Here is a 461,373-nt window from a genome sequence, read left to right as displayed (position 1 = left end):
CCAGCACAATTGATTTCTATGAATTTACCTTTTCTTAACATACTTTGCTCATGGATGAACTTTGCTAAAAGGCTTTTTCCTGTACCCGTTTCACCTGTAATAACGATTGAAGATGTACTGTTAGCAATTCTAGAAAGAAGTTCTTTTAGTTTTTTTAGTTGAGTATTGTTCCCAATAATATAATTAATATTTTCCTTCGAATCTCTCCCTATATATTTAAATTCTCCGGAACCAACCAATATCGTTAAAATGATATCGCTTAATTGTGTTAACCAGTACTTAAATTGATCTTGTTGTGCTATTAACTTTTCTTGTCCCTCTGAAGTAAAACTGACAAAGGAAAGAAAGCCATAATGGTTATCATTTTTTGTGATTTTAATTAGAATTTCTGCTTTTGAAGGGCAGTTCGATTGGAAATGGCAACCTTTACACATTTTCATATGTCCGGGGTCTTTTACAAAACTAACAGCTTCTTTGTTTTGTTTTTGGAAAAATGGTATATAGACGCGATCTTTTTTTTGTACTTTATATTCTTCAGTGGATGCTATTAATACACCTTCATAATTAAAGAAAGCAATTTCGACTTGTAAAAGTTCTGCAAATGTTCGAATAGTCTTTGTAATTGAGGAAATAGATGACATTCATACAACCTCCCACTTTTAGAGTGTGATTTTTTCTGAAAAGTAAGTTTAGACACAGAAATCGAAATATCAATCAACCATTCTACTATTTAATTTGGATTTTTAATTATATGTACTTTTCCATAATGGAATAATTAAGATGTCATAATTGTAGATGAATAGAGTTAAAATTGTCAATTTTCAGTCAATAATGACAAAATGACAATTTTCTTTTGATCAAAAGCTAGGAATTATAACGAATGAAAGTTGGCACGCTATTTGCTTTATTACTAGTAAAACAGCTCAAGGGGGTTTTTACATGGAAATGGATTATTTTAAGCTTACTAACAAAGTAGCAGTTGTAACAGGAGCAGCCTCTGGAATTGGATATGCTACAGCAGAGCTATTGGCTGAAGTAGGTTTGCGTGTCATTTTACTAGATATCGATGAAGTAAAAGGTATGCAAGCCGCTAGAACAATTCTGGAGAGTGGTTATCAAGCGCAATTTATAAAATGTGATGTGACAAGTGCAGCAAATTGCCAAGCAGTAAGTGAGGAGATTAAACAATCATATGGCAATATAGATGTACTTTTCAATAATGCAGGTATTATTAAACGAAAAACTGTTGTGGATTTAGAAGAACATGAATGGGATGCAGTTATAGATGTCTCATTAAAAGGTGTTTATCTTCTATCTAAATACATCATTCCTATTATGGCTGAAGGTACAGGCGGAAGTATTATCAATACCGGATCTGGTTGGGGACTAAAAGGTGGTGACAAAGCTGCGTCGTATTGTGCGGCAAAGGCTGGTGTTGTCAATTTGACAAAAGCAATGGCAATTGACCATGGACCACAGAATATCCGGGTCAATTGTATCTGTCCAGGGGATACAGATACACCGTTATTGAGAAGTGAGGCACAACAATTAAATCTCGAAGAAGGCTCTTTCTTAAAAGATTCCGCAGTGAACCGTCCATTGGCACGCTTAGGAACACCGCAAGATATTGCTAAGGGAGTTCTATTCTTAGCAAGCGATTTATCTAGTTGGGTAACAGGAACGGAATTAATCGTTGACGGTGGCGGCTTGGCATAACGATAACCAAAATATTAGGAGGTAATACTATGACAAAAAAGGTGCACCCATACATCCCAAATATGGTCCCTAAAGTTAAGGAAGAAATGCTGAAGGTAATTGGGGTAGAGAACAGTATGGAATTATATTCATGTATCCCTGAAGAACTTCAGCTGAAGGAAGAGATGAATATACCAAAAGCATTAACAGAATACGAATTACGAAGACATATTGAGGGTCTTTTGAAGAAAAATATTAGCACAAACGACTATATTAACTTTTTAGGTGCCGGATGTTGGCAACATTTTGTTCCAGCGGTTTGCGATGAAATTAACCAAAGGTCGGAATTTCTAACAGCTTATGCTGGAGAGCCGTATGAAGATCATGGTAGATTTCAGTCATTATTTGAATATCAAAGTCTATTAGCGGAGCTTGTAGATATGGATGTTGTGAATGTGCCTACATTCGATTGGGGGCAGGCTGCAGCAACTTCAATTAGAATGGCCGCTCGCATTAATGAAAGAAAAAAAGTTTTGATAGCAGCTACAGTTGCTCCAGAAAGAACAAAGATTATTGCTAACTATGGTTCACCAGAGCTCGAATTTACTAATATTGCTTTCGATCTTGATACAGGTTTAATGGACTTAGATGACTTGAAAAGTAAAATTTCAGATGAAGTAGCAGCGATTTACTTTGAAAATCCATCTTATTTAGGATTTATAGAATCTCAAGGAAATGAAATTTCTGCAATTGCTAAAGAACATGATGTACTACTTGTAGTTGGGGTGGATCCTATCTCATTAGGTGTTTTGGCACCACCAAGTCATTATGGTGCTGATATTGTTTGTGGAGATCTACAACCACTTGGTATGCATATGAATTACAGCGGTGGCCAAGCTGGTTTTATCGCTACTCGTGATGAAGAAACATTCATTAATGAGTTCCCATCACGATTATTTGGTATCGTGCCAACAATAAAAGAAGGGGAATATGGATTTGGTGACGTGGCGTATGAAAGGACTTCTTTCGCTCAAAGAGAAAAAGGGAAAGAATCAGTTGGTACTCAAACAGCATTATGGGGTATTACAGCTGGCGTGTACTTATCTTTACTAGGGCCTGAGGGGATGTATGAATTAGGGCAAACCATTATGCAAAATAGTCAATACACCGTAAAGAAATTGAATAAAATTGCGGGTATACAAGGTTCAAGAATTGTTTCACCATTCTTTAAAGAATTTATTGTGGACTTTAACGAAACGGGAATCTCGGTTCAAACAATTAATGAACTGTTATTAGAAAAGAAAATTTTTGGTGGTAAGGATCTTTCTAAGGAGTTCCCAGAGTATGGACAATGTGCTCTATTTTGTGTGACAGAGGTTCATACGAAAGAAGATATGGATTGTTTGATAGAGGCTCTTGAAGAGATTGTAACAAAATAAACGTCTACAAAAGGAGTTTTGAGAATGAAACCAATAAAAAGAACTGAAGCTACTCGCGATTTTCATCAAGCAAAATGGAATGAACCTATTATTTTTGAACTTCATCAAGAGGGAGAAAAAGGTGTTGAAGTCCCACTAGCAAATGAAGAAGTGGTATCAACAATTGGTGACGGTGTGTCTACTATTCCTGCATCTATGTATAGAAAAAATAGACCGAATCTTCCGGAAATTGGTCAAGCTCGTGTGCTTCGCCATTACTTACGACTGTCTCAAGAAACACTGGGATCAGATTTTAATGTAGAAATCGGTCAAGGTACTTGTACGATGAAATATATCCCGAAAATAAATGAATTATTAATTAGAAATCCCAAGATGATGGATCTTCATCCACTTCAAGAAGAAAGCACTGTACAAGGGATGTTAGAAATTATTCATAATTTAGATTTGTGTATGCGTGAAATTTCGGGGATGGGCGCTTTTTCATTCCAGCCAGGTGGCGGAACACAGGCATTATTTGCGATGGCTTCAATTGTTAGAAAATATCATGAGACACGTGGTGAAGGAGATCAGCGTGATGAAATCATCACAACTATTTTCTCGCATCCATCACAAGCAGCAACAGCTGTTGTGAAAGGGTATAAAGTGATTACATTACATCCAGATGAAAATGGCTTCCCGGACATTGAGAAATTAAAAGAAGTTGTTTCTGAAAGAACGGCTGGGTTTGTAGTAGCAAATCCTGAAGATACAGGAATCTTTAATTCTAAAATTAAAGAATTTACAAAGATTGTACATGAAGCGGGTGGTATTTGTTATTACGATCAAGCAAATGCAAATGGATTATTAGGTATTACAAGAGCAAAAGAAGCGGGCTTTGATATGTGTTTCTTTAACCTTCATAAAACGTTCGCTGCACCTCATATGTGTGGAGGGCCAGCAACAGGAGCTTTAGGAGTTGCTGAAGCATTAAAAGAATATTTACCAGGTCCCATTGTAGAATATGATGGTGAAAACTATTCATTAAATGATAATCTACAACACTCAATTGGCAAAGTACGTGCATTTCATGGCGTAGCCCAAACAATTTTAAGATCTTATGCATGGATACGCGCATTAGGTCCAGATGGATTACGAGAAGTAGCCCAAACGGCAGTATTAAATAATAATTACTTATACCATAAAGTACAAAAAATTCGTGGTGCAAGTGCTCCATACGTTAAAGGCCAGCGACTAGAACAAGTGCGATATAGTTGGGATCAGATGGCTAATGAAACAGGTATTACTACAGAAGATGTACAAAGAAGGATGACTGATTTCGGTCTCCATTACTGGACTAGTCACCACCCGTATATCGTTCCACAACCATTTACACTTGAACCAACTGAATCCTATTCAAAAACGGATTTAGATGAATACATTAATGCGCTTCAGCAAATTTCAAATGAGGCATATAACAATCCTGAAATTGTAAAAAATGCCCCATCCAATAGTACAATTCATCAACTAGTTGAAGAAGATTATTTAGATAATCCTGAGAAATGGTGTATTACGTGGAGGATGTATCAAAAGAAAGTATTAAAACCAGAACTTATTAAGTAGAGGGAGCGGCAATCAATTGATAAGAATTGATTGCCTTTGTTTCCTGAAAAAATCGGAAATTGAAAATTCTTAAGTTTTTTAAGTAGAGTCAAACTGATTTATATTCAATGAAAATAAGGAGTGGATGAATAATGAAGAAGAATAAAAATGCTTTATTATCTCTTTTTGTTGGATTAATAGTTATTTTAGTTTTAAGTGCTTGTAGCAGTAATTCTTCAAGCAATTCTAAAGGAAACGAAAAGACTGATAATGAAGTGAAGATGGATCTTGTAAATAAGGGGAAATTGACTTTCGCAATGAGTGGTCTTTTAAAACCGCTAAACTATAAAGAGAACGAAAAATTAGTAGGGTTTGATGTTGAAATTGGCACTGAGATTGCAAAACGAATTGGATTAGAGGCTAATCCAGTAACAAATCCATGGGAAACGATTATACAAGGGTTAAAAGGGAAAAAATATGATGCGATTATTGGCAGTATGACCGCTACAGAAGACCGCTCTAAACAAGTAGACTTTTCAGATCCTTACTACACTTCGGGAGCACAAGTATTTGTAGCTGAGGGGAATAATGAGTTAAAGGCGAAAGCGGATTTAAAGGATAAAACGATTGGTGTTATGCAAGCGAGTACTTATACAGACGATGCAAAAAAATATACGACTAAAATTAAGAGCTTTCCAAGTGATATATATGCATTGCAAGATTTACCGCCAGGTCGTGTAGATGCAGTAATTACAGACCGTATTGTTGGCGTTTCTGCAATTAAAGAATCAGGATTGAAAATTAAACCAATCGATGATGTAATCAAAACTGAAGAAATTGCAGTTGCAATAAATAAAGGAAATCCAGAGTTATTAAAAGCAATTAATGAAGCGATAGCATCTATGGTTGAAGATGGAACATATGAAAAAATCAGCACAAAGTGGTTTGGAGTAAATCTTCTTGATAAAAAATAGAGTTTAATTTCAATAGTACAAAATGAGAAAGGAGGAGATTGTTATTGAACTTCATAACCAATATTACTTCAATATTTCAAACTCATGGAATTGAATTTTTAAAAGCGACAGTAATTACAGTAGAACTTACCTTTGTATCATTAATAATTGCTACTATTATTGGTTTAGTATTCGCATTCTTTAAAGTCTCAAATATTAAAATACTAGGAAAAATTGCAGATATATATATATTCTTAATTCGAGGAATGCCGTTAATTGTTCAATTAATGTTTTTATACTATGGTATTTCAAGTGTTTTTGTATTATCAGATTTTACTGCAGGAGCTTTAGCATTAGGAATACACTCAGGAGCTTATATAGCTGAAATTTTCCGTGGTTCTATTCAATCTATTGACCGTGGACAGGTGGAGGCAGCTCGCTCATTAGGTATGCCATATATGCTAGGAATGCGACGTATCATACTTCCTCAAGCTTTTAAAAGAGCTATACCAGCATTAGGAAATCAATTTATCATTGGATTGAAGGATTCATCGTTGGTGGCTTATATTGCAGTTTCTGAACTATTTAATCATGCCCTATCTGCCCAAGCGGCTAACTATATGCCTTTTGAAACGTATTTTGTAGTTGGTATTTATTATTTAATCTTAGTTCTAATCTTCACACTTCTTTTCAATAAGCTGGAGAAAAAATTAGATGTTGGAGGGAGAGAGAAGAAAAATGATAAAACTGAAAAATTTGCGTAAATCATTCGGTGATTTAGAAGTGTTAAAAGATATTTCTTTAGAAATACAGAAGTCAGAAGTTGTCGTATTAATTGGTGCGAGTGGTTCAGGGAAAAGTACTTTGCTGAGATGTCTGAATTTTCTTGAAATTAATAATGGCGGTCAAATAGAGATTAACGGAAAATTAATCGATGCTGGAAAAGAGAACCTAAATAAAGTTCGAGAAAATATGGGAATGGTATTTCAACATTTTAATTTGTTCCCACATTTATCGATTTTACAAAATGTTATAGAAGCACCTGTTCATGTGAAAAAACAGAGTAAGGAAGAAGCTACAAGAAAGGCGAAGGAACTTTTACAAAAAGTAGGTTTAGCAGATAAAGCAAACTTTTATCCAGATCAACTGTCTGGTGGTCAAAAACAGAGAGTCGCGATAGCAAGAGCCCTTGCTATGGAGCCTGAAGTTATGTTATTTGATGAACCTACATCTGCTCTAGACCCAGAGCTTGTAGGAGAAGTTTTAGAAACGATGAAAAATCTAGCAAAAGAAGGAATGACGATGGTCATCGTAACCCATGAAATGGGCTTTGCTAGGGAAGTAGCTGATCGTGTCATTATGTTGGCTGATGGCAAAATTATTGAAGAAGGACCACCATCTGAATTTTTCAAAAATCCAAAAGAAGAAAAAACAATCCGTTTTTTACAGCAAGTTTTATAAAGGTAATTAATATGAGGCCGTAATTTATTTTAGAGGAGTGCATTTAAATGTTGACTTGTTATGATGATGTTTTGAAAGTAACGGATGAATTAGTAGGGGTGGAAAGTATCGTAAATACTACTGGAGAGATTGAAGTTGCTAAGAGGTTATTTGATTTAATCTTCTCACAAAATTATTTCAAAAGTAACCCATCCCATGTATTCATGTCACGTACAGAAGATGATAAAGTCGAACGCTACAATGTTTTTGCCTTTGTCAAAGGTACAAAGGCAAAGTCGAATAAGACTGTTATTTTAATGGGTCATACCGATACTGTAGGAATTGATGATTTTAGTCATTTGAAAGATAAAGCATGTTCACCAAGTGAATTAAAGAAAGCGCTTGCAAATGAGAAACTTCCGGATTTAGTGAAAGAACATTTACAATCAGATGAATGGCATTTTGGACGTGGTGTTTTGGATATGAAGAGTGGAGTTGCAAGTCATTTCTACTTATTAAAGTATTATTCAGAACATCCTGAAGAGCTTATTGGTAATCTAGTATTCTTTGCAGAATGTGACGAAGAAGATAGTTCACATGGTGTTTTATCTGGTCTGAAGGATTTAAAACGATTAAGGGAAGAACATCTTTTTGATTATCAAGCATTAATCAATTCAGATTTCGTTGCCCCTCGCTACGAAGGTGACCCTAATCGATATATCTATAAAGGAACAGTCGGTAAACTATTACCTTCTTTCTTTATCACAGGTGCTGAAACACATGCAGGATCTAGTTTTGAAGGATTAGATCCAAATTATATTGCAGCGGAGTTAACGAGACAGATTAGTTATAATCCAGATTTATGCGATCAATCCCTCGGTGAAACGCCTATGCCGCCAGTTTCGTTGAAACAAACTGATTTTAAGCCAACTTATACGATTCAAACAGCTTTATCAGCATACGTTTACTATAATTTTTTTATCCAATCATGGTCTCCTAAAGAGGTACTTTGTTTGTTGAAAGAACAAGCGGAAATCGCCTTTGAAAACGGGATTAATACAATGAAAGAAAGACATCGAAAATATTGTGAAATAAGTGGGCAACCATATTCAGAATTACCTTGGAAGACTAGAGTAATTGTTTATGAAGATATGCAAAAAACGCTGGTGGAGCTTCATGGAGATAGATACTTAAACCATATGAAGCAATTTAAAGAAAATCTACTATTAGATGAAACGCTTGATGTTCGGATGTTTTCTGCACGAGTTGTCGAAGAAGAATGGAATTGGATGAAGGATAAAAGTCCAGCAATCATTCTATTTTACTCTTCACTCTATTCACCTCGTGTCGATTTGAGTGGGAAAAATGAAAAAGAGCAAAATTTGATAAAGGCATTGGACTATGCAATTGAAATTGTACAACCTCATTATTCAAAACCTATAGTAACACGCAACTATTTCCCCTATGTATGTGATATGAGCTGTGTTGCATTAAGTGATGGGGAAGATGATATAAAAGCAGTTATTGAAAATAATCCAAGTTGGGGCACAAAGCATTATGTAAACTATGATGCAATCCGTGAAATAAATGTTCCAACTATTAACATTGGTCCATATGGATACGATGCACATAATCGATATGAGCGTACAGAACTAGCTTACACGATGGAAGTAGTTCCTAATTTAACAAATCAAGTAATAAGAAAGTTATTAGGAATGGAAGTTGTTGAAGTAGAAAAGTAGAAAGTGGATATAGATAACTAATTTTATTGAAAAATTTTTGCAGAGGGTGTGAAGTTTCATGGGATTCGGAAGATATTCAGATAGTCTCCAAAATAAACGTGTTGTAGTGACAGGGGGAGCTAGTGGTATTGGTCTAGCCACATCGCTTCGATTTGCTGCAGAAGGATCAATTGTAGCCATATTTGATAATAATGAAGAACAATTAAAAAAGACTTTAGAAGAACATTCTGCTATCAAATACGGGATTTTAGTCGATGTTAGTAATCCTGATGAAGTGAAAGAAGCCTTTAAAGAAGTTGATGAGGCAATGGATGGAATCGATATATTAATATCAAATGCAGGTATTAGTATAAGAAATAAATTTATAGACATCACTCCAGAACAATGGAAAAAAGTAATTGGAATTAATTTAGATGGTATTTTTTACACAGCACAAGAAGCAGCTAAACGAATGTTGATACAAGGTAGTGGGGTTATTTTAATGACAGCCTCTACAAATGGAATAACAGGTCATCCATATTACGCCGATTATAATGCGTCAAAAGCTGGTGTAAACCTTTTAGCAAAAACAATGGCTTTAGAACTTGCACCAACGATTCGTGTAAATACAGTTTGTCCGGGTTATGTGTTAACAGCTATGCAAATTGCCGAGTATTCGCCTGAAATGTTAGCGCAGGTTAATGAAAATATACCACTTAAAAGACATGCTACTCCTGAAGAAATTGCAGGGGTTTATGCGTTCCTAGCTTCTGATGAGGGGGTATATATTACAGGTCAAAATATACCCGTAGACGGAGGAGAATTAGCTTAACAACATAATTCTATACTTGCTTTATTTCGCTTAATTCAAATACTCTATCAAATTTATTTAATAGAATCTAGATTATTAAATAGATTGAATAACAGACTATTAATAAGGCGTTTTGAAAGTAATTGTAAAAGGGGTGTTGATTATGGAAATGCAAACAGAGAAAAAGGGCAGGTTCAGAGTTCCTCATGTGTATGTCATTTTATTTTCTGTCATTATAATTGGAGCTATTTGTACTTACATTATCCCAGCTGGAGAATTTGATCGCATCGAACAAGATGGTAGAACGATTGTGGTACCAGGAAGTTATCACGAAATCCCAGAAAATCGAACGACAATTTTAAATGTATTTGAGTCAATTCATAAAGGGATGATTGCCACTGCACCGCTGATTTTTTATATTTTTATAGTAGGTGGAGCATTTGGAATATTGCGAGCTACTGGGGCTATAGAAGGTGCAGTCCATAGTATGGCGAAAAAAATTGCTGGGAGAGAGCAACTCTTAATCCCAGTATTAATGACTTTCTTTGCATTATCAGGTGCTATGCTAGGATTAGCAGAGGAGACTATCCCTTATATCACCATTCTAATCCCATTAGCAGTTCTAATTGGATTTGACTCGATGGTAGGGACAGCAATCGTACTACTTGGAACATCTGCTGGATTTACTGCTGCATTTATGAATCCGTTTACAGTCGGTATAGCTCAAGGAATCGCAGAATTACCCATTTTCTCTGGTATGTATTTAAGAATCATCTTTTTTGTCATTTTCTTAACGGTTAGTATTTGGTATGTCATGCGATACGCAAATAAAATAAAAAAGAACCCAAAGGCAAGTGTTATGTTCGGTGAAAAAAATGCACTCATAGATAGTTCGGATTCAAACCAAACATTTCCTTTTACTACACGGCACAAACTCGCTTTCTTTGTGTTATTAGGGACGTTAGTAGGGCTAGCTGTTGGTGTCATTAAATTTGAGTGGGGATTAACTCAAATGACAGGACTGTTTTTGATAATGGGTATACTTATTGGTCTTGTCTCAAAAATGAATTTTAGTAGTATGGCTGAAGCATTTATTAAAGGCTGTGAGGTTTTAATAATGGGTGCTTTAGTTGTGGGTATTGCGAATGCAATTCTAATTATTTTAAGAGAAGGTCTTATAATGGATACGATTTTATATGGGCTTGCTTCTGCTGTAGACTCCCTACCACCTCAACTAGCTGCACTTGGTATGTATATAGTGCAATGTTTAGTGAATTATATTGTCCCATCAGGTAGTGGCCAAGCCGCATTAACAATGCCAATAATGGTTCCGTTATCTGACTTGTTAGGGGTTACCCGTCAAACAGCAGTATTAGCTTTCCAATTTGGTGATGGTATTTCAAATATTTTCACACCTACTTCTGGCTATTTTATGGCTGGTTTAGCATTAGGAGGTATCTCGTGGATCAAATGGGTGAAGTGGATTTGGCCATTGATCGTTATTCATTATGTTCTAGGTGCTATTTTTGTAACCATTGCCCAATTAATCAATTATCAATAACTGAAGAAAGCAGTAGGAGGTGGTTCATATATGACTTTAACTAATTTACATCAAACTATGGTTGATTACCGTAGACATTTTCATCAATATCCAGAAGTATCTTATGATGAGGTCAATACTAGACTTTATATAATAAAAGAATTAGAGAAATTAGAATTGAAACCTTACACATTTTCTGGGAAAGATGTTGCTGTTGAAATAGCCGGACTACAACCAGGGAAAACTGTTATCATAAGAGCCGATATGGATGCTCTACCCGTATTAGAAGAAACTGGCTTACCCTTCTCTTCGAAAATAGAAGGAGTAATGCATGCTTGTGGGCATGATGGACATATGGCAATTTTATTAGGATTGATCCATTATTTTAAAGAAAATCCTGATAAAATCGTAGGGAAAATACGTTTTCTATTTCAACACGCCGAAGAAGATGTTCCAGCAGGTGCTATTGAAGTCGTAAAAAGTGGTGGTTTAAAAAATGCAGACGCAATTTTTGGTTTTCATTTATGGGAACCGTTAGAGTTAGGTAAAATAGGCGTCCGTAGTGGCCCTACAATGGCGGGGTGTGATAAATTCACTCTCACTATCTTTGGTAGTGGAGGACATGGTTCAATGCCAAATGAAACCGTGGACCCAACCATTATCGCTGCTCAATTTATTACTCAGTTACAGACTATTGTTAGTAGGTCATTACATCCTCTTGAACAGGCAGTTATAAGTATTGGAGAATTAAAATCTGGAACAAACTATAATGTTATTCCAGATACAGCCTATATAGCGGGAACTGTGCGGCAATTCGGAAAAGAAATTGCTGAGAAGATCCATAATCGGATGGATAAAATAATTAGTGGATTATGTGAATCATTCGGTGCAAAATATCAATTGGAGTATTTACATGGGGACCCTACATTGGTGAATGATGACCAGCTTTATAAAATGGTGAAGAAAAATGCTATTCAATTATTCGGTAAAAAAAGAGTAGAGGAGATTACTCCGATACTTGGAAGCGAGGATTTTTCTAATTATACAGAAGTCATTCCGGGTATGTATACTTATATTGGTATTGGGCGACCAGGGGAAACCTATGGACACCATCATCCAAAATTTGATATCGACGAATCAATGCTAGTTCCAGCAGCTACATTGATTTCACAATCTGTTATCCATTTTTTAGCGGGTGAAGAAAAATTAATTAATCTATATCAAGCTAATAATATTTAGAAAAATATTACAAAAAATGATAATATTTTAATAAAGAGGTATTAGTTATGAAAAAAATCGTTTCTAGCACAATCTTGAAAAACTATAAGATGCTAAATGATTCAAAGTTGATTATCTAGAAGTAGCTGCTGAATTAAGTGTTAAATTTTATAATGATTTTTAATAGTATACGTAATTATTTTTATCAGGGGGAGGCAAATGAAAAATAGACTAAAGGCAATGCTATTTATGCTGACGTTTTTACTTATAGCCTGCAACACTGACATAAATCCAAAAGAACATGCAAGTGAAATATATACAATTGCTTTAAATGCCATTATGGAAACAGACAAATCATTGAATGATGATATGAAATTTATAGCTATTGATATGAGTAATTTTGATGCATTAAATGAAAAACAGAAAAAATCAATTCTAGATTATTTCGAAGATAAATATAAAGTTAAAGTAATGGACGCAACTTTCGATGATTTAAAAGAAAAAGGATATTATAATGAGGATACCTTAGACGGAGTACTTCTAACAGTTCAAAAAGTTAATTTTAACGTAAAAAACAATATCTTTTTTAATGGTTCGAAATACAGATCAGCAAAAGGGGCTATTGGAGTAGAAAGTACAGTTCACTACAAAGGTGGAACTTGGCGAATAAAGAAAATAAGAGAATCTTGGGTGAGCTAAAAGTATTTTTCTTAAAGCGTGCTATTTAAACTAAATTTGACAGCTAAACCTCAAAAAACGCAGGGTGTAAAAACCTTGCGTTTTAATTATAGAGAGCTTTTTATCTAACTAGAACCTGTTGAAGAAATATCATTCTTCTACCAGTATAACAAATTCACTGAATAATTTATCTTCATTAACAGGACTAAACTCATTGTTTACAATATGTCCCTTCATCAGGTTTTCTGAAATTGTTAAGTGAACTAAGAACTGTGATAGTCATTTGTACATACTTTGTGCTGAAATAGGTATAAATATAAATTTCCCCTATGAATAGTGAACCAAAACGGAAATAGGTAATATATTATAATAAAGTTTCCTTAAGGAAATAAATTTTCTGTAAGGAATAAAAAGGGGAACTGATATGTCATGAAATGGATGGAAATATATATGCCAAAAACTTATGGGTTAATATCGATATGTGGCAAGCTTCTACCTCATAAGAACAGGAAACAACAACGGTAATGAACTATCGATTCAAAAAGTTTAGTAATAATCTAATAAAATTTTTTATATATAAAACCCCACTCTCACCTATTTCGATTGGTAGAAGTGGGGTTTTTAAGTTAATCAACTTTTTTCAATAACAAATTTTGTTTAATGACTTGTAAACAAGTACATACTTTTTCTAATACTAATGTCCATTTGAAAGGGGAATTCAAATTGAGCTTTTCAAAGAATAATAATTCAAATTCTCCTGAATCCAAAAAGAATAAATCTAAGGATCCGCTTCTTAAAAGCCTTTCTGAGAATGTGAAAATCATCAAAAAAGCAATGGGAAACAGTAACGATATTATTATCCGAGAAGTAGATATTTTAAAAACAGATAAACAACGGATTGCAATTATTTATGCTGATGGTCTTGCTGATAAAACTGCAATTACAGATTTTATCATGGAATCGCTTATGCTAGATATAGAGTCGACACCAGAAACACGCGAAGAAGATATCATTCAATATCTGAAAAATTTTTGCTTAACAGTTGGTGATGTGGAAGATGTTACTGATCTACAGAGTGTATATCGTGCTGTTTTAAATGGTGAAACAGTCATTCTATTAGAAGGTCAAACAAAAGGTATTGCTACAAGTACAAAAAGTTCAAAGGATCGAGCGATATCACAACCAAGTACGGAATCAGTCATTCGAGGACCTCAGGAGTCATTTACTGAAACACTCCGTACGAATACAGCACTTATTCGTCGTAAGATAAAAGATCCTAATCTTTGGATAAAATCAAGAGTTATTGGAGAAATAACACAAACAGATGTTGCGATTATGTACATCAATGGAATAGCAAACGATAAAATCGTAAAAGAAGTTCTTGAAAGATTAGACCAAATTGAGATAGACGGCATATTGGATAGCGGCTATATTGAAGAGTTAATTCAAGATTCTAAATTCACCCCGTTCCCAACCGTTTATAATTCAGAGCGACCAGATGTTATTGCTGCAGCACTGTTAGAGGGAAAAGTTGCAATCATAGTGGATGGTTCGCCATTTGTTTTGATTGTTCCAGCATTGTTTCCAACTTTTTTACATGCGGCAGAAGATTACTATCAACGGTCAATTATTAGCACTTTAATTCGTATTTTAAGATTTGGAGGAATATTTGTTTCGTTAATGATTCCTTCTTTGTACATTTCAATCACCACTTTCCATCAAGAAATGATACCAACTCCCATGTTGATTAGTATTGCACTTCAACGAGAAGGAGTTCCATTTCCAGCATTTATCGAAGCAATCCTTATGGAAATAGCATTTGAAATATTAAGAGAAGCCGGCCTACGAATGCCAAGAGTCATCGGTCCAGCAGTATCCATAGTAGGGACATTAATCATTGGGCAAGCTGCAGTAGAGGCTGGGATTGTTTCAGCAGTAATGGTTATTATTGTGTCAATAACAGCCATTTGTAGTTTTTTATCACCAGCGTATGCAATGTCAAATTCAATTCGTATGCTAAGATTCCCTTTAATGATTTTAGCTGCGATGTTTGGTTTGTACGGAGTAATGATGGGTGCCTTTGCAATTATTCTTCATGTTTGTAGTTTAAGGTCTTTTGGTATACCGTATACAGCACCATTTGCACCATTAATACCATCTGACCAAAAAGATGCAATTGTACTATTTTCACGTGATTCACTTTTAACAAGACCACGTTTAGTTAATCAAAAGAATATCAAGAGAGAACAGAAGCTAGTACGAAAAAAGGGTAGGAGTGATCTAGGTGAAAGTTAGAAAAAAAATAACGTTTATCCTATTTCTACTTTCAATTACGCTTTTATTAACAGGATGTTGGAGTAAACGTGAATTAAATGAACTAGCAATTGGAGTGGCGCTGGGTATAGATAGAGTAGACGATCAATATGAAGTTACTGTTCAACTTGTCGATCCTTCTGAACTTTCAATTAAACAATCAAGTAGTAGAACAGCAGTAGTAACATATACAACACAGGGTAAAACAATTTTTGAAGCAATAAGAAAAATGACGTTAATATCTTCAAGGGCAATCTATTTATCTCATCTTCAAATGATGGTAATCGGTGAGGGGATGGCAACTGATGGGATTAAACCGACGCTTGACCTCCTAGCGAGGGATCATGAAGTACGGAATAATTTTTATATTGTTGTTTCAAGTAAATCTACTGCAAGAGAAGTCTTGAATATTTTAACGCCTTTAGAAAAGATTCCAGCCAATAAATTGTTTTCTTCATTAGAGGTTTCTCAGAAAAAAATTGGTATAACATCAAAGATGCGTTTAGATCAATTAATCAACCATCTAAGTAGCGAAATTAAAAGTGCTGCATTATCAACCGTAGAAATAATCGGGGACCAACAAATCGGGAATGAGCAAACTAATATGGAAATTGTTAATACTCCTGCATTATTGAAGTACAGTGGTTTATCAATTTTTAAAGAGGATAAGTTAGTTGGTATTTTAAATGAAGAAGAAAGTAAAAGTTATAATTACTTAAGAGATGAAATAGAAAGTACGATAGAAAGTGTCTCATGTCCAAAAAATGACGGGAATGTTGCAACAGAAGTTATTAATTCTAAAACAGAAATAAAAGTAAAATTAATAAACGATATTCCTGAATTTGATGTCAATATTAATGTTGAACAAAATATTGGAGAAGTGGAATGTCAAATCGACTTAACAGATTCCAATACATTAAAGCAAATTAATGAAAAAGAAAGCAAACAGATTGAAAAGAGAATAAAAAGCTTAATTGAGAAATTACAAAACAAATATCAAGTTGATGTAGTAGGCTTTGGGGAAACGATGTATCGTTCTCACCCAAAAGAATGGGAAAAGATAAAAGGTCAATGGGAAGAAGAGTTTTTTCCTAAAGCAAAAATAAATGTGAAAGTGAAAATTAAGACAAAAGGATTTGGGACTTTGAGAAATTCACCGCTATATGAAACAAAGGAGTAATGGAGAATGTTTAAAACAATTGGGATTTTAATCCTCTTTACTGCCATCTTGTTATTTCAATTACCAAAACTAAAGCAGAATGGTGAAAAAAAAGAAATTTGGACCTTTTCAATATTACTAATCATCAGTACTACTTTATGTATAGCTGTAGCTTTAAAAGTAAAAGTACCAAATCCTTTTGATTTAATCATTGTAATCTTTAAACCAATGGGAGAATTTATTACGATGGCACTTAAATAAAGCGGCATAATTTAACAGTAAAAGAGGAAATAAGCTATGGGAAAAGAGATTATTAGTGTAAGACAATTCACGATAATTGTAATGCTTTATTCTGTAGGAGCAGCTATTTTAATTGTACCTGCAAGCTTAACACAAGTTGTGAAGCAAGATGCATGGGTTGCAGCTGTATTAGGAGTATTGGTCGGTTTATTACTAGTGAAATTTTATATCACTGTTGGAAATATTTCTCCTAAATTATCTTTAGTTCAATTGATTGAAAAAGTTCTTGGAAAATATGTTGGTAAGATTATTGTAATTTTGTTTCTAATATTTACGTATCTCTCTGGGACTGGACTTCTATATTTTTTAGGCGATTTCATGCGTACTGAAGTTATGCCTGAAACACCTATCGTAGCATTTGGTGGGTTATTCATGATTGTGATTATGTTTGGTACTTATTTAGGAATAGAAACATTTGCACGATCTTCGGAAATACTCTTTCCAATATTTTTTTTACTGTTTATATTCTTAGTGGTTTTTATTTCTCCACAAGTAGATATAAAACATTTAGAGCCGGTTTTAAATTCGAATCCTAAACCATTAATCAACGGTATTTTGATTTTTATTAGTGAATTTGCATTTCCATTGGTCGTATTGTTAATGATATTCCCTGTTGCTATTAATGTTCCTAAATCTGGAACAAAAGGGTTTTATATAGGTGCTATAGCTGGGGGGGGTATTTTAATAATCTTGATTACTTTATGTGTCTTAGTTCTTGGTCCTACTGATACGGCTCACCGAGTTTTCCCTAGCTATGCAATGGCACAAAGGATTTCTATAGGGAATTTTATTCAACGTATTGAAATCACTATGGCTCTCTTATGGATTATTACACTGTATGTTAGAATCTATTTTTATTTTCATGTGACAGTTGTAGGAACGGCACAGTTACTCAAGTTAAAGAATTATAGATCTCTAATATTACCTTTAGGATTAAGTATGGTTGCTCTTTCTCAAACGATTCATACTGATGTAGTCCATCAACTAAAGTTTAATAAGGAAATCTGGATACCATATTCAGCTACATTTGCTTTATTACTACCTTTAGTGTTATTAATTGTTGCTAAAATTAGAAAAATAAAAAGTGAGTAAAAACCTTATCCACTTAAAGTGTTTTTTTGTAAATATTTTGTGAAAATATACTAGTTGCTCATTCAAATTCGATGAATAAGAATCAGTCCTAATTAGATATAATCACTGAATATAAGCTACTTTCCAAGGATACCCTTAATAAATTTTATATAAAATGAATGAAAATTTACAAAACAATTAAATAACATTAACTTTTAGAGGATATAATTATTAAAGCAAGACATCTTCCATGCATAGATTTTATTAAATGAAATAAAATAAGCACTAAGGAGGAGTAAACTTGGCTACTTTAATCGACATATTGATTACAAGTTTGATCAGTCTCTGCTTTTTAGCCTTAGGGTTATTTATCTATAAAAAAGAAGATGTTGAATTAGTTGCAGGATATAATGGTCAAAAATTCAAAGGCAATAAATCAAAATTCGCAAAAAACAACGGCTTATTCTGTATAGCCTTTGCATGTTTACTTTTTATTACCCCTTTTTTAAAATATTTTGGGCATATATTTTTAAACTTAATTTCATTCATCATGCTGTTGTTGTTAATCATTTTGGTTCTTTATACAAGAAAGCAACATCAATAAGTTGGATATAATCCGCTTGTTCCTAGGAATGAGCGGATTTTAATTTGTGAAAAGCCTACTACTACAAGTGTAATCGATTCATAATTAGATGGTTTAAATTCGCATTATTACGGGAAATGTTACAGGGAAAGTATGGCGATATGTAAATCAATAGATCTGAAGGGATATTGGATTAACAAAAAGCGCTTCTACATTAAGTAGGAACGCTTTTTGTTAGAGATTATTATTAATTTTTAGAGACACCTTTATTTGCAGCAATCATTAAAAACATTGGTCGACGGTTTTCATCGTGCATTTCAGGTATATTCTTTAACATTTCTTCAGAAGGTGTAGATTCTTTGACTGCACTAATACTAAAACCTGCGTTAATCAAATCATTGATATAAGTAGAAATCGTACGGTGATATTTTTGAACGCTTTCATTTAAAAAGGACGTTTCACGTAATCCTTCAAAATGATAATTGTCTACTGGCCAGTGTAAACGATTGCCTTTTTCATCGTTATACCAATCTTGTTCACTTCTAGAAGTAAAGATTGGATGTTCAACAGAGAAGACAAATGACCCACCATCATCTAAGTAATCATAGACTTTCTTGCAAATTGTATCGAACGACTGAATATAGTGTAAAGCGAGAGAGCTTATGACTACATCAAATTGTGCATCTGAAATTTGAATATCTTCAATCGATTCTTGAATATAGGTTATGCCAGAGTCATCTGTTTTTTCACGCGCTTTTTCCAACATTTTTTTCGATAAATCAACGCCAATTACAGAACTGGCTTGTTGCTCACGAGCAAATCGACAATGCCAGCCAAAACCGCATCCAAGATCAAGTACGCGCTTATTTTTTAGTTTTGGTAGTAGTGTTTTTAATATATGCCATTCACCTGCAGCTTCAAGACCTTCGACTGAGCGAGGCATTTGTTCATAAGCAGAAAAGAAATTTGTTTCATCATATTTATTTTGTTTGGTCATGTTATATCTAAACTCCTATCTATATAAATAGAATATGGATTATTGTGTTGTAAATCAAATTATTTGAAGATTTTCGCTATACTATTTTCTACCTGAACAATATACACCAGCAATTACGCATAATCCTCCGATTACTTGTGATAAAGTAAGGGATTCACCAATAAAGAGTACTGCGAAAATCGAAGCAAACACAGGTATGAAATTTAAATATAATCCGGCTTTATTGGCTCCAATACGCACTACACCAGTATTCCAGGAAATAAATGCAATAATCGATGCAAATATACCTGTATAAATAATAGCGAAAAATGCTGTTCCAGACCAATGGATCACAGTCGTTGTTTGAACAGATTCATATAGGAAAAAGGGTAGTAACATAATGATACCTACGAATATTGAAACAAGAAATGTTGAATTTCCAGGTAATTGCTTTGCATATTGTTTTACTAATAAAGAATAGATACTCCATAAAACTACAGCAGCAATAACGATTATATCCCCTTTATTAAAGGAAAAATGGCGTAAAGTTTCTACTGAACCGTTTGAAATGATACATAAAACACCGATAAAAGAAATGGCTGTACCAATCAATTGATTTTTCGTTAAACGTTCCTTTAAAAATATAAAAGATAATATGTAAATGACAACGAGTGTTAACATATTCATCAATGATGCATTAATCGAAGTTGTGTAGTGTAGAGCTATGTATACGAGTGTGTTGAAACTAGCGACCCCAGTAAAACCAAGAATAAAAACAATTCGCCAATGCTTCAGTATCTCTTTGAAATCTCGTTTTAAAGCAACATAGGCTATCGGTAAAAAGACGATAAAAGCCGTACACCAACGTAGAAATGCAAGTGTGAATGGTGGTAAATCATTGGCAACTGCACTTCCAATGACAAAATTGCCGCCCCAAAGAATAGTTGCTAAAAGTAGCGATACAAACGCTGGGATTCTATTCATATAAAGGACCTCACTTTTAAAATATATAGCATCCATTTTTTCGACATACTAATTTAATCTCCAATAATATTTGAATATATCAGAAAATCAAGGCTTAAATACCTAAGAAATAAAGTACAACCGGTATTGATACGATACTAATAATTGTAGTTACAAATGTAGTAAAGGATACTAAATCAGGTTCTGTATCAAACTGTAGTGCTATCATCGTTGTATTTGCAGCAGCGGGCATAGCAGATTGGATGATCAAAACGGTTTTAATTAGAGAACTGAGGGGCATAAAAGTTAAGATAACTGCTGCTAGAATCGGTGATAAAACTATACGGATAATAGATACAACTGAAACTAAGCGATAATCTACCTTTTTAGCAGAAATAGCAGCTAACTGCATCCCTAAAACGAGCATAACTGTTGGAATAGAAGCTTCAGCTACTAAACTAACACCATCCATTACTGTTTTAGGAATAGGAATATGGTAAAATTCTAAAGTAATACCCGCTAGTGCTGCGTAGATTAAAGGCATGCGCAAAACTTTTTGAATGGATTGTTGTATTGTTGCTTTTTGTGATCCGCCAATTGAAGCAAAGAAAATGCCTAAACTATTCATTAGAAGTGAATGAAGTACCATTATAATTACGGCTATATCAAAACCTGCAGCACCTAAAGCAAATAACACAACGGGTGCTCCGTAATTGCCACTATTCATGAACACGGCTCCGAGGATCATTGCAGAAAATTCTGATCGAGAAGCCTTAAATATAGCGGACATAGCCCAAGTAATGAGAAACAGTACAACCGTTAACAAAATTGCGAAAATCGCTATGTATAAATAGTCTTTAGTTAAAGGTGTCGTATAAAATGTCCGAAAAGCGAGGAATGGTGACATTAAGTATAGGGCTGCTGTAGAAATTGATTTTATATCAAAGCCTATACATTTTTGTCCGATAAAACCTATTGAAAACACTATTAGAACCGGTAAAATAATAAGAAATAATGACAAATAATCATCTCCGTTAGATTTATTAGATATTTCTTATTATTCCACTTTAAAAAATATAGACAATACTATTTTAAAAAAAGTTTATTTTTCAAAGAAAAACACGTAGTAACTAACCTACGTGTTAACTATTGTTACTTCCAATTTGTATTGATAAATTCATCGCGACCGGATTTTGCACGGTCTTCTTTATAGTGTTTGGCACTTTTTTTGTAATAATCCTGATGGTAATCTTCAGCAGGATAGAATATACTTGCTTCTCGAATCTCAGTAACGATTGGCTTTTTAAAACGACCACTTTCAACTAACGCTTGTTTGGAAGCTTCGGCTAATTGTTGTTGCAATGAATCATGATAGAAAATGGCAGCTTTATAAGATTCACCACGGTCCTGGAATTGACCTCCGTCATCTGTAGGGTCGACTTGTGGCCAATAGATTTCGAGTAATTTTTCGTATGAAAAGAGCGCTGGATCAAATTCAATCTGAACGACTTCTAAGTGACCTGATTGACCTGCTTTTACGTCTTCATATGTTGGATTTTCTATATGTCCACCCATGTATCCTGAAGTTACTTTATGTATTCCGTCATATTCGACAAATGGCTTGACCATGCACCAAAAACATCCACCAGCAAATGTAGCCTTATTTGTAATTTGTTCCATGTTGTAACCTCCATTAGTATAAAGACGTCATTAATACGTGCCATCTTGTACATCTTATAGTTTACAACATTGACTACTAGAAAAACATACCCACTTGAAAGGAGCATACATCATGCAAGAAAATCAACAAACGCGAGTGCGCAAAAAAAGACGCAAACTTCGAAAAGGACGTGTGTTCTTTACTTTTCTACTACTTCTATTAGTAGGGGTAGGAGTATATGCATACACTGAATATAAAGCAGGATTAGAACTTGCGAAAGGGCAAGAACATATAAAAGAAGACTTTATTGGTGATGAGGCTTCATCAAAAAATATAGATAATATTTTACTTTTAGGTGTCGATTCTCGCGGAGAGGCAAAATCGCGAACAGACTCTATGATTCTTGTTTCATGGAACAAAGACACAAATGACATTAAAATGGTATCATTCATGCGAGATATTTATGCAGAAATCCCTGGCTATCAATCATATAAGTTGAATACAGCTTATTATTTAGATGGTGTTCAATTATTGAAAGATACAATTAGTAATATGTTCGATGTTGAAATTAATCACTATGCATTAATTGACTTTAAAAGCTTTGAATCAATGGTAGATATTCTTGCACCAAATGGGGTAGAAGTAAATGTCGACAAAGATATGTCGAAAAACATCGGAGTTAAATTGAAAAAAGGAACACATCAGTTGAATGGTAAAGAATTATTAGGCTTTGCTCGGTTCCGTTCGGATGAAAAGGGTGACTTTGGGCGTGTAGATCGTCAACAAAAGGCTCTAGAGGCATTGAAAAAAGAAGTTGTATCACCTGGAAATTATAAAAACTTCCCTAAATTATTAGGTGCGCTTCAAGGTTATGTTCAAACTGATATGACAACTAAAGATGAATTATCATTTATGACATCAATCATAAAAGGTGGGGACCTTAATATCGAAAAACTAACTATTCCGGTTGAACATGGCTATTCATTTGCCAATTATCCTCATGCAGGATCTGTTATTGAAATTGATCGTGCATTAAATAATAAAGCTTTAGAGGAATTTCTTGATTTTGAACAGTAATATAGGGGTATAATATTATTAGCGCAAAACGAATGCATCCTGTAAACTAATCATATAGCACTTTTTGTCAAAAGGGGGGATTGGATGGAACCAGAAAAACCATCATTTTTTTCAACGAGATTTATTCGTTTCTTAGGAGGTAGAAATTTACTTTTTGGATTATTAACCTTATTAATTTTAGGTTGTATTATTTTCATCTATGATAAAGTATCATTTATTTTCTATCCCATTATTGTTTTTTTACAAACAGTAGTACTCCCGGTTATTTTAGCCGCAATTGCTTATTATTTATTAAGACCTATTCTGCGTATACTTGAGAATTGGAAAATTCCGAGAGTATGGGGGATTTTGATTATTTACCTTGGGCTAGCCGGAATAATTACTTTGTTAGTTATTCTAGTATTCCCATTCCTAAAAGGGCAGTTTACGAATTTAATCAATGAATTCCCACAATACTTTATGGAAATGCTTCATAAAACGCAATCTTTCGTACAAGGATCGACTTTCAATTCCTTCTTGTCTAAATACAATTTTGATTTAGATCAAGTAATGTCAGATATAACGAAAGATTTAAGTGATACAGTTAAAGATACAGCGGGTAAACTAGGAAGCGGTATTGCGACAGGTATTACAGGCTTTATTTCCACTCTAACGGGAATTCTTTTAGCAATCGTAACTGTCCCATTCATCTTATTCTACTTATTAAAAGATGGAGAAAAACTTCCAAAATTTATTTTGAAAATGCTTCCTCCTCGTATGAGAGATGACGCGGCTCACCTTTTCCATAAAGCTGATCGCCAAATTAGCTCATATATTCAAGGGCAAATTATTGTTGCATTTTGTATCGGTGTCATGATCACAATTGGTTTCTTAATTATCGATATGGATTATGCTATCGTGCTAGGTTTTTTAGCGATGGTTACAAGTGTTGTGCCTTATTTAGGACCTATTATTGCCATAACACCTGCTGCGATTATCGCTATCGTAACGTCGCCAATTATGTTGGTCAAACTGGCAGTGGTATGGACTATCGTGCAATTAGTGGAAGGGAAATTTATTTCACCACAAGTTATGGGGAAATCGTTACATGTCCACCCTATTACCATCATATTTGTATTACTAACTGCAGGTTCGTTATTCGGTGTACCAGGTGTTGTTCTAGGTATACCAGGTTACGCAGTTCTCAAAGTGTTAGTAACACACTTATTCTATTTATATAAGAAACGCTATAATCGCCAAGAACCAGATCCTACTATGGAATATGAAGTGGAGAACTGGAAAGACGAATAATCGGTAGCATTTGCTACCGATTTTTTTTGTTAAGGAAAGGAAAAATGTATGATTAGTTGAACAGTTTTTTGTCAATTCAATAAATCTAAATACGGTTATATGCAATTTTATAAAGAAAAACAGCTATTCTTTCAATTTAAACTGAAGGATTTGCTGTTTTTTTATGCATGATAATACAATTTGTTATGAAAAATCCCTTTTGAAGAAATATTTTTACAATATCAAATGTTTTTGTATCAATGATGGAAGCGTGTACATTTTCAATAGAATGAAATATAAATAAAAATACAATTGACTTTATATTTATACATACTTATAATAGTTTGTAACAGACACGTGAGGTGATTCAGTTGAAGGTCGGAATTATTGGTGCAACAGGATATGGCGGGTTAGAACTAATAAGATTATTACATAATCATAATGAAGTCGAAAAAATTAAATTATTCACTTCTTCTGATGAAGGAGCCATTTTTTCACAAAAATTTGGTCATTTAAAAAAACTATATGATCAACCATTAGAGAAAATTGATGAAGATACATTAGCTGAATTAGATGTTGTATTTACAAGTACTCCTTCTGGGGTTTCAAGCAAGCTTCTACCACCTCTATTAAATAGCTCAACGAAATTCATAGATTTATCAGGTGATTTCCGACTAAAAAATTTAGAAGATTATGAAAAATGGTACAAAAAAGAGTCAGCTCCTAGTGATGCAGTAGAACAAAGCGTATATGGTTTGAGTGAATGGAACAAAGAAGCCATTCAAGATGCAAAACTTATTGCCAATCCAGGTTGTTATCCAACGGCAGTTTTACTTTCTCTATTACCTTTGTTAAAAGAAGATTTAATTTATGCAAATGGTTTAGTCATTGATGCCAAAAGTGGAATCTCAGGGGCGGGTAATAAGCCTAGTATGATGACTCACTTCAGTGAAACAAATGAAAATACAGCCATCTATAAAATACATGAACACCAACATATTCCTGAAATTGAACAAGCTATGAAAATGTTCGCAAATAGTGATACACCAATTACATTTACAACAACATTAGTACCGATGACGCGAGGGATTCTGGCAACAAGCTATGCGCAGATTACTCCATGCACAACAGAAGAACAACTATATTACTGTTTAGTTAAACAATATCAAAGTAATCCTTTTGTTCGAATAATAAAAGAGACAGCAAAATTTGGAACGAACCAAGTTTATGGTTCTAATTTCTGTGATATCCATGTGAAAGTAGATTCTAGGACTGGTAGAGCTACGATTATTGCGGTTATTGATAATTTAGTTAAAGGAGCAGCCGGTCAAGCCATTCAAAATATGAACATACAATTTGGTTTTGATGAAACAACCGGCCTTATGCAAGTGCCATTATACATTTAAAAAGGGAGTGTTTATATGACAACAACATTTGAGAGTTTAAAAAGAATTTCGAGTAAAAATATCGTTTCACCTAAAGGGTTTACTGCAACAGGTATACATTGCGGCGTAAAACATAAGAAAAAAGATTTAGCGATTTTAGTAAGTAAAGTACCTGCAAATGTAGCTGGTGTTTTTACAACAAACGTTATTAAAGCAGCCCCTCTTGTACTGACAAAGCAGGTTGTGAAAGAATACGGAAAAATGCAAGCACTTATTGTCAACTCTGGTAATGCAAATGCGTGTACAGGAACTCAAGGCTATAAAGATGCTGAAACAATGCAACAATTAACAGCGGAAAAATTAGGGATTGCGAAAGAACTTGTTGGGGTTTCATCGACAGGCGTAATCGGAGAAATCATGAACATGGAGCCGATTGCAAAAGGAATTGCTGAAATTACACCAAATGCAACGTTAGAAGGAGCAATTGATTTCGCACAAGCAATACTAACTACTGATACGGTCACTAAAAATACAGCATATAGCGTAGTTATAGACGATAAAGAAGTTGTCATCGCGGGTGTGGCAAAAGGATCAGGTATGATTGAACCTAATATGGCTACAATGCTTGCCTATGTTACAACTGATGCAGATATCGATCAACAAGCACTGCAACAACTATTAAAAGAAGTAACTGATGTGACTTTTAATGCGATAACGGTAGATGGCGATACATCTACAAATGATACCGTTTTAGTTTTAGCTAACGGATTAGCAGGCAATGCCACATTAACGCCAGCACATCCAGAATGGGAGACTTTTAAAGCCGCTTTCCATGCTGTATCTCAAGACCTCTCAAAAATGATCGCAAAAGACGGTGAAGGTGCAACTAAATTAATCGAAGTTAAAGTTGAAGGTGCTGTAACTGATGAAGAGGCACGTAAAATTGCGAAAACAGTTGTAGGTTCACCTTTAGTGAAAACAGCGATTTTTGGTTGTGATGCAAACTGGGGACGAATTATTTGTGCTGTAGGATACAGTGGTGGAACAGTTGACCCGACCGATGTGAAAATTCAAATTGGTTCAACTACAGTTGTTGAAAAAGGTGAACCAGTACCATTTTCTGAAGAAGAACTTATTGTCTATTTGAAACAAAATGAAGTGAAAATCGCAGTATCCTTAAATCAAGGTGTAGGCTATGGTACTGCTTGGGGATGTGATTTAACATATGACTACGTACAAATCAATGCAACATACAGATCATAAAACGATTGTTATTAAACTAGGTGGTAGTATGTTAAAAGGTTTAAATGCTGAATTTTTAGAAAACTTTAAAAAGATGCAACAAGCTGGCATAGATATTATTATCGTTCATGGCGGTGGACCTGCTATTAATCAAGCATTAAAAAGCGCTAATGTTGAAACTACTACTAAAAATGGTATTCGAGTGACATCAAGTAAAGCTGTTGAAATTGTACAATCAACATTAATTGGTAAAGTAAATCCAGCATTAACGCATCAATTGAATGTTGCAGGTATTAAAGCGTTAGGGCTAAGTGGTTATGATGGAAGTTTATTTAACTGTTCGTTCTTAGACGAAAAAGAATATGGTTACGTAGGAAATATCGAAGCAGTAAATACGGAACTTCTAAAAACTTTACTTGCTGAAAAAATCATTCCAGTAGTTTCTTGTTTTGGAGCGACATCTGATGGGATACCTCTGAATATTAATGGTGATACAGTTGCTAGTAAAGTGGCTTTATCAATGAATGCTGATAGCCTTTTACTCGTGACGGATACACCAGGGATGAAAATTGAGGAAGAAGTTCAAATCAGTGTAAATCCAGAACAGATCAAAGAATGGATTAATTCTGGCGATATATATGGAGGCATGATTCCAAAAGTTCAAGCTGCCGTTGATTGTTTAAATGAAGGTATACCAACTGTTCAAATCGTTGGTTCAAAATTAGTCGGTACAACGATCCAAAGAAAGGAAGTTTTCGCATGAGTGCATTATTTGGGAACTATAGCAGACGTCCAGTTCATTTAGTAAAAGGGCTAGGAACGAAAGTATATGATGAAGCAGGAAAAGAGTATTTGGATTTTACTAGTGGCATTGCAGTACTAAGTCTAGGTCATGCAAATCCTATTTTAGTAGAGGCCATTAAACTGCAAAGTGAAAAATTATGGCATATTTCTAATTTATTTGAAAGTCCAGAACAAGAGCAATTAGCAGCCACTCTTCTGAAAGATACTCATCTGGCACATGGATTTTTTTGTAATAGTGGGGCTGAAGCAAATGAAGCAGCAATCAAACTTGCTCGTAAGCATACGGGTAAACATACAATCATCACTTTTGAAAATTCATTTCATGGAAGAACATTCGGTGCAATGTCAGCTACAGGTCAAGCAAAAGTGCAACAAGGCTTTGGTCCTTTAGTAAATAAATTCATCCATGTTCCATTTAACGATGTGAAAGCTCTAGAAGCAGAAGTAAATGATGAAGTAGCAGCTATTATGCTAGAAGTCGTGCAAGGCGAAGGTGGCGTCAATTCTGTTTCCGAAGAATTTGGTGAAGCCATTACTAAAATCTGTAAAGAACAAGGAATCTTACTCATTATTGATGAAGTACAAACAGGTATCTCTCGCACAGGTACACGTTATGCTTATGAACAAACTGCATTGAAACCAGATATTTTAACCCTAGCTAAAGGACTCGGTGGTGGCTTCCCAATCGGTGCAATGCTTGGAACATCTGAAATGTATGACACATTCAGCCCGGGGACACACGGTACAACATTTGGGGGGAACCCACTAGCAGTAGCCGTTGCGCAAACAGTTCTTAATCATGTGTTTGAAGAGTCGTTTTTAGGGGAAGTACTTAAAAAATCAGAGTATTTCACAAAGCAATTAGAAAAAACTCTACCAGCTGAGAAGTTTACAGTAAAAGGAATGGGCTTACTGCTAGGTGTAGACTGCGGCAAAGCTGTAGCACCTTTTATTACAAAAGCTGAAGATGCAGGCTTACTATTAGTTGGTGCAGGTGAAGAAGTCATTCGTTTACTGCCACCTCTTACAGTAACACATGAAGAAATCGATGCAGCCATCGCAATCTTAGCAGATATTATTAACGATTAATAAGTTTGAATTAATGCGTTCAGAGAATCGCAATTCATTACTCTATACCTCTTTCAAAAGTGTTTTATATAAGCGAATGGGTTCACGGACCTTTTCGCTTATTGTTGAACACGAAACTTCCAGTTATGTAATTCGTCAAAAGTAAAAAAGGGGGAATTAACATGTCTAACTTTATACATTTCAAAGGTATACTCACTGAACTCCAGGAAACATCATCTCATTTCGCCTTAACTTGTCATAAACAAGATGACAACTCTACATTTATACTTAATCTAACGAAAGAAACACTTATTTTTAATAGCACTTCATATGAGCCCCTTCTAGTAAGTGAACTAAAGCGAGGCTTTTTTATTCATGCCTATGTCCATGAGCTTCAACCTGCAATGATGATCTTTCCACCGCAATTCTCTCCAACACTCGTGCTTGTGAATGAGAAAGATTTATTCTATGGCAACAAAGTTGGTACATACAATGCCGGAACATCTTTAGTAGAAGCAGATTTACGGCTAAATATTAGTCAAAATACGAAAATAATAGATGCAGTAGGGGAAAGTATTGCGACCGAAAAGCTTGATGGACATGACATAGCTGTATTCTTCAAAATGAGTACACGTAGCATTCCACCACAAACAACACCGCAAAAGATTATATTGTTGGATGATTAAGTGCCTGTATAAAAAAGAATTCATTTTATCAGAATGGATTCTTTTTTACTTTATGAATTGATTTACTTTTGAATTAAACTACAATATTTTCATATATAAGAAACAATAATATAGAGTAATATTGTTTGGCTATTCTGTATATAAGGTGGTATGAATAAAAGTGTGGTGGTTTAGGGGGGGAAGCCTATATTCATTAAGCGACAAGTACCAAGTGAAATCTTTGCACATAAGCGACTCATTAAACGACTCTCCCCATATCATCAAAAAATCGAAGACATCATTCGCCAACTTGAAAATGTAACAGCTGGTTTTAATGGTGAATGTCGCGTAGATCAAATGGTACTAGAAGTACCGTTTAACAAATCTTTTTTTACTTCCCAAACTTCGAGTGTCAACTCTCTCCAACTCGTATTGCCCAAATAGATTCCGACTTACTCACACAAAGCTATATTCTATTAATTGAAATTAAAAATATGAGAGGAACTTTACATTTCCAAGAACAGCCCTATCAACTCATTCAAGAACTTGAAGGGCACTCCATTGCATATCATTGTCCGCAAATCAATTAATTCGTGCATCAGATACATTTGAGCGCTGGTTAAAAAACATGAAGTTTCTGCAATTACCTATTTATAAAACAATCATTATGCCTAATAGCCGTACAGTAATTAAAACTGCACCTACAACTGTACCGTACATCATGTCGAAAGAAATCGCACTATTTATCCAAAAACTAAATGAGCTCCCTGTAGTAATAAACAAAGCTCAAATAGGAGCAGTAATTCATTCAATTAAAGTGAATAATAGATCTTTTAAACATAGACCTTTATGCGGAAAATACAATATACCAATTGAACAAAAAAAAACGGAGTCATCTGAATAGGTTAAAAGAGAGCTCGAGTAGCACAAAAGAAAGGCCAAAAAGAGCGAGTGAGTTAAAAGAAGAGCTGAATAGGTTAAAAGAGAGCCATAATAGCACAAAAGGAAGCCCAAAAAGAGCGAGTAGGTTGAAAGAAAAGCTGAGTGTTTTATATCACAAGAAAAATTCCCATCACCTTCACCACAAAAAAACCGCAAAAGGTATTACCCTATTGCGGTCAAAAGCTATTATGCGTGCACTACTGATAATGTAGCAAGTCGTTCAACAGCCTCAGCTATTAATTCTTCATTTTGAACAAGTGCTAAGCGTACATAACCAGCTCCAGCATCACCGAAGATGATACCTGGTACCATGACTACGCCTGTTTCTTTAATTGCATGATATACAAAGTCGATATCGTTCATTTCTTGATTTGGGTATTTAGCCCAGACGAACATACCACCCTTTGAAGGTGTTACGTTCCAGCCAATTTTAGTTAAACCATCCATTAAAATATGGTGGCGTTTTGAGAATGTAGCACGAAGACGATCTGTTATTTCTTCAGCATTGTCTAATGCAACAATACCAGCTTCTTGGATTGGCTCAAAAGTTCCGTAATCCAAATTAGATTTTAGTTCTTGGATAATTGAGATCATCTCAGCATTTCCTGCTATGTAGGCAATACGTGCACCAGCTAAACTAAAGCTTTTAGAAAGAGAGTTGATTTCCATGCCGACTTCTTTAGCTCCTGGTGTAGCAAGGAAGCTTGATGGACGGTCGCCTTCAAAATAGAATTCTGAATAGGCAGCATCATGTAAAATAATGACATTATATTTACGGCCAAATGCAACTGCTTTAGCGAAAAATGCTTCGTTAGGCATTGCAGGAACTGGATTTCCTGGTAAGTTAAGAATCATCAGTTTTGCCTTTTCAGCAACCTCTACAGGAATTGCATCGAAATCTGGTAAGTAATTATTTTCTTCTAATAAAGGCATATAGTAAGGAATAGCTTCTGCAAGATGAATACCGGCATCAAAGGCTACGTAGGCTGGGTTCGTCGTTAGTACATAGTCACCTTTATTACAGAAGGCCATCGGTAAATGGACAAGTCCTTCTTGTGAACCCATTGTTTGAATAATTTCCGTATTAGGATCTAAATCTACATTAGTACGACGTTTGTAATAACGGGCTACCGCTTCGTAGAATCGTTTCGTACCACTTAGTGTATAACCATATGAGCTGGCTAATGCACTACGCTCAGACAATACTTTACGTACTTTTTCGTCTGGTGGAAGATCCGGGCTTCCTAAGCTTAAATCGATTAATTTAACGCCTTCAGCTGCTTTCGCATTGGCCGCCGCTTTCAAATCACCGAATATTGCTTTTGGAAACATAGCCATTTTTTTTGATTTTTCGATTTTCACATGCAAGCACTCCTTAGTTGCAAAAGTAATTTTAAGAAATATTTTAACATACTAAAGCTATTATGTAACAGATAAACTTTAGTAATTTCATATTATTTGATAAATATTCTCTGAATGTTCAATGTTTATAAATGTTTTAAGATTAAAAAAAGAGATTTTAGTTCATCTTCACTAGTGAAATATATTAATACAAGTGATATTTATATTGGCTTGCCTCTAAAAATGATCTATATATTACTACTATATGGTAGCTTTAATTATGTAAATATACAAAATGTAACAATCGAATTGTTGTTTGGGGTTATAGTAAATAAATCATCTATCATTTTTAGAGTGAAGATTCCGAGTTCTAATAAATAGATTTTGTAACAGTTTATGATACAGATTCGGACTAGAATAGTCATAAAGTAGGTACATCATCAATTGAATCTGTCTCAACAGTATCAAAAAAATTGGCAAACTTTAGTGAGGATTTAGTTAACTCTGTAAAAAGTTCAAAATAAAAATTTTATGGTAAATCAAATGTCTTATAGTAGGCATTTGATTTTTTTGTGGAAAATTGTATGTATTTTCAAAATAAACTATTATAAAGTTGGTTTTTACTATGGAAGTGTTGCAAACCTTATTAAATTTTCAAAAAAACTATAACATGATGCTTTTTCTTAGTGTTTTACCTTCATTGATATAGAAATGTTTAAAAAATAAATATACTTAACTTAGATTTCATCATAAAAGAAGAAATATGTTCATATATTTCTTAAAGAAAAGACCGTGAAAAATAAGGTTTAGAATGAACTTGACGCAAATTTTTATCTTCTATGAAATATTTTATTTTCGATAAAAATGGAATGTGTATTCTAAATCAAATAATAGAATCAATACATTTGTTATAAGTGTAGTTCGAAATTGATGGTGAAAAAGGAGGTTTGATATGCATATAAATGTAATATATAGACCTAGGTTTTATGCTAAATATGGAAAGAGACTATTAGATGTAGTTGTTTCTAGTATTCTTTTGCCTATTATTGTACTTATGATGCTAATAATAGCTATTGCATTACTAATTGTATCTGGAAGACCTATTTTCTTTACACAAGAGAGAACGGGATTAAATTACTCAAACTTTCAAATTTGGAAGTTCAGGACGATGCGTAATGATCTTAGTCAGAGGTGTAAAGTGACTGACTGGGAAGGTGGGGTCCCCGAACAGTTTGTTTTTAAGAACTCACAGGATACGAGGATGACAGGTATAGGGAAGTTACTAAGAAAAATGAGCTTAGATGAACTACCACAAATTATTAATGTTTTAAAAGGTGAAATGAGTCTAGTAGGACCAAGACCTGAAGTACCTGAAATTACAGCTTATTATAATGTAGAACAGTCTAAAAGATTGTATATGAAACCAGGAATTACAGGATTGGCGCAAATAAATGGACGTTCTAATATTCCTCATGGAAGAAAAATAAATTATGACATTGATTACGTAGAGAATTGCTCTTTACTACTCGATATCAAAATATTAATTCGCACTATTCGTGTGGTTTTTAGTCGAGAAGGAGCTTATTGATATGTAATTCAAGTTATATTTCATCTATATAAATGGCCATGTATTGCGAGCAAGTCGAAAAATAATGAAGTTTGATCATCCAGTAAACTGACATGTGAAGCCAAAAATGATGGAGTAAAAAGAAATAATAGCTTATTTCACTTATACATAATAGATTCTTAGAAGGTTTTTAGTATTTGTAACTGTATTACAGGCAGTAATGTTTGACTGTTAACAGCGGCTATTAATTCCATATTAAAAACCAGATAATTGCAGCAAAGTATTTGTGTAATCATAAGCATTCGTTAATGGTGGTTTCAAGGTAAATAAATTGGCCATATGGAGAACAGTTTCATTAATCAGCGTATATTGGCTAACACAAAGATCAAAGAAAGGTGAGTTAATGAAAATTGTTCAAATAATCACGAAATTAGATACAACTGGCGGAGCTCAAACACATGTACTTGCTCTCACAAAACAACTTGCTTTAGATGGACATGAAGTAACAATACTCACTTCAAAAGGAGAACTCATTTTTAAGCCGTTAAATGAAAAGAATATAAGCATTATTCAACTTCAAAATTTAAAATGGGCTATTCACCTTGTAGCTGATATTCGTGCATTTTTTGAAATACGTTCCATATTACGTCGTATTAATCCAGATGTAGTAGCTCTTCATTCATCAAAAGCGGGTGTAGTTGGTAGGTTAGCAGCTTTTTCTTTAAATATACCAACTGTCTTTACTGCACATGGTTGGGCATTTACTGAAGGAGTAAAACCAATAAAACGTTGGATTTATCAACAAATCGAGAGGGCATTTGCGAGAAAAACGACTAGAATTATTACTGTTTCAAATTATGATTACGCACTTGCTATCAAAAAAAAAGTTGGCAAAAAAGAAAAAATGACGACGATTCATAATGGTATTCAGAATAGTAATAAACATAGCTTTCCTCAAAATAAAATATCAAAAATCGTTATGGTAGCAAGATTTGAGCAACCTAAGCGTCAAGATCTTTTGATTGAAGTTCTTTCCTCAATGAAAGAAAATGAGTGGCAGCTAGTTTTCATAGGTGATGGAAAAGAGATGGAAGCTGCAAAAACGTTAACGCTACAAAATGGTATCGACCACCGCGTTACATTTCTAGGTTCTCGTGATGATATAGAAACACAACTACAACAGGCTGACATCTTTGTCCTTTTGTCTAATTTTGAAGGACTACCTATTTCTATCTTGGAGGCAATGAGAGCTCAGTTACCAGTTATCGCTTCGAATGTAGGGGGTGTACAAGAACTCATTATCGATAATGAAACAGGGTATATAGTAAATCATGATATACAAGTTATTAGAGACAAGTTGATTCAATTACTAGAGAATAGCGACTTAAGGCTGCAACTTGGTCATGCAGGTTGCCGTTATTTTGAAGATAGATTCTCATTTCATTCTATGTATGACAAAACAGTGAGTCAGTATTTACAGGCTCAAAATGAAAAGAAACAGATAATAGATGTAACAATACTTGATCATCACTAAGTTTTTATTAGCAATTCTCTAGATTTTTAAATTTAGACAAGTTACAAACGGATTTGTATTAAAGGAGGCGATTATCCTAAAGACATCTCGTTCTAGGAGGAAGAATGTAATAAGTAATTCAAAGAAGTTAAGAAATGGAGAGAAGTATTGAACATTCTAGTAACTGGTGGAGCAGGATATATTGGCTCACATATATGTATCGAGTTAATCCAAGCTGGTCATGAAATCATTATTGTAGATAATTTTATTAATAGTAATAAAGAAGTAATCAATCGTATGCAAGCAATCACAAAGAAAAAAATAACATGTCTCTCCGTAGATATTAGTCATAAAGAAGATTTAGAAAAGGTATTTCAAAACTATTCAATCGATAGCGTCATTCATTTAGCAGGTTCCAAATCTGTTTCAGAATCCCTCCACAATCCAATTAAATACTACTTGCAGAATTTGGTAAGCACAATCCAGTTAGTCGAACTAATGAATAAGTATAAAGTACGTCAACTCGTTTTCAGTTCATCAGCAACTGTCTATGGCACCCCAGAACAATGTCCTATCCCTGAAACTGCAACCTTAAATACAACGAATCCCTATGGAACAACAAAGCTAGCTGTTGAAAAATTCTTATATGAATTTGCACAATCCAATCATTCTTTTTCCATTGTTTCATTACGATATTTTAATCCAATTGGAGCACATGAAAGTGGCATGATAGGAGAAGATCCTTTTTCCGTTCCGAATAATTTGATGCCTTATATTACGCAAGTGGCAACGGGTAAATTACCTTTTTTAAATATATATGGAAATGACTATCCAACGCTTGATGGAACCGGTATTCGTGATTATATTCACGTAGTAGACTTGGCAAAAGGTCATGTAAAAGCGTTAGAAAGTTTAAAAGGAAAGTATGGATGGAGAGTATTTAATCTAGGTACTGGTGAAGGATATAGCGTCCTACAAGTTGTAAAAACATTTGAATATGTCTCAGGTATTCCAATTAAATACCTAATAAGTGATCGACGTGAAGGTGATGTTACCATTAGCTATGCAGATGCGACAAAAGCAAAACAACAACTGAATTGGGTAGCAGAAAAAACTTTGGAAGATATGTGTCGAGATGCTTGGAGATGGCAAAGGAATAATCCAAATGGTTATAAGGTAAGGAATGTAGCAGAAAATCAGTTGTTATATATAACTGATTTGTAATTGTTGCATAAAAATGGAATATGATTTATACTGTATTAAACATACTGAATTACCCTGTTTTAAAATACTTTTCTAAAGCCCTATAGGAAAACTATGAGGGCTTATTTCCTATGGTTAAATTGACAGAAATGTTTGCTTATCTGACAATTTAATGATAGGATTAAATCAATTACATATTCTTATCAAGAGAAGCAGAGGGATAAGGCCCTGTGAAGCTTCAGCAACCTCTGATTTAATCAGAAAGGTGCTAAGTCCTACAAGACAAAAGTCTTGGAAGATAAGAAACGAGCGTGTTAAGTTAGCCCTCATTCTTATCCTTAGAATGAGGGCTTTTTATATGCGTGTACATAATAGACAAAAAGGAGAGAAATAGCTATGCCAATTAATATTCCGAAAAACCTTCCGGCAACGGAATTACTAAAAGAGGAAAAAATCTTCGTAATGGAAGAGGACCGTTCAAAAAGCCAAAATATTCGTCCTTTAAATATATTAATTTTGAATTTAATGCCAGAAAAAGAGAAAACTGAGCTTCAATTATTACGTCTACTTGGTAATACACCTCTACAAGTAAACGTAACGTTTTTAAATACTGCAACGTATGTTTCAAAAAATGTTAGTAAAACACATTTAGAATCATTTTATACGACGTTTGAACATGTTAAGCACCGACGCTTTGACGGCATGATTATAACGGGTGCACCGATTGAATTAATGGAGTTTGAAGATGTTGATTTTTGGAAAGAAATCGTCAGTATTATGGATTGGACTAAAACAAATGTCACTTCTGTGTTACATATCTGTTGGGGTGCACAAGCAGCACTTTATCATCATTATGGTATTGGGAAATTCCCACTTGCGAAGAAATGCTCAGGAATTTATGATCATACAATCACAGATCCAACTGTAAAGCTTGTTCGAGGTTTTAATGATATATTCACTGCACCACACTCACGGAATACATCTGTATCTATTGAAGAAGTTGAAGCTCATCCAAAGCTCAAACTACTTTCAGCCTCTGATGATGCTGGAGTATTTATTGTCATGTCAGAAGATGAAAAGCACATCATGATAACTGGGCATTTAGAATACGATGCTCATACTTTGGCAGACGAATATTCACGTGACGTTGCAAAAGGGTTGAATATAGAAGTTCCTCAAAATTATTTTCCAAATGATGATCCAGCAAAACAGCCATATAATACTTGGCGTTCACATACGCATTTATTGTTCTCTAACTGGCTGAACTACTATGTGTACCAAGAAACACCATTTGAGTGGGAATAATATAAATAAATGCTCTATTCTATTAGTAAAATAGCATAGGGCATTTTCTTTTTTTGTAGATACTCTTTATAAGTAAAGACCATTTTCTATTAAAATCTAAAGGTGAGCACCAACAAAGCATACTTTATGCTATTATAAATATAGTTTATCTCGAAGGGAAGACAATTAATGAACTCACCTTTTACATTTATTCATACAGAACCAAAAAATATGGATCCATCTAAAAAATACCCAGCCATTTTCTTATTACATGGAATGGGGAGTAATGAGCAAGATTTACCTGGATTAGTAGCTGAATTTAAAGATAGTTGTCATATTTTTAGTTTGCGTGGTCCTATTACACATAAACCTGGTTATGCCTTCTTTACAATTCAAGATATAGGGGAACCAGATCGTCCAGTTTTTGATAAAGTAGTTCATTTTATCCGAGAATTTATAGATGAAGCTTCTTTCGTTTATAATATTGATGTAGAGAAAGTTGTATTAATGGGCTTCAGCCAAGGAGCTATTTTAGCACAGTCACTAGCATTTGTTTTAGGCGATAAGTTGACAGCAGTTGTCGCTTTAAGTGGTTATATTCCTGATTTTGTGAAAAACGAATATCATAAACAATCAGTGGAACATATGCCAATTTTCATCTCTCATGGTGAATATGATTATGTTCTACCGCATCAATGGGGTCTTGAAAGTAAGGACTTCTTTGAGTCATTAGGTGCAGCTGTCACGTTTAAGAGCTATCCAGACGGACATGGTGTTACACCAGCTAATCACTTAGACTTAGTCACTTTCTTAAAAGAACAAATTTCTTAACTATATTTTAAATGCTACGAGAAAAATTATGTACTGACATAGAAAAATGAGACAAATAAAAACACCTTTCGTTGAAAAATTGGGTATCCTACTTCTAAAAATCAACGTGGAGGTGTTTTTTCTATGGGGACAAGAACCAGTTATCTAGAATAAATGAAAATGAAGGCAATTAAGATGAAATTAGCTGAGATTCCTGTAAAGCATGTATTTGAAGAAACAGCCAGCTGCCATTACAATCTCATCAACTGACTGTTTGCTTTTGATAAAAAGATGAAAAGTTTATAATCCTGCCTTTAATTCAGAGTCCAATAGAAGATCTAGGTCCTTGAACCGTCAAATTGAAAAGTATTAATGATATTTCATAGGGTGTTTGTTTCATATCACTATCTAACCATTGTTGAATAACTCCTAAATGAGCAGAAGTTGGACCAAGAATGACATTCATGAAGTCGGAATTTTCTTTTATATATTCAGATAATTCTATTAAAAAAGGTGCTGGCTGATTTTTAGTATAAAAAAAAGCGGATACTAAATAGAAAAAACCACTTTAGAACAAGCAAAAAATTAAATAGAAGAAAAATAAACAAAGCCATGGTAAAAAGTCGCTCGTGGCTTTGTTTATTTCTATATTAATTGTAAATAGTAATAACTTTAATATTATCGTATGAATAAATATTGATTAAATATAAACCTCGGTAGTCTATATAGATAAGATCAAAATCCAGCGTCTAAGAGAAAATAAAAACCAAACTAGAAAAATACTAGTATGGTTTAAGAATAATAATTGTTACTTTACTGTTTTGTCTGCCTTAAATTGTTGAAATAATTGCTCCCTATTTCGAGGGAAGGGGACATCAATTGCTAACATGCCGTTTTGCAGTAATTGCTCTGCCGTTTCAAATACCCATGGCTTCTCAAGATGAGCTTTTGAAAGTAAGTTAGGTTGTTTAAAAACGGAGACAGGATCACCATGATATAGAATTTGTCCATCACTCATGACAATGATCTCATCAGCCCATTCATATGCAAAATGCACATCATGTGTCGATAAAATAATAGTTTTATGCGGTTTATGAATCGTATTTAAAAGTGACATGATTTGTTTAGAATAATATGCATCGAGACCTGCAGATGGTTCATCTAATATTAAGACATCGGGATTCATTGCTAAAACTCCAGCAATAGCAACACGTTTTTTCTGTCCTAAACTTAAAAAATGAATTGGTTTTTGTTGTAGGGCGATAACTTCAGTTTTTTGCATCGCCCAGTCAACTTGTTCAACTACTTTTTCTTTAGACCAGCCAAGATTAATTGGACCAAACGAGATATCCTGTTTTACAGTGCCAGAAAATAATTGAGAATCTGGATCTTGAAATACGATGCCTACTTGCTCTCGTAACTGTAATAAAGATTTGCGCCCATACTCCATCCGTTCTCCTTTAAAATATATCTCACCTGAAGTGGGTTGCAATATCCCATTTAAATGCTGAAATAATGTAGATTTACCAGCTCCGTTATTACCGAGTAGTGCAATTTTCTTACCTTTTTTTATAGAAAGAGAAAGCTCGTTTAATGCAATCGTCCCATCTTGATAGCTATGTGTAAGATGTTGTATGTCAAAAAAAAGCTCATCCATTTAGACTTCCTCCAAACTGAATATAAACAGAGACAATGCTAAAAGAAATGAGTCCAATTAATACCCAGTTTCTTTTAGAAAATGAATACTCACCCTCTAATAATTTTATATCTTCCGTATAGCACCGAGAATTCATTGCAATTATTAATTCTTTAGAACGTTGAAATACATGGACAAATAAAGTGGAAACAAGTAAACCTAATGAGTGGATACTTTGTTTCACAGTAAAATAACCAAGACGAGAATTTTGTGCTTGATGAATTTTAAGTGATGTTTCTAAAAAAACGAAAATGAAGCGATATGTTATTTCAGTTAATTCGATTAATAATGCTGGTACTTTCAGCTTACGTAATACATGTAAAATATCATGGATGGGTGTAGTCAATGTTAAGAAATATAAGCAACTAATACTACTTAGCACTGTAAAAAATAATTGGATTGCTGTCTCTACACTATTTTCTGTAATAAAAATATGAAATCCTAAAAATTCAGTTGTCCAAAGTGAAGAGGGGCTTAAGCTATGATTGCTTGAAACTGAAATTAATATTGTAAGCATACTCGATAATAGGAAAAAACTAGGCACTAATAATAACTTGAAATAATATTTAAAAGGAATTTTCGCACCTAAAATTGTAAAAGCACTCATCACAGTGAATGTGATGAGTGATACAAGTGTATCTTTCACAGTTAACGAAAATAACATCAGAAAAAAGGTGAATACCATTTTTTCTATTGGATGAATATGCTGCCAACGATTCATATAAGCATATTTATCAATAAGAAGCATCTTATATTTGACCCTCTTTGTTATTCACATTATCTTTGCGTTTGTATTTACCTCTTGTTAGACCAACAAAGTAACCGATAAAACCAGCACCAATGGCTGCTTGAAGGCAGAATAATAGACTTTCGATTTCACCACTTGGTGGCTCCCAAATACTTGAGAACCAAGGCTCATACGAAGCATTAATTTCGCCAATGGCAGCTTCAGCTTCACCATCAGCTCCTCCAAATTCAGCCCCTTTTTGAATGAAAAGAGGGAAAATAGCAAGAATGACAACGATTGAGATTAGTATTAAATTCTTTTTCATCGTTGTTCAGCTCCTTTTGTGAAGACGCGAAGTGCTTTTAGCTCAGCTACGTTGTATTTTTTTAAGAAATTCATAATGACCACAGTTAAAATACCTTCAGAAATAGCTAAAGGAATTTGCGTTAAAGCAAAAATACTACTAAATTTAGTGAAAGAGGCAGAGATTCCACCGATTTCAGAAGGGAATGCAAGTGCTAATTGAATAGAAGTGACAAGGTAAGTACCAAGATCACCTAAAGTTGCAGCCAAAAATACAGCAAATGCAAAGGATAAACCTGCTTTAGAAGCCCCTTTGTAAACAGCGTAAGCAATTAGTGGACCAACGACTGCCATTGAAAATGCGTTAGCACCAAGTGTTGTTAAGCCACCATGAGCTAAAAGCAATGATTGGAATAAAAGAACAATAAAACCTACAATACTCATTGCAAATGGCCCAAATAATACAGTTCCTAAACCTACACCAGTAGGGTGAGAACAACTACCAGTTACAGATGGGATTTTAAGTGCGGATAAAACAAAAGCAAAAGCACCAGATAAGCCAAGCATCATTTTAGTATCTGGATTTTCCTTAATTGTTTTACGTATTGAACGGAATCCAATTATCAAAAATGGAATTGTTACTGCCCACCAGAAGATAGCCCATTCTACAGGTAAGAATCCCTCCATAATGTGCATGGCAAATGCTTGATTTGGAACAATCATGACAAATGCTAAAAAATAAATCATTTTCCAGTTAAATATTGATTTTAACTTATTCATATTATTCTCCCTTTTATTTATGTATTTTTACTAGATATACAGTTATATACAAATAACACCTCCTATGAAATACCTCTCTGGATAGGGCGTACAGCCAGTTTGCAAATAAAAAAGCACTTCTTTCATAGAAAGAAGTGCGTGAAGGAAAAGTCATCAAAAAATAAGACTTACTCACTTTCACACCCATCCTCGTAGGTTGAAACAGTTCCTCACTTTATGGCAGGTCTCCTGGCTTAGAATCCTCATTTTGCTACAGCCTTCCCGTCTATTGACAGTGACATAATGTAGCAAAACTCCTCAACACAGTGGCGGGACCGCGTCGGATTAACACCGACTTCCCTTTTAAGTTAAACGCTAATTTAACACCATAAAGTTTATTGAATTGTTTGATTTCAGAATATAGTGTATCATGAGAATTTTCTTTCTACTAGATTTTTTTATGGAATTTTCAAAAATATTGAAATTGAGTAGTAAGGTAGATATAACTGTTTTTAATAACTTTATATAGGTGTAAATGTAGAATTTAAATTATGTCAAGATAATATTCATAAAAAAATCTATTTGAATCTAGTAAAATTTAGTATATGATAGTTACAGATTTAGAATTTACTGAATAATACAATTGAATATCAAATTTAAAAGTGCCGACATGTTTGGTTTATTGAACATGTAGGATAATAGGGAAATCGGTTAGAATCCGATGCAGCCCCCGCTACTGTAACGCTGATGAAATGATAACACTCACTGGTAAAATACTGGGAAGAGATCAAAGTAAAGTGACGCGTAAGCCAGGAAACCTGCTTTTATAATTATGAACGATACTTTTCGGAGGGAAAGGTGAAGGCTACAGTGGACGATGCTTATTTATTTTGATGTGTTGTCTGAATAATCTAGTTTTTAAACCTTAATTCTTTGAATTAAGGTTTTTTTATTTACCAAAATAAATAACTAGTTGCCAATTTACCCTATTTCCATAGATTTTTCATAAAAAATGATGAACACAGTATGGGAGGATCACGATGACAACTTGGAATTTAGAAAGAATGAAAAGCCATTTGCTCATTTGTAATGGTAGTAGCTGTTTGAAAAAGGGCGGCGAAGAAGTAACGCTGGCAGTAAGGGATGAGATTGCTAGGCTTGGGGTTGACGAACAAATACATACAACTCGAACTCGCTGTAATGGACGTTGCAAAGATGCCTGTGTCGTTATTGCGTATCCACAAGGTACTTGGTATCAAGCAGAATCTCCTGAAATTGGCCGTCAAATTGTTCGCGAATGTATGGATCAGCAAGTTGCACCTCATGTCGTCTACCAAACATTAAATGGCAACATGACGAAAAACCCTACATCAGGAGCGATTAAAGGTATTTCGAAAAACAAATAGTTAGATGTAACGAAAAGGAGATGTTTGAATGTCGCAACTTGGCAAACTTTATGTAGTTGGTTTTGGTCCAGGAGATTTTAAACATATTACAACTAGGGCAGTTGAAGCACTGCAAGAAAGTGATTTTATTATCGGTTATAAAACGTACGTTGAACTCATTCAAGATCTAATTGATAGTAATACATCTGTCATCAGTACCGGTATGACTGAAGAAGTTTCTCGGGCTCAAGAAGCCGTAAGACAAGCTGAAAATGGTAAAAAAGTAGCGGTCATTTCAAGTGGTGACTCAGGTGTGTACGGTATGGCCGGACTAGTTTATGAAGTGTTAATAGAAAAGGGATGGACAGAAGCAACCGGTGTTGAAATTGAAGTTATTCCTGGCATTTCCGCTATTAACTCTTGTGCTTCTTTACTTGGCGCACCGGTCATGCATGATTCATGTACGATCAGCTTAAGTGACCACCTAACTCCATGGGATTTAATAGCAAAACGTGTGGAAGCTGCGGCAATGGCGGATTTTGTAATAGCTCTTTACAACCCACGGAGTGGTCGTCGTACACGACAAATTGTCGAAACGCAACGTATTTTATTACAGTATCGTTCACCTGAAACACCAGTAGGTTTAGTGAAAAGCGCTTATCGTGATCGACAAAATATCATCATCACTAATTTAAAAGATATGTTAAATCATGATATTGGTATGTTAACGACAGTTGTCATCGGTAATTCATCGACATTTTTGTATGATAATAAAATGATTACGCCTCGTGGTTACCAAAGAAAATACACATTGAATGCTGAAAAACAACCACTAAAACCACATCAACGTTTGAAAGAAGAGGCAGAACCGTGGGCAATGGACCAAGAAACCGGCATTCAGCGTAGTCAAATTATTGATAGTGCACCTGCTTTAGTAAGAGCTAAGCAACCGTCAGTTGTAAAAACAGAACCAAAACCTAAAATTGGCTCATTTGAAATGGCATTAGATGCATTAACTCGTGTAACGGGTCAGCAAGTGGAAACTCAAACTACTTTTGTACAGCAAGAAATGGAATCTATTTTCGAATTAGCCGTAAGCCCTGGGGTTGCAAATAAAAGGTTTACACCAAAACAAATGATGACATTAGCTGATGTAGTTGGAGATAAAGGCACTATGGAATATACACCAAACCATAATATTCTTTTGAAAATCCCAACAACAAAGCCAGATTTTATTACAGCTAGACTGCAAGATGCAAACTTTATTCTGTCACCAGTTGGTGATGTTGTCACAATAAAAGCATGTGATTTCTGTGATGGTGAGAAAACGGGCGGAATTCCTTATGCTGAGGAACTTCAAGAAAAACTTGGAGGTCTGAACATGCCTAAAGAATTTAATATCGGTTTTAATGGCTGTGGTATGGCATGTTATAAAGCTGTAATGGAAGACGTCGGAATCGTCTATCGAAAAGGTAAATTTGATCTTTTTGTAGGTGCGAAGCCAGTTGGTAGAACGGCTCACCCAGGACAACCAGTTGCAGAGGGCATTGAGCCAGAAAAGATTGTAGAAGTTGTCAGTAATATCGTTGAAGAATATCGTCAAAATGCACATCCGAACGAGCGCTTGTTCAAATACTTCAAACGTGTGAAGCGAATTCAAGGATTTAACTATCAAGATATGTCACCGAAAATTGAAATTGAACCTGCTCCTTGCGGGGATTAAAACTTAGGGGGAACTATATTTATGAAAGCTATATTATTCGTCGGGCATGGTAGTCGTTTAGCAAAGGGTAATGCAGAGGTTAATAAATTTGTAGAGCAATTAAAGCCAACATTAGATGGTCAATTACTAGTGGAATCTTGTTTTTTAGAATTTGCATCACCAAACATTGCACAAGGGATTGATAACTGTGTCGTTAAAGGTGCTACAGAAATCCATGTTATTCCGATTATTTTATTGCAAGCAGGACATTCGAAAATTCATATTCCAGCAGCGATTGATGAAGGTAAAGAAAAATATCCTACTGTACAAATTACATATGGTCGTCCACTAGGTGTACATGAATCCATTTTCTCAATTTTAAAAGAACGTTTAACAGATGCCGGTTTCAATCATGAAGCGGAAAATAAAGATACAGCTATTTTATTAATCGCACGTGGTGGTAGTGACCCAGATGCTAATAGCGACTTTTATAAAATTGCCCGTATGCTTTGGGAACAGTTAAATGTTCGTACAGTAGAATGTGCATTTATGGGTGTAACTTACCCAACAGTTGAGGAAGGTATTGAAAGATGTCAGCAGTTAGGAGCTAAAAAAGTAATTATGCTGCCTTACTTCCTATTCACAGGTATTCTGATGGAACGTATGGAACAAATGGTCTTAAGTTACCAAACTAAGTACCCTGAATTAGAAGTAAAATTAGCGTCTTACTTTGGTTACCACGCTGAACTAAAAACAGTATTAGCAGATCGAGTTGAAGAATCACTTCAAGGTAATGTGAAAATGAACTGTGATACTTGCCAATACCGTATCAATGCAATGGAATTTGTAGAGCATCATCACCATCATGACCATGATCATGACCACGACCACGGCCATCATCACCACGATCATGACCATCACCACCATGAACACGATCACGAACATGCTGGTACTGCAAAATGATTTTGTTTTTAGCAGGTACGAGCGATGCCAGAGCATTGGCGATAGAGTTACAACAAACTGGATACCCAGTTTTTGCAACTGTTGTCACTGAATCAGCTGCAAAAAGTTTAGTTGAAGCAAATATAGAAACGCATATTGGTCGTCTAACAGCTGAAGAAATGGCTCGATTTATTCAATCAAAAAACTTACAAGCTGTAGTAGATGCATCTCATCCATTTGCAGAAGAGGCATCAAAAAATGCACTAGAAGGTGCAAGATTAGCAAGTGTTCCATATATCCGCTATGAACGTGAAAGTCAGCAATTCGAAAATGACAAATTAATCTTAGTAAAAAACTACGAGGAAGCGGCAAATCTGGCGGCTAAAAAACGCGGTGTCATCATGCTGACAACTGGCAGTAAAACACTTGGTACATTTACTGAGAAGTTATTAGGATTAGAGGATACAAGAGTCATTGCCCGTATGCTACCACGTTTAGACAATATGGAAAAATGCGCAGAGCTTGGTGTAGAACAAAAGAATATCGTTGCTATTCAAGGTCCATTTTCTAAAGAGCTTAATATAGCTCTTTATAAGCAATACGATGTCACTTTAATGATTACCAAAGAAAGTGGCAAAGTAGGTTCAGTTGATGAGAAATTAACAGCAGCTCTGGAATGTGGCATTGAAACAATTATGATTGCTAGACCGAAAGTAGCTTATGAGAATGTTCATTCTACTTTTATAGATGTTATTCAAGCATTACAAACTCAACTTTCCAAAATTTAGGAGGAATTCCAAATGGATTTTAGAACAGATTTTAAACCTTTAACAGTCGATCCAGATAAAATTTACGAACATAGTTTTGCAACTATTTTAGAGGAATATGGTCCACATGATTTTACGGAAGATGAATGGAAAATCATTCGTCGTATTATTCATGCTTCAGCGGATTTCGATTTAGGTCGCTCAGTAATTATTCATCCAGATGCGATTGAAGCGGGTATTAGAGCTATTCGTTCTGGTAAAGCAGTTATCGCTGATGTGCAAATGATTGAAAGTGGTACCGGACATAAGCGATTCCAAAAACACGGTGGAGATGTATATTGCTATATTTCTGATGAAGATGTTTCGAAAGCTGCTAAAGAGGCAGGTGCTACACGTGCTATTATGTCAATGCAAAAAGCTGCTCATTTACATGAAGGTGGTATTTATGCAATTGGAAATGCACCAACTGCATTATTAGAATTGATTCGCTTAATTAAAGAAGGTGTAGTAAAACCGGATTTAATAATCGGAATGCCTGTTGGATTTGTATCTGCTGCAGAATCGAAAGAAGAATTAGCTAAAATCACAGAAGTACCGTTTATTACAAACCTTGGACGTAAAGGTGGTAGTACCGTAACTGTTGCGGCACTTAATGCCATTTCACTATTAGCTGATCAGGCTTAACGATGCAAAAGAAAGAGAAAAAAGATCCATCGCAAATGCGTCATGGCTATACAACAGGCGCTTGTGCAACAGCAGTAACGAAAGCAGCTTTAACGGCTCTTATTACTGGTGAAGCACAAGAAACAGCAACGATCCATTTGCCGGTGGGCCGAGATGCGACATTTACTATTGAAAAAAATACATTTGAAGGAAATTCAGTAAGTTGTGAAACGATAAAGGATGCCGGAGATGATCCAGATGCAACACATAAAGCATTGATTATTTCTACTGTCAGCTGGGGCGATCAACCTGGAATAATTTTAGATGGAGGAGTCGGCGTGGGACGAGTGACCAAGCCGGGTCTTCCTGTTCCTGTTGGAGAAGCAGCTATTAATCCAGTCCCAAGGAAAATGTTGAACACTACCGTCCAAGAAACGCTAGATGAATTTCAAATTGACCGTGGAGTAAAGGTTGTCATTTCTGTTCCAGATGGAGAAGAAATTGCAAAAAAAACGTTAAATGGTCGACTCGGAATTATCGGTGGTATTTCTATATTAGGTACTAGAGGAACCGTTGTACCGTTTTCTAGTTCTGCTTATATGGCAAGTATTGTCCAGGCGATTAGTGTAGCAGTTGCTATGGGCTGCGAACATGTCGTGTTGACAACAGGTGGGCGAAGTGAAAAATATGGCATGCAACAATATGAAGGACTTTCTGAGGAAGCTTTCATTGAGATGGGTGATTTTGTCGGTTTTGCACTTAAGCATTGTAAACGTTTAGGTATTAAAAGAGTGTCGTTAGTAGGCATGATGGGGAAATTTTCGAAAGTTGCTCAAGGTGTCATGATGGTGCACTCGAAAAGTGCTGCCATCAATTTTGAATTTATGGCAAAACTTGCGAAAGACGTAGGAGCACCAGACGAACTAGTGCAAGAAGTGGTGGGAGCAAATACGGCTTCTCAAGTTGGTGAGATGATGATGGAAGAAGGTTTTGACCAGTTTTTTAATCATTTATGTGAAGCTTGTTGTACAGCTTCTCTCAATCATGTGCGTGGAGGCCTTATCATGGACACAGCAATTTATTCCATGAAAGGACAATTATTAGGGAGGTCTGATGGCATTGACTCAATCGATTAAATTGATCGGAATTGGTGATAACGGACAAGAAAGTTTATTACCTCAATACGTATCGTGGATTGAAGATAGTGAAGTATTGGTAGGCGGAGAAAGACTACTTGAATTCTTTCCTCACTATTCTGGTGAAAAAATTGTCGTAAAAGGCGGATTGAAACCTTTAGTAGAACAGTTGAAAAATGAAAAGCGTAAAACAGTTGTTTTAGCATCAGGGGACCCATTATTTTATGGTCTAGGAGGTTATTTAACTAGCAAAATAGATATCGAAGTTTACCCATACTTTAGTTCCATTCAATTAGCTTTTTCAAAAATGGGTGAGAGTTGGCAAGATGCTTATTTAATAAGTGTTCATGGACGCAGTATGAAGGGCTTGGCACAAAAAATCGATGGCAAATCGAAAATCGCATTGTTAACGGATTCTGATAATAGCCCGAGTAAAATCGCAGAATATTTATTATCCTTTGGCATGACAGAATACCGAGCTTATGTTGCAGAAAATATTCAAGGTGAAGACGAAAAATACGGCTGGTATGAATTAGAGGACATGAAAAATCTCGAGTTCTCTTCATTAAATGTTGTCATTCTAAAAAAAGTTGGACAAAGCCCAAAATGGACATTAGGCATTGATGACGAAGAATTTTCACAACGTAAACCCGATAAAGGGCTGATTACGAAAAAAGAGATTCGAGTTTTAAGTTTATATGCTATGCAATTAACGAGTAGTAGTATCGTTTGGGATATTGGTACATGTACGGGCTCCATGGCTATTGAATCTGCGAAGCTGGCACCAGAAGGACAAGTATTTGCGATTGAAAAAAATGAAGGTGATCTTGAAAATTGTCTACAAAATCAACGTAAATTCCGTACCGATTTAACAGCGGTTCACGGAAAAGCGCCTGAGGGACTTGAAACATTCCCGAATCCAGACGCCATTTTCATCGGTGGTACAGGTGGTAACATGAAGGATCTATTGAGAGTATGTTGTGAGCGTTTAACTGAAGGTGGAAGAATTGTTTTAAATGCTGCGACCATCGAAAATTTATACCGAGCGAATGAAGCATTCGATGAGTTTGGTTTTGAAACATCAATTATGCATGCACAAATTTCAAGAAGTAAACCAATTTTAGGTATGAAACGATTTGTACCTTTGAATCCAATCTATATTATTACGGCAAAACGAAAGGAAGACATCCATGAGTAATTTCGGTACTTTATATGGTCTAGGAGTAGGTCCTGGAGATCCTGAACTTATAACAGTTAAGGCATTCCGTGTGATTCAGGAATCACCAGTTATCGCTTATCCGCGAAAACGTAAAGGAAGTAAAAGCTATGCACAACGCATTGTTGATGTATATATCCGTCCAGGCGAAAAAGATATGCTTGGACTTGTTTTCCCAATGACAAAGGACCAAGAGATTCTTGATCGAGAGTGGAATAAAGCAGTGGAACTAGTATATGAAAAATTACAAGAAGGCAAAGATGTTGCATTTGTAACTGAAGGCGATCCTCTACTCTATAGTACATTCATCCATATGATGAAGTTGATGCAAGAATTGCACCCAGAAATAGAGATTAAAACAGTTCCTGGTATTTCATCTTTCAACGGTTCAGCTTCACGTTTAGGTATTGCACTTGCAGATGGAGATGACCATGTTGCGATTATTCCAGCTACTGATGATTATGATGCCATGAAAAAAGCACTTGAAGATCATGATGCTGTCGTATTCATTAAAGTAGCCAAAGTAATGGATTTAATGATTCGCGTGTTAAAGGATTTAAATCTATTTGATAAGGCTTCTGTCGTGACAAAGGTTACCTCTGATGAGGAAGTCATTTGGTCAATGGATGAATTAGAAGATGCAGAGCTAGAATACTTAACATTAATGGTGGTGCGCAAATAATGAAAAAAATATACATAGTTGGGGCAGGCCCTGGAGATCCAGATTTAATCACAGTAAAAGGCTTAAATATTTTACAAACTGCAGATGTAGTGATGTATACAGATTCACTAGTAAATGATGAGCTTATTGCAAAAGCAAAACCAGAAGCTGAAGTAATTAAAACAGCAGGTATGCATTTAGAAGAAATGGTCGCCGTCATAGTTGACCGAGTGAATGCTGGTAAAACACTAGCACGCATCCATACAGGTGATCCTGCAATGTACGGTGCGACAATGGAACAACTGGCATTACTGAAAAAGGAAGATATTCATGCAGAAGTTATTCCAGGAGTCAGTTCGGTTTTCGCTTCAGCTGCTGCTATAGGTGCTGAGTTAACAATTCCAGATTTAACACAAACACTCATTTTAACTCGTGCAGAGGGCCGTACTCCAGTACCTGAATTTGAAAAACTTCGTGATTTAGCAAGCCACCATTGTACGATTGCATTATTTTTGAGTGCTACTTTAACAAAGAAAATTGTCAAAGAACTCCAAGCAGCTGGTTGGAGCGATGATACGCCAATTGCCGTAATACAAAGAGCTTCTTGGCCAGATCAAAAAATCGTCCGTACAACGCTTATTAATCTAGATGAAGATATGCGAAAAAATGGTATTCGTAAGCATGCTATGATTTTAGCAGGTTGGGCGCTTGATCCTAATATTCATGATAAAGATGAGTACCGCTCAAAATTATACGATGCAACATTTACTCACGGATTCCGAAAAGGTGTGAACCTCAATGATTGAATTACAAGAAGGAATTGAACCGATTGTAGTTCAACATAATCAATATGCCATTGTTGCTATAACGAAGCACGGTGTACAAACAGCACGTAATCTACATCAATCATTTGTACACTCAGACGTATACTATATGAGTAAATTTGAACAAGGTGATGAACAACAAAAGCATATTCAACTATTTACAGGAAGTGTACGCATGTTGTTACCAACACTGTTCAAACAATATAAAGGTATCATCATGATAATTTCACTTGGTGCTGTAGTACGTATGATTGCACCTATTTTAGTAGATAAAAAGACAGATCCTGCAGTTGTCGTCATTGATGACCGTGCGGAAAATGTCATCAGTGTTCTATCAGGTCATTTAGGTGGAGCAAATGAATTAACACACGAAGTAGCTTCTGCTTTAAATGCTCGTGCAGTTATTACAACTGCATCAGATGTTCAAAAAACAATTCCAGTAGACCTTTTCGGTGCTCGCTTTGGCTGGGTTTGGGATTCTGCAGATAAATTAACGCCTGTAAGTGCATCTGTAGTAAATGAGGAACCTGTTGCGATTGTACAAGAGTCTGGTGAGAAAAACTGGTGGCATCTACAAACACCTATGCCAGAAAACATCAAACAATATCCGAGCATTACAAAGGCTCTAGATGCAAAGCCAAAAGGGGCATTAATCATTACGCACCGATTGCTAACAAAAGCTGAAGAAGCCATATTAGAAAATGGCGTTGTTTATCGTCCGCAGAATGTCGTAATCGGAATGGGCTGTAATCGCGGAACATCTTCAGAAGAGATTGAACAAGTTATTTTGGAAACTTTGCAAGAACTTCAAATTTCGATTAAAAGTGTCAAAGCACTATGTACAATCGATTTAAAAAAAGATGAGCAAGGTTTCCTTCAAACTGTTGCAAAATATGGATGGGATTTTAAGTACTACACTCCAACTGAATTGAATATTGCCACAATCGAAGCACCATCAGATACTGTGTTCAAATATACAGGTGCTTATGGTGTAAGTGAACCAGCAGTTCGCTTATATACTGGTTCAGATGATTTAGCTTTAGTTAAGAAAAAATCAGGTAACACAACTATTTCAGTTGCCGTCATTTCACATGATGAATAGTATCAATTGCTAATTAAAACCGGTTGTTTATGCCGGTTTTAATTGCAATCTCGGGGGGATAAGTGATGAGTTCAAGAAGACTAGTAATTGCAGGAACAGGAAGTGGCGTTGGAAAAACGACTTTTACAATTGGGATAATGGCTGCTTTGCAAAAGAAAGGTTATCAAGTGCAAGGATTCAAATGTGGTCCAGATTATATAGATCCCTCATATCACACAGCGGTAACCGGCCGTACTTCTCGTAATCTAGATAGCTGGATGTTTGATCATGAAACTGTTAAGGAAATGCTAGTCCGTGCGAGTTCAGGAGCAGATATTTCCATTATTGAAGGCGTAATGGGGTTTTATGATGGTAAAAGCCCACTAAATGATGCAGGTTCCACAGCTGAAATAAGTGTCATAACGGATAGTCCCGTATTACTCATCGTTAATTGTGCCAGTATGGCCCGTAGTGTAGCAGCCATCGTTAAAGGATTCCAAATACTTTCGGATACGCCAAATATTATAGGGGTCATTGCCAATCAAGTTGGTAGTGTAAATCACTATAAAATAGTTAAGGCCGCCATTGAACAAGAGTGTGGTATTCCTGTACTAGGATATTTAAAACGTGAAAATGGTATTGATATTCCAAGTCGACAATTAGGTTTGATACCTGCTATTGAACGTGGTGAATTGAATCCATTCTTTGACCAACTTGCATTCCTCATTTCAGAAACCGTCGATATAGATCGCATTTATGAATTGGCAAAAACCTCTGAAATTGCGCATTTCTCTAGTGGATTATTTGACCAACGACATGATAGAGGCGTAACAATTGCTGTGGCAAAGGATGCTGCTTTTAATTTTTATTATGAAGAAAATCTAGAGTTATTAAGAGCATACGGTGCATCACTTGTTTTCTTCTCACCACTAAATGGTGAAGTAGTACCAGAAAATGTGGATGGACTATACATAGGAGGGGGATTCCCAGAAGAATTTGCGGCTGAGCTTTCAAAACAAGAAGCTGTCAAACATTCAATACGACAGGCAGTGAAAAGTGGTATGCCTACCTTAGCAGAATGTGGTGGATTTATGTATTTAACAGATTCTATTACAGATACAAAAGGCAATACATATCCAATGACTGGTATCATTCCTGGCGCTGTACAAATGCAAGAAAAGCTTGCTGCACTAGGGTATCGTGATATTACCGGCTCTCCAAGTAACTTCATAATTGGTGAAAATCAAATGGCTAAAGGGCATGAGTTTCATTACTCCACTTTTACAGCTTTAGAGGAAATTCAATCAGCTTATGAAACAACAGGGCGTTTTGGTAAAAAGGCAGAAGGTTATTTAAACGGGAATTTAGTTGCTGGATATACGCATTTCCATTTCGCATCAAACCCTGAATTAGTAGAGCAGTGGGTGAATGCATGTGTGAGACATCAACAACAATGACATATTATCCAATCATGCTTCAGTTGAAGGGTAAATATTGTGTCGTCATTGGTGGAGGCAAAGTGGCAAATCGGAAAGTAACATCACTATTAAATGCCGGAGCCATTGTTACTGTCATTAGCCCAGTTCTACATGAAAAACTGCAAGAAAAATGGCGAAATGATCTCATTACATGGTTTCAAAAGTCATTTGAAGCTTCTGATTTAGAAGATGCTTTTTGCATTATTGCTGCAACGAATCATCCAGCTGTTAATGCAAAAGTAAAAGAATGTACTATGTCACATCAACTTTTGAATATAGTCGATGACGCAGTTAGTAGTACTTTTATTGTACCTGCTACATTGAGACGAGGGGATTTAACAATTGCAGTTTCAACGGCTGGTGCCAATCCTGGCTTAGCAAAGAAAGTAAAAGATGATTTATCTCTTCAATTTGATGACTACTACGAAGAGTATGTCGCATTTTTGCAAAGTGCACGTACGGAAGTATTAACGAATGTGATAGATGAAATAAGAAAGAAGCAAATATTAGAAGCTCTTTTACTGCCGGAATTTTTAACCTTAACGAAAGAAGGTAAAATAGCCGAACGTGATAAGCTATTTCAACATTATTTACAAAGGGGGATTGCGCCATGGCAGTAGGAAAAGTGTATTTAGTAGGTGCAGGTCCAGGTGATCCAAGACTAATAACAGTCTATGGATTGGAATGTATTCAAAAGGCTGATGTTATTGCATACGATAGACTAGTTAATCCGAAATTACTTGAACATGCTAAAAAGGATGCAGAACTGATTTTCTGTGGAAAGTCACCAGGGAAGCATCACCTAATTCAAGACCAAATTCATGATTTATTAGTTTCAAAAGCATTAGAGGGAAAAACGGTTACAAGATTAAAAGGCGGAGACCCTTGTGTTTTTGGTCGAGGAGCAGAAGAAGCGGAAGTACTAGCCGAACAAGGTATTGAATACGAGATTATACCTGGTATTACTGCAGGAATAGCTGCACCTGCTTATGCAGGAATTCCGGTTACTCATCGTGAATATGCTTCTAGCTTTGCAATTGTCACTGGACATGGTAGAGAAGATAAAGGACAAGACCATTTGAACTGGGATGCTTTGGCAAAAGGAATCGATACGATTGCCTTTTATATGAGCGTCGGTAATTTAGCTTATATAAGCTCTCAATTGATTGCCCATGGAAAAGATGTAAAAACACCTGTGGCAGTTATAGAATGGGGAACAACATATCAACAAAGAACATTAACTGGGATATTAGAAAATATTCATGATTTAGTCGTAAGCGAAGGATACCATAACCCATCGATGGTATTAGTTGGTGAGGTTGTGCAAATGCGAGATAAAATTAAATGGTATGAAAAACAACTTTCTGCTGTCGTGCTATAAGATATAGTGAACTGTTATAGAGAGTAATGAAAAGGAGATAAATAAATGTCTATTTTAGAAATTTTAAAAGAGCGACGTGCTATCCGTAACTATGAGGACAAGCCTGTTGAAAAAGAGAAAATTGAACAATTACTAGAGGCTGCAACTTTCGCCCCAAATGATCGCTTACGCGAACCTTGGAATTTTTATGTAATCCAAGGTGAAGCAATGACTCGTTATGAGGAAATGGCGGAAGCTTATTTACAAGAACGTTTCCCTACAAAACCTCATTTAGTTGAGAGCTCTTTAAAAGTCGTTACAACAACACCTGTTGCCATTGTTGTAACAGCGGATCAAATACCAGATAAACCTGATGATTCAGAGGATAATATATTTGCCGTGTGCTGTGCTATTCATTCGATGTGGTTAGCTGCCAAAGAATTAGGGTTAGGATTTGTATGGCGTACACGAGGTGTGGGTTTAGTACATGATGATCGTATGATAAATTTTATCGGTTCTCCTGAAAATGAAAAAGTGATTGGTACAGTTTTTATTGGTTATCCAGAAGAAGGTCGTGAAGTCTCACCTACAAAACGTACTTCTTACGAAGAAAAAACTAAGTGGTTATAAAGAAAATTAGGGGGTATTTAAATGGCACGTCAAGGACTATTTTTGATGTATACTGGGGATGGCAAAGGTAAAACAACTGCATCACTAGGAGTAACGCTACGAGCAGTAGGTCGTGGTCTAAATGTCAGGTATATGCAATTTATAAAATCTCCAGAACGTACTTACGGAGAGGCATTGGCCCTTCGAAAATTGGGTGTTGAAATGGAACAAATGGGTATTGGTTTTACTTGGACTAAAACACCAGAAGAACATAGACATGCATTACAATTAGCTTGGACAAAAGCAAAGGAAGCCCTTGAAGATCCAACTATTGATTTACTCGTATTAGATGAGCTTAATAATGCATTGTCAATTACGAAATTCCTTATTGATGATGTGTTACCACTTCAAGAAGTAATTGAAGCGATTCAAAATCGACCAAAAACAATGCACCTGGTTGTTACTGGACGAAGTGCAAAACAGGAACTAGTCCAATTTGCAGATTTAGTTTCTACAATTGATGCGACTAAACATTATTACGATGAAGGTATTCCAGCAGTTAAAGGATTAGAATTCTAAGGAAAGAGGGAATGAATTTGACCACAAAGGCGTTAATGATACAAGGAACAGCATCTGACGTTGGAAAGAGTATGATTTGTACTGCTTTTTGTCGTATTTTTTCAGATGAAGGATTCAAAGTTGTTCCGTTTAAATCACAGAATATGGCGCTGAATTCTTTCGTTACAATTGATGGAGGAGAAATTGGTCGAGCACAAGGCGTGCAGGCTGAGGCAGCAAGAGTTATTGCAACGACAGATATGAATCCAATCTTATTAAAACCAAAGCAAGATATGGTATCTGAAGTTATTGTGCATGGTAAGCACTTCCTAGACATGACAGCTACTTCATATCGCAACGACTTTGTTCAAGAAGCAATGCCAATAGTTGAAAAGTCAGTACGCAAGCTTCAAGACGAATATGAAATAATCGTTTTAGAGGGAGCGGGTAGCCCAGCTGAGATTAATCTAAAAGATCGAGATATTGCTAATATGCGGATGGCACATCTAGCAGACGCAGCTGTTATTCTTGTTGCTGATATTGATCGTGGTGGTGTATTTGCATCTATAATTGGCACACTCACATTATTAGATGAAGCTGAGCGCAAACGTGTAAAAGGTATTATTATTAATAAATTTAGAGGTATGCGTGAGTTATTAGATGATGGTATTGAGTGGTTAGAAAAAGCAACTGGTATTCCAGTGTTAGCAGTGGTACCTTACATAGAAATTAATATTGAAGCAGAGGATTCATTGGCTTTATCATCACTTCGATTTAAAAAACCAAAACAACAAGAGTTTGCTATCGATGTAGCGATGATTCGTTTACCAAGAATTTCGAATTTCACTGATGTAGACCCATTTTTTGATGAACCAGAAGTAGGCGTTCGATTAGTACGGTCATTAAGTGAACTTGGTACACCGGATTTACTGATATTACCGGGCACGAAAAACACTGTAGATGATTTACAATGGCTTCGAGATGAAGGTTTTGTGGAAGCGATTCAAAAGCTTCGTGCAAAAGGGACACGTATTTTCGGTATTTGTGGAGGATTCCAAATGCTAGGGGATCAATTGTTAGATCCTGAAGCAGTAGAAGGTGATGGACGTAATTCTGAAGGATTAGGGTTATTACCAGTCACCACGGTTTTCAATACTTCAAAGAAAACGAAACAAATGACTGGAAATTTATTGTCTAAAGGACAAGAGCTAACTGGCTTTGAAATACATCTAGGTCAAACTGAAATACACGATTCCAATACAATGGCCTTTTTAAAACTACATGATAGCCGTTTAGATGGGGCAGTATCATCGGATGGGCGTGTTATCGGCACATATTTCCATGGAATTTTTAATAACCGAGAATATACTCGTGAAATAGTAAATGCCTTAAGAATTGAAAAGGGTTTACCTGCTATTTCAGAAGAGGTTAAAACCGATGCACAACGCCGTGAAGATGCTTATCAGTTACTTGCGGAGCATGTAAAAAAGCATACCGATATGGAAAAAGTATATGAAATCATGAAACTTACATCACCCTCAACTATATAAATATTAAATTCCGAGCAGTCTCAAATAGGTAATAGGAGACTGCTCGGAATTTTTTTGACTTTATAAAAAAACTGATGATATGTAGGGAATCAAAGGAGTTTTGGAGTCATTGTCGAATCAATTACTATAAAGGAAACTATGAAATCACAATACAATTAGCAACTGGTTACGGTAGTTTTGTAAAGAAATTTCAAATGAATCCATTAGGGGGTTGATCAAATGCGTTTAAAAGGAGAAGTAGGCATTATAACAGGTGGTGCGAATGGAATTGGTTATGCAACAGTAACACGATTTCTTGAAGAAGGTGCATCGGTGGTGATAGCGGACTATGCTAAATGGGCTGGTGAAGAAGCTGTAAAAACACTTAATGCAGAACGAGTACTATTTATAGAAGTGGATGTGGGAAAGTGTTAAGGCAATGGTTCAAAAAACGATAGATCGATTTGGGCGTATAGATATCTTAATAAATAATGCAGGTATTACGAGAGATGCGATGCTGACAAAAATGACTGAAACAGATTTCCAAGAAGTATTAAATGTAAATTTAAATGGTGTCTTTCATTGTACGCAGGAAGTAGCATTGCATATGGTAGCGAATCAGTATGGAAAAATTATTAATACGACTTCCGTTAGCGGTGTGTATGGCAATGTTGGACAAACAAATTATGCAGCTGCTAAAGCAGGTATTATTGGCATGACTAAATCTTGGGCAAAGGAACTTGGTCGCAAAGGCATAAACGTCAATGCTGTCGCTCCTGGTTTTACATTAACGGAAATGGTGAAAAAAATGCAGGAAGAAATCATTGAAAAGATGACAGCAACCATACCGTTGCAAAGGATAGGGAAGCCTGAAGATATTGCAAATGCATATCCATTTCTAGCATCAGAGGAAGCATCTTATGTTCATGGTCATGTACTTCATGTAGATGGAGCGATCATGATGTAAGGGGTATATACGTTTAGAGTAAAACAAATTATGAATGAATTAAGAAATAAACACGTAAATTGGCTTGCTTACAACTGATTCTTCAAAATGTAAGCTATCCTTTTTTGTCTATAAATATTTGCCTTAATATGAAAATATGTAAATATAGTTTAGAACTTTATACAAGCTTTAATAATAGATACCAAGTTTCAAAGGATTTGTACCTTAAAATCAGTGAATATAGGCTTAAAATACAAAATAGATATTTAATAATGACCAAGGGCATAAAATCGCTCTTGGTCTTATTTTTGTCTATATAAATACTTATAACATTTTTCTTTTATTATATTCAGACATTTTCGGAAATAAATACACACCTTGCTAGTCTAATAAGAAAAAACAAGAGAAAGTCACTAAGGAATATTGACTAATGACAAACGATATACTATTATGTTTGTTATTAGGTAAACGTAATTGTATATCGTTTGTTTATTTGTAAATAGAGTTAACTATTGTTTGGATAAGTAGATTGATTGACGAAACATAATAAAGAGGGGGTCTTGAATATAGAATGACTAAACAAGAACAAGCAATATTAATAATTGGTTGGAATTTAAGTAAATGAATCTTAGTTATGAGGATTTTGAGTTACAGTACTTTAAGATTTTTAAAAAACGAAGAAGAGTATTTTGATGGAACAAATAAGTACTTTAAAAGTGAGTTTTATCATTATTGTTCTTTTTAATAAAGGAGTTAGTATTATATGAATGAACTTTTTGAAAATAAAACAATATCAATATCTAAGCCTATGATAGCTTTTCTTACTCCTGTGATTTTGGCTAGTATTATTCAATCATTAGGCCAAGTTTTCGGGATTATTATCGTTGGGCAAACACTAGGAGTGGATTCTTTAGCAGCACTTTCTGCATTCTTTCCACTCTTCTTTTTCCTTATCACCTTTGCGGTTGGGATAGGCTCAGGAAGTTCGATTTTAATTGGGCAATCTTATGGTGGGGGAAATATGACGAAATTGAAGGAAATCGTTGGAGTCACATTAGCTTTTACGATTGTGATTTCAGTTGTTGGTGCTATTTTTGGAAGTGTCTTTACGGGTGAAATTCTTAAATGGATGGGAACACCCAAGAATATTATTGGTGAAAGTGTAGAATATGCTCAAATTCTATTTATTACATTACCTATTACTTTCATAAATATGGTGTATACAACATTTATGAGAGGTGTAGGTGATTCCAAAACACCATTTTATTTTTTAATCATAAGTGTAATTTTAAATCTTCTTTTACTACCTATACTTATTTTTGGCTGGTTTGGGTTACCTGAATACGGATTAAATGGTGCGGCTTATGCTGCTGTATTATCAAGTCTAATCTCATTAGTGCTTCTGATAGGCTACCTGCATAAGAGTAATCACATTCTTAAATTAGACCGAATGATTCTTCGTCATTTTCATTTGAAAGGCGCAGTTTTGAAAGCATTGTTAAAATTAGCGCTACCTTCAAGTATAAGTATGGTAGCGATGGCGATGTCAGAAATTGCAGTTATAACCTTTGTGAATAGTTATGGTTCAAATGCAACAGCAGCATATGGTGTTGCCAATCAAATTGCGAGCTATGTACAAATACCTGCAATTAGCATTTCAATTGCGATATCTGTATTTGTAGCACAGTCTGTTGGATCAGGGGATATTTCTAAAATAAAGAAAATAGAAAAAATAGGAATTAAACTGAATTATCTTCTTGGTGGATTGCTCATATTAATTGTCTATTTGCTATCAAATCCAATTTTAAAAATATTTTTAGATAATGGTGAAGCAATTGATATCGCACATAACCTAATTCTTATTTCATTTTGGAGCTATGTTATATTGGGGCATACACAGTCTATCTCAGCAACAATGAGAGCAACCGGTACTGTTTTATGGCCGACTATTTTTACAATCTCTAGTATTTGGATTATTGAAGTACCAGTAGCTTATTTCCTTTCACATAACACAACACTAGGGTTAAATGGTATATGGATAGGTTATCCTATGGCCTTTATCGTCAATTTCATAGTTCAATCTATGTATCAACAATTATTCTGGAAAAAGAAAACATTAAATACCATGTTTCAATAAATTGGGAAAATAACAAATTGACTAAAGGACCAGGAGCATAAAATCGCTCTTGGTCCTTTAAGTATCTATATAAATAATATAAGAATCTTTAACTTGATAATCATATACGACAATTAATTAATAAAATATAAACCTCGCTAGTCTATATAAAAAATCAAAAACAAGCCACTAAGATAAATAAAAAAAGTAAAGAATCTATATGAATTTTTGCTGATAAAAATGCATCCACATCGGTTCAATTTAGCATTAAAAATAACAATTAAACACAACTTATATCAAAACATCACTTTCCATTTCGCTTATAATAAATGCAGAAGTGGAGGATGAACAATATGATTCAGGAGATGATTGACTGGATTGAGGAACATTTATTTGATGATTTTTCATTAAAGAACTTAGGTAATGATATGGGTTATTCACCCTATTACTGTTCTTTTTCATTTCATCGAATGGCAGGTATTAGTATTAAAAGATATAGGGCACTTAGAAAGATATACCTAGCTGCCATTGAACTTGAAAAAACAGAACAAAAAACAATTGATATTGCATTCAAATATGGTTTTTCATCTCAGGAGGCTTTTTCAAGAGCATTTAAAACTACTTTTGGTATCAGTCCAAATGCTTTTAGAAAAAATCCTTCACCACTACAGTCTTATGTGAAACTTAATATGAATGGCACAAAGGGAGGTTTAATGATGGATATTTCACAGAAGTTAAAGATTGAAAATTTACAAAATAAAATGAATGAGCAATTCGACAAAGATATTTTGAATATCTTAAATGGGCAGGTGATGTATGAGGAATTTTCTAAACATCAGTTAATGGGGAAAAGTGATTATGTTCCTTTTAATGAAGCTATGTGTTCAAATGATACATGTTATACAATATTCAGTGATGAATTTAAAAAGTTAAGAGCTTTAGGACATGAAGTGTCTTTACAAGATTATGAGAATATTACCACTAACTCTTTAAAACCTCTTTTTGTAAATCAATACAAATGCATCGTTTTATGGTTTGGTGAGGACATGTTCTGTCAGATGAACTTACTAACAATACTGGCATATTTAGACCAGGTGAACTATAGAGGAAAGGTATTCTTCCATATGGTTAATGAATTGACCTATGATGTAGAAGAGATTGAAGTAATGCCAGAAGGTTACAAAGAAATATATCAACAAGTATTGATCCAACATCAACTACCAAAAGTTCAAGTATTGCCTGTCACTTATCAAGGTATTAAACTTTATTTGGATTATTTAAAAGAAGATAATGAAATCACAGCTTACATAAAAAAACACCTAGAAATATCTCAGGGTGAATTACTGAAAAACTTGTTCCATCTGTTTCCTAATTATGGTTTAGGGGATGTGCAATATTTAAAAATAATAAAAAGAATAAAAGAAGAATAAAGTTGATATAATCCTTAAATAGGCTTGGTATGTAATGAAATAGAGCCAAGCCTATAATAACTTAGCTGTTTGATACTATTTTCATTAACAAACTTGTAATTTGTTATTATCTAAATCTTAAAAACTCAAAAAAGTTCTTTACTCCTTCAGTTTTGAGCTCCCTACATCTACACCATATTCCATTAACTTCTTATGCGTTGCTTTAATATCTTTTGTGAAAAATATTGGATAAGTTTGATTTTTAAGAGAAGTATTTCCTGCCTCAATCGTTAATGGTACGCCACTATTTCCAACATTTAATACTCGAGCATTCAGCTTAATAAACTTCTTTAAACCCTAATAATTTTTGATACCAAGTGCTAGATTTTTCAATATCACTTATTGGAAAACTTATAGTGCCAATTCTTTCAAACATATAACTTATCACTCCTTTTTTAACGCTATAAAATCTATTCTACATTTTATTTGTTAATCCTTTTTTTATAATGGAAGTGAAATAATTTACGTTGATATTTTAATAAAAGTAAAAAATGAAAATCACAATTATTTCAGTGGATGCATTCTTTTAAATTTCATTTGACATTTCAGATTTCAAAGCTTAATATAAATCTTAACAATTTTGTTCGGGATAGGTAGCAGGTTTCGGGAGCGAGACCACCTTTAGAACAGTTGAGATTAGCATAGCAGAGAAATTGAAGAGTAAGAGTAGTAGTATAGGTGTGGTAGTGTAGAGAGTCAGTGGCAGGTGAAAACTGATCTATCTCCTATATGAATGGACTTATGAGAGCTATTAAGAACCGAAGTGATCCTACTTCTAATTACTAATAGACGTCTAACCTACGTTATGGGTAGTATCTTTTTGATACGCTAAGTGGGAGCATATTAAATGCTTCAACTTGAGGTGGCAACGCGGTGAATATCGTCCTCTTGAAAGGAATTTTCCTTTCGAGAGGACTTTTTTTATGCAATTTTCATAAAGAGTTGAGAAGAGGAGAGGTTAAGTTATGAGCAGAGAGAAATTAAGTTATAGAACGACAGTGAAGAAATTAGCAGGCGATACATTAACACCAATATTAATATTTAATAGGTTAAAAGGACAACGGAAATTTTTGTTGGAAAGCTCAGCAAAATCCGAAGAATCAGGACGATATTCGTTTATTGGGGAGAACCCTTTAAAATCTTATAGTGGTAGTGGGCAAAAGTTAATTGAACAACAATTCACAACAGGTAAAAGCTACGAGTATACGGGTGATTTATTGACTCAATTAAAACGATTAATGCCTAGAATTACAGAAAAATCTGCCTTTCCTTTTACTGGTGGGGCTGTTGGTTATATTGGGTACGGTGCAGCAAAGATGGATTCTATATTAGATGACAAGTTGGATCTACCAGATGTGAATTTTCAAATCTATGAAACAATTATCATTTTTGATCATTTTGAAGATATCGTTACCATTCTGCATACTGCTGTGAATCCAGAACAAGAGATACCAGATTTAGAAGTTATTGCACAGGAAATTTCGACCGGCAATGAAATAATCGATGAAGACTACCATTTAAGTAAATTTAAAAGCAATGTGACTAGAGAAAAATTTGAAAAGCAAGTTAATCAAGCGTTACAACATATAGAAAACGGTGAGGTCGAGCAAGTGGTACTTTCACGTCAGCTAGCCGCCGATTTGACTGGAAATCCATTTTTAATTTATCGAAAATTGCGTAAACAGAACCCCTCACCTTATATGTACTATGTGGAATTTGATCAACATATTTTAATCGGTGCCTCACCGGAATGTGTAGTCAGTGTTACCAATCACATAGTGAAGGTAAATCCAATTGCGGGAACTGTTAGTCGCGGTCAAACAATAGATGAAGATGAACATCAAGCAAGAAAGTTATTAAATGATCCGAAAGAAATTGCAGAGCATAATGTTTTGCTTGACGAGGCTAGACAGGAATTAACCCATATATGTGCACCTGCTACAGTACGTGTGAAAAACTACATGGAGATTATTCGATTTGAACACGTCATGCACCTCATGTCAAATGTCGAAGGCAAATTATCACCAGTATTTCATGCTCTAGATGCCCTTTCAGCAACATTCCCAACAGGAACGGTGACGGGAAAACCAAAGCACTTGGCAATGGCTATTATTGATGAAATTGAAACAACTCATAGAAGCACATATGGTGGAGCCATTGGTTATATCGGTTTTAACGGAAATATAGATTTTGCTATTACGATTCGATCTATGCTTGTGAAAAACAATAAAGCGTATATTCAAGCAGGAGCAGGAATTGTTAAAGATTCAATTCCTTCTAATGAGTTTGACGAGACGGAAGCAAAGGCAAAGTCATTAATCTCTTTCAAAGGTGAATGAACTTACATGAGGAGTGTGCATGATGAAACAATTTATAAAAGTGGTAGAGAACAATCAACATTTATTATTTGATGAAATGCTTCAAGCATCAAAACTGATGTTTCAAGATGAGACAGCTTTGCATGATATTAAGACATTTTTAATCGCTTTAGCGAAAAAAGGGGAGACTGCTCATGAGGTTGCAGCACTTGCGACCGTTATGAAATCTTTTGCGTTAGAGGTACCTGCTCCGACTGCAAGATATATGGATAATTGTGGTACGGGTGGAGATGGTGTGAATAGTTTCAATATAAGCACAACTGCAGCATTTGTGATGGCTGGTGCAGGAGCGATAATTGCAAAACATGGTAATCGAAAAATCTCCAGTGCTGCAGGAAGCTCTGACGTACTTGAAGCACTAGGTATTCATACTGATCTAACGATTGATGAAACAGTCGAACTTTTAAATACACATGGAATAGCCTTTCTATATGCACCAAATGTCCATCCGAAACTAAAAAGAATTGGTCAAGTGAGACGCCAAATCGGTAAACCAACGATTTTCAACTTAGTAGGGCCATTAACAAATCCAGTCACTTTAGATACGCAGTTTACAGGAATTAATAGACCTGAATTCACAATGGAATATGCTGCTGTTATGAAGATGCTCGGTCGAGATCGCGGAATTGTCGTATGTGGAGCTGGAGGTATGGATGAAGCATCGCTCGCTGGTCAAAATGATTTTGTTTTAGTAGATCATGAAGATTTAATACCATTTTCATTAACACCTGAAGATGTTGGTTTAAAATCTGCACCCTTTGAAGCAATTCGTGGAGGAAATGCAACTGAAAATGCCATCATTATGCGCAAATTACTAGGTGGTAAAAGAGATGCATATTTTGATACGGTTGTTTTCAATGCAGCTATTGGTTTATTTGCATACGGAATAGTAGATCACATTAAGGTCGGAGTCGATCTAGCAATTGATACTATTTTATCAGGTAAAGCTTTAGAAAAGTTAGATGCTGTAGTGGCATATAGTGAAGCTCGTAAAAAACAGGAGGCTATAAAATGACGATTTTGGATCGGATTTTAAAAGAAAAAGAAAATGAAGTCCTAAAATTACTACAAAACCCTCCAGAAAAAATTAAAGGGTCAACTAAAAGACCATCTCTATTCGACGCACTTTATCAAAAAAAACGACTACAAATCATTGCTGAGATGAAACGTGCCTCTCCTTCTAAAGGGTTAATAAATGAAGGTGCCAATCCAGTGGAGCAAGCTAGGATTTATGAGCAAGCTGGAGCAGCTTGTATATCAGTATTAACTGACACTCCTTTTTTCAAAGGCTCATTCGAAGATTTGAAAGAAGTATCTAACGCCGTTGGAATACCGCTTTTATGTAAAGATTTTATCATTCATGAAGTTCAAATTGATCAGGCAAAAGCTTCAGGTGCTTCTGTCATCTTATTAATCGTGGCGGCATTACAACTAGAGAGATTACAAACTCTCTATGAATATGCAATAAAATCTAAATTAGAAATTCTGGTTGAAGTACATAATACAGATGAACTTCAACAAGCTCTTAAGTTGGATGCTAGATTGATAGGTGTTAATAATCGTGATTTAAAAACATTTGATGTAGATTTAGCGCGTACTGCTGAGATTGCAGACATTTTCCCTTTCCATGAAAAACGAGTATTAATCAGTGAAAGCGGTATGCAATCATCACAGGATGCAGAAATTATAGCAAAACATGGTGCGAGTGCCATTTTAGTCGGAGAAACATTAATGCGAAGTGGCGAGGTTGCACAAACTATAGAAACTTTCAAAGTGGAGAAAGGTGTGGAAATACAGTGACAAAAGTAAAAATTTGTGGTTTACAAGAACCCGAGCATGTTAAAACGGCAGTTTCAGCAGGAGCCGATGCCATTGGCTTTGTATTTGCAGCGAGTAAACGCCAAATTTCAATTGACAAAGCTAAAGAGCTTGCCAAGTTCGTGCCTGAAGGTGTACTTAAAATAGGCGTTTTTGTTGATCCAACAATTGAAGAGTTAGAGCAAATTGTAGATACGGTACCACTTGACTATGTGCAGTTTCATGGACATGAAACACCTGAATATATTGAGACATGTCAGTTTCCTTCTATTAAAGCATTAGCAGTTAAAAAGGTTGAAGATATAGAGAATGGCTCAAAGTATAAGACCGATTATTTATTATTCGATGCCCCGGGAACTGATTTCCAAGGGGGAAGTGGTATATCATTCGATTGGCAACTACTACAAGGACATAGCATTTCAGAAAATCGACTCATATTAGCAGGTGGTCTAACGCCTACAAATGTAGGAGATGCAATTAATCGTGTTCAACCATATATGGTAGATGTCTCTAGCGGTGTAGAAGTAGATGGACGTAAAAGTAATGAGTTAATAAAAGCATTTATTCAAGCAGCAAAAGGTGAGGAGAGATCTTAATGGTAAAAACAATCGAGCAGAAGCAAGCAGGACGTTATGGTAAATTTGGTGGTCAATACGTACCCGAAACATTGATGACTGCATTAATAGAATTAGAAGATGCCTATAAGGAAGCTCAACAAGATCCAGCTTTTTATGAAGAATTAAATTACTATTTAAAAGATTATGTAGGGCGTGAAAATCCACTATATTACGCTGAGCGCTTAACTAAGAAACTTGGCGGTGCGAAAATCTATTTAAAACGTGAAGACCTTAACCATACAGGTGCTCATAAAATTAATAATGCATTAGGTCAAGCGCTACTTGCTATGCGTATGGGGAAAAAGAAAATTGTTGCTGAAACAGGTGCCGGTCAACACGGTGTAGCTACTGCCACTGTTTGTGCCCTGTTTGACTTAGAGTGTATTATTTTCATGGGAAAAGAAGATGTCAGACGACAAGCGTTAAACGTATTCCGTATGGAATTACTTGGTGCAAAAGTAGTTTCTGTCGACCAAGGAGCTGGTACGTTAAAAGATGCTGTGAATGAAGCTCTTCGTTACTGGGTCGCAAATGTAGAAGATACCCATTATATTTTAGGTTCGGCTCTCGGACCACATCCATTCCCGCAAATTGTACGTGATTTTCAACGTATTATTGGACTTGAAACACGAAAACAAATTGTTGAAAGAGAAGGTAGATTACCTGATGCTATCGTAGCATGTATTGGTGGAGGTAGTAATGCAATCGGTATGTTCCATCCATTTGTCAATGATGAAGACGTTAAACTTTATGGCGTAGAGGCGGCAGGAAGTGGACTCGAAACAGGTTTACATGCAGCGGCTATTGCAGATCAAAAAGAAGGCGTATTGCACGGATCGTATATGTATGTTCTGCAAGATGATAATGGTTTTATTCAAGAAGCACATTCTATATCTGCAGGCTTAGACTATCCAGCTGTTGGACCGGAACATTGCCATTTACATGATATCGGCAGAGTGAAGTACGAGGCTGTAACAGATCAAGAAGCACTAGAAGGTTTGCAATTATTATCCCGAACTGAAGGAATAATACCAGCACTTGAAAGTTCACATGCTATTTTCTATGCAGCCAAACTAGCTAAAAAAATGAAAAAAGACGAGATTTTAGTAATCTGCTTATCAGGTCGTGGAGATAAAGACGTACAAACTGTTCGAGATGCATTAGGAGGAATTAATAATGGCAATTAAAACATTACAAAAAGTGATGGAAGCAAAAATAGCACAAGGTGAAAAAGCGTTTGTTGCTTACATTATGGCAGGGGACGGGGGACTAGATTCCCTTCGCGAACAGATATTGTTTTTACAAGATAGTGGTGTAACTGCAATAGAGCTGGGTATTCCATTTACAGATCCTGTTGCAGATGGACCAGTTATCCAAGAGGCAGGCCTTCGTGCATTAGAAGCCGGTGCTAATCTACGTAATATATTAAAAACTATTACAAAATTTAAAGATGAAATTCATACTCCACTCGTAGTAATGTCATATTTGAACCCAATCATTGCATATGGTATTCAAGATTTCACCAAAGCATGTGAACAAAGTGGAGTAAGTGGTCTAATCATTCCTGATTTACCGTTAGAAGAATCTACTATCATCACAAGTGAATTACAAGATACAGATATTGCACTTATTCAACTCGTATCATTAACAAGTCCGCAAAAACGTATTATAAAAATCGCTAAAGCTGCAGAAGGATTTATTTATGCTGTTACTGTTAATGGTACAACTGGTGTGAGACAAGAATTTACAGAGCAACTTGAACAGTATTTAGCTAATTTGAAAAAAGTAAGTCAAGTACCGGTACTTGCAGGGTTTGGTATTTCAAATTCACAGCAAGTGAAGGAAATCGGTGCTATGGCAGATGGTGTCATTGTAGGTAGTGCCATTGTTCAAGCTTTTCATGATGGTAATAATAAACAAATAACAGAGTTGTTAAATAAACAGTCTGTGTAAAATGCAAAACCCCTTACATGTTAGAAATATGTAAGGGGTTTATTGTTGTAGAAGAATTATAAACTTATTACAGAACAATAGTAGATTAAAGAAGTCCATAAATTGAAATATAATACGTATGTTTATTCCGCCATTTTCAACACTTTTCTATTATTGAGAGGTTGAACAGGTCTGTTGTTATTTGAGATTATAGCTTTAAATGCATCAATTTGTTCTTTCGACATTTCAATGGGTTGCTGCATAATTGACCATTTAACACCTTCAGAACAGGGTGGCGTAGTTAAAGAACCACTGTATCGATATACTTTCTTGTCAGTAGGTAATAATTTAGCAAGGTTTATAGTATTGGTTAAAGGAATGTCTGCTTCTGTAATATTAGATGGTAGTTTTGACCAAATATCGGTTAGTAATTTATTTTCATCACCAGCATTGATGAGTATTCCTATAACCGCCTTTTCTCCTTTGCTATTTTCATGAACAAGATGTGCCTCCATAGCAAAATGTTGGCCATTAATTTGGTGCTCGCTCGGTGTATGGAAATGCATTCTTAAAAATGTGTATTTATCACCATCTATTTCTATTGAGTTTTTTCCGGAATCATCAGTAGCTTGTATAGTGTGTCCGTTATTCATAAGCTTAAAAAGTGTAGGCTGATAGTTTATTTTTATATCTCCTAAATTTTTGTCCAACATTACATCTTCAAGGTCAATGTTAATTGGAGATTGTGCTGTACCTTTACTGCACATTGAAAACGAAGGATCTAAACTTGCCCATTTATTTGGAGCGGTATCTCCTTCATAAGACCACTCTATTGGTGTAGCCGTTGTTGCAACTTTTTCTTCTTCTAGCTTTTTTTCTGGTGCATAGGTTAGAGAACCATAAACGGCTACCGAGATACAGGCAGATGCAACAAATATTCCGATAAATTTCTTGATTTCCATCAAACTTCACTCCTTTTTGCAGAAGCTAATGTCTATTACAAAGTTGCTTCTTACAAATAAGGTAACCATAAATTGCAGTTATTAATTGAATGATTGTTAAAAAAGTGAAAATAATTTTTAAACGTCATTCAAATAAGCCAAATATGTTATCGACTGTTCAGATTTTTATTTTGATATCGTCTTAGTACAAACGTCAAAAACGGTGGAATTAGTAAATAGATATAAAGCATTCGAAAAACTTGATATATAGTGATTGTAGAGACATCCGCGCCAACTTCGTGCGCGATTATACCCATTTGATCCATACCACCTGGTGCAAGACTTAAAAATCCAGTCATAATGGATGTATTCTCTATACTAACCATTACAAAAACGCTTAATAAAAAAGTAACAGCAATTAGTAATAAACTGCTTGTAAATGCTAATGTAAACATCCGCTTCTTATGCTGTAAATTTTCTAGCTTTAACAATAAACCAATATGTGTTCCTACAAGTAATTGACAAATACTAAGTACACCATTAGGCATAGGAGAAGCTTGTAAGAATGTAACATTGCAAAGAAGTGTAACTATAATTGGACCAAGTATATAAGGAGCAGGGATATGTAGCTTTTTCGATGCTAGCATTCCTAAAAAGCAAAGTATGGCAAATAGAGATAAATTACCGTAGTTAATATCACTAACTGTTTCTGCAATAAAATGATTAGAGGATTCGGATTGTATCCAGGGCAAATGAAGAACAATTGGCACTAAAAAAACAACCATAATTACACGGATGGTATGAAAGAAAGTAACGGTCGTCATATCTATACCATCCATCTCTTCTGCATAAATAAGAATTTGAGAAAGGCCACCTGGCACACTACTTGTTAAAGCAGTAGGATAATCCATATGACCAACTTTAGCGACGATAAATGCAAAAATAATACTTATAATAAAAGTAACAGTCGTAATTCCAAACATCACAGGTACATGTCGTGCCATATCAACTAAAATATCTGTTGTAAAAGTACTTCCAAGTGAATAACCAATTACTAGTAAACCAGAATTTCGAAAAGTCTTAGGCCATTTAAGTTGCAAGTGAAATACCTTAGTAGCAATTAATACTGAAGTCATTGGACCAAGTAAATAAGGAACTGGGGCATGAATAAGTTGAAAGAGTAGTACGCCAAAAATGGCGATAACTGCAGTCAGTATAACTTGTTTTGTTGTATTGTTCATGATCATAATCCTTTATCGATTAATATGTACTCTATTTATTATGACAGATACTACTGATAATAATAAATCTTTCTATTGTGAACTATGGTAGTAACTCAGTTTATACTATCAGTACCAGATGAAAAAGATAATAAAGGAGTGAAAGTGGCAATATCATATTATTCACAATAAAATATAATATCTTGAAGAGTCAATGATCTTAGTAGATAAATAAAATACGAAATAGTCGTCAATGATACATAAGATTGAAGATATATTAAGATTATGTATATAGCAAACAATAAAAAAACTGCCCCTAGCAAGCTAGTAAGCAGTTTTTAGTAAGTTGAAAGTAGAAAGATAGATTATTTTATGCCAGTATTTGCTTTAACTGTAACTTCAGCATATTTACGAGCATCAGATTTAGCACCAACTAATGAACCAATCCAGCCTGCAAGGAAACCAGCAGGAACAGAAATAATTGCCGGGTTAGTTAATGGGAATAGAGCAGTACCAGTGAAGATTGCAGTACCTTCTGGATTCCAAAGGTTAGGGCTTAATACTACAAGTACTAGAGCAGTTACAAGACCAGTGATCATAGCTGCCATTGCACCAGTTGTATTGAACTTTTTGTAGTAGATTGTGTAAATGATAACAGGTAAGTTTGCACTTGCAGCGATACAGAATGCTAAAGATACTAAGAACGCTACGTTCATTGTTTGAGCACCTAAAGCTAAAATGATAGAGAATACAGATACTCCGATAGAAGCAAGACGAGCAGCCTTCATTTGCTCTTTTTCTGTAACTTTACCTTTTTTGATAATTTGTCCATAAATATCATGGGCGAATGCAGATGCGCCAGATAATACAAGTCCTGCTACAACAGCTAAGATTGTTGCGAATGCAACCGCACAGATGAATGACATTAACATGTCTCCACCAAGTGCTTGAGCTAGAAGTGGTGCAGCCATGTTACCAGCGGCATTTGCACCGATAATTTTTTCAGAACCAACGAATGCAGCAGCACCGAAGCCTAAGAATATAGTTAAGATGTAGAAAATACCAACGATCCAAGTTGCATATACAACTGAACTACGAGCAGTTTTTGCATCTTTAACAGTGAAGAAACGCATTAAGATATGTGGTAAACCAGCAGTACCAAGAACTAGGGCAATCATCATAGACATAGTATCTACGCCATTTGTATATTTTGCACCTGCAACTAAGTAACCCTCACCATGTGGAGTTGCTGTTTTCATTGTATTGAACATTTCAAGAACATTAAAGTTAAATTTCCAAAGTACCATTACCGAAATAATAACTGTACCAATCATTAATAGAACGGCTTTAATGATTTGAACCCAACTTGTTGCAGCCATCCCGCCCCAAAGAACGTAGATTGTCATCATAACACCAACAAGAAGTACAGCAACCCAATAATCAATACCTAATAATAATTGAATAAGTCCGCCTGCACCAACTAGCTGTGCAATCATGTAGAATAATACAATTACAATTGTACTTACTGCAGCAGTTCCACGAACTTTCTTTTGGTCGAAGCGAGCAGTAATCATATCTGCTAAAGTGTAGCGACCAAGGTTTCGTAATGGCTCAGCTACGATATATAACACAACTAAGTAAGCTACTAAGTAACCAATACTATAGAAGAAACCGTCAAATCCAAATAAAGCAATTGCACCAGCGATCCCTAAGAATGATGCAGCTGATAAATAGTCACCAGCAATCGCAATACCATTTTGCCAGCCAGTTAATCCGCCACCCGCTGTATAAAATTCACTAGCTGAGTTTGTTTGCTTCGATGCAAGGTATGTAACGAATAGAGTTAAACCTACGATTGCTACGAAGAAAGAAATACCGATTACACTCATACCCATTAGTACTCACCATCCTTTACTTTCTCAATAATCGATTCTGCTTCTTTGTCAAATTTGTTTGCTTTACTCACATAAGTCATACATAAAATCCATGTCATGATAAATTGAGCAAAAGCAAAAATCCAAACCAGTGTAATGTCACCTATTACTTTGACATTTAATACTGTTGTGAATGATGTTAAGACTGGTAAAGTAAAGTAGAAGAGTATAAAAAAGATTGAGACCGGTACGATAAATGAATTCTTCTTTTTTACCAATTTCTTAAAATCTTGACTCTCAGCAATTGCTACATAAGCATCAGCTGTAATCTCTTTATCGCGTTTCTTTGAAGTTTTTTCAGAAGAATCTGAATTTTTAACGCCTTGGAGAACGCTTTCAAGTTTTTGATCCATAAAATTTCCCCCTTTATAAAAGTAAGAGTTAGCAGCGATTACCAAAAACCCTTGAGATAATCATATTCAAATTTGTCTAAAATAGCAATCTTTTTCTATGAAAAAATAAAAAACTTTCTATATTATGTTGTTTTTTTTCTGTATAAATCAAAAATATCCTAATTTCAACATCTGATTAAGATGAGGAAATTAGGATATTTGTAAAAATAACGCGTGTTTATTATCAAAAACCATGTATAAATAACAAATTCTTTAATATGCTAGTTCTATTGTAGTGTTATATTAGAAAATATGTGTTTAAGCGACTAAATAAATAGATTTAATTATGAAATAATGGTTTTTTCGACTGTATTTCCCAATTCTTTTTCCGGTAAAACATTACGGAAAAGTTTTTTAACTATTAATAGAGCAATTATTGTTAGCCCTTCAGCTAAAGGAAAAGCTAACCAAATAAATTGGGATCCAAAATAGTTAGGTAATATCCAAAGTAATGGTAAAAATAATACAAGACTTCTTGCCATTATGATAAACATAGATAATCGAATTCGCTTAATAGATTGATAATATTCGGCCATTATTAAGTTGAAACTTAAAAATAAATACCCTATGAAGAAATAAGAAATACCTTCTTTTGTAAAAGCAATAACCTCTGGGTCCTTCACTCCGAATAACGCAATCATTGGATCTGCGAATAACAAGCCAATTAGTAAGACGGCTGCACCGAAGCCAATACCTGTTATTAAACCAAGTTTTAAAAAGGATTGTAAGCGACCATAAAGTTTAGCACCAAAATGGAAACTCACAATAGGTTGTAGGGCAGCACCAATGCCTAAGAAAACCATTAGGAAAACTACATGTAAGTAATTCACTACGGCGTAAGAAGTTACACCGATTTCACCAACAAAATGACTAAATGTAATATTATAAGCCACGACAATAATAGCGGCAGAACCTTCAACTACAAAACTCGGTGAACCGATTTTTAGTATTTCTTCCATCGATTTATAATCAACGGAGAATTTAACAAATCGTAGGACACTTTCTTTACGCACAAAATGATACAGTAAGACGATGACACCAACTACTGTAGAAAGTACTGTTGCATATGCTGCTCCAGCTACACCCATATCCATCATGAAAATGAAAATGTAGTTGAAAACGATATTTAATACTGAAGTAGTAATTAATCCAAACATAGCTAGTTTTGGGTTACCATCATTACGGATGAAAATACTTAGAATATTCTCTAATACATAGACAATACCAAATAGTAAAATAACATGTAAATAATCTTCGACATAAGGAAGAATTTCATCACTGGCTCCAAATAAATAAGCAATTTCTTGTTGCTTCCATAAGCTGAAAACAACTAAAATCCCGACAATTGATATAGCTAACACAAATGACTGGGTAAAAATCGAACGAGCTTTAGCGATATTTGCTTGACCAATTGAAATGGAATACAACGTAGCTCCTCCCATGCCGATCCACAAAGAAATCGACAAGAGAATAGAGAAAATAGGTACAGCAATGTTTATTCCCGCAAGAGCTTCTGGACCAATTCCATTACTAACAAATATGCCATCCACTAATATATTGATAGACATTAAAAGCATCCCTAAAAGAGAGGGGAATAAATAAGATGCAAAAACTTTAGGAACCGAATTATTTTGTAACTTAAACGTTGAATCTGACATTAATAATACTCCTTAAAAAGGAGAAGCACACATTTCCGTTTATAATGTGGGGTTAAACTATACAGCTTTAACCATAACCTTCTCGTTGTGAACATCTAGTTCACCGTTAAATTCAAAACCAAATTTCTTATATAAATGAATAGCACCTGGATTATCTTCATATACACTTAAATATATTTTTTGACAATTAAATTCATTTGTTAATTTCTTGATTAATGCTTGAAGCATAATTTTTCCTAACCCTTTCCCTTGGAAATTAGCATCTATAAGGAAACGATCTAACCAAACTTGATCTCCATCCTCATTTGGGAAATATCCATACATTGCAAAGCCAACTAACTTGCTATCTGCGTATAATCCAACAGGGTGGTAATGTAAATCTTCTTTAGCTTCTTGCAAACATTCTTGAGGTGTTTCAATAAATCCTTTTTGCTCTTTTGCCACACTTAATTTCAATATGGCCCTTTCATTTTCTTGCGTTACGTCATGAATCTCTATACTCATGACTATCAGTTCCCTTCAATAGAAAAAAATTCTTTTTACTTACCATTTCACATGGTATATTTGAATGATAAGGTATACGGTAACCGTATAGTCAAGGGAGAAGACTTAAATGAGCGAAAATTTACGTAAATACTTCACAACTGGTGAATTTGCAAAAATCTGTCATGTAAAAAAACAAACACTTTTTCATTATGATGAAATTGGTTTATTGACACCTGAAATCAAAACAGCAAAAGGATATCGATATTATTCTTATCAACAATATGAAGTTTTTGCAGTCATAGAGCTTTTAAAAGAGCTGAAAATGCCGTTAAAAGAAATAAGAGCTTTTTTACAAAATAAAACGCCAATTGAATCAATCGAATTATTAGAACAACAAACACAATTGATCGAGAAAAAAATCGAAAATCTTACTCATCTACGAGAAATACTAGATACTAAAATAGCCATAACAAAAAACGCATTACAAACAGACTTTGAAAGTATTTCATTAGTATATTCTGAAGAAGAGTTGCTATTAAGAAGTGACAGCACACTTGACACTACAGACAAGGAGTTTCTAAAATCGGTTTCCAACTTTATCAATTATAGTGACAACTATGAGTTATATAGTGGCCATCCTATAGGTGCAATCCTTCACAAAGATAAAATATTGGAAAGGGATTTTGAAAATTATTCATTTTTATACACCAAAATGAAGAAAGGTTGGCAGGGAGAGAATATTTGGTCGAAACAATCTGGCTTTTATATCGTCGGATATCATATAGGCGATGAAGTCAATATTTTTGAAACTTATGATAGGTTGATTGCGTATAGTATAGAGCATCAGTTACAATTAAAAGGCTATTCATATGAAGAATATATTTTAGATGCAGTATCAGTTAATGGTATTGATAATTACGTTACTAAAATAATGATAGAGGTTGAAAAAAGTTGATATCCATTGGCGCTATGGGGGACACATCAGATGACTGTACAAATTCAACGACCAACGGATATACCATTACTAGCAGTATTTTTAGAAATGATGAACAATCAGAAAGAACATCATATAGGGTTTTGTAGTTTAGAGCGTCATACTATCCATTCCAAGCTTACTTATTATTTCTCTGATTTGCCATTAAAAGAATCATTCGTAGTCGCTTATGATCATGGGGAAATTATTGGAGCACTGGGTTTTGATGTTTATATGACTTTAAACAAAGCAAAAGTTTGTGGACCTTTTGTCAAATATCCAAACAAATATCCTTTGTTAGCTGAAGATATGTGGCTGGCTCTAAATGGAGACATGCCGACTGACCTGCGAATATTTGAATTTCTCGTAAATGAAAGTAACTATAGCATGCGTCAGTTACTATTAAAGCTACAGGCAAATGAAATAAAACGAATGTTTTTAACAAAGGCATTTAGAAATACTATTGAAAAGCATGCTAATGAAGAAACATCTGAAATACAATCCAATGTACATCCTTTTCATTTATCGTTTTGTAAGTTCTTGAAAATCGAAGATGATGAATGGCTTAAGTTCACATCTACTTTAAATGAGGAACAGAAACTATTTTTCTACATAGATGAAGTAAAAAACATTTCAGGGTATGCATATGTAAGAGTTGAACCCATGCACTATTTAGGAGAAATTCATCATTATACATTTCAAAGCAGCTTACAGAAAGAAAAGCGTACTCAGTTATTAAGGAAATCATTGATGCATATCTTTTCCTATCATCCTTTTACACAAACTGAGTTATTTCTAGACGTAGATGAACAGTTGGATGTTTTTACAGAAGCAGGTTTTAAAGTAACTGATGAAATGATCTATTATCAATTTATTAAAACGACTTAATAAGTCAGTTTAAGGTGGGCGGTTGTGTTGTCAAAGAAAATATTCGTATTAACAGGAGCACTATTAATTTTTGTATTAGTAGGGTATTATTTTTTAATTGTGCATTCCGATATTACAAGGCATGCAGAGCGAATGATAGAAGCGAAAATTCCAAAAGGAGCTGTACTTGTATCTAATAGTGACAGGCACAAGCAGTTCAAAACAAACGGAGAATTTTATGCTGAATACCTTATGAAACCAAAGCAAGTTAAAAGATTTAAAGAATCAATTGAAGAACATGACAAATGGCAACCATTACCTGCTAGTGAAGAGTTTCAACAATTAGTAGCTAAGCAAATTCAACACGCTCTACCAACTGATGAACAGACCGGGAAATACTACTTTAAAAACAATGAGAATGACGATTCCGTTCAAGACATTATGGAAAGTGAGACGTACGACTTTACAGTAGCTGTTTTAAATGAACAGGCGGGTAAACTATATATATTAAAAAAAGTACGGTGAATCGGATAGGTATTGAGTGGAATATCACTTCACCTATATCCATTTGCCAACTTCGTTTTCAATATTAGAAGTAGTGAAGAACTACTCTTTTCAAAAATAAACTAAGACTGCTTAAATACTATAGCAGTCTTTTTTTGTTTCCAAAAGTAGAAAAGTTCTATACTATAAACGGTAAGGTAAGTATTTTAAATAGGAAGTGATGGATTTGATTCATATAAAGAAAAAGTCTCGTTCAATATATCCAATCATTGTGCCTACAAGTTATGGTAATGTAGGTACGATTAATAGCTATATTTTAAATGACGGAGATTCATTATCTTTAATAGATGCGGGGATTAATACAAACAAATACAAAGATGCATTGACGATGACATTGTCTGAAAATGGATATCAAATAAATGATTTATCTCGTATTCTTTTGACTCATCATCATGAAGATCATGTGGGCCTAGTCAATTGGATTTTACAGAGAAATGATATCCCTGTTTATGCACATCATGAAGCCATTCCTCGTCTAATGGTGGAACAAGAATTTCTTGTGATGAGAAAGAAATTTTTTACTGAACTATACATATCGATGGGGTGCATAGAAGAAGCGCAGCCTCGCCTTGAAAAATTACAACAGACAATTGAACATAAAAATGAACTCGCTCTTCAAACAGTCATTCGTCCAATAGGAGAAGGGGATCGTATCTTAGGCATGAAAGTATTAGAAACCCCAGGGCATTCTGCTGACTCTATTAGTTTTTATGATGAGGAAAGGCAATGGTTATTTGCAGGGGATGTAGTTTTAAAAACGACTTCATCAAATGCAATTGTAGATCCAGATATAAAAGGTAAGCGTCTACATCCTGTGAGACAACATGAGAAATCATTAAAAAGGCTAGAGCAATTAGAAATAGAATACCTTTTTGCTGGGCATCAAGAAATTATTGAAGACCATCAAAATGTCATCTTGCAAAAGCTAGATAAGATGCAACGTAAAGCGAATCGTTTATATTCAGTTATTAAAGAAGGGATACACCATCCGAAAGAAATAGCACAAGATTTATATCGTCATAAGTACAATACAGAGTTTTCTCTTGTTATGTCAGAAGTCATTGGCTACTTAGACTATTTAGAAGAAGGTGGCCTCTTAAAGAAATCATTGCAAAATGACGTTTGGCACTATAAAGCACTGTAATAACAAAACCCACACCATTCAGGGTGTGGGTTTTGTTTGGTGTTAGTCCTTCATTTTGAATGTTCGTCTACATGCTTTAAAACACCTTTTTATTTGCCAAACGTTTTGTCCTCCATTCATAACTACTGTTTGAAAATTCCTCCTGCATTTTCACAAACCCAATTGCAATATATTCTAACTTTTCTGTATCATTTGACTTTTCATATAAATGAATCATTTCGGATAATAAGAAGATAGATAATTTTTTATATTTATAATGTTCTAATAATTATTTAGATAAAATTAGTCCCTCTATCGCTTCTTCGTCTTTCTCAAGTTTATTGTTTGATTTTTACATAATAATATTTAATTGTATTTTTTGCCTAATAGAGTATTATTGGTATTTTAATCATTAGTTAAAATTTCTAAATCAATAGAAGCTTCTTATACCTCATTATTCAATAATAGTATTTCTATTAAATTTAAATAAATTGTAAATTTAGGGATAAAAATAAATTTTTATAGTTTTTATACAAATAAAAGTACTTTTTTACCGAAAATGTAGGATACATACTATTAACCTTCTTAAATCCAGATAAAACATATATTTCATTAATAGTTGCGATGATCTTCTACCTCGGTTGCAAGTGAGATTGTTATCAGTAATGTGTGCTCAGCTGCATTATAATCGCCTTCACCTTAATCGAATCGTACGTTTCTTGTAATTTGTCAATGTTACTTTCAAGCGTTCCGCCACTAGCTTCCTTCCAATTTATAAAAAATTTCGTCCTTTTAAGACACTTTTAGTAATCACTTTCGCATTACAATTATTAACTACTATAACGCGTTTTTCCAAATTCTATTTTGATTTATTGCTAAAATAGGGGAGAAAACTCGAAAAATAAAAGCGATTCGAGACCTGTAATGATGCGTGTATTGCATTCTCGAATCGTCTGAGAGTGAATTTGAAGCAACCTAATTTTTGGGAGGAAACAGAACGTTTTGGAAGGAGGGTTTTGATAAAAATAGTTTTTCAAAAAAAGGTTCCCAAATATGCATTTGGGAACCTTTTTTATGCTAAAATAAGAGTATAAGAGGTGACCAATTTTGCAAAATACATACCCAAAAGTAATGAGAGACTTCCTAGTTTATTTAACAGCAATTAAAGGAAAGTCAAAAAGAACACGTGAAGAATATGAATATGATTTATTATTATTTTTTAGATTCTTAAAAGCTGTACAACAAGATATAGAACTAAAGTTAGTGGATCAAATAGATATATCAGACATAACTATCGATTTTATCCGAGAAATATCATTAGAAGACATGTACTTGTTTTTAGAGTATTGTGAGGAGCAAAGACGAAATAGTGCCCATGCGAGAGCAAGAAAAGGTGCTACATTAAAATCCTTTTTCAATTATTTGAAATCAAAACGACACTTAATAGAAGATAACCCTGCAAGTGAGTTAGAATCTCCTAAAATAGGGAAGCGACAACCTATTTATATGACGATGGAAGAGGCAAGAATTTTCATAGATGGAATAAAGGAATCTACGCATTACTATCGTAATTATTGCATGATTACCTTCTTTTTAAACTTAGGAATACGTGTAACAGAGCTATGTAAGCTGAATTTAACCTCCATACAAGGTGACTATTTAACTGTTACAGGTAAAGGTGATAAGGAAAGAACCGTTTTCTTAAATGAAGCTTGTCAGAATGCTCTATCACGTTATTTAAAAAAAGAACGCTATGCTATTAAAGACTCAGATACGAACGAGTCCCTATTTCTATCACAGAAAGGAACACGCCTAACAAGGCAACGTGTTGCTAAAATAGTAAAAGAGATTAACGAGCAGTCAGGATTAAATAAAACAAAGCTAACACCACATAAATTACGTCATACTTCTGCGACAATGATGTATAAAAGTGGGGCAGATATTCGTAGTTTACAGCAGATTTTAGGGCACTCTAGCGTTTCTACAACGCAGATTTATACGCATGTAGAGGATAAAGAAATTCAACAAGTAATTGAAAACAATCCATTTAATCAATTAATTTAATAAGAACAATGTATTTCACTTAAAAATCCGCACTCATATTGAGTTAGCGGATTTATTTTATTTAATTCTATTTACACAGTACTCTATTAGTACTATAATTCCTTATTATTACATTATTATGAGGAGGTTTCATATGTTTACAGTAAAGATTGATGAGAAATTGCAACTGAAGTTATTACAAGAGCATGATGCACAAGAGCTATTTACAGTTATGATGGGTTCAAAAGAGAGTTTAAGAGAGTGGTTGCCCTTTATAGATTCAAATAAATCTGTTGAAGATGCATTGCAATTTATCCGGTCAACTATAAAGCAATTTTGTGCTAATGATGGCTTCCAAACAGCTATCGTATATGAAGGTAACATAGTTGGAGTTATTGGTTTTCACCATATTAATTGGCAAAACAAGTCTACAAGTATCGGATATTGGTTATCGAAGGACTATGAAGGGTTAGGTATTATGACCAAATCAGTACATAAGCTTATGGATCATGCCTTTCATGATTTGAAGCTAAAACGTATAGAAATTCGCGCTGCTATTGAAAATAAGAGAAGTAGAGCGATTCCAGAAAGGTTAGGAATGACATTAGAAGGTATTAGTCGTCAATCAGAGTGGTTATACGATCATTTTGTAGACCATGCCGTTTATAGCATTCTTCTTGAAGAATGGGAAATTAAGTAGTTGAGACCATCTTGAATGGTCTTTTTTTTAGTAGTTTACATAATATTATTATGTAAACTACTAAAAAATACAGGTAAAAAATTAATAGTTATTATTGCCTAATATTTAGAATTTTATATATTTTAAGCTTGATTAGAAAAGTTATTTGTAAAATCTCTTTAAGATAATTCGAGAAAAATTAGCTTATGAAATTTCTATTTCATTTTTTAGATTCAGACAATTGAACTAGCTAAAATTATTGATAATCCCATTTGATTTTTGATGTTTTTCAATTATTTTACAGTCAGGAACCTATAAAATGTAGAAAAAGTATATCTCAATTACTATAAATACTATATTAATAGTGTAATAATTTGATAATAGGAGATTTTTATTCAAACTTTAATTTTTTCATGCTTTTTTCAGTTTAGGACTTTTTACCTTTTGTTTTTATTTGAATAATAGCCTTATATTGGTTGTGATAAAATAGTAACAAGAGAGAAATTGCTCGAATAATGCCGAACTGATTAGGAGTGAGGTCAAATGGACCAAAGTTATAGTCAAGCGACAGGTCTTAGCCAGCTTAATGATGCGTATACAGTACAACAATTAATAGATATTCAGCATGCATTAGACCAATCTATTATTGTTGCTATAACAAATAATCAAGGTATCATTACATTTGTAAATAATCATTTTTGTACCATTTCTAAATACAGTAAAGATGAGTTAATTGGGCAAGATCACCGTTTGTTGAACTCTGGTCATCATCCTAAAGCTTTTTTTAAAGAATTATGGCGTACAATTGGGAGCGGGAAAATATGGCGTGGTGATATTTGTAATCGTGCAAAGGATGGTAGTTTATACTGGGTGCAAACAACAATCATACCTTTTTTGAATGATAAGGGTAAACTTTACCAATATGTATCGATTCGGACAGATATAACAGAACAAAAAAATATAAAAAAGCTAAAACTCTTTGCTTACCATGACGAATTGACAGGCTTATATAACCGTCGAATGATGAATATATGTTTAGCAGATCTATTCAAAAATGCACATAAAGGAGGTTTTTCATTGTCACTCTTAATGATGGATATTGACCGTTTTAAGAGTATTAATGATGGATTAGGTCATTTAACAGGGGATCTATTTCTAATTGAAGTAGCGACACGCCTGAAAAGATTAGGTATCGATGAAAAATCACTGTTTCGCTATAGTGGTGATAAATTCGCCATTATTATGAAGAATAATGAACAAGCTATTTGGAAAGCACATCAAATAATGGCTAATTTTGAAGAAAGTTTTTTGATTGAACAATTTGAATTTTATTCTTCCATCAGTATTGGCATAAGCTCAAGCCTAGCCGATGCAAGTACACCAGAGGACTTAATAAAATGTGCGAATGTCGCCTTGCTTGAGGCTAAAAAGAATAAAGTCAGCAATTACATACAATATGAAAATACGATGAATAGTACTCATAATCAATTCCTGCTGCTAGAAACAAAACTCCGTCATGCTATAAAGCAAGATGAAATTCAACTGTATTATCAACCGAAAATCGATTTAAAAACAAATCAATTAATCGGAATGGAAGGTTTAATTCGTTGGTATGATAAAGATTACGGCTTTATCTCTCCATCTAAATTTATCCCTTTTGCAGAAGAGTGCGGATTGATTAGTTCTATTGGTGAATGGACATTAAAAAGAGCTTGTAAACAAATGAAGAAGTGGCTTGATGAATATGGGTTTGATATTCGTATTTCAGTTAATATTTCGCCTATTCATTTGAAGGAAAGAAATTTTGTACACAATTTACGTGCAGTATTAAGAGATACAGGTTTACCAGCTAAAAATTTAGAGTTGGAAATTACCGAAATGAGCTTAATGCATCAAACAGAAGAATTAATTGAAACGTTTAATCAAATAAAAGAACTGGGTGTAATCATCGCGATTGATGATTTTGGAACAGGTTATTCCTCACTCAGCTATTTAAAGCAGTTTCCAATTGATGTTTTGAAGATTGATCAATCTTTCATCCGTGGATTAAAAACAGGACTTAGTAATGTCGCAATGGTGACTGCTATTATCAAATTAGCGCATGCATTAAATATGAAGGTGGTTGCTGAAGGAGTAGAGACGGAAGATGAATTGTATATCGTCCGTGAAAACCTATGTGACTTTGCACAAGGATATTACTTTAGTAAGCCATTACCGACTGATGAATTTTCCGCAAAATTGCATGAATTATATGTTTTGAGAATGTAATGAAGTGCTTTTTATAATAAGAAAACCATATAAAAAGGTCGCCACTATACGCTGTGGTGACCTTTTTGTTTGTTTTTTTGAATGGATTTTATAATCTGATCCCAATACGTTGTTGTTAGGTTTATAGTTCATAGGATTAAGTTAAGCCAGCAAGAACGAAAGTTGCACTGAGAGGGGTTCCAGTGACCTCTACAACACCCGATAGATCGACTTTGTTAGCGGCTATAATCATCATAAGTAACACCTCTAAGAGCATCTAAAGCTTCTTAAAATAGAAAGCTATCGAAAGGCACTAAGAATCAAACCTTATTCCATTAATGGCCTAGTTAATGGAATAGCAGGGAACTTGACACGTCACCTTTTGGTGTCCTATAATCGATAAGATACTAAAAGGTGTCCTATTAGGTAATTAAAGTTTAATCGTTGACATTACAGGAAATAATAATGAAAAGGTGGGGGTGATTTTGAACGAAAAGGGTCAAGTGAGGGATGTTTATGACGCTGTTGCCGATCCAACAAGAAGAAAATTACTTCGAATGTTAACAGATGTTGAAGAATTACCCCTACATGAGATAACGGTTCATTTTCAAATGGGGCGTACAGCAGTTTCTAAGCATTTGGCTATCCTTAAAGATGCGGATCTTGTAATTGCCCGAAAAGTTGGTAGAGAGACAAGGTATCGGTTGAATGCAACTCCGTTGAAAGAAATAAAAGATTGGGTATCTTTTTACGAAGGATTCTGGAAAGAGAGAATTATCAAATTAAATCTTATTTTGGAGGAACAAAAAATGAAACCAGATGTATCATTAGATTTTCAATTTACAAATTCAATCGAGCAGGTGTGGAACGCTTTAACAGATTCGGATACACTAGCGAAATGGATATGGAAAAATGACTTTAAACCAATCGTAGGACATAAATTTCAATTTAGAGCTGAGCCAAATGAGTGGTGGGATGGAGTTGTAGATTGTGAGGTACTCGAAGTGGACGAGCCTCATACATTATCTTACACATGGTTAAGTGCCGGAGAAAGCACTACTATTACATGGACTTTGAAAAAAGGTTCAGATGGAACTATCCATCTACATCTAGATCAAACTGGATTTAGTGAAGAAACAAAAGCACGCCAAGGAGCTATCGAAGGAGCTAAATATGCTTGGACCAATATGGGTGCCCAGCTTGGAAAAGTACTAGCAGAACAGTAAAAATGATATCTTCTTTCTCATTGATGCCTGATGTTCAGGACCAACTTTTTGAGTAGGTACTTGAATATATCAATCAAATAGAAACGATGAGGATTAATATTAACCGTTTATACTAATAAACCATTCTTTAACAGGGCGCAATTCCGTAGCAAGAATTGTGCTCTTTCTTATGATATGAGGTAATTCTGAAGCAAGAAGGAAGCCCTTTTTATTTCGCACTTAATGGAAAAAAATATAAAATAAGCGAGCAATTATCTGATATATAAGTGCAGACTAATTGCTGGAATTGTGCCATTAAATTGTTTCTTCAAAACGGTTTTAGAAATCTTCCTCTCAAGTTAGTATAAGATTGTCGATGAAAAAAACAACAAATTCAATTGAAGTTTTACAATTATGGCAATATTAAATTTACAGAATCGAGAGGGCATCATTATGAAAATCAATCAATTAATTGCAAATAATATTAACAATTTAGATGCCGTACTACCAGTAGATAAATCGTTAGGAATTGCTGGTTTGTCTGGATCTGGTAAAACGACTTTCTGTCAAACAATTGGTGAAGAATCCAAGAAGCGTCTCGTTTCTTTATTGCCAAAAGCTGAATATCAGTATTTATTTCCAACAATTATGGATACAAATTTTAGTGCCATCAAGATGGAAGAAATGCCTTTAGTCCTTTTCCTTGGAAAATCATCAATCTCTTCTAATCCGCGTTCTACAATTGGTACACATACAGGCGTATTTAAAGACATTCGTGTTACTCTTGCTGAAAAATTCAACCTGTCTCCAGAAGTTTTTTCATTTAATAATGAGTTAGGGTGGTGTCCAAGTTGTAAAGGTCGTGGAACAACTAAAAATGTCGAATGTCCTAAGTGTCAGGGGAAGCGCTATAATCAAGAAGTTGAGCAATATATGATGGAATTATTTGATAAACCACATAATATTGCCGATATTAACGACTTAAGCATTGAATCTATTATTTCACTTGCAGAAGTTTTAAATATTAGTGAAGGTAAACAACATATTCTCAAAAATATGATCAATATGAATATTGGTTACTTAACATTAAATCGCATTATGGGTACATTGTCAGGCGGAGAATTAACACGCCTGTACTTGGCAGAATTTATGGCATCAAGTGAAAATACCGTTATTATTATTGATGAAATATCTGTGGGTCTAGATCACCAAACGCTATTGAAAATTTTAGAACAGATTAAACAATTGGGCTATAAGAATCAAATTTGGCTCATTGATCATTCTGACACGGTGCTTGACGCAACGGATGAGCAATTGTTTTTTGGTCCAGGTAGTGGTAAATACGGCGGGAAAATTGTTGAAGAATCACCACGTCCAAAACCAATCATTTGGGAACAAAATGAAGCATTGCCAACAGGTTACTATCAATTCAAAGAGCTTTACTGTCGTAATATTCAAATGGCAGAAATTCAGATTCCTCAAAATAGACTTGTAACGTTTACGGGTGAATCAGGATGTGGTAAATCGACACTTGTTAATGAATGTATGGCCAAAGACTTTCTGAAGCGATATCCAAAAGATAAAATTGTCATGGTCGGGCAAGAACGAAACCAATCGATTACGAGTAGGTCAACAGTTGCGACGTTTCTTGATATAAAAAGGAAACTCACAAAATATAGTGAAGATATTAATGATATTTTTCAGCGCTCGATTGAAGATATTATTGATGAACTCCCAGAAGGAGATATCGCTCATAAACGCTTGAGTTTATTGATCAAACTTGGACTTGGTTATTTGACGTTGGAAAGAAAAACACAGTCCTTATCGACTGGTGAATTTCAATGTGTCCATTTAGTTTCGGAGCTGTTTGCCAACTCTAGAAACCCACATACGCTTTTTATTTTTGACGAGCCTTCAAAAGGTTTATCACAAAATATTTTAAATCAATTCATCGATAGTCTGAGAAGCATTTTGCAAGATGAAACTGTCTCAATAATAATGATTGAACATAATGCGTATATGCTAGAAAACTCTGATTTTATCGTTGATTTTGGTAAAAGACAGCTTGCACCTGTAGAGCATCTAGATGTTGTCAGACATGAAGACTATTATCGTCAAAAAAACAGTGAAGACAGAGTTGTTCCATTACGAATCTCTTCAACACTCAATCAACAAAATGGGGTTAACTACTTAAAAGAAAATCATATTGCCTATTTTAAAAATGCAGAAAACGTCTATAAGGGTGGCATCCTAAAAAGCTTATCATCAATTGCACGTTTGATTTATGGTGAATACGAATCGGAAACAATTGCACCCGTCATCGCTATTGATTTAGAGCGGCATTTGTATAGTCAATATAGTTTTCTTTATGAAATGGGAGGCTTGATCAACCATATTGTGGCAGCTCATCCGACCAATAAAAATACGAATAGCTTTGATTTCTATAATCAAGAAAACCATTGTCCATCCTGCTCTGGGCGCCAAGTAAGTGAAAAATTTGATATAGATATTGTTATTCAGGACAAAACCGTGCCATTCTGGGATGGCCTATTCCATCCAGAAGTGATGAAGGTTTTAAAATTCTATCAATATCCAAAATTGCAATTCCTCTTTGATGAGATTAAGAATGAGCTCGGTCAGGATTTAAGTAAAAGTTTTAATGACATGACGGAAGCAGAAAAACACACCTTTTTATATGGGTATTGGGAAAGGTCATTCTATGATAAAGCAGGCAAAGCTTCGAGGATTTGGGAAGGCTTTAATTTAATCATTGGCCGCTATATATTTGTATCTAAATCGATTATTAAAGAGCAAATAAAAGCATCTAAAGAGTTGATTACCTGTCCAATCTGTGAAGGAACCGTGCTAAACCATCATAAAAAGCTAAAATTTGACGACACGGATATTCGAAAGATTATTCAGCAGCCTATTGATCAAGTGTTGAAAACAGTTGGTAAGTTACAGATACTAGAAAAACTAAAAGCTATCGTCGGTGGTGATATGACTTTGACTGAAGATGTCTCCTTATTACCTAGGGGAACACAGGTTGCTTTGAAAATGTTTGAACTGGAGCAGGGAAGCTTTGCCCATTATGAAATGGTTTTACAAAATGTACTACCTTTTTGGGGCAGTATTAGCGGCAATATCGAATCCATCAGCATGAATAATCGGATCACCATCTGTGATTTTGAAAATATTACCGAAACGAGAGAAACGATCATTGATAAGTATTTCACCAATGGTAAATATAAAAAGCTTACCTATGTCTATGAAGCGTTTGGTTACAAAAAAATTGTCACTCAAATTAATAAGATTAAAAAAAGTCATCAATGTCCTTTCTGTAAAGGGAAGAAAGTAATTTCTGAAGATGGACTACATGATGGTGTGTATAAATTATCAGTACCATGTGTTAGTTGTTATGAAAGTGGCATCAATGATGAAGGGCGTAAGGAAATCGTAGATGGCATAGACGTGCAAACATGGTTAACTGGCAAAGTAAGTGATGTTGTTGCTGAAAGTCCAAATCTTGAGGCTGTAGCTCATATTCCAATTTTCAATCGTATTCGTGAGTTGAATAAGCGAGAGATGATGGGGATATATCAATTCCTTGAGCAAAATAATTAAATTAAATATAAAAAATGTGATATTTAAGTAAAGATTAGCTGTCACGCAATGAAGAAAACTCATTTGCAATAAAAAATTGCAAATGAGTTTTTATGCTATTCAGAAGAGGGATTGTTGGATTAAAATTGTCAACCTGGTTAGACAAAAGATTGGAGATTGGTTATGGACCCATGCATACTTGATTACAAACAACCATGAAGATTTGCAAGAGGAATTCATTAACTCCGATGTAAAGATAGTTCGTTCATTAAGTAATATAGAATACAACAATAAAGAATATGTGAATGAAGATATAGATGCTAGATGGATAGTATTTGGTATCAAACGAGGCTAGAATCGTATCTGATGCCTTTAATTTAGAAGAAAAAGTTATCATAATTGATTATAAGAGTCATATATTATAAAGAATTTTCTAAAATTTTCATTGACAATAGATTTCTAAAGTTGTAAATTAAGAATCAACAAAATAACTTTTTTCTTATCCAGAGAGGTGGAGGGACTGGCCCTATGAAATCTCAGCAACGGACGATGTACCGTGCTAATTCCAGAAGCGTATGCTTGAAGATAAGAAGAGCGCATGGACGTATCGCCAACCTCTTCTTATCAAGGAGAGGTTTTTTTGTTTTAAAAAAATGATGAGGTGATGGATATGTCAACAGAATTAATCAATGCACTACAAACGTTAAAGGAAAAGAAATGGATTGATTTAACACATACTTTTGGAGCAGAAACACCACGTTTCAACGCATTTAAAGGGTTAGAAAAAACAACTCTATTTTCACATGATGATGGCTTTTTTGCTCAGAATTTTGCATTTGCTGGACAGTATGGAACACATTTAGATGCACCTATTCACTTTGTTCGTGATGCTCGTTATTTAGAAGAATTAGATTTAAAAGAGCTTGCATTGCCACTTGTTGTAATAGATCATTCTAAAGATGCAGCAGAAAATCATGATTTCACCATTGCAGTTGAAGATATTTTGAAATTTGAGGCCGAACACGGAGAAATTGAGGCAGGTACATTTGTTGCTCTTCGTACGGATTGGAGCAAACGTTGGCCTGATGTTGAAGCATTTAATAACTTTGATGCAGATGGAAATCCACATGCACCAGGATGGTCAGTAGATGCACTTAAGTTCTTGTTTGAAGAGCGTCATATCAAAGCAGTAGGGCATGAAACTTTTGATACGGATTCTAGCATTTTATACCGTCAAAACAATGCATTACTAGGTGAACTATATGTATTGGAACAAGATACATATCAAGTAGAGTTGCTTACTAATCTAGACCAGCTACCTGCAAAAGGGGCTGTCATCTTTAACATCGTTCCTAAACCTGAGAAGGCTTCTGGCTTCCCAGTTCGATCATTTGCTATTCTGCCTTAAATATTCATCTAAAAAATACTAGCAAATGAATAATTGAAACTGAAGGTGAACTCTTTGGATATTAAAATTGATGATTTATCAAGAGATGAAGTTAAAGCGTTGTTGGAGGAGCATCTTCAAGGTATGGCACTAAATTCTCCACCAGAAAGTATACATGCGTTAACTATCGAGGAATTGAAAAAAACAGAAATTACTTTCTGGAGTGCATGGGAAGGCGGTGCATTAATTGGTTGCGGAGCACTAAAAGAACTGGATGCACACCATGGTGAAATAAAATCCATGCGTACTTCTTCATTATACTTACGGAGAGGCGTTGCAGGGCGTATGCTTGAGCATATTATTGAAGAGGCTAGGCACCGCAATTATAAGCGTTTAAGTTTAGAAACAGGTTCAATGGAGGCTTTTGAACCCGCAAAGAAGCTGTATTTGAAAAATGGGTTTCAATATTGTAGGCCATTTTCTAATTACATTGAGGATCCGAATAGTGTATTTATGACATTAGAGTTATAAGTATATTGATTAATCATTCTATTAACAAAAAGATTAAATAAAAAACAATAAGAGCATGTTTTGAATAATCTTCATTCAAAACATGCTTTTTCTTTTTGTTCTTCTATATTTTAGTTGGACAATACAAGGCACTCTTTTTAATATTAAGAAAGCTTTGCAGAACAGCGAATAGCAGCAGCAATGGTTTTTATTTTTTGCTCATTTGCTATTAATGCTTGTTGAGCTTCTTCTAATGTTACTAGTTCGAAATGAATTTTAGCACCTGTTTGTAACTGTGCAAGGCTAGCTAAATCAGCAGTAATGACTTGAACCATTTTCGGGTAACCACCAGTTGTTTGGCGATCAGCCATTAAAATAATCGGTTTACCACTAGGTGGGATTTGAACGGTACCAAACGTAACAGCCTCTGATAATAATTCGAATTTCTCTGTCAAAGATAATGCTGGTCCCTCAAAGCGGTACCCCATACGATCAGCCTCTGTAGAAAGCGTGTAGGAGTTGTTTGTTAAGCACTGCTGACTTTCGGTGGTAAAACTATCCCACTCAGTACTAGGCATCACTCGTATTGTTTGTTGTTGATTTAATGAGATTAATTCGTTGTAATTTACAGACCACGAAGCAGGACCTACTAGTTGTATTGCATATTGATGTATTTCTTTATTTTTTTTAGTATAAGGTCCGATTATTACTTCATCCTGCTTTTGTAATGCTCTGCCTTCAAATCCGCCCATGCCCGCCTTTAAATATGTACTTTTACTATTCATTACAGTAGGAACTTGAATACCGCCAGCAAAGCTTACATAAGCACGACAACCTTTGTGGGCTCTTTTAAACTTTAATACGTCTCCTTTTTTCACAATAAATGGACGCCAAAGTGGTGTTGGTTCGTTATTAATCGTTGCAGTTAAATCTCCACCTGTAAGTGCAATTAGGTGGTCATCATTAAATTGTAATACAGTCCCAAATAATGAAACCTCAATTACGGCTTCACTTTCTAGGTTACCTACAAGAATATTCGCAATTCTTAATGAATAAGCATCCATAGCTCCACTAACGATGACTCCATATTTTTGTGACCCGAATCTCCCTAAATCTTGGATGGTAGTTAATAAACCAGGTTTAACGATTGTAACTGTCATGATCTTGTCTCCTTCAATTGTTTGTATTCTTTTTCTGATATTGGTTTAAAGCGAATACAATCACCTGCTTGTAAAAGAGAAGGAGGTGTTTCATTTGGTAAAAATAAATCGAGTGGTGTACGACCGATAATTTGCCAGCCACCAGGTGTTTCAAATGGATAAATTCCCGTTTGTTTACCTGCAATCCCAACCGAAAGTGCGGGAATGGCAAGTCTAGGTGTTTCTTTTCGAGGTGTTGCTATAGCTTCATTCATGCCTCCCATAAAAGCAAAGCCAGGTGCAAAACCAAGCATATAAACAAGACACTCATTCGCACTATGTAATTGAATGACTTCATCAGTCGTTAAGCCATTGATTTTGGCTACATATTCTAAATCTGGGCCGTATTCACCACCATAGACAACGGGAATGTCAACTACTCTTTGCGTGTGTTGTTTAACTGTTGTCATTTGAGTGATCAGTTGTTGCACATACTGACATACAAAGCTATATGATGTTACATTTCCATTAACCTTAAAAAGAGTGTAAGGATTGTAGTAGATTGTAATATTTGTATATGCTGGAACAGCTTCAATAAAACCTTCAAATGGCTGTTCCTCAAGCAATGATGCTAAATTTTGTAAGATAGTACAGTTCGATGGATCAATCGTATTTCCGATTTGAACCATCACTGCTGAATCTCCTAAAGGTTTAAATTTCACATGTTTAAATTCTTCTCCCATAGTGTACAACCCCTCATTTTGCGTTTTAAACATTATAATCATATAGATACATAAAGGTAAATGACAAGTAAGATATTTACATTTGATAATTCACTATAGTGAGAAAGTTCAAAAATAAATGTTTTCAGAATAATGATTTAGTGATAATATAAATTTTGTGTTAGAAAAACTGACATTAAATTGATTTTGAATTAGTAAGGGGCTGAGAAAATGTTTCGTGTAGACTTGAATTGCGATTTAGGAGAAAGTTATGGTCAATACAAACTAGGGGAACAAGAAGAGATTTTAAATTATATTACTTCAGCTAATGTAGCATGTGGTTTCCATGCCGGAGACCCAACAGTGATGAGGGAAACTGTTAAAATGGCTATTGCAAAAGGGGTAAAAATTGGTGCTCATCCTGGATTACCAGATTTAAATGGCTTTGGACGTCGCCCAATGCAAATTACTCCTCAAGAAGGCTATGACATGGTCGTATATCAAATTGGTGCACTACAAGGGTTTTTATCTACTTGTGGAGAGAAAATGCAGCACGTAAAACCTCACGGAGCTTTATATAATATGGCTGCGAAAGACCAGGCATTATCTGAGGCTATAGCACAAGCTGTCTATGATGTCTCACCTGAACTTGTGTTATTTGGATTAGCTGGAAGTGAGTTAACGAAGGCAGGAGAAAAACTTGGTCTCCAAACAGCTCATGAAGTATTTTCTGACCGTACATATCAAGCGGATGGATCACTTACTTCACGTACACAATCAGATGCTTTAGTAACAGACGAAGAACAATCTGTAAATCAAGTCGTAACGATGGTCAAAGAAGGCTATATTGAGTCTCAACAACAAACGAAAGTATTATTGCGAGCGGACACTGTTTGTATCCATGGGGATGGAGTACATGCTCTTGCATTTGCAAAATATATTCGAAACACATTGGAGAAAAACAACATCAACGTTCAAGCATTTCACGTATAAAAAGGGGTTTTCATATGACAAAGGTTAACTTAGATCAAGGGCAAGGGAGAAAGAAAGTAGGACGCAGCGTCTTATTAGGAGCTGCTTTCCTTATGGCAACATCAGCGATTGGACCAGGGTTTTTAACACAAACGACGGTCTTTACACAACAATTAGGTGCTAGTTTTGCCTTTGTTATTTTAGTTTCACTTATTTTAGATGTCTTCGCTCAAATGAATGTTTGGCGTATCATCGCAGTATCAGGTATGCGTGGTCAAGAGATTGCCAACAAAGTACTTCCTGGTTTAGGTATGGTATTAGCCATCATGATTGTTATTGGTGGTCTAGCATTTAATATTGGTAACGTTGCAGGAGCTGGTCTAGGATTAAATGCTATGCTCGGCTTAGATCCGATTACGGGTGCAGTAATAAGTGCAATTTTTGCAATTTTCATTTTCCTTGTAAAAGAGGCAGGTAAAGCGATGGATAAGGTTGCACAAGCAGCTGGCTTTATCATGATTTTACTAATGATGTACGTTGCTTTTACAACATCGCCTCCAGTTGGTGATGCATTAGCTAATACATTTACACCTGAAAAACTGGATATTTTATCAATCGTAACTTTAGTTGGAGGAACAGTTGGCGGTTACATTGTATTCGCCGGTGGCCACCGCTTACTTGATGCAGGTGTTAAAGGTATAGAATCTTTACCAGATGTAACAAAGAGTTCTGTAACGGGTATTGCTGCTACAGGTATTATGCGTGTAGCTCTGTTTTTAGCAGTATTAGGTGTTGTACACCAAGGTTTAGCAATTGACCCTGCTAACCCACCGGCTTCTGTCTTTAAATTAGCTGCAGGTGAAATCGGTTATCGTATGTTTGGTGTTATTATGTGGGCTGCAGCTATTACTTCTGTAGTAGGTGCTGCATATACATCAGTATCATTTATTCGTTCATTCCATCCATTAATTGAAAAATATCATAACTGGGTAATTATCGCCTTTATCGTTGTATCAACTATCACATTTGCATTCGTTGGTAAACCTGTGAAAATTCTAGTTTTAGTAGGAGCAATCAATGCAATAATCTTACCGCTTGCACTTGGTACGTTATTGATCGCAGCATATAAAAAAGATGTTGTTGGTAATTATAAGCATCCGATGTGGTTAACCATCCCTGGTATTTTTGTTGTAGTTGTTATGGCTGTACTTAGCGTTCGTACACTTATTATCGAATTACCAAAACTATTTAGCTAGTGAAAAAGAAAGGGGAATTGTGATGACACAATACGATACGATGACTCCAGATGCTATTCGAGCATTAATTCGAAATGGTGAATTGACTGGACCAACAGCAGGTATGGCTAAAGGCTATACGCAAGCAAACTTAGTGATTTTAAAGAAAGAGTATGCTTATGATTTCTTATTATTCTGTCAACGCAATCCAAAATCTTGTCCACTAGTAGATGTATCCGATATTGGGTCGTATACACCTAACTCTATTGCATCTGATGCAGATATTCGCAAAGATATTCCGAGATATCGAATATATCGTGATGGTGTTTTTACTGAAGAAGTAACCGATGTTACAGATTATTGGGAAGATGATATGGTATGTTTCCTACTAGGATGTAGCTTCACTTTTGAAACACCACTTCTTGCAAGTGGTATTCCAGTAAGACATATAGAAGAAGGCTGTAATGTACCTATGTATAAAACGAATATCCCATGTGAAAAAGCAGGTATTTTCGAAGGCCCAATGGTTGTTAGTATGCGTCCTATGAAACATGCCGATGTAATCCGAGCTGTACAAATTACTTCTCGCTTTCCAGATGTTCATGGCGCACCGATTCATATCGGAGATCCAAGCCGAATTGGGATTACAGATGTAAATACTCCTGATTTTGGAGATGCTGTAACGATCAAAGAAGATGAGGTTCCGGTATTTTGGGCTTGTGGTGTTACGCCTCAAGCTGTAGCGATGGAAAGTAAACCAGCTATAATGATTACGCACGGACCAGGCTGCATGTTCATTAGTGATTTAAAAGATGATAATTTAAGCGTACTTTAAGTTTTATAGCGCCCTCAAGTTAGAAACATAACTTAAGGGCGCTTTTTTATATATCTTTAGCTTATTTTATGCCACTAAATCCACAATCTATGTCCAATATTTCAAGTATAAAGTGGTGAACCACTTTATACTTGAAATTAGCTTGCTCAGCGCCAAATGGGATGCCACCTCTAACTTGTTCTAGATAACGTTGAATTACATCTTGTAGTTGCCAGTTTGTTGTTTTTAAAGGTATTCCTTCTTTTACCTCTCAACCTAAATGAGTAAATAGGGTTCCTCTTAGCTACTTCGGAAATAAACCATCATAGCATTAATTACCATTTATTATAATTTAATGTTTTTATACAAAAATAATACTTATTTCTTTAGTTTACATAATAATATTATGTAAACTAAACTCTATACTTTCAATTTTTTAAATGAGAACGTATTATTATAAAAGCAACTTATTTTTAATATGTTGTGATTCTTCACAAAGGAGATTGTTATATGAATGATAAGCGATTTAAGATTGCGCATCGTGAAGCCATCATTGGGGTGATTCTTGTAATCATCAATTTTAGTATTTGGTTTGGCTTTGCTTATGGGATGGGATCAGGAGATCCGTCTTCTTATACATATGTACTTGGTTTTCCAGCGTGGTTTTTCTATAGCTGTATTGCAGGTACTATTTTCATGGTCATCCTTATAATTTTCGTCATTAAATTCCTCTTCAAAGATGTGCCATTTGACGATGAGGAGGGTGAACACAAATGATACATTGGCAAGTGATTATTCCATTAGTTGTTTTTCTAGTAGTTATTTTTGGAATTGGGATATGGGCGAATCGCCAAGTCATGCAATCAAATTCGTTCTTGCAAGAATATTTCCTTGGCGGACGTGAAATGGGTGGCTTCTTACTTGCGATGACAATGATGGCCACTTACGGAAGTGCTGGTAGTTTTATTGGTGGACCAGGTGTTGCCTATAATACAGGCCTCGGTTGGGTACTTTTGGCCATGGCACAGTTACCAGCAGGTTACTTCGTTCTAATGATTCTCGGTAAAAAATTTGCAATTATTGCACGTAAATATCAAGCAATAACACTAATTGATTTTTTACGAGAACGATATCAAAGCAAAATAGTTGTCATTGTATCTGCAATCAGTATTATTTTATTTTTATTTGCTTCTATGGCAGCTCAGTGGATTGGTGGAGCGCGATTAATTGAGTCATTAACAGGCTTAAACTATTCTACTGCATTGTTTATCTTTGCAGGTGCTGTATTAATTTATGTGATTATTGGCGGTTTCCGTGCAGTAGCATTAACAGATGCAGTACAAGGTTCTGTAATGGTCATTGGGACAGTTATTTTACTTGTCGCTACGGTTATTGCTGGTGGTGGAATATCGAATATCATGAGTGATTTAGTAGCTGAAAATCCAAACCTTGTATCTCCTTATGGGGCAGATCGTAGTTTAACGCCATTATATGTTTCGACATTTTGGATTTTAATTGGGATAGGTGTTATTGGCTTACCTCAAATTGCCGTTCGTGCCATGTCATATAAAAACTCAAAAGGCATGCATACAGCCATTATCATTGGCACAATTGCACTTGCTACAGTTATGTTTGGCATGCATTTAATCGGTGTACTAGCACGTCCAGTATTACCAGGCGTAGAAATAGGCGATAAAGTGATGCCTTTACTAACGCTAAAAGTATTACCCCCTTATTTAGCAGGAATTGTTCTAGCTGCTCCAATGGCGGCCATTATGTCTACCGTCAATGCTTTACTTATTTTAGTAAGTTCAACTGTGGTAAAGGATATTTACTTAAACTATATAAAACCAACTGCATCAGATGCACAGATTAAAAAAGCAAGTTTCTATGTGACTACAGTTATTGGGATAGCAGTGGTACTAGTAGCTCTACGTCCACCAGATTTACTTATTTGGCTGAACTTATTTGCTTTCGGTGGATTGGAATCTGTATTCTTATGGCCGGTTGTATTTGGTCTCTACTGGAAAACAGGAAACAAATACGGTGCAATTGCATCGATGATTATCGGGATTTCATCTTATATCTACATTGATCAAATAATGCCAAGTGTATTAGGTATGCATACGGTTACGTTGCCGATTATCTTATCTTTAGTAGCATTTGTTGTAGTAAGTCTTGTTACGAAGGACAAAGTTAAGACTGGGACATCGATTATTTAATATAAAACACCAAACTTTCAATTAAAAAGTTTGGTGTTTTTATGTTGAAAAAACGGTAAATATTTTTTGATGAATCAATTGACAGATAACTCTGACTGTTATATAGTAATAAAAAATAATTAATTTGTTATATAACAGGAGGGTATCCACATGGAAATGTATAGAGAAGGTTATGAAACGTATTGTCTAGCTTGTGAAAATTATGGTATGGAGTCGATGAATTTTTATCTTTACGTGAGAAACTTAACAGTAGAGCAGTTAAACGCATTCAATCAACATACGAAGGGAAGCGATGATTACGAAGTCTGATGCCATAGTAATTTTATAAAAACCCTACCCTTTGCTAAAAACAGGTAGGGTTTTATTATGTTTTTATTGTTTTAATACGAAAAAGTCTGAATTTTAATACAATAAAAAATATTAATTTACATTCTAAAACTTTTATGAAATACTTTAGATTAATAGACAATTAAATAGTTCTTATAAGAGTGCTTATGTTGATCATAAGCTAAAAGGGAAATCGGTGTAAATCCGATGCAGCCCCGCTACTGTAAGTGAGGATGAAATTGTTGCAAACCACTGGTGCATGTATAATGCGCTGGGAAGGAACAAGAGTAAATAGATACACAAGCCAGGAGACCTGCTTTTATAATGTAGTTTCAATCTTCGAGGGGGAGATTTGGAGCATCGAAGGCCTTTTTGTATATAACTGTACATTTTTCTGGCATTTCGCCGTCCAAAATCTCTTTGCATTGTGTAAAGGGATATTTTTTTGCCCTTTTACATTTTTTTGTATCCTTTTGAAGTGAAAACTACTAATAATTCACAAAAAGATATGGGGGATTTCAACATGTACAAAAGTAAATGGGTAAGAAAATGGGCAGCACCAATCGGTATGGCAAGTTTATTAGCGTTTTCACAACTACCAGGACAATTGTCGACAGTAACCGCTGCAGAAAATACGTCAGCGACAGTTCAAGTACCAGCGAAAGATGTCAGTTATAAAAACGTTCTAAATTCAACAGCGGCATTTTTACTACAACAAGTGCCGAATCCATCATTTGGTGATGAAGACTACGTAACTGATTTCGCTCGTGCTAGCGTACCAGTTCCATCTAAATACTATGAAACTTATTACAATAATCTAGTCAAAGAGGTTAAAAGTAAAGATGGCAAAATCTCTGAAGACGTTGGTAAATATTCAAAAGTCATTATTGCACTAACAGCAATCAACAAAGATCCACGTAATATTGGGGGATATGATTTAGTTAAGTCTATGTATGATACATATTTAGCTACAGAAAAAGCAGAAAAATTAACTAATGGGAATAAATTTCATTTCTTAAATGCTATTGATACGAAAAATTATGATTTATCAACGGAATCGAAATATGCAGAGATTACAAGAACTAAATTAGTAAATGATTTAGTAAAAGATCAATTTGAAGATGGATCATTTGCGTGGGCTCTAGATTATGGATCTGATAAAGATTCAACATCAATGACGGCTACGGCTTTAGCACCTTATACAAAGGATGACAAGGTAAAAGCAGCAGTTGAAAAAGCAAATGATTATTTAGGTAAAGAACTAGGTGAACAAGGTGGTTTCTACTCAGAGTGGGCAAAAGGTGACAGCCCTGAAACGGTATCTCAATTCATCATCAATTTAACGTCTAATCAAACAAATCCAAAGACGGATCCACGTTTCGTCAAAGGTAATGGTAACTGGGCTGTTTCTAACCTAGTAAGTTTTGTAGATAGTGCTACAGGTGGATTAAAAAGCGGTTTATCACTTAAAATTCCAAACTTAATGTCTTCAGATCAAGGATTACGTGCACTTGCTGCATATGACCGCTTTGTAAAAGGCAAAAACCGTATTTATGATATGTCTGATGCTGCAGAGTCACTTAAATTTGACATTACAGCACCTGAAGTAGCAACAGCTAATAAAGTTAGTGATCAAACAACAATTGTTAAAGGCAAAGCTGAAGCAGGAGCGAAAGTTACGATTTATAACGGCTCTAAGCTACTAGCATCAACTACTGCATCTACAAAAGGCACATACTCTTTAACAATCAAAAAGCAAAAAGCTAATTCAACATTGAAAATTTATGTTACAGATGCATCTAAAAATAAGAGCAAAGCATTCACATTAAAAGTAGCTGATAAAACGGCTCCTAAAGCACCATCAGTTAAAAAAGTAACAAAGTCGACTAATAAAGTGACTGGTACAGCTGAAAAAGATGCAAAAGTGTATGTACTAAAAGGTAAAACGTCTATCGGTAAAGGTACTGTAAATAGTAAGGGGCAATTTACTGTTAAAATTAAAAATCAAAGAGCTAATACTAAATTAACAGTCTATGCCAAAGACAAGGCTGGTAACAAAAGTAACGCGACAAAAGTAACGGTTAAAACGAAATAACTTGAAAGATCTAGGAAGGGTGTTGGAGTTTATCTCCAGCACCCTATTCCCATCTATAAGAAGAGGTGCGATATATGAAAAAATTAATACCGTTATGGCTAATGATGATTCTCTCATTGATCATTATCACTGGCTGTAAGATTCAATCAGTTGAAGAATATAATAATCAAACTGAGCAAGAACAAAGTGTTGATGGAGCAAGTGAGACTAAGGTAATCGTTAAAGGAGATAAAGGTGAAGTATCCACAAAGGAAGAAATAGAAAAGGATTCAACAATAGATGCTAAAAAGCCAAATAACGAAGAAGAGAAAAAGACCGAAACAAAGCAAAAGGAACAAAAAAATGAAGCAAAGGTAACGCCAAAAAAAGAACAACCAACTAGCACATCTAAAACTGAATCAACACCAACTTCGAAAACACCTAGTAAAGATACTTCGACTAGTTCAAATAAAGAGAAGCCAGATAAAAGTCCAGCACCATCTAAGGATAAATCACCGTCAAAAGATCAAAAGCCAGACAAAGATAAAAAACCCGAAAATAATAACGTCGCTCAAAAGCCAAGTAAGCCTAATAAAGAAGATGAAAAGAAAAAAGAATATGTGACCATCTCCATTAGTGCTGCAACATTGCTGACACATTGGGATATGTTAAAACCTGCATTACAAAGTGAAAAATACGTCCCAAAAAACGGCGTTATTTTAAAGTCAACTAAATATGAAATCTTAAACGAAGATGAAACGGTTTGGTCTATTTTAAGACGTGCGACAAATGAACATGGTATTCATCTTGAGTATGAAGGAGCGGGTGAAAATCAATATGGGTCGGTCTATATTGAAGGCATGAATCATTTATATGAATTTGATGCAGGTGATCTAAGTGGCTGGATGTATTCTGTAAACGGTCAGTTCCCTAGTTATGGGGTTAGCGCAGTTACTGTGAAAAATGGAGACAATATTCAATTCCAATACACTGTTGATCTAGGTCGCGACATAGGTAAATAATGATTAAAGAGGAGTACTATGCATCATGAAAGCATTTGAAACGTATCACCCCATTGTCCTTTTCGCATATTTTGCATCTGTCATCGGACTTTCCATGTTCTATATGCATCCAGTTTATTTACTCATTACATGTATTGGAGCAATTACATTAAGTCTATTACTGAATAGAAAATCATTTGTTAGCGGCTTAAAATTTTTCGTGCCGATGTTTTTTATCGCTGCAATTATTAATCCACTTATTAGTCATGATGGGGAAATCATTCTATTTTACATAGATTATAATGCTATAACATTAGAGGCTATTGTTTATGGATTTGCGATGTCGATTATGATCTGTTCAGTCATTTTTTGGTTTGGTTGTTATAACGTTGTAATGACATCCGATAAATTTCTTTATTTATTCGGTAAGGTATCTCCCGCACTAGCGCTGGTCATTTCATTAACATTACGTCTTGTCCCGCGTTTTAAACATCAAATTACTATTATTTCACATGCACAAAAAACAATAGGCATGGATATTTCAGCCGGCAACCCATGGCAAAGAGTAAAAAGCGGGATTCGCATTATCTCCATTCTTATAACTTGGGCGCTTGAAAATGCAATTGAGACGGCTGATTCGATGAAAGCACGTGGTTATGGCTTGAAAAACCGTTCCACATTTTCATTATTCGTTTTTGAAAAAAGAGATGGGCTTTTGCTTGGGATCATATTAACACTTCTTTTAACGAATATTATTGGCAGTTACTTTGGTATGACGACGTATTATTTTTATCCAACGTTTACTGAATTAGCTTTTACTCCAATTAGCATAGGACTTTATATTTCTTATGCTAGTTTACTAGTAATACCTATTGTGATTGAAATTCGGGAGGCAATTAAATGGCGCTCATTGAAATACAACATGTAAATTTCCAATATCCAGACAAACACGAGCGAGTATTAGATGATATCAATTTAATAATTGAAGAAGGTGAATTTGCTGTTCTTTGTGGTACATCTGGCTGCGGTAAAAGTACGTTATTAAAACATTTAAAAAGAGAGATAGCTCCTCATGGAGATAAATCAGGGACTATACTTTATGCGGGTATTGCATTGGCCGATTTACCTGATCGCGTGGCAGCTTCTGAAATAGGTTTTGTTATGCAAAATCCAGAAAATCAAATTGTCACTGATAAAGTGTGGCATGAGTTGTCTTTCGGTCTAGAAAATTTAGGATTAGACACGATGACAATTCGACGTAGAGTGGCTGAAATGGCGAATTTCTTCGGTATTCAGCAGTGGTTTAGAAAAAGTACGATGGAATTATCAGGCGGCCAAAAGCAACTGCTAAATCTTGCAGCGATTATGGCAATGCAACCCAAATTATTGATTTTAGATGAACCGACATCTCAGCTTGATCCAATTGCGGCTACGGAATTCATCGGTACTTTGCAAAAGTTAAATAAAGAACTTGGATTAACAATTATTCTTGTAGAACATCGCTTAGAAGAGGTTTTCCCAATAGCAGATCGCGTTGTGGTCATGGAAAAAGGGCGCATTATTTGTAATGATTCCCCGCAGGATGTTGCACAGCAATTAAAAGCATTCGATGCCTCTCATCCAATGATGCTAGGCTTACCAACACCAGTGCGTATTAATAATGCATTGCAAATCAATGACATTGTTCCACTAACCATAAGAGATGGTCGAAATTGGCTAACAAAGCACTTTACTAATGAATTACGAGCTTTAGAAAGTAAATTGAGTTCAGAGATTCCACCTGATGACATTGTCTTGGAAGTTAAAGAAGCATGGTTCCGTTATGAAAAGAATGCTCAAGATGTATTAAGAGGTTTCTCCATGCAAGTACGTGCTGGGGAGATTGTTAGTATTTTAGGGGGGAACGGTACAGGGAAAACAACTGCACTAGGTGTAATGTCAGGTTTATATAAACCGTATCGAGGAAAAGTCTTCATCAATGGTAAATCCATTAAAAAGTTTTCAAATGGCGAATTGTATCGAAATAATTTAGCTGTTTTACCACAGGACCCATTAACACTACTCGTTGAAAAGAAAGTACAACTTGAATTCGATAGTATAATAGACGTCTTAGGCATCTCAAAAGAGGCAGCCAATGTACAGTTGAATGAAATTATCACAACACTTAATATCGGACATTTATTAGATAGTCATCCATATGATTTGAGCGGGGGAGAACAACAAAAAGTTGCTTTAGCAAAAGTCTTGTTACTAAACCCTAAAATAATCCTTCTAGACGAACCTACAAAGGGCATTGATGCATATTCTAAGGAAATATTCGCCGAAGTACTACAAGCGCTTAAAAAGCGTCGTGTGGCCGTTGTAATGGTTACACATGATATTGAGTTTTCAGCGCAATATTCTGACCGTTGTGCAATGTTCTTTGATGGCAATATTGTTTCTGAGGATGAACCAAAACTGTTTTACAGTGGAAATAATTTTTATACAACTGCAGCGCATCGAATGTCGCGTCATTTATATGATTTTGCAGTGACAAGTGAGGACGTGATTTCGTTATGCAAGCACAATCAACAGCTCGAGCAGACAACTACTCCCGTAAACGTCTAATTTTCTCCAGTATCATCATTTTTGTAGTTATTCCAATCGTCATGCTTATTGGAGTGACTACCTTAAATGATCGTAAATACAATCTTATATCTATGATTATCGTATTATTAGCATGTGTGCCATTCTTTGTTTCATTTGAAAGAAGAAAACCACAAGCACGAGAAATTTTAACGATAGCTGTTATGTCGGCTATTTCCGTTGCAGGTCGTGCAGCATTCATTTGGATTCCAGCTTTCAAGCCAGTGACGGCCATTACAGCCATTACCGGATTTGCTTTCGGAGCGGAAGCAGGTTTTCTTACAGGAGCGACATCTGCCATAGCATCGAACATCTTTTTCGGACAAGGTCCTTGGACGCCATTTCAAATGTTTACATGGGGAATCCTTGGTTTTATCGCTGGTCTATTAGGACAAAAAGGTTGGATGAAAAGTAAAATAGCACTTATTATTTATGGGGTTTTTGCTGGAATAATGTATTCCTTCTGTATGGACATTTGGACGGTCATTTCTTATGATGGATTGTTTTCTTGGAAAAGGTATTTAATTGCAATGTCAACAGCTATTCCGTTTACGATTGTCTATGTAGTATCAAATGTCGTTTTTTTACTCGTTTTAGCCAAACCGATTGGTGAAAAATTAGAACGAATAAAAGTGAAATACGGGATGTTGAACAACTAGAAAAGAACAAGAACTGTTTCGAAAGTCGTAAATCTAGACTTTTAAAACAGTTCTTTTTTTGATACAGCTTGCTTTCAATTTCAATCAGCATTCTTCGTTTTCTATGTCTGTTTCGATATCAATGACAGACTTAATGAACAATCGAACATCCGGACTCGAAGATCTTTTTTGCTTATAAAAAGGATAAGATAAACATTGCCGGAATTATGTTGAAATTGCAATTCTTCCAGTAAGGAGGGTTACACGTATTCTTTACTTATGAAACACGTAATCTTCATAGAGCTAAAAATATATTAAATTTGTGAAAGTCTATTAAGTAGAATAAAATATACATAATATTAGACTTTATGCTAAAAAATGAAGAAAGGGGGTCTCATAACAGTGAAGAAGAAATTATGGAAAAATATTAGTATTTCATGTCTTGCTTTAACAGCTTTATGGACCTTATCCGATAACCATCAATCCGCTTACGCTGAAGAAGATACAATCAATGCGTTGATCTCATATAAGAATGAAGAAGGTAAGCAGAAGGTGTTAGGTGACGTGGAAGATGTCAATGAAGTACTGCATAACGTGGAAATGGTTGAGGCAACTTTAACTGAACAGCAATTATCTGAACTAAAAAAAGATCCGAACATTGAATTTGTTGATACAAAAGAAGCACCTATGACTTTAGCTGATTTGGATACACCGGTTCAACCTTTGTTAGTACCTACTTGGAATCTAAGTTTAATTAATACACCTGTAGCATGGGATAGCGGTATTTTTGGCAATAAAGTAAAAGTAGCAATTATTGATACAGGGATTAACCTCATTGATGATTTGCCAAATGTTGCGAGAAGAGTATCCTTTGTAAGGGATATGCCAGAAACAACCATTAAAGAATCAGACAATGTGGATCGTGGAGGTATAAGAAATAATGGTCACGGTACATCAGTAGCTGCAGTCATTGGAGCGAGAGTTGGTGGCTATTTAAAAGACCAAAAAACAAGTGATGTTATTGGGGTTGCACCAAATGTTCAATTGTATTCCTTGAAATATGCGGATGGCACAACGAGTGGGACTACAACAGAAATCGTCAAATCAATTGACTGGGCAATTGCAAACAAAATGGACATTATTAATATTTCATCTGGATTATATATTGATGTACCTGCACTACGAAATGCTATTCAAAAAGCTTATAACGCCGGTATTTTAATTGTTGCATCAGCTGGAAATGATGGCAATGACAGAAATGTTACGTATCCTGCAAGATATAGTCAAGTTATTGCCGTTTCATCTGTTAGTGCTAAACAAAAGATTAGTTCGTTCTCAAATACAGGGTCATCAATGAATCTTACTGCTCCAGGTGAAGCTGTACCAACGATAAATAAGGATGGCAAATTGATTTATGCTAGCGGTACTTCCTATGCAGCTCCTCATGTTACAGGGATTCTCGCACTATTAAAACAACAATATCCATTTTTATCAGCGAAAGAATTACGTGCAAAATTAGATGAACAGGCAATTGACCTTGGTATAACAGGTATTGACAATTTATATGGGCATGGTCTAGTTCAATACCCACAAGCCGAAGACTCAGTCATTGAAGATTTGGTTGATCCTCAAATTGAAAAAGTAACCGATCATACAGCGACTGTTAGTTTTTCATTACCAAATGATACGAACGTTAAAAAAGTAGCCATTTTTTTAGATGATAAACTAGTAACAACCACTACTTCAAATAAATATACAATGAAAAAATTACAGGCTTCAAAAGACTATAAGATTACTTTGAAAGTTGTAAGTCGAGACGGAAGATCATCCAATGGTACAGACCTGCAATTGCATACGTTAAAGGACATCAGCCCCCCTGCTGAGGTGACAAAATTAATAGCTTCATCAATTAAAATTAATGCTGCAACGATTAATTGGAGAAAGCCGTCAAGCGAAGACTTTAAACAGTCTAAAATATACGTAAATAATAAAAAAGTGGCTACGACGAAAGAATCTACATATACAATACGTAATCTGAACCCTAGTCAAACGTATAAAATCGAAGTGAAAACAGAAGACGAATCTAAAAATATATCGAAAGGTGTAGCAATCATCATTCAAACACCTCTGAAGAAAGTCTTACATTCACCTTCAGTAAAAAAGGTATCTGATCGGAGTATAAATGTAAGCGGTACTGCCGAAGCAAATACGACTTTTTTAATTTATAAAGGCAATAAAAAAATAGCTCAAGCTACTGTCCAATCAAATGGTAGCTATATTGCTGCTATAAAAAAACAAGAGGCTAATAGTCAATTAACCGTCTATATTACAGATAAACAAGGCAATTCGAGCCCAGTAAAAAGATTGACAGTTATAGATAAAACGGCACCAGCTAAGCCAAAAGTAAATAAGGTAACAAGTCACTCAACAATCATAACGGGTACTGCTGAACCGTTTTCAATAATTGAAATGAATAAAGGGAAAACGATATTGGCTAAAACCGAAGTGAAATCTTCAGGTAAATTCACTTTGAAAATTAAAAAGTTAAAGAGAAATTCAACTGTTTCTTTTTATGCTATTGATCAAGCACATAATCGTAGTAAAAGTACTTTAGTTAATGTGCAATCATAGAAAAAGGCGCCTCCATATAGGTCTCTTATCCTCTTAAACCGCTTAATCTAAGTGGTTGATAATAAAAGGGGAGGGGAGTATATATGGGGGTATATTTTTTGTTGAACATATGGACTAACGAGGTTTATAATAAATGTAAATAAAACTATTAAATGGAAGGTGTTGTATATGAAAGAAAAAACGTTTCAACAAACTGTTGGCTTTAGCATTAGGGACACTGTAGCACTATATTGGCTATTCAAAACACAACAAACGGAATGTTATTCTGTTGAAATACATAAAACCTTTCAAAATAACTTCCCCGGACGCCCAGTTGGCTATGAATATGTTGCACGCATTGCTAAACAACTAGAAGCAGATGGGGCTTTAAAAGTGAGACAAGAACAAAAACGTCTATTTTATCATGCTACTGATCTAGGTATTGAACGACTCCGCAGATATGAAAAACTTTATGTCCAGCAATTCCATGAAATCGTACTCGTATTGGATCGTTTTTATTACGCCTTAACAAAAAATGGGGAAAAACCAGAAGCACCTAACCATCCGCTTCCTGAAGAATTTCGTGCTTATTTCTCAAAACTTATATCAGTAAAGGATATCGTACGCTATTTGGCACTTAAACTAAGTCAAACAAGATCATCCTTTTATATGGCAGAAGTAGGTCAACAACTAGAAGATGTGTTTGGGTGGACTCCTTCAAACGGTTATTTATATCAAATCGCACGTGAAATGGAAGAAACGAATTTACTCGTAGGTTACTGGCCTGATGAAAGACGTACTATACGGAAATTAAAAGGAACAGACGCTGGGACGGCATTTTATGATGTCATTGCTAAATCATTAGAAGATAGAATAACAACGACTCGACATTACTTACGATATATGCTTGCATTTTTTCAAAACAAATCGGAATAGATAATGTTTATATATCTCCTTATAGGGAAATATACACTAGAACGTATAATATATAAGGAGTTGTTTTCTTTATGAATGATTTAAACGATAATATTCTGTCTATTTTAAAAGATAGTAAAGTTGGGACAATGGCTACAGTGCATAATAACAAACCGTATTCATGCTACATGACCTTTTTTAATGATGATTTGACTCTCTACACAGCAACAAGTAAAGAGACAACTAAATATGATACTCTGCACGAAAATCCTTTTACACACATATTACTTGGCTATGACGGTAACGGTTTTGGCGATGCCTATGTAGAGTATGAAGGAAAAGTCACTCAATTTGATGATGAAAGTAAGAAAACGAAGATTCTAAGTAAGCTATCAGGATTAATATTTGATAAACCTGAAGAAATGGTCATTTTGAAAATTGATCCTGAACGAATTACACTTCTAAATAAAAAAGGTGAGCCTCCGCAAGAGTTAGAAATTAAATAAAAAGATTAAATTGTTGAATTTATTATAAAATGAGTAACTTGATTGTATAAGCATAAACTCATAAAATCGCACATCATATGGAGATTACCATATTAAGGAAATGTGGTTATAGCCAAAAAGCGCGGTTATAACTAAATTGTTAAGAATTGAAGCCAAAATCTATAATTGTAAAGATTTTGGCTTCTTAATGTAAAAAAGATCTGGGAGCACCTACTCCCAGAGCAATGTTTCTCTATATTAATCAATATATTTATTCACAAATCCCCAGACTGTATTCCAATACTTCTCAGGATCTACTTTTTCAGCTTCTCCATGACCTGCCCCTGGAATAATTAATTTTCCTTTTTCAACATTAGCTGCGTTATATACTTCATCTAGCATTTCGTAAGGGACAAATGTATCTTTATCGCCATGGATAAATAGCATAGGTGTTTTACTCTTCGCCACTTGTTTGACTGCAGAGGCTTCAGTTAAATCATACCCTGCACGAATTTTCGTTATAGTGTTAGCCGCGTTCATAACAGGGAACTTAGGTAAATTAAACAAGTCATCAAGCTGGTATGTAAATACATCTATAACAGATGAATAACCACAATCTTCAACAATTACTTTGACATTTGAAGGTAATTTTTCGCCAGAGGTCATCATGACAGTGGCCCCTCCCATGGAAATTCCGAATAAGACAATTTCAGCTTTTGGATCTTTATCAGTAATTGTCTTGATCCATAAAAGCATGTCTTTTCGATCATCCCATCCCATGCCGATGTAATCTCCATCGCTTTCTCCGTGTCCACGAAGATCTGGTGCTATCACATTGTATCCTTTTTCATAAAAATTACGTATCCATCGAACCATCAGCGTGTTATTCGAAGTATATCCATGATCGATAATGACCCATTTATGATCTGTATTGTTGTTTTCATATAAATGACCTTTTAATGTTAATTTATCTGAAGAAACAATACTTGTTGTAATAGGTGGATGTTCTTTGGAAAAGGCAACATCCGCTAATTCACTTGTTTTTGCTACTTCTGCTGAAACAGCTTTTGATTTAGCTAAATGTGGATTACCTGTTAAAAATTCTTTTTCCGTATTAGCATTTAAAGCAAAATTGTAAAAATAATTTCCTACTAAGCCATAAGCAATGACTAATATAACGATAATTACTGAAGAAATAATACTGAATTTTTTCATAAGACACTTCCTTTATACTGAACTATTAATATTTTAATAGTTCAAAGTATAGCATATGTAGTAATTTGAAATAGTTTTGTTACCATAGCATTTTATAAGTTGCCTAAGTGTTGTTTTACTTCAATAAGAAGTCTCCATAAATTAATGATTGAATTTTAAGACACTTCTCTTTATAATAAATGCAAGTAACATTTTACCACAATTGTATAACAGAACTCGTAGATAAGGATTAGTACTTAAGGAATGCGCGGATAGAGAGTCGGGTTAGGTGGAAACCGATACGTAGCAACTGATGGAATGGACCTTTGAGTGACTGCTTGAAAGTTGAGTATGGCAGTTCGATTGGCGAATCGTTATATCGCTTATAGTGGTAGCGTTTTTTGCTGCAATTGAGGTGGTACCGCGGAATTTCCGCCCTCCATAGAGAATAGTCTCTATGGGGGGCTTTTTGTGTTACTTGAGATGAGCTGAGAAAAGGAGTTTGAGCAAATGACAGTTAAGACGAGAGAGTATGAGATGGTAACACTTCAAGGGGATATGATGACACCGATATCCATTTATCAAGCAGTAAGAGGTCGAAAGAAAATGCTTTTTGAATCGTCTGCTAAGCACCAAGAAAGTGGTCGATATTCATTTATCGCCTTGAATCCAATCGCAGAGTTAAAAAGTACGGAAAATGGTACGATAATTTTGAAAAAAGGGCAGCAGAGTGAATTACAACGTTCTCCAATTGATGTTTTAAAAGAAATGCTACCATTAAATCAGGAAGACTATCCGTTTGCCTTCTTTGGTGGAGCAATAGGCTATATCGGTTATGAAACTGCCTTTTATTTTGAAAAAATCGGTAATTCTTTGCCAGATGAGCTAGACATGCCGAATATGCATATGCTTTTTTACGATTCATTTATTATTTATGATCATTTACAACAAACTGTATCAATTGTTGCGATTGATTTGTTTAATAGTGGTCGTAGTCCTGAAGAAATGAAGGCAAGTATTCAAGAGATTGTGACAAGCCTACAAATGACAACTGTGTCACAACCTGAAGTGGAAGGAGATACTTTAGAATTTAAATCATCAATGGATGAAGTGTCGTTTTGTGATATGGTCAAAACCGCTCAGGAACATATAAAGCAAGGTGATATATTCCAAGTCGTACTTTCACAACGTTTTTCATCGCCATTTTCAGGAAATCCATTTTCTTTATATAGAAAATTACGTACATCTAACCCTTCACCTTATATGTTTTATATGGATTTTGAAGACTATATCATTTTAGGTACTTCACCTGAAAGTCTAGTAAAGGTTAAAAATAGACTTGTTACCACAAATCCGATTGCCGGAACGCGTCCTCGTGGTAAAACGGCTATAGAAGACACTGAACTTGCCAAAGGTTTACTTGAAGATGAAAAAGAAATTGCTGAACATCGTATGTTAGTCGATCTCGGACGCAATGATATCGGTAAACTATCCAAAATTGGCTCAGTGAAGCTACCAAAATATATGGATATTGAATACTACAAATATGTCATGCACATTGTTTCTGAAGTGACTGGCGAGTTAAAAGACGATATTCATGTGTTAGATGTACTAGCAACCTGCTTGCCCGCAGGCACTGTGTCAGGTGCACCTAAAATTCGTGCAATGCAAATTATCAATGAGTTAGAAACGACAAAACGTGGTGTATATGCCGGGGCAGTAGGCCATATCTCAATTTCCGGTGATATGGATATGGCCCTAGCTATTCGTACAATGGTTGTTCGAAACGGTCAAGCACATGTGCAAGCAGGTGCTGGTATTGTCTATAACTCAATTGCAGATAGCGAATACGAGGAGACACTTAATAAAGCAAAAGCGCTTTTGGAGGTGCGAAAATGATCCTATTAATCGATAATTATGACTCATTCACATACAATCTTTATCAACAAGTGAGTGCATTAGGGAAAGATGTTCAAGTCGTGCGAAATGATGCGCTGACTATAGACGATATCCGTCATATGCGACCAGAGGCTATTATCATTTCACCTGGACCTGGTACGCCATCTGAAGCGGGTATTTCTGTACAGATTGTACAAGAGCTTTATAAAGAGTTTCCCATTCTCGGTATTTGCCTAGGTCACCAATCGATTGCAGAAGCCTTTGGTGCAAAGATCGTGCAGGCACAAAATATCATGCATGGTAAATTATCTTTAGTTGATTACGAGCAAGCTGGCCTATTCTCAGCGCTTAATGGTCCGCTCTCTGTTATGAGGTATCATTCACTAGTGATCGAGCCTAAAACGTTATCACAAGCCTTTAAAGTAACTGCGACAGCTACTGATGATAACGAGATAATGGCTATTCAACACAAAATATATCCAGTCTTTGGCCTGCAATTTCATCCCGAATCCATCGGTACGCCTGAAGGGGATAGTATGATCCATTCGTTTATTGAATCCTATTGTACCGTTTATAATGATTAACTAATCATAAAATAAGCCCAATTCTCTTATTAATAATACTGAGAGGATTGGGCTTTCATTTCTTTCTTTTTGTATTCTTTGAATCGAAACCTTCAATTTTTATTTCACCAAATGACATAAAAAATTTATAAATACCTAAAAGTTAGAATAAAGTGATGAGATGGGGGGATTTGATGAAAGGAAATAAGAGCGTTTTTGTTATATCTCTAGTTATTATTATTGGATTCGTTTTTTGTTATATCTTCTTTAGTGGAGTAGGTAAAGCTTCTTTCAAAAATGAATTTTGGGAAAAAGCAGATGTTGGAGTTATAAGTCAAATAGAACTTATTAGAGGATCGGATAGTAAGCAAATACTCTATACTAAAGAACAAGACATAAATGTATTTGTATCTACCATTTCCGAAGCAGAAATAAAAAAAGTAAAAGAAAGTTCTATCAAAATAGATGAATCTTACTGGATTACTATATGGATAGCTGGGGATAGAAAATTTGGATTACGAATTGAAAATAATCAGGTTTTTTCTGTTTTTAATTATGAGGGTAGTGAAAATAATGCTAACCTTTACGAATTTAAAGATAAATCTATTTATAAATACATTGAAAATCTATTTTAAACAGACAAAAATCCCTAGAAAGTTGGTAATAAAAAAATATTATATTTGTTATTATTCAACCTTCAGCAGTGCGATATCGATTAAGCTATCCTTTTTACTGGATAATTCTTTTTTATAAAATAATGCTATATCCAATAAAAAGTAATTAGTTGTTTGTATTTTCAATATTATTGCGTATAATAATTGGAAAAGGAGGGCTGGAGTTGGAAATCTCAGAATATATTGAAAATGTTGATGAAAACAGGCGTGAGGCGTTTCGAAAACTCTTCGAAACGGTGCAAGAAAATTTACCACCAGGTTTTGAATTGGTCATGCAGTATTCGATGCCGAACTTCGTAGTACCGAAGTCAATATATCCGAATGGCTATCACTGCAGTCCTGATGAACCGCTACCATTCATAGGTGTAGCAGCTCAAAAGCAACACCTTTCTCTGTATCATATGGGGATCTATTCTAAACCGGAGTTACTTGACTGGTTTGTTACTGAATACCCGAAACATATGACTACTAAGCTCAATATGGGTAAGAGTTGCATACGGTTTTCGAATGCCAAGAATATACCATATGCGTTAATTGCTGAGCTCGTCAGTAAAATGACAGTAGATGAATGGATAGAATTGTACGAGAAGCAACTTAAAAAAGCATAGAAGGGGTGTTTTGAATGCAGACACGTATCGAAGAAATTGATGGGCTTGTTGTGAAAGGTTTGAGTATTCATCAAGGAAAAACGTCAGATATTCCCGAGAAGTGGGAGGAACTTGCGAATGTCCTTGAAGGCTATAGCGTATCGCAGGACGTATCATATGGTGTTTGTATTCAAATGAATGAAGACGGTTTAGATTACGTCGCAGGTATTGACGATCATCTTCTACCAGATGAAATTACAGCAGTGACTGTTAAGATTCCTGAAGGTCGATACTTAGTCGGTAAAGTTGCTGGTGGAATCGGCCAGATTCAAGATACATTCCGAAAATTATTCAGTAATCAGGAAGTTACACATCGTCCATCTATGAGTTTTGAGAAATATATCGGCCAAGATTTACACGATATAGAAGTTTGGGTGCCAATCGTTTAAAAGTCCGGCGTAGAGTATTATACTCTACGCTTTTTTAATTGATTTCGTATATATATCAAAAGCTTTATTTATAAAATTAATGTACAATAAGCTCGAGGTGAAGAGTTTGTATTATTTAAGGTTAGTTTTACTGTATTTGTTTTTAGCGGTAATTGGTTTCGTACTTGCATGGTTTAATGCTCCTACATGGGTCATAGTTGTCGTCTTTATAATTGCTGTGGCTGCCGTGATTTATAATAATGTACTTGTTATGTACTTATCTAAAGATGCGAAGAAAATTGAACGAGCGATGCGTAATCAACGTAGAAATCCACTTTTCGCACATGTTCTTGCAGTAAAAGAAGGCACGTTAGAGGATGAAATGAAAGAGATAGATCGTATCATTGCGAAATATAAGCAGCCAGATCTCCGTAATAGCTTTGAATTTTTACGTAGCTATCGACTAGGGCAATATGAAAATGCGATTAAGTTTGCTAAGGAAATTAAAAGAGAACCTAATAGAAGCTACCATTTAGCACTTGCTGACGTTTTACAAAAAAATTATAAGAAAGCACGCACTTATAGTTTTGACCAAGCATGGATGACACATGCTGTAGAAGCAGAAATTGCACTGCAATTGAAAAATCTAGAAAATTATAAAAAGCATATGCAATTAGCAATAGATGAATCAAAGGGAATGCAGCTTGTATTAAATCAAGCAACATTTGAAAAAGAGCTAAAAGCATTTAATGTCGGCGGAAAAAAATAATATTTGTACAATTGAATTTTAATGAAGCAGGGGTAGCCGCCCTGCTTTTTTATTTTTCTTAAATGGATTAATCTATTTATATTTTAATAGTTTTAATTTTCTGATAAAGTATAAGGGATAGTACATAAAGGAGAGAATATGATGGTGAAACTAGAACAATCGATAGATGTTTCAAAACATAATGATGTACAACTAGCGAATAGTACAATTGCACTTGGACCGGTGAAGATGAATGTGTTTAGTTTTGCAGTAGATGGCATATTGATTGATACAGGAGCACAATCTTTGCTTCCATCATTTCGTTCTTTTTTCGAGCAAGCTGATTTTGAACAAGTGATGCTTACGCATTTCCATGAGGATCATATTGGTTGTGCAGCTTGGATAAAAGAACAGAGAGATATCCCTTTCTATATTCATAAAGACTCTGTCGAGCGCTGTAGTAAAGAATATATCTATCCAAAGTATCGTCAGTACTTTTGGGGACAAAGCGAGCCATTTCAAGCCCAAGCAATCGGAGAGACGTTCCAATCAAAAAATGCGACTTGGGATGTAATTAATACACCTGGTCATACTCAAGATCATTTAGCGTTCCTAAACAAGGAAACTGGTGCATTGTTTACTGGTGATTTGTTTATTCAGGAAAAAACGAAAGTAATTTTAGCAGAAGAAAATATCGTCGATACTCTACAATCCTTACGGAAATTATTAACCTATGATTTTAAAGATATGTATTGCTGCCACGCAGGATATATAGAAGATGGCCATAAGGAAATAAAAAACAAGATTGACCATTTAGAAGTGTTACAGTCGCAAATTATTAATTTGCATAAGAAAGGTATGTCTGTAGAGGAAATAACTGCTCAACTATTCCCAAGAGTTTATCCAATAGTTGAAACATCTGAAGGTGAATGGTCTGCCATTCATATTGTTAAGGGTTTTGTGGAAGGAAGTAGGTAAAGTTAAGAAAATAAGAAGCACAGATTAATGTGCTTCTTATTTTTAATTATACTATTTTTCAGCATGAATAGGAGATACTCCTTCTTCTTCTGGTGTTAAACCAGAAGTAGAGATCCAGGATCCAGTTTGTTTTATTTGATTTTTAGTAATTTGATATTTATAAGTTACGAAGCGCTCATTATCAAATCTAACATGTAGATACGCATCTGGTTTTATGCGGTACTCATCTGTATCAGTAATTTCCCAAGACTCTCCTACATATTTTACTTTTAAATATATGTTTAAATTCTCAATAGCTTTTTCTGTTTGATGTTGAACAATAAAAGGTCGCGATACATAAAAACCAATTGTAATTATAAGAATCAAACAAGCTAAACCCCAAGTAAATCTCCTCCACCACTTAGGTAATAAAAGAGCTAATAATCCAATAACTGAAATAATTACAAAGATAAAAGTCAATTCAATAATTGTTACCGGCATCATATGAATCCACCACCTTTAGCGACTAATACTTTTTTAATAATTCAATAGATATAGCTATATTCCCTTCAAGTGCTTATAATACAAAAAACCACAATTTTCTATTTGCATTAGAAAATTGCGGTTTATATTTTCATAGGAATGTATTAAGAACTATTATTTTTACTTTTTTTCTAGTCAACTTATATAACAATTCTTTTACTCAAAAAATGCCTCACTAAATGAACTGATTGAGGGAATGATAATCCTAGTTGCCAGATGCCTATACCTTTAATTTTGTAATCTACAACCATTTGAAGTTTACGTGCACGAGATCTTGAATCCTCAAACCAAACAATATGTCGATTACCTAATGCGTCCCAATACTCAAAGTGAGCTTGCTGATATTGAGTGGAGTATTGAATAGGTACTTGATAAGACATTGCGGTATTTACAGCATCACCTACTGCAATGGCTCGAGCACTTATGACAGAACCATCTTCAGCCATTGTCCAATCATATCCGTAATTTGGAACACCTAAAATGATTCTATTGGCATTCATATGATTTTTAGCATATTGAATTGTTTGTCGTACCTCATTTACTGGTGCCACCGGTCCTGGTTCACCACCTCCATGATGAAAATCATAGGCCATCAGAAAGACGAAATCAGCTGCAGCACCAATCCCTTTATAATCATAACCTTTTGTCCATGGCGTAGTATCATCTGTCTTAGCAGGTAATGCAACAGACGTAGTATAACCTTCTGGACTTAAACGATTTCTCACCATGCGGATAAAAGTCACATAATCAGCTGCATCGTAATCTTTAAGCAATTCAAAATCAATATTGACCCCAGCAAAATTATTGTCTTTTACTACGTTATAAATATTATTTACTGCTTGCTGTCTTATAGTCGGATTACTAATAATACTTCTTGCTACTTCTGAACTAAAACCTGTTTCAGTTAAATTTGATATGACAGCAATTGGCGCTACTTGTTTTTGCCGACTTAATGTATTAATGCTGTGTAGATACAATGGACTTAGTGTACCGTCATTTGAAATATGATATTCAAAAACACCATAATAAGAATTGCTATCTGCAAATTGATTTATCAACTCTATATCTCTTGCTGGTGTAGTAGGAGTTAAATAGCTGAAATTGGCTGCTCTATATTTGGTTCTAGGTGGCAAATATAAACGCATTCCCAATGATAAATTATTCGTGTGTAAACCATTATATAGCTTAATCGTTTCAACTGGCACTAAAGCCATTTGACCAATTTTATATAAGGAATCTCCAGGCTGAACAATATACATATTTGTAGGAATTAGCAAATCTTGCCCCGGGACTATATTTGGTATTTGCAAACCATTTGTAATTCTTATACTATCCATATTTACTTGATATTTTGATGCAATGGAAAATAAAGAATCTCCCGCTTTCACAACATATATAAACAATGTGTCACCTCTGTTTAACTATATTTAACCCTTTATAATATGCGTGTACTCAATAATGTGTTATGTAAATAATCGGCTTGTTTAATTTTGGTAATAAATTGTGTAGAATAATAAAAATTAATGGGGAACTTTAAAAGACAGGGGAATGTGATGGTATTACTGATTGTAGGTAATGAGCGTCAGCAGCAAATAACAATTGCTTTAGAACAGTATAAAATGGTGGATTCAGACGTTATAGGATGAGCAAATTTCATTTTAATAATCCTTTGTATTCACTAAAATAGAATAAAAAATTACCAATTAACGATACGTATTATTATTAGTAAGTAAGCTATACTATTTACGATTTCACTTATAAATCCACCATGACTAGGAGGCGGAACACGATGAGTAGGCCGGAACACTTAGATCCAAAATCTCAACAAATCCACCACAACTGGGCAAGGGATAAGCGTCAAAAATCTCAAGTGAATGGACAAACAGAGGTAACTCTGCATAACAAACTTTTGAGAACTTCAGCGAAATCACGACAGTCACAGTTATAACGATCATGAAGGTATAAGTGCAATCAAACCCGGAATTTAATTTCCGGGTTTTTTGTGTTTATATGTGATTTATTCTTTTCCAGCGGTTTAATCAAGCTAATAGCAACTAGGCGTTATTCCTTTTCTTATAGGCCAGTGACACACTTCGAGGGCAAAGTACATATCATTTGTATGAAGAGGTGGTGAAGAATGAGGGACGATAAAATGAATAAAAATCACAATCCTGTCGAAGTCGAACAACAGGAATGGAAGAAAAGACAATTGAAAGAACGTATGAAGCAGATGCTTACAATCGCTTCACCTATTTTTCTCTTGCTGTTATGGGAGTTCCTTTCCCAAACCAACTTGCTTGATGCACGTTTCTTTCCACCGCCATCTGAAATCGTAAGTACATTTTATTCCATGGCAATGAGTGGTGAGCTAGCTAACCATATTGGCATATCCCTTTACCGCATTATTGTGGGTTTCCTACTTGGGGTTATACCAGGCGTTGTCATTGGTCTATTGATGGGTCTGTATTCACCAATTAGGCACTTCATCTCACCTATTGTAATGGCGCTTATGCCAATTCCTACTCTCGCCTTGTTACCCATTATCATTATCCTATTTGGAATCGGAGACTTCTCTAAAGTTGTAACGATTGCTGGTAGTGTATTTTTCCCAGTTGTCATCAATACAACGGCAGGAGTCATTAATATTGACTCCATCTATTTAGATGTCGCCAAAAATTACGGAGCTAGCTCTAAGGACTTTTTCTTGAAAATTGCATTCCCTGGGGCGCTACCGGTCATGATGGAAGGGATTCAAATGGGTCAGGCAATTGCTCTCTTAACGATCGTGGCAGCTGAAATGATGGGCGCTACATCAGGTATAGGCTATTTAATTTGGACCTCTTATAAAGCCTTTATGCTAAAAGAGATGTTCGTTGGGCTTATACTCATTTCATTTTTCGGCTACTTATTTTCACTTTTGCTAAGGGCGATACAGAATAAGATTTTATCTTGGAGGTGAAGCAGTGGAAGACAACACTAAAATTTCAATTCAAGATATGACGAAAGTATTTTACAAGAAAAATAGTAGTGTCACTGCTTTGGATCATATTTCTCTCAATATTTCAGAAGGTGAATTTGTATGTCTCGTTGGCCCAAGTGGTTGCGGTAAAACAACGTTGCTACGTATATTAGCTGGTCTCGAAACAACGAGTGTTGGTGAATTTAAGATTGTGGAGAGTGAAGAAAATCGACCTCTGCAATCGATGGTTTTCCAAGAAAGAGGCGTTATTCCTTGGCTCTCCGTGGAAGATAATGTTGCATTCGGTCTGAAAATGAGACATCTACCAGCTGAATTGATCAAAGAGCGTACATCTTACTATTTAGAAAAAGTTGGCCTAGAAAAGTTTTCAACACTTTATCCAAAGGAACTTTCTGGAGGTATGAAGCAACGTGTAAGTATTGCACGTGCATTTGCCAATGATCCTGAAATCTTACTGATGGATGAACCATTTGCAGCACTTGATGAGCAAAATAAATTTATATTACAAGAAGAACTCTTATCTATTTGGGAAGAAACAAAGAAAACAGTGCTATTTATAACGCATAGTATTGATGAAGCGTTGCTACTAAGCGATCGAATTCTTTTAATGAGTTCGCAACCTGGTAGAATTGTGAAAGAGATTAAAAATGATTTACCAAGGCCTAGAAATATAGAGCAAATAAGAGCGGACCAACGTACAGCAGGTCATTTTTTAGACATTTGGAAGCATCTGCAAGATGAAGTGCAAAAATCAAGAAAGTAGTTAGTAAAAGGGGGCATGACATGCGAAAATGGTTAAAGTTAGGTTTATTTATACCATTCCTAATCCTTGCAATGTTCGTTGCGGGGTGTTCGGATAAAGAAACAGGAAATAAGGGAACTACAGGAACGAAAGACAATAACGAAATAAGTAAAGACAATCCGTCAGGCGATTTGGCTGCTTTAAGTAAAAAAACGAAAGTTGTTATTGCCGAGGACGGAGCGGCATCAGGGGCAGGTTTTTATATCGCTAAAGAGAAAGGTTACTTCGAGGATTATAATATTGAGGTAGAATTTGCTCAATTTGCAAATAGTGATGACATGTTACCTGCACTTGCAGCGGGTGAAGTAGATATTGCAGGAGGAATATCAACAGCCTCTTTCTTTAATGCAATTGCACAGGGAATTGACGTTAAAATTATTGCAGATAAAGGGCATAACGTACAAGGGAAATCCTATTTCTCATTTGTAATTGGTAACCATATGAAAGGTAAAATTAATGACTACTCAGATTTCAAAGGAAAAAAGATTGCCGTCTCTGCAAAGAACGCGATTGATGGCTATATCTATCAAAGAATGCTAGAACATGCAGGATTGACTGATAAGGATGTTAAATTCACACTAATGAATGACTTCGGTAGCATGCTTGGTGCCCTCGACAACGGCTCAATTGATGCTGCACTTAGTATTGAACCATTAATCGCTCAAGGCATCGAAAAAGGCATACTAACACGTTTTGGAGATACAACAGATTTTGCGCCAGATTCTCAAATCGCATTAGTATTAGCATCTCCTAAATTTATGACAGAAGAGCAAGACGTTTCGCTTCGCTTTATGTTGGCTTATTTAAAAGGGGTACGTGACTATAATGATGCGTTCATCAAAGGTGAGGGCAAAGAGCAAATCATCGACATCATGACAAAACATACAGCATTAAAAGATGCGAAGCTATGGGAAAAAGTATTTGTAACTGGCCTTGATCCAGATGGTAAAATGCGTATTGATGACATTCATGCGCAATATGATATGTATAAAGCAAATGGTGCAACACAAGGGGAGTTCGACTTCGACAAAGCAATTGACACTTCACTCACAGAAAAAGCCGTCAAAATCCTTGGCGAATACTGATTTACTCGTGCCTGATTTGTTTTAATTGCAACGATTCCCGCCTATAATACGAATTTAACGTTCTATGGGCGTCTATATAAATTAAAGTCGCTTTCACCGCAACAAGGGGAAAGCGACTTTTTATCTTAGACGGCCATTTATATCATTGTCTAACTGTTTTTCACCAATAAAGTCACTTAAACACCTATTAACTTTTTAGCTAACTTTATGTTTTCCTTTAGATAAATTGGTATTTCTGAGTTATGTAAAATCTCCTCTGTCGACATCCAACAAACATCGTCTACCTCATCTAAACACTTAGCATATGCTTCTCCAGACTCGTGATCGCATTGAAAAACAATGTCTATTACGTTTAATCCTGATTCCGTAACAAAAAAAGAACTATTCACATATCTAAGATTTGAAACCTCAATACCAACTTCTTCAAAGATTTCTCTTTTTAATGTTTTCTCTAATACATCAGTTGATGTATTATCTAGTTCAACTTTACCACCAACTAGAGAAAGTAAGCCGCCAGCATGTTCTTCCTTTTTGCTGCGACTTATTAAAAGCCATTTTTCATTTTTGTAAATTGCACCTTCAACATTTACGATAAACATTAACTTCCCTCCAAATTAAGCGTTATTTTAATATTCTCTCTCACTAAAAGCTTTTCCTTTAAAGTTTATGAATACATAAGTTAAACCCTTGTTAATCTATGAATCTTGCGGTTAACTCAAAATAAATACTTTTTCTCTCCGCACATATGTAACGTCGTCATAAGTGTTAGAAAACAGAGGTAACGAATTAGTACCAATAATTTATAGATAAAAAGAAACCATCTAATCTCTTTGGTGTATATTTAGGGCAGGGACTCACTTGGTAATATATAATTTCTAGACGCTTTTTTGTAATGAATTTATCTTTCAGCATTTATTTCTTTCAGAAAAAATGCCCTTTTTGGCTACTAAGAACAAATGTTCTACACACGTAAAAAGGGCATTTTTCTCATTAAAACAATGTAATTTAACCTTATATAGTGTAAAAATACATTATCTATACAGAGTATCATCCATTTTTTTGAATAAATCTCCGTGTAGTAATAAGAACCTGACTATTGCATATAAGAACACTCGTTTGTATACTAGGGGAAAGGGCACTTTTTATTAAAAATAAGCTAGGAGTTGGTGTTTTTTATGTGGAAAATATCAAATGGGAAATTGATTCAAGCAACAGATATAGCCCGAGTTAAATTTCGCACGAATATAAGTGCTGCGGTTTTGGAAAAACTAAAAGTAATGGCTGATGATTATGATACTCATATCAATTACTTGTTGGAATCAGGTGTACAAGCAGTATTAAATCAAAATACAATCGTCTATGATAAAGCAACCCGTCCGACAGATCGAGTACAGTATAAGACAACATACGATGCTGATCTTTTAGAAGCTTTGAAGGTTTTTGCGAAACAACATCAAGTATATATAAACGATGTCATTGAATATAGCGTACAATACATAGATCTAAAAGATGTGAAAAACACGAGTTACAAACATAGAGTAGAGTGATGAAAATCCACTTTTACTCTTAATCACAGAACGCCCCGAACATAATATACATTATAGGAAGTTGCGTTTCAGTTCATAAGTATACTTGAAACAGTGAGATATTTTTGAAATTTATGGTGAAATGGCGTTTTGTTGATGTTCATTAAATTCATACATAGATCCATTTAAACTATCCAGTTATACATTTTACGCATTCGGTTGATCAAGTAACTCATTCACAAGCATTTAACATACTGAGGCATTCTGGATCACTTTAGTTCTATCAGCAAGAATATCCAGAACATCATTAGATTTCCAATATGCTCCTTTCTAATCTACTTAAGATTTTTCAGAAAGTTTTATCCAACTAATACTTTTAAAATATTCTATAAGTACACCACAAGGTAAAGTTATTTCTAATAAAGATTAACAACACCTAACAATAATATTATTTATTTTAAATAGGATAAAACATCTCATTATCCATATCTCTGTACTTTTAAGGCCCGCTAGGACATTCATAACCATGTTAAATTTTAAAACACAGCACTTCCCTACCCTTTTAATTAAACCCCTTTAAAAACGCTCATAAAGCCTTTTTTGGCATTTGATAAATTAATCTGGTCTTTTTGCGACTCAATGGATAGTAAAGTCACTAACTTTTCTAAATTACAATGTTTTTTTGTCATTGTTGTGGTCTTTCTAAAAAGGCTGTGAATCAGAACCTTTTGACAATATAAGGCGTTGGATAATTAACCTTTTTGGACCTTCAAATGCAAAGTGTTAGTACTAATATAAACTCAAACACAAATAACCCCCGTCCTAATTAAAGACGGGGTTATTTTAAACTATTTAATTTTTGAGGTAATTACTTCACTGCACTTAAATATAATAATAATTTCGTTAAAATTTCATGCCCATTTGTTAAAAAAGAGTCAGGGGTAACAGTGAAAGCAATCAGAAAATCATGCATTAAGAAAAGTTTTTACCTTAGCTAAGTAGACTGGTAAATTATCATCATGGACAAAGTGACCGGCATCTTCTATCGTGACCAATTCGCAATTCGGGATTAATTTAGAAACTTCGAGTAATTTGTTTTGAGGAATATGGCTGGATCCACCGCCTATTATAAGAGTAGGTTGGTTAATATCCGCAAGGCGCGCCCACCATTCGGGGTTTGGTTCATTAAGTTGTTTTAGAATAGAAGGCACAACTAGCCAATCAAACGGTAGGTGCTTAGTTGGGTTAGAGGGAATCTCGATCTGCTTATCCGGAAAAGGAGGAGGAGTATCTTCAACAATCAACTTTTCTATTCTTGTTGGGAAATTCTCTGAGAAAAGATAGGATACTGTTCCCCCCATGGAATGACCTAGTAGCGTAAAACGTTCTAAATTCAAAGCATTCGCAAAATGAAGCAAGTCCTCGCACATCAGTTCAAAAGTGTATGTACTCGTTCTCGCACTCCCACCGTGCCCACGTTGATCTAAAGCTAAAATGCGGTAATTCTCTCCTAATACTGCAGCAACTTGATCCCAAGATTCTGAACTTTTTCCCAGCGCATGAAGTGCTACAAGCGGTGGTGCAGAAGGTTCCCCACTCTCACGATATTGAAAAGTAAGTCCATTTAATTCAATTTGATTCACCTGTATTTCCAATTTCATCATCTCCTAGGGTGTTTTTCGTCTGTTGAAAACAGATATATTTTTTATTATCTATACATCTATATTTCAGAGGTTGTTTGAATATTTCCTTTTGGTTTTGTATTTCCAAAAAAATGTCGTCCAGCCGAAACTGATAGGTTTTCTATTTAGTTAGCAAGTATAAAACGGATTAATCCTAATATTGCATAGCAAAACAGTACTATACCCGCTCCGATGCCGGTTATAGCGCTATTGGCTACTTTAAGCTTTTTAGAGAGAAATATTGAGATGATTGAGATTGCTATGAGTAAAGTTGCTAAGAGATATAAACTGGCGTCTTCGAAGATACTTTTTAACCCGATAAAATGTATGCCGACGATAAAGGCAACCCAAGGAGCCACGTAGTCTTTTCTTTTATTTTTAATCAATAAGAAAGCGCCGAACCCTGCTACGAAGAATTCGGCATACAAGAAGATTAAGTAACTCTTGTATGCTCCCGCTTCCGACAATGCGCTTGGTTGATGCCAATTTGTCACGCTTAAAAATATGCCTCCTAATCCAACTAAAAGCGAGAATACAGAAGCAATTCCTAAAAACTTTCTCCAGCTTTCTCTCGGTTTTTCCTGTGCCCAGCCAAACCAGCTTGATCCAAACACACCGAAAATCGCCATGTACATTGCGTAGTCTCTAACAAAATCTATGTGATTTCCCCCTCTTTTTTTACAATTTGAGAATCTTCAACGTCTTAAAGAAAAATGTGCTTGTTAATTTATACAGTTTTTTTAATGGCGATATGACCTTTTTCTACAAGTACTTATGTATCTTTAGAATTTATTCGTTATGGAATAAAATATAAAAATCCCGTATTCCACAAAGGATACGGGATTTTAATACATAGGTTCTATTTTAATAAAAGATGACCTTTAAACGTTTGTTTAATTTCGCTTAGCTCATTTGCATCAGGGTAATAGTACCATACCCCTGCTTCTTTTCCTCCACTACCTTTTTCAAATTGAATTTGCTCTATATTTTTATTCAATGATTTATATTGTTTCTGAATATTTAACATTTCTTTCAATGTGAAATTCGTTTTAATATTATCTCCTAAATTACCAAGAATATCATCTATTTTTAATAGCGATGATAGATTTGTTCCTTTATCTAAAACTGCTTGAATAAGTTGTTTTTGTCTAATTTGACGACCAAAGTCTCCACGAGGATCTTCATATCGGATACGAGAGAATATTAGCGCTTCTTTACCATTCAGCTCTATCTCGCCTTTTGGGAAGTGATAGTTTTTGTAGGTCAAATCCATATCATTTACAACTGTGACACCATTCAGCGTATCAATTATATCTTTAAAGCCTTCCATGTTTACTTTCACATAATAATCAATTGGTATATCTAAGAAGTTTTCGACTGTTGCAATGGCCATTTCTGCTCCGCCACGAGCATAAGCATGATTAATTTTTTCTACTGTTCCGTTCCCTACAATTTCAGTCTTTGTATCTCGAGGAATACTTAACATTTTCACAGATTCTTCTTTTGGATTGACTGATAATACGATCATTGTATCTGATCTACCTGAATCGTTAGCTCTCTCATCTACACCTAACAATAATACAGAGAAAGGATCTTGTTTTTTTATAGATATATCATTTTCTCTCTTATCTGTTTTATCTACAGGATGATGCATATTATCAAGAGCGGAATTGAAAGAATTATATAAGCTAAATGCGTAGCCACCTACCCCTAATACTAATAACAGTACAATACCAAGTATAATTTGATATTTCTTCTGTTTATACCACTTTTTCTCTTCCATAATCATTCACCTAATCTTTCTGATATATAGTAACTACTTTATTGTTGGAATCACCGTTAGATTTCATAATTTTTATAAAAAGCGTAAAATCTAATACTTATAACGAAAGAATTGTTTAAATGGTTGCCAAGGAATATTATAAAAATTTTTCTTGAAACGTCAATAAAAAAGAGCTGCTCCAGCAACTCAATATTAAAATCATTAAATAATTACATTTTCAGGAATTCATTTATTTCTTTAATAGCTTTCGAAGTTTGAGCATGAATTAACCAATCAGATTTGACCATCTCTTTGTTTGTCGTAACTATTTCTACAATATCCATATCATTTAGTACTTTATAAACGGGGCGACGCTTACCATTTACTATTGCAGCAGACATACACCTAGCTAATTGTGAATTTAATGAAAAAGCGAAATCAATAATAGTTGAGCCTTTTGGTAAAGAGATCACATCCATTTTTGGTGTATACACTGTAATTACCCTTTGAAGCAATTCGAAAGCTATTAAATCATAAAATTCGATTGGCGAATTTGAGATAGATTTTACTGTGTGTATAGAGTCCCCTAACAAATTTCTACTTAAATTCGTTATTTCACTACTTGATAAACCACTCTTTAATAAGGCAAATACCCCAGTATCATTTAGATTTTTATCATACTCACTCTGAATGATGAAGTTTACTTCGATATTGTCGACAAGTACTTTGGTCTTTAAATGTTTTAAAAATGGACTTTTCACTATTGCAATATTATCCATTAATTGATCCTCTATTGGTGTATATAGATTATGTATTATACCAAGTGCAGTATAACAATGCAGCGGTAAATTTGTAATTACTTTTATGGAGAATAAATCAGATATGGCATGTTCTTCTAGTAAAAGACAATAAGATCTATATAACGGTTCTTTACCCCAATCCAAATCAATAACTAGAGAATTACCTTCCTTTTGTAATTTATCAGAGCATATTAAAAAAATATCATTAAATTTTTTAGCGTAGTTGTTTATTAACTTTTGAACTGTATTAGACTTGGGTGGGTTCAAATAACTGAATGATAATGCCTCTAACTCGTCTTGAATTTTGTATAACCCTAGTCGCTCAGCAAGTGGCGCAAAAAAGATTATTGTTTCATTTGCATAAGGGATTTTCTTTTCAACTTTTTTTATTGAAAGAGTCCTCATGTTATGCAATCGATCTGCAATTTTAATAACTGCTACTCTAATATCAATAATAGAAGCAGTTAGCAGTTTTTCTGTATTGACTGCACTGTACTCTTCTTTTTCAAGTAGACCTTTCTCAACTTTGGTCAATCCTTCTACGATTGTAGAAACTTGTTTACCAAAGTTAAGTTGAATTTCATGAATAGAAATATCCGTATCTTCCACTACATCATGTAGTAATGCTGAAATTAAAGAGGTTATATCCGCCTTATACTCTAACAGTATTTCGCAAACAGCTAAGGGATGAGTGATGTACGGCTCTCCCGTAGCCCTCTTTTGTCCATGATGTGCTTTCTCAGCAAAAATAATAGCTTTTTCTAATAGCTCTATTTCACTTTGTGTAAGATAATTGCTCTTTTGAATTAAACGCGCTTTTAAAGCATTTATCATGAAATCCCCACCGTTTTTTAGATAATTATAACATTTAGGGCTGATTTTCCAATAAAAGTATTGGTAATTAGTTTTATATAGACAACTATTGATGAAGCAATTTCTTATTAATTTCTATGTCAATACATGCTCTATTTCAAAAGATACAAGCCCACTAGTCGTCCACCTTCTATAAAACATTCAATAGCATAAACGTTTCTATTTACTGTAAGCAGCCTGAAACAACCTGAAAGAAGTTAATAATTAAAGAGACGTGTAATACCTTGCGGGTTTTATTTTCGGTAATTTTAAAATAATTTCATAAAACTAAATCAATGAACCCAAACACTCTTTCAATCTTGACATAGAATGAACTATCAGATGTATAGGAGGTGTACAATATGGGAAATGACAATGGCGGGTACGAAGGTGGTCGTAATAATGGATCAGGCTTCGCGTTACTTATCGTTCTATTTATTCTTTTAATTATCATTGGCGCAAGTTTCATGAACTGCGGTGGTTACGGTGGCGGTGGCGGTGGCTACTGTTAAGGTAGCTATTATTGACACTGTTGGATAAAAATCATAATCCACCAGAAAAGACAGGTTTTTTTAACCTGTCTTTTCTAATGTTTACAAAATGAAGGAAGTAGGTACTTAACTGAAGGCTGCACACCTAGAATTCAAACAAAGAATGTACATAAATGACAGTAGTTGGGTTGCGTTTATACTTTTTCCATTAAGGGTAAAGAACTAAGGAGCATAATTATTTAAGGAGGAATTGACATGCAAAACAACTTAAGTCAAAAGATTGTAGTTGTCTATGGTACTCAGGCGGTATTAACTAAAATTGAAGAATTACGCTCAGGAGGTATTATAAGTAACAATATTCACATTTTCACTAAGGATAGTAGTAAATTTGCGAATTTAAAATGGGATTCGGACATTAAAAGACATCCTACAGGCAATTGGGTTGACCAGTTTAAGTCATGGTTTTCTGATGACTCCGCTATTGAAGAAGGTTTAAAGAAATTGAAATTAACGGATGAAGAAAATGCACATTACACACGAATTTTAGAAGCTGGCGGAACCATATTAGTCACTGGTCAAGATCCATTTAATGATTTAGGGCAATCAGATAAAATAATTGATGAGAAAGGTGCAATGATAGACGAGCCCATTCACCATGATGAACAAATGATTGACCGAGAGGACTCTTTAGACAGACGTGAGCGAATTGTGGAGATTGAATCAATGCGTCGATTGTATTAACATTAGTTTAGTAAAAAGTACTGAAATAGATTAGTCAATCTTTTAATTACTACGTAATAATTAAAATACCTTCAAGCTCAGTAAATTTGATGTTTATACTGTGCAAGAAGGTATTTTAATTTGAAAATTTCATTTTAATGAATAATTACTAACCATAAATAAAGACCAAGCAATGTAAGAAATAACGTGGGAATCGTTAATATTATACCTGTCTTAAAATATGTACCCCATGAAATTCTGACTTCATTTAAGGATAAAACATGTAACCAAAGTAACGTGGCTAAAGAGCCAATTGGTGTAATTTTTGGTCCTAAATCAGAACCAATAACATTGGCATAAATCAATGCTTCACGTATAACTCCGTCTGTAGTAGTCTCTGAAATAGCTAGTGCGTCAATCATAACTGTAGGTAAATTATTCATTACCGATGACAGAATAGCAGCTAAGAAACCCATACCCATTGTCGCAGCAAATAATCCTTGGTTTGCTGTCCATTGAATAACATCAGACACAACATTTGTTAAACCAACATTTTTTAAACCGTAAACAACTACGTACATACCAATTGAGAAGAAAACGATGTTCCATGGTGCCCCTTTAATAACTGTTCCGGTATTAACGGCTTTACTTCTTCTAGCCATTATTAGAAAGAACAATGCAACAAGGATTGCAATAAATGATACAGGAATACCAATAGCTTCACTTGAAAAGTAACCAATTAGCAGTATTCCTAATACGTACCACGATAAACGAAACATTGTGACATCACGAATTGCATCAACAGGTTTCTTTAATACTGTTGGGTTATAATTCTTCGGAATAACTTTACGGAATAATAAAATCAATACTATAACACTTGCAATAAGTGCAAAGAAATTGGGGATAATCATTCGTGATGCATACTCAGAGAAACTAATATTGAAAAAGTCCGCCGATACTATATTTACCAAATTACTTACGACTAAGGGCAAAGAGGTTGTATCAGCAATAAATCCACTTGCTATTATAAATGGAAATACTTTTTTACCGTCAAACTGTAGGTTTCGAACCATAGCCAATACAATGGGAGTTAGAATAAGGGCTGCACCATCATTTGCAAAAAATGCTGCTACTAATGCTCCTAGAACAGTGACATAGATAAACATTCTAAGACCATTTCCTTTTGCTGCCCTAGCCATATGAAGTGCAGACCATTCAAAGAAACCTATTTCATCTAATATGAGTGAAATAATGATAATTGCTATAAAAGTTAACGTCGCATTCCAAACGATCGATGTAACATCTAATACATCAGTAAAATCCACTACTCCTAAAATTAATGCAATGATGGCTCCACCACATGCAGACCACCCTATAGACAATCCTTTTGGCTGCCAAATGACTAGTACAAGTGTTACTAAAAAAATCAATGACGCTAATATTGCCAATTTCTATGTCCAACCTTCCATTTTCAACAAGAAATTCATAAGAACTGTATTTCTAATTGTAATAATTTATTGTCCTGACTATAAATGTTGTCTATCAAGCTCTACTCGAATGGATTACACAAGTTTATGCTTCGTAATCCTCTTCTTACTTCTATAACTATATCAACATATATTAATAAGTGAAAGAGCCTCGTTTTGATAAGACTAACAAAACAGGCTCTTTCTTATTTTTATTTTAATTTGTGCTATTTAATCGGATTTTCGCATTTTTTAGCATCCCGAAAGCTAGCCCCATCATTAAACCAATACCCGTGATAATAAAGAATAATAATCCAATACTCTCTTTTAGAACGACCATTTGTAAAATAACCCCTACTAACGCACCTAATGTTAAACCGATGAACATAAATGCTGCGTAATATAGCCCTATTGCTTCCTCAATATTTGGTTCGAGATATTGCATCCATTTAGCATTTCTATCTAGCATAGGATTGTCTGGATTTTCAACTGCAAACGATGCCTTAGCTTTTTCAAATGCATCTGCTTCAGAAATGCCTTCTTCTATCATTAAATCTTGAATATAATCGTCCATATAACTCATTAACTCTTCTTGTGCTTCATTATTCTTTTGTGAAGACCATTTAAATTTAGCAGCAGACTTCTTCGCCTCCCCTAATGTTTGATTCGCTTGAATCGCAAGTTCTTCAAAGTATGTAAGCTCTTTACTATCACTTACACTTAGCTTGGTATTCTGCTTCACGAATTGATTGATTTTGTTTTTCGTTTCTTTACTTAGTGTCATGTTACTCGACTCCTTCCAAAAATTGATCCATTAATTGTTTCATGAAAAGCCATTCCGCTTTTTTATGGCTTAAATACTCTTTTCCTGTATTCGAGAGATGATAGTACTTTCTTCTAGCCGCTGCACTTCCTTCTTGCCAATAACTCGTTACATAGCCATTTTTCTCTAGACGTTTAAAAGATAAATACAAAGTTCCTTCTTTTATTTCGAATGAATTCTTGCTTTGTTTTTTAACTTCTTTACTCAGATCATAACCATACATATCGTCATGGTAAAGCAAGCTTAAAATGATTGTGTCTATATAACCTCGTAATATCTCCTTATCAATTTCCACGTAATTCTCTCCTTCAACAATACCTTGCTTTGTTAGGTACAAACAGATTATAAAACATTCATACCTTATAAAGCAATGTATAAATTAAAGTAAGGTATAAAAAGTTCCTTCTTTTAAGATTGAAACAATGCTCCATAATGGTTCAATAGGCAAAAAAAAAACGTTTATAAAGCGTTAATCTACGCTGTACAAACGGTTTTTTTATGTGAAATTGAAAAAAATGGTAATTTCCAAAACAAAGGGATTATCTGCATTTTTCTAGAAATTAAAAATATACTTGCACTAAAGTGAGGAGTGAAGGTATTATCATTAAACTCAAAAGAAGTTTACCTTTTATAGTGAATGTATTTTTACGATGATCTATTATTTCTTATTACTGTTATTGTATCTTCAAGATGTGATCAGTGGAGTTTCTTTTGTCGTTATTTTATTGCTTAGCTTAATCATTTTATCGATTGCGCTTATTGTGTATCGGAAAAAACGTGCTATCAAACGAAAAGTCGTGTTAATTACATTGTTGATGGCCCTACTATTTTGTTACGAAATACATCTGATATTTTATGATGTCTACACACACGCTGCATACAGTATACAGATCCTTTAGAAGGATACAAAGGTTCAGGAATCTATTTAATAGGGGTAAATCGAGTTGATTTCCAATTTACTGAAAACAAAAACGCTGTTATAGACTTTTTAAAAGAACAACAAATAGACTATCTGGATATTACTAAAATCACCAATTCGGACAGGTACGGAAGTAAGAACCGACAATTATTGAAGTGGTTCCATCTTGGGAAAGATAGCGTAGAACAAATGAGAGAAAACGTGAATCATTTTTTAGGACAAGAGCATGGAAGGATTAACAAATTTTTAAATAACGATCATATTGATGGAAGTAGCGCTGGGTTAGGTTTAGCGTTAACAGGACTTATTGTGAGGGGCGATTTGCAAAATGACTTAAAGATTGCTGTTACAGGGGCAATTAGCGAAACGGGAGACGTATTAGCCATAGGGATTTTAAAAGAAAAAATGCAAATTGCTGAAAAATCCGGTTTTTCATTGATGATCGTTCCAAGTGCAAATAGAAAAGAAGCTTTGGAAATTCAGCAGAAACAAAATTTAAACATGCAAATTCTTGATGTGGCACATGTAGAAGAAGCAGTTCGACTGATTAATGAATTGAACGATAAAAGTAATGAACAAAATAAATAAGGAATTCTGCATTGCTTCTTATAAACAATACAGGATGCCTTGTGTTTATCTACATTAGAGAAGTTGAGAAACATTCGACTTGATTTGCAAGACGAATCTATAAAACTAATTCAAATGATACACCTTAGTTTCTTTTATGTAATCATGCTACTCATGGTTGAATGTCTAATAAAATCCAGTTTAGTAGGGCAAATATGATTATTAATCCAAATTACTGTATTTCTTTTCATTCCATTATCATCTCTTAAATATAATAAATCTAATAACTCTTTTAAATAATTTGTACCTATCCTCTAATTATTTTACATATAAACTGTATAACATTTACATAATAGTACAATTAAGTTATGATAAGTACTATTATGTAAATAGAAGAAGGTGTAAAATGGGAGTTATTGGGATTATAATTATTTGCGCGATTTTTGCTGTATTTGAAGCTGTACGAAGATTAAATAATAATGTTCTAGAGCAAACAGAAGAAATAAAAAAAATAGGTGACGAACTAAAAGAACTTCGTAAACGGCTGTAGCACAAATTTTAATTACATAAATGCGAAGTTTCCTTCTTTATCTTATTTACTTTGAATACCCAATACTAACTTAAGGGAGTTTCGCTTCTTTTTCAACTTCTTTAAACCTTCCTTTGAATCTAGGATTACTACCGTTTTAAATAACCAAATTCGAAGATAAACCGATTTTAAAATAATCGGTCCTATTATACCTCGTTCCTCTAATTCTGTCTCTGTCCTAACAATCCACGTGTTGCCAATTCCTATTTCAATAAATTTCATTTTTGATCACCGCTTCACTTTTGTTAATCACTAAATGTAAATAGTATTTGTTGTCTTACCTATCGGAAAAAAATAGATTGGTAAAAATAATAGTAACATATCAAAACTCAAACCTTATTCCAAGAAGTGACAAATATTTATAAAAATTATATTAATTTTCCTTTATTCGTCCTAAAATGTATAGTTTCTGCAATAAAAATACAGGTGAATAAACCTTCACAAACGCTTATGTATCAATGGTTCAAAAGTATTCATTCGCATATTTTGGTTGCTTTGAGCGTTCATGAAAAATAGATTTGTGTATCTCTGTGTTCTAAAACGTTATAGTGTAACCCACTTTTTCTATTAAATTCGCTATTTTATTTATAGATTCTTTTGAATTTATAATATACTTTTTAGATTACACTATTTTCAGTTATCCCATTTAACAAAACTTTCATTTTTGTATAATTAAATTTCACTATTCTCTATCTACATTATCTAAACTCTAAATATCCAGGTTTCTACAACAATAAACTAGTATCATCCCTCCCCTTCTTTCATTTCCTTTAATGTGTAGATACCTTCTTTAATAATTTGACAATTTTTTTCTGTTCTGTTACGATAATTCTCAATAAAAGCATACAAATTCGTTGATGAGAAAGAGTAGCGTTACATCTTATTCCCTAGAGAGCTGACAGATCGGTGCAAGTCAGTGTTTAAGTGTAATGTGAAGATCCTCTCTGAGAAGATAGTCTGAAGATTCAGTAGGTCTATCCGGGTGTCCGCCGTTAAAAGGAACACGTATGATTGTACGTTGCTGAGTGCTATTGAGCGGTTTTCAATAGAATTAGGGTGGTATCGCGGTTAACCCCGTCCCTTACTTGGGACGGGGTTTTTTGTATGTTTTTATATAATTTAGTATTGGAGCGATATCAATGAATTCGATTGAAGGTAAAGAAAATACAGTACAACGTGAACAACGCATTCGTAACCTCTGGACAGAACAAGATACTTTTCAAGCTTCTGTTGATGCAAGAGAAGGAAGCACACCGTTTGTTTTTTATGAAGGTCCACCAACTGCAAACGGTCTACCCCATGTAGGCCATGCATTTGGCAGAACGATTAAAGATGTTGTGGCACGTTATAAAACGATGCAAGGATTCCAAGTAGAAAGAAAAGCAGGCTGGGATACACACGGTCTTCCTGTAGAACTAGGTGTTGAAAAGCAACTAGGTATTTCGGGTAAACAAGAGATTGAACGTTATGGTATAGAGCCATTTATTAAGAAATGTAAGGAAAGTGTCTTCACTTACGAGAAGAAATGGCGTTCATTTACCGAAGAATTAGGTTATTGGGTTGATATGGATGATCCTTATATGACATTAAGCAATGACTATATCGAAAGTGTATGGCACATCTTGAGTAAAGTGCATAAAGACAACTTGTTATATAAAGGGCATCGTGTTTCACCTTACTGCCCTAGCTGCCAAACATCATTAAGTTCACATGAGGTCGCACAAGGCTATAAAGATGTAAAAGATTTATCTGCTACAGTGAAATTCAAATTAGCTGATAAAGAAAATGAATTCTTCTTAGGTTGGACGACAACACCTTGGACTTTACCTGCTAACGTAGCACTTGCTATGAATTCAGAATTAACTTATGTAAGAGTTAAAAAAGAATCAGAGATCTTCATTGTCGCAAAATCATTAGTTGAAAAAGTGCTAGGTGAAGATGTTGAAGTTCTAAGTGAGCATAAAGGACATGAATTTGAAGGGATACGTTATTTGCCTCCATTCAATTATGCAACTGTCGAAAAAGGACATATCGTTGTCTTAGCTGAATACGTAACGGAGAGCAGTGGTACCGGTATCGTTCATATTGCACCGGCCTATGGTGAAGATGACTATAAAACTATTCAACAAAATGGCTTATCTTTTGTGAATATAGTCGACTTGCAAGGTCGTTACACAGCAGAGGTAGTTGATCTTGAGGGCAGATTTGTAAAAGACTGTGATGTAGATATTATTAAAATGCTTTCTGAAAAAGGTCTGCTATTTAGCAAAGAAAAGTATGAGCATAGCTACCCACACTGCTGGCGTTGCGATTCACCGCTTCTTTACTATGCGACAGATAGCTGGTTTATCAATATGTCGTCACTGAAAGAGCAAATGCTTGCGAATAACGAAACAGTCACTTGGTATCCTGAGCATATCAAAAACGGGCGTTTTGGAAACTTCCTTGAAAATCTAGTGGATTGGAATATTAGCCGAAACCGCTACTGGGGTACCCCATTAAATGTATGGATTTGTGATGATTGTGGCTATGAAGTAGCTCCTGGTAGCATTGAAGAATTAAAAGAGATCGCTACAACTAATTTAGATGATGGTATAGAGCTTCATAAGCCTTATATTGATGATGTCCAGTGCGCTTGCCCTAAATGTCATGGACAGATGGAACGAACGCCAGAAGTTATTGACGTTTGGTTTGACAGCGGTTCAATGCCATTTGCGCAACACCACTATCCATTTGATAACAAAGAGAAGTTTAAAAAACAATTCCCTGCAGATGTAATTATAGAAGGTATTGACCAAACACGGGGCTTCTTCTATAGCCTATTAGCAGTTTCTACCCTATTTACTGGGCAGGCACCATATAAAAACGTTTTATCATTAGGTCATGTATTAGATGAGAACGGCCAGAAAATGTCGAAGAGTAAAGGCAACGCCCTAGATCCAGTTGAATTGATTCAAGAATACGGTGCTGATGCTCTACGTTGGGCATTCTTGATCGATAGTTCCCCTTGGAATCCTAAACGATTCTCGAAAAAGACCGTGCAAGATGCAAAATCAAAACTAGTTGATACATTAGATAATACGTATAAATTTTATGCTATGTATGCGAAAATTGATGGTTTTGAATATGATTCAAATCAAACAGGCAAGAAAACAATCTTAGATCAATGGATGCTTTCTCGTTTGCATAATACAGTCAAAGTTGTAGAAGAGTTTATGAATGAGTTCCAATTTACAGCTGCTACAAGAGAGATTGCAGCGTTAGTTGATGAAGTGAGTAATTGGTATGTAAGACGTTCTAGAAATCGTTTCTGGGCTTCAGGTCTATCAGAAGACAAAAAAGCAGCTTACTCTACCCTATTTGAGACATTAAGTACAGTTAGCCGCTTACTAGCACCTTTTGTACCTTATATCGCAGAGGATATTCACTTAAAACTACACAACAGTAGTGTACATCTGCAAGACTACCCAAAAGCGGATAAAACAGTCATTAATCCGGAGCTAGAAAAAGATATGGCAACAATTTTGAAAATAGTGGAATTCGGAAGAAGTATTCGTAATAGTACTTCATTAAAAACCAAGCAACCGCTTCATCAAATCATCGTTTGGCAAAATGGAGACTCTAGTTCATTAGATGCTTATACAAATATCATAAAAGATGAATTAAACGTCAAGACGGTTACATTTGCTAATGATATCACTAAATATGAATCAGCTAGCTTCAAACTGAATTTCAAAACGGCTGGGGCTGCATTTGGTAAAGCGGTCAATTCCGTTAAGCAATATGTAGAAAATATGCCGGAAGAAGAAAAACAAACAATTCTTTCTCAAGGCGAAGTACAAATTAATGTAAATGAAAACAGCTATACTTTAAAATCTGAGCACATTCTTGTAGAATCTGCTGTAACACCTGGTTTTGAGCTAGCTGGTGATCAGCAATTAAAAGTATTGCTAGATGTACAATTAACGCCTTTATTAATAGAAGAAGGACAAATAAGAGAGCTTATTCGTACAATTCAAGACACAAGAAAGAAACTAGATTTACCAGTCGAGATGTATGTATCTCTTAACATTGTTGCAAGTACTGAAGTAAAAGAAATGATCCGTCGTTTTGAAGATTTAATGAGAGAAAATTTACTTGTAAATGACATCACGTTTAATACATTAGCAGAAAATGAGCAACCTATTGATGTACAATTAGGTACCACACTTGTTAAAGTTGCAATGAATTACCAATAATGATGATTTAAATAACAATAGTTTAAGCACACTGAAAAGGGGCTGTCCATTAAGTCGATAACGACTTGTGGACGCCCCTTTTATTTTGAGTGGAGAGGATTCTCTAAAGTTAATTATTCATAAATATTAATAATTGTAACTTTTTCACGAGTCATTGCTTCTATACTCCGTTTTATACCTTGTGTTCCCATACCTGAACCTTTGATTCCTATGAATGGGAAGTGGTCAGGTCCACGTTCTGTTCTTCCGTTTATCTGGACAGAACCTGCTTCAATTTGAGGTGCTATAGTAAATGCCTTATTTATGTCTTTAGTAAAAACACTTGCTTGTAAACCAAATTTCGACGCATTTGCTAGTGTAATGGCTTCTTTATCTGATTTCACTCGAATAATAGGAAGTACTGGGCCAAACGGTTCTTCCCAAGCAACTCTCATATCTGTTGTAATATTGTCTAGTAAGGTCGGGTATATTAGATTTCCTTCACGTTTGTTTCCCACAACTAATGTAGCTTCTTTTTCTAATGCATCATCAATTAAACCTTGTACAAAGTCTGCAGATTTATCATCGATTAGCGGTACAATAATATTATTTTCTTCAGGAGAACCTACTGTTAAGGATTCTATTTCTTCTTTTAATAATGATACTAATTCATCAGCAACAGTTTCGTTTACAAGAACACGTTTAATTGCTGTACAACGTTGGCCTGAATATGAATATGCTCCTGAAATAATTTGTTTCGAAGTAAACACTAAATCAGCGTCTTCCCGAACGATAGCTGGGTCTTTTCCTCCAAGCTCCATTACAAGTGGAATCATGTTCGAAATTTTTGCAATATGTTGTCCAGTTTCTGTTCCGCCTGTGAATGAGATCATATCGATGTCAGGATGCTCAACAAGGTAGTCACCAATAACAGATCCTCGTCCAGTTACAAGATTAAGAACGCCTTTTGGTAAGCCTGTTTTGTGAAGAGCTTCAATCATTTTCACACCACTAATTGCACCTTGAGTTGCTGGTTTGAAAATAACTGCATTTCCCACAATTAGAGATGGCGCAATCTTTGCGGCAGATAAGTTCACGGGATAGTTAAACGGTGAAATGGCAAGAATGACTCCAAGTGGGACACGATGAGTCACTGCAATTTTAGAGCGATTTCCCCCTGGGAAATTTTCGCCCAACATACTTTCCCCTTGCATATGTGTTGCTTCTTCTATTGTGTATTGAATAAAATCTGCAGTACGTTCCACTTCCTTTACCGCATCATTAAATGTTTTACCTACTTCTTCCATGATAGATTGAGCAATTTCGTTTTTCATTGCAAGTAATTCATTAGCCCATCTATATAAATATTCACCACGAGCACGTACAGAAAGTTGAGACCATTCTTTTTGGGCAAGTTTTGCGCCGTTTATTGCTTCATCTACTTCATCCTGAGAAATAGCTTGAACGTGGCCAATTTCCTCACGTAAATAAGGCGATAAAATGCTTATACTTTCTTTTGAGCTACTTTCACGCCATTCTCCATTTATATAAAATTGATAATTTTTAGCCATGATGCCTCCTCCAATAATCCGATGTTTTACTATTATTTACTTGTTTTCAGTTGTCATACTTATAATTCCGTCATTTAACCCTACGACATCATGAGCTTTTTTAAAAATATGTAAAAAACACCGTACCTTGATATTGCTAATATCAGGGTACGGTGTTTTCTTTTTAAAGTTCATTCACATTCACTTCAAACGGTCATGCAATATAAAAGTTTTTAATTTCATAAATTCCATCTATAAATCCAATAAAACCACCAATGGTAAATAAGACAGCTGGAATTACAGATGCACTTGCAGTTATTAAACTATACACCCCAAAAACACATAAAATCAGGCAACTAATTAAACTAATCATTACTCTGACCCTTTTATTGATGAATATCCCCTCCAAAATAATCTATACCTTATATTCTTATAATTCTCGAATTATACATAAATTCCTTTTGATTATTTTTAAATCATTTACACATGCAAGTCTTTATCGAATAATCGAAGCCATTTTCAGAGAAGGACAGGCAGCAGAAGAAAGTATGGGAGATAAACTAAGAAGTCAAATGTCTTTGTCTCCAATGCTGTGAATATCAAAGACGATGACAATTATTATATGCTGGACTACTACCTGTTGATGCGGTTTATTGCCCGTCCATAGTACTAGCTTTACTCATTTAATAAATTTCATCATTTATTTAAAGAGAACTGCTTCAGCACATCAGGTGCTTCCTTAGCAAAGAGAAAAACGATTCCTTCATTTCAAAGTTAGCCTAGTATATGTTATCAATATCCCTAAAGTAATAAATGATACAGGGTGATACATAGGAGTTAAATAAATTATGTATCACTCTTATATTTCTTATTCAATAAACATGCTCGTAATTTTGAAAGGATGTTCTACAATTTACTAGAAGGCGACTGACAACCGTAAGAGTATGCTAGACAAAGAAAACCACTCTTTTCAAGGATTGGTCTACTCATTGGACTGGCATCAACAGTAAGGAAAGGATGCCCTTTTTCAAATGCCTTTTTTGCGCGAACAGCTAGCAAAGATGTATAGTATCCTTTTCCTCTATACATAGGTAGCGTCGAACCTCCCCATAAACTTGCAAACGATGAGTTGGCCTCTATGTACATCCATGCGGCACTTACGAGCTTAGCCTCCTCATATATCCCATAAAGATATAAGGCTTCAGGATTATTTTGTTTATCTCTCCAAAGCCGTTTACCCAGCTCAGCATGTGATTCATTCCAGATTGCATCTTCTAGATCAACAATATCTTGAATGCCTTTTTCATCCGTTAGTTCCTTTAAACCGAAATATTGATTGTTTTTTAGCAAGTGATGCTGATCATCTAGCTTCATCACCATAAGAGCTTCTGCTGTATCTACTCTAAAGCCTTCTTGTTCAAGAATATCTTTCAAACTATCAGGCTTATCATAGCTATACACCTTCCACTCAAAATCTTGTCCTAGGTTACTAAAATAGTCTAACTCCTGCTTTATGATTGTTCTTGCATTATCTTCATTTACATTAGATGCGACTATGAATCCTGATTCGCCAAACTGTGAAATGTGTCGTACTACATGCTCTGTTTCCTCTCTTAAATAACTTTGTGTTTGAGCTTCTTGTCTAAGTTCTTTATGGAATAGTGATATTAGTTCATTTTTATTCATGTTGTCGCTCCTTTCTCTTATAGTTTTTATAGCGTTTTTATAATTATAGCAAATTTATCCATATATATTATTGAGTCGTATGATTTATAAGATATTTCCTATAAATAAATTTATGTAAATACATCCAAAAGTTGACTGGTAAATTTGAACAATGATAACATAAAAAAATTAGAAAATGTTTTTTTCTAATCTTAATACCAAACTAACTATTTATTCAAATTACATATTAATTTATTAAAATACTAAGCAAAGGAAGTACACTAAATGATTGATAATAGTGATTTACCTATTCCAAAACTCGATATTAGTCGCAGTGATTTACATGCAGATTGTGAAAACTGCTTTGGTTTATGTTGTGTTGCGCTCCCCTTCGCAGCTTCGGTTGATTTTGCAATTGATAAAGTGGCGGGTAAGCCATGCTCTAATTTGCAATCGGATTTTCGATGTAGCATTCATAACAATCTGAGACAAGAGGGATTTAAAGGTTGTACAGTTTTTGACTGCTTCGGTGCAGGACAAAAAGTTTCTCAAACTACATTTAAAGGAATCGACTGGCGCGAAAATACACAAATAGCGCAGAAAATGTTTGATGTCTTCCCAACTATGCATCAACTTCATGAAATGATCTGGTATCTGACTGAAGCGCTGAATTTGAAGGAAGCAAGTCCAATACATAGAAAACTTAGCACTGCACTTCATGAAACGGAACGACTTAGCCAACTTAGTTCAGATGAACTTTTAAAGCTAGATGTACCATCACACCGAGTAGTAGTTAATGCTTTACTTTTAAACACTAGTGAACTTGTAAGAAGCAAAGTAATCTCTCAGCATATGGACTCTAAAAAAAGAAAAACACTTGACCGTCGAGGAGCAGATTTGATGGGGGCAAAGCTTAGAGGTGCGGACTTTAGAGGAGCTAATTTAAGAGGGGCATATCTTATTGGGGCAGACTTACGAGACGCAGACTTACGCATGGCTGACCTTATTGGAGCTGATTTCCGAGATACCGATCTAAGAGGGGCAAATCTAACTGGCAGTATCTTTCTCACACAAGTTCAAGTTAATGCTGCAAAAGGTGATGAACAAACAAAATTACCGCATTTGCTTTCACGTCCAACACACTGGACTGTAAGTGAAAAGAGATATAAAAACAAAGAGGTGTTTTGATTGAGTGAAGAATATTTTGAAGTCCCAATACGATGTACAGGGATTGCGACCGTTTTATTAAAAAAGATAGAAGATGAATATAAAGTGTTACTCTTAAAAAGAAATACTTCTGTTCTTCGGAATGTTTGGTGTTATATTGGTGGTAGTATTGAAGAAGGTGAAAAGGCTTGGGAAGCTGCTTTCAGAGAAATAAATGAAGAAACAGGGATTACAAATGTATTATTATATGCATCTAACAAATTTGACCAAATATATTCACCTCAAGAAAATTATATATATGTTGCCCCTGTATTTATTGGATTTGTGGAAGACCATCAAGATGTAAAATTAAATGATGAACATAGCGACTATCAATGGTTGTCTTTTGAGGATGCGATAGAAACAGTCTCATTACCCGGAAATGATGAAGTTCTTAAGTCTATTGAAAAACATTTTGTACAGAGAAAACCTCCAAAGTTTTTACGTGTTGGAGATTAAAATTTCTTCTAATAGGGATCGTTAGTTGAAGAAAAGACATTACATATAATATATATAATGTCCTTTAATTTATCTGCTTTTTTTATTGTTGTCTTGATAATATATTCTTTGGGATTATCTGTGCATTATTATCACTCTTCCATATCCATTCCTACCTGTTTCAAAAATATAGATATCTCTTCAATCGGTTGTTTACTAAATGCTCTGATAAGGCTTAACCAAGCAAAGTATCTGTTTTCTTTATGTATTAGTGGATATAGAACAATTAACAATACGCCAAAAGCTAGAGTGATCACTACAGAAAGTTGGCTTGATAATGTTTCAAATACCAATGTTTTCACTCTCTAAGCTAAATAGCATCTATTCCTCTTCTTTCCTTTTTTTCATTAGCTGAATCATTTCATCATTTTGCTCGATAATCCGATCCATTTGATTTCTCATTTTAGTAAAGTCATATGAAAAAACTAGAAGCAGAATAATTATAAAGAATATCATTTAAACTCCCCACCTTATCATACGATCATACGTTGTAACTAATTTTAGCATCGAGCATTCACTTTTATTTGTAAATTCTACAACAGCTTGAACTAATATCGTTCCTATTCCTTGATTTACTAATGAGAATATTTACCCCACTCTAATAGTATTAGTGGAAATAAACAAGTACCCTCAAAAAAATCATGTCTCGCTGAATGTAACTTCAATTGCAATAGAATTCACGGAGCAAACAACTATTGAATCCCTGATGAAGTAGAAAGTCTCCATGTGTCACCCCAATATTCATCGTATTGAATATACCATTTTCCGTTTATTTGTACTTCTAGCCATGAAAAAGGTGGTATAGATACTACTCTAGTTTTATAACCGTTCATATCAAATACAATTTGTTGTGCATGTGCATAAGAGTCTGAATCACCTTTACGTTTGTATAAGATGTGGTATGCAGAATATACATCGTAATCATCTACATAACGACTGTAAAATGGCGCGACACGTAAAAAATCTCTAGCTTCCAGCTCAACCTCAGCGACTTTCACAATCTGGGAATAAGGTACTTTATTATTTCTTAAATCTTCACCCCAACGCTCAGCGGCATCCAAACCTTCATAATAATCATCTCCACTAATATAATCAAGCGGTACTTTTACCCCGTTTTTAAAGTAATCCACATATTGTTCGTGTTGCCAAAAACCAAAAACAAATCTTCTTTTGTAGTTCTTGAAGTAATTATTAACATAAGCCATTGTTTTATCATACTGGTATTGGTTATCAGCACCATATGTATGGCCTTGATATTTAGTCTTGATACGCGATGGGATTATTGGTGAAGCCTGAGTGATTTCAATTGTCTTTGCACTTGTTGATATAGAAACTTTTGTGCCTGTAGCTTTGGCCACTAGATCATGTGGGATCATGAATACATCATTGATTGCTTGAGCACTTGTCGATAGCGTTATTTTCTTGCCATTTACAGTAGCTACTTTAGATCCTTGTTTGATTGTAGAAGTTGTACCATCACTTTTAATAGTTAACACTTTAGTTTTGCTATTAAAAGTAGTATTTCCGCCTAAGAGTCTTATAAAGCTTTTTGCAGGTAATATATGATTAGGGCCTATTCTAATAGAGCTATTATGAAGAGATACAGGTTTACCATTGATGGTCACCTTGTACTTAACTGTCGCAGCAACCATCGTGATATTGCTATGATTATCGGCAGCAGCATCTATCTTTTGTTTTGAATCCACTATGTCATTAGGTTCGATTGAGCTTGTTAAACCTAACGTCAGTATCGATCCGCTAAGTAACAATGAGCTAATCAACTTATTTGTTTTATTCAACACTATCACTCCTTATATATCATTAATTATACATGAATTGGAAGTTTAAGTAATTCGATTTTTCAGATTGTCTACTTGTCAAAATAACTAAAATACAGGTTTAGTTTTATCAAATAAAAGTTTTAGTCTGTATGTAAGTTACCTTTCAAGTTTTAACTTTTACACACATACAGGTGAATAATAAACTTACATATATAAATTGGAATAAAACATATTAAATTAACAAAAGCAAAAGGTTCAAATCATATGAGATTTGAACCTTAAATTTATAACTTAGTTAGGTTAGTTGCACCTTATATAAAGAAGAAGCCGTTCCTTTGTATTTGTATTAATTGCAGAATGAATATTGCATACTATTTCCCAATCATTCATTGTGTTTGATTGTTTTTCAATGTCACTTCAATAGGTAAATTAAGTTCTGCTTTATTTTTCGAGAAAAAGACGTTGACTCCATTTTCTAATTGAATATAATCTTGAACTTTTACTTTATTATTTATCTCTATAGTATCATCTGTAAGTGATACTCCCCAAATAATACTTTCACCATTTTCTAACTCATGATATATCCATTCTACTGGATCGCCTTCGTGGTCCTTTCTCTTCCACACTTCATAGTTCATTTTGCCGTTATAACTAAGTATTCCATCTTCAAAGTAAAAGATTTGAATTGTTTTACGGTATATATCCGAATAAAAAAAGGTTTTTCCATTTTTGATTGTAAGAGATTCGATTAGCTCATCGCTTTCTATATATGTATCAAGTGCATCTGAAATCTTTTGAGCATAGTAATTATTATCAAAATTAATAGTAGGCTTTATTGAAAAAGTTAGTAACATTAAGATAATCATTATAAAAAAAAGTAAAATAATCGTCTTCTTAATCATGATTTTTAATCACCTTTCTTTACCTTCTCATATTGCTAATCTTTAAGTATGTACTAAAATGAATGCTATTTTATATTTATCGATAATAGATGCAACTTATGCATTGTCATTAATAAATTTTCACTACTAAAACTATTGAAATCATCCAAAATAAAAGATGAGTGACCACAGCCACTCATCTTTCTTGCTTCATATCAAATTTTATGAATCTTATATATAAATTTATAATTACATAACCCAAATTTGCCCTATATCTACTTAGTTTTCTTGTAAATATTTGGCCTTTTAAACTTCTCTATTCAACCGTCCAATTGATAAGTAATCCTGCGTGTGCCAAACCACCGCCAAATCCGTATAATAAGATTTTATCTCCGTTCTTAACTTTGCCTTCACGAACACCTTGATCTAATGATAGTGGTATTGTTGCTGCTGAAGTATTACCATAATCCACTAGGCTATATAATGTTTGCTCAATAGGAAAGTCGCTTTTCTCACATATTGACTCAATCATTCTTAGATTTGCGCTGTGAGGGACGAACCAATCTACATCTTTTAATTCCATTGAAGCATTTTGCAATAACGTTCTCATCCCTTTTGGTACTGTTGTGACAGCCCACTTATATACCGCTCGCCCATTTTGAACAAATTTTCCGTTGTCTAATATTTCTTCACCATTCATCATGTTAGATAAATTTGAACAATATAAACTCTTGCCACCTTCACCTTCAGAACCTATATGTGAAGAAATGAAACTTGGTTGTTGTTCATCATATTCTAAAAGTACTGCTCCAGCTCCGTCTCCAAATAGAATACATGTAGCTCTATCGGTATAATCAGTAATTCTAGATAAAGTCTCAGACCCAACCACCAAGACTTTTTTATTTAATCCTGATGTGATCATCCCATTAGCTACATATAATCCGTAAGTAAAGCCGGAACATGCAGTATTTAAATCAAAAGCGCCTGTATTCTTTATACCTAACTTTGCCTGCAGCGTAGAAGCGACACTTGGCGTTTTGTAATCAGGAGTCATCGTACAAACGATGATTAAATCCACATCTTCAACAGATTTATCGAATCGCTCCATTAAATTAAGAACAGCCTGATAAGCTAAATCACTTGTAAACTCATCTTCTCGCGCCATTCTTCTCTCTTTTATTCCTGTACGTTGCACTATCCATTCATCATTTGTCTCAACAAGTATTTCTAAATCTGTATTAGTTAATGTTCGTTCAGGTACATACGAACCGATAGCTGTTATTCTCGCTTTTGATTGAAACATAAAAAAACCTCCAAGTTATTTATCATAATTATATTAACACTTATTTATAGCACCTGGTACTAAATATTATTAAATAAATACACTTTTTACGTTTTAATTTAATAGTTACCTCGTTTTTATTATTTAATACTAGCTGATAACAGAAGGATTATAAGTCAGAAGTATGTTTGGATATGCTCTCCACTACAAAAAAGAATTCGTTCTGTATAAACGAATTCTTTTTAATTGCGCTATTTTAGGGATGTACGGATTACTTTTGAACAATCTTTATTTTATATATACAGCAGTTTCAATGATCATCTATTGGTAACGTATTTTTAATCACATCACTATACCGAGTACTTATTTCTTTTAAATCTTCTTTTCCAATTTCTAGTATATATCTAATTTTAATCTTGTCATATTCTGCTTTGGTTTTAGTTTTCTTTAATTTTGTCGTACTACTATCACCCTTTTGAAATGTAAAAACTGTAGCGTTCTCTCTATACATCATGTCTGCTGTTTCAACAATTACTTGATTGCTCTCCATTGCCTTACCTTTATAAAAATCAACATTTTCAACATCAAATGATTCATCTGAAATGATCTCTTCTTTTGCTGCTTCATCATTCACACAACCAGTTAATACAAGTATGAATAAAAACAAAACTAAAATAGATATTTTCTTGACCATTAATATCTCCTTCCCTTTAATATATTTTCACCTGAGTGTATTACACAATTATTGAATAAGTAATATGTACTCCCTTTGCTAAAAAAACCTCATATTTTGCAACAATCGTGTAAAAGTTACAGCTGAATTACTTGGTAATGTGTTAACTTCATATTGGATTTAGATTCATAAATATAATTAATATCATTTTATAAATCAAAAGCGATTTGAAAATATAAAAGGCGTACAATTGATTTTTGCTTACATATATATTGCCCATTATTTGCCTTAAATAAAATGGAAATAAATACTATAATAATCAAACAAATGAACGCGATTACTCTAAAAATAAAAACTTAGATGTTTTTATGGTTTCTTCTTTTTTTCCCCATCTATACTGCTTTTTGAATTCATTGACATGTAAAAGTATTTATTGTTTTTATGGCATAACAAAATCCCCCTTAGGTAGAGTGTATCAGTATCTACTTAAAGAGGATTTTTTCTTTTACAATCATTTTGCTATTAAATTGTTTTCATTCCAAAATATTCAGGAACCAGTACACTAAATGTTAAATTTTGATTTGTCATTTGTAGTTTCTTCACTTCAATACCAAAGTAAGTCAACATGTTCTTTTCATTTAATAACTCATTTACATTTCCTGTGATAACAGGTTTGTTTTTCGCCACTAATAATACTTTATCTCCAAAATAGATTGCGTGATTAGCATAATGCGTATTTATAATGCAAGAAATATTCTTCTCTCGGACAAGATTTTGAATAGTTTCTAATATTATTTTCTGTTTATGAATATCTAAGTGAGATTCTGGTTCATCCAAAACAAGGATTTTCGGATTAGACACGAGAGTACGTGCAATAAGTGCCAGCTGTAATTCTCCACCACTTACTGAGTTACAAGATTGCTCTGCTAAATGAGCTATTCCTACAGATTCGAGTGCCTCAAATGCCAATTTACGATCGATATCAGAAGGTTTTGAAAAAGCCCCGATATAAATCGCCCTACCCATTATAACTAAATCTAAAATTGAATAAGCAAATGTCATTTTGGATGCTTGAGGTATATAACCAATTTGTTGCCAAATGAATTTTTGGGGTAAAGAACTCATTGGTTTACCGTCTAAATAAGATGCCCCTTGTTTCCAAGGCTGCAATCCCATTATACATTTCAACATTGTTGTTTTACCTGCACCATTTGGACCTAAAATTGATAAAATCTCCCCTGGCTTTAACTCAAAGTTGATTGGATCATGATACAAAAAAGGAGTTTTTTCTTTAATTTTCCCTTTACTATAATAAAAATTCCCATCTTTTACTGCTAATATCATTGCCAGCCACCGCCTGTTTTTCTAAGTAATATAGCGAAAAATGGAGCTCCTACAATCGCTGTTAAAATGGATAAAGGAATTTCGGTAGCTGTAATCGAACGAGCTAGTGTATCAATAACTAATAAGTAAATTGCTCCGATTGAAACTGATGCAGGCAAGACATATTGATTATTACTCCCAACAATCATTCGAGCAATATGTGGAATGATTAAGCCTACCCAGCCAATAATGCCGGAGATTGAAACAGCAGAAGCCGTTATCAATGTCGCAGCAAAAATAACCAGCCATTTTAATTTCGTAGTGGATACACCAAGAGAACGTGCCTCTTCATCTGATAAAGATAAGATATTCATACGCCATCTTAGGGCATATAAAATAATAATACCTATTAATATGAGTGGCCCAGCTACCCATAGATCTTTGTAAGAAGCTGTTCCTAAACTCCCCATTAACCAATATGTAATAGACGGTAATTTTTCTTCTGGATCTGAAACAAATTTCACTAATGAGATGAGTGCTTGGAACAAAGCGCTTGTTACAACACCTGCTAAAACCATCATAAATATCGGCATATTCTTCTTCATACCGCTAATTATGAATGTAAATAGAATAGCTAGAATACCCATTATTAAAGCAAAAATTTGTGTAGTAAAGCCATGACCAATAATCAAAATACCAAGTGAAGCACCAAATCCTGCACCCGCAGAAACTCCAAGAATATCAGGACTAACTAATGGATTCGCAAACATACTTTGAAATGCTGCACCAGCAATAGACAAACCGCCACCAATTAGCATTGCAAGTAGAATACGAGGCAAACGGATTTTCATAACAACTGTTTCTTCCATTTGTGACCACGTTTGCTCGATATCAAACACATGAGATAATAAAATTTTCATTTGTACTACTAAATCTACCTGATAGCGACCTATGCTAAGTGACAAGAAACCAAATAGTATTGGCAGTAGTAATAATATAGCCCATTTCAAAGTATTTTTTCTCATTTCAATTCACCTTCACTTGTTGTTTTCTTAATACTTTGCAGCTTCAGAAGATGGATTTAATATGTCTTTTACTTGGTCTTCTGTTACATCATAGTTATAGAATTTTGAGTAGTATTTTTGAATTTCTTCAGTCATATCATAATCGAATAATTCTGGATGGTTATGCTGTGCCATCCATTTCAGCATAAGAGGTGCATCTCCATTTGGTGGATACCAGCGATAAATGCCCAGAGGTACTTTGAACACTTGTTTATTTTTCACGGCTGTTAACTGACTCCAGTCTTGTCCTTTAATCGTGTTATTGAACAAGTCCTTTGGTTGTGTTTCGGTAAAATTTGTAATGTAGATGATATCTGGATCCCATTTATACACTTGTTCCATATTGACTGCTTTAATTCCTTGAACATCAGCCTCTGCAACATCTTTACCACCAGTTGCTTTAATCCATCGATTGCCATGCATATTAGAGCCTGCTACTGATATTTCTTTATCGCTATGGTATTGAAGAATCATTACCTTTGGCTTATCTTCTTTTTTGACATTTGCAAGCTTATCATTAATCTCTTGTTGATACTTTTTACCTTCATCGATAATTTGCTCTGGTCTATCTGTTGTTCCTGTAATTTCCCCAGTTAATGTTAACCATCGATTTAATATTTCTAATGGATCATCCGAATCTGATGTTGCTTGTAGTGCGACTGTGGGAACACCTGCTTCTTCTAACTTATTTATTGACTTCTCGTCCGATGCGATTTCAAAATAGACTTCTGGATTAACTTTCATCAATTCCTCTATATTCACTTCACCATTTTTAATAAAAGATGTATCCGCTTTTAAAATATCTGGTGAAATGTCTTTTAAGATTGAATGCGAAGCAGCATTAAATGAGTTTGGATGCATACCCACGATCTCTTTTGTAGAATTAGTAGCAACATACCAAGTAGAAAAATAAGGTAGGATGCCACCTACTACAACGCGATCAGGGTTTGTTGGAATTTTTACTTCGCGATTTAATTCGTCCTTTATAATAGTTTCTTCTTTCGATTCTACTGTTTCTTTTGATGATGATTTATTAGCATTGTCCGTCTGATTACAACCTACTAATAACGCAGAAATGGCTAATGCTGATAATGGATATTTCCAATTCATAAGTTCAACTCTCCTAAATTAATTTGATTCAAATAAACGAATGATAATGATTATCAATATCACTTTATACTTTACAGGATACTAATCCTAAGAGTCAATACTTTTCGACATTTTTCAACAAACCAACTTAGTAACCATTTGTTATTTTTTTCTTATATGTTCTTTTTTAGCATATATTTATTCAAATTCTATTTGATAATGATTATCATTAATGATAAGATGAAATCAATTATAGGCATATACACCATTCACAAGCATTTTGGAGGATTATTATGACAACTAAAGAAGAGATTTTAATTTTAGATCCAGGCAATGCATTTGGACTAGAACGAAGAACTAACCCTTTTATCAATGACAATATGACATTGATTGATCAGTATGATTTAGATAAAACAGATTTATCTTCTATTCAAGCATTGATCATCCCTGAATTCGTTGACCAACGCTTTCTAGCTATACATAAAGGATTAATCGAACAATTTTTAAATGATGAAAAACTAATTGTTTTCTGTGGACATCTGTATATTGATTGGTTACCTGGTGCTAGTCATTTCATCCCGAAAACCATTAATCACCATAGTGATTACGCTCTTACTATCATAAAAGACCAAGGGATATTTGCAGGTGTTGACCCTGACGATATGACATACAACAAAGGTGTATCGGGCTTCTTTGCACGTGGTCACCATCCTATACCAACGGATGCAGAAGTACTGGTCACATTGCCAAACAATGAACCTGTCACGTATATTGACCGCAATACAACTAAAGGCACCATTTTAGCACATGCAGGTAAAGACCTTATTTGGTATTACAAACAAAACAAAACAACAGACCGTATTAGTGAACAATTACTACAATGGATACATTCTGAAATTAATGCTTTACATCAAGGGAGTAAAAACATATGAGAAAAATAGCAGTAATTATGAGTGGCAATGCCCCCCATAACCGAACGTTTAATGAACCTAAATTTAACAAATATATTACCCAACTAATCTATTTTCCAGAATTCGAGCAAACAGTATTAGAGGAATTTGACGTACTCCTCTTCCCTTCTCAATTAAACGAAAAATTATTAATGCGTGCAGCAAACAAAGTACGTTCATTTGCTAATAACGGCGGGATTGTAGTTGCATTTGGTCCACAGCCTTGGGAATGGCTTCCGAACCAAAAATGGGAGGAGCGCGAAACGAATTTCTGGTGGTGGCTTGAAAAAGGAGCGAAAAGTGGTTTAGTATTAGCCGCTCCTCACTATGACTTGTTTAATTATCTTACATTAACCGATGCTACTTGGCATCAGCACGGTGTTTTCTGGCCACCAAATGGAGCTGAAAAGTTAATTACAACCGAAGATGGTGGCGCTGTTATGTATGTTGATAAAGTCAGCACGAAAGGGACATTAATAATCACTACATTAGATCCAGATTATCATTTCGGAGCTTATTTCATGCCAGCTACAGAGAGATTTTTAGACGGCTTTATTCCGTGGCTTGCGGAAGGTAAGATATAAAAAAAACCTAAAATACTTCTGTTGGAATTCACCCTCCCAAGTAGACAAATTATTCGTGTTTACTAATACCGTTTTTTCATATCAACATGATAAAACCAATACCCTCCTATTCATTCATTGTTGGAAGGGTATTGGTTTTAATCATTTCATCAAAATTTTCTTAATCAGTTCATTAATATAGGTACTTAGTCAAATTGGTATGTCTTCACATATATTTGCTTTACTTCTATTCTTTTAATTCTTTTAATTCTTTTTGTATCTGTGATGTTGTTAATGACATTCAATAGTCTATATTGTCAATATAGTTACAGCATTCTTGAGTGGTTTGAAAGCATTCATGTACTTCATCATTTTGAATTTCGTAAAATTTGTTTGTACGCTCCACCATGTAACTTTGGATCATAACCTGTTCTCCGACCAGCAACTGCTCAATTTTTTTAAATAATGGATCTTCAGATATGCCGTTTAAGGTAAAAATACTAATTTGTTCAGTCATTTATACACCCCTAATGATGAAGAATTTACACTACTCGACTTTTTTGGATAGTCACCAATCCAATGTGTATTTTATAATTGCTTATAAATACTCTCTCTTTATTATAAATCTTTTCGAGTAATAAATTCAAAATATTAGGATAATTAAATAACTTTAGATTAAGAATTGAATACATATGGCAACTTTTAATCTATGGTCCTTTTATTAATTTAAAAAACATTTCTTTATCTCTCATGTCTAATGCAATATCAATCAGCCACTCTAAATTTTTCTTTTCAATTTCAGCAATGAGCTTATCCGTTTCTGGTGATATTTGTGGTTCATTTAACTTTTGTAATTTTGTAACGAAACGATTTGTATATGTTTTAATAACCGCAATAAGGTTGCTTTTTTCAGCAAGGTCTCGAAGGGTAAGTACTGTATTATTAGTAAACCTATAAGTGGAGTTATCATTTACAATACAATTTTTATTTATATCAAATTCTATGCAATGTCCATTGGTTGACTCTAAAAAGTACAATTCACCATTGATTTTAATCACAATATCACCTGCTAAAAAGTCCATTATTAGTGTTTTTCTAGAATTTATCCGTATTTTACTTGGTTCATAACACAATACTTCCATATGATCCTACGCCTCCTCAATCAGTCTTTATATATTAGTTCGAGATAAATACCTGTATAATGTTTTGAATTTTCAGACTTTATATAATGTATTCCAAAAGAGAAACAACAACTGGTTGTTTTTCTTATACAACTTCGATAAATTTAACAATTTCTAAACAACACACAAACATAATCATATGTATTTTGTTTTCAACAATTACACGTTTTTCTAATACCAATAGAGCTTCATTTACATCATTAGCTTTTACAACACCTTTAACTCTATAAAACCTAGCTTTAAAAGTTTCATTTCAATGGCATTAGAAACATAATGCACCAGATAACCTATAGCATAAGCTTAGTTGTCTAAGTTCAGTAGTTAACCGCAATATTATAATGTTGAAAAGATATTGAAGAAAAAAATAAAAGGCCCGAACTCTGTTCAACAACGAGTTCAGACCTTATTAGCCGGGCAATCTTCATTTAAACAACTTCTTTTAATTCGTTTCCATCAACTATTACTAATTGTTTATTACAGCATTTTCAACCTATTCCTTCGAATATTGTAGTAAATTTAAGATGCTATTTATACAGGAATCTTTATAGAATTGATGTAGCTCTTCTTCATTACATGTTAACCATTGAATTAATGAACCATCAATAAGGGCTCTCATCATTTTTGCATTTGTTAATGTGTCACTCTCTTGTCTAAATACACCTTCTTTTTTGCCTAATTCAATTATCTCTTTCCCAATTCCCCAGCAATTCTCATAAAAGTTCATGTTTATTCTTTTATAGTCTTCATTTCCATTTGCTTGAGCTAAAAAATCTAAATAGACACTGTAAAACTTTCTATTCTTTTGCGGTGAAATAAAAACTGCGTCAAGATAAGCTTTAAGTTTTTCAATAGCTGTTTGGTGTTTATCAATCGCTTCTAATTCATATCTATAAATTTGGTTTGTGATGGATTCTAGTAACTCTAATAGTATGTTTTGTTTGCTGTTAAAATAATAATGAACAACCCCTTTTGATACGCCAGCATTATCCGCAATATGCTGTAGAGTGACGTTATCATAACCTAATTCCGAAACTGCATTATAGGCTGCTTTCATTATTTGTGTTTTTCGTACTTCTTCTTTCTTTTTCATAGTTACCTCCGTAAAACTTAATAAAACAATTATACATTAATTTAAACTTAACAAAATTATTTTGACCGGTCAGAATAATTTTGTTATTCTAAAGTCGAAGTATAATACAGGGGTGGTTCTAATGATAGATAGATTTAAAGCATTGGTAGTAAATAAAGAGGATGATTTTACGGTTAAAGTTAAAGATCTAACTCTAGAAGATTTACCCGAAGGTGATGTGTTAATCAAAGTATCCTATTCATCGATCAATTATAAAGATAGTTTGGCTACTATTCCAAATGGTAATATCGTTAGCACCTATCCTTTTGTTCCTGGAATTGATTTAGCAGGTATCGTAGTTTCATCTAATGACCTTCGCTTTCATGAAGGTGATGAGGTTATTGCGACTAGCTATGAGATTGGTGTCTCTCATTTCGGTGGCTATAGTGAGTATGCCCGTATTCCAGCTAATTGGATAGTTCCACTTCCAAAAGGCCTTACGATAAAAGAAGCAATGATTATTGGAACAGCTGGTTTTACTGCGGCATTGTCCGTTCTGCGATTAGAAGAAAATAGTGTTTCTCCAGAAAAGGGTAAGATACTTGTAACAGGTGCAACTGGAGGTGTTGGTAGCTTTGCAGTTTCTATTCTCTCAACTCTTGGTTATCAAGTTGAGGCAAGTACAGGTAAAGAATCTGAACAAGAATTTTTGAAAAGCCTTGGGGCCACTACAATTGTTTCTCGTGAAGAGGTATTTGATGGGAAAATTAGAGCGTTAGGCAAACAAAAATGGGCTGCAGCCGTCGATTCAGTTGGGGGCGAACCACTAGCATCTTTATTAAGCCAAATTCAATACGGCGGTTCAGTTGCAGTAAGTGGATTAACAGCAGGGACTAAACTTCCGACAAACGTCTTCCCATTTATTTTAAGAGGAATAAATTTACTTGGAATTGATTCTGTGTATTGTCCTATGGAAACACGTATGAAAGTTTGGGACCGTTTAGCGACAGATTTCAAGCCAAAAAACATAGAAAAATTCATACAGCAAGAAGTAACACTACAACAACTTCCAGATGTTCTCCCTACCCTTCTTAAGGGGCAAGCAAAAGGTAGAACACTTGTAAAATTATAACAAAAAAGTGACGAGATATATAAATTCTCGTCACTTTTTTTACTTTAATTCTACTTAAAACTATTAAATACAATGAATATTCAAAAATAAAACTTCACATTTAAAAGCAAGAAAACATATTAAATTTTATCAAAATAACTACCATTTTATTCTCTGAACTATTAAACTATAAAAACCAACAATCAGGTACGTTCAGCTATTAACATAAACCGGAAATAAGATAAACTAATGCTAAATTTATCAGTTGCAACTTGAGTGTATCATAATTCTTCTTTATCTTTTTGCCAAATCTTTTTCCAAAAATCTTAATGCAATCAAACACCACAAGCTTAGTAATAGTTCTCAATTTAAATGAGACATATATTCAAATGCGGTTGTTCCATATACGCTTTTAAAGTGTTTATTTAAATGTGTTAAATCAACAAAACCACATTCTGCTACTGCTGAATAAATATCTCTATTCATTTCTATTAACTGCTTTGCTCGTTCTATCTTACAGTTAAGAAAGTATTGATATGGTGTAATCCCAGTATGTGCTTTGAACAATCTAATAAATTGAAATTTCGATAAATTAAGCTGATTACATATCTCGTCTAATTTAAGTACATTTTCTAAGTTCGAATGGAGCATAACCTTTGCTTTTCTAATTAAAGTATTATCTTTCTTATGATCTGTAGAAAGGTTACTTTGAATAAGGCTATCTGTGAGGGATATGAGTAATTCACTACACAAAGCATCTTCTTTTTCATTTAATATTGCATTAGAAAGACTTAATATTCTTTGTTCAAGTTGATAATCATACACAATAGGAGAAGAAAAACGTACTATATCCTTTTTCTCAATAACTTCTAAAAGCAATTGTGGCTCAATATATAACATTACGTAATCAAGACCTGCCTTATCATGCGCCATTCCGTCATGTGCTTGTTCTGGGTTAAATAGCATTACACCATTTTTATATGATAATTGTAAACTACCGTCCAAATTGTAATGTTGAATTCCTCGCAATGTTACACCTATTGCATACTCCTCGTGACAATGCTTTTTATACTTAAAATCCGTAAGACTTGCTGATAACGCCGTAATACCTGCCGTTTTTTTATAAATAAATTTATCCATCTTATTCACCTCTAATCACCCTACTACATCCAAATCATAATGGCAGCATACACTAAAAATAGTGTCATTATTACATTAACCATCTTTTCATGTTTCTGCAAAAAACTTTTAAAGATTGCACCGAAAAGTACCCAAGTAATAAATGCTAAAAATCCAATGATAGTTATAACTAAAGCACTGATTGTCAACACAGACATTGAGGTATAATAGGGCAAAATAAAGTTAGGAAAAACAGTCATTGTAAATAGTACAACTTTAGGATTTAAAAACTGCATAGTGAAACCTGACATAAAGGTACCATCTTTAGTTCCATTTGAGTCTGATGAATCCATTTTATAAATTTGATAAGCGAGATAAAGCATATAAATACTTCCGATCGTCTGCATAACAATTAATATTTTCGGTATAACCGTTATCAGTGCTGTATTTAACATTGCAGAAATAATAAGCAAGGCACCAAAAGCAATAGTTGCACCATATGTATATTCCAAGGCTTTTTTTACCCCGAAGTTATGTACTGTAGATAGTATAACGATATTAGTAGGTCCTGGTGTAAAAGTAACAATAAAACAGTATATTATAACAGATGCAATATTCATATTAAAACTCCTTTTAAGGTATTTTCATATAATTATTACACCTTAAAACTAATGACATATAGTATATTATTGCAGGAATAAATACAGCTTTTCTTCGAATTAATAAAAAAACATTGGATAAATTCTACCCAATGCATTTTTGAAATCTATATAATTGAACTCAAAGCCTTTGTTTGTTGAAGATAGTTTATAGAGCTTCAAGTATTACACCTGAGAAATCCCCTTTTAATACTTCTTTTTCGTTTTGGTTTTCACATATAAAAGATGCGATAATAGCTGTTCTATTATTTGCTTGCGCTTCGTATTTTTCAATTTTCACTTCACAAATAATTGTATCCCCCGTATACACAGGTCTTAAAAATTCGAAATTCATATTACGAGCCAATACGTTATGATTTCCACCTACTTTTGTTGGTAGAGATGCCGTTAATAACCCTTGAATTACAAGTCTTCCCTGTTCATCTGGTGTTCTATGATGAATCCCTTCATCACCTGAAATTTCTGTGAATAATTCAACATCTCTTACTGTAAAAGTCCGTTCAAATGTAATGATATCTCCTACTTTTAATGGCATATAAATCTCCCCTTTTAATTAATTGAGAAAATCTTGAAGTTTCCATTCTTTCGGTTTGATGTTCTTGTCCATCCATTTCTTTTGTGGTGCTTGGAATGGAGTGTTGGCGATTAAATGATTATTATGCCAGCTTGCTGCTCCGGAACGAATCATTTCATCTAGCAGGATTTGGATAAATTCTTCTGGTTGAAGCTGGAAAGAGTAGCGTGCAAAATCTTGGAACCAACCACACTTTAGTAGGTAGTTTCCAACTTCTTCTTTTGCCAAACCGTTTTTTATAATTAATGTGAATGAAAATATCCTTTTGCAGGCATGCCATGCAATTTTTTCTGGCATCTTGAGCCACTTTTCGAACCGTTCCCTTGCAGCATCTATGGAAGCTTTAGTATTCTCTATTTCAGATCCATGTCCTGAATATGCATGTTGAATCCGGATTTTGGACAACTGATCCAAACTTTCAAGTGATCGTTGGATAGACGAGACGCCCTCTCGAAAAACATTTAACCAACCAATGTCATTTTTATGAAAGAGATCCCCGCATATTAATATCTCTTCTTCAGGTTCATATAAAGAAATATGCCCTAACGTATGGCCCGGTGTGTGCAAGACTCTCAAGATTCTACTTCCTGTATGAATCTCATCATTATCCGAGAGCTTCGTATCAACTCGATAAGGTTCTACAGGTTGATCTAACCATTCTGCACTACAAGATTCAGGGTCACAAGAATTAATTAAATCGGCGTCCCATTTATGAGCAGCAATCGTAACACCATACTTTTTTTGGAAATGAAAATTACCTCCAACATGATCACTATGATAGTGCGTATTCACAATAAGGTGTAATTCTTCTGGTGAAACACCTACTTCTTTTATTAATTTCTCAGTCTCCTTTACATCACTCCCAAAACCAGTATCAATTAGGATCGGTAACTGATCCTTAATAAGAATCATGTTTGCACTCGGAAATTTTCTTTCAAAAAAAATAATACTAGATTGCCCCATTAGTTATTCCTCCTAAATCTTGTGAACTAAAACGAAGCTAATTGAGCGTTCGTTCAATTGAATTTTTTGCATGTGCAGTTAAAAATAATAATAAAAATCTTCTCATTTGAATCAACCTTTTCAAACAGTTGTTAATAAATACTTCTATATACATTTAATAATACCTTTTTAATACAGATACAACTTCAACATTGAAATCATCTATTCTTCTTGAATCAACGCTTTCCCCATTAATTTAAGGAGATTATTTATCTAAAAAGAGATAATCTATAAAGAATTGCCAATGAATATCACTCTTTTTGGTATAGGCAATGAACTTAAACATATACATTACATAATATAGATATAGGTATGAAATATTAAAAAAAGGATGATGTATAAAATGACATTGTTGATATTGTGAGTATTTCAGTTATAGGAACTGGAACCCCTCCAGGTGGCGGAGGAATACCTGAAGGCTGGGAAGATGATTACTTGGACATTGATCGCTGGGAGAATGACGGCGGTAGCAGTCTTCGGACAAGAACTGGCTGTGGTGGTGATAGGAAAACCAGTCTCCCTTTATAACATTGCACCCACAAATTTATAATAGAAGCGTATCTCCCGCTATTTAAGATTTCTCGCCTTAAGTATAAAACTCTTTTTCTTAATGCACTAAAATGTCTCGTTAGTGTGATTACATTTCTTTATAAATTTTATAACTTTTTTAACATAAATTTCCGACTAAAATCATGCAACCTCTATGGAAAACTAAACATCGTTTATGAGTGCTGCTTATAAAATTGTCTCTTATTACAAAGACTTACCACTTAATAATTTCGATAAGACTGGGAATAATACAGTCAACGTAATTATGAGGTGGTGAAATATGAAAAAAATTTTTTCCCTGCTTTTGTTTTTATCTTTTTCACTGTTCTTTTTAACTGTATTTGCAATAGCAAATGATAAACCTAGTCCATATGAAAAGATATATCCTGAGATTGGTTACAAAACCGTAGTAGCCGCTTCAAACGAATTCGCACAACATTATAATGAAAAACTGGAGTTACCACTTAGAGTTCCACCAATAAGTTTTACTCATTATTTTGGACGATTTAGTGAGTATGATCACTCATTCGAAGTGGTTTTTATAAATGATCAGGCTTCTGAAAATCATTATAAAATCGATATTCGACCTATCGAAGCGAAAGTTCCTATAAGAAAGAAATATATATTGGACACTTTAAAACTAAAGAATGGAAATGATGCAACATTGATGAGAGTTTCAGATTTTAATGTACTTGTTTTCGAAAGAGGTAAGTGGCAGTATATGCTAATCATAGATAAAAGGGTTTCTCATAAGGTGACAACTGAAATTTTAGTTGAAATAGCTAATTCTATTGACTATCCAAATGAAAAAGAAGAATCGTAATTCAAGCAACTGGAGTCTTAATAAAAAAAACTAAGTTAGACTTAGTCAACAAGTCTAACTTAGTTTTTTGTTATACATCTGGTTTTCTTAAATTTTTTTTGTCATTTTAAACGATTTTTACTGTTATCAGCTTATTAACAATCATACTAATCTTTATTTTTACTAATAAAATAACTAATAATATTTAATAAACTAACGCCAACAATCGCTATAAATACATAGTACCTAATCGTACCTTCGCCTAAATTGAGTTCATCCACAAGAATTCCATCCATAAATAATAATTGAGTTCCTAATAGAACGAAAATAGAGGCGTATCCTATATTACATCTACAGAATACGCCCATTATTTACTTGTATTTTTCAATGAACCCTATATCATCAATTGGCCAAATCGTTATATTAGCGTTCCCTACTATATTATTCATTGGAACTAAACCAATGATTCGGCTATCAGTACTATTTCTTCGATTGTCCCCCATTACAAAGACATAACCTTCTGGGATAACAGACATTTGAGTGTAATCTTCAAGTGTAAAGTCTTCAGTTAGTGTCCCTCCATCCAATAGACTCCTTTTATATCTATTTAGATAAGGTTCTTCATGCGGCTGACCATTAATGTATAATTGATCGCTCTTATACTCAATATGATCTCCAGGTAAGCCAATTACGCGTTTAATATAATCCTTGTCCTCAGTTGCATGAAACACAATGATATCAAAACGATCAGGGTGACCTATTTTATTAACAATCATTCGTTCCCCACTTTCTAGAGTAGGCATCATTGATTCGCCTTCTACTATAATGGGAGTAAATAGAAAGAAGCGAAATATAAACGCTAGTCCAACTGCAATGAATAAGGCTTTTGTCCATTCCCAAAGCGAATTCTTTTCTGCTTTCACATTTGTCATTTATTTCTCTCCTTTAACTATCACAATTAAGTATGTCTATAATGGAGAATTTCATTAGTTTCACTCTTTGCCTTTGTTTAATATATGAATATAAAAAAACTTCATTCAATGATCATGCTATTTATTATTGGAGTTCTCTACTTTTTAATATGAACCATTTCAATCAATGTTTATATACAACAAATATATTTAGAAAATGTTCTAATAATATCGTTCTTTTAAAGTAATATTTCGTTCCATGATTGCTGCCTTTTACAAAACAATTAACATACATGATATGATATTAATGGTATCTTATCCGTTTTCGTTGTAATTAGACAACTTTTTAAAAGATGGAGAATTTTTGTGGAGAGTTACCTTAACAAAAAACAACTTAGAGAGGTTTTTAAAATGAAAAAAACAAACATTCTAGTAGCTAGTACGATGAGTTTTTCTTTATTATTAAGCGGCTTGTCAGCAACTAGCTCAACAACATCAGAAACAACATCAATTACTGCTGGGTCTGAAATGCATAGACATATTACTAAGGTTAGTGCACCTGTTAAGAAGATTCAAACTTTGTACATATCAAACGTTCGTGCAAATGCAGGAACTAAATATAAAGTGATTGCTTCAGCGAAAAAAGGAAAAGTTTTTACTTCGTATGCTACAAAAAAAGTAGGTTCTACAACTTGGCATAAGGTAAAGGTAAATAACAAAATAGGTTGGATTTCAAGTACTGTCGTCAAAAACTATTCTAGTAAAACGTTGAAAGTACCTTTTGTAAGTCAATTATCACCTGTGAATGCTCCATTTGGCTGTGAAGGAGCAAGTTTATTGATGGCTTTAAAATACAAAGGGTATTCAAAAGTCGGCTTACGTACATTTTTAGATGATATGCCAAAAGACAAGGGTGGTAATCCGTATAAAGGTTTTGCTGGTGGCAATCCTTATGCAAACCAAAATGGCGTATTCCAATCCATCTTCCCAAAACCATTAACTACTTATGGTAAAGAATATAACAGTAAAGTTGCAAATGTATCAGGCTACTCTACTTCTCAAATCAAAAAAGAATTAGATAAAGGAAATCCAGTTGTTGTCTACGTAACATTGGATTTTAAAAAGCCAGTTTGGGCCAAATGGAAAATGGGCAGTGCAGGTACAAAGAAAATCGTTGATAATATGCATGTTGTTACTGTCATCGGATACAACAGCAACGGCTCATACTATGTAGCAGATCCAAATAGTAAAAAGGAAAAATATTGGGTAAGCAAGTCAAACTTTGAACGTGCGTACAATGCACTTCAATGGGGCGTTGTAGTTCGATAAAATATTAAACAAAGTACACTATTAGGCTATTTAAATAGTGTACTTTTTTAATGCGCATTAATCATTAGTGAATATTTTTACTGTTAATTTGGAAGTTTTACCGAGTTTCGTCCCAAATCATTAACTTAAAGGAGATTTTTGCTACTCTCTACTCTTCAAAGAGAGCATTCATAATCTAGTCATTATGATCACCCTTCATAAATTCATGGCTGAATTCATATTAACTTATAGACAGACAATCAGTTAGTCTGAGTGAGGATGATATAGTGAGTTTAATTTATGTTATTGGTTATGTGTACACTGTAGGTGGCTTTAGCGTAGGTGGCATAATTGCGTGGATATTAAAAGGTGTTCAAAAGAAAATTGATATCATTTACGGTATTTGTGCAGGTTTAACTCTCGGTTTGCTAAGTTTTGAAATTGCACCTGAAGCGATCTTTCTTGGCAACTGGATCACTTTCATTCTCGGTTTCTTTGCAGGAGTGGTATTGTTTCAATTTGCTCATAAAGTTTTGCATATTCTATTTGGGGCAACCAAAAATCATGTGAAAAAGGGTGCTCTACAAACTGGAATATTGTTAATGCTTAGCATTACATTTCACAATTTACCTATAGGAATTGTGCTAGGAGCAAATCAAAACTCAGCAGTCAAGGAATCGCTGTTACACACTATCCTACTTCATAATATACCTGAGGGCATTATTGTATTTACTCCTTTATTTATAGCTGGTCTTGGAGTATGGACCTTGTTCTTTTTAACTTTGATTATTTCTCTTCCAGTTGGCATTGGCGCTTACATAGGAAATTCAATTGGTATTGGCAATCCAATGATTTGGTCCTTTGCTATTAGTTTAGCCGCGGGCACAATATATATGGTCACTATCAAAGAAGTATTACTTGAGTCTATTAAAGATTCTTCTGGTGTTTTACTATTAGCTGTCATTAGTTTTTTAGTAATTGGTGGTTTTCTTTTTCTTATTTAACTTTTAAAAGAATAAAAATGCTTGGGTGAGTTGAAGTGATATCCACAAAGTTAATAGTTCTTAGAAAAAAAGCTGGTCAATTTATCTGACCAGCTTACTGAAATTATTTAACAATAACCATAATAATTAAAAATACAGGAATAAGAAGTAGCTGTAAAATATTTCTTAACAACACTCCATTTTCTTTATATAAACGCCATCCAAATAATAGATCTATACTAGACAATAATGCGATGTAAGCACCAAAATAAAAATAGCTGATCGCTACCATATTTGAATCATAGATATTTATTAAACTTAGAGCAACTACAGTTATCACTATTGAAACAATTATTCTAAAAGGACTCTGTTTGACTCGCACTTTAGGGAAGGTCATGTTAAACACTCTAATTAAAATCGTTTTGATTAAATATTGAAAAACTAAAACTAATCCTAATGCTATAAAAAAATCTCTCCATTCATTATTTTGTTCTTCGATTTTCATTAAATCTTCAAGAATAAAAAGATCATTTAGTTGAAACATTTCACGTGTTTCCCAATTTTGCACAAATAACTCTTGAGATGTATTCTCAAATATTTTTAATTTTATTTCTTGACCTTTAACAACTATTATTAAATCTGCAATAGCTGATAATTGTTCATTGTCTATTTGTGCTTTTTCATTATTTTGAATATGAGTGATAATCGAATGTATATATGAGGGATCGGTCACTTTTTGTACATTAATATAAGCTTTTGATCTTTTGCCATAAAACTTATCATTATTTGTTGTGTTATTTTCAAGACCTAGCGTATAAATTGATTCAATCTGTTGACTAGATACCCCCTCTAACCCCATAGAAGCACTATAATAAGGTTTTTCACTATTATTATTTGGACTTAATGTAAGTACTGTGATTAACAGCACAAAACAAGTCGCGATGAGGATAAGAGGATATTGGAGTCGTGGCCAGAAGTTCGGTTTTATATCGACTTCTTCAATTCTTTGTAGTAAATCATCATAATTTCCTTGTTGTATATGTAAATTACGAGGAGGATTCTTTAGCTTGTTGAATTCTGAATCATAGTTCTGTGACATATGTATATCCCCTTTCCTCATATATCTTCTGCAATGCCTTTAATGCTCTAGCAGTATTGTTTGTTATTTGCTTTTCAGAGCATCCAAGAAAATCAGCCGCTTCTTTGATAGTCAGCCCATCAATCTTTCGTAAAACAAGAGCTTCTCTATACGGCAGTTTTAATTCTTTAAGTGCCTCATATAAAGTTGCAACTGCTTCTCCCCGTTCTAGAATATCGCTAGGTGTCTCTTTTTCAATACAATCATCCTTATGTACAAATGGTATAAACTTCACAATTTGCTTGCGTCGAAAATAATCATAGACAAGATTCCTCGCAATACGCTTTATCCAAGTTTTAACAACGGCTTCTTCACGAAACGTAGCAAACTGCTTGTAGGCCTTATAAAATGTTTCTTGTGTCAAATCTTCTGCCAATTCTTTGTGCTGAACCAGATAAAATATATATTGATAAATCGCTTCATTATGTGTTTGATATAATTGTTGAAATGACATTTTGTCCATTTAATCCCTCCTTCTTAACTATAGACGATTGAAGGGAAATTTCTACTCAGTTTTTTTGTTCCTTTTTATCTACATTCTCGAATTTTCATTCATCACTCCGTTCTACACTTTATCTAAAGTTGAGAAGTAGATACAAGAAAAGATAGAGGTTCTGAGTATAAGCCGTGATTAATAAATCAAGGCTTATTTTCATTAGTTAGCTCGTATTATCAAAATCAAGAATAAATGAACGAGTAATAATTATTAATGTTTTCTCACTTTGATAATGGCTGCGGTAGATTAATAAAGGGTATCCCTTTTTTCTGTCGAATTATAGAACTAGGAAAGTTACATTAGTTTAATTGGGGTCTCGTTTTTACCATCGTAAAATTAGAGAAGTACTATTTGTTCAATTAACTTACTCGATATTAGTACTATCTCACATGATGTAGGGAGGATTTCTTATGATATTTGATAATCTAAATAAAAAAATAACCACTAAAAGGCTTGTACTAAGACTATTCCAAAAATCTGATGCAGTAGCTGTTACTAAACTTTGTAATAATTATAATATTTATAAAAATACATTGTACCTACCTTATCCATATGCTATAAAGGATGCTTTATCGTGGATCGAACACCATCATGATAATTTTAATGCTAATAAATCATATGAATTTGCTATAACAGATAAGAAGACAGGAGAATTATATGGAGCTATTGCACTATCTAACAATCAACAGTTTAATAATGGTGAAATAGCCTATTGGATTGGTGAAGAATTTTGGGGAAATGGATATGCTACAGAAGCGGCGCAAGCTATATTACAATTCGCATTTGATGAAAAACAATACCATAAACTATTTGCTCGGTACTTCAGTTCAAATCCAGCTTCCGGAAGAGTTTTGCAGAAATTAGGAATGCACCAAGAAGGGATATTAATAGACCATGTGAGGAAAGAAAATCGATATGAAGATCTAATATATTACGGAATTATTAACTCAAGAGGATAATAATCGTATATTACAAATGGCTATTTTATAGATATAAAAGAAAACTCAATTACATTGACAGATATTATTAAACACCTGCTAATTTGAGGTGTTTTTTTATTTTTCTAATTAGTGCCTGCTCTTATGGAATAATAATTCCTATCACCTTTAGATCAGTTAATACTTAGGTGATCTCTTCTTATAAGCTTAGGGTTACTTTTTCACTTTCTTAATCATTCAATAATTGTAATTCTCCAATCTAGACACACCTCCGAATATTTCTTTCCAATCTTTCACATAATAATTTCAAAATTGATCTTGATTATACTTAAGACAGATTTATTTCAAAAATGTTAATTATCGTTGAAATTCTATAAGTAAAAAAGGAAATATTATAACATACGTCGAAACAGCATTAATAAGAAAAGTTTGAGGAGGTAATTTATGCGAAAAAAGATTTGGGTATTATTGGTTTGTGGTTTAATGTTACTTACAGCTTGTTCAAATACAAATGGTTTTGTAGAAGTTCAACACGCTAAAGCTAATACTGATACACCAAAGGAAAATGAAAACAAAGTAGAAAATTCAACTCAAACAATAAAAAAACTAAAAAAAGAGATTAATGTTTATAAGATAGAAAAAGAAAACTTCGCAATTATAAGTAACTTATCTAGAGACTTTGTTCAAGCGCAAAAAACAGGCAATCAAAAGCAACTACAAGCATTATTGGCAAAGGAATTAACGTTAAAAAGTAAAGCTGATGGGTTATATGTCATCATTGATAATGTAGATTGGCTATTATATACACTTGACGGTAAGAACTATTTAGATGATTGGGTAATGCAAGGTTACGATTATAACAATGATAATCAAACATTTAACATTTTCATTAGAGAATTTTATAAAAGTAATAATGTAGAGCTTGTTAGCCCTCCGACATTCCTACATTTAGTGTTTAAAAAGGTTAAGGATGAGTGGAAAATCATTAATTTAGAATTCGACGTATAGATTCGAACCTAGATAATGACATAGGGCTGTCCTAAAAGTTGGTTTTCACCTACTTTTAGGACAGCCCTTTTTATATCTATTAATTTATTTTAATACTTAGCTTTATAAATAAATATTCTGCTAGTAATTACCATGATGACAACGAGCGCAAGGAAATACAATGGCATTATTATTAGAGAACCTGTATGCAGTTGACTCATTCCCCAAATAATCAGTGTAACCAATAAATAATATCCTAAGCTAAATAATGCTCCTGCCGTTCCAACGACATCTTGAAAATTCACAAGTGCCAAACTGAGGCAATTTGGTAGAGCAATTCCTATCCCTAATAAGAGTATGAAAATTGCTACCAGAATTGCTGCTGCGTAGAATACAGTAGGATTCGTTCCAGTCAGTACAATAGCTGATAAGATCATTGCCCCTACTACCATTACTAAACATCCAATATATATAATTTTTTCAGGTATATAAACAGCTAGTAAACGTTTTGATAAGTTGGCTCCTATTATTGAAGACAAGGCTACGACTATCCCTAAAAAACCAAATAAACCTGGCGACATTTTAAAATACTCAATAAAGATAAATGGTGCTTCAGCATAATAGCTGAACAATATGCCATTTGTACCTCCTATGAGCAATCCAAATGCAATTATCTTTGGATCAGTAATAATCCTCTTTAATACAAGAAAAATACTTATTTTATTATTAGTATCAGAAGACGCTTTTGTTTCAGGCAATGCTGTAAATGTATATACAAAAATCCCGATACTCATTACAACCAATGTGAAAAATACTGCCTTAAATCCAAAAGTTTGATCAACCCAACCTCCAACTAATGGTCCTACTGCTGGCGTAAATGCAATGACAGCAGAAATTTGTGCAAACATTACATGACGTTTATGACCATCAACGCTTTCACGAAGAATCGTTTGTGTGACGACTGAACCTGTACTTGCTCCAAATGCTTGAAGAAAGCGGCTTATGAATAATAATTCTATGGAGTTAGCCATAAAACATAAAAGACTACCTACACCATATGTTACAATTCCCCACAGCATAGCAGGACGACGCCCTATTATATCAGACAACCATCCCCAACAAAACACACCTAAAGCAAATCCTGCAAAGTATATACTGAGTGTAAGTTGAGTAGCATTGCTGCTAACGTTTAAAGCTTTAGAAATATCGGGTAACGATGGTGTATAAATTGTTTCACTTATTTGTGGAAATGCCACAAGAATAATCATTAACATTAACGATGGTACTGAGACTTTTTTCATTTCTAATAACCCTCCTATAACTTAGAAAATCTCAGGTATTACAATCTTTTGTAGCTATGGAATAGGAGGAACCATCATTTTAATTCGTTCAAAAAATAACATGAGCTTACACCTCTTTTAATGATTATGAATACGTATACCTATAGGAGGGTATAAACACGTATAGAAATAAGGGTTTTCAGACGTATAATCTATTATATGTGCCTATTTTTAGTATAACAATATTAATAGGTAATTTGTAGGCCAATGAATTTAATCTGATTAATCACTTTCTTTTACCTTCTCGTATGTTATTTAAATGAGTAGATTTAAATCTAATCCGTTTACAAAAAAAAATACCTCAGCATTAAATGCTGAGGTATTTTAATTTACTCATTATTTACGATAAGAATTGATTAAACTTTGCTGCCATGATTGGAATTTATCCTTATAATGAATAGACTTTTCTTTAAAGCCTTGCCATCTACTAGCTGTTTTTTGCTTCATATGAGCAAATCTTAATTTGAAATTAGGTTTGAATTGAGGTTTTTTAAAGAGTTTTAACTTACCTGTTTCAAGTTCATCCTCAAGTATTTCAATCGCACGATCTATATTCGCCTCTTTCATTCCTATTCGTGAATCCAAAAGAAGCAAAGGGATCATGCATAGAATCACGAGCACAAGTAATAATAGAATTACCATTTCTTAATCCCCCTCCATCATAAATTTCTTGATTAACATGTATTTCCCTTTTTTGTATGTCTAAAAACATCATTGGGAAGTTCATCATTATTTATTCGTCGAATTTTAGATTATTAGGGCGATTTAGAGTATGGTTAGTGGATGATGACGATTAACATACAAATCATTAATAAGTAAATAATAATTTGTATACTTAAATACAACTTATATTTTTGTTGTAACTTTATATCATGATGTTCACGAATGAATATCCAATCGAAATAAAATTTGCTCAAAATAGCTAATGTTAGGATGGATAATAGTACTAGTATATTTATTGGATGATAGTAAAGAGCAAGAAATATAATGGTGAATAAGCTAATAATCCAAATGACCAATTGAATTATACGATCTCGATTTTTTCTTTGAAGTTTAGGAATGGCAGGAATATAAGTGTTTCTGATTGCTATATATTGTATTAAAAATACTAATGATGGAATAACGTTCACAATTAGACTCAAATAGAACTCTTTTATATTTTTTTGTACAAAGACTGCATTTAGTAATTTTTCGTCAAAGTTGCCAGTTTCGTCTTTGACTTGAAAATACCTGTTGGTTTGCATGTCTCTTAAAATTGATGACTCACCTGGTATTTTATAAATTTTGATGCGCCATTCTCGTCTGTCTTTTGCTGTCAAAACGAAGTCATTAAAAGGTTCAAGTTCACTCTTATTTATATGCTGAACTTCTTTTAGGTGACTAAAATAATAACTAAATGTTGAAAGTTGTTGTTTATCCTCAATTATATTCATATCCAAGTAAAGTTTTGAAGCTCTTGCTAGAAAGCTGTCAAAACTTATATTATTAGGCCAATCAACATAATATATGCGTTTTAGTTCCACTGTAGAAGTAAAATTGGTTATTGGTTCAGTAGCTGTTGTTAATGATGGCTTTTGTAAAGGGCTATTAAGAGTCGTCAGGAGTACAATGATACAGATAACAACAGTAGATGCAAGTACTACAGGAACTTGCCAATTTATTTTCCTTGTGGGTAGCCTGTCAATCCGATCCGATAGTTTTTCAAACGTATGTAACTTCTCCTGTTGTGAACGCTTTATTGTATTTAATTTCTGTAATTTGTCATCTAAACACTCCATCATCATGACCCCCTTCTTGTAAAACCTTTTTTAGTGCAGCGATTGCACGAACTGTGTTGTTTTTAACCTTCGCTTCAGTGCATTCGAGGAATTGGGCTGTTTCTTTCACTGATAGGCCTTCAATTTTTCGTAATACAATCGTTTCTCTATGATTTAATTTCAACTTTCTTAATGCCCCATAAAGAACCGCCATTTCCTCAGCTGTTTCAAGTAATTCAACCGGCGTTTGTGTATCGTCTTGATACTCCATCTTAAATGTAAGTGGTAAGAATTGAATTAATCGCTTCTTGCGATAATAATCATAGACAAGGTTTCTTGCAATTCGCTTTAGCCAAGTAATGATTGCAGCTTCGTTCCGGAAGGTTTGAAATTGCTTAAATGCTTTAAAAAACGTTTCTTGCGTCAAATCTTCGGCAAGTTCCTTATTATTGACCATGAAAAATATGTATTTATAAATGCCATCACTATGTAAAATATAGAGTTGTTTAAACGGTTCCTGCATCATCAAATCCCCCCTTTCATTAAAAGACGAACGACATTGCATTCGGAATCAATTAATCATGAAAATGCGATTTTTTTGTTTGAATTAAGGCGTACCACATTATTAAATTCATTTTGAATTAGAATTTTTATTTCATAGCAAATAAAAAGAAACTATTTTGAACAAAAATCGTTCAGAAATGTTTCTTCTACAATGAAATGTTAAATTGGTTTTACAAAAAATTATTTGATAATAATACAATAATGTACTATGTATGCCTTTATTAAATGGATTTAGACATTGATATATTCGTAATTTCATAGCCTAACTTTTCATATAATCCACGAGCAATCTTGTTATGGCCAAATACGTGTAGTCCAATTTTATTAATACCTAGCTTTTTAGCAAAAATTTCGGTTTCTTTCATAGCTTGCTTACCATAACCCCGCCCTTGATGTTGCTCATAAATGATAAAGTCGTAAATAAAGCCTTCATTTAGATTTGTAGTTGATGTTTGAGCAATCCAAATCATTCCTACTAACTGTTGGTTGTGAAAGATTGAGAATAAATGATTATGCTCTGATTTCTCATCTTTTGGTAATAGACGAGAAAATTCTTTTTTAGAGAGATCAATTGCTTCATCTTCACTCCAATTGCCTGAAGTCACTTTGTCTTTTGCAAAGTCTTCAATAGCAAAAAACAGATACTGATTAAACTCTTCTTGATTCATCGGTTTTAATGTAATCAATTTAAAGCCCCCTAATATTTTGATAATTATACTTTTTATCATAGCATATTAAAATACTGTAAAAAGTAAACCGTATAAAATTTATTAGAAGGCAGCTTAAATGAAGGTTGAACAAAAATATACATTGAAATACTTTTCCAAAATAATCTTTGCACTATGATGAATAAGTTTTACTTTAAGATCAATGGAATCTTTTAGTATGTTACATTTAAAAAAATGAATAATGTCAACTTTCTTGAACTAAGATTCTACTTTTAATAGGTTCATATTCAAATAGCATTCCTTCAAATACCACTTCAAATCCTGGTAAATTTCTAAAATCATTTGGTGTAACTAATGATGTGCGTTTATCCCAATAAATAACACCAGCTCTATTTAAAACTTCTCCCACAAACTGTGAACAAAAAAAGGAATTCCGGGGTTCAATAGGTTCATTAAATGCTACACCAACTATACCTAGTAGATTATAATAATATAATTCTTTATTTTTCTCGAATTTATCTATTATGCTCTTCATTTTTTCTATTTTTTCTTCATCCACTTCAAATTTATATAGAACACATTTTGTTTGTGGGAATGCCCTATATATACCTTCTAATACATCTTCTTTTACAAACCCACTATTTATAGGGTTTCTTGGATTCCTTCTTCCGAAACTGTACATTTCATTTAAATTTAAATCAAAAGCGATAGATGCGTGATTGTAAGGAGCTTTTGTATATTGTTTTATGGTTTTCGAAAAAAGAGTACCCGTATCAGTTAATAGAATATAAATATATTTCTTTTTCAAATTGAATTTCCTCCACTACAAATTTTACCATATTACTCAATAAGAGTTGCTTTTTTGACTTCATTAAGTTTTTACCAAACCTACTTCGAAGGAGGGGTGTTTTTGTTTAATGTTTTGTTGATATGAGAAATGATTCTCCTGTTTTAGATACAATTAACCTAAACAAAAAAAATTAGGTTACTTCTCATTTTTGTAATTTCTTTGTTCTTTTCTTTCATATGAAAAAACTTACTTAATTCCACTATTCATCAATTACAATTAGAGAATAAACTTCTGTATAAGTGCGAGATACCAAAACAAGCATTCAATATTAATTTTAATTCTGTTTATACCCTTTAGTGTATTAGTAACTTTATTATAAATACGAAATCTTAAAAATACCTTAAGTCAAATTAAAGATTTCTTAATTTGAACTTGTAAAATTTTGTTTGAGATATATTCTAATTTATATTTATGTTAGGTGTGTGGGAGAACAAAGAACTGAATTTCTAGAATTTTTCTCTTATAATTTTTAAATTTAGATATTATCTGTGGCTTGTTGAATTTGTAAGGCTTCAGTTAAGTTATTCCATTATTGAGCCAAATGGAGTAATTTACGTGTAGATTTGATAGGATTTGTTAGAGATTTGAAACTAAATTGTACTGTTTATAAGAAATCGTACCGTTTTGAATAAAATTTAACCGTATTTTTAAAGTTGAACTAGAATTATCACTGGTGCTTTGGAATAAATATTGAATAATTTTTCAAACATTAATTTAGCTGCATATGAAAAGAACCTAATTTGAACAAAGATTGCTCAAATTAGGTTCTGATTTTGAGTATTTCTATTTCTAAATCTATTAAAAAACAATATGATCATTTTGATAATCGAAGTATACCCATTATGCTTTCACAACATGAATTGGTCTCCCTATAATAACCTCAGCTGCTTCCATTGTAATCTCACCTAAAGTTGGGTGAGCATGGATTGTTAATGCGATATCTTCTGCAGTCATACCCGCCTCGATCGCAAGAGCCATCTCAGCAATCATATCAGATGCACCAGCACCTACAATTTGAGCACCAATTAATAAGTTATCTTCTTTATGTGCAACTAGTTTCACAAAACCTTCAGTCGCATTTATAGCTAATGCACGACCGTTTGCTGCGAATGGGAATTTCGCTACTTTCACTTCGATACCTTCTGCTTTTGCTTGCTCCTCATTGTAACCAACAGTTGCAAGTTCTGGATCTGTGAAGCATACAGCTGGGATTGCTAAGTAATCTACGATTGAATTTTCGCCAGCGATTGCTTCTGCAGCTACTTTACCTTCATAAGAAGCTTTATGCGCAAGTTGTGGACCAGATACGATATCACCAATAGCATAAATGTTTGGTACTGAAGTACGACATTGTTTGTCTACTTTTAGTAAACCGCGTTCAGCGAATTCGATGCCTGTAGCTTCAAGACCCATTTCATCCGTATTTGGACGACGGCCTACAGTTACTAATACAAAGTTAGCCTCAACTGTTTTTTCTTCTCCGTCAGCTTCATAAGTTACAACTACGCCTTTTTCATTTTCTTCTACGCTTTTAGCTGATGCGCCAACCACAACTTCTACGCCTTTTTTCTTTAAACCTTTTTTCACAACTTGTGTCATTTGCTTTTCGAAACCACCTAAGATGTCATAACCTCCTTCAATGATTGTTACTTCAGAACCTAAATTCGCGTAAGCAGAACCTAGCTCTGTACCGATGTAACCACCACCAATGACAACTAATTTTTCCGGTACTTCTGGTAAAGTAAGGGCATCATTTGAGTTGATTACGCGTTTAGTGAATTTGAATGTTGGAATTTCAACCGGTCGAGAACCTGTTGCAATGATTGCGTTTTTGAATGTGTAAGTTTGTTCGTTGTCACCATCAATTACACGTACTGTGTTTGAATTTACGAAGTATGCTTCACCGTTTAAGATGTCGATTTTGTTGCCTTTTAATAGACTTTTAACACCTCCTACTAATTTAGAAACTACGCCTTTTTTGAATTCTTGCACTTTTGTCCAGTTAAGTTTTACTTCTTGTGCAATAACACCCATATCATCTGAATGCTGTGCTTGCTCAAAACGGTGACCTACTGAAATCAACACTTTTGATGGGATACAACCGACATTTGAGCAAACTCCTCCTAAAAACTCTCTCTCTACAATCGTTACGTTTTGCCCCTTCTGACTAGCGCGAATAGCCGCAACATATCCTCCAGGACCTGCACCAATTACAAGCGTATCAATATACTTCATCTACTGTATCCCCCTCATGATTTGCTATAAAATGAAAAACGTTATCCCAGAAATATTTATCTTTTACACAATTGTGGTGACCTTTTGTTGCAACTTTAATTACTTGTTTAAAGTTGCTATCAGTTAATAGGACATCCACGTTTGAAATCGGTACTTTTTTATCCTGAATTGAGTGTATTGCAAGAGATGGGGACTGTTGTTTTTTTAGTATCATTTCCAAACACCATTCTCTTCTAGCTTTTATAAAAACACCACCCCGTAATAGAAACCAGCTGACAAATAGCCATCCAAAAGGAATATAAGGAAGTGTTACTTTCTCAGCCATTGATTTACTAATACTCTTTAATGATGTAGGCATTGAATCAGTAATAAGTGCTTGAATTCTTAAATCTGTAGAATTCACAATACTTGCAGCTATCCCACCCATTGAATGCCCTAAAACATAGATTTTTTCACTATTAATATCTGACCTCTCCCATACACAATCAATCGTTGCTGTTATACTTTGGACAAACGATTCAATACCTACTTGTTTTTTTGTTGAATCACTTTGCCCATGACCAAGAACATCCACAATTATTACGTCATAACCGCTAGTTAATAAGGGATCGACATATCTCAACATGTCTGATTTATTAGAGCTCCATCCATGTACTAATATAAAGCAGCCTCTTGCCTTCTCACTTTTAATAAGCCATCCTCGAATTGTCCCAATACTCAGCTTAATTTCAATATTTTCATAAGTTGAATTCGGGTATTTTTTATCCGCTTTTACTTTCGGTGTGAAAATATGAAAAATGATATATCTCCTCAAAAATAAAATAATTACTACGAAAACAATGTATACTAAATATTTCATAATAACCCCCAAAAAAGATACCCATCAGTCTCTTTTTAGTTATGAAAAAGACGGCTTTATTGCCGCTCAGTCGCAATCATTGAAATATATTGCTTCAAATTATTGCTTATGATCTTCGTTAATTGTCCATCATTCTTTAATCGGTCTAATACGAGCCCACCTTCAAGTGTTGACACAATATGTATAGCAGTGTCGTATGGCTGTACAGACTGCTGCAACTCCTGATTACTAATGCCATCCTCTATAATTTTCACTATCCAATTGATCATCATATCCATTGCTTCATTAATAGATGGCAGTAACGCATTCCCTTCTAAATCATCCATTTCTATGGCTGCGTTAAAAATAGGACACCCACCTACTATCGGTTCTCCTTCACTTAATTCTAAAAAGGCCTCCACAAATGCCATTAATCTGTCCGTTGCATTCTCGTGTTGTAAAACACTCGTCTTTAAATGATTTTGCATTATTTCAGTAGAAAAATGAAAAGATTCTGCCATAAGCTGCTCTTTATCCTTAAAGTGTCGATATATCCCCCCTTTTTGAATATTCGTTTCCTGAATAATGTCACTCATCGATGTTGTCATGTAACCTTTTTTGTTAAAAATTGTAGCAGATTTCCGAATAATATTACGTCTTGTTAATTCACCTTTTCTCATTTGAACCTCCAAAAAAGATACCCTTCAGTCTCTTTCAATATAAAGGAAGTCATATACAATTTCAAGCACTTTTTTACAGAAGTTAAATATAAGTTGTATCTGGAGCGATGATTCTTCTTTACAAACATTATCGAATACTGCATAATGCCTTGATAAAATATGTAATTTATTCACATAAATAAATGTGTATATTAGAATGAAAAGTAGAACGCGTTATGGTATTCCCAAAAAGGAAGATTTCAAGTTATCACCTACCGTTACAAAGGACTTGATTGATTTACATACTAACCATCATAAAAATTTTGACCAATTTAATGATGACCCGGATTCATTGTACATACCTAATCGTTGGATACCGCATTGCACTATAGCGAATAGGTTGTCTCCAGTAAAATTATCTAAAGCATTCGATTACTGTTCACAAAGAAATGCTACTATATCTGGTCAAATAAAAGAAGTTGCTCTTATTGATGTATCTTCTAAAAATAAAGCACCAATTATATACTCAAAGATATTTGCGGAATAGTACTATTCTCATTTCACAATAGCCTGAATTTAAAAAGCATCACTTGAAATTCAAGGGATGCTCAGTTCAAGTTAAACACAATTCAATTATTTGAGGTAATGCTAACATGTAATAAAATTGGCAGATTACTCTATAGGTAGTGACCGATGACATTATAGAATTGAAGTTAACAATTAATTCCCGTTCATATTCTGCAGCCTTTGAGGTATTTAATACTCCTGAATAGTATTAGAAACACTCGTTAAATTGAGCAAGCGTCAGGAGAACACTAAGTTGTTTTATTTTAAAGCCGATTGCCTAATATAAATCTTGAGAAAGTCGGACCATATCTATACATTGAATACCATTTTCAAAAATTGGCTCTGAATAATGACGTATAAAGAAGTCTCTATCTACATGTGTGATACGGAATCCACATTTTTGGTAAAGTGCAATTTGTGAAATGCTCGAATTGCCTGTTCCAACTTCTATTGTTTTATATTTTTTTGACTTGGCAGTAGCAATGGAATGCTGAATTAGCATTTTACCTAAGCCTTTTCCTTGTTGGTCTTCGTGAATAGAAACATTCACTAACTCCGCAGTTTCGGGACGTGTAGGGATTAAAACATATACACCAATAATGCTATCTTCATCCTCCATCACAAAGCATTCACCTCTTTGTAAATACTCTAATACAATCTCTTCGGAAGGATCGGCTTGTAACAACAAATCCATTGGTATATTGTCTGTTGCAACTAATCTTCTTATTTTCATAATACTCACCTTCATTTTTAATTTTATCCTGCACTTAACTTTACATTTTAATTGTAACTTATTTCATGAAATTAAAGTGATTAACATTTATATGTTTATTCAAAATCAAGAAATTTTGTATAAGAATAAATTTACTTACTATTTTCCTGAAGATAAAAAATGATGATTTCAATATTTATAAATCAAAACTTGCGTATATATTAAAGTGCCCCTTCACAGTCATGAATCGTAGAAAATGAGATATCCATTAACTAATCAAAAATATCAATATATGTATAAATTTTAAGTTTTGGTATATTATATTAACATGCAAAAGATGAAGAAGGGATTGTTAAACATGAATAAAAATAAAAAATATTCATACCCAGAAAAAATCATAGTCTCTAATATTTATCCAGAAGCAGATAATACTATACGTTATTTTTTGCAACTTAAAACGCCGCTTCAGTCAAAATCAAGCGCGACAATTATAATGATGAATCCTAATAACGCAAGTAGAGAACATTCCGATCCAACGGTAAATAAAGTTTGCTCTTTTTTCAGAGATAGTAGGCAATTTCAATACGGAGTCATCAATATATTAAACTTATTCCCCTACTTCGAACAAAACTCACACTTATTGGATCTCGAAATAGAAAACAATACTCAATCATTCGAAAAAACCATGAAGGGTAATTTCAAAAAAATAAAGGAAATTATTAAATTAAGCGATATCATTGTTCTAGCTTGGGGAAATGTACCGAAGAATAAATTTTCAAAAGAGCTGCACGATAAAGCTGTCTTATCCGTATCAAACCTGCTAAAGAAACATAAAAAAGAAGATTGTCTATATATGTTTAAATATAAAAACATAAGTTCCCTTACAATCCAAGGAAATCCAGGACATCCATCACGTAAATCAATAGAAGACCTACTTAAAGTACGTGATATTAAAATTACGACCAAATCAAGATTTATCATATAAAATAATTCCATAAGATATTGAAAGTAAAAGAGAAAGGACTATGTTAATTCCTTTTAATTATTTTATACATAAGCACCCCCCAAGAAAAACCTCCTTAGGGGGTGCTATTTAATAAAAAGTCATGGTTTTACAGGTTCTCCGCTAAATACTTTAAGGGCCATTAGCGCAGCCTTGAAAACTTGAGCTTTTGAATAAAAGCAGTGATATTAGACCCCGTTTTCATAGGAAAGGGCCAAAATTAGTTAAATAATTGACTATGTTCTTCTACTTAATTCATTCTCTTGTTATCCTTACTCCTAATAATAATTTGATATGGAACTGCTTCAACCAATAACTCTACCCTTTTTAGCTTTATAATTTCATTTACATATTCCTCAATCTTCTTTATCTTTTTAGCTGGATTCCACTCACCTTTAGATTTTTCCAAGTCGGTTTTTATAGTGATTTGCAAAAGTTTTGGGTGAAATGAATAGGCAAATCCTCTGTATTCCTCAAATTCCTTATCCAGTTCTTCACTTATAGTTGTGAAAATTGGTTGCCATTTCTGATCTCTAATTTCATCTCCACTTTGTCCTTTTAACGTTACTGTAAAATTCATTTTTGTGTTCGAGAAAATAGCCTTTTTAATCTCTTTTTGAAGTTCAACATTATCTTTATTGATTTTTTCATTTGTTTCGTCAATCTGGATCTTAATATATGGATTAGGAGATCTTGGATCGATGGCAGCTTTGTAGACATACCCCTTATTCCTTAATGATTTGGATGCGATTTCTGAAACTTCATTGAAAATTAAATGGACGGATTTATTCATTTTGGAGTTCTTCTTCAAATACAGAAAACACCTTTACTTGAGGTAGATAGTCATTTAGACAGATTTCTCATCATATATCATTATGTATGTTTTTATCCCACGAGTAATCCAAAGAGAGGAGTTTATGAAATCGATAATCCGAACGAAAATATAGAAGAAAATATACCTCAGCCTTTTCGAAGTAACGGCGAAGGAGGATATGATACTGGACCCCGAGATATTATGAGAGATCTTGAAAACCCTGATATGTTAGTTCCACCGAAGACAGATGCTGGTTTACTCCCTAATATGCATTTTTCATTCTCAGATACCTCTATGACGTTAAGTCATGGTGGGTGGTCAAGAGAGATTACTGTTAGAGAATTGCCCATAGCGACTACTCTTGCTGGTGTAAACATGAGCTTGACGGCTGGTGGTGTTCGAGAATTACATTGGCATCAACAAGCAGAATGGTCTTTTATGATATCAGGTCATGCACGAATTACATCCATTGATTCAGAAGGTCGTAACTTTATTGCTGATGTTGGCCCAGGCGATCTTTGGTACTTCCCCCCTGGACTACCACATTCAATCCAAGGGTTGGAACACTGTGAATTCCTACTCGTCTTCGATGACGGCGCTTTTTCCGACTTGAATACTTTATCCATCTCAGATTGGTTTGCTCACACGCCAAAAGATGTATTGTCTGCTAATTTTGGAGTCCCTATTAGTACGTTTGACAATATACCATCAAAGCAGGTGTATATATTTCAAGACAAGGTTCCAGGTCCCCTGCAAAGTGAAAAGGTACAATCCCCTTACGGAACAATTCCTGAAACGTTCAAGCACAAGTTATTAGCGCAAAAACCAATGCAAATACCTGGGGGCACTGTACGTATAGTAGACTCTTCAAACTTTCCTATCTCAAAAAAAATCGCCGCGGCCCTTGTCAAGATTGAGCCGGGAGCAATGAGAGAACTGCATTGGCATCCAAATAACGACGAGTGGCAGTATTACCTGTCTGGACAGGGACGCATGACGGTATTTAGTGGCAACGGTATAGCTCGAACATTTGATTATCGTGCTGGAGATGTCGGTTATGTGCCATTTGCTAATGGACACTACATTCAAAATACCGGTACTGAAAGTTTGTGGTTTTTGGAAATGTTCAAGAGTGATCGGTTTGCTGATGTATCTTTAAACCAATGGATGGCGCTTACCCCTTCTGACCTAGTAGCAGACAATTTGCATGTTGGACCAGAACTATTGAATGCCCTACGAAAAGTAAAATATCCTGTTGTTAAGTTCCCAGGATTTTCTTACTATCCAAGGTAAGAGATCTTTAGCTCTTACTTAGTTTAGAAAATCGAAGAACCATTTCTAATAGTCGCTTTTGTCGTTTTTTAATATTTAATAACTTATAAAAGGATGCCCCACGTTAAAACGTGAGACATCCTTTTTAAATCTAAGAAATTTCCTTAAACTAAATATAACAGTGATTGCTTAAATGCTTGTTTGAAATAAAATTATGGAAACAGGTCAAAAAATCTAATCAGAATTTAATGGTTTCATCCACAATTTAGAGAAATCAACATAGCCAAAATGCTTAATTGTTACATTTTGAATATCAGTTGAGAAAGGAATAATACGTTTTTCATAATATAAAGGAATTAAAATAGACTCATCAATACATTTTCTTTCTATTTGTAAATTTAGATTGGTCCACTCTTCAAATGGTGTTTCAACATATTTTTGAATTAGATCAGTAATTAATGGATGGGCGTGTACTACATCAGAAGCGGCAGAATTATCACTTGTCATAAATTGAAAGAATGAGAGCTGTTGATTTAACTCAAATATCTCTCCATGTATGATAATATCGGCTTTATTTGTTAAACAACGATTATTTAGTTGATCTTGAAATTTCACATAACGCAGTTCTACCGGAATGCCTTCATGTTCTAATAGGTTTTTCAACCACATCGTTAGATCCTTTGTATAATTTACATACTCTATAACTAATGGTTTTTCTACTTTTGGACACTCGACCTCTGCAATTGTATATGGCTTACTGTTACCAATTAGGAAACCATTATGATTTGGAGAATAATTATGATGATATTGATTTAGATCTACAATTTCTTCTCGATGTCTTGCTATTATATGGTGAATAAACTGCCGTAACGCTTTATTTTGTATAGCTGATTCGTGACAAATATTTAATATAACAATTCCAAAACCAGAATCACTTTGCACATCTATAGTATCTGTGGATACTGTGGTTTGAGATGATCGGTAAATTTTATCAAAATCCTTTGGAACAGTAACAAATTCAACAGTATCTAACAATGGCCTCTCTTGAAAATATTCTGAAAAGGCTTTTAAGATAGTTATCGAAGGGGAACTTTTTTCTAAAAAGAATGCACCTGTACCATATAATTGATTGTTGGTTTCTTTGAAAATACTTGCACTAATTAATCCTAAAAGCTGTAAACAATAACTACATGTCGTATGCAGTTCAACCACAAGAGGTGCTGGAGAAACAATTGCTTCTACTGGTGCCCATATTTTTTGATAGGTTGGATGATTTCGTAGTTTATTGAGACAATTCACTACGTCTTTTGCAGTTAGTATTGACCCGTCATGAAAATGGATATCTTTTCTTAAATAAAGTCGTAGTCTGCCGTTATCCTGCTCCCAACTATGAGCAATTTCCGACGTTACATCACCGTTAGCATCAACATGAACTAGGCGGTTATATAAGTTTGATACGAGATTTGCACTATAAGCATCGGCTGCTTCTATTGGATTAATTGTAATAAAGGGATGCCTTTTAGGAATGATTAATTTGTCTGTTCCGTCTTGTTCGTAACCGAATCTTGATTGAAAAATCTTTGTAAGTCTTTGTTTTGCTCCTGCAGACCAATCCAAGTTTAAATACTTGGCTGCTTCTTCCACTGATTCATTTTTTAATTTAGCTTGCATTTCACCTTCATAATATTCCTCTATATTACGTAACCAACTCAAAGAAGATTGAACTCCTCTCCCCTTTCCAGGAGTATAGTTAAGCCACCCTTCTTTCTCCCATCTATGTAGTAATCTCGATGTTTGCTTCACACTTAATTCAAGTAATTCTGCTAACTCCTTTTGTTTTACTGTCCCTGATTGAAATGATCGATAGATTTTTAGTAAGGCTGCTTCCATAGTAGTCACCTCTAAAAGTGGACATAATATATAAAATTGTCCCTTTTTTAACTTATTAGTCCAGTTTAATATAAAGTAAATCTAGGAGGTAGACAATATGAAATTGAAAGATTTACCACAAAATATTAAATTGAGATTAATAACATCCTTTTTTAATCGAATTGCTTTTAATGCAGTTATGCCATTTATCGCTTTGTTTTTTGCTCATGAAGTGAATAAAGTATTTGCTGGCTCACTGTTACTTCTATCAGTTGGAATTAATTTTGCTACTAATTTAGTTGGAGGTTATATTGCGGACCGTTTTCGCCGAAAAAAGGTGCTGTTAATAACTTCTTTTACGACATTCGCACTATTATTTTTGATGACGCTTTGTTTAATTCCAAATAAACGTCTAATTTGGTTGTTTACTGCGTTGTATCTTATTTATGTTGTATCTAGTAATCTTGGACGACCAGCCATGCAGGCGATTATATTAGATTCTACAACAGCTGAAAACCGGAAAGCTGTCTTCGCGATTGATTACTGGCTTTTGAATTTATCAATTAGCTTTGGTGCAATTTTAGGTGGACTTCTTTATATGAATCATCAAATTATGTTATTTAGCTTTTTGACAGTAACTACTGTTTTTATCGCAATTGCATATCTTATTTGGCTGCAGGGCGATTCTATACCAACAATAGAAAAACAGCATGATAATATCTTGTTAGATTTAATTAGTAATTATAAAACAGCTTTAATGGATCATCGTTTTGTGAAACTGACACTAGGTATGATGTTTATCTTTTCTGCGGAGTTTTCTTTAAGTACCTATATTAGTGTTCGGCTTGCGGAAACCTTTAAATCGGTGAAGATTTTCGGATTTGAAATTGAAGGCGTTCGAATGTTTAGCTTGCTGAGCTTTGAAAACACATTACTTGTAGTTTGTTTCACCTTTTTAGTATCAAGATGGACAAATACAATGAATAATAAGAAATCAATCCTATTAGGGCTTGCAGTGTACGGATTGGGTTATACCTTCTTAACCTCTTCGAATCATTTCTATCTTCTATTACTCTTTGGTGCATTAGCAACTTTAGGCGAGCTTATGTATTCCCCTGTATTTCAAACCGAGCAGGCTAATTGTATACCAGCAGATAAAAGGGGGTCATACCTTGCTCTCTCTGGGCTAGGATTCAATGGGGCGAGTATGATTAGTAGTGGTGCTCTTATATTAGGAGCGTTTTTAGCTCCTTGGGAGATGTCTATCTTCATAGGTATTATCGTTATGTCAGGAATTGCTTTAATATATAGCGGATTATTTTATACAGGAAAGATTAGATTGGTCTTAAATAGATAATATGTCTGTACAAATATATATTAATAGGTTTAAACGATGGGGCCTCATTATTGTAAATTGTACTTTCGTTAACTTGTTATTAATACTGCACAGAAATTGTTATTTCAATGCAAGGATAGGTGAGCAAAATAAATTTGCTCTTTATCCTTTTCTTGTACTTCAAATGATTTCATTTACTACTACAGCAAAATCATTTTTCAAAAAGATTTTAATTCTATCTTTTTAGTAGCTATAGCATTAACAAAATATTCATTATGGTCTACAGCAATCATAGTGGGTTGATATTTCTTTATAGAATCTATCAGCTGATTGATCACGAACATATCTAAATAGTTGGTTACCTCATCCCAAATAAACAACTCATTTTCCCCTAATAATGCATTCGCTAAAAAGACTTTTTTCTGTTCACCAGCGCTCCAATTTTCACTAGATTTATCGGAAAAGCTAGAACGTTCAATTCCTAATTGATACAATAGATGCCAATATTCTTCTTTTGCTTCTTTCGTAGGTAATTGATTGAGCACTGAAAAATAATCTATATCCACTTTGTTTTTTTGACTTAGTATTGATAGAGGACGAGGTAGACTTATTCGATATTCACCTATAGTTTCTAACTGCTCTATTCCAAGTATAAAATTTAATAGAGTAGACTTCCCGACTCCATTTTCCCCCTCAATAAAAAATCGTTCCGTTGGATATACATCTATATTGATTGGTTCAAAAAGAGGTATCCCATTTCTTAAAATCGAAAAATCCCGAAAGAATAAAACCTGTTTTCTTGGCTTTTTAACTGTATAGGGTCAATTGTAGCTTTAAAATAAATTTTATTTTTAATAATTAAAAAACAACCACTGCAGTTTCGCTTGGAATTAGTTATATTAATCCGCAAATGCTAATATCCTTTTGAATCTTTCAAAAAATTTAGCAGGTTTTTTTGTTTGATCTTTGTTATTTTCAATTACCTCTGGATTATGATAAGGTAGTTTAATTTGTTCCCAATCAAACCCTTCATTTGTACATTTGATAAACAAATCGTAGGCTTCCCCATCAGAAGGAAACATTGTCACTCTAGACTCTTCATTTTCTAAAGCAACTTCAATCGCCTCTTTTATTCCTAGTAATGCAGCACGATTCGCAACCATATAAGCATTTCCATGCCACATTTGTTGGCCGAATAAATGACAAAAATACGATTCATCTTCCGTATTTTCTTTTTGGAACAATTGATTTAACTTCTGCTCTGTCTGCTCATGGTTATGAACATCTAAATAAAGGTCAACGCTAAGCTCTTCTGCGTTTTTTTCCTTTAGATGAGAAACAAATTGTTCAAATATTTCATTGTTTTCAATAAAAAGATACGAATCAATGCCATTTTCGTCCTCTAAGAGAAATGCATAGCTATAAATTTGTATTCCATTGCGATCATAAAGATACTGCATTACATTATTAGATATTTCCGTAGATTGAATGAGGGTAAAACGATTTGATTTCTCTCTCATTTTTAAATGGCTTCTTAATCCATTGTTACCTGAAAGACTAAATGCGGTAAATAGAGTATCTCCCATATTAATCACTCCCATTTTTAGTGTTAATTAAATACTACAAGAATAATTAACATTTTTAATGCACTCCTTGATTACCCAAAAAGTCCTTTTTGATTAAGTACATTTCTTCACTATCTCCAAATTTACTTTAACATAAATATACAATAAAAAATCACCTCTAATAAAAACGAAAGAGGTGATTTTTATCGAACTTTAATAGACTATCAGAGTTAGTTTAGCCTTATCTTTTAATCATTAATTTCTCTAACTCATTTATAACTGCAGGTAAATCCGCGTTCATTTCAAATAGTGCTGCTGTACAATAGACACCTTCAATAAACGAGACATCCATAATCTCAATTTCTTTCTCTGAGAGTTCCGCAGCCATTTCTAGATTCATTTTGGCACTACCTAAATCATAAAAAGCGAACAGTTGATTACTTGTATTTTCTTCAATTGCTTGTTGAACTGTTTCAAAGCTGGTGCCAATATCACCATCCACTGTTCCACCTACAAATGTGATAGACACATTAGGTGCAACTTGGTGTATTAAGTCATACAAACCTTTTACGATATCCTTACTATGTGACACCATGACTATGCCGATATTAGTCGTCATTTAAATCACCTGCTTCTAATAGTGCTTCAAAAAACAGTTTAGAGGAAGCGGCACCTGGATCTACTTCGTTTATAGACCTCTCCCCTAAGAAGGATGCCCTGCCTTTAGTTGCCTTTAACTCGGTAACCTTTGTTAGAGTTGTTTCTAATATCTCTGTTGTTAGCTGTTTTTCTTCTAAGGATTCAATAGCTGGCGCCCATACATCTAGCATTGTTTTCTGGCCGATATCTGATTTTCCTCGTTTTTTTATCCCATCAAATCCAGCTTTGATTACATTTATTAATTCATCATGCTGTAACTCTTCTTTCGTGCCAATGGCTTTTGCCATTTCAAGAAACGCTGTACCATATAGGGGCCCTGATGCTCCACCTACCCCACTAATCCATTTCATCGCAGCATGCTTGAATACATCTGCTAAATGAGGAGGTACAGACTCTTGCCATGAAGAGAGTAATTGTTGCGCTCCCCTTGCCATGTTCATGCCGTGGTCTCCATCACCTATAATACGATCGTATTCACTTAATTGTTCTTTATCTTGAATTACTTTTTCTGCAAATACGGTGAACCATTTTTGTGCCAAATCTTTTGTGATGATCATTAGAAACTCCCCCTTACCAAGCAGGCGCTAGTGTACTTTCAGTTAAATATTCAAGCCATTTCGGATCTTCTAATTGTAATAATGTTAAAGAGACACCTGCCATATCAATAGCAGTCATGTAATTCCCAACTTTTTTAAATTGTACTTTGTAGCCTTTTTCTTGCAATATATTTAAACAATCATGTGCGAAAATATATTGCTCCATAAGTGGCGTAGCACCCATACCGTTAATAAGTACAGCAAGAGTTTGATCCGTCGTCCATTTGGTTTCCATTTCAATTTTATGAATTAATTCTTCTGCAATTTCACGAGAAGTTTTGATTTTTTCACGGCTATAACCGGGTTCTCCGTGTATCCCAATACCAAATTCCATTTCATCCTCATCTAAGTCAAAACCAGGCTTACCAACCTCAGGAACAATGGCAGGTTTTATAGCAACGCCAACAGTGGCAAGATGTGCTACGACACTTTCTGCTAGCGTCTTAATGTCTTCAAGTGAAGCCCCTTTTTCTGCGGCTGCACCGATAATTTTATGCACTAGAATTGTGCCGGCAACTCCTCGACGCCCCTCTGTATAGCTACTATCGAATACAGCCACATCATCATTGACTATAACGTAGTCTACTGCAATACCTTCTAACTCTGCTAGATCCTTTGCCATTTCAAAATTCATGCAATCCCCACTATAATTCTTAATGACAAGGAAAACACCAGAGCCTTGATCTGCAGCTTTTATAGCACTAAATACTTGATCGGGTGTAGGAGAGGTAAAAACATGTCCACATACAGCCGCATCTAGCATCCCTAGACCAACAAAACCCGCATGTGCAGGCTCATGCCCACTTCCGCCACCACTAATGATGCCGACTTTATTAGATGTAAATTGAGCGCGTGTAATGACATGAGTATCTTCTAAATACGTCACGTCATCGTGCACTAGCTTGTATCCAGCTAACATATCAACTAGCACTTGTTCAGGTTGATTAATAATCTTCTTCATCCTTCATACCCCCTATGAAAACTACATAATCTTAAATTGTTGCACAAAAAATATCTTTCATTCTACTATTTGTCTGCTATCACCAATCTATGCAGTTAACTGGGAAAATAGGAGAACTCTAATACAATTCGCAGTAATAAATTTGTGAAAAAACCAATTGTCTTCTTTACATAGAAATATGCGATTTCAAAAATTAAATTATAAAGAACGAGATAATTATTTTAATAATAATCTATACTATAGAAAACGTTTTAATAATTGATAGACTATAGAATCATTAGAGAGAAGATGAATACCATCGAAACTTTCCCAGAAATGTATGAACTGATTGATGTATTTGAATCCATACCAGATATATTAGACAAAGACTTGGATTGGTATTATAACGAAAGCACATTGTATTGAGACGAGATAACGAAATACTTGAAGTAATTATTGAACCTGCGATAAATCGACTAAGATTAATTTGGAGAGACGGAAAAAGGATACGAATGGAATTGAATTTAGAAGAAGTAGAAGTTTTAGTCATTACTAAAAATAATGGCGAGGAATCTATTCAAGTATCATTCAATGATTCTTTAATGAAAGATTTGATTGTTAATACGAAACCACATATTTCTGTAGTATGGGGTACACTCCGAGATATTTAAAGGTTGATAAAAGAGCTTGTTGATTTTATAGAATCACAAGCTTTTTTACTACTATTGTAGAAATCTGATCAATGAAGTGTTGTATCACATTCGGTAGGAGAATTTTTATCATTTGATGATGAGTTCGAAAAATGCATTTTGATTTTTCCAAATAAAATTAGGGGGATTCCAAAAAAATATTGGATCCCCCATTAAAATTAAGCTCAATATAAAGAACATTTAAGCATTGAAATATTCAATGATTTCATAACCTACATAATCTGTTTTGGCTGGATATTTACTTCGATAATTACAATTCCAATAACTGATTACTCTACTTTCAATTGTATTATAAAATGTTGCATTTTCTGCAATAAACTCTTTTATGATACTCTTATCAATACTATCTAAATTATCTTTGATCACTTGTAAAATTTCGATTACATACTCCCCTGTAAGTTGAATTATATAGGGAATTATCCAATTGTAGTCATTGCATTGCTTAATTATCTTTTTTAAATTTTCTTCTCTAATAAAACCATCATGGTGCCTTGTAAATACACAATTTAATACTACTTGTTGTCTATCTGTTAATGAACTGTATTGTAATAAGGAAGGTTCATTAATATATATGCGTTCAGGAATATTCAACTTACTTCCCCTATAATTAACCTCAAAACCATATGAAAAGTCTAACTTGTTTGAATGGTTAACTATACTTAAAACTTTAATCACATCTTCCTTTAATTCCATTGGAAATGCTTTTAATAATTTATTTATTTTTCTGGACATATTTTCACCAACTCTAATTAACTGCTAACTTGGCATCTTTTTTGTAAAAATTGTAGAACTCCAACAATTCCAAAATTCAACTAATCGCGGTAATACCACATTAATGAATAATCCGATATTGATTAATCGGTCTACCAACGCCACCGTATTGAATATCGATGACGACTTTTTGCTGTTTTTCTAAATAATCAAGGTAACGACGCGCTGTAACTCGTGCAAGGCCGACACCATTGGCAACTTCTTCAGCAGAAATGGCTGCTTCTTGTTTTTCAATATAAGAAACAATTTTCTCTAAAGTAGAACCGTTTAGACCTTTTGGTAAGTTATTGGGCTCTTTTCTAGTATTTTGTTGATGATGTAATAATTCATCTAGCTCACGCTGAGTCAATTCGTTTTTCTCGGATACTTTTTCTTTAAAGTGCATGTAATTTTCAAGAGTGTGTTTAATGCGTTCGTATGTAAATGGTTTCATAATGTAATCAAATACTCCGAGTTGTAACACATGTTGAATTGTTTTCATATCGTTAGCAGCTGTCACTGTGATGACATCCACCTTTGTATCACTTTCACGAAGCTTTTGCAGCGTTTTAATACCGTCTTGTTCTGGCATGAAAATGTCCATGACGACTAGATCTGGCTTCAACTGCTTAATCTGTTTCATCCCTTCGATACCGTTCCCTGCAGTACCGACTATGCGAAACCCTTTTACACGCTCTATAAATTGGCGATTTACTTGACGCACCATCGGGTCATCTTCTACTAATAACACAGAAATGGGAAGCATACTCAAGCCCTCCTTTACAAATAAAAAGTGATGAAAAAGCTTGTACCTTCACCAGGTGTACTGGATACATCGATAGTACCGTTTCCTTTTTTCACAATTCCATCAATTAAGTATAACCCTATACCGTGATTTTTTTGAGCTTTTGTTGTAAAACCATTTTGAAAAATTTGCTCCAGTTTATCATTTGGAATACCTGCCCCATTATCCTCCACTAAAATGGATAAGGTATGTTCATCTTGATCGATACTTATTAAAACATGCTTTTCTTCTCGTTCTACATTTAATAGTGCATCAAATGCATTTTCAATTAGATTGCCTAGAAGGATTACAAAATCATTGAATGCTAGTGTTTCGGGTAAATAGGACAGCTGGCTATTCATATCAATTTCAACTTCAATGCCTAGTTCTTTACCGTGATTAATTTTACTTAATAATAGGCCGGAAATATTCTGATTTTTAATCCGTTCATCTAAGAAGTTCGTAATATCATCTTGTTGTTCTTTAACTTTTACAATATAAGCTAGTGCTTGATCGTAATGTCCAAGCTGTAATAGGCCTGCTATAGTATGCATTTTGTTTTTGTGTTCATGATTTTGAATACGAAGTGCTTGTACAAACTCTTGAACCCCTGTTAATTCTTCTGCAAGCTTATTCACTTCTGTACGATCTTGGAAAATAGCAATGGCCCCGACCGTTTCATTATTCACTTCAATTGGCACGCGATTACTCATAATACTGTGCTGATTAATGAAGAGCTCTTTGTTATAAACAGGTTCGTTATAGTCTAGAATTTCGGGTAAACGTGTATCAGGTAAAATATGATAGATTTTCTTGCCAATAAAGTCATCACCCTCTACACCTAGAATTTGACGAGCCTTCTTGTTGAAAATGGTTACTGTGTTTTCTTTATCAATCGCAATAATACCCTCATGCATTGCATTAAATGTTTCTGTCCGTTCCACATAAAGACGTGCAATTTCATGAGGCTCTAAGCCAAACATCTGCTTCTTCATATGACGGCCTAATACCCATGCCCCCCATGCTCCAAAAAAAAGACTCAGCATTGTCGCTATAATAATTTCATTTTGAATGCTTTTAATAATCTCGAATACAGTTGGTAAGCTATAACCAACGATTACAACTCCTACTTGTTTGTGCTCTTCGCTCATAACAGGAACGAATGCACGCACTACACTACCAATTTCACCTTTTGCTTTGGAAATATAATAATGTTCAACAAAAGCTGCATTTTCATCAACGGTATTAGATGTTTGCCCTATCATGCTTTTGACAGGATGGGATAACCTTCTATGCTCCATATCTAGAACGACAATATAATCCGCTTTATTTATGACACGGATACCTTCTACGGTTTGATTGATAGTAGCAGACTTCTTCTCAAAGGATCTATTTGAAGCAAGCTGCTCCCTTATTTCCGGTAGCTTTCCGACCGTTCTAGCTATTAACATTGCTTCAGTACCTAGCTCTTTTTCTTTAGTTTTCATTATGTTACCAAGTACGAAAATACCTGCAACTAATAATGAAAAAACGATGAGGAAAAAGGTGAGCGACATTATTTTGCTATTCATCGATATTTGCTTTGTTTTCATGGCGCCCCCTAGAATGTTTTATAGAATGCCTTCATTGTAACATTAGAAACTATGTTAGAATGTAAAGAAAAAAGTCTAAATGTTATGGAGTACATAAATGCGTTTATATATTACTACAGCTTTCATCACTTTAATAGTACTTATTGGTATCATCGGCTATCAACAACAATTCGGATTAGACTCCTCATTACCAATCGATGAAGAACAAGGTGGTTTAAATGACCAAATCGTTATCAATTTTAGTCATATTGTGGCGGAAAATACACCTAAGGGTCAAACTGCTATAAAATTCGCTGAATTATTAGAGCAAAAAACAGATGGTCGTATCCGCGTTGTGATCTATCCAAACGGTTTGCTCTATAATGATAATAATGAATTGGAAGCATTGGAAAATGGAGAAGTAGAAATGATTGCTCCATCCTTTTCAAAAATGACAAAAACGTTGCCTACATGGTCAGTGCTTGATTTACCTTATTTATTTCATACAGAAGATGATGTGAAGCGAGTTTTAACAGGGCCTTTCGGAGAGCAGTTACTGAATCAACTAGGACGCTATAATATTAAAGGATTGGCTTTTTGGAATAATGGTTTTAAGCAAATACTAACATCTGGCAAACCGATACTTACCTCTGAAGATTTTAAGGGACTTAAGGTGCGTGCCATGCCAAGTAAGGTTTTACAACAACAGTTTACTATATTTCAAGCAACCCCCGTTGCAACATCGTTTGATGAATTATATACAGAGCTTGAAAAAAAAGAATTGAATGCACAAGAAAACACTATTTCCAACATTTACTCTAAGGGCTTTTATAAACTCCAAAAGAACTTAACGATTACAAATCACGGTGTACTTGGATACGCTGTTATGATGAATGAGGATTTTTATAATAGTTTGTCAACCGATTTGCAGGAAAAAGTAGTAGAGGCTATTAATGAGGCTACTTCTTGGAATTTTGAACATTCAAAGCACATGAATGATAAGGATTTGGAGAGTTTACAACAATTATCCGATGTTCAGATCAGAACTTTATCATATGATGAACAACAAAAATGGCAAAAGCTCTTCAAACCAATTTACGAAAACTATCGTAAACAAGTAAGTAAAACATTTTTACAGGAAATTGAAAAAGAAATTAACAATAAATAACAACAATTACACAACTGTACTAGTACAAAAGGATTTTTTAAAATTGTGTATTAAGTTTTTTTAAGTCTTGGATTACTCCAAGGCTTTTTCTTATCCCTTGATATGACTGCATTTTGGAGCGAATCTAAATTTTAACACAATTCGAGACCAATATGATCAAAAAGAGTTTTAAAACCATAACATTAAATACATTTACAACAGCGTTATGATGGAATCGTTGTAAGCGATACCAAATAAAATTACAAAGAAGGCCAGTCATATGAAAATTAACTTTAAAAACTTAACAGTTCAAGTCATCTGTGCAATCATTCTTGGTATTATAGTAGGCGCATTGTTCCCTACTTTCGGGTCACAATTAAAAGTGCTTGCTGATATTTTCATTAAGCTAATCAAAATGTTAATTGCTCCAATTATCTTCCTTACAGTCGTAATTGGCATTGGAGGTATGGGAAACCTGAAAAAGGTTGGTTCAATTGGTGGAAAAGCTTTAATCTATTTTGAAATCGTATCTTCTATTGCTCTAGCAATAGGATTAATCGTAGTACATATTATCCAACCAGGGAAAGGTTTAGATACTTCTTCTGCAACTGCAGGTGATGTAGCACAATTTACAAAACAAGCTGCTGAATCTGAACATGGCATTACAAGTTTTATCATGGGTATAATTCCGGAGAATTTCTTTGGTTCTCTTGCAGCTGGAGAATTACTTCCTGTATTATTCTGTGCTGTGTTGTTTGGTGTTGCTACAGCTTCAATCGGTGCCCCTGCAAAACCGATTGTTAAATTATTCGAACAAGTAGCAGATATCTTCTTTAAAATTATTAGTATGATTATGAAATTGTCCCCAATTGGCGCATTTGGTGCCATGGCTTATACAATCGGTAACTTTGGTCTTGAATCATTGTGGTCATTAGGTAAACTGATGTTATCAGTCTATATTACGATGTTCTTGTTCGTCATTATCGTATTAGGCTCCATAGCAAAATATTACGGCTTTAATATTTTCAAATTTATAAATTATATTAAAGATGAACTGTTTATTGTACTTGGAACTTCTTCATCTGAATCAGCCTTACCGCTTATTATGCGTAAGTTAGAGAACTTCGGTTGTTCTAAGCAAGTAGTCGGTTTAGTTGTACCGACTGGCTATTCTTTTAACCTTGATGGTACGTCTATATACTTATCAATGGCTGCGATGTTCATCGCTCAAGCGTATGACGTGCCACTATCTTTCTGGCAACAAATCACTTTGCTTGGTATATTAATGCTGACATCTAAAGGGGCCGCTGGTGTTACAGGGTCTGGATTCATAACTTTAGCCGCAACCTTAGCTGCCTTTCCTATGATTCCTGTCGAAGGGATTGCCCTTTTAATCGGCGTAGACAGATTTATGAGTGAAGCACGTGCGATTACGAATATTATCGGTAACTCTGTTGCAACAGTAGTTGTTGCGAAAATGGAAAATGAATTCGATCCAACAAACGGTTATAAAAAGGAATTGGATTCTGAAAATACTGCACATTAACTAGTATACAAATGTCCTATATAGCACTCGATCTGCTAGACAAGACTTTCGTATATAGCCACTTGGGTTTATCTCAGGTGGCTTTTTTGTACGGAGAAATAATTCACTGTACTAGTACATAAAGATTTTTATTATCTGTACTATAAAAATAAAATAATAGCCTTCGATTAAAATATAACCTGTAAACCCTTGCCATATATACATTTGGAAGATTTTTTAATAGTCGAAAAATAAAAAGACCAAAACGACCGAAAAGAACATTATCACCAAAATATATGAAAACGTTTTCTTTACATTTATGATAATAGCAATGAAAGCGATATCAAAACACATTATAGAAAGAAGGTACACATTTGAAAATCAATTTTAAAAACCTAACTGTACAAGTAATTATCGCCATTCTACTTGGTGTTGTCGTAGGAGCAGTGTTCCCCGAATTTGGCGCTAAGTTAAAAGTTTTAGCAGATATTTTCATCAAAATGATTAAAATGTTAATTGCACCAATTATCTTCCTTACGGTTGTCATCGGCATAGGGAATATGGGTGATTTGAAAAAGGTTGGTAAAATCGGAGGGAAAGCACTACTTTACTTCGAGGTAGTATCAACGATCGCATTAGCTATTGGATTGCTAGTCGTTCACCTTGTACAACCTGGTAAAGGTTTAGATACTTCTGCAGCAAATGGCAGCGATGTATCAGCATATACAACTGCAGCTGCTGAAAGTGAAGGCTTAATTGGTTTTATCATGAGTATCATTCCGGATAACTTCTTCGGCTCTCTAGCAGCTGGACAATTACTACCAGTTCTATTCTGTGCTATTTTGTTTGGTGTCGCTTCTGCTTCACTTGGAGAGGCTTCAAAACCAGTTATTAAATTATTTGAACAAACATCAGAAATTTTCTTTAAAATTATCGGTATGGTGATGAAGCTCTCTCCTATCGGTGCATTCGGTGCAATGGCTTATACTATTGGAAACTTCGGTGTTAAATCACTATTTAATTTAGGTCTGCTTATGGTATCTGTTTATATTACAATGTTCTTATTCATCGTTCTCATCTTAGGTGCGATTGCAAAATACTTTGGTTTTAATATTTTCAAATTTATCGCCTATATTAAAGATGAAATTTTCCTAGTAATAGGTACTTCATCTTCTGAATCAGCACTACCGTCAATGATGAAGAAACTTGAAAACTACGGATGTTCGAAGCAAGTAGTTGGATTAGTTGTACCAACTGGCTATTCCTTTAACCTTGATGGTACGTCCATTTACTTATCAATGGCTGCTATGTTTATCGCACAAGCTTATGACGTTCCTCTATCAATCTGGCAACAAGTGATGTTACTAGGGGTATTAATGTTAACGTCTAAAGGAGCTGCAGGTGTAACAGGCTCAGGCTTTATCACTCTAGCTGCAACTTTAGCTGCCTTCCCGATGATTCCAGTAGAAGGTATTGCATTATTAATCGGAGTTGACCGCTTCATGTCTGAAGCTCGTGCTGTAACAAACTTAATCGGTAACGGTGTTGCAACTGTTATCGTAGCAAAATCAGAAAATGAATTCGATCCAACTGGCGCTCAAAATAAAGTAAGTACAGAGACATCCGTACAAAATGTTCCTGTACTATCAAAATTGAATACTCAATAAACAAAAAATGTACATTACTATAACTCTTAGTAATGTACATTTTTAATTTGCAATACTTCTGCTAAGTGTACTGTAAACTTTAAATTTGATTCACATTTTATTTATAAAAGTTCACGCGCCAATAAGCTATATACTTCTAAACGCTTCTCTTGCGAATTTGGAATACTACAGATCATCGCTTCATCAAAACCATACTTAGCTTGTTCTTCTTCCAAAAAGGTTGCGATTTCTTTTACAGAACCGACCTGATGACGTCTTCGATTATCTTGAATTTGCATTTTCTCCATTTCAGTCAACTGATAATTTTGTGCTTCTTCTGGCGTCATCATTGGTATAATCTGACCACGCATGAAAAATAAGCTAAACAGATCATAAGGTCCTGCTTCAAATTCAGCTTCTTCACGTGTTTCAGCAGTTATCACCATATAACAAACATTTATTTCGGATTTTTCCATATAGACAGATGGTTTAAAACTTTTTCTATAAGTGTCGAAAATTTCTTTCGACATTTTGCCGTTAAAAAATTGTGCAAAGGAATAACCTACACCTAAAGAGCCAGCTTTTAAGGCGCTATTACCACTAGAGCCTAAAAGCCATGCCTCGGGTAATACGATACTTGATGGTGCTGCAATTGTTTGCTTATACAAATCTTCTGTAGGTACTTCATCATTAATTAATTGAAGGGTTGTTTCAAATTTCTCGTACATATTGTGATACATCGGCTGACGCCCTTCAGATAAGGCTAATATCGAAAGTTGATCGCCTCCCGGTGCGCGCCCTGCCCCAAAATCAATACGTCCAGGTGTTAGTGCACTAAGTGTTTTAAATACTTCAGCCATTTTTAGCGGTGAGTAATGCATCATCATAGTCCCACCTGTACCGACTCTAAGATTCTTAGTTCGCGAAGCAATATGGCTAACGATAATTTCAGGTGCTGCACTGACAAAAGTCCTTGAGCTATGATGCTCAGCCATCCACATACGATGATATCCTAGTTCATCTGCAAGGACTGCCAGTTCTACCGCCTTTGTAACGGCGTCTCTCTCTTCATTTCCCCCAGTAACAGGTGCTTGGTCTAATACGCTTAATTTCATAGTGAGAACTCCCTTTTATTCGTTGGATTCAATTTTTCTTTCAGAACGTAATTTTTGAGGAGTTACATCGTTTCCTAGTGGATCCATTACCTTCAAACCTGAGAAAGTTTCAAGTACTTGTCCACGAATTTCACGTAAGTAATCTTCTCTTAATACTTGTTGCTCTACCTTTTCAGTAGCTGTCAATTCACTCTCACGTTGCTTTTTAGCCAATTCATTAATACGCTTTAAACTTGGTATCATTTTTTTCATCTCTTTTCTCTTTTTTTAAAATCCGACTGACTATATTTTTAATTAAATACATAGTGCTCTAATTTCGATAAAACGTTAGAATTTCATTGAAACAATATAAGCCATTGAAACTGAGATTCTACTTAATAGCCGGGAACTTTGGAACAACAAATTCCCCTAGCTCCTGAATGACTTCCTCAGCAGGACGCTGACTATATTTCATTCCAAACATAATGTGATTAACACCTGCTGCCTCGTATGCAGAAAGGTAATCTATGATAAAATTCCGCCCTGCTCGGAAGCCACCTGCAATTGGTTTTGGTGCTTCATTGGGATTAGCAGACAAATCAATCGTGATTGGCTGGATAAATGGCTTAAACGTGTCATTAGCAAGCCGCCATTTTTGAATTAGCGTGCGCTGACTTGTTACATCTTGTGCATAGAAGAGCCAGCCATCTGTATTTTTTGCTAGCCATTCTAACGTCTGTCCTGAATAACCTGTCCCAAATACAGGAATATCCTGTAAAGCAGGCTTTGGTACTACATCTCCATGTGTCAATGCAACGTGGTCAGTTTGAATTTGTGGAAATGTCTCGTTCCATACGGTCTTCATAACGGAAATACTCTCTTGATAAAGGGCTGATCGATTCTCTGACTCTATTTTAAAGGCTGGAAACTCAATTGGGCGATCACCTGTCGCCGTCCCAAACAAGAAACGTTGATTTGACAATTGATCTAATGTTGCAGTTGATTTTGCTAAATGCAGTGGATTTCGCAAAGGTGTCACAATACTTGCCGTTCCAAGTGCAATAGTTTTTGTATTCGCTGCGACATATGTTAAGAACATTAGAGGATCATATAGGAAGCCGACGTCACCAAAGTTTGGATCATAAATCGGGGCGTCTCTCACAAATAGTGCGGCAAATCCATAATCTTCTGCTAGTTTGGCTAGCTTTATTTGATCATCGATATCCATTTGAGGAGTGCTTCCTGTATATGCCTCTAAAGGAAATGCTAAACCGAGTGTTAATCGGTTTTCCTTAAAAGAATGCGAAAATCCTTGATGTGACTGAAAATGATTCATACTTAATTCCTCCAAAAAGGGTGTCTAGGTCTTATAAAACCATCTTTTCTTTTACCCATTGTTGTAACATCTCAACTTCTTTTGCAAAACGTTCTTGTTGTAATTCTTCTGATAACTTCGCAATGGTTTTGTTCTTCAAAACTGACTGCCATGCAGTTTCAGCTTCATCCATGATTTCAGTAATCAAACGACAACTATCATTCTTCTTTAAATTCAATACATCATCAAGTACATCACTTGGTGCAAAATGCGATTGCTGACCCTCGATCGCAAGGTATATATCGTAGATTCGAATGTCTTCTGGCCTTTTATTTAAACGAAAGCCACCCTTTACACCAGGAACGGACATGATTAAATCAGCGCAAACTAGTTTTCTTAGTAATTTCCGAAAATAAGTCACGGAAGTTCCTAACTGTTCACTAATGGCTTCTCCTGGTAACACTGCTTTATCGGGCAGTAGATTGAGTATAAGAATAGCCGATATAGACTGTTCCACTCCTTTTTTCATTTGCATAATATCACCTCTTTTTTCTATTTTTCAATATACATGAATAGATTTATTTACTTAGGAAATTATCAATACAATCTAACTTGGATAATGTTTGTCGCAATTAGATAATAATAATTGAAGTCTTTAATAAAGTAAACTAATTGGCTCTAACCTTTAGGAATTTAATTCATCTTTCATAACTCCATACACTATATCCTATTTTCTGATAAGAGATAGTTCATCGATTTCTTTTCAATTAAAATGCGTTGTTAGGTGCTTTATGTATTGCTTCTATCCCTCTCTTCATGTATGCTAAAGGCAATTCAAAGAAGGAGTGATATCATTTGGCTATCTCAAAAGCAAAACGTCATAGACAGCATGTATTACGCAATTTAGGCAAGGATGTAACAACACAGCGTGGAGAAGTTGCTTTTAGCACACATACAAGAACTACTAAAACGAAAAAAGACAAATTACAAGTGCAATTCCATAAACACAAAAAGCATTTCCAGGGAGATCATTATTCCGATGGAGATGCTTTTTTAGTTGTTCCATTTTAGTTAAGTTATTGGAGCTTTCGAATAAAGTCTGTTCAAAATGACATAAAACTTTCTAACTATGAATGTGTTTTTCATAATAAATTTCTAAGAATAACCCTTTAAAACACTTCAGGATTGACTCATATCAACCTCCAGCCGTTAAACTGTCTATCTTACTCTAAAAGTTTGAATATATCTTCTTCTAATATTGGGTTATTTAGTGAATAATAAGTACCATTGATGTCAATGTCAATTTCATCATCTAAAAAGGTTACATTAAAATCTTTTTTTCCTGAATATAGAACAGCGCAATATATATCCCTTTACTTTTTCATGATTTTTCATTTCTTTATATTCTCTTTCACTTAGAAGCTGATAAAACTGTTCTATATTTTCATCTTCAGTAGTACTATGTCTTTCCCCAGTTCGTCCATCAATAACTTCAATTTTAGATACCGATATATAACCAATTATTTCCATAAAACCTTTACTTTCTTTTGAACTTGTTTGAGAGCAACCACAAATCAATAATAAGCCAATAGATACAATAATATAGTTCTTCACTTTGATTCTCCTTGATTTATAATGTACGTACTTTGTTTAAATAGTCTAAATATGAATATCATATATAATTAGTAATCTATTTCAACTTAAAGTAATATAAAATTCTTCATACCCTACACCTATATCTACTTAGTAAGCATCTACAATTATTTTATAACATGTTATGTAAGCCTTTCTTTGAAACAGATTCCTCTTCTTCACCTCTTCATTGCTCTTGCTAATACTATATTTAACTCTTCTTTTACTAAACTTCCACTATAAACATTCATGTATCAACGGTTTACAACACTTCGTGATATAAATTATTGAATTTATAGTTATTATTAATAAATTGAATGTAAGCTTAGCTAAAACCACAAAATAATATATTATCATTGACAAAAAACTCTCTTATCGTGTAAAATTACACTAAATAAAGCGAGGTATTTTTGATAAAGGAAATTATTCAATTAGTAAATGAAAAATGCGAAATCAAGTTTTGGAGAGTGATTCAAATGAAGAGAAATAGAACCGTTACCTTTATAAATAGTTTAATAGTGAGTATGTTAATACTAAATTTATTTATTTTTACATCACGAATGCGCTTTTTACCTTGGTTTATTGAAGATGGTTGGGGATATGCAGGACTATTACTGACATCTATTGTTTTGTTAATCATCTTTTTTAAATCTTATCAGCTTCACAAAAATGGAGAGATTACTACTTTACAGGAATTTATTCCGCTTGTTTCTGCAATATTTTCACTCTTCATTATGTTAATGCCCTTAAATGATTTTAATACTATATTTGCTCTTATAGTAAATGTAAGTATAATTTGTTTGACATTTCTCATAAAAAATCCAATTAAAAACTGAAAATATTAAAAAAAAGAGTTGTTCGATGATCATCGGATAACTCTTTTTTCTAATTTGTGTAAATGCATTTCAAGAACGCAAATTGACAGACATCATAAATCGCCCAGAATATATTAATGGCAATAAACAATTAGATTATGCCGCATGACGATTGGAACTGCTGCTGAAAATGAGTACAGTAGTACTGAAACAGGTATTCCTATTAAATATAAAAGAATAAATGAAATCATTTTCAATCACCACTTGAATTTATATACGTTAAAATCCAGTTTTAGACCAATCTGTAAGCGAACTCCAATTAGCTTAGTTTTTTTATTCAACTAACCTGCCCCTTTAGATGAATAAAAAAAGAGCTGTCTGAACAGCTCCAAGATCTTCTACTAAAGCACTCGTTAGTTTAAGTGTAATGTTTTACAAACATTCATAAAGAATGGTTTCTGTTCTGTAATTTTGTTTCATCTATTCAAGATAAGAAAAAGAAGCTTTAATTGAATTCATATTTGTCTCTTTCAAGTTCGAATTTTTGATTAATGTTTTTATAAGACATGAAGGGTTTATTTTAAAACAGCATCTGTCAATCGTATATCTGATTTATATTTTGCTTTGTTTGGTTGACCTTCGGCTCTAAGTATATCTAATGTATTTAAGTTTGCTACAACAGAGAAGAGCGTACCAAAATTATATTCTTTTAAATTTAAACAAACATGTCCCTTGGTTTCTGACATAATTGATTGTGCAATGGAAAGAGTCATTTTATTGACGTTTTCTTTAAGACGTATATCTAATGTTTCAAAACGTTCTTTTGATTTGCTCCAATTACAGCTTTCAGATAATGATGTACTTTCATGGTGATTGGTACAATGAATATAGTTATTGGTAGGAAGGCGTACTTGATAGTCATTAGGGGTAACTTCTACAACAGCCATACTCCCTAATGGATCTGCTAACAAGTAGTTATTAGCTACCGAACTTGGAAATCTTTTCAACACTTCTATTCCTTCTCCCACAGTACAACAATTTTCTAAAATATATTTAACAGCAAAATAAAAATTCAATCCTGGCTTAATTCCCACATGAGGAACTGATGTAATTCCTACAAATAAACCATGTTGATTTATACCATCAACTTTTCCAATAAAACAATCTGAATGACCTACATATTTATTTTTGCCTCCAAAACAAATTAGTGAGGACTCTGTAAAATTCTTCAGATTAAAGAGCATATCATAATTACGGCCAATAACCATTTCGCTTCCGTTAAAAGCTGAGAAAATACTACATTGACCGGCCAATTCAAATACTCCTATACTTAAAAGAAAAGAACTTACTTCTTCGAAAGAAGAATGACAACCTTCTGCAAATCCTTGTATTTCCTTCACAATACTAGGGTCAAATTCAGTAAGAATAGGTTTGCATTGCTCACCGAATTTCAACTTTTCTTCTGTTACTATCGGGAATCGAAATCCATTTTTATAAAGGATTTCTGCATAATGCTTACTTGCCTCGTAAGCATTACCTTTTAATCTCGGATGATACATAGTAATTTCCCTCCGTTATTTCTTTGTATATATAAAGAATAAACCCTCCAGTAGGTGGAGAGTTTACCCTATTTCTATATAAAACTGTTACTTAACTATCGTTCTTGATAACCTGTATACATATTTTGGTGATAAACTCTGAGGGATGTCTGTTTAAATCCGGTCGTATCTCTTTTATGTTAAAATCGGAAGGAACAAGTCCTTTTTCATAAATCTCTATCTCTTTCCCTACATGGGTTAGATTCTGTTCCATTATCCAATTTTTCAACATTTCATATCCTACTTCCAGCTCTGAATAAGGACCTTTAACAGTCAGACATGCATATTTCCCACTAGCTAAAATTCTACAACCGTCTATTTTGTTCGTAGCTTTTATTGGAAGAAGTAGTTCTACATCTGCCTCTTTTTGATTCAAATCTCGTTCGTGAAAGATAGCCATTAGTTTACCTGTAATCACGAGATTAAAAGCGTAAACTCGATCAAATAAATTTTTAACCAACCTATCAATAAATTTAACCTTTATTTTCTCACGAATCGTATAAACTAGTATTTCCTTTCGATTTTCAATAGAACAGTCGGATAAAAAAGGTCCTGGAATTATAGAAGCCTCTTTTTCGATTTGTATTTTTAACCTATTCATCTCTTCTATTTGTTTGGACATTTGTTTTTTTTGATCCACAAGTTCATCAATTTTATGTTCTAATATTCTTTTCCATTGTATCTGATCAGAGCTTTCAATAAATTCCTTAATCGTAGCTAAGGAGAATTGACAGCTTTTTAGAAGCATAATTTTTTTCATGTTTTGAATTTTGTCATAGTCATAATATCGATAGTTTGTTACAGAATCTATGTAAGAAGGTTTTAGTAATCCAATCTCGCTATAGTAGCGTAATGTTTTAACGGGAATATTACATATTTCAGAAAATTTACCTATAGAGTACATTATATTCTCCCTTTACAATTACAAAATATTTATTATAAATTAGTTCTAAACATCCTACTCAATTTTCTTTAGTCTGCGATAAAACGAAGCCTTTGTTAAACAGAATGAGAATGCAGCTAGATGTTTAAATCTCCTTATTCCACTAAAGCACTCGTTTGTTCAATAAGAACTTTTAGTATTTACTCAACTTTCGCACCCCGAAATGTCGAGGCATTGCTTGAAATAACTAGGTAAAGTGGCCAACCATTTAGTCATTTGACTTTTAAAAATGTCCATTTCTAAAACAACTTTATCTTCTGCTAAAGTTTGGAAAATATCAATAAGATTTATTTATCTATTAGTGATTTATCATTTAGTGGATAAAACCTAGATATTCTACAGCTTTCCAATTCTTCCAACTGCACATTATCCACAATTTCCTTCGCAACCAATCGACTAATAACAGGAGATAATGTGATTGCAGAATGCATAACTGCTAAATAAAGTCCCTTTATCTGATCATGAAAACCGACAATGGGGTAACCGTCTTTAGGCATAGGCCTCATTCCTACTTTGATACTTTCTAACTCTAAATGTTCCCCTTCTTCCAAATCGGAGCGAAGGGTTTCAAATGCTCTTTTTCCAATCGCCTCTGGTCCGTTTTCTCCATTCTCATCCAAATAATCTTCAGCGGCAATAAGTGTATAATCGGATAGTTGTCTTGCCTCAAATCTTGAATTAGAAATTAAGGTGTGAATGAGCTTTTTTGGAGATTTCATACGAATAATAATTGATGGTGAAGACTCAATAGGAATATCAAGACCAAGAGGTTTACACAACTCAGGTAACGCTGTACCAGTTGCTAATACAATTACATCTGATTCTATATAACCTTTTGAAGTATGTATGCCAACAACTTTGGTACCCTCTTTTTTTATTTGTGTCACTTTTGTATCGAATAATATATTTACCCCGTTTTCTTCCGCTATCTTTACCAAAAGATTCGTTAGGACATTAGGGTCTACCGCGCCTTCTTTATAAGCATAAAGAGCTTCCTCAGGATATTCTTTCAAATGAGGTTCTAGCTCCGATATTTGCTGACGAGTTATTTTTTTCACATGAGATTTATTGATGCTTGTGAGATTTCCCCATGTAAGTGCACCGTTCCAATCTACCTTCAATTCTGGTATCTCTTTTTCCAATACATGATATTCTGCAAGTGACTCGTCATACAAATGTTGAAAGTTATTTGGAACACGCCCTGATGGATTAATCCAAGCAAAAGATTTCTCTGTTACCCCATATCCTGCTTTTGAGTGACACTCAACTAAAGTGACATTCTGATTTTCCTTTGATAGATTATAAGCTATAGACGCACCAACAATCCCTGCACCAACAATTGTAATCTTTTGCTTTTTAGTCATAACTATTCCTCCCTCTATAAATGTTGATATATCAATGATTTGACCCGTAAAAAACCTTTGGTATAACTAGCCGTTTGCGATTTTAGATATGTATTTTTTGGAATATCTGTTTGTACATAAAGAAAGACACCTCTTTTTTTTCACATGTTTATAATCCGTATTTCAACATCCTTTCTAATATATACGTTTAGATATAAAGAGAGTTTCAAATATTACCATATATTCATAAAATATATAATATTTAATTTTTTCATTCTCTTCCTTTTTCTCAAACCAAATTTTCATTTACTTATCGAGCTTTTATAACTAAAATTGATTAGTGTTAATTAACTAGAAATAAACGGAGGAACAAAATGAAGGACAAGGATACTATAAAAGTAATAATATTGTTGCTTATACTTGTGTGTCTATATTTGTTTATGCTTGTTTTAGAATGTATTGTAGGTTCAATTTGGAACCTCTTATTATTCCTTGCAGTCATTCTCACAACAATATGGTGCTACTATAAAAAGAAAAGAAAAAAAACATATACCAAAGGAGTTATTTTACTAATTATTTTATTATTAATATTAATTTGGTCTATTGGCCCCTGTGTTTACGAAAAACATATAGCTGAACTAGAGAAAAGTGAATTAGAAGAAAAACAAAGAAAAATTGAAGCCGCAAATTATGTAAAAGAGATGGAAGAAGATATGAAGAAATCTCAAGAAGAGGCAAAGAAAGAATATGATAAAAGAAAAGTAGAAAAAGAAGAATCTAAAAAGGATGAAAAAGTCAAAACATCTTCTACTACAATTTACAATTTTAAAATAGATAAGGATTGTTCAGATTTTAGCAACGCTTCTGAAGCAACTAAATTTATGAACGAGTCAAAGGCAGCTGGCTTTGGAGACCATCGGTTGGATCGAAATAAAGACGGAATTGCTTGCAACTAAAAAAATAAACAAACAAAATCGAAGGTCATTACGTTTAATAGTAATACCTTCTTTTCTTTTTTGACTGTACACCTATCGAATATAATCATAGTCAACACTAGTAACAAGAGTATCTATTACTTGACTTTATTAAACAATATTGTTCATATTTTATTGTTTACTTATTGAAGTAAAGCACCGTTAGTTTAAGTACATTATTTCACAAACTTTGTTGATTTTACATAATTCATTTTATTCATTACAGGAATGCTACCCGACAGGCTGCATAATAAAAAAGACTGCTTATTAGCAGTCTTTTTCAGCTCTTGTATCTGGTAGTTAGCATGGTATGTTCCGGCTACTCATAACAACATCTTTATCCCAAACTTGTCAACAAAACCATAATCCCATTAGTTAAACCGTGAATAATAACTGATGGCCAGATCGAATTAGTTCGTTCATACGCTAAAGCAAAAATGATACCACTAAAGAAATTTACTGGCATTACATTATATGTTGGAATATGAACAATTGTAAAGATTGTTGAGCTAAGTAAAATTGCTCCAATAAATCCTATACGTGTACGTAACCAACGATATAAAAAACCGCGATAAAAAATTTCTTCGTATATTGGTGAGATAACCGCCGCAGAAATAAAGGCAATTAGAACCGTAACGAAAGTTACATTTTGCTGTATTGCCTCGGTTTTGCTGTTCTCCCACGAATTCCCTATAAAACTAGTAAGCACTACAATTATCACGGCACCAACCATTAAGATAACAGAAAATATAACAATGATTTTCCAATCCTTAACAGCGAACCTTTTTATCCCTACTTCACTCCAAGAAAGTTTTTTCGGACGGAGAGCAATAAAATAAACACCTAAAATTAGAATAATTGCTATTGTCAATCCCATTAATGTTCCAGCATATAGAACATTATCAAGCCAGTGAGAATAAATTGGGTGAACAAAGAATTTAATACACCCAATTACAAATACAAATTCAAGTAACATTAAAAATATAAATTCTTTCAAACCCCAACGGTCTTCTTCCTTCCAGTTCATTTCATTTGTTTTCATCCGCCATCACTCTTCCTTTATATGGTATAATCAAACTATATTAGATGACGTTACGTCACCTGCAAGCTTTATTTTTAGGAGGGAATAAAATGAAACGATGGACTACTGGACAGGTATCAAAGCAGCGAAATGTCTCCGTTCGCACACTTCGTTATTACGATCAGATTAATCTCCTCACACCAAGTTTTAAAGATGATAATGGACGACGATATTATTCAGAAGAGGATATGTTTAAATTAGAAAAAATCATCATTCTAAAATCACTTTCACTTCCACTCGAAAATATTCGCGATTTATTAGATAGACTATCCTATAAACAAATTCTAATTTCGCATCACAATTATCTACAAGATGAACTTTCCAAACTTCAAACAAGCATTTCTAATACAAAATCTTTAATTAATATGATCGACTTGGAAGAATCTTTGTCTTGGGAACGTGTCTCTCAACTTATTCAAATTTCACAAAATAGCTCTAAAAAATGGATTGACTATTTTGAAGTTGATGAAAAGGTAATCTTGCAAGAGACAATTCCAAATCTCGGCAACAATGATTCGACAACACATCAGTATATTTCTTTGCTACGACGAATTGAGTGGTGTATAAAACACAATATTAAACCTGAATCAGAGGAAGGTCACCAAATTGCTTGCGAGTTAATAGAAATATCAAACGATACTTTTCAAGGAGATACGACATTGATGGATAAGTTCTGGGAAGTCAGAAAACTGCCCTCTGAGGAAACGGGCCTATACCCGATTTCGAAAGAAGTACTGGAGTATGTAGAGCGTTGTATTGCTAATGTTACATGTTAGGAATAAGTATATGAATGGTCGGGGTAATTAGCATAATATAATAAATACAAATGGCTTATTCAACTAACCTGGCCCTTTAGTTGAATAAGTCGCCTAATTTAAGGTCATTATACTTTTTATTATTCATATTATTTACTCCTCATTCACTCCAACAATTCAAACTAGATAGTTTTTTACATAATGTTTCGTCTATATAGAATTCTTTCCTTGAAGCAACAAAAAACCTCGACTGGTAGCAGTCGAGGTTTTTGTATTAAAAAATTTATAATTTTAAATGTAAGTTTTTTCACATTTTATCACTCGCAAAATTTTAGCGTTTTTATTTTATACCAAGAAGAATTTTATCTATCAATGTATGTATATGGATTTACGAACAGATATATGTTGTGTTATTCATTATTATCAAATAATGAAAACTTAAGATAATCGTTTAAGTTCTTTACAAATTCTTGGATACTAGTCATAAGTAATGGATTACCTTATTTATTAATTCCCTATTGTCCTGCCCCTCCTATCCTTTGATGAATAGAATAATGAAGAAAGAGGATATTTTTATGGGATACTCCGGAAATATGTGCAATTTTAACAGTAACTGTGGAGACAATAAATATGGAGATAATTCAACATTCCTTCTATTTGTTGTTCTATTCATTATTCTAATTTGTCGGACTACTTTCATGTATTAATCAATTCAACACACCCAATATTTATGTGTGAAAAATTATGCTTTAGCTTCTATTCAGATTATCTAATAATGGATAAAAGTCTTCAACATTGTCAATGATTTTTCTAAAATCAAATAGTCTCCAAAACCGCTTTAGATAGCTATCACTCAATGTAATAGTAGTGTAAAGCTAATTTATCCTCAAATCTCCTGGTTTGTTGTCTTCGGTGACCTTTTTCTGCAAAGTGTTCAGTAATCTTTTTTATATAGATTCATAAATTTCTACTTCAAATGGATTTCATGCAGCTCCACACCAACCAAAATCTTTCACAAACTAGGTAACACGTTTATTTATTTTTTTCAAATGAATGATTGATTAGATGAATACCTTATATCCTTTATATAACTAAACATATTCTAGATTATAGAAAGGAGGGAATTTATTATGGGAAATCAAAACTATAATGACTATGGTAGACGTAACAATTCTTCATTCGCTTTAATCGTTGTCCTATTTATTCTTCTAATTATTGTTGGCGTTAGCTTCATACATTAACTCAAAGCCTCTTTTACTAGCTAACCCATGATAGTAATTGTAAAGTTAAGGTAATTTCGCCTTACACATCCCTTTTTTCTGACATCGAGGGTCACTTGCCAACGAGTGACCCTTTTAATCGTTTCTTTCCACATATACATATTAGTTCACAATTTACTGAGCATTTCATTTCAGATATTCATTCAATATAGTGTTGAAATTTAAAATTCTACTATGGTAAATCTATTTAAAATAGTCTTCTACTCCTTCTTCTTTAACTAACCTGTCCCTTTTGTTAAGTAAGAAAAAAGAACTGTCTGAACGCTCAAAGATCTTCTACTAAAGCACCCGTACATTCTTTCACAAAGTTTATTGATTTAGCAAAATTAAACAGTTCATATATTACAAAAATGCTACCCCGTTAGTACATCTTTCATTTTGGAAATATGAAAGAATAATCCATACAATAAAAGAAAATCCCCCTGATCAAAGATATTTAATCCAATATGAAATTGGCCAAAACCTATTCCTTCTATTTCCCCGAAGGAATAGGTTTAAGTATTTTTAACCAAACTAGAAAAAATCGGTGTGCCAAGGCTAATAGTTAAAATAATGTCTAACGGCTAAATCTTTTCCCAACAATTGAAACCGATATGACTAACAATATGTATATTAAGAATTTATCTTTCATAAATTTCATCCCTTTTGAATCCTAAAGCACCCTTCTCTCTAATCGTTTACAACGGATATCCTACAATTTCATTCATGAAAAACTAAAAGTTCTATGTTCTATTCATGGCTATTATTAATAAAATGTCTATTTGTGAATCATTCGACAAAGAATGTAAACAAGGTTTACATATCAAAAACTTATCGTTATAAAATGACCATTCGTAATTGGAGGAAACTGATATGTTCTGGATACAATTTTTGATTTTGTTAATCTGCATCTTTATAGGTGCTAGGATAGGTGGACTTGGTCTTGGAGTAATGGGTGGTGTTGGATTAGCAATCTTTGTATTTCTTTTCGGCCTAGAACCTACTTCCGCACCTATTGATGTTATGCTGATGATTTTATCAGTAATTACTGCTGCAGGAGCTCTTCAAGCCGCAGGTGGTATGGAATATCTCGTTCATATTGCGGAGAAAGCATTAAGAAAAAATCCTAAATGGATTACATTCATCGCTCCTATCGTTACTTACGTTTTTACTTTTTGTGCAGGAACTGGACACGTTGCATACTCCGTTTTACCTGTTATTGCCGAAGTAGCCCGAGAATCAGGTGTTCGTCCTGAAAGACCAATGTCAATCGCAGTAATAGCATCACAGCAAGCAATTACAGCCAGTCCTATTTCAGCAGCGACTGTAGCATTATTAGCTTTATTAGCTGATTTCGAAATTACTTTACTAGATATTTTAATGATCTCTATACCTTCTACTTTTATCGGTTGTATGATAGCTGCTTTTGTTGTTAGTAGAAAAGGTAAAGAGCTACCAGAAGATCCGATTTATTTGAAACGCTTAGAAGAAGGCTTAGCTCCAATTAAACAAGATAAAAAAGCATTCTTTCCAACTAATGCTTCAAAACTTTCTGTTGTATTATTCTTACTTGCCGCAGTATTAATCGTTGCTCTAGGTTCATTTGAAAAATTACGTCCAGGTTGGGATATTGACGGCGTATTTACACCTATGTCTATGCCTGTTACCATTGAAATCGTTATGCTGACAATTGCTGCTTTAATCATTATTTGTTGTAAAGCAAATGTTGACGAAATTGTTTCTGGTAGTGTGTTTAAAGCCGGAGCTTCAGCAGTAGTAGCTATTTTCGGTATCGCTTGGATGGGTGACACATTCTTCAATGGTAATGCTGAACTTATTAACAGTTCGATTTCTGGCCTAGTCACAGCAGCTCCATGGTTATTTGCTATTGCATTATTTGTACTTTCTATTTTACTATACAGCCAAGCAGCAACGGTTCGAACACTAATACCTCTTGGTGTAACGCTTGGTATTAATCCAGCATTATTAATTGCCATTTTCCCAGCTGTTAATGGTTACTTCTTCATTCCAAACTATCCGACAGTAGTGGCAGCCATAAACTTTGACCGTACCGGAACAACTCGAATCGGAAAATATATTCTAAACCATAGCTTTATGCTCCCTGGTTTAGTTTCAACAATCTCTGCCGTTGTAATTGGTATATTACTAAGTTCTGTTTTACTCTAGATACTTTATTTAAAATGTAGCTTTTTATTCTTTGAGCGATTCAAGAAGGACTATTTCATTTTCCTTTTAAGAATATGTGCTAATGAATTACTCGGAGTTACATCAACTTCGAGTAATTCTTTATATAAGTATATCTATTCAGCAATTTGCCCAATTAATAGAATAAGAATTTGAATAAACTCTATATTGGTTAAAACAAATTAATTAAGCTAGAACAAGTTTTTTTATTTCCCCTTAAAGAGTGATAGGGTTTTGTTTTTAGAATTAAGGGGAATAAATCAACAGGAGATGAAAAAAAATAATGAACAAAACGATTATTACTTTAATTGCTGTTGCAATCATGTTAACGGCTTGTAACAGTAAAGGAGAAGATAAAAACAATAACGAGGTTACAGAAAAAAATGAGCAACTCTCGCAAACTGAGGGAGGACAAGAAGTTCGACAAGAAAATGATCAAAATCAATCTAATGAAAGTTCAAATCATGAGGAATGGACTTCATTACCTGAATATAATAATATTATTGAGCAAATTGATAATAAAGAATTTAACTTTCAAACTATAACAGATAACGAAGGTAAACGCGTTCTTCTTCTTATAGATAAAAACGGTGTAGAACAATACAAATCCATATATATCAAATACACCAATCGACTTAAAATAATTAAAATAAATGGAGAAGGACTAATTTTTAATGAAATTATAGAAGGAAAATAGATAATCCCCAAATAAACACCTAAATTTTCAACCCCGCCCTAATTTAGAACGGGGTTAATCTTGTTAGAACTATTAAGTTTTATCACTACATACTACGTGTTTTAAAATAAGGCTTAATATATTTTTTTATCAATATGATAATGAAGCCAAATAATATGGTTATTCAATAAACAAGATGCCTAAAAAGACTAGTGGGGAATCCAAAAGCAAATACCTCATCCTATTGAACAACAGGGGCATATTCGTTTGATATATCAGGCTTGTAGAATTTTGTTTTAATGTATCCCCATCCAAAGGTACTGATGAAAAATAGGATATGTATTAACAGTGAACAATAAAATGCCTATAAGAATTCCGTATATATTTTAAAATGGAAATTAAAGGTTTATATGAATCAGAAGAGAATATAATTATCAAATGAGGGAGGTGGAATATTAGTGCTAAAAAAGAGTTTGATTATAACCTTTGTTATATTCACTATCTTATCAATTATTGGCTGTAATAAGAAGGACGTTTGGAAAGAAAGTTCTTTATTTGAATCTGGTGGATATACGATGATTGGTGAAAAAGGAAAACTTGGCTTTATATACGATGATAGTGAAGTAGTTAAGTTTTATCCAGATAAAACTCAAAAGTATATGTGGCATTTTTGGGGAACGAAAGAAGAGCTAGAACGTCCATTAAAAGTATTAGCTACCCATGAAGATGGTGGTGATCCAATTGTATTAATTGGGGGCAAAAATACTGTAAAACCACATAACGGTGCTGATATGAGTATGCCATCGAATATGTCGCTACCGGAAAGTGGTATGTGGAAAATGGATGCTTATTTTGATGACAACTTGTTTGGTACTGTCTATGTAAAGGTGCACGAAAAGAAATAAATGATTAAAACTATATTATTGAACGTAATTTGAATATAAAAAAGCATTTCAACAGAAATGCTTTTTTTAATACCCTCATTCAAACTTACATTATTATTCAGTCATTACAGTGTTTCTATTAATAGATAAACCATTTAATTGTTCAACGGGTACACCAGTTTCAGTGTAGCTTCTAACATGTTTCCAACCATTGTTTTTAAAGCGGAAAGTTTCAAAAAACAGATTAGCTGGTAGAGGACTTTGACCTTCAAGTAGAATCGTTGCAGATAGTATGGCCATGCATTCATCTCTACCTAAAGGAACTATGCCTATTTCTCTAACGTCCCATTTTGCTTCCTTACTTTTCACAAAATTAAACCCTTGAGCCCAACCTTCTAATGATTCACCATATCCATAATCGACTATCCCATTTTGCGTAACCTCTCGTGCTTGATAGTCTTTGGAAATGAGTGCTTTCATCTCTTCAAATGAGCATGTTCTCCAAATCTCTAAATAGCTATCTAAAAACTGTCTAAATGTTTGGCTCAAAGTAATCCTCCTTACAGATTGTAGTCTTCTTCAAGAATTCTATGAATAAAGAAAAAATCCTTTTTAATAAAGAGAATTAATTTATATTTTAGTTATATTTGCTCCGCTTCAATCTGAACCCCAACACGTTTCATCTGTAACCAATAATAGGTCGTTACCAGTACGCTGATAGCGCCAAATACCAGCACCATGAATTGTAGGCCAATAAAATCTAGTAAAGCACCTGTGGACAATAAGACTATTTGAAACATAATTCGATCTAGCATATTTCTGAAAGAAAAGAAGCGTCCATGGTATTCTTTCGGTACTTGTTTTTGAAATATCGTCATTACTGTTGGGAAGAAACAACCTAAAGAGAATCCGAAGAGCGCAAATGTTATTAATGTCAGGAACGAACTTCCTGCAAAATACAACAGCATTTCCCCACTTCCAATGACAATGAGACAAACAAATAAGATTCGCTCTATCCTCCATTTCTCCCCAATATATTTGATAGCAAAGGAACCAACCATAAAGGAAATGCCCTCTACAGTATAAATCATCCCTTTAATCATCGCAGAATCTTGAAATTCACTTATCTTAATGACTAATAAATTAAATGAACCTAAAAATAAGAGAGGTATAAACGATAAAATAAACGTCATTTTCACACCCAGATTTGCTTGAAGCATTGGGAATACTTCTTTAAAGCCACTTCCCTTTTTAGTACTTTCCTCGGGTTGAGCGGTGCTTTGAGGTTTCTCTTCTGGGATTTTTAACATAAAAGTAAACAAGAGCAATGCAATATACGCGACGAATGAGAGCAAATAAAGTGTACCTATAGCCGAATATACTAATATCAAACCGGCTAAGGCGGTCCCTGCAACACGAGCAACTGTAGAAACATTCATATCCCAACCATTTAATTGCAATAAATCCTTTTCACCTACAATTAAAGGCAAAGTAGCTTGAAGTGCTGGAAAATAAAAAGATGCAGAAATTTGTAAAAGTACTAAGAAAACAACCATCCACCAAATAGATCCTGTCGCTAATGCTATAAACATAAAGACAACACTTACAACACGCCCAACACTAGAGTAAATTAACACAGTTTTTTTACGGGATTGATCGATTATACGTCCAGCTAATGGCCCCATCATCACTCCAGCTAGTAAACCACTTGATAGAATAAGTGACTTAACAAAGTCAGAAGGCACCTTTTCTTGCATGAACTCTAGATTACCGATTATGCTCGCCCATAATCCAAGTCCTGCAATTAATTCACCAATTAAAACAATCCAAACATTCCGATTTTTCCACATATTCTTCTCCTTAAAAAGAAAGGAGCTACTATGAGCTCCTTTCTTCCTGTAATGTTACATATATTATTTTGTAGGCTTCATTTTCACAACTCTTGTAAGTTCACCGTCAGTATCAATATCAACTACAAATGAACCATTTGAGTAACGGTCTGCATTACGATAATTATCTTCATGTACTTGCTCTTGAACACCTTTTTCAGTTTCTAAAAGTAACACATCACCTTTATGAACATAAATGACTGTAAAGACACGGTGAGGATTCTTTTTCAACTCACGAACTGTTACGACTCCGCGTTTTGGACGACCGCTCACTTCTATTTCAGAGACATCCATTTTCTTCACTGCACCACGATGTGTAACAAGCATTAAATCACCTTTATCATTTTCAGGGAGTATATTTGCAGCTACAATGTAATCTTCTTCTTTTAAGTTAATGGCTTTAACACCAGCTGTTTTAACACCTGTAACGGGTACATCTTCCATTGGGAATCGAACGGAATAACTGAAATGAGTAGTCAAGATGACTTCATCCGTAATCGTTACGAGATCCGCATAAATTACTTCGTCACCTTTTTTCACGTTCATTGTTTTAATTGGTTTTGAATAACGCTGAACTACATATTCATTCAGTGGTGAGCGTTTAATTTGGCCACCTTTAGTGATTGTCATAACAAATACATCCTGGTCAAATGTTTCTACCCCGCGTGCATTGATGATTACTTCATCCGAATCAATTGGCACAATACTTGAGATGTGCTGACCTAAGTCTTTCCAACGAATATCCGGTAGCTCATGTACAGGTTGATAAATATAATGTCCTTTGCTAGTAAATAGCAATAGATGCTGTTGCGTATTAATTTGGGATTCGTACAATAGATGATCGGAATCCTTCATCGCAAAGTCTTTACCATTCGAAGCATTGTAAGAACGTTGACTAGTACGTTTAACATAACCATCTTTAGTAACTGTCACCACAACATCTTCACTTGGAATTAAAACTTCTAAATTCAGTTTTATTTCTTCAATTTCAGCTTCAATAATTGAGCGACGTGGTTCAGCAAAACGTTTACGCACATCTTGTAATTCTTTCCTAATTACACTAATTAGTTTTGCTTCGCTTTCTAAAATACTTTGTAATTCAGCAATTTTCGCTTTAAGTTCTTCTTCTTCTTCACGTAATTCCGTAATATCGGTATTAGTTAAACGATATAGCTGTAATGAAACAATTGCTTCAGCTTGAATTTCAGTGAATTCGAATTTTAACATCAAGTTGTTTTTAGCATCTCTTTTATCTTTTGACTGACGGATTGTATGAATAACTTCATCCAAAATCGATAATGCCTTCATCAATCCTTCTACGATATGTAGGCGATCTTTCGCTTTTTTCAAGTCAAATTGAGAACGTCTTGTTACTACTTCTTTCTGATGATCGATATATGCATCTAATAGTAATGGCAATGTCATCATCGTTGGACGACGTTTATAAATCGCAATCATATTAAAGTTGTAAGTAATTTGAAGGTCTGTGTTTTTATATAAATATTGCAGAATTGGTTTTCCGGGTACTTCTTTTTTTAGTTCAATGACCATCCGTAAACCTGTACGGTCTGATTCATCACGTACTTCTGCAATTCCTTCAAGTCTTTTATCTAAACGCATTTCATCAATTTTCTTGACTAAGTTTGCTTTATTAACGTCATATGGTATTTCAGTAACAACGATTTGCTCCTTGCCGCCTTTAAGCTCTTCAATTTCCGCTTTTGCACGAACAATAATTTTCCCTCTACCTGTTTCATATGCTTTTTTGATACCTTCCACACCTTGGATAATACCGCCGGTTGGAAAATCTGGACCTTTGATAACGGTCATAAGCTCATCTACAGTCGCAATTGGGTTTTTCAATCGCATTAAAACAGCGTCTAATACTTCGTGTAATGCATGTGGAGGAATATCCGTTGCGTAACCTGCGGAAATACCAGTAGAGCCGTTAACAAGTAGATTTGGGAATCTAGCAGGTAATACAGTAGGCTCCATATCTTGGTCATCAAAGTTTGGTACAAGATCCACTGTCTCTTTCTGAATATCACGAAGCATTTCAGCTGCAATAGCAGATAGACGCGCTTCTGTATAACGCATTGCTGCCGCTGAATCTCCGTCGACTGAACCGTTATTACCATGCATTTCAATTAGCATATGACGCGCTTTCCAGTCTTGACTCATACGTACCATAGCTTCATAAACTGAACTATCACCATGTGGGTGGTAGTTACCAATTACGTTACCGACTGTTTTTGCTGATTTACGGAAGGGTTTATCATGTGTATTACCTCCCATAAACATTGCATATAATATACGGCGTTGTACGGGTTTTAAACCGTCACGAGCATCTGGTAAGGCACGATCTTGAATAATGTACTTACTGTATCGACCAAACCGATCGCCGATGACTTCTTCTAGTGGTAAATCTTGATAACTTTCGGTCTGTGTCATACTAAGTCCTCCTCATTTTGAATGAATTCATTATCAAGAATATTGGAGTCGTCTTCTAGACCAAAATCAACGTTAGATTCTATCCATTTACGACGTGGCTCTACTTTATCGCCCATAAGTGTTGTAACACGGCGTTCAGCTCGCGCACCATCGTCGATTTTAACACGGATTAATGTTCTTGTTTCTGGATTCATTGTTGTATCCCATAATTGGTCGGCATTCATCTCACCGAGACCTTTATAGCGTTGTAAAATATAGCCTTTGCCAATTTTATCAATCGCTTGTTGTAAATCTTTTTCAGTCCAAGCATATTCCAATACTTCTTTTTTACCTACCCCTTTTGAAACTTTATAAAGTGGAGGTAGTGCAATATATACTTTACCCGCTTCAATTAACGGTTTCATATAGCGATAAAAGAATGTCAATAATAGGACTTGGATATGTGCTCCATCTGTATCGGCATCGGTCATGATGATGACTTTATCGTATGCAGCATCATCAATAGTGAAGTCAGCTCCTACTCCTGCACCAACTGCATGAATAATCGTAGCGATTTCTTCATTTTTTAAGATATCTTGTAATTTTGCTTTTTCGGTGTTGATGACTTTACCACGCAGTGGCAAAATCGCTTGGAATGTACGGTCACGGCCTTGTTTTGCTGAACCGCCCGCAGAATCACCTTCGACAAGATATAATTCGTTTTTAGCAGCGTTACGAGATTGTGCTGGAGTTAGCTTTCCAGACAATAATGCACTAGATTTTTTGTTTTTCTTACCGTTACGTGCGTCTTCACGTGCTTTACGCGCTGCTTCACGTACCTGTTGCGCACGTATTGCTTTACGTACAAGGGAAGCACTTAGTTCAGCGTTTTCCTCTAACACATAAAGTAATTTCTCAGACACAACTGAATCGACGACACTTCTCGCTTCGCTAGTACCTAGCTTCCCTTTCGTTTGTCCTTCAAACTGTAGTAAGTTTTCAGGGATACGAACGGAAATAATAGCCGCTAAGCCTTCGCGAATATCTGAGCCGTCTAAGTTTTTGTCTTTTTCTTTTAGTAAGCCAATTTTACGTGCATATTCATTGAATACACGTGTCATAGCTGCCTTGGCACCGGTTTCATGTGTGCCCCCGTCACGAGTACGAACGTTGTTAACGAAAGATAAAATTGTTTCTGAATAGCCATCGTTGAATTGGAACGCAAATTCGACTGCAATTTCGTCTTGTGATCCTTCAACATACTTGACTGGGTGTAGAACGTCTTTTTCTTCGTTTAAGTATGCAACGAATGCCTCGATACCGTTTTCGTAATGATACGTTTCATGATTGCCTGTTTGTTCTTCAATTAGCTCGATTTTTAAGCCTTTTAATAAAAAGGCAGATTCTCGTAACCGTTCAGCAAGGGTGTCAAAATTATACTTTGTCGCTGAAAATATAGTGTCATCTGGTAGGAAATGTATACATGTTCCCGATTCTTTTGTTGTACCGATTTTCTCTAATGTAGTGGCGGGTTTACCACCATTTTCAAAGCGCATTCTATATTTTGTGCCGTCACGGTGAATAGTGACTTCAAGCCATGAGGATAGTGCATTTACTACGGAAGCACCTACACCGTGCAATCCTCCACTTGTTTTGTAGCCACCTTGTCCAAATTTACCACCTGCATGCAGAATGGTAAAAATAACTTCCGGTGTTGGTTTACCTGTTTTGTGCGTACCTGTTGGCATGCCTCGACCGTAGTCACGTACACTTATACTTTGATCCTCGTGAATTTTCACAATGATATGTGAACCAAAGCCAGCTAATGCTTCATCGACTGCATTGTCGACAATTTCATAAACAAGATGATGTAATCCTCGGCTATCAGTTGAACCGATATACATACCCGGACGTTTACGAACAGCTTCTAATCCTTCCAGTACTTGTATCGCATCATCATTGTAAGACATGACTGTTTGTTTATCTGTCAAAAAAATTCCCCCTAAATACAAACACCCGTTCCACTTAAAATTATATTACGCACTTTCTCTTTTACTGTCAACAAGCGGTAATTTAATTTCATATAGAGTTTATTGTACCAATACGTTGAATCTAAAGCAAAATAAGAATAAGATAATAATCTAAGAAGATGAGTATATTGTGTACCAACATACTATTATGATAAACTATTAGTACCAACTACTAAAAAAGAAGGAGTTTTTTATGAATATGATTCTATTAATCATTTTGACATACTTGATAGGTTCAATTCCTTCAGGTTTATGGATCGGTAAATTATTTTATAAAACCGATATCCGCGAACATGGCAGCGGAAACCTTGGTGCAACGAATACCTTCCGAATTCTCGGTAAAAAAGCAGGTATTGTTGTAACACTTATGGATATCTTAAAAGGAACGATAGCTACGGTATTACCTACACTTGCTTACTTTGCAGATAGTGGCATTCATCCACTGATTGCTGGAGCAATAGCAGTTGTTGGTCATATGTTCCCTGTATTCGCAAAATTCCGTGGTGGTAAAGCGGTAGCCACATCAGCTGGTGTAGTACTAGGTTACCATTGGCCAATTTTCATCATCTTATTTATTGCATTCATACTTTGCTTAAAAGTATCCAAAATGGTCAGCTTTTCTTCTATGTTTGCTTCTGTAGTAGCTTTTGTTTATGCTATTATATATACGTTCTTTGAGCAAGACTATTTTTTATTAATCATCATTACAATCTTAGCAGCCTTTATTTTTTACAGACATCGTTCGAATATTGTGCGTATTAAAGCAGGCACTGAGCCTAAGGTAAAATGGTTGTAAACTACAAGGAGTGTACATCGCATGAAAATTATCGTATCAGATGAAGCACTAGAATGGTTTGAAAAAGAAATGGATTTAGATGACGGGGACCAAATTCGATTTTATGCTCGCTATGGTGGTTCTAGCCCTTTTCATGAAGGTTTTTCACTTGGTATGAATCGTGAACAGTCTACGAATCCTGCAGTTGAAGTTGAAAAGAATAAAATACTTTTCTACATCGAAGAAGATGATTTGTGGTTTTTCGACAATCACGATCTACATATCTTGGTGGATGAAACACTTAATGAGATTAAATATGATTATACAAAAGAAGCTTAATAAAACAAACGAAAAGCATGGCGCTAAGTGCGCCATGCTTTTGTTATGCATAAAAGCGATTGTACAGCTGTAATTGCCCTTCATTTAACAAAATCCGGCGTTCAAAGTCGCCAAAAAGGTCGAAATGCGGGTAATGCTTATAATCGATCCACTCAGGTTTTAAACCATAGTTTGCTCCCCATTTGATGAGTTTTTCGACGTCAGCACAACCTGCTTTTGTCACAGTTTTACAACCTGGGAAACGCTCGTCCTTCCAATAATGAGTAAGAAAAGCGATTTCACCAGCTGTCACGCGCTCTTTCCATAATTCCAGCTCAGCTCTAGTGACACCTAATGCCATTAAGCTTCTTTTCTTTCAATTTCTTTATATTTTTCATCCCATATAGGGTCTACTCTACCTAAAGAAACAGGTCTAAAATTATCTTTTTTCACTAAAATGTGTTCTGATTTTGCAGTTACCGCTACAGTGCCATCTTCATGAAGAACCTCATAGCCATATACTGTACGTAACTTTCCGTGGGATTCAATCCAAGTTCGAACTGTCGCAACTTGGCCATATCTCATCGAAGCTTTGTATTGAATGGAAATATCCATCACTGGTGATACATAACCATCTGCCTCAAGTTGTGTCACTGAAAATCCTAAGTCATGGATTAACTGTGTACGTCCCAATTCAAGCCAAATGATATAATTCGAGTGATATACTACACCCATTTGGTCTGTTTCCGCATAACGGATTTCTATCTCTTTATTACTAACAAACATTTAATTCACCTCATAACTCTATTATACAGAAGTCTAGCTAAAATTACTCACAAAAGCCTTATATATAGCGTAATTCGACATCAAACTATTGAATTTATACTTCTCTATTACAAAAAGGCGAAGCCATTAGCTTCGCCTTTCATTATCGTTTACTTGCTTCTTTTGATGCTAACAAACCAATTGATTTGTTTTTCTTCCATACATTATTCCAATGTCGGTGAGATACTGGACCTTCACCTGCATACGGTGCAATTTCAACTGTAATACCAGGCTTTTTCTGTGACATGATAAACCAATCAGCAGATGATCCACTTCCTCTCGCATACAGAGGTGGGATGATTGAATACCCAGTTACCCGGCTAATTTGACGTGTTAACGCTAAATCACGCTTATAGTTAGCGCTATTTTGGAAGTTAAACCAATATAGAATTTGACCAGATGAGTGATATGAAATGTCAGACTTGAATTTATGACGTTCGACAAAAGCTTTGAGTGCTTGCGCTTCGGGTTCTGAGAATACACGAGGACCTTTGTAACCTTTATAGGTTTTAGGTTTAAAAGGTACATATTTCCATTCACCATCGAAATTTCGATTTAAATCGACACCTCGAGCATTAGCTTTCCAACGTTTGTACTTTGAGCTTTTATTGATCTTCTTGATTAAGTTCTTATTTGCCATACTATTTATACCATTTTGCACTAATGTCACCCCATCAGGGTTAATCATTGGAACAAACCAAATACTTGTAGTATCAAGGGTTTGACGCACATTATAGCCTGCAAAGCTTGTCTTTTTGTTGTAGCTATAAGAGTAGTTATCTATCATTTCCATCACTACATTTGTAGTCATATGTTCACGAGCATGAATGGCTGCATCAACTAAGATCTCTTTCTTACCGTTCCCAACTCTTAACGCATAGATTGCTCTTCCTTCTACAGATTCACCAATTTTCTCTAGAGATGTAAATTCAGGATATAGTTTAGCGAAAACTTTTACATAGTATGAATATGCCTTATAAGTGACGTTTTTTGTCGGATTAACAATGTTTTTATGATAATAATTTGTTAAATCGACATACCCAGATTGGCCTAAATATTCAATAATACCATGACCTTTAGATATACCTTTTAAGTGCACAGTTTGTCCTTTGTTTAATGAACCGATTTTGATACCATTTTGATCGTACACAGCTGAGGCTTTTTCTGCATACAAAGTGATTGGATAAGTTGCTGATTTCAGCGTGGATAAAGAGCTTGCCTTCTTTGTAGGCATTGTGCCAGCAATCGGAACGGCATATTGTTTACCACTCTTCTTAATGTAATGGTACTTACTCGTTGTTTTTGTCGGTTTAAAAATAGCACCTTTTTTTAATGTACCGATTTTTTTGAATTTACTATTTGTAACTGTATATAGTGTCACTGATTTATTCGCAATTTCGACCTTATCTGTTGATTTAAATGATAATTCGACATCTTTAAATGCGATATAACCAGTTTGATTTCCTATGTTTACTACAAAGTAGTTGTCGACAATATTGATTGTTTTTAACTTTGTTGCTTGGGTTCCTGCTGCCAAAACTGTCGAATTTGTGCTTGGCTCGTTAAAAATTTTGAAGGATTTTTTAGTTGTAAAACTAACTGTCTTTTTCACTTCAGGTTTTACAACTTCTATGTTTGCTTCACTTAGGTTTTCACGTGCAATCCAATATGTACTATGACCAATTGATAATTCATACCAATTTACGTTATCTGTACGATTCACGTGGTAAATGGTTGATGAATCATTTAATTGTAATAGAGCTTTTGTAGTGTTATTTGGTTCGAATAATAAACTATCTTCATTCACTGTTACATATGTATAAATAACCTCTGGTGATTCTACAATCGTTTCTTCTTCCGTTGTTTCAGGGTTTTCTGGCGTTTCTACAGAGGTTTGTTTTTCTTGTATTTCCGGTTCAACTTTATCTGATGTTTTTTCTATTGTAATTACTTCTTGCGGTACAACTGCTTCACCTATTTCAACTTCCTCATTGTCCTCTTGTTGTTGCTCTACTGGAGCTGCATGAACTGTATTTAAGTATGCAACCGGCACATTAAGAGCAAGGAGGAAGGCAATTGAAGATGCGAAAAGTTGAAAACTCTTCTTTTTCATAAATTCCAATTGGTACACCTCTACTATTTTATTCTCAATTTGACTCAAAATATCATTTATCTTCCATATTCAAATAAAAAAATACATGTGTAACATACAATTAAGATACGCTACACATGTATACAAGGCAAGGAAGACTCTTAAAGAATCATACCTAACTTATTTTGTTAATTTGTTACGAAGTACCATTTGTAGGATACCGCCGTTACGGTAGTAGTCTACTTCTACTTCTGAGTCGAAACGTGCAAGAGCTTTGAATTCTTTAACAGAACCATCTTCAGCTTTAGCAGTTACAGTTAAGATATCTTGAGGTTTAACACCTTCAGCGATATTAACTGAGATTTCTTCTTTACCAGTTAAGCCTAAAGATTCAGCGCTTTGTCCATCAACATATTGTAATGGAAGAACACCCATCATTACTAGGTTTGAACGGTGAATACGTTCGTAAGATTCAGCGATAACTGTTTTAACGCCTAAAAGGTTAGTACCTTTCGCAGCCCAGTCACGTGAAGAACCCATACCGTAATCTTTTCCAGCAAGTACAGCTAAACCAGTACCATTTTTAGCGTATTTCATAGCTGCATCGTAAATGTACTCAACTTCGCCTGTTGGCCAGTAAGTAGTGTAACCACCTTCTGTACCAGGAGCAACTTGGTTACGGATACGGATGTTAGCGAAAGTACCGCGCATCATAACTTCGTGGTTACCACGACGAGAACCGTAAGAGTTGAAGTTACGTGGTTCTACACCGTTAGCACGTAAGTATTGACCAGCTGGTGTATCTTTACCAATCGCACCTGCAGGAGAGATGTGGTCAGTTGTGATAGAGTCACCGAACTTCGCAAGTACACGTAAGCCAGAAAGCCCTTTAATGTCTTCTGGTTTTGGTGCAAGGTTTTGGAAGAATGGTGGGTTTTGAATGTAAGTTGAATTTTCATCAAATGTATATAGAGAATCAGTTGAAGTTTCAATTTCATTCCATTTTTCGTTCTCGTCGAATACGCGAGCATATTCTTTTTGGAATAGATCACGAGTTACAACTTTGTTAAGAACATTGTTAATTTCTTCAGTTGAAGGCCAGATATCAGCGAAGAATACATCGTTGCCATCTTTGTCTTTACCGAATGAATCATGTTGAAGATCTACATCTACAGTACCAGCTAATGCATAAGCAACAACAAGTGGTGGTGATGCTAAGTAGTTAGCTTTAACTAGTGGGTGTACACGACCTTCAAAGTTACGGTTACCTGAAAGAACAGAAGTTACGAATAAATCATTTGAAGTAATCGCTTCTTCAATTTCAGGAAGTAATGGACCTGAGTTACCGATACATGTAGTACAGCCGTAACCTACTGTGTTGAAACCGATTTCGTCCAAGTAAGAAGTTAGACCAGAATCATTTAAGTATCCAGTAACAACTTTTGAACCTGGTGCTAATGAAGTTTTAACCCATTTAGGAACAGTTAAACCTTTTTCAACAGCTTTTTTAGCTACTAAACCAGCAGCGATTAATACGTAAGGGTTAGATGTATTTGTACATGAAGTGATTGCAGCGATTGCTACAGCACCTGCAGGAATTTCTACATCGCCTTCAGCGAATTTAGCAGTTGCAGTTTTATCGAATTCTTTTTCAGTTAAACCAAAACCTTGTACACCAGAAGGAGCTACTACTACTTCGTGGTAACGTTTTTTCATGTTTGAAAGTGGAATTAAATCTTGCGGACGTTTAGGACCTGATAAGTTAGGTTCGATTTCAGCAAGGTTAATTTCAACAACGTCTGTGTAAACTGGTTCTAATTCAGGATCAAAGAACATGTTGTTTTCTTTTAAGTATTTTTCAACAACTTGGATGTGCTCTTCGTCACGACCAGTTAAACGCATATAGTTTAACGATTCTTCATCAATTGCGAAGTAACCACATGTAGCACCATATTCTGGAGCCATGTTTGAAATTGTTGCACGGTCAGCTAATGGTAATTGAGGAATCCCAGGACCGAAGAACTCAACAAATTTATTTACTACACCTTTAGCACGTAGTACTTGAGTTACTTTAAGAGCTAAGTCAGTAGCTGTAGTTCCGTTTGGAAGATCGCCTGTTAATTTAACACCGATTACTTCTGGAACTGGGAAGTATGAAGGTTGACCTAACATACCTGCTTCAGCTTCGATACCACCTACACCCCATCCAAGTACGCCGATACCGTTGATCATTGTAGTATGTGAGTCAGTACCAACCACTGAATCTGGGAATGTTTCGAAAGTTCCGTCTGCATTTTCATTCACGTGTACAACTGGAGCTAAGTACTCAAGGTTAACTTGGTGAACGATACCAGTTGCTGGAGGTACAGCACGGAAGTTGTCATAAGCTGTTTGAGCCCATTTTAAGAAGTTGTAACGCTCAGCATTACGTTCGAATTCAAGGTCCATGTTAGCTTGTAAAGCTGTTGCAGTACCATATTTGTCAACTTGTACTGAGTGGTCAATTACAAGGTCAACTGGAATTGCAGGGTTAATTTCGTTAGCGTCTCCGCCCATTTCTTTCATAGCAGAACGTAGAGATGCTAAGTCAACTACTACTGGTACACCAGTGAAATCTTGTAATACTACGCGTGATGGTTTGAAAGGAACTTCAGCATTAGGGTCTACATCTGCGCCCCATTTTGCTAATTGATCAACATGATCCTCTTTGATTACATAGCCGTCATATTGACGTAAAACAGATTCTAATAACACTTTGATTGAATAAGGAAGGCGTGATACATTTGCGATACCAGCTTCTTCGATAGCAGCTAAACGGTAGAAGTTATACTGTTTACCATTTACCTCGAATGAAGCACGGCTGTTATGCAAGTTTTTGTTTGCCATAGGTTGGTTCCCCCTCTAATTAACTAATGAAAAGGCTTTAATAATAGCTTCTTTTCTCCACCAACAATAATATACTAAATAGATACATAAGTAAATTACATTAATATTATAGTATGTGATAAGTTATATTTATGACCTTTTCCAAATGCCATAAGCACTCTCGAAAATGTTGATTTTTCATTTTAATACAGAATACATCAAATTTTACGAAATTAAAAAAATGTCTACAAAAGCAACTGTAGACATGTTTTTAATTATCGATCTTCTACTATTATATAAGTTGCTTTTATTGGTCCGTGCACACCAACTACTAGATTCATCTCAATATCAGCTGAATTACTTGGTCCAGATATGAAATTAATACATGGCGGCACTGTTTCACCATTTTGCACTTTTTCAGAGATGATTTGTGCTGCTTGCGTCATTCTTGGGACAATTGTGCTTTTTGGGATAATCGCAATATAGGTTTGCGGAAGCAAACTGACTGATCGCCCTTGACCGCCTGTTGAAAATAAAACAACTGTTGCAGACTCGGCAAGTGTTATATCACTAAAAGTAATACCCACATTCGCTTTTTCTGCAAGTATAATATTGTCATCTCCATTTTCTACATTCCATTCATTCACTTCAATACTAGCTTGTGGCCATTCTTCTTCCAATAGATTACGTAAACCGAATGTGTCAAAGCGTTCATCTTTCCAAATAGAAACAGGACCACCTCCATACAAATCTACACGATTTGCTAACACTTCTTTTAATTGGTCTGCAGTTGTTTCAATATAGTCTGTATGAATATTGCTACATTGTTTCTGAAACACTTGCACTAGCTCATCTCGGGATAGATCAGTAAGTGTTTTTGCTTGCGGATTGTACTTCCAGTTTCGTTCAGGCTTTTTTGTTGTATTCATTTCTCGGCCAAGTGCTGTTGCGATATTTTTTATAAATGGTGCACGTTGTTGGATCATTTATTGTCTCCTCCTTCACGGTTTTTATACCAGTCGCGGAAACGTTCATTTTTTGGTGTAGGGAATTCGCGAATCATCGTCCATTCTTTTAATGGTCCCGGTCCTTTAGATATAAACTCTTTGTCTTTCATAAAGGGCTTCATCACTTTTGTTGCGAGTTTTGTTCCTGTTGTATATAGCGGATTGGAGGCTGCCCCAATACCAAACGCCTTCATCATCAAACCTTCAGAAATTGGTGCTTTACCTTCTTTTTCTACTATTATTTGTCGATGTTTGTGAAGTAAATCATGCAACGGAATCTTCACAGGGCATGCTTCTGTACAAGCACCACATAATGTAGAGGCGTAAGGTAATTCTTTAAAGTCATCATATCCTGCAAGTAACGGAGTCAAAACAGCGCCTATTGGTCCTGGATAGATTGAGTTATATGAATGACCTCCAATATGACGATATACAGGGCAGACATTTATGCAGGCAGCACAGCGTATACATTGCAATACTGATTGAAATTCTGTACCTAGAATTTTTGAACGACCATTATCCACGATGACTAGATGGAATTCTTCAGGACCATCAGCATCACCTTCACGGCGTGGCCCTGATAATACCGTGATATAACTCGTTAGTTTTTGCCCAACAGCACTTCGTGTCAATAAACTCACGAGTACTTCTAATTCTTCGAACGTTGGTACAATGCGCTCCATACCCATAACGGTAATTTGCGTTTTCGGAACAGTCGTAGCTAGACGAGCATTCCCTTCATTTGTTACTAAACTAATCGAACCAGATTCAGCAATTGCAAAGTTACAACCTGTAATACCGACATCTGCAGTTAAAAATTCATTACGTAGTGTCTCACGTGCATGACGTGCCAATTCTGTTGGATCGTTAGATTTTTTATAGTTTATTTTCTCTTCAAATACCTTACGAATTTGCTCTTTGTTTTTATGTAATGCAGGTGCGACTATATGGGATGGTGGGTCGTGTTCGTCAAGTTGTAAAATATATTCCCCTAAATCGGTCTCAATCACATTACAACCAGCCTTTTCTAATACAGCATTTAAGCCGATTTCTTCAGTAACCATAGATTTCGATTTGACAATCTTTTTTGCATTTTTCTTTTTAACAACCTCTTCAATATATCGATTAGCGTCATCTGCGGTTTGTGCAAAGAAAACGTGACCACCAAGCTTTTGTACGTTGTCAGATAACTCTTGTAAATAATAATCTAAATTTTCCAGCACATGTTGGCGAATCTCTTCCCCGTGAGAGCGCCATTCTTCCCAGTTCCCAAGTTCCTCAGCGTTTTCTAATCGGCGAGAACGCAGGCGATCCTGTGCACCAGACACCGCACCGCGCATAAAATCATCTTGTAAATTATCTTTTACTTTGTCTTTAAAATTCCCATCCGTAATTTTTACAGCCATACGCTCACCCCTTAATGTGAATTTAATACTTCAGCAATATGCATTACTTTCACCGGTACCTGCCTACGTTGCATTCGTCCAGCAATGTTCATAATGCAACCGCCGTCAGATGCTACTAAAATCTGCGCATTTGTAGAGATTGCAGCATCAACTTTTTCATCAACCATTTGTTCCGAAATATTCCCCATTTTCACGGAGAACGTTCCCCCGAAACCACAGCAATTATACGCATACGGTAAAGGTTTCATTTCTAGGCTTTCTACGTTGGATAAAAGTGTATAGGGTGCATCTTTTATCCCTAATAAGCGTGTCATATGACATGATGGATGATAAGTTGCTTCTCCAGTTAACTTAGCTCCGACATCTTCTACCTTTAATACATTGACGATAAAATCAGTTAGTTCGTACGTTTTTTCAGCCAATAGCCTTGCACGTGCAGACCAACCAGGTTCATCTTTTAAAATTTTTGGATATTCATGAAACATTGTTGCACACGAACCTGATGGTGTGACAACAACTTCCGCTGCTTCAAACGTTTCTATCATTTTTTTAATAGCAGCTTTTGTATGCTCAACATATCCAGAATTGTAAGACGGTTGACCACAGCATACTTGCGCTGTAGGAAAATCAATTTCACAACCCAGTCGCTCCAATAACTCCACAGTTGCTTTTCCCACATTTGTTTCAAACATATCCACAAGACATGTTACAAATAGTGTTACTTTCATGTACATACCCCCCCAAAGATATGGTCATCTGATGACTTGTTTTTTATTAATGATACAGGAATAAACAATGGTTTTCCAATCCTTTTATTGAAAATACGAATTTTTCTGTTAATTTAACATAGAAGAATGACTTATAGATTAGTCATTTTCCTCTTGGATATATTGCGCTAAAACTGACTCCACAAATTGCAAATGTGCCTTCATCGCCTTTGCTGCACCTTCTGCATCCTGTGCTTCTATTTGTTTGTATATTAAATGGTGTTGTTCGTTTAATAGATCTAATGTTTTTTTTTCATCATATAAACAAATACGACGTGTTTCACGCATAGATTCAGACATTAGATGAGACACATGTTGCATTAATGTGCTAAGTAATACATTATTCGCAGCCTTAGCAATGGCTAAGTGGAAGGCTAAGTCAGCTCTCTCCCCTAGATCAGAGTTTTTTTTGTGATTGATCATTTCCATTAAATGAACACGCATCACTTCCAAATCTTCTGCGGTTCTTTTTTGAGCAGCGCTTGCGACAATGCCCGTTTCTAAAATTTGTCGTACTTCTAATAACTCTTGAATGTTTTTATCCGTCATAAGTATTGCACTTTGGATAGGATAAGCTAGATTATCTGCAGTGAATGTTTTGACGAATGTCCCTTCCCCTTGCCGCATTTCAATAAGTCCCATTGCTCGTAAGGAAGTTAGTGCTTCACGAATTGCTGATCTTCCTACTTGAAAATTGACTGCCAATTCTTGTACAGAGTCTAATTGATCTCCTGGTTTCAACTGACCATCTTTAATCATTTCTAATAATATATCAGCCACTTCTTCGTAAATCTTTTTTCTGGTAATCTTTTTATAGTTCAATTGTATGTCACCTCTATTCTATTATAACCAAAGGAAATACTATATTAAAAACTAATGTTAAATAATAATTGTGGATCATCTGATAATATACATAATAGGTTTGTTGTCTTTGCTTAAGTTATACAAAAAATCGTTAATGTTATTAATTTATAAAAAGCATTGTTTTCTTTCGAAGTTGTGTTATTCTTTCTTATTTAAATGGTGGTAGAAGTATACATAGATTGATGAAAAAATTGTGCAGCAGTGATGTGTTCATAATATAGACTAACGAGGTTTATATATTAACTATATTCAGTTACATAGTGTCTAAAACACATAGTTCATTAGAAGACAGTTAGTGGAAATCAAATGTTTTTCTGCTATAACACCCTTTTTTTCGATTAAGCATAGCATTTTATATTGACAAAAAAACCGTCTAGACGGTACAATAAAAACACAAAAAAGACCATCTGGACGGTTTTATTCAAGGGGAGGCTTACACATGGAATCAAAAGCAACAATCAAGCGCAAACACATTCTAAAATCTGCTAAAGACTATATTTTGGAAAATGATATAAACTCACTAACTTTAGATTCAGTGGCAAAGCAAGCTGGGATTAGTAAAGGTGGTTTATTGTATCACTTTCCCAATAAAGAAGCATTATTATTGGAAGTAACTCAATATATCTTCGAAGATTTCACTTCTCGATTTAATGAGCACGCTATGAATGACTCGATAGAAAAAGGTAGATGGAACCGCGCTTTAATAGAAGCAACAAAAGAGGATTTGAGTAACAATGCCGAGTTAAATGTAGGACTACTTGCTTCTTCTATGTTAAATCCAGATTTATTAACAAGCATGTCTCAAAGCTATCAGTATATGCAAAATAAAGTGGAGCAAGATAGTATAGATCCAGTAACAGCAACTATTATTCGATTAGCTATAGATGGACTATACTATTCAGAACTGTTTAATATAGCTCCATTAGATGAAAAATTGCGTGAAGATGTTATTCAAAAATTAATTAGCATGACAAAGTAGGAGGTCAATATCTTGAATCCATATATAATTTTGGCCGTAGCCATTATTAGTGAAGTATTTGGTAGTTCTATGTTAAAAGTTTCAAACGGATTTAAAAGGTTGCTCCCTTCCATTGGTGTAATTATTGGCATGTTTTCAGCTTTTTATTGCTTATCTTTATCACTTAAAACAATACCACTAGGCACAGCTTATGCAATTTGGTCAGGGGTAGGGACAGCCTTAACCGCTTTAGTAGGTGTAATTGTGTATAAAGAGAATTTTAATTTAAAAAAAGCTTTAGGATTAGTGCTAATCATTGGTGGAGTTGTTGTATTAAAACTCTCTAGTGGTAGCGTTCATTAATCTTTAGATATTCGGGGGTTATAGTATGAAAGGTTATATAGCTTTAGGGATTTCCATCATTAGCGAAATATTTGGCACAACAATGTTGAAATTATCAGAAGGATTTACAAATTTGCTCCCTTCTATTGGTGTAATAATTGGTTTTGGCGTAGCATTTTACTGCTTATCACTATGTCTTAAAACGATTCCATTAAGTTTAGCTTACGCTATTTGGGCAGGAATAGGGACAGCTATAACAGCGGTTATTGGTATATTGTTATGGGATGATCCATTTAGCATTATGACATTCCTTGGCATAGTATTAATAATTGGCGGAGTAGTTTTATTAAATGCTTCCAATAGTCCGGAAAAAGTAGAAGAACCATCAAGTTAAAAGCTCGATGGTTTTTCTTTACTCTATTAAATGAAAGACTACATGTGAATACAAATCGAATTATGGTAATAGTCTTTTTCGTTCATCTAAACTTGGTAAGTGGCAACTAGCAGGTGCTTTCATTAATTTATGACGATTGCGAGCTACCAGGCGATATACTGGATTTCGGACAAATAAGGGAATTAGTTTGAAAATAGTGAACAAGGAAAAAGGTGTTTTTAAATAAGGGAGTAAAAAAAACACAGCCTCTGATTCAGTCAATATGCCAGCTGGACTTTTCACTACAACTGAATCGAGATTCTTCGTAAGATTCAGCGATAATGTGTTTTTTGCAGTTTCACCCTGTAATGGAGCAAAAAGAATATCGTGATTCCTTTCATGTTTTAAGACGAACTGAACTGCCCACTGACAGAATCCGCAACTACCGTCATAAAACAGTATTGGATTTTGATGGTTGGTCATTACTCTCCACTCTTTCTATATGTATTACTAATTATTGTACAATATTTACAACTAATTTAACAAAGAACCGTTTAGAATTTGAGATAATCAAACAATAATTCTGTAAAGATCTCTACAGAAAACTTGTTGGATGACACCTTTGAATCTATTGACTAAGACTATTTAAAGTAAATACTATAGATACGAATCACAGTATAAAGATCCACATAAAAAAAACGAATCGATCTTAACCAATCAATTCGCTTGATGTATTTGATTTATTTTCAGAAAATTCAATTCTGTTATATCTGATTTCCCAGGCAATATGGTAAGATAACTCTCATGTTAGCTCATTTATTCCACTAGAAAAGCGATTAAATTACTATCTAAAATTTTATTTCCTGCCTCGTTTAGTTTTCTAGATGGATTTATCATTTAGTAAAGAGTAAATATTAGTATCATGTGGAACACCATCTTGATACATATAATTTCTCAAAACGCCTTCTTTTTCAAAGCCTAATTTCTCTAATAACTTATTCGAAGAAGTATTTTCCACAAAAACGACCGCTCCAATACGCTTTATGCCAAGCTTTTCGAATCCATAAGTAATTACTTCCTTAACAACTTCAGTTGCATATCCACTTCCCCAGTATTCAGGAGAAAGTGCGTAGCTTATATCTGCTCTCTTATGTTCATGGGACCATTCTTGAAACCCAATTGTTCCAATAATTCCATCCATACCTTCTCGTTCAATTCCCCATTTGATACCTATTTTTTTCTCATAATTCCTCGAAAAATTCCCGATAATTTGTTTCACCTGATCTAAACTTGTTAGTGGATTTTGCCCATAGAAACGTAATACATCAACATTTGAAAAGCAATCTAATATAGCCTGTGCATCATCTTCTATTAGTTCTCTCAAAATTAGCCGTTCAGTCTTTAAAATTGGAAACATTACGTTACACCCCTTTTCAAAAATCAACTAAAAAACAAACAATTTAATATCCCCATAAATCATTAAAAACTACCTAATGCCAATTTAGACACTAGGTAGTTTTTATACTTATTTAATACGCTTTGCGAGTTGCTTCATACTTCGTAATTTGCTCATCATATTGGAATGTTAAAGAAATCTCATCCCAGCCATTTAATAGCATTTGTTTATAGTAAGGGTCAATTTCAAAATTGTATACTTTACCATTCGCTGTTACAGTTTGAGCTTCTAAATTCACCTCTGTTTCAAGTGGTGAAGCTTCGCCTGCTGCAAGTAATTCTTCTACTTCATAAACAGACAACTTAATCGGTAAAATACCGTTTTTGAAACAGTTATTATGGAAAATATCCGCAAAACTTGGTGCGATAACTACATTGAATCCATAATCTAAAATAGCCCATGGTGCGTGCTCACGTGATGATCCACAGCCAAAGTTTTCGTGCGCTACTAAAATTTTAGAGCCTTGATATTGTGGTTGATTTAATACGAAATCTTCAATTGGTTGATCATTTTGATCGAAGCGCCAGTGGTAAAAAACAAATTGACCAAAACCTGTACGTTCGATTCGTTTTAAAAACTCTTTAGAAATAATTTGATCGGTATCAACATTTTTTCTATTAAGTGGTGTTAGTACGCTATTCACTACATTAATTGGTTCCATCCTCTACGCCTCCATTACACAGGTACATTTAAAATTTCGCGAACATCTACGAAGTGTCCAGCGATTGCGGCAGCTGCTGCCATTTGTGGACTCACAAGATGCGTACGAGAACCAGCACCTTGGCGTCCTTCGAAGTTACGATTAGACGTTGAAGCACATCTTTCTCCAGCTGGAACCACGTCCTCGTTCATCGCAAGACACATACTGCATCCTGATTCACGCCATTCAAAGCCCGCATCCAAGAAGATTTTATCTAACCCTTCCTCTTCTGCTTGCTTTTTAACCGTGAATGAACCTGGTACAACAATTGCTTTTACATTTTCATTTACTTTTTTACCTTCAATAACTGCTGCTGCAGAACGTAAGTCATGTAGTCGTGAATTCGTACATGAACCAATAAACACATGTTGAATAGCAATATCAGTTAATGGTGTACCTTCTTGTAAATCCATATATTGTAGTGCTTTTTTATGTGCTTGTTTATCTGATTCTTCTTCGAAATCAGCTGCATAAGGTACGTGATTTGAAATACCAGAACCCATTGAAGGATTTGTACCCCATGTGACAAATGGTTCGATTTCATTTGAATCAATTTCAAGCACACGGTCATATGTAGCATCAGAATCTGACGCTAATGATAGCCAGTACTCACTTGCTTCCTCGAATGCATCGCCTTGTGGAGCATACTCGCGGCCTTTAATATAATCTACAGTGATCTGATCCGGACTGATTAAGCCCGCTTTTGCCCCTGCTTCAATTGACATATTACATATTGTCATTCGTTCTTCCATCGATAATTGATGAATAGCATCACCTGTAAATTCAACAATATGACCAGTACCTACATCAATACCAAACTTCGCAATGATTGCTAGAATGATATCTTTTGCAGTTACACCAAAGCCAAGTTCACCGTTGACACGGATATCCATCGTTTTTGGTTTGTTTTGCCATAAGGTTTGAGTTGATAATACATGTTCCACTTCACTTGTACCGATACCAAACGCAATTGCACCGAATGCACCGTGAGTTGATGTATGTGAGTCACCACAAACGATTGTTTTACCCGGTTGTGTTAAACCGAGTTGTGGTCCGATTACGTGAACTATCCCTTGATCTGGATGTCCCATATCTGCTAATTGAACACCAAATTCTGCACAGTTTTCTGCTAATGTGTTAATTTGTTTTTTAGCGATTGGGTCATTAATCGTAGGTAAATTCTTTGTCGGCACATTATGATCCATTGTTGCAAAGCATAGGTCAGGACGACGTACTTTACGATTGTTTAAACGAAGTCCTTCAAAGGCTTGTGGAGATGTTACTTCGTGAATTAAATGCAAGTCGATATAAAGCAAATCCGGTTTCCCGTCCTCTTGATAAACGACATGTTGATCCCATACTTTTTCGATTATATTTTTTGCCATATAATATCACCTTTTCTTAGATATATGATGTCATAATGCTATCTGAAACGAAGCTAGTGTCTAGTTCATTAATGACTTTTTCAGTCCACTCAGCTGTTGTTAATACGCGACTTCCTGGAGTTGCGAGATCTCCTGTGAAATAACCATCTTCGAATACTGCAGCTACAGCACGTTCAATTTCAGCTGCTTCTTCATTTAAGCCAAATGAATACTTTAACATCATCGCGACAGATAAAATCGTTGCAGCTGGGTTCGCAATGCCTAGTCCTGCAATTTCAGGAGCTGAACCATGGACGGGCTCATATAATCCGAAATTATCAGAACGTATACTTGCAGAAGGTAACACACCTAGTGAACCTGTAATTACTGAAGCTTCATCACTTAGAATATCACCGAACATATTCTCCGTTACAACAACGTCATATGCTGCTGGGTTCGTTATTAATTTCATTGCTGTAGAATCGACTAAACTATGTTCAACTTCGACATCTGGATAACCAACTTTCTTTTCATCTACAATTTGGCGCCATAGTCTTGAAGATTCAAGAACGTTTGCTTTATCAACAGACGTTAATTTCCCTCTACGTACACGTGCTAATTGGAAAGCACTATCAACGATACGTTCAACCTCAAATCGTGTGTACACTAATGTATCTAGAGCCGCTTTTTCCGTACGTTGACGAGGTTCGCCAAAATATAAACCACCAGTTAATTCACGAACGATTAGTAAATCAACATCTTTCACAATATCTTCTTTTAGAGGAGAAGCTTTCAAAAGTGACGGAATTGCTTGCACTGGACGTAAGTTTGAGAATAAATCAAAGTGCTTACGAATGCGTAGTAAACCTTTTTCTGGTCGTAATTCAGCTGGATTTTGATCCCACTTAGGACCCCCAACTGCTCCAAGTAGGATTGCATCACTTTCTTCGCAAAGGGCAATCGTTTCTTGAGGTAACGGATCATTATGTTGATCAATTGCTGATCCACCTATTGCACCATAAGCGATGTGGAATGTATGATGATATCTTTTACCGACTGATTGTAATACTGACACGGCCGAAGCGACAACTTCGGGGCCAATGCCATCACCCGGTAGTACTGTAATTTTCTTTTCCATAAAAACTCCTCCTCTATATGATTAACGAATTAATTCTTTAGCTCTTAAACCCGATTGAATAATCTGTCTATTGATAGCGTTTAAATACGCTTTTGCTGAAGCTTCCAAAACATCTTGTGCTGCATCACGACCAGTAACTTTTTGGTCTTTGTATGTTAAATTAATAACTGCTTCACCTAATGCATCACGACCTTTCCCTACAGAAGTTACACGGTAGTCTAAAATTTCAACCTTAGAATTAATCAGTAATTCCAAAGTATTGAAGATTGCTTCAACAGAACCCGAACCGGTTGACGCTACTGTTACTTCTTCACCGTCTGGTTGAATTACTTGCACGGTAGCAGTTGGAATGTTCTCAGTACCGTATTGAACTTGAACGCTTTTCAGCTCATACACTGATATTTCTTCATATTGAATTTGTTGATCTGTTAGTAAAGTTAATAAATCTTCTTCATTAATTTCCTTCTTACGATCAGCTAACTTTTTAAATTCCGCGAATGCGCGATTGATTTTATCGTCGCTTAAGTCAAAGCCCATCGTTTCAGCACGGTCTTTGAAGGCGTGTCTTCCGGAGTGTTTACCTAATACGAGAGGAACCGCACTTTCTCCAATTAAAGCAGGTGTAATAATTTCATATGTTTCAGGATTCTTTAACATCCCGTCTTGATGTATACCTGATTCATGAGCGAAGGCATTCTTACCTACGATTGCTTTATTTGGTTGAATAACGACACCTGTAAGTTTACTGACGAGTTGACTCGTACGTTTAATTTCTTGCAAGTTAATGCCAGTTTCGATACCGTAAATGTCTTTACGAATGTGCATTGCAACAGCGATTTCTTCTAATGCTGCATTACCAGCACGTTCACCGATTCCATTAATTGTACCCTCAACTTGATTGGCGCCATTTTCAATTGCTGCGATTGAGTTTGCAACGGCCATGCCTAAATCATCATGACAGTGAGCGGAGAAGTTTACTTTGTCACTACCTGTGACATTTTCTCTTAAATATTTAAATAGTGCGCCATATTCAGCAGGGCTTGCATAACCTACTGTATCTGGAATGTTAATAGTAGTTGCACCAGCTTTAATTACCTCATTTATAATACGTACAAGAAATTCACGGTCAGAGCGGAAAGCATCTTCTGCAGACCATTGTACTAGTGGAAATGTATTTTTTGCATATTTGACAGCTTCTACGGCAGCTTCCACAACTTGATCTGGTGTTTTGTTTAGTTTGTATTGCATATGGATTGGACTTGTAGCAAGGAATACATGGATATGTGGTTGTTCTGCTTTTTTAAGTGCGTCCCAAGTGATATCAATATCCTTTTTGATTGCTCTTGCAAGACCTGTAACGATTGAGTTTTTAACTGTACCTGCAATACGTTGTACAGCTTCGAAATCGCCAGGGGAAGAAGCAGGAAAACCTGCTTCAATAATAGATGCCCCAAAGCGTTCTAACTGTTTCGCAATTTCAAGCTTTTCAGCGGTATTTAGATTAATACCTGCTGATTGCTCTCCATCACGTAGTGTAGTATCAAAAATTTCAATTTTGCGCACTGTTTACCACTTCTTTCTCAATCTTTTTACCGTTATTTACGAAAGGCATCATTTCACGAAGTTTATCTCCAACTACTTCGATTTGGTGCTCAGATTCTGCTTTTTTAATTGCATTGTATTTAGGTCGGTTTGTTTCGTTTTCGTTGATCCATTCTTTTGCAAATTTACCTTCTTGGATATCTGTTAAAACGTCTTTCATGCGTTCTTTTACAGATGCATCGATTACACGTGGACCAGATACGAAATCTCCCCATTCAGCTGTATCTGAGATTGAGTAGCGCATGTTAGCTAGACCGCCTTCATACATCAAGTCAACGATTAGTTTTAGTTCATGCATACATTCGAAGTAAGCGATTTCTGGTTGGTAACCTGCTTCTACTAAAGTTTCGAAACCAGCTTTTACTAGAGCTGTTGTACCACCGCAAAGAACTGCTTGCTCCCCGAATAGATCTGTTTCTGTTTCTTCTTTGAAAGTAGTTTCGATTACACCAGCACGTGCTGCACCGATACCTTTTGCATAAGCTAGTGCTAAATCTTTTGCGTTACCAGTTGCATCTTGGAAAATACCGAATAATGCTGGTACACCTGCGCCAGCTTCGTATGTGCGGCGTACTAAGTGTCCTGGACCTTTTGGAGCTACTAAGAATACGTCAACATCAGCTGGTGGTACGATTTGGCCAAAGTGTACATTGAAACCATGTGCAAATACTAGTGCATTTCCAGCTTGTAATCCTGGTGCGATTTCTTCTTCATAAACTGCTTTTTGGCGTTCGTCTGGAAGTAAGATCATGATAACGTCTGCTTCTGCAGCTGCTTCTTTTACTGTTTTTACTGTTAAGCCATCTTGCTCAGCTTTATCGAAAGATTTTCCTGGACGGATACCAACTGTAACGTCGAAGCCTGATTCATTTAGGTTTTGAGCGTGTGCATGACCTTGTGAACCATATCCGATTACTGCGATTTTTTTACCTTGTAAAGTTGCCTCGTTGATATCGTTGTTATAGTACATTTTTGCCATTTTAAATTCCCCCTGATTGTTTTAATAGTTTTTTTAGAAGCTTTTTATTATAAAATCGAAAGTTGCGCTGTTGGTTTTACTTGTGCATCACGTACAAACGCTGTAGCACCAGTACGTGTTAGCTCTTTAATACCATATGGCTGGATCAATTCAATGAATGCGTCAATCTTCTCTGGGTTTCCAACAATTTGATAAGTTACAACATTTTTACCCATATCGATAATGGAACCACGGAAAGGCTCGACAATTGAGTTAATCTCCATGCGCAAATTCGGTGGAGCAACAACTTTAATTAGTGCAAGCTCACGTATAACAATTGATTTGTCAGTGATATCATTTACTTTTATCACATCAATTTGTTTTGAAAGCTGTTTGACCAATTGTTCAATTTTATTTTCATCCTCTACATGTACGATGAAAGTCATTTTTGAGATACCCGGTTGTTCTGTATGACCAACCGTGATACTTTCGATGTTAAACTGTCTTTTCATGAGTAAACCTGTGACGCGATTTAATACACCACTTTGGTTGATCACAGTTACTGTAATAACTCTTTTCATCCTTTTTTCACCCCAATCATTTCATCTAATCCTTTACCAGGTGCTACCATTGGATTAACAACTTCAAGTTGTTTTACACGACAATCGATTAGTACTGGCTCATCTGATAACAGTGCTTCAGTCAGTATATTTTCAGCCTCATGGATTGTATTAATGCGGTAACCCTTCACACCGTAAGCTTCAGCTAGTTTCACGAAATCTGGCTGAACTGGCATTAAGGAAGATGAATAACGCTCTTCATAGAACGTTTCTTGCCATTGACGAACCATCCCTAAACAGCTGTTATTTAAAATAACAATTTTCACTGGTAAGTTAAATTCTTTCAATAGTGCAAGTTCTTGAGATGTCATTTGGAAGCCTGCATCACCTACAATAGAGATAACTCTTTGATCAGGTTTAGCAAATTGAGCTCCAATTGCAGCTGGGAAGCCAAAGCCCATTGTTCCTAGTCCGCCAGACGTTACCCAATTGTGGTCGGTTTTAAATTTGTAGTATTGTGCTGTCCACATTTGGTGTTGACCTACGTCTGTTGTGACGATCGCTTCACCATTTGTAATACGGTTTATTAGCTCCACAGCTTGTTGCGGATAAACTGTATCTGGCTCTTTTGCGTCATACCATAATGGATATTCCGCTAAGCATTCTGCCAAATACTCGTGCCATAGCAACGTATCAGGTGTTTCAATCTCTTGTTTCAATAGTGCTTTTAATGCTTCTTTTGCATCTGCAACAATTGGAATATCAGTTGGAACGTTTTTTCCAATTTCGGCTGGATCAATATCGATATGAATTATTTTCGCTTTTTGAGCGAATTTGCTTAGATCTCCTGTAAGGCGATCATCGAAGCGTGCCCCTATATTGATAAGTAAATCACAGTTACTAATCGCCATATTAGACGTAAATGTCCCGTGCATACCTGCCATTCCTAAGAAAAGCTCGTGTTCACCGTTAATACTGCCAAGTCCAAGTAAAGTATTAGTTACCGGAATATTGTGTTTTTCAGCAAATTCAGTTAATTCAACTGATGCATCTGCCGCTAGTATTCCAGCACCTGCTAAGATCAAAGGTTGTTTTGCTTCACCAATAGCTTTCACTGCTTTTTGAATTTGCAAAAAGTTCGGATGCAATGTCGGCTGATAACCTGGTAAATTAATCGGTGCATTATCATCTACTTCCGATTCGAAGATGGTATTTGCAATATCTTTTGGAATATCAACAAGTACTGGTCCTTTTCGACCAGTTGAAGCAATGTGGAATGCTTCCTTTACGATTCTTGGAATATCGTTAATGTTCTTCACTTGATAGTTATGCTTTGTAATCGGTTGAGTGATGCCAACGATATCAGCTTCTTGGAAAGCATCGGTTCCAACAACTGTTGTTGCAACCTGACCTGTAAAGACAACAAGTGGAAGAGAATCCATCATGGCATCTGTAATACCTGTTACAAGATTTGTAGCTCCAGGTCCAGACGTAGCAATTACGACTCCTGTTTTTCCTGATACGCGAGCATAACCTTCTGCGGCATGAATTGCCCCTTGTTCATGTCTGGCGAGTATATGTTTAATCGGATCTTTGTATAGTGCGTCATATAATGGTAAGACAGCACCACCTGGATATCCGAAAATAATTTCAACATTTTGTTTTTTTAACGATTCGATGAACAATGCAGCACCATTTTGTTGCTTTTTAATTTCTTGTTTGGCCTCTTCCGGTGCTGATTCTCTACTCTTTAGTGGAACTTGTGCATTCATCATATAACTCCTCCCTAATTTTTTATATAAAAAAAGCCCATTTCTCCGCACGCAAAGAAAACCTTTACGTAGGGATGAAAATAAGCTTTTCATGGTACCACCCTTGTTCATAGTCAAAAGACTACCTCTTGAATAGACGAATCTATTCTTTATCTAACGAGCGCAATTGGTTGCGCCCGGGGTTACCTAATTACTTGCGTGTTTAGCAACCCACTCCGAGGGGATGTCGGATATAGTTGTATTACCGGCTCCCAGCACTACCGGCTCTCTGTGAATACTAAAATCTATAACCTTTAACCTCATCAACGATTTCTATATTTAATTGTCATACTAAATTTTCATTACGCCACCTGTAGAAGCGCTCGTTACAAGCTTCGAATAACGTGCTAAGTAACCTTTTTTAATCTTTGGTTCGAATGGTTTTAAATTTTGCTTTCTTTCCGCTAAAATTTCAGCGGAAACTTGTAATTCTATCGTACGGTTTGTTAGATCAATAGAGATTATGTCACCATTCTCTACTAATGCAATCGGCCCACCATCAGCCGCCTCTGGAGAAATATGCCCGATTGATATACCTCGTGAAGCACCTGAGAAACGACCATCTGTAATAAGTGCTACCTCTTTACCTAGACCACGTCCCATAATAGCAGAAGTTGGTGCAAGCATTTCAGGCATTCCTGGTCCACCTTTAGGTCCTTCATAACGAATGACTACAACATGACCTGCTTGAACTGTGCCATTATCGATGTTTTCTTGAGCTTCCTCTTGAGAATCAAAGACAATAGCTTCACCTGTGAATTCTTTGATAGACGGATCAACAGCACCTACTTTAATAACAGCACCTTCAGGAGCAATGTTACCGAAAAGTACTGATAAACCACCTACAGGACTATATGGATTATCTTTTGTACGTATGACATCTGTATTTGTAATTTCATGTCCTGCTACATCTTCAGCAATTGTTTTACCTGTGATAGTGATTCGATCTTTATGAATTGCCCCATCAATTTTACAAAGCTCGTTGACGATTGCACTAACACCACCTGCAAGATGAACATCATGCATTGAATAATTTGAAGCTGGCATTATTTTCGATAAATATGGTACGCGTTCAGCTACCTTATTAATATCTTCTATGTTGTAATCGATTTCTGCTTCATGAGCGATTGCTAATGTATGTAATACAGTATTAGTTGAACCTCCCATTGCCATATCAAGGGCAAAAGCATCATCGATTGTTTCTTTCGTAATGATATCGCGTGGTTTTAAATCATCCTTGATCATTTGGACTAAATATTTTGCAGCGTCTTTAATTAATTGATGACGTGCATCAGAAGTTGCTAAGATCGTACCGTTGCCTGGTAAAGCCATTCCTAGCATTTCCATTAGAGAGTTCATAGAGTTTGCCGTAAACATCCCTGAGCATGAGCCACAAGTCGGGCACGCGTTATCTTCAATGTCCTTTAATTGCTCTGCAGTCATTTGACCGCTTTTATAAGCACCAACGCCTTCAAATACAGAAGTTAATGAAAGTTGCTCTCCAGTAGAAGAAACACCAGCTTCCATAGGACCACCTGATACAAATACAGAAGGAACATTCGTACGAACAGCTGCCATCAACATTCCTGGTGTGATTTTGTCACAGTTTGGAATGTAGAATACACCATCAAACCAGTGTGCATTAATAACTGTCTCTGCAGAATCTGCGATTAGCTCTCGGCTTGGTAATGAGTAGCGCATTCCGATATGGCCCATAGCGATCCCATCGTCTACACCGATTGTATTGAATTCGAATGGAATCCCACCCGCTTCTCGTATCGCCTCTTTAACAACTTCAGCAAACTTTTGAAGATGAACATGACCTGGAATAATATCAATGTAAGAATTGCAAACTCCTATAAATGGTTTATCTAAATCTTTTGTTTTAACACCTGTTGCATATAGTAAACTTCTATGCGGAGCACGATCGACTCCCTTTTTTATCATGTCACTTCTCATATTAAACGCCCCTCATTACACTACTGTAGTTTTTTCGTCGTAAGCTTTCACGCCATCTTGTTCAACGATTGCACGGAAACCCTCTAAAATGTCATTCGTCACTTTACCAGGTGTACCGTCGCCAATGACACGGCCGTCTACTTTCACCACAGCGATTACTTCAACAGCTGTACCTGTTAAGAATACTTCATCAGCTACATATACATCATGTCTAGTAAACACACCTTCAGTTGCTTCGTAACCTTTTTTAGCAGCAACTTCTAAGATTGCATTACGCGTAATTCCTTCTAAAGCACCGATATAACCTGGAGGTGTGATTAATTTATTGTCTTTAATGATAAAGATATTGTCGCTTGAACCTTCAGCTACATAACCTTCACCATTCATCATTAACGCTTCAGAAACACCTGCTAGGTTAGCTTCTATTTTAACTAAAATATTATTTAAATAGTTTAATGTTTTCGTTTTTGGACTTAATACATCAGAACGGTTACGACGGCTTGAAGCTGAAACAATTTCAATACCAGTTTCGTAAAGCTCTGCTGGGAATAAAGCTAGTGGCTCAGCGATTACAATTACACTTGCTTGCTTACAACTTCTAGGATCTATCCCTAAGTTACCAACACCACGTGAAACGATTAAACGGATATAAGCACTTTGTAGAGAATTTACTTTAATAGTTTCTTTCACTACTTCAGTCATTTCTTCGATTGTGTATGGAATTTCAAGTAAAATGGATTTTGCTGATTCATAGAGTCTTACTAAGTGTTCCTCTAAACGAAAGATATTTCCGTTATATGAACGAATACCTTCAAACACTCCGTCACCATATAAAAAGCCATGGTCATAAACTGATACTTTCGCATCTTCCTTCTTAACAAAATCTCCATCAAGATAAATTAACTGGTTTCCCATACCTATCACTCTTTCTTTAAATAACATAGTCACGTTTTTGAATGTTATCTCAAACGTTTTTTTAAATTGTTGCTATCATAGTACGTATTTGAACCCACGTCAACCTTATTTTTTGAATTGTTTATCAATTTAAAATATTTAATTATTTGTGTATGCGTTTTCATTCCCTTTTAGTTTGGTTTTAGCTGAATTATGAACATTTTTTAAATTTTTTGAAGAATTTATAAATTGCATTAATTTAGATATAAAAAAAAGCCCCATCCCATTGTTATGTTATGAATGGAGTGGAGCTCGGAAGGCGTTACATTATTAGACTTTTGCACTCTACTTTTGTAAACAACGTCTTAAAATAAGCTGTCATGAAAACGTCATTTGGATCATATTTGTCACGCTGCTCTAAAAATTTTGGCAGATTTGGATATAATTCTAGCATTCTTTCAGCGGTTAATGCATTTACTTTACCGAAATGAGGTCGACCGTTATACTTCGTCATTAGATGTTGCACCCATCTAAAATAAGGCTTCTCATCCATCCCCTTATACATATGAAATGCTAAAAATGCTGATTCTACTCCTCCTGTAGGACTTAGATATCCCATCTCACCTGACGCCGTTCTGCATTCAATCGGAAAATGTACTCGGAATGGATGTGATAGTAACGTATAATGTATCTCTTCCATACATGCTTCAAAGTGTTCTAATGGTATCGCATATTCACTCTCTAAAAACTTAACATGACGTGGTGTTGGAAAAATTTCATAGCTAAGTCCTGTTTTCATACCGTTTGGCACACTTGATGCAGAAATTTTACTGACGAGAGCTGTTCTTTTTGGCTGTTTACGGCATAGCTCTGACATCAGATAAAACAAACCATTTTCCACAAATTGAGTTTTGACGCTTTCAATCACTTTGGACGATTTCGATTGTTCAATTATTGGAATCATGTTCATCATTTTCACTTGTACTTTCTCACTACCGGGGAAGTAAAACCATTCTAAATGACGATTCTCTCGTATCATTTGTGACCAATCCTGTAATGCTACTGGTAATATGGATTGTGTTGAAACACATTTCAAGCTATATAATGGCACAGTTTGAAGTGTCACTTGAACAAGAACCCCTAATAAACCAAGTGATAAATGTAAGGAATTGGACAATTCATCATCTGCCCTTTTATGTTCATGATATTCTCCTAGTCCGTCTACAAACCCCCAAGCAATCACTTGATTTGAAATGGATCCAAGTGTGATTCCTGTACCATGTGTTCCAGTTGAAACAGCTCCCGCTATTGTTTGCTCCTGAATATCCCCCATATTCTGAAGTGCTAGTCCGTAATCCTTTAGCATTGGCCCAATTTCATATAAATAAGTTCCTGCCCATAAAGTTACTTCCCCTGATGCCTGATCAACATTGATTAATCCTCTCATATTGTGTAAAGATACAGCTATATCATCAGGCATTGCTACAGGGCTAAAAGAATGTCCTGCACCAGTAACTCGAAGCGTTTGACCATTTTCACTCACCTTTTTTATTATCTGCGATAGATGTTCAGTAGAAAGTGGTAATAAGGATCTAGATGGTTTACTGACCACGTTGCCTGACCAATTTGTCCATTCCTTTTGATCAATCCAATCTTTTACAGAAAACATTTCCCGTCCCCCCTATAAGTTGCAAAACTATTTATATATCGATCTTTTCGTTTCGCTTCCAGACAAAGAAAGCGCTCACATAACTCTCCTGCCTTAGCATGACGAAAATAGATTTTATCGCCAATATTTATTTGATGACCACTTCGTACATTAAGAGGAGTTTGCACCTCACCAGCACCTTCTAAATCATAAAAACGATAATTTTGTTCGTCATAGGGTACTGGCTGTTTGTCCCTGCCTATTGAACCAGAAGCGATATATCCTCCTCCATGACAAACAACGATATTCGGTTCAGGATTTCTCGTGACACGTAACGCAAAACCAGCTGCTGGTTGTAAATTCAATGTATGATAGTGATCAAAAAGTGCTGGTGCAAAAAATGCCGATCCTACTGTCACCTCAGTCACTTCTTCTTGAGCCGCTGTATATTGTAAGCTCCCTGAACCTCCTCCATTAACAATTTCTATCGTTGAAAAGCGTGTCAATAGCTCCTCAACAGCTTGTTTACGAAAGACTGCCAACTTTTTCTTCGAGTTATTTTTCAAAAACCGGATCATCGGTGCTTGCAATTTTTGAAGTGGTTTATCGATTACTCCAGCAATTTGCGCCTCATATCCCATCAAGCCCTTCACTACAACATTTGGAAACTTTGTTACTTCTGATAGAAATTGTGTTAGTAGCGGTAAAGAATGTAAAGATGAACGCCTTGTCCCAAAGTAAATAAAGGGGGTTTTCATTGAAAGATTGATATCGATACAAATATGTAAAGATGTGTCGTATTCACTTGCAATGTCTTGCAAGAATTGAATTTGTCTCACATCATCTACCATAAAGGTAATGTCCTTTCCATCTTTCACATGTGTTACAAGCTTTCTAGTACTCTTCGGTTCGAATATGGGGTAGCCAATAAGAAAATGATCAAACCCCTCATTTATCAAATACAACGTCTCTTCTGCAGTAAAAGTCATCCAACCCGAAAAAGATTGTAATTTTGAAGCAATATAAGTGAGAAGATCTTTCGAGCGAATCGATTTTGTCGCAATTCGAATGTTTTTCCCGTTTGTATGTTGATTGATAAAATCAATATTTGCGTCAAGTGCGTCTAAATCAATCCACGCAAATGGACACTCTAAATGTTCAAAGGCACGATCAAACGTTGACATTGCCTCACACCCTATCTATATATTAAAAAACAAAAAATGCCCATTTAGCGAGGAACCCATCTAATAATGATGTTTTACTTTTCCAGCTAAAAGGACATTTGAATAATCCTAATCATAATCATAATCATTTTCAACTTGTCAGCGACTAACGAATCTCCCATAAATCCACAGTAAGATTTAAGAAGAAAATTGTGTGTATAAGAACAAATACTAATCCTTGTTTATTAAATTTCTTCTTTAAGGTTTGATTCATAAGTATTTCCCCCTTCTTTTTCCATATTATAATCACAAACAACTTATTTTGCAAAAATTCAAACTTATAAGTTTAATATGACAATTCCACCTCTCTATGTAATGATATATGTAAAGGCATGTTTGGAGGTCATAATAATATGAAGAAAGCTTTACTTGTAATCGATTATACGAATGATTTTGTGGCGGAAGATGGCGCTTTAACTTGTGGAAAGGCTGGTCAAGCAATCGAACAAACCATAGCTTCACTAACAGAACAATTTATCAAAGATGGAGAGTTCATCGTTTTTTCTTGTGATCTACATGAAGCAAATGATGACTATCATCCAGAGTCTAAACTGTTCCCTCCTCATAATATTCGAGATACTGAAGGAAGAGAACTCTTTGGTTCATTAGAAAAAATCTTCAAAGATTATCAAGATCAAAGTAACATTCTATGGATGGATAAAACACGCTACAGCTCATTTGCTGGTACAAACTTAGATCAGCTTTTAGCTGAAAGAGGCATTCGAGAAATTCACTTAGTAGGTGTTTGCACAGACATTTGTGTACTACATACTGCAGTAGATGCATACAACAAAGGATTCAAAACTTATATCTACGAAAATGGTGTTGCAAGCTTTGACGAAAATGGGCACAAATGGGCGTTAAACCACTTCAAAAACACACTTGGTGCAGAGGTAATTGCTTTTAAAAAATAAAAAAGGTTTAAATTCACTCCAATAGGGCTATACGAATAATATACATCTAAAGGAGTGATCATAAATGAGTGTTATTTTATATTTAATCGTAGGTGGATTAATCGGCTGGGTTGCTGGCTTAATATTAGGTAAAGATATACCCGGAGGAATCATAGGTAATATGGTTGCAGGGATTTTAGGTTCTTGGCTTGGTGGGAAATTGCTTGGTTCATGGGGATGGGAAGTTCAAGGCTTCTACGTATTCCCTTCAATTATCGGTGGCGTGATTTTAGTTTTCGTCGCAAGTTTAATTTTAAGAGGCATGAACAAGTAATGAGCACATGAAAAGGATAGACGAGGCAAACATTATTTTCCTTATCTATCCTTTTTGTATTTATAATCTTCTCTAGTTGCAAATGTTTTTCCAAAGGTATTTTATAAATTGAACCTATCTTTAATTATTGAAGCAACGTTTTCAGCACTCAAATTTGTATTATTAATTTTTCTTCTTGATTTCATCAGCATCTGAATTCAACCTGTAATTTGGCATTGTTCTTCTTAAATCAGTATAAAATACATCCCCCTGCTAATTCTCTTTATTAATAAAGTAACTTACTACTCAATCCTCACTACAGTCATAGAACATTCGACATTCACCTAAAACAATCCTTTTTAGTTTAATCATCTATCTCAACATTCATAAAATACTCACGTTTAGCAATCTTAATCTTAATAAGTTTACTCATATCTTTAATAACAAAAGAGCACACCACTATGTAAACAGCGGTGTGCTCTTTTTAATTTTTTCTATAGAGAGCTAATACTACTAACTCTATTTTTTTGAAGCCTCTAAAGCGATTTTACTATTAAAAACGAGCTCTTTTTTATGTTTATCATAGAGTTTGTAATAATAGAGTACATTCTCTACGTATACGTCATCATGATTATAATGATATACAGCTTTTTTTATCTTACCATTTGCTGCGCCACTAGCGGCTAAATAATTGGCAGCACTATAAATAGCATCTTCAATATTATATGGATCTGCTTGTCCGTCCCCATTTGCATCTACACCATAACCACCATAACTTTTAATAGTTTTAGGATCAGTCAATTCCTTCTTTTGAATATTGCCTTTTCCAAGGTCTTTACAAGAAGGATGATTCCAGCCAACAAAAGTACAAGGCATAAATTGCATATGACCTACCGCTCCAACGGGTGATTCTAACGTTTTCATAGTCGAAAATCGTGTTTCAATGCGGTGATGTGCAGCAAGTAAAGTCCATGGAATATGGTATTTCTTTGCCGCCTTCTGATAAATCGGAATATACTTATTCGGAATTTCAATATCAAATGCTGGTATATCTTTCATATCTTCAGTACCAAGTTTTTTAATAATCGGCAGCTCTTTTAACTGCTGCCACATGATGATTGTCGTTGTATAAAGTGCAATCGATACCGGGATTAGTAAAATGATCAGCCAGAGCTTCAATTTCATATGCAATTGTTGCTTCTTTTTATTTACCATTTTCTAAACACCTATCATCACATTATTAAGGAATATTATCGACTATTAGATTGGTTTCTTTTTAGCTATAAAGAACGCTAACACAAATGCGACAATCGCAAATGCAAAAGAACCTGAATATACGACACGAATACCGCTAGCTATTATATCGACCAGTTGACCAATTTCTTCACTAGAAAATATATTTGTATCAAAATGACCATTTAAATTGATGTCGCCTTTACCAAAGCTAGCTAATTTTTCACTTGTTGCTAGATTAAACAACATACCAAAAATTGCGGCTCCAACGGATTGACTAAATGTATTAATGAAGGAATTCAAGCCAATAGATGTTCCCAACTGATCTCTTTTAGCAGAAGTTTGTACAGCAATGATTAACATTGGTGCTATTAAACCCATACCAACACCTAATAACCCTGTTCCAACATAAACAAGTATTTCATTTGAATCAGCAGATAAAGTAGTTAAGATAAATGTAGCGATTACTAACAATCCTGTACCAATTTGAATAATTGTTTTAGTTGTTAAACGCCCTATTAAATTACTCCCTAAAATTGCCCCTACTGTCCACATAACAGATAATGGTGTCAACATTAAACCAGCTTGCGTAGCATTCTTACCAAAAACCGACTGTGCAAAAATAGGCAAGTATGCCGAAATACTAATGACAATGGCCATTACAAATAGCGTTAAACCATTTACTATATTCAAGCGGCGATTTCTGAATAAAGAAAGGGGTACAATTGGTTCTTCTGCCTTTAGCTCTACTCGAACAAATATGATTAGTGCAATAGCCGCTACTGCATATAAAATAATTGATTTAGAACCGAACCAATTTTGTGTATTGCTTCCCTCAATAATCGTATAGAGTAATGCAACCATCCCAATTGAGAAAAATAGCGCTCCAGCATAATCGATTTTACGCTTCGCAGTTTGCACTTCTTCCTCGTAGTATTTAGCAATCATGAAAATAGATCCTAAACCAAACGGTATATTCAATAAGAAAATATAATGCCATGTTAATTGGTCAACAATAAAGCCACCAACTAGTGGTCCTATTACACCCGAAACGCCCCAGACCATACTAATCCAACCTTGGCCTTTTGCACGTTTTTTTTCAGTGTCAAATAATTCTCCGACAATCGTTAAAGTGATCGGTAAGATCGAACCTGCTCCAATCCCTTGAATTGCACGGAATACGATTAACTGCTCCATCGACTGTGCTAAACCACATAATAATGAGCCTAATAAGAAAATGGATATCCCAATGATGATCATCTTTTTTCGACCAAATAAGTCAGCTAATTTACCGAATATAATCGTCGCAATAGCTGATGTCAGTAAATAAGCTGAATAGATCCAACTAATTAACTCAACGCCTGACAAATCGGTAGTAATACTTGGAATTGCTGTTGCAACAATGGTACCTTCAATCGCTGCAAGTGCCGTTGCAAGTAATACAGCAATAAATACTTTATTCATAAAAAACCTCAATTCTAAAAAAAGTTATACAGTCCTACTAAATAAAATATTATAACACGAAAACAAAAAATTACCTAAATGAGTAATTTTCCGCTAGTTTCTGACAAAGAGGTTTGATACTATAAAAAAATGGGTATTAGTATAAATGTACATAACAACCATTTTACTCTCAATTTGTTTACCCAATTATTTAGGAGGTACATATATATATGTGGGAAGATTTTAAAAAGTTCGCCTTAAAAGGCAACGTAATAGATTTAGCCGTAGGGGTTGTAATCGGGGGGGCATTCGGAAAAATCGTAACTTCGTTAGTAAATGATATTATTACTCCGATAGTCTCTTTATTACTTGGCACAGTATCATTCACTGACTTACATTACAAAGATATAAAATACGGGAACTTTATCCAAAGTGCACTAGATTTCTTCATCATCGCTTTCTCAATTTTCATGTTCATTCGAATCATTTCTAAATTGAGCCTCAAGAAGAAAAAAGAAGAAGTTGTTGTTGAAGCACCACCAGCACCTACTACTGAAGAATTATTAAAAGATATTCGCGATTTATTAAAAGACAAGCAAGCATAATATAGACAAGAAAACGAGCGACTCAATAAGAATCGCTCGTTTTTTTATTTACCATCTTCAATTATTGTTTCCATATCGACGGCAATTGTATCGAAAGGTACATCTTGTGCACCACTATAGTTTTTAACAACAACACCATTTTGATCAACTAAGAAAAAGCTTGTACCGTGGATCACTTGGTCATCTGCTGGATTGTCTTTTACTAACGTTTTAAATGATTTTAAAGCAAAGTCTGCAATTTCATCTTGTGAATAACCAGTTAAAAATTCCCATTTAGAACTATCTGGAACTGGGTAGCTGTTCAAGTATTTGTTTAATACTTGTGGCTTATCGACTTCAGGATCAACACTAAATCCAACAATCTTATAGTCTTCTAACCCTTTGTCTTGGAAAGATTTTTGAATATCCGTCATATTCATCGTCATCGGTGGACATACAGTAGTACATCTTGTGAAAATGAACATACCTAACCAAGGTTTACCTTTTAAAGAATCTAACGATACTTTTTCATTGTTCTGATTGGTATATTCAAATGGTTCTACTTTCCAATCTGTATCCGCTTTAAACTTCCCGTTGCCACAAGCAGATAATACTAATACAAATATTAATAATAATGGCAATGTTAAATGTCTTTTTTTCATGGGTGATTCACTCCTTCATACAAACAATCTTAACGAATTGTATACAATAACACAAGAAGGCTGTACTATTCGTTTAAGACGAATTTGTGAAGGATTATGTTTTTAAAGAGACTAGCACATCGTGAATCGATTCTAGTTTAGACTCCACACGGTGCATCAAGTAAAATGATACAACAATAGGAAAGCCTACTTCCTGTATAAACGTCAGCCATTGCTCCATCTCATTCCCCCCTTTGCAAATAGAAAAGATTGCCCCATCAGCCTTGATGGCGAACGAGACAATCTACTATGCTTATGCTTGTACTTGATATTCAGTCACTTGGCGATCTACTATTTGAGCGCCTTTAATCGTTGCTATAGGCTCGCCGTGCACTAAAAATACAGCACTATCGATTATAGCCACCATCGCATCACTAATTTCCTGTTCGGTCAGTGAGTACTTTGGAGCATCGACGTTTAGCGTATAATTTTTGTCACCTGCAGTTTTAAATTGTAACTGTAATACTTTTGCCATTAATAATCCCTCCCTTTCTTAAATTAGTTACTTAGTACTTCTTGTAATTCATTAAACTCAACTTTGCTCATAGCATTGCTTGTTAAACCGGCAATTACATTTGACACTGTTACTAATGCTTCTGCTTGTACACCTTTCTTAATATTGTTGTACGTTTTCTTCTTTTCTACTGGCTCTCCCTTGTCATTTGTACCTACTACGAATGACAAGCGCAGTGTTGCGTTACTAAAATTAAAAGTCGCCATGTTGTTCCCCCCTTTCACTAATTAAATAGAATTTTTTAAAAGAAAAGGAGACAACAGGTGAATTTTTTTCAACTTCCTTTTATAATGGTAGAAGAGTATAGAAGAGGTGAGAGGTTTGTTAACTGGCTGGTTTCTGTGGTTTATATTAATTTGGGTAGTTTTATTCATAGGCTTGATGGCAATTGGCGGATTCTTTATGTTCCGTAAGTTCTTAAAAAGGATGCCTAAAGAAGATGGTAAATCTGCTATGGATTGGGAAGAACATTATGTTGGTGAGACAATCCATTTATGGGGTGACGACTCTAAAGCTTTATTAACAGAGCTTGTAAGTCCTGTTCCTGATTTATTTAGACCTGTTGCAAAGCAAAAAATAGCAGGCAAAATTGGAGAGTTGGCATTAGAGGAAAAAGCGTCATCTATTTCATTTGATTTAATTATTAGAGGATATATCATCGCCTCCCCTAAACGAGATCATAAATTTTTACGTAAAAAATTAACTCAAATGAAAATCGATACAACACCGTACGAACATCTTCTTGATTAGGTAATAAATAAAAAGGTTCTTCTCCATTTCACATAGAGAAGAACCTTTTTTATTTTGCATTTAATTGTTTTTCAAGCTTTTTATAACGAACTAACATCGCAATTCGCCATGGAACTATCATTGAAAATGCTAAAATCCAGAACATGCCGCCAAGTTCACCTAAATGGAATGCACCACTTAGATAAATTTTCGCCACTGTACGGACAATCAATAAACCAGCTAAAATAAAGAAAAATGCTTTAGACGGCTTTAAAAAGATGTCATCTTCAACAATATGAAATTTCGATGTCGCGATTAATACAGTTGAAAAGATAATACCTACTATAATTGCTTCTAACACTTGTGTCCAAGGTACTCTGAAATATTCAAAGCAAAACATTAAAGCACCAGTAGACATCGCAATCGGTGGGATAATGATTTTCTTAGCACTAGCAGGTTTTTTAGCCGATTTGGCTCTCACTGTCATCGCCATAATCCCCATAAAGACAACAGCGACAGTTGAGCCTATGACCATATATTGAGAAGGAATTGAACTCAACATAATAGACCCTCTCCTAACATAACTAATATTCCACTACTTTTACAATCGTAGACATTAAGCGTTGCTGATCAAAAGGTTTCGTAATAAAATCCTTAGCACCAAGCGAGAGTGCCTGTAAAATCATCTTTTGCTGCCCTAATGCACTGATTATAATAATTTTCGCATCAGGAAATTCTTCGATGATCACTTTCGTTGCATCTAAACCCGACATAACCGGCATTGTTACATCCATCGTTACAACATCTGGTAATAATTCACGATACTTTTCAATTGCTTCTCTGCCATTAATCGCTTCGCCAACGACTTCATAACTTGAATCCGCTAACATCGTTTTTATGGCATGACGCATGAACATCGTGTCATCTACTACTAATACCTTCGTCAAACACTCAACCCCTAATTTGAAACTAAAAATACTATACTACTAATAAGTGTAGTAAGCCAATTAAAATCCCATGAAATCACCGAAAATTGGTTGTAATAATCTAATAATCAGTGTCATTCCATCAAAGTATAATAATATCCCAACAATTATCATCACATAACCGCCGATTTTAACGATTTTCTGACTATGATTACGAATCCAACTTAATTTTGTCATAAAGAATGATAAAAGGAAAAATGGAATAGAGAAACCAAGACTATATGTTAGTAGATACCAAATACCTGAACCTGGATTTGTACCCGCTAACGACAGAATACCACCTAAGATAGGTCCAGTACAGGGAGTCCACCCCGCAGCAAACGCTAAACCAATTAAGAAAGAACCAATGTAACCTGCTGGTCTATTTTTAAATTGGAATTTGCGATCTTTCATTAAAAAGTCCGGTGTAAAGACGCCAATAATCATTAGTCCAAAAATAACAATTAATATCCCACCAACTTGACGAATCAAGTCATCGTATTTGAAGAAGAACCCTGAAAGATAAGATGTAGTTAGCCCTAAAATGAGGAAGATCATTGTAAATCCTAGTAAGAAAAACAATGTGTGCAAAATGGCCGTTTTTTGAAGCATTCCTTTGTCATTCTTTAACTTATCAAATGACACACCTGTTATGTAAGATAGAAATGCTGGATAAAGCGGCAACGTACATGGTGAGATAAAACTAAGAATACCTGCACCAAATGCTAAAAAATAGTTAAAATCAGTATTCATATTTGTTGTCGCTCCTTAAAGTTTCTGTACCCATCGTACCAAACTTTTCAAGAAATATCTTTTCTTTTGTCTGTGAATTTTTCATGACAAAATTATGCAATGAATATAGCGATAGCTATTTAAGAAAATATGATATATAACTATGAGAAAAAACTCGCTTGATTGGGGTGCCTCTTTGGCGCTACTCGGCTTCCCTTTAGCGTTGCTCGGGCTCCTTTTAGCGCTACTGGTGCTCTTTAGCGCTGTTCGGGCTCCCTTTAGCGCTACTCGCAATCCCTTTGGCTCTACTCGGGCTCCTTTTAGCGCTACTCGCAATCTCTTTAGCGCTACTCGGACTCCTTTAGCGCTACTCGGGCTCCTTTTAGCGCTACTCGCAATCTCTTTAGCGCTACTCGGACCCTTTAGCGCTACTCGGGCTCCTTTTGGCTCTACTCGCAATCTCTTTAGCGCTACTCGAGCTCCTTTTGGCTCTACTCGCAATCCCTTTGGCTCTACTCGGGCTCCTTTTAGCGCTACTCGCAATCCCTTTAGTGCTGCTCGGGCTCCTTTTGGCTCTACTCGTGCCCTTTAGCGCTACTCGCAACCTCTTACCCCTACTCAACTCCTAAAATCCCCACAAAAAAATCCCCACAAAGCCGCTAACTACCAACAGCTTCCTGGAGACTATACTTGCACTATCCTACTTCTTGAACTAATCCATTTTGTAACTGATACATCTTATGATACAAGCCATTTTTAGCAAGTAACTCTTGATGTGTTCCTCGCTCGACAATTTCACCATGGTGGAGCACTAATATTTGCTCGGCATCTTGTATCGTACTTAGGCGATGCGCGATGGCAATTGTTGTACGACCTTGACGCATTTTGTCGAGACTTCCTTGAATGGCTACTTCAGTTTCTGTATCGATTGTTGCTGTTGCTTCATCTAATACGAGCACTTTCGGATTCGTTGCAATAGTTCGCGCAAATGCAATGAGCTGCCTTTGCCCACTTGAGAATGTGGAACCACGTTCTGACACTTGATGTTTATAGCCATTTGGCATGGATTCGATAAATTGATCTGCTTGCACAAACTCTGCTGCAGCTTTGACATCTTCTTCCGACAGGTTTTCATTAAAGAGTTTGATATTACTTTCAATATTTCCGTAAAACAAGAATGGATCTTGTAATACTAGACCCATCTGCTGTCTCAACGTTTGTTTCGGGAAATTTTTAATCGACTGCCCATCTATTAAAATCTCTCCTCTTTCAAACTCGTAAAATCGCATTAATAGGTTAATAATTGAACTTTTTCCGCTCCCAGTATGACCGACAAGCGCGACCGTTTCACCAGGTTTAACGGTAAATGAAATATTTTTCAAAACATCAGTCTTACCATCATATGAGAATGTTATATTTCGGAATTCAATATGACCGTCTGACATTTTCACAGAAGAATCATCGAGTTGCTGAGGATCTAATTCCTTGTCGTCCAATAATGTAAAGACGCGTGATGCAGAAACAATCGCTTGCTGGAAAATTGAAAGTCTTTGCATGACTTGATTAATCGGTTCAAAAAAGCGATTAATATAGCTGACAAATGCATAAATGACACCGATTTCTACCGGTTCACTAAAGGATGTTATCCCAAAAAAGCTCAACATTAAAATTAGACCAAACGCATACACCAAGTCAATGACAGGTCTTAATAATAAACCATCTAGTTTAATACTACTCATCACTGCTTTATAATGCTTTTCATTTATCTCGTCAAACTCATCTCGGAAACGTTTTTCCTGACGAAATGCCTGCACAATCGACATACCAGATAATGATTCTGCAAGTTTGGCATTTAATTGACTCAGTCTTTCACGCATATCCATATAATAAAAGGCACTATATTTTCTATAAATATAGACAATACAGAAAAGAATAGGTAGTAAAATAACTGTTGCTAATGCCAGTTTCCAGTTTAATGCAAACATTGCAATATATACTCCGATGACTAAAAAGCCACTTTGTACAAAGCCAATTAATACACTAACGAACATATCCATAATAGCTTCCGTATCATTCGTTACACGAGATACGATACTACCAGCTGGTGTTTTATCAAAATAGCGCATACCTAGTTTATGAACCTTTGTATAGACATCTATTCGTAACTGCTGGATTACTTTAAGAGCTAGCACATTGAAACGAAGCATCTGTAAATAACTAATAATGGAATTCAATATTTGAATGCCAATGTATACCGCAGCTAAGGTGATTAACGTATTTGTTGGGAAATGACGTGGTGTTAAATAATCATCCATAAATATTTTAATTAACAATGGTCCGAGTATATCGCCGAGAACAGTAATTAAGAGCAACATTAATGCAATCACAATGGACTTTTTATGTGGTTTCAAATATGTAAGGAGTCGCTTTAATACTTGCCACTGTTCCTTACCTGTTAGGGTGATTTTTTGTTCTTCATTCATGTTGACTCACCCCCTCTTCAACCTGTTGTTCAAGTTGTTGTAATCGATACATTTCGAAATAACGACCTTTAAGTGCCATTAACTCTTCATGTGTTCCCTTTTCTACAACTGCCCCTTCATGTAAAACAATGATGAGATGCGCATGGACAAGTGCACTTAATCGGTGGGACGTAATAATTGTCGTAGCGTCTGTTCTAGCTTCTTTTAATGACTCTAAAATGGCTTCTTCTGTCTTTGCGTCAACTGCTGATAAAGAATCGTCTAATATGAGCAGTTCAGGCTTCATTAACAACGCTCGTGCAATCGATATCCGTTGTTTCTGTCCTCCAGAAAGTGATACTCCTCGCTCTCCGACGACGGTATTGTAACCTTCCGTAAAGCGCAATATATCATCATGAATTTGTGCAATTCGCGCAGCATTTGTCACTTCATCTTCACCAACATCCGGGTTTGTAAAAGCTATATTTTGATATAAGGATGCAGAGAATAAGAAATGCTCTTGCGGCACATAGCCAATTGCTTCGCGTAATTTTATTGCTTGATAATCTCCTATGACATGCTCTCCGTAACGAATCTCCCCATCGTAGCCGTCAAATTCACGCATTAATAGTTTTAATATCGCAGTTTTACCTGCTCCCGTCTTGCCGACAATACCGAGTGTTTCACCACGTTTCAACTTGAACTGTACATCTTTTAATGCCGGTGTCTCATCACCAGGGAATGTAAATGAATTAATATTAAACTCGATATCCCCATGTGGTCGAATGGATAATGCATCTTCTTTATCTTCAACATCCATTTTCTCCGATAATAGATTTTGAATTCGGTCATATGATGCACTACCTCGCTCCATGATGTTAAAAAGTAAACCAAATGCCAACATTGGCCACACAAGCAGACCTAAGTATGATGTAAACGATACTAAATCGCCAAGTGTCATATCGCCAGCAACGACAAATTTAGATCCAAATATAATCGTTAAGAAAAATGATATACCTACAACAAGTGAAATTGTTGGATCAAATAGTGAATCCACCTTTGCCACTCGTGTATTTTTCGCAACAACTTCGTCAGATAATCGTTTAAAATCTGCGATATCCTCTTTGTCTTGACCAAATGTCTTCATCACTTTTATTCCAGTAATACTTTCCTGCGTTTTATCATTTAAGTCCGAAAACGCGGCTTGCGCATGATGAAAACGTGCATGTAAAAGTTTACCGTAATAATTCGTTGACAGCGCCATAAACGGCATTGGAATTAAAGCGATTAACGTTAGCTTCCAATCGATCGTAATGGCCATTGCCAAGATTACAAAGCCCCCTGTTGTAATAGAATCTACAAGAGTTAAAACACCATTTCCCGCTGTTTGTTGCACAGCTGATACATCATTTGTGGCATGTGCCATTAAATCTCCGATACGACGTTTTTGATAAAAGGACGGTGCCATCGACGTAAAGTGATGAAATAATTTTGCACGTAACCTTTTAGCTAGTGTCATTGACGATCCAAAAATCATAATCCGCCAATAATAGCGAATCACATACATCAATATTGCAGAAGCAGCTAATAGACTCAACCATTTAACTAGCGAGCCCACAGTTAAGTTGCCACCGCCAATTTCATCGACAACAACACCAATAATTTTTGGCGGTACTAACTGTAACATTGCCACCATGATTAAGAGCGAAATTCCCACTAAGTATTGCTTCTTACGCTCTTTAAAGAACCAACCTAATTCAAAAAACACCTTCATCTCTATTCACCTTCTTTTCTTCACAAATACCAGTTTATCAAATATTCTGAAATGATTGAAGATAAAAAATAAAATAATTTCGGTTTCCTAAATATTTTTTTATTTTTCAATTCATTTTAAAATGCCCACAAAAAAATAACCCTTTATTATTTATAAAATCATAAAGGATTACCTATAGTTTTCACATCATTTATTCAATTAGATTTACGGAAGAAACTTAAACCAAACCCATCTTGAACTACCAGAATTAGCAATTGAACCAACTATTCCAATAATTCAAGTGTAATAAAGGTAGATTAAATTTAATACGATAAACCGTTTATGTGCAATTTCAAAAGAAAGTGTCAAATTCATTTTAAAGTACCTGTACTAATAATAGACGTTTTAACATGGACATCCACATTTAACTTAGCAATGGTTTTTTCCGTCAGTTTTTTATTCCATTCCCCTTTGTAATACATTCGAAAATTTTCACTTAGACCAATTGGGTCGATCTTCAAACCTTTAAGTTTGTCTAAAAAATCTTCAATGTCTTTACTCAGTTGTTTATCAATATCATCTTCTAGAATTGCTATACTTTTTGGCGTATTCAATTCATGCTCTCTTTTACCTTTATATTCACTAAGCGTTCCTTTTACATTTAATGTAATAGTTAGCTTTGGAGAATCATGGTTTTTATTACTTTTTACTTTAACCTTACTTTCAATTAAATCGAGCATGACTACTTCTTTGCCATTACCTTTATTTAAATCTAATGGTAATGGTGCAAGTTTCTTTTTACCTTGTAATGCTTGAATAATGAGTGCTTCACTTGGTGTAATACTCTCGAACATATTTTTATTCTTGAACAAAGCAACTCCCTTAATCTCTATTTTATCGTCGACTTTTTCTATTATCGGAATAATCGGATCAAATACTGGATTTGTTAACGTGTATATAAAATCATGAATATTGGTATTCGGATTAAAAGCAGTATTGATACTAGGCAGTAATAAATCATTTAAATAAAAGTTGATATTTGGTTTGTCCAAATATTCGCCCTTTAACAAATCTTCTCCATTTCCATTAACTACTGCAATAAGTACTTTATTACCTACTTCAGCATCTCTATATAAATTTTGAATGACTTTCTGCACTTTTCCCTTTCGTGCATATTCCTCATTAATAAGAACAACACGTAATTGGTTTAAAATAACTTTTTTATCTGAAAGTTTCTCAATTTTAACAATTCCCTTAGAAACTAAGTCTGTTTTCACTGAGAAAATCTGTGTATTCCGTTGCGCTTCTGGCGAATATTGTGGAATCGCTACGGTTAATTTAGTTGTATCTTCGTCTATATAGTCAAATGCCATTATACCAACCATACCTACTTCTTCTAATGGTACTTTTACCTCTTTCTCTGAACAACCTACCAAAAAAATGAGTACAAAAACAGTAGATATCAATATAATTTTTTTGCTCATGCTTGCACCTGCTTTTTTCTAAGTAAATGTACTATGGCCAAAAAAATCGGCCAAACTACTATCACATATCCAACATAGTTGCTTGCTGAAAATAATTTTTCTTGGAATTCTTGAGGAAATGGCATCTTCACAATCAGGAAAATAATTAGTGCAAGAATGTAAATATAATTTTTCTTTTCTTTAGATAGTAATGAATCCATGCCTCTTTTCGCGCACCATAAATATACTGTAACTGTAGACAAAATTAGAAATACCCACAGTGTCATTCCTATAATATCGATTCTTTCAATAAAAGAAAATTCTCCAGCTTTAAACAAATTTAATACCGAAAACTCTACATATTTTAACTGCCATTCTGAAAAATACATCACACTTACTGCAGTTGTTATAAAACAAAGAACTATGCTTATCCAGATCCCTATTAATGCATGTTTATACGCTTTTTTTTGATCTATAATATTCGGGAAATAAAACATAATTAATTCATAGCCTAAGATAGATAAATAACCTTTTTTCATCGCATCATAAAATTCTTTGCTATTAAAATTGAATATAGGAAGAAAATGACTCACATCTCCTTTTTCAATTGCCCAACGAAGAAAATAAACCATAGGCAGAGTTATAAAAAAAGTTAAGATGCAGAACCTTGCTACAGATCTAATCCCTCCACGGACTATATAAATAAGTAATAATAGAAAAAAGAAAGCAGGTGCAGTAATAGTTTGCTCTGGAAGTGCTGTACTTTGTATAAGATGTAAATAACTACTGATAATCCCTGCTGAAAAAACCAAAAATTGCAAGACAATAAATAAATTGACACACTTCCCTAACAATTTCCCTAATAGTATTTCATTGATCCGGAATAAGTTTTCATTAGGATACTTACTATTAATCCATATCATCGGTAATAGTGTTAGACTTGCAATTATCCCAAAAAGGATAGGAAAAAGTGTTTGACTATAACCTAAAGCACTCAGTTTTTGAGGTAGAGTGAGTATTCCAGTACCAACCATTACGCTTTGCACCAAAAAGATAACATGATATCTATTTAAAAATTTCTGTTTGTTTGTACTCAACTTAATCTACCTCAATTCTTTTGTAACATTTACTTTTTCTGTGATTTTGAAATGCCCGTCTTACTTTTTAATAATGCAGTCGGAAATCTTATAATACTATCCAACAAATCTGAAGCCTTTCTAGGAATAATGGGTGCCAAATACGGCGTTCCCAAAGATTTTAACCCTTCTAAATGTGTTATTAGCCAAGCAAATGCCAACATTTGTCCAAACAAACCAAACAAACCTGCAGATAAAATAAAAAAGTATCGAATAAATCTACTTGTATTACTCATTAAAAAAATTGGAGGAAGAAATGAAAGTAATGCAGAAGTTGCAACCAATACTACAAGTATATTACTTATTAATCCGGCTTCTACCGCTGCAGTTCCAATTACAATACCTCCTACGATACCTATCGTTTGCCCTACTTTAGCGGGCATTCGTGATCCAGCTTCCCTTAATACTTCTATGATTAATTCAATAAACAATACTTCAAAAAGTGGTGGAAATGGAACTTTGCTTCTTGATTCTTGTAGATTTAGAAGTAGTTCATATGGAAGAATCTCGGGATGAAAAGTTAATGCAGAAATATACATAGGTGTCATCATGATTGTTAAGAAAAACCCAAAAAATCGCAGCATTCGAAGTAAAGACGCCGTTGTCCAACGATTGTAATAATCTTCAATAGAGATAAACATTTCAAAAAATGATGTAGGACAAACGACTGCAGCTTGACTATTATCCATGAAAATAACAATTCTGCCATCAATAAGATATCGACTAATACTATCCGGTCGTACACTCATGTAATACTGTGGGAATGGTGATAAAGGATTATCTTCAATTAATTGCTTTAACACGGAAATATCCGTAAATGAAGGATAATCAATTTTATTGATTCGCTTTTTTAAAGTATCTAAACTCTCCTTATTTACAGTATCCTCCATGTACATTATTGAAATTCTTATGTTAGCTTCTGTTCCAATGGTTTGATCTTCATTTTTCAACTTCGGATTTTGAATACGTCTTCTAACTAAAGATATATTTGTCTCTAATGATTCTGAAAACGCATCTTGTGGTCCAATAACCGTTGACTCTGTCATCGTACTCGTTATAGCACGTGTTGGCGCACTATATGTATCAATAGTTAATATTGTATTTGTTTCATGAAAATACAATAGCGTTTGGCCAGAGTCTAACTTTGCAGTAACACCCTTGAGATCAGAAGCGTCGATTACTTCAGATACTTGGTGAATTTGATTTATATGATTAGCTAAAGGTATAAAAACCATCGATTGCAGCGTCATTTTCTCTACAAGTGATGAAGAATAAATAACAGTAACAACGCCTTCATCTGTAGGAATTTTTTTGAATAAAACATCATCTACATTGCGTGTATTTTTCTTTAACGTTTCAATGGTTTGCTCAGCCTGATTTTTCTTGTTATTAGACTTTTTAATAAGCTGTTCAACTTTCGTGGTACGGACCAATTTAAATTTCAAAAGTACCACACGCCTTTCTTAAATATTTAAGTAGTTTGCCCAGTTTTTAAAAAATGTATGCCTGAAGTTTAATTGGAAATATAACTAGATATTAATACAACCTTATTAGGTACTTGAAAGTAGTAATAACTAATCAATAGTTCCATAAAAAATAGAAATCTATAAACTAGAAGTTAGTTCGTAATAGTTGAGTTAATTGTTATACTAAAGTAGTAAATTGCAAGATTTTCACTAGCAAATACAAAAAACCAACTTCCCTCTGGAAGTTGGTTTTGCTGGAACATATATGTATGCCCATAACTTATGGAATTGGTTCCCCTCTGCGAACGTTCTTCCAATCTATTTTTTATATGCATTCTTTAGCTTTTGCAATCTGAATTTTCACTTGCTCAAAACCAGTACCACCTAAAGAGTGACGACGTTGCACTGCTGCTTCTGGTGCTAATACATCGTACACATCTGATTCAATTAATGAACTTGCTTCTTGCAAGTCTTCAATTGATAGGTCTAACAAGTAAATGCCACGTTGGATACAAAGGAATACAAGTTTCCCCGTAACCTCATGTGCTTCACGGAAAGGCATACCTTTTGTTGCTAAATAATCCGCAAGTTCTGTTGCATTAGAGAAATCTTGATGCACTGCTTTATGCAATGTTTCTTTTGCAACGGTCATTGAACGAACCATTCCTTCGAAGATTTTAAGCGAGCCGACAATTGTATGCAATGTATCGAACATACCTTCTTTATCTTCTTGCATGTCTTTGTTATAAGCTAATGGAATTCCTTTCAAGACAGTTAGTAAGCCCATTAGATTACCGTATACACGACCTGCTTTACCACGGATTAATTCCGCCATATCAGGATTTTTCTTTTGTGGCATTATACTTGAACCTGTAGAGAACGCATCATCTAACTCGATGAATTTGAACTCCTCACTTGACCACAGAATGATCTCTTCAGCAAAGCGTGATAAGTGCGCCATTAAAAGTGAACCGTTACTTAAGAACTCAACGATGAAATCACGATCACTTACAGCGTCCATACTATTTTGATAAACTGTAGAGAAACCAAGTAGCTCAGCACTCATTTCACGATCAATCCGGAAAGTCGTACCAGCAAGAGCACCTGCTCCAAGAGGCGAAATATCAGTACGTTTCAATGAATCTTGAAAACGTTGTTTATCACGTTCTAGCATCCAGAAATACGTCATCAAATGATGTGCAAATGAGATTGGCTGCGCACGCTGTAAATGCGTGTAACCAGGTGCAAGTGTATCAATGTTATCTTCCGCTTGCGTAACAATTGCTTTTTGGAAAACTTCTATTAAAGAAATAACCTCTTGCAAACGTTTTTTAAGGAACAAGTGCATATCTGTTGCGACTTGGTCATTTCGACTTCGGCCAGTATGTAATTTACCGCCAACTGGACCAACTAAATCGATTAGCATTTTCTCAAGATTTAAGTGAATATCTTCATTAGCAATTGAGAACTCAAGAGAGCCCTCAGTAGCTTTTTGTTGTAGTTGATGGAGACCATCTTTTATCGTGTTGACTTCATCTTGTGATAAAATGCCACAAGCACCAAGCATCGTAACGTGAGCAATACTGCCTTCTAGATCTTCAGTTACAAGCTGTTGGTCAAACCCGATGGATGCTCCGAATTCATCTACCCATTGTTCTGCAGAATTTTGGAATCGTCCGCCCCATAGTTTACCACTCATGCTTGCACCTTCTTTTCTCCTTTGTTTACCATAGAGTTCACTTTTGTTGGAAGACCCCATAGTTCGATGAAACCTACTGCAGAAGCATGATCGAATTCATCATCTTTTGTATATGTTGCTAATTTTTCGTCATATAGAGAGTTAGGAGATTTACGTCCTTCAACAATTGCATGGCCTTTGAATAGTTTCACACGAACTGTACCATTAACAAATTTTTGTGTTTCTTTTAAGAATGCTTCTAAAGCAGTTCTTAATGGAGAGAACCATAAACCTTCATAGATAAGTTCAGTTAATTTTTTCTCAATTACTGGTTTGTAATGAGCGATTTCTTTTACTAGTGTAATATCTTCTAATTCTTTATGAGCTAATAGTAAAGTGTGTGCACCTGGAATTTCGTAAACTTCACGTGATTTAATACCAACTAAACGGTTTTCAACGTGGTCGATACGGCCAACGCCATGTTTACCAGCTACTTCGTTTAATTTTAAGATTAAGTCAGCTAGTTTATAAGAAACACCGTCAATTGCTACTGGAACACCTTGTTCGAATTCGATTTCGATAATATCAGCAGTATCTGGAGCATTTTCAAGAGATACTGTTAACTCGTACGCTTCTTCTGGTGGTGTAGCCCAAGGATCTTCTAAGATACCACATTCGTTAGCACGGCCCCATAAGTTTTGGTCGATTGAGAATGGTGAATCTAAAGAGATAGGAAGTGGAATATTCTTTGATTTTGCGTATTCAATTTCCTCTTCACGGCTCCAAGCCCATTCACGAACTGGTGCAAGAACTTCTAAATCTGGGTTTAATGCTTTAATAGAAACTTCGAAACGAACTTGGTCATTTCCTTTACCAGTACAGCCATGTGCTACTGCAACTGCGCCTGTTTGTTCAGCAACTTCTACTAATTTCTTAGAAATAAGTGGACGAGATAGTGCTGATACTAAAGGATATTTTTGTTCGTACCAAGTGTGAGCTTGAAGAGAGATTAATGCGTACTCTTCAGCGAACTCGTCTTTAGCGTCGATCATGTAAGATTCAATCGCACCAACTTCTAATGCTTTCTTTTTCACGAAATCTAAATCTTTACCTTCACCTACGTCTAAGCAACAAGCTACTACTTCGTAACCTTGATCGATTAACCATTGAATCGCAACTGATGTATCTAAACCGCCTGAATATGCAAGAACTACTTTTTTAGCCATGTGACATTCCTCCGTGTCGTGTATGTTTATACGTTTATATTTAATATTTATGCAATTATCATATCACGGAATAAAAATGAACACAAGTGTATTTTCTTGCATTATTAAAAAATATTTAAAGTTTCTAAAAAGTCCCCACAAAACCTGTTTGAACACTTATTAAACCTTTGTATATATAATAAAAAGGGCTTTCCTAAGTAGAATACCCTACTAGAATAGCCCTTTTAATGATTAAATCTAATTATACAATCCATGCAGTTTTTTCTGCATAAACCATTATCTGAAAACTAATGTCACGATATACAATTTATACATCGATGTATATTCATAAGACTTTTACTTCTTATTAAAAAATCGCTTCCCTAATTTTTCAACAAGGGATGGTGCTACGGCATATAGTTTACTTGAAATCGCCATATATGACGGCAAATTCACTTCTCTAACATTACGGCCAATTGTTTTGACCGTCGCTTCAGCTACTTGCTCTGGTGTTAATAACACATTTTTCATTGCATCACGATATGTAGCAGTTTGATCAGCATGATCCAAAAACGGTGTGTCAATTGGACCTGGGTGAATCGTTGTCACCTGCACATTAAATGGGGCAAGCTCCATTCGAAGTGCATTTGTAAAGCCTATGATAGCATGTTTTGTCGCTGCATAGACTGAAGCCTTCGGTGTTGCTACCTTTCCTGCTTGTGAGCCAATGAAAATAAATTGACCATTTTTACGTTCTATCATTTGGTGTGATAACGCCTTTGTTAGAATGATAGGTGCTTGAATATTCACATGAAGCATTTGTTCTATTTCAGCATCCGATAAGTCTGTTGCATAAGCAAATGTTCCAACTCCAGCAGAGAAAATGGCAATATCAATTACGGGCAATTTTTCAAGTAAAGCATGATTACCCTCTATAGTAGATAAATCAGCTTGAATCGTTTGGATATTTGGAGCAGTAAAAGACTGCAAAGCTTCCTTCGAACGCCCTGTTGCAATGATTGTATGCCCTTCAGTCGCAAGAATGTTTACTATACACTTACCAACTCCACTTGTCGCTCCTGTTACGAGAATGGTTTTATGCTTGCTCATAAAGATAGACGCCCTTATCATTCATCTTCTCTTTAACTAGCCCTTCATCGATTAAATAGTCTAACTGACCAATTGTTTCAGACAAAGTTAAACCTAATTCTTTCTCATAAGCATATGGAAACAGTTCAACATTCAGTTCAAACGTATTTTTGGGGCTACCTTCTAACATTCCGTATACTTTCATCGCACGCTTATGCTGTTTTTCAAGTCTTTCCTTTACTAGTTCATGTACATTTCGAATCTCTTCCCCATGACCGCTATAAAGGACATCAATCGGTAAAGTTAATAACTTTTTCAATGAAGCATTTTGCTGTAATAGCGATTTCGCACGGTTTGCCTTAGGATTAAGTGGTGGCTCAATTAATGGATTTGACGATACATGTCCAATGAGTAAATCGCCGCCTATCATCGCTTTTTTCTCTTTATGCCAAAAAGCTAAATGACTTTGCGCATGACCTAATGTCTCCATTGCTATAAGTCCTGGATGCCCTGGCACTTCGTCTCCGTCATGTAAAATCGCGGTTAATGGGCGAGTCCCTACAAAATCAGTTGACCTTGTCATCTTCTTTACCCAATTAAAATACTCTTCTGGCACACCTTCTTCTTTTAAACGGTCCATATAAAAATCGAAATGTGAGGCGAGGAAAACTGGGTCTCTGCGTAACCAAGCATCGTTGTATACATGTCCTAACACTTTTGCGTTTGGAAATGCATCGACTAACCCCATATGATCTGGATGATGATGCGTTAAAATAACTTGTTCTATATCTTCAAAGCGATAGCCCGCTTCTTTTAAACCCAATTCTAATGCCTCATACGCTTCGGGCGTTTTCGTCCCCACATCAAAAATTGATAATGCGTCCCCTTTTAATAAATAGGAATTTACAGTCCCTACTGCAAATGGCGTTGGTGTAATAATCTTATGAAACATTTCAAAAACCCCCTACAAAAATGAATAGCTATTCACTTCATTGTACAAGATTAGCTAGAAATCGTCACCTAATAATGTTGACAAAAAATTGTTAAGACACTATACTTGCAATCACATACAAAAAAGCGTAGATGAAGAATAGTACAAATATTGATGGTGTAAAGAGAGTGTGACCACCGGCTGAAAGTCACATGACCCGCTCAATTTTTAGAACCTACTTCTGAGCTGCTATGAAAACATAGCCGTCCCTTAGCGATAATAAGGAGCGAGAGTTGTGCTAAAGTCATTTAGCAAAACAAGGTGGTACCGCGGAAACATGCGTTTTCGTCCTTTTATATAAGGATGGGAAGGCTTTTTTTATTGAAAAAAACAGGAGGCGACAATTATGCAAACAATTGTATTTGCTGGTGCAGGTTCAATGGCTGAAGCGATGATTCAAGGTTGGGTAAAAGAAGGTGTCGTATCACCCAAAAGCATTCATATTATGAATAAGTCCGATCGTCAAAAACTGAATCGTATCGCTGACGCATATGGCGTACAAATTGTTTCTGACAGTCTCGATGTTGTAAAAGTTGCAGATTGCATTATTTTAGCTATGAAACCGAAAGACGTTATAAAAGGAATGGAAGCTTTAGCTCCACTCCTTCAAGAACATACAGCTGTCTTATCCGTTGTTGCAGGTATTTCCATTGCAACGATTGAAAATAGTTTAGGAAAACGACCAATTGCTCGCGTTATGCCAAACACATCAGCTACAATCGGCATGTCAGCAAGCGGCGTATCATTTAATGAACAAATCGACGCAAGTTTAAAACAAGATTTTATGACAATGTTAGAAGCAATAGGCACAGTAATCGAAGTAGAGGAAGATAAACTACATGCAGTAACAGCTGTCTCAGGCAGTGGTCCAGCATATTTATACTATCTAGTCGAAGCATTCGAACAAGCTGGCGTTAAGTACGGCTTATCACGTGAAGTTGTACGCTCACTTGCCGTTCAAACAATTGCAGGTGCAGCTGAAATGTTGAAACAATCTACAGAAGAACCTACAGAACTACGTAGAAAAGTAACAAGTCCAGGAGGCACTACTGAAGCCGGCATTAAAGCATTAGAAGAAAACCACTTCAAAGACGCGATTATGGCATGCATTCATGACGCAGAAGCGAAATCACGCGAATTAGCACAAAGTGAATAAAGGCTCAAAAGAAGAAACCCTGAAAAGCATCGATTTATCATGCCTTTCAGGTTTTTTTTATCACTAATCCAATTATGTATATATTATGTTTGGAATGTCTTTAAGGCGATTTTATTTTAAAATGAGTCTCTTCATGTGAATAGAAAATCAATACACCAAGATTTATACCTCATTACATTAGTTATGTTGATTTTGCACATTGTGTAAAGTTCATTTTATTGAACAAAAAATAATTATAAGCAACTACTTACTACCATCTCATAATTACATCCCTTTAAAAGAAATCTATACTATCCTAAGACAATGTGCTAAATTTTTTCAGCGTTTAGTCTTAATATTGTTTTTTGTGTTCAACATGATAATAGTATAGATAATTCTTGCCCACATTAGGAATGTAGTTCCATTCCAATTTGCTCTACGAATTATTTATTAGAGTGAATACCTGTTGTTTCGAACCGCTTTTTGTTCAGACTTTTAGCAAAGTTAATTGCCACCAATTGAGGGATTAAATTCACTACACTAACAACTACTAAGAAACGAATTGAGCCAATGGGCTTAAAATATCCATCCCACGAGTCAATATTTATCATCTTACTATTAAAATAAAAAGAAATAATGACCGATCCAATATTCCCTATAAATACGGCTATTGTATTATTAGTCAAGCTACCAAAGAATGCAATAATCGTTGTTGCAATGATCATCAACAAATAGCCTATCATTGAACTATCATTAAAGTCTTGAGATATTGAAAAATAAGCATATGGAAAGCTAAATAAACAGATGATTAAACTATAAACTGCTATTTTTTTCATCATTAAAATCCTCCTAGATATTGCTTTTAAACTATCAAAAAACATAAAACACCCTTATAGTGTAATAATACACTATAAGGGTGTTTTATGTAAACAAGTATCGGAAGTAAGTTTAAAGTCTTTTACTCATGTTATACCAAACTTCACCACCATGCACTGAGTTAGAAACCCCATCTTTGTTATAGCCTTGCTTTTCATAATAGCCAATTAATACTTCTTTACACGTTAACGTAACCGTTTTACGCTTGCATACTGCTGCTGCTCTTTCAAGATGCACGAGGAGTGCTGAAGCAATTCCTTGTTTTTGATATTCTGGAGAAACTGCTAATCCTAATATGCTTTGATATCCACCAGTTGTTGGGTTTTGCTTTATTGCACTGAATAAGTCATCGGTTATTTCAGGTTGTTCAATAACAGGTCCATTGATCAAACCTACAACAGTACCATTCACTTCCGCTACATAAAAGCTATCGGATATTAATTGGATTCTCTTTTCAAATGCATCTTGTGTTGCTGCTTCTTCTTTTGTAAAACATAGATTTTCAATCGTCACAAGTTCAGGTAAATCCTCTAATTTCACATTGCGTATTTTCAACATATTTATATCCCCTCCAAAGTCACATAAATTTCATCTAATTAATTCATTCCATTTATATTAGCAACATAAACTTTCTTTTATTTATTATAAAGTTCAAAGTTTGAAAATAAAGAACTTTCAATAAAAAAGTTGTCTTTTAGTTCTTTGAAGTGGAATTTTATCATTTGCACCCTCTTACTTAGAAATTAATAATACATATGAAACATTCAGATGTACCTAAGTCTTTTTAATAAACCAATCCCTACTATTTTGCTATAATATAGGCAACAAGAGAATTGGAGTGATTTCATTCATGGCAAAATTATTTGAAAATTATAAAATAGGTAATTTAACGCTAAAAAATCGCATTGTAATGTCTCCTATGTGTATGTATGAATGTCATAATAAAGACGGCCTTGTACAAGACTTCCATAAAATTCACTATGCAACAAGAGCAGTTGGTCAAGTCGGATTAATCATTGTAGAAGCAACTGCTGTTCAACCAGAAGGTCGTATCTCACCTCAAGACCTTGGCATTTGGCGTGACGAGCATACTGCTGGTCTTACTGAACTGAATCGATTAATGCATGGTGCAGGTTCCAAAACAGGTATCCAATTAGCACATGCAGGACGTAAAGCTGCGCTTGAAAGCGATATTTATGCACCTTCTGCTGTTGCCTTTAGTGATAACTACAAAACACCGATTGAAATGACAACCGATGATATAAAAAATACAGTAGACGCATTCAAAAAAGCCGCTATCCGATCTAAAGAAGCTGGCTTTGATGTAATTGAACTGCATGGTGCCCATGGATATTTAATCAATGAATTTTTATCCCCACTGTCAAATAAACGTACAGATGAATACGGAGGCTCAGTAGAAAACCGCTACCGTTTTTTACGTGAAATAATTACTGCTGTAAAAGAAGTATTTGACGGTCCCCTATTTGTCCGCATTTCTGCGAAAGATTATGCAGAGGGTGGAATGGAACCTGTCGATTATATTACGATGACAAAATGGATGAAAGAGCAAGGTGTCGATTTAGTGGATGTTAGTTCTGGCGCGGTCGTGCATGCAAGAATTCCAATATTCCCAGGTTATCAAGTACCATTTGCTGAGACTATCAAGCATGAAACACCGATTCCAACAGGAGCAGTCGGTCTGATCACTTCCCCAGTACAAGCTGAGGAAATTCTGCAAAATAACAGAGCAGATCTAATCTTCATGGCAAGAGAATTACTGCGAAATCCATATTGGGCTTACCAAGCTGCCAAAGAATTGGGCGTAGATATTGAAGCTATAAACGATTCATATAAACGAGGTTGGAAATAAGCTCCTATTTGAAAACCAGCATAAATAAATAAATAAACCTACATGATGATTGAGTGTAAATATCCCAATCATCATGTAGGTTTTTTAATAAAGCTTTTACATTTTTTATCTATTCCTTAACTCTAAATAAATCATTTCTTACTTAACATGAAATGTAGTATGACTATGACCTTCTCGTGATTTTGAGACTTCTAAAATAGCAGGCATTGCTGCTTTTAGTTCAGCAACATGGGAGATAACGCCAATCATACGACCGGATTTCTGTAAATCAATGAGTGTATCGATTGCTTTTGTCAATGATTCCTCATCTAAAGTACCAAAACCTTCGTCTATAAACATCGTATCGATTCTAATATTTCCTTGGAAACTTTGAATCACGTCTGACATACCAAGTGCTAAACATAGTGAAGCATTGAACTTTTCTCCGCCGGATAACGTTTTGACATCACGAGTTTGACCCGTATATGCGTCATAGACATCTAAACCTAATCCGCTTTGTTTACCTCTTGCTTCTTGACGATCACTACGAATCAAATTGAATTGACCGTTCGATAGCGGTTTAAGACGCTCATTTGCGGCATGAATAATCTGCTCTAAATACTCGATTTGAACATAACGCTCAAATGAGATTTTCATATGATTTTGACCTCGTAGTAAATCATAAAGTCCAATAATTCGGCCACAAGATGCTTCAAGATCAGTTATGTTTTTGCTTATTTCCGATAAATCAATAATCAGTTGGTGTGCATTCTGACGATATTTTTTCGAGTTATTCCATTGTTCGAAGGCTATTTCATACGCTTGTTTCAACTGATTTACTGCCGCAGACAATATAGTAAGATCCATTAATTCTTTGCCTGCAACTTGTTCTTTTTCTTCATCAATTTGTGTCGATAATGCATGTATTGTGTTTTTATATTGCTGACATTCTTCTTTTAGTTTTTGACACTGTGGCTCGTCTCTTCTCGCTGCTAAGTAATCTTTTCCTTTTTCAAAACCAGCATTCTCAACAGCTTGTTTAAAGTCTTCTTGCGCTTGTTCAAGTAATTTACGTGATTCCGCTAAATCTGTTATTGCATGTTGTAAATTAGCTTGTGCTGTTGTATTTTGTTCATTTGCTAGTTGCATACGCTTTTGAGCAAGTGTCCAACTTTCCACTAATTGACTTCTTTGCTGTGTAGCTTCATTTGTTAATTGATATAAATGGTGTAGAGATGTTATATCTTGCGGAATAGATTTACGTTTTTCATCATAAATTGCCGTTGCATTATTCAGTGCCTGCAGTTGAGTTTGATAAGTCTTTTCCAGTTGTTGAAGTTGTAGCTGGAATTCGTCTACAGCTTGTTTTTGAGACTTCGTTTTCTCCTTTAGTTGGTTCCAAAGCTCTTTTTCTTTCTTCAATTGCTGAACATTAGCGAATAACTCTTGATATTGATTAGTTAATGTTGGTCCTTCTTCCACTGTTACGCTAAGTTCTTGAAGATTTTGCTCTAGTGCATTAAATGCTTGCATTTCAGCCTGCAGTTGTCCATTAGTCACAAAGTATTGTTGCTCTAAATTTGATGCATATTTGCGAATTTTTTCTAATTGTTGCTCATCAACAACTTCCACTGTTTCTTCATGCTTAGCTACATGTTCCGTGCTTCCACATACAGGACACGGCGCACCGTCTACTAACTGTGATGCAAGAATTCTCGCTTGGCTGGCAACCCATCTATCATGTTCAGCCTTTGCCTTTTGTTGAGCTTCTATATATACTTTTTCTTTTGTAATGACTTGCTCTTTTAAATCCTGTACTTTTTTTTGTTGTGTAGACCATTGGTGAAAAGCTGCTGCTCGGTCCTTTAATTGAGCCAATTGATCAACTTTGTCATCTAGAGGTTGTATCGTCTCCTCTAAAGTTGCTGATTGTTCTTCTATTGCTTGAAGTGCGAGCATTCGCTCTTCATGTTGTTGAACTTGTGCAGTAAATACTGCTTGCAATTGTTGAACCTCTTGCTGTAATTGGTTTTTTATCTGATTTTGCTTTTCTAAATCTTTAAATATAGGCTCTAAAGATTGTAAATGCATGACCCTTTTTAAACTGTCATTACGCTCAGTTTCTTTTTGTTGTTGAACTACAAATTGAGCAGTTACTTCTTCTAATTGAAGTTTTATTTTTTGTTCTGATTTTTCGGCTTCTTCAAATGTACCTTCCTTTTGTAAAACCTTTTGCTTCGCAGCACGGTAATATTGCTCTATCGGTATAATATGACTAGCCTTTTCAGCAGCAGCTAGTTCACGTTCTTTTTCTATGAAAAGTGGCTCTTTTTGTTTTAAATCGAGAAGTTTTTGTTCTTTCTCTTTGAATGCCTCAATTTTTCGATTTAATGTAATGGCTTCAAATTGTTGGCGTTGCTTGTCTTCAAATTGTTTGCCTACCGCTTTATAATTTGCTTCATCTTCTGTAATTTGCTGATCATAAAAGTCGACTTCAACTTTTAATGCATCTACTAGTTGATACATATTGAACTGGTTTATTTCTAGTATCTCGAAAAGAGCAGACTCTCTTTTGGGAAGCGTACTTGCAATTTTACTTGTGTGTAAGTTACGGACTGCTATAGCCTGCTGTAGTTGCTTGTCAGCTTCTTCCTTTTTCATTTTAAGTTGATCCGCAATATGTCGATAAGATTCAGTCTTGAAGATTTTACGTAAAATCGCTTCTTTATTTTCTGTTTCAGAAGTTAGTAATTTACGAAACTCCCCTTGAGGCAACATGACGATTTGTTTAAATTGATCCTTTGATAAACCGATAATGTCTTCAATTTTTTTATTAATTTCTCCAACTTTTTGTGATTCAACGACTGGTTTTTCTCCTGTAGGTAAGATTTCAACAAGTTCAAATGATTCACCAGTTGCAGTTTTATTGCCATTTTTACGATGCGCTAATTGTCGAAGTACACGATATTGACGATTATGGATTTCAAAAATGAGTTCAGCAGATGTGTGGGTATCATCGTCAGCAAAGTCACTGCGAATTTCTTTAATATCTGCGCGATCTTCACCACTAGCACTACCATACAATGCAAAACTAATACCATCGAAAATAGTTGTTTTCCCAGCTCCCGTAGCACCAGAAATAACAAATAAGCGATGGTCGCCTAATTCACGAAAATCGATTATTTCTGTCTTTTTATAAGGACCAAAAGCGGTCATTTTCAGTTGAATTGGCTTCATTTCACATCACTCCCTACTTCTCGTTCTTTCGCTAATCCTTCTTGTAACACTTCTTGGAATAGTTGTTTTGTTGCATCTTCAACTTCTGCTCCTACTATTTCCTTGTAAAACGCTTCAAAGAGCGTCAAATCATCCATCTTTTGACGAGATATCGTTAGTTGCTCTGTGCCGTTTATATTTTGATGAATCATTTTCCGTTCCACATGCATAGCATTCGGAAAGACTGTACGAATTTTCTCCATTGGTGAGATAATTGGCGTATCATCAAGTAATTTAACGTAAATATAATCTTCACTTACTTCTGATTTAAGTAAGTTATCAATCGTATCCTCAACAGTTCGCATATCTCTGCGAGGTTGCAATAATTTCTTCTCGATTGTTACTTGTCCATCTTCTGCTACATCTACGATTAAATAGCCCTTTTTATGATTCTCTTCAGAAATCGAATATTTTAAAGGTGAGCCTGCATAACGAATTGTTTCATTTAATACGAAATGCGCTTGGTGTAAATGCCCAAGAGCTGTGTAATGAAATGGTTCAAAGAGCGCTGCATCTATACATTCTGTACCACCGATAGCTAACGGTCGCTCAGATTCACTTGTATTCTCCTCTTCTTGACCATGTGAAGTTACAAAAGCATGTCCAACAAAAACATGTCTCTTCTCTGGATCCATTTTCTTTTTCAATTCATCCGTTATACGTTTCATCGCAGATTGATGTGTTTTAATGGAATCATCATCAAACACGTATCGAACTTGCGAAGGATCGGCATACGGTATTAGGTGAAAATGTACCTCTCCAAACTCATCAGTTAGAACGACTGGTGATAGCTTGTCATCAAGATTCCCTACTATATGTAAACCGCTTTCCTTCATTAACTGACTACCAAAATGTAAACGACCTGGACTGTCATGATTTCCTGCAATGCTAATGAGTGGAATATGTCTTTTTAACACAATCTCTGCGAAAATATCATCTAATAATCGAACAGCTTCTGTCGGAGGTACAGCTCTGTCGTATAAATCACCGGCAACAATGATGACATCTGGCTTCTCTTGGTCAATATCAGCCAAAAATTGTTGTAAAATATAAGCTTGATCCTCAGTCATATATACCCCTTGTACAAGCTTCCCTAAATGCCAATCAGCTGTATGAAATATTTTCATGAAAATTCCTCCTTTTATATCATATTATCTATTTTAACATTCAATTGATGTGGTTGTGATTGAAAAATAGCACACAGAAATTACTGTAAATTCATTTTATCACAAACACGCTTAAAAGAACGAATGTTCCTGTTTTTTTAACGAATTAAATAACTTTCAATTAGTAGATTTTCTGAGAGATTATATACATTTGGATGATTCTGAATTTCAAAGCTTTTAAGGAGGGAAAAACTTGATTGATGTTAAATAACTTACAATTGACCAGCAAGTATAAAATCAAATATACCTTATAGTTTTATTTTTATTGGGGAGCCGTTTTCTGAGGATAATTTTTTTCATTTGACTATGCTTATGAACAGTATTCTAAGTTACATACACCACTTAAATTGGATTAGGTACTACAAAAACAAAAAGAGCGCTCTCTTATGCCGGATTTCGACTAAAGGACGCTCCTTTTGTTTTTTAACTCAAATACTCTTTCAATACTACTTCTAAACATCAAAATATAAATGATAATGAGCTTCACACCGCTCGTTAAATCTAGAACCACATTGTAAACAATGAGTTGTCCCAACATACTCTGTAATCGTATGTTCTTTGTTACAAATACCACAAAGCACGGCTAACTCATCTGATTCATTCTTTGACCAAACTTCTGGTTCATGAAGTTCACATGCAGCATGACATTCAAAACAAGGATAGTATTTATTACAGCATTTAAATTTCAATGCGACTATATCCTTCTCCGTATGATAATGCAAACAACGCGTTTTATCATCAACAACTAATCCAAACACTTTCATTTTCTAACCTCCGACCATTCTTAGCAAGAAAAAAATACCAACTAATAGAAGACTTGCACCAATCACTAGATAATCTCGGTTCTCAAAATGTAAAACCTTAAAACGTGTTCGTCCACTTCCATCTCCATATGCTCTAGCGTCGATAGCATTTGCCAAATTTTCCGCTCTTTGAATTGAAGTAAACAAAAGAGGGACAATAATTGGTATATAACTAAATACCTTTTTCACAAATGATTTATCTTCGAAATTAACACCTCTCGCTTTTTGCGCATCTATTATTTTGTCCAACTCCATTACTATTGTAGGTATAAAACGTAATGTTATAGCAAGCATTAATGAAAATTGCTCTACTGGAAAATGCAATCGTTTCAATGGTTTGCAAAGTATTTCAAACCCATGAGCTAAGTCCAGTGGCTTTGTTGTTAAGGTTAACAAAGAAGTAATTAATACGAGTAATAAAATTCGTAACACTATGCGAACCCCATCAATAATGCTCTCTTTATATATAGACAAAACACCGTACTGAAATAGTAAATTCTCACCTTTAGTGAACAAAATATGATAGATAACCGTAAATGCTAGAATAAATAAAATTGGCTTTAAACCCTTCAGAAAAAAGCGCAATGGAATTTGTGAACAAGTAATACAGACAACTACTAAAAAACTAGCTAGTAAATATCCTGCTATATTATCTATTAATAAGAATGCAATAACGATAAAAAATAAGCTTATTAATTTCGAGCGTGGATCTAGACGATGGAAAATAGAAGATGCATCAATAAACTGTCCAATCAATACATTTTCAATCACTAAATTTCAGCCCCTTGTTTCTTAAAATAAGCTATTACTTCCTTTAGAACAACTTCTTCCTGTAAAGACGCTACTTCAATATAATCACCAAAACGTTGCTCAATTAGTTGTAGTAGTTTCACGGTATCTGGAATATCTAATCCGAATTCCTTTAATTCATAATCATGGTTTTGAAAAAGTGAAAGTGGCCTTTCTTGGAAAGCTATTTCCCCATTATTCATCACGAGTACTTCATCTGAATACTCAGCAACTTCATTCATCTCGTGTGTCACAAAAATTACTGTACGGTGTCCGCCACCAGCTTTATACCAATCATGTATCAATTGTAAAATCAGTTTACTTCCAAGTGGATCTAGTCCAGCAGTGGGTTCATCTAAAATAAGAACCTTAGGATTCATCATAAGTACAGTTGCTATAGCCACACGTCGTTTTTCTCCCCCACTTAATTGTAAAGGGGCCTTTAGAAAGTACTCTTCGGATAGGCCTACTAGTTTTATCATTTCTTCCGCTCTCTTATTGACTTCTTTCATTTCTATACCTTGATTTTTGGGACCAAATACTAAGTCTTTTATAACAGTTGTTTCAAATAATTGATGTTCAGGATATTGAAATACCAATCCGATATCGTTAATAATTTGAGCTTTGCCTTTTTTAGAAAGCTCATTTACTCTTCCATTGATCAATAAATGACCAGTAGTTGGAGCTATTAAGCCTTTTAATAACTTCATTAATGTAGATTTCCCCGAACCAGTATGACCTATAACGGATATCCACTTACCAGTTTCTATTGATATGTTAATATTTCGCAAGCTTTCGTGACTATTAATTGAAGAGTTTCGATAAATAAAAGAGGCTCTTTCTAATTTGATGTCCATAAATAATCAACAACCCCTTCCAAAGTCATTATCTGTTCAGGTACTTTAATACCCGTTGAACGTAAGCATTGTTTTAATTTCAGAGCAAGAGGCATTTCCAGTTCATTACTTTCAATAACACTGCTATTATGAAAAATAGCTGAGGGGGTTCCATCCGCCACAATAAGACCGTCTTTTAAAACAAGTACCCTTGTTGCCACTAGTACTTCTTCCATGTGATGAGTAATGTGAATGATAGTAATTCCTTCTGTATGTAGTTGTTGCATAAGAGTAATAATATTCTGCCTGCCTTCTGGATCAAGCATAGCTGTTGATTCATCAAATACGATATATTTTGGCTTCATTGCTAATATTGCAGCTATAGCCACACGTTGTTTTTGACCACCAGAAAGTTTATGTGGTTCTACTCCTTTATACGAAAGCATATCAACCTTCTTTAATGCATCTTCAGCAATTAATTTCATATTGTCTGGATCTACCCCAATATTCTCTAAACCAAAAATAACTTCATCAAAAACTGTCGTTGTTATAAATTGATCATCTGGATTCTGAAAAATCAAACCAACAAGTCGTCTAATCTCTCTTAAACTTTTTGGCTTTTGTGTCATTAACCCATCTACCAAAACTTGACCGAGATGAGGTTGGATAAGCCCATTCACCAATTTTGATAGAGTCGATTTTCCAGAGCCATTTGGACCTACAATCGTTAGAAATTCACCCTCATTAATTTGTAGTGATATATTTTTCAATACTAAATGCTGTCCATATGCAAATGACACATTATCAAAACTAAGCAAATCATGCACCTTCTTTTTATCAATCTCTATTAACTATTTTTTTTAATTCCTCTATTGAAAGTTCTGTATGTGAGGGCTTTTCCCAAATACCGATTTTTGAACCATTGACCGAAAAAACTTTACCAGTTACAGTACTGCTATTACTAGCTAATAAAGTGGCTAAATTGGCTACATCTTCAGGTGAACCAACTTTCCAATAATCCGGAAACTCTTTATTTTCTTCCTTGCACTTTGTTTGAATACGTTCTATGACCGGTTTTGTCATATCTGTTAAAGCGGCTGGTGCTATTGCATTAACTCGAATGCCATAACGTTTTAATTCTTCTGCTAATGTAAATGTCATTCCTAAAATACCCGCTTTTGCTGCACTATAATTTACTTGACCAACTGTTCCCATCAAACCTGCAGTTGATGTCAAATTAATAATACATCCCCCTTCACCCCGACTTTTCAAATGTTGAACTGCTGCCCTTGTACACGCAAAAGTTCCTGTCAAATGGACGTCTAGCACTTCATTCCAAGATTGGTCTGACATTTTCACAAGTAATTGATCTCTCGTTATACCTGCATTATTAATGAGAATATCTAGTTTCCCAAAATTCTCTAAAGTTTTATTTACAATTCGTTCAGCGCCATTTATTGATGCAACACTCTCACAAATACCAACTGCTTGTCCGCCTCTTGTTTTAATATCATCTACTACGGCTTTAACATTATTTCCATTAGTACCATTCACGGCAATTAAAGCACCTTCCTTAGCCATTTGAATTGCCATACTTCTACCTATTCCTCTTGTAGAACCCGTTATTAAAACTACTTTTTCTTGTAGCATTCCCTCACCCTCCAACATTTGTAAATTGGATGACACCTATAATTGCTACTTTTCCATTTTCTTTAGCTACCTCTATTTTAATTGTAATAATATCTAGGTCTTCTTCTATTACTACATATGAAATAGTTAATAATTCACCAACCAATACAGGGTGAAGAAATTTCGTTTCATAAGAGACGACAAAGCTAGTTGGAAAAACATAAGACAATCTACTTTCTGCTATTCCCATTACAAGCATGCCATGTACAATTTCCCTTTCAAACCCTGCTTCTACTGCACTTTGAAAATCTAAATGAATCGCATTAAAATCATTAGAAGTTTCAGCATAATTCTTTACATCATTTACTGAAATAATAACGCTCTCATTTTCACAAACATAATCACCTCTTGTGAATGAAACCAATTAATCCACCTCATTTCCTTGAAATTCTCGTATAATCAAAGTTGTTTCTGATGTGAAAGATAACTCATCATTTTGATAACCTTCAAGTACATGCTTCAATATCCAAAGTAATCCTGTAGAACCTTGCTTTTTCTTCACTTCTTTTAAATAGATTTTGCATATATATGTATCACCTGCAACAATTGGTTTTATATAGTTAAACTTTTGTTCTCCATGTATTAACGGCACATCCAATTGATCAAGCCAATCTAATTTCGCTATTTGCCAAAATAATATAGGATATGTTGGAGGAGCTAGAAGATTAGGAAATCCAGCATTTTTTGCTTTATGCACATCGAAATGTAATGGGTTTTTGTTTTGTATACTTCTTGCAAAGTTTTGAATATCTTGATGCTTCACAGTTACATAAAAAAAGTCTGAAGTCATTCCAGCTTTAAAAGACATGGCTAGTTCACCCCTTCAAATAATGTTGCGAGTCCTTGTCCTCCACCAATCCCCAAAGTAGCAATTGCTTTATTAATAGTTTTTTTCTGCATTTGAGCGAACAAACGTGTAACTAATATGGCTCCCGATGCACCATAAGGATGACCTAAAGCAATAGCTCCTCCTCCCGCATTTACTTTTGTTGTTGATATGTTCAAACATTTTAATGTGGCCAGTACTTGAGATGCAAAAGCTTCATTAAATTCAATTTGTTCAATTGAATTAATATGTAATTGATTTCTGACTAATAATTTCTCAACAGCGGGAACTGGACCTATCCCTAAATAATTTGGATCTACCCCAGCTGCAACTGCGTCAACGAACTTCATAACAGGTTGCAAACCAAGTTCCTTACATTTATCTCCTGAAATCAGTAATACAACAGCTGCACCATCGTTTACTGGACATGCATTGCCTGCAGTTACAACACCACCTTCTTTGAATATCGGTTTAAGTGTTGCAAGCTTTTCAATATTTGTTGTTCTCCTTGGGCATTCATCCTCAAATACAGTAACGATTTCATTTCTGGATTTATATGTTATCGGTACAATTTCTGTCGAAAAATCTGTTGCAAGCGCCTTTTGATGGCTATCAAATGCATATCTATCCATTTCTTCACGTGAAATGTTGTATTGCTCAGCTACATTTTCAGCTGCAATACCCATATCAGGATCTCCGATAGTATCTGGTGAAAATTTCGAACGCATATATATTTCTGGAGCACTATTACTATACAGAGATGAAGGTTTCTTCATACGCCAAGGCGCTCTACTTACACTCTCAACTCCGCCAGCTAAGTACATATGACCCGCACCACTTTGAATGAGACGAGCTGCGATATTAATTGCCTCTAATCCAGACCCACATTGACGATCCACTGTCACTCCAGGAACTTCAATAGGTAGATTTGCTGTTAGTAAGGCCAGACGCGCAATATTACCACCTGGTCCAATTGTATTCCCTATAATGACATCATCAATTTCGTTGACCGGTAAATTGTATTCATTCACAATATTTTCAATTACTTGTGCTAACAAATCCTCCGGTTCAATGTCCTTTAAGACACCGCCAAGTTTGCCGATTGGACTTCGTTTAGCTAGTACGATAAATGCTTCTGCCATATTATCAAGCCTCCACTATCTGTTTTTGCATCTTATCTCTAGCAATTTTCCCACTACCTGTATATTGGAAATCCTTTACTGACTTTATAATTTGCGGTATTTTATAAGTTGCTAAACGCTTCCTACAATACTCTTTAATTTGAGAATGTGACAACTCTTTGCTCGATTTCCATTGAATGATAGCAACGATTTTTTCACCCCAATACGTATCAGGTTGACCATATACCAAAACTTCAGATACTTCATCTAATGAACGTAATACATCCTCAACTTCCTCTGGAAATACATTTAGACCACCAGTTATCATCATATTTTTTGCTCTACCTACAATGTATAAATAACCTTCCTTATCCTTTAAAGCATAATCTCCAAGTGCTAACCAACTTCCTTGCAATACTTTATCTGTTTCTATTTCATTTTTAAAATAGCAATCAAACACCATATCACTTGAAACAAATAATTGACCTATCTCACCAGTTTCTACTTCCGTTCCATCATCATGACGAATCGAAATCTTCACTTTTGGAAAAGGTTTACCTACTGATTTTGGTTTAATAATTTGTTCAGTAGCTGGTAAATACGCAATATAACTTGCTTCAGAAGATCCGTAAAACTCGAAAACATCACTATTTCTAAATAATTCTAGTACTTCTAATTTAGACTCCTCAGTCCATTTTGCTCCAGAGGAAATAATAGATTTAGGCTCAAAAAAGTTGACTGTATGTTTTCTTAAATAAGAAAGTATGCCTTCTATCATCGTTGGAACTACATAAAGCACTATATTTTCAACTTTTTGCATTTCTTGCACTACCTTTACCGGAGAGAATTTATCAATTAAATGGAAGGTAGCCCCAATGAATAGCGTATTAATAGCGGCGAAAAGTGACATAGAATGTACGAGAGGTCCTGGTGCAATAACATGGTCTTGTTGTTTCATTAAAAATGCATCTTTTGTTGCATAACAACTTTCAATCCACGAATGGTGAGAACGAACGAAACCTTTTGGATCGCCTGTTGTACCAGATGTAAAACCTATGAATAGTGTCGTTGGTTGTTCCAATATATTAGGAATTCTTGTACTATACTGCTGTCTCCACTCAATATAATTTCCTCCTACAACAATGACAGGATAATGTACGTTCATTACCTTTCCCTTAAATTCGTCATCAATAAAAAGTACTGTTGGTTCACAAATACTTAATACATAACTAATCTCCTTATCACTCCATTTTGGATCCATGGGAATAGGTATATAGCCTGCTGAAATCGCGCCTAGGAAAACTTCAAGAAATTCCACTTTATTGTGTATGAAAATTGCTACTTTATTATTTTTTTCAGTGCTTTTACTTAATAGACCATTCCCAACTTGATGGATACAATTGATAAAGTCTTTATATGTAATGGCAACCTCGTTATATTGAATAGCTATTTTATCAGGAGTTGTTTGTGCATAATCTCTTATTTGATCGACAATATTCATAGAATTACCTCACTCTATAAACTAAATAATTTGAAAAATAAGAGGAGAAGTGCTTATCTCCTCTTACACGTTTTTAATTGAAATGCTGCATATTTTGTGATATTACAAGTGTTTTTTTCTTTATAGGACTCACAGCTTTTAACTGAACTGCAATGATTGCTGCAACTACTGCTTTAATCGAATCTCCAGGTAAAAATGCTATCGCCCCTGTAATACTTGCCCAAATAGACGTGTCAGTCATAATAGCCATTACCGGTGCTCCAATGATATTAATTAGTAGAACACCTCCAACGAAGTTTACTATTATTAACTTCCACACTTTCATATTGTCCCAAAATTTTTCTGTTAAATATCCGATAGCGAAAGCTGCGATTGGCCAACTAATTAAATAACCAACTGATGGTCCCATAAAAACTGAAAGACCTCCACGTCCACCTGATAAGAGTGGAGTACCTAACGCAACTAATGCTAGAAAAACTAAGACACTTAATGTGCCTACTTTACGTCCTAAAAAGCTTCCTGCAAGCATAATGCCTAAAGTTTGTGCTGTAATCGGTACAGGTATAAATGATAATGGTATCGGTGGAATAAGTCCTAGAACTGCAATTACTGCAGCAAATAGAGCGGCCATCACCATATCTTTTGTATTCAATCATTTCATCTCCGTTATAGTAGATTTATGTACAATTCTCACATCGTCGACAATGTGAATAATTTCAAAGCGCTTTGAAGAGTCGTGAACGACATCAAGAGAATTCAATTTGATGATGATTATCGTACACAATTATGATAATAAAACTTTTATATCTTTTTGTAAACCTATTTTTTAATTTAGGTTAACACAAAGTTTTTTATAAAAAAACCTAAGCCGAATTTCCTTAGCTTAGGTTTTGTTAATATGCTTAATATTGAGTTATAGAATAGACAAATACGATCGTAATAATGATTGGCACTACCCAAGTCATTAAGAATTTCCACGTATTAAAATACATGGACGATAACTTACCACCTTGCATAAACTCATCTTTCACAAATGATTTCTTTACTTTATGCATGATGAAAATAGCAATTAGTAAGTTCCCTAATGGAAGCATAATATTACTGACTAAATAATCTGTCGCATCGAAAATACTCTTTTCAAAAATTGTAAAATCACTTAAACTGCTAGACGATAATGCTGCTGGAATAGAGGCAATAAATACGACTACACCTAAAGCAAATGCAATATTTCTTCTAGCATTCGGCCACTTCTCTACTAAAGCTGCTACGATAATTTCATATAAACTAAATGACGAAGTAAGTGTGGCGAATAAGAACAGTAATAAGAAAATCGCTAAGAATAGTTCACCAAATGGCATTTGACTAAATACTGAAGGCAACACCATAAACAATAAACCAGGTCCTTCTGCTGGTTCAAAACCAAATGCAAAAACGACTGGGAAGATCGCTAGCCCCGCGAGTAAAGATACAAAAATATTCATTAATACGACAGACCCTGCTGAATTAGGTAAACTCTCATCTTTTTTCAAATATGAACTATACGTTACCATACACGAAAAACCAACAGCTAATGCGAAAAACGACTGTCCAAGCGCATATAACACGGCTTTACCTGTAATCTTAGAAAAATCCGGCGCTAAGAAGAATTTTACCCCTTCCATTGCTCCTTCAAGTGATAATGCTCGAATAACAAGTATGAAGAAGAATACAAATAATAAAGGCATCATATATTTATTTGCTTTTTCAATACCATTTTGTACACCTAGGGAAATGATAAGCACATTGATCAGTGTGAAAAGTGCTAGTCCAACTAATGTGATCCAAGGTGTCCCTGTTATCATGCTAAACAATTGATCTGGCGCTGTTCCACTTTGAATAACATTTCCGATAACAGCCTTACCACTATATATTAATATCCAGCCCCCTACTACACTGTAAAAGGATAGTAATAAGAAGCATCCTGCTACTCCAAGTCGACCAATCCATACCCATACACTTTTTGGTGCTAGTTTTTTATATGCTGAGATCGCTTCTGCACCCGATCCGCGACCAATGATGAATTCTGAAATTAGCATCGGTAAACCAATAAGTAACGTAAAGATAACAAATAATAAAAAGAAGGCTCCCCCTCCACTTTGTCCTGTTACATATGGCATCTTCCAAATGGCTCCTAGCCCAATTGCCGCTCCAGCCGACGATAATATAAAACCAATTTTCGTTGACCACTGTCCTCTTTTTGAATCCAAAGATAATCCTCCTATACTCTGCTCAGCTCAACAATTCTAACAATTGAAGAGACATAAATAATCACTCCCTATTCTATCATGAAAATACTTAATTTATAAGAAAGTTTATTCTTTATTAAAACATGTTAGACACTATTCATATTTCTCATGTAGACTAGTATTTGCGTAGTATTTTAGAAGGAGATGTAATATGGAAAAAACAACATTAAATGGGCGCACGATTTCTAAAACGTGGATCGTTCTCATTTTAGGTTCTTTAACAGCTTTTGGTCCACTCTCAATGGACATGTATTTACCCTCTTTACCAACAGTAGCAACTGATTTAGGTACAACGACTTCATATGCACAATTAAGCTTAACTGCTTGCTTATTAGGTCTTGCTTTTGGTCAACTGATTTTCGGACCTTTAAGTGATATAAAGGGGCGTAGAAAACCTTTACTATTTACATTAATTATTTATTCAGTTGCTTCATTACTTTGTGCTTTTAGCAGTAGTATTTGGATGTTAATCGGTCTCCGTTTTGTTCAAGGTTTCTCAGGTGCTGCAGGCATAGTTATTGCTAGAGCTTCTGCAAGAGATATGTATGATGGAAAGGATTTAACGAAATTCGTAGCTTTACTTGCTTTAGTTAATGGTGCTGCACCAATTCTTGCCCCTATTTTTGGTGGCATGGTATTGAAATTCGCTCCATGGCCAATCGTCTTTATCGTATTAGCTGTCATCGGGATTTTAATGCTTATCAGCGTTATTTTTATCTTACCGGAAACATTGCCAGTAGAACGAAGAGCGACAGGTGGCGTTTTTGCGACAGTCAAAACTTTCGGTGCATTAGTGAAAGATCGCTCGTTTATAGGCTTAGCATTAACTCAAGCATTCATTATGACAGCCATGTTCGCTTACATAGCAGGATCTCCATTTGTTCTGCAAAAAATTTATGGACTTTCACCGCAAGCTTTTTCACTGTTTTTTGGACTTAATGGTATTGGTATTATCATTGCTTCTCAAATGACCGGTAAATTGTCTGAAAAAGTAGAAGAAATTAAATTACTTTTATCTGGAATTTTAATCGCTTTTGCAGGCAGTCTACTATTAGTAGCTGTCATTGCATTTAAATTGCCTCTTGTTTTCATACTTATAGCTTTATTTATCATCGTATCGACAGTAGGTATTGTTTCAACAACCGCCTTCTCACTGAGTATGCAAAAGCAAGGAAATAATGCCGGCAGTGCCTCAGCACTACTTGGCTTATTACCATTTATCGGTGGTGCTGTTGTTTCTCCGTTAGTAGGAATAGCAGGCGAAATGAATGCTTGGCCAATGGGTATTATCATATTATCTAGCACACTATTTGCTATCATTGCCTTTTCATCAATACCGAAAAAGTAATCATAAACCGTCCTATTTGATTAACTCCAAATAGAGCGGTTTTTTATATAGTTATCTAACAATATATATTCCATTACAACAATAATTCCGCTATAATTTGTACATTTCTTTACAAATTATTAGTATTTTCTTTCAATTTCAGACTCTTTGACTACAACAGACATCATCTGTACTATAATAGGAGAAAGCACTGATTTAGGGGGATAATAATGAAGGTTATAACTACAAGACTTGAAGCAGAGGATGCAAAAATCGTTTATCAAGAAACAGCTGGTATTGCGATTATTACCATTCACCGCCCACAGGCAAAAAACGCGTTAACAGAGAATATGTGGGATCAACTGCGTAAAATTGCACTACAAACATTAGAAAATCCCAAAAATAAAGTACTTATTATTCGTGGTCATGGTGAACAATTCACTGCCGGCTCTGATATTAAAGAATTCAATTCGATTTCTCTTGAAAAAGCAGAGGAAGCATTTATTCATATGGAAAAAACAATCTCTACTGTTGAGCGCTTACCTATTCCAACAATTGCTGTAATCAATGGACCAGCGATGGGTGCAGGACTCGAATTAGCACTTGCCTGTGATATTCGTATCGGTTCACATAAGGCTAAACTTGGCATACCTGTTGGCAAATTAGGGATTACACTAAACAACCAATTTGCTCAACGCCTTGTCAACTTAATCGGACCAAGTATGACAAAAGATTTAGTATTTACAGGACGCATGTTAAAAGCTGAAGAAGCATTTCGCGTCGGTATGTTAAACTACTTAGTTACTGAAAAGGACTTAGACCGTTACGCAATTCGTATGGGTAAATTAGTAGGTTCAATGTCTCCTGCTTCATTACTTGCTGTCAAGCAATCCGTACAGGAATGTGTTGATTCAGCACCTGTTTTATGGAAGGGATCCACGCCATTTGTTGATGCAACTGATTTCCCTGAAGGCATTCGAGCATTTGTTGAGAAACGTCCACCCGTTTTTGCACGTAAACTACAATAACACCTTCTTAATGGGTTACTTCTCATAGCCCCTCTTTGATGATTTAGATTAAAGGTTGAAAAAAACTATGTTGTAACGCATATTTAGCTAAATACAAAAAGCCATCGTTTTGATCAAAACGATGGCTAGTTATTTATTGGAAATATCGTCAATCGCTTGAATAGCTAGTTCCAACGCTTTAATTCTTCTTTCTAAAAGCGTTCTTTGGGGACTACCAATCTTTGACTTAACATAAATTTTCTCAATAGAAGGAAATAAACCAGTAAGAACATTGTGAGCTTCTGATAAATCTTCCTTGGTGTAATAATGGGGGCTCTGATACCAAACGTTCTCTAGCATTGCTAAGCCGATGCAAACAGCTTTGAGTCGTTTCTTTACTAATGTAGTATTTACGCCTTTCTGAGTCATCTGGGACAAGGCATTTTCGAGCTTACTGATTGTCGACTGTAAAGATTTTATTGATTCCAATTTATCTACATTTGATACATTTAGCATAATGGTACTGTCCTTTCTTCGTTTCTGAATTATTTTGCTTGATATTTGATGAAATAGTCAAAACGTGATTTCACTTGCAATATTTTAACATAAATAACTCTCTCTCTTTTAGAGGAGTTTTCAATATTCTGGCCCATTGTTGAACACAATTTAAATAACACTCTTCAACTAAACTGCCCTTTCACAAATATATATTACCATTAAAATCCAATATCCCAATTAACTAAGACTGCCCTTGATCTAAATTAAAAAAGAGCTGTTTAAACAGCTCAACTATCTTCTAACAAAGGGTTTTATCAAAAGTACTTTTAAATAATAAAGGAGAACGTCGTTGCCTCTTTTACTAATGCCTCCGTTATTTGAGTAAAAGGTAATATTCATTATTGAGATAAATGTATGTAATCTAATATTTCAATATTGAACCCTTGATTACTTTTCTATTTATTAAGAGTTTTATCAAGTTTTGTTAAAAAGCTACACGAATGAGTTACTTTATAGATTACTGAAATTCAATGCCTATCTTCTACTGATATGTTCCGGAGTAATTTATTATTGTGATCGACTGTAAATTAAGTGTAGAATGTCTCTACCTCGATAATGCTTTATAAATTCTCCCTCAATTTTCATCCCGATTTTTTCGGCAACTTTACTTGAAGATAAATTATCAGGCCTAATTTGAGCAATAACTTTTTCTGCATTTAATTCATTAAAGGCATAATTCATACAAGCCTCCGCACCTTCAATAGCATAGCCCTTGCCCCAAAATGCTTTATCAAGAATATAGGCAATCTCAATATATGAAACACCCTCAATAGAATCTATCATCGGTCCAATTACACCTATGAACTTGCCAGTTTCCTTTTCAATTGCCGCAAAGTAACTAAAGCCATCTTGTTCATATCTATTTAAATTTTTTTCTATCCACTCATTCACTTCTTCATCTGAAAACGCGTGATCCCATGCGTACATTACTTCTATATCTTGTAGAAAAACACATAAATTATTAAAATCATCTTTAGTTATCTTCCTAAATCCAAGTCGATCAGACTGTAAAATCCATTCCATTATATTCACCTCTTATAAATGTTCTCAAATACGCTAACAATTTCTCTATCACTAGATTAATTCATTCTCCCAGCAACCAAGATAATAAAACTTATAGATTAGAATATCATAGTTTTCTAATTATTACTAAAACAGAGAATTATTATATAACATCTAATAAAATCTTTAAATAAACTCTTTACACTCTCTTCATATTCTCTATCTTAATATTTGATTTATTGACTCTCCCAAAGACTTTTTACTATAGTCAAAAAAAAAATCCATTTTGAATAAACTACATCAAAATGGATTCTTTCTATTTTAATAGTATTTAATAAATTCCACTCACAAATTGTGAATCAATACAATAAAATACGTTACTTATTAACAATACGACTTTCATTTACTTAAAGACCTTTTCATACAAGAAATCTATTTATCTAATGTAAGTAAAAGTTCTCTAATAGTTTTACAAGCCATCGCGGTAGAAGCTCCAGATGGATCATATGGTGGTGATAGTTCTACCACATCCGCAGCCACAATTTGTTTTAGTGTTTGAAATTGGTTGATTGCTTCTAATAATTCACGATACGTAATTCCACCTGGTTCTGGAGTTCCTGTTCCAGGGAAAACACCAGGGTCAAGTACGTCTAAGTCAATTGTAATATAGACTGGAACATCTTGAAGTTCTGTTATTTTCTCTTTTAGTGTATCAAGAGAAAAGCGTTCCATATAAGTATGTTCTTTTGCCCATTCAAACTCTTCTTTTAAACCAGAACGAATCCCAAATTGAAAAATTCTACCGTCTCCAAGGAATTCATGACAACGTCTTATCACAGAAGCATGCGACAATTTTTCACCTAAATAATCCTCACGTAAATCAGTGTGAGCATCGATATGGATTAAGTGCAAATTTGGATATTTTTCGTATGCTGCTTTAATAGTAGGTAAACTAACGAGATGCTCTCCCCCTACCATTAAAAACTTCTTACCATCCTCCAAAACTTCTTGGCAGTAGTCAAAAATTTGATCTAACACTTTTGAAGTATTGCCAAAAGGCAAGTCCAAATCGCCACCATCAAAAATTGCAGCTTCTTCAAGATCTTTATCTAAATAAGGTGAGTAGCTTTCTAATCCAAATGAGTCATTTCTAATCGCTTGCATTGCAAAGCGTGTACCTGGTCGAAAACTCGTTGTTCCATCAAATGGAACACCAAATAATACAGTTTCTGCTTCGCTATATGATTTCTCACAACCTATAAAAGTGTTCATATTTAAAGCTTTATTCCCCACGCTGTAGAGCCTCCTTTACGTAACTCGGTAAACCAAATGCTCCAGCATGTAAATTCGTATTATAATATTTAGTTTTCAGTCCAAACTTTTCCCAAGCTTCAGCATTCAAGTCTTTCAATGGATCAAAGGTTTTAGATGCAAAACCAAATAGCCAATGGCCTGAAGGATATGTTGGCATATGATATTGATAAACATGAGTAATTGGGAAAATATCTTTAATCTTTCTATGTGCTTTTTTCATATTAGCAGCATATTCCGCAAAATAAGGTGATTCATGTTGGTTTATTAAAATACCATCTTCATTTAAAACGCGATAGCATTCTTTATAAAATTCTGTAGTAAATAGACCTTCACCAACAGAAATTGGATCAGTAGAGTCCACAAGTATTAAATCAAAGGATTGATCAGGTGCATTTTTAACATATGCCAAACCGTCATCAAAAAGTAACTTCATACGGCTATCCTCTTCAACACCATTAGCAGTTACTGGTAAGAATTCTTGACATAAACGGAAAACACGCTCATCAATTTCCACCATTACTACTTCTTCAACTGTTGGATAACGCAACACTTCACGCGCTGTTCCGCCATCTCCCCCACCAATAATTAATACTTTTTTAATTGAAGGATTTGTTGCAAATGCAGGATGTACAATCATATCATGGTATACGAATTCGTCTTTCTCATTAACCATCATTAAGCCATCCAAAGTGAAAAATGTACCGAATTCCTCTCCTTGATAAAAATCAATTTGTTGAAATGGAGTTTTTTCACTATAAAGTTCTTTGTCGTAAGCAATTGAAAATTTACATTCATTGCTCCATTGTTCAGTATACCAAGCCATTATTTCACACCTTCTAATTCTATTTTCACTTTAATTTGATCAATTTCTTGTTCTGCAAATTGGCGGATTTTATCAGCCATACCACGGGGAATTTCAAAAGATTCCGTCTTTGTAGCATGCAGTTTTTCAGATAAGTAGTCAGCTGCTTTCCATGGATTTACTGAATCGCCGCAAGTATATACATCTACAGAAGCAAATCCATATTCCGGCCATGTATGAATTGTCAAATGTGACTCTTCAATAATAACCGCTCCTGAAACTCCATACGGATTAAAGTGATGGAAAACAGATTCAACAATAGTTGCTCCTGAGTAGTCCGCCGCCTCGTTCATAAATCTTTCAATCAATGCATTATTTTCAATTACCTCACTTGGACAACCGTAAAACTCAATTAAAACATGTCTTCCTAAAGTTGATAATTCTATACCCATTTACGCTTCCTCCTTGATTACAGTTATATGATTTGCTTCTTTTGCTTCTATCAGAACGTTCCCTAAAGTTTGACAATAATAATCGTATTGCTGGAGAATATCTTGAGAAATCAGTTCTCCTGGAATAACAAGGGGAATACCTGGAGGATAGATCATCAACGAGTCTGCACTTATCCGACCTACTGCATCTTCAATGGCGATTGATTCATGTTCTGCATAAAATGCTTCGCGTGGACTTAAAACCAGTTCATTCACTTGATTGGCTGTTACATAAGTTGATTGAATCGTCGTATTCTTTCCTATTCTCTTTTCAATGTCCTTTAAAGCAAAAACTAATTTGTCAATTGAATTCTTCGTATCGGCACTTGTAATGACCGCCATCACTACATAACCTTCTGCTAACTCCATCTGAATCCCGTACTTTTCTTTTAAAATTGAATACATCTCAAATCCAGTTAATCCAAGATCATTGACCCGTATTACTAATTTTGTCCAGTCGTACGATTGATTAAAATGTGCTTGTACATATTGTGCTGTCAATACTTCATAACGTGAGTCCGTTTCAATTATTCTCACTGCGTCATCTATAATTGGCTTTAAATCAGCAAATCGCTCTTCACCATATATAGACAGCTCTCTTCTAGCCACATCTAACGAGCTCATAAGTAGGTAGTTTGCACTCGTTGTTTGTAGCATGTTCAATACTTTTTGTATGTGCTCTGGTGCGATTTTGTCATTTTTAAGAAGTAGCAAAGAACTTTGAGTCAGAGATCCACCTGTCTTATGCATACTTATAGTAACTGCATCTGCCCCAGCAGCAATTGGGTCTATGATGTCATCAGACATGAACCCTAAATGGGCACCATGTGCGCCATCGACTATAACCGTAATATCACGCTCATGGGCGATACGGCAGATTTCTCGTAAATCACTCATCGATCCAAAGTATGTTGGATATGTTACCAACAAAGCCTTTGCTTCTGGATGTTCATGCAGTGCGTTTTTCACATTCTCAACAGAAATGCCATGTGTAATCCCAAAATGATGGTCGACCTCGGGCTGTATAAATATAGGTTTTGCCCCACTTATGATAAGTCCATCCATCACCGACCTATGACCATTTCGCGGTACCAACAAAGTATCACCTGGCTTGCAAGTTGCCATTATCATTGCCAGTATTCCTATTGTGGTACCGTTAACTAAAAAATAAGAATGATCCGCCCCGAAAGCTTCTGCAGCCAATTTCTGCGCTTCTTTAATAACAGTTTGAGGATGACTCAATAAATCAAGTTCTTTCATGGAATTAACATCCATGCGCAGAGTCATTTCCCCAAGTGCTATTTTCAAAGGATTCATTTGTGCGCCCATTTTATGGCCAGGTACATCAAATGGTGTAACATCTTGCTGAGCATACTGGATTAATGCCTCAAACAATGGCATCTTATCCTGTGCTTCAAATGTTTTTCTCTCGGTAGCAAGCACTTGCATGTCGTTCATCATTGACCAACTCCAGCAAATTCAAAGCTGGATACAAGTTGTTTCAGTTCGTTCACTTTATCTGTTCTTTCCCAAGGTACATCTAAGTCACTTCTTCCGAAATGTCCATAAGCTGCAACCTGTTTATATTGTGGTTTACGTAAATCCAACATGTTAATAATACCCGCTGGTGTTAAATCAAAAGTTTTGCGAATTGCACGAAGTAACTCTTCTTGTGACACTTTTTCAGTTCCAAACGTTTCAACAGCAATACTAATTGGTTCGCTTACACCAATTGCATACGACAATTGAATTTCACATTTTTTTGCTAACTCAGCAGCAACAATATTTTTTGCTACATATCTTGCAGCATAAGCCGCAGAACGATCGACTTTTGTAGAATCTTTACCAGAAAATGCTCCGCCACCATGTCGTGCAGCTCCACCATATGTGTCTACAATAATTTTACGTCCCGTTAATCCGGCATCACCATGTGGTCCACCAACAACAAAACGTCCTGTTGGGTTAATTAAAATACGGAATGTTTGATTTAAACCGAACTCTCTAGCAGTCTCTTTAATTACGTTTTCAATTACGTAATCTTCAAATAATTCTTTATCGAAATCTTCATCATGTTGAATTGACATCAACACCGTATCAATAATTGGTGTACCTGGATTTGTATAATCTATTGTTACTTGTGATTTCATATCTGGGCGTGCCCATTTAAAAGCCCCACTTTTTCTAAGTTGAGATGCTTTTTTCACTAGCGTATGTGCCATTTCGATTGGTAGTGGCATCAAATTTTTCGTTTCATCCGTTGCATATCCGAACATAATTCCCTGGTCTCCAGCTCCAATTGCTTGAGTATCGCTTGATGAATCGATACCCATAGCAATATCAGGTGATTGACTGTGAATTAATACTTGTACATCACAAGTATGCCCGTTGATTCCTAGACGTTCATCAATGTAACCAATTTCAATCAATGTATCTCTCGCGATTTTCTCAATATCTAATTTGGCTGTAGTCGTAATTTCACCGCCTACAATTACTGTGTTTGTTGTGTCAAACACTTCACACGCCACTCTAGAAAATGGATCTTGTTCAAGCGCTGCATCCAATACAGCATCAGATATCTGATCTGCAATTTTATCAGGATGCCCTTCTGATACAGATTCGGAAGTAAATACAATTTTTTCAACCAACATTAACCACTCCTGTAAAATAAATTCATTTTTTAGGCATAAAAAAAGCTCTCCTCCAACCAAAGGAAAGCTTCGATTAATATCAGCTGCTTATCCTCTTATCGTTCACAAAGTTAAACTTTGCGCTCAGGTTGGGCACCCATGATCTGATTCACTCCGAACCAAATTGGTTTGCCACCGTATCTTCGACCCCTCGTCTCAACGGCTATTAATAAGATGACTTTATTTATGATGGTGCTAATGTTAATAGATTTTAATAATCATGTCAATTTATTTTTTTAAGATTTTTTAGTGAAAAAAAAATCTTCTTTAAATAGCAAAAAAAAGTTTTAAGGGATTTCTATGAATCTCTAAATTTCACAAAACCTTAAAGAGTGCCTATCAATTAAATCAACCTTTTACAAGCGCATAATCTATTCACTATTTTTTTGTAAAACAATTTCGTAGTGAAAAATAGTAGCTCAACCTTACAAAACCTAGTAAACCTCTAGGTAAAGATATATACATGAACTTATATTCAATTTATTAAACTCAATAAGAAAATAAAAAAAGAATTTATTTATAAGATCGAGTTTTCGATTCAAATAAACACTACTGAATCTATTTTATTTATTATCTATTTAGCTAAAAAAGTACTCGTAATAAGGTTAATTTACCAATAAAACAAGTGAGTCATATTTTCTGAGTTTGAATAATTACAATTATACTATTTATAAAAAAATTTTAAATTTACACAGTTATTCTGATATTTAAACTAATGAAAAATTACAATTTTCCCTATATTTATTTTTACACAATTTCTATTATCGCTAAATTTCCAGGTGGATCAATCGGAATTTCTTCTACCTATTACTCATTACAAAGATAAAACTATCCATCTAAATCCAAGTGAGAAATAAGGTTTTCAGTATAATTAGAAAATTGATTTTTCCCTTAGCTAAGTACCTCTCTGTTCGTTTTTCAGAAAAAATAAAACACATTTCAAGACATAATCACCTTAAAATGTGTTTCTTAGATCATTCCATATTTAATGTTTTTTTGTTTTCTTCGGATAACAAAGCGTAATAGCAATAGTAACTACTAGACTTGTTTGCGCTTGGACCTCATCATTTCCACTTTTATATAAAGCCAAATATAGCATAGTGCTATCAAGATAATAAAAATTATTTTCAACCATATGCTTATTGCCGCATCAATTACTGCAAATACTAAACTTGCAACTAATAAAGTGCCTATAATACTTAATATTTTGTAGATCATTATTTGTAAACCTCACATTGTATGTATTTAGTTAATTGTTTTTTTACGATTTCCTTATTAAAGACCGTAATAGGTAATTAACTCCCAATCATTTGTATCTGATTTACTGTTATTCGTATTTCTGCTAATTCCAGGTCGAAATGAGTATCAAATTGTTGTGCGATATCTTTTTGCAAAGCCATCATAGCATCTGGTATAGAGTAATCTATTGGACCTTTCAAAGCTACTGTTATATGTACAGATGGCAATGGTAATTGCTGATATTGTATTTTACTGGACTTCTCAATATTAGAATTCAGATCGCAAGTAATTTTCACCATATCTGTAAACGCTTTTTTTTGAATAGTGATTGTTTCATCATGAAAATCTGGTTGAACTATCGTTGTTTCACCTATTTTTTCACGCTTTGGTGTGAAAATTTCCACACCCTTTTGAATAAAGCGTTTAAAGAAATTTTGTTCTACCTGCTTCAATGGAATCGGCATAATATGCTTACCTTCTGTTTTACGTATAAACTGCGCAAGCTTCATCTCACCTGAGGAACGTAAATCACTTATATAGTAAAAATGATCTATATCTCCATATCCAAGTCTCTTTGCAATTTGTATCGTCATTTTATTAGAAGTACCAATAAGCAATATTTTCTTTGGTTGATGTTGGTCAATTGCCTCTTGAACATCCTGTAAATGCTCTTCATCCGTGAAAATTGCACGTTTCACAGCTTTAAAAGGAGATTTCTCAAATTTCGCAGATAACCCTGCTACCTTTTCACCATTCACGATCAGTAGCCCATCATCTATAATAGCATCGATTTGATGTGTATGCGCAAACTCAAGCGCTGCAGTGCTTTTACCTGTTCCACTTGGACCACTAAGTGAATAAATCTCCATACTAAACCTCCAATGAAATGACTTCTTTACTTTAATATAATTCAATTATTTGATTTATATTGCCTCTATTTATAGTTCTTTAAACCATTTATTTTAGCATATTTTATTTATAATGAAATTAAAATTTGAATCAAATCATCTATTATATAGAGCTAATAAAACTTATAGCATAAGGGACAAAACATGTGATAACCAAGATAAACTATTTTTTATTTTTGTTATCATTCATTAACCATCTAATAAATACAAAAAGACAAGTCAAAAGTAAAGCTGACATCATGTTTGTAATCATTTTTGTATCTTCATTATTTATTGACTGTAATAAAAACATACATACAAAAAAGAAAACAATAGCTATTATTTTTCTCCAGTAAGTCTTAAGTAGTTGTTGTGTTTTGCCCAATAAAATAATCACCTCGTCTTTATCATCATTAACTTATAATAAGGTTCTAAATTCCCCTGATTATTACACATTTCTAATAGCGTTAAATGCTTGAAATCTTCAACAATGTTCAAATTACTTTATTATTACTATGTATTCAAATCTCTTTCTTCAATATATTTCTCTATAGCAGTCTTATCCTTATCTAACTTAAAATCATGCTTCTTCAGTCTATTGTTCACTTCAATAAGTACAAATAGTCCTCTAATCAAAACGCCTATTATGATACCAAAAAAGATTATTATAGCTACATCTCCTAGCGCTAAATAGGCGATAAAGCTAGATATAATGCCCATTATTATGTATAACGTTAAATACATATAATTCTCCTTAAAATACACTTTTTTATTATTATACCAAAATATATATACTGGCTCTAGTTAAACAAAAACGCACTCAATTATTTACATTGAGTGCGTTTTATTATTTCAATATGAATTTCTCTATGGCTTTAGCAACCCCTTCATTGCTGTTAGTATCTGTAATATGTTGAGCTATTTCTTTAACAGCTGGAATGGCATTGCCCATTGCAATTGGTAGACCAGCAAATTCTAGCATTGTCAAATCATTCATGGCATCTCCAATAGCCATGACGTTTTCATACGTCACATTCAATGAATTACTTAACTCCCTCAATGCATTGCCCTTATTAGCCGTACTCGAGTTCACCTCAACATTTTGCAGAAACGATGTTGTAATGTTGTAGCCAAGCTCCTCTAGTTGATCCCACATTGCAGCCCGTTCCTCAACATTTTTAAAAAACAGATTAAATTTGTCGATTGGTAATTTTCGTTCAGTGATAAAATCATGAATATTCGGTACAGGTGTGCGCGTTTTGATTATAAAGTCAGCAAAGTCACCTGCGCCGTATTCTATTGGCCGATCATAACAATGTTGACTTATATAGGCTTTACCATCCGCGAATGCTTCTATACGTAAATCTATTGGCTTAAGCAATTGCATAATTTGTAGCGTTTGTTCAAGCGTTAATGTATCTTCGTATATTTTTTGTTGCTTAGCCAAATTCCATACTGCTGAGCCATTCCCGGTGATTGCATATTTGACAAAAGGTAAATCCATGAATACATCCTTTAACTCATCAAGCGTTCTTCCTGTACAAATAGCAACTTCTACATTGCTGTCCACTGTGTTTTTTATGGCTTCAATCGTTGTTTCTGTTAACTGTAATGATGGCGTTAAAGTAGTACCATCCATATCTAAAGCTATTAATTGAATACGCATTTCTTTTCCCTCTATTCCATTTTTGCTATTAATAGTGAATTGACTTAAATAGGTTTTCAATATTAGAACAACCTTCAGTATGATAATATTGAGTTATATGATTGATTAGTTAAAGGAGCTCCATTATATCATGTCTAAAATTGTTCCAAATATGTTAAATCCATTTTGCATTACCATTGTCGTCGTATTAATAATACTATTCGGCAATCAAGCATTGGGGAAATACGCCAATGAATCTTATCCCCTTGCTATTGTATTCTTAATACTTATGATTGCATGTATCACTTTTGCCTTTTATTTAATAAAGGCATTCAGATTAAAATCAAAAACTAGGGAAGTTGAAAATGATTAAAAGCTAGCAAATGCTAGCTTTTTAATTTCCGATAATCGTTAAAGAACCTAAATCCTTTAGCCATTTATCCAATCTTTCTTTAGGATAATATTTTATCTCATCTACTTGTAGGTAAGGTAGACCTTTGTAATCACTTCCATCATTACTTGTTAAAGTATATAAAGTTGGTCCATCAATACCCAAGTATTCTATAACTTCCTCTTCATTTAAAAGTGGACCGTAAGTTGATTGTACAAAACCACTATCATCATTCTCTACAATAATTCTTTGCTCATTAGAATTACCAGTAGTTTTTTCACCAGCCATACATCCTCCAATTACTATACAAATACCAAGAAAGTACAACGGTTTAATGATCGGATTCACTTTTTTATCATATTCTATATTTTTCATCTCAATCGTCTCCTTTTTATAGTACAGTTAAAAAACCTCACGCCATTGTGCATGATTTTTCAAATAAATATCTAATTTTGGATATCTTCCACAATACGCAAAACCTTGTGGTGGTGAAAACTGGTACATTTCTTTTAATATTTTAAGTGGAATAGCCTCAGTTAACTCATATAATTGTAAAATGGGATAGGCATATGTATAATTTGAGTTCCCCTCATTAAAGGATTGATCACCGTAGCCAACCTCTTTTACTTTATCCGGAAAATGAACCGGTGTACCGACTATGGCGCAATATTTTAAAGATGAACTAGGTGCAGACTCATAAATCCAGAAATGATTCACTGGTAACTTCGGGATTTTCGATCGAAACTCATTAACCTTTTCTTGAGACTTTATCAGTTTGCAGTATGGCGGTTTAATGCTAATGAAAATTCCTGTTTGCAATATTTATCACCCCCTTTCTTCCATATTACAGTAAAACCCTCTACTAAAAGTAGAGGGTAGAGAAAACTAATACTTAAATTGACTCACTAAAAGCTGTAGTTCTTCTGCCATTTTAGACATCGTTTCTGCTGAAGATGTGATTTCTTCCATTGTAGCAAGTTGTTCCTCTGATGCAGAGGCAACTAATTGCGTTGTACTAGATGAGTTTTTTGCAATGCTCAAATTATCTTCTACTGATGTATATACTTTATTAACAGCATCATACATATTCTTCGCAATTAGGTTAACTTCTTGAATTCTCACTGTCACTTGGTCCACCGATTGAAGGATTTTCTCAAAGCCTTGTTTAGTTTCTTCGACGACTAGCATACCAGAGGCTGTTTCTTTAGTTCCAAGTTCAATTGCTTTTACAGCCTTTTCAGTTCCTTTTTGTGTTTGTAATATCAGGTCAGAAATTTGCGATGCCGATACTTTGGACTGTTCAGCTAATTTTCTCACTTCATCTGCTACTACAGCAAATCCCTTACCATGCTCTCCCGCTCTTGCCGCTTCAATTGCAGCATTCAAAGCAAGTAAATTCGTTTGTTCAGAGATAGCAGTAATAACTGCTACAATGTTACCGATTTCATTTGATTGCTTGCCCAATTCGTCTATAGATTGACTAGCATTTGAAGTAGCATCATTTATGACATTCATTTGATGAATTACTTTTTGTAAAGTATCATTTCCATTTAATGCTTCTTGACTTGTTTCTTTAGCTACTTGTGTAACTGTTGTAGATTGGTCTACAACTTTCTGTAGATTATTACGAACGGTATCTATTGACTGGAAACTAATATTAGCCCCATTCTCTTGCATTTCAGCACCTTCTGCAATATCATGAATCGATTGTGCAATTTGACTTGTCGCTTCAGTTGTTTGTTCGGCATTAGCTGTTAGTTCCTCAGAAGCTGCTGCAACATGTACCGATGAATCAGCCACTTGCTTCATCATTTTACGCAAACTAGCAAGCATTTGATTGAAGGAATGTGCTAATTCACCTGTTTCATCTTCCGTCTTGACAATAAGTTCTTGTGTAAGATCACCTTCACCTTCTGCGATTTCTTTTAACTGGCGATTAATTTGTTTAATAGGTCTCACAAGTGCTCGAGTTAAAAAAATACTACCAAGAATCGCAATTGTGCCTCCAACTAACAATGCCAATACTATTTTCATCACTAAACTCATGGTGATTTCATTAATTTTCGTAATAGGTTCACCTATAAACCACATACCAATCACTTTACCCGAGGCATCTTTTAAAGGTTGATAAACCGTTACATAGGGAGTACCAACTACATCTGCAACCCCTACATAGGTGCTCCCATTCTTAAGAACCTGATCAACAACAGTTTCAGATGCTTTTGTACCAATAGAACGCTGACCATCTACTTGTACATTTGTGGCAATACGTGTATCGCCATTGAATATCGTGACCGCACCACTTACCGTTTTGCCTATTTCATCGACTAAAGTAGTATCATTCGTAAAATTATGCTCTCCTTTATACAATTCTCCATCTTTAATAGTCCAATCGCCTATAAACCGGTCATTTACTATAGTCTCCCCTAAAGTAGATGCCTCCATTGCTCGCTCTTCAAACGTTTCCATCAGGGACTTTTCAATCTCCCATTTTGCTACAATGGTGATCAGAATACATAAAAACAAAATAACGAAAACTTGTAACACATTGAATTTCATACCGATTTTAATATGCTTTAGTTTGTTCAAAAAAACCTCTCCTGTCATATCATGTTATTCAATTTTATTTTTTAGAGCTTAATACATGATAAAGGTCTTAATTAACTTCATAAAAATCCTAATTATTAGATAATTATATATATTATAGTAAGTAGGCATTAAATCATAGTAGGTTTTTACAAATAATTTTGACAATAATAAAACACCTATCTCTCTAGCTATTAAGCAAAGAGATAGGTGTTTAATAGTAACTACTATCTTATACTTTAAATCGTTGAGTTAAAGTTTGTAATTCTACTGCTTGCTGACTTAGTTCTTGTACAACACTGTTTATTTCTTGCAATGTTGCAGTTTGTTCTTCTACAGCACCTGAAATATTTGCAGATTGCATTGCAGCTATTTCGGCATTTGTTGCAATTTCTTCTACAGAGGCAGTTACTTCTTCAGTACCTGCAGATAATTGCTCGGAAGTTGCCGTTATATCTTCAAGCTGCGTTGTCATTTGAGATACAGAGTTTACAATCTGTCCAAATGATTCGTTCGCATTATCCAACACGTAAACACCTTGGCTGACATTTTTTAGTCCTTCTTCTATTGAAGAAGCAACAGTTTTTGTATCATTTTGGATTGTTTGCGTCAAATGAACAATTTGTGATGCCGACCCTTTAGATCCTTCAGCTAGCTTACGTACTTCTTCTGCTACCACAGCAAATCCTTTACCATGCTCCCCTGCACGTGCCGCTTCGATTGCAGCGTTCAATGCTAGTAAATTTGTTTGATCTGTAATATCGGTAATTACTTTTGTCATTTTTTGAATCTCAAGTGTTTGTGCAGTCAGTTTTTGTATTAACTCATTTGTTTCATTTGTCGAATTGGAAATAACATGCATTTGTTGTTTGGCAACTTCTAATATCTTTGTACCTTCACTTGCAATTTTCGTAGTATCAACTGCATGATCAAATAACAATTGTGAAGCTTCAGCAATTCGGCTTACTCCGATTGCTGTTTCTTGCATTGCAATGGCGCTATCCTTCGCTATTTCAACGGAATCGACAGATCCTTTAGAAGTTTTCTCAACGCTATTCGACACACCTTCAGCAGATTGTGAAACTTCAGTTGTACTTGCAGATAGCTCTTCAATTGCTGCACTTAATTGACTTGTATTATCCGATATACTAGTAATCAATTCTTTTAGATAGCGCTTCATTTGATTGAAGGATACTGCTAATTGACCGACTTCATCTTTAGTCTTAACTTCAAAATCCGAATGTGTTAAATCTCCAGTAGCAATTAAATTAGAACCTTTTACAATTGCCATTAAAGGATTAACAACTGTTTTCTTAATGAATATGATGAAGAAAATTGCTAGAATTATGCTAAGTAAAGAGATGATACTCGCTAGACGCATAGCTTGTTCTGCTACTTTATGAACACCTTCATTTGCCTCATCTAATTCTTTTTTCTGAAAGTCCATAATTTCAATAGCAGATTCTAGAATCTTTCCATTTGCTACCGAACCAACTTCTTTCAATTCTTTATAAGCAACGTCTTTATTGCCTTTTTCATATTCTGAAATGACCAAATCTGCAGAATTATCAAATTTGTCTTTGTTTGATTTGATGTCAGACATATAAGAATGCATTTTTTCCGACATTTCTTTACTATTTAAATCAGTTAATGATTGATTAAGCTTTTGCTGATAAATTTGTAAATTCCTTTTTTCTGTATCATTACCTTCTATTAAATAAGAACGTAAATACAAACCTTGCGCAGCAAGATTGAATTGAATATCATTCGCTAATTGGATTTTTTCAAAACGATCTTTCGTTACTTCATCGAAAGCATCTTCAACTGCTGATAAACGATTATAGTTAAATACTAAAATTACTAACAGCATGACAATCATCGTAATAAAGCCTAAACTAATTTTCTTTTGAATAGACATTTGCCTAACCCCTCGCATCCCAAAATTAAGTGAACATATTAATCTACAAAAACTCGACTAAAACTGTCGAATCGTTGTATATCACCAACATAACTATAGCATTATGAATAGTCATAATTACTGATTCAATTGAACCAACATTTGTCCATATTACTAAATTTTTTTACTAACTAGGAGGATCAGTACTAAATCTTTTGAATTATAAATAAGTTAAATTTTGCATTGGTAATTGTTTCTATATTATTTCCATAGTAATAATCTGTTTTCTTATTACAAGAACTATACATATTAAATTTAAAAATCTCTTCATATATAATAGCTATTTTTATAAGCATCATTTTTATTCATCAAATTGTCCTAGATTAAATCGTTGTATTAAATAATTTTTCAGAAACTCTCTACAGCTATTTGAAAGCTCACTTTTTGCTGGATGAATTACATCTCCATATGGTAATTCCCCTACAAAACGTACCATCCCTGTAAATTCCCTTTTCAATTCATCATCGTAACCAGAAAATTTTACAAAGCACGTTTGAGGCCCATTATGTGCAAAATCAACGATCATTACTTTATGATTATTCATTTTCACAACACCTCCTCATTCAATTTCCCATTTAAAATTAACGGTCCATTGCGTTTAAAATACGCAATGGACCCTTTTGGTTGTTGCCCTATTTTGTAGTTCCTTCAATATAATTTCTTACATTTTGAATCTCTTTTAGACAAAACAATATCAAAAGAACACTAGCAATCATGAAAACAATTAATTTTGATGTTAACTCATTGTTCAATATAACTGCTCGATACAAGAAACCAAAAAATTGACGACCCCTACTGCTAAAATAATTACGGTGTAGGAACTTGGACAAACTTATCATCTTCAATATAGAAATGTATATGTTAGTTATATTTAAATCGCACATACAATTACATCATTTTCATATACAGATCCTTAATAATTAGAATAGATTTTTTATTAACCAAAATAGGTGACGAACTCTCCTTTCAATAATAACAAATTAAAAGATGGAGTTAAATCTTAAAATAATACATTTATTCATAAGAGAATACTTTGAATCATATAATTAAAGCGGTAAGTAGTTTACGGAAAAAGTATATTAATGTAGAAATAGAGAGAAATAGAGAGAATTTTCAGTAATTAAAGACGTAGTTATTTCGAACTATTTTTAATATTCTGAAATTATATTTTTTATTATATTGATAACATAATAAATATTCATGTTAACAATTTTCTTTCAAATATTTAAAATATCTATTTTTTATATCATAAAAATACCATGAACACACTTTTATAATTCAGCGCGCTAAATCTACCAATATTACTATTAAAAAGTTATTTTCCTAATAAAATATATTAATGGATTTTATTTGTTTCTATGGAAATCTTTTTTTGTTATATTGAAATTAAGCTTTTCACAAGGGCTTATTATTTTAGATAAGGGGGATTTAAATGGCTAAAAAGAAAAAGTATTTATTGTTCACTCTTTTAGCAATCATTTCATTGATCTTAGCTGCATGTAATTTTGGGGGAGAAACAGCTAAAGAAGAAGATGAAGGTGATAAAGGTACTGGAAGTGAAGTGCAAGAAAAGAAAAAAGCACTAAATTTAGTAATTGCTTCTGAACCACCTGCAATGAATCCGCAGTTGGCTACTGATACAACTTCTGGGAATATTTTATTAAGTCTTTTTGAAGGTTTAACTAGACTTGATAAAGATGCAAAATATGAAAAAGCATTGGCTGAAGATATACAAATTAGTGATGACCAATTGACTTACACGTTTAAATTACGTGATGCTAAATGGACAAATGGTGATTCTGTTGTTGCAGGTGATTTTGAATACGCTTGGAAATGGGCTTTAGATCCAGCTAATACATCTGAGTATGCATCTCAACTTTACCCTATTAAAGGTGCTGAAGAATTTAATACTGGTAAAGGATCTGCTGATGACATTGCTATTAAAGTTGTAGATGATAAAACATTGGAAGTTACTTTAGCAAATCCTACACCTTACTTCCTTGAGTTAACAGCATTCCAAACATATATGCCTATTAACAAAAAGGTTGCTGAAGCAAACAAAGAATGGTACGCAGATGCTGGTGAAAACTACGTTACAAATGGTCCATTCAAATTAGCTGAATGGCAACATGATGCCTCTCTAAAATTAGAAAAAAATGCTGATTATTGGGATGTTGCCAATGTTAAATTAGACGAAGTAAATATTGGCATGGTAGAGAAAGAACCTACAGCGGTTAGTAAGTTTAAAGCTGGTGAAATTGATTATCTAGGTTCTCCTTTCCAAACCGTAGCACTGGATTCAATTGATGAATTCAAAAAGAGCAACCAATTAAATATTCAACCAATGGCTGGTGTATATTGGTACAAATTAAACAATAAAGGTAAATTCACGAAGAATGCTAATATTCGTAAAGCTTTGACATTAGCTATTAATCGTCAAGAGTTAATTACAAATGTAGTAAAAGGTGAACAAACACCAGCGTTAGGAATGGTTCCTTCTGCTATTGCTGGTTTTGAAGAAGACCGCGGTTATATTAAAGACAATGATATTGAAGGTGCAAAAGCTGCACTTGAAGCTGGTATGAAAGAGCTTGGCATTAAAAAAGCATCTGACATTGAAATTGGCATTTCAATTAATACAAGTGAAGCACATAATGCGATTGCACAGTTTATCCAAGAAGGTTGGAAGAAAAACTTAGGTATCAAAGTGAAAATTGATAACTCTGAGTGGCAAGTATTTTTAGATAAGTTAACTAACCTAGATTATGAAGTAGGTCGTATGGGTTGGATCGCTGACTATAGAGATCCTTACACATTCCTAGAAATGTACTCTACTGCTGATAATGGCAACAATGATACTGGCTGGGAAAATCCAAAGTACAAAGAGTTGATGAAGAAATCAGTCTCTGAAAAAGACCCTGCAAAGCGTCTAGAAATTTTAAAAGAAGCTGAAGGAATTGCAATGGGTGAACTACCAGTTGCACCTATCTACTACTACACTAGCCTTTTTGTTAAAAAGGATTCTGTAACAGGTATGGAACCTGACCCAATCGGTAATATCCAGCTTAAAAGAGCAGATATTACTGAATAGTACGCACGCAGTACACGCTGGATAAACTGTTAGATATTCTATCAACAGCAAAGAGCTGCCTCATAGTCGTTTATTCGGCTTATGAGACAGCTTTTTTTAAACTAAACTCTAAGAAAAAAAGGAGGAGTTTCATGTGATTAAATACATTTTAAAAAGACTAATGTACATTTTGCTTGCGCTTTTTGTCATTATTTCTGCCACATTCTTCTTAATGAGATTGGCACCAGGAAGTCCATTTGCAAGTGAGCGTAGTTTTCCACCTCAAATCGAGAAACAGTTAAATGCAAAATATGGGTTAGACAATCCTTGGTATATCCAATATAAAGATTATCTTATCGATTCAGCTTCGTTCGACTTTGGTGAATCGATGAAATATAAAATGCGTTCTACAAATGATATGATTTCTGAGGGTTTCCCTATTTCTTTAACTCTGGGTATTGAAGCCATGCTACTTGCTGTGGGACTAGGCATACTTTTAGGTGTCATTTCAGCGCTTTATCACAATCGCTTTCCCGATTATTTAGCTACTACAATTGCTGTCGTAGGAATATCAATCCCCTCTTTTGTATTGGCTGGTTTATTGCAGTATTTCGTAGCTTTAAAACTAGGATGGTTCCCAATAAGTGGTTGGAAAGGATTTATCTATAGTATTTTACCTGCATTTGCTATTGCTATGACACATATGGGTTTTATTGCTAAACTTACACGATCCAGTATGCTTGAGCAAAATAATAGTGATTATGTCAAAATGGCACGGGCAAAAGGAATTGGCAAATGGACAATTGTTTTCCGACATACATTACGTAATGCCCTGTTACCTGTCGTTACATATATTGGACCTTTAACAGCTGGTGTTGTGACGGGAAGTTTTATTGTAGAACAAATTTTTGCAATACCAGGACTTGGTAAGCACTTCGTTACAAGTATTTCGAATCGTGATTACACAGTTATTATGGGTACTACCGTGTTCTACTCTATCATCCTTTTACTTGCGGTATTTATCGTAGATATTTTATACGGTATTATCGATCCACGTATTAAGCTGAGAGGGGCGAAAAAATAATGTCACAACAACAATTAGAAAAAATCGAAAAAGAAATGTTTGAAATTGTAGGAGGAAGACATGAAGAAACTGAAAAGCTAGCAAAGAAATCTGTGTCTTTTTGGAAAGAGGTTATCATTCGATTTGCTCACAATAAATTAGCTATTTTCGGTTTAATAGCACTTATGGCTATTTTATTAATGGCTATTTTTGCACCTATATTTTCACAGTATACTTATAGTGAACAACTTGGATTATACAATAAGGCTCCATCAGCAGCCAATTGGTTTGGTACAGATGATTTAGGACGAGATGTATTTGTTCGTGTTTGGGAAGGTGCAAGAATTTCTTTGTTCATTGGTATTACTGCTGCTATTATTGATTTAGTTATTGGGGTAGTATGGGGCAGTATTTCAGGTCTAGCTGGGGAACGTGTAGATAATATTATGATGCGTATTGCAGATGTTTTAACAGCAGTTCCCTATTTACTTGTTGTAATCGTTTTATCAGTAGTTTTAGGAAATGGAGCTCTTGGAGATGGTTTGTTACCTATGATTATCGCACTTTCTGTCACTGGGTGGATTAATATGGCTCGTATAGTTCGTGGTGAAGTACTATCCATCAAAAATCAAGAATATGTCTTAGCTGCACGAACACTTGGAGCTAATACGAAACATTTAATCATCAAACATTTAATTCCAAATGCATTAGGTGCTATTTTAGTCACAATGACACTAACTATTCCAATGGCTATTTTCACAGAAGCTTTCTTAAGTTATCTTGGTCTTGGTGTATCAGCACCATTAGCAAGTTGGGGTACAATGGCTTCTGAAGGAAACAACGCTATTACAAATGCGCCTTGGAGACTAATCTTCCCTGCGCTTATGATTTCTTTAACTATTTTTGCATTTAATGCAGTTGGCGATGGATTGCGGGATGCACTAGATCCAAAATTACGTAAATAAGGAGGTTGAAAAGAATGAGTGAACCAATTTTACAAGTAAAAGACTTAAGAATCCATTTTAAAACGTTTGCGGGTTTCGTACAAGCTGTCCGAGGTGTAAATTTTGAATTAAAAGCCGGAGAAACACTTGCCATTGTAGGCGAATCTGGCTCGGGTAAAAGTGTTACAAGTAATGCCTTGATGAAGCTGATTCCAGAACCTCCTGGTATTTATGAGTCTGGTGAAATCATCTTTAATGGTCGTGATTTAATCCCCCTTTCAGATAAAGAAATGTCTAAAGTAAGAGGCAATGAGATCTCTATGATTTTCCAGGACCCTATGACATCATTGAATCCAACTATGCGTGTCGGTAGACAAATTACTGAAGTAATTTTAAAACATAAGAATGTCTCAGCGTCTGAAGCAAAAAAACGCGCTATTAAACTATTAGATCAAGTAGGAATCCCAATGCCTGAAAAACGCTATAAACAGTACCCACACGAATTTTCTGGTGGTATGCGACAACGTGTTGTAATTGCTATTGCTTTAGCAGCTGAGCCTAAACTATTAATTGCTGACGAACCAACAACTGCTCTTGACGTAACTATTCAAGCACAAATATTAGAGCTTATGAAGGATATCCAAAAGACTAGTAATACATCGATTATCTTCATAACACATGATTTAGGCGTTGTTGCTAATGTCGCTGATCGAGTGGCAGTTATGTATGCTGGACAAATTGTTGAATATGGTACAGTAAATGAAATTTTCTATAATCCTAAGCACCCATACACATGGGGATTACTCGGTTCTATGCCAGATATAGATAGTAATTCAGATGAATTATTACGAACTATTCCAGGTTCACCACCTGATTTAACCCAGCCTCCTAAAGGAGATGCATTTGCAGCTCGCAATGAATTTGCTTTAGCAATTGATTATGAAAAAGAACCGCCTATGTTCCAAGTAAGCGAAACTCATTTTGCTAAAACATGGCTATTGCATCCAGATGCACCTAAAATTCCAATTCCTGAAGCTGTAGCTAAACGAATTGAAGGATATTTAGGAAAGGAGAATATGCTAAATGGCGAAAAAACTATTAGAAATTAAAAACTTAACTCAATATTTCGGTTCTTCAAAAGAGCCAGTAAAAGCTGTTGATGGTATTAGCTTCGACATTTATGAAGGTGAAACTCTTGGCTTAGTAGGAGAATCTGGCTGTGGTAAATCTACGACTGGTCGCTCTATTATTCGCCTATATGATATAACGGATGGAGAAATTATCTTTAATGGAAAAGATGTTCATAGTAGTAAATCAGCAAATGAGATGAAGCAATTTAACCGCCAAATGCAAATGATTTTCCAGGACCCCTATGCTTCACTGAATCCAAGAATGAAAGCTGGAGAAATAATTAGTGAAGCCTTTGATATTCACGGTCTATACAAAAACAAAAAAGAACGCCTCGAAAAAGTAGAATCCTTACTAGAAGCTGTTGGCTTAAACAAAGAACATGCAAACCGCTATGCACATGAATTTTCCGGTGGACAACGACAACGTATTGGTATCGCTCGTGCGCTGAGTTTAAATCCTAGCTTTATCATTGCAGATGAACCCATTTCTGCTCTTGATGTATCGATTCAAGCACAAGTTGTAAACTTATTAAAACAGCTACAAAAAGAGCTAAATTTAACTTATTTATTCATTGCTCATGATCTTTCTATGGTGAAATATATAAGTGACCGAATTGCTGTTATGTATCGCGGGAAAATCGTTGAGATTGGTTTAGCAGATGATATTTATCATTCGCCTGTCCATCCATATACGAAATCCTTGCTTTCAGCTATTCCGTTACCAGATCCAATATCTGAATCAAAACGTACACGAATTCCTTATGTACACGAAGAACTAGATGAAAGCGCTTCTTTATATGAAGTTGCTGATATGCATTTCGTTTATGGTACTGTTGCTTCCGTAAAGAAATGGCAAAATACTTAATAATAGGACAAAACCACCGCTCATTATGTGAACGGTGGTTTTTCATTATGTAAGAAGCTATAGAATTAGTTTTCTTTCACCGCAGATTCCTGCTTCACTTTACGCCATTTTAAGCGTAATTCCCAAACAGATATAAGTAATACAAGCCACACAAACCAATTCTCAAAGCTAATACCAGTTACTGATTGTCCTCCGAGCAATTGCAGTATTATCATTGTCAGGACAATATATCCAATTAAGAAAGCTTCCCACTTAAATTCATTTAAAGCATTTGATTCTTTACGCTTAATTGGCAAAAAGCAAATTAATAGAAATATTACAATAAATATTAGAACAGTTCTTCTCGGAATCACTGAAAATATCTCTATTTGTGATAAATAATCCATTATATATAGGATAGTTAATCCACTTAATATTAAAATATTTTTCGTTTTTAAAAAGGACATGACAGCTAGTCTGATGAGACCGCATTATTCTAGTTCATAAGTGAATTTTTATATAATTTATACATTTATTATTTCAACATTGGTTAATTCTGCCTCACGAGAAAGACGTGTTAATTGCATTTTTAATATATTATTATGCCTTACTTTCATAATCACTTTGTGAAAACCAGGTTGTTTATACATTTTCAAAGTTTCACTAAGGTTATCAATGAGATCTGGTGTTACAACTTTCATAGCAGTACAATCAATATCTAAGACATATGATCTTGTATCGATTGATTTCGTTAGACTTTTATAATCTTCAGCAAATTTTCTAGCCTGTTCTAATGTCATTTTATCATTAACAACAACATGAATTACTTTCATTAATTTGTCCTCATGTAATTCATAACCTATCATATGTACTCCCCCTATAAATAGTTATTTTACATGTTTTTCAGAATAATATCGTCAATTTGTTTTTAATTTTATTTAACTAGTAAATAAATTTATAGAGTCTTGCAGAATATAGTGGTCATATACATGGGTAAACAAAAACACGTACGGCATCGATACATATCAATACCATATGTGTTCTCTTATTTACTGTTTAGATTCAATTACAACATCTTTAGCGACGATAGTAAATTCAGCTAAGGGGCTATCAAATAAAACATTAAGTCTAAAACCACCCTCAACTATTGATACCTCTTCGTACAACCACCATGAGCCATTTCCGACTGATGCGGTACTAGTAAATTCACTAACACCAGTGAAAGTAATTATTAACATATCATTTTCATGATACGTATTTTCTAAATTCAACTTGATTGTACATGTATGGTCTGCATTTCTTTCTATTGTTTGAATTATTGCGTCATGAAATGAGTCAACAAATAGATCATTTACCGCTTTAGGAAGTTTACTTTTAGCTGATATAAAATCTGCTGCACATCTTTCAAATTTTTCATTGGACAAAGCATCAAAATGCTCCAACCAGATTTTTGCCAAGTTACGCAAATTGTCATTTGGTGATCCTGCGATAATAGAACCATCTAGAACAAAAGGATGGAATTCTTCAGGTAAAAATCTTAACAGCTTTTCTCGATCACGTTGTAACTCCATTTTTCGTTCCTGTTCTAAATCTATACCATACTCTCTATAATAAGCTTTTTCCTCTTCCCAATCGACCATGGTAACAAGGAAAAATAAATAATTAGATAATTGATTTTCTTCGAACCACTGCTTTGTAAAATATTTCATAAATCCAGTCCCTTCCATAAGTAAAACTTTTATAAACTGGTGAAAAAAACATAGATAAAGTGATTGATAAAGCTTAATAAAGATATGGGTAAATATTGGGGTTATTATATAGACTACCGAGGTGTCTATAATTCTATTTTATATTTACATATATTATTATACATCCTTTATTTTCCTTGTAAATATTTAAATTATAAATTTATGGTAATAATGTAAAATATATATTTAAAAAGTTCACAAAATATTGATATTATAATAAGTAATTTATAATGTATAAATTCAAGTATCCGGTAATTGTGATATGATGAAAGTAACTATATAGCAATTATCATTCGACTAGATTCTATATGGCTTTAATATCTAGGGGGTTTTTATATGAGCTTATTTAACATTAAACACACAGAAGGTATTCACAGCATTACAGATGTCAAAAAACATAAGAACAATATTGAATTACATACGGTTACAGGAGAAGAATTATATATCGTTGCCTTTTCTGATGAAACATATACGGTGTATGATGATCGCTTTGCGGGTGCTTCAAAGCAAATGAATTCAATCGAAGCTTACGAGATCGATGGAAGCTTCCGAAATTTAGACTTTGATGCGATGCGTAGCTTATTTTCAAACTCATTTGATCGCTTAATGGATGAGCTTTCAACTTATGTAGGGTCGAATAAACTAGTCAATCTGGATGACGTAAAAGAGGAAATTACGAAGGAAATTAAAGGTATTCACTTTAAAATCATTACAGACACAAAGAAATATCAATATTAATTGTGTAAAGCTGCTACCCTTTTGGTGCAGCTTTTTCCTTTTAATTGTATTTTCGTCTTCACAAATTAAACAATTTCGTATAAAATAATATTATTCCAATAAGAAAGGTTGGTTTTTAATTTGAGTACTGTTCCTTTTATTCCAAGGCCATTAGTTCGTGTAAATCAATGGACTATACTTTTAAGCGTTATTTTAACTTGGATTACAGATCAGCCTTGGATACTAGCCATTCCTTTATTGGCAAATTTACTTGGTTTGATTTTTAATTATAATCCCATTATGAAATTTGCTCGTCGCTTTTTGAAAAAAGAACCTTCTGCTTATATACCTGAAGATGTTGGCCAGCAAAAGTTTAATTCATGTATAGCTATTTCTTGCTTATTTCTTGGCTTAATTGGCTATTTAACTAATTGGTCAGTACTTGCATATACATTTACGATCATGGTCGCTGTTGCTTCTTTTATAGCTATTTTAGGGTTTTGTATCGGTTGCTTTATTCTTTTTCAACTCAAACGATTTAAGCATCGAATCAGTAATACTTAATCTTATGATAAATGCTCCATAGAAAGAGACCACTTTAAAGCGTTCTCTTTCTATGGCTCTATTTCATTTTTTAATTCATGATTTTACTTAGCTTTTCCCATCGAAAAGCCTTCAAATAGACGACCTCCATAAGGCTCTAATATCATTTCACTTAAATGAATAACTTTTTTTTTCTCTGCCGTTTTATAATACGTATCGAATGCATCAACAAATTCCTCGGTAAACTTTTCATCATAGTTCTTTAATGCTCGAATTATCCATTTTGAGGATCCTATCCATTGACCATTAGTTCTTAACACAAATTCATGAATAAGCTCAGCTAATGTGTTAGCAATGAAAATTTCTTCTGCACGATTTTTGCAACCTATAAAATCATCTAATACATCTGTTATAAAATATCGCTTCGTTGTAATGATTTCTTCCGTCCATCTGTCAGGTCCCTTATCTAAAATCTCTTTAGCTTCTAGCTTTATCGATTGGATAATCCCTTTATCTTTTAATATAATCCCTTCCCATACCATCCTTTGCATAGAAGGCTTAGCAGCTTTGTAATCGAGTTCGAAAAAGTGTTTGTAAGACGTTAAATTATGTATAAAAACTTCGATTGGCCACCCAAATTCGTTAAAGGACTCTCTATAACTTGAATTTAGACTTTTATCAAATACGACTATGTCGAGGTCAGAAGTATCTGTTCCCTCTCCTCTTACAACACTTCCAGCCAACACTGCTCCTTGACAATTTGGAAAATACTTATTGATAAATAGATGCGCTGCTTCAATTGGGCTTATTTTCTTGAAATCCCCCATGATCATCACCTCGTATTGAGTAAATTTTTTATATTAATTTCCATATTAGCTAATGAACAGTAAAAATACTAGTGAAATCCTGAAAACACAAGATAACAAAGTCAAAAAAAAAAAAACGATTAATACTCAAAAATGAGTTAATCGTCTTTGTCAGGATGGTCAAAATAAATCACCCTTATTTATTTTTTATTGACACATTATACTTTGCTAGCGCTTCTTCTAAGTTTTTTAAGTATTTCTCGGACATGCTTTTATTCGTAGCATACGTATTCATAAAAAATTCATCTTGGTCATCTGCATATGATTTCAAGCTATTGTATATACCTTTTTGATAACCTATATAGTTATTGAAGGCATGATGAATTTCTTTTTCAGCTTCAGTCTTAGGAGATATGTCGACAGTTTTCAAATACGCTATTTGCTGATTTGCTAGCTTTAGGAATTTTTCTCGATTTTCTGCATTCTTTAAATAAGATTCATCATCAACAATGCTTTTTACAACACTGTGAATTTCTTCTTTAGATGTTGGCAATTCAACTTTTAACACTGCTTCTATGCTTTGCTTAAAGTCATTAGAAACTTTTGCATCAGCCTCAGCAACTACCCCAATGGTTTCTACCTTTTTGGCTGTCTTATCACTACTACAACCTGTTATCAATATTGAACCTGCCATCAAAACTGAGAGGAAAGAAAAAGCTTTCTGTTTAGTAAATTTGCGCATGGATTGCCTCCTAAAGTTATCTTTAATTTCAAATAATTCTAACATTAATGCATTTCTTTTACTATTTTTAAGCTGCAAGGATAATTCATAATTACTAAATAAAACTAATTAGTAACAATTTAGACTTATTCTTATTTTTCAGTCTCACCCTTTTTTGATTTTTTTAACCATATATCCAATAACTCAATAATGTTTTGTTTGCAGCTCTATGAATTTCCAATTTTATATAGATATGCCACTTTTTTTATTTTCTATTCCATAGATGTCGACTTAATGCCTTTTTTATCATCAAGAGCTTATAATCTTAACTTTATAAAAAAAAGACTGCTTCATTTTACATGAAGGCAGCCTTTAATTTTACGCTGTATAAGCGCATAGCACTTGTGTCTCCTTTTACTTCAAACATACCGTTTGCTATTAACTCTCTTAAACGGTACTCAATAAATGCATCACCGATATGATTTTCAATATTGCCAAATGCTTCACCAACTAACCTAGCTGCCTTCATAAATTCTTCAGGCTCTTCTTCAGTCCTACCCTGAAGTTCTTTATGTAAATATCTAGCACATTCAATGATGAAATTATCATAATAATTAGCTTCTGTAGAAATAATTATGCCGTCTTCCAGATAGCGTAGATCATTCATTGTCTTTGAGAGTTTCTGCCACTCTTTAATATAACGAGCTTGATCCGATTTGGAGACTGACTCACCAGATGACGTCATATTAATTAATTTTTCAGGAACCACTTCTCCTGTAGTCCTAGGTACAAACAGCGGCTCTAACTGTTTTAATTGAGTACTAACATTCACTATTTCAATTGGATTTTGGGTATTATTTAATTCATTTATTACAAACCGTAACCCTGTTTGTTCATGCGCACTTTCAGATACCCAAATACAAACAGGTACGTCATCTTGTATGCCTTTAAATTGATCGCTTTGTAAAGGATCATACGACTTTTCCACTTCTCTTATGATGTGTTCTTGCATCCAGTCAATACGAGCCTGTGGATCATTTAATGGTCCTATGGAAAAAACATCTCTAACGACAAAAACCCTTTCCTCCTTTGTTTTTTTCATCAAATGTAGTGCATGTTTTAAACTACCAGCAGCCGAGTCTCCAAATACGATATGTATTTTGTTCAAATTATCGCTCCTGTTCGCTTTCTATTTTAGTCATTTCACCAGAATATGGATAAAACAAATAGCGATTTTCTTTTTCGCCATCTTTACCAATAATTAAATAGCAATCTGTATGTAATGCAAAAGAATCTGTGTTATAAATGGTTTTACCAGTTTCTTCTGTCATTACTTTTACGCTATAATAGTCAGCAATCTTCACTTCAGCTTCAGCAAGTGTATATGTTGGTTTATAAAATTCAAAACTAATAAGTAATATTAGGACGAAAATGATGCTGGAAATACCTAAGCGAGAACTAATGGGTGCATACTGATTTCCTTGTCGCTGCAATATATAATAGATTCCCAATCCCATTAATAAGACAATTGATATTGTTATAAATCTTCCCAAATTATCTATAAACGCATATTGCCTTGCTTTAATGTAAAAATATACAGCTGTTATCAATAAAATTATTGAAGCTATTGGTAACACTCTCTCTTTCAATTCCCTCACTCCTTTTAAAAAAATTAGATACTGCATCTTCGTTCCTCATTCCTACAGTGTCTTTTACGCTTTTCATTTATCTTTCTAAGTATGCATGTTTTTCTCTCTAATGTTGACACTAAGTCCATTCTTTCTTTGTTTGGAGTGATGAACATTACTATAAATTTTAGTACGATACCTCTCAATGGTGCCATAATGTCTATTACAATCGGTGTTGGATTACTGTTAATAGTTCGATTTATGAAGCATTTGAAGAGATCAAAAATTGGACAATTGGAAGGATGGTCAATTGGGTTTGCTATTCCAGGTTTTATTTTAACAATAACTGGAGCGCAAATGTCTTTAAAATGGCCATTATATAAAATAGATTTTCTTTATAACATTATTATCTTCGGCGAGCTTTCATTAGCTTTTGGTGTTTTATTGTTAGCAGTATCAATTCTTCTATGGAGAAAAGCTAATGTTTTCGCGAAAAATAACGTTGATTATATTGATTCAATGACTATTTCTCGAATATTAATGAAAGAAGCACCCATATTGCTAAAACCACTTTCATACTTTACTTTTGCTATGGGTTTAGCTCTTTTTTCTATTACCATTGCAAGTATCCGTCTTCAATTATTCTCAACTTTTAATGATGATCTAATTACGAGTTCCTTTACCAAATACCCTTTAGTTGAAGGACTCTTCATATCCGTTCTATACGGAATAACAGGCATTGGCGCAATATTGTTACCCTTTACTTTAAAACAATATGCAAAACCGAGTATCTTCAATATCATGATCACTTGTTGGAAAATCGCAGGGATTGCCTTTATTTTATTTGGCATGTTGAATTATTTTACACATATTGGTCTAATAGTCCATTCAATGGGCAAATAAAAAACGTAGTAGACATTATATCTACTACGTTTTAATTTATGCACCAACAAACAGAACACATTGACTGATTGCGATGAAAAATGCTGGATTTTGAATTGGCGAATTCTCTTCAATCTCTAGCTCTATCAAGAACTCATCACCTTCTGTTGCCTTCCAACGGGCAATATCTACATCATCAAGTGCAAAGCGGGACCAATCTTCCATTTCCTTATGTATCATCATTTTCATTTGACCATCTGTGATCACAAGGTCTGGAATCAATTCCTTCCAACCATCGTAGGCAAGCATATATTTCTTTTGTTGTTTTAAATCTTTTGCTTCATAAAAAACTTTTCCTTTACGAGTTACCTTTTTACAAGTGAAAAGTGGCTCATCCTGCATATCAAAAACGTCATATCTTAAAAAATAACGATAATCCATTACTTTATCTAGTATACGCTTCAAACTATTTGAGTAGTGGCGTTGAAATGTGAATATAGCCTGACCTGACTCATCAGCTACCGTAATTTTTGGTGTTGTTTCAATCGAATTTGGGTGTAAATAAGTATATCTTTGCATCATTTGCTCCTTTAAATCTAAACGTTTCATAAGTAAACTATAGCATTTTCAGGGCAGGAACGCACTTACTGGCTTATAACGATTTTATAGTAAACTATCAAAAGTATTAACGATGCAATAACAGGACATTGTCAAATTAGACATCATCAACTGGTTTTAGCTTCCTATCGGTAATAAAAATACACTTTTTTATTTCTTTACAGCATTTTCTAAAATATCAAAAAAATCGTTATCATCCACCATTATATATTTTTTTTGTGTCTCATCCACGTATATGATTTTATTAGATGAATCCACAAACAAAGCAAAGTACCCACTTACCGAAATGTTTATGAGGTAATTGTAATGTAGGTCTATATTTGAATCCTCCATTTTCATTTTTTTAAATTTCGCATTTTCAAAAGCCTTTAGTAGTTCTTTTTGTGTTTCTTCCGAAATTTCAACCGTTGCCAACGAAGGAATTTTTTCAACTGTTATATATGAATCTTTTTCATTAAAATCTATTCTCCAAAATAAATCCTTTACAGATAAAGTTGTTTTCTTTACCTTTTCAGTTGAAGGTGTTTTTTCAACTTTCACACTACCAAAAGTCTTGTATTGTCCATATATATATATACCCATCCCAACTAAAACGACTAGAACAATAGTTAATACAAAAGCTTTTCGTTTACGCATAAATTCCTCCCATTACCTCTTTTTTCTTTTTACTAATCATAGCAAAATTATTACTTTAATGTGTAAAACATTTCCAATATCAATTTTAATATTCAGTGTAAATTTTCCTTTATATAAAAAGATATTATTAGTTGGGAAGTTTGCGTTGGCAAATCAATTTGCTCGAACTTTTTTAGTGAATCATAATCAAAAAAAGCTGTTAGTTTTAAAACTAACAGCTTTTTTCTCTTTAACTATATACATATAAATCAAATTGAATTTCCGCATCTATTGAACTAGAAAAGTCTATGATATTTTTCTGCAAATACATTGCAGGTTTATCATTATTTTCTATTTCGATTACAATCATAAATTGAAATTGTAAATCGTATTTCTTCTTTAGTTGTAATAATTCTTTTGTTTTTTCTTTTAGGGATTTTAATATTACATCCAACTGTTCGTTTATATCGAGAGATTCTTGATAGCCCGTACTTAAAGTCCAACTTGTCTCTTTTCTACGTAAAATTTTAGTAGCGAAAGTTTTAATAACATCCCCTTTTTTGTATGTTTCTGTAGGTTCTACATCCAGACCATTTGTTACTTCCTCCAAAGGAAAGTTATCTCCAAACGCACTAAAATAAGCCATTACTTTTGTTTTATCCAAGATGGTATCTCCTTTTTCAGCTAATACACATTTTTTTGTAATCAGTTATTAGCCCCTTACTTGCCCATTCCCATATACAAAATACTTACTCGAAGTCATTGCTTGTAATCCCATTGGTCCTCTTGCATGAAGCTTTTGAGTGCTAATGCCGATTTCCGCACCATAACCGAATTCAAAGCCGTCTGTGAAGCGCGTAGAGGCATTATGATAAACTGCTGCAGCATCAACACCGTTTAAGAATTGCGCTGCTGCAATCGCATCTTCCGTTAATATAGCTTCAGAATGATTTGTACCATATTTATTTATATGCTCGACTGCTTCTACAACATTTGACACGATTTTTACACTAACTGTTAATGCCAAATATTCTGTTGCCCAGTCCTCTTCTGTAGCAAGCTTTGCATCTGAATATGCATTACAAACAGTGTCATCGCCAATAATCTCAACGTCATGTGCCGCTAAAGCTTCTAATAACGCAACACCGTGCTGTGCAAACCATTTTTCATTGATTAATACACTTTCTGTTGCATTACATACAGATGGACGATGTGTTTTTCCGTTAATGACGATATTTGTTGCCATCTCAGGTTTTGCCGATTCGTCTATATAAATATGACAATTTCCCGCGCCCGTTTCTAAAACCGGAACTGTCGCTTCACTTACAACCGTATCGATTAATGCTTTTCCACCGCGAGGAATCAGTACATCTAGATATTCTTTTAGATGGAATAATTCCTTCGCTGTTTCACGATTTGTATCTTCGATTAACTGCACTGCATCTACTGGTAGTGTTGTCTGCTCAAGTGCCTTATGTATCGATGCAACTAGTGCGATATTCGAAAACTTCGCAGATGAACTGCCACGTAAAAGTACAGCATTTCCTGTTTTCAAAGCTAGTGTCGCTGCATCTACAGTAACATTTGGTCTTGCTTCATAAATCATGCCAATCACACCAAGTGGCACTCGTTTTTTCTGAATATGCAAACCATTTTCTTTCTGAATATCCTCTAATACTTCACCAACTGGATCATTTAACTTTACTAATAATAGAATCGCATCTGACATATCTTGAATGCGTTTTTCATTTAAGATTATGCGATCTAAAACTGATTCTGAAAGACCTTTTTCACTACCTGCTTCAATATCCTTGTTATTTTCTTCAATTATATATTCTTTATCTATCAGTAGTTGCTCTGCAATTTTTTGTAATGTTTCATTTTTTTCTTGCGTTGTTTTACTGTTCATATGATAACTTGCTATTTTCGCTAACTTACCTTTTTTTTCTACTTCGCTCATTATGTTACCTCCACTTAGTTATGCTTTTACCCACTTATCACGATGAATGACCTCAATATTTGATACGATTAGTTCGTTTGTTCGTTTCCCCATAGCTTGTTTTAGTTCATCTGCGGAATAGAATACTTCTCCTCTTCCAAGCACGCCATTTTTACCGTAAACTTCAACAACATCGCCTTTTTGGAAATCACCTTCCATTTTATATACACCTGCAGGAAGTAAACTGCTACCTTTGGAGACAAGTGCTTGCTCCGCACCTTCGTCCACAAAAACTTTACCTGAAACAGCTGAAAATAATGAAATCCATTGTTTATAGTTATTTAATACAGGTAGTTCGTCTTTCTCTATATACGTCCCGTCCCCTGTACCCTCCAATACTTGCAATAATTTTCGATCACCTTTACCGATACCGATAAATACCTTCACGCCAAGTTCATATGCTGTTTTCGCTGCCATTAATTTTGATTCCATGCCACCCGTTCCTACTTTTGAACCTGCTCCACTAGTGAATGACAACATTTCTTCCGTAACTTCAGTTAAAAAATCAATGCGTTTTGCATCTGGATTTTTAAATGGATTCGCATCATACAATCCATTTATATCTGTTAAGATTATTAACTGATCAGCATGTACCAATCCGCTTACTAACGCAGAGAGCATGTCATTGTCACCAAAAGTAAGTTCTTTTACTGACACCGTATCGTTTTCGTTGATGATTGGTAATACGGAACGATCCAATAATTCTGACAATGTAGAATAAGCGTTTTTATAACGATACTTGCTTGAGAAATCCGTTCTAGTTAATAAAATCTGTGCTGTCACAATACCATGTTTGCTTAATTGTTCTGTATATGATTGTACTAAAAGGCTTTGACCAACTGCTGCAGCTGCTTGTTTTCCTTTTAACGTAACAGGTCTTGAAGAGTAACCTAGCTTACGAAAACCACATGCCACAGCCCCAGAAGATACTAATACCACTTCATGACCTGCCTTACGTAGTGTTGCAATTGCATTTATATGATCTTGAAACTTTACTTGATCTATCTCACCCTTCGCATTCGTCAAAGAGCTACTACCTATTTTCACAACAATTCGTTTTTTATCCATCTTTATTGCCTCCAATACAACATAAAAAACCCTTTTCGCCCTCGAATATATCAAGGACGAAAAGGGTTACTTCTCGTGGTACCACCTTAGTTGAATGCATTAAATGCACCCCACTCAACCTCATAACGCTTGAGACTGCGCCTATGTTTGCATAGGAGCTAAGAAGTAGGTTCCGTGTGTTTGCTGTTACGATGTCTTGCAGCCGGTGAACATCGCTCTCTTATACAGTAAGATCACACATACTAGTCTTCTTTTCGCTAAATATTTAATTATAAGCATGCAACAGATTCTTTTAACTGTCAATAATCATTGCATAAATAAAGAAATAATGCTTAATTCAACATCTATTTGTGATACTTCATAATCTTTTACACATAAGAATAATTCATGTAAAAACGACTTAGTCGTTTCCTGTATGATATTTGGTAGGATTGTTACATCTTCGTTCTGCTTACAGCATCTTTTATAGAAAAAGCAGCAGTGATAATAGAAATCACTATGGTAGCTAATACAATCAGTAATACAAATCTGTCCTCCTGCATATCAATAAAATTCAATAAGTACTTTGTGAACTCTGGTTCTATAATATTCGGTCGCGTAATGATTATGATCAAGACAGCAGTAGCAATGAGCTCATAAAACGTTTGGAAAATAACGACTTTTTTACTCCATTGTCCTTGGATTCGTTTATAGAGAGATAATGCAATACCCAAGACAGCAATAATCACAATTAGAATCCAAAAATCATTTAAAATTTGTTGATTAAATGTTGGATATTTAAAAATGAGATCTTCTTCTCTATTCACGTACACTCCAATTAAACGATCCGCATTAAAGTAAATTGAAACCCAAATAGCGGTCCATACTAAACTACCAAAAAACGCATACTTTGAAATAGATTTATGCTTAGTAGTTAGCTGCACTTTGTTTAAATCATCAAGTGTCCATTTTTGAAGACCAGTCAAAATTTCCTCTTTCGGCTCTTTGGCAAATCTTTCGAGAAACGCAAAGATTAAGGTTAACCAAAAGAATACTTGAATCGCAACTTCTAGCATCATACCAATACCATTACCAACAAGTTTGAGGACTACCATTAATAAGGCTTCATCCCCCTCATAACTAAAAGCAAAATCTATGACAAATGCAATAAGAGCAATAGTCATTGCAATCGGAACTATCGTTTTTAAAAGAGATATATAGGATTGAAAATATATAGGACCAATTAAATACATGGGTTTATCCTGATAGGTTTTTGCAAGAACTGCTGGATCACCTAATTTTACAAGCGCCTCTTTGATGTCTTTTTCCGTATAATCAGAAGGCAACATATCTTCAATAGTCGCCTTCAATTCAAGAGCAATAGCTGCTCGATCTTTTTGAGACAATCTTCGAGTTACTTCATGGATATATTTATCAATTAATTCCATTGGTACCATCCCCTTTGTCTACCTTATGTTGATGCATTTTGTATCCCCCATTATTTTACCACTTAATTACATATACATAATATATTAGCCAAATGTATTATATGCACCACACTCATTTTTATATACAGTCAAATAAAAAAACGACTATCTACTTGAAGAGATAGTCATTTCTTAATCATATCAATTTGCATTAATCATTTGTTTTATATGTAAAAACAGTTCTAGAATTGGACAAGGGGCACCCTCAGCATGAGAGTACCCCTTAATTTATAATTAGCTAATTTTAATAAAACTCAAATTTCAACCCGATCATCCGGGGAATATTTACTCAAAAGCCTATAGCTTTCTGTACCGCGGTAAAATTCCACTGGTTAGCTTTCTAACCTAAGCAACGCAAACCCTACCTTCTTTTGCGTCCTTGTGACCCCAAAGTCACTCCAGTGTGAATAAGTATCTACAAAAACATTTAGTAGAATGCCAATATTTATAAACTAGCTAATCAGCATAAAAAATATTATCTCACGAAAAAGCAGTTTTGTCAATAGCGTTGCTTCACTACTTTCTAAAGTTACCTACTATTGATAAGAAACATGTGAATTTGTACGCAAATTGACCAATTGAATACATATTTTCATTTCCCTTTTCTTAAGTATAATATCTACCGTTACGTCAGATGCAACTACTTTAATTCACTTTACAAATAAACGAACACAACCTATTGCGTTCCTCTCTTTTTTATTTTCACTTGTGAAAAATAAAAGGTTTTTTCACTTATGGGGGATTCGAATTCTCATTTTCCATTTATATTCACATTCACTGCTAAATTTTTGAGCTTTTGGAGTTCATTCTCTAATATCTCTAATGGTATCTTTACCTCATCTTTATTTCGTAAGGCTATACTTTATTGAAACAGATTTTAAATTTATTGAAATTCAAATATTGAAAGAAGTTAGTACATAACCATTGGTAAAGAATTAAATAACAATTGTAGAGTTGCAACATTTTTCTTATTACCATGTTTAATGGTTTTTTTCCTTTTATATTTACTCTCTCTCGTAATGGGAACGATTTATTCATTTAAGGATGTAGTAATCGAAGAGTTATTGGATAATAAGAATAAAGAGTATCGTATCAAAAGAGAGTGTGGGGGTTTGAAAATGCAGTACAAAATTTTAATAGTGGAAGATGAAACTATTTTACGTGAGATAGTGAAAGATTATTTATTAAACGAGGGGTATAAGGTAGTTGAAGCCATTGATGGTGAACAAGCAATAGAATCATTTCAAAACTATGCTTTTCATCTAATTATTCTTGATATCATGTTGCCAAAAGTAGACGGATGGACTGTTTGTAGAAGAATCCGTAAGGTATCAAATGTTCCAATCATCATGTTAACCGCACGTATTGATGAGGATGATACATTACTTGGGTTTGAGCTAGGTGCTGATGATTATGTTGCAAAGCCATATAGTCCACCAATTTTATTAGCAAGAGTTAAACGTTTACTTGAAAGTCGATATCGATTGAATGAAGGATCAATTGATACTTTAACTAAAAATGGGATTTCAGTAGATTTTTCTTCAAGGTTAGTAAAGGTAGAAGGTGTAAATGTTAATTTAACACATACCGAATTTGAAATCTTAACGTATTTAATGCAAAATCAAGGAATCGTGATTACAAGAGAACAACTCTTGTATAAGGTTTGGGGACATGACTACTTTGGTGATGATCGAACGATCAATACACATATTCGTAATTTGCGAGCGAAATTAGGAACCAAATCAAAACTGATTTCAACGATTATTCGAACAGGGTATAAGTTTGAGGAGAGTTTATGAAATACGGTATTGTTTTAAAATTATTTTTATTAACAACAACGCTATGTTTGTTCATTACAGGGACAATTTATATTGGTCAGACCATATTCTTTAAGCAATACTATGAAAATCAGAAAGTAAATGACTTGAAATCAAGTATCAAATCATTTGAGAAACAATACTTAAAAAGTAATGGAAATGTGCAATCCATCCAGCAATTAGAACAAGATTTTTATCGTACTAACAATACATGGATAACCACATTGGATAAAAAAGGAAATATCATATCATCAAATGATTACTATGTAAAAATAAAGATAAATGACGAGAAAAATTCAAATCAATTCGTAACGATTCCACTGTATCATTTATTAAAAGGAGAAGATGTTTTTAAAGATACGCCTACCATTACAATGGGTGAGGAAGTGGATCTTTATACGATTGAAAAAAATAATATAATACTCCCGTTTTATCTATATTCTGTACAGAATGATTCTGATTGGTTAAATCAATTTATTTGGACAAGAATTGATAATGAACTCCAAATGAATAGTAAAGAACTTAAAGAATATAATCTACATGAGAAAATAACAATATCAATTAAATATCAAAATCAATATCATCCTAATTTTCGAATTAATCAATTTAAAGGAATCGTACAGAATGTCCGATTTCCTGAACAAAATGATGTTTCCAGTATCATTTATAGTAATAGCTTTTTTATGGAGCGTATTAGTGATTTCCAAACAGGCTTATTGTTTAATGAACAAAATCAATTCACAACATTCACAACAGATAATTATGATACAAATGGAATAAAATATAAACTGTTCATTGACCCGGTTAAAGATAAAAATGGAAACATTAGTTATATTTTTGCTATGGCTTCCTTACAACCAGTAGATGAAGCTGCACAAATGGTCAACGATTATTTTATCTATATGATAGCTTTTGTGTTACTACTAACTATTTTGGCTTCTTTCTACTATTCAATTAAAATTGCAAGACCATTATTAAAAATCAACAATTCAACTAGAAAAATTGCAGGCTTAGATTTTTCAGAACGAATTGAATATTTCTCTAAAGACGAAATAGGCGATATATCTCAGAACATAAATTTACTATCGGATACACTACATTCGCACATTACTCAGCTACAACAAGACATTGAAAAAGAAAAACAATTAGAGAATACTAGAAAAGAATTTATCTCAGGTGTCTCACATGAATTGAAGACCCCACTAAGTATTATGAAAGGTTGTATTTCGATCCTGAAAGACGGTGTTGCTAGTCATAAGAAGGATTACTACTTTGAAGCGATGGAAAAAGAAGTAGACAAGATGGATCGTTTAATAATCGATATGCTTGAACTAGCAAAATACGAGTCTGGAACGTACAAAATGAAAATGGAATCTTTTTATTTAGACAAAGTAATTGAGCATATTTGTCATCAGTTACATTTAGAAATAGAGAAAACGCAATTAACCATTCATAAAGAATTAACTTCAATAAAAGTTTTAGCAAATCAACATCTTATCGAACAAGTCATTACGAACTATATTACAAATGCAATCCGTTATACACCTTTGAATGAGCATATCTATATTTCGACCATCGTTGAGAATGAGCAGGTAAAAGTATGCGTGGAAAATAAAGGATCACATATTCCAGGTGACCAATTAGAAAAGGTTTGGGAACGATTCTATCGTGGTGATATGTCTAGACGACGATCTGAAGGTAGTACAGGATTAGGTCTAGCCATTTCGAAAAATATATTAGATCTACATGGTTTGCAGTATGGTGTCATGAATACTTCGGATGGGGTACTATTTTACTTTTACTTAAATATGAATCGTTGAAATGTACTGTATTTAAACATCAGGTTACCATCATATCTTTCATTTGAAGTAGATGACTGTTATTAAGTGTGGTATGAAAGAAAAAGGCGTCCTCTTAGCGAACTGACCAAGTTAATGAGACAGGGAACAAATCTCAACTATGGTTTGATTTGTGTTTTATTTGGTTTTACAGGTACTCCTGCTCTTAATTTATATTTGCTGGATAACTTACTCTTGTACCCATAGAAAAACACCTCCAAGTTGTCTTAGGTAATACATACCTGTTTTTCAACTTAAGGTGTTTTTATTTGTCTCAAACTATGGGGTCAGTTCCCAGTCAATAAGAGGAGTCTTTTTTGTTTTACAAAAAATTTTAATATTTGAATTTTCTAATCAGTAAAGCGGTGAAACAGAACATTACCTCCAAGGTGTTTCAGTTTTGTGCTCAATCATTTGTAATACTTTCGGTTCAATCTCTTTTAATCGTTGTTCCATTGTATGAGAGTTTTTAGGAATTTCTCCATTTTCTTCACCTTGAATCTGCAGGATAATCTGTGCTTTCGCAATGACCTCAAACACTTGTTGTGTGGAAACATTTTTAGATGATGCAATTTCAACAACCGATTTTCCAGTTGCTAATTCTTGTTTTAATTCTGCCCCATTCATATTTAATAAAGAAAATAGGTCCTGATTATTTAAAAAGTTATCAGCATAGTAATCAGGCTGACCATCACTTGTAAAAAAAGCCTCATCAGTAAAACTAAATTCAGTTGGTATTTTTTTGCTTTCTTGTACTTTTACTTCTTGTTTTGTTGTTTCATTCGATTGTTTGTTAACTATTTGTTCCGCTTTTACTGCCTCATCTTTCTGAATTTGTGTAGCATAGGCACTTCCAGTTCCTACTAATAATGCTGTTGAAATACTAAGTACAGTGAATAAATTCTTTTTACCCATTTAAATTCCTCATTCCATTGTTTTATTTGCCTTACAAAAACGATTATAGTTGGACAATGTTAAGATGAAGTCAAGACGGTATCAATTGGAAATAAAGTTTTTTGTTTTTGCGTAATTTTAACCAAAAGACTGCGATTAACTTACCATAATGATCTTCGTTTGCAGGCGTTTTTGCTAATGTTAGCGAAATCACAATTTAAGGTAATGGATCACCAATCAATGATATTTTCAAATACCAAATTACATATACTTTCGACGTATAAGTAAAGAAAAATGCCCGACTGTTGGACTACCGTCCTTCAGCCGGGTTTTCTTGTTTTTAAAATCAATTTTTTTGTCCCTACTATATCTTTTTCATCAAAAAATTCAACGTAATGTTTCAATAATAATTATTCTGTAACTTCTTCTACTAACTTGCCCCTTTAGTTGAATAAAAAAAGAGCTGTCGTAACAGCTCTCGATCTTTTACTTCAAATGTTTGTTTCTATCTATTTTCATACGTTTAAAGATAAAAAAAGACCTTAGATATAATGTTTTTTCTAACTTGTTTGTTCAACTAAAGCGCCCGATTGCGGAATAGTGGAAATTGCGAAAGAGCTGCAAAATGTCATTTCTAAATTTTTTCTAATGCACCCCATCCTTTATTATAGTAACATCTTTTTTAGTCCCGCTAAATTTCCTTTAAGAAATAAAGCATTTTTTCAATTCCACGACGTTTACACCACCCGATACTATTAAAAGCACCTGTAAATCGATAAAAAGGCAATACAATTACCTGTTAAAGGATATCTAAAATAGCTTTTACCCGTTATTTATTTTGGTGCAATTATTTCTTTACCACCCATGTATGGTCTTAAAACTTCAGGAATTACTACGCTTCCATCAGCTTGTTGATAGTTTTCTAGGATAGCGGCAACTGTACGACCAATGGCAAGACCTGAACCGTTTAATGTATGAACATATTCTGGTTTTGCATTTGGCTCACGACGGAAGCGGATATTCGCTCGTCGTGCTTGGAAATCCTCAAAGTTAGAGCAAGAAGAAATTTCACGGTACATGTTTTGTGCAGGAATCCAAACTTCTAAATCATATTTCTTCGCTGAAGTAAAACCTAAATCAGCTGTACACATTTTTAGCTTACGATATGGTAAGCCTAGTAATTGCAATACTTTTTCCGCATGATTTGTTAATAGCTCTAATTGTTCGTATGATTCCTCTGGTTTTACAAAGCGAACTAGTTCTACTTTGTTGAACTGATGTTGACGGATTAAACCACGTGTATCACGACCTGCAGATCCCGCTTCTGAACGGATGCACGCACTATAGGCAGCAAAACCTTGTGGTAAATCCTCAGCCAGTAAAATTTCATCACGATAGAAGTTTGTTACAGGTACCTCTGCCGTTGGAATCATGAAATAATCTGTTTCCTCTAATTTAAATACATCTTCTTCAAATTTAGGAAGATTTCCAGTACCCGTCAAGCTATCACGATTAACAATGACAGGTGGTAGCATTTCCTCATAACCATGCTCCTCTGCATGTAAATCCATCATAAATGTCATTAATGCACGTTCTAAACGAGCTCCAAGCCCGCGGTAGAATAAGAAACGGCTACCTGTTACTTTTGTACCTCGTTCAAAGTCAACAATCTTCAAATCTGTAGAAAGATCCCAGTGTGCTTTAATGTCAAAATCAAATGTTGGAATTTCACCCCAAGTATATTCTTCTACATTGTCGTCTTCTGTTGTCCCTACTGGTACAGATTCGTGTGGAATGTTTGGCAAGCGCATCATCATATCTTTAAAGCGCTCTTCAACATCATTTAGTTGAACATCTAGCTCTTTAATTTCATCGCCTACATGACGCATACGAGCAATAACTTCATCTGCATTTTCCTTGTTGCGTTTCATAATTGAAATTTGTTCAGATACTTTATTTCGTTCTGCTTTTAATTCTTCTGTTTTAGCAATTAACTCACGACGCTTTGCATCTAAATCCTCAAAGTCATCTAAGTTGCCTAAATCTTCATTACGTGTTAATAGCATTTCTTTAATTTCCGCGAAATTATCGCGTACGCGTTTAATATCTAACATAGTCATACCTCCAGTAGTTTAATGTCATTGCATCCGTTAAGTCTTGGTGTAATTGCGTTGCAAGCTAAACTCGAATAGCTCCGCTTAGAATCAAAATAAACACAAAAAAGCCCCCATCCCTAAAAAGGGACGAGAGCTACCCGCGTTGCCACCCTAATTGATTAGGCATATACCTAATCCACTTATTTCATAACGGCATTTCAGCCGGCTACAGCCTACTTACATTACTTCGACTGTGCAACTCCAGGACGGATTCACAAGTGCTTCTATCAGCTTCCACCAACCGCTGACTCTCTAAAAAAAACGTGCTTGCTACTACTTCCCATCATCGTGTTCAGTTATTTAAATTTTAACCATACTGTACTATATGAAAACAGATTTTGCAAGTCATACCATAAGATACAAAATATTCTAGAATTCTTGAATCACCGGTTAATTCCGGATGAAATGCACAACCCAATAAATGACCATTTCGCGCTAAGATAATTTTCCCCTCATATTCAGCGAATTTCAACATTTTTACCGACTGCTTTAATATGAGGAGCCCGAAGTCTTCAATGGAAAGGTCAGAATAAAACAATTGAATGTTTTCAATATAGTTATAATTCATCTAGAATACCCCTTTTAGTCACTTTCTATTGTTTAGTTTAAGGACAACACTTCACAATCTTTATAGTGATATTAACATAAATATCCAATAAAAAAACATCTCACCTCTAAGAAATCTATAGAGGTGAGATGTTTTTAATCAAACTTTATTATAAATAATCAATCTTTTTTTCAAAGCTACACTTTACGTATTTTGTATAAGTACTTATTTGAATTTAGCTTTGTACTGCAAATAAGAAATCTCTCCTATAATTAACAAAAAAGATCGACTCCTTTAAGGAGTCGATCTTTCACTTTAAATGTTCGTTTGTTTTTATAACTCGTTTATTGAACTAAAGCACACCCTTTTCTCCTACAATCATCAGGAAACTGTTCTCTGATGATTGCTCATTGAGGACTAGTCTTTGGAGTAATTTATTTATTCTTCATTTGTTGCGATTACTCGTGGTTCCGTCGCACTATTTGATGCATCAGTAACTCTAACTGCATTTCGTTCTTTGCCTTTATTTGTTGCGATTACTCGTGGTTCCGTCGCACTATTTGATGCATCAGTAACTCTAACTGCATTTCGTTCTTTGCCTTTATTTGTTGTGATTACACGTGGTTCTGTCGTACTATTTGGTGTATCAGTAACACTAACTGCATTTCGTTCTTTGCCTTTATTTGTTGTGATTACACGTGATTCCGTCGTGCTATTTGATGTATCAGTAACACTAACTGGATTTCGTTCTTTGCCTTCTTTCAACGTTGGTGACTCTTGGCCAGTTGCCGCAAGACGGTCATCCTCTAATGACTAATGTACATGCGAATGCTGTTTCTAAAACCGACTTTTTCTTTAAGGTCATAATGGACACTATCCTTTCTTCAATCCCGTTTTTACTAAAATGATTACAAAGCGACGTAACCGTATAGGTTTCATCTGCCATATTGATGAGAGATAGTGCATATGCTGACTTTGCCTTATCTCCAAATTGTCTAATAACCCTTTCGTCGCAAGAGAATTCAATGTCTCTGTTTACTAAAAAATACATAAGCCAAACTAATGGAAAATACAAAGTAATAAACTGATAATAGTTAAGCCTGAGTTAACACAAACTGTGAAATAAAAAAAGTTACCTTTTAGCAACTTAGGAGTGAAATCCATTAATTATATTTAGTAAGCCAATCAATTAATTGATCATAGTTACTTGAGAACATTGCGTTGTCTTTTGTATTAGACTGTTCAAGGTGAGTTAATATATCCCCTTCTTCTAATAAAAAAGCGACTGCGATAGTGTTCTCTAAAATATTATTAGCGAACAATTTGTCTTTCCACAATTTTTGTACAGAAAAATGTTCTGGAGTATAACCTTTACGATTAATTAACAACTTATACTTTTTTCCTTGTCTAATAAATGAATAGCACGTTTTTTCAAATGAATTAAACCATGCGTTTACATCTGCAAGGGTTATGTAACCTGTCAAATTAGTAATAATAATATCTTCAGAAATGGATGTACTTATATTTTTAACATTCAATTAAAAAACAACTCCTTTTTATTAGTATAAACCAAATTATGGAAGTTTGTAGAAATTTTAATTTTGCACAGTTCGAAGACCCTACGCTTGTTGAACTAAACTGCCCCTTTAGTAAATAAGAAAAAAGAGCCTCGTATTGATAGCTCAACGACCTTCTACTAAATCCCCGTTAGTAAAAAATTAATTGATATCTCCTGTAGCTTTAGAAAAAAGATTGATCAAAAAGTTTCCTTCAACCTTTATTTAACAGCAAATGCAAAAACTCCATTTTGAAAAAGGATTGTTCAAAATGGAGTTAATTTTTCTAACTAAGTATGAGATTTTTAAAAAATATTTTGATCATTTTCTACTAATGTTACTAAACAGTGGTGCCCTTTTGTTGAGTTCAGATTCATTCGATACAATCCTTTTACATCTAACTCTTCTGCTTTTTCGTCTATCGCATGTTGTTTCATTCCGTACTCTAATTTCCATTCTGCTTCATTTTCTTGCATATGGATTTTCACTACTTTCGTGGAAATCCGTGTCTATTTACACTCCACGCTATAATCAAAACAACAAGCAGCAACATCAACAGCACTCCTGGAAATGACTGTACACCAACAATCTCTAGCAAAGCACCACCAGCAACTGCTAAATTCCATTCAGTGGTATTAATAGGCATTACGACATCAACACCTTCTTCACCGCTTGCATAAGCAAGTGCAGTTTGCAACAGGGTGGCTGCACCTCCGAAAGTAAGTCCCAATAAAGCCACTGCCGAATAAACGATGGATACCGATGTGGCTTCCACCCATAGTACTGCGGCTACCAGCTCAAAACCGAGCAGACTAATCAATACAAGTAGTCGCATTGCCTGTTCATTCTACAACAGTACCATCTTAATAGTATTGATAAGCATCCCAATGCAGCGCTTAAAATTGGTTTATCCGGAGGCGAATTGTTAAATTCCTTATTAGCGGTTATTCAATTGTTTTGTGGCGGTCTTTCTTGAACAATTTTGATAATCCTTCGTAGACAACCGGTACGATAAATAACGTTAAAATTGTTGATGTAATTAAACCACCGACAACAGTAATTCCTAAGCCTTGCGAGATAATTGAGCCACCTGAGCTGCTGCTTAGAGCTAATGGTAATAGCGCGAATACGGTTGCAATCGCCGTCATTAAAATAGGACGTAAGCGCGTTTCAGCGGCATCGATTAACGAATCACGCATCGTTTCGCCGGCAAGTTCGTTATGAATAACGCGGTCGACGAACACGATGGCATTCGTGACAACGATCCCAACGAGCATTAAAATACCGAGCATAGACGATACAGTGAATGATTCGCCAGCAATAAGTAAGCCAAGAACGGCACCGATTAGTGTAAATGGTAATGAGAAGAGAATCGCAAACGGTGCTAAACCTTCTCGGAATGTGACAACTAAAATGAAATACACAAGGAAAATGGCCGCAATAATCGCTAAGCCTAATTGTGTGAATGTTTCTTGGATATCTGCAGATGTACCGCCTTGTTCAAGGGTTACACCTTTGGTAAAGTCGATATCGTTGACTTCTTTTTTAATACGAGTTGAAATCGCAGAGACGTCATCACCCTTAATGCCGGCAGTAACTGTTGCGTATTCTTTATTATCCTGACGGCTAATTGATGATGGTGTTGTTGATTTGTCGATTGATACTAAATCAGACAGTTTCTCCGTACCCTGCTGCGTCGTAATATCTTGTTTTAAGAAGGCTTTCATCGTTTCAAACGTTTTGCTGTCGTCTTGTGCAACGATAACATTTAACGTATTGTCGCCATCTTCAAGCGTTGTGACGATCGTATCACCTGTCGCTTGCATTAACATTGGTGATAATTGGTTAGCTGTTAAGCCATATTGTTTTAGTGCTTTTTCTTTCAAGTTAAATGTATATTGTGGATAGGAATCAGATACGCTTGACTTTGCATCTTTTAATCCTTTGTCGTCATTTAAAACGTCTTCGATTTGAAGGGCAGCTTTTTCGACTTTTGCACGATCTGTACTACTAATCGTGTAGCTCACTTCGTTTGAAGAACCGGTCATCGACATGTCTTGTTGCTTCCAAGTCCCTTTATGACCGAATGATTTTAAATGATCGAACAGTTTTTGTTGTTTGGCATCTAAGTTTTTCATATCTTCATTGAAAATGATGTATAGCATCGAGCCAGAGCCTGCCATCATTGACATCGCATCTGGTGAAGCAGAGCTTGATGTGATTGATGATTGTACGAGTGTGACGTCGCCTTGTTTTGCGATGTATTTTTCCGCTTCTTTCACGGATTTATTTACTTCGTCATCTAATTCTCCAGTCGCTGGTGTGTACGTCGTAATCATCGTCATTTGTTGATCGCTACCAAAGAAGCTAAAGCCCACTTTCGGTAATAGCGCGACAGAGCCGATTAAAATAACGAGCGCAATGACTAATGTAATAATTTTGTGATTTAATGCGGCATTTAACATTTTACCGTATCGAATGGCCATACGACTATGTTTTTCTTTACTGCCGACTTTTTGTTCTGGTGTAGCTAAAATTTCTTTTTTGAACATTGTGTGCGCCATAATTGGTACGACTGTAATGGCCACGATTAACGATATGCCAAGAGCAATAGCCATCGTTATTGCAAATGGACCGAATAATTCAGCGACCATACCATCGATAAAGATGATTGGTGTGAATACCGCGACCGTTACTAATGTAGATGACAGAATCGGTTTGAACATTTCTGTCGTAGCAGACGCGATTAATTGACGACCACGTAACGGCTCGTTTTTATCATACATGCGTCGGTAAATGTTTTCGACAACGACAATCGAGTCATCGATTACACGTCCGATAGCTACAGTTAACGCACCGAGTGTCATCATATTTAACGTCATATCGAGCGATTTAATGATGGCAATCGATGTTAATAATGATAGTGGAATCGAAACGATTGAAATGATTGTTGAGCGGAAGTTACGTAAGAAGATTAGAATGACTAATACGGCGAAAATCGCACCGAAAATTGCTTTTTCAAGCATCGTATTCACAGAATCTTCAATTGGTTGACCTTGGTCGCTCGTAATATCGATATTCATATCGATATTCGCTTTTTCTAAATCTGTTATTTTGTCTTTCACAGCGTTGACAACATCGACCGTATTGGCGTCTTGTGTCGCTGTAAGTTGAATTGAAATTGCATCTTTGCCGTTGACGCGTGAAATAGAGTCGTGGTTTTCGACTTTTTCAAGTGTAGCCACGTCTTTTAATTTCACTGTTTGAACGCCAGCAGAAGCGGCTTGACCAGCGTCAGTATGCGCTTGGCTTTGTGCAGCGCCTGCACTTGAACCAAACACGATATCCATGTCGTTCAACTGTTTAAGCGATGTCGCTTTATCGTTTACGACAATCGATTTTTTCGTGTCATCTAATGTGTAAAGGCCAAGCTGATTTGTAACGTTTTGACCTTGAATTGCTTGGGTGACAGCTGCAGCTGTAGTGCCAAGCGCTGCTAATTTGTCTTCATCATACGTCAATTCAATTTCGTATGCTTCTTGACCTGTTACCGTTAATTGACCAACACCGTCGATTTTCTCAAGTGCGGTTTTCACATCATCTTCAACGAATTGAGTAGCTGTTTTTAAATTGCCATCTTCGCTAGAGACGCTAAGTGCTAAAATAGGCATCATGCTTGAGCTAAATTGCATGATTGTTGGTTCGTCGACACCTTCTGGTAAGTCGACCGATTTGAAGGCTTTTTCAAGCTTAGTTTGGGCCTTATCTAAATCGGTGTCGTAGTCGTAATTGACTGTCAGTGATGCAACGTTTTGAGACGATTTGCTGTTGACGCTATCGACGCCTTTAATAGAGGAAATCGCATCCTCGAGGGGCTTCGATACATCGTCGGCAACTTGCTCAGGGGTGGCATTCGGATAGACCGCTGATACGCTTAATGTCGGTAATGAAATGTTCGGAATGGATTCGTATTTAATCGTCGTTGACGCAAAAATACCCCAGACAATCAGTAAGACCGTCAAAATCCACACTGCTAGTTTGTTACCAATCATAAAATCAATAATGTGCTTCAATGTTTTCATCCTTTTCTTTATAAATTGAAGGGCAAACCCTTCGATAAGGACTATCATAAAAAGCGAATGTTAACTCAATGTTACGTAATCGGAAAATAATAAAAAAAGAAGCAACCGATTGGACTGACCTAAATATTTTAGACAACATAAAAAAGCACTTTGGAGGTGCTTTTGAATGGACAAAAAACGTGTATATTCATATGAATTAAAAATGATGGCAATTGAAAGAAGGTTAGCGGGTGTACCGAAAAAACAAATTCAAGAAGAGTTAGGAATCAAAAATGATACACAAATTGAAACATTCACTGTCTCATTTTAGTGAGTCAGTACCCGATTAGTTGGTCGCTTCATTTTTATGCGGTAAAATAACGGTTACTCGTAAGCCACGTTCATAATTTTCAAGCTGGAATGTACCATGATGTTTTCGCACAATATTTTCGACGATTGATAAGCCAAGGCCATTGCCGGTCGATTTTTGATTTTTGGCCTTATAAAAAGGTTCTTTAACGCGATCTAGTTCGGGTTGCTCAATGCCAGGTCCTTCGTCCTCTAGTTGAATCGTGTAATGTTCACCATCACTGCGCAATGTAAGCCCTAACTTACAATTTTCCGGCGTAAAATGAATCGCATTGTTAATTAAGTTGTACCATACTTGATAGAGCAGTAACTCATCTGCTTCAATGATACTGCGCTCGATTTGTACATCAAACTCAATCGCTTTGGTGGCCCAGTGCGGCTCAAGTGAAATGATAACTTGGCGTAGTTGCTCTGCTAAATCGAATGTTCGTTTTTCGAGTGGTTGCGTACCATTTTGCAAGCTCGATAGTTTCAGTACATTACGACTTAGTTGCGATAAACGGGCGCTTTCATGCTCGATAATTCGTAAGTAATAAAGCTGCTTCTCGCGCGACATTTCCTTTTGTTGCAACGCTTTTGTAAAGCCTTTGATCGAAGTCAAGGGCGTTTGGAATTCATGCGAAATATTCGACACGAAATCTTTTTGCGACTGTAGCATTTTCTCTAAGTCATTCGACATCGTCCCGAAGCTTTCGTACAACTGGTCAATTTCATTCGAATAGTTTTTCGTATGTTTAAATGTGAAATTTCCTTTTGCAAACTGCGCGGTATATTCCTTCAGCTTGCGAATCGGGCGCACGATTTGAATCGACGTAAAGATATTTAAGCCGATGCCGACGAAGAGCGTAATCTTTGATAATAAAATAAATGCACTCTTCAGCATATTTTTAAAAATCGTCTGTTTCAAAATAAACTGTAAATATTTCGTGTCACTATGAATTTCAATAGGATAGATATACACTAAATCTTTCGACGTGTCATCGCCTTCTACTGCCTGGCCTTCGCGAATTTTTTTCTTCGACACATTGCTTAGTAGCGGCGAATTTTGCAACGTCTCCATCGATTGATAACTGATATTCGTCAATGAAAATTGGAATAGCTCATTTTGGAATGCATCTTCTGATAGTTGTTGTTCTTCAACCGATTGCGCAATTTTTTGCACATTGTTACTAATTTGCTTCGCAATATGGCTCGGTATCACTTGAAACGTAATAAATATCGCAATACATAAGCTAATCGCTAGCGTAATAATAAAGTTTAACAATAGGCGTGTCGTGAGATTATTCATGGCGTTCACCTAAGCGATAGCCGATATTACGCAGCGTCTGAATTTCGAGTGGGATAGCGAGACTCTCTAAACGCTTGCGAATTTTCCGAATATGCACATCGACTGTACGCTCCGTTCCTTCGTAATCAAGGCCCCATATTTTTTCGAGTAAATGGTCGCGTGTAAATACTAGCTCGCAATTCGTTGCAAATAAAAATAATAACTCAAATTCCTTTAGTGGCAATACTTCGCTTTGCAGGCCGTCACTTAGTGTGTAGTTTTTCCGATTAAGTGTAAAATCACCGAGCTGAATTTGTTGATGCATCTCAACGTTTGCACGGCGCAGCAATGCTTTGACACGCACCACCATTTCAACGGGATCAAACGGTTTCGTTAAATAATCGTCGGTGCCTGCGTGGAAACCTCGCACTAAATCTTGTTGCTCCGATTTCGCAGTAATCATGAGCATCGGCACGTTGGAAAACGCCCGGATTTCCTTGCTCAAACTATAACCGTCCATGCCGGGCATCATAATATCGGTAATGACACAGTCGACCGGATTACCAAGCATAAATTCGAGGGCCTCTTGCGCAGATTCTTTTTCAATAACTGTAAAGCCTTCATCTTCTAAATATAAGCTAATCAATGCGCGAATTGATTGTTCGTCGTCCACGACAACAATTTTCACCATAACGTTCACCTCTTCATCTCTTCATCTCTTCATCTCTTCATCTCTTCATCTCTTCATCTCTTCATCTCTTCATCTCTTCATCTCTTCATCTCTTCATCTCTTCATCTCTTCATCTCTTAGTGTAAATTATCATGCGAATGTTAACCAAATGTTACGTCGACAAAACTATAAGGCATTTTCGAGTTTACTGATTGTCGATTGTAAAGATTTTATTGATTCCAATTTATCTATATTTGATACGTTTTCCATTTTAGTACTTTCCTTTTTTCGTTTCTAAATTATTTTACTGATATTTGATAAATGGTTAAGAACCACTCGGAATATCTTAATATAAATAACTAACTCTCTTTGAGAGGGATTCTAAACAAACTGGACCATTGTTGAACATAAATTAAATAACACTCTTCAACTAACCTATATCGCTTCAATAGTATTACTTCAAGAAGTTAGTAAAACTGTTTCCTTCTTCAACTAACGGGGCAGTTTAGTACAAGAAGAGTTAAAAAAATATTAGCAAGGACATTTGGAAACCATTATTCTATAAGGGGATTTAAAAACAAAAGAGGTGAATGAATTAAAGGTCTAAACTTTATTGTCTTTTTACATTTTTTCCGAGTGATCTATAGAAAAGTCTCTAAAAATAATAATAACTATTTAATATATCTCGAAAAAAATAAAGACAGAACCGTTAACTATGGTTCTGTCCAATGTCTAGCTACACACTCTTTTTTACTTAATTCTTAGTAAGCGAAGTGAATTAAGTATAACAATTAATGCTGCACCATGATTTATGTACCTTTCTGCCCATATGAAAATGAAGGCATTAGTCCGGCAAAGTCTCCTGCCAAACTAGCAAGCGGCTTCCATTTATCGATTGCTATTTTATAGTTTCCTGCATAGATTGCTTCATCTATTTGGACACATTCAACTTTTCCAAGCACTAGATAATCTCCACCGACAGGCATAATTTGGTCTAACTTAAGTTCTATTGAGATTGGCGCTTCTAGCACTGCTGGTACATTCAAAAGTTTACCATTCTGAACAGTCACTCCTGCAAGCTCAAACTCATTTTTCTCTGGCTCTACACTAGCCGATGAACGATACATCGCTTCCCCAAGCGGCTCAGGTACCATATTAATTATATATTCTTTCACTTCACGAATGTTCGTTAACGTATCCTTAATGCTTCCCTTTCGTTCATTAACGCCCGGTCCTATTGAGATTAAAAGTATTGGTGGATTTCGAGAAGCCACAGTAAAAAAGCTGAATGGCGCTAAATTTAAAATGCCATCCTTACTTTTTGATGAAACCCATGCAATCGGTCTTGGTATCACAGAGCCAATTAACAATTTATACATCTCATCCTCGCTCAAATCAATTGTATTAAATATGAGTTTCTGTTCTTTAGACATCTATTCATTCTCCTTCAACTATATTTGATTAAGTAATATGTCGAATCTATAATAGAATTATTATAGAATTCTGAAACACTCATGAACCCATCCTAAATTATAAACTCGAATACAAATAAAACTAGTATGCACTTTTTTGTTAGATACTTACTTAAAGGAGAGTGATGTTATTGCCAGAATCAAGTAATAATTTTATGAGGCGCAACAAACAAAGACCATTTGACTTCACATTATCGTTAATCGGTGGCAAGTGGAAAATGAAAATAATGTATGAATTATCTTCCGATACGATTTTACGTTATGGAGAGTTAAAACAGAAAATTCCTGCTATCACTCACAAAATGTTAAGTTCTCAGTTAAGCGAACTAGAGAACTCTGGAATTGTTCACAGAAAAGAATACCCTCAAATTCCTCCAAAAGTGGAATACTCCTTAACGCCAAAAGGAAAGAGTTTAATGCCAATATTAGAGGAAATGTGCAAATGGGGCGTGGCAAATCAAATATGAACTTAAACTTATAAGGAGTAAAAAGTACTGTGTAAATAATTCCTAGTAATAAATCGTAAAGTAATTATTAAACTAGAACATGTTGATTAAAAAAGATATTGTAGCAGAAACCCCTTTAGACAAAACATATCTAAAGGGGCAAAACGATGCAACTTTTTTATAAACAGTACAACTTTGTTACCTATTTTTCCAGATTCCTCTAATGTCTTTCTTAATAGGGGTATCGTCAGGAAAATGCGGATTTACAACGATAAGGAAATTCCAAATTAAAAAGCCCAACTTCTCTACAAATCAAAATAGAGAAATTGAGCTTTTCAGTTACTTCATTTATTTATTGAATTCATTAACTGGAAGAAGTATTCAGGTTTATGAGTCTTATTTAGGTTATACCATGAATGTAATGCATCTGGTGTAAATACATCTATTTTTTTCAGTACCTCCATTGCAAATTCCAAAGGAGCTATTCCTGATGCAGTAACTAAATTCGCATCAGATACCGCAGATCCTAACTCATAGAACTTTTCTCCTTTATAGTTAGGACATACCATTTTAGTATATTCTAAGTTATTACTTGTATGCTTTCTAGTATCTAAGTATCCCATATTCGCGAGGCCCTCAGTTGCACCACAAATTGCAGCAACAATAGTGCCAAGCTTTAAAGCTTGGCCAATTCTTTCCAAGATAGGTTGATGAATTTCTTCACTCCAAGTAGTCCCTCCTGGTAAAATTAAAAGATCTTTACTCTCAAGAGTACATTCATCAAGGGAAATATCTGGTTTTATGCTCAGTCCTCCCATAGTAGTAATCATTTCTTTATTAGCTCCTACTGTAATTACTTTTAAAGGTGCTAAATCTTTTTTGAAATATCTTCCTGAGTTTAGTTCAGCAATTAAATATCCATATTCCCAGTCCGACATTGTATTAAATACATATAGAAAAACTTTTTTTGTTTGCAACCAATAACACTCCAATCACAATTGATATAGCTATTATAATATAACTTCCCTGACAGTTAACGTCAGGGAAGTTATCATACTTGATGAAATTTTATTAATTCCGACAGAACTTCAATAAGTCTTTTCTTAAGACTTATTGGCTCAATAACTTTAATAGATTTATTGTACGGTAAAAGTAAATAAGGTACATATGTATGTATCATATCTTTTTCAAGAAGAAAAACTGCTTGATTTGAAGTCCGTTCTTGTAAATAATGTCCTAAAAACCAATGTTGGCAAATATCAGCCAATACACTTTTATCCCCATCAATAACTAAAGAAATAATCCCTTCCTTATCTTCTATAGTTGGAAGAAGACTTTTTATAAAAAAGTCACGTGCTGAAAAATTTTCTGGCCGGTTAAACTTATTTTCGGTTAGCATTAGACTTTCAATTCGATCTACTCTAAAACTACGGATATCATTCCTAAGATGACAAAATCCAATCACATACCACTTATTATTCCAATAGATAATTCTGTACGGATCGACCAATCTATGATTTAATTGCTTTTCGCCACTTTTATGGTAAAGAATTTTTACTGAGTACCCGTCAGCTACGGCCTGCTCCAACTCCTTCAAAAAAAGTTCCATAGAGAGTGAACTTAATCGACTTATTACTTCAAGACTAGTTAAATGTTGGTTTATCTTTGTTTCCTGCTCTTGATTTGAGTATTTACTTAGTTTTGAAATGGCCCTATTTAGTGCTTCACCTCCATAATATCCGGCTTCTTCTGCAAAAACAGCAGCGTGAAATAGTGAAGTTTGCTCCTCAAAATCAAAAAAAAGAGGAGCCTCAATAAAATTGTTCAATAAAGTGTATCCACCGTTATGTCCTGGTTCTGAAATTATAGGTACGCCACTTGTTGAAATTGTATCAATATAACGATACACAGTCCTTATATTCATCTCTAACTTTTCTGAAATTTGTTTTGCAGTAATTTTTTCACCTGAACGAAGCATCCATAGAATTGCTAACATATTGTCAATTTTAGGCATATAATTCCACCTCTATATGAAATTTATTTTCTATTATATATTTCCGTTTTTTGGTATAACTCATCAACTGTTCCTTTCCGATAGCTTTCTATATAATGAGGCCTTAGACACATTTGTAATTTCACAAATTTGATTTACAGTCATATCCCCCTCTTTATAAAGCTTTACTGCATAATTCATTCCTGCATGATTTTTATGGTACTTCTTTAACAGACCTTTAAACTTTCCTTCTTTCTTAGCCAGTTCAATTCCTTCACGCTGCCGCATACGTATAAGATCACGTTCTAATTGGTTTACACCCGCCATAACCGTAATTAAGAATTGACTGTAGGGATCATCTTCTGATAAATCTAGCCATGTATCTTTTAAGGATTTTAAATTTGCCTTTTTACTCCGTATGTTATCGATTAATTCAAATAAATCTTGTGTACTACGAGTAATCCGAGTTAAGTCCGTAACATAAATGATGTCACCTTCTTGTATATCCTCTAACATTTTTTGAAGTTGCACAAGATCTTTTGTTGCTCCGGAAACTTTTTCTTCAAAAATAATATCCATTCCGATTTCGTTCAGTTACTGAAATTGCCTTGAAGGATTCTGGGAGAAAGTGATCTCATTAGATTCTTTAAGACCACTGAAACTTTCTTAACGTTGTTAAAAACGGGAGAATCGTCAGGAAAATAGACTTAGCGTTGTAAATCCGCATTTTCCTGACGGTACCCCATTAGGTAGTTTTTATGAAATATTTGAGTTTTTGCAGGATGAACTGTATAAACCAGTTATCAAGAATCAACCCAATTTATTAGATACAGATTTAGATTTAATTTCAAACTTTATAGGAGGAATCATTGCCTTAATTCATTATCTATCTTCAGAATCATTAAGATCATTTAGGCTTCCTTTTGAAAAAAACATTTAAACGTTGAGTTCAAAATTTACTTTCCTAATACCGTTAGTTTAAGTGTAAAGGGTCGTAAAAATAGATCGTCGTAATGTGACATCTTGCTTAAATTGCTTGGAACCAAAAGACATCTACTAAGTGCATATCTTAATAATGTTCGTTGTATTTTATTTTTCATCCCTAAATTGTTAATTTAGGGGTTTTTATTTGTATTTTCTTGTTCAACTAACCTGCCCCGTTAGTTTAAGTGTATTTCTTCACAATCTTTATAGTGATATCAATATAAAGATCCCATAAAAAATCATGGCACCTCTAAAAAATCTATAGAGGTGCCATGATTTTAATCAAACTTTTTTACAAAACTACAACCGCTAATATATTAACGAAAATATAAGCTAAGCGACATACTGAAGAAAAAATACCGGTATTCTATACGCCAAGGATTTACCGAGATTTTGTGTATTAGGGATACTACCTGTAAAGCTGTCCCTAGGGGCAAAGTAGAAGCAATTCTTTTTGATCTATTGCTTCGTAAACAATATTGAAAAATGGAATTAATTGTAATGATAGTATTGTTTTCAATTATGTTGATTCGCTGTAAAAAACTCTATCACTTTAAATTGACTGGTTGTTGTTGTGTAACACAGTGAATCATACCACCATCTTTATAAAGTTCCCTTACATCAATACCAACTACCTTACGATTAGGGTATAGTTTTTGGATTGTATCGTTTGCTATTTTGTCATTAGGGTCATTATAATTCGGAACTAATACAACTGTATTCCCAATATAAAAATTCACATATGAACCTTTGTATTCTAAATTCGTTCCATTATCTAAAATTACATTATTTTTACTGATTGGTAAATACACATACTGATAAGGCTTGTCGAAGGCATTCTTTGCATTCATTAATTTTTTAATATCCTTATTGGAAAGACCCCATTCTTCTAAATCATCCTTTTTCATTGTAATGATTGAAGACTTATCATGAAATTTTGCAAAACCATCAATATGAAAATCTGTAATATCTAGGTTTGGCACTCCATCTAACCAAATAAAGTTATTAGCACCAAGATTTTCTTTCATATACTCCTCGATTTCTAATTCTGATAATTTAGGGTTTCGATTTTTATTAGTAACAGCACTACGTGTCGATAAAAAAGTGCCATTACCATCTAGTTCAAATGCTCCACCTTCAAGTACTACACTATTTAGATTAATTCTTTCCATACCTAACTGCTTGCTAAGAACACTTGGTATTAATGCATCTTTTTTGTATCGCGTTTTCTTACCCCATCCATTAAATCCCCAATCCATGAGTTTCAGATTGTTTTCTTTATCGTATACAAAAATTGGCGCTGTATCTCTTGCCCATACATCGTCAGTAGGTACAATATAAAAATCAATTTTGTCCATATTTATGCCCTCATCATACAGAAGATCATTAATATAGTTCTTTTCATATTCATCATATGCGATAATATGAACATTTTCTCCTTCACTAAGGGCAGCTGTCATCTCGATCCAAATTGGTTCAATCTTTTCTTCATAGCCTTTACCATATGTAAAGGAATGGGGCCATTGCAACCACGTACCTTCATGTTTGCTACTTTCATCGGGCATTGTGTATTTACCTACTTGCTGCTTTTCCACGAATTGTCTCCCCTCACCTTTACCTGGATTACACCCCCCCATTATGATTCCAGCCGTTAATAAAGCCCCTACGCAAAGTACAATTATCTTTTTCATATCCAAGATCTCCTTAAGTTGTGATAGCTTTCTCTTGGAAGTAGAATAAGCTTTGACATAGTGTCAAAGTCAAGCAATTATTGCATTTCTTTTTTGATGACGGGAAGGCTAATTTGCGTCACATACTCCTCTACATGACAGTCACACTCTGAACCTTTCAAGTAGGTTTCATAAGGAAGACCATCCATGCAGTAGCCGTTGCTTTCTGTCCATTCTTCAAGTGCCATATGTGCGTATCCGATATAGTCATAACTTCCGATATGCAAGGTAGTAGCAACAATCTTTTGGGGGAGTTTTTTTATTTGCCATTCCCTTGATATTTTTTCGTCATTCCTATGAATGATTGGAATCATTAATTCAATATCGCAGTGGTCAGGGGTAAACTCTTCATCAAAAAAAATGACAGACGGAACACTAAGTAACTGAATATTACTCTCTTTTGCCTTACCGTAAAAGGAATCAATGTACTTGTCCATGTCATCAATATTAATCTGTAATCTTTGACTTACGACTCTAATCTCTTTTCGCATTCCAAGCAATATATCATACGATTTTCTTTCTCCTTGTATTAAATCCTCATTTTTTTCGATCATCTCATGCATTTCTGTAATAATCTGTCTATATCGACTCATCTCTTTTGATATTTCATTTATTTTCGCGTATATCATTTCTATAAACAATGTACTGTCTGACGACTGGAGAATCGTTCTAATTTCAGGCAGGGAAAATCTATATTCTTTCAATTTCTTAATTAGTAATGCCGTTTCTAATTGATTCTTCTCATAAAATCTGTACCCGTTTGTTGTATCTACATGTACTGGTTTCAAAAGTTCTTCCTTGTCATAGTGTCGTAACATGCGAGCACTCATTTTGCATAGTTGTGAAAATCTGCTGATTGTGTACATAGTTCTCCTTTACTTAGTGTGATGTTTTTTTTTTGCAAAATCGCAAGTATATCGTCTTGAGCTTATGATATCAATAGCCTTTCGCAAAAAGCAAGGTAAGCTTAGGAAGAGCGTAATCCTTCTTGTACTAAAGCACCTGTTAGTTGAATTGGATACAAAGCTGTATCAAGACTCATTTTTGAATTTTCGCTACTGAAACTCCATCTGTTGTTACATGAAAGGTTATAGTAATAGGACCTTCAGGTGGATTAAATGGACCTGTATACGTATCATATTTTACTTTCACAGTAAAATCATATTGAGAATACCCGCCAGTTTGTCGTTTTACTTCTAATATTTCTGCATTCCAGAGTGCATAACTACGATTTGGATATTCCTTATTAATCACTTTCCTAGCCTCAGGGTCTAATAAAACTAATAATACATCATAAAAATCGGGATGCTCTTCTTCAGAACTTACTTTTTCAACTTCAGCTTTACCTGTATTCGACAACATCACTCCCGAAGTGATAAACGTTAATACCAAAACGAGTGAAATCAAAATAGAGGTAATTTGTTTTTTTTTCATATTTGAATAACCACCTTATTTTATCAGTCAAGGTAGCTTGCCCAGTTCATAAAAATCATGTGTTTGTTCAACTAATCTGCCCCTTTAGTTAAATAAGTTCAACAAAACCGTTAGTTGAACAAAAAATGAAATTTTTATTATGCTAAACAACTATGAGAAATAAAAACATATTCAGGTTAGAATAGCCATCGCTAAAACGGGTATCAATATAAAAAGGAGATGAATGGATGAAAGAACGAATATTCAAGTGGTTGTTGGTTACGGGGTTTTTATTTTGTTTGCATATAACAGATATCATGACTGTTGATGCGAATGAGGGACCCTTGGCAGATGTATCGAGGCAATGGTTGAAAGAGGACATACGAGATAATCCGGAAGAAGATTTACCTGACCTTAAAGGAGGATCTGAAAATTCCGGGCGGGATCCTCTGCAGCCTGTTGACCTAAGAATTTTACAACAACGGTATCCAGAAATATTTTTCTTACAAGGTCCTGCTGATCAAAAACGAGTTGCTTTAACTTTTGATGATGGTCCTGATCCACGTTTTTCAAATGATGTATTAGATGTATTAAAACAGTACAATGTACCAGCAACATTCTTCGTGTTAGGTTCAAAAGCCGTTGCTAACCCTGAAATTGTCAAGCGAATGCAAAACGAGGGTCATGTAATCGGAAACCATACCTACGCCCATCCTAACCTTGTCAAAGAATCCGACCTCGGAACCCTAGAGAGGGAAGTAACTAGAACGGAAGATGCTCTTAACGACATTATTGGTTACCGGACAAAATTATTTAGACCACCATATGGCTTCTTATACAATGAATTAGTCGAGAAGCTTAGGGAAATGAACTATTACGTGATTGCCTGGTCGGTTGATTCGTTGGATTGGCAGGAAGACCCACCGGAAGTTATTGCTTCGAATGTAGTAGACAACATTCATCCAGGCGCGATTATTCTCATGCACGATGGGGCAGAATCGGGTGGAGATCGAACGAATACGATCGAATCACTTCACCAAATTATCCCAAAACTGAAAGAGCAAGGCTATGAATTTGTCACAGTTCCAGAATTGTTGAATATTCCATTTAAGAAATAGAATGTATCTCTTACATTTACCTTTACTATTTTTTCTTGAGGGCTTTTTTTGTATTACTATATGGGGTACCACCAACATGTTTACAAAAAGCACATCTATTGCATAAAAAAAGACAAAGAAGACTTATTCCCCGCGCTAAAGGGAATATGTCTTCTTTTTTAAGACACTCAAACTCTCATTAATTAATAACCATATTTTCTTCCCCATATCACTACCCCAATCACTGATTACTGACACTCTATATAGTCGCTATTATTATTTTTCTTGTTCTACTAACCTGCCCCGTTAGTTCAATAAGAAAAATGCTCTACTTCTTATTGAAGTAGAGCACCCGTTAGTTTAATAATTAATCAAAAAAGTATTCATCATTTTGCCATTTACCATTAAACAAAAAGCCTCCTCTTAAGTATACAATTTCTCCATTACTATTTTGCCTTACAGCATACTTTTGTCTATCGTATAAACAAATTGAAGGTCTGTATGAGGCAGTTTCAACACCCACTAATTGATTGCCATTATAATTATACTCTTCTATATATACTTCCGAGGGCATATCAAAATTACTTCTCTCGTATTTAAGTAGTTTCCCGTCCTCATATTCGCACCTTGAAATCATCCATATAGTATTGTCATATCTGACGGATATCCCAATTTCAATATTCTTGTCATAGGTTATAAACTCTTGAAATTCCTCATCAAATTCCTCATTATTCTGAACATTTATTAATTTTCCTAGCTTATCAAATCCATATTTAAATGAAAATTTTTTTGAAAAGCGTTTTAGTAATTTACCTCGCTTCGTCCCTCCAACTATGTATGTATGAACAAGACTTGGGCAATAATATCCTCTGTGAAACATTGTTTCCCCACCTTTTGTATAGGTAACAGAAACTATTTCTTGAGAATTTTTTTTCTTTAGATATCTTAATTCTTCTCTATAAAAACGAGCGAGTTCCTGATGGCTTGATAATATATCATCATATTTTTTATATTCTTTTGGATCAACTTTTTTCTTACTATTCTCAAACGCTTCATCAAGCATTTGATTCAATTCAATGTTAAATTGGCTTTGTTTTTTCATAATAGCACCCCAAAATAATTTTTATCTTATTAACTTTATATTTATACTCCTTTTGAATCACCTTAAAGGCCAACAAATTCCCTCAAGACCTCTAATGTTGAGGAACTGAATTTTATTCCTCCTTTAATCAACATTATACATACCTTCTTCAACTAACCTGCCTCGTTAGTTGAATAAAAAAAAGAGCTGTTTTGACAGCTCTACGATCTTCAAGTAAAGCTCCCCGTTAGTTGAATAGCATCATTTTGAGGAAACGCCTCATAAAAAAAGACTCCTATAGTTAGGTAGTATGGGAAAATAATATTCCAAGATGTGAAACTGATTTCTAATTCAGGATAATAGTTATTGTATAGAGATAATAAAATCGTTTAATTTTATCTTTATAAAGCTAATACCCCTCCAACGATGAATTGATTGGAAGGGTATTAAACTTATTTAATTTTTAATTGTATTCACAATTATTGTTTTATAACTGAATAATAAAGTTGTTTAATTCGAGAGCTTTTACGTTTAGCCCCAATTATAAAGAAAATTTCCCACCATGATAACAATAGTAAGTTTCAGCTTTAAGATTTTTTATCTTTCTTAAAGACTGTTGTGCATTATCGATATCTAGACAAAAGTTTGGATTAGCAATAATCAATTCCTGTTCTTCATTAACAGCTGCATCACCTGTAATTACGCTTTTCAAACCGGGAAAATACAATGAAATATGTCCTGAAGTATGCCCTGATGTTGCTATTATCCTACATTTGTTATCTAAAATCATATCACCATCATGCACCTTTTCATCAACTGAAATATGTTTCAAATTCTTTAATTGCTGTATAAACCAATTACTAAAATCGACTTCGCTATTCGGTATAGTCTTTAGAATGTCTTCAGCTTGAATCAATCTCTCTGACTTCATTTCACCACTAATGTATTTTGATTCAATTTCACTAGCTATAATGTTAATCCAAGGATACTTTTCTTTGAAATCATATAACGAACCTATATGATCATCATCATAGTGAGTAATGATAATATGCTTCAAATTCTTCATTTCATATCCATTTTTTACAATCTCATTTTCAATTAAAGATAAGAAATTTGTATAACCTGTATCGACCAAAGTTAGTTCATCATTTAATATAATTAAGCTAGGATAAATGTAATTTTTTTGTCCATTAAATTCAAATTCAATTGGTAGTTCTAATATCTTCATGTTTCTTCCTCCATAAATTATCTATTCAAACACTGAACAAGCATTACTTGTTTTTAAGATTACATAATAATTATTAGTAAAGATAGATAAAGAATAGTAATGAAACATTTAATACCTAACAATACTTTTTACCCATACTGATTTGTAATTAGACATCATATTTCAGATTTTCAGTAAACAAAAAGGCTATCGGGTGTATTATTTAATAATTCCCCAGACTAGCCATATCATTTATTTTATTTCTTTTTTGCATAAACAATTTTTTTGATTGTTTCAACTGATAAAAAATACTTTTCAGATATTTCTTGGATGTTCATTCCATTCTCAAAGTTTTCTCGAATGTTTTGATTTCGATGATTCAGTTGCTTTTGTATACCACTAACAGAACCCCATTTTTTTCGAGTGGTTTGTTGTTTTGGAATATATAAAGTTTCCCCTTGTATATATTTTTGAACTTCTGCCAATAGCTCTTTTGGTAATACTTTTGTAGCATTTATATAATTCAAATTTGCTCGCTCCTTATTTCGATTTAACATAAATAAGGTGCAAAGCCAAAATATTAGAAATATTATCTAGCGATTAAATATTTTTCCCCATGCAAAGTATCGCTTTTCTAATTAAAGGCTTTGCATGAGTTTGAGTTTTATTTCTTAATGAAATAGATTTATTTTTCAATTAAAACACCCCTTTGGATAATCATATCCAAAGGGATGAAACGATGCAACTTTATTAAAAGCGGTATATCTTTTTTACAAATGGTATAACTTTATTTCAAACCTACACATACACCAAATTTCGTATAGAGCATTCAGGAACAATGTTATTAAAGGTGCAATAAACAATTGATAAGTGTAACAACAGCAATAATAAGAAAGATATAACGCCAATCCATATATACAGCAAAAATTGTTCCGATCGGTACACCCAATACTAATGATAATGTAAATCCAGTAATTACTGTTGCGATTGCATTACCACGTTTTTGGGGTTGAGCAAGCCTGGCAGCGTAACTACTTTGCAGTTAGATTATAAAAGTAAATGTATTAAGGAAAAGAGGCAGTACCCAAAATAGGTACTGTCTCTTTTTTAAGTGCTTATTCAAGAAAACTGCCTCTTTAGTTGAATAAGAAAAGAAGAGCCGTTTTAGCAGCTCTACGATCTTAAACTAAAGCACACGCTAGTTGAATAGCTTAAAAGCCTATGAGGGATAAGCTTTTGACTTTATAGCATCGGTGTCCAAACCAGATTCTTTAAGTTTTTGGATACCATCCGCTTCTATTAAATCTTTTAGCTCGGTCAATACTGGGTCAAAGTCAGTATGTTTTCCCAACATGTAAGTCATTTCATATTCAATCGGTAACCATGTATCTATATCCGCTTCATTATGTTGAATTTGCGCTTCCAATTTATCTAAGGCATTCGCAACTTTAGCTTCGTAAGTGTTTTTTTGCTCGAATTCCAACCAATAATCATAAAACAACTGACCACTCTCTCCTCCTAACAAATCACGGATTCTTTCAATTGCAGCAATTTCATTCTTTACTTTAATTTCTTTGGCCTCTGAATTATTCATTGTTTCAAAAGCAGGAATATCAGTTGCATATGCTTCTACTAAGTCATGGATAATAATCATTTTGAGAAGTTTTTCACTATCTACTTTTAATGGAAGGGACGATTCTATTGCCATTGCCATTAAGGCAACACGCCATGTATGTTCTGCAACACTTTCTCGACGACCATCTGACAACCAACTATGTCGTAATTCCATTTTTAGTTTTTCTCCCAGTTTAATCAGTTCTAAAACACTTTTTAGATGTTGCATAGTTTAATGCTCCTCTACATTTTTGTATTTTTAAAATAATTCCATTAATGAAGACTGATTTAGTTTAAATCAACCTTCATACAAAGGTCTATTCTTTTTAAAGATTATTCTTCTTTCAAATCCTTCTTCAACTAACCTGCCCCGTTAGTTCAATAAGAAAAAAGCTTTACTCCTTCTTGAAGTAAAGCACCTGTTTATCATCCCTTATTCAATTAGTTTGGACAGCCGTAATTTTGCAAGTTGAAATTGCAAATCTAACTAAATCAGAATTTATTGGTGAAGTACCTAACACTATGCCAAGACCTGTTTGTTCCACATTAAAACCTACTGCAATAGAACCATTACTTGCTAAGAGATTCACTGTAGAACCGATAAGTGCATTCAGTAATTGTCTAATTGGTCGTTCACGACAATCACATTCGCATCCAGAACAAGCAGGTGGCAACAAGTTAATAAGAGGACCTGGTGGTAAAAATCCTACCCCTAATACATCAGAAATATTTACCACAAAGGTACCCTCTACACCTGTAACAGTAACTAAAAAATCATTTACTTCATCAATAGTGTATAAAAAAAAGAGAGGTTGTTGATTTGGCGCGTCTGCAATAGTAGCAAGAATTACAGTTTCCCCAACAAGTTGTTGTAAGACGGACTGAAGTGGAGAAACACAACAGTCACAAAGACTCAAACAAGGTGGGTCGTCAGGAGGACAACAACAACTATTAAGTGCTGTGTACTTAACCGGTGGACAACATTTGTTAGGTTTTATTCTATTAATCTTCTTTTTTTCGGACATAATTCCACCTCCACATTTCTTATATAATATGTTTTTTAAGAAATACGAGATGGGATTACTACCTAAGCAGGTTCTCATTGAACTAACCTGCCCCGTTAGTTGGGTAAAAGTTATTTCTTCTTTCTTGTTTGAATGTATTTTTCCGTCAATAATCCCGAATTAAACACCGATAAAATCATGATGAAGAAAAATATTACCCGAACGGTTGGATCCCTTTTGTCAGCAATAAACTCAATACTAGAAAAATTAACATAAACAAAGCCAATAGCAACAAATATAGACAAGATAAATTGCCCTTTTAAAGACTTAATCATAAAATGCCCCCTATAAATATTATTGAACTGTCCTGCGTTAGTTTAAGAAAAAAGTGCCACCCCCAGACTTGAAGTAAAGAACCCCTTTCCGTTCAATATTTTACATATATTAACTTATTCAACACATTCGCAAAAAAACTCTTCTTCAACTAACCTGCCCCGTTAGTTGAATAATATATAATTTAACATCTCACTTATACTATAATTCCATTTCGTGTATATTCCAGATTATATCTTTAATCAAAAATAAAAGCTGAACTAATATAAAAAATAGTTCAGCATAAAAATAACTTGTTATAATATTTCCTATTAATATGAATGCTGCCTTTAGCTTGTTATTTATAAATTCTAGGAACTCTGTGACCTAAGTTACAAGCAACTTCATTCGATATAGTCTCTAACACATTTGCCACTTCATCTAATGATATAAAGTGATTTCCTTGATCCCCATAAACGACCACCTCATCACCAATATTTACATCCTTAATATCAGTTACATCGATCATACAAACATCCATACATATTCTACCGAAAACAGGAGCTTTTTGTCCGTGAATAAGAACGTAAGCCATTCCAGATAATCGTCTAGAATATCCATCCCCATACCCAATCGGAATAGTTGCAATAACTGCTTTATCTCTTTTAATCATAGTTGCTCCATATGATACACCAGACCCTTTCTCAAGTGTCTGGATATGGATGACTTTGGTTTTTAACTGCATAGCTTGTCTAAGATTAACTTTTGTGTAATTCACATCTTTAGATGGATAAAGACCATACATTGAAATTCCGATACGAACCATATCGTAGGTCATATTTGGAAATTCGATAGTTGCTGCACTATTCGCAATATGGAGTAAGGGAATAGAAACTTTTCGTTTTTCCAATTCTGCCAATAGACTTTTCCATCGGTTCGTTTGTCTTTCTGCATACGATTTGTTGGCTTCATCTGCGGTAGCAAAATGTGAAAACACTCCTTCTAGATAGATCCCTTCCATTTTTGAAACGGTATCGATAAAATCACTTGCTTCTTCTGCTTGCAGTCCCAATCGTCCTATTCCTGTATCGACCTTGACATGAACCTTTGCCTTTTTTCCTAAGATCTGCCCATACTTTGATAAAGATTCTGCATGTTCTAAATTAAAAATTGATTGTGTTAAATCCCAATGCACAACATGCTTCGCTGCTGAAGGTGGTGTGTAGCCAAGTATCAGTATGGGGGCTTTAATATTTGATTTTCGAAGTTCAATTGCCTCCTCTAAACTTGCAACAGCCAAATAATCTACCCCAGTATCAATAGCTTTTTTGGAAACCTGGGATGCTCCGTGTCCATAGCCATTTGCTTTTACCATTGCCATTATTTTTGTTGAGTTTGGAATTATTTTTCGAAATTCACGAATGTTATGTGAAATATTGCTAAGGCTAATTTCAGCCCATATTGGTCTATACATCATTTTTCCTTACTTTAAGTGAATTTTCTATGATCAAGTCAAGTAGCTGATGATAAGGGATACCTGCTGATTGTGCACTTTTTGGCAACAGACTGTTTTTCGTCATCCCGGGTAATGTATTAACTTCCAACACATAAGGGACCCCGTTTTTAATCATCATGTCTATTCGGGCATAAACGCTACATTTCAATGATTTATAGCAAGAAATTGCTGCAAAAGCGACACGATTGTGTGTATCGGGCGGGAGCTGGACCACCTCTTCAATGGTAGCCACATCATTATATTTCGAGGTATAATCAAAAAACTCACCCTGATGACGAATGGAAATCACCGGTAAAAGCTTTCCATCCAATATCGAACAAGTGATTTCCTCGCCCGTAATAAGCTTTTCGATTATCACTTCGGAATCCCATTTGAATACTTCAGTAATCGCAGATTTTACCGTTTCTTTGTCATAAACAATTTTTACTCCTACACTCGAACCACCTGAATTAGGTTTCACAACTACTGGGTAACCCATCTTGTCTAGTTCATCCATATTAAGTTCTTCCATGTTCATAAGGTGAATCCAATCCGGTGTTTGCACTCCTTCATACCTGATGATTTTTTTCGAGATATTCTTATCCATGCATAAGCTGCTGGACAGGACACTGCACCCTGTATAGGGAACTCCCATGGTTTCAAGGGTACCTTGAATGGTGCCGTCCTCACCGTACTTCCCATGTAGCGCCAGTAGCGCAACGTCAAGATTCCTCGCATTTTCCACTAAATCTTCTTTTTTCTCTATGTGGATTGGTACAATTTTATATTTATTTTTATCTAAATGAACCATCATTTCTTCACCTGTCATAAGCGAAACTTGCTTCTCGGAAGAAACCCCTCCCATAATGACGCCAACTCTCATTTTTTTAACCTCCAAAATTTTTTTTTAAGGTGTCCCCTATGATTTTAATTCCTTGAATTATCTCTCTTTCGTTTAGCCTAGAAAATCCTAATCGTAATGTATGCTTTCCTCTACTGTCCGTGTAAAAAACATTGCCTGGCGAAAAAACAACTCCCTTTTGGTAACATGTTTCTAAAAGCTTTTGTGAATCAATGTTGTTATCTAGTTCTATAAAAAGGTGGAGCCCACCGTCACCGGTTATTCGTTTACAAGGAATACATTGCTTACAATAATGGACAGCTAGTTCATATTTTTTCTTATAGACTGCTTTCGCTTTCTTTATATACTTCTCAAAGTAGCCATCATTTAAATATTGATATAACACAGCTTGGTCTAAAGTTGAGGTATGAACCGTTCGAGCTCTTTTCATACTTTCCAAGTAATAAATCAACTCTTTGTCTGCTAAAATCCATCCAACCCGCAAGCCAGGAAAAAGAATCTTAGAGAAGCTGCTGATATAAATGACATTATTGCCGAGTCCAGCAAAGGCAGCCAATGGAGCCTGATGTGATCCCGAGTAACGTAATTCTTCATTAAATCCATCTTCAACGATAGGAAGCTGATAGGCCGAAAACAGATCCATAATTTTCTTCCTTTTTTCAGAGGATGTTACGATTCCAGTTGGATTATGATAAGACGGAATGAAATAGGCAAAATCATATTCATTTTTTGATAAGCATTTTTCTAGCATCCTAACATTGACACCGTCATCCTCCATATCAATTCCATCAATTTCAAAGCCATGTAATTGAAAGAGCTTAAGGGCAGAATGATGGGTTGGATTTTCACAAATAAGACGGCCGCTCTTTTTATTTAAAGTGGATAAAAGAATATCCAGACCTTCCGTGAAGCCATTGGTAATTAAAATATCTTTGTTTCTAATGTCTACCCCCTTAATCTCCATGTAGTGAAGCAGGTATTCGATAAGTGGTTTATAGCCCTTTGCATAGCCATAGTTAAGAACAATGTCTCCTTCAATGGACATCCGATTTAAAAAGGCCTTTTTAAAATTTTCTACATCAAATAGCTTTTCATCGGGAGCGATACTAGTAAATGAGATCATTTCCTTATTCCAGCGCACTCCATGCTTCATGAGGTCCAATTTTTCTGCCAAAAAGGTTTGCTCATTGATTTTTTTAGTCCAATTCAACTCGATAGATAGGGATTTGAAGGTCTCTACATGACTTACAAAGTTTCCTTTTCCTTTTACCGCATAGATCAGGCCTTCTTGCTCCAAATCCGCATAAGCCGTTAGAACGGTGTTTCGGCTGATGGATAATAATGAGCTGAGTTCACGGGTGGATGGAAGCTTTTGGTGCTCAAGCAAATGCCCGTTTGTAATCATTCTTTTTAAATATTCCTTAAGCTGAATATATAAAGGACGGCCTTCCGTTAGCTTAAAATCGTTAAACACTGAATTCATCCCCTTGCTTACATTTTTACATTTCTGCACCGATTCCAAAAGGTCCACTCAATATGTATTTTTACGGTCTTGTGGTAGGGTGTGGAACTATAAAGATACCATTTAGAGTCTTTGAATAAATGAAAAATCTCGAAAAATTATAGGAATGAAAGAGGCGATTACTATTTATTCCTAATGTAAAATCGCAACAACTAAATGAGTTGTTCACTGAACTTATTACTCAAGATAATAGGTTTGCCACGTCTAGATTTTTTCTTTTTATTAATCTTTTCTTTTATCTTAATAATAAATAATATTAATTCAAAGAAAAACTAAATATTTTGAAGTCTAATATTCAACTGACAGGTGATTTAGTAGAAGAACTTTGACCTATTCAGACAGCTCTTTTTTTATTGAACTAAATGGACAGTTTAATCCAAGCTCTTTTCTGTTGAACTAATTAAACTAATGAGGTAGGTTTGTAAAAGAATGCAGGTACAAAGATTTTTCTGAAACTGAAAAAATTATAATCCTAGGGGAAAATAAAATGAAAGATATTCATGATGAAAGCACCTGGCCCGTTTGGGCTAATGAGACAATAGAATTGTCGAACCAAATCAGTTACTTACAACTTAAAGTAACGGGGCAATTGTTCAATTAGAGCAATCGCTTCTTGTGCTAACGAAGTAGTCGAGTTGAATTAGATATAAAATAAATTAGATTAAAGTTTGGTAATGTATACAGGGAGAAGGCATTAAAATCATGAAAAAGATTATGGTTGTTGGGGCATCAGGAGTTCTTGGTCAATTAGTTTGTAGCGAATTATTAAGAATATTTGATAATCAATTAAGATTAATAGTGACCGACTATAAAACTGAACGAGGAGAAAAATTAGCGAATTCTATTAAAACCGATGTTCAATTCCAATATTTAGATGCAAATAAAGAAGAAAATGTAAAGCAGGTAATAAAAAATATTGATATTGTAGTTGTAGTATTGAAACAGAAAAATCCATATATTCAAAAAGCATGTATAGAAAATAAAATATTATGTCTAGATGTTACACCATATTATGACTTTGTAGAGAAAGTTAACGAGCAAAATGAAGATGCAGAAAATAATGATATAGGTTCAGTTGTAATGTCTGGATTTTTCCCTGGATTATCAGGATTAATGGTAAAAAAGGCTATTTCAAATTTTTCAGAAGTAACAGAGATAAATGTTGGATTATTACAAAATACAAATGCTAAAGCTGGAATATCTGGAATTTTGGATATGTTAAATATAATTGCTCAACCAGTAAAGTTTGAAAACAAAGTTATATCTGGATTTACTAATAAAAGAAAAATGGATTTCCTTCATCACCTTAAAGAAAAAGAGGTAAGATGTATAGACCATTCAGAAAAAGCTATTTTAAAAGAAACGTTGGATATTAACTATATAAATTATTGGACTTCTTGGAATGTTAATGGTTTCAATAAGCTGGTATCTTTTTTAAGACAGGTTGGCTTCATAAAAAATGTTCATAAGTACAAGGATTTTCTTTCTAAGGTAGTAAAACATAAACCTCATAAAAATGAAAATGCTTTTCTTACTGTTGAGGTAAAGGGAGTAATCGATAACAAAGAAAAGGTAAAAATATTAGCCCTATCCACCTTTTCTGATTATCATACAACAGCAATGGCAACTGCTTCTTTAGCAAAAATAGCTCAACAGAAAAATGTGAAAGGTGTAGTTTATCCTTTTGAAATAACTGACATAGATGAATTGCTATCCGAAATAAACTGCCCCAACATTGTAATCGAGGAATTTGAAAAATAAAAAATAGTTATTAAGCTAACGGGAGCTTTAGTTTAATTAAAAGGAAAGATCGTTACATATTGGTCATATAAGATATGTAACGCCCTTTTATTAACTCCTTTTATAATGCTCAAGGCGATTTATTAAAAATTTAGTAGCCTATCGTGTAATGCAGAATAAATCTGCTTACACATATGAACTAGACTTTTAAACTTCTGGATAGGATTTTTACATTCTCGTAGATAGATTAAACCATGAGTTACTTCAAAAAGAAAACTGTAAATGCAAAAACTTCTTAATAAAAAAAAGCAATCCACTCGAATTAGTTGAGAGGAACGCTTTTTCTTTACTATTTTTCTTTCACTACATATGTACTGCTACTTAAACTTTAATGTGGAGTCTAAGAATTTTTTAATTTTATCTACCTCTTAGTCGCCTTTACAGTTATTTTAGAACCCGTAGAGGTAATAAAGTGGCTCTGCTTTTTTCAGTACCATGTTCTGAGATAATTGTTTTTTACTCTAAAATAATATTCTTTGCTGGTGAATCTTTTTTTAGTCTAAAATCATACTTGTTTTCATTTTCATATTTTGGATTTAAATAACTGGACCTCTCATCACTACTTGAAGTAATTTTAAATTCTGGAAAAGAAGTATACTCTTTCTCTTTCCATACCCAAATACCAGTTTTTCCTTTTTCCTTATGGAATACATTATTTTGCAGTTTATTTGCTTGATTGGTTGTGAAATAATTAGCAATAAACAAGCGAGATGGTCCAGCTGTTAAAATGTTTTTTTCGATCACATTGTTTTTTGTATCATGCTGTAATAAAAGCTGTCCCCCATCTAGTCCCTTCGTGTCATTTCGATAAATAATATTTTCCGAGATTGTTGAATTTATCGTACCTCCACGATTTTTATCATACCCACCAATCGATATCCCAGTGTAATAGTTGTTATAAATAGTATTGTTTTTAATATTAATATGACTAGCATATTTTTTCGCATGCTCAGACGTTGCTTCAATTCCGATATCGCATTTATAAATGGTATTCATTTCAATAGTTATATTCCTCCCCCCATCTACGTATATTCCACCAGCAGCATAATCTTCCCCATAAGCCGGGTTTCCGTACGAGGATATTTCATAAACTTTATTATTTTTTACTACCCCATTTCTGACATAGTCAGCTTTTTTATCATTAGAGGTACCCTCATAACCAATCAGATCAATACCGATATTATCACTTCGGCGAACTAGATTATTTTCCACCTTAAAGCCGTCAATATTGCCATTAAGTACAAGAGATTCACTTGAACCAAGTTTTAAATCCTCTACTATATTATTAAAAATATTTATCTCTTTCATTGGGCCAGTTCCGTATATGGCAATTCCATGTCCATTTCCGTCATCTGCATGTGTTTCAATTCGCCGCACATGGTTATTCTCTAATGTAATATGACTGCTAGATCCTGTTACATAAATCCCCATTACCGTTTCATCTGTTAAATTAGTCGATAGATCCTGTATAGTTAATCCGCTAATCGTAAGATAACTTTTATTATTTATTGTAACTAAGGATGTATTTCCTTCAACATCTTTTACATCCTTTCCACTAAGAACAACTTTATCGTTTTTGTAAGCTTTAAAAATAATTGGTTTTGATTTTGTTCCACTATGTTTAATGACAAGTCTTTCATTATAGGTTCCTTTACGTATGTAGACGGTAGTTCCGGCAACAGCTTCTGAAGCAGCTTTTTTTAGTGTTCGAAAGGGCTTTAATTTTGTCCCATTATTTTGATCATTTCCATTTACAGCTACGTATATTGAATTATCCTGTTCTGCTTTGGTATTATTTATAACTAAAACAATCGTGATAGCAGCTGCGGCCAAAAGGATAATAATAATTTTTTTCATTTAATCATTCCTTCTTAAAATAAATTATCTGCATAATAAGTCATAAAGGATAAAAGGATTGCCTTGGTTGCGTAAACACTTTTAACTTTCAATGTATCAAAACTTCAGCTAATCCGTCTACATGATCAGCGTCCGGATGAGTTAAAACAACAGCATTTAATATTTTTACTTTCTGTTCTTTAAATATGCTACTACTTCATTTTCCTGGCCATTATTTCCTCCGTCAATTAATACATTCTCATTACCAGTTTGAAATTAGATGGAATCTACTTGCCAACATCAATAAAATGAACTTCTTTGCTGGCTGCTTCAGACGTTGGAACACAATTAAGACTAACAAAACTATGAAAGATATTAATTCCATCAATTTATTATAACCTTTCATTTCACTTAACTAGAACATTAGTGACAATTCCCGCTACCAAAACCGTTTAATTTACAATTTCAACACTATTATCACTATTTTCAACGCCTATTTTAACTTCCCTCGTAACTGTTTCAGTGGTCAGTTTACTTGTTAAATATAAAGCTGAAAATAATATCAAAGCAAATATACTTAATAATAGGATTCTTTTTTTGTTCACTTCATCCCTCCTTATTTGAATGTTAAATACTCCATTTACTTATATTCTACAAAACAGACCTATCCACTTATGTGAATAGGCCCTTGATTTTCTTATTGTTGTAGTAAGTTCAAAATTAACTTGATTTATAGTTTTTCTTTTAATTCCTCTATTTGTTCAATATGTCTTTTTTCGTGGTATCCGATAAATGGAACCCACTGATCTAGACTCATTAATCCGAATATTGGCTGTGGATAGGCTTTCTCTTTCAGTTGATGCTTGTTGCTATTTGAGACAACCTGAATAAGAACATGACGTGATTCTTTCAGTTTTTCTTTCATCTCTTCAAGTGTGATAAATCTTGCATCTGGATCTGCAAATGAAGGTGCTTTTATCTTTGTAGAACGGTTTACTGTTAACTCAATTGGCTTGGTATTAACAGTCTGCTTTTCACCCTTTTTCAAAGTATATTGAATTGCTTTTGCTACTCCAGATTCAATTATATGTAGATGATGAAGTACTTGCATAATCGTCCAACGACCTTCTTCAACTTCCTTATTTAATTGCTCGTCCGATAGATTGCTTACACTATTCAATAAATCATCTCTTATGCTTTTGTTAAATTCTAAATACTGTTCCAGCTTATATCCCTCCAATACATCTTCATAGAATCGAAGAATTTTTAAAAAGCTATTTTACAATACGAAAAGTATCAGCTAATAGATGACAAAAATAAATCTTGATTAGATCTTTTGTTAATTCTTTTCTCCATAAATCAGTTGTCCACCCATCAAATTACTTCTATCTCTCCACTTTACATATTTTGCAGAAATCCAAGTTATTCCTTCCTCTAAACTAAAATTCGTAGGATTAAAACCTTCACAATTAGCCCAATAGAAAATACCATTTTGTTTTATAAACGTAGCGTCAAGAATTTCTGCAGTATAATCCGCTGGAAGAGGGCTTATGCAAAAGTGTTTAATCTCTTCAAACACTATTTCAATAGCAGAAATTGGTCCAGCTTGTCTTTGAAATAAAAGACTTGCAGATGTAGTAGGGTCAATTGCCATTCCGTAATTTTCCCCAACAAAACTTTTAGTTTGAACATGAGCTTCTTTCAAACAACTATCATGAAAATAGCCAAATTTATTCATGAAGGTCCTAATGTCTTCATCTGTATTCAACGTTTGCCAATCCATATCTCCACTCCTGTCTATGATGAAAAAACAATACGAATCAATGCAAGCATTAATTTGGAAACTTTTACGCCCGCTACTTTAATTAATTTACAGAAGATCTTTCATTCTCTTTAACGTATAAATGAAATATTCCCAGTTATTGATGGTTGAAGATATACTTATATGCTCATCTGGGGTATGCACTAGAAATATATCTGGTCCAATGGAAATAGCATCTAAACCTGGAATCTTCTCAATAAATACACCACACTCAATCCCAGCATGTACAGCAATTACTTCCATCTCTTTACCGTATTTTTCTTTATACGTCGCTTCAAATAGTTTCTTCGCTTTTGAATCAGGATTATAAGGCCATTCAGGATAATCAGAATCAATGAGTACTTCACATTCAAGCATTTCTGCAATCGATCTTACTTGAGTGACCATATAGGATTTAGCACTTTTGATAGAACTTCTTATTTCACTTTCGAATGTAATAGATGAATCAGTTGTCGTTACAACTCCTAAATTAGTAGAACTTTCCACTAACCCCTCTATTGCCATACTCATTCCTTGAACACCATGTGGTATTAATAGCAATGAAGTAATAGCTTTATGCTTCGTTTCGTTAGAGAATACATTTGTAGAGCTTATTTCTCTTTTTTCTAAGACAATCGATACATTTGGATCTGAAAACTGTAATTCGTTTTTCAATATATCATTGTATTTCTCAATTTTTTCTTTTATCTGCTCGTCATCTTCCTTTTGAATGAAGACAATTGCTTCTGCTTCTCTTGGAATGGCATTAGGCTTTAAACCACCATTAATCTGTTGTATAGAATATTGAAATTCCGATGATAGTTCATGTAATACTCTTCCTAATAATTTATTAGAATTACCTCTCTCCTTATTGATAGAGATACCAGAGTGTCCACCTTTTAATCCTTTAATACGAATGCAGTAAGCTACTTCATGATCCTTAGCATTCTCCCATTTAATCGGCAGTACTTGCGTAACATGTACGCCCCCGGCACTGCTGACAAGTAATTTACCATCTTCTTCTGAATCGATATTAATCAAAATTTCACCTTTGAAATGGGCAGCATCTACAGCAATCGCACCATTCATCGTTGTCTCTTCTTCAGTCGTAATGACCACTTCTAGAGAAGGGTGAGGGATATCATTAGCATCTAATAATGCTAACGCATATGCAACTGCGATTCCGTTGTCTGCTCCTAAAGTAGTATCCGTTGCATACAGCATGTCCCCTACTATTCTTAATTGTAGAGGATCCTTTTCAAAATCATGCATCGTATCTTGGTTTTTCTCACAAACCATATCCATATGCCCTTGAATAATGACTGTCGGAACATTTTCATATCCAGTAGTAGCATCTTTTTTAATGATGACATTTAATGCCGAGTCTTGTATTACTTCGAGGTCGCGCTCTTCTGCAAAGCGAACTAGATAATCGCTAATCGCTTTCTCATTCCCTGAACCTCTTGGAATTTTGGATATCTCTGCAAAAAAATGAAATACTCTATGACTTGTTAGTTTTTCTAGATTACTATACATACGATTCACCTTCTCTTTAACAATATTTGAAATGTTTAGTATTATTATAGCTCAACCTTGAGACAAGATGTTGTCCCCAGTATTCATTGTCAGAATATAAATATGTAACTTTAGAATTTAGATTGTTCATTTTTATACTTCTTATTAAATAAAACAATTTTTACTTCTATAAGAAATTTGGCCAGCATCTATTGTAAATACTTGAACTGCTTTGGATGATGCTTCGTTTAATGTTAAAAAACAACCATGCTGGCAATTTCTTTTAGTTTTCCTGGACGACCTATTAGTAATTGTGTAAGTACAACTAATTTTATTCCGATATTCTAGAGTAATAGTATTGAATTGAGAATCTCTTCCCAAATCTTCAATGATTACTGCTTATTTTTAACTAACATCACCATGTTTTGCTTCATGGCTTCTCCCTTTTTAATTCTTATTTAACCATTCGAAAGCTTGAACTACTGCATTGGCAATTTCGATATCTTGTGCACTACTGCCTCCACTAATTCCTATACCGCCAACAATTTTCCCTTCACTAACTAAAGGAATACCTCCTCCAAGAATGACGATATGACCGTTATTTGTGGTATTTATACCAAATGAAGGACTACCTGGAAGAGCTGCTTGCGATAAATTTGCAGTCGGCATCTGCATACTTACACTAGTCCAAGCCTTGTCTTTAGAGATTTCAATACCTGCGATTCTCGCATTATCCATTCGAAGAAAAGCAATCAAATGAGCGCCATCATCTACAATGGCAATATTGCTAGAGAGCCCCATTTGATAGGATTTCTGTTCGGCAACACTCAATAATCGTTTTGCTGTTTCAAGAGTAAGTTTAGCCAAAATTCCACCTCTTTCTTATATGCCTATAGGATATGGCGATACAATAGAAATGGTGTAAACTTAAGCTAATAAGATACATTGTTCTAAATCATCCCGAATTGATGTCACTTTTAATTTTTCTATCCAATTTTCTGCTTCAGATATTCTTCTACTTTTGTACATAAAAAACCCTCTTGGATAAACATAACCAGAGGGGTAAACGTTGCGACTTTATTTCAAGGCTTCATTAAAGATAAGGTGTTTAATATAATATTTTAATTATTCAAATAACAACCTTGAAATTGTATTTAATTCCTATTAGTCTTATATAAAGACATTTTAGAAATGGGGATGGTTATATTTTATGAAAAAAGCACTCATCACCATCATTATCGGTATTGTATTAGTGGCTGGATCATATGGCAGTTTTCAATACAATAAGTATAAAGAAAAACCAATAACGGATGTTCTAAAGCACTTAGAAAACAGTAAGGTTAGCTCTATAGATGTAACAAAAATGAATAAATTAAAATTTGGAAAAAACTATACTTTTAAAAATGATAATTCCTCGATTTTAAAATCACTAAAGAAGGTAAAGCTACGTCTTACAAAAGATGATTACGATATGTTTAATTGTAATTATATAATGTCTATCACAACAGATTTGGACCGAATTACTATATTTTTGTTTGTTGATGAAAAAGAGATGGTTATCTTTAGCGATACTGAAAGTTGGGGTAGAAGACATTATAAAGCTACTGATAGTGACTTTTTTGATGTTGTAGAAACATTATTAACTAAAGAAAATGAAGATGTGTAAATAAAAAGAGGCAATCCAAAAATTCAATTTCTCGACTATTGGATACCCCTTTGCAAATTCAAGTATTATGAATTGTCTATTTTGTTAAATCAATCGATTTTATCCTTTTAGAACAACCATGCTATCTCCTATTTCGTACGTTTTATGAATAGCGAAACAACTATAGCAAGTAAAACGATGATAAATCCTAACGTAAATGCAGAATCAAAACCTGCTGTTAAAGCAGCTACTATTTCCGTTGGGTCATTTGGATTTTCAGACTGTGTTAAATAATCTTTTTGTCCAGATGACATTTTACTAATGAATAGTGCCGTTCCAATGGCTCCTGCTACTTGCTGTAACGTACTAAAGATTGCTGTACCATGTGCATACAATTCTTTAGGTAATTGATTTAGGCCATGTGTTTGTGTAGGCATCATGACAAGCGAGATACCCACTAATAGCATACAATGGATCGTAATAATATATCCTGTTGTCGTTGCAACATCAATCCCTATAAACATCCACATTGCAACAGCTACTAACACAATCCCAGGAATGATAATAGTACGAGGACCATATTTGTCAAAAAGCTTCCCGGTAATCGGAGCCATGAAACCATTTAACACACTTCCTGGCAACATAATTAAACCAGATTTAAAAGCTGATACTAAAAGTACACCCTGTAAAAACATTGGTAGTAATGTCATAGTTGAGAACATCGCCATCATGACAATGACAATTAGTACAACTGTTATTGAAAACATTGGATACTTAAATGTACGTAAATTGAGTATTGGATCCTTAATTTTTAATTGTCTTATAATGAACCAGATTAATGAAGCAACTCCGATTATTAAAGTACAATATACTTCTGCATTTCCCCATCCAAGCTCTCCTGACTTACTAAAGCTATAGACAAATCCGCCAAACCCGATTGTTGATAAAATAATTGATAAGACATCTACTGCTGGTCTAGTTATTTCCGAAACATTCTTTAAATACTTTGCCCCAACAATAATTGATATTAGAGCAAGTGGTATTACGATGTAAAATAACCAGCGCCAATTAAGAGTATCAATAATTACTCCTGAAAGAGTCGGCCCAATAGCTGGTGCAAACATAATAACTAGGCCAATTAAACCCATTGCTCCACCACGTTCTTCCGGTGGGAAGATGATTAAAATGGTATTCATCATAATCGGTATGATTAAACCCGTACCGAATGCTTGTATAATACGCCCTACAAGCAAAAAGCTAAATGCTGGTGCAAATGCCGCAATAATTGTACCTATTAAAAATAAGATCATCGCAGATAAAAACAATTGCCTAGTTGTAAACCACTGTTGTAATAAAGCGGTAACAGGCACTAACACGCCAACAACTAACATATAGACGGTAGTTAACCACTGGATAGTAGTAGGTGTTACACTAAATTCACGCATCAATTCTGGCAATGCATTACTTAATAGTGTTTCATTTAAAATAGAAACAAAAGCACCAATAATCATAGCAATGATAATCGGTCCTTTTTTTATATTCGATAAATCGAATGGATCACTAGGTGATACTTGATTGGTCGTGTTCAAATTTATTTCCTCATTCCTAAATATTTGCTACACTTGTAGGATAAAGCTACTAATGTCTACTAAATAATATACACATTTAATTTTAATCTTGAAAGAATCAAATTTAATTGAGTATCTATATAAACTACAAATCAAGGAGAATGTAGATGAATTTTAATGATAAAAAGGTCGATCTTAGGGTTAGAAGAACATATAAATTATTGTGGGAGGCACTTGAAGAATTGCTATCGCAACCTGGACAAGAGTTTAGCTCCGTTACTGTCAATCAAATTTGCGAAAAGGCAATGGTTCACCGTACTACTTTTTATAAGCATTTTGAGGATAAATACGACTTATTATATTTTGGAATTGAACAATTTAACGAAAAATATGTGAAGGTTAGCTTAGAAGAACGTGTATTAAAACCATTCCAATCCTTTGAAATGGTTCCAAACTTAGAGTTGTTAGACAACATTATGCAATCAAATAAAAATGATAATATTTTCAATAACTATATGAATTATCGTAATAAAGAGACACTAAAGCACGATTTTTTAGAGTTAAATAACCGCGGGGAGAACTTCTCGGTACCAATTGAAATTATTGTGGAATTTTACTCAGGAGCGCTCTCTTCGCTTAGTGCATGGTGGGTTCAAAATGGTCGCAAGGTTCCAGCAAAACAAATGGATCAATATTTTCACGAAATGATTAATAAAGAATTTTTCACTAGTTCAAAATAGTTGTTTCTAATTGCAGCTTCTCCTATCCTGCCTTATTTCAGTAACATTGTTTGAACAGCCATAGCCATAACGACTGTTCAAACAATATGATAGGCTTCATTTATTAAGTAGACTACTATTCATGAACCGTCACTATTATTCCGTCCACATTATTTCCTGATATTTCATAATGTTGATCCACAGGGACATTAATTGTCCTACTCTTTGAAATTTCATAATAAGAAACCGTATAATTTTTCCCCTCAGCATTAATGGAAATATCCCTATTCTCTTTCAAGAAATCTAAGTATTCTTCTAAAGTTAGTTTCTTTTTATGCATAATGGCACTATGAGGTAAACCGACATAGCGTATATGCCAAGGTTCATATTGAATCCCTGTAATGTTTGTTTTATTTTTCGGATAGCGTAGAACAAAGCCGTACTTCCATACCTCTTCTTCAATCCATTTTCCTTCTGGAGCTTTCTCCATTTTCATTTGAGTAGACCCTACATCGAGTGATAAACCTAAATTATGTTCGCTATATCCTGCTGGCAATGCATAATTAGAGCCCATTTTTTGATATAGCTCACTTTGCTCATCAAAATCTCGATAGCCACTACTAATTAAAAAATGACTAACACCTTCTTTTTCCGCCGCTTCTACTACCTTCAAAAATTTATTTACAATATCCTTTGATAGGCGAAGATTTCTATCAAGTATTACATAGCCACTTACTAACTCTTTATTTTGAAATAAATTTATAATATCGGATTTTATGCTATCTTTCTGAACTGGGTAATCTTTATTAACTAGTAATAGATCACCTTTATAAATTTGCTCTTTTGTAATTTCTTTCTTTTCGGTATTCGTTAAAGTTACCTTTTCATCCTTTTCCGCAACCTTAACCTCTACGCCATTTTGATAAAATGATGCCATATAAATACTAACAAATACTGTGCACAATATAAGTGAAAAAAATACCCACTTTTTCATTACTAGTTTCCTCCTTAACCTTACTTAAGTATAGGATAGAAAAAACTATTTAAATAAAATGTGGGGTAAACTTAAAATTTTTATTAAATTTTTAAATGAGATTCCGCACCATCGTCTGCTGGTAATCTTACTTCAAATATTGTTCGGATTAAATTACTTTCAGCAGAAATCGTTCCGTTATGTTGCTCTACAATATTTTTCGCAATGAATAAGCCAAGCCCTGTACTTTCTTGATTCTGGGTTCGTGCTTTATCACCCGTATAAAACATATCGAAAAGATACGGCAACTCTTCCTCTGGAATACTATCTCCATAATTAATAATTTGTACGACAACTTCTCCATTATCAATATGTCCATTTAATTCAACAAACTGTCCATCATAGCCGTAACGAATTGCATTGGTTAATAGATTTTCAAATACTCTTGCCAACAATTTACCGTCTCCATAAATATTTAAATGAGGAGCAATATTCATTCTAGCTACTAAATCATTCTTTTCTAATAAAGGATATAATTCTTCATCTAACTGTATAAGTAATTCACTTATATCAATCAACCTTTTCTCAACCTTTAGCATGCCATATTTCATTCTTGTTATTTCAAATAGCTCATCAATTAGTCCTTCTAATCGTTGAGACTTCGTAAATGCTATCGTCGAAAAATGTTTAATTTGCTCTTTTGTTAAATTCTCCTCTTTAAGAATTAAATCTAAATAGCCTAAAACAGATGTTAATGGAGTTCTTAAATCATGAGCCAAATTTAAAACTAACTGATCTTTACTATTTTCCGCAAAATCACCTCTTTCAACAGCTTCTTTTAACTTTTCACTTGCTAAATTGATTTCGTGCGCAATATCACTAAATTCATCATTTGAATCAACATGAACTCGATTTGTAAAATCACCGTTAGCAAGATAATGAATTCCATTAGAAATTTCATTAAAGTACTTTGAATATGGTCTAGTAAGAAAAAAGAAAAACAAAATAGATAGAGGGATAAATATAATTAAAAAGAAATTAACATCTCCAATATTTCTAATCGTTGACCGAAATTGAGACAAAGGATCCTCATAACGAACCATAGTTTTATAATAGAGCTGAAGCCCTTTGTAGATTATATACGTAATGCCACCAGCTAATATCATGCTTAAAGCAAATAATGCAATCATTTTTGAGCGGAAGCTTCTTACCATTTTAGCCATTGAATGTATAACCAACCCCCCAAACGGTTTTGATCAATTTATTTTTCCTCTTATCTTCTCCAAGTTTTTTCCGTAAAGTACGAATATGTACCATAACTGTATTTCCGCCTTCATAGTACTCCTCGTCCCACACTTGTTGAAAGATATTTTCCACACTATATACTTTCTTCGGATGGCTCGCTAATAAATATAAAATATCAAACTCTTTTGGAGTTAATTCAATATGCTCATCGTGAACACTAACTGTCCTTTGCTCAGGATAAATGACCACTCCACTAATTTCCAAAACATCTTTATTTTCATCCTTTTTCGGTTGATTCAACAGGAAAAATCGTCGCAAATGAGCATTTACACGTGCAACTAATTCTATCGGAGTGAAAGGTTTCGTCATATAATCATCTGCTCCTATTACTAGTCCTGTCACCTTATCGAAATCAGACGTTTTCGCACTCAAGAAAATGATAGGCATATGATATTGCCCTCGAATTTGACGCGTAACTTCATAACCGTCCATTTTTGGCATCATAATATCTAAAATCACCAAATCAATTTGTTGAGATTCGATAACACGAATAACTTCTTCTCCATCAGCTACTTTAACGACATTGTAGCCTTCTTTTTCTAAATGTATCCCAACTAAATCAGCAATTTCTGCTTCATCGTCAGCTACCAAAATTGATACTCGCTTCATTTTAATACACCCCTATATCATTTCAATTCCATACTACTTACACTCTAAAAATTTCTTCATTATATCTTTTCACACGCTCTATTTTAAAATCTTTCACGCTGAACTGTAGCTTTCTTAAAGGAGTATCGAACTTTAATTAAATGGAACTTTAAGGGCTTCCCTCATAAAACCCTAGCACACAAACCAACAATATTATAACTACTACAAGTTACTTTTTAGTACTAAAACTCAAACACAATCTTACCTTCAACTAGCTTCAACTTCGCACTAAACATTGAACCTTTCTTCGATTTAAAGCCTTTCATTTCCTTTGTCACACCGTCTTGACAAAGGTCTGACACCTGCTTCGGTGATAGTTTTTTACCTGCAACTGTTTTAGATACAGTAAACTTACAGCCTGCTTTATAATTCGAGCAGCCATAAAAACTTTTACGAGATAACATCTGTCCTTTTTTACAGATTGGGCAAAGTCCAAGTGGTTCATTGGAAGCACTACCCTCAGCGGCTGCTTGAATATCCGTTTTCTCTACCATTTTTGGAGTTACTTCTATTAAATGATTTAAAAACTTGCAGACATTTTGTATGAAAGCTTCTTTTGAACCTGTACCATTACCAATTTTCCGCAAATAAGTCTCCCATTTCGCGGTCATTGTAGGACTTGATAATAGTGACCCTTCAATCGTCTGGCATAATACGCGTCCTTTATCTGTTATTGAAACGATATTTTTTGTCACGTCTATATAACCATGGCGTTTTATCGTCTCAATAATACCTGAACGTGTTGCTTCAGTACCGAGCCCTTCCACTTCCTTCAAAATATCGCTAGCGCTCTCATCATCCACGAGCTTTCCACAGGTTTTCATCATTTGCACAAGCTGTCCTTCCGAATAAGGCTTTGGAGGCTGGGTTGTCCCTTCATGAATAGCAACTTTTGACTCTACTACCTCATTCACACTTACTCGAGGTAATAATGGTTCTTCATCCTTTTTCTTTGTCGGTTCACTCCCACTCCATAGTGTTTTAAATCCTGGATCTAGCTCCACTTTGCCAACTGTTTTAAAATCGACTGCCTTCACATTCGTCATGATCGTCGTTTCTTCATATACATGATCTCTATGGAACATCGCCAATGCACTCTTCACTATTTCAAAGTAAATATTTCGTTCCATTGGCGATAAGCCTTGTACTTTTGCAGCCGTAGGAATTGTTTTTGTTGGGATGATGGCATAGTGCTCTTCCACTTGTGCATTATCTACATAACGCTTTTGAGGACGTGCATTTGCAATCTCAAATGGTTTATCAACGATTTTCTGATAATCCGCTACTCTGTCAACCAGATAACTAAATTCGGCTTCAGTTATATACTGACAATCTGATCTTGGATAAGAGACTAGCTTTTTCTCATACAAACCTTGTACAACATCCAACACTTTTGCTGGACTGTATTTCCATATTTTATTGGCTTTAGCTTGTAATGTAGAAAGAGCATGTAACTTCGGAGGTTTAATGTGCTTTCGCGCTTTTTTAACATCTTGAATCACACCCGGCAGAATTTCACCTTCAGCAATACAAGCTTGATGCAGTATTTGCTCGACTTCCTCTCGCTTATCCTTCTTAATAGCCGCTTTCCCTTTATACGGCCCTTTTTCAGCTAAAAATTCAGCAGTTAGTTCATAGAAATTAGTCGGTTTAAAATGTTCGATTTCTTGTTGTCTTTGATAAATCATATAAACTGTTGGCGATTGCACACGACCAATCGACATCGTTTCATTTAGACCCTTTGCCTTCAGCAGCATCGTGTATAAGCGGCTTGCATTCATCCCAACGAGCCAATCACTGATTTGACGTGCCTGCGCTTCATGATACAACAGTAGATCCTTATCATTATTTCGCAAATTGGCGAACCCTTTGCGTATCTCATCTACCTCAAGTGAATTTATCCAAAGTCGCTGAACTGGCTTCTGACGCACACCTGTTTGACGATAGATAGAATAAAAAATATTAGATCCTTCTCTGTCCACATCGCATGCGTTAATAAGCACATGTGCTTCTTTAAACAACCGCTTTACCTCTTGAAACTGATCCCACTTGCCTTTCGCCACTCGGAATTCGTAGTTATCCGGTATCATTGGCAATTGTGCCAGAGACCAGCGCTTCCATTCTGGCTTGTAATCTGCGGGTTGTTTTAATTCAACTAAATGCCCTATCCCCCAAGTAATCGTCGCTCCTTCTGGAAACGTCTGATTTGGGGCAAGTTCTATGTAATGTTTTGTTTTCTTTGCTACTTGAAAAGCATCTGCATAAGCTTTCGCCTGCGATGGTTTTTCAGCTAAAATCACTGTAAGTCCCATACTAACACCTCTATTTATATCCTTACTCGTATCATACCGAAAATTTGTTCGGCTGGCTATTGGAGAACTTGAAAAACGTTTCAAAAGTGAGATGACTTTTGAAACGTTCGGAATAGAGTTTACTATACTAAAGAACTTAAACTTTCAATTAATAGAAAAAGTCCTGTACATATCAAAAGAATATAAGTAAATATTCTAAAGACCCGTTGGTTTATCCATTTGAAAATAATTTGCCCTATAAACAAACCGATAAATACGATGGGAATCGCATATAGACTTGATTGCCATATGTGTTTGCTAGTTCCAGTAAAGATGATTTGAGTTATTAGACTGATAAAATATATAAAGAGATAAAAGGCTAATGTCGTTGCTCTTAGCTTTCCTTTTTCAGTATCTGTTCCTGTAAAGTAAAGCAATAATGGCGGCCCAGGCATACCTATACTTGTAGTCAAAACTCCTGAAATACCCCCTACTATGTAATCCCTAATTGGTGTTGCTTTCACTTTGAAATTGCATATCAATAATAAAGTCAATAGTAAAAGGAGTATGCTAACCCCTAATTTTAAAGCATGTATATTCATCGACATAAAGATGAATATACCTATTGGTACACCAACTATACTTCCTAAAATAATTCTTTTTAATAGAAACATATCAATGTCATGACGTATTTTCAAAATTAACGCTACAGAGATAATTAAAGATAAAATAATATTAATTTGTATAGCTTCTTGCGGTTGAAATAACATTAACAAGAACGGTGTCGCCATTATAGAAAAACCAAAACCAGTGCTTGATTGTAAAATAGAAGCCACTAGAATAATACATATAAAGATGAATACAGTCCCCAAAACAACCCTCCTATATAAATATACACTTACTAGTATTTTATCATTTTATGACTGATATTTATTAAACTGCATCTTAATTAGTCCTCAAACTTAAGCATTACAAGTTTCCTTCTAAAATACTACTCTCCATAACAAATGTTTAGATTTCTGAAATTTTTAATAAAATGATAAAAAATTGATAATTTATAAGTAAATCTACTTATTAAATGTTATAATTTTCAAAGTGAACTGGAGGAGATATTATTTGAAATTTTTTAATAAAGTTATTCTAATATCATTTTTAGGGTTATTATGTATATTTACGTTTTCTCTAAATAATGAAGCGAAAGCAGCTGAAAAAGTAACAAAGCTTAATTTTACGCCCTTTGATACAGAACTAGATAAAGATCACGATATTCTTTACATGACAGATTTGGGGAGTAAAACAATTTATGCACACTATTATAAAACTGGGCAAATAAAGTCGCTGAAGCTCCCTTATGCAGCGGAACGTTTGACATTGAGAAACGAAAAGCTTTATGTCACACAACTAAAACAAAATCATACACACTCGACAGAAAGCCCAGAAATCGGAGCCATTGCCGTAGTAAAGACAACGAACTTTACAATCGAAGATGTTATAGATATTGAAACTGATCCATATGATATTGCCGTGGATAAAGATAACTATTTATACATAACACCAGGTTCAGGGCAACATAATAACATTCTCGTATATAATTTAGCTACAAAACAGCGTGTGGAAAATAAAAAAAACTCATCTATATATGAACAATCGACTGTTGTCTACAATGAAGAATTATCGAAACTTTATACAATTTCTAATAGTAGCTCACCCACCGATATTAAAACGAAAGAAATAAATCATGGGATTATTACAGCAAGCTATGACTCACCTGATCATGGGGATTATGCAATAGATCAAACATCAAGTTTATCACCCGATGGATTAAGATTATATAATTTAGGAACGGCGTATAGTTTAACATCCGTAGAATCTGGTGATATGACTTTTAAATTTGATTTTGGTGAATGGTATAACGACTTTGCCTTTAATGACGAATTCACATTTGCGGCAAGCACTGACTCAGGTGTTGATGTTTATTCTTATGAAACAAATGAATTCTTATATACACTCTACGGCACACAATTAGCGAAAGAAGTATTTGTAGATGATGGATTGCTAACTATCACAGAAGATGCAAAGGCTAAATATTCCGTTCGTTTTAATGAGTCATTGCAATCTAATGCACTAACACTCGTGAAATCTACATATGAAGCAACAAATCGCTATAACAGTCATTATGTTGAAAATTTTCAAGATGGTGTTAAATATATACCATTAGACAGTACTTTTAAGATTTATTTCAACCATAATATTTCCAACTCTAATACAGACAAATTTACTCTAACTGATTCCAATGGAGAAGTACCAATCAATGTTAAGATTAAAAAGAATGTAGTAACAATTCAACCAAAAGAATTACAATATTTTACAGATTATACTTTGAATATTGCTAACGGTGCAGTAGTAGGTTATCTAGGTGCGACACAAGACAATGCCATAAACTACCATTTCACTACACTAGCACAACCAGCCTCAGATTTGTCCCTATCTGTGAACGACGATGGTGCTCCTACTAAATATATTTTCACTGCGAATGCAGCAAAAGGTAGTGACGTTGAATATCAATTTTCTGTTGCGACAACAGGTTCCTATACAATTCACCAACCATTTAGTACTACTCGTAGCTTCGTGTTAAAACCGACACGTTCAGGTAGTTATTCCATAAGAGTAGAAGCACGTAGTAAAAACTCTGGAAATTTATCCGATACAGGTCTGTTAAAGGAGATAAGAGTTGTTAATTATGAAATGCCAAAACTCGCTACCATTACGAAAAACTATGATAAAAATCTAAACACCGTTACTATCAATATTCAAGCTACTGATAATACTGGTATTCGATCGATTACATTACCGAATGGAACAGTTGTAAATAAGGCCTATGCAACATTTACGTTAAATAAAAACGGGAGCCATTTGGTAGAAATAGAAGATATATTCGGCAATGTACGGACAGAAGATATTTTTGTCGACGATATTGATTTTTCATCACCAAAACTAAACGTAAAACCAAGCACAACAAAACCAACTAAAAAGAATGTCACATTGACAATTAATGCAACTGATAATGTAGGTATTAAAAAACTTACATTACCAGATGGGTCAATATTACAATCTAGTAATGCCACTTTTACTGCTACAAAAAATGGCACGTACAAAGTCATTGCAGAAGATTATGCAGGCTTAAAAGAGACCTATAAATTTACCGTTTCTAATATTTACAAACAAGCACCGAAAACTCCAGTAGTTCATACTCTTGGAGATGCGGATGTAATGATTTCTGGTAAAGCAGAGCCATATGTAGATTTCGTCTTAAAAATACCTGGTAAAAAAGCAATGGTAACATGGACTTCCGATGATGGTACATTCCAATTTTACATTCCTCGACAAAAAGCAGGTGCGAAAGTAACTTTTTATGCTAAAAACCCACTTGGGGAAACAAGTAAAAAGAAAACGATTATTGTAAAGGATACGACCCCACCCCCAGTATCAAATATATCGATTACATCGGCATCTGTTATGAATGTAAAATCTGAAAGCAGTGCAACAGTTTACATTTATAACGGCAAAAAGTTAGTGAAGAAAACAACAGCGAAAAAATCAGGCTATGTACGTGTACAAATACCTCGCCAAAAAGTAGGCACTACATTATCGATCTATGCAAAAGATAAAGTAGGTAATAAAAGTAAAGTAAAGAAATTTACAATAAAATAAGGCACAGAAAAAAGGGAAGCAATATATATTGCTTCCTTTTTTTGAGGTTATTTATGATGTTTATTCATTGTTCAGAAATGTGATAGAGATACGGCTTACAAATTCCATAATCAACAAAGCTATTTCTAACAACTCACATTTCCACAATAAAACTACTCGATAAATCCCTTATCCATATATCGGTAATATACTTCATTTTTTATTCGTGTTACGATCTGTTGCTCATCTAGCAGCTGTACATCCTTCTATATAAAACTATTTTTGTTTCTCTACAATAACACCATTAAATGCTGATTTATAAATCGCATAGATGTCTTCTTTTAACAATGGTAGTGGACTTCTAGCTAGAATACGTTTTTGTTCAATCGCATCATTTGTAAGTCCTTCTAAAGCATCTTTCGTAATATTAAAGCCTTTTAAAGTAGATGGAATATTAACGTCTTCTACAAGTCGTTTTAACTCAATCACACATTTATATGATGCTTCTGTTTGTGAAAGGTTTGTAGCGCTAAAGCCCATTGCTTCATATATATCTTTCATACGTTTTTCACAGCTTTGACGAATATAGCCCATTACATATGGAAGAAGTACGGCATTTGAGTCACCATGAGCAATATGGAATTGACCTCCGATTGGATAAGCTAATGCATGTACGCCTGCTACGCCTGCATTAAAGAAGGCAAGTCCTGCTAAGTAGCTACCATAACTCATATCTGAACGAGCTTGTTTATCCGTACCATTTTTTACAGCTGTACGAATAGAATTGCTTATTAAACGAATTGCTTGTAGTGCTAATGCATCTGAAACTGGACTAGCAAATTTTGAAATGTATGCTTCAACTGCATGTGTAAGTGCATCGACACCCGTTGCAGCAGTAATTTTTGGAGGTAAAGAAATTGTTAATGCAGGGTCTACAATTGCCACATCAGCAAGTAAATAATCATGTGCAATAACATCTTTTGTTGTTTCTAATGATAGCACTGAAATATTCGTAATTTCAGAGCCAGTACCTGATGTAGTTGGCACAAGAATGGTTGGAATACCTTTTGATTGAATTTCCTTCGTCCCAGTTAAATTTAAATAGTCTTCAACTTTACCTTCATGAGTAGCTAACACACCTGCAATTTTTGTTAAATCTAATGCACTACCCCCTCCAAGACCAATAACTAAATCGAATTGATGCTCTCTCGTATAGGCAACAACTTTTTCACCAATTGCTAAAGGTGGTTCAGGTACAACTTCAGTGTAAATATCAACCTCCAAACCTGCTTTTTCAAGTGGTACAACTATATTATTTGTTAACCCTAGTTCTTCTAAGAATGGATCTGTTACTAGTAGAATTTTTTGTGCATTAAATCGTTTAACTTCTTCTTCTAAATGTTCTAATGAGCCCCAACCAGTATAGCTAATTGGTGCAAAAGTAATTTTTTCAGACATTGCAATCGCTCCCCTTTTTATTGATTCCAGACAACAAGTTTTGTTTCGGTCATTTCATGAATGGCGTATTTCAACCCTTCTTTACCAGTGCCACTTTCTTTGACACCACCATAAGGCATTTGGTCAATACGGTAAGTAGGAATATCGTTGATCATAACTCCACCAACTTCTAATTCTTTCGAAGCTTTAAATGCTGTCTTAATATCGCTCGTGAAAATGCCCGCTTGCAAACCGTAGTTTGAGTTGTTAATTGCTTGAATGCCTTCTTCAACGGAAGAAATTCTGTTCACAATAACTACAGGTGCAAAAACTTCTTGGCATGAAAGCTTTGCATCTTCTGCTACATTTTCCAAAATGGTTGGCATGAAAACATCATTTTCAACTTTACCACCGATTAATACTGAAGCACCTGCTTCCACTGCTTCATTTACCCAGTCAGTTGCACGTTGTTGTTCCTTTTCATGAATCATTGCAGAAACATCAGTTGTTAAATCTAATGGATTACCTATGACTAACTCTTTTGTTTTCTCAACAAATTTAGAAAGGAATTCTTCCGCAAGCTCATCCATTACATAAATACGTTGTAGTGAAATACATACTTGACCTTGATTTGAAAATGCGCCACTCACGCATTTTGAAACGATTTCATCAATATTGACATTCTTATCAATAATAAGGCCTGCGTTTGAGCCTAATTCTAATGCCACTTTCTTTAAACCTGCTTTATTGCGAATTCCAATGCCTACAGCCGGGCTACCCGTAAAGGTAATCATGCTAACTTTATCGCTTTCCACTAATGCGTCACCAACTGTTTTACCCCCACCAGTTACTACATTAAACGCACCTTTTGGTAAAGCTGTTTGATCGATTAATTTCGCTAAAAACAATGCTGAAAGAGGTGTTTGTGATGCTGGTTTCAAAACAATTGTATTACCAGCAGCAATAGCTGGTCCTACCTTATGCGCTACTAGATTTTGTGGAAAGTTAAATGGTGTAATAGCACCAACTACTCCAATTGGCTGCTCAATTGTGTATCCTAAACGGTTCCCACCATTTTTGGCAGCATCCATTGGAATCATTTCGCCAGTAAGACGTTTTGCTTCTTCAGCAGCAAATTTATAGGTTTCAATCGTGCGATCAATTTCGCCCAATGCAAATTTCAACGGTTTTGCTGCTTCAATAGATATAATTTCAGCCGCTTCTTCTCTATTTTCGATAAATAATCTCGTAATATCTTCAAGAATAGCTGCTCTTTCATAAGCAGTTAGTTTGGCCATTTCCACTCTAGCTTCGTAAGCAATATTGATAGCTTCCTCAACTTCAATTCTAGTAGCCTGTGGAATTTTTGCAATAATCTCTTTTGTATGTGGTGATGCTAATTCTGCGTATTGTACTGATTTTTTCCATTCACCGTTCACATAATAACTTTTTTCCATAAAGCAAAATCTCCCTTTTTAAGCGATTTCTTTATTTTCTTCACTATCTTTAACAAAAGTATTATCAACTTCTCCTTTGAAGAAATCTTTCCCGTAAATTAGTAAGCATAGAAGAATTCCTACTGCAAAGCCCCAAGTTGCGCCTTTAATACAAAGCACTGCACCTATAACACCTGCAACACCTAAATCACGTTGACTTCTCGCTTCTAGAACACCTACTTTAACACTTACAAAGCCTTGAATTAACATCGTTAACGCTAAGGCAACACCAAGAATCGGTTGTACAAGACTTACAATTGGTAGTAATAATAAGCCTGTATTTGTACCCCAACGGAATGAACCAATACCTCCGAAGAACGAGTCCATCGCTTTTCGGCCTTTTTTGAATCGTTCTACAGTGACAACTTGCATCGCTGCCCACATCGGTCCACACATCGATACGTCTGGTCCAAGAATACTCATTGCAGAGTTACGGATACCGAAAATCCAGTGAGCACGGTTCGCATTGTAATCAATTTTCTCATCAGGTCTAGCTACTTGTGCTTCATCAATTAATGCTTTAGCTTGTAAAATTTCACCGAATAATACGATGTATGCTGCGATTACAGTTGGAATAGCCATTAAGAATGTTTTTAAAGGTGGTAGCCCAATTCCGAACACTGTATATTCATTCCAAAGTGTTATAAAATCTGGTTTTGAAAAGCCCCATTCAATTGCTGGCCAATGTGCTTCTCCAAAGATTGGCGCAACGATTACTGCCAATAAAATAACTGGAAGTACACCTAATTTACCAATGATGCGTAATATGCCGTTTTTGTTTTGTAACTTCGCAAATTGTTTCGAGAATAATAAGTAAAATCCGATCCCAACAGCGATTGTGATTGTCCATGGGAACGTATCAAATTTACCGCCTACTTGGAATACTGAAATAATTGCAGCAAAGCCAGCACCTAAAATGATGCCTGATTTCATTGCTGGAGGGATTAATCGAACAACTTTTGTGGCAAGCCCTGTTGCTCCGAGCAGTAACGACAGTATCCCGAGTGTCATCTGGAAGGCTATGAGGGCATGTATTCGATCTTGTCCCTCTGCAAACTCTTGTACATACAACACAAGTAACGGAATAGCTGGTGTAATCCATCCTGGTACTACTGGGTCCCCTAAAAGATGATGTAGTAAATAAAATACTCCGTTTGCCATAACAATTGCTAACGCAACTTCAAAAGGCATCCCCAATACTTCTGTCATTAACGGTATTGCTGAAAGATCAACCGCACACATTAATAACCCTTGCACATAATCCGGCCATTCAAATTTGTAGTGAATGAACGGCATTCTAATTTTGAATGGTCCAGCTGGTATATACGGTGATTCTTCTCCATACGCACGTTTTTTCCATAGCATGAATCATTTCTCCCCTTTGTGTTGTTTATGTAACCCCTTACATGTTGAACGAAATAAAAAATCCAACACATATCAAAATACAAATAGCTCAAATGAATACGTAACCATTTCACATCAAAAATAAAAGCTAACCAAAATGGTTACGTATTCATTTTATAAAATAGAAAAGATTCAATCTTTTCTTTTAGCTGTTGTATTTCTTAAAAAGACTTTAACAGATTCAGTTATTTGTATGCAAGTACTTTTTTCTAGCTCGATCATCTCAATAAGCTTTTCAATGGCCAGACGTCCTAAGTTATTTTCTGTAATACTCCCAACCGTTGTCAATTGCATAGCTCCATGGTTACTCAAATCCACATTATCAATTCCAATTATACTAATATCTTCCGGTATTTTTAATCCAGAGCTTAAGGCATTATTCATTAAATTAAATGCTACTGAGTCTGCCCCACTACAAATGGCGGTTGGTTTTTCTTTACATTTCTGCAATGTTTCAAACGCTTTTTGAATATCATTTTTAGTTGAATCTGTATGGAAAATATATAAGGGATTCTCAATAATTCGATATTTTTTCAATGCTTTTTTGTATCCTTCAAAACGATTTTTAAATGTACTCACCGTTAAAGGACCTCCAACCCATGCAATATCTTTATGGCCAAGTTGAATTAAATGCTCCGCAGCTAAAAAACCTGCCTCCTCATTGTCAATTTCTACAAAGAGTTCTTCATTTTTATGTTTACGGTTATACGTTATAAATGGAATAGACATCTTTTTTAATCTTTCAAAAATCGGGTCATCTAATAAAATGCATGACAAAATCATGCCATCAACTTTGTTTTCAATTGCTGATGAATATGCTTCCGATAGCTTTTTATCATTCACAAAGTGAACATTAACTCTATATCCATTTTCGTTTGCATAGTTAACAATTGCAGTTGTAGTATCTACAAAGAAAGGATTATGTAATGGCCCTGATAAGAGCGTGATGACTCCAGTTTTTTTCTGTACTAGTGAGCGTGCATTAGCATCTGGTACATAGCTTAATTTTTCAATTGCTTTTAATACTTTATCTTTTGTTTTCTGCTTAACTAGATCAGGTGTATTTAGTACTCGTGAAACAGTCGTTTGTGAAACTCCTGCATGTTTGGCAACATCTTTTGAAGAAACCACTATCATTGCCCCTTTTCCTTTAATTTCTCTCTTAAATATACATGGAAAACGGCAATTCAGTAAAGTTTTCTACCAGTTTGTTTGTTATATGAATTCAGATAATACGCAAAAAGTTCAATCAAAAATTTAAGATTACTATTCTAGTTATCTACCAAAATTAAAATAAAATATAACAGCTTGCATATATCTAACGAATTGCAAACTGTAAATTATATCTTTATGTCTTATATAGTTCATTTCCCTACAGTAAACCCAACTACACGATTATTATCTTTTTTAATCAAAACTTCTGGTAAACCAGTAGCGACATGCGATTTGTCTTTAAAAGTTACTTTGTATACTACTTGCCCAATATCTTTTGGTTTTGAAATTCCGTCTGATGCATTGACTAAATGGTCAGTAATACTGGCTGTTTCAACTTGGATTGATTCTGAAGTTCCACAATTATTTTTAATAAGATAATCTTTTGCTACTTGAGTTACATTTACTTTAATATCATTTGATAATTCAAATGACACATCAATACGCTCTTCATCACTAGTACATCCGAATAACATGATTGATAAGCAAAAGAAAACGATGGTATTTATCATTTTCCGTTTCAATAAAACTCCCCTTTTTTCAAAAGTATTTTAAACAATGGCAAAAAAGCTGATGTCGTCATATTTTTTTATATATAATTGAAATATTGATAATTACTTATATTAGAATATGCTTCAATAGTTGATATCATATGTATAAAATTATTGGAATATAAAAGAGCAGCGACATATTATCGCTGCTTAATAAGAAACTACAATTCTTCCACCTTTTTTTTATAAACTTTTATATCAGTAGACCATTCTGTATTTTCATAATGCGTTACTTTACAATACTACGAACCATCTTTTATATCAAAATGACCTTTATCAGATTCAAAATATTGTTCTCCAAGTCGAATATTTAAGCTATCGTTACCACTTGATTCTTTAGTATAAACAGAACATTTCCCTTGGATACAGTTTTCTGATATCAACGAAGTCGATTGAGGTTTGAATTATTAGTACTGGTCATATGTCTCCTACTATACCTTTTTTACCACTCTCCCAAAATAATTCGTCCCTATGACTCCGATTATGATCACTAGTGCTCCTACTAAATGATAATAGTGAAATTCCTCTTGTAGAAAAAGAACTCCTGCTAAAATCGTAATGAGCGTCGCAACATTACTGAAAACACTCATTTTAGATGCAGCCATTTTCGATAACGCATAATTAGATAAAAACGAAGTAATAAGTGAAGAAAGAATACCTAAATAGACAATTGCTAAAACAAAATCTAAATGCATAAAAGGTTGGAAGAATTGTTTCGTAGTACCATTGACAACATTCATACTAATGGCAATACCGTTAAAACCTATAAATCCAAAAAGTGTCATTATATACGTTAAAGTAAACAATGAATACTGTTGCGTTAACTTTCTTGCAAAAACATTATAAAGTGCTGATGTAATGGCTGATAACAAGATAAATCCACTTCCAATGAAGCTAACCTTAGCTGTCCCTACCCCGTTCATCATGAAGATAAAGATGACCCCAAGTACTGATAAGCTAACGCATATTAGCTGTTTAAATGAAGTATTTTCTTTCAAGATTATACTAGCTAACAGTAATGTGAAAATCGGAATAGTAGCTTGAATAATGCCTGCTTCTGAAGACGAAGTACGCGCTAGACCAAACACTTGGAAAGCAAAAAATAAAATAGGATAAAGTAATGCTAAAGGAAGAATTCTTTGTAAATCCTTCCATCCAATTTGTAGTTTATTTTTACTAAGTAACAGAAAAATCGTTGCTACAATCCATGCAACTGTAAAACGATGTGCCAGTGTTTCTAATGGACTTGCCACCGTTAGTGCAATTTTGACAAACATAAAGGAAAGTCCAATTATTAGGGCATATATAATTGCTGCGATATATGCTTTTCTCATTTCTTTCATACGATATTACCTCTTTTCGATTAATCCGGCCGGTACAACTATCGTATTAAAAAACACATATTTAGACGACTACAAAAAAACACATCTGTACCGATACAGATGTGTTTAGCATATATAGATATTTCATTTTTTTAACTTAAGTACGTTTGTTGAAAAAATGTCTATTGCATTAAGGTTACTTTAAGTAATATGAATGTCTGTTCCATACTGAAGCAAATTTAGCTTCCTTGCCACAGATTGGGATGCAAAATTATCCCACGAAGTGCTATATAGAGCAATTCGTCCTTGTTTTTGTACCTCTGTTGCCCAAGCATTTGTAACATCTATACCGTATCCTCTACCACGATAATCTTCAAGTGTGTATACACTTGCTTCGTCTGCTTTTGTGGTCTTCCTAGCACTACAGCAAATCGAAACGGGCATATTTTCCTCAACTATTACAAAACAAGGTTGCTTATACTCAAAATCCTCAAATGTATATGGAAAATAAGGCTTTAACATTTCTTTGTTTTCATGAGTTACTTGTATTGCTTGAGTATCAGCCCTATCTCTTACATCTGGAAATACATATGCAGGACCTATCCATAAATTATTTATTTGACGGTCACTACTTAAAACATTGATTACTTCCCCTAGTTCAGCACCTGGTTTTGTTCCTATTGCCTGTTCTAACTTCTCTACAAGGTCCTCTTCCAGCGTATTGGAATATCTCACTAAACTTCCCAAGTTAGTACCTCCAATGAAAATTCTTGGTGCAACATCGTATGGTGGTTCATTTATAACTGTTACTCGATTTTCAAAATCATGTTTAAATAACACATTCACATGGTGTTCCATTAATTCTATTTCAGATAACATAAACATTCCTCCATAATTAAACATGTCAATTTAGGCTCGTTTTTGTCTTTGAAAAAAACTTTTTATTTCTCTGTCCTTTTAATTGAAGATGAAAAATGAGCTGTCTGTACTTTAGATCTCAAAAAAAGTATTGCTAGGTCGGATAATAGATTGTCATACTTAAACGTGTTAAAGTGTCCCCCGAATTATGATATTTGTGAGGTCTGTCAGCCTTAAATCTGATTGAGTCACCACTTTTTAAAATATAACTACTGTCACTTACACTAATCGTTACTTCTCCATCAAAAACAGTGATAAATTCCTCAGTTCCCTCTCTATGAGAATCAGAGCTTAATGCCCCTTCTTTTTCTATTTCAACCGAGTAAACTTCAAAGCGTCTATCCTCTTGGAAAGGAAATGAGGGATAGACTCTATAACGTCCATTGTCTTCAGACAATACTTGAATTTCACTTTTTAAAACAACTTTAGTATCTGGTTGTGGATTATTTATTAGTGAAGTAAAGGATATCTTTAATCCATTAGCTATTTTCCAAATCGTAGTCAGAGTTGGACTTGACTCTCCTCTTTCTATTTGCCCTATCATCGTTTTACTTACTCCACTTAGTTGAGATACCTTCTCCAAACTTAATTTTTCTTTCTCTCTAATCGCTTTTAAATTCTTTGCAAGAATAAGTTGTATTTCTTCCATAAACTCACTCCTATTCTGTGTACAATATAACGACCTTTATGTATAATAAAAAGCACGTAGTCGTTATATTGTTTATTTCGAACATTATAACATACGAATTTAAAGGGAGGTCCCTATATGCCTATATTTTCATTTTTATTATTTGTTTTTATTTCCAGTTTCACCCCAGGTCCCAATAATATCATGTCAATGGCGTTTGCGAATAAACATGGTTATAAAAAGACATTTAGGTTTTGTCTAGGAGTAGGTGTTGGATTTTTTGCCATCACATTATTGTGTACTTTTTTAAATAACATCCTTATAAGTGCTCTGCCAATAATTGAACTTCCTTTGACGATTTTTGGTGTGGCTTATATGTTATATTTGGCTTATAAAATCCTTACTAGTAAGGATCATGACAGTGGCAATGATGAAGGTAAAAGTAAAGGTTTCTTCATAGGTATCTTGTTACAATTTGTTAATCCAAAAGGTATTCTTTTTGGTATTACAGTAGTATCAACTTTCATTCTCCCCTACTACAATTCATATTCCAGCTACTTTCTTTTCTCAGTATTTTTAGGAATGGTTGGTGTAATGAGTACATTTAGTTGGAGTTTATTTGGTTCTATTTTTCAAAAGCACTTATTACATTACAGGCAACAATTTAATATAGTTATGGCCGTTTTATTGGCATATAGTGCTTTTTCAATTCTTATCAAATAGAATAATAGTAGAATGAATGTTTTAATAGATAAAAGCGACAAGATTCGGTCGCTTTTTTGTTTAAAGGCTAACTACTTGTTTTAATCAAATTTGAGAAATATTCAACTACCCGACAAATCTTATGGCAATCACCATTACTAGTAATGCGGAATTTCGAAGTTACCTTTTCAATTTTTGAAGAACTTTATTATATTTCAAAAACTATTTTGTTCGTTAACTACAAATTTGCAAGGAGGCACAACATGCTCAAATATGAATTAATCTATCATGATCTTTGCACCCGTATACATAATGCTGACCTGCCATCTGGTGCAAAATTACCGGCAATTCGGCAATTAGCACAACAGTTTTCTTGCAGTAAAAGCACTATTCTTACAGCATTACAAAAACTTGAAGACCAACATTTAATATATGCTATTCCGAAAAGCGGCTATTACGTCGTAGACCATCAAATTGCACAAAAACCAACATCAACTAATATAATTGATTTCGCTACTTCATCTCCAACATGGCATGCATTCCCATATCAAGATTTTCAGCATTGCATGAACAAAGCCATTGATACATATCAAACAGATTTATTTAAATATGGTACAGCTAAAGGATTACCCTCATTAATCTCAGAGGCAAAGAAATTATTAGAATCGTATCAAGTATTTACAGATAACAGCAATATCTTTATTACTTCAGGTGTACAACAAGCACTATCCTTACTTAGCCTTATGCCCTTCCCGAACAACCACAAAACTATACTTGTAGAACAACCAAGCTATCATTTATATATGGATTTTCTAAAAACATACAAACTGCCTGTTATAGGTATTAAACGCTCTACAAATGGCATTGATTTAAAAGAACTGGAGCAGATCTTCCGTAAGAATGAGATTAAGTTTTTCTACACAATGCCACGGTTCCATAATCCTTTAGGTACTTCTTATAGTAAAAAGGAGAAAGAAGCGATTCTTTATTTGGCCAATCAGTATGATGTCTATATTGTTGAAGATGACTTTTTAGCTGACTTTGAGTACAATTCAAAACGTGATCCAATGTTCGCTATAGATACAAATGACAGAGTTATCTATTTAAAAAGCTTTTCTAAAATCATGTTCCCGGGACTACGTATTGGATTTGCTATTTTACCGAATGTATTAATTAACATTTTTCAACAACATAAAAACACGACCGATATTGACAGCTCTATGATTTCACAAGCTGCACTTGAACTTTATTTAAAAAGTGGCATGTTCGAACGATATCGTGCACAAGTGCATGAAAACTATCATAAACGTGGAAAAATTCTTCAGCACTCGATAAAAACACATTTACCTATGTACCAAGCTTCTTCAGAAATATGTATGCATAGCCATATCGTCTTTCCTAAAGAAGTAGATTTAAATCGAATAATCCATTATTTAAGCCAAAAACAAATTTTATTTAACCCAATTGATCATAACTATTTGACCGACTTTTATCGTGAGCGTTTTTTAAAAATTAATGTCTCAACGATAGAAGATGAGAAAATTGAAGGTGGGATAAAAGAAATTGCGAATACATTAAACAATCTGGATAACTACTTTTAGTGTTACTGAAACAATACCTCCATGGTTTTGTTTCAGTTTTTTTTGTATAAAAACCGTTTAAAGACTTGTTCATATAGTACTCCTAGTATCGAATACATCTATAAAAATTCTTTTTATAAAATTACTTTGACAGGCAGAGTACTTTTTGCTAACATTACTCTATCAGGTAGAACAATAACATCTAAGTAGGTGACTTATGGTTAGAAGCGATATCATTCGTGGACACTTGGATTCAATTATTTTACGACTGATTTTAGAGAAAGATCGCTATGGTTATGAAATATCTCAGGAAATTAGTTTACGTACAAATAATCGTTTTCAAATTAAAGAAGCAACTTTATACGCAGTGTTTCAACGATTAGAAAAAAGAGAACTTATTGAAGCATATTATGGTGATATCTCTCATGGAGGAAAAAGAAAGTATTACCGCATTACCACATTAGGAAAAGCATATCTAAAAGAGCTTGTAAGTGAATGGACGGAAGTAAAGGAAATTATCAACTTGTTTATGGAGGGTTTAGAATGAAGAAATTAAAAAATCATATTGATGAGTTATTTAAGGACATTCCTAGCAATAACGAAACAGTGATGGTTAAGCAAGAAATTATACAAAATCTCGAAGAAAAAGTGTTCTATTTAATGGAACATGGAAAGGAAGAAGAAGATGCAATTAATAAAGCCATAGTTGAATTTGGAGATATTGAAGAATTAAAAAAAGAATTAGGTGTGAAGCAGCCTGCCAAGAAAAACATGGCTAGATTAAATTTAGAGTTTTCCATTTGGGGAAGCGGTTTAATTATCGCCTTTTTTGTTTTTATCAACCTGTACTATACTCCAAATACAATTTGGGCAATCTATCCAATCTTCGCTATTTTATGGTGGCCTCTATCAATGTACTTCGTATGGTCACGTAAGAAATGAGGTAAATAGAAAATGAAAAATTACATTAGTTTTGCCGCAGCTGGTAGTATTATGACTATTCTATTTTTAGTAATCACCAATTCTATAACATCACCAGATGATATCTGGTTTATTTATCCTAGTTTACTGCTTATACTATGGCCAATTACCCTTTACTTCATGTCTAAGAAAATGTACAAACAACATTCGATTTTCTGTAGTATTATGTTGATTTCTTTCCTCATTATAGAAAATTATTTATATTCACCAAACCATTTATGGTTTTTGTACGCTGTTTATCCAATTATATGTTGGCCTATTCTTATGATTTTAGGAGAAAAAGCTAAATCTATAAAAATCGCACTTATATTCTGTGCAACCACAATCATCTATTATTCAATACTAAACATTACACTCTCACCACAATATCCATGGGCTATTTACCCTGCTTTCTTAATAATGTGGTGGCCATTAGCTTTATATCATGCTAAAAAAAGAACTTTCGTAGCGTTTTCTATTTACGCAAGCATACTAATTAGTATCTTTTTCATAACAGTAAATTTTGTCTCCTCCCCTGGAACAATATGGGCTATTTACCCAATCTTTTTAGTGATGTGGTGGCCACTTAGTATGTACTTTTATGTCTATAAAAAGAAAATTTACAAAGATATTAATGAACATTAATTATTGAGAACAACAATTTGTATGCTGAAAAGGCGCCAATTTACTTGGCGCCTTTTTGTATATACTGTTCATTGTTGTATTTGACTTATAACGGCTTCTTTTTGTACATTGAGGTAATTTGTTTAGCAACGTATTCTGAACTATATTGAATTCCATCCTTTATCCACCAATTAATAATTCCTAAAAGAGAGGCTGCAATGATCTCCAAAGCTACAGTATTCTCTGTAGTGGCAATGTTTCTTTCACTACGTCGCATGTGTATTACATTTTTCAAAAATTCAAATAAGCTGTTTTTGAACTCGTTGTGCCCTATAAATACAGCAAAAATTTTCCGATATTCATATATATAATCTAAAAATCCCAGCAAATATTCCTGCTTATCTAAATTCTTTATTTGGAGTAATGGTTCAGTTTTCAACGACAGTTCGTCGAAGATTTCTTGTACAATTTGACTTATCAAATCGTTAATATCCTCATAATGTAAATAAAACGTGGCACGATTGAGCTCCGCACGATTTGTAATTTTTTGTACAGTCAGTTGAGCAACATCCTGATTTTCGGAAAGTAACGAAAATACCGCATCTTTCATCATTTTTTTAGAGCGCAATGCACGTGGATCTTGTTTTTTATGCATAGACATTTTATCCCTCTTTATCGATTATCATTTATTTAATCAACAAAAATTATTATTTCGTTGTTTAGTCGACAAATTCATTAATATTGTGAATAGGCAACTTATTTTAATACTGTTATCATATATTTTATCGACTATGTGTCAATTAAGCAATAAAGAGAGGATTTCATAAATGCTACAAACGAATAAAGAAATCAATAAAGGAATATTATTAACGGTTTTAATTCTTGGTTGTTTTTTATCTACATTGAATCAGACTTTATTAAATGTTGCCTTAAGTAGTTTAATGGACATTTTTAATGTTTCGGCAACGACGATACAATGGCTTGCAACAGGATTTATGCTCGTTAATGGGGTGTTAGTACCAACAACTGCTTATTTAATGAAACGTTTTACGACTCGTCAGTTATTTTTGAGCGCAATGCTACTTTTATTAATTGGTTCTATCATCTGTGCTTTGGCACCAAGCTTTGGCGTACTTTTAGCTGGACGTATGATTCAAGCTGCAGGTGCTGGGATAATAATGCCTCTAATGATGGGAGTCGTGTTGGTTATTTTCCCCGTTGAAAAACGCGGCAGTATCATGGGACTATTAGGTTTAGCAATAATTTTCGCGCCTGCCATTGCACCAACGTTATCAGGTTTTGTCATTGAATATTATTCTTGGCGTTGGTTATTTATAGGACTATCTGTGCTTGTAGTAATCGTTATTTTACTTGCATTGAAATATTTAATGAATGTATCGGAAACATCTAAGGCGAAGCTGGATGTGTTCAGTGTTATCTTATCAACGATTGGATTTGGTTTGGTTTTATATGGTTTTAGTTATGCTGGCAGTAAAGGTTGGGGCGATGTAGTTGTAATTCTTTCATTAGTATTAGGGTTGATTATTACAGCTGTTTTCTGTATTCGACAATTCTATTCAGAGGATCCCTTGTTAAATTTATCTGTCTTTAAAAATAAAGTATTTACAGCAACTTCTCTGATAAACGTGTTAATTACGATAATAATGTATGCGGATATGATTTTACTTCCAATTTATTTACAAAACGGCCGAGGTTTCACAGCATTTGATGCTGGACTATTGTTATTACCTGGGGCACTCGTGAATGCTTTTATGTCACCTGTTACTGGTAAATTATATGACCGATTTGGTGCAAAGCCTTTGTTTATTGTTGGTTTAATGTTTATTATTCCTTCCATGTGGGCTGTAACAGATTTAACAGAATCAACAACGTATTTGTATTTAATGATCCGGACGATTTTCCTTCGCATTGGTTTAAGCTTTCTCACAATGCCTTTGAATACTGCGGGGCTTAATGCGTTACCAAAAGAACTTGGAACACATGGCTCGGCGGTCAATAATACCGTTCGCCAATTAGCCGGAGCAATCGGAACTGCGGTAGTAATTACAATTTATACGGCGCAGTCTGCAGACCATGCCCTTACAATAGTGCAGGAGAATTCAGGCGCTAGTTCTGATATGATTCGAACAGCTGCTTCCATTTTAGGCTCAAGTGATGCTTATTATTTCATGACAATTTTAGCTATTATAGCCCTCGTTTTCACCTTGTTTACGCCGTCAAAAAATAAGTAAAATGTTAAAAATCACTTCTTTTATATAAAGAAAGATATTGTGATTTGGACACTATACTATATCAAAAAACACCCTGTTCAAAAAATTTCATTTTGAACAGGGTGTTTTTGATTGTAATTGATAAGAATCCCATTTAAATTGAAAGATTTTTGATTAAACAACTTCATTTAGTAAGAGTGAATTTATTTTTATTTTATATTGCATTTCTTAATTAACTAAAAAGAACAAAATCAAATCTTGTCCTCTATTTAATTATCTCTGGAATAATCCTTCATGCATAAAATCCAACCCTAATTGTTAATAATAGTTCTACATAACGACAAAATTCGCGTTACCGTAAGTTGCGCCGACAAATTAGATACTAAACGAGTAAAAAAGATTGGCAAAATCCAATCTATACTAAATAGCGTGGTGATTTCAATTGGAAAAAGAACCATTATCAAAGATAGAAGCATTGGCATTAAAACGATTATTTATTCACCGTCATAGTTCTATCATTTACCTCTTAAGAGCAATCCTTGCGAGTTTGTTCATTGGCTTTGGTGTGATTGTAGCGTTTAAAACTGGTAATTTCTTTTACCTAGAACATTCTCCATTTGCCTATCCGGTTGCAGCTATGACTTTCGGGGTGGCGATTATCATGATTTATTATGGTGGTGGCGACTTGTTCACTGGTGATACCTTTTACTATACATATGCTGCCTTACGCAAGCAGATGGCCTGGAAGGATGTAGGCAAGCTTTGGGCATATAGTTACGTCGGAAATTTCCTCGGTGCCATTCTTTTTGCATTGTTGATATATGCTACTGGACTTTTCAATGATCCTTCGGTAAATAGTTTTTTAGTTAGTGTTGCAAAGGGAAAGACATTAGTGCCAACATTTGAATTGTTCTTCCGTGGCGTTCTTTGTAACTGGCTTGTTTGCCTTGCCTTTTTCCTTCCTTATTCAGTTAAGGGCGATGGACCAAAAATAGCCATGATGATATTATTTGTTTTTTGTTTTTTTATTTCTGGATATGAACATAGTATTGCCAATTTAGTTACCTTTTCAATTTCAATTGCAACTCAACATCCAGATGCAGTTACTATAGCTGGAATTGTCCATAATATTATTCCTGTCACAATCGGCAATCTTATCGGAGGAACATTGTTTATGGCCTCCATGTACTACTATGTAAACAAACCATTTATAGAAGATAATGAATAAAAAATAGCCTCTGTAAGTTTCTTACAGAGGCTTATCATTTTACTTCACAGCATTTATTCTTAAATGACTAAATTCTTTAGGTATATAGTATTTATTATAAACTAATGGATATTCCTCATGAATAAAAACACTCTCTAATAATAAATCACAGTCTTCTCCACCAACTACTTTATGTTTCTGTGATGAAGAATTAACAGAACTGGAACGCTTTATGTCAGTTGTAGATCTATTCGCAAGCTCATAAATTCGAGTTTCAAGCATTTCCAATAATTGATCATTATCTTGTAAATCTAAATTCAATTCAGATATTGCTTCAATTGCCATAAAAGTAAAGGAATACGCTACAACTTCACCTTCACTCTTATACCAACGCTCAAATGCAACAACTGCTGCAGATTTCCTACATAATACTTGCTGAGTATATTCACTATCCAAATCAATTCTAAAACTCATCTCAACATCGTCAATTTGTTTCGTATGAGATTTATATATAGGATTCCCTATTTTCTCTAAGCCAATTTTGGGATTATTCTTCGAAATCTTTGCAATGTAATTCCCTTTACCGTGTACTCTTTTCAGCAATCCATCATCTTGTAAAAGAGAAAGAGCCTGCCTTAATGTCATTCTACTGACCTTGAACATTTTTGCTAATTCAGGCTCGGCTGGCAATTTGCTTTCTGGCAAAAACGTACCATTCATAATTAGCTTATACAATTCATCATACACATTAATATATAATGGTTTTTTTCTTTCTTGCATGTTTGCGATTTTGAATTCCATCTTCTCACACACCTATACTATTTTCAGATCATGGACCATCATCTAATTATTTCCTCTAATATGTATTATAACATTTATTTTAAGCTTACTAAATCTTCTGATTCCTCAAATATATAGTAAAAAATGTGTCCCAGATTTTACTGTGACACATTCACAAGAAAGATTTATATTCATTTTATTTCGCTAATTTTTTTAATAACACCCAGTACAAACCAAAAGCAGCAACTACAATAATTGAAAGGGTAATTAGAATAGTTGAAATTTCTGTTTTATCAAGCATTGCTGCAGTGTAAGCAATACCGATAGAACCAGATACATTGATTGTTAAGTTGTAGAAACCAATTGCTGTTCCGGATTTTTCTTTAGGAATCGTGCTAAGACAAGTATCAAGTAAAGGTGCATACATTAACGCGAATGAACCTGAGAATATAATCATAGAAAGTACATAGATAACAACATTGCTTTCAGTAAATAATCCTGGAATTAATAACGCAACTGCGATACCAAGTAATGCCATCATCGTTGCTTGTTTACTGCTTAATACCTGTCCAATTTTACCAGAAAGGGAACCAACGATAACTGACGCCACATAACCTGGAATTAATAACAGTGAAATCATATCTAACTTTAAATCATATATCCCCTCTAAAATGAATGGGAAGACGAAAATATAACCTAATTGTACTGAGTAAATAATAAATACAATTGGTAGCGTACGAATGAAATATTGGTTTTTGAAGAAAGATGCATCAATTAAAGCTTTTGAGCTTTTATTGATATAAGTTAAGAATAGTACCAACGCAACTGCAAAACCGATTAGGTATAGCCAGTTAAAGTCTGAAATATATAACATAACTGTTGTAGCAATTGCTGCGATTAAGAATAATCCAATTACATCAACATTAACCTTCCTAGACTCTTCCTTAGGTAATAACTTCAAGATGAATGGAAGGATAACGATTGATAATAAAGCAATTAAGAATAAAGTTGTCCAGTGTAAGTAAGTCGAAATAAATCCACCTGTTAAAGAACCAATTAACATTGACATTGCATAGCTAGCTGTACTTAATCCTAAGAACTTCTTTTGTTCCTCTTTAGGTAAGTGCTTCGTAACATAAATAACATACAATGTTTCAGCAGATGCTAAACCAGCTGTTTGAATAATTCGTCCAAAAAGAATCATTGCAAAATTGTCTTTAAATAGATATCCAACTAATGATCCGACACAGATAAAAATAATACCAGCACTTAAAAGCGTACGGATATTAATTGAGTCTGCTAACGAAGCATAAACTACTGCCCCAATACCAATTACTAGACCTGCTAATGTTGCTTGCCAACTAACTGTAGTTGCTGATATTCCAAGGTCTTTTGCGATGTCTATAGATACAAGTTTAAACGAATTATCAATAATCAAGGCAAAAAGGAAGAAAAACAGTATAACAGGTACGGCTTTTTTTGCATTAAAGTTTTGATTTTCAGATGCATTATTATTTATTGCTTCCATTTTAGCGCTCTCCTTCTCGAAATATTAATTTTTTTTCTAGATTTTTTTGTCAATGAAAGAGTCTGTGAGAATGAGGGAAAATAGACAACTTCCTTTCCCACAGACTTCAATTGTTAATAGAGTTTATTTATTCAGCAAGTTCCAATGCAATTTCCATCATTTTAGTAAATGCTGTTTGTCTTTCTAATTGCGTTGTTTTTTCATGTTTGAAGATATGGTCACTAATTGTTAAGATACAAAGAGCATTTACACCTGCTTGCGCAGCATTCATGTAAAGTGCAGCAGACTCCATTTCTGCACATAAAATGCCCATTTTACTCCATCGCTCCATTGCTGTTGGATCAGCATTGTAGAAGACATCACTAGCAAGAACATTCCCAATGCGAACTGGATATCCTTTTTCATCAGCTACCTTCTTAGCTTTTTCAAGTAATTCATATGATGCAGTAATTGAATAATGACCTGGTAGATTAAATTGGTGTGCGTAATTAGAATCTGTCGCAGATCCCATTGCAAACACAATATCATATAAGTTTAGGTCATCTTGAATTGAACCCGCAGACCCAATACGAATTAAGTTTTTAACGCCGAAAACATTTATTAACTCCCAAGAATAGATACCAATACTAGCAGTTCCCATACCTGTACCCATTACAGAGATTTTTTTCCCTTTAAAAGTACCTGTATATCCAAGCATGCCACGCACTTCATTGAACTGAACTACATCTTCTAAAAAATTATCTGCAATAAATTTAGCTCGTAATGGATCACCTGGTAATAGGATTGTTTCTGCAATTTCTACTCCATTAGGTTTTATGTGTGGTGTTTCTTTGTGCTTTGTACTCATTGAATAAGTCTCCTTTTAAATAAGTTTTTTAAGTAGGTTCTAAACTAAGGTGCTCTATTTCCTTGGAATTATTAATGCGTTTTCATTTCAAGGAAGTAAATAGACAACTCTTATATAAACCATTTAACTTGTACAACAAGTTGTCTAATTGGTACACAAATAAAATAGCACATATTTATTTCTTTTTTCAATTCTATTTTTAATTTTTTATAATAAAAATGAAAGCCTTTTCACAATTTTGTCATAGATAAAATCGAAACCAACTTATTATTATATATAGAAAAAAATTCGTCTAAAAACACATGCTAAACCGTTCCTTGGTCAATAATGCTGTATTGCTTATATAGAACCTATTGGTACTTAATATTTTTTTAGTTCTACTTAAACAACACTAAAAAAGCATTCTCAAAAAGATTTCTTTTCGTGAATGCTCTACATTATTCTAATTCAAATCAGTTTGTATTAATAAACTTATATTGGACATGTCTCACTCTCAATTTACGCTACTCTCACCTTTGTTCTATATAAATTAATCGCTCCTAGTGCCACAATAATTCCTGCTATATAAAGCGCTATTTGATAGCTGTTTAATATATTTACAATTAAACCGAATAAAGAAGGTGCAATGACGATAAATACTTGATTTAATGTTAAAGCTGAACTAACTGTTAAGCCAATATAACGGGGGTCTGATTGCTCAGTTATACAAGCAATGAATAACGAATACCAACCGATTGCTACAAAGCCTAAAAGAAAGCAAAATAGTAACATCACTAACTTTGCATTTATAACTAGTGGCAATATTACCGTAAGAACTACTGTAACAACCATTACAAGGAACAATAGTTTTTCTCTATTTTGCTCAAAGAATTGATCACTCACCCATGCAATGGCTACTCGACCAACCATCCCCCCTATTAAAATTAGACTCAAATATTCACCTGCTTGAGTTAAAGAATAATCACCTTCTATATGTAAATAACTCATGAAGTGTGCAATGATAATCATCTGCAATGACATCATTACAATACCCACAATATATATTGGATACAGCGCCTTGTTGTTTTTGATTGCATTCATTTTTTCTTTAAACGACACTGATTTAGATGCTGTAGCTATATTTTCTTTTGGCTCATGATACGCTACTAAGAAAAGTAATCCGCCAGCAATTGCGATGATCCCCTGTACAATATGTACTGCAGACAATTCATAATGATAATAAGTATACGTTAGTAAAACTGAGGCTAAAGCTCCGCCAATTGGTATACCAGTTTGTCTAATGCCTAGAGCTAATCCTCTATGTTTGTCTGGAAACCATTTTACGATAGCCGTGCTTCCACCAGTTTGAGCACTTCCGTACCAGATTCCAACTAATAATAATAACAGCAACAAAATAATATAATTATTAACGAATATTAGTGTTAATGCTGATAGCCCTAATAAAATAGACCCCCATCCGATGATTTGTTTTTCCCCTTTCTTATCCATCCAATAACCAAAAATAATCATCGAAAAAATAGGTCCTATATTAACAGCTGAAACGATAAATCCTGTTTGTAGCGCTGATAAATTCCATTCAATTTGATAAAATGTTGCGATTGGTCCCATACCATATGTCACAAAAGTTGCTGCCGTTTGGGATAGTGTTGCAACTAGTACGATTAACCATTTAGTATAACTATTCATCAAGGTACCTCCAAAATCTTTTTATTACACCTATGTATTTGTTCGGTATAATGAGTTAACTAGAGTTTACGCTGTATACTACTACGCGTAAAATGGAGGAAAATGATAGGCGCTATCAAAATTTTTAATAAGGTGTGTGACAAGTAATATGAACATCAAAGAAATTGCATTGAAAATTGAAATATTAGAACGTCAAAATTTAAGTAAATCCGCCGAAATCACCAACTATACACAATCTGCACTTACTTCTAAAGTAAAAAAAATGGAGTCAGAAATCGGACAGCCTGTTTTTAAACGTACCCCCCAAGGACTAAAAATCACCAACGTTGGCATTCAGTATAAAAACTACCTGCAACTTATTACACAAGAATACCAAGGGTTTTTAAACTCCGTTGGTGCTGATCAAGTGAAAACAAAAGTGAACTTTGGCGCATCACATACAACAATTAAGATTTATGGAGCTTCTATCGTTAATTCTTTAAATACAAATAACATTCCACTGGATGTAGATTTCACAGTAGAATCTAGTAATTCTATAAATGAAAAAATACACAACTCCGAAATGGACTGTGCACTTACAAGTAATCCAATTAAACATTACCCTGATTTAGCCTATGACATCATTACTACTGAAACATTCGAGGTCATTTCAAACGATTCTCATGTTGTTAATTTTAACGAGCGTACACCTGTTACACTGCTTGTATTAAGTAAAGGTTGTATGTATACGCGAGCTATGGTGGAATTTCTATCGAAAAATCAAATTCCATATACTATAAAAGAAATTAAATCAGTCAGCAGTATTCAAGATTTCCTACATATAGATCAAACAATCGCTGTGTTAAATACGAAGCTAATTGACTTATATAACTATACAAACATTCACCGCTACAATTTACAGTTGAACAATGAGATTAACACTGTTTATATCTATAAAAAGAATGAAAGTACGCAGAAGAATATTTTACATTTAAAAAATGTCATTAAATCGATTCTTGAAGAATCCTTATAATCGTCTATTTCGTCTAATTATTTGCAACCTATTCATTAACTTTTCGCGAAAAATTTTACAAAGGAGCAAATGCTATGAAATTAAATCGAGTATTACTTTTAATTGCTTTATCCCTTTTATGGTTAGTTGGTTGTTCGGATCAAGATATTGAAGAACATACTAGCGAAAAACCTGATGCAGCTGAAATACTAGAGTTAGATTCAAATGCTGATATTTTTCAACGGGGAGATTCTATTTATCAAACAGGAATTGATTGGGTAGACGAATTGAAATTAGTAGAGAAAGAGCATGTTGGGGAGATTGAGTTTAAAGCATCTAAACCGGAAGAATTCAAGAATGGTGCAGCAAATAAATTACCAATTGGTGCTGAAATTTATTCTGTAAAAGATCACGATAACATATTAATTGTAAAGTTTGAGAACGAAGTAAAGCGTTATTTAGCGTCTTCAGAAGGCTGATAAAACAACAAAATAAAAGTGTGTTTTGAAAAAATTACTCAAAACACACTTTTTTTATATTCTATATGAAACTTTTTACCGTAGATAATGAGTACGAGTTTTATCTTATGTCCGGCGCATATATGCACGGACCGTAATGGGTCCAAAGATGGCCACAATGACAGTTGCTCCTATTAGGGAAGCAATTAGGTCCCAACCTACTGTGCCAGCGTTTGCAAGATCTCGAACAGCGGTAACGAGATGCGAGATCGGGTTAATTTTCACAAACCATTGTAGCCAGTTTGGTAAAGTATCAGCGGGCACAAAAGCATTTGAAAGAAACGTTAGAGGAAACAGCACGATCATAGAGATACCCTGTACACTTGAAGCAGTACGTGCAATAACACCAAAGAAGGCAAAGATCCAGCTAATTGCCCAGGCACATACAATGACTAAAAGCGCAGCTAAAACAACGTGACTTAGCCCTCCTTCTGGTCGATACCCCATTATATAACCCATAGTAAAAGTGAGTACCGTTGCAATTGTATAGCGCGGATAGTGTCAGCCAACAATGCTCCCGCCAATGGTGCAATCCGCGCGATAGGCAGTGACTTGAATCTATCAAAAACGCCCTTATCCATATCTTCACGTAGTTGCACACCTGTGACGATTGAAGTCGTAATTACGGTCTGTACTAAAATACCGGGAATGATGACAGGCAAGTAGTTTACACGTTCCCCGAGATAGCTCCACCGAAAATGTAAGTGAACATCAGGGTGAAAATGATCGGTTGGAGCGTGACGTCAAACAACTGCTCTGGCGTCCGTCGAATCTTCAATACACCACGATAAGCCATTGTTAACGAATTACTTACCGATTGTTTAAAGCTAGTTTTTTTTCGTAGTTGCCGTCCAGCAACCTGCTTTAAGAAGAACCTCTCATACTCTACCCTCCTCCACTTTATCAGATTCATTGGATGACTTAGAAGCAGCCTCCTCAGCACCATGACCCGTAATGGTCAAAAAGACCTCGTCTAGTGTTGGTTTCTGTACACTCATCTCATCTAGTCTGATTCCTTTTTGACGAAGAGCAATCAGTAGATCTGTGACTTTGTCAGCATCCGCCATTGGGGCCGTTATCTTCCCCACTTCCGAAGAAATTGATGTCTGAACTTTAAGCACTTGTTCAATGGTTTGACGAGCGTCCATTATATCCCGCGGATTTTGAATGCTTAAATGTAATGATGAGGTTTTAAATCTAGTATAAATTAATTAAAAGACACTCATTTACTTATGACGCTGTTCACCTTAATATTTCTAGATGATGAAGCAAAAACCTAAAGTTGAACGATTCTAGAAGATTTGCTAATCTGTTATTAACGAAGAAGAACCCATTATCGGAAAATCGATTAGTTGCTCTTCATTATTTAATTAAATATCGTATCAATCTTTTATATCCATCTTATATAGAGAGAAGTTGATAGTTATCATGAAAGTTCGTTTAAAAAATGGCAATGAAGTAACGATAAAAGAAGCTACTAGAAATGATGCTCAGCAAATGATTAATTTCTACAATGTCGTAGGTGGAGAAACAGATTTTCTTTCATTCGGAAAAAATGAATTTAATAGGGATGTGGAGGAGTATAAAAAGTTTATAGATTCTACATCACTGGAACAAAACTCTATAATTTTAATAGCAACTTTAGAGGATGTAATTATAGGCATAGCATCTATTAATTCTAGCCAAAAAGATAGAACGAAACATGTTGGAACATTAGGCATTGTTGTGAGCGAACAGTTGGTTGGACAAGGATTAGGTAGAATATTGATGGAAGAACTGATTAATTGGGCAACTTCAAATGGGGTAACTAAAAAAATTAGTCTTGTTACGAGAGAAGATAATACTTTCGCCATTGAATTATACGAAAAGCTCGGTTTTGAAAAAGAAGGACTCCTAAAAAAAGACAATTTCATTAATGGCGTTTACTATAATACATTGGTAATGGGATTATTTATTTAGATTTTGCGCATTTATCTTCAAGGACGTCCACGTGTTCCATAAACTATAAAAGCAGAACTAAAGATTATCTTTTAGTTCTGCTTTTATTTTGCATATAGCGGGTTTTAATTCATTTATAAGTTTATTGGTTTAGAACATCGATATGAATAGCGCTAGAAAAAAGGCAATTCATTATGAATGCTTTTATTAATACACTTTTTCAAATACAACTATGCACATCCAGGCTCCCCACACTTTAATAGATTACCGTCTTAGATTATTCCAGTGTCTTATTAAAGATAATAAAGATATTCCAACACATATTTACCATTTTTCAGTTGAGTAAAACTAAATTTTATAGCGATAGTTCCAAAAGCATCAAATTCTTTTGGTCGATATTCATAAGTAAATGTAGCAAATCCCTTTCCTTTATATGTATCATAAACTTTTACCTTGGAAGTTGAGACTTTGTTTAGAGCCTTAGAATAAGTAGATAATATTTTCTTGGAATTGACTTTTCGCATGCCTTTTATTTTTCTACTATAATTGTCCTTAGTATATTTGTGACCAAGTAAATAGTCGTTTTTTCCGTGCTCAGCTACATGTTTGTTTACATAAGAATTGAAAGAGGTAGTTTTTCCTGTATTAAGGGAGTTACCATAGATTTTTATAAGTTTAGCCGCTTCTGGTTTTAATTCACTTGTTACCTTTTTCATACTGAATTTCTTAGGGTAAGTTAATACTCCTTTTTTCGAGACCGTCGCAGACACTTGTGTAACGGCTGCAGATTTAGTTATTTGCTGTGTTTTATTTGTTGCAGCTTGAGCTTCTACTCCTCCCAATGTACTTAATAATAGTGTACTTGCTACGACCATTGACATGACCATACCTTTTTTAAGTTTCTTTCCGCTTTTTTTCATCAAAGCCTACACTTCCTTCCTTTTTTTAAACAGATATTTCTTTTCAATAAATATCCACATTCACAAATTCTATCATAATATAACCATTTTTTAGTACTTTTTATAATAAAACAGGTTAAAATCCCCATTAATTTGATTATAATAGTTAAATTGATCCAACTAAATTTTATGTAAAATTAGCCATATTAAGTCCTATCACCTAAAGTTGTATTTTGATAACCGATAAAAAGACATATCCTGTAACTATGAATTTCTTTTCTTAACACTGTGAAATTTTGTTTTTATTTTGTTTTTATTATTTTTTCTGAATAGAACATACTATATTGGATTTTAAAATTTTTGGCACTGTCAGCGAATTATAGACATTTAAAATTTGTGGAGGGAGATATTCAATTTGAAAAAAAATATAGCCTCAGTTGGTTTTATCTTTTGTTTACTCTTTAGTGGGATTTGGTTACACGATGCATATCGAAATACTAAAATCGCATTTGCAATGGAACCTGGAACACATTCGGAAAAAGTATTAAATGATAATTTTCAAGTTTTAATGAAAAAAATACACCCCAAACTAATGGAACAAAATTTTAAAATAGTTACACTCGGTTTTGATTCTCAAGTAAAAGAAATTAATATACAAGTAAATAGTAACCAACAATATATTAACAAAATTGAAAATAGTATTAAAAAGATCATTCATGAATCATCACAACAAACACTTTTTAAATTATTCAATCGATGTTTATAAGCAAGTCATAGATTACCCAGATGCAGAGGAATTAGCATTAGAAAGAAATGATGAACTAACTACGAAATTTCAAGAAGACCTTAAAGCTAAAAAATTTACAGAAATTGAAAGTATACGTATAAGAGATAAAGATAAGAAGCTACTTGTAGAAATAAATACATCTATACAAAAAACCACTTTATTCAATATCAATCGAGGAAAAGAAATCCAATTAGAAATCAAGAAGTCATTAACAAATTCATTTTATAAGGATGAACTCAAAAGAATAGAGGTTTTTGTTTATAATAATAAACATGTAAAGATCAACTAAAATAAGGTGTCCCAGTGTATGAATATCATGGGTCACCTTTTTTTGCTTAATTATACTTTAATTCATAACTATCCTGAAGTTGTTTTATGTATAGTATTTGTGAGTAATTCTAGAATGCTCAACCATGGAATCACTGTGCTTTCCCTTCTTTTGAACTTATATTATAAAATACCAAAAAAAGTTGCTTTATAAGTATAATATTCTCTCTAATATGATGTACAATATACTAGGCTTTGTTCAAGATTTTAAACAACTAGACAGGAGTACACATCATGCGATCCTCACTTTTTTCATACCTAGCGCTCTTCTTTGCTGTATTTGCGTTATCAACTTCTGCTATTTTTGTAAAAATTGCAAATGCCCCACCAGCCATTACTGCATTTTATCGCTTATTTTTTGCGATGCTCATATTGTTACCTTTTTTAATCGGGAAAAAGAGATATCGACAAGAACTTGTTGGATTAACTATAAAACAATGGGGCTTAGGGATACTTTCCGGATTATTTTTAGCCTTTCATTATGTATTGTGGTTTGAATCTTTAGAATACACATCTGTTGCTAGTTCGACAGTAATTGTAACGTTACAACCTCTATTTTCTATGGTTGGGGGTTATTTTCTATTTAAAGAACGCTTTTCTAAAGGGGCTATTATTGGCTGCTTTGTGGCGATTTTAGGTAGCCTTATTATTGGTTGGCAGGACTTACAAATAAGCGGCGACGCACTATACGGAGATATTTTAGCCTTTATCGCAGCAGGTATTATTACTGGCTATTTCTTTATTGGACAATCTGTTCGGAAGGAGTTATCTCTTATTCCATATTCAGTTATAGGTTATGGGAGTAGCGCAATCTTTTTAGCCATCTATGCACTTTGCCTGAATGAATCATTTACTAACTACTCTTCAACTACATGGTGGGCTTTATTAGGTCTAGCATTTGTGGCAACTATTTTAGGGCAGACAATTTTCAATTGGCTAATTAAATGGATCAGCACTTCAGTTATCTCAATGAGTATTTTAGGAGAAACGATTGGCACTTGTATTCTTGCTTACTTCATTTTGGGAGAAGTCATTTCCCTAGAGCAAGCTGTAGGTATTGTCGTTATTTTAATTGGTTTAGCTATATTTCTAGTCCAGCAAAGAAAGACAAATTAAACGAAAAAACAACGGCTAATATATCTGCCGTTGTTTTTTTGTTCACTTTGTTAAGTGCATTGATTTTTCAATAACTACGATTTTTATAATAGATTAAAAAGTCCGTCCATATGTCATCCTCATAAGAAAACTCTTTTCTCTCACATTCAAAGAGATACCCTGCTCTTTCAGCCAGTGTTTTGGAAGGATTGTTATCTATATTAATATGTAATTCAATTCTATGGAAATCTAAAGTAGAGAAAAACAATGCAGTTGCAGCCTCGACACTCTCTATTCCATACCCATTTTTCCAAAACTGATTATGAATAGAATAACCCATCATCGCCCATTGATAATCCATCCTCAGTATCGTTATTAGCTCCACTTTCCCAACATTCACACCATCTTCTTTGCGGAAAATCCCGAGGATATACATTTCATCCTTCTTTGCTGATTGATCAAATCCATTTATCCAGTCGATAAACCATTCCTCAGTAGATGTAGACATATTTAAAGGTTTACCATCATCATATTTGTATTGCGAAGGCAATCGATTATCAAACTGTGTATACCAATTGAGATAATCCTCTTTTTTATAAGGACGTAAAATCAATCTTTGCGTCTCAAATTGTAAATTTGAAATATCCATATTCCTACCCCCTACTTTACTTCATCATTCGAATTTTATGTTAAAATCCTCAAGTATAACTTTAACATATTTTTCCTTATAAATAGATGGAATTGTATTTTTTGGAGCGATTCCCCTATAGCTTTTTAATTAAAACAAATAAAAAAACAGTATACCGATTGAAGTCTATTCATTTGAATCAAAAATTGACAATATGTATACAAATGTATACAATCATTAATATAACAATTTGTATACAATGGTATACAAATAAGGAGGAATTTTAATGAGAGATGGAAAATTTAAGGATTTTAAGAAAGAAGGACATCATCGAAGTGAGCGTCATAAAGGAAGAGGTGGTTCTGGAGAGCGTGGACCAAAAACTTTTCGTAGAGGTAGAGCAATTGCTTTTTTAGAAAGAATGAATCTAAAGCGTTCCACTATTAAGCAGCAGTTAGATAAACCCGAGTTTCAATCTATTCATCCAATTTTAGTCGGTGAATTAAAAGCCATTGATATGGTAATCAATGAATTTATTCAATTATTTGAAATACAAGAGAATGAAGCCATGGATATTCCCAATGATACTGAAGAAATAGAAATTTCGGAATTGGATAGTAAAGATTCATCATCTATTGATGAGGGAGGAATTGAAACTAATGAAACAAATTAATAATTATATCGATTCAGTGTTTCAAAATCATTATACTCATTTGAAGGAAGTCATTTCATCCATCGAAGAAAATGGAATGCCCTCCATATCGGTATCTCCTTCTTCAGGGAAACTTTTAACTATGCTTATATCCATTTCAGGTGCTAAAAACGTTCTTGAGATAGGTGCACTAGGAGGTTATAGTGGAATTTGCCTTGCAAGTGGATTCGGAAAAGAAGGAAAATTAACTTCTCTTGAATTAGAAGAGAAATACGCAGAGTTAGCAAACAACAATCTATCAAAAGCAGGCTTCGGAGATCAAGTGTCTTATCTAACTGGTCCAGCATTGCAGAGTCTTGAAAAACTAGTTGAGGATAATAAACGATTTGACTTTTTCTTTATCGATGCTGACAAAGAAAATTATGAAAATTACTTAGAATATTGTATTAAACTTGCTGATTCAGAAGCTATAATAGTAGCTGATAATGTACTTGCTCAAGGTAGTGTAGTAGACCAGGAAGTGAAGCCTAAACGCTATACTGAATTAATGAAGAAATTTAATGAAATTGTGGCTAATCATCCTCAATTAGAATCTATTCTTATTCCAATTGGTGACGGGATGACTATTTCAAAAGTGAAGAAATAATTGAATTTTTTATCAAACAGCATACTTAGTTAGAACAGTTTAACTCCCTTTTGATTATTTTTTCAAATTGGAGTTTTTAATTGGCTTTTACACTTTATGCTTATGCTACTTATAAAGGGATTTTTAAAAATCTATTAGAAATATTCCTATATCTTATATAAAATATGAGTACTCTTAAATTATTGGTATTGCATTGTTTTTGTTGGAGGATGGACGGTTTGATAACGAAAGCTGAAATTTAGAACAACCATATTCAGGACAATTCAAAGAGAGAATTTATGATATTTCAAATCAGTGGAATTCTCAAGATTGGACTTGGATCAAATTTGAAGATGAGAATTATTATGAATGGTGCGGTCAATTTAGAGGAGCGCAACGAGCTGTTGCATTATCTAGTAAACATAATCAGACTCTAGTTGCTACTTCTGATTATCTATTTCAAATTGATTGTGTAAGTGGCGAATTAACTGAATTTAAATCAATAGATGAAACTCAAACAATATATCAAGATTTAACAGTAACACCTTTTGGAGATTTCATTATTGCTGATTATTACAATATTGAATTAATAGGAGAAACAATTAAGGATAGACAACACTCTTAGACATTCCAATAGCAATGGATCTGATTAAATTTAATGGTTGGTCAGAAAATAAATTATCTATAAGTTGTGAGGAACTCGGAATCGAAGACAGTAAAATAGAATTAGAACTTGATGCAACGACATTTGAAATAAATATTCTCTCTAGGATTTACAATTAATAAAAGCCAGAGTTAATTCTACAAGTACTTATTTTGTAGATTATCTCTGGGTTTCCGTCGCTTTTAACCCTATTCTTCCGAGAAGAAACAATCTTTGAGAAAACAGCATTAATTTATTTATAAATACGTAAGTAAGTTTTTTCTGGAATTTCGAGATTATCAATATTTAATTCACCTAGTTTTAATGTGATTTCTCCTTCTCGTTCATCTCTCTCTTCGCCTACCCAACAGCTAAACAACTCGAAATAATCACCTTTTTTAAGGTAATGATTCATCATTTCACATAAAGCAATAAGTTTCTTTTTCGATTCTTCACAAGTTTCTTGATTCATATGTTTTGTAATCTCAATTCCCCAATGGCTTGATACTTCGTAAACATAAGGTGTCGTAAACTGATGCTTTTTCACATTTTCTTTTTCTTTTTCCCCTGAAAAACAATCATCTACAAAAAATAAAGCCTCAAGCTGCTCTTTCTCAGGTGTAATAGGTATTTCAACAAAACAACCGATATAACTAGCTAAACTCATCAATAACAACTTCCTTTGCTTTTATCTTCAATAAGAAAACCATATTTTCTTTTGATTATAACGCAACAATCAAAAGTTTAACTACTCTACTACTTCGGTTTAATAGCATTCATTATACTTTTCTCAACATATCAATTGTTGCTTAATAGGATTTCTGACACGTTGTAATAAGATATCGTACTTTTGAGAAGAAGTTCTATTAAAAAACTGACATGCTACTTTTCTGTTTATCTTTATATGCCATTATTCCACTAATAAACAAACAAAGAAGTATTAATAATGTATAAGTAAAAAAATTAAAAAAGACTGCGTTGGAATAGATACTTAGTAAAGGAATTTTTGTTTCTTCATGGTATATCGGATTTACTTCGGCAAGAAGTGATTTTAATTGAATTGCCCTTATAAGAGTAATGCTTACAATCAAGATCATCCCCAATAAACTTCCAGCGACAATCTTTCGAATAGTTCCCTTCTGCAACTTGCGATACATAAATTCATGCATATAACTGATAGTCATTGAGATGAAAACAATAATAAATGGAAATAAAAAGAAGAATGGCAATAAACCAAAATTACCATTTCCCCCTCCATAATTAGTAGGAGAAATTGTTGTTAAATTAGCAAAAATAAAAGCGCCAATTGTTACGACTGAACTCAAAATATATATATAACAATAAAGGTGACTTTTTATTTTTTTCATCTATCCCAACTCCTTTATAATCTACATTGTACATTATTTGGAAATCTAAAAAATAGTTTGTGTAAACATGTACATCTATAGATAGCTTTATATTTTATCCTCATGAATACACTCTTTCGATTTAATTTCAAAGCAGACATTTATAAGAATCACGTATCAACAATGTAATTAAACGGATTCAAACGATAAAAATACTTTTTCATTTCTCTTATTATAAATCAATATTTTTGACAAATTAACACGTATTCTATAAAATGAATGACAGTCAGTCATGAAATGAGGGTTATAAAATGTCAAAAGAAGAAAAGATTATTCTTGCTGCTATCGATGTTTTCCGTGAAAAAGGTGTTGAAAAAACAAAAGTATCTGATATTGTAAAATCTGCTGGAATAGCTCAAGGTACTTTTTATTTATATTTCCCATCTAAACTATCCGTAATGCCAGCAATTGCGGCTGTTATGGTAGAGAAAATCATGTCAGAAGTGAACCATCGCTTCCAAGAAAATGAGTCGATTGAAGGACAACTAGATCAAATTGTAGATGCTGTTTTCTATTTAACAAAAGAATATCGTGACGTCTTTGCACTTGTTTATGCTGGAATCACTCAAACTGAGCATTTGAAAGAATGGGAGACCATTTATGCACCTTTTTATGAATGGATGAACAACTTCTTAAAACAAGCTCAAAATGCCGGAGATATACGCGACTCACTTATTACTGAACGATCCTCTAAATTGATTATTGGTCTAATTGAATCTGCAGCTGAACAAATTTATTTATATGATGATTTAGATGAAGAAAATGCAACACTTCAAAAACAAGAATTACTCGATTTTTTACATCATGCATTAGGGCTTCGTATTTAAATTATGAAGCTTTTGCATCATAAAAATGACTGATAGTCAGTCATTATGTACTGACAAAGAAAAAGTTAGCTGATATTTATTACGAAAGGAATGTTAAATATGACTAAAGATTGGATGTATGTTGCTTTAACTTGTTTGTTTGAATTAATTTGGGTCTTCGGTTTTAATACCGCAAGTACTTGGTGGCATTGGGCTATTATATTGGTGATTATTGCGATAGATTTCCACTTCTTATCTAAAGCTTGTGAGAACTTACCTACCGGAACTGTTTATGCTATTTTCGCAGGGATCGGTACAGTTGGAACGACATTAATGGATGTATTTATCTTTGGTGGAGAATTTAGTTTAGCAAAAGGAATCTTCATGGTTATTCTTGTTGCGGGTGTTATTGGATTAAAATTAGCTGATAATCATACGAATGATGAAAATGATTTGAAAGGAGTGCACTAACGATGGGGTGGATATTTGTATTCTTAGCTGCAATGTCGGAAATTGTAGGAGTTATCGGTTTAAAGTTATACAGTCAGAATAAAACAATTCGAAATTTGATTCTTTACGTTGGAGGTTTCGGCTTATCATTTGCCCTCCTCTACACTTCGTTTAACTATTTACAACTAAGTATTGCATACGCTGTATGGATCGGTATCGGTACTGTCGGTGCTGTATTGATCAATATGATTCTGTTTGGAGAATCCAAAAGCGTAGCACGTATTATTAGTATTATTGCGATAGTTATCGGAGTAGCTGGTTTGAAGGCTGTTTCTTAATTTAGTAATAGAATATTTCATTTATATCGAAGACCCCGTCATTAATTCGGAAACGAGCAAATGGCTGGGGTCTTTTATAATGGCTACTAGTTCTTTTTTTTATTTATTTCTCATTCAAAGTTATCTTTTTCGTTAAGATAATACTTTATCCATAGCTTCTAGCATATTTCGCCATGCTTGCTCCGTTTGTGGTGCAAAGTCTGACCAATCAGGAAGTAATTCATGAGTTAAAGTCAGCTCACATCCTGCCTTAATTGAAACTATGTCAATGTTAACTCGCGCCGCATCCGGTGTTTCTTTTGGAATACCCCAAGTAAATACTAGTCGTTTCGGTCGTTCAATTTCTAAATACTCTCCACGATGGTCAATCTCCTTGCCTTCTCTCAAATCAACAAATGAGAAAAAGCCCCCCACGCTTCTGTCAATTTCTACACGTTGAATATCCCCTTTTGGAAACATCCATTTCATTACCTTATCGGGGTCAATCCAAGCTTCAAAAACCTTATCTGATGAAATATTAAAGTTATAAACTACAACTGCATTCTTATTTGATTGAGTATTCAGTGAAATCATCTCCTTTTTATAAAATAAAAAGCTAGTCATTTACATTATCTTACTGTAGTTATGTCTATAGCTCAATATTTTTGAGTTTAATAACTATGACTGACATTAAGGCTCATGAGTTAGTTCACCGTTACAAAAAATGAATAAAAACACTTCTAAGAATTTATTGTACAATAACAATTATAGTTAAACCTATTCAGGAGGAATAATATTGTACACATATTCATATAAAATCCCTAAACACATGTCGATGCAAGATAGATTACCACTTACAGATGAAAATGGTAACGTTCATTGTTACATAAAAAAGCGAAAACCAAGAATATTGACTCGTATTGTAAATAATTTATTTAGTTTTACTCTTAATTATTGCTTTGTAGCAGTGGATCTAAATGAAAAAAACATCTATAGTATAAACGCTTTAAAATACCGATTTAAATTAGACTACATGTTAACAACACCACTTCAGCAAATAGTTCTGAAAAGAGAGCGTGAGCAACTAATCGAAAGTAAATATACGTGGCAAGATAATTCAGATACATACGTATTTCTTCAACACTATTCTGCAGAAGTACGTTTATTTAAAAATGATGAAGAAATTGCTACAGTTAAGCTTGTAGACACTAGGAATTCGGATGAGTTAGATAATGTAATCATTACTCTTTTTAAAGAAGATGATACCAATTTAGCAGCATTAATGGCAGTCCTCTATCACAGTTTGTATTACTATAACCGATATGATAGTACAATTTTAGTTAAATCTTTTTCCCTTTTTGATTTTTAATGCAACTACCCTCTACATAAGTAGGGAAAACTGCTAGGTCGACCTAAGAAGTTTTATCGGATTTCAGTTACCATTGAAAATGAACGTAAAGTCGCCAAGTAATCTTTTCTCTAACATAGGCATGAAAATTTAATAAGAATCTAGCTGATTTCTCTACTTGAATCAAAAAAAGCTTGCATTAAGTTGACTTAACTGCAGCTTTTTTGTAATTTGGCTTTAAATAATATCAAAGAACTAATGCACCCGCTTGTACTTGTTGAATAAGAAGATATTCCTTATTTAAATACCTCGTCTATTTCATTTCTGTCGTAATCTAATATCCAATCGTTGTATTTATCATAAACATCTCTTATTGTTTCGGGAGATGTCGCTAATAGATCACATCCCCTATCATCATAAATGTGAAAAATAGTTTTCCTGTTGATGTTAATAAAATGGACTCTATGAAAAATGCTTGGTCTAACTCCTATATCATGATTGCAGATTACTTTTAACATAGGGATGTATTTGAAATCAGAGGTTTTACATTTTAAAGAAAATCTGTGTGTTTTATATGTTCGTTCTTCATCATCGTCAGAAAAAATATAAGGAATTGTTTTTTCCCAATCAAAATGGTTACAAAAGTAAAAATGAGCATCGTCAAAACTAATAGTTTAAATGTCTCTGGATACGCAACCCACGCTAAAAAAATAAAAAAACCGCTACTTACGCATAGGAGTAAAATCCACTGACGCGATTGCTGTAAAATATGGAGCCAATCTAATCGCCTCATGGGGATTCACTCACTATTAATTGATAGCCAACGCCTCTGACCGTTTTAATATTATGTGACATACCTACCTTATCCAATGTTTTACGAAGTCTAGTCATGTTACTTGTAGTATATTTTCGTCCACAAATTCACTACTTTTCCACAACTGCCGGTCCATGTTGTATTAAAAGCTTCATAATGGCGCCTTCATTTTCAGATAATGAAAGTGAATTGTGACCAATATATAATTCATTCGTCTTCAAATCTAATTGGAAATTTCCCCAATTTAAAAACATCGGCATTTTGGCATATAGCTGTTGTAGCTTTTGTACTCTTGCAATGAGTCGTTTCGAATGACAGGGCTTTGTTAAAAAGTCATCGGCTCCTAACTCTAATGCATGCAACTCATCTCGTATCTGATTACGAGCAGTTAAAATTAGAATCGGACCAATTCCTTTCATTTTTAAAGTACGACAAATTTGAAAACCCGATAAGTTAGGTAAATTTAAATCTAACAAGACTAATCCGGGCTTGGCAGCGATGATTTCTTCAACAGGTGTATCAAAAGAAGAGATACTCACTACAGAGTACCCCTCCTTTTGTAAAATATTTTGTAATTCTTCGCGTAGGAAAATGTCATCCTCTACAATGACAATATTCGCCATGCCATCACCTCTACTCAATTTCTTTTAACTTTCGAATTTCTACATCACTTTTTCGTTGAATCATTCGAATATAGCCAACTTCAATTACAATAAATAATAGCACCACTAAACCAATGACGATACCATTTTGAAGACTGAAAACAGTTGCAGGCATGGCCGTTAATAAAGACCAAATGCCAAAAATTCCACTAACAAATGCAACCGAAATAGCTAAGATGAAGTATAGCCAAATTTGCTTGCGTACTGATGTACAAATTGATTCCACATCTGCACCGAGCATCGCTAACGTTTGATAGCGACTACGCGTGCTTCTTTGCTGCATTAAAAAGTTTAAGCCTAGCACCGTATTGGCAATAATTAAAAACATCACACCTAAATAAAACGTTGTATAACTGCCTGCTACCGTGTAAAATAGCTGTCTGCCCATGCTCGCAAGATAGCTCTCATACTGCAAGCCTGTCGAATTAAGCACTTGATCGACTTCAAGCATCGCCTGCATAAGCCCTTTTTCTTCAATGAACTCGTCTTTTAACGTCATATTCCAAAGCCAAGTTTCATCAGCGTCAAAATATTGCTCGAATAATGCATCCGGCACAATTAATGAATACATTAACGTAATGGCTCTATCCGCCACAATCTGATCCGAATATAACGTCGGCAATAATGTGTATTCATTTTCAGCTATTTCTACAGTCTGACTCTTTTTCAATATATCTTTTAATATATCATAACTAGCGCCTGTATCGTCACTTGTATACATGGCCACCTCATTATCAGCTAACTGAATCGGCTTCTTTCCAGCTGCCTCAAGCATCGCATTATAGCTCGATAATGAAATAAAATACGGCGTATACTGCATCGATAAGTTGTTTAATAAAATCTCTTTTGGCTCTGAATCGTCTTGACTCGATACTGTTTCTATTAAGCCCGTCCATGCAAAATGATAATTTAATACTGGCTCATCTTCAGGTGGGTAGAAATTATGTAACGCCATCCTATAATAACTATCAACGTAAGGTGCTAGCTCATCGGATTTAACCAAAGGCTTAATTTCATCTTCATTACCATTAAACGTATAATCAACCGTTCGATTAGCTACAGCGCTATTCGTTAACGCTGTCGACGTACCAAACGCGAAGCAAACCATCGCCATTAAAATTAGTAATGATGATATTGCTAGTGAACTCCATTGATGCAATACATTTTCCTGTAGCTGTCTCGCCGTAAACATCGACAAACCTGTTGAAGAGCTGCCTTTTCGCTTCACATAAACACCAATCACACTTCCTAAGCCACGGAATAAAATAAATGTCCCACACACACCAACAAGCAAAATCAGCGCAAATACGCGATAATCAAAATTTCGTAAATATAAAATCGACATGCCGTAAGCGATGCATAAAAAAATCGTCCCGAATAATAAAGCCACTCCAGACAGTAAGCTCACGGCGCCCCATTTAGGCGTCATTGTACTTTGCGATTTTTCCTTTTCCTCATGAAGTAATTCAATCGGCTCTTTGCGGCTCATCGTAAAGCTTAAAATAAGCATGGCTAGCAGTTGCACAAGGAAGAAGCCACAAATCGTCAAGCTAATGCCTGTCCATGAAATACGGAATGCATGGCCTATAATCCCCATGCCAACTAAACGTGATGTCGTTAAATTAATAAGCTCTGTTAAAAACAATGAAATCGGCAGACCAATACACAGGGCCACAATGCCATTCCAAATCGTTTCGCCCATAATCATAAGAAACAGCTTACTTTGCTTCATCCCCATCATTAAATACAAGCCAAACTCATGACTGCGTTGCTGCAGCTGATAGCGATTCGCAAAATACACGAGGAAGAACACGAACACTAATGAAACTGCATAAAGCACTGGAATTAATAAAAACAATCGCTCTACCGCATCACTTTCAATCGTCTTCAAATACAGCATCACATCTTGCTCACCTAAAGACAAGATCACATAAAACGCCACAATTGATACGATGAGCGATGCGAAATACACACCGTTTTCCTTCCGCATTTTGCGACTATTGCGTTTCACAAAGTCAAAGAACATTACTACTACCTCCAGCAAGCTGCGCCATCACCATAACGATTCGCTCATAAAATGCCTCCTGCGATTCGCCCGGTACATTTCTACGCAGTTCATGGAAAATGACACCGTCCTGGATAAACAAAATTCTTGAGCAATAGCTAGCCGCATTCGCATCATGGGTCACCACTAAAATAGTAGACTCCTGTTGTTGATTATGTTCAGACAGCTTCTCCATTAAAATCTTGGCGTTTTTCGTATCTAACGCACCAGTCGGCTCATCCGCTAACACAATGCTAGGATTTGAAATAAGCGCTCTCGCTGCTGCAACCCGTTGCTTTTGACCGCCAGACAATTGTGACGGAAATTTATTTAACAGTTCTTCTATATCAAATAGTTTCGCTAATTGCAGCAACGCTTGTTCCTGCTCCTTTAAATTAATCCCATGAATCGCTAACGGCAGCATGATATTTTCTTTCGCCGTTAAATTATCAATCAGTTCAAATTGCTGAAATAAATACCCGATTTGATCGCCTCTATATGCAGCGAGTTGTGATCCTTTGAACGACGAAATATTTTGCCCGTCTAGCAATATTTGTCCTGATGTTGGCTTCAGCATTGTGGCGATTACATTTAGTAGCGTCGTCTTGCCTGAACCACTAGCACCCATAATGCCAAGAAACTCGCCTGGTAAAACATCAAAAGTTACGCCTTTTAATGCCATTGTTTCATTTTGTCCCTCACCAAAAACTTTACGTACTTCCTTCACTTCAAGTAATTTATTCGAAGCATTCATCTGTCTAGCCTCCCATTTTTATTCCTAGCAATACCTTACTACAAAAAATCGGGAAATTACTCTTACAGTTGTTGTAAGATTCGAAAGAACTTTATATCTACTTATATCCAACTTTAGGCGACTTAAAGGAGACAATGCTTTATAGACTGGGCTAGAAAAGGAGAATCATGTACTTACCGATTACATCTACAATTTAAAATCATAGATGTAATCAGTCAGTTTTATTTGAAACTGTTAATAGTAGGGGCTTTAGTTGAAAAATGATCTTCAACAATCGGGCGCAATTCTTGAATTGGAATTGTGCCTTTTTCAGTGCAATGGACTCTACTAATCTTTATTGGTATTTAACAACATACTTCGAACTAATTATCTACTGAAATAAAATTAATATTGGTAATATGCTATTATAAATAGATGAACCATGTTAATTTATGTTTTATTCTAAGATTTCTAGAATGTTCAGTAAAAAAATACTATAAGGAGTCCTAAAATGAAAAAAAAAATAAACTATTTAATCTTACTTTTAACTGCCATCTTTATCGTTGGTTGTACTAACGTAGAAGATGCATCCAATACAGAAAATGAATCTGATTCACAAGTAATAACTACAGTTGATACAAATACCGAAAAAGAAGAACCTATTACTACCGGTGATGAAGAACAAATAGAAGAGGAAACACCACCCAAAACAGATGATGAACTGTTCGCAGGGTACAAACTTATTGAAGTTGATGGTGGTGATTTATCTGGAAATCGTGAAGCTAACGTCGTTGTTGACATTGGTTTTGGGGACCGTAAATATTGGGCATTTACGAATGAATACGGACAACTAGTACGAGTTATTGCTGACGAAATTATTCTACAAGATGACGATAACGAACCTGTAACATCATCTGGCAGATACTACGCTGATGAAGCAAAAGTTCCTGGTGTCGAGAGAGCAGATTTAGATGAAGGACATATTATTGCAGATTCTATTGGTGGGGTATCAAATGCTTATAATATCACACCACAAAATAGTACGCTCAATCGACATGGGGATCAAGCTTATATGGAAGAAACGATACGTAAAGCAGGTGAGGCTACTAATTTTGAAGCAATTATCACCTATCCAAATACGAAAACCCAAATTCCTTCAAGTTATCAATATATTTATATGATTAATGGTAATAAAATCGTTGAAAAGTTTGACAATGTGGATCCTGATAAAGTAAACGAATCACTAGGTTTAACAGGCAAGAAGTCTTCTGATTCTAAATCGAATTCAAATACTTCAAACACAAAAGGTAATCTTTCTAGTGTTGATACAGGTGGTAATGGACAAGTAACAATTAAAGAAGCAAAAGCAGCAGGTTACAAGATGCCAATTACAAAAGACCACTGGTTATATCCATATATGGATGATCGAGATAATGATGGTATGGTTGGAGAATAAGAACATAGATTTCAAGGAAAATTAAATAATGAAATAAACGAATGACTTTACAGAAACAATCGTGCTTGTTTGTTAAATAATTCTAAATGACTTTATTGTTATTTTTTAGTATATTAAGGTTTCCTAAATTAATAATTAAACAAACATAACCCCGTCCTAACTTGAAAGAAGTTATGTTTGTTTGAAGTTTTAATATTAAAAAACTTTATTTTAATTTCATAGCAACATCTTTTATCTTAATTTCAAATTAAATATCCTTAAAGTAATCAGTAAGCTTCTCATTTTCTTTTTCCCGCAATAGCTTATTTTCCTTTTCAAGTTCTTTATTTCTAGTTTCTAACTTTTCAATCCTTCTTTTAAGAGAATCGATTATAGCATTTTGATTGTTTTCATCTCGTTTTATCCTTGAATCTATAAACTTTTCTTCTTGCTGATTTCGTAAGAAATTGATACGCTCTTTAAGGTCTGGATGATTATATAGCGTAGCTTTGCTCACTCCAGCTTCTTCTGCTACACTATTAAAGTTTATTGCCTTAGAATTCTTTGTAAGTCGTTTAATAGCCTCGTCAACTGAGTTAAACCAGTTTGATTAAGATACTTTACCCTTCTTGGATTAACTCCTTTGTGAATGTCATTATGGTGAAGAACACTTTTGTCTTATTCGTAATTACCCTCTTTTTAAAATAATCTGATGCCCTATTATTCCCGTACTAAGGTAAATAAAAAAGATGATACCTGATAAGGCATCATCACTACAAAAGTTAAACTTTTATTAGATAACATTAAACCGAAAAGTTTATCCCTGATTTATTGCACTTTCATCCATATAAGCAATTTCCCAGATATGACCGTCTAAATCCTGAAAACCCCATATATACATAAATCCGTGATCTTGCGGCTCACTATAAGGCTTAGCACCAGATGCCAGTGCTTTATTTACCAACTCATCCACTTGAACCCGATTTTCAGCAGATAAGCAGAAAATCGCTTCTGCAGAAGTTGTAGTATCCGAAATTTCCTTCTTCGTAAACTCTTTGAAACGGTCTTCAACCATTAACATTGCGAAGATATTGTCGCTAATGATCATAGAGGCTGTGCTTTCATCACTGAATTGTGGGTTGAAATCAAAACCTAACTCTTGAAAAAACTTGAAGGATTTGTTCAGATCTTTCACTGGAATATTGATGAAAATATTTTTAGATTGAAAAGCCATTTAATATCACCTCCAAGTTGAAATTAGCACATTAAAGTCGTGTCCATTTTACGACTAACTTAAACATTTAGTAAAAAAAACGTTTCCACATATTGTAGAAACGCCCATTTGAGTAGAATATTCAAATTTAACAATAGATTAAGTAAGTAAAGGTTTTATATTCAATAACCCCTTATTAACTGATGTCTCTATATAACCAACTATTTGATCAAACGTAAATACATTAAGTTTTTCATTTATCACTTCCGTATCGTACTGCATATCTCCTAATACATAAGGAATGAATTCTTCAACATCTTTGGACTTAACCTCCTGCAAATCAAATATTGAAGGAATACCACTGAGCATTTTTCTCAATTCATCTGTAAAACCATAGTACTCTAATAATTTTCCATTCAGTAATCGGAAATCATTATGGTATAAATGAAGTATTTCTTTATTAGCTTCCATTCTGTTTTTCAACCAAGGAAGATAAAAACCTTTCAGCCATATATCATCAGCGATTAAATGTGTATAGTATCCCAAAATATAATGACTTTCTACTTGCGCATGATATTTATGTAAAAATTCTTTATAATCAATGCTTCGTGTATAATCTTGTACTTCACCTTTAAAGAAATGTGATAATTCTTTAGGCGAAACAGCATCTGGCGCAATGCCTCCAAGTAAAAATGAAGTTCTATCTTCTATCGACAAACATTCTGCAATTCTATTAGCGATAACCAAGTGCATTATTCTTGAACCCATAATTCCCCTCACCCTTCAATAATTTCTTTAATTATTCTGCTAAGATAGTTGCAGTAGAGCCTTTTATAACGATTCCAATCTTTTTTGGCAGAAGAATTGGCTCAAATAAATTATTTACTAATTCTACTTCTTGCTGACTCTGTCTTTGCAGCTACTCGCATATGAGAGAATGCCTTGGAAAGACCGAACTTTGGCATATTATTATATATAGCTTCTGACCCACCCTTTTCAATTATGTATGTTTCGTGGTATATCCCAACACTTCCATCATCTTTAATCTTTTGGTTAAAGCTTTTCCAAGCAGCAGAGTGAGTTTTCCCATGAGCATATGCCTCCAAATCATCAAAGCTTCTCCAGTACTGGATAAGTGTGACTCCCCTCCAACTAAAAAGAAATTCAGTGTGACGGAAACCCCATTCAGGATTCTGATATAATTCTTTTATCATTGGACCCATTGCCTTAAAAACTGGTACCCACTTTGTGAAAGAAAAAAGCTTGTTAATACGCATTCCAATAATAAATAAAACTAAACTCTCTTCTGTGCTTGCAACAAACCTACCATTATAAATTTTCTTTCCCAAAAAACCCCTCCTTATATGTGATTAAAGTTTTTATGTACATTTATTTTATTTAACATGACCCCATAAGTTAATTGTTAAAAACCTATGATACAGTATAAGTATTTCTTATGAATTCTTCATGATATAAATGTATTCTTATGCAACTATAAAAAAAGAACTTGAATACAAGGTCTATATAAGTTAACTTCCCTTACATGTAGCTGTTGAAAGAGACCAGAAATGCTTCTTTTCTATTATCACAGTGCCATAATTACTTATGCATTCCTCTAATATAGGCTTATGTGCTTGGTAATTCCTCTCAATTTGAAGAATTCTCGCACCTCCTATTGTTAATATAGCCACGCTTACAAAGATTGCGATAAGCATATTTCGTTTGGTTTTTTTCAACTCTGACCTCTCCCTTAAATGATAGCAATTGTTTGTTACCCTTAATCAACTAACCTGCCACTTTAGTTGATTAAGAAAATAATCATTTACCAAGAATTCTTCATAAATTGCTTACAATCCATCGCTAAAATGATATACACCATCCATTAATAATACAGCACCTTCTTCAAATAACTTGCATCTTTAGTTAAATAAAAATTGCGTTAGAATAAATTAAGTTATCTTTTTCTTCGAAGCATCTTTATTAATAGTGCGAAGAGAACTATTCCAGTTAAAGAACCCAATGCGAATGACCAAGAGAAGTCATCAAAGATAAAAAATATTATTAACATACAAGCAAAATATCCTGCAGAGAAACCTAATATATATTTTATCAATTACACATCCTCATTTCTCAAAATATTACATTTATTCTAACATAATACTATAAAAAATGTTTATCTCATTCTTCTATCCTTCCCTAGAGCACAACAAGAAAGAAGGATAACTGTAGTATTGCCATTCTTGAACTCTAGTTCTTCCTAGTTTGGTTAATAGGAGATTACACAAACATTTTTTGAAGTCACTGTCTACAACTTTGAATATATCTCCTGCATGGTTCAATGACCCCACTGTTTAATGTACAACTCTAACACTAGACTTCCAATGTTTTTCCGTTTGATAAATTTATGTTCCTTATTATCATCCCCCTAACTATTAAATCCCCAAAACAGCTCCATTAGTGAATAAGAAATAAGCATGTGGCTACACTAACAGCATACACTTGGATATCATACGGCTACTGAATTTAAGCAACAGTCTTTTTCCAGTTCAGTGTTGTCACTCTAAATTTCACTCTATTTACAATAGCTATAAAATCAATTAAACTTCTATTGATGCAGTGTTAATAAAAAATTATTATTTTTACATAAAGCATACATACTTAAACATTTTGTCTTAAAGCAAATTTATTTTAAGTAACGTTTATGTTTTTCATTTAAGGAGGAATTATTGATGCACAAATTACAAGATATTTTAGAAGCTAGCGATTTCATTATGAATAAGACAGATTATCGTCCTACAATTGGACTGATTTTAGGTTCTGGTTTAGGAACTCTTGCCGATGAAATTGAGAACCCTTTCAAAATTCCTTATAGTGAAATTCCTCACTTTGCAAAGTCTGGAGCAATTGGTCATGCAAACGAATTAGTAATCGGAGAATTAAAGGGAAAAACAGTAGTTGCTATGAAAGGGCGTTTCCATTATTATGAGGGCTTTACTTTAGATGAAGTAACTTTTCCCGTACGTGTAATGAAAGCGTTAGGTGTCGAGGAACTAATCATTACTAATGCTTGTGGTGCAGTTAATACAAGCTTTAACCCAGGAGATTTAATGTTAATTACTGATCATATTAATTTGGTTAGCACAAATCCATTAATTGGGCCAAATAATGATGAATTGGGAACTCGTTTCCCTGATGTTTCTGAAGTTTATAATCGTAATTTACGTAATATTGCTTCTACCGTGGCTAAAGAACAAAACATTTCCTTACAAGAAGGTGTTTATGCTTGGTGGAGTGGACCAGCATACGAAACACCAGCTGAAATTCGCATGATTCGTACATTAGGAGCAGATGCTGTAGGTATGTCAACCGTTCCAGAAGCTATTGTAGCCATTCATGGAAATATGAAAGTACTTGGCATTTCTTGCTTAACAAATATGGCATGTGGAATTTTAGATCAACCATTAAATCATGATGAAGTAATTGAAGTGGCGAGTAAAGTTAGAACACAATTCGTTAACTTAATTAAGGGTATTTTAGAAGAAATGTAATAGTGAGTAAAGAATTAAAGTGAATTACACCCCGATCGTTAGACAAAAACTAACGATCGGGGTATTTTTTATAGGGAAATTAATGAAAAAAGAACAATTACTATGTTACTATTGGAAAAATAATGCCAAATTTTTTTGTATATTATTAATGTTGAAAAAAATAAATAGATTAAGTGAGGTAATGTTATGACTAAAGAACAATATGGATGGGGCATTAATTACGCTAATCTATCACTTTTAGTAGGCGTAGTCGTTATTATTGCCATAATATTAATTAGTTGTTTTTTAATTAGAAGAAAAAGAAAACAGTGATAAATAGTTCAATAGTGTTCTTGATTTTCACAAGAATTCATGCAAAAAAGACCACTGTTATAAGTTGTTGAAAAACGTCTGAAACCATTTCACTATAAAATAAAAATAGTGCCAACTTCTCTTTAATAGAAATCGGCACTTTATTTATGGGTATACTTTATCTTGATTCTTTTGGTGGTTGACACACGTCACATTTACGTTGGTTTTTATTTTTAAATTTCGTAAATGTCTTTTCAAAATTGCTATCACATGCACATTTAAATAGTAATTTTTGAGAAAAACCGTGATATTCCGTCGTTAGCAACTTACTTTCTGAATTCTTCTCAACAAATTCTTTAATTTTACCAATCGTCCATTGTTTATTCATTCTCTTACACCTCCATATTTTTACGCTATGCGGAGGCTTTTCTTGGCATCCGTTCAATTATAAGTAAAAGTAGTAATTATCCTAAGCTACTCATTATAACATGAGTTGGTACTCAATTAAACAGATTTAAGGTATCTTATTAAGCTATACTGCCTCTTTTAGTGAATAATAAAAAAAGTCTACTGATTGAACACCACGTAATCTTCAACTCAAGCCCCCTTTTGTTCAACTAGAACATTTAGTATTTATCTTTTAAGTAGCTGGATAAACTCTTTATTTTTACTATAGATATAATTTCAATTGAATTTTATTTTTCTGGATATTTGTTTGTAAAATATTCCGCACCTACTTCATCAACTATAATCCTTTCTCCAATTTTTTGAAACTCAAGTGATAAACCATCGTCAGCAGTAATATAATACTTATCTTTTTTTGTTTTAATTTTTACATTCTTATATCTCTTTTCATTAAACTCTCCCTGAACGGCATTAGCTGATTTAGATAATTTATCTATAATTGTTTTCCTTTCAGGATCATACTTAGAAACAAAACCAAAAATCACTAATTCTTCACCAATTACTACAATAGTTAAGTCATTATTATATACAAAGCCCACATCTTCAAAATCACTAGCCTTTGCTTCATATTGTGTAACATCTTCTGAACACGCTGCTAATAAAAGGATTAAACTAAAACTTAAAAATAATCGAATCATCTTTTTCAATTCTATTCCTCCTTTTTTCACACATTTACAATCCGTGATATATGAATGTTTCAACATCATTTCTAATATATACGTAAGGAAGGAATGAACGTTTCAAATATTACCATATATTCAAAATTTTTTTCACTCTTTTCCTCCTTCTCTTGTTCAAATGACCTGACCCTTTAGTAAAATAAGTAGCTTTAATTTCATTTTTGTTTTACTCATACTTCAATATAAAAAGATACTCCTATTCAACAAGGATATTTACTTATAATTAACGCTTTCAAGCAATATAATTATGTGTGTAGTTGAATAAATTGGTAATAATTCGAGTCATTTTTATTACAACCTTTAAAAGGAGGTAATGTTATGGAAGAAAAAAATCAAATTATTCAAGATGAATCAAATACATTAAATGATGAAGATACAATATTCGATCCGATGGAATCTGATAATCAAATAATGGGCGCTCCATCTCATAAGAAACCCCATATACAACAACAACCAAAAGGAATTCGTGTAATCGGCTATACGCTCATAGGTTTTTGTGTTCTTATGGTTGCTATCGCGATTGTTGCCCTCATTGTGTAGACCTCATATGTTCCAATATGTAAAAAGACTTGACCCCTCTGTGGGATCAAGTCTTTTTAATGGTATTAGAATTAAATGAATTACGATTATACTATTTCTCTAATTCTGTAATTATAGTTCTCTATATTAGACATTTGATATTTACATTCTACTATTTCAAAGGAAAGTCAACAGCAACATGATTTTAATGCTCTCTTAATACAGGTTAACTTTTTAAGTTGGTTAGTTTTTAAATAATTTGTTTCCAAGTACTAAAATAGTCTACCTTCCAAATTTCGTTCTGATCACTATGATTCAATTGGGTGAGTACCAGACTTTTATAAAAAATAACTATTTTTCTTATTATTTAAATATGTACGTTCAAATTTAGAATCATTTAATCTGTAATCAATCCCTCTGTTGATTCAAAATCAGTCTTAAGACGTAGAAAAACCACCAACTCTGGTCTATTATCCTTAAAATTCCAATGACTTACAATTACTTACAGGAGGAACGACGCAAATAAAGCGAGAAATATTAATGTTGAAAATGAGCTATAAAAAAATGGATGAGCATGTGAAAGGAGATTTTTTTAATATGTCTATCTTTACTAAATGGTCCTTCAAGAATAAAGCGGCCATAACATTAGTTACAATCCTTGTCTTACTACTAGGTACTGTTAGTTATTTCAAATTACCAATGGAGTTTTTGCCACCCGCCGATCAACCGCAAATAACAATAATTGCACTGGGGCAAGGAGTCGATTCTAATTCGATGGAGCAACAGGTCACAACCCCAATTGAAACCGCAGTGAGTTCTGTCAAAGGTAAAAAAGATTATTTCTCTACAACAGGTGATGGATTTTCACAAATCGATATATTATTTGAATCAAAAACCAATATGAAAGATGCCAAGCAGGAAGTGCAAGAAGCTCTTTCTACCGTCACATTACCAAAGAATGTACAGAAACCTTCAATCATTCAGCTTAATACATCCATGATTCCGATTGCAGATGTTTCTATTACTTTTAAGGATGGATTAACAAAAAGAAACAGCGAATTTGCTAAGAAAAAAATCATTCCAATGTATAAAGATATTAAAGGTGTCGCAGATGTGCAAGCGTTTGGTACAGAAAGTTCATATGTTTCTATAAAAATAAATAATACGCTATTAGCAGAAAAACAATTATCACTTGAGAATATTATGACAATACTCCAAGATCAAAACCTTTCTGCTTCAGTCGGGGAAAAAACGATTGACGACAAGGCCAGTAACATCAAAATCATTGGAAAATTGAATTCTTTGAAAGACATCCAACAACTTTCCATTGCTCCAGATGTCAAACTGGCGGATGTCGCAAAAGTAAGCATTAAAAAGCCAACTACTACTCTTACTCGTGTAAACGGTAAAGATGCGTTGATTCTTATTATGACGAAACAAAGTAATGCAAACGCAGTAAGTACAGGGAAAGAAATTGCCGAAGTAACAAAGAAAATGAATAAACAATATCATAACGTCCAAAGTGATGTTATTATGTCGACAGCCGATATGATAGAAGGTTCCGTAAATACAATGATGAAAGAAGTATTATTAGGCGCACTATTCGCGACCATAGTAATTGTACTATTTCTAAGAAACCTACGTTCAACATTTATTACGATTGTCTCCATACCGCTTTCTCTAGCTTTTACACTGTTTCTGCTATGGATGTCAGGAGTCTCGTTAAACATTTTGACATTAGGTGGAGTAGCTGTGGCTGTTGGAAGGCTTGTAGACGATAGTATCGTCGTAATAGAAAACATTTTCCGGAAAATGCAAAACGAAAAATTCTCAGTAAGTCTTATTGTAGAAGCGACAAAAGAAGTAGGAACAGCTATATTAGCTTCTACACTAACAACTGTTGCCGTCTTCTTACCAATAGGATTAGTTAGTGGCAGTTTACAAGACTTTTTAATGCCATTTGCCTTGACGATCACATATTCTTTACTCGCTTCATTAATTGTTGCAGTCACAGTTGTACCGTTGATGAGTTCATCCTTATTGAAAAATAGTAAACTTGCTTCGCATAAGCCAGCAGTACGTTTTTCTCGCTTATTAACATGGACACTAAACCATAAATGGGTTGTATATCTACTTTCTTTATTATTATTTGCAGGTTCAATTGGGACTTATTTTGCAATGCCTAAGGGAGAGATTGATAAATCGACAGCTGATTTCATACAGGCAACTTTAGAATATCCAAATGATACACCACTTGAAAAAGTAAAAGAAAATACACTTCGCCTTGAAGATTACATTCACTCTCAGGATGAAGTGGAATATGAATATACACAGCTTGGTAATACAGAAGATGCCGCGAGATTTGGCGGGGTTAATTCTCCAACGCTTGCAACAATCATGATCATGTTAAAGGATAGTAAAGATACAGAAAAAATGCTTGAAAGACTAGAAAAACAAAAGAATGAGTATGTGGGTGCAGAACTAACAGTAGAAACAGCTTCCTTTATGTCAGGTTCATCTTCACCAATTACGATTGATGTTATGGGTGATGATTTAAATCAAATTGAAAAAACTGCAACTAATGTAAAAGAAAAAATCGAAGGAATAAAAGGTATTGATAAGGTAACAACCAATCAGGATGACAAAAAAATGGTCTATTCTTTTAAAGTGAATGCTGCTGAAGGAAGCGCAACGCAAATTTCTCAGCAATTAGGTGTTTTTCTAAATCGAACGCCTATAGGAATGGCAACGATTGGTTCACAACCAACTACAATTATGTTAGAGCCTCTCCTGAACCCAAAAACAAAAGATGAATTAAACAAGATGTTAGTTGCTACTCCTACAGGAATGGCGCCTTTATCTAAAGTAGCAAAGTTAAAACAAGAAGAGAAGCCAACAAACATAATCCATAAAGATGGAAATTCATATGTACGTATTACCGCTAGTGTTGATCCTGAGCATCTATCAAAGGTCAATGAAGAGATTACTAAAACTATCTTTGGTAAGAAAGATGTAAAGGGAATGAAGATTCCAGCTGGAGTAAACGTATATATTGGCGGTGCAAGTGCTCAACAAGCAGACGATTTCTCTGATTTATTTATCACTATGCTTGTATCAATAGGAATCGTGTTCTTAATTATGGTTGTAACCTTTAAGACATTCCGTGCACCAATTGCAATATTATGTTCACTTCCATTAGCAGCAATCGGTGCGATTCTCGGCCTATTGATTAGTGGAATTACGGTAGATGTTACGGCATTACTTGGTGCCTTAATGTTAATTGGAATTGTAGTTACGAACGCGATTGTTTTGCTAGATCGTGTCAAACAAAATGAAAAAACAATGATTATTCGCGATGCACTAGTAGAAGCAGCAGCTACAAGAATGCGTCCAATTTTAATGACCGCTATGGCGACAGTATGTGCTATGATTCCATTATTATTTAAAAAAGCAGAGTCAACTAGCTTAGTTTCCAGTAGTCTTGCAATCGTCGTAATTGGCGGTTTAACAATGGCCACATTGCTGACACTTGTGGTGATTCCCGTTATTTACGAGACTCTTCACTTCCGAAAAGCAAAAAGGCAGCAAAGAGAACAAGCAAGCGAAATGAATGAATCTGTTTAACATAACAAACAAGCCCTTCAATCTGTTGATTAAAGGGCTTGTTTCATAAAAGCGATTAAAAAACCTTGTTCAATCAATTTATTAAAAGTTGAACAGGTAAGTTAGTAAGTTTTTGTCATAAATACTTGTGAAACAGGCGTCTCCTCAAATCCCTTTTTCGTTAATAAGGAAATCACTCGTCCGTTTCCTTTTAAGAAGTTATAAGTAGTACGATTTATTGGCTTATCGTATTCCAAAGCATACGCAAGTAATGCATTTAGTACATCTTCATCACCATTTTCAGATACTTGAAACAATGTAATACCTTCCGTTTCATTTCCGAACACATATTTTTTCCGAATAAGACATGCAGACTGTACATCTTCATCCTTTGTAATCATCACAACTTCTCCACCTATTTTAGGTGTGTTACTAGGATCTGTTTGCCAAGGTACAATAGCCGGAAATAATCCTGAACCTATTGCATGCACAGCAGGAATTCTTTGAATTTCATAGCCATCTAAATTTGGTAATTGATGATCTAATGCCCCATTTGCTGATAAAAAGAGCAAATCGTCAACTACTTTGTAACCACACTTCTCATATAATGATATGGCTGGTCTATTTTCAGAAAGTGCTTCCAATGTAGCTATAGAAACTTCGTTGTCCATTAAGACTTTCTCCGCCTCTTGCATCAAAGAAAAGCCCAACTTCTTCCCACGATATTCGGGAACAATACCGGTTCCACCATTCCATGAAACCTTTTGACCATCCACTTCTCTAATTCCCTGCAGTACAAATCCGACAGGCTCAATACCATCATACGCAACGACTGAGAGCGATGGAGATAAACCTTCATTTCCAAACTTACTAATGAATGTTTCAAAAGATAAATTCATCGGTAATAAATAACCTTCAAACCCTCTATTAAATAATTCATGTGCTTCTTGAAAGCTTACTGACGACAATAATTTATAAGTAATGTTCATTGTTTACCTCCGCTTTTCATTCATGTTATTCGGACTGTAATTTCTGCAAATATATTAAGCTATTCTTTTATTATATTGTTATTTATTATTTTATACAATTCTAATATTACTGACTATTCTGTTCTCAAAATTTTAAAAGCCTTGATTCCAAATTAGAATCAAGGCTACATTTATTACATTGCTTTTTTATTTGAAAATTGACTGTTATAAAGGTCAGCATAAAAACCGTCTTCTTCTAACAAATCTTGATGTGTTCCTTGTTCAATCACTTTACCTTGATTCATCACTAGGATCAAGTCAGCGTCTCTGATAGTGGAAAGACGATGTGCAATAACAAAGCTAGTTCGCCCTTCCATTAAACGATTCATCGCCTGTTGGATCAGTAATTCTGTACGTGTATCAACACTTGAAGTTGCTTCGTCTAAAATCATGATCGGAGGATCCGCAAGTACAGCTCGAGCAATAGTTAAGAGCTGCTTTTGTCCTTGCGAAATGTTTGATGCTTCTTCATTTAAAACGGTATTATAACCGTCTGGAAGTGTACGAATGAAGTGATCTGCTCGAGCTGTTTGGGCAGCCAAGAATATTTCTTCATCTGTCGCATTTTCTTTTCCAAAAGCTAAGTTTTCTTTAATTGTTCCATTAAAAAGCCAAGTATCCTGAAGCACCATGCCAAATGTTTTGCGGAGGTTTTCGCGAGATATGTTACGTGTATCAATACCATCTATTTTGATTTTCCCGTCATTTAACTCATAAAATCTCATTAACAAATTGATCAGGGTCGTCTTACCAGCTCCTGTTGGACCTACAATGGCAACTGTTTGACCTGGAAGTACTTCAATATTCATGTCTTCTATTAATAGTTCCTTGCCATATCCGAAACTAACATTCTCGAAAGTAACGGCACCTTTTGCTTTTGTTAAACTAGAAGATGTCACTTCTTTTACTTCCTCTTCTTCATCTAGTAGTTCAAAAACACGTTCCGCTGCTGCAATTGTTGATTGGATAATGTTTGCAATGTTCGCTGTTTGTGCAATAGGCTGGGTAAACTGTCGAGTATACGTAATAAATGCTTGTATATCCCCGATTGAAATCGCACGCTGCGTTACTAAAATACCACCAACAACACTAATGATGACATAACTTAAATTCCCGATGAAAGACATTAATGGCATGATCATTCCCGAGATAAATTGTGCTTTACGACCTGCTTGATATAATTTTTCATTTACTTCATCGAATTCTGCGACTGCTTTTTTCTCATGTCCAAATACTTTAACGACTTGGTGGCCTGTATACATTTCTTCAATATGACCATTTAACTGGCCAAGTGTTTTTTGTTGATCTGCAAAATGTTTTTGGGACCTTTTCAAAATTGGTTTAATAACGAAAATTGAAAGAGGTAGGCTTACAATTGATATTAACGTCAACAACGGGCTGATTGTTAACATCATGATAATAATCCCTATTATGGTTACGATCGAAGTGATGAATTGTGTCACACTTTGCTGTAGCGTACTGCCAATTGTATCAATGTCATTTGTTACTCTACTTAAAGTCTCTCCATTTGCACGTCCGTCATAATATTTCAATGGAAGCTTCTCTAGCTTTTCATTGATTTCTGTTCTTAAATCATAAACTGTCTTTTGAGCGACACTAGACATAATATACTGTTGAATATACGAAAACAAACTGCTAATAACATAAAGTCCCGCAAGTAACATTAACAATTGTCCAATAGCATGGAAGTCGATTTCAGCTCCTGGTACTCCTTTGAATTTGCTATATGCCCCTTCAAATAATTCAGTGATTGCATTCCCCATTAGCTTTGGCCCTACAACCATGAAAACAGTACTCATAATTGCTGCTAAAAATACGATAAGTAATCGATTACGATATGGTTTTAAAAAGCTCAGCAAACGTCTAAACGTACCTTTAAAATCTTTAGCTTTTTGCCCCGCCATCATCATATTACCGCCATTCCCCATTGGACCGCCGCCTTGAGGTTGCGTTTTTCTATGCTTACTCATGCGATTTCCTCCTCTGAGAGCTGTGATTTAACGATTTCACGATAAACTTCATTTTCTTCAAGCAACTCTTTATGTGTACCTATACCAGCTATTTCGCCTTTATCTAAAACGATGATTCGATCTGCATCAACTACGGTACTGACACGCTGAGCAACAAGTAGCATGGTTGCATCCTTCGTTTCTTCTTTTAATGCAGCACGTAGACTTGCATCTGTTTTGTAATCAAGCGCTGAAAAGCTATCATCGAATATATAAATATCCGGTTTTCTTACTAACGCTCTTGCAATAGAAAGTCGTTGTTTTTGACCACCAGATACATTTGAACCACCTTGAGAAATCTCAGATTCATAACCATTTTCCATTTTGCTTATAAAATCTTCTGCTTGGGCTATACGCGCAGCATGTTCAATATCTTCTTGCGTAGCATCTTCTTTGCCAAAGCGAATATTTTCAGCAATCGTACCTGTAAAAAGCAGTGCTTTTTGCGGTACATAACCAATCTTAGAACGCACCTCATCGATTGATGTCTCTTTTAGATCCACACCATTTACTCGAATCGTTCCACTAGTAACATCATAAAAACGGGGGATTAGATTCACAAGTGTTGATTTACCAGCACCGGTCCCCCCTATGATTGCAGTAATTTCTCCTGACTTAGCATTGAAACTAATATTAGATAAAACAGGCTCTTCTGCTCCTGGATAAGTAAAAGAGACGTTGTCAAATTCAAGTGTTCCTCGCTCTTGGTCTACAGCTTTAGACCCTTCATTAAGTATTGTTGGTTTCTTATCTAACACTTCATTAATACGTTTAGCAGATACTGCTGCTCTCGGAATCATAACAAACATCATAGATGCCATAACAAGAGCAAACATGATTTGCATGACGTATTGAATAAAAGCCATCAAGTCCCCGATCTGCATACCACCGTTATCGATACGAATTCCACCAAACCAAATGATGCCAACAACTGTTAAATTCATCACAAGCATCATAACAGGCATTAAAAACGCCATCACTTTATTGACTTTGATAGAAACGTCCATTAAATCTTTATTAGCCTTTTGTAAACGAACTTTTTCTTGCTTTTCTCGATTAAAAGCACGGATAACGCGGATTCCTGTTAAATTTTCTCGTAACACTAAATTCAAACGATCTAAACGTGTTTGCACTAATTTAAAAAGAGGTATTCCTTTTGACATGATGAAAATAACTGCGCCCATTAGTACAGGGATTGTCGCTACGATAATAAGCGATAATTTTGCATCCTTTGATAGAGCCATTATTAATCCGCCAACAAACATAATCGGTGCACTTACAACCATTCGTAGTAACATGATCACTACTTGCTGTACTTGAGTTATATCATTTGTTGTTCTTGTAATCAGTGATGCTGTTCCAACCTCATCAAAATCTTGAAGTGAAAATTCCTCAACATGATTAAACACTTTTCGGCGGACATCACGACCGAAACCCATTGCAGCTTTTGATGAGTAATAGCTTGCAACAATCGATGCGCACACACCGAATGCAGCCACTAAAAGCATTAATCCACCGATTTCCAAAATATACTTTTTATCACCTACTACTACCCCCTTATCAATAATATCTGACATTAGAGTAGGTAAATACAGATCAGCCATGGATTGAACGAATACAAGTCCAACCACCGCTAGAACAATCCACTTATAAACTGTTAGGTTTTTTAGTAGTTTAAGCACTCAAATCATTCTCCTCTTTCTATAGCCTCTTCTAATAAAGTGATTATTTGACGTTGTGATGTTAGAAGATCATCATATTGTTTTTCACTGAGTGACTCAGTCGCTGACTCAAAAGCTTGGAGAATACTACTCTCTTGGCTTTGTATCTTGTTATAAAGTAATTGACCTTTAGTACTAAGAGTCAACAACATTTCTCTTCGGTTATCTTCTACAGGATTTCTATGAATCAATTCAGCCTGCACAAGCCCATCAACAGCTTGACTTAATGTACTTTTCGGAAAAAACGTTGCCTTCCCTAACTGTTTTTGAGTCATCTCTTCAAATGGTGCAAGCGTTATTAATAGAGCATATTGAGGAATCGTAAGATCATTTTCTAATGCCGTTCTTTGCACTATTCTCCTAATACAATGGTTCACATGCCAAAATGAATGTAATAACTTTTCAGACCTTATACCAACGTCCTTTTCTAGACTCAAAATCCCCCACTCCTTTTTCCTTTCATTACAAACAGTTCCATTACGAACAGTTCTATAATAGCACAATTAAATTTACCTTTTTATTGAAGATCAATCAAGAGAAAAGCGTTGCATTTGGTAAACTATTTTCATTACTAAAACCGCAAAAGAAAACCCAGTTAGAGGGCTTTTTTAATACTGTCCTTTAACCAGGTTATTTTACATATTCAAGTTAACTTTAATGTTTCATATTCATCGCCGTCTTATAAAAAGCTGCACTAGATAGTACAATCAACGCTACCAATAAGAAGAGTTGATCTTGGAAATGCACTAACAGCCACCCGCCAATGACTGGTCCGATGAAGCTTCCTAAGTTCTTGATTTGGGCAGCCCCTAAAAAGCTTGCTTTTTGTGTTTCTGGTGCAATTTCATCAATTAGGACATTCATTGTTGGGAAAACAAAGATCTCACCTATAGTAAACAATACCATCCCAATAACAAATATAAGACTACTATTTGCCACGCCAAATAAAGCTAATCCCGCTACAAAGAATCCTATACCCAATAATAGTGTGAATTTCGTTGAATATCGCTCCGAATAAATACTAATCGGTAATTGCAAAATAAGAACGACCGCAGCATTAAGTGCTATTAATAATGAGTAAAGTTTTACTCCATCCTCAACAGTCAATTCGACCAATTGAGGTAATGTGGAATCGAACTGAGAATATCCAAAGTTTATCAATATCGCACCTGCAACAAACAGCTGCATTTTTCGATTCGATAAAATAATACGAAACATATGATGTATTTGAATTTGTGTTGCTAGTTTTTGCTGTTTCATTTCATATCGATTCAATACAATCATCAAAAAGATTCCGTATACGCAGTACATAGCGCCTGTAAACAAAAAAGGTACGCTTGGACTTGACAGGCTGGCAATATATACTCCAACAACAGGACCTATAACAGCAGCTATATTAATTGCTGTATATCGTAATGAAAAGAGACGTTTTCTTTTTTCTTGTGGTGTAAAATCAATCATTAATGCTTGTGTAGCCGGTTCAAAAAATGAACGACATAAACCATTGATAGCATTTAAGACTATGAACATAGCAACTATATTTGTCGTAGCGAATCCTATAAATACCGTACTCCAAACAAAAACCGTGATTAATAGAATTCGTTTTCTACCAAATCGGTCAGTCAAATAACCGCCGATAAAGCCCCCTATAGTAGATAGTAATGGGGCAATTCCTATCGTTATACCTATAAGTAAAGGTCCTGCTCCTAAATCTTTATGTAGATAAAGCGCTAAAAAGGGCATAGCCATAAAGCTCGCGATACGTGTAAATACTGTACCGCCTAAAATAATCCATACTAATGGATGAAACTGTTGGAGAAATCTCAATTATAAGCACTTCACTTTCAAATAATTAATTTTAGAACTTTTCAACAAATATAACACCGTCCATATATATATGAATAGTATTATATTTTCACTACTTTAATTATTTTGAAATATTGCTGTATATTAGGCAAAGGGTGTCTAAGATTTAACTTTTAATAAGACTCTTTTTTACTTCAATGTTGTTTTTATCAAAATAAGAAGCGTACTCGATAAATATATCGAACACGCTTCTTGTTTCTATCGTGGGGTTATTAATAATAATCACCCTCTAAACTAATATAAAACTTTGAATAACTACGATTAGTGAAAATGCAAACACTATCATAAATAACCAACCTTTAAATTTTTCCCTCTTTTTGAAATCCTGTATTCCCATTACCAACATTGTTAAGCCTAAAAATAATATCATATATACTTGAAACTCGAAATTTTTTGTAATTAGTCCATAACCAGCCAATGCTAATGCAATAATTGAAAATAGAATGCGTAAGATCATTAACAAAGTTTATCCCCCCCATTCAGCTTTTTTATTTACTATCACAATTTGTTTTTCTTTCATTAAAGATTATTATTCTACAAACATTCCTAAAAAACCTCTTATTCTATCGTTTTTCTCAATGATACGCTACGTTTGTTTCGTTTATTGGGACTAAGCGACTTTCCTCCGCAAATGTGTGGCTACATCCTCCATCTGTATCAACAAAAAAATTAAACAGGGCTTTAAATAAAAAAAACCTTATGCTAGAAGAACAAAGTGTTCCTTATAGCATAAGGGTCATACTTTATTTACAAACCAATACTTGTCTAGAAAAAGTTCCTTTTCTTGCTTCACAGCGATCGATAATTTCAAAACCAGCTTCTTCAATCATATGGTCCATTGTATCAATCGTTACTATAACAACCTTTTTGGTGAATCGGCGAGCCTGCTTCACTATATCAAGCTGTTCTTCAACAGTAATATGTGTAAATAAATTGTACGGCATATCAATGATTGCAACATCATAATTGTCTTCAATCTCTGAAATTGGTCCAGTAGTTACATTGCCTTCTAGTCCGAAATGGGCGATATTCTTTCTTGAACCTAGCACTACACGTCGATTAATATCACGTCCTACGATATCAATTCCCATCGATAATGCTTCAACTAATACAGTCCCAATTCCACAACATGGATCAATTGCACGAACCCCGTTAGGATGCGGAACTGCAATATTTGCAACTGCTCTTGCGACACGTGTATTTAGTGCCGTTGAATACATATGCGGTTTTTGCTGGTGGTGAAGCCAAATAGGTTCACTGACTTCTAATTTACCAAAATACCATTTGTTATCTATCATAACGACACCAAATACAGTTTCAGGTTGATCTAAATCAGGTTCACCTTTAATACGTAAACCAATGTTACGTTCGATTTCTCGTCGTTTTGAGTGGCCTACCTTTTTCATAGAACCAAGCTCAGAGTCATTCAAACAAACAACTTTAAATGTTGCATAATCTAGGTCAAGTTGTTCAACTAAGTCCGCTATTTGTTCGAAGCTCTCACCTTCATATATTACTTCAAGGCGTTCTTTCATAAAGGGACTTCTACTTGGATCTATCTCTATTGTACTTTTCAACACATTTGAAAGGACGTCAAATCCAAAAAATGATCGCATCTCCATTCGACACAAATCATATTCATCTTTATGCCCTGAATATGTGTAAATAAATTCTCTGTTACTCAATCATTTCCCATCCTTCACTGTGCTTCCTCAATCTCTTCAACTAATTTGAAGAAGAAGCGATAAATCATGTTATAGATTTCTTCAAACGATTTCGCTTCGCTGAATCCTTCTATATAGTCTAATGGTACATTTACGTCCCATAAACCATCTTCAGCGGAAAACATGACACTGTATTTCGCATTATCTCCATGTAAATTCGTATTCAAATAAGTTTTTATAGCCTCGCAGAATTTCTTTTGTAATTTCAATCCAAATAAGGCTGTATATGTTTCAAAAACATCATCAAATTCTAGCGCTACAGCGTCCATGCGGATTAACTCAAAATTACTAGATTCTACATAAACAAATTCATTTGCTTGTTCTTTCAAATATGAAATTGGTTTCTGCAAGAAAGCAGTACTTTCCGCAGAGATTAATTCTTCCGTCTCTTTATTACAGCGTTCAAGAGCATTTATGTAAAATGTCTTTTCAGTAACAGCTACCCCACTAGGAAGTAATTCATGTTTTTCTGCGAATTCCTTTTCAATATCAAACAACTCAATTTTGTTTTCACTTATATGATTTGCAATATAATTTTCAATTTGTTGTTTTAACAATTTAAGTCAGCTCCTTTACTTGAAAGGAATTGAATTGGATTCCTCTCATACCCTAGTATAGCCTAAATTGAACTGTTAAGCCTTTAATTTATATGTATTCAGTTTTATCATGACATAAGTTTTTTGATTTGAGATGAATTATTAGATTCAACATTTGTAATGGTGGATTAATATAATTGGTTTTCAGCATACCGATCACTTTGAACTATTGCCTAGTTTTACTTTCAACAAAAGAATAAATCAGATTCGATTTCTCTATAATTAATACTGAGTTACTCTTATCTTAACCCTCCATATTCCTTATACTTACCTACATCCATTCATTAATATGAGCAGTGCTCTTTTTATTAATTTTGGCTATGTTTAACTTTATTGTTGATTTCCTTGAAATTAATAGGGTTCATAGTGTTTGAGGTCAGATGATTTTATATTAGCTTCATTATTTAAAGAACGATACTCAAATTGAATAATGTCATTATGTGCAATCTTTGTTATAGCCTTTTTCCGCTACAAGATAAGAAATCGATTATAATGGAGATCATGCGAATATTCCAGAAGAATGTATTTTAGATCCAAATAATCCAGAAACAAGAGAGAAAATGAAAAAGGCACTAGAGAATATTGAAAAAGAACTTAAACATAAATTTTAATTAAATCGTTGAATTATAATTTCGAATAATATCTCTAAAGGTTAGAACTGAACTGCACCTCAATTGTTAGACTTAAGTCTACAATTGGAGGTGCTTTTCTATTGTAGCTGTAAACGAAGGCTTTCAATACATTTATATTTTGATATAATTATATTTATGATAAATTTGGAAATAGAGGTGATTTTTTGAGTACAATAATTATGTATAGTCCTATTCTATTATTAATACTGAGCTATTATTTTAAAATTTCATTTATAGAACACCTTCATGAAGGAAATAAACGAGAAGCTAGACAAGCAAAAATATTAACGATTGCCTGCTTCACACTAGGTATCATACCCTTGATTCTCATGTTAATGGATGCAAGCGGCTGGTATTATGGCTGATATGTAAAAAGCACTTCTACAATATCGTAGGAGTGCCTTATTTTTAAAATAGACGCTTTAAATTAGCCATTTCAATCGCTGCAATTGCAGAATCATAGCCTTTATTGCCTGATTTCGTACCTGAGCGTTCGATTGCTTGTTCAATATTTTCTGTTGTGACTATACCGAAAATAACGGGTACATTTGTATTTAACGAAACATTGGCAATTCCTTTTGCTGCTTCATTGCACACATAATCATAATGTGAAGTGGAACCACGTATAACCGTCCCCAAACCTATTACTGCGTCGTAGTCACCTTTCTCTACCATTTGCTTTGCTATAAAGGGCACTTCAAATGCACCAGGTACCCACGCAACATCAATATTGTCTTCTGAAACGCCATGTCGTACTAACCCGTCCATTGCGCCACCTAGTAATTTACTTGTGATAAACTCATTGAACCTACCTACTACAATACCAATTTTTAAATCTGTTCCAATTAATTGTGCTTCAAATACTTTTCCCATTTTAAGATCCCCTTTACGAAATAAGATGATTCATCTTTTCTTTTTTAGTTTCTAAATAAAATAAATTGCTTGCTACAGCTTCAATTTCAATCGACATTCTTTCGACAACTTCAATGCCGTATGCTTCTAGGCTTTGAACTTTATCTGGGTTGTTCGTTAATAGGCGAACTTTTGATATACCTAAATTTTTTAGCATTTGAGCTGCTAATGCATAGTCACGTGCATCTGCAGGAAAACCCAACTTTACATTGGCTTCAACTGTATCAAAGCCCTGCTCTTGTAACTCATAAGTACGTAGCTTATTTATCAAACCGATACCTCTACCCTCTTGTTGCATATACAACACAACACCTGCCCCTTCAGTCTCGATGACTTTTAAGGCCTGTTCCAACTGAGGACCGCAATCACATCTTTCCGAATGAAAAATATCTCCTGTCAAACAAGATGAGTGAACGCGCACAATCGGAGCTTCAACAATATTTATGTCCCCTTTAACAAGTGCTACATGTTCGAATTTGTCGATGTCGTTTTCATAGCCAATCAAATTGAAATGGCCATAGCTTGTCGGAAGTTGTACATTAGCTGCTCTAGTGACTAGCTCTTCTTGGATGTAACGATATTGAATTAAACTTTCAATCGTAATCATTTTTAACTGATGTTTTTGGGCGAAGTCTATTAGCTCTTGTCCAGTAGACATCTCCCCGCTATCCCCCATTATTTCACAGATAAAACCTGCTGGAATAGCGCCGCATGCTTTCGCCAAATCTACTGCCGCTTCTGTATGACCAGGTCTTTCTAATACGCCATTTCTTTTAGCAACTAACGGAAAAACGTGACCCGGTCTTTTAAAATCATCAGCTAATGCATTGGGATTCAATAAATGTTGAATCGTTTGCGAACGCTCAAATGCACTAATACCCGTCTTTGCATTACAATGATCAATACTTACTGTAAATGCCGTTTGATGGTGATCCGTATTATTGGACACCATTGGATGTAAGTTGAGCTCTGTTGCGATTTTTTCTGTGATTGGTGTACAAATTAGACCTCTTGCATGCGTTGCCATAAAGTTAATATTTTCTGGCGTTGCATATTCTGCAAGTGCTACTAAATCCCCTTCATTTTCACGATTTTCATCATCAACGACGATGATCATTTTGCCTTCTTTTAAATCCTTTAATGCTTCTTCAATTGAGTGAAACATTGCTATACACCGCCCGTTTTAATATCCGTTTTGTTGTAAAAAATCCATTGTAATTGCTGAAGTACTATCGTTATTCTGTAATTGATGAATAATATATTTGCCTAGCATATCTGTTTCGATATTCACTTGTTGTCCCGTTTCCTTCAGTGCGAAAATCGTTTCTTGATACGTATGTGGAATAAGAGATACAGTCAATTTTTCAGGATGTTTTTCAAAAATCGTCAAGCTTGTTCCATCAATGGCTACGGAACCCCTTGGTATACACAAATCACTCAGTTCTCTAGAGATAGCGATGTCAATGTAGACTGCATTTGCTTGCTTTGTTTTTCTGATAATAGTCCCTGTCCCATCAACATGACCTGAAACGAAGTGACCGCCAAATCGCCCATTTGCAGCCATTGCTCTTTCTAAATTCACCAACTGCCCTACTTTTAAGGAGTGAATTGTTGTCGCTTTGACCGTTTCTGGCATGACATCTAACGTGAATTCGTGAAGTGTGAAATGCGAAACGGTTAGGCATACGCCGTTTACTGCTACACTATCGCCAAGTTGCATATCCAACATGATGTCTTGAGCTTCAATAGTAAATTTCATACTCTCTGCATCTTTTTTCAGCTCTGTAATTTTTCCTTTTGCCTCAATAATTCCTGTGAACATACGCTATACCCCCACTCCCGAAATCACTTTAATTACATCACCAATTCGATCCACTTGCTGCAGTTTTAGTGGGACAGCATCAGCCATGCTTTTTACTTCTAAATCTTCCAACATCCCCATTCCATCATGGTCACCTACTAGTTTTGGTGCTATGTAAGTAATCATTTCATTAACTAGACCTGAATTGATAAAACTCGTATTTATACGCTGCCCCCCTTCTACATAAAGGGTGACGATATTTCGCCTTGCCAGCTCTTGAAGGACGTCCTGGATTGCGATTGTTTTTGTTTTAAGTTGGATTACTTGTACATTGTCTTGTGCAAAGCTGGTGATATGATCAGGGGTAACTTCAAGCCCAACAACAATCCATGTCTGCGTTGTTTGATCAGTGATAACCTTAGCATTTATAGGTGTTCTTAAATGCGTGTCCAAAATGATTCGAATCGGTTGTTTTTTACTTTCTGTAAATCGATTTGTTAGTAATGGGTCATCTATTAACACCGTCCCAACACCAACTAAGATCGCATCCGTTTGCCCTCTTTTTCGATGAACATCCTCCTGCACTTCTTTACCTGTGATATTTTCATTTTTTCCATGAACGGTAGCAATCTTGCCATCCAATGTAATAGCTTGCTTTAACGTAACAAAAGGCAACTTCTGCTTCATAAAATGAAAATAAGCTTTATTTAATTTCACAGCTTCGGCTTCACAAAGCCCCACTTCCACTTCAATGCCAGCATCCTTTAGCTTTGTTACACCAGTGCCAGCTACTTTGGGATTTGGATCGAGTGTTGCTACCACTACTTTTTTTATACCTGCATTCAAAATGGCCATCGTACATGGTGGTGTTTTACCATAATGATTACAAGGCTCTAATGTGACATACATTGTACTGCCAACAGCATTTTCCCCGGCCATATTGAGTGCATGTACTTCCGCATGATGAGAACCGGCACTAAGATGCGCTCCAAAACCAACTACAGCACCTTCTTTTACAATGATCGCTCCTACTACCGGATTGGGCGAAGTTTGATCCTCACCTACTGTTGCAAATTTCAACGCTAAATCCATAAAATACTCGTCATGCATTGTGATAAACCTCCCTTTTTGAAAAATAAAAAACTCTCTAATTAAATTAGGGAGTTTGGGAGAGTATTAGATAAACGCATCGCTAAATAAACCTAATGAAATACTATTTTTCAAAAGGAATTGCGTGTAATCTAGCTGTCCTTCTCCCATCCAGACTATACTGTCGGCTTTGGATTCGCACCAAATCCTGCTCTTATCAAGCTCACGGGCTTAGAAGATTCACTTCATCACCGTCGATTGGGAATTTCACCCGACCCCGAAGGACTTACTTATTTAGTTTTTCCATCAAAAAAACTCCATAGATTTCTACGGAGTTTGATAGGAGTTATGTAAAATATCATAAGCAAATAAACCTATTAAAATACTTTATTTTTAATAAGACTTCGATATTCTCTACATCCTTCTCCCATCCAGACTATACTGTCGGCTTTGGACTCACACCAAATCCTGCTCTTATCAAGCTCACGGGCTTAGAAGTTTTACTTCATCACCGTCGATTGGGAATTTCACCCGACCCCGAAGGATATTACATATGAAATTAACAACAATACAAATAAGTTTTAGGGCATCAAAAAAACCCCATAGAACACTACGGAGTTTGATAGGAGACATAAATTATCAATGCTAAATAAACCTATTAAATCTACATAAATTTAATAAGACCTTGATATTCTTTACATCCTTCTCCCATCCAGACTATACTGTCGGCTTTGGATTCTCACCATATCCTGCCTAAAAAAGGCTCACGGGCTTAAAAGTTTTACTTTATCACCGTCGATTGGGAATTTCACCCGACCCCGAAGGATTATTATATTGTATGTAAATACCATAGCACTTTACTTATTTAAAAACTAGAGGTTTTTTAATTTATATTGGATTGATCGAGAACATACTAAAAAGAGATTAGTCTTAAAAGCTTGATATGTTGGGCTATATTGACCTGTTACATGTCATGAGAAAATGTAATTTTTTTTATTTACCAACACCAATTCACTGTATAGTTAAGGTAATAATACAAAAACCAAGGATAAAAACTATGGATATAAAAGCAATAAAACTCCATTTTCTCATTTCCAATTTCGGCCTTATTATACTATTTAAATTAATGCAGGCAGGAATATAAATAGCTGTTGCAATGATAGATATTATTAAAAAGACACCTAGTAAACCATCATCGAAAGTAGAGTCTACTCTCAATCCAAAAGAATGCGATGCATACATTATTGTCATGAACCATAATAAACCTATAAAAAAAGATAAATAGCCTAGAAATAAGTTAACTATTATGGAAATAGAACGGTATCCTATTCTCATTATATCCTCCTTTTCATTATTAAAATTATGCTTTAAAAACCTCATCACATTTATTTCTGTCGTAGTGTACATACTATTGAAAATAACCTTAAACTATTATATAAATCGTTTTAATATTTTATGTATATGACACAATGATATCGAATATTTACTAACATTTTCCCACCAGTTAAATTATCTGCTCTCATACAAAAATTTAAACATGCCTAATAAAAAAGCACTACATAATAAAACAATTTAATATCGTTTTATATGTAGCACTCCTCTATTCACCTTACTTATTCATTTATTCTTCTAGCATTATTTTTATTATTCGGTTTTTGTTTTTCTTCATGATTATGTTGTTTATGTGCTTCATCATTTTGTCCAACTACATCAAAGTCATCTGGACTCAAATCAAACCCATACCCAAATTCTTCACGACCTAAGTCATTTTTCTTTTTCGCTTTATTCTTTTCTTGGTTGTTATTCGCCATTTATATTCACCTCCATCCACTATAATTTGTTCATTTTCTTTTGATTTATTCTTAGTATTTATTTTGTAAACATGACTTGAACAAAACTATCTAAATATATTAATTTTCAATGTAAAAAAAAGGAGCTCTTCTTAATAACCTAATTCCAAATCGTTATCAAAAATCAACTTTTTAATTATTTCTATATCATTCCAATTAACAGTATAGTTTTCTTAAGAAAAGGAGTGAGTGAAATGAATAGTACTTGGAATGCAACTTTATATGATACAAAACATCAATTTGTTTCAAAATATGGGGAAGGATTAATTTCGTTTCTTCATCCAAAAGTAGGAGAGCAGATTTTAGATGTCGGTTGTGGTACCGGTGATTTAGCTGCACAAATCGCTGAATTAGGTGCAAAAGTCATTGGGATTGATCAGTCAGAATCAATGATTGAACAAGCAAACCAAAAATTTGGTCATATTCCCTTCTACGTCAAAGATGCGCAACACCTTGGTTATTCAAAACAGTTTGATGCAGTTTTTTCTAACGCTGCTTTACATTGGGTGAAATCTCAAGATAAGGCCGTTGCAAGTATTTATGAAGCTTTAAAAGATGGTGGTCGCTTTGTCGCTGAATTGGGTGGGCAAGGTAATATTCAATCTATTGTGGAAGCAATTCAACAATCATTTAGTGAACTAGATTATGAATACAAAGCAGAAGAGTTCCCGTGGTATTTTCCAAGCGTGGCCGAGTATGTTGCTTTACTTGATGAACATGGCTTTAATGTGCACCACTCCAATATTTAACCGACGTTTCATACCACCTGAGTAATGTTTGACCAGTTTTTTGTTTTCATCTTGTAGGCCAATTTCTTCTAATACAATTTCAATTCTCTCTTTCAATTTATCTTTTGGCATTTTATGAATACTGCCAAAGAAATGCAGATTTTCTCTAGCCGTTAAATCACTATATAAAGCTATTTCTTGTGGTACGACCCCCAACACCTCTCGCAAAGAACCTTGATCATTTATAACGCTTTTTTGGTGTAGCAATACATCACCCTTTGATGGTTTGATAAGCGTTGATATCATGGCAATCGCTGTCGATTTTCCCGCACCATTTGGACCAAGTAACCCCACAATCTCACCTGGCTCAATATATAAATTCACGTGATCTACCACATTTACTTTTTTATATGTTTTTGTTAAATCCACTACTTCTATCATAAATTACATCCCCTCTCTCCTTAATTACACTATAAATAAAATCACATTGCTTGCAGACTAGCTAACGTCATAAATCGATATGACCTCAGTCACATAAAAAAGCGACGAGTTAATCGCCGCTTCTTTCATTACTCATACGAGATCATTTTTCACAGCATAAATGGCTAACTGTGTACGATCCCTTAAATCAAGTTCCTGTAGAATATGTGTCATATAATTCTTCACTGTACCAATTGATAAAAACAATTCTTCTGATATTTCCTTATTTGTCTTGCCCTCACCTACGAGCCTCACTACATCAAGCTCTCGTTCAGTTAAAGTATGAACTGGTTGTGATGGAGGCGATTTTTTCAATAATTTAGGCATTAACTTTGCTGCAACATCCTCATGTAATACGAGCCCTCCTTCAAGGACACTATGGATAGCACTAATTAATTTATGAGGTTCTGCTGATTTTAACAAAAATCCATTAGCCCCGTCTTTTAATATTTCGAACGCATATTCTTCATCGTCAAACGTCGTCAACACTAAAACTTTAATTTGTGGGAATCGATTGCGGATTCTTTTAGTTGCTTCTATCCCATTCATTTCTGGCATTCTGACATCCATTAGTACGAGATCAATATGATGATTTTCAAGTGCAGCCAGTGCTTCAAATCCATTACTTGCTTCCGCAACAATTTCAAAATCCGGCTCTTGCTCTACAATCATCTTCAGCCCATTGCGCACAATAGCCTGATCTTCAACAATCAAAATATGTACCATTCTCTATTCCCTCTCTTTTATTGGAAATGTACCTTCAACTATAAAATGATCTTCGGTCCGATTGACACGAAGTTCTCCACCGATTTCTTCTACTCTACCCATCATATTCGTGAGTCCGAATCCTAATTCAAAAGCCTTTAGTTTCAACACTTTATTTTTCACTATAAAATGAACCTGTTGTAATGAATTTTGTCTTAAGATTACTTCTACTTCTTTTGAATCACTATATTTCATCGCATTCGTCAAACTTTCCTGGAGTACGCGATAGAGAACAATACTTTGTTTATTGGAAATCGGTAAAGTTAACACACCTTTTTCAAAAGTAAAACGAATTTGTAAATGGCTCTCCATTTCAAGCTTTCGTATTAATTGAATAACAGATTGAATACCGCTTACTTCAGCCGTTTTCAGCTGTCGCACTGCATTTCTCGTTTCATCCAAACTATCTCTAGCTAATTCTTTTATGTCTTTTATACCTTTCAAATTATTCTCGATGGATAGAACCTCTAATTGCATTAACAAAGCTGTTAACTTATGTCCCACTGAATCATGGATATCTCTCGCCATTTTCGTGCGTTCTTCTGCTCGAGCTAATTGTTCTTGCTCTACAAAAGAGCGCTTTAACGTTCGATATTCCCCAAGCAATCCTGTATAAAGATCACCTTTTTCTTTAACGTTCCAAAAAAGTTGACTTACAAAGAATGAACTTATACAAATCGAAATAAATAACACAAAATTTAAAAAAGGAAGATATTTCAATAAAGTTATTGCTGTACAAACGAAGACAAGCGAACTTATGTAAATTGTATGTTCCCGATGTTTTAGTTGAAAAGCTCCCTCCATTATAAAAAAAGCATGCATGGGCAATAAATAAACAACATCTATTGAAAGTACCAATCCTATTGGGATTAATAACACCATAATGAGATAATTAATGATAGGTATTTTACTAAGTGGGATTGTAAAATATAAGCACAAAGTAGCTGTGGCTATAATGATTGTGTTTGTTACCGGCCCACTATTCAGCAAGATATGAATTATTAATACGCCTATAGTAAAAAGCAACGCAATATAACGAATAATCAATGCTTGCACTGTTACACCTCACTTTGAATTGTAGTATTTCACTCTGTAATTTCTCCTATTATTAACACTTGAATGTACCAAGAAAAACGAAATAATTAAATCTTCTCTGCACAAAATTGTTAGTGTGTTACATGTAATAATAACAAAATATGGTATCAATAAAAATATCTTTTCTTTGCTTATGTCTAAAATCAGTTTTTATCGTTTGATTATGCTAATATATCATCTAAGAGAAGGTGATTTTATTTCAGAACTATTTACTGAGAAACTAATATTCATTGCACTGTTTATACTGATTATCCATTGTATCGAAACACTTGCATACGCTGTCCGATTATCCGGTGCAAGAGTTAAACTGCTTGCTTCTGCTTTATCCTTATTTAACTTGATGGTCATGGTATCAAGGCTTGCTAATATGATGCAGCAACCTTTTACTGGAAGCCTAATTGATAAAGCACCAAAAGAAAATACTCTAGAATTTGTCGAAAGTCAATTTAGGATCATCATTGCATCTTCCACAATAGGTACTATCATCGGGATTCTACTACTCCCAACTTTTATCGCCATTTTTTCTAGAGCAATTATCCATTTAGCTGAAGAAAGAGGCTCCATTCCGTCGTTGATTAAAAAGGGCTTCACATTTGCATACATAAAACGCGGACTAAAGCATATTCACTTGCCAAAAATTTCTTATGTAAAGGATATACGATTAAAAGATATCCCAGTAAAATTATTTTTCATCAATATGGTGATCACAGCTATCTACACAATTGGAGTATTATCTGCTTTGTACGCTGGGTTGATCGCTCCAGAAAGAAAAGCAACAGCCATTATGGCCTCAGGTCTTATTAACGGGGTAGCTACTATCTTGCTTATCATCTTTATTGACCCAAGAATATCAATTCTTGCCGATGACGTCATTAACCAAAGAGGCAGTTATTCGAATCTAAAAGGTATGTCAATTATGATGATGACTTCCCGATTGTTTGGGACATTACTAGCACAAGTCTTTTTCATTCCAGGAGCTCATTATGTAGCTTGGTTTACGAAATTTATTGTTTAATTTGTAATGACTTGTTTTTAACCACGAAGTTCTATCCGACTTGGAAATTATCCTTAGTTGGTGTTTATTAATCATTCGCCACTCGAAACAATAAGCGTATTCGATTTATAACTCGAATACGCTTATTGTTTTAGAGAATTTCAATAATATCATTAAACATAGCCAATAAATTTTTAGTGCCTTACTGGAGTAAAAATCAAGTAAAGTAAGCTAATCAAACTTATTAAGCTTTTATCGGTACACATATTTCGCAATAATGGTTGTTTACCATCTCCTCAGTGTATCTTTCCAAAATAGGTTTGTTATCAATTTGATATCCATTCATTTGTAAATCAATAAAAATATTGGCATATGCTTCTTGAATGTCTTCGGCTGTATGTTTGACTTCGTAAGCAAGGTACTTTCCACCAGCAAGTTCACCTTCGCAAATTGAATTATCGATTTGATAATCCTCTGAAATCACAATACAAGCATCAAATCTACAGTCTTCAGGAAGTGTTGTCTCAGGGTTATCTTGTTGAATTGCAAGTATAATTGACGAAAGATTTTTCTCTCTTGCCCATTTTTTCAACTTCTCCATAACTTCAATATTTGCAGAACCATACGGACCAACACGTCGCACATAAGCTAAGCGATAGTTAGGTAGTGTTTCAACTTTAAATTTCATATATTCTTTCTTCCTTTCTTCTTTTGGATTTATTTGGTGCATTTCGAATGTAACATGCTTAAAAAATATATACACTTCATTTTTTTAAAAGTAACAATCTTTCTATTTACGAATTTTTAAAACAAAAAAACAGAGCTATTTCTACACATTTTGTAGATTTACTCTGTCTTTATGTTTTAACAGCAACATGCTTTTAAAAAACAGCCATTACCGTATGTGCTTGTCCAATACCAACTCAAAAAATTAGAACATCCATCCTCTTATTTGAAGAAAAAAAGTCTACATTTTTTTCTAATTCTATTTATTTTACCACTAAGTTTTTTGACTTTTAACGATTCCCTTACATGTTAAGCCAAAAAAGTACTGATATACTCTATCGCTCTTTTATCCTGTACATGGGCATAATGATCACCCTTTAACATCTGAACTTTTACTTGATTTGATTTTATTCCTTCCACTTCTTTCTTTACTTTTCGTTGCGCAGCAGCTGGACTATTTTCCCGATTTCCATAAAGAAGCAAACAAGGCATTTGAATTGTTTTTAAGATTTTAGGTGGATTGCTCCTATAAGCAGCTAACAACAAACTAATCCCCGATAAATTACTTGATCGTTGGTTTTCAATGGCTTCTCTAATAAAAGGACTATCTTCAAATTTAAACTTTTCAATAACTTTCTTAATTTCTTCCTCTGTTTTAGGCTTTGATACTTGCTCATCGTATGATTCTTTCCCTAGTAAACGTTGTCCAAATAATTTATGACAAATACTTATGATAGGTAAGAAGTATCCCGTTTTACCGAACATTTTAACAGGGAAACGATTAACCCTATCATATCCGATATCTAAAAGAATCAGTCGATCTACTTTCTTAGGATAATAGAATGCATATGCTAAACCAATAATTCCCCCTAATGAGTGCCCGATGATAGCAACTTTATCTAAATGATTCTTTTCGATATAGCCATGAAGCCAATCAGCCATATCTCTTTCTGTCACTACACCTTCAATTCCAGTACTCTTCCCGATACCAGGTAGATCAATCATATGTGTAGTAAACTCCTTATGTAATGCATCCGCTATAGGCATCCCCATACTTCCTGACCATCCAGTACCAGGAAGAAAAATAGCAACCTTATTACCTTTTCCACTTACAATGGAATAATATTGTAGCATTGTGTCCCCTACCCCTATATATGTCAGATTTTCATTATCTACTCTTGATGAATAAGCTCTTTACCTATTCACTAATCAATTTTTTGATTTCTTGAAAATTTGGACTCAATTCACTCCACACATCAAATTTATTCCCATCTAAATCAGCAAATACAAAGTTTCTTCCAGCATGACCTCTATTTTCAATATTCCCAACTTGCATTTCACTTTCCATAAAGAAGCTATGTAATTCTTCTAAAGCATCGAGCCCATTTACCTCAAAAGTCATGGAAAAACGTTCATTGCCGTTACTATCGATGAAATTCGAACTTTGAGTCTCTTCTGCCTTCACTAAGAAAAAGCTTTGATCTGCTAGATTAAGAATCACCTTCTCTTCGTCTTGATAGCTCAGTACAGCACCTAAGTTCTTTACATACCACTTTGCAGAAATGTCTACATTAGTTACTGGAATATAAGTAGTTCCAACCCGCACTAACTTATTACTCATTATCTAAGCTCCCTTCAATTTGTTCTTTATATAATTCTATAAATTTATATTTTTACCTCTTTACCCCTAATTTTATTGTAAAAACCACAAAAAAACAGCAGAAACAAATTCGTTTCTGCTGAATCTTTAACTTGCTATGTTATTTAGATAAAACGAGCAATATCCTCTAATGGTAAACGTGATGAGCCGAATGCTGGTGCTGCTGCTTTACCGATAGCAATTAATACGATTGGGAATTCATTCTCAGGTAATTCAAATCGCTCTGCAAATTTCACTTTATCAAATCCGCCCATTGTTACTGTATCGAAACCTTTTTCTTTTGCGATCAGCATCAATTGCATAGAAATTAGACCTGCATCAAAAGTTGCGATACTTTGTCTTACTTCTAATGGTGCTGCTGGGTACATACGCATTGTATTGTTGATTGTGATGTTCTTCTGTTCTTCACCCATATGGCCTTCTTCTACATTTTGTGTGTAGATTTTTTCTACGTTTTTGTACATTTCAGCATCACCTAAAACGGCAATAACTGCTGAAGATGTTTCAATTTGTTCTTGATTGTTACCAATTGCGCGAAGTTCTTTTTTCGTTTCTTCATCTTGAATAACAAGGAATCTCCATGCTTGTAGGTTACTTGAAGAAGGTGCACTTGTAGCTTCTTTTATGATCTCTTCAAGTTGTGCTTGAGTCATTTTAAAAGTCGGATCGTATTTACGAACTGATTTTCTGTCTTCCATAATTGTATATAAACTTTTTTCTGTTGTAGTTGTCATTATATTTCCTCCTAAAACTTACTTAAGGTAAGTTGATAAATAAATCTTACCATTAGTAAGTTTATACGTCAATAAAAAAGTTTTATATGTTACAATAGAGGAAAATGCATTCACATGCGGGAGGTTGTTTTATGACTCAACCGAATTGTACACATAAATGTAGTAGCTACCATCAAGCAATTGAATTTATCGGAAAACGCTGGATGGGGATGATTATTTATTCTCTGTTATCAGGCCCTAAACGTTATCACGAAATTCACACTTTAATTCCTGGAATTTCTGACCGCTTACTAACAGAACGCTTAAATGAATTAGTAGATGCTGGCTTAATCAATAAAAAGCTAATTGACTCTTCCATTAAAAAAGTAGAATATGAGTTAACACCAAACGGTTTGGCATTTAATGACGTCATTGTATCTATTCAGAAATGGATTGATCTATGTGATTTTGAAAAGCAAACGAATGAATCAAAATAGTTATAGCGTATTTTACTATCTAATAGTATGCAAAAAGCCATTCATCTAGGTTAAGACTAGATGGATGGCTTTTGTTTATTTCATACTAAAAATTTCTATATTGTTGATTACAAATGTGTTTGTTTACCAAACCATTTTATAGTAGATTTGTTTGAGATGGATTTATATATTTTTAAGCTTTTTCTCATTTAAATAATCTTTGTAGACTAAAACCGCAACAACAATAAAGCTTAAACTTACAATCCGGAAGATCATTTCTAAACTAATCCATTCAGCTAAAATACCTAATACAAATGCGCTAACTCCAACGCCAACGTCAAAACTAGAAAAGAAAGTTGCATTTGCCGTGCCACTTTTTTCTTCACTTACCTTTTGAACCGTCCATGTTTGTAAACATGGCATAACTGTTCCATAACCTGCTCCAAATAAAATCGCTGCTATTATTAGACCAATATCATTTGATGCATAAGACAGCATAACAAGTGATAAAAACCCTAACATAGCTGACACAATGATAATAGACCACGGTCCTTTTTTGTCATACCATTTCCCAGTAAATGGACGTATCAAAGTTGCTACAGTTGCATTGATAAGGAAGAATAGAAAAATATGATCTATCCCCTTTTGCTTTCCAAAAAGAACCAAGAATGTAATAACCGCTCCAAAACCAAGTGTTGTAATAACAGTCAGTAACGCTGGGAACCACACTTCTTTTTCAAAAATCATATCCAAAAATCGAAATGGTTGCTTCTCACGCATTACAGTTGTAGGAGATGCTTTTACAAATTGAAGCGCAATTACAGCCAATAAACTAAGTACTACGGAGGAGCAAATTAAAACATCGAAGGAAAACGACTCATATATAAGGATACCGATACTCGGTGAAATAATAGCCCCTACCGTTGTAGAGATAGAAAAATACCCCATTCCTTCTCCTAACCGTGACTTAGGAATTAAATCGACTACCATTGTACTATTTGCTGTGGTTGATACCCCCCACGCTGCACCATGGAAAATGCGTAACAATAGAAAAAGCCATACAAAATTAAGAAATGGATACAGCATTGTAATAATCATTAAAGCTGCACTTGCACCAATGGCTAGACTTTTTCGTTGGTTATCGATTAAATAGTACCCTACAAAAGGTCTGATTAAAACAGCACCTATCGTAAATAATGTTGTCACTAGACCTACTTGAATGGAAGATGCATTTATACTTAACAAATAGGCTGGCAAAATAGGGAGCAACATATCAAACCCTATAAAAACTAAAAAGTTGCTAATAAATAAGAATATAAATGGTTTACTAAAGATTCTTTGATTTTTCATATAACTATTCCTCGCTTCTAAATTATTCTCTAAGTTAGAAGCGTTAGGATCACTGAAACGTTTTTCAATTGTCTAAGGTTTTTAGTCAATTTATTCACCCTCTTTATTTAATAATAGTTGGACTAATATAATTTTTAGATTATACCAGACTTCAACATTATTAACAAATTACTTTTTTTAACAACTATTTTATACTTTATTATTCATGTAACAACTCTATCGTCACTTTATATATATGTAGTTTAATTTTGTTTATAGAAAAACAGTTACCATCTCTTTTTTCGAATAACTTTCTCACTCTACATTCCATATTAATTAAGAAATAAAAACAGCTTGCTGATGAGAATACATCACAAGCTGTTTTTATTAGAAACATTAAAATGCTCTCCTTCTAATGAAAGAGAATTTATTTTTTGACTCCTATTGGGATACAAAGAGGTGATTGATCCACAGGGTTTTGAATAATAATTGAAGATAGTCCAAACACATCTTCAATCATTTTCTCAGTGAATACTTCATCAGGCGGGCCTTCTCTGTATATCTGCCCGTTTGAGATACTGATTAAGTAATCTGCATAACGCGCAGCTTGGTTTAAGTCATGCAAAACCATGACAATCGTTCGATTGTGCTTACTATTTAGTGAACACAACAACTCAAGTACTTCTATTTGATGAGCTAAATCTAAATAAGTAGTCGGTTCATCGAGAAGCAACAGCTCTGTGCCTTGCGCTAAAGCCATTGCAATCCATGCTCGCTGACGCTGACCGCCTGATAGAGCATCTAACGTACGATCACCTAAGTAATCCATTTTAGTTGCTCTTAAAGCTTCATCTACAATTTCATGATCTTCCGCAGAATAACGAGAAAGTAAACCTTTGTGAGGATGGCGTCCATAATAACAAAGTTCTTTAACCGTCAAATCTTCAGGTGCTTCAGGAGACTGTGGCAAAATGGCCAGCTGTTTCGCCACTTCTTTTGATGAATGTCGATGAATATCTTTACCATTTATATAAATACTTCCTGCTGTAGGCTTTAACAACCTGGCTAAAGACCGAAGAATAGTTGATTTTCCACAGCCATTTGAGCCAATAATAATGCTAATTTTCCCTTCTGGAATGTGAAGATCAATATTATTAATAACAGAAATTGAATTGTACGACAATGAAAGTTTTTCTGCTGTTAGTTTTGTCATTACTATTCATCCTTTCATTTACTTTTTCTGTTCACGGCGCAGTAGATATAAGAAATATGGGGCACCAATGACAGCTGTTACAATACCTGCTGGAATTTCAACTGGAGGGACGATACCTCTTCCTAAAGTATCCGCGATCAATAAAAACAGCGCTCCTACTGTTCCTGAGACTGGTAGTAAAAATTTCGAACGGCTTCCTACTAACCTTCTTCCGACATGCGGGGCAATTAAACCGATAAAGCCAATTGCTCCGACAACAGCCACAGATAAGCCTGTCAATATAACAGCAATGCTTAATAAAACATAACGAACAAATTTTGTTCGTTCTCCTAAACCAACGGCAATTTCATCTCCAAGATTTAAGATGTCCAACTTCGATGCAAAAATGACTATGAATGGAATAAGGATGATAGAGGGAACCAAAATCCATATTTCACTCCATCCTCTTCCCCATAAACTTCCTGTTAACCAAAGAAGTGTAGTATTTACATTATCAGGAAATTTAATCATGAAATATTGAATTCCTGCTTGGCAAATCGCCCCTAAAGCTACTCCGACAAGTGCTAATGTATGCGGCTTTGCCCCTTGAGCATACGAAAATATCATGAGAATAATTGCAATAACCGCTGCTCCTATAAATGCTGCAATAGGTAATACCAGTATAGAAGCTGTAGGAAATACAATTAATACAAAAACAGCAAACAAACCCGCTCCTTTTGTAACCCCTATAACATCAGGTGAAGCTAGAGGATTTTTTAAAATCCCTTGTAGGATTGCTCCTGCTACGGCTAAAGATGCCCCAATTACAATGGCAATAATCATACGTGGAATACGGTAATTATATAAAATAAACGTATTATTTTGTGAAGTCCCACTTATATTGCTTAATATATCAAGAGGGGAAATATAGATAGCACCTACACCTAAGCTAATAATTGCGACGATTAGCAGAAGTACAAGAAAGGCACTTAGTATCCCATATGGATGTTTTCTTTTGGTCATTGTTTGATATTCCTCCCTTTTTTAGCCAGATATAAAAAGAAAGGAGCTCCGATAAGTGCTGTAACAATTCCAACTGGAGACTCAAAAGGATATGCAATAAAACGTGATAACACGTCAGCATAGACAAGTAAAATGGCTCCTAAAAGGGCTGAGAACGGTAAAATCCTCTGGTAGTCTCCTCCGACTAACTTTCTTGCAATATGAGGAACGATAAGACCAACAAAACCGATTGGACCTGCTACAGCAACTGATGCACCTGCAAGCATAACAACAATCACTCCCGCAAAAAAACGAATCCATTTTACTTTTTCACCTAAACCCGTAGCCATATTTTCACCTAGAACTAATATAGAGATTGAACGTGACATGCTAAATGCAAAAAACAGTCCAAGAACAAACCATGGAAAGAGAATTTTGACATGGGTCCAGTCTTTACCATTGATAGAACCTACAAGCCAGTACAGCACATCGGTTGCTTGTTCATTCAACACAATAACTCCTTGTGTAAGTGATGATAAAAACAAATGGACTGCCATACCTGCAAGTGCTAGTTTCACATGTGTGGTTTTACCGCCTGATGCAAATAAATAGACGGTTATTCCTCCTAACGCTGCTCCTAAAAAGGCAATATATACAGTCGTTTGTGAATTCAATTCCGGAAATAGAATCAGTGCCATCACAATCGCTAAAGACGCACCCGCATTTACGCCAAAGACTTGCGGAGATGCTAAAGAGTTCCTTGTAATTGCTTGCATTAGTGCTCCTGCTACAGCAAGACTGGCACCAATAAGTGCTGCAAGAACAGCCCGTGGAAGTCTAAGCGTCTGAATAATCGTTGTTTGTTTAGAATCGTCTGATGCAAATAATGCCTTTAACACATCTATAAAACTTATGGATGAAGAGCCGAAAGCAATATGTATAACCATTCCGACTATTAATAAACAAACACTGACAAATGCGACTATATATTTATTCGCTTTTGGCTTTAGAACGATGTTAGTCATTTTACAACACACTTTCTCAAGTTTTCTTTTTAAACAAATAGAAGCAAGAATAGAAAATCTATTCTCACCCCTATTTTTAACCATAATTATTTTACTTTTATTCTTCGTTTAGTAACTTAACCGTATCTTTTCCAATAGCCTCAGCTGATACTACACCTCGGTATCTTGTCCATAAATCACGATCAACTACAAAAACTTTGTCATTTTTAACAGCTTTCAAATTCTTCCAAAGAGAATTTCCTTTCCATTCATCTGTTAAAAGTTTACCTTCATTATTTGCTAAAATTAAGATATCTGGGTTAATATCAGACAACTGCTCTAAGTTCATTTCAGCATATGCTTCTTTGTTTTGTACTGCGTTTTTAAGACCTAACTTTTCAAGAAACTCTCCGTCAAATGAAGAAGACGTGTGCGCTTGAAATGAAGTATCTCTTACAACGGCTGGTAACACTGTCTGATCTTTTTCTTCTTTTAATTCATTTTTTAATTCTGCAATGGTTTTTTCATGTTCATCTAAACGTTGATTTGCTTCCTTTTCTTTTCCAACTGCTTTAGCAATCGTTTTAAATGAATCTACATTTTCTTCATATGTTGACTCACGACTCTTCAACTCAATTGTTGGAGCAATTTGTTCAAGATCTTTATAAATTTCCTTATGACGCTGATAGTCTGCGATAATCAAGTCTGGTTGCAATGAACTAATCACTTCTAAATTAGGCTGTTGACGTGTTCCAACAGAGGTATAATCTATTTTGTCTCCAACAAGCTTTTCAATCATATCTGTTTTATTATCATCAGCAATTCCGATTGGCTTCATGCCTAAACCTTGAAGTGCATCAACAAATGATAATTCAAGAACGACTATTTTTTTAGGATTTTTAGGAATGCTTGTTTTTCCTAGTTCATGCTGAACAGTCACCTTTTGCTTGTTATCTAAATTTTCTTTTGATGAATCTTGATTCGATCCGCATCCTGCTAACACTAATAATATGGATATAATAGCGTAAATAATTGCTAATTTGCCTTTTTTTATTTTCTTCATATAAGATGTATTCTCCTTTGTTGTAAGGTCATGACAACGATAATGATAATCATTTTCATTATTGAATATTATATTCTTATAGCTAATAAGTCAATATATTTATTATTTTTTTATTTAAAATGCGTGATTTTTAATAATTTTTTAACAAACAAAAAAGCTCCCCTATTTTAAGGAGCTCCAATTTTTCACTTAATTCCAATTACTAAAAAAGGTTGCTTTCTCTATAAGATAAATAAATTTTTTGCGATTTAAAGTTTTAGTTAGTCATTTTTGAAAATTCAGTATTAGTTATAGGACAGTGCAACCAACTACAAGAAATGATAATATGTATGATGAGTAAAGGATTTTGCAATAGATAAATATTGTTTTTATATGTTGCAATAGGAGGATATAAATGAATAACGAACATAATTTTTGGCTTGATTTACCGAAGCCATTTTTTATATTAGCACCAATGGAAGATGTCACAGACGTTGTGTTTCGCCACGTCATTAGTGAAGCAGCAAAACCCGACGTATTTTTTACGGAGTTTACAAATACAGAAAGTTATTGCCAATCTGACGGAAAAGATAGTATGCGTGGGCGTTTAACGTTTACGGAAGATGAACAACCTATTGTCGCTCATATTTGGGGCGATAAACCTGAGTTTTTTAAACAGATGAGTATCGATATGAAAAAACTTGGTTTTCGTGGGATTGATTTAAATATGGGCTGCCCCGCACCAAACGTTTCATCAAAAGGAAGAGGTGCTGGATTAATCCAACGTCCTGAAGTGGCAGCAGAAATTATTCAAGCAGCAAAAGCCGGTGAATTGCCAGTTAGCGTTAAAACAAGATTAGGTTATCACGACATTGACGAATGGCGCGATTGGTTAGGACATGTATTGAAACAAGATATTGCGAACCTTTCTATTCACCTTCGTTCGAAAAAAGAAATGAGTAAGGTAGATGCTCACTGGGAACTAATCCCCGAAATAAAAAAACTTCGAGATGAAATTGCTCCAAATACGTTATTAACAATTAACGGAGATATCCCTGACCGAGCAACAGGTTTAAAATTAGTAGAACAATACGGCATTGATGGCGTAATGATTGGCCGCGGCGTTTTCACGAATCCATTTGCTTTTGAAAAAGAACCTAAAGAACATAGTATGATAGAGTTTCTCAATTTATTACTTTTACAATTAGATCTTCATGATAAATATTCAAAAGAAATCGAACCTCGTCCATTTAAGCCACTTCTTCGCTTTTTCAAAATCTATACTCAGGGATTTAGAGGCTCGAGTGAACTAAGAAACCAATTGATGGATACAAAATCAACGGATGAGGTCCGTCGTTTAATACAACTATTTTTAGAATTAGACTAAGTCAAGCATGGGACACGGAGATGGGTTCCGCTTCCTACAAAAAAATTAATAATGACTAATAATCTAGTAGATGAGGCATCATTTTGACTGGTGGAATAAGCGCCCCCTGAAAGAAGGTGGGCGCTATTTGACGCTTACTTATAGCCTCATTCCCTTAACGTTGGGATAACGTGCTGTTTCAAATATTTAATCATTGCGGTTCGTTCTGCTGACAAAATAAACCCTTCGAACGGCATCCTACTTTTTTAATATATCTTTCTATATTCTTATTAAACTAATCTGCCCCTTTAGTTTAATAAGAAAAAAGAGCTGTCTGAACAGCTCAAAGATCTTCTACTAAAGCACTCCTTTTGTTGAAGAAGAACAGTAATCATTACTAAAAAATCGTTCCTACTCATGATACGTTCAACGAGATGTATCTTATTGAAGTTTTAACACTCATTATATAAAAAAATGACCTGCCTATAAGACTAGTCATTTCATGATAAAAGTTACTTACTAACTTTGATTCGCTTATTTGCACTCACATGTTTTTTAGGTATATGCAAGGTGCTTACTAAAAGTTTGGTTCCTGTTTTCTGTTTACCGATATATGCGCTAAATTTACCTTTGCTATCCGTTTTTACTTTTGCAATACGTGCACCAGCAGGATAATCATAATAAATAGAGATCCATGTATTCTTCTCTGAGTAACCTTTTATATAACTACTTCTTGAAGTTACTTTGTTTATTTTTAATTTCGCCTTTTTATAATCTTTTACTTTAATATACTTTTCTGTTCTATTTCCTGCAAAGTCTATTGCTGTAAATTTGTAGCTTCCATTTTTATAAACAACAAATGGCAGACTATGCCCTGATAATGCTTCTTCTAATGGTATAATTTTATTATAATTATTTGGATAAATAACTGTCTTAATGCCAGATTCCGCATCTGCAACTTCTATGTTTAGCTGATAGTTACCTGTACCATACTCTAAAGAGGGTTTATTTATCGTTATTTTAGGTTTTTTCATATCTATATTTTTAATATCGATAGTTATTTTTTTGGCTTTTCCCCAGATCAATTCTTTATCTTTATCAAATATATACCAATTATACACTCCGTTTTCGGTTATTTGAATCACTGCTTTATTAGATTGTTCATTATGTAAATCATAAATATAGTTATTTCCTCCATTAGAGTTTGAGGTGTCGATAGTAACTGTAATAGGTTTATTCGTTAATTTCCTATTGCTAAAGGTAATTTTAGCATTTACTTCATTTTCTATGATTGTAGGTGAAAAACTTTCAGCAAATCCTTCGCGTGGATTGCAAAATATAACCAAAGATAACATAGCTATTAGTAATAATACCTTGTACAACTTTTTCACTCTTAATCTACCCCTTTTAATTTCTTATGACATTTTCAAAAAGTCAAAGAATAAACTGAAATACAATTTAAAGACATCATATAACTATTAAATTTTACCATACTACCCATTATTAATGGTAAATCACTTCTTTTTTCTTTAACCATTAATCTTTATCGTTAAATGATAATGATCATATTAAACTAACCTGTCCCTTCAGTTGAATAAAAAAAGAGCTGTTTGAACAGCTCAAAGATCTTTTACTAAGCCCCCAGAAGGATTAAAGTTCAAAATTACCTTCAAACTCTTTTTAAATATCCATATTATCCAATCAAAAATCAGAAAGCTTTTCTCCTGTTAATATTTCAAATAAATCAGTAGAATTTTCCACGTTAAGTCGAACATACTGATCAACACCTCTAACAACCTCTAATTTATCTTTATTTGGACTTATCCAAATTTCATATAACACTGCTTTTTCAGACGATTTAGGATTTTTAGATTGAAATGCAAACTTATAATCAGCAGGACGTACCATATCTACTTTGGCGTTTTTCCAATCATCCCTATTCAATATAATATCTTTCACCTTTTGAACTTGTTTATTATCAATAATTTCTTTGAAGTCTTCATATTTATTTTCATCACCAATACGCTTTTGAACTTCTATATATTCTCCTTCGTCTTCTTTTCCATTAGAACACCCTGTAATAACAAATAAAATCATTGCCAATGAAACAAATAAGGTCTTTATAAATAATTTCATATGAACTCCCCATTTATTTAATAAGTCGACCTTCGTTATAAAAATTCCATTTCATGCGTCAACAGTATATGTCTTACTAAAGAGTTAGCGAATTTAAGGCGTTGATACGTGAGGTAACAAATTCCTTGTTCAACTAATCTACCTTTTTAGTTGAATAAAAAAGGTACTGCTCAAAAATCCCCTACTAAAGAACCCGTTTATTTAAGTGCATTTTTTCACAAAAATGAACTACATCCTTCTAAACCCATTGCCAAAAACTCACTAAATTTCACTAAACCACCACCCAATAAGAATTCCAACGTAATAAATACACATCCCCTTTTTTTGTGAATTACTTTCCTAACCTGCTACATAATTAATGTACAACTCTTCGCAATTTCTATTATATTTTAACATAAATATCCAATTATCTTCAGAGAAAGTCTACTACAAAATGGTCCTTTTGTTTAACAATGATACATACCACTCTTCGAACCTACCCCTTTAGTTGAATAAAAAAAAGAGCTGTCTTAACAGCTCTACGCTCTTCTACTTAAGCACCCGTTAGTACAATAAGTTCAATAAAATATAACGTTAACCTTCTTAGTTCAAGAATCATCGTTTTTGTACAGCAAATAAGAAATCCCACTCCTACATTTACAAAAAATATCGGATTCTTTAAGGAATCCGTTAGTTCAAGAATCATCTATTTGCTTATTTCTATCCCGTTCTTTTTCTTATTGCATATACGACTACCAACAAAAGAGGTAAAAAAAGTCCGATTGATAATGTTAAGGAATTACCCGTTGTACTGTCCCAATGTTGTTGGTACATGACATTTGGATAAATCACGAGAGAAAGGACAACTGCAATCATGCCTAACGGTAATGTTAAAGGGCGGTAATCTTTCAAATTCAGAATTTGTGCCATCCCTAAAACGGAAGCGTAAAAATAAAGGGTCGTCTTAAAATAGAGGGTGATAACCCAAAGTGAAGCCATTAATCCCTCAATACGCTGTACAAAATTCCCGATATTTATCTTTTTGGTCAGTTCATAGCTTGGATAAATCTCACTTGCAGTTTTGTCAACACCTAATACCGTAACGCACAAAATTGTAATAACTATGATGACAATGCCGCCAATTAAGTTTCCAATTAAAAAAGATTTTTTAGCTTGTTTCATTTTGTTAATAACGGAAGGAAAAATCATTAAGAGAACAATGGCATCAACTGAAGATACTATGACATAAAAAATAGATGATTGAACAATCTTTTTTGTCCCCATCTCATATACAGGCTGTATGTTTTCAAACTTTATTTCAGGTGAAATAAACACCACTAAAATAAATAAAATGACGAAGAACACGACAATTAAGATTTCTGCAGTACGAGCGAAGGTTTCCAATCCAAGACGGACTCCCATCACCACAATCCCCGCCATAAGAATATTAAGGACTACCATTGGAGTATTTGGCATCATATGGATATTTAAGAATAGCCCAAAATAATACAAAAGTTCTGAAGCAAAAAAAAGGGACGTGAGTACAAACAAAGTTGAAAAGACTTTACCTATCCATCTTCCAAATAGTTTTTCAATGATTTGGACATAGGTTAGGTGAGGGAACCAATGTGCTATAGTGATGAATAGCCATATGATTAATAAACCGATTCCCGTACCAATTATAGCGGCAATCCAGGCGTCTTGCTTCGCGTCGGTTGCTAATGCTGATGGTACAGTTAAGATGCTCGTACCAATCGTAAATAAAATAACTAAAACTAGAAATTGGTACGGATTTATTTTAACGTCTTGCATCATTTCATATCATACCTTCCCCTCTACACTGTTCTTTTATTTCAACAAAAGAGAAATAACATCATCCAGCGGTTTAAAAATAAAAGTGAGTAAATCAAATGGATTTGGAATAGGTTTTTTAAATCCAAAAAGTGTAATACTTAGACCTACCCCAATTGCAAGAAGAATTGAAAATACAAATAACTCTTTTTTATATTTTTTTTCTAAGAGAGGTGGAACTTCAATCCATAGAATGACTGCAGCAATTACGAGTATTCCAATACTTTTTATCATAATTATTCTACCTCTATCTCATCTAAAAATGAATTACCTTCTGTACCAGTATGCACAATTTTTACGTCAACTTTAACATTCGCCGTCATCTCAGGAAATTCCTCATCCCACTGCTTTTTAATCTTTTTCCATTCTTTCGGATTAGATCGATGAATGGCTTCACCAAATCCAAATATGTCTGACTTAAATTGTTTTTGTATCGTTTCAATGGTCATATTATAAATCTCTTCCAGCTTATTTTCAGTATTCTTCTCTAGCTTAACAATTGTTTCTTGATCATTAAGATTAATTTGACACTCTACTTCCCCAACATTTCCTTTTACTTTAATATTGACATCCACTTCAGGCTTACCTTTGTTTATTT

The 461,373-nt window shown here is 34.5% G+C and carries 446 protein-coding genes, 10 pseudogenes, 8 riboswitches and 6 other annotated features (2 of these 470 running past the window's edge); of the genes and pseudogenes, 185 read left to right on the top strand and 271 right to left on the bottom strand.

Going from position 1 to position 461,373, the window contains the following annotated elements; all coding sequences use genetic code 11:
- Positions 1–641: the 5' end (the start) of a sigma-54 interaction domain-containing protein gene (locus tag MKY02_RS11720; RefSeq protein WP_051448614.1), read on the bottom strand. The gene continues 766 nt to the left of window position 1, outside the view; the window shows 641 of its 1,407 coding nt (coding positions 1–641); the start codon lies at positions 639–641; its stop codon lies beyond the left edge, outside the window.
- 298 nt (positions 642–939) lie between these two features.
- Between MKY02_RS11720 and MKY02_RS11715 the strand changes: the two genes are divergently transcribed.
- The 16 genes from MKY02_RS11715 (at position 940) to MKY02_RS11640 (ending at position 18,520) form a co-directional block, all read left to right on the top strand.
- Positions 940–1,716 carry an SDR family NAD(P)-dependent oxidoreductase gene (locus tag MKY02_RS11715; RefSeq protein ID WP_038181377.1) on the top strand — a complete coding sequence of 259 codons (777 nt, stop codon included), beginning with the start codon at positions 940–942 and terminating at the stop codon, positions 1,714–1,716.
- A 29-nt stretch (positions 1,717–1,745) separates the two neighbouring features.
- Positions 1,746–3,134, top strand: coding sequence for an aminomethyl-transferring glycine dehydrogenase subunit GcvPA (gene gcvPA / locus MKY02_RS11710; RefSeq protein WP_038181380.1), 1,389 nt, complete (start codon positions 1,746–1,748; stop codon positions 3,132–3,134).
- 24 nt (positions 3,135–3,158) lie between these two features.
- Positions 3,159–4,733, top strand: a complete 1,575-nt coding sequence (gcvPB, locus tag MKY02_RS11705) for an aminomethyl-transferring glycine dehydrogenase subunit GcvPB (RefSeq protein ID WP_038181382.1) — start codon at positions 3,159–3,161, stop codon at positions 4,731–4,733.
- A 131-nt stretch (positions 4,734–4,864) separates the two neighbouring features.
- Positions 4,865–5,686 carry an ABC transporter substrate-binding protein gene (locus MKY02_RS11700; protein ID WP_038181385.1) on the top strand — a complete coding sequence of 274 codons (822 nt, stop codon included), beginning with the start codon at positions 4,865–4,867 and terminating at the stop codon, positions 5,684–5,686.
- Between the two features lie 62 nt (positions 5,687–5,748).
- Entirely contained in the window at positions 5,749–6,429 is a 681-nt protein-coding gene (locus MKY02_RS11695) for an amino acid ABC transporter permease (protein WP_412104682.1), read from the top strand.
- Positions 6,404–7,126, top strand: a complete 723-nt coding sequence (locus MKY02_RS11690) for an amino acid ABC transporter ATP-binding protein (protein WP_038181390.1) — start codon at positions 6,404–6,406, stop codon at positions 7,124–7,126. The genes MKY02_RS11695 and MKY02_RS11690 overlap by 26 nt, the downstream gene beginning before the upstream one ends.
- 47 nt (positions 7,127–7,173) lie before the next feature.
- Complete coding sequence (locus MKY02_RS11685; protein ID WP_038181392.1) at positions 7,174–8,847, top strand: M20/M25/M40 family metallo-hydrolase; 1,674 nt, start codon at positions 7,174–7,176, stop codon at positions 8,845–8,847.
- 58 nt (positions 8,848–8,905) lie between these two features.
- On the top strand, positions 8,906–9,658 hold the full coding sequence (locus MKY02_RS11680; protein WP_038181396.1) for an SDR family NAD(P)-dependent oxidoreductase: 753 nt from the start codon (positions 8,906–8,908) through the stop codon (positions 9,656–9,658).
- A gap of 142 nt (positions 9,659–9,800) precedes the next feature.
- The gene (locus tag MKY02_RS11675) at positions 9,801–11,198 is read left to right on the top strand and encodes a YfcC family protein (RefSeq protein WP_038181398.1); all 1,398 of its coding nucleotides are present in this window, start codon (positions 9,801–9,803) and stop codon (positions 11,196–11,198) included.
- A 30-nt stretch (positions 11,199–11,228) separates the two neighbouring features.
- Positions 11,229–12,416 carry a M20 metallopeptidase family protein gene (locus tag MKY02_RS11670; protein WP_038181400.1) on the top strand — a complete coding sequence of 396 codons (1,188 nt, stop codon included), beginning with the start codon at positions 11,229–11,231 and terminating at the stop codon, positions 12,414–12,416.
- Positions 12,417–12,614: 198 nt separating this feature from the next.
- Complete coding sequence (locus MKY02_RS11665) at positions 12,615–13,094, top strand: peptide ABC transporter substrate-binding protein (RefSeq protein WP_340711230.1); 480 nt, start codon at positions 12,615–12,617, stop codon at positions 13,092–13,094.
- 639 nt (positions 13,095–13,733) lie between these two features.
- On the top strand, positions 13,734–15,368 hold the full coding sequence (locus tag MKY02_RS11660; protein ID WP_081730040.1) for a spore germination protein: 1,635 nt from the start codon (positions 13,734–13,736) through the stop codon (positions 15,366–15,368).
- The gene (locus MKY02_RS11655) at positions 15,358–16,566 is read left to right on the top strand and encodes a Ger(x)C family spore germination protein (protein WP_340711228.1); all 1,209 of its coding nucleotides are present in this window, start codon (positions 15,358–15,360) and stop codon (positions 16,564–16,566) included. Before MKY02_RS11660 ends, MKY02_RS11655 begins: the two co-directional genes overlap by 11 nt.
- 6 nt (positions 16,567–16,572) lie before the next feature.
- Positions 16,573–16,806: a hypothetical protein gene (locus MKY02_RS11650; RefSeq protein WP_340711226.1), complete on the top strand. Its 234-nt coding sequence runs from the start codon at positions 16,573–16,575 to the stop codon at positions 16,804–16,806.
- A gap of 36 nt (positions 16,807–16,842) precedes the next feature.
- Positions 16,843–17,937 carry a GerAB/ArcD/ProY family transporter gene (locus MKY02_RS11645; protein ID WP_340711224.1) on the top strand — a complete coding sequence of 365 codons (1,095 nt, stop codon included), beginning with the start codon at positions 16,843–16,845 and terminating at the stop codon, positions 17,935–17,937.
- A gap of 280 nt (positions 17,938–18,217) precedes the next feature.
- Entirely contained in the window at positions 18,218–18,520 is a 303-nt protein-coding gene (locus MKY02_RS11640; RefSeq protein WP_038181418.1) for a DUF3784 domain-containing protein, read from the top strand.
- Positions 18,521–18,746: 226 nt separating this feature from the next.
- Here the strand turns inward: MKY02_RS11640 and MKY02_RS11635 are convergent, their stop codons facing one another.
- From MKY02_RS11635 to msrA, 4 genes are all read right to left on the bottom strand, one after another.
- Positions 18,747–19,496, bottom strand: a complete 750-nt coding sequence (locus tag MKY02_RS11635) for a class I SAM-dependent methyltransferase (protein WP_340711223.1) — start codon at positions 19,494–19,496, stop codon at positions 18,747–18,749.
- Positions 19,497–19,577: 81 nt separating this feature from the next.
- Positions 19,578–20,459, bottom strand: a complete 882-nt coding sequence (locus MKY02_RS11630) for a DMT family transporter (protein ID WP_340711221.1) — start codon at positions 20,457–20,459, stop codon at positions 19,578–19,580.
- A gap of 94 nt (positions 20,460–20,553) precedes the next feature.
- Entirely contained in the window at positions 20,554–21,459 is a 906-nt protein-coding gene (locus tag MKY02_RS11625; protein ID WP_038181427.1) for an AEC family transporter, read from the bottom strand.
- A 131-nt stretch (positions 21,460–21,590) separates the two neighbouring features.
- Complete coding sequence (gene msrA / locus MKY02_RS11620) at positions 21,591–22,118, bottom strand: peptide-methionine (S)-S-oxide reductase MsrA (RefSeq protein WP_038181440.1); 528 nt, start codon at positions 22,116–22,118, stop codon at positions 21,591–21,593.
- Positions 22,119–22,230: 112 nt separating this feature from the next.
- On the opposite strand from msrA, the gene MKY02_RS11615 reads away from it, so the two are divergent.
- The 9 genes from MKY02_RS11615 (at position 22,231) to MKY02_RS11580 (ending at position 30,512) form a co-directional block, all read left to right on the top strand.
- Entirely contained in the window at positions 22,231–23,175 is a 945-nt protein-coding gene (locus MKY02_RS11615; RefSeq protein ID WP_038181443.1) for an LCP family protein, read from the top strand.
- Between the two features lie 84 nt (positions 23,176–23,259).
- Positions 23,260–24,465, top strand: coding sequence for an AI-2E family transporter (locus tag MKY02_RS11610; RefSeq protein WP_038181445.1), 1,206 nt, complete (start codon positions 23,260–23,262; stop codon positions 24,463–24,465).
- 350 nt (positions 24,466–24,815) lie between these two features.
- On the top strand, positions 24,816–25,850 hold the full coding sequence (gene argC / locus MKY02_RS11605) for an N-acetyl-gamma-glutamyl-phosphate reductase (RefSeq protein WP_340711218.1): 1,035 nt from the start codon (positions 24,816–24,818) through the stop codon (positions 25,848–25,850).
- 15 nt (positions 25,851–25,865) lie between these two features.
- Entirely contained in the window at positions 25,866–27,092 is a 1,227-nt protein-coding gene (gene argJ, locus MKY02_RS11600) for a bifunctional glutamate N-acetyltransferase/amino-acid acetyltransferase ArgJ (RefSeq protein ID WP_340709039.1), read from the top strand.
- Positions 27,055–27,834 carry an acetylglutamate kinase gene (argB, locus tag MKY02_RS11595; protein ID WP_340711217.1) on the top strand — a complete coding sequence of 260 codons (780 nt, stop codon included), beginning with the start codon at positions 27,055–27,057 and terminating at the stop codon, positions 27,832–27,834. The genes argJ and argB overlap by 38 nt, the downstream gene beginning before the upstream one ends.
- On the top strand, positions 27,831–28,964 hold the full coding sequence (locus tag MKY02_RS11590; protein ID WP_340711216.1) for an acetylornithine transaminase: 1,134 nt from the start codon (positions 27,831–27,833) through the stop codon (positions 28,962–28,964). The genes argB and MKY02_RS11590 overlap by 4 nt, the downstream gene beginning before the upstream one ends.
- Positions 28,965–29,125: 161 nt before the next feature.
- Positions 29,126–29,629, top strand: a complete 504-nt coding sequence (locus MKY02_RS11585; protein WP_340711214.1) for a hypothetical protein — start codon at positions 29,126–29,128, stop codon at positions 29,627–29,629.
- Between the two features lie 362 nt (positions 29,630–29,991).
- On the top strand, positions 29,992–30,198 hold the full coding sequence (locus MKY02_RS22015; RefSeq protein WP_412104683.1) for an NERD domain-containing protein: 207 nt from the start codon (positions 29,992–29,994) through the stop codon (positions 30,196–30,198).
- 38 nt (positions 30,199–30,236) lie between these two features.
- Complete coding sequence (locus MKY02_RS11580) at positions 30,237–30,512, top strand: hypothetical protein (protein WP_340711213.1); 276 nt, start codon at positions 30,237–30,239, stop codon at positions 30,510–30,512.
- A gap of 224 nt (positions 30,513–30,736) precedes the next feature.
- Here MKY02_RS11580 and MKY02_RS11575 read toward each other — a convergent pair whose 3' ends face one another.
- Positions 30,737–31,912: an aminotransferase class I/II-fold pyridoxal phosphate-dependent enzyme gene (locus MKY02_RS11575; protein WP_038181461.1), complete on the bottom strand. Its 1,176-nt coding sequence runs from the start codon at positions 31,910–31,912 to the stop codon at positions 30,737–30,739.
- Between the two features lie 931 nt (positions 31,913–32,843).
- On the opposite strand from MKY02_RS11575, the gene MKY02_RS11570 reads away from it, so the two are divergent.
- The 5 genes from MKY02_RS11570 to MKY02_RS11550 all read left to right on the top strand — a co-directional run bounded on the left by MKY02_RS11570 (position 32,844) and on the right by MKY02_RS11550 (position 38,289).
- Complete coding sequence (locus MKY02_RS11570) at positions 32,844–33,479, top strand: sugar transferase (protein ID WP_076034933.1); 636 nt, start codon at positions 32,844–32,846, stop codon at positions 33,477–33,479.
- 382 nt (positions 33,480–33,861) lie between these two features.
- Entirely contained in the window at positions 33,862–34,992 is a 1,131-nt protein-coding gene (locus MKY02_RS11565) for a glycosyltransferase family 4 protein (protein ID WP_076034934.1), read from the top strand.
- Between the two features lie 147 nt (positions 34,993–35,139).
- Complete coding sequence (gene galE, locus MKY02_RS11560) at positions 35,140–36,195, top strand: UDP-glucose 4-epimerase GalE (RefSeq protein WP_038181471.1); 1,056 nt, start codon at positions 35,140–35,142, stop codon at positions 36,193–36,195.
- Between the two features lie 176 nt (positions 36,196–36,371).
- A riboswitch (SAM riboswitch) is annotated at positions 36,372–36,479 on the top strand.
- A 91-nt stretch (positions 36,480–36,570) separates the two neighbouring features.
- The gene (gene metA / locus MKY02_RS11555) at positions 36,571–37,479 is read left to right on the top strand and encodes a homoserine O-acetyltransferase MetA (RefSeq protein ID WP_038181475.1); all 909 of its coding nucleotides are present in this window, start codon (positions 36,571–36,573) and stop codon (positions 37,477–37,479) included.
- 168 nt (positions 37,480–37,647) lie between these two features.
- Positions 37,648–38,289, top strand: coding sequence for an alpha/beta hydrolase (locus MKY02_RS11550; protein WP_038181480.1), 642 nt, complete (start codon positions 37,648–37,650; stop codon positions 38,287–38,289).
- Between the two features lie 298 nt (positions 38,290–38,587).
- Here the strand turns inward: MKY02_RS11550 and MKY02_RS11545 are convergent, their stop codons facing one another.
- The 5 genes from MKY02_RS11545 to MKY02_RS11525 all read right to left on the bottom strand — a co-directional run bounded on the left by MKY02_RS11545 (position 38,588) and on the right by MKY02_RS11525 (position 41,774).
- Positions 38,588–38,734 (bottom strand): TetR-like C-terminal domain-containing protein, encoded by a 147-nt coding sequence (locus MKY02_RS11545; protein ID WP_143691030.1) that lies wholly within the window; start codon positions 38,732–38,734, stop codon positions 38,588–38,590.
- Between the two features lie 342 nt (positions 38,735–39,076).
- Complete coding sequence (locus tag MKY02_RS11540; RefSeq protein WP_340709031.1) at positions 39,077–39,925, bottom strand: energy-coupling factor ABC transporter ATP-binding protein; 849 nt, start codon at positions 39,923–39,925, stop codon at positions 39,077–39,079.
- Positions 39,918–40,712, bottom strand: coding sequence for a cobalt ECF transporter T component CbiQ (cbiQ, locus tag MKY02_RS11535; RefSeq protein ID WP_038181491.1), 795 nt, complete (start codon positions 40,710–40,712; stop codon positions 39,918–39,920). Before cbiQ ends, MKY02_RS11540 begins: the two co-directional genes overlap by 8 nt.
- Position 40,713: 1 nt before the next feature.
- Positions 40,714–41,016 carry an energy-coupling factor ABC transporter substrate-binding protein gene (locus tag MKY02_RS11530; RefSeq protein ID WP_038181494.1) on the bottom strand — a complete coding sequence of 101 codons (303 nt, stop codon included), beginning with the start codon at positions 41,014–41,016 and terminating at the stop codon, positions 40,714–40,716.
- Complete coding sequence (locus MKY02_RS11525) at positions 41,013–41,774, bottom strand: energy-coupling factor ABC transporter permease (protein ID WP_038181498.1); 762 nt, start codon at positions 41,772–41,774, stop codon at positions 41,013–41,015. Before MKY02_RS11525 ends, MKY02_RS11530 begins: the two co-directional genes overlap by 4 nt.
- A 201-nt stretch (positions 41,775–41,975) precedes the next feature.
- Positions 41,976–42,159: riboswitch (cobalamin riboswitch) on the bottom strand.
- Between the two features lie 244 nt (positions 42,160–42,403).
- A riboswitch (cobalamin riboswitch) is annotated at positions 42,404–42,593 on the top strand.
- A gap of 200 nt (positions 42,594–42,793) precedes the next feature.
- Between MKY02_RS11525 and MKY02_RS11520 the strand changes: the two genes are divergently transcribed.
- From MKY02_RS11520 to MKY02_RS11430, 19 genes and pseudogenes are all read left to right on the top strand, one after another.
- A complete protein-coding gene (locus MKY02_RS11520) occupies positions 42,794–43,159 on the top strand; it encodes a (2Fe-2S) ferredoxin domain-containing protein (RefSeq protein WP_038181501.1) in 366 nt (121 codons plus the stop codon).
- Between the two features lie 28 nt (positions 43,160–43,187).
- Entirely contained in the window at positions 43,188–44,861 is a 1,674-nt protein-coding gene (gene cobJ / locus MKY02_RS11515) for a precorrin-3B C(17)-methyltransferase (protein WP_076034936.1), read from the top strand.
- A 21-nt stretch (positions 44,862–44,882) separates the two neighbouring features.
- Positions 44,883–45,803, top strand: coding sequence for a sirohydrochlorin chelatase (locus tag MKY02_RS11510; RefSeq protein WP_340711211.1), 921 nt, complete (start codon positions 44,883–44,885; stop codon positions 45,801–45,803).
- Positions 45,800–46,570 carry a precorrin-6A reductase gene (cobK, locus tag MKY02_RS11505; protein ID WP_340709028.1) on the top strand — a complete coding sequence of 257 codons (771 nt, stop codon included), beginning with the start codon at positions 45,800–45,802 and terminating at the stop codon, positions 46,568–46,570. The genes MKY02_RS11510 and cobK overlap by 4 nt, the downstream gene beginning before the upstream one ends.
- A gap of 12 nt (positions 46,571–46,582) precedes the next feature.
- A complete protein-coding gene (locus tag MKY02_RS11500; RefSeq protein WP_038181511.1) occupies positions 46,583–47,233 on the top strand; it encodes a precorrin-8X methylmutase in 651 nt (216 codons plus the stop codon).
- A 2-nt stretch (positions 47,234–47,235) separates the two neighbouring features.
- Positions 47,236–48,348, top strand: coding sequence for a cobalt-precorrin-5B (C(1))-methyltransferase (locus tag MKY02_RS11495; RefSeq protein ID WP_340711210.1), 1,113 nt, complete (start codon positions 47,236–47,238; stop codon positions 48,346–48,348).
- A complete protein-coding gene (gene cbiE, locus MKY02_RS11490; protein ID WP_340709026.1) occupies positions 48,326–49,546 on the top strand; it encodes a precorrin-6y C5,15-methyltransferase (decarboxylating) subunit CbiE in 1,221 nt (406 codons plus the stop codon). Before MKY02_RS11495 ends, cbiE begins: the two co-directional genes overlap by 23 nt.
- Entirely contained in the window at positions 49,539–50,246 is a 708-nt protein-coding gene (cobI, locus tag MKY02_RS11485) for a precorrin-2 C(20)-methyltransferase (RefSeq protein WP_038181518.1), read from the top strand. Before cbiE ends, cobI begins: the two co-directional genes overlap by 8 nt.
- Positions 50,246–51,031, top strand: a complete 786-nt coding sequence (gene cobM / locus MKY02_RS11480; protein ID WP_038181520.1) for a precorrin-4 C(11)-methyltransferase — start codon at positions 50,246–50,248, stop codon at positions 51,029–51,031. Before cobI ends, cobM begins: the two co-directional genes overlap by 1 nt.
- Complete coding sequence (locus tag MKY02_RS11475; protein WP_038181522.1) at positions 51,024–52,151, top strand: cobalt-precorrin 5A hydrolase; 1,128 nt, start codon at positions 51,024–51,026, stop codon at positions 52,149–52,151. The genes cobM and MKY02_RS11475 overlap by 8 nt, the downstream gene beginning before the upstream one ends.
- Before the next feature lie 65 nt (positions 52,152–52,216).
- On the top strand, positions 52,217–53,587 hold the full coding sequence (locus MKY02_RS11470; protein ID WP_340711208.1) for a cobyrinate a,c-diamide synthase: 1,371 nt from the start codon (positions 52,217–52,219) through the stop codon (positions 53,585–53,587).
- Positions 53,563–54,228 (top strand): precorrin-2 dehydrogenase/sirohydrochlorin ferrochelatase family protein, encoded by a 666-nt coding sequence (locus MKY02_RS11465; protein WP_340711206.1) that lies wholly within the window; start codon positions 53,563–53,565, stop codon positions 54,226–54,228. Before MKY02_RS11470 ends, MKY02_RS11465 begins: the two co-directional genes overlap by 25 nt.
- On the top strand, positions 54,219–54,989 hold the full coding sequence (cobA, locus tag MKY02_RS11460; RefSeq protein ID WP_340711204.1) for a uroporphyrinogen-III C-methyltransferase: 771 nt from the start codon (positions 54,219–54,221) through the stop codon (positions 54,987–54,989). The genes MKY02_RS11465 and cobA overlap by 10 nt, the downstream gene beginning before the upstream one ends.
- Before the next feature lie 45 nt (positions 54,990–55,034).
- Positions 55,035–55,598 carry a nitroreductase family protein gene (locus MKY02_RS11455; protein WP_038181530.1) on the top strand — a complete coding sequence of 188 codons (564 nt, stop codon included), beginning with the start codon at positions 55,035–55,037 and terminating at the stop codon, positions 55,596–55,598.
- 21 nt (positions 55,599–55,619) lie between these two features.
- On the top strand, positions 55,620–56,156 hold the full coding sequence (locus MKY02_RS11450; protein ID WP_340711203.1) for a cob(I)yrinic acid a,c-diamide adenosyltransferase: 537 nt from the start codon (positions 55,620–55,622) through the stop codon (positions 56,154–56,156).
- Positions 56,157–56,167: 11 nt separating this feature from the next.
- Entirely contained in the window at positions 56,168–57,685 is a 1,518-nt protein-coding gene (locus MKY02_RS11445; protein ID WP_445329608.1) for a cobyric acid synthase, read from the top strand.
- A 219-nt stretch (positions 57,686–57,904) separates the two neighbouring features.
- Positions 57,905–58,631 (top strand): annotated as a pseudogene (gene fabG / locus MKY02_RS11440) (3-oxoacyl-ACP reductase FabG).
- Positions 58,632–59,373: 742 nt separating this feature from the next.
- The gene (locus MKY02_RS11435; protein ID WP_038181537.1) at positions 59,374–60,747 is read left to right on the top strand and encodes an MATE family efflux transporter; all 1,374 of its coding nucleotides are present in this window, start codon (positions 59,374–59,376) and stop codon (positions 60,745–60,747) included.
- 323 nt (positions 60,748–61,070) lie between these two features.
- Positions 61,071–62,156: a helix-turn-helix transcriptional regulator gene (locus MKY02_RS11430; protein WP_038181539.1), complete on the top strand. Its 1,086-nt coding sequence runs from the start codon at positions 61,071–61,073 to the stop codon at positions 62,154–62,156.
- A gap of 316 nt (positions 62,157–62,472) precedes the next feature.
- On the opposite strand, the gene MKY02_RS11425 is transcribed toward MKY02_RS11430, so the two are convergent.
- Entirely contained in the window at positions 62,473–62,571 is a 99-nt protein-coding gene (locus MKY02_RS11425) for a VOC family protein (protein ID WP_327192116.1), read from the bottom strand.
- 271 nt (positions 62,572–62,842) lie between these two features.
- Positions 62,843–63,086: a binding site (T-box leader), on the top strand.
- Positions 63,087–63,160: 74 nt separating this feature from the next.
- On the opposite strand from MKY02_RS11425, the gene MKY02_RS11420 reads away from it, so the two are divergent.
- The 6 genes from MKY02_RS11420 to trpA are packed head-to-tail and all read left to right on the top strand — an operon-like array spanning position 63,161 to position 68,961.
- Entirely contained in the window at positions 63,161–64,534 is a 1,374-nt protein-coding gene (locus MKY02_RS11420) for an anthranilate synthase component I family protein (RefSeq protein ID WP_340711200.1), read from the top strand.
- Between the two features lie 22 nt (positions 64,535–64,556).
- Positions 64,557–65,588 (top strand): anthranilate phosphoribosyltransferase, encoded by a 1,032-nt coding sequence (gene trpD, locus MKY02_RS11415; RefSeq protein WP_038181542.1) that lies wholly within the window; start codon positions 64,557–64,559, stop codon positions 65,586–65,588.
- Complete coding sequence (gene trpC, locus MKY02_RS11410) at positions 65,585–66,373, top strand: indole-3-glycerol phosphate synthase TrpC (RefSeq protein WP_038181545.1); 789 nt, start codon at positions 65,585–65,587, stop codon at positions 66,371–66,373. The genes trpD and trpC overlap by 4 nt, the downstream gene beginning before the upstream one ends.
- On the top strand, positions 66,370–66,987 hold the full coding sequence (locus tag MKY02_RS11405) for a phosphoribosylanthranilate isomerase (protein ID WP_076034942.1): 618 nt from the start codon (positions 66,370–66,372) through the stop codon (positions 66,985–66,987). Before trpC ends, MKY02_RS11405 begins: the two co-directional genes overlap by 4 nt.
- Entirely contained in the window at positions 66,987–68,195 is a 1,209-nt protein-coding gene (gene trpB / locus MKY02_RS11400) for a tryptophan synthase subunit beta (RefSeq protein WP_340711198.1), read from the top strand. The genes MKY02_RS11405 and trpB overlap by 1 nt, the downstream gene beginning before the upstream one ends.
- The gene (gene trpA, locus MKY02_RS11395) at positions 68,191–68,961 is read left to right on the top strand and encodes a tryptophan synthase subunit alpha (protein ID WP_445329619.1); all 771 of its coding nucleotides are present in this window, start codon (positions 68,191–68,193) and stop codon (positions 68,959–68,961) included. Before trpB ends, trpA begins: the two co-directional genes overlap by 5 nt.
- 122 nt (positions 68,962–69,083) lie before the next feature.
- Here trpA and MKY02_RS11390 read toward each other — a convergent pair whose 3' ends face one another.
- The 6 genes from MKY02_RS11390 to MKY02_RS11365 form a co-directional block, all read right to left on the bottom strand.
- Complete coding sequence (locus MKY02_RS11390; protein ID WP_076034945.1) at positions 69,084–69,902, bottom strand: carbonic anhydrase; 819 nt, start codon at positions 69,900–69,902, stop codon at positions 69,084–69,086.
- A 146-nt stretch (positions 69,903–70,048) separates the two neighbouring features.
- The gene (locus MKY02_RS11385) at positions 70,049–71,122 is read right to left on the bottom strand and encodes an AbrB family transcriptional regulator (RefSeq protein ID WP_076034946.1); all 1,074 of its coding nucleotides are present in this window, start codon (positions 71,120–71,122) and stop codon (positions 70,049–70,051) included.
- 344 nt (positions 71,123–71,466) lie between these two features.
- Positions 71,467–72,990: a solute symporter family protein gene (locus MKY02_RS11380; protein WP_038182993.1), complete on the bottom strand. Its 1,524-nt coding sequence runs from the start codon at positions 72,988–72,990 to the stop codon at positions 71,467–71,469.
- A gap of 5 nt (positions 72,991–72,995) precedes the next feature.
- Positions 72,996–73,388: a DUF485 domain-containing protein gene (locus MKY02_RS11375; protein WP_083669553.1), complete on the bottom strand. Its 393-nt coding sequence runs from the start codon at positions 73,386–73,388 to the stop codon at positions 72,996–72,998.
- A gap of 323 nt (positions 73,389–73,711) precedes the next feature.
- Positions 73,712–75,085, bottom strand: a complete 1,374-nt coding sequence (locus MKY02_RS11370; protein ID WP_076034947.1) for an MATE family efflux transporter — start codon at positions 75,083–75,085, stop codon at positions 73,712–73,714.
- A gap of 57 nt (positions 75,086–75,142) precedes the next feature.
- Positions 75,143–75,589, bottom strand: coding sequence for a GNAT family N-acetyltransferase (locus tag MKY02_RS11365; RefSeq protein WP_038181564.1), 447 nt, complete (start codon positions 75,587–75,589; stop codon positions 75,143–75,145).
- 109 nt (positions 75,590–75,698) lie between these two features.
- Between MKY02_RS11365 and MKY02_RS11360 the strand changes: the two genes are divergently transcribed.
- The 12 genes and pseudogenes from MKY02_RS11360 to MKY02_RS11305 all read left to right on the top strand — a co-directional run bounded on the left by MKY02_RS11360 (position 75,699) and on the right by MKY02_RS11305 (position 90,793).
- Entirely contained in the window at positions 75,699–76,526 is an 828-nt protein-coding gene (locus tag MKY02_RS11360) for a MerR family transcriptional regulator (protein WP_038181570.1), read from the top strand.
- Positions 76,527–76,556: 30 nt separating this feature from the next.
- On the top strand, positions 76,557–77,432 hold the full coding sequence (locus MKY02_RS11355) for a hypothetical protein (protein WP_340711197.1): 876 nt from the start codon (positions 76,557–76,559) through the stop codon (positions 77,430–77,432).
- 27 nt (positions 77,433–77,459) lie between these two features.
- Positions 77,460–77,936, top strand: a complete 477-nt coding sequence (locus MKY02_RS11350; RefSeq protein WP_038181580.1) for a hypothetical protein — start codon at positions 77,460–77,462, stop codon at positions 77,934–77,936.
- Between the two features lie 205 nt (positions 77,937–78,141).
- Positions 78,142–79,119 (top strand): MBL fold metallo-hydrolase, encoded by a 978-nt coding sequence (locus tag MKY02_RS11345; RefSeq protein WP_051448619.1) that lies wholly within the window; start codon positions 78,142–78,144, stop codon positions 79,117–79,119.
- Between the two features lie 1,086 nt (positions 79,120–80,205).
- Positions 80,206–81,162, top strand: coding sequence for a tyrosine recombinase XerC (locus tag MKY02_RS11340; RefSeq protein ID WP_246832140.1), 957 nt, complete (start codon positions 80,206–80,208; stop codon positions 81,160–81,162).
- 133 nt (positions 81,163–81,295) lie between these two features.
- Positions 81,296–81,841 (top strand): GNAT family N-acetyltransferase, encoded by a 546-nt coding sequence (locus MKY02_RS11335; protein ID WP_076065057.1) that lies wholly within the window; start codon positions 81,296–81,298, stop codon positions 81,839–81,841.
- Positions 81,842–82,363: 522 nt separating this feature from the next.
- Entirely contained in the window at positions 82,364–84,088 is a 1,725-nt protein-coding gene (locus MKY02_RS11330; RefSeq protein WP_340711195.1) for a putative bifunctional diguanylate cyclase/phosphodiesterase, read from the top strand.
- 536 nt (positions 84,089–84,624) lie between these two features.
- Positions 84,625–84,738 (top strand): annotated as a pseudogene (locus tag MKY02_RS11325) (ArsR family transcriptional regulator); the annotation flags it as partial.
- Positions 84,739–84,876: 138 nt separating this feature from the next.
- Positions 84,877–85,293 (top strand): SRPBCC family protein, encoded by a 417-nt coding sequence (locus MKY02_RS11320; protein WP_246832412.1) that lies wholly within the window; start codon positions 84,877–84,879, stop codon positions 85,291–85,293.
- A gap of 432 nt (positions 85,294–85,725) precedes the next feature.
- Positions 85,726–88,896 (top strand): ATP-binding cassette domain-containing protein, encoded by a 3,171-nt coding sequence (locus MKY02_RS11315; protein WP_340711193.1) that lies wholly within the window; start codon positions 85,726–85,728, stop codon positions 88,894–88,896.
- Positions 88,897–89,371: 475 nt separating this feature from the next.
- Positions 89,372–89,467: riboswitch (SAM riboswitch) on the top strand.
- Positions 89,468–89,545: 78 nt separating this feature from the next.
- Positions 89,546–90,283: a cyclase family protein gene (locus MKY02_RS11310; RefSeq protein ID WP_038181602.1), complete on the top strand. Its 738-nt coding sequence runs from the start codon at positions 89,546–89,548 to the stop codon at positions 90,281–90,283.
- A 54-nt stretch (positions 90,284–90,337) separates the two neighbouring features.
- Positions 90,338–90,793, top strand: a complete 456-nt coding sequence (locus MKY02_RS11305) for a GNAT family N-acetyltransferase (protein ID WP_076065053.1) — start codon at positions 90,338–90,340, stop codon at positions 90,791–90,793.
- A gap of 143 nt (positions 90,794–90,936) precedes the next feature.
- Here MKY02_RS11305 and MKY02_RS11300 read toward each other — a convergent pair whose 3' ends face one another.
- Complete coding sequence (locus MKY02_RS11300; protein WP_038181606.1) at positions 90,937–91,932, bottom strand: 5-oxoprolinase subunit C family protein; 996 nt, start codon at positions 91,930–91,932, stop codon at positions 90,937–90,939.
- Positions 91,929–92,654, bottom strand: a complete 726-nt coding sequence (gene pxpB / locus MKY02_RS11295) for a 5-oxoprolinase subunit PxpB (RefSeq protein WP_038181611.1) — start codon at positions 92,652–92,654, stop codon at positions 91,929–91,931. Before pxpB ends, MKY02_RS11300 begins: the two co-directional genes overlap by 4 nt.
- A gap of 210 nt (positions 92,655–92,864) precedes the next feature.
- On the opposite strand from pxpB, the gene MKY02_RS11290 reads away from it, so the two are divergent.
- The 14 genes from MKY02_RS11290 to MKY02_RS11225 all read left to right on the top strand — a co-directional run bounded on the left by MKY02_RS11290 (position 92,865) and on the right by MKY02_RS11225 (position 108,572).
- The gene (locus MKY02_RS11290) at positions 92,865–93,626 is read left to right on the top strand and encodes a LamB/YcsF family protein (RefSeq protein ID WP_076035297.1); all 762 of its coding nucleotides are present in this window, start codon (positions 92,865–92,867) and stop codon (positions 93,624–93,626) included.
- A gap of 14 nt (positions 93,627–93,640) precedes the next feature.
- Positions 93,641–94,861, top strand: a complete 1,221-nt coding sequence (locus MKY02_RS11285) for an NRAMP family divalent metal transporter (protein WP_076035298.1) — start codon at positions 93,641–93,643, stop codon at positions 94,859–94,861.
- A 22-nt stretch (positions 94,862–94,883) separates the two neighbouring features.
- Positions 94,884–95,675 (top strand): putative hydro-lyase, encoded by a 792-nt coding sequence (locus tag MKY02_RS11280; protein WP_076035299.1) that lies wholly within the window; start codon positions 94,884–94,886, stop codon positions 95,673–95,675.
- A gap of 489 nt (positions 95,676–96,164) precedes the next feature.
- Positions 96,165–96,431, top strand: coding sequence for a YhdT family protein (locus MKY02_RS11275; protein ID WP_038181624.1), 267 nt, complete (start codon positions 96,165–96,167; stop codon positions 96,429–96,431).
- A complete protein-coding gene (gene panF / locus MKY02_RS11270) occupies positions 96,431–97,876 on the top strand; it encodes a sodium/pantothenate symporter (RefSeq protein WP_179078258.1) in 1,446 nt (481 codons plus the stop codon). Before MKY02_RS11275 ends, panF begins: the two co-directional genes overlap by 1 nt.
- A gap of 150 nt (positions 97,877–98,026) precedes the next feature.
- Positions 98,027–98,185, top strand: a complete 159-nt coding sequence (locus MKY02_RS11265; protein WP_038181633.1) for a hypothetical protein — start codon at positions 98,027–98,029, stop codon at positions 98,183–98,185.
- A 160-nt stretch (positions 98,186–98,345) separates the two neighbouring features.
- A riboswitch (cobalamin riboswitch) is annotated at positions 98,346–98,538 on the top strand.
- A 188-nt stretch (positions 98,539–98,726) separates the two neighbouring features.
- Positions 98,727–100,298 (top strand): Ig-like domain-containing protein, encoded by a 1,572-nt coding sequence (locus MKY02_RS11260; RefSeq protein WP_340711191.1) that lies wholly within the window; start codon positions 98,727–98,729, stop codon positions 100,296–100,298.
- Between the two features lie 74 nt (positions 100,299–100,372).
- Complete coding sequence (locus tag MKY02_RS11255) at positions 100,373–101,299, top strand: DUF4430 domain-containing protein (RefSeq protein ID WP_076035302.1); 927 nt, start codon at positions 100,373–100,375, stop codon at positions 101,297–101,299.
- A gap of 25 nt (positions 101,300–101,324) precedes the next feature.
- Positions 101,325–102,206 carry an energy-coupling factor transporter transmembrane component T gene (locus MKY02_RS11250; protein WP_076035303.1) on the top strand — a complete coding sequence of 294 codons (882 nt, stop codon included), beginning with the start codon at positions 101,325–101,327 and terminating at the stop codon, positions 102,204–102,206.
- A complete protein-coding gene (locus MKY02_RS11245; protein ID WP_340711188.1) occupies positions 102,179–103,885 on the top strand; it encodes an ABC transporter ATP-binding protein in 1,707 nt (568 codons plus the stop codon). Before MKY02_RS11250 ends, MKY02_RS11245 begins: the two co-directional genes overlap by 28 nt.
- Positions 103,834–104,562, top strand: coding sequence for an ECF transporter S component (locus MKY02_RS11240; protein ID WP_076035305.1), 729 nt, complete (start codon positions 103,834–103,836; stop codon positions 104,560–104,562). Before MKY02_RS11245 ends, MKY02_RS11240 begins: the two co-directional genes overlap by 52 nt.
- 381 nt (positions 104,563–104,943) lie before the next feature.
- Positions 104,944–107,172, top strand: coding sequence for a S8 family peptidase (locus tag MKY02_RS11235; RefSeq protein WP_076035306.1), 2,229 nt, complete (start codon positions 104,944–104,946; stop codon positions 107,170–107,172).
- A gap of 168 nt (positions 107,173–107,340) precedes the next feature.
- Positions 107,341–108,087, top strand: a complete 747-nt coding sequence (locus MKY02_RS11230; protein WP_340711186.1) for a hypothetical protein — start codon at positions 107,341–107,343, stop codon at positions 108,085–108,087.
- A gap of 71 nt (positions 108,088–108,158) precedes the next feature.
- On the top strand, positions 108,159–108,572 hold the full coding sequence (locus MKY02_RS11225; protein ID WP_038181647.1) for a pyridoxamine 5'-phosphate oxidase family protein: 414 nt from the start codon (positions 108,159–108,161) through the stop codon (positions 108,570–108,572).
- Between the two features lie 237 nt (positions 108,573–108,809).
- On the opposite strand, the gene MKY02_RS11220 is transcribed toward MKY02_RS11225, so the two are convergent.
- Entirely contained in the window at positions 108,810–109,766 is a 957-nt protein-coding gene (locus tag MKY02_RS11220) for an alpha/beta hydrolase (RefSeq protein ID WP_038181650.1), read from the bottom strand.
- A 210-nt stretch (positions 109,767–109,976) separates the two neighbouring features.
- Positions 109,977–110,188, top strand: a binding site (T-box leader).
- 67 nt (positions 110,189–110,255) lie between these two features.
- Here MKY02_RS11220 and trpE point away from each other — a divergent pair.
- From trpE to MKY02_RS11185, 7 genes are all read left to right on the top strand, one after another.
- A complete protein-coding gene (gene trpE, locus MKY02_RS11215; RefSeq protein ID WP_340711184.1) occupies positions 110,256–111,644 on the top strand; it encodes an anthranilate synthase component I in 1,389 nt (462 codons plus the stop codon).
- Positions 111,641–112,228 carry an anthranilate synthase component II gene (locus tag MKY02_RS11210; protein ID WP_076035308.1) on the top strand — a complete coding sequence of 196 codons (588 nt, stop codon included), beginning with the start codon at positions 111,641–111,643 and terminating at the stop codon, positions 112,226–112,228. The genes trpE and MKY02_RS11210 overlap by 4 nt, the downstream gene beginning before the upstream one ends.
- Before the next feature lie 173 nt (positions 112,229–112,401).
- On the top strand, positions 112,402–112,842 hold the full coding sequence (locus MKY02_RS11205; protein ID WP_076065043.1) for a hypothetical protein: 441 nt from the start codon (positions 112,402–112,404) through the stop codon (positions 112,840–112,842).
- A gap of 203 nt (positions 112,843–113,045) precedes the next feature.
- Positions 113,046–113,489 (top strand): DUF1801 domain-containing protein, encoded by a 444-nt coding sequence (locus MKY02_RS11200; protein WP_235175690.1) that lies wholly within the window; start codon positions 113,046–113,048, stop codon positions 113,487–113,489.
- Positions 113,490–113,503: 14 nt separating this feature from the next.
- Positions 113,504–113,917 (top strand): GyrI-like domain-containing protein, encoded by a 414-nt coding sequence (locus MKY02_RS11195; RefSeq protein ID WP_038181659.1) that lies wholly within the window; start codon positions 113,504–113,506, stop codon positions 113,915–113,917.
- 106 nt (positions 113,918–114,023) lie between these two features.
- Positions 114,024–114,665 carry a hypothetical protein gene (locus MKY02_RS11190; protein ID WP_038181661.1) on the top strand — a complete coding sequence of 214 codons (642 nt, stop codon included), beginning with the start codon at positions 114,024–114,026 and terminating at the stop codon, positions 114,663–114,665.
- A 141-nt stretch (positions 114,666–114,806) separates the two neighbouring features.
- Positions 114,807–115,622: an MBL fold metallo-hydrolase gene (locus MKY02_RS11185; protein WP_038181664.1), complete on the top strand. Its 816-nt coding sequence runs from the start codon at positions 114,807–114,809 to the stop codon at positions 115,620–115,622.
- A 51-nt stretch (positions 115,623–115,673) separates the two neighbouring features.
- Here the strand turns inward: MKY02_RS11185 and MKY02_RS11180 are convergent, their stop codons facing one another.
- Both MKY02_RS11180 and MKY02_RS11175 read right to left on the bottom strand, forming a co-directional pair.
- Positions 115,674–116,105, bottom strand: a complete 432-nt coding sequence (locus MKY02_RS11180) for a hypothetical protein (protein ID WP_340711182.1) — start codon at positions 116,103–116,105, stop codon at positions 115,674–115,676.
- A 179-nt stretch (positions 116,106–116,284) separates the two neighbouring features.
- Complete coding sequence (locus MKY02_RS11175) at positions 116,285–117,547, bottom strand: glycosyl hydrolase family 18 protein (RefSeq protein WP_340711181.1); 1,263 nt, start codon at positions 117,545–117,547, stop codon at positions 116,285–116,287.
- 386 nt (positions 117,548–117,933) lie between these two features.
- Between MKY02_RS11175 and MKY02_RS11170 the strand changes: the two genes are divergently transcribed.
- The 4 genes from MKY02_RS11170 to MKY02_RS11155 all read left to right on the top strand — a co-directional run bounded on the left by MKY02_RS11170 (position 117,934) and on the right by MKY02_RS11155 (position 121,011).
- A complete protein-coding gene (locus MKY02_RS11170) occupies positions 117,934–118,092 on the top strand; it encodes a YpzG family protein (RefSeq protein ID WP_076035312.1) in 159 nt (52 codons plus the stop codon).
- Between the two features lie 189 nt (positions 118,093–118,281).
- Entirely contained in the window at positions 118,282–119,103 is an 822-nt protein-coding gene (locus MKY02_RS11165; protein WP_235175691.1) for an ABC transporter permease, read from the top strand.
- Positions 119,104–119,107: 4 nt separating this feature from the next.
- Positions 119,108–119,887, top strand: coding sequence for an ABC transporter ATP-binding protein (locus MKY02_RS11160; protein WP_143691025.1), 780 nt, complete (start codon positions 119,108–119,110; stop codon positions 119,885–119,887).
- A gap of 20 nt (positions 119,888–119,907) precedes the next feature.
- Positions 119,908–121,011 carry an ABC transporter substrate-binding protein gene (locus MKY02_RS11155; protein ID WP_340711178.1) on the top strand — a complete coding sequence of 368 codons (1,104 nt, stop codon included), beginning with the start codon at positions 119,908–119,910 and terminating at the stop codon, positions 121,009–121,011.
- 176 nt (positions 121,012–121,187) lie between these two features.
- Here MKY02_RS11155 and MKY02_RS11150 read toward each other — a convergent pair whose 3' ends face one another.
- Positions 121,188–121,610, bottom strand: a complete 423-nt coding sequence (locus tag MKY02_RS11150) for an NUDIX hydrolase (RefSeq protein ID WP_340711177.1) — start codon at positions 121,608–121,610, stop codon at positions 121,188–121,190.
- Between the two features lie 576 nt (positions 121,611–122,186).
- Here MKY02_RS11150 and MKY02_RS11145 point away from each other — a divergent pair.
- Positions 122,187–122,558 (top strand): hypothetical protein, encoded by a 372-nt coding sequence (locus MKY02_RS11145; RefSeq protein WP_038181682.1) that lies wholly within the window; start codon positions 122,187–122,189, stop codon positions 122,556–122,558.
- 944 nt (positions 122,559–123,502) lie between these two features.
- On the opposite strand, the gene MKY02_RS11140 is transcribed toward MKY02_RS11145, so the two are convergent.
- The 4 genes from MKY02_RS11140 to MKY02_RS11125 form a co-directional block, all read right to left on the bottom strand.
- Complete coding sequence (locus tag MKY02_RS11140) at positions 123,503–124,192, bottom strand: alpha/beta fold hydrolase (protein ID WP_083669551.1); 690 nt, start codon at positions 124,190–124,192, stop codon at positions 123,503–123,505.
- A 152-nt stretch (positions 124,193–124,344) separates the two neighbouring features.
- Positions 124,345–124,854, bottom strand: a complete 510-nt coding sequence (locus MKY02_RS11135) for a hypothetical protein (protein WP_235175692.1) — start codon at positions 124,852–124,854, stop codon at positions 124,345–124,347.
- A gap of 224 nt (positions 124,855–125,078) precedes the next feature.
- Positions 125,079–126,002, bottom strand: a complete 924-nt coding sequence (locus tag MKY02_RS11130; RefSeq protein ID WP_143691024.1) for an LCP family glycopolymer transferase — start codon at positions 126,000–126,002, stop codon at positions 125,079–125,081.
- Positions 126,003–126,211: 209 nt separating this feature from the next.
- On the bottom strand, positions 126,212–127,615 hold the full coding sequence (locus tag MKY02_RS11125) for an HD domain-containing protein (RefSeq protein WP_038181691.1): 1,404 nt from the start codon (positions 127,613–127,615) through the stop codon (positions 126,212–126,214).
- A 380-nt stretch (positions 127,616–127,995) separates the two neighbouring features.
- Between MKY02_RS11125 and MKY02_RS11120 the strand changes: the two genes are divergently transcribed.
- Together MKY02_RS11120 and MKY02_RS11115 are read left to right on the top strand one after the other, a co-directional pair.
- Positions 127,996–128,145 carry a YjcZ family sporulation protein gene (locus tag MKY02_RS11120; protein WP_076035318.1) on the top strand — a complete coding sequence of 50 codons (150 nt, stop codon included), beginning with the start codon at positions 127,996–127,998 and terminating at the stop codon, positions 128,143–128,145.
- A 234-nt stretch (positions 128,146–128,379) separates the two neighbouring features.
- Positions 128,380–128,865, top strand: a complete 486-nt coding sequence (locus MKY02_RS11115; protein ID WP_076035319.1) for a general stress protein — start codon at positions 128,380–128,382, stop codon at positions 128,863–128,865.
- Between the two features lie 134 nt (positions 128,866–128,999).
- On the opposite strand, the gene MKY02_RS11110 is transcribed toward MKY02_RS11115, so the two are convergent.
- The 3 genes from MKY02_RS11110 to MKY02_RS11100 all read right to left on the bottom strand — a co-directional run bounded on the left by MKY02_RS11110 (position 129,000) and on the right by MKY02_RS11100 (position 131,428).
- Complete coding sequence (locus tag MKY02_RS11110; RefSeq protein WP_038181695.1) at positions 129,000–130,292, bottom strand: arsenic transporter; 1,293 nt, start codon at positions 130,290–130,292, stop codon at positions 129,000–129,002.
- Between the two features lie 235 nt (positions 130,293–130,527).
- The gene (locus tag MKY02_RS11105; RefSeq protein WP_076065038.1) at positions 130,528–131,094 is read right to left on the bottom strand and encodes a hypothetical protein; all 567 of its coding nucleotides are present in this window, start codon (positions 131,092–131,094) and stop codon (positions 130,528–130,530) included.
- Position 131,095: 1 nt separating this feature from the next.
- The gene (locus tag MKY02_RS11100; RefSeq protein WP_076065037.1) at positions 131,096–131,428 is read right to left on the bottom strand and encodes a PadR family transcriptional regulator; all 333 of its coding nucleotides are present in this window, start codon (positions 131,426–131,428) and stop codon (positions 131,096–131,098) included.
- A gap of 825 nt (positions 131,429–132,253) precedes the next feature.
- Here MKY02_RS11100 and MKY02_RS11095 point away from each other — a divergent pair.
- The gene (locus MKY02_RS11095; protein WP_340711173.1) at positions 132,254–132,640 is read left to right on the top strand and encodes a S16 family serine protease; all 387 of its coding nucleotides are present in this window, start codon (positions 132,254–132,256) and stop codon (positions 132,638–132,640) included.
- Positions 132,641–133,025: 385 nt separating this feature from the next.
- Positions 133,026–133,169, top strand: a complete 144-nt coding sequence (locus MKY02_RS11090; RefSeq protein ID WP_164491921.1) for a hypothetical protein — start codon at positions 133,026–133,028, stop codon at positions 133,167–133,169.
- Positions 133,170–133,211: 42 nt separating this feature from the next.
- Here the strand turns inward: MKY02_RS11090 and MKY02_RS11085 are convergent, their stop codons facing one another.
- Entirely contained in the window at positions 133,212–133,430 is a 219-nt protein-coding gene (locus MKY02_RS11085; protein ID WP_340709008.1) for a DUF3977 family protein, read from the bottom strand.
- A gap of 623 nt (positions 133,431–134,053) precedes the next feature.
- Positions 134,054–134,293 (top strand) — a binding site (T-box leader).
- A gap of 54 nt (positions 134,294–134,347) precedes the next feature.
- Here MKY02_RS11085 and ileS point away from each other — a divergent pair.
- Positions 134,348–137,446, top strand: a complete 3,099-nt coding sequence (ileS, locus tag MKY02_RS11080; RefSeq protein WP_340711171.1) for an isoleucine--tRNA ligase — start codon at positions 134,348–134,350, stop codon at positions 137,444–137,446.
- Between the two features lie 113 nt (positions 137,447–137,559).
- Here the strand turns inward: ileS and MKY02_RS11075 are convergent, their stop codons facing one another.
- Entirely contained in the window at positions 137,560–138,996 is a 1,437-nt protein-coding gene (locus MKY02_RS11075) for an NADP-dependent glyceraldehyde-3-phosphate dehydrogenase (protein WP_340711170.1), read from the bottom strand.
- An 885-nt stretch (positions 138,997–139,881) separates the two neighbouring features.
- A complete protein-coding gene (locus MKY02_RS11070; protein ID WP_038181713.1) occupies positions 139,882–140,661 on the bottom strand; it encodes a GNAT family N-acetyltransferase in 780 nt (259 codons plus the stop codon).
- A gap of 264 nt (positions 140,662–140,925) precedes the next feature.
- On the opposite strand from MKY02_RS11070, the gene MKY02_RS11065 reads away from it, so the two are divergent.
- Both MKY02_RS11065 and MKY02_RS11060 read left to right on the top strand, forming a co-directional pair.
- A complete protein-coding gene (locus MKY02_RS11065) occupies positions 140,926–141,828 on the top strand; it encodes a pentapeptide repeat-containing protein (protein WP_076035326.1) in 903 nt (300 codons plus the stop codon).
- The gene (locus tag MKY02_RS11060) at positions 141,829–142,305 is read left to right on the top strand and encodes an NUDIX hydrolase (protein ID WP_038181717.1); all 477 of its coding nucleotides are present in this window, start codon (positions 141,829–141,831) and stop codon (positions 142,303–142,305) included.
- A gap of 131 nt (positions 142,306–142,436) precedes the next feature.
- Here the strand turns inward: MKY02_RS11060 and MKY02_RS11055 are convergent, their stop codons facing one another.
- The 9 genes from MKY02_RS11055 to MKY02_RS11015 form a co-directional block, all read right to left on the bottom strand.
- On the bottom strand, positions 142,437–142,637 hold the full coding sequence (locus MKY02_RS11055) for a hypothetical protein (protein ID WP_038181719.1): 201 nt from the start codon (positions 142,635–142,637) through the stop codon (positions 142,437–142,439).
- A 28-nt stretch (positions 142,638–142,665) separates the two neighbouring features.
- Positions 142,666–142,800 carry a hypothetical protein gene (locus MKY02_RS11050; protein WP_268746460.1) on the bottom strand — a complete coding sequence of 45 codons (135 nt, stop codon included), beginning with the start codon at positions 142,798–142,800 and terminating at the stop codon, positions 142,666–142,668.
- A gap of 236 nt (positions 142,801–143,036) precedes the next feature.
- A complete protein-coding gene (locus MKY02_RS11045; RefSeq protein ID WP_076035327.1) occupies positions 143,037–144,143 on the bottom strand; it encodes a copper amine oxidase N-terminal domain-containing protein in 1,107 nt (368 codons plus the stop codon).
- A 368-nt stretch (positions 144,144–144,511) separates the two neighbouring features.
- Positions 144,512–145,027, bottom strand: coding sequence for a hypothetical protein (locus tag MKY02_RS11040; protein WP_038181727.1), 516 nt, complete (start codon positions 145,025–145,027; stop codon positions 144,512–144,514).
- 295 nt (positions 145,028–145,322) lie between these two features.
- Entirely contained in the window at positions 145,323–146,309 is a 987-nt protein-coding gene (locus MKY02_RS11035; RefSeq protein ID WP_076065034.1) for a ketoacyl-ACP synthase III, read from the bottom strand.
- A gap of 289 nt (positions 146,310–146,598) precedes the next feature.
- A complete protein-coding gene (locus tag MKY02_RS11030; protein WP_038181734.1) occupies positions 146,599–146,982 on the bottom strand; it encodes a hypothetical protein in 384 nt (127 codons plus the stop codon).
- Between the two features lie 501 nt (positions 146,983–147,483).
- Positions 147,484–148,305: an ABC transporter ATP-binding protein gene (locus MKY02_RS11025; RefSeq protein ID WP_038181737.1), complete on the bottom strand. Its 822-nt coding sequence runs from the start codon at positions 148,303–148,305 to the stop codon at positions 147,484–147,486.
- A complete protein-coding gene (locus MKY02_RS11020) occupies positions 148,302–149,309 on the bottom strand; it encodes a FecCD family ABC transporter permease (protein ID WP_038181740.1) in 1,008 nt (335 codons plus the stop codon). Before MKY02_RS11020 ends, MKY02_RS11025 begins: the two co-directional genes overlap by 4 nt.
- 27 nt (positions 149,310–149,336) lie before the next feature.
- Positions 149,337–150,458 carry an ABC transporter substrate-binding protein gene (locus tag MKY02_RS11015; protein ID WP_038181744.1) on the bottom strand — a complete coding sequence of 374 codons (1,122 nt, stop codon included), beginning with the start codon at positions 150,456–150,458 and terminating at the stop codon, positions 149,337–149,339.
- Between the two features lie 272 nt (positions 150,459–150,730).
- Here MKY02_RS11015 and MKY02_RS11010 point away from each other — a divergent pair, with 272 nt between their 5' ends.
- Together MKY02_RS11010 and MKY02_RS11005 are read left to right on the top strand one after the other, a co-directional pair.
- Complete coding sequence (locus MKY02_RS11010; protein WP_038181748.1) at positions 150,731–151,369, top strand: hypothetical protein; 639 nt, start codon at positions 150,731–150,733, stop codon at positions 151,367–151,369.
- Entirely contained in the window at positions 151,366–151,971 is a 606-nt protein-coding gene (locus MKY02_RS11005; protein WP_038181751.1) for a hypothetical protein, read from the top strand. The genes MKY02_RS11010 and MKY02_RS11005 overlap by 4 nt, the downstream gene beginning before the upstream one ends.
- A 280-nt stretch (positions 151,972–152,251) precedes the next feature.
- Here the strand turns inward: MKY02_RS11005 and MKY02_RS11000 are convergent, their stop codons facing one another.
- The 3 genes from MKY02_RS11000 to MKY02_RS10990 form a co-directional block, all read right to left on the bottom strand.
- Positions 152,252–152,467, bottom strand: coding sequence for a hypothetical protein (locus MKY02_RS11000; protein ID WP_038181755.1), 216 nt, complete (start codon positions 152,465–152,467; stop codon positions 152,252–152,254).
- A gap of 190 nt (positions 152,468–152,657) precedes the next feature.
- On the bottom strand, positions 152,658–153,092 hold the full coding sequence (locus MKY02_RS10995; protein ID WP_038181758.1) for an IDEAL domain-containing protein: 435 nt from the start codon (positions 153,090–153,092) through the stop codon (positions 152,658–152,660).
- A gap of 529 nt (positions 153,093–153,621) precedes the next feature.
- Complete coding sequence (locus tag MKY02_RS10990) at positions 153,622–154,221, bottom strand: TetR/AcrR family transcriptional regulator (protein WP_038181762.1); 600 nt, start codon at positions 154,219–154,221, stop codon at positions 153,622–153,624.
- Between the two features lie 121 nt (positions 154,222–154,342).
- Here MKY02_RS10990 and MKY02_RS10985 point away from each other — a divergent pair, with 121 nt between their 5' ends.
- Positions 154,343–155,332, top strand: a complete 990-nt coding sequence (locus MKY02_RS10985; RefSeq protein WP_038181764.1) for an NADPH:quinone oxidoreductase family protein — start codon at positions 154,343–154,345, stop codon at positions 155,330–155,332.
- Between the two features lie 342 nt (positions 155,333–155,674).
- Here MKY02_RS10985 and MKY02_RS10980 read toward each other — a convergent pair whose 3' ends face one another.
- From MKY02_RS10980 to MKY02_RS10965, 4 genes are all read right to left on the bottom strand, one after another.
- A complete protein-coding gene (locus MKY02_RS10980) occupies positions 155,675–156,451 on the bottom strand; it encodes an AraC family transcriptional regulator (protein WP_038181768.1) in 777 nt (258 codons plus the stop codon).
- Between the two features lie 23 nt (positions 156,452–156,474).
- A complete protein-coding gene (locus tag MKY02_RS10975) occupies positions 156,475–157,050 on the bottom strand; it encodes a LysE family translocator (protein WP_038181771.1) in 576 nt (191 codons plus the stop codon).
- A 187-nt stretch (positions 157,051–157,237) separates the two neighbouring features.
- The gene (locus MKY02_RS10970; protein WP_038181775.1) at positions 157,238–157,624 is read right to left on the bottom strand and encodes a hotdog domain-containing protein; all 387 of its coding nucleotides are present in this window, start codon (positions 157,622–157,624) and stop codon (positions 157,238–157,240) included.
- A gap of 18 nt (positions 157,625–157,642) precedes the next feature.
- The gene (locus MKY02_RS10965) at positions 157,643–158,626 is read right to left on the bottom strand and encodes an MBL fold metallo-hydrolase (RefSeq protein ID WP_038181777.1); all 984 of its coding nucleotides are present in this window, start codon (positions 158,624–158,626) and stop codon (positions 157,643–157,645) included.
- A 399-nt stretch (positions 158,627–159,025) separates the two neighbouring features.
- On the opposite strand from MKY02_RS10965, the gene MKY02_RS10960 reads away from it, so the two are divergent.
- Both MKY02_RS10960 and MKY02_RS10955 read left to right on the top strand, forming a co-directional pair.
- Positions 159,026–159,193 (top strand): hypothetical protein, encoded by a 168-nt coding sequence (locus tag MKY02_RS10960; protein WP_155981165.1) that lies wholly within the window; start codon positions 159,026–159,028, stop codon positions 159,191–159,193.
- Between the two features lie 301 nt (positions 159,194–159,494).
- Positions 159,495–160,037 (top strand): hypothetical protein, encoded by a 543-nt coding sequence (locus tag MKY02_RS10955; protein WP_076065032.1) that lies wholly within the window; start codon positions 159,495–159,497, stop codon positions 160,035–160,037.
- 350 nt (positions 160,038–160,387) lie between these two features.
- On the opposite strand, the gene lepB is transcribed toward MKY02_RS10955, so the two are convergent.
- Positions 160,388–160,948, bottom strand: a complete 561-nt coding sequence (gene lepB, locus MKY02_RS10950; protein WP_038181785.1) for a signal peptidase I — start codon at positions 160,946–160,948, stop codon at positions 160,388–160,390.
- Positions 160,949–161,338: 390 nt separating this feature from the next.
- Here lepB and MKY02_RS10945 point away from each other — a divergent pair, with 390 nt between their 5' ends.
- Together MKY02_RS10945 and MKY02_RS10940 are read left to right on the top strand one after the other, a co-directional pair.
- Positions 161,339–162,256: a C39 family peptidase gene (locus MKY02_RS10945; protein WP_051448626.1), complete on the top strand. Its 918-nt coding sequence runs from the start codon at positions 161,339–161,341 to the stop codon at positions 162,254–162,256.
- 266 nt (positions 162,257–162,522) lie between these two features.
- Positions 162,523–163,239 carry a ZIP family metal transporter gene (locus tag MKY02_RS10940; RefSeq protein WP_083669550.1) on the top strand — a complete coding sequence of 239 codons (717 nt, stop codon included), beginning with the start codon at positions 162,523–162,525 and terminating at the stop codon, positions 163,237–163,239.
- Positions 163,240–163,342: 103 nt separating this feature from the next.
- On the opposite strand, the gene MKY02_RS10935 is transcribed toward MKY02_RS10940, so the two are convergent.
- The gene (locus tag MKY02_RS10935) at positions 163,343–164,317 is read right to left on the bottom strand and encodes a hypothetical protein (RefSeq protein ID WP_076035333.1); all 975 of its coding nucleotides are present in this window, start codon (positions 164,315–164,317) and stop codon (positions 163,343–163,345) included.
- Complete coding sequence (locus MKY02_RS10930; RefSeq protein WP_076065031.1) at positions 164,301–164,819, bottom strand: RNA polymerase sigma factor; 519 nt, start codon at positions 164,817–164,819, stop codon at positions 164,301–164,303. Before MKY02_RS10930 ends, MKY02_RS10935 begins: the two co-directional genes overlap by 17 nt.
- 443 nt (positions 164,820–165,262) lie before the next feature.
- Here MKY02_RS10930 and MKY02_RS10925 point away from each other — a divergent pair, with 443 nt between their 5' ends.
- Together MKY02_RS10925 and MKY02_RS10920 are read left to right on the top strand one after the other, a co-directional pair.
- Positions 165,263–165,811: a GNAT family N-acetyltransferase gene (locus MKY02_RS10925; RefSeq protein ID WP_076035335.1), complete on the top strand. Its 549-nt coding sequence runs from the start codon at positions 165,263–165,265 to the stop codon at positions 165,809–165,811.
- Positions 165,812–166,234: 423 nt separating this feature from the next.
- Positions 166,235–166,798, top strand: coding sequence for a hypothetical protein (locus MKY02_RS10920; protein WP_340711165.1), 564 nt, complete (start codon positions 166,235–166,237; stop codon positions 166,796–166,798).
- An 89-nt stretch (positions 166,799–166,887) separates the two neighbouring features.
- Here MKY02_RS10920 and MKY02_RS10915 read toward each other — a convergent pair whose 3' ends face one another.
- From MKY02_RS10915 to MKY02_RS10875, 9 genes are all read right to left on the bottom strand, one after another.
- Positions 166,888–168,078 (bottom strand): multidrug effflux MFS transporter, encoded by a 1,191-nt coding sequence (locus MKY02_RS10915; protein ID WP_038181794.1) that lies wholly within the window; start codon positions 168,076–168,078, stop codon positions 166,888–166,890.
- A 375-nt stretch (positions 168,079–168,453) separates the two neighbouring features.
- Positions 168,454–168,759 (bottom strand): hypothetical protein, encoded by a 306-nt coding sequence (locus MKY02_RS10910; RefSeq protein ID WP_038181799.1) that lies wholly within the window; start codon positions 168,757–168,759, stop codon positions 168,454–168,456.
- Positions 168,760–168,893: 134 nt separating this feature from the next.
- Positions 168,894–169,895, bottom strand: coding sequence for a hypothetical protein (locus MKY02_RS10905; RefSeq protein ID WP_076035336.1), 1,002 nt, complete (start codon positions 169,893–169,895; stop codon positions 168,894–168,896).
- Entirely contained in the window at positions 169,879–170,400 is a 522-nt protein-coding gene (locus MKY02_RS10900; protein WP_168170705.1) for an RNA polymerase sigma factor, read from the bottom strand. Before MKY02_RS10900 ends, MKY02_RS10905 begins: the two co-directional genes overlap by 17 nt.
- 259 nt (positions 170,401–170,659) lie before the next feature.
- Positions 170,660–171,124, bottom strand: a complete 465-nt coding sequence (locus MKY02_RS10895) for a GNAT family N-acetyltransferase (RefSeq protein ID WP_076035337.1) — start codon at positions 171,122–171,124, stop codon at positions 170,660–170,662.
- Between the two features lie 226 nt (positions 171,125–171,350).
- A complete protein-coding gene (locus MKY02_RS10890) occupies positions 171,351–171,914 on the bottom strand; it encodes a hypothetical protein (RefSeq protein ID WP_038181807.1) in 564 nt (187 codons plus the stop codon).
- Positions 171,915–172,796: 882 nt separating this feature from the next.
- Entirely contained in the window at positions 172,797–174,191 is a 1,395-nt protein-coding gene (lpdA, locus tag MKY02_RS10885; RefSeq protein WP_076034871.1) for a dihydrolipoyl dehydrogenase, read from the bottom strand.
- Positions 174,178–175,050: an alpha/beta hydrolase gene (locus MKY02_RS10880; protein WP_076034870.1), complete on the bottom strand. Its 873-nt coding sequence runs from the start codon at positions 175,048–175,050 to the stop codon at positions 174,178–174,180. Before MKY02_RS10880 ends, lpdA begins: the two co-directional genes overlap by 14 nt.
- Positions 175,051–175,106: 56 nt before the next feature.
- A complete protein-coding gene (locus MKY02_RS10875; RefSeq protein ID WP_076034869.1) occupies positions 175,107–175,709 on the bottom strand; it encodes a TetR/AcrR family transcriptional regulator in 603 nt (200 codons plus the stop codon).
- A 196-nt stretch (positions 175,710–175,905) separates the two neighbouring features.
- Between MKY02_RS10875 and MKY02_RS10870 the strand changes: the two genes are divergently transcribed.
- The gene (locus MKY02_RS10870; protein WP_076034868.1) at positions 175,906–176,235 is read left to right on the top strand and encodes a 2'-5' RNA ligase family protein; all 330 of its coding nucleotides are present in this window, start codon (positions 175,906–175,908) and stop codon (positions 176,233–176,235) included.
- Between the two features lie 297 nt (positions 176,236–176,532).
- Here MKY02_RS10870 and MKY02_RS10865 read toward each other — a convergent pair whose 3' ends face one another.
- Complete coding sequence (locus tag MKY02_RS10865; protein WP_038181821.1) at positions 176,533–176,988, bottom strand: GNAT family N-acetyltransferase; 456 nt, start codon at positions 176,986–176,988, stop codon at positions 176,533–176,535.
- Positions 176,989–177,325: 337 nt separating this feature from the next.
- On the opposite strand from MKY02_RS10865, the gene MKY02_RS10860 reads away from it, so the two are divergent.
- Positions 177,326–177,952 (top strand): DUF1643 domain-containing protein, encoded by a 627-nt coding sequence (locus tag MKY02_RS10860; protein WP_076034867.1) that lies wholly within the window; start codon positions 177,326–177,328, stop codon positions 177,950–177,952.
- A 268-nt stretch (positions 177,953–178,220) separates the two neighbouring features.
- Here the strand turns inward: MKY02_RS10860 and MKY02_RS10855 are convergent, their stop codons facing one another.
- Positions 178,221–178,781: a hypothetical protein gene (locus MKY02_RS10855; RefSeq protein ID WP_244898239.1), complete on the bottom strand. Its 561-nt coding sequence runs from the start codon at positions 178,779–178,781 to the stop codon at positions 178,221–178,223.
- 111 nt (positions 178,782–178,892) lie between these two features.
- Between MKY02_RS10855 and MKY02_RS10850 the strand changes: the two genes are divergently transcribed.
- Positions 178,893–180,077, top strand: a complete 1,185-nt coding sequence (locus MKY02_RS10850; RefSeq protein ID WP_038183061.1) for an oxalate decarboxylase family bicupin — start codon at positions 178,893–178,895, stop codon at positions 180,075–180,077.
- A gap of 213 nt (positions 180,078–180,290) precedes the next feature.
- On the opposite strand, the gene MKY02_RS10845 is transcribed toward MKY02_RS10850, so the two are convergent.
- Positions 180,291–181,946 carry an ABC transporter substrate-binding protein gene (locus MKY02_RS10845; RefSeq protein ID WP_076034866.1) on the bottom strand — a complete coding sequence of 552 codons (1,656 nt, stop codon included), beginning with the start codon at positions 181,944–181,946 and terminating at the stop codon, positions 180,291–180,293.
- 97 nt (positions 181,947–182,043) lie between these two features.
- Here MKY02_RS10845 and MKY02_RS10840 point away from each other — a divergent pair, with 97 nt between their 5' ends.
- Positions 182,044–183,282: an MDR family MFS transporter gene (locus tag MKY02_RS10840; RefSeq protein ID WP_340711162.1), complete on the top strand. Its 1,239-nt coding sequence runs from the start codon at positions 182,044–182,046 to the stop codon at positions 183,280–183,282.
- 197 nt (positions 183,283–183,479) lie between these two features.
- Here the strand turns inward: MKY02_RS10840 and MKY02_RS10835 are convergent, their stop codons facing one another.
- The 5 genes from MKY02_RS10835 to dhaK all read right to left on the bottom strand — a co-directional run bounded on the left by MKY02_RS10835 (position 183,480) and on the right by dhaK (position 187,043).
- Positions 183,480–183,989: an ATP-binding cassette domain-containing protein gene (locus tag MKY02_RS10835; RefSeq protein WP_281489843.1), complete on the bottom strand. Its 510-nt coding sequence runs from the start codon at positions 183,987–183,989 to the stop codon at positions 183,480–183,482.
- A 171-nt stretch (positions 183,990–184,160) separates the two neighbouring features.
- Complete coding sequence (locus MKY02_RS10830; protein WP_076034864.1) at positions 184,161–184,847, bottom strand: hypothetical protein; 687 nt, start codon at positions 184,845–184,847, stop codon at positions 184,161–184,163.
- 220 nt (positions 184,848–185,067) lie between these two features.
- Entirely contained in the window at positions 185,068–185,445 is a 378-nt protein-coding gene (dhaM, locus tag MKY02_RS10825; protein WP_038181839.1) for a dihydroxyacetone kinase phosphoryl donor subunit DhaM, read from the bottom strand.
- Positions 185,435–186,043, bottom strand: coding sequence for a dihydroxyacetone kinase subunit DhaL (gene dhaL, locus MKY02_RS10820; protein WP_038181842.1), 609 nt, complete (start codon positions 186,041–186,043; stop codon positions 185,435–185,437). Before dhaL ends, dhaM begins: the two co-directional genes overlap by 11 nt.
- Positions 186,044–186,056: 13 nt before the next feature.
- A complete protein-coding gene (dhaK, locus tag MKY02_RS10815; protein WP_038181845.1) occupies positions 186,057–187,043 on the bottom strand; it encodes a dihydroxyacetone kinase subunit DhaK in 987 nt (328 codons plus the stop codon).
- Between the two features lie 491 nt (positions 187,044–187,534).
- On the opposite strand from dhaK, the gene MKY02_RS10810 reads away from it, so the two are divergent.
- On the top strand, positions 187,535–187,693 hold the full coding sequence (locus tag MKY02_RS10810; protein ID WP_155981166.1) for a hypothetical protein: 159 nt from the start codon (positions 187,535–187,537) through the stop codon (positions 187,691–187,693).
- 219 nt (positions 187,694–187,912) lie between these two features.
- On the opposite strand, the gene MKY02_RS10805 is transcribed toward MKY02_RS10810, so the two are convergent.
- The 3 genes from MKY02_RS10805 to MKY02_RS10795 form a co-directional block, all read right to left on the bottom strand.
- Positions 187,913–188,464 carry a hypothetical protein gene (locus MKY02_RS10805; RefSeq protein WP_038181847.1) on the bottom strand — a complete coding sequence of 184 codons (552 nt, stop codon included), beginning with the start codon at positions 188,462–188,464 and terminating at the stop codon, positions 187,913–187,915.
- A 100-nt stretch (positions 188,465–188,564) separates the two neighbouring features.
- Positions 188,565–189,248 carry a response regulator gene (locus tag MKY02_RS10800; protein ID WP_038181849.1) on the bottom strand — a complete coding sequence of 228 codons (684 nt, stop codon included), beginning with the start codon at positions 189,246–189,248 and terminating at the stop codon, positions 188,565–188,567.
- Between the two features lie 14 nt (positions 189,249–189,262).
- Positions 189,263–190,858 carry an ATP-binding protein gene (locus tag MKY02_RS10795; RefSeq protein WP_038181853.1) on the bottom strand — a complete coding sequence of 532 codons (1,596 nt, stop codon included), beginning with the start codon at positions 190,856–190,858 and terminating at the stop codon, positions 189,263–189,265.
- 97 nt (positions 190,859–190,955) lie between these two features.
- On the opposite strand from MKY02_RS10795, the gene MKY02_RS10790 reads away from it, so the two are divergent.
- The 3 genes from MKY02_RS10790 (at position 190,956) to MKY02_RS10780 (ending at position 195,176) form a co-directional block, all read left to right on the top strand.
- A complete protein-coding gene (locus MKY02_RS10790; RefSeq protein WP_038181855.1) occupies positions 190,956–192,005 on the top strand; it encodes a DctP family TRAP transporter solute-binding subunit in 1,050 nt (349 codons plus the stop codon).
- 259 nt (positions 192,006–192,264) lie between these two features.
- Positions 192,265–193,530: a dicarboxylate/amino acid:cation symporter gene (locus tag MKY02_RS10785; RefSeq protein WP_038181857.1), complete on the top strand. Its 1,266-nt coding sequence runs from the start codon at positions 192,265–192,267 to the stop codon at positions 193,528–193,530.
- Positions 193,531–193,883: 353 nt separating this feature from the next.
- Entirely contained in the window at positions 193,884–195,176 is a 1,293-nt protein-coding gene (locus MKY02_RS10780; protein ID WP_038181859.1) for a dicarboxylate/amino acid:cation symporter, read from the top strand.
- 101 nt (positions 195,177–195,277) lie between these two features.
- Here the strand turns inward: MKY02_RS10780 and MKY02_RS10775 are convergent, their stop codons facing one another.
- The 4 genes from MKY02_RS10775 to MKY02_RS10760 all read right to left on the bottom strand — a co-directional run bounded on the left by MKY02_RS10775 (position 195,278) and on the right by MKY02_RS10760 (position 198,099).
- The gene (locus MKY02_RS10775) at positions 195,278–196,270 is read right to left on the bottom strand and encodes an LLM class flavin-dependent oxidoreductase (RefSeq protein WP_076065029.1); all 993 of its coding nucleotides are present in this window, start codon (positions 196,268–196,270) and stop codon (positions 195,278–195,280) included.
- A 15-nt stretch (positions 196,271–196,285) separates the two neighbouring features.
- The gene (locus MKY02_RS10770) at positions 196,286–196,513 is read right to left on the bottom strand and encodes a DUF896 domain-containing protein (protein WP_038183069.1); all 228 of its coding nucleotides are present in this window, start codon (positions 196,511–196,513) and stop codon (positions 196,286–196,288) included.
- Positions 196,514–196,640: 127 nt separating this feature from the next.
- Entirely contained in the window at positions 196,641–197,585 is a 945-nt protein-coding gene (locus MKY02_RS10765) for an LLM class oxidoreductase (RefSeq protein WP_038181865.1), read from the bottom strand.
- Between the two features lie 31 nt (positions 197,586–197,616).
- Complete coding sequence (locus MKY02_RS10760; RefSeq protein ID WP_038181868.1) at positions 197,617–198,099, bottom strand: RrF2 family transcriptional regulator; 483 nt, start codon at positions 198,097–198,099, stop codon at positions 197,617–197,619.
- A 320-nt stretch (positions 198,100–198,419) separates the two neighbouring features.
- On the opposite strand from MKY02_RS10760, the gene MKY02_RS10755 reads away from it, so the two are divergent.
- The gene (locus MKY02_RS10755) at positions 198,420–198,635 is read left to right on the top strand and encodes a hypothetical protein (RefSeq protein ID WP_038181871.1); all 216 of its coding nucleotides are present in this window, start codon (positions 198,420–198,422) and stop codon (positions 198,633–198,635) included.
- Positions 198,636–198,890: 255 nt separating this feature from the next.
- Here the strand turns inward: MKY02_RS10755 and MKY02_RS10750 are convergent, their stop codons facing one another.
- Positions 198,891–199,178 (bottom strand): hypothetical protein, encoded by a 288-nt coding sequence (locus MKY02_RS10750; RefSeq protein WP_076065027.1) that lies wholly within the window; start codon positions 199,176–199,178, stop codon positions 198,891–198,893.
- Positions 199,179–199,672: 494 nt separating this feature from the next.
- On the opposite strand from MKY02_RS10750, the gene MKY02_RS10745 reads away from it, so the two are divergent.
- Positions 199,673–200,032: a hypothetical protein gene (locus MKY02_RS10745; protein WP_076065026.1), complete on the top strand. Its 360-nt coding sequence runs from the start codon at positions 199,673–199,675 to the stop codon at positions 200,030–200,032.
- Positions 200,033–200,586: 554 nt separating this feature from the next.
- On the opposite strand, the gene MKY02_RS10740 is transcribed toward MKY02_RS10745, so the two are convergent.
- The 3 genes from MKY02_RS10740 to MKY02_RS10730 all read right to left on the bottom strand — a co-directional run bounded on the left by MKY02_RS10740 (position 200,587) and on the right by MKY02_RS10730 (position 203,916).
- The gene (locus MKY02_RS10740) at positions 200,587–201,570 is read right to left on the bottom strand and encodes a C45 family autoproteolytic acyltransferase/hydolase (RefSeq protein ID WP_076065025.1); all 984 of its coding nucleotides are present in this window, start codon (positions 201,568–201,570) and stop codon (positions 200,587–200,589) included.
- Positions 201,571–201,661: 91 nt separating this feature from the next.
- Positions 201,662–202,513, bottom strand: coding sequence for a MerR family transcriptional regulator (locus MKY02_RS10735; protein ID WP_076065024.1), 852 nt, complete (start codon positions 202,511–202,513; stop codon positions 201,662–201,664).
- 326 nt (positions 202,514–202,839) lie between these two features.
- Positions 202,840–203,916 (bottom strand): NAD(P)/FAD-dependent oxidoreductase, encoded by a 1,077-nt coding sequence (locus MKY02_RS10730; protein WP_340711161.1) that lies wholly within the window; start codon positions 203,914–203,916, stop codon positions 202,840–202,842.
- A gap of 353 nt (positions 203,917–204,269) precedes the next feature.
- Between MKY02_RS10730 and MKY02_RS10725 the strand changes: the two genes are divergently transcribed.
- Positions 204,270–204,851 carry an excalibur calcium-binding domain-containing protein gene (locus MKY02_RS10725; protein WP_235175693.1) on the top strand — a complete coding sequence of 194 codons (582 nt, stop codon included), beginning with the start codon at positions 204,270–204,272 and terminating at the stop codon, positions 204,849–204,851.
- A 355-nt stretch (positions 204,852–205,206) separates the two neighbouring features.
- Here the strand turns inward: MKY02_RS10725 and MKY02_RS10720 are convergent, their stop codons facing one another.
- Entirely contained in the window at positions 205,207–205,911 is a 705-nt protein-coding gene (locus MKY02_RS10720; protein ID WP_340711159.1) for a CPBP family intramembrane glutamic endopeptidase, read from the bottom strand.
- A gap of 89 nt (positions 205,912–206,000) precedes the next feature.
- On the opposite strand from MKY02_RS10720, the gene MKY02_RS10715 reads away from it, so the two are divergent.
- From MKY02_RS10715 to MKY02_RS10695, 5 genes and pseudogenes are all read left to right on the top strand, one after another.
- Positions 206,001–206,726, top strand: coding sequence for a MerR family transcriptional regulator (locus MKY02_RS10715; RefSeq protein WP_340708998.1), 726 nt, complete (start codon positions 206,001–206,003; stop codon positions 206,724–206,726).
- Between the two features lie 1,148 nt (positions 206,727–207,874).
- Positions 207,875–207,946, top strand: a pseudogene (locus MKY02_RS22010) (YjcZ family sporulation protein); the annotation flags it as partial.
- A gap of 891 nt (positions 207,947–208,837) precedes the next feature.
- Entirely contained in the window at positions 208,838–210,151 is a 1,314-nt protein-coding gene (locus tag MKY02_RS10705) for an anaerobic C4-dicarboxylate transporter family protein (protein WP_076034859.1), read from the top strand.
- A gap of 301 nt (positions 210,152–210,452) precedes the next feature.
- Complete coding sequence (locus MKY02_RS10700) at positions 210,453–210,866, top strand: hypothetical protein (RefSeq protein ID WP_076034858.1); 414 nt, start codon at positions 210,453–210,455, stop codon at positions 210,864–210,866.
- A gap of 437 nt (positions 210,867–211,303) precedes the next feature.
- The gene (locus MKY02_RS10695; protein ID WP_076065021.1) at positions 211,304–211,750 is read left to right on the top strand and encodes a hypothetical protein; all 447 of its coding nucleotides are present in this window, start codon (positions 211,304–211,306) and stop codon (positions 211,748–211,750) included.
- Positions 211,751–211,843: 93 nt separating this feature from the next.
- On the opposite strand, the gene MKY02_RS10690 is transcribed toward MKY02_RS10695, so the two are convergent.
- The 4 genes from MKY02_RS10690 to parE form a co-directional block, all read right to left on the bottom strand.
- Entirely contained in the window at positions 211,844–212,278 is a 435-nt protein-coding gene (locus tag MKY02_RS10690; RefSeq protein ID WP_038181892.1) for a hypothetical protein, read from the bottom strand.
- Positions 212,279–212,370: 92 nt separating this feature from the next.
- A complete protein-coding gene (locus MKY02_RS10685; RefSeq protein WP_038181895.1) occupies positions 212,371–213,579 on the bottom strand; it encodes an MFS transporter in 1,209 nt (402 codons plus the stop codon).
- 63 nt (positions 213,580–213,642) lie between these two features.
- Positions 213,643–216,069, bottom strand: coding sequence for a DNA topoisomerase IV subunit A (parC, locus tag MKY02_RS10680; RefSeq protein WP_076065020.1), 2,427 nt, complete (start codon positions 216,067–216,069; stop codon positions 213,643–213,645).
- On the bottom strand, positions 216,066–218,018 hold the full coding sequence (gene parE, locus MKY02_RS10675) for a DNA topoisomerase IV subunit B (protein ID WP_038183076.1): 1,953 nt from the start codon (positions 218,016–218,018) through the stop codon (positions 216,066–216,068). Before parE ends, parC begins: the two co-directional genes overlap by 4 nt.
- Before the next feature lie 253 nt (positions 218,019–218,271).
- On the opposite strand from parE, the gene plsY reads away from it, so the two are divergent.
- Together plsY and MKY02_RS10665 are read left to right on the top strand one after the other, a co-directional pair.
- Complete coding sequence (plsY, locus tag MKY02_RS10670; protein WP_038181900.1) at positions 218,272–218,874, top strand: glycerol-3-phosphate 1-O-acyltransferase PlsY; 603 nt, start codon at positions 218,272–218,274, stop codon at positions 218,872–218,874.
- Between the two features lie 21 nt (positions 218,875–218,895).
- Positions 218,896–219,192 (top strand): HesB/YadR/YfhF family protein, encoded by a 297-nt coding sequence (locus MKY02_RS10665; protein ID WP_038181904.1) that lies wholly within the window; start codon positions 218,896–218,898, stop codon positions 219,190–219,192.
- A 43-nt stretch (positions 219,193–219,235) separates the two neighbouring features.
- On the opposite strand, the gene MKY02_RS10660 is transcribed toward MKY02_RS10665, so the two are convergent.
- The 8 genes from MKY02_RS10660 to MKY02_RS10625 all read right to left on the bottom strand — a co-directional run bounded on the left by MKY02_RS10660 (position 219,236) and on the right by MKY02_RS10625 (position 228,955).
- Positions 219,236–219,532, bottom strand: coding sequence for a hypothetical protein (locus MKY02_RS10660; RefSeq protein WP_038181907.1), 297 nt, complete (start codon positions 219,530–219,532; stop codon positions 219,236–219,238).
- Positions 219,532–219,957: an acyl-CoA thioesterase gene (locus MKY02_RS10655; protein WP_038181910.1), complete on the bottom strand. Its 426-nt coding sequence runs from the start codon at positions 219,955–219,957 to the stop codon at positions 219,532–219,534. The genes MKY02_RS10660 and MKY02_RS10655 overlap by 1 nt, the downstream gene beginning before the upstream one ends.
- 142 nt (positions 219,958–220,099) lie before the next feature.
- Positions 220,100–222,109: a M14 family zinc carboxypeptidase gene (locus MKY02_RS10650; protein ID WP_340711687.1), complete on the bottom strand. Its 2,010-nt coding sequence runs from the start codon at positions 222,107–222,109 to the stop codon at positions 220,100–220,102.
- Positions 222,110–222,268: 159 nt separating this feature from the next.
- On the bottom strand, positions 222,269–224,974 hold the full coding sequence (gene acnA, locus MKY02_RS10645) for an aconitate hydratase AcnA (protein ID WP_038181913.1): 2,706 nt from the start codon (positions 224,972–224,974) through the stop codon (positions 222,269–222,271).
- 254 nt (positions 224,975–225,228) lie between these two features.
- Positions 225,229–225,939, bottom strand: a complete 711-nt coding sequence (locus MKY02_RS10640) for a LutC/YkgG family protein (RefSeq protein WP_038181916.1) — start codon at positions 225,937–225,939, stop codon at positions 225,229–225,231.
- On the bottom strand, positions 225,936–227,366 hold the full coding sequence (locus MKY02_RS10635) for a LutB/LldF family L-lactate oxidation iron-sulfur protein (RefSeq protein WP_038181919.1): 1,431 nt from the start codon (positions 227,364–227,366) through the stop codon (positions 225,936–225,938). The genes MKY02_RS10640 and MKY02_RS10635 overlap by 4 nt, the downstream gene beginning before the upstream one ends.
- Positions 227,367–227,377: 11 nt before the next feature.
- Positions 227,378–228,094, bottom strand: a complete 717-nt coding sequence (locus MKY02_RS10630; RefSeq protein ID WP_076065018.1) for a (Fe-S)-binding protein — start codon at positions 228,092–228,094, stop codon at positions 227,378–227,380.
- Between the two features lie 138 nt (positions 228,095–228,232).
- The gene (locus MKY02_RS10625) at positions 228,233–228,955 is read right to left on the bottom strand and encodes a FadR/GntR family transcriptional regulator (RefSeq protein WP_038181926.1); all 723 of its coding nucleotides are present in this window, start codon (positions 228,953–228,955) and stop codon (positions 228,233–228,235) included.
- Between the two features lie 481 nt (positions 228,956–229,436).
- Between MKY02_RS10625 and MKY02_RS10620 the strand changes: the two genes are divergently transcribed.
- Genes MKY02_RS10620 through MKY02_RS10610 form a run of 3 tightly spaced genes read left to right on the top strand, consistent with a single transcriptional unit; the run spans position 229,437 to position 230,691 of the window.
- Entirely contained in the window at positions 229,437–229,976 is a 540-nt protein-coding gene (locus MKY02_RS10620; RefSeq protein ID WP_340711157.1) for a TetR/AcrR family transcriptional regulator, read from the top strand.
- 12 nt (positions 229,977–229,988) lie between these two features.
- Positions 229,989–230,318 (top strand): DMT family transporter, encoded by a 330-nt coding sequence (locus tag MKY02_RS10615; RefSeq protein ID WP_038181931.1) that lies wholly within the window; start codon positions 229,989–229,991, stop codon positions 230,316–230,318.
- Positions 230,319–230,343: 25 nt separating this feature from the next.
- On the top strand, positions 230,344–230,691 hold the full coding sequence (locus MKY02_RS10610) for a DMT family transporter (RefSeq protein ID WP_076065016.1): 348 nt from the start codon (positions 230,344–230,346) through the stop codon (positions 230,689–230,691).
- 60 nt (positions 230,692–230,751) lie between these two features.
- On the opposite strand, the gene MKY02_RS10605 is transcribed toward MKY02_RS10610, so the two are convergent.
- From MKY02_RS10605 to MKY02_RS10545, 13 genes are all read right to left on the bottom strand, one after another.
- Positions 230,752–231,153: a thiol-disulfide oxidoreductase DCC family protein gene (locus MKY02_RS10605; protein ID WP_038181938.1), complete on the bottom strand. Its 402-nt coding sequence runs from the start codon at positions 231,151–231,153 to the stop codon at positions 230,752–230,754.
- 397 nt (positions 231,154–231,550) lie between these two features.
- On the bottom strand, positions 231,551–232,087 hold the full coding sequence (locus MKY02_RS10600) for a GNAT family N-acetyltransferase (protein WP_038181978.1): 537 nt from the start codon (positions 232,085–232,087) through the stop codon (positions 231,551–231,553).
- A 112-nt stretch (positions 232,088–232,199) separates the two neighbouring features.
- The gene (gene leuD / locus MKY02_RS10595; protein WP_076065015.1) at positions 232,200–232,787 is read right to left on the bottom strand and encodes a 3-isopropylmalate dehydratase small subunit; all 588 of its coding nucleotides are present in this window, start codon (positions 232,785–232,787) and stop codon (positions 232,200–232,202) included.
- A 14-nt stretch (positions 232,788–232,801) separates the two neighbouring features.
- A complete protein-coding gene (gene leuC / locus MKY02_RS10590; protein ID WP_038181989.1) occupies positions 232,802–234,211 on the bottom strand; it encodes a 3-isopropylmalate dehydratase large subunit in 1,410 nt (469 codons plus the stop codon).
- Between the two features lie 16 nt (positions 234,212–234,227).
- Positions 234,228–235,328 carry a 3-isopropylmalate dehydrogenase gene (gene leuB, locus MKY02_RS10585; RefSeq protein ID WP_038181991.1) on the bottom strand — a complete coding sequence of 367 codons (1,101 nt, stop codon included), beginning with the start codon at positions 235,326–235,328 and terminating at the stop codon, positions 234,228–234,230.
- Positions 235,329–235,349: 21 nt separating this feature from the next.
- Entirely contained in the window at positions 235,350–236,891 is a 1,542-nt protein-coding gene (locus MKY02_RS10580) for a 2-isopropylmalate synthase (RefSeq protein ID WP_076034848.1), read from the bottom strand.
- The gene (gene ilvC / locus MKY02_RS10575; RefSeq protein WP_038181997.1) at positions 236,878–237,909 is read right to left on the bottom strand and encodes a ketol-acid reductoisomerase; all 1,032 of its coding nucleotides are present in this window, start codon (positions 237,907–237,909) and stop codon (positions 236,878–236,880) included. Before ilvC ends, MKY02_RS10580 begins: the two co-directional genes overlap by 14 nt.
- A 47-nt stretch (positions 237,910–237,956) precedes the next feature.
- Positions 237,957–238,469, bottom strand: coding sequence for an acetolactate synthase small subunit (ilvN, locus tag MKY02_RS10570; protein WP_038181999.1), 513 nt, complete (start codon positions 238,467–238,469; stop codon positions 237,957–237,959).
- Positions 238,466–240,220, bottom strand: a complete 1,755-nt coding sequence (ilvB, locus tag MKY02_RS10565; protein WP_076065118.1) for a biosynthetic-type acetolactate synthase large subunit — start codon at positions 240,218–240,220, stop codon at positions 238,466–238,468. Before ilvB ends, ilvN begins: the two co-directional genes overlap by 4 nt.
- A gap of 330 nt (positions 240,221–240,550) precedes the next feature.
- Positions 240,551–242,218 carry a dihydroxy-acid dehydratase gene (ilvD, locus tag MKY02_RS10560; protein ID WP_076065013.1) on the bottom strand — a complete coding sequence of 556 codons (1,668 nt, stop codon included), beginning with the start codon at positions 242,216–242,218 and terminating at the stop codon, positions 240,551–240,553.
- A 15-nt stretch (positions 242,219–242,233) separates the two neighbouring features.
- Positions 242,234–243,133: a branched-chain-amino-acid transaminase gene (gene ilvE / locus MKY02_RS10555; RefSeq protein WP_038182004.1), complete on the bottom strand. Its 900-nt coding sequence runs from the start codon at positions 243,131–243,133 to the stop codon at positions 242,234–242,236.
- Between the two features lie 301 nt (positions 243,134–243,434).
- Positions 243,435–244,781, bottom strand: coding sequence for a D-arabinono-1,4-lactone oxidase (locus MKY02_RS10550; protein ID WP_076065012.1), 1,347 nt, complete (start codon positions 244,779–244,781; stop codon positions 243,435–243,437).
- Entirely contained in the window at positions 244,769–245,944 is a 1,176-nt protein-coding gene (locus tag MKY02_RS10545; RefSeq protein ID WP_076065011.1) for an alanine racemase, read from the bottom strand. The genes MKY02_RS10550 and MKY02_RS10545 overlap by 13 nt, the downstream gene beginning before the upstream one ends.
- Before the next feature lie 392 nt (positions 245,945–246,336).
- Here MKY02_RS10545 and MKY02_RS10540 point away from each other — a divergent pair, with 392 nt between their 5' ends.
- Entirely contained in the window at positions 246,337–246,897 is a 561-nt protein-coding gene (locus MKY02_RS10540; RefSeq protein ID WP_076034845.1) for a cysteine hydrolase family protein, read from the top strand.
- Between the two features lie 64 nt (positions 246,898–246,961).
- Positions 246,962–247,210 carry a GlsB/YeaQ/YmgE family stress response membrane protein gene (locus tag MKY02_RS10535; protein ID WP_038182014.1) on the top strand — a complete coding sequence of 83 codons (249 nt, stop codon included), beginning with the start codon at positions 246,962–246,964 and terminating at the stop codon, positions 247,208–247,210.
- A 498-nt stretch (positions 247,211–247,708) separates the two neighbouring features.
- On the opposite strand, the gene MKY02_RS10530 is transcribed toward MKY02_RS10535, so the two are convergent.
- A complete protein-coding gene (locus tag MKY02_RS10530) occupies positions 247,709–248,404 on the bottom strand; it encodes a lytic transglycosylase domain-containing protein (protein ID WP_038182017.1) in 696 nt (231 codons plus the stop codon).
- 45 nt (positions 248,405–248,449) lie between these two features.
- Positions 248,450–249,886, bottom strand: coding sequence for an MDR family MFS transporter (locus tag MKY02_RS10525; protein ID WP_038182020.1), 1,437 nt, complete (start codon positions 249,884–249,886; stop codon positions 248,450–248,452).
- Between the two features lie 209 nt (positions 249,887–250,095).
- Between MKY02_RS10525 and mscL the strand changes: the two genes are divergently transcribed.
- Positions 250,096–250,470 (top strand): large conductance mechanosensitive channel protein MscL, encoded by a 375-nt coding sequence (mscL, locus tag MKY02_RS10520; protein WP_038182025.1) that lies wholly within the window; start codon positions 250,096–250,098, stop codon positions 250,468–250,470.
- Positions 250,471–250,514: 44 nt separating this feature from the next.
- On the opposite strand, the gene MKY02_RS10515 is transcribed toward mscL, so the two are convergent.
- The 4 genes from MKY02_RS10515 to MKY02_RS10500 all read right to left on the bottom strand — a co-directional run bounded on the left by MKY02_RS10515 (position 250,515) and on the right by MKY02_RS10500 (position 251,870).
- Positions 250,515–251,111 carry an SCO family protein gene (locus MKY02_RS10515; protein ID WP_038182028.1) on the bottom strand — a complete coding sequence of 199 codons (597 nt, stop codon included), beginning with the start codon at positions 251,109–251,111 and terminating at the stop codon, positions 250,515–250,517.
- Positions 251,112–251,205: 94 nt separating this feature from the next.
- Positions 251,206–251,331 (bottom strand): YvrJ family protein, encoded by a 126-nt coding sequence (locus tag MKY02_RS10510; protein ID WP_076034843.1) that lies wholly within the window; start codon positions 251,329–251,331, stop codon positions 251,206–251,208.
- 72 nt (positions 251,332–251,403) lie between these two features.
- On the bottom strand, positions 251,404–251,625 hold the full coding sequence (locus tag MKY02_RS10505) for a DUF2922 domain-containing protein (protein WP_076065010.1): 222 nt from the start codon (positions 251,623–251,625) through the stop codon (positions 251,404–251,406).
- Between the two features lie 23 nt (positions 251,626–251,648).
- Positions 251,649–251,870, bottom strand: coding sequence for a DUF1659 domain-containing protein (locus MKY02_RS10500; RefSeq protein ID WP_038182034.1), 222 nt, complete (start codon positions 251,868–251,870; stop codon positions 251,649–251,651).
- A 115-nt stretch (positions 251,871–251,985) separates the two neighbouring features.
- On the opposite strand from MKY02_RS10500, the gene MKY02_RS10495 reads away from it, so the two are divergent.
- The gene (locus tag MKY02_RS10495; RefSeq protein ID WP_051448632.1) at positions 251,986–252,414 is read left to right on the top strand and encodes a DUF2621 domain-containing protein; all 429 of its coding nucleotides are present in this window, start codon (positions 251,986–251,988) and stop codon (positions 252,412–252,414) included.
- 49 nt (positions 252,415–252,463) lie between these two features.
- Here the strand turns inward: MKY02_RS10495 and MKY02_RS10490 are convergent, their stop codons facing one another.
- The 12 genes from MKY02_RS10490 to MKY02_RS10435 form a co-directional block, all read right to left on the bottom strand.
- On the bottom strand, positions 252,464–252,955 hold the full coding sequence (locus tag MKY02_RS10490) for a CcdC family protein (protein ID WP_038182039.1): 492 nt from the start codon (positions 252,953–252,955) through the stop codon (positions 252,464–252,466).
- 22 nt (positions 252,956–252,977) lie between these two features.
- Positions 252,978–253,340: a response regulator gene (locus MKY02_RS10485; protein WP_076034842.1), complete on the bottom strand. Its 363-nt coding sequence runs from the start codon at positions 253,338–253,340 to the stop codon at positions 252,978–252,980.
- Between the two features lie 60 nt (positions 253,341–253,400).
- Positions 253,401–254,111: a cytochrome c biogenesis CcdA family protein gene (locus MKY02_RS10480; protein ID WP_038182042.1), complete on the bottom strand. Its 711-nt coding sequence runs from the start codon at positions 254,109–254,111 to the stop codon at positions 253,401–253,403.
- Positions 254,112–254,785: 674 nt separating this feature from the next.
- Positions 254,786–256,573, bottom strand: coding sequence for an ABC transporter ATP-binding protein (locus tag MKY02_RS10475; RefSeq protein ID WP_340708996.1), 1,788 nt, complete (start codon positions 256,571–256,573; stop codon positions 254,786–254,788).
- Entirely contained in the window at positions 256,566–258,326 is a 1,761-nt protein-coding gene (locus tag MKY02_RS10470; RefSeq protein ID WP_340708995.1) for an ABC transporter transmembrane domain-containing protein, read from the bottom strand. The genes MKY02_RS10475 and MKY02_RS10470 overlap by 8 nt, the downstream gene beginning before the upstream one ends.
- Positions 258,327–258,676: 350 nt before the next feature.
- Positions 258,677–259,789, bottom strand: a complete 1,113-nt coding sequence (locus tag MKY02_RS10465) for a Ger(x)C family spore germination protein (protein ID WP_076034839.1) — start codon at positions 259,787–259,789, stop codon at positions 258,677–258,679.
- Positions 259,786–260,865, bottom strand: a complete 1,080-nt coding sequence (locus tag MKY02_RS10460; RefSeq protein ID WP_076065006.1) for a GerAB/ArcD/ProY family transporter — start codon at positions 260,863–260,865, stop codon at positions 259,786–259,788. The genes MKY02_RS10465 and MKY02_RS10460 overlap by 4 nt, the downstream gene beginning before the upstream one ends.
- Positions 260,866–260,894: 29 nt before the next feature.
- On the bottom strand, positions 260,895–262,358 hold the full coding sequence (locus MKY02_RS10455; RefSeq protein WP_445329607.1) for a spore germination protein: 1,464 nt from the start codon (positions 262,356–262,358) through the stop codon (positions 260,895–260,897).
- A gap of 337 nt (positions 262,359–262,695) precedes the next feature.
- Entirely contained in the window at positions 262,696–264,069 is a 1,374-nt protein-coding gene (gene argH / locus MKY02_RS10450) for an argininosuccinate lyase (RefSeq protein WP_340711151.1), read from the bottom strand.
- Positions 264,066–265,274, bottom strand: a complete 1,209-nt coding sequence (locus MKY02_RS10445; RefSeq protein WP_038182061.1) for an argininosuccinate synthase — start codon at positions 265,272–265,274, stop codon at positions 264,066–264,068. The genes argH and MKY02_RS10445 overlap by 4 nt, the downstream gene beginning before the upstream one ends.
- Positions 265,275–265,610: 336 nt before the next feature.
- A complete protein-coding gene (locus MKY02_RS10440) occupies positions 265,611–266,363 on the bottom strand; it encodes an SDR family NAD(P)-dependent oxidoreductase (protein ID WP_076065004.1) in 753 nt (250 codons plus the stop codon).
- Entirely contained in the window at positions 266,350–267,294 is a 945-nt protein-coding gene (locus MKY02_RS10435; RefSeq protein ID WP_038182067.1) for an MBL fold metallo-hydrolase, read from the bottom strand. The genes MKY02_RS10440 and MKY02_RS10435 overlap by 14 nt, the downstream gene beginning before the upstream one ends.
- Before the next feature lie 119 nt (positions 267,295–267,413).
- Positions 267,414–267,629, top strand: a binding site (T-box leader).
- Positions 267,630–267,679: 50 nt separating this feature from the next.
- Between MKY02_RS10435 and proC the strand changes: the two genes are divergently transcribed.
- Positions 267,680–268,489, top strand: coding sequence for a pyrroline-5-carboxylate reductase (gene proC, locus MKY02_RS10430; RefSeq protein ID WP_038182070.1), 810 nt, complete (start codon positions 267,680–267,682; stop codon positions 268,487–268,489).
- Positions 268,490–268,911: 422 nt separating this feature from the next.
- Here proC and MKY02_RS10425 read toward each other — a convergent pair whose 3' ends face one another.
- Positions 268,912–269,307: a hypothetical protein gene (locus MKY02_RS10425; protein WP_340711150.1), complete on the bottom strand. Its 396-nt coding sequence runs from the start codon at positions 269,305–269,307 to the stop codon at positions 268,912–268,914.
- Positions 269,308–269,416: 109 nt separating this feature from the next.
- Positions 269,417–269,902, bottom strand: a complete 486-nt coding sequence (locus MKY02_RS10420; protein ID WP_076065003.1) for a GNAT family N-acetyltransferase — start codon at positions 269,900–269,902, stop codon at positions 269,417–269,419.
- 292 nt (positions 269,903–270,194) lie between these two features.
- Between MKY02_RS10420 and namA the strand changes: the two genes are divergently transcribed.
- Complete coding sequence (gene namA / locus MKY02_RS10415) at positions 270,195–271,214, top strand: NADPH dehydrogenase NamA (protein ID WP_038182074.1); 1,020 nt, start codon at positions 270,195–270,197, stop codon at positions 271,212–271,214.
- A gap of 138 nt (positions 271,215–271,352) precedes the next feature.
- Here the strand turns inward: namA and MKY02_RS10410 are convergent, their stop codons facing one another.
- The 13 genes from MKY02_RS10410 to MKY02_RS10350 all read right to left on the bottom strand — a co-directional run bounded on the left by MKY02_RS10410 (position 271,353) and on the right by MKY02_RS10350 (position 285,446).
- On the bottom strand, positions 271,353–274,430 hold the full coding sequence (locus MKY02_RS10410; protein ID WP_076065002.1) for an AAA family ATPase: 3,078 nt from the start codon (positions 274,428–274,430) through the stop codon (positions 271,353–271,355).
- Complete coding sequence (locus MKY02_RS10405) at positions 274,427–275,596, bottom strand: exonuclease SbcCD subunit D (RefSeq protein WP_076065001.1); 1,170 nt, start codon at positions 275,594–275,596, stop codon at positions 274,427–274,429. Before MKY02_RS10405 ends, MKY02_RS10410 begins: the two co-directional genes overlap by 4 nt.
- 491 nt (positions 275,597–276,087) lie before the next feature.
- Positions 276,088–276,399 (bottom strand): CHY zinc finger protein, encoded by a 312-nt coding sequence (locus tag MKY02_RS10400; protein WP_038182083.1) that lies wholly within the window; start codon positions 276,397–276,399, stop codon positions 276,088–276,090.
- A gap of 3 nt (positions 276,400–276,402) precedes the next feature.
- On the bottom strand, positions 276,403–277,209 hold the full coding sequence (locus MKY02_RS10395) for an energy-coupling factor transporter transmembrane component T family protein (protein ID WP_038182085.1): 807 nt from the start codon (positions 277,207–277,209) through the stop codon (positions 276,403–276,405).
- Positions 277,209–278,084, bottom strand: coding sequence for an ATP-binding cassette domain-containing protein (locus tag MKY02_RS10390; protein ID WP_038182087.1), 876 nt, complete (start codon positions 278,082–278,084; stop codon positions 277,209–277,211). The genes MKY02_RS10395 and MKY02_RS10390 overlap by 1 nt, the downstream gene beginning before the upstream one ends.
- Positions 278,069–278,881, bottom strand: coding sequence for an energy-coupling factor transporter ATPase (locus tag MKY02_RS10385; protein ID WP_038182090.1), 813 nt, complete (start codon positions 278,879–278,881; stop codon positions 278,069–278,071). Before MKY02_RS10385 ends, MKY02_RS10390 begins: the two co-directional genes overlap by 16 nt.
- A 19-nt stretch (positions 278,882–278,900) precedes the next feature.
- Positions 278,901–279,713 (bottom strand): SDR family NAD(P)-dependent oxidoreductase, encoded by an 813-nt coding sequence (locus MKY02_RS10380; protein ID WP_076064999.1) that lies wholly within the window; start codon positions 279,711–279,713, stop codon positions 278,901–278,903.
- A 4-nt stretch (positions 279,714–279,717) separates the two neighbouring features.
- Positions 279,718–280,116, bottom strand: a complete 399-nt coding sequence (locus MKY02_RS10375) for a MaoC family dehydratase (protein ID WP_038182093.1) — start codon at positions 280,114–280,116, stop codon at positions 279,718–279,720.
- Positions 280,117–280,560, bottom strand: a complete 444-nt coding sequence (locus MKY02_RS10370; RefSeq protein WP_051448635.1) for an FAS1-like dehydratase domain-containing protein — start codon at positions 280,558–280,560, stop codon at positions 280,117–280,119.
- A gap of 2 nt (positions 280,561–280,562) precedes the next feature.
- The gene (locus MKY02_RS10365) at positions 280,563–281,720 is read right to left on the bottom strand and encodes a thiolase family protein (protein WP_340711147.1); all 1,158 of its coding nucleotides are present in this window, start codon (positions 281,718–281,720) and stop codon (positions 280,563–280,565) included.
- Between the two features lie 4 nt (positions 281,721–281,724).
- Positions 281,725–283,200 carry an AMP-binding protein gene (locus MKY02_RS10360; protein ID WP_340711145.1) on the bottom strand — a complete coding sequence of 492 codons (1,476 nt, stop codon included), beginning with the start codon at positions 283,198–283,200 and terminating at the stop codon, positions 281,725–281,727.
- A gap of 73 nt (positions 283,201–283,273) precedes the next feature.
- Positions 283,274–283,852 (bottom strand): biotin transporter BioY, encoded by a 579-nt coding sequence (locus tag MKY02_RS10355; RefSeq protein WP_143691234.1) that lies wholly within the window; start codon positions 283,850–283,852, stop codon positions 283,274–283,276.
- 250 nt (positions 283,853–284,102) lie between these two features.
- Positions 284,103–285,446 carry a sodium-dependent transporter gene (locus tag MKY02_RS10350; protein ID WP_076034826.1) on the bottom strand — a complete coding sequence of 448 codons (1,344 nt, stop codon included), beginning with the start codon at positions 285,444–285,446 and terminating at the stop codon, positions 284,103–284,105.
- Positions 285,447–285,636: 190 nt separating this feature from the next.
- Here MKY02_RS10350 and MKY02_RS10345 point away from each other — a divergent pair, with 190 nt between their 5' ends.
- Positions 285,637–286,833, top strand: coding sequence for a multidrug effflux MFS transporter (locus tag MKY02_RS10345; RefSeq protein WP_076064997.1), 1,197 nt, complete (start codon positions 285,637–285,639; stop codon positions 286,831–286,833).
- A gap of 209 nt (positions 286,834–287,042) precedes the next feature.
- Positions 287,043–287,840 carry an enoyl-CoA hydratase/isomerase family protein gene (locus MKY02_RS10340; RefSeq protein ID WP_340711144.1) on the top strand — a complete coding sequence of 266 codons (798 nt, stop codon included), beginning with the start codon at positions 287,043–287,045 and terminating at the stop codon, positions 287,838–287,840.
- Positions 287,841–287,969: 129 nt separating this feature from the next.
- On the opposite strand, the gene MKY02_RS10335 is transcribed toward MKY02_RS10340, so the two are convergent.
- From MKY02_RS10335 to MKY02_RS10290, 10 genes are all read right to left on the bottom strand, one after another.
- Positions 287,970–288,335, bottom strand: coding sequence for a hypothetical protein (locus MKY02_RS10335; protein WP_340711142.1), 366 nt, complete (start codon positions 288,333–288,335; stop codon positions 287,970–287,972).
- 549 nt (positions 288,336–288,884) lie between these two features.
- Complete coding sequence (locus MKY02_RS10330; protein WP_038182114.1) at positions 288,885–289,400, bottom strand: GNAT family N-acetyltransferase; 516 nt, start codon at positions 289,398–289,400, stop codon at positions 288,885–288,887.
- Positions 289,401–289,811: 411 nt separating this feature from the next.
- Positions 289,812–290,672, bottom strand: a complete 861-nt coding sequence (gene speB, locus MKY02_RS10325; protein WP_246832133.1) for an agmatinase — start codon at positions 290,670–290,672, stop codon at positions 289,812–289,814.
- Positions 290,662–291,516, bottom strand: coding sequence for a polyamine aminopropyltransferase (speE, locus tag MKY02_RS10320; RefSeq protein ID WP_340711141.1), 855 nt, complete (start codon positions 291,514–291,516; stop codon positions 290,662–290,664). The genes speB and speE overlap by 11 nt, the downstream gene beginning before the upstream one ends.
- Positions 291,516–291,947 carry an adenosylmethionine decarboxylase gene (speD, locus tag MKY02_RS10315; RefSeq protein WP_179078254.1) on the bottom strand — a complete coding sequence of 144 codons (432 nt, stop codon included), beginning with the start codon at positions 291,945–291,947 and terminating at the stop codon, positions 291,516–291,518. Before speD ends, speE begins: the two co-directional genes overlap by 1 nt.
- Positions 291,948–293,447: an aminotransferase class I/II-fold pyridoxal phosphate-dependent enzyme gene (locus tag MKY02_RS10310; RefSeq protein ID WP_235175697.1), complete on the bottom strand. Its 1,500-nt coding sequence runs from the start codon at positions 293,445–293,447 to the stop codon at positions 291,948–291,950.
- A complete protein-coding gene (gene metK, locus MKY02_RS10305; protein ID WP_038182118.1) occupies positions 293,444–294,634 on the bottom strand; it encodes a methionine adenosyltransferase in 1,191 nt (396 codons plus the stop codon). Before metK ends, MKY02_RS10310 begins: the two co-directional genes overlap by 4 nt.
- A gap of 1,334 nt (positions 294,635–295,968) precedes the next feature.
- Positions 295,969–296,781, bottom strand: a complete 813-nt coding sequence (locus tag MKY02_RS10300) for a hypothetical protein (protein ID WP_038182123.1) — start codon at positions 296,779–296,781, stop codon at positions 295,969–295,971.
- Between the two features lie 531 nt (positions 296,782–297,312).
- Positions 297,313–297,543 (bottom strand): hypothetical protein, encoded by a 231-nt coding sequence (locus tag MKY02_RS10295; RefSeq protein WP_076064995.1) that lies wholly within the window; start codon positions 297,541–297,543, stop codon positions 297,313–297,315.
- Positions 297,544–297,646: 103 nt separating this feature from the next.
- Positions 297,647–298,465, bottom strand: coding sequence for a Cof-type HAD-IIB family hydrolase (locus tag MKY02_RS10290; protein ID WP_038182128.1), 819 nt, complete (start codon positions 298,463–298,465; stop codon positions 297,647–297,649).
- A 130-nt stretch (positions 298,466–298,595) separates the two neighbouring features.
- Here MKY02_RS10290 and MKY02_RS10285 point away from each other — a divergent pair, with 130 nt between their 5' ends.
- On the top strand, positions 298,596–298,817 hold the full coding sequence (locus MKY02_RS10285) for a hypothetical protein (protein ID WP_038182131.1): 222 nt from the start codon (positions 298,596–298,598) through the stop codon (positions 298,815–298,817).
- A 21-nt stretch (positions 298,818–298,838) separates the two neighbouring features.
- Here the strand turns inward: MKY02_RS10285 and MKY02_RS10280 are convergent, their stop codons facing one another.
- The 5 genes from MKY02_RS10280 to MKY02_RS10260 all read right to left on the bottom strand — a co-directional run bounded on the left by MKY02_RS10280 (position 298,839) and on the right by MKY02_RS10260 (position 303,922).
- A complete protein-coding gene (locus MKY02_RS10280; protein WP_038182134.1) occupies positions 298,839–299,210 on the bottom strand; it encodes a helix-turn-helix domain-containing protein in 372 nt (123 codons plus the stop codon).
- 27 nt (positions 299,211–299,237) lie between these two features.
- The gene (locus MKY02_RS10275) at positions 299,238–299,654 is read right to left on the bottom strand and encodes a hypothetical protein (protein WP_340711138.1); all 417 of its coding nucleotides are present in this window, start codon (positions 299,652–299,654) and stop codon (positions 299,238–299,240) included.
- A gap of 66 nt (positions 299,655–299,720) precedes the next feature.
- On the bottom strand, positions 299,721–301,424 hold the full coding sequence (locus MKY02_RS10270; protein WP_246832131.1) for a methyl-accepting chemotaxis protein: 1,704 nt from the start codon (positions 301,422–301,424) through the stop codon (positions 299,721–299,723).
- A gap of 229 nt (positions 301,425–301,653) precedes the next feature.
- Positions 301,654–303,339 (bottom strand): methyl-accepting chemotaxis protein, encoded by a 1,686-nt coding sequence (locus MKY02_RS10265; RefSeq protein ID WP_038182141.1) that lies wholly within the window; start codon positions 303,337–303,339, stop codon positions 301,654–301,656.
- Between the two features lie 340 nt (positions 303,340–303,679).
- A complete protein-coding gene (locus MKY02_RS10260) occupies positions 303,680–303,922 on the bottom strand; it encodes a hypothetical protein (protein ID WP_038182143.1) in 243 nt (80 codons plus the stop codon).
- A gap of 888 nt (positions 303,923–304,810) precedes the next feature.
- On the opposite strand from MKY02_RS10260, the gene MKY02_RS10255 reads away from it, so the two are divergent.
- The 5 genes from MKY02_RS10255 (at position 304,811) to MKY02_RS10235 (ending at position 310,450) form a co-directional block, all read left to right on the top strand.
- Positions 304,811–306,469 carry a peptide ABC transporter substrate-binding protein gene (locus tag MKY02_RS10255; protein ID WP_038182146.1) on the top strand — a complete coding sequence of 553 codons (1,659 nt, stop codon included), beginning with the start codon at positions 304,811–304,813 and terminating at the stop codon, positions 306,467–306,469.
- A gap of 133 nt (positions 306,470–306,602) precedes the next feature.
- A complete protein-coding gene (locus MKY02_RS10250) occupies positions 306,603–307,532 on the top strand; it encodes an ABC transporter permease (protein ID WP_038182149.1) in 930 nt (309 codons plus the stop codon).
- Positions 307,532–308,476 (top strand): ABC transporter permease, encoded by a 945-nt coding sequence (locus MKY02_RS10245; protein WP_038182153.1) that lies wholly within the window; start codon positions 307,532–307,534, stop codon positions 308,474–308,476. Before MKY02_RS10250 ends, MKY02_RS10245 begins: the two co-directional genes overlap by 1 nt.
- A 14-nt stretch (positions 308,477–308,490) precedes the next feature.
- The gene (locus MKY02_RS10240; RefSeq protein WP_038182155.1) at positions 308,491–309,564 is read left to right on the top strand and encodes an ABC transporter ATP-binding protein; all 1,074 of its coding nucleotides are present in this window, start codon (positions 308,491–308,493) and stop codon (positions 309,562–309,564) included.
- Entirely contained in the window at positions 309,539–310,450 is a 912-nt protein-coding gene (locus MKY02_RS10235; protein ID WP_340711136.1) for an ABC transporter ATP-binding protein, read from the top strand. Before MKY02_RS10240 ends, MKY02_RS10235 begins: the two co-directional genes overlap by 26 nt.
- A 65-nt stretch (positions 310,451–310,515) precedes the next feature.
- Here MKY02_RS10235 and MKY02_RS10230 read toward each other — a convergent pair whose 3' ends face one another.
- From MKY02_RS10230 to MKY02_RS10220, 3 genes are all read right to left on the bottom strand, one after another.
- Entirely contained in the window at positions 310,516–310,803 is a 288-nt protein-coding gene (locus MKY02_RS10230; protein WP_340711134.1) for a hypothetical protein, read from the bottom strand.
- 150 nt (positions 310,804–310,953) lie between these two features.
- Positions 310,954–311,295: a hypothetical protein gene (locus MKY02_RS10225; RefSeq protein ID WP_051448637.1), complete on the bottom strand. Its 342-nt coding sequence runs from the start codon at positions 311,293–311,295 to the stop codon at positions 310,954–310,956.
- Between the two features lie 183 nt (positions 311,296–311,478).
- On the bottom strand, positions 311,479–312,138 hold the full coding sequence (locus MKY02_RS10220) for a DUF4085 family protein (protein WP_076034818.1): 660 nt from the start codon (positions 312,136–312,138) through the stop codon (positions 311,479–311,481).
- Between the two features lie 375 nt (positions 312,139–312,513).
- On the opposite strand from MKY02_RS10220, the gene MKY02_RS10215 reads away from it, so the two are divergent.
- Together MKY02_RS10215 and MKY02_RS10210 are read left to right on the top strand one after the other, a co-directional pair.
- Positions 312,514–312,915, top strand: a complete 402-nt coding sequence (locus MKY02_RS10215; protein WP_038182166.1) for a hypothetical protein — start codon at positions 312,514–312,516, stop codon at positions 312,913–312,915.
- A gap of 120 nt (positions 312,916–313,035) precedes the next feature.
- Positions 313,036–313,458, top strand: coding sequence for a DUF4395 domain-containing protein (locus MKY02_RS10210; protein WP_038182167.1), 423 nt, complete (start codon positions 313,036–313,038; stop codon positions 313,456–313,458).
- An 83-nt stretch (positions 313,459–313,541) separates the two neighbouring features.
- On the opposite strand, the gene MKY02_RS10205 is transcribed toward MKY02_RS10210, so the two are convergent.
- From MKY02_RS10205 to MKY02_RS10190, 4 genes are all read right to left on the bottom strand, one after another.
- Positions 313,542–314,264, bottom strand: coding sequence for a nucleotidyltransferase domain-containing protein (locus MKY02_RS10205; RefSeq protein ID WP_038182170.1), 723 nt, complete (start codon positions 314,262–314,264; stop codon positions 313,542–313,544).
- A gap of 175 nt (positions 314,265–314,439) precedes the next feature.
- Positions 314,440–314,985, bottom strand: a complete 546-nt coding sequence (locus tag MKY02_RS10200; protein WP_038182173.1) for a hypothetical protein — start codon at positions 314,983–314,985, stop codon at positions 314,440–314,442.
- A gap of 334 nt (positions 314,986–315,319) precedes the next feature.
- A complete protein-coding gene (locus MKY02_RS10195) occupies positions 315,320–316,132 on the bottom strand; it encodes a DUF1835 domain-containing protein (protein WP_340711133.1) in 813 nt (270 codons plus the stop codon).
- A gap of 1 nt (position 316,133) precedes the next feature.
- Entirely contained in the window at positions 316,134–316,613 is a 480-nt protein-coding gene (locus MKY02_RS10190; protein WP_179078253.1) for a hypothetical protein, read from the bottom strand.
- Between the two features lie 195 nt (positions 316,614–316,808).
- Here MKY02_RS10190 and MKY02_RS10185 point away from each other — a divergent pair, with 195 nt between their 5' ends.
- Positions 316,809–317,495 (top strand): DUF981 family protein, encoded by a 687-nt coding sequence (locus MKY02_RS10185; protein ID WP_340708984.1) that lies wholly within the window; start codon positions 316,809–316,811, stop codon positions 317,493–317,495.
- A 36-nt stretch (positions 317,496–317,531) separates the two neighbouring features.
- Here MKY02_RS10185 and MKY02_RS10180 read toward each other — a convergent pair whose 3' ends face one another.
- The 6 genes from MKY02_RS10180 to MKY02_RS10155 all read right to left on the bottom strand — a co-directional run bounded on the left by MKY02_RS10180 (position 317,532) and on the right by MKY02_RS10155 (position 323,201).
- Positions 317,532–318,053, bottom strand: a complete 522-nt coding sequence (locus MKY02_RS10180) for a tubby C-terminal domain-like protein (RefSeq protein WP_076034814.1) — start codon at positions 318,051–318,053, stop codon at positions 317,532–317,534.
- A gap of 189 nt (positions 318,054–318,242) precedes the next feature.
- Entirely contained in the window at positions 318,243–318,728 is a 486-nt protein-coding gene (locus MKY02_RS10175) for a hypothetical protein (protein WP_076064983.1), read from the bottom strand.
- 229 nt (positions 318,729–318,957) lie between these two features.
- Entirely contained in the window at positions 318,958–319,353 is a 396-nt protein-coding gene (locus MKY02_RS10170; RefSeq protein ID WP_038183164.1) for a DUF4279 domain-containing protein, read from the bottom strand.
- A 66-nt stretch (positions 319,354–319,419) separates the two neighbouring features.
- On the bottom strand, positions 319,420–320,667 hold the full coding sequence (locus MKY02_RS10165; protein ID WP_143691523.1) for a glutamate-5-semialdehyde dehydrogenase: 1,248 nt from the start codon (positions 320,665–320,667) through the stop codon (positions 319,420–319,422).
- 18 nt (positions 320,668–320,685) lie between these two features.
- Positions 320,686–321,774 carry a glutamate 5-kinase gene (gene proB / locus MKY02_RS10160; RefSeq protein ID WP_340711132.1) on the bottom strand — a complete coding sequence of 363 codons (1,089 nt, stop codon included), beginning with the start codon at positions 321,772–321,774 and terminating at the stop codon, positions 320,686–320,688.
- 49 nt (positions 321,775–321,823) lie between these two features.
- Positions 321,824–322,038, bottom strand: a binding site (T-box leader).
- A 170-nt stretch (positions 322,039–322,208) separates the two neighbouring features.
- The gene (locus MKY02_RS10155) at positions 322,209–323,201 is read right to left on the bottom strand and encodes an HAAS signaling domain-containing protein (RefSeq protein ID WP_038182190.1); all 993 of its coding nucleotides are present in this window, start codon (positions 323,199–323,201) and stop codon (positions 322,209–322,211) included.
- A gap of 1,157 nt (positions 323,202–324,358) precedes the next feature.
- Between MKY02_RS10155 and MKY02_RS10150 the strand changes: the two genes are divergently transcribed.
- Both MKY02_RS10150 and MKY02_RS10145 read left to right on the top strand, forming a co-directional pair.
- Positions 324,359–325,039, top strand: coding sequence for a response regulator transcription factor (locus MKY02_RS10150; protein WP_038182195.1), 681 nt, complete (start codon positions 324,359–324,361; stop codon positions 325,037–325,039).
- On the top strand, positions 325,036–326,877 hold the full coding sequence (locus MKY02_RS10145) for a sensor histidine kinase (RefSeq protein WP_038182197.1): 1,842 nt from the start codon (positions 325,036–325,038) through the stop codon (positions 326,875–326,877). Before MKY02_RS10150 ends, MKY02_RS10145 begins: the two co-directional genes overlap by 4 nt.
- 396 nt (positions 326,878–327,273) lie before the next feature.
- On the opposite strand, the gene MKY02_RS10140 is transcribed toward MKY02_RS10145, so the two are convergent.
- The 9 genes from MKY02_RS10140 to MKY02_RS10105 all read right to left on the bottom strand — a co-directional run bounded on the left by MKY02_RS10140 (position 327,274) and on the right by MKY02_RS10105 (position 336,130).
- Positions 327,274–327,810, bottom strand: a complete 537-nt coding sequence (locus MKY02_RS10140) for a hypothetical protein (RefSeq protein ID WP_051448641.1) — start codon at positions 327,808–327,810, stop codon at positions 327,274–327,276.
- 812 nt (positions 327,811–328,622) lie between these two features.
- Positions 328,623–329,903: a serine--tRNA ligase gene (gene serS, locus MKY02_RS10135; protein ID WP_038182200.1), complete on the bottom strand. Its 1,281-nt coding sequence runs from the start codon at positions 329,901–329,903 to the stop codon at positions 328,623–328,625.
- Between the two features lie 122 nt (positions 329,904–330,025).
- Positions 330,026–330,241, bottom strand: a binding site (T-box leader).
- An 11-nt stretch (positions 330,242–330,252) separates the two neighbouring features.
- The gene (locus MKY02_RS10130) at positions 330,253–330,513 is read right to left on the bottom strand and encodes a hypothetical protein (RefSeq protein WP_246832130.1); all 261 of its coding nucleotides are present in this window, start codon (positions 330,511–330,513) and stop codon (positions 330,253–330,255) included.
- Between the two features lie 417 nt (positions 330,514–330,930).
- On the bottom strand, positions 330,931–331,257 hold the full coding sequence (locus MKY02_RS10125; RefSeq protein ID WP_038182206.1) for a hypothetical protein: 327 nt from the start codon (positions 331,255–331,257) through the stop codon (positions 330,931–330,933).
- A gap of 34 nt (positions 331,258–331,291) precedes the next feature.
- Positions 331,292–331,567: a M56 family metallopeptidase gene (locus MKY02_RS22005; protein WP_076034809.1), complete on the bottom strand. Its 276-nt coding sequence runs from the start codon at positions 331,565–331,567 to the stop codon at positions 331,292–331,294.
- Between the two features lie 88 nt (positions 331,568–331,655).
- A complete protein-coding gene (locus tag MKY02_RS10120; protein WP_038182209.1) occupies positions 331,656–332,030 on the bottom strand; it encodes a hypothetical protein in 375 nt (124 codons plus the stop codon).
- 323 nt (positions 332,031–332,353) lie between these two features.
- The gene (locus MKY02_RS10115) at positions 332,354–332,524 is read right to left on the bottom strand and encodes a hypothetical protein (RefSeq protein ID WP_155981170.1); all 171 of its coding nucleotides are present in this window, start codon (positions 332,522–332,524) and stop codon (positions 332,354–332,356) included.
- A gap of 11 nt (positions 332,525–332,535) precedes the next feature.
- Positions 332,536–332,778 (bottom strand): hypothetical protein, encoded by a 243-nt coding sequence (locus MKY02_RS10110; RefSeq protein ID WP_210402644.1) that lies wholly within the window; start codon positions 332,776–332,778, stop codon positions 332,536–332,538.
- Between the two features lie 214 nt (positions 332,779–332,992).
- A complete protein-coding gene (locus MKY02_RS10105; RefSeq protein WP_340711129.1) occupies positions 332,993–336,130 on the bottom strand; it encodes an efflux RND transporter permease subunit in 3,138 nt (1,045 codons plus the stop codon).
- Between the two features lie 166 nt (positions 336,131–336,296).
- Here MKY02_RS10105 and MKY02_RS10100 point away from each other — a divergent pair, with 166 nt between their 5' ends.
- A complete protein-coding gene (locus MKY02_RS10100; protein WP_340711128.1) occupies positions 336,297–336,440 on the top strand; it encodes a hypothetical protein in 144 nt (47 codons plus the stop codon).
- A gap of 15 nt (positions 336,441–336,455) precedes the next feature.
- Here the strand turns inward: MKY02_RS10100 and MKY02_RS10095 are convergent, their stop codons facing one another.
- From MKY02_RS10095 to MKY02_RS10085, 3 genes are all read right to left on the bottom strand, one after another.
- Positions 336,456–337,766, bottom strand: a complete 1,311-nt coding sequence (locus tag MKY02_RS10095) for a sensor histidine kinase (protein WP_051448642.1) — start codon at positions 337,764–337,766, stop codon at positions 336,456–336,458.
- Entirely contained in the window at positions 337,759–338,436 is a 678-nt protein-coding gene (locus MKY02_RS10090) for a response regulator transcription factor (RefSeq protein ID WP_038182219.1), read from the bottom strand. Before MKY02_RS10090 ends, MKY02_RS10095 begins: the two co-directional genes overlap by 8 nt.
- 788 nt (positions 338,437–339,224) lie before the next feature.
- On the bottom strand, positions 339,225–339,848 hold the full coding sequence (locus MKY02_RS10085; RefSeq protein WP_038182221.1) for a flavin reductase family protein: 624 nt from the start codon (positions 339,846–339,848) through the stop codon (positions 339,225–339,227).
- A 194-nt stretch (positions 339,849–340,042) separates the two neighbouring features.
- On the opposite strand from MKY02_RS10085, the gene MKY02_RS10080 reads away from it, so the two are divergent.
- Positions 340,043–340,354, top strand: coding sequence for a winged helix-turn-helix transcriptional regulator (locus MKY02_RS10080; protein WP_038183171.1), 312 nt, complete (start codon positions 340,043–340,045; stop codon positions 340,352–340,354).
- A 323-nt stretch (positions 340,355–340,677) separates the two neighbouring features.
- Here MKY02_RS10080 and MKY02_RS10075 read toward each other — a convergent pair whose 3' ends face one another.
- The 6 genes and pseudogenes from MKY02_RS10075 to MKY02_RS10050 form a co-directional block, all read right to left on the bottom strand.
- Positions 340,678–341,310 carry a type 1 glutamine amidotransferase family protein gene (locus MKY02_RS10075; RefSeq protein ID WP_038182224.1) on the bottom strand — a complete coding sequence of 211 codons (633 nt, stop codon included), beginning with the start codon at positions 341,308–341,310 and terminating at the stop codon, positions 340,678–340,680.
- Between the two features lie 74 nt (positions 341,311–341,384).
- Positions 341,385–342,347 (bottom strand): helix-turn-helix transcriptional regulator, encoded by a 963-nt coding sequence (locus MKY02_RS10070; RefSeq protein ID WP_038182227.1) that lies wholly within the window; start codon positions 342,345–342,347, stop codon positions 341,385–341,387.
- A 63-nt stretch (positions 342,348–342,410) separates the two neighbouring features.
- Positions 342,411–342,959 (bottom strand): annotated as a pseudogene (locus MKY02_RS10065) (recombinase family protein).
- An 899-nt stretch (positions 342,960–343,858) separates the two neighbouring features.
- Positions 343,859–345,001 carry an agmatine deiminase family protein gene (locus MKY02_RS10060; RefSeq protein ID WP_038182233.1) on the bottom strand — a complete coding sequence of 381 codons (1,143 nt, stop codon included), beginning with the start codon at positions 344,999–345,001 and terminating at the stop codon, positions 343,859–343,861.
- 77 nt (positions 345,002–345,078) lie between these two features.
- Entirely contained in the window at positions 345,079–345,906 is an 828-nt protein-coding gene (locus MKY02_RS10055) for a MerR family transcriptional regulator (RefSeq protein ID WP_340711126.1), read from the bottom strand.
- 172 nt (positions 345,907–346,078) lie between these two features.
- Positions 346,079–346,474, bottom strand: a complete 396-nt coding sequence (locus tag MKY02_RS10050; protein ID WP_051448644.1) for a DUF3888 domain-containing protein — start codon at positions 346,472–346,474, stop codon at positions 346,079–346,081.
- A 227-nt stretch (positions 346,475–346,701) separates the two neighbouring features.
- Here MKY02_RS10050 and MKY02_RS10045 point away from each other — a divergent pair, with 227 nt between their 5' ends.
- The gene (locus MKY02_RS10045; protein ID WP_340711125.1) at positions 346,702–347,571 is read left to right on the top strand and encodes a polysaccharide deacetylase family protein; all 870 of its coding nucleotides are present in this window, start codon (positions 346,702–346,704) and stop codon (positions 347,569–347,571) included.
- Positions 347,572–347,917: 346 nt separating this feature from the next.
- On the opposite strand, the gene MKY02_RS10040 is transcribed toward MKY02_RS10045, so the two are convergent.
- From MKY02_RS10040 to pdxR, 10 genes and pseudogenes are all read right to left on the bottom strand, one after another.
- Positions 347,918–348,652 carry a hypothetical protein gene (locus MKY02_RS10040; protein WP_340711123.1) on the bottom strand — a complete coding sequence of 245 codons (735 nt, stop codon included), beginning with the start codon at positions 348,650–348,652 and terminating at the stop codon, positions 347,918–347,920.
- A 520-nt stretch (positions 348,653–349,172) separates the two neighbouring features.
- The gene (locus MKY02_RS10035) at positions 349,173–349,859 is read right to left on the bottom strand and encodes an MBL fold metallo-hydrolase (RefSeq protein WP_076034804.1); all 687 of its coding nucleotides are present in this window, start codon (positions 349,857–349,859) and stop codon (positions 349,173–349,175) included.
- Positions 349,860–350,095: 236 nt separating this feature from the next.
- Complete coding sequence (locus MKY02_RS10030; protein WP_053417342.1) at positions 350,096–350,365, bottom strand: CD3324 family protein; 270 nt, start codon at positions 350,363–350,365, stop codon at positions 350,096–350,098.
- Between the two features lie 320 nt (positions 350,366–350,685).
- Positions 350,686–350,880: pseudogene (locus MKY02_RS10025) on the bottom strand (MFS transporter); the annotation flags it as partial.
- Between the two features lie 177 nt (positions 350,881–351,057).
- A complete protein-coding gene (locus tag MKY02_RS10020) occupies positions 351,058–351,681 on the bottom strand; it encodes an HD domain-containing protein (protein ID WP_076065398.1) in 624 nt (207 codons plus the stop codon).
- A gap of 208 nt (positions 351,682–351,889) precedes the next feature.
- Positions 351,890–352,363: pseudogene (locus MKY02_RS10015) on the bottom strand (hypothetical protein); the annotation flags it as partial.
- A gap of 224 nt (positions 352,364–352,587) precedes the next feature.
- A complete protein-coding gene (locus MKY02_RS10010) occupies positions 352,588–352,791 on the bottom strand; it encodes a hypothetical protein (RefSeq protein WP_038182244.1) in 204 nt (67 codons plus the stop codon).
- 335 nt (positions 352,792–353,126) lie between these two features.
- Positions 353,127–354,242: an alanine racemase gene (gene alr, locus MKY02_RS10005; RefSeq protein ID WP_340711120.1), complete on the bottom strand. Its 1,116-nt coding sequence runs from the start codon at positions 354,240–354,242 to the stop codon at positions 353,127–353,129.
- Positions 354,235–355,146 carry a D-alanine--D-alanine ligase gene (locus tag MKY02_RS10000; protein ID WP_340711119.1) on the bottom strand — a complete coding sequence of 304 codons (912 nt, stop codon included), beginning with the start codon at positions 355,144–355,146 and terminating at the stop codon, positions 354,235–354,237. Before MKY02_RS10000 ends, alr begins: the two co-directional genes overlap by 8 nt.
- Before the next feature lie 4 nt (positions 355,147–355,150).
- Entirely contained in the window at positions 355,151–356,599 is a 1,449-nt protein-coding gene (gene pdxR, locus MKY02_RS09995; RefSeq protein ID WP_038182253.1) for a MocR-like pyridoxine biosynthesis transcription factor PdxR, read from the bottom strand.
- Between the two features lie 750 nt (positions 356,600–357,349).
- Between pdxR and MKY02_RS09990 the strand changes: the two genes are divergently transcribed.
- A complete protein-coding gene (locus tag MKY02_RS09990) occupies positions 357,350–358,408 on the top strand; it encodes a saccharopine dehydrogenase family protein (RefSeq protein WP_038182256.1) in 1,059 nt (352 codons plus the stop codon).
- 495 nt (positions 358,409–358,903) lie between these two features.
- On the opposite strand, the gene MKY02_RS09985 is transcribed toward MKY02_RS09990, so the two are convergent.
- From MKY02_RS09985 to MKY02_RS09960, 6 genes are all read right to left on the bottom strand, one after another.
- Positions 358,904–360,304 (bottom strand): right-handed parallel beta-helix repeat-containing protein, encoded by a 1,401-nt coding sequence (locus tag MKY02_RS09985; RefSeq protein ID WP_038182260.1) that lies wholly within the window; start codon positions 360,302–360,304, stop codon positions 358,904–358,906.
- A 431-nt stretch (positions 360,305–360,735) separates the two neighbouring features.
- On the bottom strand, positions 360,736–360,888 hold the full coding sequence (locus MKY02_RS09980; RefSeq protein ID WP_155981172.1) for a hypothetical protein: 153 nt from the start codon (positions 360,886–360,888) through the stop codon (positions 360,736–360,738).
- A 125-nt stretch (positions 360,889–361,013) separates the two neighbouring features.
- A complete protein-coding gene (locus tag MKY02_RS09975) occupies positions 361,014–361,523 on the bottom strand; it encodes a DinB family protein (protein ID WP_340711116.1) in 510 nt (169 codons plus the stop codon).
- Positions 361,524–361,622: 99 nt separating this feature from the next.
- On the bottom strand, positions 361,623–362,066 hold the full coding sequence (locus MKY02_RS09970) for a hypothetical protein (RefSeq protein WP_340711115.1): 444 nt from the start codon (positions 362,064–362,066) through the stop codon (positions 361,623–361,625).
- An 87-nt stretch (positions 362,067–362,153) separates the two neighbouring features.
- Entirely contained in the window at positions 362,154–363,620 is a 1,467-nt protein-coding gene (locus tag MKY02_RS09965) for an aminoacyl-histidine dipeptidase (protein WP_038182285.1), read from the bottom strand.
- Between the two features lie 426 nt (positions 363,621–364,046).
- Positions 364,047–364,466 (bottom strand): ATP--cob(I)alamin adenosyltransferase, encoded by a 420-nt coding sequence (locus MKY02_RS09960; protein WP_038182290.1) that lies wholly within the window; start codon positions 364,464–364,466, stop codon positions 364,047–364,049.
- 343 nt (positions 364,467–364,809) lie between these two features.
- Here MKY02_RS09960 and MKY02_RS09955 point away from each other — a divergent pair, with 343 nt between their 5' ends.
- Positions 364,810–365,265 carry a hypothetical protein gene (locus MKY02_RS09955; protein ID WP_076034801.1) on the top strand — a complete coding sequence of 152 codons (456 nt, stop codon included), beginning with the start codon at positions 364,810–364,812 and terminating at the stop codon, positions 365,263–365,265.
- A 128-nt stretch (positions 365,266–365,393) separates the two neighbouring features.
- Here MKY02_RS09955 and MKY02_RS09950 read toward each other — a convergent pair whose 3' ends face one another.
- Complete coding sequence (locus MKY02_RS09950) at positions 365,394–366,782, bottom strand: DHA2 family efflux MFS transporter permease subunit (protein ID WP_412104685.1); 1,389 nt, start codon at positions 366,780–366,782, stop codon at positions 365,394–365,396.
- Positions 366,783–366,979: 197 nt separating this feature from the next.
- Here MKY02_RS09950 and MKY02_RS09945 point away from each other — a divergent pair, with 197 nt between their 5' ends.
- Entirely contained in the window at positions 366,980–367,552 is a 573-nt protein-coding gene (locus MKY02_RS09945; protein ID WP_340711113.1) for a TetR/AcrR family transcriptional regulator, read from the top strand.
- 115 nt (positions 367,553–367,667) lie between these two features.
- On the opposite strand, the gene vanY is transcribed toward MKY02_RS09945, so the two are convergent.
- The 5 genes from vanY to MKY02_RS09920 all read right to left on the bottom strand — a co-directional run bounded on the left by vanY (position 367,668) and on the right by MKY02_RS09920 (position 373,620).
- A complete protein-coding gene (gene vanY / locus MKY02_RS09940) occupies positions 367,668–368,525 on the bottom strand; it encodes a VanY-A/VanY-F/VanY-M family D-Ala-D-Ala carboxypeptidase (RefSeq protein ID WP_076034800.1) in 858 nt (285 codons plus the stop codon).
- 83 nt (positions 368,526–368,608) lie between these two features.
- On the bottom strand, positions 368,609–369,727 hold the full coding sequence (locus tag MKY02_RS09935; RefSeq protein ID WP_076034799.1) for a HAMP domain-containing sensor histidine kinase: 1,119 nt from the start codon (positions 369,725–369,727) through the stop codon (positions 368,609–368,611).
- Entirely contained in the window at positions 369,720–370,418 is a 699-nt protein-coding gene (locus tag MKY02_RS09930; RefSeq protein WP_038182305.1) for a response regulator transcription factor, read from the bottom strand. The genes MKY02_RS09935 and MKY02_RS09930 overlap by 8 nt, the downstream gene beginning before the upstream one ends.
- Positions 370,419–370,639: 221 nt before the next feature.
- Entirely contained in the window at positions 370,640–372,769 is a 2,130-nt protein-coding gene (locus MKY02_RS09925) for a type IA DNA topoisomerase (protein WP_038182308.1), read from the bottom strand.
- 122 nt (positions 372,770–372,891) lie between these two features.
- A complete protein-coding gene (locus MKY02_RS09920) occupies positions 372,892–373,620 on the bottom strand; it encodes a sulfite exporter TauE/SafE family protein (protein WP_038182311.1) in 729 nt (242 codons plus the stop codon).
- A gap of 244 nt (positions 373,621–373,864) precedes the next feature.
- Between MKY02_RS09920 and MKY02_RS09915 the strand changes: the two genes are divergently transcribed.
- A complete protein-coding gene (locus tag MKY02_RS09915) occupies positions 373,865–376,459 on the top strand; it encodes an Ig-like domain-containing protein (RefSeq protein ID WP_340711112.1) in 2,595 nt (864 codons plus the stop codon).
- A 255-nt stretch (positions 376,460–376,714) separates the two neighbouring features.
- Here the strand turns inward: MKY02_RS09915 and MKY02_RS09910 are convergent, their stop codons facing one another.
- The 8 genes from MKY02_RS09910 to MKY02_RS09875 all read right to left on the bottom strand — a co-directional run bounded on the left by MKY02_RS09910 (position 376,715) and on the right by MKY02_RS09875 (position 385,427).
- Complete coding sequence (locus MKY02_RS09910; RefSeq protein WP_340711111.1) at positions 376,715–377,896, bottom strand: iron-containing alcohol dehydrogenase; 1,182 nt, start codon at positions 377,894–377,896, stop codon at positions 376,715–376,717.
- 17 nt (positions 377,897–377,913) lie between these two features.
- Entirely contained in the window at positions 377,914–379,332 is a 1,419-nt protein-coding gene (locus tag MKY02_RS09905; protein WP_076034797.1) for an aldehyde dehydrogenase family protein, read from the bottom strand.
- 18 nt (positions 379,333–379,350) lie between these two features.
- Positions 379,351–380,736, bottom strand: a complete 1,386-nt coding sequence (locus MKY02_RS09900) for a membrane protein (protein ID WP_038182322.1) — start codon at positions 380,734–380,736, stop codon at positions 379,351–379,353.
- 171 nt (positions 380,737–380,907) lie between these two features.
- Positions 380,908–381,912 carry a LacI family DNA-binding transcriptional regulator gene (locus MKY02_RS09895; RefSeq protein ID WP_412104679.1) on the bottom strand — a complete coding sequence of 335 codons (1,005 nt, stop codon included), beginning with the start codon at positions 381,910–381,912 and terminating at the stop codon, positions 380,908–380,910.
- Between the two features lie 227 nt (positions 381,913–382,139).
- The gene (locus tag MKY02_RS09890; protein ID WP_038182332.1) at positions 382,140–382,511 is read right to left on the bottom strand and encodes a hypothetical protein; all 372 of its coding nucleotides are present in this window, start codon (positions 382,509–382,511) and stop codon (positions 382,140–382,142) included.
- Between the two features lie 458 nt (positions 382,512–382,969).
- Entirely contained in the window at positions 382,970–383,881 is a 912-nt protein-coding gene (locus tag MKY02_RS09885; protein ID WP_038182333.1) for a DMT family transporter, read from the bottom strand.
- Between the two features lie 180 nt (positions 383,882–384,061).
- Entirely contained in the window at positions 384,062–384,739 is a 678-nt protein-coding gene (locus MKY02_RS09880; protein ID WP_038182334.1) for a GNAT family N-acetyltransferase, read from the bottom strand.
- A 133-nt stretch (positions 384,740–384,872) separates the two neighbouring features.
- A complete protein-coding gene (locus MKY02_RS09875; protein WP_038182335.1) occupies positions 384,873–385,427 on the bottom strand; it encodes a helix-turn-helix domain-containing protein in 555 nt (184 codons plus the stop codon).
- Positions 385,428–385,544: 117 nt separating this feature from the next.
- Between MKY02_RS09875 and MKY02_RS09870 the strand changes: the two genes are divergently transcribed.
- The 5 genes from MKY02_RS09870 to MKY02_RS09850 all read left to right on the top strand — a co-directional run bounded on the left by MKY02_RS09870 (position 385,545) and on the right by MKY02_RS09850 (position 389,293).
- On the top strand, positions 385,545–386,129 hold the full coding sequence (locus MKY02_RS09870) for a LysE family transporter (RefSeq protein ID WP_038182336.1): 585 nt from the start codon (positions 385,545–385,547) through the stop codon (positions 386,127–386,129).
- Between the two features lie 242 nt (positions 386,130–386,371).
- Entirely contained in the window at positions 386,372–387,709 is a 1,338-nt protein-coding gene (locus MKY02_RS09865) for an aminotransferase-like domain-containing protein (protein WP_340711108.1), read from the top strand.
- Between the two features lie 196 nt (positions 387,710–387,905).
- A complete protein-coding gene (locus tag MKY02_RS09860; RefSeq protein WP_038182342.1) occupies positions 387,906–388,235 on the top strand; it encodes a PadR family transcriptional regulator in 330 nt (109 codons plus the stop codon).
- Entirely contained in the window at positions 388,232–388,630 is a 399-nt protein-coding gene (locus MKY02_RS09855) for a permease prefix domain 1-containing protein (RefSeq protein ID WP_038182345.1), read from the top strand. The genes MKY02_RS09860 and MKY02_RS09855 overlap by 4 nt, the downstream gene beginning before the upstream one ends.
- Before the next feature lie 12 nt (positions 388,631–388,642).
- Complete coding sequence (locus MKY02_RS09850; protein WP_076065386.1) at positions 388,643–389,293, top strand: hypothetical protein; 651 nt, start codon at positions 388,643–388,645, stop codon at positions 389,291–389,293.
- Between the two features lie 85 nt (positions 389,294–389,378).
- Here MKY02_RS09850 and MKY02_RS09845 read toward each other — a convergent pair whose 3' ends face one another.
- Entirely contained in the window at positions 389,379–389,933 is a 555-nt protein-coding gene (locus MKY02_RS09845; protein ID WP_076034792.1) for a TetR/AcrR family transcriptional regulator, read from the bottom strand.
- 166 nt (positions 389,934–390,099) lie between these two features.
- On the opposite strand from MKY02_RS09845, the gene MKY02_RS09840 reads away from it, so the two are divergent.
- Together MKY02_RS09840 and MKY02_RS09835 are read left to right on the top strand one after the other, a co-directional pair.
- Positions 390,100–391,524, top strand: coding sequence for a DHA2 family efflux MFS transporter permease subunit (locus MKY02_RS09840; protein WP_038182363.1), 1,425 nt, complete (start codon positions 390,100–390,102; stop codon positions 391,522–391,524).
- Between the two features lie 421 nt (positions 391,525–391,945).
- Complete coding sequence (locus MKY02_RS09835) at positions 391,946–392,731, top strand: formate/nitrite transporter family protein (protein WP_038182366.1); 786 nt, start codon at positions 391,946–391,948, stop codon at positions 392,729–392,731.
- A gap of 39 nt (positions 392,732–392,770) precedes the next feature.
- Here the strand turns inward: MKY02_RS09835 and MKY02_RS09830 are convergent, their stop codons facing one another.
- The 4 genes from MKY02_RS09830 to MKY02_RS09815 all read right to left on the bottom strand — a co-directional run bounded on the left by MKY02_RS09830 (position 392,771) and on the right by MKY02_RS09815 (position 397,551).
- Positions 392,771–393,511, bottom strand: coding sequence for a GntR family transcriptional regulator (locus MKY02_RS09830; RefSeq protein WP_038182369.1), 741 nt, complete (start codon positions 393,509–393,511; stop codon positions 392,771–392,773).
- A gap of 175 nt (positions 393,512–393,686) precedes the next feature.
- Positions 393,687–395,018 (bottom strand): MFS transporter, encoded by a 1,332-nt coding sequence (locus MKY02_RS09825; protein ID WP_038182372.1) that lies wholly within the window; start codon positions 395,016–395,018, stop codon positions 393,687–393,689.
- Between the two features lie 127 nt (positions 395,019–395,145).
- The gene (gene deoD / locus MKY02_RS09820) at positions 395,146–395,865 is read right to left on the bottom strand and encodes a purine-nucleoside phosphorylase (protein WP_038182374.1); all 720 of its coding nucleotides are present in this window, start codon (positions 395,863–395,865) and stop codon (positions 395,146–395,148) included.
- Between the two features lie 498 nt (positions 395,866–396,363).
- Complete coding sequence (locus MKY02_RS09815) at positions 396,364–397,551, bottom strand: MFS transporter (protein WP_340711105.1); 1,188 nt, start codon at positions 397,549–397,551, stop codon at positions 396,364–396,366.
- A 148-nt stretch (positions 397,552–397,699) separates the two neighbouring features.
- Here MKY02_RS09815 and MKY02_RS09810 point away from each other — a divergent pair, with 148 nt between their 5' ends.
- Both MKY02_RS09810 and MKY02_RS09805 read left to right on the top strand, forming a co-directional pair.
- The gene (locus MKY02_RS09810; protein WP_340711103.1) at positions 397,700–398,563 is read left to right on the top strand and encodes a LysR family transcriptional regulator; all 864 of its coding nucleotides are present in this window, start codon (positions 397,700–397,702) and stop codon (positions 398,561–398,563) included.
- 74 nt (positions 398,564–398,637) lie between these two features.
- A complete protein-coding gene (locus tag MKY02_RS09805; protein ID WP_038182383.1) occupies positions 398,638–399,021 on the top strand; it encodes a hypothetical protein in 384 nt (127 codons plus the stop codon).
- Between the two features lie 105 nt (positions 399,022–399,126).
- Here MKY02_RS09805 and MKY02_RS09800 read toward each other — a convergent pair.
- Positions 399,127–399,973: pseudogene (locus MKY02_RS09800) on the bottom strand (ABC transporter permease).
- Positions 399,939–400,250 (bottom strand): annotated as a pseudogene (locus tag MKY02_RS09795) (daunorubicin/doxorubicin resistance ABC transporter ATP-binding protein DrrA); the annotation flags it as partial. The pseudogenes MKY02_RS09795 and MKY02_RS09800, both read right to left, overlap by 35 nt.
- 238 nt (positions 400,251–400,488) lie before the next feature.
- On the opposite strand from MKY02_RS09795, the gene MKY02_RS09790 reads away from it, so the two are divergent.
- Positions 400,489–401,019 (top strand): GNAT family N-acetyltransferase, encoded by a 531-nt coding sequence (locus MKY02_RS09790; RefSeq protein WP_038182389.1) that lies wholly within the window; start codon positions 400,489–400,491, stop codon positions 401,017–401,019.
- A 272-nt stretch (positions 401,020–401,291) separates the two neighbouring features.
- Here MKY02_RS09790 and MKY02_RS09785 read toward each other — a convergent pair whose 3' ends face one another.
- On the bottom strand, positions 401,292–401,921 hold the full coding sequence (locus tag MKY02_RS09785) for a hypothetical protein (RefSeq protein ID WP_038182392.1): 630 nt from the start codon (positions 401,919–401,921) through the stop codon (positions 401,292–401,294).
- Between the two features lie 391 nt (positions 401,922–402,312).
- Between MKY02_RS09785 and MKY02_RS09780 the strand changes: the two genes are divergently transcribed.
- From MKY02_RS09780 to MKY02_RS09770, 3 genes are all read left to right on the top strand, one after another.
- Positions 402,313–402,663, top strand: a complete 351-nt coding sequence (locus MKY02_RS09780; RefSeq protein WP_340711100.1) for a hypothetical protein — start codon at positions 402,313–402,315, stop codon at positions 402,661–402,663.
- A complete protein-coding gene (locus MKY02_RS09775; protein ID WP_340711097.1) occupies positions 402,614–402,973 on the top strand; it encodes a hypothetical protein in 360 nt (119 codons plus the stop codon). The genes MKY02_RS09780 and MKY02_RS09775 overlap by 50 nt, the downstream gene beginning before the upstream one ends.
- Before the next feature lie 272 nt (positions 402,974–403,245).
- The gene (locus MKY02_RS09770) at positions 403,246–404,127 is read left to right on the top strand and encodes a DMT family transporter (protein ID WP_340711095.1); all 882 of its coding nucleotides are present in this window, start codon (positions 403,246–403,248) and stop codon (positions 404,125–404,127) included.
- A 67-nt stretch (positions 404,128–404,194) separates the two neighbouring features.
- On the opposite strand, the gene MKY02_RS09765 is transcribed toward MKY02_RS09770, so the two are convergent.
- Positions 404,195–404,755: a GNAT family N-acetyltransferase gene (locus tag MKY02_RS09765; protein WP_340711093.1), complete on the bottom strand. Its 561-nt coding sequence runs from the start codon at positions 404,753–404,755 to the stop codon at positions 404,195–404,197.
- Between the two features lie 265 nt (positions 404,756–405,020).
- On the opposite strand from MKY02_RS09765, the gene MKY02_RS09760 reads away from it, so the two are divergent.
- Positions 405,021–405,407 (top strand): hypothetical protein, encoded by a 387-nt coding sequence (locus tag MKY02_RS09760; RefSeq protein ID WP_340711091.1) that lies wholly within the window; start codon positions 405,021–405,023, stop codon positions 405,405–405,407.
- Entirely contained in the window at positions 405,394–406,032 is a 639-nt protein-coding gene (locus tag MKY02_RS09755) for an O-methyltransferase (protein ID WP_340711089.1), read from the top strand. The genes MKY02_RS09760 and MKY02_RS09755 overlap by 14 nt, the downstream gene beginning before the upstream one ends.
- Positions 406,033–406,907: 875 nt before the next feature.
- Here the strand turns inward: MKY02_RS09755 and MKY02_RS09750 are convergent.
- Positions 406,908–407,321, bottom strand: a complete 414-nt coding sequence (locus tag MKY02_RS09750; protein WP_038182409.1) for a hypothetical protein — start codon at positions 407,319–407,321, stop codon at positions 406,908–406,910.
- A 199-nt stretch (positions 407,322–407,520) separates the two neighbouring features.
- Positions 407,521–408,021 carry a hypothetical protein gene (locus MKY02_RS09745; protein ID WP_076035061.1) on the bottom strand — a complete coding sequence of 167 codons (501 nt, stop codon included), beginning with the start codon at positions 408,019–408,021 and terminating at the stop codon, positions 407,521–407,523.
- 290 nt (positions 408,022–408,311) lie between these two features.
- On the opposite strand from MKY02_RS09745, the gene MKY02_RS09740 reads away from it, so the two are divergent.
- From MKY02_RS09740 to MKY02_RS09730, 3 genes are all read left to right on the top strand, one after another.
- Positions 408,312–408,887 (top strand): TetR family transcriptional regulator, encoded by a 576-nt coding sequence (locus MKY02_RS09740; protein WP_076035060.1) that lies wholly within the window; start codon positions 408,312–408,314, stop codon positions 408,885–408,887.
- Positions 408,888–408,986: 99 nt separating this feature from the next.
- Positions 408,987–409,337: a DMT family transporter gene (locus MKY02_RS09735; RefSeq protein WP_038182417.1), complete on the top strand. Its 351-nt coding sequence runs from the start codon at positions 408,987–408,989 to the stop codon at positions 409,335–409,337.
- A gap of 2 nt (positions 409,338–409,339) precedes the next feature.
- Entirely contained in the window at positions 409,340–409,654 is a 315-nt protein-coding gene (locus tag MKY02_RS09730; protein ID WP_038182420.1) for a DMT family transporter, read from the top strand.
- A 132-nt stretch (positions 409,655–409,786) separates the two neighbouring features.
- Here MKY02_RS09730 and MKY02_RS09725 read toward each other — a convergent pair whose 3' ends face one another.
- On the bottom strand, positions 409,787–410,257 hold the full coding sequence (locus MKY02_RS09725; protein WP_340711086.1) for an SRPBCC family protein: 471 nt from the start codon (positions 410,255–410,257) through the stop codon (positions 409,787–409,789).
- 172 nt (positions 410,258–410,429) lie between these two features.
- On the opposite strand from MKY02_RS09725, the gene MKY02_RS09720 reads away from it, so the two are divergent.
- On the top strand, positions 410,430–411,002 hold the full coding sequence (locus tag MKY02_RS09720; RefSeq protein ID WP_340711084.1) for a tubby C-terminal domain-like protein: 573 nt from the start codon (positions 410,430–410,432) through the stop codon (positions 411,000–411,002).
- A 275-nt stretch (positions 411,003–411,277) separates the two neighbouring features.
- On the opposite strand, the pseudogene MKY02_RS09715 reads toward MKY02_RS09720, so the two are convergent.
- The 5 genes and pseudogenes from MKY02_RS09715 to MKY02_RS09695 all read right to left on the bottom strand — a co-directional run.
- A pseudogene (locus tag MKY02_RS09715) lies at positions 411,278–411,604 on the bottom strand (DUF3885 domain-containing protein); the annotation flags it as partial.
- 166 nt (positions 411,605–411,770) lie between these two features.
- Positions 411,771–411,872, bottom strand: a complete 102-nt coding sequence (locus MKY02_RS09710) for a helix-turn-helix domain-containing protein (RefSeq protein WP_340711082.1) — start codon at positions 411,870–411,872, stop codon at positions 411,771–411,773.
- Positions 411,873–411,905: 33 nt separating this feature from the next.
- Positions 411,906–412,418: a response regulator transcription factor gene (locus MKY02_RS09705; protein WP_340711080.1), complete on the bottom strand. Its 513-nt coding sequence runs from the start codon at positions 412,416–412,418 to the stop codon at positions 411,906–411,908.
- Between the two features lie 10 nt (positions 412,419–412,428).
- Positions 412,429–414,483 (bottom strand): ABC transporter permease, encoded by a 2,055-nt coding sequence (locus MKY02_RS09700; RefSeq protein ID WP_038182432.1) that lies wholly within the window; start codon positions 414,481–414,483, stop codon positions 412,429–412,431.
- Positions 414,473–415,255, bottom strand: a complete 783-nt coding sequence (locus MKY02_RS09695) for an ABC transporter ATP-binding protein (RefSeq protein ID WP_038182436.1) — start codon at positions 415,253–415,255, stop codon at positions 414,473–414,475. The genes MKY02_RS09700 and MKY02_RS09695 overlap by 11 nt, the downstream gene beginning before the upstream one ends.
- A 490-nt stretch (positions 415,256–415,745) precedes the next feature.
- Here MKY02_RS09695 and MKY02_RS09690 point away from each other — a divergent pair, with 490 nt between their 5' ends.
- Positions 415,746–416,690, top strand: a complete 945-nt coding sequence (locus tag MKY02_RS09690) for a DNA/RNA non-specific endonuclease (protein WP_340711079.1) — start codon at positions 415,746–415,748, stop codon at positions 416,688–416,690.
- Between the two features lie 247 nt (positions 416,691–416,937).
- On the opposite strand, the pseudogene MKY02_RS09685 reads toward MKY02_RS09690, so the two are convergent.
- From MKY02_RS09685 to MKY02_RS09665, 5 genes and pseudogenes are all read right to left on the bottom strand, one after another.
- A pseudogene (locus MKY02_RS09685) lies at positions 416,938–417,261 on the bottom strand (DUF6262 family protein); the annotation flags it as partial.
- A gap of 225 nt (positions 417,262–417,486) precedes the next feature.
- Positions 417,487–417,903: a VOC family protein gene (locus MKY02_RS09680; protein ID WP_038182440.1), complete on the bottom strand. Its 417-nt coding sequence runs from the start codon at positions 417,901–417,903 to the stop codon at positions 417,487–417,489.
- A 138-nt stretch (positions 417,904–418,041) separates the two neighbouring features.
- Entirely contained in the window at positions 418,042–418,650 is a 609-nt protein-coding gene (locus MKY02_RS09675) for a zinc dependent phospholipase C family protein (protein WP_038182443.1), read from the bottom strand.
- Positions 418,651–418,760: 110 nt separating this feature from the next.
- Positions 418,761–419,231 (bottom strand): DUF4188 domain-containing protein, encoded by a 471-nt coding sequence (locus MKY02_RS09670; RefSeq protein ID WP_038182446.1) that lies wholly within the window; start codon positions 419,229–419,231, stop codon positions 418,761–418,763.
- A gap of 180 nt (positions 419,232–419,411) precedes the next feature.
- Entirely contained in the window at positions 419,412–419,618 is a 207-nt protein-coding gene (locus MKY02_RS09665) for a hypothetical protein (RefSeq protein WP_340711076.1), read from the bottom strand.
- Positions 419,619–420,611: 993 nt separating this feature from the next.
- On the opposite strand from MKY02_RS09665, the gene MKY02_RS09660 reads away from it, so the two are divergent.
- Positions 420,612–421,430 (top strand): purine-nucleoside phosphorylase, encoded by an 819-nt coding sequence (locus MKY02_RS09660; protein ID WP_076065377.1) that lies wholly within the window; start codon positions 420,612–420,614, stop codon positions 421,428–421,430.
- 186 nt (positions 421,431–421,616) lie between these two features.
- Positions 421,617–421,742, top strand: coding sequence for a hypothetical protein (locus MKY02_RS09655; protein ID WP_281492125.1), 126 nt, complete (start codon positions 421,617–421,619; stop codon positions 421,740–421,742).
- Between the two features lie 157 nt (positions 421,743–421,899).
- On the opposite strand, the gene MKY02_RS09650 is transcribed toward MKY02_RS09655, so the two are convergent.
- Positions 421,900–422,109 (bottom strand): hypothetical protein, encoded by a 210-nt coding sequence (locus tag MKY02_RS09650; protein ID WP_076035055.1) that lies wholly within the window; start codon positions 422,107–422,109, stop codon positions 421,900–421,902.
- Between the two features lie 307 nt (positions 422,110–422,416).
- Positions 422,417–422,833, bottom strand: coding sequence for a hypothetical protein (locus MKY02_RS09645; protein ID WP_051448647.1), 417 nt, complete (start codon positions 422,831–422,833; stop codon positions 422,417–422,419).
- 351 nt (positions 422,834–423,184) lie between these two features.
- On the opposite strand from MKY02_RS09645, the gene MKY02_RS09640 reads away from it, so the two are divergent.
- Complete coding sequence (locus MKY02_RS09640) at positions 423,185–423,406, top strand: hypothetical protein (protein ID WP_038182461.1); 222 nt, start codon at positions 423,185–423,187, stop codon at positions 423,404–423,406.
- Positions 423,407–423,982: 576 nt separating this feature from the next.
- Positions 423,983–427,009: an efflux RND transporter permease subunit gene (locus MKY02_RS09635; RefSeq protein WP_038183184.1), complete on the top strand. Its 3,027-nt coding sequence runs from the start codon at positions 423,983–423,985 to the stop codon at positions 427,007–427,009.
- A gap of 101 nt (positions 427,010–427,110) precedes the next feature.
- On the opposite strand, the gene MKY02_RS09630 is transcribed toward MKY02_RS09635, so the two are convergent.
- The 8 genes from MKY02_RS09630 to MKY02_RS09595 all read right to left on the bottom strand — a co-directional run bounded on the left by MKY02_RS09630 (position 427,111) and on the right by MKY02_RS09595 (position 435,914).
- Positions 427,111–427,977 (bottom strand): GNAT family N-acetyltransferase, encoded by an 867-nt coding sequence (locus MKY02_RS09630; RefSeq protein ID WP_051448648.1) that lies wholly within the window; start codon positions 427,975–427,977, stop codon positions 427,111–427,113.
- Between the two features lie 173 nt (positions 427,978–428,150).
- The gene (locus MKY02_RS09625; RefSeq protein ID WP_076065375.1) at positions 428,151–430,007 is read right to left on the bottom strand and encodes an ABC transporter ATP-binding protein; all 1,857 of its coding nucleotides are present in this window, start codon (positions 430,005–430,007) and stop codon (positions 428,151–428,153) included.
- Complete coding sequence (locus MKY02_RS09620; protein ID WP_076035053.1) at positions 430,004–431,728, bottom strand: ABC transporter ATP-binding protein; 1,725 nt, start codon at positions 431,726–431,728, stop codon at positions 430,004–430,006. Before MKY02_RS09620 ends, MKY02_RS09625 begins: the two co-directional genes overlap by 4 nt.
- 5 nt (positions 431,729–431,733) lie before the next feature.
- The gene (locus tag MKY02_RS09615; protein ID WP_076065374.1) at positions 431,734–432,204 is read right to left on the bottom strand and encodes a MarR family winged helix-turn-helix transcriptional regulator; all 471 of its coding nucleotides are present in this window, start codon (positions 432,202–432,204) and stop codon (positions 431,734–431,736) included.
- Between the two features lie 217 nt (positions 432,205–432,421).
- The gene (locus MKY02_RS09610; RefSeq protein ID WP_340711069.1) at positions 432,422–433,594 is read right to left on the bottom strand and encodes an MDR family MFS transporter; all 1,173 of its coding nucleotides are present in this window, start codon (positions 433,592–433,594) and stop codon (positions 432,422–432,424) included.
- A gap of 268 nt (positions 433,595–433,862) precedes the next feature.
- On the bottom strand, positions 433,863–434,090 hold the full coding sequence (locus tag MKY02_RS09605; protein WP_340711686.1) for a DUF3953 domain-containing protein: 228 nt from the start codon (positions 434,088–434,090) through the stop codon (positions 433,863–433,865).
- Between the two features lie 286 nt (positions 434,091–434,376).
- Entirely contained in the window at positions 434,377–435,255 is an 879-nt protein-coding gene (locus MKY02_RS09600) for an RsmD family RNA methyltransferase (protein WP_083669601.1), read from the bottom strand.
- Positions 435,256–435,332: 77 nt separating this feature from the next.
- Positions 435,333–435,914, bottom strand: coding sequence for a branched-chain amino acid aminotransferase (locus MKY02_RS09595; RefSeq protein WP_076035048.1), 582 nt, complete (start codon positions 435,912–435,914; stop codon positions 435,333–435,335).
- Between the two features lie 835 nt (positions 435,915–436,749).
- Here MKY02_RS09595 and MKY02_RS09590 point away from each other — a divergent pair.
- Positions 436,750–436,950 carry a hypothetical protein gene (locus tag MKY02_RS09590; protein WP_340711065.1) on the top strand — a complete coding sequence of 67 codons (201 nt, stop codon included), beginning with the start codon at positions 436,750–436,752 and terminating at the stop codon, positions 436,948–436,950.
- Positions 436,951–436,993: 43 nt separating this feature from the next.
- Here MKY02_RS09590 and ribH read toward each other — a convergent pair whose 3' ends face one another.
- The 6 genes from ribH to MKY02_RS09560 all read right to left on the bottom strand — a co-directional run bounded on the left by ribH (position 436,994) and on the right by MKY02_RS09560 (position 442,198).
- On the bottom strand, positions 436,994–437,458 hold the full coding sequence (gene ribH, locus MKY02_RS09585) for a 6,7-dimethyl-8-ribityllumazine synthase (protein WP_053415785.1): 465 nt from the start codon (positions 437,456–437,458) through the stop codon (positions 436,994–436,996).
- 13 nt (positions 437,459–437,471) lie between these two features.
- Positions 437,472–438,662 (bottom strand): bifunctional 3,4-dihydroxy-2-butanone-4-phosphate synthase/GTP cyclohydrolase II, encoded by a 1,191-nt coding sequence (locus MKY02_RS09580; protein WP_076035046.1) that lies wholly within the window; start codon positions 438,660–438,662, stop codon positions 437,472–437,474.
- Positions 438,663–438,680: 18 nt separating this feature from the next.
- Positions 438,681–439,319 carry a riboflavin synthase gene (ribE, locus tag MKY02_RS09575; protein ID WP_076035045.1) on the bottom strand — a complete coding sequence of 213 codons (639 nt, stop codon included), beginning with the start codon at positions 439,317–439,319 and terminating at the stop codon, positions 438,681–438,683.
- Positions 439,320–439,322: 3 nt separating this feature from the next.
- Positions 439,323–440,408, bottom strand: a complete 1,086-nt coding sequence (gene ribD / locus MKY02_RS09570) for a bifunctional diaminohydroxyphosphoribosylaminopyrimidine deaminase/5-amino-6-(5-phosphoribosylamino)uracil reductase RibD (RefSeq protein WP_076035044.1) — start codon at positions 440,406–440,408, stop codon at positions 439,323–439,325.
- A 134-nt stretch (positions 440,409–440,542) separates the two neighbouring features.
- Positions 440,543–440,676, bottom strand: a riboswitch (FMN riboswitch).
- A 126-nt stretch (positions 440,677–440,802) separates the two neighbouring features.
- A riboswitch (FMN riboswitch) is annotated at positions 440,803–440,936 on the bottom strand.
- Positions 440,937–441,083: 147 nt separating this feature from the next.
- A riboswitch (FMN riboswitch) is annotated at positions 441,084–441,217 on the bottom strand.
- Between the two features lie 181 nt (positions 441,218–441,398).
- The gene (locus MKY02_RS09565; protein WP_038182506.1) at positions 441,399–441,722 is read right to left on the bottom strand and encodes a hypothetical protein; all 324 of its coding nucleotides are present in this window, start codon (positions 441,720–441,722) and stop codon (positions 441,399–441,401) included.
- Between the two features lie 278 nt (positions 441,723–442,000).
- Complete coding sequence (locus tag MKY02_RS09560) at positions 442,001–442,198, bottom strand: hypothetical protein (protein WP_038182509.1); 198 nt, start codon at positions 442,196–442,198, stop codon at positions 442,001–442,003.
- Between the two features lie 233 nt (positions 442,199–442,431).
- Between MKY02_RS09560 and MKY02_RS09555 the strand changes: the two genes are divergently transcribed.
- The gene (locus MKY02_RS09555) at positions 442,432–442,986 is read left to right on the top strand and encodes a class I SAM-dependent methyltransferase (protein WP_340711062.1); all 555 of its coding nucleotides are present in this window, start codon (positions 442,432–442,434) and stop codon (positions 442,984–442,986) included.
- On the opposite strand, the gene MKY02_RS09550 is transcribed toward MKY02_RS09555, so the two are convergent.
- The 3 genes from MKY02_RS09550 to MKY02_RS09540 form a co-directional block, all read right to left on the bottom strand.
- Complete coding sequence (locus tag MKY02_RS09550) at positions 442,942–443,406, bottom strand: ABC transporter ATP-binding protein (RefSeq protein WP_340711060.1); 465 nt, start codon at positions 443,404–443,406, stop codon at positions 442,942–442,944. The two genes, MKY02_RS09555 and MKY02_RS09550, sit on opposite strands and share 45 nt — an antisense overlap.
- Positions 443,407–443,538: 132 nt before the next feature.
- Positions 443,539–444,171, bottom strand: coding sequence for a response regulator transcription factor (locus MKY02_RS09545; protein ID WP_340711058.1), 633 nt, complete (start codon positions 444,169–444,171; stop codon positions 443,539–443,541).
- A gap of 3 nt (positions 444,172–444,174) precedes the next feature.
- Positions 444,175–445,266 (bottom strand): sensor histidine kinase, encoded by a 1,092-nt coding sequence (locus MKY02_RS09540; RefSeq protein ID WP_038182527.1) that lies wholly within the window; start codon positions 445,264–445,266, stop codon positions 444,175–444,177.
- Positions 445,267–445,468: 202 nt separating this feature from the next.
- Here MKY02_RS09540 and MKY02_RS09535 point away from each other — a divergent pair, with 202 nt between their 5' ends.
- Positions 445,469–446,320, top strand: coding sequence for a lipid II flippase Amj family protein (locus tag MKY02_RS09535; protein WP_081730067.1), 852 nt, complete (start codon positions 445,469–445,471; stop codon positions 446,318–446,320).
- A gap of 223 nt (positions 446,321–446,543) precedes the next feature.
- Here MKY02_RS09535 and MKY02_RS09530 read toward each other — a convergent pair whose 3' ends face one another.
- The 4 genes from MKY02_RS09530 to MKY02_RS09515 all read right to left on the bottom strand — a co-directional run bounded on the left by MKY02_RS09530 (position 446,544) and on the right by MKY02_RS09515 (position 449,419).
- Entirely contained in the window at positions 446,544–446,987 is a 444-nt protein-coding gene (locus tag MKY02_RS09530; protein ID WP_038182529.1) for an AraC family transcriptional regulator, read from the bottom strand.
- A 347-nt stretch (positions 446,988–447,334) separates the two neighbouring features.
- Positions 447,335–448,159, bottom strand: coding sequence for an alpha/beta fold hydrolase (locus tag MKY02_RS09525; RefSeq protein WP_038182533.1), 825 nt, complete (start codon positions 448,157–448,159; stop codon positions 447,335–447,337).
- A gap of 64 nt (positions 448,160–448,223) precedes the next feature.
- Positions 448,224–448,646: a VOC family protein gene (locus MKY02_RS09520; protein ID WP_038182536.1), complete on the bottom strand. Its 423-nt coding sequence runs from the start codon at positions 448,644–448,646 to the stop codon at positions 448,224–448,226.
- Positions 448,647–448,789: 143 nt separating this feature from the next.
- Positions 448,790–449,419 (bottom strand): nitroreductase family protein, encoded by a 630-nt coding sequence (locus MKY02_RS09515; RefSeq protein WP_038182539.1) that lies wholly within the window; start codon positions 449,417–449,419, stop codon positions 448,790–448,792.
- Positions 449,420–449,550: 131 nt separating this feature from the next.
- Between MKY02_RS09515 and MKY02_RS09510 the strand changes: the two genes are divergently transcribed.
- On the top strand, positions 449,551–449,895 hold the full coding sequence (locus tag MKY02_RS09510; RefSeq protein WP_038182542.1) for a winged helix-turn-helix transcriptional regulator: 345 nt from the start codon (positions 449,551–449,553) through the stop codon (positions 449,893–449,895).
- 162 nt (positions 449,896–450,057) lie between these two features.
- Here MKY02_RS09510 and MKY02_RS09505 read toward each other — a convergent pair whose 3' ends face one another.
- From MKY02_RS09505 to MKY02_RS09485, 5 genes are all read right to left on the bottom strand, one after another.
- Complete coding sequence (locus MKY02_RS09505; RefSeq protein ID WP_340711053.1) at positions 450,058–451,224, bottom strand: MFS transporter; 1,167 nt, start codon at positions 451,222–451,224, stop codon at positions 450,058–450,060.
- Between the two features lie 406 nt (positions 451,225–451,630).
- Positions 451,631–452,416 (bottom strand): ABC transporter ATP-binding protein, encoded by a 786-nt coding sequence (locus MKY02_RS09500; RefSeq protein ID WP_038182547.1) that lies wholly within the window; start codon positions 452,414–452,416, stop codon positions 451,631–451,633.
- A gap of 18 nt (positions 452,417–452,434) precedes the next feature.
- Positions 452,435–453,418: a FecCD family ABC transporter permease gene (locus MKY02_RS09495; RefSeq protein WP_038182550.1), complete on the bottom strand. Its 984-nt coding sequence runs from the start codon at positions 453,416–453,418 to the stop codon at positions 452,435–452,437.
- Positions 453,415–454,422 (bottom strand): FecCD family ABC transporter permease, encoded by a 1,008-nt coding sequence (locus MKY02_RS09490; RefSeq protein ID WP_038182552.1) that lies wholly within the window; start codon positions 454,420–454,422, stop codon positions 453,415–453,417. The genes MKY02_RS09495 and MKY02_RS09490 overlap by 4 nt, the downstream gene beginning before the upstream one ends.
- Before the next feature lie 97 nt (positions 454,423–454,519).
- Entirely contained in the window at positions 454,520–455,464 is a 945-nt protein-coding gene (locus MKY02_RS09485) for an ABC transporter substrate-binding protein (RefSeq protein WP_038182555.1), read from the bottom strand.
- A gap of 394 nt (positions 455,465–455,858) precedes the next feature.
- Between MKY02_RS09485 and MKY02_RS09480 the strand changes: the two genes are divergently transcribed.
- Positions 455,859–456,830 carry a tRNA dihydrouridine synthase gene (locus MKY02_RS09480; RefSeq protein WP_038182557.1) on the top strand — a complete coding sequence of 324 codons (972 nt, stop codon included), beginning with the start codon at positions 455,859–455,861 and terminating at the stop codon, positions 456,828–456,830.
- A 491-nt stretch (positions 456,831–457,321) separates the two neighbouring features.
- Here MKY02_RS09480 and MKY02_RS09475 read toward each other — a convergent pair whose 3' ends face one another.
- From MKY02_RS09475 to MKY02_RS09455, 5 genes are all read right to left on the bottom strand, one after another.
- The gene (locus MKY02_RS09475; protein ID WP_340711050.1) at positions 457,322–458,200 is read right to left on the bottom strand and encodes a hypothetical protein; all 879 of its coding nucleotides are present in this window, start codon (positions 458,198–458,200) and stop codon (positions 457,322–457,324) included.
- Between the two features lie 310 nt (positions 458,201–458,510).
- Positions 458,511–458,945, bottom strand: coding sequence for a hypothetical protein (locus MKY02_RS09470; protein ID WP_340711047.1), 435 nt, complete (start codon positions 458,943–458,945; stop codon positions 458,511–458,513).
- Between the two features lie 699 nt (positions 458,946–459,644).
- The gene (locus MKY02_RS09465) at positions 459,645–460,739 is read right to left on the bottom strand and encodes a GerAB/ArcD/ProY family transporter (RefSeq protein ID WP_340711045.1); all 1,095 of its coding nucleotides are present in this window, start codon (positions 460,737–460,739) and stop codon (positions 459,645–459,647) included.
- Positions 460,740–460,772: 33 nt separating this feature from the next.
- Positions 460,773–461,009, bottom strand: coding sequence for a hypothetical protein (locus MKY02_RS09460; RefSeq protein WP_038182570.1), 237 nt, complete (start codon positions 461,007–461,009; stop codon positions 460,773–460,775).
- Between the two features lie 2 nt (positions 461,010–461,011).
- A protein-coding gene (locus MKY02_RS09455) for a Ger(x)C family spore germination protein (RefSeq protein WP_340711044.1) crosses the window boundary here: on the bottom strand, positions 461,012–461,373 show its final stretch. Its footprint extends 826 nt past the window's final position; the window shows 362 of its 1,188 coding nt (coding positions 827–1,188); the start codon falls outside the window, past its right edge; it ends in the stop codon at positions 461,012–461,014.

Source organism: Viridibacillus sp. FSL R5-0888 (assembly GCF_038009105.1).
Lineage (GTDB): Bacteria > Bacillota > Bacilli > Bacillales_A > Planococcaceae > Viridibacillus > Viridibacillus arenosi.
Note: the sequence above shows the minus strand (reverse complement) of the source record. Positions and strands in the feature narration are given on the sequence as shown.

What these genes read in the sequence shown, in the direction of transcription:
- MKY02_RS09550 (WP_340711060.1), bottom strand. Translation starts at nt 443,406, where the DNA reads ATGATAGAAGTAGTGGATTTAACAAAAACATATAAAAAAGTAAATGTG.
- MKY02_RS09875 (WP_038182335.1), bottom strand. Translation starts at nt 385,427, where the DNA reads ATGGAAGAAATACAACTTATTCTTGCAAAGAATTTAAAAGCGATTAGA.
- MKY02_RS11255 (WP_076035302.1), top strand. Translation starts at nt 100,373, where the DNA reads ATGAAAAAATTAATACCGTTATGGCTAATGATGATTCTCTCATTGATC.
- MKY02_RS10475 (WP_340708996.1), bottom strand. Translation starts at nt 256,573, where the DNA reads ATGAATGAAGAACAAAAAATCACCCTAACAGGTAAGGAACAGTGGCAA.
- MKY02_RS10130 (WP_246832130.1), bottom strand. Translation starts at nt 330,513, where the DNA reads ATGAATTATAACTATATTGAAAACATTCAATTGTTTTATTCTGACCTT.
- MKY02_RS11660 (WP_081730040.1), top strand. Translation starts at nt 13,734, where the DNA reads ATGACTTGTAAACAAGTACATACTTTTTCTAATACTAATGTCCATTTG.
- MKY02_RS10255 (WP_038182146.1), top strand. Translation starts at nt 304,811, where the DNA reads ATGGCTAAAAAGAAAAAGTATTTATTGTTCACTCTTTTAGCAATCATT.
- MKY02_RS10700 (WP_076034858.1), top strand. Translation starts at nt 210,453, where the DNA reads ATGAACAAAACGATTATTACTTTAATTGCTGTTGCAATCATGTTAACG.
- deoD (WP_038182374.1), bottom strand. Translation starts at nt 395,865, where the DNA reads ATGAGTACAAAGCACAAAGAAACACCACACATAAAACCTAATGGAGTA.
- speD (WP_179078254.1), bottom strand. Translation starts at nt 291,947, where the DNA reads ATGGGTATAGAATTATCAACTTTAGGAAGACATGTTTTAATTGAGTTT.
- MKY02_RS09625 (WP_076065375.1), bottom strand. Translation starts at nt 430,007, where the DNA reads ATGAGTAAGCATAGAAAAACGCAACCTCAAGGCGGCGGTCCAATGGGG.
- MKY02_RS11185 (WP_038181664.1), top strand. Translation starts at nt 114,807, where the DNA reads ATGGTGAAACTAGAACAATCGATAGATGTTTCAAAACATAATGATGTA.
- MKY02_RS11300 (WP_038181606.1), bottom strand. Translation starts at nt 91,932, where the DNA reads ATGACAGTTACAATCGTTAAACCTGGTTTATTAACTACCATCCAAGAT.
- MKY02_RS10445 (WP_038182061.1), bottom strand. Translation starts at nt 265,274, where the DNA reads ATGGCTAAAAAAGTAGTTCTTGCATATTCAGGCGGTTTAGATACATCA.
- plsY (WP_038181900.1), top strand. Translation starts at nt 218,272, where the DNA reads ATGAATATGATTCTATTAATCATTTTGACATACTTGATAGGTTCAATT.
- MKY02_RS11565 (WP_076034934.1), top strand. Translation starts at nt 33,862, where the DNA reads ATGAAAATTGTTCAAATAATCACGAAATTAGATACAACTGGCGGAGCT.
- MKY02_RS10215 (WP_038182166.1), top strand. Translation starts at nt 312,514, where the DNA reads ATGAGCTTATTTAACATTAAACACACAGAAGGTATTCACAGCATTACA.
- MKY02_RS10175 (WP_076064983.1), bottom strand. Translation starts at nt 318,728, where the DNA reads ATGCGTAAACGAAAAGCTTTTGTATTAACTATTGTTCTAGTCGTTTTA.
- MKY02_RS10140 (WP_051448641.1), bottom strand. Translation starts at nt 327,810, where the DNA reads ATGGGTAAAAAGAATTTATTCACTGTACTTAGTATTTCAACAGCATTA.
- lepB (WP_038181785.1), bottom strand. Translation starts at nt 160,948, where the DNA reads ATGACAAATGTGAAAGCAGAAAAGAATTCGCTTTGGGAATGGACAAAA.
- MKY02_RS09605 (WP_340711686.1), bottom strand. Translation starts at nt 434,090, where the DNA reads ATGATCTTACGCATTCTATTTTCAATTATTGCATTAGCATTGGCTGGT.
- MKY02_RS11125 (WP_038181691.1), bottom strand. Translation starts at nt 127,615, where the DNA reads ATGATAAATGCTTTAAAAGCGCGTTTAATTCAAAAGAGCAATTATCTT.
- MKY02_RS10765 (WP_038181865.1), bottom strand. Translation starts at nt 197,585, where the DNA reads ATGAATCATTTTCAGTCACATCAAGGATTTTCGCATTCTTTTAAGGAA.
- MKY02_RS09520 (WP_038182536.1), bottom strand. Translation starts at nt 448,646, where the DNA reads ATGAGTAATAAGTTAGTGCGGGTTGGAACTACTTATATTCCAGTAACT.
- MKY02_RS10360 (WP_340711145.1), bottom strand. Translation starts at nt 283,200, where the DNA reads ATGAATATTGTCGATCAAATAAGAGATTATGCACAAACAACTCCTGAT.
- leuD (WP_076065015.1), bottom strand. Translation starts at nt 232,787, where the DNA reads ATGGAACCAATTAATGTAGTGAATAGCGTACTAACACCACTTAATAGA.
- MKY02_RS10600 (WP_038181978.1), bottom strand. Translation starts at nt 232,087, where the DNA reads ATGTTTCCAATTTTAAAGACTGAACGGCTAATTTTGAGAGAACTAATA.
- vanY (WP_076034800.1), bottom strand. Translation starts at nt 368,525, where the DNA reads ATGAAAAAGTGGGTATTTTTTTCACTTATATTGTGCACAGTATTTGTT.
- MKY02_RS10080 (WP_038183171.1), top strand. Translation starts at nt 340,043, where the DNA reads ATGAGGCGCAACAAACAAAGACCATTTGACTTCACATTATCGTTAATC.
- MKY02_RS09745 (WP_076035061.1), bottom strand. Translation starts at nt 408,021, where the DNA reads ATGAAAAAAATAAAAAGTCACCTTTATTGTTATATATATATTTTGAGT.
- MKY02_RS10220 (WP_076034818.1), bottom strand. Translation starts at nt 312,138, where the DNA reads ATGAAATATTTTACAAAGCAGTGGTTCGAAGAAAATCAATTATCTAAT.
- MKY02_RS09855 (WP_038182345.1), top strand. Translation starts at nt 388,232, where the DNA reads ATGAAGAAATTAAAAAATCATATTGATGAGTTATTTAAGGACATTCCT.
- argB (WP_340711217.1), top strand. Translation starts at nt 27,055, where the DNA reads ATGACTACGTACAAATCAATGCAACATACAGATCATAAAACGATTGTT.
- MKY02_RS10955 (WP_076065032.1), top strand. Translation starts at nt 159,495, where the DNA reads ATGAAAAAAATTTTTTCCCTGCTTTTGTTTTTATCTTTTTCACTGTTC.
- MKY02_RS09565 (WP_038182506.1), bottom strand. Translation starts at nt 441,722, where the DNA reads ATGAGAATAGGATACCGTTCTATTTCCATAATAGTTAACTTATTTCTA.
- MKY02_RS09505 (WP_340711053.1), bottom strand. Translation starts at nt 451,224, where the DNA reads ATGAAAAATCAAAGAATCTTTAGTAAACCATTTATATTCTTATTTATT.
- MKY02_RS10930 (WP_076065031.1), bottom strand. Translation starts at nt 164,819, where the DNA reads ATGGACAAAATGTCATTTCAACAATTATATCAAACACATAATGAAGCG.
- MKY02_RS09945 (WP_340711113.1), top strand. Translation starts at nt 366,980, where the DNA reads ATGAATTTTAATGATAAAAAGGTCGATCTTAGGGTTAGAAGAACATAT.
- MKY02_RS10760 (WP_038181868.1), bottom strand. Translation starts at nt 198,099, where the DNA reads ATGCAAATGAAAAAAGGAGTGGAACAGTCTATATCGGCTATTCTTATA.
- MKY02_RS11165 (WP_235175691.1), top strand. Translation starts at nt 118,282, where the DNA reads ATGAGGGACGATAAAATGAATAAAAATCACAATCCTGTCGAAGTCGAA.
- MKY02_RS09905 (WP_076034797.1), bottom strand. Translation starts at nt 379,332, where the DNA reads ATGGAAAAAAGTTATTATGTGAACGGTGAATGGAAAAAATCAGTACAA.
- MKY02_RS09705 (WP_340711080.1), bottom strand. Translation starts at nt 412,418, where the DNA reads ATGGCGAATATTGTCATTGTAGAGGATGACATTTTCCTACGCGAAGAA.
- MKY02_RS10245 (WP_038182153.1), top strand. Translation starts at nt 307,532, where the DNA reads ATGTCACAACAACAATTAGAAAAAATCGAAAAAGAAATGTTTGAAATT.
- MKY02_RS11030 (WP_038181734.1), bottom strand. Translation starts at nt 146,982, where the DNA reads ATGGTCAAGAAAATATCTATTTTAGTTTTGTTTTTATTCATACTTGTA.
- MKY02_RS11105 (WP_076065038.1), bottom strand. Translation starts at nt 131,094, where the DNA reads ATGACACTAAGTAAAGAAACGAAAAACAAAATCAATCAATTCGTGAAG.
- MKY02_RS11520 (WP_038181501.1), top strand. Translation starts at nt 42,794, where the DNA reads ATGACAACTTGGAATTTAGAAAGAATGAAAAGCCATTTGCTCATTTGT.
- MKY02_RS10310 (WP_235175697.1), bottom strand. Translation starts at nt 293,447, where the DNA reads ATGATGAACGACATGCAAGTGCTTGCTACCGAGAGAAAAACATTTGAA.
- MKY02_RS10480 (WP_038182042.1), bottom strand. Translation starts at nt 254,111, where the DNA reads ATGAATACTGATTTTAACTATTTTTTAGCATTTGGTGCAGGTATTCTT.
- MKY02_RS09910 (WP_340711111.1), bottom strand. Translation starts at nt 377,896, where the DNA reads ATGTCTGAAAAAATTACTTTTGCACCAATTAGCTATACTGGTTGGGGC.
- MKY02_RS09730 (WP_038182420.1), top strand. Translation starts at nt 409,340, where the DNA reads ATGGGGTGGATATTTGTATTCTTAGCTGCAATGTCGGAAATTGTAGGA.
- MKY02_RS11310 (WP_038181602.1), top strand. Translation starts at nt 89,546, where the DNA reads ATGTCAACAGAATTAATCAATGCACTACAAACGTTAAAGGAAAAGAAA.
- MKY02_RS10465 (WP_076034839.1), bottom strand. Translation starts at nt 259,789, where the DNA reads ATGAGCAAAAAAATTATATTGATATCTACTGTTTTTGTACTCATTTTT.
- dhaK (WP_038181845.1), bottom strand. Translation starts at nt 187,043, where the DNA reads ATGAAGAAGATTATTAATCAACCTGAACAAGTGCTAGTTGATATGTTA.
- MKY02_RS09500 (WP_038182547.1), bottom strand. Translation starts at nt 452,416, where the DNA reads ATGACAAAACTAACAGCAGAAAAACTTTCATTGTCGTACAATTCAATT.
- MKY02_RS09955 (WP_076034801.1), top strand. Translation starts at nt 364,810, where the DNA reads ATGAAAAAAGCACTCATCACCATCATTATCGGTATTGTATTAGTGGCT.
- MKY02_RS11035 (WP_076065034.1), bottom strand. Translation starts at nt 146,309, where the DNA reads ATGTTTCAATCAAAAGCGAGAATAACAGCTATCGGTTCGTATGTACCT.
- MKY02_RS11465 (WP_340711206.1), top strand. Translation starts at nt 53,563, where the DNA reads ATGTGTGAGACATCAACAACAATGACATATTATCCAATCATGCTTCAG.
- MKY02_RS10340 (WP_340711144.1), top strand. Translation starts at nt 287,043, where the DNA reads ATGAAGGTTATAACTACAAGACTTGAAGCAGAGGATGCAAAAATCGTT.
- MKY02_RS10640 (WP_038181916.1), bottom strand. Translation starts at nt 225,939, where the DNA reads ATGATCCAACAACGTGCACCATTTATAAAAAATATCGCAACAGCACTT.
- MKY02_RS09740 (WP_076035060.1), top strand. Translation starts at nt 408,312, where the DNA reads ATGTCAAAAGAAGAAAAGATTATTCTTGCTGCTATCGATGTTTTCCGT.
- MKY02_RS10650 (WP_340711687.1), bottom strand. Translation starts at nt 222,109, where the DNA reads ATGAAAAAGAAGAGTTTTCAACTTTTCGCATCTTCAATTGCCTTCCTC.
- MKY02_RS09990 (WP_038182256.1), top strand. Translation starts at nt 357,350, where the DNA reads ATGAAAAAGATTATGGTTGTTGGGGCATCAGGAGTTCTTGGTCAATTA.
- MKY02_RS10265 (WP_038182141.1), bottom strand. Translation starts at nt 303,339, where the DNA reads ATGTCTATTCAAAAGAAAATTAGTTTAGGCTTTATTACGATGATTGTC.
- MKY02_RS09760 (WP_340711091.1), top strand. Translation starts at nt 405,021, where the DNA reads ATGAGAGATGGAAAATTTAAGGATTTTAAGAAAGAAGGACATCATCGA.
- MKY02_RS10525 (WP_038182020.1), bottom strand. Translation starts at nt 249,886, where the DNA reads ATGAATAAAGTATTTATTGCTGTATTACTTGCAACGGCACTTGCAGCG.
- gcvPB (WP_038181382.1), top strand. Translation starts at nt 3,159, where the DNA reads ATGAAACCAATAAAAAGAACTGAAGCTACTCGCGATTTTCATCAAGCA.
- trpB (WP_340711198.1), top strand. Translation starts at nt 66,987, where the DNA reads ATGGTAAAAACAATCGAGCAGAAGCAAGCAGGACGTTATGGTAAATTT.
- MKY02_RS09600 (WP_083669601.1), bottom strand. Translation starts at nt 435,255, where the DNA reads ATGGAGATGCGATCATTTTTTGGATTTGACGTCCTTTCAAATGTGTTG.
- MKY02_RS10730 (WP_340711161.1), bottom strand. Translation starts at nt 203,916, where the DNA reads ATGACTAAAAAGCAAAAGATTACAATTGTTGGTGCAGGGATTGTTGGT.
- argJ (WP_340709039.1), top strand. Translation starts at nt 25,866, where the DNA reads ATGACAACAACATTTGAGAGTTTAAAAAGAATTTCGAGTAAAAATATC.
- MKY02_RS10205 (WP_038182170.1), bottom strand. Translation starts at nt 314,264, where the DNA reads ATGGGGGATTTCAAGAAAATAAGCCCAATTGAAGCAGCGCATCTATTT.
- MKY02_RS11145 (WP_038181682.1), top strand. Translation starts at nt 122,187, where the DNA reads ATGTGGAAAATATCAAATGGGAAATTGATTCAAGCAACAGATATAGCC.
- MKY02_RS10405 (WP_076065001.1), bottom strand. Translation starts at nt 275,596, where the DNA reads ATGAAAATATTTCATACAGCTGATTGGCATTTAGGGAAGCTTGTACAA.
- MKY02_RS10805 (WP_038181847.1), bottom strand. Translation starts at nt 188,464, where the DNA reads ATGTCCAGAAAAATAAATAAATTATTAAAAGCATTTCCAATGGAATTA.
- MKY02_RS09560 (WP_038182509.1), bottom strand. Translation starts at nt 442,198, where the DNA reads ATGGCGAATAACAACCAAGAAAAGAATAAAGCGAAAAAGAAAAATGAC.
- MKY02_RS10280 (WP_038182134.1), bottom strand. Translation starts at nt 299,210, where the DNA reads ATGAAAAATATAGAATATGATAAAAAAGTGAATCCGATCATTAAACCG.
- MKY02_RS09895 (WP_412104679.1), bottom strand. Translation starts at nt 381,912, where the DNA reads ATGATAGTGGTTTCTTCAAAAGATGTTGCCAAACATGCAGGAGTTTCA.
- MKY02_RS10985 (WP_038181764.1), top strand. Translation starts at nt 154,343, where the DNA reads ATGATAGATAGATTTAAAGCATTGGTAGTAAATAAAGAGGATGATTTT.
- MKY02_RS11135 (WP_235175692.1), bottom strand. Translation starts at nt 124,854, where the DNA reads ATGTACATGGCGATTTTCGGTGTGTTTGGATCAAGCTGGTTTGGCTGG.
- MKY02_RS10070 (WP_038182227.1), bottom strand. Translation starts at nt 342,347, where the DNA reads ATGCCTAAAATTGACAATATGTTAGCAATTCTATGGATGCTTCGTTCA.
- MKY02_RS10865 (WP_038181821.1), bottom strand. Translation starts at nt 176,988, where the DNA reads ATGAAAATAAGAAGATTAGTTGCAACAGACAATATACCAATGGATTTG.
- MKY02_RS10180 (WP_076034814.1), bottom strand. Translation starts at nt 318,053, where the DNA reads ATGCAAAGATATACTTATTTACACCCAAATTCGATTGAAACAACACCA.
- MKY02_RS10260 (WP_038182143.1), bottom strand. Translation starts at nt 303,922, where the DNA reads ATGAATAATCATAAAGTAATGATCGTTGATTTTGCACATAATGGGCCT.
- MKY02_RS09530 (WP_038182529.1), bottom strand. Translation starts at nt 446,987, where the DNA reads ATGAAATTTAAAGTTGAAACACTACCTAACTATCGCTTAGCTTATGTG.
- MKY02_RS09970 (WP_340711115.1), bottom strand. Translation starts at nt 362,066, where the DNA reads ATGGATTGGCAAACGTTGAATACAGATGAAGACATTAGGACCTTCATG.
- MKY02_RS11580 (WP_340711213.1), top strand. Translation starts at nt 30,237, where the DNA reads ATGAAGTTTCTGCAATTACCTATTTATAAAACAATCATTATGCCTAAT.
- MKY02_RS10345 (WP_076064997.1), top strand. Translation starts at nt 285,637, where the DNA reads ATGGAAAAAACAACATTAAATGGGCGCACGATTTCTAAAACGTGGATC.
- MKY02_RS10660 (WP_038181907.1), bottom strand. Translation starts at nt 219,532, where the DNA reads ATGGCATTAGGTGTCACTAGAGCTGAGCTGGAATTATGGAAAGAGCGC.
- MKY02_RS11525 (WP_038181498.1), bottom strand. Translation starts at nt 41,774, where the DNA reads ATGAATAAGTTAAAATCAATATTTAACTGGAAAATGATTTATTTTTTA.
- MKY02_RS11680 (WP_038181396.1), top strand. Translation starts at nt 8,906, where the DNA reads ATGGGATTCGGAAGATATTCAGATAGTCTCCAAAATAAACGTGTTGTA.
- MKY02_RS09460 (WP_038182570.1), bottom strand. Translation starts at nt 461,009, where the DNA reads ATGATAAAAAGTATTGGAATACTCGTAATTGCTGCAGTCATTCTATGG.
- MKY02_RS10775 (WP_076065029.1), bottom strand. Translation starts at nt 196,270, where the DNA reads ATGAAATTAAGCGTATTAGACCAAGCACCTGTTACTGGGGGAAATGAA.
- MKY02_RS09870 (WP_038182336.1), top strand. Translation starts at nt 385,545, where the DNA reads ATGCCTATATTTTCATTTTTATTATTTGTTTTTATTTCCAGTTTCACC.
- MKY02_RS10905 (WP_076035336.1), bottom strand. Translation starts at nt 169,895, where the DNA reads ATGGAGTGTTTAGATGACAAATTACAGAAATTAAATACAATAAAGCGT.
- pxpB (WP_038181611.1), bottom strand. Translation starts at nt 92,654, where the DNA reads ATGGGAGAAGAATTTAAACATGTGAAATTTAAACCTTTAGGAGATTCA.
- ileS (WP_340711171.1), top strand. Translation starts at nt 134,348, where the DNA reads ATGAATTCGATTGAAGGTAAAGAAAATACAGTACAACGTGAACAACGC.
- MKY02_RS10055 (WP_340711126.1), bottom strand. Translation starts at nt 345,906, where the DNA reads ATGTACACAATCAGCAGATTTTCACAACTATGCAAAATGAGTGCTCGC.
- MKY02_RS10390 (WP_038182087.1), bottom strand. Translation starts at nt 278,084, where the DNA reads ATGGACATCAAATTAGAAAGAGCCTCTTTTATTTATCGAAACTCTTCA.
- MKY02_RS09695 (WP_038182436.1), bottom strand. Translation starts at nt 415,255, where the DNA reads ATGAATGCTTCGAATAAATTACTTGAAGTGAAGGAAGTACGTAAAGTT.
- MKY02_RS11320 (WP_246832412.1), top strand. Translation starts at nt 84,877, where the DNA reads ATGAAACCAGATGTATCATTAGATTTTCAATTTACAAATTCAATCGAG.
- MKY02_RS09885 (WP_038182333.1), bottom strand. Translation starts at nt 383,881, where the DNA reads ATGAAAGAAATGAGAAAAGCATATATCGCAGCAATTATATATGCCCTA.
- trpE (WP_340711184.1), top strand. Translation starts at nt 110,256, where the DNA reads ATGACAGTTAAGACGAGAGAGTATGAGATGGTAACACTTCAAGGGGAT.
- MKY02_RS10605 (WP_038181938.1), bottom strand. Translation starts at nt 231,153, where the DNA reads ATGACCAACCATCAAAATCCAATACTGTTTTATGACGGTAGTTGCGGA.
- MKY02_RS10870 (WP_076034868.1), top strand. Translation starts at nt 175,906, where the DNA reads ATGAAAAGTAGAACGCGTTATGGTATTCCCAAAAAGGAAGATTTCAAG.
- MKY02_RS10105 (WP_340711129.1), bottom strand. Translation starts at nt 336,130, where the DNA reads ATGAAAACATTGAAGCACATTATTGATTTTATGATTGGTAACAAACTA.
- cbiE (WP_340709026.1), top strand. Translation starts at nt 48,326, where the DNA reads ATGGCATTGACTCAATCGATTAAATTGATCGGAATTGGTGATAACGGA.
- MKY02_RS10980 (WP_038181768.1), bottom strand. Translation starts at nt 156,451, where the DNA reads ATGGATAAATTTATTTATAAAAAAACGGCAGGTATTACGGCGTTATCA.
- MKY02_RS11020 (WP_038181740.1), bottom strand. Translation starts at nt 149,309, where the DNA reads ATGAGAAAAAATACTTTGAAATGGGCTATATTATTACTACTGCCAATA.
- MKY02_RS09675 (WP_038182443.1), bottom strand. Translation starts at nt 418,650, where the DNA reads ATGGGTTCAAGAATAATGCACTTGGTTATCGCTAATAGAATTGCAGAA.
- MKY02_RS10990 (WP_038181762.1), bottom strand. Translation starts at nt 154,221, where the DNA reads ATGAAAAAGAAAGAAGAAGTACGAAAAACACAAATAATGAAAGCAGCC.
- MKY02_RS10060 (WP_038182233.1), bottom strand. Translation starts at nt 345,001, where the DNA reads ATGAAAAAGATAATTGTACTTTGCGTAGGGGCTTTATTAACGGCTGGA.
- gcvPA (WP_038181380.1), top strand. Translation starts at nt 1,746, where the DNA reads ATGACAAAAAAGGTGCACCCATACATCCCAAATATGGTCCCTAAAGTT.
- MKY02_RS09545 (WP_340711058.1), bottom strand. Translation starts at nt 444,171, where the DNA reads ATGGTACATATTTTGATTGTTGAAGATCAGGCTATTGTGCGCAATGGG.
- MKY02_RS10500 (WP_038182034.1), bottom strand. Translation starts at nt 251,870, where the DNA reads ATGGCGACTTTTAATTTTAGTAACGCAACACTGCGCTTGTCATTCGTA.
- MKY02_RS11360 (WP_038181570.1), top strand. Translation starts at nt 75,699, where the DNA reads ATGAGCGAAAATTTACGTAAATACTTCACAACTGGTGAATTTGCAAAA.
- MKY02_RS11040 (WP_038181727.1), bottom strand. Translation starts at nt 145,027, where the DNA reads ATGATTAAGAAGACGATTATTTTACTTTTTTTTATAATGATTATCTTA.
- MKY02_RS10935 (WP_076035333.1), bottom strand. Translation starts at nt 164,317, where the DNA reads ATGTCACAGAACTATGATTCAGAATTCAACAAGCTAAAGAATCCTCCT.
- MKY02_RS11170 (WP_076035312.1), top strand. Translation starts at nt 117,934, where the DNA reads ATGAGTAGGCCGGAACACTTAGATCCAAAATCTCAACAAATCCACCAC.
- MKY02_RS09485 (WP_038182555.1), bottom strand. Translation starts at nt 455,464, where the DNA reads ATGAAGAAAATAAAAAAAGGCAAATTAGCAATTATTTACGCTATTATA.
- MKY02_RS09880 (WP_038182334.1), bottom strand. Translation starts at nt 384,739, where the DNA reads ATGTTATCTGAAATAGAATTAATGGAACACCATGTGAATGTGTTATTT.
- MKY02_RS11150 (WP_340711177.1), bottom strand. Translation starts at nt 121,610, where the DNA reads ATGTTTATCGTAAATGTTGAAGGTGCAATTTACAAAAATGAAAAATGG.
- MKY02_RS09495 (WP_038182550.1), bottom strand. Translation starts at nt 453,418, where the DNA reads ATGACCAAAAGAAAACATCCATATGGGATACTAAGTGCCTTTCTTGTA.
- MKY02_RS10410 (WP_076065002.1), bottom strand. Translation starts at nt 274,430, where the DNA reads ATGAAGCCAATTCAACTGAAAATGACCGCTTTTGGTCCTTATAAAAAG.
- MKY02_RS11335 (WP_076065057.1), top strand. Translation starts at nt 81,296, where the DNA reads ATGTTTACAGTAAAGATTGATGAGAAATTGCAACTGAAGTTATTACAA.
- MKY02_RS10720 (WP_340711159.1), bottom strand. Translation starts at nt 205,911, where the DNA reads ATGAAAACAAATGAAATGAACTGGAAGGAAGAAGACCGTTGGGGTTTG.
- MKY02_RS11365 (WP_038181564.1), bottom strand. Translation starts at nt 75,589, where the DNA reads ATGAGTATAGAGATTCATGACGTAACGCAAGAAAATGAAAGGGCCATA.
- MKY02_RS10370 (WP_051448635.1), bottom strand. Translation starts at nt 280,560, where the DNA reads ATGTCTTTTAAAGCTGGAATGACTTCAGACTTTTTTTATGTAACTGTG.
- MKY02_RS09810 (WP_340711103.1), top strand. Translation starts at nt 397,700, where the DNA reads ATGAACATCAAAGAAATTGCATTGAAAATTGAAATATTAGAACGTCAA.
- metK (WP_038182118.1), bottom strand. Translation starts at nt 294,634, where the DNA reads ATGTTGGTTGAAAAAATTGTATTTACTTCCGAATCTGTATCAGAAGGG.
- cobM (WP_038181520.1), top strand. Translation starts at nt 50,246, where the DNA reads ATGAAAAAAATATACATAGTTGGGGCAGGCCCTGGAGATCCAGATTTA.
- MKY02_RS11205 (WP_076065043.1), top strand. Translation starts at nt 112,402, where the DNA reads ATGAAAGGAAATAAGAGCGTTTTTGTTATATCTCTAGTTATTATTATT.
- ribE (WP_076035045.1), bottom strand. Translation starts at nt 439,319, where the DNA reads ATGTTCACAGGAATTATTGAGGCAAAAGGAAAAATTACAGAGCTGAAA.
- MKY02_RS10545 (WP_076065011.1), bottom strand. Translation starts at nt 245,944, where the DNA reads ATGTCAACGTTTGATCGTGCCTTTGAACATTTAGAGTGTCCATTTGCG.
- MKY02_RS10295 (WP_076064995.1), bottom strand. Translation starts at nt 297,543, where the DNA reads ATGTATTTAACGTTATACATAATAATGGGCATTATATCTAGCTTTATC.
- ribD (WP_076035044.1), bottom strand. Translation starts at nt 440,408, where the DNA reads ATGCATGACGAGTATTTTATGGATTTAGCGTTGAAATTTGCAACAGTA.
- MKY02_RS10790 (WP_038181855.1), top strand. Translation starts at nt 190,956, where the DNA reads ATGCGTTTATATATTACTACAGCTTTCATCACTTTAATAGTACTTATT.
- MKY02_RS11715 (WP_038181377.1), top strand. Translation starts at nt 940, where the DNA reads ATGGAAATGGATTATTTTAAGCTTACTAACAAAGTAGCAGTTGTAACA.
- MKY02_RS10400 (WP_038182083.1), bottom strand. Translation starts at nt 276,399, where the DNA reads ATGAAAGTGTTTGGATTAGTTGTTGATGATAAAACGCGTTGTTTGCAT.
- MKY02_RS10010 (WP_038182244.1), bottom strand. Translation starts at nt 352,791, where the DNA reads ATGATTAAGTCTTTAAAAGGGCAATTTATCTTGTCTATATTTGTTGCT.
- ilvE (WP_038182004.1), bottom strand. Translation starts at nt 243,133, where the DNA reads ATGGGAAACCAGTTAATTTATCTTGATGGAGATTTTGTTAAGAAGGAA.
- MKY02_RS11280 (WP_076035299.1), top strand. Translation starts at nt 94,884, where the DNA reads ATGACACAATACGATACGATGACTCCAGATGCTATTCGAGCATTAATT.
- MKY02_RS10095 (WP_051448642.1), bottom strand. Translation starts at nt 337,766, where the DNA reads ATGAATAATCTCACGACACGCCTATTGTTAAACTTTATTATTACGCTA.
- MKY02_RS10840 (WP_340711162.1), top strand. Translation starts at nt 182,044, where the DNA reads ATGAAATTGAAAGATTTACCACAAAATATTAAATTGAGATTAATAACA.
- MKY02_RS09790 (WP_038182389.1), top strand. Translation starts at nt 400,489, where the DNA reads ATGAAAGTTCGTTTAAAAAATGGCAATGAAGTAACGATAAAAGAAGCT.
- acnA (WP_038181913.1), bottom strand. Translation starts at nt 224,974, where the DNA reads ATGGCAAACAAAAACTTGCATAACAGCCGTGCTTCATTCGAGGTAAAT.
- MKY02_RS09490 (WP_038182552.1), bottom strand. Translation starts at nt 454,422, where the DNA reads ATGACTAACATCGTTCTAAAGCCAAAAGCGAATAAATATATAGTCGCA.
- MKY02_RS10285 (WP_038182131.1), top strand. Translation starts at nt 298,596, where the DNA reads ATGTCTAAAATTGTTCCAAATATGTTAAATCCATTTTGCATTACCATT.
- MKY02_RS09535 (WP_081730067.1), top strand. Translation starts at nt 445,469, where the DNA reads ATGCTAATATATCATCTAAGAGAAGGTGATTTTATTTCAGAACTATTT.
- MKY02_RS09900 (WP_038182322.1), bottom strand. Translation starts at nt 380,736, where the DNA reads ATGCTATGGAAAAAACGTGCGTATGGAGAAGAATCACCGTATATACCA.
- MKY02_RS10725 (WP_235175693.1), top strand. Translation starts at nt 204,270, where the DNA reads ATGAAGGACAAGGATACTATAAAAGTAATAATATTGTTGCTTATACTT.
- MKY02_RS11120 (WP_076035318.1), top strand. Translation starts at nt 127,996, where the DNA reads ATGGGAAATGACAATGGCGGGTACGAAGGTGGTCGTAATAATGGATCA.
- MKY02_RS11475 (WP_038181522.1), top strand. Translation starts at nt 51,024, where the DNA reads ATGATTGAATTACAAGAAGGAATTGAACCGATTGTAGTTCAACATAAT.
- MKY02_RS11375 (WP_083669553.1), bottom strand. Translation starts at nt 73,388, where the DNA reads ATGGATCAAAAACTTGAAAGCGTTCTCCAAGGCGTTAAAAATTCAGAT.
- MKY02_RS10440 (WP_076065004.1), bottom strand. Translation starts at nt 266,363, where the DNA reads ATGAGCAAGCATAAAACCATTCTCGTAACAGGAGCGACAAGTGGAGTT.
- ilvC (WP_038181997.1), bottom strand. Translation starts at nt 237,909, where the DNA reads ATGGCAAAAATGTACTATAACAACGATATCAACGAGGCAACTTTACAA.
- MKY02_RS11230 (WP_340711186.1), top strand. Translation starts at nt 107,341, where the DNA reads ATGAAAGAAAAAACGTTTCAACAAACTGTTGGCTTTAGCATTAGGGAC.
- MKY02_RS11240 (WP_076035305.1), top strand. Translation starts at nt 103,834, where the DNA reads ATGCAAGCACAATCAACAGCTCGAGCAGACAACTACTCCCGTAAACGT.
- MKY02_RS11010 (WP_038181748.1), top strand. Translation starts at nt 150,731, where the DNA reads ATGACAACTAAAGAAGAGATTTTAATTTTAGATCCAGGCAATGCATTT.
- MKY02_RS10685 (WP_038181895.1), bottom strand. Translation starts at nt 213,579, where the DNA reads ATGTGGAAAAATCGGAATGTTTGGATTGTTTTAATTGGTGAATTAATT.
- MKY02_RS11610 (WP_038181445.1), top strand. Translation starts at nt 23,260, where the DNA reads ATGGAACCAGAAAAACCATCATTTTTTTCAACGAGATTTATTCGTTTC.
- MKY02_RS09865 (WP_340711108.1), top strand. Translation starts at nt 386,372, where the DNA reads ATGCTCAAATATGAATTAATCTATCATGATCTTTGCACCCGTATACAT.
- MKY02_RS11420 (WP_340711200.1), top strand. Translation starts at nt 63,161, where the DNA reads ATGAGCAGAGAGAAATTAAGTTATAGAACGACAGTGAAGAAATTAGCA.
- MKY02_RS10365 (WP_340711147.1), bottom strand. Translation starts at nt 281,720, where the DNA reads ATGGCAGAAGCATTTATCGTACTAGCTAAACGAAGTCCAATCGGCAAA.
- MKY02_RS10380 (WP_076064999.1), bottom strand. Translation starts at nt 279,713, where the DNA reads ATGCTACAAGAAAAAGTAGTTTTAATAACGGGTTCTACAAGAGGAATA.
- MKY02_RS11225 (WP_038181647.1), top strand. Translation starts at nt 108,159, where the DNA reads ATGAATGATTTAAACGATAATATTCTGTCTATTTTAAAAGATAGTAAA.
- MKY02_RS10535 (WP_038182014.1), top strand. Translation starts at nt 246,962, where the DNA reads ATGAGTGTTATTTTATATTTAATCGTAGGTGGATTAATCGGCTGGGTT.
- MKY02_RS09840 (WP_038182363.1), top strand. Translation starts at nt 390,100, where the DNA reads ATGCTACAAACGAATAAAGAAATCAATAAAGGAATATTATTAACGGTT.
- MKY02_RS11385 (WP_076034946.1), bottom strand. Translation starts at nt 71,122, where the DNA reads ATGAACAATACAACAAAACAAGTTATACTGACTGCAGTTATCGCCATT.
- MKY02_RS11085 (WP_340709008.1), bottom strand. Translation starts at nt 133,430, where the DNA reads ATGAAATTTATTGAAATAGGAATTGGCAACACGTGGATTGTTAGGACA.
- MKY02_RS10020 (WP_076065398.1), bottom strand. Translation starts at nt 351,681, where the DNA reads ATGCAACATCTAAAAAGTGTTTTAGAACTGATTAAACTGGGAGAAAAA.
- MKY02_RS11265 (WP_038181633.1), top strand. Translation starts at nt 98,027, where the DNA reads ATGGAAATGTATAGAGAAGGTTATGAAACGTATTGTCTAGCTTGTGAA.
- MKY02_RS10785 (WP_038181857.1), top strand. Translation starts at nt 192,265, where the DNA reads ATGAAAATTAACTTTAAAAACTTAACAGTTCAAGTCATCTGTGCAATC.
- MKY02_RS10655 (WP_038181910.1), bottom strand. Translation starts at nt 219,957, where the DNA reads ATGTTTGTTAGTAATAAAGAGATAGAAATCCGTTATGCGGAAACAGAC.
- MKY02_RS09925 (WP_038182308.1), bottom strand. Translation starts at nt 372,769, where the DNA reads ATGGGACTTACAGTGATTTTAGCTGAAAAACCATCGCAGGCGAAAGCT.
- MKY02_RS10965 (WP_038181777.1), bottom strand. Translation starts at nt 158,626, where the DNA reads ATGGGGCAATCTAGTATTATTTTTTTTGAAAGAAAATTTCCGAGTGCA.
- MKY02_RS11630 (WP_340711221.1), bottom strand. Translation starts at nt 20,459, where the DNA reads ATGAATAGAATCCCAGCGTTTGTATCGCTACTTTTAGCAACTATTCTT.
- MKY02_RS10635 (WP_038181919.1), bottom strand. Translation starts at nt 227,366, where the DNA reads ATGGCTGTAAAAATTACGGATGGGAATTTTAAAGACAAAGTAAAAGAT.
- MKY02_RS09470 (WP_340711047.1), bottom strand. Translation starts at nt 458,945, where the DNA reads ATGAAATTATTTATAAAGACCTTATTTGTTTCATTGGCAATGATTTTA.
- MKY02_RS09770 (WP_340711095.1), top strand. Translation starts at nt 403,246, where the DNA reads ATGCGATCCTCACTTTTTTCATACCTAGCGCTCTTCTTTGCTGTATTT.
- MKY02_RS10715 (WP_340708998.1), top strand. Translation starts at nt 206,001, where the DNA reads ATGAAACGATGGACTACTGGACAGGTATCAAAGCAGCGAAATGTCTCC.
- MKY02_RS09580 (WP_076035046.1), bottom strand. Translation starts at nt 438,662, where the DNA reads ATGTTTCACTCAATTGAAGAAGCATTAAAGGATTTAAAAGAAGGCAAA.
- MKY02_RS11050 (WP_268746460.1), bottom strand. Translation starts at nt 142,800, where the DNA reads ATGATATTCTTTATAATTATTCTGCTTCTAGTTTTTTCATATGACTTT.
- MKY02_RS09750 (WP_038182409.1), bottom strand. Translation starts at nt 407,321, where the DNA reads ATGAGTTTAGCTAGTTATATCGGTTGTTTTGTTGAAATACCTATTACA.
- MKY02_RS09765 (WP_340711093.1), bottom strand. Translation starts at nt 404,755, where the DNA reads ATGGATATTTCAAATTTACAATTTGAGACGCAAAGATTGATTTTACGT.
- MKY02_RS11685 (WP_038181392.1), top strand. Translation starts at nt 7,174, where the DNA reads ATGTTGACTTGTTATGATGATGTTTTGAAAGTAACGGATGAATTAGTA.
- MKY02_RS09690 (WP_340711079.1), top strand. Translation starts at nt 415,746, where the DNA reads ATGAAAAAAAAAATAAACTATTTAATCTTACTTTTAACTGCCATCTTT.
- MKY02_RS10995 (WP_038181758.1), bottom strand. Translation starts at nt 153,092, where the DNA reads ATGGAAGTATTGTGTTATGAACCAAGTAAAATACGGATAAATTCTAGA.
- MKY02_RS09985 (WP_038182260.1), bottom strand. Translation starts at nt 360,304, where the DNA reads ATGAAAAAAATTATTATTATCCTTTTGGCCGCAGCTGCTATCACGATT.
- MKY02_RS11285 (WP_076035298.1), top strand. Translation starts at nt 93,641, where the DNA reads ATGACAAAGGTTAACTTAGATCAAGGGCAAGGGAGAAAGAAAGTAGGA.
- MKY02_RS09630 (WP_051448648.1), bottom strand. Translation starts at nt 427,977, where the DNA reads ATGAACATTACTTATAAATTATTGTCGTCAGTAAGCTTTCAAGAAGCA.
- MKY02_RS11075 (WP_340711170.1), bottom strand. Translation starts at nt 138,996, where the DNA reads ATGGCTAAAAATTATCAATTTTATATAAATGGAGAATGGCGTGAAAGT.
- trpC (WP_038181545.1), top strand. Translation starts at nt 65,585, where the DNA reads ATGACGATTTTGGATCGGATTTTAAAAGAAAAAGAAAATGAAGTCCTA.
- MKY02_RS10165 (WP_143691523.1), bottom strand. Translation starts at nt 320,667, where the DNA reads ATGAGCGAAGTAGAAAAAAAAGGTAAGTTAGCGAAAATAGCAAGTTAT.
- MKY02_RS11380 (WP_038182993.1), bottom strand. Translation starts at nt 72,990, where the DNA reads ATGAGTGTAATCGGTATTTCTTTCTTCGTAGCAATCGTAGGTTTAACT.
- MKY02_RS11070 (WP_038181713.1), bottom strand. Translation starts at nt 140,661, where the DNA reads ATGAATAAAAATGAACTAATATCACTATTCCATAAAGAACTTAGACAA.
- MKY02_RS09755 (WP_340711089.1), top strand. Translation starts at nt 405,394, where the DNA reads ATGAAACAAATTAATAATTATATCGATTCAGTGTTTCAAAATCATTAT.
- MKY02_RS11315 (WP_340711193.1), top strand. Translation starts at nt 85,726, where the DNA reads ATGAAAATCAATCAATTAATTGCAAATAATATTAACAATTTAGATGCC.
- MKY02_RS11650 (WP_340711226.1), top strand. Translation starts at nt 16,573, where the DNA reads ATGTTTAAAACAATTGGGATTTTAATCCTCTTTACTGCCATCTTGTTA.
- MKY02_RS11390 (WP_076034945.1), bottom strand. Translation starts at nt 69,902, where the DNA reads ATGGAAATCAAGAAATTTATCGGAATATTTGTTGCATCTGCCTGTATC.
- metA (WP_038181475.1), top strand. Translation starts at nt 36,571, where the DNA reads ATGCCAATTAATATTCCGAAAAACCTTCCGGCAACGGAATTACTAAAA.
- MKY02_RS11635 (WP_340711223.1), bottom strand. Translation starts at nt 19,496, where the DNA reads ATGACCAAACAAAATAAATATGATGAAACAAATTTCTTTTCTGCTTAT.
- MKY02_RS11495 (WP_340711210.1), top strand. Translation starts at nt 47,236, where the DNA reads ATGCAAAAGAAAGAGAAAAAAGATCCATCGCAAATGCGTCATGGCTAT.
- MKY02_RS10875 (WP_076034869.1), bottom strand. Translation starts at nt 175,709, where the DNA reads ATGAGAAAAGGTGAATTAACAAGACGTAATATTATTCGGAAATCTGCT.
- MKY02_RS10225 (WP_051448637.1), bottom strand. Translation starts at nt 311,295, where the DNA reads ATGATAGGTTATGAATTACATGAGGACAAATTAATGAAAGTAATTCAT.
- MKY02_RS11675 (WP_038181398.1), top strand. Translation starts at nt 9,801, where the DNA reads ATGGAAATGCAAACAGAGAAAAAGGGCAGGTTCAGAGTTCCTCATGTG.
- MKY02_RS10155 (WP_038182190.1), bottom strand. Translation starts at nt 323,201, where the DNA reads ATGGAATTAATTGATAAATATATCCATGAAGTAACTCGAAGATTGTCT.
- MKY02_RS09735 (WP_038182417.1), top strand. Translation starts at nt 408,987, where the DNA reads ATGACTAAAGATTGGATGTATGTTGCTTTAACTTGTTTGTTTGAATTA.
- MKY02_RS10505 (WP_076065010.1), bottom strand. Translation starts at nt 251,625, where the DNA reads ATGGCAAAAGTATTACAGTTACAATTTAAAACTGCAGGTGACAAAAAT.
- MKY02_RS11570 (WP_076034933.1), top strand. Translation starts at nt 32,844, where the DNA reads ATGCATATAAATGTAATATATAGACCTAGGTTTTATGCTAAATATGGA.
- MKY02_RS10515 (WP_038182028.1), bottom strand. Translation starts at nt 251,111, where the DNA reads ATGAAAAAAAGACATTTAACATTGCCATTATTATTAATATTTGTATTA.
- MKY02_RS10745 (WP_076065026.1), top strand. Translation starts at nt 199,673, where the DNA reads ATGAAGAGAAATAGAACCGTTACCTTTATAAATAGTTTAATAGTGAGT.
- msrA (WP_038181440.1), bottom strand. Translation starts at nt 22,118, where the DNA reads ATGGAACAAATTACAAATAAGGCTACATTTGCTGGTGGATGTTTTTGG.
- MKY02_RS10550 (WP_076065012.1), bottom strand. Translation starts at nt 244,781, where the DNA reads ATGTTTTCTGTAAAAGATTGGATTGATCAAAAGGAATGGACAAATTGG.
- MKY02_RS09710 (WP_340711082.1), bottom strand. Translation starts at nt 411,872, where the DNA reads ATGACTAGACTTCGTAAAACATTGGATAAGGTAGGTATGTCACATAAT.
- MKY02_RS09805 (WP_038182383.1), top strand. Translation starts at nt 398,638, where the DNA reads ATGAAATTAAATCGAGTATTACTTTTAATTGCTTTATCCCTTTTATGG.
- MKY02_RS09815 (WP_340711105.1), bottom strand. Translation starts at nt 397,551, where the DNA reads ATGAATAGTTATACTAAATGGTTAATCGTACTAGTTGCAACACTATCC.
- MKY02_RS09965 (WP_038182285.1), bottom strand. Translation starts at nt 363,620, where the DNA reads ATGTATAGTAATCTAGAAAAACTAACAAGTCATAGAGTATTTCATTTT.
- dhaL (WP_038181842.1), bottom strand. Translation starts at nt 186,043, where the DNA reads ATGATCATCACAAAAGATTTGGCACAAAAATGGTTCACCGTATTTGCA.
- MKY02_RS11700 (WP_038181385.1), top strand. Translation starts at nt 4,865, where the DNA reads ATGAAGAAGAATAAAAATGCTTTATTATCTCTTTTTGTTGGATTAATA.
- MKY02_RS10735 (WP_076065024.1), bottom strand. Translation starts at nt 202,513, where the DNA reads ATGTACTCTATAGGTAAATTTTCTGAAATATGTAATATTCCCGTTAAA.
- MKY02_RS11245 (WP_340711188.1), top strand. Translation starts at nt 102,179, where the DNA reads ATGGCGCTCATTGAAATACAACATGTAAATTTCCAATATCCAGACAAA.
- MKY02_RS10970 (WP_038181775.1), bottom strand. Translation starts at nt 157,624, where the DNA reads ATGCCATTAAAAGTAGGAGATATCATTACATTTGAACGGACTTTTACA.
- MKY02_RS11370 (WP_076034947.1), bottom strand. Translation starts at nt 75,085, where the DNA reads ATGTCAGATTCAACGTTTAAGTTACAAAATAATTCGGTTCCTAAAGTT.
- MKY02_RS10795 (WP_038181853.1), bottom strand. Translation starts at nt 190,858, where the DNA reads ATGAAAACAAAGCAAATATCGATGAATAGCAAAATAATGTCGCTCACC.
- MKY02_RS11435 (WP_038181537.1), top strand. Translation starts at nt 59,374, where the DNA reads ATGAATGAACTTTTTGAAAATAAAACAATATCAATATCTAAGCCTATG.
- ilvN (WP_038181999.1), bottom strand. Translation starts at nt 238,469, where the DNA reads ATGAAAAGAGTTATTACAGTAACTGTGATCAACCAAAGTGGTGTATTA.
- MKY02_RS09680 (WP_038182440.1), bottom strand. Translation starts at nt 417,903, where the DNA reads ATGGCTTTTCAATCTAAAAATATTTTCATCAATATTCCAGTGAAAGAT.
- MKY02_RS10925 (WP_076035335.1), top strand. Translation starts at nt 165,263, where the DNA reads ATGATATTTGATAATCTAAATAAAAAAATAACCACTAAAAGGCTTGTA.
- MKY02_RS10945 (WP_051448626.1), top strand. Translation starts at nt 161,339, where the DNA reads ATGAAAAAAACAAACATTCTAGTAGCTAGTACGATGAGTTTTTCTTTA.
- MKY02_RS10290 (WP_038182128.1), bottom strand. Translation starts at nt 298,465, where the DNA reads ATGCGTATTCAATTAATAGCTTTAGATATGGATGGTACTACTTTAACG.
- MKY02_RS09635 (WP_038183184.1), top strand. Translation starts at nt 423,983, where the DNA reads ATGTCTATCTTTACTAAATGGTCCTTCAAGAATAAAGCGGCCATAACA.
- MKY02_RS11330 (WP_340711195.1), top strand. Translation starts at nt 82,364, where the DNA reads ATGGACCAAAGTTATAGTCAAGCGACAGGTCTTAGCCAGCTTAATGAT.
- MKY02_RS11510 (WP_340711211.1), top strand. Translation starts at nt 44,883, where the DNA reads ATGAAAGCTATATTATTCGTCGGGCATGGTAGTCGTTTAGCAAAGGGT.
- MKY02_RS09860 (WP_038182342.1), top strand. Translation starts at nt 387,906, where the DNA reads ATGGTTAGAAGCGATATCATTCGTGGACACTTGGATTCAATTATTTTA.
- proC (WP_038182070.1), top strand. Translation starts at nt 267,680, where the DNA reads ATGCAAACAATTGTATTTGCTGGTGCAGGTTCAATGGCTGAAGCGATG.
- MKY02_RS10610 (WP_076065016.1), top strand. Translation starts at nt 230,344, where the DNA reads ATGAAAGGTTATATAGCTTTAGGGATTTCCATCATTAGCGAAATATTT.
- MKY02_RS10740 (WP_076065025.1), bottom strand. Translation starts at nt 201,570, where the DNA reads ATGTATCATCCGAGATTAAAAGGTAATGCTTACGAGGCAAGTAAGCAT.
- MKY02_RS11585 (WP_340711214.1), top strand. Translation starts at nt 29,126, where the DNA reads ATGTCTAACTTTATACATTTCAAAGGTATACTCACTGAACTCCAGGAA.
- MKY02_RS11155 (WP_340711178.1), top strand. Translation starts at nt 119,908, where the DNA reads ATGCGAAAATGGTTAAAGTTAGGTTTATTTATACCATTCCTAATCCTT.
- MKY02_RS11275 (WP_038181624.1), top strand. Translation starts at nt 96,165, where the DNA reads ATGAATGATAAGCGATTTAAGATTGCGCATCGTGAAGCCATCATTGGG.
- cbiQ (WP_038181491.1), bottom strand. Translation starts at nt 40,712, where the DNA reads ATGCTTCTTATTGATAAATATGCTTATATGAATCGTTGGCAGCATATT.
- MKY02_RS10300 (WP_038182123.1), bottom strand. Translation starts at nt 296,781, where the DNA reads ATGGAGATTTATTCACTTAGTGGTCCAAGTGGAACAGGTAAAAGCACT.
- MKY02_RS10040 (WP_340711123.1), bottom strand. Translation starts at nt 348,652, where the DNA reads ATGAAAAAACAAAGCCAATTTAACATTGAATTGAATCAAATGCTTGAT.
- MKY02_RS11540 (WP_340709031.1), bottom strand. Translation starts at nt 39,925, where the DNA reads ATGGATGAGCTTTTTTTTGACATACAACATCTTACACATAGCTATCAA.
- trpD (WP_038181542.1), top strand. Translation starts at nt 64,557, where the DNA reads ATGAAACAATTTATAAAAGTGGTAGAGAACAATCAACATTTATTATTT.
- MKY02_RS09845 (WP_076034792.1), bottom strand. Translation starts at nt 389,933, where the DNA reads ATGTCTATGCATAAAAAACAAGATCCACGTGCATTGCGCTCTAAAAAA.
- MKY02_RS09725 (WP_340711086.1), bottom strand. Translation starts at nt 410,257, where the DNA reads ATGACTAGCTTTTTATTTTATAAAAAGGAGATGATTTCACTGAATACT.
- MKY02_RS11195 (WP_038181659.1), top strand. Translation starts at nt 113,504, where the DNA reads ATGCAGACACGTATCGAAGAAATTGATGGGCTTGTTGTGAAAGGTTTG.
- MKY02_RS11615 (WP_038181443.1), top strand. Translation starts at nt 22,231, where the DNA reads ATGCAAGAAAATCAACAAACGCGAGTGCGCAAAAAAAGACGCAAACTT.
- MKY02_RS09930 (WP_038182305.1), bottom strand. Translation starts at nt 370,418, where the DNA reads ATGAAGCGAGTATCAATTTTGGTAGCTGACGATGAAGCAGAAATTGCT.
- ilvD (WP_076065013.1), bottom strand. Translation starts at nt 242,218, where the DNA reads ATGAGAAGTGACATGATAAAAAAGGGAGTCGATCGTGCTCCGCATAGA.
- MKY02_RS09825 (WP_038182372.1), bottom strand. Translation starts at nt 395,018, where the DNA reads ATGGAAGCAATAAATAATAATGCATCTGAAAATCAAAACTTTAATGCA.
- MKY02_RS09850 (WP_076065386.1), top strand. Translation starts at nt 388,643, where the DNA reads ATGAAAAATTACATTAGTTTTGCCGCAGCTGGTAGTATTATGACTATT.
- MKY02_RS09480 (WP_038182557.1), top strand. Translation starts at nt 455,859, where the DNA reads ATGAATAACGAACATAATTTTTGGCTTGATTTACCGAAGCCATTTTTT.
- MKY02_RS10185 (WP_340708984.1), top strand. Translation starts at nt 316,809, where the DNA reads ATGTCTATTACAATCGGTGTTGGATTACTGTTAATAGTTCGATTTATG.
- MKY02_RS11260 (WP_340711191.1), top strand. Translation starts at nt 98,727, where the DNA reads ATGTACAAAAGTAAATGGGTAAGAAAATGGGCAGCACCAATCGGTATG.
- MKY02_RS09655 (WP_281492125.1), top strand. Translation starts at nt 421,617, where the DNA reads ATGACTAAAGAACAATATGGATGGGGCATTAATTACGCTAATCTATCA.
- MKY02_RS10330 (WP_038182114.1), bottom strand. Translation starts at nt 289,400, where the DNA reads ATGGAATGGATTTTACAGTCTGATCGACTTGGATTTAGGAAGATAACT.
- namA (WP_038182074.1), top strand. Translation starts at nt 270,195, where the DNA reads ATGGCAAAATTATTTGAAAATTATAAAATAGGTAATTTAACGCTAAAA.
- MKY02_RS11450 (WP_340711203.1), top strand. Translation starts at nt 55,620, where the DNA reads ATGGCACGTCAAGGACTATTTTTGATGTATACTGGGGATGGCAAAGGT.
- MKY02_RS11690 (WP_038181390.1), top strand. Translation starts at nt 6,404, where the DNA reads ATGATAAAACTGAAAAATTTGCGTAAATCATTCGGTGATTTAGAAGTG.
- MKY02_RS10880 (WP_076034870.1), bottom strand. Translation starts at nt 175,050, where the DNA reads ATGAAATATTTAGTATACATTGTTTTCGTAGTAATTATTTTATTTTTG.
- MKY02_RS11550 (WP_038181480.1), top strand. Translation starts at nt 37,648, where the DNA reads ATGAACTCACCTTTTACATTTATTCATACAGAACCAAAAAATATGGAT.
- MKY02_RS10000 (WP_340711119.1), bottom strand. Translation starts at nt 355,146, where the DNA reads ATGAGAGTTGGCGTCATTATGGGAGGGGTTTCTTCCGAGAAGCAAGTT.
- MKY02_RS10620 (WP_340711157.1), top strand. Translation starts at nt 229,437, where the DNA reads ATGGAATCAAAAGCAACAATCAAGCGCAAACACATTCTAAAATCTGCT.
- MKY02_RS10200 (WP_038182173.1), bottom strand. Translation starts at nt 314,985, where the DNA reads ATGCGCAAATTTACTAAACAGAAAGCTTTTTCTTTCCTCTCAGTTTTG.
- MKY02_RS10170 (WP_038183164.1), bottom strand. Translation starts at nt 319,353, where the DNA reads ATGGCTTATTTTAGTGCGTTTGGAGATAACTTTCCTTTGGAGGAAGTA.
- argH (WP_340711151.1), bottom strand. Translation starts at nt 264,069, where the DNA reads ATGAGTGGTAAACTATGGGGCGGACGATTCCAAAATTCTGCAGAACAA.
- MKY02_RS11590 (WP_340711216.1), top strand. Translation starts at nt 27,831, where the DNA reads ATGAGTGCATTATTTGGGAACTATAGCAGACGTCCAGTTCATTTAGTA.
- MKY02_RS10045 (WP_340711125.1), top strand. Translation starts at nt 346,702, where the DNA reads ATGAAAGAACGAATATTCAAGTGGTTGTTGGTTACGGGGTTTTTATTT.
- cobA (WP_340711204.1), top strand. Translation starts at nt 54,219, where the DNA reads ATGGCAGTAGGAAAAGTGTATTTAGTAGGTGCAGGTCCAGGTGATCCA.
- MKY02_RS10115 (WP_155981170.1), bottom strand. Translation starts at nt 332,524, where the DNA reads ATGCAAGAAAATGAAGCAGAATGGAAATTAGAGTACGGAATGAAACAA.
- MKY02_RS10425 (WP_340711150.1), bottom strand. Translation starts at nt 269,307, where the DNA reads ATGATGAAAAAAATAGCAGTTTATAGTTTAATCATCTGTTTATTTAGC.
- MKY02_RS11545 (WP_143691030.1), bottom strand. Translation starts at nt 38,734, where the DNA reads ATGAATGTCATTCTTGGTCCAACTTCTGCTCATTTAGGAGTTATTCAA.
- MKY02_RS11530 (WP_038181494.1), bottom strand. Translation starts at nt 41,016, where the DNA reads ATGAAAAAGAATTTAATACTAATCTCAATCGTTGTCATTCTTGCTATT.
- MKY02_RS10050 (WP_051448644.1), bottom strand. Translation starts at nt 346,474, where the DNA reads ATGAAAAAAAAACAAATTACCTCTATTTTGATTTCACTCGTTTTGGTA.
- MKY02_RS10665 (WP_038181904.1), top strand. Translation starts at nt 218,896, where the DNA reads ATGAAAATTATCGTATCAGATGAAGCACTAGAATGGTTTGAAAAAGAA.
- MKY02_RS11665 (WP_340711230.1), top strand. Translation starts at nt 12,615, where the DNA reads ATGAAAAATAGACTAAAGGCAATGCTATTTATGCTGACGTTTTTACTT.
- MKY02_RS09640 (WP_038182461.1), top strand. Translation starts at nt 423,185, where the DNA reads ATGGAAGAAAAAAATCAAATTATTCAAGATGAATCAAATACATTAAAT.
- MKY02_RS11445 (WP_445329608.1), top strand. Translation starts at nt 56,168, where the DNA reads ATGAATTTGACCACAAAGGCGTTAATGATACAAGGAACAGCATCTGAC.
- MKY02_RS09555 (WP_340711062.1), top strand. Translation starts at nt 442,432, where the DNA reads ATGAATAGTACTTGGAATGCAACTTTATATGATACAAAACATCAATTT.
- leuB (WP_038181991.1), bottom strand. Translation starts at nt 235,328, where the DNA reads ATGGAAAAGAAAATTACAGTACTACCGGGTGATGGCATTGGCCCCGAA.
- MKY02_RS10845 (WP_076034866.1), bottom strand. Translation starts at nt 181,946, where the DNA reads ATGGAAGCAGCCTTACTAAAAATCTATCGATCATTTCAATCAGGGACA.
- MKY02_RS11220 (WP_038181650.1), bottom strand. Translation starts at nt 109,766, where the DNA reads ATGAAAAAATTCAGTATTATTTCTTCAGTAATTATCGTTATATTAGTC.
- ilvB (WP_076065118.1), bottom strand. Translation starts at nt 240,220, where the DNA reads ATGAATGCACAAGTTCCACTAAAGAGTAGAGAATCAGCACCGGAAGAG.
- MKY02_RS10150 (WP_038182195.1), top strand. Translation starts at nt 324,359, where the DNA reads ATGCAGTACAAAATTTTAATAGTGGAAGATGAAACTATTTTACGTGAG.
- MKY02_RS10470 (WP_340708995.1), bottom strand. Translation starts at nt 258,326, where the DNA reads ATGAAGGTGTTTTTTGAATTAGGTTGGTTCTTTAAAGAGCGTAAGAAG.
- MKY02_RS10810 (WP_155981166.1), top strand. Translation starts at nt 187,535, where the DNA reads ATGGAATTGAATTTAGAAGAAGTAGAAGTTTTAGTCATTACTAAAAAT.
- MKY02_RS10530 (WP_038182017.1), bottom strand. Translation starts at nt 248,404, where the DNA reads ATGGTAAATAAAAAGAAGCAACAATTGCATATGAAATTGAAGCTCTGG.
- MKY02_RS09515 (WP_038182539.1), bottom strand. Translation starts at nt 449,419, where the DNA reads ATGACAACTACAACAGAAAAAAGTTTATATACAATTATGGAAGACAGA.
- MKY02_RS11015 (WP_038181744.1), bottom strand. Translation starts at nt 150,458, where the DNA reads ATGAATTGGAAATATCCATTATCAGCATTAGCCATTTCTGCGTTATTA.
- MKY02_RS09700 (WP_038182432.1), bottom strand. Translation starts at nt 414,483, where the DNA reads ATGTTCTTTGACTTTGTGAAACGCAATAGTCGCAAAATGCGGAAGGAA.
- MKY02_RS10540 (WP_076034845.1), top strand. Translation starts at nt 246,337, where the DNA reads ATGAAGAAAGCTTTACTTGTAATCGATTATACGAATGATTTTGTGGCG.
- MKY02_RS10800 (WP_038181849.1), bottom strand. Translation starts at nt 189,248, where the DNA reads ATGCTTCCCATTTCTGTGTTATTAGTAGAAGATGACCCGATGGTGCGT.
- MKY02_RS10860 (WP_076034867.1), top strand. Translation starts at nt 177,326, where the DNA reads ATGAATAAAAATAAAAAATATTCATACCCAGAAAAAATCATAGTCTCT.
- MKY02_RS11290 (WP_076035297.1), top strand. Translation starts at nt 92,865, where the DNA reads ATGTTTCGTGTAGACTTGAATTGCGATTTAGGAGAAAGTTATGGTCAA.
- lpdA (WP_076034871.1), bottom strand. Translation starts at nt 174,191, where the DNA reads ATGAAGTATATTGATACGCTTGTAATTGGTGCAGGTCCTGGAGGATAT.
- MKY02_RS09525 (WP_038182533.1), bottom strand. Translation starts at nt 448,159, where the DNA reads ATGCTACAATATTATTCCATTGTAAGTGGAAAAGGTAATAAGGTTGCT.
- MKY02_RS11115 (WP_076035319.1), top strand. Translation starts at nt 128,380, where the DNA reads ATGCAAAACAACTTAAGTCAAAAGATTGTAGTTGTCTATGGTACTCAG.
- cobJ (WP_076034936.1), top strand. Translation starts at nt 43,188, where the DNA reads ATGTCGCAACTTGGCAAACTTTATGTAGTTGGTTTTGGTCCAGGAGAT.
- MKY02_RS10975 (WP_038181771.1), bottom strand. Translation starts at nt 157,050, where the DNA reads ATGAATATTGCATCTGTTATAATATACTGTTTTATTGTTACTTTTACA.
- alr (WP_340711120.1), bottom strand. Translation starts at nt 354,242, where the DNA reads ATGTATAGACCAATATGGGCTGAAATTAGCCTTAGCAATATTTCACAT.
- MKY02_RS10240 (WP_038182155.1), top strand. Translation starts at nt 308,491, where the DNA reads ATGAGTGAACCAATTTTACAAGTAAAAGACTTAAGAATCCATTTTAAA.
- cobI (WP_038181518.1), top strand. Translation starts at nt 49,539, where the DNA reads ATGAGTAATTTCGGTACTTTATATGGTCTAGGAGTAGGTCCTGGAGAT.
- MKY02_RS10100 (WP_340711128.1), top strand. Translation starts at nt 336,297, where the DNA reads ATGGACAAAAAACGTGTATATTCATATGAATTAAAAATGATGGCAATT.
- MKY02_RS11005 (WP_038181751.1), top strand. Translation starts at nt 151,366, where the DNA reads ATGAGAAAAATAGCAGTAATTATGAGTGGCAATGCCCCCCATAACCGA.
- MKY02_RS11425 (WP_327192116.1), bottom strand. Translation starts at nt 62,571, where the DNA reads ATGTTTGAAAGAATTGGCACTATAAGTTTTCCAATAAGTGATATTGAA.
- MKY02_RS10900 (WP_168170705.1), bottom strand. Translation starts at nt 170,400, where the DNA reads ATGATGCAGGAACCGTTTAAACAACTCTATATTTTACATAGTGATGGC.
- MKY02_RS11180 (WP_340711182.1), bottom strand. Translation starts at nt 116,105, where the DNA reads ATGATGCCGGTAACAATTATTGAATTGACTTTTATCTTTGTAATTATT.
- parC (WP_076065020.1), bottom strand. Translation starts at nt 216,069, where the DNA reads ATGACACAGACCGAAAGTTATCAAGATTTACCACTAGAAGAAGTCATC.
- MKY02_RS09935 (WP_076034799.1), bottom strand. Translation starts at nt 369,727, where the DNA reads ATGGCTAAAATGGTAAGAAGCTTCCGCTCAAAAATGATTGCATTATTT.
- MKY02_RS10090 (WP_038182219.1), bottom strand. Translation starts at nt 338,436, where the DNA reads ATGGTGAAAATTGTTGTCGTGGACGACGAACAATCAATTCGCGCATTG.
- MKY02_RS10035 (WP_076034804.1), bottom strand. Translation starts at nt 349,859, where the DNA reads ATGAAGATATTAGAACTACCAATTGAATTTGAATTTAATGGACAAAAA.
- MKY02_RS10420 (WP_076065003.1), bottom strand. Translation starts at nt 269,902, where the DNA reads ATGTTGAAAATACGCAATGTGAAATTAGAGGATTTACCTGAACTTGTG.
- speE (WP_340711141.1), bottom strand. Translation starts at nt 291,516, where the DNA reads ATGGCTTGGTATACTGAACAATGGAGCAATGAATGTAAATTTTCAATT.
- MKY02_RS09465 (WP_340711045.1), bottom strand. Translation starts at nt 460,739, where the DNA reads ATGATGCAAGACGTTAAAATAAATCCGTACCAATTTCTAGTTTTAGTT.
- ribH (WP_053415785.1), bottom strand. Translation starts at nt 437,458, where the DNA reads ATGGGAAAAGTATTTGAAGCACAATTAATTGGAACAGATTTAAAAATT.
- mscL (WP_038182025.1), top strand. Translation starts at nt 250,096, where the DNA reads ATGTGGGAAGATTTTAAAAAGTTCGCCTTAAAAGGCAACGTAATAGAT.
- MKY02_RS11065 (WP_076035326.1), top strand. Translation starts at nt 140,926, where the DNA reads ATGATTGATAATAGTGATTTACCTATTCCAAAACTCGATATTAGTCGC.
- MKY02_RS10920 (WP_340711165.1), top strand. Translation starts at nt 166,235, where the DNA reads ATGCGAAAAAAGATTTGGGTATTATTGGTTTGTGGTTTAATGTTACTT.
- MKY02_RS10830 (WP_076034864.1), bottom strand. Translation starts at nt 184,847, where the DNA reads ATGGGAGATACTCTATTTACCGCATTTAGTCTTTCAGGTAACAATGGA.
- MKY02_RS11500 (WP_038181511.1), top strand. Translation starts at nt 46,583, where the DNA reads ATGGATTTTAGAACAGATTTTAAACCTTTAACAGTCGATCCAGATAAA.
- MKY02_RS11455 (WP_038181530.1), top strand. Translation starts at nt 55,035, where the DNA reads ATGTCTATTTTAGAAATTTTAAAAGAGCGACGTGCTATCCGTAACTAT.
- MKY02_RS09830 (WP_038182369.1), bottom strand. Translation starts at nt 393,511, where the DNA reads ATGGAATTCAAAATCGCAAACATGCAAGAAAGAAAAAAACCATTATAT.
- MKY02_RS10770 (WP_038183069.1), bottom strand. Translation starts at nt 196,513, where the DNA reads ATGATACCAAGTTTAAAGCGTATTAATGAATTGGCTAAAAAGCAACGT.
- MKY02_RS10435 (WP_038182067.1), bottom strand. Translation starts at nt 267,294, where the DNA reads ATGTTTCATAAGATTATTACACCAACGCCATTTGCAGTAGGGACTGTA.
- MKY02_RS09660 (WP_076065377.1), top strand. Translation starts at nt 420,612, where the DNA reads ATGCACAAATTACAAGATATTTTAGAAGCTAGCGATTTCATTATGAAT.
- MKY02_RS10630 (WP_076065018.1), bottom strand. Translation starts at nt 228,094, where the DNA reads ATGAAAGTAACACTATTTGTAACATGTCTTGTGGATATGTTTGAAACA.
- MKY02_RS10705 (WP_076034859.1), top strand. Translation starts at nt 208,838, where the DNA reads ATGTTCTGGATACAATTTTTGATTTTGTTAATCTGCATCTTTATAGGT.
- MKY02_RS10910 (WP_038181799.1), bottom strand. Translation starts at nt 168,759, where the DNA reads ATGGTAATTCTATTATTACTTGTGCTCGTGATTCTATGCATGATCCCT.
- MKY02_RS11025 (WP_038181737.1), bottom strand. Translation starts at nt 148,305, where the DNA reads ATGATATTAGCAGTAAAAGATGGGAATTTTTATTATAGTAAAGGGAAA.
- MKY02_RS11250 (WP_076035303.1), top strand. Translation starts at nt 101,325, where the DNA reads ATGAAAGCATTTGAAACGTATCACCCCATTGTCCTTTTCGCATATTTT.
- MKY02_RS11430 (WP_038181539.1), top strand. Translation starts at nt 61,071, where the DNA reads ATGAACAATATGATTCAGGAGATGATTGACTGGATTGAGGAACATTTA.
- MKY02_RS10335 (WP_340711142.1), bottom strand. Translation starts at nt 288,335, where the DNA reads ATGCTAAATGTATCAAATGTAGATAAATTGGAATCAATAAAATCTTTA.
- MKY02_RS11130 (WP_143691024.1), bottom strand. Translation starts at nt 126,002, where the DNA reads ATGGAAGAGAAAAAGTGGTATAAACAGAAGAAATATCAAATTATACTT.
- MKY02_RS11355 (WP_340711197.1), top strand. Translation starts at nt 76,557, where the DNA reads ATGACTGTACAAATTCAACGACCAACGGATATACCATTACTAGCAGTA.
- proB (WP_340711132.1), bottom strand. Translation starts at nt 321,774, where the DNA reads ATGGATAAAAAACGAATTGTTGTGAAAATAGGTAGTAGCTCTTTGACG.
- MKY02_RS10235 (WP_340711136.1), top strand. Translation starts at nt 309,539, where the DNA reads ATGGCGAAAAAACTATTAGAAATTAAAAACTTAACTCAATATTTCGGT.
- MKY02_RS09775 (WP_340711097.1), top strand. Translation starts at nt 402,614, where the DNA reads ATGAATCATCACAACAAACACTTTTTAAATTATTCAATCGATGTTTAT.
- MKY02_RS09650 (WP_076035055.1), bottom strand. Translation starts at nt 422,109, where the DNA reads ATGAATAAACAATGGACGATTGGTAAAATTAAAGAATTTGTTGAGAAG.
- MKY02_RS10145 (WP_038182197.1), top strand. Translation starts at nt 325,036, where the DNA reads ATGAAATACGGTATTGTTTTAAAATTATTTTTATTAACAACAACGCTA.
- MKY02_RS10915 (WP_038181794.1), bottom strand. Translation starts at nt 168,078, where the DNA reads ATGAAAAAAGTCTCAGTACCATCGTTAATGTTAATGATTATTCTTGTG.
- cobK (WP_340709028.1), top strand. Translation starts at nt 45,800, where the DNA reads ATGATTTTGTTTTTAGCAGGTACGAGCGATGCCAGAGCATTGGCGATA.
- MKY02_RS11090 (WP_164491921.1), top strand. Translation starts at nt 133,026, where the DNA reads ATGGGAGTTATTGGGATTATAATTATTTGCGCGATTTTTGCTGTATTT.
- MKY02_RS09510 (WP_038182542.1), top strand. Translation starts at nt 449,551, where the DNA reads ATGACTCAACCGAATTGTACACATAAATGTAGTAGCTACCATCAAGCA.
- MKY02_RS10490 (WP_038182039.1), bottom strand. Translation starts at nt 252,955, where the DNA reads ATGTTGAGTTCAATTCCTTCTCAATATATGGTCATAGGCTCAACTGTC.
- MKY02_RS11000 (WP_038181755.1), bottom strand. Translation starts at nt 152,467, where the DNA reads ATGACTGAACAAATTAGTATTTTTACCTTAAACGGCATATCTGAAGAT.
- MKY02_RS11470 (WP_340711208.1), top strand. Translation starts at nt 52,217, where the DNA reads ATGAGTTCAAGAAGACTAGTAATTGCAGGAACAGGAAGTGGCGTTGGA.
- MKY02_RS10085 (WP_038182221.1), bottom strand. Translation starts at nt 339,848, where the DNA reads ATGTCTAAAGAACAGAAACTCATATTTAATACAATTGATTTGAGCGAG.
- MKY02_RS10510 (WP_076034843.1), bottom strand. Translation starts at nt 251,331, where the DNA reads ATGGAGCAATGGCTGACGTTTATACAGGAAGTAGGCTTTCCTATTGTT.
- parE (WP_038183076.1), bottom strand. Translation starts at nt 218,018, where the DNA reads ATGTCTTACAATGATGATGCGATACAAGTACTGGAAGGATTAGAAGCT.
- MKY02_RS11645 (WP_340711224.1), top strand. Translation starts at nt 16,843, where the DNA reads ATGGGAAAAGAGATTATTAGTGTAAGACAATTCACGATAATTGTAATG.
- leuC (WP_038181989.1), bottom strand. Translation starts at nt 234,211, where the DNA reads ATGGCAAAAAATATAATCGAAAAAGTATGGGATCAACATGTCGTTTAT.
- MKY02_RS11210 (WP_076035308.1), top strand. Translation starts at nt 111,641, where the DNA reads ATGATCCTATTAATCGATAATTATGACTCATTCACATACAATCTTTAT.
- dhaM (WP_038181839.1), bottom strand. Translation starts at nt 185,445, where the DNA reads ATGACGACTAATATCGGCATAGTCATGGTGTCACATAGTAAGGATATC.
- MKY02_RS11670 (WP_038181400.1), top strand. Translation starts at nt 11,229, where the DNA reads ATGACTTTAACTAATTTACATCAAACTATGGTTGATTACCGTAGACAT.
- serS (WP_038182200.1), bottom strand. Translation starts at nt 329,903, where the DNA reads ATGTTAGATATTAAACGCGTACGCGATAATTTCGCGGAAATTAAAGAA.